The organism is Marinobacter sp. P4B1 (assembly GCF_001447135.1).
Taxonomy (GTDB): Bacteria; Pseudomonadota; Gammaproteobacteria; order Pseudomonadales; family Oleiphilaceae; genus Marinobacter; species Marinobacter vinifirmus.
This window is the reverse complement of record NZ_LLXM01000015.1, coordinates 674,875-1,135,098: the sequence shown is the minus strand read 5'-3', so window position 1 is coordinate 1,135,098 and position 460,224 is coordinate 674,875. Positions and strand designations below refer to the sequence as shown.

Below are 460,224 nucleotides of genomic sequence, written 5' to 3'. Positions count from 1 at the left end.
TGACCAGATCACCCGGTGGATCAGCACCTCCCAGGCCGGAATACCCTCAAACAGGGCAAAGTACAGGGGAAAACTGCCCCACATGGTGTAGGCCGCCAGGCCATAGGCCACACCCTTGCCGGTTTCCGGCACTGTATTGGTCATAGCAGGTTCATCCGTTCAGGCAGCAGGATTTGTACTTTCGCCCGCTGCCACAGGGGCAGGGCTCGTTACGGCCGGGCTTGAGGGTGCCTTCGCTGGTTTCACCGGCCACGTAGAGCCAGTGCCCGCCTTCTTTCACGAAGTCCGAGTGTTCTTCCAGGTACCCCCAACCAGATCCCGTCCGGTATATGGCCCGAAAATGAACCAGGCCTTTCGCTCCCTGCTCACCGGCACTGAAAATCTGCAAAGCTGTCCACTCGGGAGAGCCGTCCAGTGACAAGCTTTCCGGGCGGGTGTCCGGGTGCCAGGTAGCCAGCAGGTAGTTGCTGTCTCCGGTTACAAAGGCTGTGAAGCGGGAGCGCATCAGGGCCTCGGGCGACGGTGCAGGAGCACCGGCATGCCAACGACCACAACAGGCCGAATAAACCTGGCCACTACCACAGGGGCAAATCTGGCCGCCATTAGAATCAGACATAGTTAATTACCACACTCGGTATCAATTTCAGTACAGACAACCTGTGTAAAAAAAGGCCATACTGCAGTGATGACAGGAAACCGTACAAACGAAAACAACGCAATGAAATCAGGTATCCCCTCTCTCAACCTGCCTGCCGATGCAGGCCTTCCTGCCTCCGGGACCACCCCGGCGGCCGGGCTTCAGGCTGTACTCGATAACCTTGATGCCCTGGTTTACGTTTCCGACTTCCAGACCCACGAGTTGCTGTATATGAACGCCTACGGCCGGCGCATCTGGGGCAACATCGAGGGCCGAAAATGCTGGCAGGTGCTGCAAGACAGCGATGGCCCCTGCAGCTTCTGCACCAATCACCTGCTGCTGGCCGAAGACGGCACCCCCAACCCACCACACGTGTGGGAGTTCCAGAACCAGCTGGACGGCCACTGGTACCAGTGCCGTGACCAGGCCATCCACTGGACCGACGGCCGGCTGGTGCGGCTGGAAATTGCCACCGATATCACCCTGCGCAAGCAGATGGAACTGGAACTTCAGGAGGCCCACCAGCAAGCCCGGGCCGCGGCCCTGGAAGACGAGCTGACCGGCCTTCACAACCGCCGCGCCTTCTACGAGTTTGGCGGGCAATTGCTCCGCCACGCCAAACGCCATGCCAGCCCGCTGGCCATGGTGATGATGGACCTGGACTACTTCAAGCAGGTTAACGACACCTATGGCCACGATGCCGGCGACGAGGTGCTCCGGCAGATCGCCCGGCTGCTGCAGAACCGGGTTCGGGAATCGGACATTGTCGCCAGGCTGGGGGGCGAAGAGTTCGCGCTACTGCTGCCGGACACCACAATGGGCGAAGCCATCGAACTGACGGAGCGGATGCTTGAAATGCTCAACGAGCTGGTCATCCAGCACAAAGGCCGTTCCATTCACGCCAGTGCCAGCTTTGGCATTACCCGCCTCATTGTGGGCGACCAGACCCTGGAAGACCTGATGCACCGGGCCGACCGGGCACTCTACCAATCCAAGGATCAGGGCCGGGGCCGGGTCAGCACCTGCTCGGACTGACCCCGCTTCCGGGTTTATGGCCGCTTGGTGACCGCCATGGTCAGGCGCGAGATGCAGGTTACCTTGCCCTGTTCGTTCTCCAGCCGGATTTCCCAGACCTGGGTCGCACTGCCGATATGCAGGGCACGGGCGGTGCCATACACCCAGCCGCCGGTCACCGGGCGGATGTGGTTGGCATTGATATCGAGCCCTACAGCCACGGTGTTCTTGTCTTTCAGGCAACAATTGGCCGCCATACTGCCGAGCGTTTCCGCCAGCAATACCGACGCGCCCCCATGCAGAATGCCAAACGGCTGAACCGTGCGTTCATCGACCGGCATGCGGCCTTTCACATAGTCGTCACCGACCTCAAGGTATTCAATGCCCATGTGACTGACGGCAGTTTTCTGGCTGTGTGCCATCATCTGGTCAAGATCGGGGGTTACTGTCCATATTGCCATGGTGGAATTTCTCCGGATTGAACTTTAGGCTTTTATAACTGTCAGCAATGAGTCTATACAGGTAGCATGCTCATAACCAAACCTTTATAAGGCATTTTTGCAGCAAGACCAATCAGACCAAACGCAAACCATACGAGAGGGACCTGAAATGAAGAAAACAAGTTTTGTATCCGCCGCCGCTCTGGCACTGTCTTTTGCCATGCCGGCCAGCGCCCAGATGACGGTTGAAGACCAGATTGAAGCCCGCCAGGCAGCCTACCAGTTCATGTCCTGGAACATGGGCAAGATCAAGGCGCAGGCGGTCGATGGCGAGGTTGAGTTCAACGCCGACCAGATGAAAGCCGCAGCCAATGCCATTGCCGCAGTGGCCAACTCCGGCATGGGCGCACTCTACAGCCCGGATTCCACCCTGGACAAAGCCGAGAACACCCGCCTGAAGCCTGAGTTTTTCGAGCAGCCGGAAAAAGCCCGTGAAGTGGGCATGAACTTCGGCCGTGAAGCCAACAAGCTGCAGGAAGTTGCTGCTAGCGGTGATAAAGCCGCCCTGGCGCGCCAGTTTGCTGCCGTGGGCGAGACCTGCAAGGCCTGCCACGACAACTTCCGCGCGAAGTAAGACTGCCCCGGGCTTACCACCCCAGATTCTGGGGTGCTGGCTCCGGTGCCGGTGGCGGCGATACAAAGCTGCCACTGGCACCGACAACCACAATCCCCGCCAGCACCAGCGAAATCACAAACGCTAACGCACCACCGCCCCGGGCATCTTCCGCCAGACCCTTCTCAACCGGCTTTTTACCGGTGATCATCGGCTTCAGCAGATTGTCTTTCTTCACTTTCGAATACAGCACGACGGCTGCCACATGCAGGATGACCAACCCGTACAAGAACCATTCCGTCAAACGGTGCCAGCTGCTCAGGGTATCGCTCCAGGCCGATGACACCAGCGGAGTCAGCGGGCCGTTAAAGGCAATTTCATCGTTGGCGAACAGCCCGCTTGCCGCCTGGAAGCCGAACAGGCCGATCAGCGCCAGCACGGAAAGCGCCCCCAGCGGGTTGTGGCCTACCCCCTGCCAGCGTCCGCGCAAATAATTGATGATGGCTCCCGGCCCACGAACAAAGCTGGCAAACCGGGCATAGGTAGAGCCGGTAAAACCCCAGATAATACGGAACGACAACAGCCCGACTACTGCCAGGCCAAAGCGTTCATGCCAGTCAATCGCGCCCAATTTAATACTGATCACGGCACCCACAGCCGCCAGTACCAGCAACCAGTGAAACAGGCGTGTCGGTAAATCCCATAACCGAATGGTTGTCATACGAGTTCCTTATGCTCACAACAGGTTCTGCCTCAAGACAACCGTGAGCATACTAAGTTCCGTTAATGGTGGGCAGACCGGGATCAAATTCCGATAAGGGAGGGGCTCCCGATGGGCGCATCAGGGAAGCGGCTGTTCCAGGTACTTCAGCACCAGGTTCTCCCGAATGCCTTCTCGCTCGATCAGCTTAAGGGCAGCCCGGATATCATCGGCATAGCGCACGACGGGTGATTGCCCGGACACCACAATCCAGGATCGCTCCCCCGGCACAAAAAACGGTGAGACCCGGGCCTCAATACCCAGATTCTTTGCGGTATACAGCCCCACCAACTCCGGCGCAACGACCACATCCACCCGGCCCTTCTGCATCATCAGCATCAGGTTTTCATAATGGGCAGCCGAGGCCTTCAGCAAATCCGTATCCTTATCGAACCGGCTGAAATAACTGGCTCCTTCCAGTACCCCGATGGTTTTGCCGTACAGATCCTGGTACCGGTCTACTCGATTGGTTTCATCCAGGTAAAGGAACAATCGCCGCTCCGGTGGAAAGGCCGGCGCCACAAACTCCATCCACTGCTCCCGGGCACCGTTGCGCACCAGGCCCAGCATCATGTCGATCTCACCCCGGTGCAACATCAGCTGAAGCCGGCGAAACGGCGCTTCCCGGTATTCGACATCCCAGCCTAGGCGATTGGTCATTTCCTCGAACATATCCAGGTACAGCCCGGTCTTCCGGCCCGGCTCCAGGATCCGGTAAGGTGGTGCGTGGTCCACACCGACCACCACCGTCAACGGCTCCACGGTTTCCGTCCCCTGCTGCGACCATGCAGGCGCTGCAGCCAGCACGAACAGGCACAGCATGGCTGCCTTGATGAGCGTTACCTTCATTGCGGACACTTTCCCTGACCCATTGAGCAATATGTAACCGGAGTATAGACACTCCGGGCATCCATTCCCGCCTTATTGCCGTAATTCCTGTTGAAATTTGCATCCCGGGCCACCACTAATTGTGGAGTAACGCCCGAACAAACTCCCCGATTCCCGACAGGAGGATCGACCGATATGAAAATTCTGATGGTACTGACATCCCACGACCAGATGGGCGACACCGGCCATAAAACCGGATTCTGGCTGGAAGAATTCACCGCGCCCTTTTACGTATTCAAGGATGCTGGCGCGGATATCACCCTGGCCTCTCCTAAAGGCGGCCAGCCGCCGGTAGACCCTAACAGTGAAGCAGAAGACGCACTCACTGATTCCACCCGGCGCTTCATGGCAGATACCCACGCCAGGGAAATGCTGGCCAGCACCAGGAAACTGGCCGACGTGAACATGAACCAGTACGACGCCATTTTCTACCCCGGCGGCCACGGCCCACTGTGGGACCTGGCCGAGGACGACAAGTCTGTCGCCCTGATCAAGACCGCCTACGAGCAGGACAAGGTGATCGGTGCCGTGTGCCACGCCCCTGCCGTATTCAAGAATGTGTTCGTAAAGCCAGACCAGAACATCGTGGGTGGCCGTGAAGTTACCGGCTTCAGCAACACGGAAGAAGACGCCGTACAGCTCACCAACATCGTGCCCTTCCTGCTGGAAGACATGCTCAAGCAGAACAACGGCCGCTACAGCCGCGGCGATGACTGGGCACCGCACATTGTGGTGGACGGCAAGCTGATTACCGGCCAGAACCCAGCGTCCTCTGAAGGTGCGGCCAAGGCTGTACTGCAGGCGCTGCAGGAAGGCTGACGTCCCGGTTGGGCTGGCGCCCGCCAGCCCAACCTTATTTCCCTCCGTTGAGTACCCGGTAACAACCTTAACCGATCACCCGCCAGAAAGCCTGCGGCAGACACAGACTAGTCCCGAAACAGCTGGGGCATATTCAGCTCCTTGTTGTTGAGTTCTGTTTGAGCCATGTAACAGCAAAAAAGCCCCGGTCACTGTGGTGCCGGGGCAAAGAGGGGTCCGAATGACTGACTGTCTCCCTCAGGTCACATCAACGCTGATTTCTTAATTACTGGTTGCCAGGGCCAGGAAATTCATCTGGCGTGGCTGCCCGTCAGCCGCAGTCGCCTCCGGCCACGGGCAGGATGGTGCCGGTGATGTAATTGGCCGCATCGGAAGCCAGGAACAAAATCGGTTCCGCCTGCTCATCGAGGGTGCCGTAGCGGTGCATGAAGCTGGTGGCGTTGGTCTGGTCGATCAGGGTCTGGTACCAGGCCTGTTCCCGCTCGCCCTGTGCCTCGGTGTTGCGCGGCGTCAGCCGGGGAGGTGCCTCGGTGCCACCCGGCGCCGTGGCGTTCACCCGGATGCCATGCTCGGCGTATTCGAAAGCCAGGTTCACGGTCATGGCGTTGACCCCGCCCTTGGCGGCGCCATAGGGCACCCGCATCAGGCCACGGGTCGCCACAGACGAGACGTTCACAATGGCACCGCCCTTCTGCTCCACCATGTAAGGCAGAACCGCCCGGCAGCACCACAGGGTCGGGAACAACGAGCGCTGGATTTCCTTGTGGATCTGTTCCGGCTGGTAATGCTCGAACGGCTGGGCCCAGATGGTGCCGCCCACGTTGTTGACCAGGATGTCGATGCGGCCGAACTGCTCATGGGCCTTGGCCATCACCATTTCCGCACCTTCCCAGGTTTCCAGGTTGGCCTGCACGGCCAGGGCTTCAGAGCCCTGGTCGCGCAACTCGGCGGCAACGCCCTGCACGTAGTCCGCGATGTCCACCAGTACCAGGCGGGCACCTTCGGCGGCGGCCAGTTCGGCCACTCGCCGGCCAATGCCCTGGGCAGCACCGGTGACCACCATCACCTTGCCGGTGAAACGCGGGGTCATGCCACTTTCTCCTCAACGGCGGATACGCTCGGGGTGAACTTCTCGTAGTGGAAGGAGTTGGGCTCAATGCCCTGCTCCCGGAAGTAACCCAGTACCGCGTCGACCATCGGAGGCGGGCCACACAGATACACATCTACATCACCATCGTTGATAGGTGCGTCTTCCATGTGGTTGGTGACATAGCCCTTGCGGGGATGGGTGCTTTCGTCGCTGGCCAATACCGTCTTGAAGCTGAAGTTTTCAATCTCTTCGGCAAACTTTTCGAGGGCTTCCAGCCCCACCAGGTCGTCGTCGTTGGTCACGCCGTAGATCATGTGAGTGGGCTGGTCGCAGCCTTTTTCCTTCAGGCTTTCGAGCATGGCCAGGAACGGAGCCAGGCCGGTACCACCGGCCAGCATCAGCACGGGGCGCTGAACCGGGCGCAGGTAGAACACACCCATGGGGCCGGTCAGGGTCACCTTGTCGCCGGTCTTGGCCTTGCCCACCAGCCAGGAGCTCATCAGGCCACCGGGCACGTTGCGGATCAGGAAGCTCAACTCGCGGCTGCCCGGGCGGGAGCTGAACGAGTAAGCACGGGTTTCCTCGGTGCCGGGCACCTGGATGTTCACGTACTGGCCCGGCAGGAAGCCGATATCGGCGTCTGCAGTAACCTTGAGTTCGATGGCGGTGGGGGAAATCAGGTTGACCTCACCCACGGTGCCGGTCACGGCCTCGTTACCTGTCTTGCTGCACAGGGACGCGGCCGCCGGAATCTCGACCACACAGTCGCTGGAGGGCACCATCTGGCAGGTCAGCACCATGCCCTGTTCGGCTTCCTCGTCAGACAGTGCCTCGTCGATGTACTCGTCGCCCATGTCGAACTCGCCCTGGTGGCAGGAACCCTTACAGGTTCCGCAGACACCGTCGGAGCAGTCCATTGGCAGGTTGATCTGGGCCCGGTAGGCGGCGTCTAGAACGGTTTCACCTTCGTTGCAGGTGATCACCCGGGTAACGCCGTCTTCAAAATTAAGCGCGATGTTGTAACTCATGATGATGCTCTCCCCATCAATTACAGGTGATAGATATCAATCACCTGATTGATGTAATCGTTGCTCAGAACCACCTTCTTCTCGGTAATCAGCGGCTGCTCGCCACTGCAGTCCAGGGTGTAGAAAGACACGCCGAAGAAGGACTGGGTCTTGTGGTAACGGTGGCTGTTGGTCTGCCAGTTGAAACGCAGTTTTACGGTGTCACCGTCCCGCTCCAGGATTTCCAGGTTGCTGGTCAGGTGCACGGTGCGCGGCTCGGGAATAGAGCTGGCACCGGAGCGCTCGGTCTTCAACCGGTAGACGCGATCTTCCAGACCGTTACGGTTCGGGTAGTAGATCAGTGAAATCTCGGTCTGCGGATCTTCGGTCAGCTCGTTGTCATCGTCCCAGGCCGGCATCCAGTAGGTGACGTCCTCGTGGTAGCACTTCAGCCACTCATCCCACTGCCGATCATCCAGCAGACGGGCTTCCCGGTAGACAAAGGCCTGGATCTGCTCGTATGACATGCTCATGCGGAAGCCTCCTCGGTCAGGGAAATAAAGCGGGCGCGCTCGGTATCAATCGCCTTGGTCATCTCTTCCACCCAATGCTGGTGGTGCGTCACGTACAGGCCTTCATCTTCCGGCTTGGCGCCACTGAGGATTGGCTTCAGATTGATACCCTTGGCCCAGTCGTCCGCGCCTTCAATCCAGTGCTGGGCGCCACGGCTCATGTCGTTCCATTTGGTACCCTTGGCGTAGTAGCCCTGCTGGCAAGCGCGGAACTCTTCCAGGTCATCCGGCGTGCCCATGCCGGACACGTTGAAGAAGTCTTCGTACTGGCGGATGCGCTTGGCGCGGTTTTCGGCGGATTCACCCTTGGGTGCCCAGCAGTAGATGGTAATCTCGGTCTTGTTGACGTCGATCGGGCGCAGCACCCGGATCTGGGTGGAGAACTGGTCCATCACGTAGACGTTCGGGTACAGGCACAGGTTCTTGGTGGTGCGCACGATGAAGTCGGCCTTCGCCTCACCCACTTCCTTTTCCAGGCGCTCCAGCTGGTTGTATACCGGGCGTACTTCCGGGTTGGTCAGGCGGGTCCACAGCATCATGTGGCCGTTCTCGAAGGAGTAGAAGCCGCCTTCGTTGGACCAGCTCTTGGCGTCTACTGCCTCGGTGCCGCCTTTCTCGTAGTTGCGCTGGCCCATGGTAGACAGGTAGTTCCAGTGCACGGTGCTTACGTGGTAGCCGTCCGCGCCGTTTTCGGCAGTCAGCTTCCAGTTACCCTCGTAGGTATAGGTGGACGCGCCGCGCAGGATCTCCAGGCCTTCCGGCGCCTGGTCAACGATGGCATCGAGCACCTTGGTGGTTTCACCCAGGTACTCTTCCAGCGGCAATACGTCAGAGTTCAGGCTGCCGAACAGGAAGCCGCGGTAGTTTTCGAACTTCGGTAGCTGTTTCAGGTCGTGGGAACCGTCAACGTTGAAGCTTTCCGGGTAACCGCCCTTCTTCTGGTCCTTGGCCTTCAGCAGCTTGCCGTCGTTCTTGAAGGTCCAGCCGTGGAACGGGCAGGTGAAGGAGGTCTTGTTGCCGCGCTTTTTGCGGCACAGGGTGGCACCACGGTGGGTACAGGTGTTCAGAATCGCCTTGAGCTCGCCATCCTTGGTCCGGGTGATGATCACCGGCTGACGACCCACCATGGTGGTGTAGTAGTCGCCCGGATTCTCGATCTGGCTCTCATGGGCCAGGAAAATCCAGTTGCCTTCGAAGATGTGTTTCATCTCCAGCTCAAACAGCTCTTCGTCGGTGAAGATGCTGCGGTCACAGCGGTAGTGGCCAGTCTGTGCATCGGCTTCCACCGCGTTGCGGATCGTTTTCTCAAGTCGGTCGAGTTGGCGAGTCATGTTCGTCACTCCATTTTGTTGTTGTGAAAACCGTTTTTCGGGCGTGAGGGCCCCCTGGCCGGCCTGCATTCACAGGCCGGTCGGATCACAAGAACATTGGGATTAAAGGGTTGGAATCAGGCCGCTTCGCCTTCCAGGGCGCGCTTGCGCTCATGGCGGCTTTGCAGCTCAGGCTTGTCGGTAGCAACCAGCTGGATGTTGAACTCCACTTCGGTGAACGGCTTGTTCAGGCCGAACTGCTCAGCCTTGGCCGGGTCTTCGATGCGGTTGGCTTCAACCACCAGTTCTTCACGGGTGGCGAAGGCGAAGTCGTCGTAGGTGTACTCGTCACCGGCCAGGTTGATCTGGGTGGTCAGGTGCTTGTAACCCGGCTTGGCGATAAAGAAGTGGATATGCGCCGGACGGTTGCCGTGACGACCCAGCAGGTTCAGCAGGGCCTGGGTGGAACCCTCGGGCGGGCAGCCGTAGCCAGCCGGAATGATGGACCGGGCAGTGTAACGGCCATTTTCGTCGGTCTTGATGCGACGACGCAGGTTGTAGTCTGTCTGGGACTGGTCGAAGTAAGAGTAGTTGCCCATGGTGTTGGCGTGCCATACGTCAACCACGGCGTTGGCGACAGGCTGGCCATTCTCGTCTGTCACCTGACCGGTCAGGATCATGGTCTCGGCACTTTCGTCGGAACCATCATCCATGCGGGCAAAGCCTTCGCTCATGGGGGCACCGGCTACATACAGCGGGCCTTCAATGGTGCGCGGCGTGCCACCGGCCAGGCCGGCTTGCTCGTCTTCGGCATCCATACGGATGTCCAGGTACTTGTCCATGCCCAGGCCCGGCGCCAGCAGGGCGGCTTCGCCGTTCTTGCCCAGGTCACCAACGTAGTAAACGGCCTGCCAGAACTCTTCGGCTGTCACGTCAAAGTCTTCAACAATCTGGAAAATATCGTGCATCAGACGATGAACAATTTTCTTTACTCGCTCGTTTCCACCTTCCTGGTTGAAGCCGGCCACTTTCTCCAACAGGTCCTTCACGTCCGCAGTATGCATGGTTTTAACGGTCATGATTGTTCTCCTCGGTTACTGTTATTTTTGTTGCTCGTATCAGTTCATCAGTTAGCAACAATGGGTGTGATTAACGGTCATCCTCATGGATGGAAGACGGGTGCCGGCACAAGGGCGCGACGGTGATATCCATATAAGGGAACAGCGGCAGGTTGCTGATCAGGTCTTGCAACTCGGCGTTGTCTGCCACGTCAAAGATACTGACGTTGGCGTAGCTGCCCGCCACCCGCCACAGGTGGCGCCACTTACCCTGTTTTTGCAGGTCCTGGGCGTAGGCTTTTTCCCGGGCCTTGATGTCCGCAGCAACTTCGGCGGGCATGTCGTGGGGGATATTCACCTTCATCTCAACTTTGAACAGCATGTGCTTTCCTCCGTTTACTGAATCTTTTGGCGTATCAGGCTTTGCGGCGGTACCGGTCCAGCTTGTCTTCATCAATTTCCACACCCAGGCCCGGGCCCTTCGGCAGGTCGACGCCGTTGTTGTGGAAGTTCAGCGGCTTGACCACGATGTCGTCTTTCATCAGCAGCGGGCCGAACATCTCCGTGCCCCAGTGCAGGGTTTCGAGCGTGGACCACGCATGCAGGGATGCGACCGTGCCGATGGTGCCTTCCAGCAAGGTGCCGCCGTACAGGCCGATACCCGCTGCCTGGGCCACCTTCGCCTGGTCCAGTGCCTTCATCGGGCCACCCGCCTTGGCAATTTTCATCGCTACGGCGCCGCTGAAACCCGCGGCCGCCAGGCTGAACATATCCTTGGCGTCTGCCACGGCCTCGTCGGCCAGGATGGGCAGGTGGAACTTTTCAGACAGCCGTACCAGGGCGGCGTAATCCTTCATCGGGGTGGGCTGCTCTACCAGGTCAATACCGGCAGCCTGCAACTCGGCCATGCCTTTTGCCGCAGTCGCTTCATCCCAGGCCTGATTCACATCCACGCGGACACTGGCGCTGTCACCGACCGCTTCTTTAATCGCCGCCACATGGCGAACATCGTCCATCACCGGGCGGGAACCGATCTTGAGCTTGAAGTCACAGTGGCGGCGGGTTTCGAGCAGCCCCAGAGCCTCCTCGATGTCTTTAGCGGTATCGCCGCTGGCCAGGGTCCAGAGCACCGGGATGTGCTGGTGCAGTGCGCCGCCGAGCAGGTCCGACACCGGGCGATTCAGGCGCTTGCCCTGAAGGTCCAGCAGGGCGGTCTCGATGGCAGACTTGGCCAGGTTGTTGCCGCGGGTGGAGCGGTCTAACATTACCCTTAAGGTATTGACATTATCGGCCGACTGGCCAATCAGTTGCGGTTTGAAATAGGTATCAATGGTAAGCTTTACGCTTTCCGGACTTTCCGGGCCGTAGGCCAGGCCGCCGATGGTGGTTGCCTCGCCCAGGCCTTCCACGCCATCAGAATCCTTAACACGCACAATCACCATGGTCTGAACCCCCATGGTTGTCATGGAAAGCTTGTGCGGTCGAATGGTCGGGATATCGACCAGGATGGCTTCAAGGGACTGAATGGTGGCTGACATGACTACTCCGAATCGCAAGGTAAAAATCCTGTGATTCAAACAGTACGAAGTTTCACTGACGTGAACCAATATTGATTAAGTAATAACCGATACCCTGGAGGTATGGATGGAGCTGAGACACTTGCGGTACTTCGTCGCAGTGGCCGAAGCAGGCAACCTGACCCGCGCCGCCGAAAAGCTGTTTATTGCGCAACCACCCCTGACCCGGGCGATCAAACAGCTGGAACAGGAAGTAGGTGTGGAGTTATTTATTCGTAAACCACGGGGCCTGGAGCTGACCACCGGCGGCGAGTACTTTCTGGAGCAGGCCAAGCAGGTACTGGACAAGGTTAATGCCACCGTGGACGATACCCGCCGGATCGCCCAGCACCGGAAAACCCTGTTCTCGATCGGCTTTGTGCCATCGGTGTTCTACGGGCAATTACCCCTGATGGTCCGCCGGCTTCGGCAGAACAAAAACCTGGAAATTGTGCTGCACGAGCTGAAAACCCGGGAACAGGTCGAAGCTCTGAAGGTGGGAAGGATTGATATCGGCTTTGGCCGGCTGAACATCCAGGATCCGGACGTAGAACAGGAAATCCTCTTCGACGAGCCGATGATTGCAGCCGTTCCGGCAAGCCACCCCCTCACCCGGCACCCGCCCTCCATGAAGGAGCTCTCGGAGGTGCCCATGATCACCTTCCCCGCCGGCGCCGGCCCCAACTTTTCCGATATTACCCAGGGGTTGTTTCACCGTCGCGGCCTCAGAGTACATGTCATCCAGCAAGTGAACGACCTGCAAACCGCCTTGTCTCTGGTGGCCTCTGACATGGGCTTTACCCTGGTGCCAGAGCAGGTGCGCCGTCTGCACCGTGAAGGGGTGGACTATATGCCGCTGGAGGATGACAACATTACCACGCCGGTGATCGCCTCCCGCCGAAGAGGAGAAAGCCCCAACGCAGTCATGCGCCTGACAAATACGATTCTGGGGGAGTTGATCGAAAACCGGGTGATGGGCCGGTATCCCTGAGCATCAGCGAGCGGTTTGCCGGACCTTTTCGGCCACTGCCTGCAGGCGGGGCAGGTAGGTGTTCATCAGGGTATCCATATCCACCCGTGCGGCGTTGGTACTGATGTTCAGTGCCCCCAGCAACTCGCCACTGCCAGCAAACGCTGGTACTGCCACCGAGCGCAGTCCCTGGTCCAGTTCCTGGTCAACCATCGCATAGCCCTGCTCGCGAACCTTATCTATTTCTTTCCGAAGCGCCTGCTTGTCGGTAATGGAAAACTCGGTATAAGGCTCAAGACTGACCCTGTCGAGATACGCTTTCAACTCATGCTCCGGCAACTGGGCCAATAACACCCGCCCCATCGAGGTATAAGCCGCAGGCAAGCGGGTGCCGACCGACAAGGTAATGGCCATCAACCGGTGGCGGGCCGCCGAGCGCACCACGTAAACCACGTCATCACCATCCAGGACGGCCAGAGAAGACGACTCCCCGAGTTCAGCTGTCACGTCTTCAAGGTACTGTTGAATCACAGCCCGATACTGGTTTGACGCCTGGTAGGCATAACCCAGCTGAAGCACCCGGGGGGTCAGCTCAAACTGCCGGCCGGTTCGCTTCACAAAGCCCAGTGCGTGCAACGTCAGCAGGAAGCGCCGAGCCTTGGCCCGATCCATCTCGGTGCGGGCTGCCACTTCGCTCAGGGTCATTCGTGGGTGCTCCGCATCAAAAGCCTGTAAAACCTCCAGCCCCGAAGCCAACGCTCCCACGTAATCCCGATCACCGGGCTTGAGAATCTGCTCGTCCATTCTGACTCCTTAAGTACCGTTACTGGCCTTAGTTTCGCACGCCCACAGCGTGTTCGCACAACGAACAACTGTACATTTTGCCTTGTGAACAAAATTTGTACTTGACGACCCAAAACCAATCGCGCCATCATGTTCGCATATTAAACTTATGTTCGTACAGCGAACTCATCACAAAAGTGACACAGGAGGCATTGCGATGGCCGAGTTTCTTCCCCTCAAGGAAGCGGTGAGCAAGTACATCAACAGCGGTGATACCGTGGCGATGGAAGGCTTCACCCACCTGATCCCGTTTGCTGCGGGCCATGAAATCATCCGTCAGGAAAAGCGGGATCTGACCCTGATCCGCATGACCCCGGACCTGGTGTATGACCAGATGATCGGTGCCGGCTGTGCCAAAAAACTGATCTTCTCCTGGGGCGGCAACCCGGGTGTGGGCTCCCTGCACCGCCTGCGGGATGCTGTTGAAAAGGGCTGGCCGAACCAGCTGGAGATTCTCGAACACAGCCATGCGGCCATGGCCAACGCCTATGAAGCTGGCGCTGCCGGCCTGCCTCTGGCAGTTCTGCGCGGATATGTAGGCAGCGATCTGCCGAAAGTAAATGACCAGATCAAGTTCATCGAATGCCCGTTCACCGGTGAGCGCCTGGCGGCCGTGCCGTCGATTCGCCCGGACGTGGCGGTAATCCATGCCCAGCGGGCCGACCGCAAGGGCAATGTGCTGATTGAAGGCATCGTCGGTATCCAGAAAGAAGTGGTACTGGCCGCCAAGCGCAGCATTGTCACCGTCGAGGAAATCGTGGATGACCTGGGCGCATCGGTTAATGCCTGCGTGCTGCCGTCCTGGGCGATCACCGCGATTGCCGAGGCTCCGAAAGGCGCCAGGCCGTCCTATGCACTGGGCTACTACGACCGCGACAACGCCTTCTACAAAGACTGGGACGGCATTGCCCGCGACCGCGAGACCTTCCAGACCTGGCTGCAAGAAAACGTATTCGAGAAAGGAGCCGCGTGATGAGCCTTGAATTCACATCTTCCGAAATGATGAGCGTTACCGCTGCCCGTGCGCTGACCAACGACATGACTTGCTTCGTGGGCATCGGCCTGCCCAGTGAGGCCGCCAACCTGGCTCGCCTGACCCACGCTCCGGATGTCACCCTGATCTACGAATCCGGCACCCTGCAAACCAAGCCAGACGTGCTGCCACTGTCCATCGGCGACGGCGAGCTGTGCGAATCGGCCTTGACCACGGTTTCCGTGCCTGAGATGTTCCGCTACTGGCTGCAGGGCGGCCACATCAGCGTTGGCTTCCTGGGCACCGCCCAGATCGACCGTTACGCCAACCTGAACACCACCCTGATCGGCGATTACCGCGAGCCGAAAGTTCGCCTGCCCGGCGGTGGCGGCGCCCCGGAAATTGCCACCAACGCGAAGGAAGTGTTCATTACCGTGAAGCACTCCAGGCGCACCTTCGTGAAGGATGTGGACTTCGTGACCACCGTCGGCTTCGGCCGTGACGGCAAGGCCCGGGACAACGTACCGAACATTGGCCGGGGCCCCACGGTGGTCATTACCGACCTGTGCATCCTCAAGCCGGATCCGGAGACTAAGGAGCTCGTGGTCACCTCCCTGCACCCGAACGTGACCCGGGAAGACGTGATCGAGGCGACCGGCTGGGACATCCGCTTCGCCGAGCAGCTGGAAACCACCCCGGCGCCGACCGCCGAGGAACTCAAAGTGCTGCGGGACCTGAAAACCCGCACCAATGCCCATCATTCCGGCCAACAGTGAGGTCCACCATGACTGACGTATTCATTTGCCATCCCCGCCGCTCCGCCATCGGCCGTTTCGGCGGCACCCTGGCCAGTGTGCGCCCGGACGACCTTGCCGCCCATATTTTCAAGGCCGTGCTGGAGCAGGCGCCGGAACTGGACCCTGCCGCCATCGACGAAGTAATGATGGGCAGCGCCAACCAGGCCGGTGAAGACAACCGCAACGTAGCGCGTATGTCTGCGCTGCTGGCGGGCTTGCCCACTTCCGTGCCCGGCACCACCCTCAACCGGCTGTGCGGATCCGGCATGGACGCCGTGGGCACTGCCTTCCGCGCCATCCGCGCCGGTGAAATGGACCTGGTACTGGCCGGCGGCGTGGAATCCATGTCCCGCGCGCCCTACGTGATGGGCAAGGCTGACTCCGCGTTCTCCCGCGGCCAGAAGATCGAAGACACCACCATCGGCTGGCGCTTTGTGAATCCGCTGATGAAAAAGCAGTACGGCGTCGATTCAATGCCGGAAACGGCGGAGAACGTGGCCGAGCAGTACAAGGTGTCGCGGGAAGATCAGGACCTGTTCGCCTTCCGCTCCCAGCAGAAAACCGCTCGGGCACAGCAGGAAGGTGTATTTGCCGAAGAGATCGTGCCGGTGTCCATTCCGCGCCGCAAACAAGACCCGCTGGTGTTCGACACCGACGAACATCCCCGCGCCAGTACCCTGGAGAAACTCGCGGCCCTGCCAGCTCCATTCCGTGAAAACGGCAGTGTGACCGCCGGCAACGCTTCGGGCGTCAACGACGGCGCCGCCGCGATGCTGGTGGCCAGCGATGCAGCAGTCAAACAGCACGGGCTGAAGCCTATGGCGAAAATTCTGGGCATGGCGACCGCTGGCGTAGAACCGAGGATCATGGGTATTGGCCCTGTCCCGGCTGTCCAGAAGCTGCTGAAAAAACAGGGCATCAGCATCGATGAGATCGACGTGATTGAGCTCAACGAAGCCTTCGCCGCCCAGGGCCTGGCTGTGCTGCGGGAGCTGGGCGTTGCCGATGACGATCCCCGGGTGAACCCGAACGGTGGTGCCATTGCCCTAGGCCACCCACTGGGCATGTCCGGCGCGCGCCTGCTGCAGACTGCGGCACACCAACTGCAGCGCACTGGCGGCCGCTACGCCCTGTGCACCATGTGTGTGGGCGTGGGTCAGGGTATTGCTACACTGATTGAACGGGTCTGATCGGACCCATTCTGAGGAGACAACATGGCTTTTCTGAATCACAACGGCCGCACCATCTGCTATCGCCTGCTGGGCGACAGCCAAAAGCCGTTATTGATGCTGGCACACCCTCTGGGCATGACCCAGGGGGTTTGGGACGACATGCTGCCCACGCTGTTACCAAAGTTCCGGGTTCTGACCTGGGACCTGCCCGGGCACGGTGCAAGTGGCGCCTGGCCCGAAACGGCCGGAGAGATCACCCCGGAAGATCTGGCACAGGAAGCCCTGGCACTGGCGAAAGAAGCCGGGGTATCCAGCTTTCATTTTGCCGGCACCTCTATCGGCGGGGTAATCGGTCAGCAGCTGATTGCCGCCCATAGCGAGCAGCTTGAAACTGCCACACTGACCAACACCGGCGCCATCATTGGCACCGAGGAGGCCTGGAGCCTGCGTGCGGCCAACGTTCGGGAGAAAGGCCTGGTGGCGATGGCCGGCGAAATCGTACCCCGCTGGTTCGGCCCAAATGCCTGTCAGGAACAGCCTGCGCTTCTGGACGGCTGGAAAGTGATTATGGGACGGGGCGACGCCAACAGCTATGCACTGCTGTGCGAAATGCTGGGCAAAGCGGACTTCCGGGAAAAGCTGCACGGACACAAGGTACCGTTACTGCTGATCGGTGGCTCCAAAGACCTGGCAACACCACCAGAGTCCCTGAAAGCACTGGTACAGTTCAGTGGCGCTTCGGACCCGGTTATTCTGGATGGGATCGGGCACGTACCTTCCGTTGAATGCCCTCAGACCCTGGCCTCGCAACTCCTGCAAAGCCTGAGTTAACCGGGAGCGGGCAAACACCCGCGCCCCGGTAACTCGTTGATTCACTTCTGGCCAGCAATGATCAGAAGTGAATCACCGACCGGATGCTCTTACCCTCGTGCATCAGGTCAAACGCCTTGTTGATGTCTTCCAGCTGCATCTCGTGGGTGATGAACACATCCAGCGGGATTTCACCTTTCTCGGCTTTTTCCACGTAAGACGGCAGTTCGGTGCGACCTTTCACACCACCGAAGGCGGAACCGCGCCATACCCGGCCGGTGACCAGCTGGAACGGGCGGGTGCTGATCTCTTCACCGGCACCGGCCACGCCGATGATGGTGCTTTCTCCCCAGCCTTTGTGGCAGGCTTCCAGGGCGGCACGCATCAGCTTCACGTTGCCCACACACTCGAAGGTGTAGTCGGCACCGCCATCGGTCATTTCGATGATGACTTCCTGGATCGGCTTGTCGTAATCGTTCGGGTTAACCACATCGGTAGCACCCAGCTGTTTGGCGATGTCGAACTTGCCCGGGTTGATGTCGACGGCAATGATGCGACCAGCCTTGGCCATGGTCGCACCGATGATGGCTGCCAGGCCGATGCCACCCAGACCAAAGATAGCCACAGTCGCACCTTCCTCAACCTTGGCGGTGTTCAGTACCGCACCGATGCCGGTGGTTACGCCACAACCCAGCAGGCACACCTTGTCCAGGGGCGCTTCCTTGGGGATCTTGGCCAGGGAGATTTCCGGCAGCACGGTGTATTCAGAGAAGGTGGAGCAGCCCATGTAGTGGTACAGCGGCTGGCCCTTGTAGGAGAAGCGGGAGGTGCCGTCCGGCATCACACCCTTGCCCTGGGTTTCACGCACAGCGCCACACAGGTTGGTCTTGCCGGAGGTGCAGAATTTACACTTGCCGCACTCGGCGGTGTACAGCGGAATCACGTGGTCGCCCACTTCCAGGCCGGTTACGCCAGGGCCCACCGCTTCGACAATGCCGCCACCCTCGTGGCCCAGAATGGTCGGAAACAGGCCCTCGGGGTCAGCGCCGGACAGGGTGTAGGCATCGGTATGGCACACACCGGTTGCCACGATCTTCACCAGCACTTCGCCTTCCTTGGGTGGTGCCACATCCACTTCAACAATTTCCAGCGGTTTATTGGCTTCAAATGCCACAGCTGCGCGGGATTTGATCACGTTCAGTCTCCTCGTTTCCGTTTGGTCGGGTCAGGCTTGCGGGATACACTCTTAACTTTAACACGCCTGCCGGCTGCAGGCTTTCCCGCGCTGCAATCTCATACGCAGGCGCGGGCGTATAGATTCCCGAACTGTCAGAAAGGGCCCTTCAGGTGCGCACACTCTACTGGTTTACCCGCGATCTTCGCATGCACGACAACGCCGCCCTGCTGGCCGCCGGCCGCTCAGACATGCTGCTGTGCGTGTACGTGGTAGAGCCCCGCTGGTTCCAACCCGGGCCGCTCGGGCTCAGCGCCATGGGCGAACACCGCTGGCGTTTCCTGTGGCAAAGCCTGATGACCCTGGAACGCAATCTCCGGCCCCTTGGCCAGCGCCTCCACATCGCGTTTGGGGAGCCAGAAAACGTGCTTCCCGAACTGGTACAACAACACCAGGTCAACCAGGTAATCCGCACCCGGCAGCCAGGCACAGAAGAAGCTAGTCAATGGCAGGGCCTTCAGGAGAAGCTGCCGGATGTGCACTTCCAGCAATTTGAAACCCTGAGCCTGTTCACTGAAAAATCCCTGCCCATGGACCTGGCCGACTTACCCCACACCTTCTCCCAGTTCCGCAAGCTGGTGGAGAAACAGGGTGACCGCTGCACCGACCGGCTACGCATCCGCACCATGACGGCCCTGCCGCCGCCTCCGGGATTTGCGAAGGACAACCGGGGCGATTGCCCGCCGATTACCGAGCCGGAACACGATGCCGGCTTCCGGGGTGGTGAAGAAGCCGGGCTGCGGCAATTACGGGAATATCTGTTTGTCAGTCATGGCATAGCCCGCTACAAGGAAACCCGCAACGCACTGGATGATCCGCTGGCGTCATCCCGCCTGTCACCCTGGCTGGCCAATGGCTGCCTGTCGGTACGCGAGGTGACCGGCATGATTGACGAATACGAGCAGTCCGAAACCCGCAACGATTCCACCTACTGGCTGTGGTTCGAGCTGTTGTGGCGGGAATACTTTTACTGGTACGCCATGAAGCACGGCCGCCGGCTGTTCCTGCGGGATGGCGTACAACAGCAAAGCCGTGACACCGCCTTCCACCGGCCGGATTTCGAGAGCTGGTGCCAGGGCACCACACCCTACCCGCTGGTCAACGCCGCCATGAACCAGCTCCGGCTCACAGGTTATATCAGTAACCGGGCTCGGCAACTGGTGGCCAGTTGCCTGGTCAATGAACTGGCCCAGGACTGGCGTTACGGCGCCACCTGGTTTGAGCAGCAACTGGTGGACTACGATGTCGCCAGCAACTATGGCAACTGGCAGTACCTGGCCGGTGTGGGCGCAGACCCCCGTGGATTGCGCCAGTTTAATCTGGACAAGCAAGCCAGCCAGTACGATCCTGAAGGGCATTTCGTGGCACGCTGGCAAGGCGAAGCCTGAATAACATGCCGGGCTGGTAACAACCCTGCCACCCAGGGCCTCAAGGGAGCCAGCCTGGCGAAGCGGATTTTTGTCGGCTGACGGGTTATCTTGGGCGCACCAACGTTTAGTAAGGTAAGAGTGTATGGCGTGGATTACAGATAAAACGGCTAAGCATCAGCTGGACAAGGAAGCCAGCCAGGTTCAGAAAGAGGACCTGCAATCCCTGCTGGAGCGACAGAAAGCCATCGAAGACAAAGTGAAAAACAGCGGCAAGCTCAAGCGCTTTGGCACCGACATCCACCTGATGTTCTCGCTGATCCGGGACTACTGGCGCGGCGACTACCGGGCCATTCCCTGGAAATCCATCGCCGCCATCGCTGGTGCGCTGCTGTACGTGATGAACCCGCTGGACCTGATTCCGGACCTCATTTTCGGCTTTGGCCTGCTGGATGATGCCGGCGTCGTTGCCCTGTGCCTGAAACTGGTGGAATCCGACCTGCACAAGTACGCAGCCTGGAAAGACCTCAAGGAAACCTGAGTAACGGCACTCAGGCTTCCGACGCCTCCGGCTGCTGGCCCCGACGGCTCGCCCGCCATTCCCGGAACTGCTCCACCCAGGATAACAGTGCCGGAATCACCAGCAACACCAGGAAGGTCGCCAATCCCAGGCCAAAGGCGATGGATGTCGCCATCGGAATCAGGAACTGGGCCTGCAGGGAGGTTTCAAACAGCAGGGGCAACAGACCGCCAATGGTGGTCAGGGAGGTCAGCAACACTGCCCGCACCCGCTGCACCGCCGCCTCGTTCAGGGCATCGGTAATGCCCAGGCCTTTCTGGCGTTGCTGGTTGTAGAAAGCCACCAGGATAATCGCGTTGTTGACCACGATACCGGACAGGCCGAACAGGCCAAACAACGACAGAATCGTCAGCTGAAGCCCCATAATCCAGTGCCCCAGCAAGGCTCCCACAAGGGCAAACGGGATGATCGCCATCACAATCAGCGGCAAACTCCAGGACGCAAACACCCAGGCCAGCACCACGTACATCAGCGCAACACCAATCACCAGGCCGGTTTTCATGTCGTCCATGGTTTCGCGCTGGTCAGCGGAACGGCCTTCGAAGCTGTAACGCACACCATAACGGCTGGCAATATCCGGCAGCGCGCCGGCCTGCAGGCTCTCGATCACCTGGTCGGTCGTGGCCACCCGGGTATTGAGTGCCGACGTCACTTCCACCGCCAGCTTGCCATCGGCGTGGCGCAGAGCCTGGAAGCCCTGACGGTGATCCAGGTTCATCACCTGGGCCAGGGGCACAAACCGGCCGTCGGGCAGGCGTACGGTCATGCGCTCGAGGGTGGAATACTGTTCCCGCTGATCCCGGGGCAGCTGCACCCGCACTTCCACTTCGTCCCGGCCATCCTGGTAGATCTGGGCGATCCGGCCGTCAAAGGCGGCCCGCAACTGCCTGCCAAGATCCACCGTGGTCAGGCCCAGGGCCTCACCAAACGGGCTCACCTGGTAGATCAGTTGTTCCCGGCCCCAGGGCATGTCGTCTTCCACATCCAGCACCCCGGGCAGGGTGCTCAGGGCCTGGGCCACTTCATCGGCGGCCCGTTTCAGGTTTTCTGCGTTATCGCCGGTCAGGCGTACGTTCACATCCCGCCCCGGAGGCCCGGCCTGGCGTTCATTGATGTTCAGGGCATCCAGCCCGGCGGGCAGCGCCATGCGGCTGCGCCATTCCCGCATAAACTCCGGGTTGCGAACATCCCGCCGGTCGGACGGCACCAGCTCCACCAGCATGGAGCCCAGTTCGTCATCGTTACGGGAGCTGCCCTCGGCACCCTGGGTGGCCCCGAAGGTGGTTACCGCATGGCGGATCAGGTTACCGCCCAGGGCCTGTTCGGTTTCGTTCAGGGTCTGCTGCATCTGGCGCATGAAATCTTCCACGGTGCCTTTGTCCGTGCCGGCCACAAAGCTGGCATTGGCATAGAACACGGAAGGCTCCGGTGTGGGGAAGAAGTTAAAGCCCAGGCGGCCGCCGGCCAACAGGCCCACCGTCACAATCGCCAGGGCCAGGGCGCTGGCCACGGTGGCGCCGCGGTGTTTCAGGCTGTACCGGGAAAACCGGCGGAACGGGCCTTCCCGGAAACGGTCAAAACCCTGTTCGAACCGGTCCCGGAACCGGCTTACCGGATTACCGCGCGGTCGGGCGCCCTGCTCCGGTAGCTTGTCGCCCTTGTCCTTGACCACAAAGGCATGGCGCAGGTGAGCCGGCAATACCACAAAGCATTCCAGCAACGAAGCCACCAGAACACAGATCATCACCAGCGGAATATCGCCCAGAATATTGCCGATAATGCCGCCCACCACCAGCAGCGGCATAAAGGCAGCCACCGTGGTCAGGGACGAGGCCAGCACCGGCCACACCATGCGCTTGGCGGCGCCTTCGGCAGCGTAGATGGATTGCTCCCCCATGCGGGCATGGGCGTCGGCATCCTCCCCCACCACAATGGCATCATCCACGATAACCCCGAGCGCCATGATCAGCGCGAACAACGACATCATGTTGATGGAGCCGCCCAGCAGCCACAGCACCGCCAGCGCGGCCATAAAGGCGGTGGGAATACCGATGGCCACCCAGGCCGCCACCCGCCCGGGCAGGAACAGGTACAACAGGGCAATCACCAGCACCAGGCCACTGAGGCCGTTATTCACCAGCAGGGAAATCCGGTCTTCCAACAGCTGCCAGGTTTCGTCATACACCTTCATTTTGATGGTGGGGGGCAAAGCCGGGCGGGTGTCTTCCAGCCAGCTTTCCAGCACCCGGGCAGCCGCCAGCGAATTGCCGTTCTCCGCCCGCTGCAATTGCAGTTCCACCGCCGGCAGGCCTTCGTTTTCCATCACCGTCTGGTTGTCCCGGGCTTCCTGGCGAATGATGGCGATATCACCCAGCTGCAGGCGAATGCGGTCTCCGCTGAGTACCGGAATCGTTTCAAAGGCCTGGGGGCTGCGACGCTGCTCCACCGAACGCAATTCCCGGGTGGCATCCTGCTGGGCCATCATGCCGGCGGGCAAATCCCGGGACAGGGAAGCAACGCGGTCAGCAATCTGCTCCAGCGACAGCCCCAGGGTTTCCAGCCGTTCTACCGGCACATCCACGCTGACCTGCTGTTCTGGCAGACCACGGATATTGATGCGGTCAATACCCCGCTCCAGCAGCTCGTCTTCAAACCGGTAAACCAACTGGCGCAGTTCGCTGCGGTCCACCTCGCCGTATACCAGTAGCCGGGCCACCGGTTCATACCGCTCCACCCGGGCTACCTGGGGTTCCTCGGCGTCGCCGGGCAGGTTGTTGAATTCATCCACCTGCTGGCGTACATCGTCCACCGCCTGGATCGGGTCGGTGCCTTCATGGAATTCCAGGCTGATGGAGGACACCCCCTGGGCTGAGGTGGATGTCATCTTTTTCAGGCCATCGACACTGCGCAGGCGCTGCTCCAGCGGGTCGGTAATACCGCGCTCCACGTCTTCAGCGGACGCGCCACTCCAGACCACCCGCACACTGACCACATCCAGGGCGAAAGTGGGGAAAAACTGGATATTCATGCGGGTCAGGGCCAGTGCGCCACCCAGCAACATCACCAGCATCACCAGGTTGCCGGCAACCCGGTGATGAACAAAGAAGCCGATTACGCCCTGCTTGCGCTTCACTGGGCAGGCTCCCCGTCAGCATCTGCCAGTTCGACTTTCAGGCCGGTCACAGCATTGGGCAGGTGGGTGGTGATCAGGCGGGCACCGGGGGTGAGCTGCTCTCCGGCAATCAGCAACCGGCGTTCGCCGTTTTCACTGCGGGCCTCGCCGATGCGTTCTACTTCAACCCGCTGCATTCGGCCATCATCGGTCATCAGGTAAACACTGTCTGCGCCATACAGGGCGCTGAACGGCACGTCCACCGCCTGTTGCCGGGCGGGTCGTTCAAGGGTCAGGGGCAGCAACGCCCCGGGCCGCAGGCCACCGGGTTCGCCCTGCAGTTCCAGCACGGCTTCGGTACCGGCCGGGTCTGACAGGCCGGCAAAGCGGGCCAGGACGAATTCATGGCCATTATCTGAAATCGCGGTCAGGGTTTGCCCCTGCCCGAGCGCGGTGATCAGTTCGTTCTGGAATACCTGGGGCACCCGGGCCCGCACTTCCAGGCCCCGGGTGGGATACACCGTCAGAAGAGGCTCGTTGCGGGATACCTGATCGCCTACGGCCACCTCAATACCGGTCACCACACCGTCAAACGGTGCCACCACCCTGGCCCGGTCGACATCCCGTTCCGTCGCGGAAAGATTAGCCCGGGCCTGGGCCAGTTTGGCCTCGAGGCTTTGCAGGCGGGCGGGATGCTCCTGGATAGCCCGCTGCCGGGTGCTGACCGTCAGTTCGGCACGGGCCAGGGCATCGGTTGCTCCCTCAAGGTTTTCCCGGGAGGCCAGGTTGCGCCCCACCAGCGACTCAATACGCTCAAACTGGCGCCGGGCATTGGCAACAATGGCCTGCTCACTTTTCAGGGCTTCCTGGTCGTTGCGGTAGCGCACGTGCTCCGAGCTTATCTGGGCGTCCAGGTCATCCACCTGGGCCCGGGCCTGGGCCAATGCCGGGCCGATGTCCGCTTCGTCCAGCGCCAGCAACAAATCGCCCTGTTTCACGCTCATCCCTTCAGACACCGGGCGCTCCGCCACCCGGCCCGCCAGCGTGGCGGTGATGGTTTGCTGGTCCGGTGCAAGCACCTCGCCATACAGGGGCAATACCGGCACCTGGCTGCCCGGTGTAATGGCTTGCACCTCAACACGCCAGCTGCGTTCCGTGGCCGTAACCTCCGCCGGTTCCGGACGGGTGGCTTTCAGGGCAATAAAAACCAGTACACCGACAGCCAGGATGATCAGGGGTAACAGACGTTTAAACATAGCCAGGTTTCTTGTTCCGGTTGGCAGGGTCGCGTTAACGCGCTAAAACTACTATACAATTTTCAGGGCGGATCCGATTGACCGCACCCTGCGACAAATTCACACAGGCCCCTTCTTGACCAGGAAGCCCGCTCAATGCCGAGCACCTACGACACATTGCTGAACGTTGTCCTGCTCAACTGCGCCCTGGTGTGCATTGTGGTGTTTATCCATAATGAAACCTTGCTGCGCCTGAGCACCATGCTCGGCAAAATGAGAAAGAGCCACCATTTCCGCCTGATTGTGGCGGTATTGGGGTGCCTGATTTCCCACGCACTGCAGGTATGGGTGTTCGCCACCGCATTCTGGTTCATGCACCACGCCGACGGCTGGGGCCTGCTGACCGGTAACTTCTCGGGCAGCCTGCTCGATTGCGTCTACTTTTCCTTCAGCACCTTCACCACGCTGGGCTACGGCGACATTGTGCCCCTCGGCCAGCTGCGCTACCTGACAGGCATTGAGGGACTTACCGGGTTTCTGCTGCTGACCTGGAGCGCCTCATTCCTGTTCCTGGAAATGCAGCGCTACTGGCCCGCCCGCTAGCGGCTTCAAACCCACTTGCAGCGGGCCAGGGTGTAGTACAGCAATGGCACCACAATCACCGTGAACAGCGTGGACATGGCCAGCCCGAACACCAGCGAAATCGCCAGGCCGTTGAAGATCGGGTCGCTGAGGATGAAGTAAGCCCCTACTACGGCAGACACCGCAGTCAGCGCAATGGGCTTGATCCGCACGGCACCGGCCAGCACCACCGCCTTCTCCAGTTCCATGCCTTCGTCCAGCAGCTGCTTGATAAACACCACCAGCAGGATGGAATTACGTACGATAATCCCCGCCAGGGCGATCATGCCGATCATACTGGTGGCGGTGAATTCCTTACCCAGAAGGGCATGGCCGGGCATGATGCCGATCATGGTCAGCGGAATCGGCGCCATGATCACCAGCGGCAGGATGTAGGAGCGGAACTGGGCCACCAGCAGTACGAAGATCATGAACACACCCACACTGTAGGCAGCGCCCATATCCCGGAAGGTTTCGTAGGTGATCTGCCACTCGCCATCCCATTTCAGGGTGCCTTTTTCCGGCAGTGGCGGTTGCTGGATAAAGAACTGCTCCGGTGCCTGCTCCTGCTCGTTCAGCAAACTGACCATCCGGAACATGCCGTATAGCGGTGAATCAATCTCGCCAGCCATATCCGCCGTTACGTAGGTCACCGGCAGCAAGTCCTTGTGATAGATAGCGCCCATCCAGTCCGCTTCCCGCACCTCGGCCACACTGGCCAGCGGCACCAGCTCGCCACTGCGGCTACGCACCTTGATGGACAACAGGGCAGACGGCTGGGCCTTGTCGGCTTCAGACAAAATCACCCTGATTGGCACCGGGTACTTGGCCTGTTCATCGTGCAGGTAACTGACGTTAACCCCGCCCAGGGTGGTCTGCAGGGTAGCCACCACCTGGGCCTGGGAAACACCCAGCCGGGCCGCCCGGGCCCGGTCCACCACCACTTCCCACTGACGGGTAGGTGCTTCCAGGGTGGTGTCGATATCCACCAGCCCTTCAATGTTTGCCATATCTCCGGCAATCAGGTTGGCCAGCTCCGCCCGGCGGAAGCCATCGGCGGCGTAGACTTCCGCTACCAGCGGCGACATCACCGGCGGCCCCGGCGGCACTTCCACCATTTTCACCTTGGCGCCATACCGGTCAGCAATCTCGGTCAGCGGGCCACGAAGGGCCTGGGTGATGTCATGGGAGGGACGGCTGCGCGCCTCCGCACTGGCCAGGTTGACCTGGATATCACCCTGGTAGGGCTCGCTGCGCAGATAATACTGGCGCACCAGGCCGTTGAAATTGATCGGTGAAGCGGTACCGGCATAGGCCTGCCAGTTATCCACTTCGTCCACGGTTTCCAGGTAATGGCCCATTTCGGTCAGCACCCGCTGGGTTTGCTCCATGGGTGTGCGCTCGGGCATATCCACCACCACCTGCAATTCCGACTTGTTGTCGAAAGGCAGCATTTTCAGGATCACCGCTTGGAATACCGGCAAAGAGGCCGCGCCCAGAGTGAGCAGGACCACCCCAAGCGCCAGCAAACGCCGGCGCCAGGCGTGTTCACCCAAAAACGGCCCCAGCACCGTGTTGAAAATTTTCAGGGACACCGGGCTGACGCCATCGGCAGAGCTGCCGGAATCGCCACCCTCTTCCAGGGCCTCGCCTTTCTTGTGCTTGAGCAGCCGGAAGGCCAGCCAGGGCGCCACCACAAACGCCACAACCTGGGACACCACCATACCGGCCGATGCGTTGATCGGAATCGGGCTCATGTAGGGGCCCATCAGCCCGGAGACAAACGCCATGGGCAGCAGGGCCGCCATGATAGTCAGGCTGGCCATAATAGTGGGTGTACCCACTTCATCCACTGCCACCGGGATAATGTCTTTTTTGGCCCGACGGCTGTTCTGGATGCGGCGGTTAATGTTCTCGGTAATGACAATGCCGTCGTCCACCAGGATGCCGATGGAGAAAATCAGCGCGAACAGCGAGACACGGTTGAGGGTAAAGCCCCAGGCCCAGGAAAACACCAGGGTCAGCAGCAGGGTGATCAGCACCGAAATACCGACGATCAGCGCCTGGCGCCAGCCCATAAAGGCGAGCACCAGCAGCATCACCGCCAGGGTGGCGGAGACCAGGTCGGAAATCAGCTTCTGCGCCTTGTCAGACGCGGTCACTCCGTAGTCACGGGTAACCAGCACCTCCACGTCGGCCGGCAGTGCCCGGTTGCGCAGCTGGTCCAGGCGCTGTTCGATCGCGGTAGTGATATCGATGGCGTTTTCACCCGGTTTCTTGGCAATCGCGAGGGTGACCGCAGGGTAGACATCGCCGGCCTTCCCTGCCCGTTCATCCCCATGGGCCGGTCCGAAGCCCGCCAGCACGCTCTGGTCGGGTACGGTACTGCCGCGACGAACCTCCGCCACATCATCCAGGTACACAGCCGCGCCCTGGTGCATCCCCACCACCAGGCGCTTTACGTCTTCGAGGGACTGCAACAGGGTACCGGCCTGCACCGGTATCGAGAGATTATCCCGGGTTACCCGGGCTTCCTGGCTGGAGGCGTTGGCAGACTGCAGGGCACTTTCGATATCCGCCGTGGTCAGGCCGAAACCGGCCAGCAGAGCCGGATCAAATACGATATCCACCCGGTCGGGCACGCCGCCCACTGTGTAGATATCCCGGGTACCGGGTACCCGCTTCAGGGCCACTTCCAGCATATGGGCCAGGCGGGTAAGTTCTTCCCCGCTGTGGGTGCCGGTGGGGTCATACAGTGTCAAGGTCATCACCGGTACATCATCAATGCCCCGGGGTTTTATGACCGGCTGGGAGGCGCCGAGATTCTGCGGCAACCAGTCCTGGTTCGAATACACCTGGTTGTACAGCCGAACCAGGGCGTCCTGGCGGGCGATGCCCACCTCGAACTGCACGGTGATCACCGCCTGGCCCTGACGGGACACGGAATACACGTGCTTCACGCCCTTGATTTCGCTCATTACCTGCTCGGCAGGTGTGGCAATGGCGCTTTCAACCTCCCGGGTGCTGGCACCGGGCATGGCCACCATGATGTCCGCCATGGTGACATCAATCTGAGGTTCTTCTTCCTTGGGTGTCACCACGACAGACAGGACACCAAGAATAATCGCAAGGATCGCCAGCAGCGGCGTCAGGTGGTTGTTCTGGAATACCCGGGCAATGGCTCCGGACGGGCCGACCGGCGGCAGGTTATCACTCACAGCCATTACTCCCCTTCAGCCCGGGCGTTTTCAGACAGGCTCAAGCGTTCGCTGCCCACCAGCTCATCCGGATTGGTCACCACCCGTTCGCCTTCCGAAAGCCCGGCCAGCACCTCCAGCCGGTCGTTCTCGCGAACACCCAGGCGAACCTGGCGCAGACGGGGCTGATCCTGGCTGTCCAGCACAAACACGGCCCGCAGTTCGCTGCGCTGAATCAGCGCGCTGGCCGGCACCCACAGGGCCTCCCGGCTGGCTACCGGCACACTGACCTTCACCAGCATGCCCGGGAACAGGCTGCCATTGGGTTCATTCAGGCGCAGCCGCAGGCGGAAGGTGTGGGTTTCCGGATTGGCGTAGGGATAGAACGTCAGCTCGCCGGTTTCCAGCACCCGGCCGTCGGCCAGGGTAACGGTAGCCTGGCGTTCGCTGCGGGCCAGATCTGCGTACTTCTGGGGCAGGTCAACCACGACCCGAAGTTGCTCCAGCGACAGGCCGCTGAGCAGCGGCTGGCCCGGGTTCACCGACTCGCCCAATTCCACATGGCGCTCGGTCAGGATTCCGCCATAAGGGGCAATAATGCGGGTGTAGTCCAGTTGTTTCTGCGCTTCTGCCACAGAGGCTTCCGCCCGCTCCACCCGGGCCCTGGCCGCACTGAGGTTGTTCCTGGCCTGGTCAAACTCTTGCCGCGACACCAGGCCCCGCTCATGGATGGCTTCTATGCGGGTGTACTGCTGCCGGGCATCCTGCAAACCGGAGCGGGCTTCTCCAAGGCCGGCTTCCGCCTGCCGAAGGCGCGACTGCTGCTCGCTGTCTTCAAGGCGCACGATCAGGTCTCCGGCTGCGACCGAATCGTCCACATCAAACGGCAGCTCGACCACCGTACCGCTGGTCTGGGCCGACACCGTGCTCTGCTGAACTGCCTCAATCAGCCCGTCAAGGTGTACGGTTTCATTGAACGGCGCCCGGGTTACCGGCGTGGCCTGGAGATCCTGTGCCGGAGCTGCGATGGAAAAGAGTAACCAGGGTGCCAGCATCCATCCGATCAACGCGCGCTTAGCCATCAACTTATTCCTTTTTGGTATTTGCTAATAACCGAATTCTAGCACCATTTTCACCCGATGAAATCAGGCCCGGAGGTTATTTTCCGGCTGTTCCGGCGGAGCCTCTGAGCCGCCCTCTTCGGCTGGTTTCCAGCCTTTGTCACCCAGGTCGTCACTTTCCGCCAGCAACCGCAGCAGGCGCTCCCGGGTCATGGCCTCGTGCAGCTCGATCTGGCGCTGTTCGTTACGCAGGGATTTCAGCAGTGCCGTTGCCATGAAGATCATCAGCATCATGAACGGAAAGGCCGCCAGTATGGAGATGGTCTGCAGCGCTTCCAGCCCGCCACTGAGCAACAGTACACCGGCCACAGACACCTGCACTATGCCCCAGGTCAAGCGGGACCAGCGTTTCGGGTTGAGCACCCCCTTGCTGGTGAACATCCCCAATACAAAGGTAGCCGAGTTAGCGGACGTAATAACAAACAAAACGATCAGCACCAGCATCAGCCCGCCCAGAATGGCGGTACCCGGCAGGTATTCCAGGGTGGCAAACAAGGCCGAACTCATTTCCGCGGTCACCGCCTCGCCCAGCGCCGCGCCCTCGAACAGTTCGAAATACAGCGCCGAACCGCCAAAGGTGGAGAACCAGACAATACTCAGCAGCACCGGCATACCGATCACCCCGAACACGAACTCGCGGATGGTGCGGCCGCGGGAAATCCGGGCAATAAAGCTGCCCACAAACGGCGCCCACGACAGCCCCCAGGCCCAGTAGAAAATGGTCCAGCGCTCTACCCAGTCATCGCCGGTGTAGGGCGTCATCACCAGGCTCATGCCCACCATGTTGGAAAAGTAATCCCCGATGGCATTGGTCATGGCCGCCGTAATGAAATCGGTGGGCCCGAAGAAAAACACGAATACCAGCAAACCCGCTGCCAGCACCATGTTGGCATCACTCACGTAACGGATACCGCTTTCCAGCGGCGCCAGCGAACACAGCAGAAATACCGCGGCCACACCCGCCAGGATGAACAGCTGTTGGCTGACCCCGAATGCCGTGCCGGCAACCGCCCCCAGACCACTGTTGATCTGGATAACCCCCAGCCCGAGTGTGGTGGCAACCCCGAACACCGTGGAGACGACCGCCAGGATATTGATGGCATGGCCGGCACCGGAATCCACCCGGTCGCCCATGGTGGAGCGGAAAGCTTCACTGATCAGGCCGGGGCGCTGCAGCCGGAAACGCACATAGGCAATGGCCAGCCCTACCAGCGCGAAATTGGCCCATTGGTGAAAGCCCCAGTGAAACAGCGAATAGCGCATGGCCATACTGGCCGCCTGCGGGCTTTCCGGTTCAGCGGAACCAAACGGCGGCGAAACAAAGTGGCTCATGGGCTCGGCCACCGCCCAGAACACCAGCCCCACCCCCATACCGGCGGAAAAGATCATGCCCAGCCAGGTCAGGTAGGAGAACTCCGGCGCCTCGCCGTCGGCCCCCAGTCGTATCCGGCCGTAGTCACTGCCAGCAATCGCTATGCAGAACACCAGGAAACCCGAGGTGGCAAACAGGTACAACCAGCCAAAGTGCAGGGTGGTGAACTCCAGGGCCTTGTGGGCATAGAAGGACAACTGGTCCGGCATCAGCCCGCCGGCCACCACAAAGACCGCCAGCAGAACAAATGAACTGTAGAAAACCCAACCGGGACGATGACTCATAACAACCCTGTTATCCGATACTGCTGAATTTATTGCGTTCCCATTCTAGTCATATTGGCCAACCCCTGCAGAAAGGCACAAAAAAACCCCGGGCAGACTCAACATCTGCCCGGGGTATAAATGTCACCCGCCGGCTATGAGAAGCGGGTAACCGCCATAATCGTCTTTACCACCGGGCCGTGAGTGCTGCGCGCACGGTACGGCCGGGTTCGTTGACCTTGAAAAACTCCTCGCCCAGAGCATCCGCTTTGCTCACGTGGGATGCCCAGGTCTTGTCGAACACGTTATCCACCGCCCAGGTCAGGCTCAGGTTGGCCATAAGCGGATGGGTACCGGACAGGTTGAAGACGCCGTAACCCGGTGAGGTGCTGGGATCAAGGCCAGACTCCAGGTCTACCCGATCCTGCCGGCGCGCCAACTGCCATTCGGCTTCCAGGGTGTGACCCTGATGATGCCAGCCAAGGGTCTGGATAAACTGAATGGGCGGAATCCGCGGCAGCGCCTTGTCGGCATCCCGGTTTTCACCCCTTACAGACGCCAGCTTGCTGTTGGTGCTCCAGGTACCATTGCTCCAGCCCAGCTGGCCTTCGACACCCAGCAAGCGGGCATCAATGTTGTGGTAGCGGTCCTGGGAACGCAGAACATAGTCGTCCACCTGGTCTACCCAGACCGCCGGACGCCAGTTCCAGTTGCCTTCACGGCCCGACAGGCTGATTTCCAGCTTGTTGTGCTTTTCGGTATCCAGGCCCGGGTTACCCACCCAACCCAGCATTTTGTTGACGTAGCGTTCGGTCACTCCAGGGCTGCGCACACTGTGGCTGGCCACGACATCCAGGCTACGATTCGTCGCGTAACGCCACTCACCACTGACAAAGCCACTGACGTTGTCATCATTAGCATCAGTGTTGGTGGTGCCATATACCTGCTCGTAAGCCTTGGCCGCACTCATCGACACCATGGTTCCATCTGGCTTTTTAAGCATGTAGGTCTGGTCAGCCTTGGTGGCCTGCATCTCTTCGCGGTCGTAACGAATACCGGCACCCAACCGGGTGTTCATGCGGATCTGGTGGAAGGCTTCAACAAACACACCCACACGATCCCGCTCAACGCCAGGCCACATGTAAGAGGCCACAACGTCTTTATCCACGTTGTTCAGGGCGGCATCCCAGTCGTTGCTTTCCACATCGACACCGATGGCAATGTCTTTGGTGTAGTTGATGGTCTGATCCAGCACCAGCCGCACGCCTTGCGTACTGGTCTCCGAGGCGGTCAACATTTTCATGGGAGCCGTTTGCTCGCGCAGACTGAAGTTGTCCATCACATGGTCAACGTCCGCCTGCCAGGCCATCAGGTTCCAGCCGCCGTTGGCAACGGGCGCACCCAGCTCCAGTCGATACAGGTCGGTATCGGTTTTCGGCGCGTCCATACCACGGCCCGGGAAGCTGACATCCCGCTCTTCCTGGCGGCTGACCATGCCTTTGATGTAGAAGCCGTTATCAGCTGTCCACGCACCATCCACCCGGCCTTCGGTGTTTTCGTAGGAGCTGCGGACTTCGTTACCGTCGCCGTCTTCGTAGTCGTCGGCTTCGTCGTAGCCGCCGGCCAATCGAATGAAGGCATCCTTGCTACCGGCCGCTACGCTGCCGTTCACCAGTTTGCCTTCGCCATTGTCGGCGCCGCCCAGGGTCAGGTGGCCGGTTGTGCGGTTGTCATCCGCAAATTCCGGAGCTGCAGTGGTGGCCACCACCTGGCCGCCGGCAATCGGCCCCCAGCGCAGGGTGCGGTTGCTGGTGCGCACTTCCAGCACCGGCGCCAGCGCCGTACTCAGACGGCTGGTGGGCGGGTCCATCCGGCTCGGGCAGGCGCCTTCCACCCGCATGCCGTCCAGCAATACCTCAACCCGCTCCTCGTTCTGGCCACGGATCACCGGGTCCAGGCCACGGCCACCCATACGGGACAGCGACACAGACGCATCAGACGACAACCGTTGTACCGGCTCGGTCTGGATAGCCGCCGCAGAAAGCCTGGCCGCTTCGGCGGACTGGCCTTCGGTTACCCGGATGACCACCGGGTTTTCAGCTTCGGACTGGGCATTGGCAAGGGGAGCGACGGTATAGCCGGCCATCACAAGGCTGATACAGCGAGCCAGGCGGGTTTGTCTCAACATCGGTTGGCAGTCCTTGGATCGTTCTAGTTGGTTGCATGACTAATGATCCGGAATTGTAAGACCCTTCCTTAAGCCTGGCTTGAGACACAATGCCGCACCTCTTTGGGGGTATCTCCGATAGGTGCAGAAGCACATTGTTTCGCCCTGCACTTGCAAAACCACCGTCAGATGTGGTGAAATCTCGTCCCTTTTTTTGGGTGGTCGCAAATTCTTGCGACTTTCAATACGCGAATTCCGAGGGCTTATCCCATGACAGCAAAACTCGACGAAAAGCTGGAACCGATTTACCAGGACGTTCTGCACCGCAATCCCGGTGAGAAAGAGTTCCACCAGGCAGTTCATGAAGTGCTGGAAACTCTGGGGCCCGTACTGGTCAAGTATCCCGAGTTCGCCGACAAGAAGATCATCCAGCGCATCTGCGAACCAGAGCGCCAGATCATCTTCCGTGTACCCTGGCAGGACGACAGTGGCGAGATCCACATCAACCGTGCCTTCCGTGTTGAATTCAACAGCGCCCTGGGGCCCTATAAAGGCGGCATGCGTTTCCACCCTTCCGTTTACCTGGGCATCATCAAGTTCCTGGGCTTCGAGCAGATCTTCAAGAACGCCCTGACCGGCCTGCCCATTGGCGGCGGTAAAGGTGGCAGCGACTTCGATCCGAAGGGCAAGTCCGACGACGAAATCATGCGTTTCTGCCAGAGCCTGATGACCGAGCTGTACCGTCACCTGGGCGAGTACACCGACGTTCCTGCCGGTGACATCGGCGTGGGCGGCCGCGAGATTGGCTACCTGTTCGGCCAGTACAAGCGCATCACCAACCGTTACGAGTCCGGCGTGTTCACCGGCAAGGGCCTGGACTGGGGCGGCAGCCGTGCCCGAACCGAAGCTACCGGCTACGGCACTGTATTCTTCACCCACGAAATGCTGAAAGCCCGTGGTGACTCCCTGGAAGGCAAGACTGTCGTGGTTTCCGGCTCCGGTAACGTGGCCATCTACGCCATCGACAAGTGCCACGAGCTGGGCGCCAAGGTCATTGCCTGCTCCGACTCCCAGGGCATGATCGTGGACGAGAACGGCATCAACCTGCAGACCCTCAAGCGTATCAAGGAAGTTGAGCGTCGTCGCATCAGTGCCTACACCGAGTTCCACAAAGACGCCAAGTACGTGGAAGACGGCAACATCTGGAGCGTTCCGTGTGACGTGGCCCTGCCTTGCGCCACCCAGAACGAGCTCAACGGCAGCGATGCCAAGACCCTGGTCGAAAACGGCTGTATCGCCGTTGCTGAAGGCGCCAACATGCCGACCACCCCGGAAGGCATCATCATCTTCCAGGATGCCAAGATCGCCTACGGCCCGGGCAAGGCAGCCAACGCCGGTGGTGTTGCTACCTCTGCGCTGGAAATGCAGCAGAACGCCAGCCGTGACTCCTGGACCTTCGATTACACCCAGAAGCGCCTTGAGGAAATCATGATTGATATCCACAAGAACTGCTACGAGACTGCGGCCGAGTTCGGCGCCGAAGGCAACTACGTGCTGGGCGCCAACATCAATGGCTTCCTGCGGGTTGCCAAGGCCATGAACGCCATGGGCGTTATCTGATCCTGCCATGAACGGCGAAGAACCTCGCCAGTCCGAAGACCGGGTATCTACCGGTCTGGCCGGACTGGACGAGGTTCTGGATTACCTCAGAATCGGCGATAACGTTGTCTGGCGGGTCTCCCACCTTGATGACTATCGCCGATTCGTCCTTCCCTTCGTTGATGCCGCCGCCGATGCCGGCCGGCAGATTCTCTACCTCCGGTTTGGCGACCATCCGCCGATCATTGAAAACCACCCTGCCGTTCGCACGATCGAAATCGACGCCCTTGGCGGGTTTGAAAGCTTCACCAGCCGGGTCTGGCACCTGATCGAGCAACACGGTCGCGGCGCGTTCTACGTCTGTGACAGCCTGAGCGAGCTGCTCAATGCCTGGGCCACCGACGCCATGGTGGGTAATTTCTTCCGGGTGGTATGTCCGTACCTGTTCGAGCTGGATACCGTGGCCTGGTTTGCCCTGCACCCGGAGCGCCACTCCCGGATGACCCTGGACAGAATCCGCCAGACTACACAGGTAATGCTGGACGTTCGCCGCCATGGCGACAATGTGCAGGTACAGCCAATCAAGGCCTGGCGCCGGCAATCGCCCACCATGTTCCTGCCCCACCGGGAGCATAACGGCCAATTCTGCCCGATTACCGACAGCAGCGATGCCACCCGGTTACAGGCCAGCCTGGAACAGGAAAGCCTGCACCGGCAGCCCCTTCTGGATTACTGGGACCGATTGTTCCAGGACGCCAGCCGGGCCCTGTCCGAAAACGACGACGCCGCCATTGCCAACCTTCAGGAGCAGGTGCTGCAGGTTCTGGTCAGCCGGGACCCGCAGATACTGGAACTGGCCCGCCGTTATCTCTCGCTGGAAGACCTGCTGGCCATCCGCGGCCGGCTGGTGGGCAGCGGCTATATCGGCGGTAAGGCTACGGGCATGCTGATTGCCCGGAACATCCTGCTGAAAGACGATCCGCAACAATGGCAGGAGATGCTGGAACCCCACGACTCCAGCTATCTGGGCACCGATGCTTACTATGCCTTCCTGGTGCACAACGGCCTGTGGCCGGCGATCATGCGCCAGCGCTCCGCCACCGGTTACCTGGCAGAAGCCCCGGCCCTGCAAAACGGTATTCTGCAAGGCCGCTTTCCCGATGAAATCCGGGCAGACCTGGAGCGCCTGCTGGACCACTACGGCCAGTACCCGATCCTGGTGCGCTCATCCAGCCTGCAGGAAGACGGTTTCGGCAATGCCTTTGCGGGCAAGTACGACAGCGTGTTCCTGGTCAACCAGGGCTCGCCCGAACAGCGACTGGCCTCGCTGGAAGATGCCATCCGGCAGGTGTATGCATCGTCCATGAGCAAAGATGCGCTGGTATACCGCAAACAGCGGGGCCTGGACCAGCGGGAAGAACCCATGGCACTGCTGATCCAGCGGGTAAACGGCCGGTTCCACACCCGCTACTACCTGCCGGATGCCGCCGGCGTGGGGGTGTCCCGCAACACCTTTGCCTGGGACAGCAACATGGACCCGAAAGCCGGCATGGTGCGACTGGTGATGGGCCTGGGCACCCGGGCGGTGGACCGTATTGAAGGCGACCACGCCTGCGTGATGGCACTGGACCATCCCACCCGGCAACCGTTCCGCAACCAGGACGAAAGCTTCCGGTTCTCCCAGCACCTGGTGGACCTGCTGGACCTGGAAACCGGGGGCCTCGAAACCCGGCCCCTGAGCCAGATGCTTCCATCTGCGCCAAACCTGCCCATGAACCACCTTGCCGAAATCGACCGGGACGCCACCGCCAGGGCCGAGCAGATCGGCCTTGATGGCCCGGTCTGGCGCCTGACCTTCCGGCCACTGGTGCAGGGCAGCCGGTTTATCAACCGGCTATCGAGCCTGCTGGCCACCCTGGAAGCCGGTTACCGGCATCCGGTGGATGTGGAATTTACCCTGCATCTGAATGCCGAGGGAGAGCCGTCTTTCAACCTGGTGCAATGCCGCCCACTGGCCACCATTGGCGAAACCGGCCCGGTGCAGATTCCGGACCCGCTGCCCGAGCCCCGGCTGCTGTTCCGGACCCGGGGCCATTTCATGGGCGGCAACATCAACCTGGCCATCACAAGGGTGATCCGGGTAAACGCCGCCATCTATGCCGGCCTGAATACCAATGAGCGCTACGAGGTAGCACGGCTGGTCGGTGAAACCGTGCGGGCTTCGGCCGAAGCCACGATGCTGGTCGGCCCCGGTCGCTGGGGCACCAGCAGCCCGGAACTGGGTGTTCCGGTGCGGTTTTCCGACATTGCCGGCGTGGCCGCGCTGGTGGAAGTGTCAGAAAACGCCGGCGACATGGTGCCGGACCTGTCCTACGGTTCGCATTTCTTCCAGGACCTGGTGGAAACCGGCATAGCCTATGCGGCCCTGTTCCCGGATACCGCCCACTGCCAGTACCACCCTGATCGCCTGCCACCCTGCCAGCTTTCAGGAATGGCTGGGCAAGCTGCAGAAGCCGTGGAAGTCCATCACATCACCCGGGGCCAGCTGCAACTGACCGGCGATGTGGTAAGCCAGCAACTGGTGTGTTATTTCACCGATTGACCCCTGACAAAAGGTCGCACGTTGTTCAGGTGCGCCGCAGCCGCTTGCTGCTAGAATGCCCTCATGGAATGGCTCACTCACTCTCAGACCGGTTTTCGCCAGGCTGCCCGCTACCTGCTGGGCATGCGGCTGGCCATCATCACCACGCAACTGGTGGCTATTGCCGTTGCCGAATCCGTCATCACCCTGGCGCACCGGGCCGAGGCCCTGCTGGTTTGCCTGCTGTACGGCGTGTTGGCCACCCTTGGCTGGCTCTGGTTCAACCGCAAACCGCCCGAATCCTCGGTTCCGGTCAGCCTGACCCTGGCCACGGACCTGATCCTGATCGGTCTTTGGCTGTTCTACACCGGTGGCTATACCAATCCGCTGGTGTCGGTGTTGCTGCTGCCCATTGCCGTGGCCATTATCCTGGTACCAACCCGCCAGAGTATTGCGCTAACGCTCACCGGCATTGCCGTGTACACCGCCCTGGTCATCTGGCACACCCCGGTGGTGCACGATCACCACGGCGGCGACCTGGCCCAGCTACACCTTGTCGGCATGTGGGTAACCTTTGCCCTGACCGCCGGCATTCTGCTGCTAGTGGTGGGCACCCTGGCCCGTCGCCTGCGACACCAGCAAAGCCAGCTGTCCCGGTTCCGGGAAAACCGGTTGCGGGATGAGCAGGTAATCGCCCTTGGCCTCTCGGCGGCGGCGGTTGCACACCGGCTCGGCACGCCACTGAACACCATGACCTTGCTACTGGACGAAATCCGTTCCCACGGCGGCCAGGGCAACCCGGAGCTGGAAGAAGACCTGGACATGATGGGCCAGCAGGTGATGCTGTGCAGCAGCCACCTGCAGCAGCTCACCAAAACCGCCGTAGAAGCCAAGACCGCCCAACTGGAAACCCTGCCAGTAGGTGAGTGGCTGGCCAGGTTGCGGGAATCCGCCACCCTGCTGTGGCCGTCCGGCCCTATCCAGTGGGCAAAGGATCATCCCGATGCCCGCATTGCGGTCGACGCCACCCTCGACCAGGCCATCCTGAACCTGTTGGCCAATGCCCTGACCGCCAGCCCCCAGTGGGTAGCAGTCAGCAGTCGGCAAACCGATAACGGCCGCATAGAGATTGTGGTCGAAGACCACGGTGAAGGGTTGGAGGCCGCCCTGGCCGGAGCACCCGGCGAAGACATAGTCGATTCCAGGAACGGTCTGGGAGTTGGCCTGTTTTTGTCTAATGCCACCATCCAGCGGCTGGGCGGCAACCTGAAAGCCCGAACCGGCAATACCGGAACCACCATGGTGATCGATTTGCCAAAGGCCGTGACATCCACTGCAGGAGAGCCGGAATATGTCTGAACAGGAACAGTGGCTGATTGTTGATGACGACCAGGCCTTCCTGCAGGTGCTGAGCCGCTCCCTGGCCCGGCAGGGTATCGAGGCCATCACCGCCAGCAACCACGACAGCGCCATGGATGCGCTGGATGCCCACAACATCCGCCGCTGCGTGCTCGACCTGAACCTGGCCGGCGAGAGCGGACTGCAGTTGCTGCCGGAACTTCTCGACACCAACCCGGACCTGGACGTACTGGTGCTCACCGGCTACGGCAGCATTGCCACTGCCGTGGAGGCCATGCGCCGGGGGGCTGCCAACTACCTGTGCAAACCGGTGACCGTACAGCAGCTGATCAGTGGCTTTGAACCGCTGGAAGCCCCGCCTGAATTGCGCCCGGAGCCACCCTCGGTGGAAGAAATGGAATGGGAACACATCCAGCGGGTGCTGAATGAGCACGAGGGCAACATCTCGGCGACGGCCCGGGCCCTGAACATGCACCGCCGCACCCTGCAAAGGAAGCTGCAAAAACACTCCCGCTGGCGCCAATAACCCCAACGCAAGCTATTCAATCCACACGATTTTGACGGACATCAATTCCGTCAGACTAATGTGTAATGCCCGCAATTCGCGTATACGCTAGGATTGCGCGGCGCCTGACTTTTGCAATAAATGGATAATCCGCTGACTGTCACTGCGGCCATCTCGGCCTCTACGGACGGTTAAACTGATTGCGATTGCTATACTTTCCGGCGCACTCACAGGGAGGAGAGCCAACCGCCAATTACCGGATTTACCCGAGATGCCCAAAGGTCCCGAACACATCGCACCAACTGCTGATATTTCCCCGGCCCGGCTGGCACTGGTGGCCACCACCACCAGCAACATGGTGCTGATCCTGGATGGCGAGGCCCGCATCGAATGGGTAAACGGCGCGTTTGAGGCCCATACCGGTTACCCCCTGACCGATATCCGGGGCAAAAAGCCGTTTGACCTGTTACCCGGAACCGGCACCGACAAGGAAACCGTCGCCCGCATCCGGGCGCACTTCGCCAACGGCGAACCCTTCGAAGAAGACATCCTGCACTACACCGCCAGCGGCACCCCGTATTGGGTACACACCTGCAGCATGCCGATCGGCAAAGCAGAGGGCGTAGACCCGGGTTTTGTCATCATCCAGACCAATATTTCCGACCGCAAGCACGGTGAGCGGGGCCTGCGCATTGCCGCCAGCGTATTCGACCGCAGCCACGAGGCCATCCTGATCACCGACAAGCACAACCGCATCATGGATGTGAACCCGGCCTTCGCCCGCATCACCGGCTACAGCCGGGAAGAAGTGCTGGGCCTGAACCCGAACATTCTCAGCTCCGGCCGGCACTCCAAGGCCTACTACCAGTCCATGTGGCGCTCTATCGAGCAAAACGATTTCTGGCGTGGCGAGCTGTGGAACCGGCGCAAGAATGGTGAGGAATATGTGGAGTTGTTGTCGGTCAGCCGGGTTCACCTGGAGGAGCCGGGGCAATATTTCCACGTGGCGTCGTTTTCCGACATCACCGCACTGAAAAACCATGCCCGGGACCTGGACCGGGCTGCTAACTACGATGAACTCACCGGCCTACCCAACCGGCAGTTGCTGGTGGAACGTCTTCACACGGCCCGCCAGCACGCCGACCGCCAGAAACGTTCGCTCTCGGTGTGTTACCTGGACATTGACGGTTTCAAAGCCATCAACGACGAATTCGGCCACGACGCCGGCGACAAGGCCCTGAAAACCGTGGCCGACCGCCTGGCCCACAGTCTGCGCCGGGGCGACACCATCGCGCGGATCGGCGGCGACGAGTTTGTCATCCTGGTTCAGAGCGACAACCCGGAAATCGTCTATCAGCGACTGCTGGCGGAAGTGAGTCAGCCGATCCCGGTGGCGGATACCTTTATTACGGTCACCGCCAGCCTGGGCGCCGCCATTTATCCGGACGATAACACCGACGCCGAAGGCCTTATCCGCCACGCCGACCAGGCCATGTACGCGGCCAAGGAAAAAGGCCGTAACCAGTTCCACATTTTCGACCCGGGTGAAGACGCCTTCCGGCGCCAGCGCCGCAACCAGCTGGTGGAAATCGGCAATGCGCTGGAGCACAACGAATTCGAACTGTATTTCCAGCCCCAGGTGCGGCTGGCAGACTGCCAGGTCGTGGGCTTTGAAGCCCTGATTCGCTGGAACCACCCGACCAGGGGCCTGACCACGCCCGGGGAGTTCCTGCCTGCGGTAGAGAACAGCCATCTGGAAGTACCGCTGGGCAGCTGGGTGCTGAAAGAAGCCATCCACCAGATGAACCTGTGGAACGAGGCCGGTGAGCAGCTTGCGGTGAGCATTAACATCGGCGCACCGCACCTGATGGACCGGAGCTTTGTGCACTACCTGGAAAGCTACCTCCAGAGCCACCCGGAGGTAAATCCGGAACAGATCACACTGGAAGTGCTGGAATCCACCGCCCTGGAAGACATTCAGCGCGCCGAGAACGTACTGGCAAAGTGCCAGACCCTGGGCCTCCAGGTTGCCCTGGATGATTTCGGAACCGGGTTCTCATCCCTGACTTACCTGCGCACCCTGCCGATCAACATGATCAAGATCGACCAGAGTTTCATCCGCGACATGCTGCAGGACGACAGCGACCGGGCGATTGTGGAAAGTGTGATTTTCATGGCCCAGCGCTTCGAGAAACCGACCCTGGCCGAAGGCGTGGAAACCATGGCCCAGGCCGAAGCGCTCATGGCCATGGGCTGCAACCTGGTGCAAGGCTATGCCGTGGCCCGGCCCATGCCGGCTTCCGAGGTGCTGCGCTGGCTGGCCATGTGGCGGGAGAATGCCTCCTGCAAGGCCCAGTCGGAGCCCCCCGCTAGCGATACCGGCGCTGGTCCAGGGTGCTCAACCGGTCGGGATGGAACACCATCAGGCCGGTCACAAACGCTCCGTTGATAAAGCCTTCGGGAATCATGAACAGCGGCAGGTAGCGCAGGTATTCGTGCACCAGCATGTCGAAACTATAGGCTCCGCTGGTCCAGAGCAGCAAACACATCACCACCCCGGCCGCCGCCACTGACAGCCCGGCACCAAAGAACCCGCAAAAGAAGATATAAGCGAAGAAATTTCGGAAGTTACGCCGACGCTCCCACAGCATGATGCCGTGGCTCACCAGGGCCGGCACCATCACAGTGACCAGCCCGTTGGCGGCAAACATCATCAGCGGTTCGCGCCCGGTAATCACCGTAATCACCAGCGCCAGCAGGCCGGCGAGCACTGCCAGGGCCCAGCCCACCATCAGGGTAATCACAGTGATACCGAAAATATGAATGGCCAGCCCGGGCGATATCCCCGCCCTTAACTGCCAGACAAACCCCAACACCACCGCAGCGCCAAACAGCGTGTGCTGGGCCGCGTCATCGTTGCGGAAGGCCCGCCAGTCCACGGACCGGAGGGCGGCAATCAGAACCAGCACAAACAGCAGTGCCGTGAACAGCCACTGGCCAGTGGAGAGCAGGTTGTCAGTCATTCCCATCAGTGGTCACCGGTTACTAGCGCCAAGAAACACGGGGGCAGTGTTCAACATACCCCCGCGCCGGTCAATGGGATCACTGCGCTCAGATCATGCGATCGCCGGCCGGTTGGTGAGTGCCTGCCAGGCCTCATAGGTGCTCAGGTACACGCCACCGCCCAGGTGTTCCAGAAACTCCGTGCACTTGAGCCGGTCCATCACCGGGCCTTTCACCTCCGACAGGTGCAGCCTTGCGCCGGCATCGTGCAGGCGCTCGTTGATGGCTTCGAGGCTTTCCAGCGCCGAGGCATCAATCAGGTTCACCGCGGGGCACACCAGCACCAGGTCTGTCAGTTCCGGCTCCCGGGTGATCAGGTCCATCACCGTTTCCTCAAGGAACCGGGCATTGGCAAAATACAGGCTTTCGTCCACACGCAGGAACGTCACCTTCGGGCAAAGCTCCACATCATGGCGCAGCACGTTGCGGAAATGCTCGGTGCCCGGCACCCGCCCTACCACGGCACTGTGGGGCCGACTGGTTCGATACAGGAACAACCCGATGGACAGCGCCACCCCGGCAATAATGCCTGCCTCCACGCTGTGAACCAGGGTCAGCACAATGGTGGCCAGCATGGCGCCAAAGTCGGTACGGGAATACCGGAAGGTGCGAGCCAGCGCCGGCAGGTCGATCAGTGTTGCCACCGCCACGATAATGGTTGCTGCCAGCGTCGCCTGGGGCAACCAGGCGATAGCCGGAGTCAGGAACAGGGTAGCCAGGGCAATACCTACAGCCGTGTAAGCCCCCGCAGCCGGTGTTTCCGCGCCGGCATCAAAATTGACCACCGAGCGGGAGAAGCCACCGGTTACCGGCATGCCACCGGAGAATCCGGAGCCCAGATTGGCGGTTCCCAGCCCGATCAGTTCCTGGTCCGGGTCGATGCGCTGCCTGCGCTTGGCGGCCAGGGTTTGGCCTACCGATACCGACTCCACAAAGCCCACCACACTGATCAGCAGGGCGCTTACCGCCAACTGGGACCACAGGGACGGATCCAGGCTGGGCATGGTGAAAACAGGCAAGCCAGAGGGTATGTCACCCACCAGCCTTACCCCCTGCTCATCCAGTCTCAGGGCCCAGGCCACCAGGGTGGTCACCACCACCGCCAGGATCGGTGCAGTTTTGGTAATGATGTCTGCCGCGCGCGGTGCCAGCCCCAGCCTCTTCAGCACCGGTTTCAGGTAACGGCGGGACCAGATCAGGAACAACAATGCCCCGGTGCCCACCAGAAGGGTAGGCATATTGGTATCACCCAGAGCGCCGAACAACGATCCGACAATATCGATCAGGTTGTGCCCGGACGACTGGATACCAAACAGGTGCTTGAGCTGACTGGCCGCAATCACAATCCCCGATGCGGTAATGAATCCCGAGATTACCGGGTGGCTGAGGAAATTGGCCATAAAGCCAAGCTTCATCACCCCCATTACCGTCAGCATCAGGCCCGACATCACCGCCAGCAGAACGGCTCCGGCGAGGTATTCCGGCGTACCGGCCTCAGCCAGTGGCGCCAGAGCGGCCGCGGTCATCAACGAAGCCACGGCTACCGGCCCGACAGACAATGTCCGGCTGGTACCAAACACGGCATAGATCACCAGGGGCAGGATACTGGCATAGAGCCCGACATGGGCAGGCAGGCCTGCCAACAGGGCATAGGCCAACGACTGCGGGATCAGCATGACCGTGACGATCACAGCCGCGATCAGATCACTGGTGACCTGATCGCGATTGTAGCGCGGCGCCCATTGCAGAATGGGCAAGTAGCGTTTCAGGTTCATACCCGGCTCAGAACCGGTTAACCGGAACTTTCAGGTACACCTGACCGTTGTCTTCCGCCGGCGGCATGTGCCCGGCCCTCATGTTCACCTGAACAGAAGGCAGAATCAGCCGGGGCATATCAAGGGTGGCGTCCCGTTCAGTACGCATCTTCACAAACTCGTCTTCCGAAATGCCCTGGTGGACATGCACATTGGCTTCACGCTGTTCAGCCACCGTGGTCATGTGGTGGTACTCATCCCGACCCGGCGCCTTGTAATCGTGGCACAGGAAAATGCGGGTCTGTTCCGGCAGCGCCAGTACCTTCTGGATCGACTGGTACAGTGTGCGGGCATCGCCACCCGGGAAATCGCAGCGGGCAGTACCGTAGTCCGGCATGAACAGGGTGTCGCCCACGAAGGCGGCATCGCCGATAACGTAGGTCAGGCACGCCGGTGTGTGGCCCGGAGTGTGCAGCACATAGCCTTCGAGGTTGCCAATGGTGAAGGTATCGCCTTCCTCAAACAGCTGGTCGAACTGGCTGCCATCGCGTGCAAATTCGGTCCCGGCATTAAAGGCCTTGCCAAAGATTTCCTGAACGTCGACGATTTTTGCGCCAATTCCCGTCTTTCCGCCAAGATGTTCGTGCAGATAGGGTGCTGCCGACAGGTGGTCTGCGTGTACATGGGTCTCCAGAATCCACTCAACCGTCAGGTTGTTGTCTCGAACGTACAGGATGATCTCGTCTGCAGAGCGCACGTCGGTGCGGCCGGCGGCGTAGTCGAAATCCAGCACCGAATCCAGGATGGCACAGGCCTGACTGTCCGGATCACGCACCACGTAACTGAACGTATTGGTGGGTTCGTCGAAGAAATGCTGAACGATAGGCTGAGTCATGGTATTCACCTTGGATGTCGCCGATATCTATGATTTGATCTAAGGATATACTGAAACGATATATAAGGTGAAATTCTGTTTTCTTATATAGGCGATAAGCTCGATGCATCACACCGGGCACCGGAACACGTTCCGGCCCCCGGCAGGGTGTTTGCTCAGCGTTGCCCGAGAAGCTGTGTGGCCTCGCGGCGGCGACCGTCATCTGCCAGCTCACGACCCGGCCTGCCTGGCGCCGACAGTACTTTTTCCAGGTACACCCGCGCCCGCTCCGGCTCATCCTGATCCAGCAGAAAATCCCCGAAAAAATAATTGGCATCAATGCCATCAGGGTTGATCGCCAGGGCTTTTTGCAGATAACTCCGCGCCTTGCTGTCATCCCCGAACCCCAGCGGCCAACCCGGCACCTGGTAGTATAGACTACCCAGAGACGTATAGGCCGAGCCATCCAGTGCCTCTGGATCGATGTCCAGTGCCGCTTCCAGTGAAGCCCTGGCCTCTTTTACCAGCCCCAGGGCGCCCAGACCGCCTTTGGCGCCAGCGTAGGTGCTGAGCACAATACCCTGCCAGATCAGCGGTTCGGCCCGGCCCGGGTAATCGGCGACAAAGGTCTCAGCGTCCCTGGCCAGTGCTTCAAACGCCTTTTCCCTGTCGTCCTCGGGCAACTGATACTGGATCTCGGCCCAGCGTTGCTGAATGTGCACCAGCTCAGCCTGTATGTCCTGAGCCCACAGAGGCATGGCCAGGACACTGGCCAACATCATTGCTATCCACTTCATGACATTGCTCCTGAATCCAGAAAGCGCCGGATGACCGGCAGTTGTTTCAACATGGCTTTATCCACCATCTTCGGCAGGATGCCGTTGATCACCACAAACAGTTTTTCCGGCCAGCCCAGGAAGCGCCGGCGCTCATCCTTTTCCATGGCCTGAAGAATCTGGGCCGCCACGGTTTCCGGAGCGTCCATGGCATTGCCCAGCGCCCGGTTCAACTCGTTCACCGGCTCCGGGTTCATGGCCGTGGCGGTCGCCCTGGGGGCCACGTACACCACCTGCACCGGGGTATCCGCCAGCTCCCGGCGCAGGGCTTCGGTAAAGCCGCGCAGGCCGAATTTGCTGGCACAGTAAGCGGTGTAGCCCGGGAACCCGATACTGCCGAAGGTGGAACCCACAAACACCAGGCCGCCCATCCCCGCTTTACGGAACCGCGGGACAAAATGCCGGGCGACCAGCATGGCGGAACGCAGGTTGACCATGAGCTGGGCGTCCAGGTCGCTGACCGCCATGCCCTCCAGCGCCGCAAAGCGGTTCTGGCCGGCGCAGTGGATCACGCCATCAATATCCGGATACACCTCGGTCAGCTGTTGCAGTTGCCGGTCCAGTTCCAGGCTGGCCAGCTCCAGGTGCACCGGGGAAACGCCTGCGCGCTTTTCCAGCCGCTCGGGATGGCGGGTCGCCACAATCACCCGGGCACCACTTTCCACCAGGGGGCTGATCAGGGCCTGGCCAATGCCGCCAGTGCCGCCCAGCAGCAGAAAGGTTCGGTCATGCAGCCTCATGGCGCTGCTCCTTGTTACTGGCCGGCAGCGGAATGCTGTGCAGCATGTCGCCGTAAAGTCGATACACCATGCGGGCCGACTCGATGATGACCTGCTGGTCGTCCGGATCTGTAATGCTGTCCATCAGGTTGCGGAAAAACTCGAAGTGCTCCTGGTCCAGTGCGCCGTGAGAATACAGATAGCTGAAGGCCTGGTCAGGCAGGCCCAGCTGTTTCTGGATGGCTTCGCCCAGCGGCGTGGCCAGTTCGATGGAGGTGCCTTCCAGTACCTGAACCATGCCGAAAAAGGCGGCCGGGTTGCCGCGCTGGATGCGGTCGTACAGGTATGCCACCATCAGCTCGATGGAGGTATCCGGCTGGCCATGGCGGATGGCTTCCTTGTCTTCACCACAGGCTTCCAGGTCGTTCAGGATCCACTCGTGGTGGCCGTATTCTTCCTCGATGTATTCCACCAGCGCCTTGCGCACAAACTCCAGCCGCTCAGGGAGCCGCCCGCCGCAAGCCATCATCAGCGGTACCGTGTGTTTCACGTGGTGGTAGGCCTGGGTCAGAAACCAGGTGTAGCCTTCAAGGTCAAAGCGACCCTCCTGGATGGCTTGAATCACCGGGGCTCCGGTGACATGGGCCCGGGCCTGTTCGGTTTCGGATTGCAGTCGGTCAAAAAATGCCATGTTGGAGACTCCTGGCGTTGTCTGTTGGGGAGAAGTGCCCGCAGGCACAGAAAGATTCATAAAAAGGGGAAAGGCTTCAGCCATGAGCATGGGCAGGTCAGCCTGAATCTGATGCCGCACCGGGCGGCCGTTGGCGGTGATATGGCCTTCGGCCTGGGTCAGGGGTTGCCGGCGGATGTACACGGCCTGCAAGCGGGCGTAGTCGGGCAAGCCGGCATTGAGTGCCGTCAGGGCTGCCCGCAGCTTGTCAGGGCCACGACCATCCCGAACCACCAGCAAGGCGCTGGGTTGTGGTTCGCCATCACCAAACACCACGGCCTGGGCGGCGCCCACGGCCTGTACCAGCTCGCTCTCCAGCCATTCCGGGCTGATGTTGCGGCCAAAACTGGTAATGATCAGGTTCTTGGCGCGGCCGTTAACAGCCAAGAAGCCCTCCGGGCTGATCGCCCCAAGGTCTCCGGTGTCCAGCCAGCCATCATCTTCGGGCTCGTCGCCCAGATAACCCAGATGGGTGTTGCCCCGCACCAGAATCCGCCGATTGTCGTCCACCTGAACCTGTACATGCGAAAGCGGCCGGCCCACAGTGCCCTCCCGCTCCACGCCCGGTACATTCAGGGCCACCACCGAGCCACACTCAGACAAGCCATAACCTTCATACAGGGGCAAATTCATCGCCCGGCCACGGGCCAGCAAATCCGGTGAAACCCGGCCACCACCAACGGCCAGGAAACGAAACGAATCCGTGGCCAGCGAACCCTGCTCGGCGGCATTGACCAGCGCCATGGCCAGCTCCGGCACCAGAATCACCGAATGGGGCTGGTGCTGATTCAGGCCGGCCACCAGCTGACCCAGTTCCAGGCCGCTGCTGCCAGTCATGCCCAGGGTTTGCAACGGGGCAACCGTCACCGTGGCGCCCATCAGCAGGGGCAGGTAAACCCCGGCAATGTTCTCCAGCAGGGTTGCCAGCGGCAGAATGCACAGGTGTTGCTCCAGCTCCACACCTTCCAGCCGCTGCTGCAGCGCACCGGCGGTCGCCGCCAGCTGCTGCGCCGACAGGCACACGCCCTTGGGGGTACCAGTACTGCCGGAGGTGAAGGTAATCTTGGCGGTGTGTTCCGGCATCCAGGAGGCAGCAGGGGACACCGGCAAATGTCTCAACCAGACGCCATGACCGATCATCTCCGCCTGTTCTGCTTCGCCACTGAATACCAGGGCATCCAGCCCGGCCCGCTGAATCAGGTGCTCGGTCTGGCTTCTGGAAAAAAACACCGGCACCGGTACACACACCACGGCCGCCATCAGACAAGCCAGGTCCGCAACCACCCATGCCGGGGTGTTGTCGCCACACAGGCCGATGCGTTTCACGCCCAGGCTCCGCAACTGCCCGGCCACCAACTGCGCCGCCCGCCATAGCTGCTGATAACTGAAACTGGCGTCTGGCCCCTGCAGTGCAATGCGCTCCGGATGTTGCCGGACCCGCTGAGACAGGAGATCAAGCAAGGCGGCCATAGGCACCTCCGAGATCCGCCTGCGGTTTATCCTCGGCCGCAACAACCGGCTGCACCAGCTTCAACAAGCCGGCGGCGCGCAAGGCCGCCATACCATCAGCGACCTTGATGGTCATCACCACCGGATGATGGTCGTAATAGCGACCCCAACCAGCGCCGCCATCCGGCAATTTTGAAGGGTCGGCATCCGCCAGCACCTGCGTGGCGATGCCGAGCCGATGGAAACTGTTGCGCAGCTGGTCGGTACCGGTACACACCACCCAGTCATAGCCGGCAGCATCCAACCACACTGAGAGCGAGGCGAACAGATAGCGGCTGACCCCGGCTTCCACCCCGGCCAGGTGGGCAATTTCGGCAATACCGCTGCGCCTTGTTCCCGGTTCCGGCATCAGTGTTTGCACCGGCACCGACAGGTAATCCTCCAGAAAAAGCCGTTCCTGTTCCGCATTGCGCACGCCAACGGCGGCCAGCAGCGTTCCCTGAGCGGTTGTCAGGGCCAGAAGCCGTGGAATACGCAGGGAAGGCTTGGCCCCGTACGCGTGGAGGAAGCGGCGCCGAATGAAATCCGACACCGTGTGAGCCAATGGCGTGTTGGACTGGATTTCGCAAAACCACCGGCCAGCACAACGGACGGCCGGAACCAACTGCCCGGAATCCGGAGGACAACAGGTCGACATTGTTAACGGATCAGTCATGGCTGCTTTCTCTCTGCTTGCTTTTCCTGGCCCAGACGGACGCAGGGTCATGGCTGACAGATTAGAAAGGCTGGCTTAAACCAGTCTTAAGACGGCACCACAGCAACCTTAAGAGCGCCTTAAGGTTTCTGTGCCTGCACGGTTAAGGCTCACTTAAGAAAGGAGGGGTAGATTGCGGCCAACCTCGGGGCTATCCCGAAAACAATCGACACAGACGCAAACACCTATGCCCAAAGCTCGCCATTTTTTTCAACGCCGACTTGCCCGTTTCCTTGCAGCCGGCGGACTGGCCACGCTGTTGCATTGGCTGATGATGGGCCTGCTGGTTCAGGCCGGGCTTGACCCCAGGCTAGCAACAGCAACCGGAGCCACGGCCGGACTGGTTTTCAACTACGTGGCCCAGCATCAGTACGCGTTTGCCTCGAACCTGCCGCACCGAGTCGCGATGCCGCGATACCTGGCGGCAGCCAGTCTGGGCTGGACCCTGAACCTTTTCAGCTTCTCCGTTCTCAGCCTGGCTGGCCTCAAAGTCCTGTCAGCACAGTTCCTGGCCACGGCACTCGTCACGGTTGCCAATTACTTCTTTGCCAAGAGGTTTGTTTTCCATGAAAAAACAACGCTCAAGCTCCCCTGAACCTATGCTGAGCATAGTTATTCCGGTCCACAACGAGGCTGAAGTGCTCCCGGCCCTGCTGGCTCGACTCTGGACAACCGGGCAAAAGCTCGACGGCAGCTTTGAGCTGCTGTTTGTCGACGACGGCAGTCGGGATGATTCGGTCGCCATTCTGATGGCCGCCAGGCAACGGCAGCCAGAAATCCGTGTCTTGCAGTTGTCCCGAAACTTCGGCAAGGAGGCGGCAGTCTCGGCCGGCCTGGAGCACGCCCGCGGCGAGGCCGTGGTGCTTATGGATGCAGACCTTCAGGATCCCCCCGAACTGATTCCCGACATGCTTGCCGAATGGCGCAAAGGGGCCGATGTCGTGCTGATGAAACGCCGATCCCGGGCCGGCGAAAGCTGGCTTAAACGCATCACGGCCAGCCTTTTCTATCGTCTGATCAATCGGATCAGCGATTCTCCGATCCCGGTGGATACCGGCGACTTCCGGCTGATGAGCCGGCGCACAGTCGAGGCCTTGAAACAGCTCCCGGAACGCAACCGCTACCTCAAGGGCATGTTTGCCTGGGTGGGTATGCCCACGGTGACCCTGGAATTCGACCGCGACCCCAGAACCGCAGGCACCACCAAGTGGAACTACCTGAAACTCGTGCACCTGGCCATGGAAGGCATCACCTCCTTTTCGACCCGACCGCTGCGACTGGCCCTTGTGCTGGGCCTGCTGGCGGCGGGCGCCGGAGGAGCGGTGGGTCTGTGGGAGGTAATCCGGGCACTGGTCTTCGGCATTTCAACACCGGGGTATGCCTCCCTGATCGCCATGGTCACCTTCCTGTCCGGCGTCCAGCTTCTGTGTGTCGGCTTGCTGGGGGAATACATCGGGCGCATCTATATGGAAACCAAGCAACGCCCGGTCTTTATCGTGGCGGAAGACAGCCATGAAGCCATGGCTTACGCACAACCCCTGCTGAGAGTGGCCGGACATGACCAGAATCAGTAACACCTTGCTCTGGCTGCTGGTCTCGGTGCTTGCCGCCAGGCTCGGCCTGTCTGCCTTGTTGCCGTTCGCAGACACCACCGAACCCCGCTACGCAGAGATGGCGCGGATCATGGCGGAAACGGGTGACTGGATTACGCCGTGGTTTGATATTGGCGTGCCTTTCTGGGGCAAGCCGCCCCTGTCGTTCTGGTCCCAGGCGCTGTCGTTCAAGCTGTTTGGCGTCAACGAATTCGCCGGCCGACTGCCGTCGTGGCTGGCCAACGTCGGCATCGTCTGGCTGGTATACAGCCTGCGGCGCTACCTGCATCCCGAGCCGCTCGGCAACGGTGCCAAAACGCAAGGGCTCTGGGCTGCGTTGATCTACGCCACCACCGCACTGGGATTTCTGTCTGCCGGCACGGTAATGACGGATTCATTTCTGGCGCTTGGCACCAGCCTCACACTGGTGAGCCTGGTCATTCGCCTGCAAGGGGGCCCGCCGCTCTGGAGCTGGCTGTTCTTCATCGGCCTGGCTATTGGTCTGCTGGCCAAGGGCCCGCTGGTTCTGGTGCTGGCTGGCCTGCCGGTGTTCCTCTGGGCGCTCGCCTTCAACCGCTGGCAGCCCCTCTGGCACAGCCTGCCCTGGGTGCGCGGCCTGGCCCTGACCCTGCTGATTTCAGCCCCCTGGTATGTTCTGGCGGAGCTGAAGACACCTGGCTTCCTCGATTACTTCATTGTCGGCGAGCACATCAAGCGTTTTGTCGTCAGCGGCTGGCAGGGTGATCTGTACGGCAGCGCCCACGATTTCCCCCGGGGCACTATCTGGCTCTATCTGGTGCTTGCCAGCATGCCTTGGGGGCTGGCTGCGATGGCCGGGATGGTCCGCCACCACTGGCGCGGTGTTCACAAACTGCAGCATTGGCTTAGTGGCGAACACAACGTCAGCACCCTGGTGGTGCTGGCGGCGTTAGCTCCGGCCCTATTCTTTACCCTGGCTGGCAACATACTCTGGACCTATGTGCTGCCGGGGCTGCCCTTTGTGGCCGTGCTTGCCTCGGGATTACTGACACCAGACACCGGCCAGCGCCTGCCGCGCCCCACGGTAGCGGCCAGCCTGCTCATCCCCGTGCTCGGCACCCTGGCCAGCGGCTGGGTCTACCTGTATCCGGAGCAACTGAAAACGGAACGGGAGCTGGTGATGACCGCCAGCCAGCTGGCCGGGCGTTCATCGGCCAGACTTGTGTACACCGGCGAACCGCCATTTTCGGCCAGGTTTTACAGCGCAGGCAGAGCCGATAGCATTGACGTGGAAAGTCTTCGTCTTCAGCTCGCGAATGGAACTCTGCGGCGACCTTTGGCGGTGGCCGTGGGAAAAAACCAGCATGACTTACTTGGCCAGTTGCAGCAGATTACCGATCCGGTCGACGAAAACCGGCGTTACAAGCTGTTCCTGCTGGAACCGATGACCAACAATACGGCTGGGAACAGTAATTCGGACCGCAAATTGCCCGCATTCCATTACACTGAAAAACACCAGCAACCTTTGAGCTAAAAACCAACCGGATGGCGTAGCCAAATGCGCATACTTCTGACCGAAGACGATCACCCACTGGCCAACACCATGCTGAGCATGCTGCGGGACGACCAGAATACCGTAGATTGGGTCGATGATGGCCAACAGGCTCTGAACGCCTTACTGAACGAGAGCTTTGACCTGGCCATTCTTGACTTGACGTTACCCCGTGTCGATGGCCTGGACATTGTCCGCCAGGTGAGGGAGCAGGGCGTAGAGTTGCCCATCATCATCCTGACTGCGCGGAGCGAACTGACCGAAAAACTACAGGGACTGGATGCAGGGGCAGACGATTACCTGACCAAGCCCTTTGCCATGTCAGAACTGAAAGCCCGGATAAGGGCTGTTACTCGCCGCCGCTCAGGCACACGAGCCTCAGGACTCAAGGTGGGGCGACTCGTGCTTGATCCGGACTCTGCGCAATTGCAGGTAGGCACAGAGACGTTCGTGCTACCCCGTAGCGAACTGCAGATCCTTCACTATCTGATGCGGCACCCTGATCAGGTGGCAACCAGACGACGTTTGGAGGAACAACTTTACGGCTGGGATCAGGGTGCCGAGAGCAACGCCCTGGAAGTTCACGTTCACCATCTGCGCCGGCGGCTGGGTAAGCAGGCCATTCGCACTGTGCGCGGCGTTGGCTACATGCTGGACAGCAAAGCAGCCTCGGAAGGCCAAGAAATATGAGCCTGACACGGAAGCTGATTCTGCTAATTACCAGCACTGTTTTTATGATCACTCTAATCGCGGCAGGCTGGGGGTTCTATGTCAGCAATCACCAGTTGGACGAACTGTTCGATGCGGAGCTGGCACAAAGTACCCGGATTGTGCAGGGGCTGGTGGAACATCTCTCGAGCACTCAGTCTATCGAGCAGTTAGCCTTTACGCTGTCGAAAACTCTCGAATTGCCGGACGCATTATTTCAGGGCGATGAAGAAGAGGACGAAATTCTGCCCGACGGTGCCGGGCATAAATACGAACGCAAAATCGCTTTCGAAGTCTGGTCTCCTGATCAACAACCTGTGCTGGACACGCTCCGGGCTAACGATGCCCAGGGCCTTGAGCCAGGATTTGCCTGGCAGGAGGCCGCCGGCTATCAATGGCGAACGTTTACCATGCGAGATCCATCGACCGGGTTCTGGATACGTACCGCCCAGCGAGAGGACGTTCGGGATGAACTGAGCCAGGAAATTGCGCTGGGCAACGTTCTGCCTTTTCTGTTGGCGTTGCCTCTACTGGCCATAGCCGTCCTGGCATCAATTCAGGTGAGCTTCAAGCCTTTGAGAAAGCTCGAAAAACCGGTTCGGAACATGGCGCCGGAGAACATCCATCCCCTCGATGATCGTCAGGCTCCGAAAGAAGTAGCTGGATTGGTGCACGCAGTCAACGGCCTGTTGAGACGGCTGAATCAGGCTCTGGAACGTGAACGCCGCTTCTCCGCTGATGCTGCACATGAGCTGCGAACCCCATTGGCCGCGCTGCGCCTGAACCTGGAGAAAGTTTACGGTGACAACCCCGAACAATATGGAGACCTTATCCAGGCCGTAGACCGAATGGTTCATCTGGTCGAACAAATGCTGTTACTGAGTCGGGTGGACTCCGGCGCTCAGTTTCCGCCGGAGCATCACAATCTTTCCGCCATTCTGGAACAAAGCATCGCAGATGTTGCACCGCTGGCGCTAAAGAAAAACATAGAGCCGGTGCTCCAGGACGAAACAGGTCAGTCCCTGATTAGCTGCCATCGTGCCCTGATTAACACCCTCATGCGCTCCTTGCTGGCCAACGCCATCCAATACAGTCCGCCTCATACCATAATCACCACCAATCTCGTTCCCACAGGTGAAGGCTACGCCATTTCGGTTTGTGACCAGGGTCCTGGAATTCCCTCGGAGGAGCGTGAACGCGCACTCAGCCGGTTTGTGCGACTGGATCAACGTAAAGGTGGAGGCGCAGGGCTGGGGCTGGCGATTGCTCGGCGTATTGCCGAGCTCCATGGTGGCCATCTTATCCTGGCAGACAGGGCAGACGGTCAACCCGGGCTTTGTGTGCAAGTATGGCTGCCAGCACGATGCCCGGCGCTCACGAAACACTCTTAAGATTCGGTTAAGCTTCAAGGCTGATAATTCTCCGAGGCATAAACCGCACGGCAACATGGTTTGGTTAACATCTTGGAGAATATCTCAATGTCTCAGCACAGCACTCTGTCACTGGTCATTCCTGCAAAAAACGAGCAGGAAAACATCGCGAAGCTGCTGACCGAGGCCTTCAACGTTATGAGGGATTACCCGGGCTTTGAAGTCGTGCTCGTGGACGATGGCAGTTCCGACCAGACACTGGCAACAGCTCGTCGCACTGCCGAGGCTTTGGGGGGCAGGCTATTGGCGGTTCGACATGAACAGAGCATCGGACAGAGCGGGGCACTGGCGACCGGTATCCTTCGCGCCACAGGCCAACTGATTGTGACAATGGACGGAGATGGTCAAAACGACCCCGCCGATATTCCAGCACTGTTGCAACAAGCGAACAGACTTCACAATCCCGACTTTTGTATCGCCGGCTATCGTATAAATCGGAAGGATACAGCATGGAAACGTTTCCAATCACGCCTGGCTAATCGTATTCGCAACGCCTTTCTACATGATGGAGTTCCCGATACAGGCTGTGGACTGAAGCTGTTTCCCCGGTCGACCTTTCTCAAACTGCCGTGGTTCGATCACGCCCATCGGTTCATTCCCGCGCTGGTGAAAGGCGCGGGAGGCGAAATCGCCATTGTCGAGGTCAATCATCGCCCAAGAATGGCCGGGATTTCCAAATACAATGCCTGGAACCGTGCATGGGCCGGAATCGTCGATATGATCGGCGTTATGTGGTTACTTCACCGCACACGAGTTCCTCAAATTGCAAACCTAGAGGATCCGAACAACAGTCGACCGGCAACGGAACGGGCTTGATATGGCTTCGGGACTGCGCTGGCTATCTTTCGCCATCCTGGTATTAACAGGCTATCTGACCATGAGCGGAGACTGGTTCGGTTTTCTGACCGATCAGGATCGCGTGGCAGATTTCCTGAACAGTAATGGGCTGGCGGGACTTTCAGCCATTACGCTGCTCGGTGCACTTTTCACTGGATTCGGAGCCCCCAGACAGGTCCTCGCTTTCGTTCTGGGATTTGCCGCAGGCAGCATTCAGGGTGCGATCCTATCGACTATCGCTACAGCCATTGGCGCGACAGGCTGCTTTTTTGTCGCACGCTGGCTTTTGCGAACATCACTCCTGAACCGTTTTTCAGATCGCATGCAACGTTTTGACCTGCTGTTCACGGAAGGCACTCTGCTCAAAATACTCATGATCAGGCTGTTGCCGGTAGGCAGCAATCTTGTCACCAATCTCCTCGCCGGGTGTTCCGGGATACGATTCGTCCCATTTTTGTTGGGCAGCGTTCTTGGCTACCTGCCCCAGATGGTGATCTTTGCAATGGCCGGCGCAGGGATTGGCCAGGCCCGTCTTGACCAGCTTGTGGTAAGCGCGGTTCTGTTCGCGCTGGCAAGTGCCATTGGCGCTTACCTGTATCACAACCAGCGCAATCAGACCCTTGCTGATTCCGTATCTGACCCCTCCTGAGTTGCAATTATGACACTCGACTTCCGTCTTCGGCGTTTACCCGACACCTTATTCAATCTGCCTTACAATCAATTGTTACTGGTGGTACTGGCCTTCGCGGCACTCATGATTCTGACCGGCATCGGGTTACGCTCTCCGTGGCCCGCCGACGAACCGCGATTCGCCGAAGTCGCCCGGGAAATGGTGGCCTCCGGGCAATGGCTGCTGCCCATGCGGGGCGGCGAACTCTACCCGGACAAACCACCGGTGTTCATGTGGGCCATTGCCTTTTTCTACTGGCTGACCGGCAACCTGAAAATTGCGTTTCTGCTACCGAACGCCCTGTGCAGCCTGCTAACCCTGGGCCTGGTGTTCGATCTGGGCACACGCTTGTGGAACCAACGCACCGGCGCCATTGCCGCACTGCTGCTGATGGTGGCACCCCAGTTCCTGATTCAGGCCCAGCGAGCCCAGATTGATGCCATGGTGGCCTGCTGGATCATGGTGGCCTGTTACGGTCTGATCCGGCATTTTTTCGTGCAGCCGTCCTGGCGTTGGTATTTCGTGGCTTGGGCCTTTATGGGTCTTGGCATTATTACCAAAGGGGTTGGCTTTCTGCCCGCCTTGCTGTTCATTCCGATACTGGCCCTGAAACTACAGGACACTTCTCGGTTTCAGGGCACACTCCGCTGGCGCTGCGCCCTCGGGCCCCTGGTCATGCTGGCCGTTGTGGCCGCCTGGCTGGTGCCGATGGTTCTGGCCGTCAGTCACCTGGGCACCGACGAAGCCCTGGCCTATCGCGACAACATTCTGTTCAAACAGACCGGTGAGCGCTATGCCGATTCCTGGGGGCACATTCAGCCCTGGTATTACTACCTCGCCAGCGTGATTCCCTCGCTCTGGTTTCCGCTGCCGCTGTTATTCCTGGCGCTGTTGCGGCCGGTTCGTGAAGTTCTCAAATACAGGCCGGAAGTTTTGGTATTGCTGGCGTGGGTTGTGTTGGTGGTGGCGTTTTTCAGCCTTAGCCCTGGTAAGCGCGGGGTCTATGTGCTGCCGGTTTTACCTGCACTGGCCCTGAGCCTGGCCCCAGCATTGAGTGGACAAAACCCGGCACGCTGGTTCGGGGCAGTCATCAGTGCTCTGCATCTGCTGCTTGGTGCAGTCTTGATCACCCTGGGCGTGCTAGCCTGGAATGACCACCCTCGTCTGGTGGAAAAGGTCGCTGACTACACCCAGGATCCGGCTCGACTGCACGAAGCCGGCACCCTGTTGTTCACCCTTGGGCTTATCTGGGTGGCAAGTCTCATGGCGCTCTGGCGCTGCCGGGCACTCGGGCGCTGGTTCATTGCCCTGATGGTGAGTTGGCTGGTGTTCACAACCTGGGGTTACCGGATTCTCGAGCCATTGCGCACACCCAGAAATGTGCTCGCCGCAGCCGAGCAGTTCGTGCCTGCCGACGGGCAAATTGGCATGATTGATTTCCGTGAACAGTTTATTCTTTTCTCGAAGCGGGATTTCACTCATTTCAGCTTCTTCAATTCACTGGAACAGGAAGATCGTAATGCATGGGTCTGGATGAAGAAGACGCCAGACAGTTACCTCATTGTGGCCGATCGGCATGCTCTGTCGTGCTTCACCACTGACGGCGCAAAATCAATTGGCACCGCTCACCGGGATACCTACGTGCTGCTGAGCGACCAGGACATGACGGACAGCTGTGACCCCCCGGACAAGGTGACACACTTTACCACCGACAACCCCGGGGAGTGGATGGACTGATGCCACTCTGAGAACGCCGCAAACTTTGCTGGTCTCACGTACAATGGGCGCTTTTGAATTCTCAAGGAGGCGCCCTTGCTCCCTCGCTCGCAGATTGCACAAGAATGGCAGGCCTTCTGGCTGGCCCTGGGCTTCCTGACTCGTATCCCAATGCTCGTTCGGATTGATTACTCCCAGCGCCTGATGAACCAGAGCAGCGTTTATTTTCCCCTGGTGGGCCTTCTGCTCGGCCTTGGCTATTGCGCCGCCTACTTTCTGTTCTCATTGGTGGCCAGCCCGCTGGCGGCCATTATCCTGGTAGTTATTCTGCACCTGTTTATCACCGGGGCCTTCCACGAAGATGGCCTGGCCGACAGTGTGGATGCTCTCGGCGGCGGCTATACCGTTGAAAAACGACTGGAGATCATGAAAGACAGCCGGATCGGAACCTATGGCACAGTGGCACTGGTGATGGCCTTGCTGCTGAAAGTAGCTCTGCTGGCTGAGGCTGAATTGATCTGGCTTGCGTTGCTGGTGGCACCTGCGGTTTCCCGGCTGACACCACTGATATTGATGGCCTGCCTGCCGTACGTCACTGACCCCGATAAGAGTAAATCCAAGCCGGTGGCAGACGGTTTCTCCCGCAGCCGCTTGCTGGCGGCCGCGGGGTTTGTGTTGTTGCTGGCAGCCGGATTATCACTCTGGCAGCCGTTACTGATTCCCGCAGCCATAACGGCCGTCCTGCTGGTTGCTGTGTTCTGGGGCAGCTATCTTCGTAGCCAGCTTGGCGGCTACACCGGCGACACCCTGGGCGCAGCTGTCGTGTTCAGTGAACTGGCGCTGTTGCTGTTTCTCTAACGTGGGGGCATCGTCAGTTATCCACCGTGAAGGACACTATCCGGGACAGGTGGCTGATGGGCATTTCCGTCTCTTCGTGCCAACGGTTGAACGCCTCCTGGGCCTGGCTCATGCCTTTCTTGCTGGCCGGTGAGGCATCCAGTATTCCGGCCCGGGTCAGGGCGGTAACCACATCGTGGGACAGGATAAAACCATCCCAACCCACCCGGCGCAGGAAGTACTGGGCTGAGTTCCCCCCCAGACGCTCACCGTTACGCTTCAGGTAGAGCAGCAGCCCCACCTGATCGGTCGACGGCCACTGGGCCAGAAACTGACCAAAGCTGCCGTGGTCTTTCGCCACATCCATGATCATCCGGGCATTTTCCGGCACGGTCCGGATCTTCTGCATGTTGCGAACGATACGCTCGTCTGTAGCCAGCTGCTCGAGCACTTCTGGCGGCACCTGCTGCCAGTAGGCGGGCACAAACCCTTCGAAGGCCGCCTCAAAATCCGGCCACTTGTTCTCGATTACCCGCCAGACAAAACCAGCCTTGAAAATGCATCGGGTGATCTCGGACAGGTAACGGTCGTCGCCGATCTCCGCCAGACGATGCTTTTCGGTGACCGGAGGCAACAGGGATTTCAGGGCCTGCTCGCCACCCTTCCGGGCCAAGGCCTGCTGGTAAAACACAGAAAACTTCATAGACCCTCCACAGAGATCCCCAAATTGGGACTTAAAGAGCCCAACATGGGATTGAAAATACCCAAATCAGGTACTAAAGTACCCATATTGAGACTCATGAGATGCGACCTGACCATGCCCGGAACCAGTATCGGTGACGCACTGTTTACCAAAACCCAACAGCGCCTGCTATCGCTTATCTATGGCCATCCAGACCAGAGCCTGTACCTGAATGAACTGGTACGGCTGGCAAATATAGGGCGCGGCACCGTTGTCCGCGAGCTGGCCAAACTGACAGATTCCGGTCTGGTCGTCATGACCCGACAAGGCAACCAGAACCACTACCAGGCCAACCCGGACAACCCGATCTTCGATGAGCTGAAACACATCGTCCAGAAAACCTTTGGTATTTCCGATGTGCTCCGGAATGCCCTGGCGCCACTGGCGGATACTCTCGAACAGGCCTTTATCTACGGTTCCGTGGCAAAAGGGGATGCCCATGCGGGCAGCGATGTCGATGTCATGCTGATCGGCCACGATCTCAGTTACAGCGAGGTTATGGAACTGCTGGCCCCCGCCGAACAACAATTACAACGAACCATCAATCCCACGTTATACTCTCCCGCCGAGTTCGAGCAGCGTATCAAAGACAATCAGAGTTTTGTGACCCGGGTGCTGGACCAACCCCGCCTCGACCTCCGCTTCAGCCACTGAGACAGGACACATTGCATGGAAGCACTCGATAATCTGGTCAGGATCCGACGACTCAAGGCAGAACCACCTGATGCCCGGGAGTTCGAAGGCATGCTCAAGGCTGCCGACACCAAGCTCCGGGACGCCTGCATTGAGGGATTGTCTGAGGACAGCCAGTTCTCTCTGGCTTATGGCGCCGCCCACGCATTATCGCTCGCCGCCCTGAGATGGCACGGGTATCGTTCCGAAAGCCGTTATATTGTCTTCCAGTGCCTGCAACACACCATTGACTTACCCAATGCCAAATGGCGCGTGTTGGACAAGTGTCATTCGGCCCGCAATCTGGCCGAATACGAGGGCCACATGGACGTGAACCCCCAATTGCTGAAGGAGCTGATTGCGATCACTCGCGAGCTGCAATCACTGGTGAGGGATCTGCCGCCAATAGGAAACTGACGTCTACCGCGATGTCAGATCTGCTTTAACCGGGCCAGCAGGGACTCCTGATCAAGGGCGCCACCCCAGGTATTACCATGTACCAGATCCTCCAGCGGCAGCCGGGAACGCCAGCCTTTGGACTGTAATTCCGGTTGCTCCAGGAATTCACTGACATAGCCCAGGCAGAGATAGGCCAGCGGGTATACATGATCCGGCAACTGCAGGATATTCGACAGCACATCCTGATCCAGAATACTCACCCAGCCCACGCCAATGCCCTCGGCCCGTGCTGCCAGCCAGAGGTTCTGCACCGCCAGGCAGGTACTGAACAGGTCCATTTCCATAATGGAGTTACGCCCCAGGACATTGGGACCGCCGCGGGATCGATCACAGGTGATGCAGAGGTTGATGGGGCTTTCCAGAATGCCCTGCAGTTTCAGGCTCCGATAGGTTTGCTGGCGCTCGCCGGTGTAGTTTTCCGAGGCCTTTGCGTTTTCCTCGTTAAAACTTTCCAGCACCTGCTCGCGCACCGCCAGGCTGTCAATCACGATAAAATCCCAGGGCTGCATGAAGCCGACCGACGGGGCATGGTGGGCAGCTCTCAGGATGCGCGCCAGAACCTCCTCCGGAATGGCATCTGGCAGGAACTGGGAGCGCACATCCCGGCGCTCGAAGATGGCCCGGTACAGGCCTTCGCGCTGGGCCTCGGTGAAGGGATCATTCGGGTTACTCACAACTGCAACAGCCTCCTTAGCCGGTCTGTGTCCAGGCACTGCTCCACCTGATCGGCCAGGCGATCAAGTTGCTGCAGACGGTGACGCTGGTAGTCCACCGACTGCTCGCCCTGTGCTTTAAGGCCTGCCCAGGCCAGAATGGCATGGCAGGCGGCTGGCTCGTCGAAGACGCCGTGGATGTAGGTACCCGCCACCTGGCCATCCACACTGATGGCGCCATCCGGCCGGCCTTCCAGCTCTGCAAATGGGCGCACCAGCGCGGCGCCTTCGGTTACACCGTTGTGCATTTCATAGCCTTTCAGGGCGCCTGTCACCGCCGTGCTGGCAACATGGGAGGTCAGCCCGCCATTTACCATTCGGAGCTGCTTGCCCGGCACCATACGGGTAACCATTTCGAACAGGGCCAGGCCCTCGGTAGTGCCGGCTTCACCCTCCAGCCCTTCCGGGTCTTCCACTTTTAGCCCCAGCATCTGGAAGCCGCCACAGATACCCAGTAGCTTGCCGCCATACCGCCGGTGTTTCTGGATGGCTTCCGGCCAGCCTTGTTGCTTTAGCCACTGCAGGTCGTGCCGGGTGCTTTTGCTGCCGGGCAAGATAATCAGATCCGCTGGCGGAATGGGTTCATCCGTCCCCACGAACACCAGGTCAACGCCCGGGTGGAGTCGCAACGGATCAAAATCGTTGTGGTTGCTGATCCGAGGCAATATCGGCACCACCACTTTCAGGGCGCCGGCCTCACTGGTGCCGGCGGCACTGACGCTGTCTTCTGAGTCGATCACCAACCCGTGCAGGTATGGCAAAACCCCGAACACCGGCTTGCCCGTGTGTTCCGTCAGCCAGTCCAGCCCGGGCTCCAACAGCGCAATATCGCCCCGGAACCGGTTGATGATAAAACCCGCCGTCCTGTCCCGCTCACTGTCGGAAATCAACGCCAGCGTACCCACCAGCTGGGCGAAAACCCCGCCCTTGTCGATATCCCCTACCAGCAACACCGGACAATCAGCAGCTTCGGCAAAACCCATGTTGGCAATGTCGTTGGCCCGCAGATTGATTTCCGCGGGGCTGCCGGCGCCTTCGGCGATGACCACATCGTAGCGGGCACTCAGTGCCTGCCAGCTCGCCATCACCGAATTCATCGCCTCAGCTTTGTAGGCGTGGTAATCCAGGGCATCCATATTGCCATGGACCTTGCCCCGCAAGATCACCTGGGCCCCGCAATCGCTCTGGGGCTTCAGCAACACCGGGTTCATGTCACTGTGGGGCTCCAGACCACAGGCCAGGGCCTGTAACGCCGTGGAACGGCCAATCTCGCCGCCATCCACGGTGACTGCACTGTTCAGGGCCATGTTCTGGGGCTTGAATGGCGCGACTGAGACCCCCTGCCGGGCCAGCCAGCGACACAGCGCCGCCACCACCGTGGTTTTGCCAGCATCCGAGGTGGTGCCCTGCACCATCAGGGTGGGCATTTACAGCTCCACACCCTTCTGGGCCTTGATGCCCTGATCCTTGAAGGCATGTTTGACCACACCCATCTCGGTGACCGTATCAGCCAGATCAATCAGTTCCTGGGGAGCACCACGGCCGGTGACCACCACATGCTGCATTTCGGGACGGGCCTGCAGGTCGTCCAGCACCCGGTCCAGATCGATGTAGTCGTACTTCAGGGCGATATTCAGTTCATCCAGCAGTACCAGGTCATAGCTGTCATCGCTCAGCATGCTTGCTGCAACTTCCCAGGCATCGGTTGCGCTCTCCACATCCTGTTCCCGGTTCTGGGTGTCCCAGGTGTAGCCCTGGCCCATGACGTGATAGGTGACGTTCGGCAGTCCACGGAAGAACGCTTCCTCACCGGTGCTGAACGCACCCTTGATGAACTGGACGATGCCCACTTTCATACCGTGGCCCAGAGCCCGGGCCACCATGCCGAAGCCGGAACTGCTCTTGCCTTTGCCAGGGCCGGTCAGTACCAGTAACACGCCCTGTTCTTTCTGGGCACTGGCAATGCGCTCTTGCATGATTTTCTGTTTGGCGGCCATACGCTTGGCATGGCGTTCGGGGTCTTTGGCGCGTTCACGCATGATGACTCTCCTTGGGTTAAGGCGTTCGAGTTGCTCAGGAAAACCGGACTTCCTCACCGCGAAAGATCGCGCTAATCAAAGCAGGCGCTGACGGGAAGTATCCGTGAAAATAGCTGGCCACCAGTTTCTGGTCGCGATACACGGCCTCACCTTCAGAGCCAGCCTGCTTCTTAGCCCTGGCGGCAGGTTGCCACGGGGTCTCAAGACTGGAATGGTGATAGGTGTGGCCCCGCAGCCCGCCGAGCTGGGTTTCCAGACTTTGCAGACCCAATGCGGTCAGTCGGTTAGCCATGGTCGCCCGCCCGGGCACCAGGCCCAGCAGACGATGTACTTTGCCGTCTTTATCTGCCAGCTCTTCGGCACAGGCCATCAGACCACCGCACTCTGCCAGAATGGGCTTTCCGGCCTGGTGGAAGGCGCGAATCGACGACAACATGGCGAGGTTCTCCGCCAAGATGCTGGCATGCAGTTCCGGGTAGCCGCCCGGAAGCCACAACGCATCAGCCATCGGTACTTCCGAATCTGTCAGGGGCGAAAAATACACCAGCTCAGCGCCCATGGCTGTAAGCAGATCCAGATTGGCGCGATAGATAAAACTGAAGGCCGCATCCCTGGCAACCGCGATCCTGAGCCCCGCCAGCAGCTGTTCTGGCCGGGAAGGTGCCTCATAATGAAACGACACGGGCTCGGGCAGCACATTCAGACCCGCTGACATCAGGACTTCGGCAGCCTTATCCAGCCGATCACTGAGGTCGTCCATTTCAGCCGCCTGGACCAGACCAAGGTGCCGGTCCGGAATGTTCATGGCATCGTTTCGGGGTATTGCGCCCAGCAGGCTGATACCTTCCGGCAGGCTCTCCCGTAGCAGTTCGCCGTGGTAAGGACTGCCAATCTTGTTGGCAATTACCTGATGAACAGGGAGTTCGGAATCAAATCTCGCCAAGCCGAGGGCAACCGCGCCGAAGGTCTGAGCCATGCCTTTGGCATCAATCACCGGCAGGGCCGGAATACCCGCCAGCTTGGCCAGATCGCCGCTGCTGGGGCTGCCATCAAACAAGCCCATGGAGCCCTCCACCAGAATCAGGTCGGCGCTCTGGGCAGCCTCCGCCAGCCGCCACCGGCACTCGTCCTCGCCGGTCATCCAGGGGTGCAACTGGTAAACCGGGTTACCGGAGGCTACCTCCAGCACCATGGGATCAAGATAATCCGGCCCGTGTTTGAACACCCGGACGTTCCGGCCGGCGTTCCGGTGCAGTCGGGCCAGGGCGGCGGTGACCATGGACTTGCCCTGGCCGGAGCCCGGGGCTGTGATCATGGCGGCCGGGATTTTGTTGTCTGGCATGTGTTGCTATTCCCTGTCGTCTGAGTTTGGTGCAGACGGGCAGCGGGGCAGGGCTTTCCGGGACACGCTGTGAATACATCCCTGTACGCTTGACTGCAGCATCCCTGCTGCAGACAGTCCCGGAAAGCCCTGCCCCGCTACCCTCGCGATACTTCTGAGTTAGTCTCGTTTTGGCACGAAAAAAGGCGCGCCATCCACTTCTACCGTTGCCAGTTTCTGGTTGTACAAACGTTCCAGAGCGTTCGGCACCAGCATCCTTTCTGCCGGGCCCCAGCAGGCTTCGCCGTTGGGATACATCAGCAGAATATGATCGCACCAGCGGGCAGCCAGGTTCAGATCGTGCAGGCACATGAAAATGGCGTTCCCTGCTGCCGCACGGTCGGTGAGCAGTTTCATGACGGCCACCTGGTGATGCAGATCCAGGTGATTCGTCGGTTCGTCCAGCAACCAGGTATGAGGCGACTGGGTCATCAGGGTGGCAATCGCCACACGCTGGCGTTCCCCGCCAGAGAGGGTGCTGACCAGACGGTCTTTCAGGTGCAGAACATCCAGTGCTTCAAGTGCTCTTTCCGCCATAGCGAGATCGTCTGCCCCTTCCATCTGCCACGGAGACAGCCAGGGATGGCGACCGATCAGCGCGGTTTCCAGTACCGTTGCAGGGAAGCCGTCCTGGCGATCCTGGAACACCAGTCCCAGCTGTTGAGAGAACACACGGCGCTTTATTCCGGATACCGAAACATCATCAAGATACAAAGCACCAGCGCGAGGCGGCCGAAGGCCTGCGAGCGTATGCAGCAAAGTGGTCTTGCCGGCACCGTTGGGCCCGAGCACGCCCCAGATCTGACCGGAGCCGATCGTTAAATCCAGCGGGTAGCCATCGGCGCGGCCGGGAATATCAATCACCAGGTTCCGGGTACTCAGGGTCTGCATCTGACGGCTTTGCATGGCATCCATCAGCGACTCCGGTACAACAGATACAGGAAAGTGGGTACACCCAGTAACGCGGTGATCACACCCACCGGCAGCTGCTCCGGCGCGATCACCACCCGCGCCAGGGTATCCGCCAGCACCAGCAGTGTGCCGCCGGCCAAGGCACAGGCTGGCAGGATCAGTCGTTGATCGTTGCCCAATACCAGTCGCAGCATGTGGGGAACCACCAGGCCGACAAAGCCTATGCTGCCCGCCATAGTGACCGCTGTGGCGGTGAGCAGGCTGGCCAGTATGTATATCAACCATTCCAGCGGGCGCACCGAAATACCCAATGCCGCCGCCTGCATCGGCCCCCGAGCCAACACATTCAGGCTCCGACCCAGTGGCACCACCAGAACACAAACAACAGTCAACAATCCCAGTCCGGGCCATGGTATCCGGGCGTAAGAGACATCGCCCATCAGCCAGTACAGCATGCCCGGTAATTCCCGGGCCGGGCTGATCGCCAACATCAGGGTAATAACCGCACCCCAGCCAGCGGCCACCACCACCCCGGTCAGTAACAGGCGGGAGGGCGTCCAGCTGCCAGTGCCATGGGCCAGCCCAAACACCATCAAGGTCGCGAGCAGGGCACCGGCAAAGGCAGAACCGGAAATAACCGCGCCGCCAAGTCCCGCCAGCATCGCCAGTAACGCACCAACAGCCGCGCCGCCGGACAGGCCCAGAACGTAGGGGTCGGCAAGTGGGTTACGCAGCAATACCTGCATCAGGGCGCCGGCCACGGCCAGCAGGCCTCCGGTGGCAAAGGCCGACAAGGTTCTGGGTAGCCGGAGCTCAAGGATCAGCGTGCGCTGCAGGTCCGAGCCTTCACCCAGAAATACCGACAACACATCGGCAGGTGATATCGCCACGCTGCCAACACCGACCGAGATCACCATGGCCAGCACGCCGGCCAGAGCCAGCACCAACAGTGGCAAAGTGATCGGCCGGATCACGCAAGGACTCCATTAAGGTCGCCGGTCACGGGCCACCTCCAGTTTTTCACAAAACAGGCGCGTACCTTCGAGCATTCTCGGTGTTGGTCGCTGTACCAGAGACGGCGGAATAAAAAACAGGTTGTCCCGCTCCGTGGCGGTCAGGCTCGGGAATGACTGCCAGCGAGTCAGCCAGTGGCGGTTCTCCTCCCCCATCCCGCCCGCCAGGATAGCTTCGGGATTGGCTGCAATAACGGCTTCGGCACTGATTCTGGGCACCAACCGCTCCAGGTGGCCAAACACGTTGTCACCCCCACACAGCTCAATCATTTCACCAATCAGATGGTCACGGTTGACCGTCATCAAAGGCTCATCCCACACCTGATAGAACACCGGCACCGGGTCGGCATCTGAAAACCTGGCTCGCAGGTCTGTAATGCCATTGCGGAATCGTTCCGCCTCGGCAAAACCCTCGGCATCGGTACCGGCCAGGGTAGAGATGCGTTCAATGGTGTGGGACACCGCCTCAAAACTGCGGGGCTCGATGGAGAACACCGGCACACCCATTTCTCTGAGTGTCTCCAACTGCTCGGTCGGGTTACCGGTTACCCAGCCAATCACCAGGTCCGGCTGCAGTTCCAGCAGGCGCTCCATGTCCATGCGAGTGTGGCTGCCAACCGAAGTTACTTCTTTCGCGGCCGGGGGATAGTCACTGTAGGCGACAACTGCAACCACCTGATCGCCGGCGCCTGCAGCCCAGGCCAGCTCGGTGGCGCCGGGGGAAAGCGCGGCAATGCGCTCTGCCGGTTGCTCAAGGCAAATCTCTTTACCCAGATCATCCGTGGCACAGACCGGCGATGCCAGGGCGGGGAATGCCAGCAGCATCCCGCCCAGAATCATAGCCATTTCCTTCAGATCTGCCACAGAGGCCTCCCCCGGTTTAACGGTTTTTATCGGATATCGTAACGCACGGTCAGCATGGCAGTGCGGCCGGCTGCAACGTAGTCCAGGTCATTCTGCCGATCATAGCGAGCGGTGCTGTATTCCTTGTCCAGCACGTTAGCCAGCGTCAGCCGGGTTGACCAGTCAGGGGCAAAGCGCCAGCCCGCCCGCAAGTCCAGAGTAGCAAAACCGGGCAGCCTGTCGTCGTTGGCACGGTCATCATAACGATAGCCTTCGGCCACCACTGTGCCACCGAAGTCCCAGGTACCAACGCGCTTGCTCAGGTCAAGGCGCAGGGTTTTGCCACTTCTGCGCTGGAGTCGGTTTCCGGTTTCCCGGTCTTCCGGGTCCAGCAGCGTCAGCGCCGCATCACCGCGCCAACCATCCCGCTCAAAACCCGCGCTGAACTCGGCACCACGGATTCGGGCTTCATTGACATTCATTGGCGTCCACAAGCCACTGGGGGTCGGGCTCCAGGCAATCAGGTTATCCACATCCAGCTGGAACAGGGCTGCATCCCAGAACCAGGTCTGATAGTGACCACTGGCACCCAACTCCACCGTGCCGGACTCCTCTGCCTCCAGGTCCGGGTTCGCACCCGGGAAATACAGATCGTTGAAGGTGGGTGCCCGGAAAGACGTACCATAACTGATCCGCACTCGGTGGGATCGATCCAGAGCATGGCCAAGGGCGATACCACCGGTTTCATTCTTGCCGTAGGCTTCGTTGTCATCACCGCGCACACTCAGCAGCAGGTCGGTTGGGCCGAAGTTCAGGCGCAACTGGCTGTAAAGGGCGGTGTTGGTACGGCTGGTCTCGGCGTAATCGGTGGTACCGCTGACCTCGTCGGTCATTAACTCTGCCCCTACCACCAGCTCATGGACGTTCCAGGTAAAGGTATTGTCCCAGCGCGCTGCCCGCGAACGGGTATTGAAGGTGCTGCTGAATGTAGGCGTAACGTTGTCGGTCTCGTCCCGGGATTCAGAGAACTGAAGTGAATGCCGCCAGTAGTCACTCACCGGGGTTTCCAGCCCGAAGCCGATGGTGCGAATCATGAAATCAATTTCGCCGCCTTCGTATTCGGTATTGCCCTCGCTTTGCACCATCACCAGGCTGGCTTCTCCGCCGGAGTCCAGGTCATGGACTACACGTCCAATACCGGCGGTGTTGCGGAAACCTCGGTCGTCACCATCTGTGATCACTGCTGTACCGTCGGTTTCCTTATGCAAGCCACTCAGGCTGAAACGGGTATTTCCGGCGCGGGCAGCAACACCGGCACTGCCTTTCTGCGTGTTGAAATTGCCTGCACCAGCTTCTACCCAACCTGCCGGCGTCTCTTCCGGGTCCAGCGTAAAGGCCTGCACAACGCCGCCGACAGCATCGGAACCGTACAGTGAGCTCCGGGCGCCCCGGACGATTTCCACCCGCTCGATCAGTTCAACGGGAAAGTACTGCCAGGAAGGACCACCGGATGTGGCCGAACGCAGGCGCACACCATCAACCAGCAGCAGCGTGGAGTCGTTGGCCGTACCGCGGGTATAGACACTGGTGGTTTTACCGAAGGAGCCGTTGCCGGTCACGTTGATCCCGGGCTGTCCTCGCAGAAGCTGGGTGAATTCTGAGGGGCTTTGCTCGCGGATGGTTTCTTCGTCAATAACTGTGACCGATGACAGGCTTTCACCCGCGGTCAGAGGCCCAAGGGTGGCGGTAACGACAATCGGTTCCAGCTTGCGCTCGTCCGACGCTTCATCGGCGGCAACAGCAGGCAACGCCAGCGGTAACAACATCAGGACGGGAAGGGCTTTGGCAGTACTCATAGCTTCACTCACGGTTCACCGCACGCACCCGTACGGTCGATCAATTAACTGCGGAGGAAGACAGACTGCTCAGACGGGGGTGGAGGGCGTGTCAGTAATTGCGAGCCAGGTTCACCCACCGCCGTCGCCCTCCGCAACGTCTGGTGTCTGGAACTCACGGTTCCGCCTTTCAGGCCGGTCTCCGGGCTTACAGGCGGAGCCGATGCTCCGGGGCAACCACCTTCCCATGCCATTGGCACAGTGGCGTACTGGATTGCCTTTCACCTGATTACCGTTGCGGGGGCAGCGCCGGAATGTCACCGGCTTCCCGTTTCACTGCGAGCACTCCTCCGGACTATCGCCAGCCTGGACAAAATGCATACAGCACCTGAAATCGCGGGCAAGACTATCAACCAGGGTGGGGGTGGTCAATGAGATATGTTAATTCAGACAACGCACCCTCCAGCCGTTGCCAACCGGTTTCATCCGGCGGTAAACCGAAACGCAGGGCTGCGGGTGCGTCAAAACGCCTGACCAGAATGCCGCGGCGAGCCAGCTGGTCAGCAATGTCCGCTGCGCGGGGATGTTGAACCGTTCTGAAGAGCAGGGTGCCGGTGGGGGACGGCATCCCGTGTTTTCTGAGCAGGCCGTCCATTCGCAGTCTTGCCGTTTGCAGGCTGGCACGAGCCTCCACCTGCCAGGCCTGATCTTGCAGAGCCCTGGCCATCAGGTAGCGTGCAGGACCGCTGACCGCCCAGGGGCCAAGCTCGTTCGCCAGCAGGTGAGCCAGTCCAGGCTCGGTCAGGATCGCACCGGCACGGAGACCTGCCAGCCCGAAAAACTTGCCCAGCGAGCGCAACACGATCAGCCCCGGAGCGCCCGCCCACGGGTCCAGGCCGAAGCCCGGCTCGCCCTCAATAAACGCCTGATCCAGCACCAGCCAGCCATCACGCTCGCGCAGCCGCTCGTGCCATAACCGTAAACGGGCAGGATCCATCAGCTGCCCGGTCGGATTATTCGGCTGTATCCAGACCACGACATCCACAGAATCCAGCCATGCCAGCTCCGCTTGCTTTGTCGCCTGTTCAGGAATCGCCACCACGTCGAAACCCGCTCGCCGCCAGGCATGACCATGCTCACGATAACCGGGCATGGGCACGGCCACCCGACCGAAACCATGCATACGGGCACGAACCGCTGGCAGGGCCATGATCGCCGCCTGGGAACCCGCTACGGGCAGGCAGCAGGCATGCTCCGGTGCCCCGGCCCAGATACGGATAATCTCTTCCAGACCATCCTCAGGCTCCGGAAGCCGTTGCCATACCTCCGCCGGAATTGCCGGAACCGGCCAAGGCACAGGATTAATACCGGTGGAGAGATCGAGCCATTGCTCACTGGGAATGCCCCAGCGCTGAGCCGCTGCCCTCAGGCGGCCTCCATGCTCCGGCAAATCAGCACCATCGAACGCTGTCACCCGATACCTCCTGGCCAGAACGCATTCAGACTTGCGGCCAAGGCCAACAACACCAACAGCCATAGCATCACGCCGCGCTGCACCAGGGAAATCGCGCCCTCTACGGTTTGTGCCGAGGCGCCTTGCCCGCTGCCCAGCAGCGGTCGCTGCTTCACGCCACCGGAATACGGCGCCGGGCCGCCCAGAGTGACCCCCAGTGCGCCAGCGCCTGCAGCCATCACCGGGCCAGCATTAGGGCTGTCCCACGCTTTTGACTGCTCACGCCAGCATTGCAGTGCCAACCGGGTGTTGCCAAGCAACGCATAGGTCAAGGCAGTTAGCCGGGCAGGGGCCCAGTTCATAGCATCATCGAGCCTGGCGGCGCAGCGCCCGAAATACAGATATCGTGGCGTCCGGTAGCCCCACATGGCATCCAGCGTGTTCACCAGCCGGTGCAAAACCAGTCCGGGCAAGCCAGCGACCAGATACCAGAACAAGCTTGAAAACACCGCATCCGCGCCATTTTCCAGCATGGATTCCGAAGCGGCGGCGGCAACGCCTTCGTCGGTCAGCGCTGCAGCGTCGCGGCTGACAATTTGGCCAACCGCCAGCCGGGCCCGGGCGCCATCCCCGGACGCCAACGCAGTCGACACCGCCCGACCATGCTCCGCCAGCCCCCGTAATGAAATGGCAAGCCAGACACCGGCCACCTGAGTGAGCAGCCACAGCCAGCCCTCCAGCAGGAATTGCAGCAGAATTGCCAGCACGACGGCTGGCATGACCGCTACCAGGGTCGCCAGCAACCCCCGCAAAAGGCTTTGCGTCGGGAATGACGGCTGATCATTCAGGCGTTGTTCCAACAGGGATGCCCACCGGCCGAAACCCACCAGCGGATGCCATCGTCGGGGCTCACCCATCAGCCAGTCCAACAAAACCGCAGCACCGCACACCAGCGCTGCAACCACAAACGTATCCAAAGCCGGTCTCCGTAAATCAAGTGCCGGCAAGTCTAACCGACTGGTCACTGAACTTGACAGCCTTGCCTCCCGGTTAGACCATCCTCGGTTTTCCGCCCACAAGGACCCATCGCCATGGCACTGCCCGACAGCTGGCTCAAGTCTCCCCCACGGCCCTCGGTTCAGCACACAGCGCTTGCCGCCGAGCGCCAGCAGGTACTCACCAAGCCACCCGGTTCTCTCGGGCAACTGGAACAGCTCGCCATCAACCTGGCGGGCCTGAATGGCACCGACAGACCCAGCGTTGATCCGGTGCGCATAGTGGTGTTTGCCGGCGATCACGGCGTTTGCGCTGAAGGCGTTTCCGCATTTCCTCAGGCTGTCACCGCCCAGATGATCGCCAATTTTGCCAGCGGCGGCGCCGCCATCAGCGTGATGGCCGAGGAACTCGGTGCCAGTCTGGAAGTGGTCAACCTGGGTACGGTTGGCGAAGTACCGGAATTACCCGGCGTCATACACCAGATTATCGCCCCTTCTACGGCCAACATGGCAGAATCACCGGCCATGTCCTCGCGCCAGGTTGAATCCGCGCTATCCAGTGGCGACGAAGCCGCCAGGCGTGCCGCAAACGCTGGCTGCCGCCTGTTTATTGGTGGTGACATGGGCATCGGCAACACCACCAGTGCTGCAGCACTGGCCTGCGCCCTGCTGGGGCAGCAGCCCACCACCCTCGTTGGCCCGGGCACAGGGCTGAACTCCGAGGGCGTTGCCCGCAAGGCGAGGGTGGTTGAAAACGCGTTGCAACGGCATGGTCCCGACCGTGATCCGCTGATGGTACTGGCCTCTCTGGGAGGCTTCGAAATAGCCGCACTGACCGGCGCTATCCTGGGCTGCGCCGCGCGCCGGATCCCGGTTCTGGTGGACGGCTTTATCGTCTCAGTCGCTGCACTGGTGGCCGTGCATCAACAACCGGGGGTACGGGAGTGGCTTCTGTTTGCGCACCGGTCGGCCGAACCCGGCCACAATGCCGTGCTGGAGGCGCTCGATGCCTCGCCCCTGCTGGACCTTGGCATGCGTCTGGGCGAGGGCAGCGCCGCCGCCGTTGCCGTTCCCCTGCTACGCGCCGCCTGCGCCCTGCATAACCGGATGGCCAGTTTTACCGACGCTGGCGTCAGCGGCAAAGCGGAAGAATAGCCCTATGACCACCACAGTAATCGACCTGATACGCCACGGCGAACCGGAAGGTGGCCAGATGTTCCGGGGCAGCAAAGACGACCCTTTGAGCGACACCGGGTGGCAACAGATGATAGCTGCCATCGCCGAGGGTGATCGGTGGGACGCCATCGTCAGTTCACCCATGAAACGGTGCCGACGCTTCGCCCAGCAACTAGCCGAGGAACACAGGATTCCACTGCACATCGAAAAAGATCTTCGGGAGATCGGCTTCGGTGAGTGGGAAGGGTTGACCGCAGAGCAGATCCAGGAGAGCTATGGGGATCACCTCAACCACTTCTGGCAGGATCCCATCAACTTCATCCCCCCCGGCGGTGAACCCGTAACCGATTTCTACCAGCGCGCCATCGATGGTTTTGATCGATGGCAGCAAACGCTTGCCGGCAAACGGGTCTTGGTTGTCTGCCACGGAGGCGTGATCCGCATGGTGCTGGCCAATGTGTTGGGCATTCCGCTGGAGAGATCATTCACCGGCTTTGCCGTGCCTTACGCCTGCCGCAGCCGGATACAGGTGGACCAGTCCGAATTCGGTGTGTTCCGCAGCCTGATCAGCCACCAGCCTTGAGGGTAAGTGGCAAACCCGCCACAGCCATCACCACCTCATCACAACGCTGGGCCAGGGCCTGATTGAGCCAGCCCAGCTCATCGGCAAAGCGACGGGTAAGCGGGTCCATACCGATGGTTCCGAGCCCCACTTCGTTGGTCACAATGACCAGGGGGCCGGGGTAGCACTCAACCGCCTCCAGAAAGGCCGCCCGCTCGGGCTGGAACAAGGAGCCGTCGGCAAACAGCAGATTGCTCAGCCACAGGCTCATACAGTCCACCAACAGCAACGGCGGTTCTCCCGGGCCGCTGGCATACTCTGACAATACCCGGCCCAGGCGCAGCGGCTCTTCAGCAAGCTGCCAGTGGTTCGGCCGCAGTTGCTGGTGACGCTGAATACGCAGTGCCATTTCATCATCGCCTGCAGTAGCGGTCGCCACATAAACCACCTCGTTACCGGCCGCTTTGGCCCGCTGCTCCGCCAGCCCGGTCTTACCGGAGCGAATCCCGCCGGTTACCAGTAACTTGTTGACCATAAACCTTTCTCCAGCCCGCCACATTCCGCCGCCAAGGTACACCAACCGGACAGACAACTGCTATAGTTTGGCCAGACTCCGGAAAAGGCGGCAAAGCAATCGCCGGCTTCAGAACAAGACCGATCAACCCTGGAGAGCCCATGCAGGCCGAGCTGCTCGACATCCGCAACCACATCGCCCAACACGCCCCTTTTGACGAAATGCCCGAAGAGCTGCTCGACCGTATAGTTACTGGCATCGAGGTGGCCTATTACCGGGCCGGCACCCAGATTCTGGAGCTGGGGCAGCAGAACTACTGGCTGCACTATATCCGCAGCGGGGCAGTGGAAATTTTCCGGCGCTCCGGCGAGCTATACAACCGCATTGGTGAGGGCGAGATTTTTGGTCAGTTCGGCCTGTTGCGCAACCAGAAAGTGCGCTTTCCCGCCAAGGCCATTGAAGACTGCCTGATCTACAAAATCCCCTTCGAGACCTTCCAGTATCTGTGGGAAAACGACGAAAACTTCGCCGATTTTGTCGAGATTGAAGACCACAGTCGCCTGCGTTCGGCGGTCTCGCGCCGGCACAAATCCAACGAACTGATGTCCGCCAAGGTCACCCGGCTAATTGCCCGCGAGCCTGTCTCTGCCCCAACCACCGTGCGCCTGCAGGGAGCGGCCCGGATCATGACCGATAACGGCGTATCGGCGCTGCTGCTGATGGATGAAAGCGGCGATTCTCCCAGGCTCAAGGGCATCATCACCGACCGGGATCTGCGCACCCGCGCGGTCACCAACGCCCTGCCTTCAGAGACCCCGATCAGCGAGATCATGTCAGAGGGCCTGATCACCATCAGCGCCCGCAGCTACATCTTCGAGGCCATGCTCACCATGCTGCACAATAACGTGCACCATCTGCCGGTGATGGAAGACCACGAAGTGCGTGGCGTTATTGCACTGTCCGACATCGTCAAATACGAAAGCCAGAGCAGCCTGTACCTGGTGAGCAACATCTACCACCAGAACGACGTCAAAGGCCTGAAGAAAATCAGCCGCGAAGTGCGCGACAGCTTCGTGCGCATGGTGAATGAAGACGCCAACTCCCACATGATCGGCAGCGCCATGGCTGGCATCGGCCGAAGCTTCAGTCAGCGCCTGCTGGAACTGGGCGAAGAAAAACTCGGCCCGCCACCCATCCCGTATTGCTTCATGGCCCTGGGCTCCATGGCCCGGGATGAACAACTGGTTGTTACCGACCAGGACAACGCCATGGTGCTTGACGACAGCTTCATCCCGGAAGAACACGACGACTACTTCCTGGCCCTGGCCAAGTTCGTCTCCGACGGCCTGGCCGAGTGCGGCTACACCTACTGTACCGGCGACATCATGGCCACCAACCCGAAATGGCGGCAACCGCTGAGGGTCTGGAAAGACTATTTCACTGACTGGATCGATAACCCCAAGGCCGAAGCCCTGCTCAACAGCAACATCTTCTTCGACCTGGACGGAATCTACGGCGAAACCGACTTTGCCGAGCAGCTGAAAACCCTGATTGTGGAAAAGGCCGGAGGAAGTCAGCGCTTCCTCACGTTCCTGGCCAGAAATGCCCTGAACCGCACACCGCCCCTGGGTTTCTTCCGCACCTTTGTGCTGGAAGAAGACGGTAAGCACCAGAAAACCTTCAACCTGAAACGCCGGGGCACCGCGCCGCTGTCTGACCTTATCCGGGTACATGCCCTGGCCAGTGGCAGCCGCTCCCAGAACTCCTTCGAGCGCCTGAAGGACGTGGCCAACACCAAGCTGCTAATGGACGACGACGCCGGCAACCTGCGCGATGCCCTGGAATTCATCTCGATTGTCCGCATCCGCCACCAGGCGCTGGCCATTGAAGAGGGCCGGGAACCGGACAATAACGTGCGCCCCGAAGACCTGTCGCCGTTCGAACGCAGCCACCTGAAAGACGCCTTCCAGGTGGTCAGCAATGCCCAGAAATTCCTGCGCTTCCGCTACAACGCAGGAGCCACGCGGAATGTCTAACGCCATCGAAAGCAGCAACAGTAACCGGAACTGGCCAGACACCTACCGTCAGGGAGCGGAACAGGCAAAGGACGCGCGGATTCGCGACTTTTACAACGCCGGCTGCCCGGATGCCACCACCCCCGTGCGTGACGTTCCGCTGGTCGCCCTGGACTTCGAAACCACCGGCCTGGACGTCAACAAGCACTCCATTGTCAGCATCGGCCTGGTGCCCTTTACCCTGGGCGGCATACAACTCGGCGAGGCCTGGCACCAGATCGTCCGCCCGCAGCTGCCGCTGGAGCAGGACACCGTAACCATTCACGGCATCACCCACAGCGAAATTGAACACGCCCCGGACCTTGCCGAGGTGCTCGACCCCCTGTTCCAGCACCTCAAGGGCCGCATACCCGTGGTGCACTACCGCAACATAGAGCGGCCGTTCCTGAACATGGCCCTGCAATGGCGCCTGAAAGAACAGCTGCTCTTCCCGGTCATCGACACCATGGCCATCGAAGCCTACCTGCACCCCAAACGAAACCCCGGCCGGTGGCAGCAACTGATGGGAAAAAAGCCCATCTCCATCCGCCTGCCCGACAGCCGGATCCGCTACGGCCTGCCCCACTACGCCGGCCACAATGCGCTGATCGACGCCATCGCCACCGCCGAACTGTTCCAGGCCCAGGTCCTTCATCACTTCGGCCCGGATACGCCCATTGGCGACCTGTGGGTATAAGGACCCATAGCCCCTACAGGCGCCAATCGCTAGAATAAAGGGCAAATCAGCCAAAGAGACCACAGTGACCGACACCATCACCAAACCTACGCCTCTGGACGCCTTCAAACGCGCCCGAAGAATGTGGCTGAAAGGGGAAAAGATCAGCCTGGCGGCCCTGGCCGATGACCTGCACATAGGCCGCGCCACCCTGTTCCGCTGGGTGGGCAACCGGGACCTGCTGATTGGTGAGATTCTCTGGTCCCTGTACGAACCTCTCTACAAAGAAGCCCGTGCCATTACCCCCGGCCATGGCGTCGACTATGTCGTTGGCGTGTTTCGTCACATCAACATGACCATCCTGCACTTTTCGCCACTGCGGAAATTCCTGCACCAGGATCCGGAATACGCGCTCAAGATGCTCACGTCATCCCATTCCACCCTGCACGCCCGCACGGTGGAAGTGAACACCCGCTTACTCAAGGATGAAGTACGCGCCGGGCACCTGAGCCCGCCCATGAACATACAGAGCCTGTCCTACTTCATGGTGCGCATCGCCGAATCCTGCCTGTACAGCGACATTATCGGTGGCCGGGAACCCCGGGACGAAGAACTCGAAGATGCCTGTACAGCCGTACGTATCCTGTTGGGCGGAAAGGTGTAGGGCCCAATCAATCCCAGTCACAAAAAAACCGGAACTGTTTCCAGCGCCGGTTTTTTTATGGTGTGGCAGCGGCCAGAACGGCCGCGCCGGATCAACCAATCAGGTTGTAGACAAACACGATGGCCACGGCTACCGGAGTCACGTAGCGCAGCAGGTTGTGCCAAAGGGCAAAGGCACCACCGTCCATGGCCAGGTCGCTCTTCAGAGACTCCTTCGCCACGAACCAGCCCACAAACACGGCCGTCAGCATACCGGACAGCGGCAGCATGATATTGGCAGTAAAGTAGTCCAGCAGGTCGAAGATGGTCTTGCCTTCAAAGGCTGCGAACATGCCCAGCGGGGTCACACCGGACCACACGTTCAGTGACAGGATCGAGGCAATACCCAGCGCCCAGCAAGCACCGCCGGCGACAATGGCACTGCCGGTGCGGCCCAGGCTGGTTTTCTCTTCAACCCACTCAACCACCGGCTCCAGCAGGGAAATACCGGAGGTCCAGGCGGCAAACAACAGCAGGATAAAGAACAGCGCGCCAAACAGGCTGCCCATGGGCATGTTGCCGAACGCCAGCGGCAGGGTCTGGAAGATCAGGCCGGGGCCGGCACCGGCTTCCAGGCCGTTGGCGAATACCACCGGGAAAATGGCCAGGCCCGCCAGCAAGGCAACCACGGTATCCAGGATGGCAACACTGACAGCCGTGCGGCCAATCTTCACATCGTTACCGAGATAGGAGCCGTAGGCCATCATGATGGCCATACCCAGGCTCAGGGTGAAGAACGCATGGCCCAGGGCAACCAGGACGCCGTCAATGGTCAGGGCGCTGAAATCCGGGGTAAACAGGAAGCTGACCGCTTCGCCGAAATGACCGGTGGTGGTGGCATAGCCCACCACTACCAGCAGCAACACCAGCAGTGCCGGCATCAGGATGGTCGCAGCACGCTCCAGGCCACCCTTCAGGCCACGGGCTACCACCAGGATAACCAGCGCCATAAAGACGGTGTGCCAGAACAGCAACAGGCCGGGGTTACTCAGCAAATCACCGAACAAGGCGCCTACCGAGTCAGCCGTACCACCGGTGAAGTCACCCATGGCCGCGTGGCCGATGTAGGAAGCCGCCCAGCCGCCGATGACGGAGTAGAACGACAGAATGATAAAGGCCGCGAACATACCGATGATGGCAGAAATACGCCAACCCGGAGACGCCAGGTTGCGCTCTGCCACCAGCCGGAAACTGGTGATCGGGTTGTGGCGACCATTCCGGCCGATAAACACCTCGGCCATCATGATGGGAATACCGATGATGAAGATACAGAGCAGGTACACGAGAACGAACGCGCCGCCGCCGTTTTCACCGGTTACGTAGGGAAACTTCCACACGTTACCAAGGCCGACAGCAGAACCGGTTGCTGCCAGAATAAACGCGAGTCTGGAAGACCAGAGTCCGCGAGCCCCGGTACCGCTGTCAGCTGCGGAGTTGGACTGAGTCATGAGTTTTCTTCCTGTGCTTTTGGCTTTAGGAAATTACGGATTGTGAGTGCGCCGAGCCTGAGTGCTGGGGCAATTGGGGCCGGATTCTGCCAGCACTGGCCAAATGATGCCAGTGTTGAAATGTTGTTCAGTTGTTTACGGCCGGCCCCCGGCCAGGGGATCAGGCCAGGGCCTGCCGCCGAAACCGGTTGTTCACCCACAGCGAGAACGCAATCACCAGGCCGCCGAGCGCAAGCCGCCCGAGGTCCGCATCCCGGTTCCAGATCAACAGGTTAACCAGCAAGCCGGCCGGCACCAGGGCATTGTTCATGATCGCCAGGGTGCCGGCATCCACCTGGCAACCGCCCCGGTTCCACAAATACAGCCCCAGACCGGAAGCCGCCAGGCCAAGCCAGGCCAGAATGCCCCACTGCAAGCCGGTAGCCGGCAGCTTGTCCGGATTACCGAACACCAGGAACGACGGCAGGGCGATGACCAGCGCGCCAAAGAAGAAATAACCGAAAGTGCGGTAGCCCGGCAGCTCCAGCGGGTAACGCTGCATTACATGCTTGTAGCCCACCTGGCCGGCGGCAAAGGTGAAATTGGCCACCTGCAACAACAGGAAACCAGTGATGTAGTCTTCGCTCAGGCCGTCGTAGCGGATAATGCCGGCGCCCAGGGTGGCGATGGCCGCAGCCAGCAGGGCCACCGGGGAAAACCGGCGGTACAGGGCATCGTCCAGCAGGGTGACATACAGCGGAGTGAAGATGGTGAACAACAGCACTTCCGGCACCGTCAAGTAACTGAACGAGCGGTACAGGCACAGGTAGGTGATACCGAACTGCAGCATACCGGTGGCCATGATGCCCAGCTTCATGCCTCCGGGAACACCGCGCCAGCGGGTCAGGGGCAGGAATACCAGAGCTGCCAGCAACACCCGGCTAAGCACCGCAAAGTCGCTGTCTACCCGGCCAGCCAGGAATTCACCAATCAGGCTGAACGAGAACGCCCAGAGAATCGTAACCAGAACCAACAGTTTCATCGCGCGCCACCTGCAAAAATCCGGGCTGCTACTTTACTGATTTCTTCCGGCAATTGCAGTTTCTGAAGGCGTGCTTGTCCCTATAAGAACCAACACCGGCGATAGGGTATGATCTTCAGCCGGCCCAAGGCCCCCTATACGCCCTGCACAGAAACCCGGAACACCATGGACGAAAACCACCAACCGTTACCAGAAACCCGGCAACCGCTGGTCAGCCGCACCCTTACCGAATGGAAAACCCTGGCCATTCTGGGCGGCCCCATCCTGATTGCCCAGCTGGCCCAGATGGCCAATGGTGTCATCGATACCGTGATGGCCGGCCACGCCAGTGCCGAAGACCTGGCCGGTGTCGGCATCGGCAGCAGCCTGTGGATGCCGCTGTTCCTGTTTTTCATGGGCCTGCTCGGCGCGCTGCAACCGATCATTTCCGGCTACAACGGTGCCCGCACCACCGGCAAGATCATGCCGGCTACCTGGCAGGGACTGTACATTGCCCTGGCCGGCACCGTAGTGATGGTGCTGTTGCTGACCAACGTACAGCCGGTGCTGTCGATGCTGAAGATGGAGCCCACCACTGCCGGCATAACCCAGGGCTACCTGGATGCCTTCGCCTGGGGCATTCCCGCCATGCTGCTGATGAACGCCCTGCGAGGCCTGACGGACGGGCTCGGGCACACCCGGGTGATCATGGCATTTTCGGTGCTCAGTACCCTGATCAACCTGCCCCTGAACTACATTTTCATCTACGGAAAGCTCGGCCTGCCGGCCATGGGGGGCGTGGGTTGTGGCTGGGCCACCTCCTTGTCGAACGGAACGGCGGCCATCGCCCTGCTGGTATACCTGAATTACAGCAAGACCTTCCGGGCCTTCCATATACTGGCAGACTGGGTGAAACCGAACTGGCAGGGCATCCGTTACATTCTGCGCATTGGTGTGCCGATCGGCTTTACCATTTTCGTAGAAGCCAGCATGTTTTCGGTTATTGCGTTGTTCCTGGCTCCGCTGGGGCCGGTTGTGGTGGCAGGGCACCAGATTGCCCTGAACGTGGTGTCACTGTTGTTCATGCTGCCGCTGAGTATCGGAATGGCGCTGACCCTGCGAGTCAGTTTTCTGATCGGCGCCCGGGCCCCGGACACTGCCCGGCTGATTTCCCGAAGCTCGCTGATCCTGGCCTCGGCCATCGCCCTGATCTTCGCCAGCGCCCTGTATGTGTTTTCCGGGCCGATTGCAGCGCTGTATTCCAGTGATGCCGAGGTACAGGCGGTCACTGTCCGGTTGCTGACCTTTGCCGCCATGTTCCAGATTGCGGACGTCATCCAGGTCACCTGCATCAGCGCACTCAGGGGTTACAAGGACACCCGCATCCCCATGTTTATCATGCTGTTCTCGTTCTGGGGAATCGGCTTGCCGCTGGGTTACTTTCTGACCTTTACAGACGCATTGCTGCCGGCGCTGGGAGCGGCCGGATTCTGGGTGGGATTAACGGCGGGGCTGACTTCCGCCAGCTTACTGCTGGGCTGGCGGCTGTTCCGGTACCGGCCGGCACCGGAACCGGCCTGAGCCAGCGCGTCTGCATAGACAATCCGGTCACGGCCGGATTCCTTGGCTTCATACAAGGCGTTATCGGCACGCCGCAGCCAGCTGGCCACACTTTCGCCATGGCCCAGCAATGCCACACCGAAAGAAGCCGTGACCGCCCCGCCCGGGTGCTTCAGCCGCCGGCGCAACAACTGCTGCAGGTTGGTCATCACCGACTGCAGCCCCACGCCATCCACACCCGGCAGCAGCAGGACGAACTCCTCGCCGCCATAGCGGAACAACTGGTCTGACTTGCGGGTATTGTGTTCGATCAGCGCGACCAGCTCGGTCAGCACACTGTCGCCGACACCGTGGCCATAGTCGTCGTTGATGGTTTTGAAATGATCCAGGTCCAGCAGCACCAGCGCATAGGACTGCCCGGTCTGCTCGGCGTTGGCGGCCGCCAGGTCCAGCGCTTCGTCCATCGAACGCCGGTTCTTCACCCCAGTGAGGGGATCAATGGTGGCCAGGTGTTCCAGGCGCACCCGCTGGTTCTTGTTCCGGTAAGCGAACACATAGGCACAGGCACTGACGACCACTGCCGTGGAGGCAAAGGACCACATCTGCACCTGGGAGCTGAAGGCCTCCCCGAACGACATCAGTACCAGCACCGAGGCAATGTTCAGCACAATGGCAATCTTCGGTGCCACCAGGAAGAAGGTGGTCACCAGGCAGGGATACAACCAGAACAGGCCCGGCTCGCCCACCACATAGCCAACCGATACCGCACCGCCGCAGGCCACAAGGGCCAGCACCATGCCGCCCACCCGGGTGTTGCCGGTCAGCCAGCTATATATCACTCCGAAGGAAATACCCGCAAGGATCACCGTATCGAGCAGGCCGGCCATGGTGTTGCCCTGCAGGAACCGAAGCACGGCAAACGGCGTAATCCCCAGCACGGCACTGGCGCCGAGCAGGGTAATGATGGACAGGCGAAAATCGTTCTTCAAACGATGCAGCATGCGGAACCGGATCCGACAAAAGTCTTATTTGGGAATCAAGAATAGCGCAAGCTAATTGAGCGGTCGCCGCGCGACAACGATTCTTAACAAATTTCTACCTGAACAACCACGTATCTCACGAAGAATTAATAACTTGGCGTGAACTCCGGAAACCAAACGTTACGCAAAAACCGGGGCAGTGAATCTATACTGGATGCAATCCAGATATTGTTTATCCAACCAACCCGCAGGCAGGCACCCAAATGACCGACAAGGAACCCACCGACACCGGCCAGGACGCACTCAATGCCCGACTGGAGCAGGCCAACAAACAACTGCTGCAATCGGAAAAGCTGGCGGCCATCGGCCAGCTGGCCGCGGGGGTTGCCCACGAGATCAACAACCCGGTGGGCTACGTCTATTCCAACCTGCAAACCCTGGAAAACTACCTGAACGACCTGTTCCGGCTGACCGATGCCATAGACACCGCGGCATCGCTGGAGGATCTGCGCCAGATCCGCCACAACATCGATTACAACTACCTGCGGGAAGACCTGAAAGACCTGCTGAGCGAATCCCGCGAGGGTATCGAACGGGTAAAAACCATCATCTCGGCGATGAAGGACTTCTCCCACATCGAGGAAGAAGAGTTCAAGCAGGCCGACCTGCACCGGGGTATTGAAACCACCCTGAACGTGGTGAACAACGAGCTCAAATACAAAGCCGAGGTTGTCCGGGATTTCGGAGAGCTGCCCCACGTGGAGTGTATTGCCTCCCAGATCAACCAGGTGATCATGAACCTGCTGGTTAACGCGGCCCACGCCATCGAGGATTTTGGCAAGATCACCATCCGTACCCGGCACCAGGGTGATAGCGTTACCCTGGAAGTGGAAGACACCGGAAAGGGTATTGCCAGCGAGCACCTGAACCGCATTTTCGAGCCGTTCTTCACCACCAAGGGCATCGGCAAGGGCACCGGGCTGGGGCTGTCGCTGTCCTTCAACATCATCAAGAAGCACAATGGCGAGATCGAGGTACACAGCGAGCCCGGGCAGGGCACCCGATTCCGGATTACACTACCGGTAACACAACCGGAACCGCTCCAGCACACACAGCAGAACCAGGATACGGAGAACCCTGCATGATCAGAATCCAGCTGGTCGACGACGAGCCGAACGTCCTCAACAGCTTGCGCCGCCTGTTGCGCCGGCAGGACTGGCAGGTCGACGCCTTCAGCGATGTTGAAGAAGCCCTCGAAGCCCTTCTGCAACACGAGTACGCGGTCATCCTGTCAGACTACAAGATGCCCATGGCCGATGGTGTCACCTACCTGAAATTTGCCAAGCAGAAGCAACCGGGCGCCATCCGCCTGGTACTCAGTGGCCATGGCGACAGCGAATCCATGGTCAAGGCCATCAACCAGGCGGAAGTCTTCCGATACCTGACCAAGCCCTGGGACGACCATGAAGTGGTCGCTGCGATCAGTTCCGCGGTAGAACTCTATAGTCTGCAAAAAGAAAACCAGCGCCTGCGCAAGGAAAACGACGCCCAGCGGGCCATGATCAAGGCCCGGGAAGAAGAGCTGCTGCGCCTGGAGGCCGACAACCCCGGCATTACCCGGGTGCGCCGGGATGCCGATGGTTCGGTACTGCTGGACGACGATGCGGGGTCTTCCGACTGAATGACGGTTTCACCCGGCTTCAGCCCCTGGCTGATTCTGCTCATTGTCAGCGCGTCGATACTGGTAGTGGCCCTGGCCATTGCCAGCTACCGGTTCTGGAACCAGGCCCGGCAGCGTTCGGCGTCGCTGGAAGAGCTCAATAACACCCTCAACTACCACCTGGAGCAGGAACGGGCGCTGCGCTACATCAACGAGCGCTTCCTGGAGTTCTCCCGGGATATTCTCTGCTCCATCAGTGCCGATGGGACCTTTTTGCAGATCAGCCCGGCCTGTCTCACCATTCTTGGCTACAGCCCCGAAGAGCTTCAGGGCCAGCCCTACCGCCAGCTACTGGTGCCGGAAGACCGGGCCAGTACCGAAGATGAAATGGCCAGGTTGATCTCCGGCGAACACGACAAAGCCATCGAGTTCCGGGCCCGGCTGAACCACCGCAACGGCCAGGTCATCACGATTGCCTGGATTGCCGAGTGGTCTCCGGAAGACCAGATCCTGTTCTGCGTAGGCCGGGACATCAGCAACGAACTGGTGGCCGAAATCCTCACCCAGGAACGGGAACAGTTCTTCTCGCTGTCACCCGACATGTTCTGCATCATCGACCTGAACAGTTATTTCTTCGAGCTGAACGCCCACTTCGTCGACACCCTGGGTTACACCCGGGATGAACTGCTGGGTACATCCTACCTTGACCTGATCCACGAAGACGACCGGGAAGCGGTCCAGGAAGCCGTATGGGCCCTGGGCGAAGGCGTGGAAATCAAAGACCTGGAAGTTCGTATCCTCAACCGGCAGGGCGGCATCCACTGGGTCGACATCAACGCCATTCTCAGCGCCGACGACCTGATCTACGTGGTGGCCCGTGACACCACGGCCCTGCGCAAGGCCATGGAACAGCTGGAAGAAACCATGAAGGAACTGGAGCGCAGCAACCGGGAGCTGCAGGACTTCGCCTTCGTGGCCTCCCACGACCTGCAGGAACCCCTGCGCAAGATACAGGCATTCTCGGACCGCCTGATTGCCCGTTCCGAAGACCTGGGCGAGCGGGAAAAAGACTATCTGCGGCGCATGCAGTCGGCTGCCGGGCGCATGCAGGCACTGATTGAAGACCTGCTGTCCTATTCGCGGGTAACCACCCGGGCCAAGCCCATGGTGGCCTGCAACACCAACGAAATCCTCAGCGAAGTGCTGGTGGATATGGAAACCAGCATCGGCCGGGCCCAGGGCAAGGTAGACGCCGAAACACTGCCGGAAACCTGGGGCGATGCCATGCAGTTGCGGCAGGTGTTGCAAAACCTGCTCAGTAACGCCATCAAGTTCCACGCTCCCGACCGTCCACCGGTGGTTCAGGTGCGGGCCGAGGACATCACGAACGATGCCTGGACCCTGGTGGTCAGCGACAACGGCATCGGCTTCGACGAACGCTATGCGGAAAAACTGTTCCACCCGTTCCAGCGGTTGCACCAGAAAGAAGGCTACCCGGGTACCGGAATCGGCATGGCGATTGTGAAGAAAATCCTCGATCGCCACGGAGCATCGGTCAGCCTGAACAGCCAGCCCGGCACCGGCACCACCTTCCGTATCCGCTTGCGCAGCGGTCAGGGAGCGGCCTGATATGACCAGTGACAACCGCCCCCCGGTAATCCTGATCGCCGAAGACGATCCGGACGACCAGCTGATGCTGCAGGATGCCTTCGAGGAAACCTGCGAGCACTGCCAGTTGCGGTTTGTCTCCGACGGCGTGGAGCTGATGGCGCTGTTGCTTGGTGAAGAAAGCGCCGGGCCGCTGCCGGACCTGTTGCTGCTCGACCTGAACATGCCCCTGAAAGACGGCCGGCAATCGCTGGTGGAAATCCGCTCGGAACCCAGCCTGCAACAGCTGCCAACGGTCATCCTGACCACATCCAGAAATGATGAAGACCGGGCCTTCTGCCTGGCCCAGGGGGCCAACGACTATCTGGTGAAGCCGTCCAGTTACACCGAACTGATCGACATCGTAAAAGCCCTGGAAACCTGGTGGGAATCGCCATGACCGACCCGATGTTGCGCGTATTGCTGATCGAGGACGACGAAGACGACTACCTGATCACCGAAGACCTGCTGGCTGAAGCCAGCCCGGGCAAAACCCGGCTGACCTGGCACAACTGCCTGGACGATGGCCTGGCCGCCCTGCACCGGGAAAGCTTTGATGTGGCCCTGGTTGACCTTCGCCTGGGGCCGGATTCCGGCCTTGACCTGATCCAGCAGGCGAGGAACGAAGGCATCACCACCCCGTTTATCCTGCTGACCGGCCAGGGCGATGAAGAGCTGGATGCCCGGGCCGTGGAACTGGGGGCAGCCGATTACCTGGTCAAGGGCCGTATCGATGGCCACGCCCTGTTGCGCAGCATTCGCTATGCCATCGACCGTGCTGTCGCCACCGAAGACCTGGCCAGCAGCGAAGCCCAGTACCGGCTGCTGTTCGAGAATAACCCCACGCCCATGTGCCTGGCAGCGCCGGGCAGCGGCCGCATGAATGCCATGAACGAAGCTGCACGCACGCTCTATGGCGTGGTGCTGGAGGAAGTCGCAGGCCTGAACATTGCCGACCTGGCCGATAAATCCCTCACCGGCGAGCCGGATGGCGACGGCATAGTGCTGCAAGCGGGGGCCGGGCTGGAACGCCACCGTACCAAGGATGGCCGGAAGCTGATTGTGGAAGTAGCCAGCCAGAACATCACCATTGGCCACCACGAACTGGCCCTGTTCACCCTGACCGACAAAACCGCCCAGATCCAAAACACCCGGCAGCTGAAACTGCTGCAACGCTGTATCGAAACCAGCTCCAACGGCATGGTGGTGGCCGATGCCCGTGCCGACGACATGCCACTGGTTTACGTAAACCCCACTTTCGAGCGCATCACCGGCTACACCGCCGCCGAAGTACTGGGCCGCAACTGCCGGTTCCTGCAGGGCGATCCGCCCGATGACAGCAACATGCAGGCGCTGGAGACCATCCACCGAGGCCTGGCCGATGGCGAAGAAGTGTCGGTTATGCTGCGCAACTACCGCAAAGACGGCACTCCGTTCTGGAACGACCTGTACCTGTCGCCGATCCGCAATGAGCGCAATGAAATCACCCATTACGTGGGCGTACAGAACGACATTTCCGAGCGCAAATCCATCGAACACCAGCTGGCCTACAACTCCAGCCACGATGTGCTCACCCAGCTGCCCAACCGCACCCTGCTGGAAGACCGGCTGACCCAGGCCTGCCAGTTTGCCCGGCGCTACAACCGCCATGTGGGTGTACTGTTCATTGACCTGGACGGCTTCAAGCTGATCAATGATTCCCTCGGCCACCGCACCGGCGACCAGATCCTGATCGAAGTTGCCCGCCGCCTGAAAGAGCTGGTGCGCTCCGGCGACACCGTGGCGCGGGTCAGTGGCGACGAATTTGTGGTGGCGCTGTCGGGGCTGACCCACGGCAGCGATGCCCAGCTGGTGGTGGAACAGGTAATGAGCACCCTGGCCAACCCTTACCGGATTGGCGACGTTACCCTGCACCTGACCGCCAGCATCGGCATGACCGAAACCGACGGCAACATCAGCAGTTCAGCGGAACTGATCCAGCAGGCGGACCTGGCCATGTACCAGGCCAAGCAACTGGGTCGGAACACCTGGCAGTGGTTTGAAGAAGCCATGAACTCCCAGGCCAGCTACCGGGTCAAGCTGCGCAACCAGCTGCAGGACGCCATCGACAACCAGGCCCTGACGCTCTACTACCAACCGATGATCGACTCCCGCACCGGCCAGGCCCGCTCGGTGGAAGCTCTGGTGCGCTGGGAACACCCGGAGCTTGGCCTGGTATCGCCGGCAGACTTCGTACCGCTGGCGGAGGAAACCGGGCAGATTATTGCCCTGGGTGAGTGGGTGCTGGACCAGGCTTGCCGGGATATGGTCAAACTCCATGCCGCCGGCTTCCGGGACTGTTCGGTGGGTGTGAACATCTCGCCGGTACAGATCCGGAAAACCGACTTTCTGGCGACGGTCAAACGGGCTCTGGGCGAATCCGGCCTGCCAGCCCAGGCGCTGGACCTGGAGATGGTGGAGTCTGCGGTCATCAATGACACCAGCCAGGTGGTCGACACACTCCACAAGCTCCGGGAGCTGGGTGTACAGATCTCGATTGATGATTTCGGCACCGGTTTCTCGAGCCTGACCTACATCAAGCAGATGCCGGCCAACCGGATCAAGATCGACAACTCGTTCATCAAGGAAGTCATCAAGAACCGGAGTGATGCCGCCATCACCCGGGGAGTCATTTCCATGGCCCACCACCTGTCGCTGGAAGTGGTGGCCGAAGGGGTGGAAACCGAGGCCCAGGCCAACTTCCTGCGCCGCAACCAGTGTGACCTGCTGCAGGGCTATGCCTTCTCGCGGCCCATGCCGTTCGAGCAGCTGACCGAATATATGAACCTGCACGGACATCGCGGGGCCGGCGGCAGTGATAATGCAGAGAAAGAGCAGAAAACCGTCCTGCTGCTGGACGATGAGGTGAACATCATCAAGGCCCTGACCCGGACCCTGCGCCGGGATGGCTACCGGATTCTGTCATCCACCAGCATCAGCGAAGCTTTCACCCTGCTGGCGGAAAACGAAGTGCAGGTGATCATTTCAGACCAGCGCATGCCGGAAATGTCCGGCACCGAGTTTCTCAGCCAGGTGAAGGCCATTCACCCGCACACCGTGCGTATTGTGCTGTCCGGCTACACCGACCTGAAATCCGTCACCGAGGCCATCAACCAGGGCGCAATCTACAAGTTCCTGACCAAGCCCTGGGACGAAAAACAGCTGCGGGAGCATATCCGGCAGGCGTTCAAATACCACGCCAATATGCAACCGCAGACCTGATGCGTCAGGCCACCAGGCCAAATGCCCGGGCGTGGTGGTTCAGGTGGTCATCAATGAACGAGGCAATGAAGAAATAGCTGTGGTCGTAGCCCCGGTGCATGCGCAGATTGATGTGGTGATGGTGCTTCTCGCAGGCATCCGCCAGCGCTTCCGGGTTCAGCTGCTGCTCCAGGAATTCATCGGCGGTGCCCTGGTCAATCAACAGGGGCAAGCGCTCCTCGGCCCCCGGAATCAACCGGGTGGCATCCCACTCTTCCCAGCGTCCCTGGTCTGACCCCAGGTAACCGGTAAAGGCTTTCTGACCCCAGGGGCAGGCCATCGGATTGGCGATGGGCGCGAACGCCGACACGGATTTGTAGAAACCCGGATTCTTCAGGGCACAAATCAGCGCACCGTGGCCGCCCATGGAATGCCCGCTGACAGCCCGCTCACCACTCAATGGCAGTTCGCTTTCCACCAGCTGCGGCAATTCCTTCACCACGTAATCGTACATGCGGTAATGGGGAGCCCAGGGCTGCTCGGTCGCGTTCACATAGAAGCCGGCTCCGGAGCCGAAGTCGTAGCTGTCGTCTTCACCCGGCAGGTTCAGGCCCCGTGGGCTGGTGTCCGGGCAGACAATCGCCAGGCCCAGCTTCGCCGCCAACTTCTGGGCGCCGGCTTTCTGCATGAAGTTCTGGTCGGTGCAGGTCAGCCCCGAGAGCCAGTACAGCACCGGTACCGGCTTGCCATTGGTGCCCAGTGCCGCCGGGGGCAGGAAAACCGCAAATTCCATTGCGCACTGCAGCGTGGCCGAGGTATGGCGATAGCGCCGGTGTTCGCCGTCAAAACAGACGTTGGTCGATAACAGTTCCATAGCAGTCCTGATTCTGTTGAATGGGTGCCTCAGTCCTCGGCACTGGCAAAGCGGGATTTCTCCATCGTATAGCCTGCCTTTGCCAGCTGGGACAGGATGGCTGTACGGGTAACAATACCCACCAGTTTCCCATGATCAACCACCGGATACACTTTCGGTTTACCGGCACCCAGGTTCTGGGCCAGGTCTACCACCGACATATCCGGGGATACCGTCAGCGGGTTATGGAACATCACGTCGTCCACCATGGGCTCGCCTTCGCCATGGTAGTTACTCACCAGCAGTGCATGAATGCAGTCCTGCTCCGAGACAAAGCCCAGCACATGGCGCTGGTCGTCCACTACCGGTAGCCCGGAAACGTGGTTCTCAAGCAGCGCCTTCACCACCCGTGGCAGCGGTGTGCCACAGCGGATGGGTTCAATATGGTTCCACATGACTTCGGAAATCTTCAGTGAGCGCATCAACTGCTCCCCTCGGTGTCAGATTCAACTGGCCGGAAAGCGATTCCGGTTACCCTAAACATAGGCAATTCGCCCGCAAATAGGAAACCACGGCGGTAAAAACGGTTTACATGAAAAAATAGTCGACTAAACTCAATGAGTTATGCCTGAACAAGGCCCAAAAACATAATAGATCCGTGGCAAAAACCGGGAGTCTCCATGGAAGCCATTTCAAATTTTGTTAATGATATCAACGGGCTGGTTTGGGGCCCGCCCATGCTGGTCATGATACTGGGCGTCGGCCTGTTCCTGAGTATCGGCCTGAAACTGATGCCGATCATGAAACTCGGCGCCGGCTTCCGGCTGATGTGGAGCGGCCGGGCCCGGGGCGATGACGACGACGGTGACATTCCGCCGTTCCAGGCCCTGATGACGGCGCTGTCTGCCACCGTGGGCACCGGCAACATTGCCGGCGTGGCCACGGCGGTCTTCCTCGGCGGCCCTGGTGCGCTGTTCTGGATGTGGCTGACCGCCCTGGTGGGCATGGCCACCAAGTATTCCGAAGCCGTACTGGCGGTTCGCTTCCGGGAGGTCGACGAGCGCGGCAATCACGTGGGTGGCCCCATGTACTACATCCGTAACGGCCTGGGCAGCAAGTGGGCCTGGCTGGGTGTCTTGTTTGCCGTCTTTGCCTCGATCGCAGCCTTCGGCATCGGCAATACCGTACAGGCCAACTCGGTGGCTGATGTACTGGCAACCAACTTCAACCTGCCGCACTGGGTAACCGGCGTTATCCTGATGGTACTGGTGGGCATGGTGCTGATTGGCGGTATCAAACGCATCGGCCAGGTTGCCAGTGCGCTGGTGCCGTTCATGGCGGTGTCCTACGTGCTGATCGGCCTGATTGTCCTGGCCATCAACGCCAACGCGATTCCGGACGCCATCAGCATGGTCTTCAGCTATGCCTTCAGCCCTGCCGCAGCCGAGGGTGGCTTTGCCGGTGCCGCGGTGTGGGCGGCCATCCGCTTCGGTGTGGCCCGGGGCATTTTCTCCAACGAAGCCGGCCTGGGTTCCGCTCCCATTGCCCATGCTGCGGCCCAGACCAAAAACCCGGTCAAGCAGGGCATGGTGGCCATGCTGGGCACCTTCATCGATACCATCATCGTGTGCAGCATCACCGGCCTGGTGATTATCACCTCCGGCGCCTGGACCTCCGGTGAAACCGGTGCAGCGCTTACCTCACTGGCCTTTGAAACCGGCCTGCCGGGCTTCGGTAACTATGTGGTCGCCATCGCACTGGCCATCTTCGCCTTCACCACCATCATCGGCTGGTCGTTCTACGGCGAGCGCAGCATCGAGTTCCTGTTCGGGGTGAAAGCCATTGTGCCGTACCGGGTGCTGTGGATCATTGCGATTCCGGTGGGCGCCACGGTGAACCTGGGCTTTATCTGGCTGGTCGCAGATACCCTGAACGCCATGATGGCGCTGCCTAACCTGATCGCCCTGTTGCTGCTCAGCCCGGTGGTGTTCAGGCTGACACGGGAATATTTCGAGAAGCAAAAGGCTGCCGGTTACCGTTAACCGCCAGGGATTGTCATAAGGATGTGACCAAAGTGTTGGATGATCCGGGTCAACTACCCCTTGTTATCCGGATCATCCGGTACCAGAGTTACTGGTAGACACTGGCAAAGTGGCCGTACAAAAACCGTGCAAAGGAAAGGAGACTGACTATGACCTTGCGTCTTGGAGATACCGCACCGGATTTCGAACAGGAATCCAGCGAAGGCACCATCCGGTTCTACGACTGGCTCGGGGACAGCTGGGGCGTGCTGTTCTCTCACCCGGCGGACTTCACACCGGTTTGCACCACCGAACTTGGCCTGACCGCCAAGCTGAAGGACGAGTTCGGCAAGCGTAACGTCAAGGCAATCGCCCTGAGTGTCGACCCGGTGGACTCCCACAAGGAGTGGATCAAGGACATCAACGAAACCCAGGGTTGCAGCGTTAACTTCCCGATCATTGCTGACCACGACAGCAAAGTGGCCAAGCTGTACGACATGATCCACCCCAACGCTGACAGCACCCTGACCGTTCGCTCGCTGTTCGTAATTGACCCGAACAAGAAGGTGCGCCTGATCATCACCTATCCGGCTTCTACCGGTCGTAACTTCAACGAAGTGCTGCGGGTGATCGACTCGCTGCAGTTGACCGACGAACACAAGGTGGCCACCCCGGGCAACTGGGAAAAAGGTGGCGATGTGGTGATTGTGCCGTCCCTGCAGGACGAAGAGGAAATCAAGAAGCGATTCCCGAAAGGCTACAAGGCCGTTAAGTCCTACCTGCGGATGACACCAGACCCGTCCTCCAACTGGAGCGGCGACTGAGCCTCCGGTTCTGTAAAGCAGTCACGAAAAGGGCAGGTTGAACCTGCCCTTTTCTGTTTCCGGCTTACCAGCTGGCCGGCACCCGGCCTTCACGGATACGCTGGGGATGATCCCCTACATCGACCCGGGCAATCTCGCTGGCACTGTCGATATCAATCACCGACATCTGGTCGGTACCACTCCAGGAAATATAGCAGCGGTCACCCTTGGCATTGGTGGTTACCCAATAGGGCTTCTCACCCAGCCCGGTCAGCACCGTGTAGTCGAAGGTTTCCCGGTCCACAATCGCCACGTAATCGCTCATGGTGCCGGCGACACACAGGGTTTCGCCTTTGCCGTTCATGGCAATGCCGTGGTGCGCAGAATCGTTGATGTAGAGCTCCCGTGGCATATCCGGTACCAGGTTTGGCAGCGCCGCCCGGCGGGTGACCACGCCCTGCTCCATGTCGTACTCCACAAAGCCGTGCAGGAACGACAGCTGGAAGTAGAAGAAGCGTTCATCCGGTGTATGGGCCATGGGCCGGATGGCGGGGCTCAGGTCACTGTAGCCGGCCGCGTCGAGTTTTTCGGCAAAGTCGAACTGCTCGATGATTTCCAGGGATTCTGCATCCACCACCTGGAACCGTCGCTCGCCCTTGGTGAAGTCCATCAGGTTCTTGTCCAGCGGGGTGAAAACGTGGCCGATGCTGGCGTGGTAAATCTTGCTGCCATCCCTGGAATAGACATTTTCGTGGGGCGAATTGCCGGTCGGGAACTGGCCGATTTCCTTGCCAGTATTCACATCCAGCACATGCACCACGTTACCGGTCGAGGCCGACACCGCCACCTGGGTGCCATCCGGTGAAATGGCCATGTGGTCAGAACGGTAGCCTTCCACCTGGAAGCGCCAGGCAATCTTGCCGGTAGCCGTTTCAATGGCCACCACATCGGCAAAGCTGGGGCGGGAAACAATCAGCAGCCGGCCGTCCTGGGTGCTGTACATGTCGTCCACGTACTGGTCGTGGCCTTCACCGATCAGGTAGCGAACCGCCTTGAAAAATACCAGCCGCACCGGGTTGAACAGGATTTCGGTCATGCGCCGGCGCTTGTCGGGAATACCGTTGATACGCCCGATATTCTGGTAGGTGTCGGCGTCGATCACATCGATCATGCCTTCCCAGTTGTTACCAACAAAGATCACATCGCGGGTGTCTTTGGCCTGGGCGGTCGTCGCGGTGACGGCCAGCACGCAGGACAGCAAAAAGGCAGCGGCACCTCTGCGCTGGCGAAGGGGTTTCATTCGTTCCATGGTGAGTTCTCCGGATTTTATTGTTGTTACTACTTATTTCGGCGAACACTTGTACCTTTTTCAGGCAATCAGACACATGACGCAACTGACACCCGGCCCGTCATTTCGGCCAACTGCAGGTATAAAAAAAGGACAGGTCTCAGCCTGTCCTTTTGATTTCAGTCGGTTACCCGGTTGGTATCAGAACGCCGGGACTACCGCACCTTCATACTTCTCCATGATGAAGTCTTTTACCGCATCGGACTTCAGGGCGTTGGCCAGCTTCTGCATGGCTTCGCTGTCCTTGTTGTCCGGACGGGCAACCAGGATATTCACATAAGGAGACTCGGCACCTTCAATCACCAGGGCATCTTCAGACGGGTTCAGGCCCGCTTCCAGCGCGTAGTTGGTGTTGATCAGGGCAACGTCGACCTGGTTCAGGATACGCGGCAGCGTGGCAGCTTCCAGTTCCTTGAAGTCCAGGTCTTTGGGGTTGTCGGCAATGTCACGCGGGGTGGCGGTGATCTTGCTCTCGTCTTCCAGGGTGATCAGACCGGCTTTCTGCAGCAGCAGCAGGGCACGGCCGCCGTTGGTGGGATCGTTGGGGATAGCCACAACCGCGCCGTCTTTCAGCTCGTCCAGGGACTTGATCTTGCTGGAGTAGGCGCCAAACGGCTCAACGTGGACACCGGTGACAGTCACCAGGTCTGTGCCACGGCCGCTGTTGAACTCGTCCAGGTACGGCTGGTGCTGGAAGAAGTTGGCGTCCATACGCTTCTGGTCGACCTGGATGTTCGGCTGTACGTAGTCGGTGAAGACTTTCACGTCCAGCTCAACGCCTTGTTCAGCCAGTGCCGGCTTCACAAATTCCAGCAGTTCCGCATGGGGAACGGGGGTAGCAGCTACCGACAGCTTTTCAGCGAAGGCGGCTGAGGAGAAGGTTGCTGCGGCAGCGATGGCTACCAGGGTTTTCTTGAAGTTCATTTTTGCGTTCTCCTGTGGAGCATCGTGTTTAACTTTGGTTTACGGCACGCTGCTGGGAGGCTCCTTCCGAAAAACGCCCGTGAATACGTCCCTGTAGGGCTTCGTCGCGCCGTCCATGGCGCTCCAGATTTTCGGAAGGAGCCTCCCAGCAGCCTGCCTATACCGGGCTTGGCATGGCTTTCCCGGCTCAATCACAGTCTTACTTTCTGCTGAAATATAACACCAGGCGGTCACCCGCCATCTGCAACAGCTGTACGAAGATTACCAGCAAGGCGACGGTAATCACCATCACGTCGGTCTGGAAGCGCTGGTAACCGAATCGGATGGCCAAGTCACCCAGGCCGCCGCCACCGATAACACCAGACATGGCTGCATAAGACACCAAGGTAATGGCCGTTACCGTAATGCCCGCGATAATGCCGGGAAGCGCTTCCGGCAGCAAGGCGCCGAAGATGATCTGCCTTACGTTTGCACCCATGGCCTGGGTGGCTTCGATGATGCCGCGGTCGACTTCCCGCAGAGAGGTTTCCACCAAGCGTGCGAAGAAGGGTGCGCCACCGGCCACCAGCGGCGGGATGGCCCCGGCTACGCCCAGGGAGGTGCCGATCAGCATGACGGTGAACGGGATCATCACGATCAGCAGGATGATAAAGGGTACCGAGCGCAGTACGTTGACTACAAACGACAGCACCGCGTAGGCCACCGGTTGTTCCAGCAGCTGGCGTTTGCCGAACAGGAACAGCAGTACGCCGACGGGCAGGCCGATCAGGACGCTGAACAGCAACGACATACCGACCATCACCAGGGTGTCCCAGCTGGCCCAGCCGATTTCGGCCCAGTCTACGTTGCCCATCAGGGTTTCCATTAAAGCTTCCATCAGCGCACCACCTCCACGTGAACGTCGGCGGCTTCCAGCGCCTGCATGGCAATGTCGAGATCACCGCCCACCAGTGACAGGGTCAGCTGGCCGTATGGGGTGTCTTTAATGTGGTCGATCCGACCGGACAGGATGCTGAAATCCACACCGGATTCCCGGGCCACGCTGCCCAGCAGCGGCTTGTAGGTGGATTCGCCTTTGAAGGTCAGTCGCAGGATGCGGCCGTTGGCTTTTTGCAGGTCTTCCTGCAGTTCGTCGCGGTCTACGTTCTCGCTTTCGAACACGAAATCCCGGGTGGTGGGGTGCTGCGGGTGCAGGAACACGTCGCTCACCGGGCCCATTTCCACAACACGGCCAGCGTCCATCACGGCTACCCGGTCGCACACCCGGCGCACCACGTCCATTTCGTGGGTGATGAGTACGATGGTCAGGCCCAGTTCCTTGTTGATGTCGCCGAGCAGTTTCAGTACCGACTGGGTGGTTTGCGGGTCCAGGGCGCTGGTGGCTTCGTCACACAGCAGGATAGTCGGGCGGCAGGCCAGGGCCCGGGCGATGCCCACGCGCTGTTTCTGGCCGCCGGACAACTGGGACGGGTATTTGTTGGCATGTTCGCTCAGGCTGACCCGGGCCAGCAGTTCTTCCACCCGTTCCCGGATCTCGGTTTTCGAGTAGATACCCGCCAGCTTCATGGGGAAGGCGATGTTATCGGCCACGGTTTTGGACGACAACAGGTTGAAGTGCTGGAAGATCATGCCCACTTTGCGGCGGAAAGCCCTGAGCTCGGCGGCGCTGTAGCGGGTGATGTCTTCGTTATCGATCAGGATGCGGCCGCCGGTCGCTGGCTCGAGCATATTGATCAGGCGGACAAGGGTCGACTTGCCCGCACCGGAATGGCCGACGATGCCGAATACTTCGCCGGTTTCTATGGTCATACTGGTGGCATGCAGCGCGGGGATCGCCCGGCCGGCCACCTGATACGACTTCTGTACCTGGTCAAATACAATCACGGTCAGTGCCCTGGTTCAGTGCCTTGAGGGTGCAGGATAAAACCGGCGATTATAGCCTATTCGCTGATCAAACCCGAATCACTGCCGTGTGTACTTGCCCTTATCCGTCAATGCAGGGCGCGCATCTGCCGGGGGTAGAGCGCGGCACTCACTTCCGGCTCTTCCAGCAGGTTTGCCAGCTCCTGGTCGATATCGGTTTGCTCGCCTTCTTCCGGCAGCGGCTCGAACAGGGTACTGAGCCAGGCCGCCACGGAGGGCGCGTTATCCCGTTCGTAGTCGGTGGACAGCGCCTTGATCCGGCGGAAGCCGATGATGCGCTGGTGCCGCGGGTCGCGGATTTGTTCGAAGCCACGCCAGTAAATCCTGTCGCGGGTGTGCAGCTGCACAAACAGGGTGTCGATAGGGCCTTTGTCGTCGTCTGCATTCCCGTCATCGGCTTCTGAAGCCTGCACGTCGGACTTTTCAGACTCTTCGGGTTCTTCGCTTTCAGCCGGCTTGCGGCGGATGGTGGTCCAGGCCGGGTAAAGCACAGCCACCGCGTCGGCTTCTACATGCTCACGGGCGGCACGCAGAATCAGGCCCCAGCGGGCCTTGTCGGCATCGGTTTCCAGGGAGTTGATGGGCAGGTCGTAGCTCTCATCGCTGGAGAGAACAATTGCCATCATCGGGGCATCCAGCTCCCCCATGGCTTCGGCCTGTGCTACGGATACCAGATCGTCGATTGCCATCGATTGGTTCATAAGATGCTCGCCTCCTCGATGCCATCAGGGTGGTCAGGGAGCGGAGTCCCTACCCTACAGCATAGCCTGTTCCACATGGAAAGATAAACGTGGAGTTTGTTGGCCCGGATCACAACCCCTGACCAACAAATCCGCACAGTTTCTTCAGAATGCCGATTCCAGGCGCTCGTAGTTGGCAAACCAGGGGTTGGCTTCCTCCAGCTGGGCGGCCAGTTGCAGCAAGCCGCCTTCACCGCCGTGGGCCGCGCCGAACTGAACGCCCACCGGCAGCCCGTCGCGGGTCCAGTGCATGGGCACCGACATCGCCGGGGTTCCGGTCAGGTTGGCCAGCTGGGTGAAGGGGGTTCGGGCCAGGCTTTCCAGGGCCATCTGGTCTACCTGTCCTGAACGGTGTACCAGTTTGCCGGCTTTCAGACCCAGCATCAGCCGGGCGACCAGCTTCAGATGCGCCGGGGTATCCATCTGGCCAATCTGTGCCGGCAACTGACCGGTGGTGGGACAGAGGTACAGATCAAAGCGGTCGAAGAACGCCCCCAGGGCCCGGGCAAAGTCATTCCACTGCTGGCGCCTCCGAACGTAGTCCGGCAGCGGCATGGTGCGGCCGAGCATTCCCAGCAGGCGGGTTTCCAGTTCAAAGTCTTTATCCGTGGCACCGAAGCGTTCCCGGGCGCTGTCCATCAGGGCCGAGACTTCCCCGAAATACAGGGACAGGTAGCACCGGGCCAGGGCCATGCCGTCAAAGTCCGGACGGGCGTATTCCACCTCATGCCCGAGCCCCTCCAGCATTCTCGCGGTTTCTTCCACCGCCGCCACGCATTCCGGGGCCACGTCGGTGTCGTAGGGTGAGGAGGTGAACACACCGATTTTCAGCTTGCCGGGGGATTGCTGCATCTGTTCGAGAAACGACGATTCGGGCGCAGGAATGCGGAACGGGTCACCGCTGGCGGGGCCGGCCAGCACATCCAGCATGGCCGCGCTGTCTCGCACGGTGCGGGACACCACGTGATCGGTGGAGGCGCCGGTCCAGGCCTCACCCATATGCGGGCCCACTGAGATGCGGCCCCGGGACGGTTTCAGCCCGAACAAGCCATTGTAGGCGGCCGGAATACGAATGGAGCCGCCACCATCGTTGGCACCGGCCATGGGCACGATACCGGCTGCCACTGCGGCACCGGAACCACCGCTGGAGCCGCCGGGGGTGAGGTCGGGGTTCCAGGGGTTGCGGCTGGGGCCCCAAAGCTCGGATTCCGTCACCGCCTTCAGGCCGAATTCCGGCGTGGCCGTGCGCCCCAGAAACACCAGCCCGGCGTTGCGGGCACGGCGCACGAATTCCGAATCCCGGGTCGGTACATTGGTGCTCAGGGCCCGGCTGCCATAGCTGCAGGGATGGCCGGCCTGCTCCTGGGCCAGGTCTTTCAACAGTATCGGCACGCCGGCAAAGGGCCCGTCCTCAGGGAAACCCTGTCCCAGGGCTTCGGTGAACTGCGGATGACATATCGCGTTGAGTTTGCCATTCACCCGGTTGGCCCGGTCGATGGCCGCTTCAGCTACTTCCCGGGCACTGACGTCGCCCCGGCGAATCAGGTCAGCCAGTGCGGTGGCATCAAAGCTCAGATATTCAGACTGTTTCATCGGCAACCCTGCTTGTTGTTTTGTGGTGCAATCCGGCTGGACATTTCGGGTGTAATCCGGAAACTCCGGAGCTTACGACAATCGTTAGGTGAGTGCCATGGATCTGCTGTTCCCGGAAGCCCTGAGCACGGGCGTGGGATTATTCCTGCTGGCGGCCTCCGCCGTTACCTCCATGCTGACTGCCGTGCTGGGCGCCGGTGGTGGTGTATTGCTGCTGGTGCTGATGGCCACCTGGATTCCGCCAGCGGCGATTATTCCTGTCCACGGAATGATCCAGCTGGGCTCCAACACCGGCAGGGCAGTACTGACCTTTCGCCATATAGACTGGCGGGTGATTCTCGCCTTTGCGCCGGGTGTTGTGGCGGGGGCTGCGCTGGGTGCCTGGTTACTGGTCAACCTTCCCGCTCACCTCTGGCAGCTGACCATTGCCGGCTTCGTGCTGTATCTGTGCTGGGGCCCGAAACTGCCCAAGGCCTCTTTCGGGCCGGCCGGTATTTTCCTGGCCTCGGCCATCACCAGTTTTATCAGCCTGTTTGTGGGTGCCACCGGTCCTTTGGTAGCCGCATTCATCAAGCAGATTCACACCGACCGTTTCAAAACCGTATCCACCTTTGCCGCCGCCATGACCCTGCAGCATGCGCCCAAAGCCCTGGTGTTCGGCTTTGCCGGCTTTGTGTTCTCGGAATGGCTACTGTTCATTGTCGCCATGATTGCCTGCGGCTTTGCCGGCACCTGGCTGGGGCTGCGCCTGCTGAACACCATGACCAACCGCTGGTTCAGCCTGGCGTTCAACGTGGTGCTGACCCTGCTGGCACTGCGGCTGTTGTGGCAGGCGGCGCAATCAGCCGGCTGGTTCGGCTGACACACCTCCGCACTGTTTCGAAAAGCAGCCAGCCCGTTGCAACACATTCGCATTCCCACTTGTAATTCTAGTGATAATCGTTATTATTTAGTTCTGTTTTCATTCTTCCGAGTGTTGCTTCATGGACCCCATCAGTGCCGTAGCCGAGCCCCTTACCGAACTCAGCCCGCTAAACCAGCTGGTCGACATGGGCGGCCCGATCATGGTTGTGCTGATTGCCCTGGCGGTGATCGGTGCTGTTACCTTTGTTTACCTGATGCTGTACGGCAGCTTCTACGCCCCGCGATACACCCGCAAGCTGCGCACCCTGGTAGACCAGTGGCAATCTGCCCCGTCGGACACCCGCCCGGAACAGGTGCGCCAGCAAGCAGGCTTTTTCGGTCGTGGCAACCCGCTGATGCACCTGCTGGTGAATACCATGAGCGCCTGCCAGACCAACCCCAACACCCCGGCCGTGCGCGAGACCGCCGTGCGGGATGCCCAGGGTGCACTGGAGCCTTTTGAAGCACCGCTGAAAATCATCGAAGTGATTGCCGCCCTGGCTCCGCTGCTGGGCCTGCTGGGCACCGTCATGGGCATGATGGAAGCCTTCAGCGCCATGGCCGCCACCGAAGGCCGGGCCAACGCCAGCCAGCTCAGTGGCGGTATCTACGAAGCCCTGATGACCACCGCTGCAGGCCTGATTGTCGCCATTCCCTTTGCCGCCCTGGCCGCCTGGATTGAATTCCGCCTGCGCCGGATTCACAAGACCATCAACAGCGCACTGGTCAGCGTGTTCAATGTGGTGCCCTCTGGCGAGGTCGCCGGCGCGCCGCAGGCTGTCCCAGCGGATAAACCCTCAAAAGCTGCTGACACCCGTAATTATTCCGGTAACGACAGCCCGCGCTTCGCCCATGCAGCTGGTTGAACCCCGGCCCAACCGGCCACTACCGATCCGGATTACACCGCTGATTGATGTGGTGTTTATTTTGCTCGTGTTTTTCATGCTGACCACCCGGTTGCTGCCCGTGGACTACCTGGAGCTGGGCAATAACACTGAAAGCCGCAGCAGTGTGACCGGCGAGCCCCTGCCTGAACTGCAGGTAACCGCCAGCGGTCAGGTAATGTGGCAGGACAACCGCTACAGCCTCGGGGAATTGCTGGAAGCACTGAAGGCAGCCGGCATCCGGGAAGCCAACCTGGGCACCAGCGCCGATTCCCGCCTGGCAGATTTCACCCGCACCCTGAGCGCCCTGGACAACGCCGGCGTGGAAGCGCACTGGAATCGCCAAAGCACCAACGACCTATGACAGAACTGGTTCCTCCTCCATCAACCTCCGGCAAAGGCCTGCTGGACCGGGTTGAAGACGCCCTGCTGCCGCTGATCAACCTGGTGTTCCTGCTGCTGATCTTCTTTATCGTGGCCGGCCAGCTGACCAACGAGCCCCTGCCGGAGCTGCCCGGTGCAGCCCAACAGCAACAGGAACGTGCCCCCGAAGCCGACCTGATGGTCGCAGCCGATGGCCAGTGGAAAGTGCAGGGCAAGGTGCTGGGCGAAGAACAGCTGCTGGCCGCCCTGCCGCAACCCGATGACAGCAATCCCTTGAGAATTGCCGCAGACCAGTCGCTTACCATGTCCGACCTGGAAGCGCTGCTGTCCGTCCTGGAGCAGGGCGGCTACACCGAGGTTCTGCTGCTGACGGAGCCCGGGCAATGATGCCGCAACACAAGGGCCCCAAGTTGTTGTTTCTGGTGCTGGCTATAGCCGCTACCGGCTTCGGACTGACGCTGGCGGCACCGGACAAACCCATGCCACTTGCTACCCTGGGCGACAGCGCTGTGAACACCGCACCGGCTATCAAAATCAGCCTGGCTGGCCGGAAAACGCCTGCGCCGGTGGAAAAACCTGTTGCCCCCGCTGCCAAGCCAGAGCCTACACCGGAACCGAAACCCGAACCCAAGCCGGCCCCCAAGCCAAAGCCCAAACCCGATCCCAAGCCCGAACCGGCTCCGGAACCCGAACCTCAGCCAGAACCTGAACCCGAGCCAACACCGGAGCCTGCTGCGGAACCGGCACCCGCGCCGGCAGAGCCTGCCCCTGCGGCGGATGTTTCAGAAGCGACTGAGACATCCGGGGAAGAGGGCGATGCCTCGGAAAGCCAGGATGCGGTACCCCTGCAGACCGCCGGCAACTCCGCCGACGTGAACAGCTACCTGAGCAAACTCAGCCGCCACCTGGCCCGCTACTACGACTACCCGCGCCGGGCCCGCCGGCTGGGCCAACAGGGCACACCGGTGATCGTGTTCGAGTTCACCCGCGACGGCAAGCTTCTCGAGCACTCACTTCGGGACAGCTCAGGCCACCGCCTGCTGGACGATGCCGCCCTGCAAATGCTGGAACAAGCCGCGCCACTGCCTGCCGTGCCGCCGGAAATGCAGGGGCAAACCTTTGCCTACGCTCTGCCGGTTCGGTTCAGTTTGCGCTGAAAATGCACCAGCGCCTCGCAGGCTGCACTGCATCAGTGCTGCTGACCGCGCCAGGACTAGCCGGCTAACCATGCGCACACACTCGCCTTGCTATTGAAATCACTACTTTTTCTTTAGAACTTCCGAAGCTGGCACGAACCCTGCTGAGACTCCTTCAGCAGACCAGCACTCTGCCACACCGAAAATGAACGACTTCAGACGACGGCGTCTGCTCACCTTCGCTTCCAGAGCGAATCGTGAGCGGCGCCTTTTTTTTGGCGCCGGCAACCGCGTCAGAAAACCAGGAGGAATCTCTTATGTCTTACATTCTGCCTTCCGAGTTCGTCACCAAGATGGTCGACGCCGGAGAATCGAAAATCTATATGGCCACCCGGGATGTCCTGATCCGGGCCTTCATGGCCGGTGCCATCCTGGCCCTGGCCGCCGTCTTTGCCATCACCGTCACCGTCCAGACCGGCAGCCCCCTGGCCGGAGCCATGCTGTTCCCGGTCGGCTTCTGCATGCTCTACCTGATGGGCTTCGACCTGCTCACCGGCGTGTTCATGCTCACCCCACTGGCCCTTCTGGACCGGCGCCCGGGCGTGGATACCCGGGGTATTCTCCGTAACTGGGGCTGGGTGTTCCTGGGTAACTTCGGCGGTGCCCTCACCGTGGCCGCCATCATGGCCTTCGTCTTCACCTACGGCTTCAACACCGAGCCAGGCGTGGTAGGCGAAAAGATCGCCTCCATCGGCAAAGCCCGCACCCTGGGTTATGCCGAACATGGCGTAGCGGGCTGGTTCACCATCTTCCTGCGGGGCGTGCTGTGTAACTGGATGGTGTCGATGGGCGTGGTCGGTGCGATGATCTCCACCACGGTGCAGGGCAAGGTGCTGGCCATGTGGATGCCGATCATGCTGTTCTTCTACATGGGCTTCGAGCATTCCATTGTGAACATGTTCCTGTTCCCGTTTGCCCTGCTGATGGGCGGCGAGTTCGGCATCATGGATTACTTCGTCTGGAACGAAATTCCGACCGTACTGGGCAACCTGGTGGGCGGTTTGTCCTTCACCGGCCTGACCCTGTACGCCACCCATATACGCACTGCGCCCAAGCGCACGCTGGCAGCGGACTACCGCGCACCAGCCAGCACCCGCAGCGCCTGATCACGGCTGAAGCCCCCGGTGCCGCACACACCGGGGGCTTCACTGGTTCATATCCATGTCCAGCACCCAACAGCTCACGATAGAAGCCGGACAGTTCAGCAGCGCCGGCCGGAAACCGGTCAACCAGGATTTCCACGGCCTGTTGATACCAGACAATCATCAGCGCCACAGCAAAGGCATTGCGGCGGTGATCGCCGACGGCATCAGCTCCAGCAATGTCAGCCAGGAGGCCAGTGAAGCGGCGGTGGCAGGCTTCCTGAGCGACTACTACTCGACCCCCGAGAGCTGGTCGGTGAAACAGTCGGCCGAACGGGTAGTTCGGGCCACCAATGCCTGGCTGCACGCCCAGACCCGGCAAAGCCGTTATCGCTACGACCAGGACCGGGGCTACGTCTGCACCTTCAGTGCCCTGGTGCTGAAATCCGCAACGGCGCACCTGTTTCATGTAGGAGACGCCCGGATTTACCGGCTTCAGGGCAACACCCTGGAACAATTCACGACCGACCACCGGGTCTGGCTTTCGGCCGACGAAAGCTGCCTGAACCGGGCTCTGGGGCTGAGCCCGCAACTGGACATCGAATATCGCAGTGTCGCCCTGCACCGGAACGACGTATTTCTGATGATGACCGATGGTGTATACGAACAACTGTCTGCAGGGGATATCACCAGATGCCTTGCAGACTGCGGGGACAATCTGTATCACGCTGCCCGGGCATTGGCCAACCTGGCACTGGAGCGGGGAAGTGAGGATAACCTGACCGTTCAGGTACTGCGCGTACTCCAGTTACCCTCTCGGACACAGGACGTCAGCGCCCAGGAGGCCTATCGCGAACTGCCCTTCGCGCCCGAGCCCGCACCCGGACAGGTGCTGGACGGGTACCGGATCATCCGGGCCCTGCACATCAGTAGCCGAAGCCACGTTTACCTGGCCGTGGATGAAAGCTCCGGGAAGCAAGTCGCAATCAAGTTTCCCGCCATGGAGTTACGACAGTACCCGGACGAACTGGAGCGATTTGCCACCGAACGCTGGATTGCCCAGCGCGTGCAGAGCCCCCATGTGGTCGCCATCTTTGCCCCGGAGCGCCCGCAAAGTTGCCTGTACCTGGCCACTGACTATGTGGAAGGCTGTACCTTGCGGCAATGGATGCTTGACCACCCTCAGCCAGACCTGGAAACCGTGCGACAACTGGCCGAGCAGATTATCCGGGGACTCAGGGCCTTTCACCGGCTGGAAATGGTGCATCAGGACCTGAAACCGGAAAATGTCCTGATCACACCCGATGGCCAGGCCATGCTGGTCGATTTCGGAGCTACCCGGGTCGCCGGTCTTGAAGAAGCCGGCAAACCTGCCACCGACTATCCGGTTGGCGCAGCCCTCTACTCGGCCCCGGAACTGTTTCTCGGCGAGCCGGGCACCTGGCAGTCGGACCAGTACGCCCTTGGCGTGATTGTCTATCAGCTGTTGACCGGGCACCTGCCCTACCACACCGATGTACCCCGAATCCGCACTCGCAAACAACTGCGGGCCCTGACATACCGGCCAGCCAGGGCCTGGCGCGAAGACCTGCCACCGTGGCTGGACGCCACCCTGGCCCGGGCCACCCACCCGGAACCCCATCGTCGCTACCCGGCGTTATCGGAACTGCTCTATGAACTCCGACACCCCGGGCAGGACTGGCGCGCCCGACACCATCCTCCTCTCATGGAACGGCAGCCGGTACGTTTCTGGCAAGGCGTCTCAGCCCTGCTTCTGCTGGCGCTATTAACTTCCCTGGCCGGAGGCTCCTGGATCTGAGCTCCGGGCCATTTCTTGCCCGGCCAGCAAAAGCTCGCCCGTACGCCAGGCAACGCGTTGCCCGAAGGCACTCAGGAAACGCCAGAAAAACACATAACCATATGTTTTATATAATAATTAAAAAACTGGCACGGGGATTGTTATCAGTTATGCCGTCCAGGGAACAACCTTGGGACACTCACTCACACATTGTCATGGAGCAGACTATGCCAACTCCTTGTTATATCAGCATCGAAGGTAAAACTCAGGGCAACATCACCGCCGGCGCATTCACTTCCGATTCCGTAGGCAACATCTACGTTGAAGGCCACGAAGACGAAGTGCTGGTTCAGGAATTCAGCCACGTTGTCACCGTTCCGACTGATCCACAGTCCGGCCAGCCTTCCGGCCAGCGCGTTCACAAGCCGTTCAAGTTCACTTCCGCCCTGAACAAATCCACCCCGCTGATGTACAACGCCCTGGCTTCCGGCGAAATGCTGCCGAAAGTAGAGCTCAAGTGGTACCGAACTTCCGTAGAAGGCAAGCAGGAGCACTTCTTCTCCACCATCCTGGAAGATGCCACCATCATCGACATCGACTGCAACATGCCCCACTGCCAGGACGCCGCCAACGCTGACTTCACCCAGCTGGTAACCGTTTCCCTGTCCTACCGCAAGGTAACCTGGGAGCATGCCGTTGCCGGTACCTCCGGTGCAGACGACTGGCGCTCGCCAATCGAAGCCTGATTTTTCAGGTTCGATCCTCGGAAAACGGCTGGCCTTCGGGCCGGCCGTTTTTGTTTCCGGGCTTCATTGTCAGGAACAAACCATTGTGTAAACATACACAATAAGGATCTTATCTTGTGAAAAGTGCTGACCTGATTAAACGACTCAAAGCCGAAGGCTGGGTCAAAGTCGGTGGCAAGGGAGATCACGAAAAGTACAAACATCCGGACAAACCGGGTCATGTTGTGGTTCCGCACCCCCGAAAAGATATTCCCATCGGCACCCTGAGAAGCATTTATCGTCAGGCCGGCTGGGACTGGAGGTAAACGTGCTTTATCCCGTATACGTACACAAGGGCGACGACGAGCACGCCCACGGCGCAGAAATTCCGGACTTCCCCGGCTGTTTTTCCGCTGCCGACCAATGGCAGGAGTTGCCGGGAAAAATCCAGGAGGCCATTGAGCTTTGCTGCGAAGACGAAGACATGGAGCTTCCCTCGCCGTCCTCCCTGGACGACCTGATGAATAACCGTGACTATCAGGGTGGTCTCTGGATGATGGTGGATATAGACGTTAACCGCTTGAAAACCCGATCTGTCCGCCTTAACGTCAGCCTTCCGGAAGGCCTGTTGCGTCGCATTGACGAGGAGGCCCGGAGCAGACATATGAGCCGGTCAGCCTTTTTGGCAATGACGGCTCGCAAAGAACTGGAAGCCCGTTAACTCGTGACATCTTCACTCCCCGAATTTACAAAGACACTCGGCACTCTCATGTGCCAGGCCACCCGGGACATTCTATGGGCGCCGGCTGCAAGCTGGGTTCGAAAACAGAACCCGTGTGCAGGACTGGTGCTGCGCGTAGGCTCCGGGCAAGCCACTTACCACCGTTATGATCCCCGCAAGAAGCAACACTTGATCACCTACGGGGCCAGGATGATTGCCGCCAAGCATCAACCGGAAACCGCCCAGGGCTGGTTATCCACCCGGGAAATCCGGAGCCGGGTCTATTTCGACGGTGAAGTGAGTGTGCTGAACCTGCTGGCGCACACCTGCTGCCATGAGTTTGCCCATTTGCTGCAGCACAGCGCCGGGCAGCGGCATTACGGCTCGGTGCATAACCGGCATTTTTATGAAACGCTGGATGAGCTGCATAACAGCGGTGCCGCAAACGCCACCCGGCAGTATCTGAGTGAACAGGCCACATTGGCCGGTATCGAACTTTCGGGCGCAGCCTTTGAACTGCCGAGCCCGAAGCAGGCCCGGCAGCAGTGGCAGGTCGGGGATGCCGTGCGTTTTGGTGACGGGCGCAGCGAGAAGAAAGGTGAGGTCATCCGGGTTAACCGCAAAACCTGCACCGTTCTGGTCAGCCAGCAATCCCGCCTGTTTCGCTATCGCGTGCCTCTGCAGCTGTTGAGCCCGGCGGCTTGATTGCCAATCACTGCGGACATGGACATCAACGCCCGGGCTACCTCTGGCAAGCGTTTACCCTGATCCATCGCCAGTTTCCTCAGTAACCGGTGGGCTTCGTCGTTGCTGATGTTGCGGTGTTCCATCAACAGCAACACAGCTTTTTCCTGGATACGGCGGTCTTCCAGCGCATCCTTTGCACTTTGGAGCTCTTCGGACATCTGGCGCAGTCGGCGGGTTTGCGCCTGAACCAGGTCAAAGATCGACCGGCCTGCCTGTTGCCCAACGCCATCGCCGGCCCAGGCATCCACCGTGCGTGCGTCCACGCCATTATCACAGACCACCAACACCGGAGTTGCCGGGGAGCTTCGTTGTTCCAGTGAGGCCAGCAAGGTTTCCTGGTGAGCCAGTGTTCGACGGGCTTCGGTGTAGCGTTCCACGCAGCGATGATGAAAGGCGCTTTCGATCGAGTCTTCAATTTTCTTGAGATCGTCCATACGCTCAGTCATCAGATGGAACCAGTGGTCCGCCAATCCTTCATCCAGCGTTTTAAAGCGCCCGACAGACACTGCCTTCTGCCGCATCCGTTCAATCTCCAGCTCCCGAGGGTGGGCGCGAAGGGCTTGCCAGAGCCCCAGACTCTCTTCGTGGGCGAAGTTTACAAACACGTCAAAACACCGTTCCTGCGCCTCAACCAGGTGCATCATGCGCCGTGACAGTGCACTGTCGAACTGGCCGCTGGAGAACCCGGCCGAGCCCGCGGCCCGTTCCTGGCCACTGTATTCCTTGCCATTCATGACATGCACCAGAGCCACCAGCAGGCCGGCGATAGAGGGTTCAGCCACCGTTTCAGCGGCCTCGAATACCACTGTGATCAACTTATGGATGGTGGCGCAGTACCAGTCCGTGGCCTCTTCCACGCTGGCAGACTGCTCTGACACCCGGCGCCGCATTTCTGGAAGTTGATCGAGACAGTGCAGGGCACCGGCAATGTGTCCAAGCAACGGACTGCTGACCGGGTGGTCGGTCAGGTCATGCTGGATGTCCGCCAGCGCCTCCCGGAAGATTGAGGCCAGCTGTTCGTTCTGTTTCAGCACCAAGTCCCGCTCCCTGGCGAAGCGCTGACACCCGGAACCCAGAAACAGGTTGGTAGCACCCCGCTCCCGTTGCAGCCCGTGCACCAGGTTGCCCACGCTTTGCACCAGCCGGCCCATCTGCAGAAAGTACTCCAGGTTGCGGACCTCGCACTGTCGGGAGGCGATCAGGAAATCCGCGGCAGTCGCCGCGGCGGTCACGTGGGGATGGCGTTGGGTATTCATGGTGCAGCTCCTTGTATCAGCACACAGCTAATTTCTGTCTGACAGGGATGCAGCAATTAACAGGCCAGAACCACCAGCCTCATCATCGTGCAACTTGCCCCATCCCGGGGCACCTTTTCGCCTGTTACGGAGTCGGCCAAACGGCCAGAACCGCTAACCCTCTGAATTTAATGGCTTTGAAAAGTTGGCATGGAGATCGCTTTGACCTAACCAAGGACGACTGTCCCGGCCAAGGAATCAGGCCGGACCATCAGATCATTGTTGTTGGCATTGGCGCCGGACCATCTGTTCTCCTCGGAGGACATGATGCTCCGGCTTTTTTTGTTTGGAGAGGCAGCCCATGAGTAAACAAACCCTGATTGTGATCGGCAACGGCATGGTTGGTCATCACTTCCTGGAGCAATTCACCCAGTCGCCGGCTGCCGGGAGTTTTAACATTCTGGTGTTCGGGGAAGAGAAGCAACTGGCCTACGACCGGGTACATCTGTCGGAGTACTTCAGCGGCTCCAGCCATGCGGATCTCGCGATGGCCACGGCAGACTGGTATGCGGAGCAGGACATTGATCTGCACCTGCATGAGCCGGTTACCGCCATCGACCGGGACGCCCGGGTGATAACCACCGCCAAGGGCGTCTATCCCTATGACGAACTGGTACTGGCCACCGGCTCCTATCCGTTTGTACCGCCGATTGAAGGCAACGACCGGGACGGATGCTTTGTGTACCGCACCCTGGACGACCTGGACGCCATTCAGGCCAGCGCCCAATCGGCAAAAACCGGCGTGGTGGTGGGCGGCGGCCTGCTGGGGCTGGAAGCGGCGAATGCCCTGAAAAGCCTCGGCCTGCGGGCCCATGTGGTGGAATTCGCCCCGCGCCTGATGCCGGTGCAGCTGGACGATCAGGGCGGCGCCCTGTTGCGTCAGAAGATCGAGGACCTCGGCGTACAGGTGCACACCGAGAAAGCCACCACCGCCATCGTGCCGGGAAGCGGTGCGCGGCTACGGATGAATTTCTCGGATGAGAGCCATCTGGAGACCGACCTGATTGTGTTCTCCGCCGGCATCCGCCCCCAGGATACCCTGGCCCGGGCCTGCGGTCTGGAGGTGGGCGAGCGCGGTGGCATTGTGGTCAACAATCAATGCACCACTTCCGACCCGAATATTCATGCCATCGGCGAATGCGCACTCTGGAATAACCGCATTTTTGGCCTGGTGGCGCCGGGTTACACCATGGCCCGCACGCTATCAGCCGAGCTGAACAACGACGCCAGCGCCGCCTTTACCGGCGCCGACATGAGCACCAAGCTCAAGTTGCTGGGGGTGGATGTGGGCTCCATTGGCGATGCCCACGCCCAGACCCCGGGTGCACGCAATATCCGTTTTCACGATGAGCAGGCCGGCCACTACCGGCGCATGGTGGTGAGCCAGGACGGCAAGACTCTGCTGGGCGCCATTCTGGTGGGCGACAACGGCCCCTACGACACCCTGCTGCAATACGCCCTCAACGGCATCGAGCTACCGGCGAACCCGGAAGCGCTGATTCTGCCGGAAAGCGAAGGCGGCGCCCCGGCCCTGGGGGCCGATGCCCTGCCGGATACCGCGTCCATCTGTTCCTGCCACAACGTCACCAAGGGCGATATCTGTGGCGCCATTGACGCCGGCTGCACTGATCTGGGCGGAGTGAAGGCCGAAACCAGGGCCAGCACCGGCTGTGGTGGCTGTGCCGCTTTGCTCAAAAAGGTGGTGGACAGCGAGCTGGAAAAGCGTGGCGTAGAGGTGTGCACCGACCTTTGCGAACACTTCCCCTACACCCGCCAGGAGTTGTTCCACCTGGTGAAAGTGAACGGCATCCGCACCTTCCGGGGCCTGCTCAAACAATACGGCAAAGGCCAGGGCTGTGACATCTGCAAGCCGACCGTGGGTTCGATTCTGGCCACCTGCTGGAACGAACACATCCTGGCCACCGACCACGTGCCGCTGCAGGACACCAACGATACCTTCATGGCCAACATGCAGAAGAACGGCACTTACTCCATCGTGCCACGCATTCCGGGCGGCGAGATTACCCCTGAAAAGCTGATTGTGCTGGGCGAAGTGGCCAGGGAGTACGATTTGTACACCAAGATCACCGGCGGGCAGAGGGTGGATCTGTTCGGCGCCACCCTGAGCGAACTACCGGAGATCTGGGAAAAGCTGATTGCCGCCGGCTTCGAAACCGGCCACGCCTACGGTAAATCCCTGCGCACGGTGAAGTCCTGCGTCGGCAGCACCTGGTGCCGCTACGGCGTGCAGGACAGTGTTGGCATGGCGATCACCCTGGAGAATCGCTACAAGGGCCTGCGGGCGCCTCACAAGGTGAAGATGGCGGTGTCTGGCTGTACCCGGGAGTGTGCCGAGGCCCAGAGCAAGGACTTCGGGGTGATTGCCACGGAGAAGGGCTGGAATCTGTATGTGTGTGGTAATGGCGGCATGCGGCCACGGCATGCGGATCTGTTTGCCACGGATCTGTCGGATGAGGAACTGATTCGCACGATTGATCGGGTGGTGATGTTCTATGTGCGCACGGCGGACCGGCTGCAGCGGACGTCGGTGTGGATGGAAAACCTGGAGGGGGGTCTGGCGTATCTGAAGCAGGTGGTGCTGGAGGACAGTCTGGGTATTGGTGAGGAGCTGGAGCAGCATATGGCGGATCTGGTGGATACCTATCAGTGCGAGTGGAAAACCGCCGTTGAGGATCCTCAGAAGCGCAAGCGGTTCCGGGAGTTTGTGAATGCGCCGTTGCAGAAGGATCCGGTGCAGCGTTGGACTTCGGAGCGGGGGCAGCGTCGGCCTGTTTTGGAGGTGGCTTCTTCGTAGCCTTCTGGCTTGGGGGCTGAGCACGGGGGCCGGGGTAATTTTCTTCTGGAAAAAATAACTCGCTTTGCTCAGACATCTTTTTTCCTGCCAGAAAATTACCCCGACCCCCGCGCTCACAGACATAAGTGGGATAGGCAAGTTAAAGACATTGGGATTCAGGAGAACGTTTTATGAAAGCTCGGACTTGTTGGGAAGCGGTCTGCACGGTGGACGATCTGGTGGCTGACTCCGGCATTGCCGTCTGGACGGAGGACGGGCCGGTGGCGGTGTTTTATCTGCCGCATCGGTTGCCGGCGTTGTTTGCCATCAGCCATACCGATCCGTTCAGTGGTTCGAACGTTTTGGCCCGGGGGATTACCGGGGATTTGAACGGGGAGCCGGTGGTGGCTTCGCCGTTGTACAAGCAGCATTTCAGTTTGCGGACCGGGCGGTGCCTGGAGGATGCGGGTGTGCAGGTGAAGACGTATCCGGTGCTGTTGGATGGCAACCGGATACGGCTGGAGGTGCCGGTTGAGCAGGCGGCTGCGGTGGCCGCCTGAGTTCGGTAGGCGTCAGCGGATGAATTCGACGACTTCGTCCAGCGGCGCCCGGCGGCTGGTGATCTGGTTGAACGGGCTGTCGGGGTTGGCGTAGCCGATGGCCATGCCGGTGAAGACTTTGCGGCCTTCGGGCAGGCCCAGGAATTCGCTGATGGTTTTCGGGTACACCGACCAGGATTCCTGGGCGCAGCTGTCCAAGCCTTCTTCGCGGAGTAGCAACATGATGGTTTGCAGGATCATGCCAAGATCCGACCACTGGGGCGGGCCCATGTTGTCGTCGACGGTGCAGAACAGGCCCACGGGGGCACCGAAGAATTCGAAGTTGCGTTTGAACCATTCAAAGCGAACGCCGGGATTTTACGGCCAGTTCAACGTCCATCTTTTCATTCTCCCATGGCAGGTCGCTGAACGAGCGCAACCCAAGGTTAATCAAGTCAATCCAGTAGCCGCCAACTTACGGTAGTATCACCCCAGACATCAACAACAAGGGATGCACCGTGAAGCCCCTCAACCCCACCGACCAATTGTTCCTCTGGCTGGAAAAGCGCCAACAACCCATGCACGTGGGCGGGCTTCAGCTGTTTTCCTTTCCCGAAAACGCCCCGGACGATTACGTTGCCCGGCTGGCGGAGCAGTTGCGGCAGCAGCATCAGGTAACCGCGCCGTTCAACCGCCGGCTGAGCTACCGGCTGGGCCAGCCGGTGTGGGTGGAAGACGATCAGCTGGACCTGGAGCACCACTTCCGCTTTGAAGCCCTGCCAACGCCGGGACGTATCCGGGAGCTGCTGTCGTTTGTGTCGGCCGAGCACTCGCACCTGATGGACCGGGAGCGACCGATGTGGGAAGTGCACCTGATTGAAGGGCTGAAAGACCGGCAGTTTGCCCTGTACACCAAGGTGCATCACTCGCTGATTGACGGGGTTTCTGCGATGCGCCTGGCCACCCGGATGCTGAGCGAGAACCCGCACGAAACCGGCATGCCGCCGATCTGGGATATGACACCAAGGGCGCGTTCCGGTGCCGACGAGGGCAGCCTGTCACTCTGGCGCAGCGTTGCCCACCTGCTGGGCAGCTCCGGCAAGCAGCTGGGTACCATTCCCACGGTAGCGAAGGAGCTGTTGAAAACCATCAACCAGGCCCGCAAAGACCCGACCTACCACTCCATCTTCCACGCCCCGCGCAGCGTTCTGAACCAGAAAATTACCGGTTCCCGCCGCTTCGCCGCCCAGTCTTACTGCCTGAAACGCATCAAGGCGGTGTGTGAAGCCTACGGCACCACCGTGAACGACGTGGTCACCGCCATGTGTGCCTCAGCCCTGCGCACCTACTTGATGAACCAGGATGCCCTGCCGGCGAAACCGCTGATCGCTTTCGTGCCGGTTTCCCTGCGCCGGGACGACAGTTCCGAGGGCAACCAGGTCGGCGTAATCCTGGCCAACCTGCACACCGATGAAAACAATGCCGGCCAGCGCCTGATGAAAATCCATCAGAGCATGCAGGAAGCCAAGGACCGCTACCGGCACATGTCGTCTGAAGAAATCGTCAACTACACCGCCCTGACCCTGGCCCCGGCGGCCTTCCACCTGCTCACCGGCATGGCGCCTAACTGGCAGACCTTCAACGTGGTGATCTCCAACGTACCCGGCCCTTCAGAGCCCCGCTACTGGAACGGCGCCAGGCTCGAAGGCATGTACCCGGTCTCCATCGCCATGGACCGCCTGGCCCTGAACATGACCCTGACCAGCTACAACGGCCAGGTAGAATTCGGCCTCATCGGCTGCCGCCGGACATTGCCCAGCATGCAGCGAATGCTCGACCACCTGGAAGAAGGCCTGGCCGAGCTGGAAACCGCCGCCGGCCTGTAATCAGCCGAAACGGACTTCGTGGTTACGCTCGGAAACCTGGGTATTCAGGGTCCAGAAGTCGTACAGCACGCCGATAAAGAACAAGCCGCCGGTCAGCAGGTAGATCAGCCCGGTAATCCACTTGCCCATGTACATACGATGGATGCCGAACACCCCCAGGAAGGTGAGCAGAATCCAGCTGATGTTGTAGCTGACCTCGCCTTCCTGAAAACGCCGGTCGGCCTGCCGGTCCATACTCGGGATCAGAAACAGGTCGATGATCCAGCCGATAAAGAACAGCCCTAGCGTGAAGAACCAGATGGTGCCGGTGATCGGTTTACCATAATAAAACCGGTGCGAGCCCAGGAATCCGAAGATCCAGAGTAGGTAGCCTATGACTTTGCTGTGGGTGTCTGGTTGTCCGTTCATCCTGGTTCCTTTTTTTGAGTTTGGGTTCGGCTTGGGCCCTAGCCTGTTGGTTTTGGGGGCGGGACTGGGGAGGTTGGATTATTTTTCCCTTGGAAAAAACAACTCGCTTCGCTCAGACATATTTTTTCTGGCGGGAAAAATAATCCAACCTCCCCGTCCGTCACAATATCGGGGCATAGGCGGGGAAGACAACTGCAAAAGATGGAAAAGAAAACTGAATCAAAAACCTGAAAACGACCAGAAACAAACCGGTACGCCATCAAAAAGGTCAACAGGGCGTGGGGTGGTCAGAGAATTTTTTCTGCGAAAAAGATGTCTGAGCGAAGCGAGTTGTTTTTCGCAGAAAAAATTCTCTGGCCACCCTGCGACCAAGCTCCCAACCCAGAGGCGCAACAAATCAGGGCCCCACGTCCGGAGCCGGATCCACCCCACCTTCCCGAAATTCAGATGCAGACTTGCCGGTCCACTTGCGAAACGCCCGGCTGAAGTTCGACAGGTCGGCATAGCCCAGTTCATAGGCGATCTCGCTGACGGACTGGGTGGTGTAGCGTAACAGCTGGATGGCCCGGTCTTTCAGGACGGCTTCTACGATTTCCCGGTAACTGGTGTCCCGGTCCGCCAGGCGGCGCTTTAGGGTTCGGGATGAGACGTGGAATCGCTCAGCCATGGTTTCCAGGGACGGTAGCGGCCCCGGGGTCATTCTAAGCATGTTGCGGATGGCCAGTACGATGTCGCCTTGTTCTTTCAGGGCCTTTTGCAGCTCGAACTCGCATTGGTCCCGGGCCATTTGGGAGGCTTCGGCGTCGGCCAGGCGCATTCGTACATCCAGCATCTGGCGCGGGAAGATCAGCATTTCTTCCGGCTGGCCGTAGTCGAACCGCACCGGCAGCTGGCTGGCAAAAGCGGTGTAATAAGCGGGTTCCGGGGCGGTGAGGCGTACCGAGACGCCGGGTAGCTTGCCATCGGACAGGGCAAAGCCTCTGGCCTCGGCGTCGCTGCGGTCCAGTAGCTGCTCGGTCAGCAGAATCAGGGTGGCGCTGACGGTTTCGGCCAGGAAGTTGTACAGCCCGGGCACATCAAACTCGGTGCACAGCTGCACCAGTACCTGATCGCCAGCGAGGGACTGTTTCATGCTCAGGAACGGCGCCCGCAGTTGCAGGTAGCGGCGCACGGAGTCCAGGGCACCTTCAAAGGTGGGGCTGGTGAGGGCGGCGAAGCCGAGGGTGCCGTGGATGGTTACCCGCAGCTCCCGCGCCAGCTGGAAGCTCAGGCCATCCTTTCCGGCCAGTTCCAGTGCCCGCTGGGCCATGAGGATGGCGTCGGTGACAAACACGCGGCTGTCGTTGGCTTTGAGGTCTTCAGCGGTGAAGGCCAGCCCCTGATACAGGGAGCGGTCGTTATGGCCCAGCTTGCGTACGGTTTCTGCCAGTACCCGCAGGTAAACGCCCGGCACCAGAAACAGCCCTAGCATCTGCTTCTCGGTGTCCGCTCCCGTTGCTGCCATAGTCTGTTCCTGAATTGATAAATGTCTGGTTAGTGACTGTACCAGAACCCCATCAAAGCAACAGTGGGGCTGCGGGCCGCATGTTTGCCGTCATACCGGTCAATGCGGGGCTCCGGTGGCCCATTGTGAACGATGGCCGGCCCGTTTGCGCATTCAGCTTGTTGGTTGACTGGCCCACACTGGAGCCATGACATCAGCCAAAGCGTTCAAACGCACAGGAGTAACAACATGCTGACCACCGCACACGCCAACGGCCAGGCCAAGGCCTCACATACCCCGGACAATGTCGCCATCAAGCCCCAGCGTATGGGCTTCGAGTTCGATGAGAAGGTGCCCCGCTACTGGCTGGACAATAACTATCTGATCAGCCACACCATGAACGCACTGTCTGTGCTGTTTCCGGAAGGCGAGCAGTTTTTTGTGGATTCTGTGCGGGCGTTCCGCGATCAGATCAACGATCCGAAGCTGAAGGCGGAGGTTCGGGGCTTTATTGGCCAGGAGGCCATGCATTCCCTGGAGCATATTGCCATGAACCAGCATGTTCGCGATCAGGGCATGCCGGTGGAGGAGATGGAGAAGGATCTGAAGGTGATTCTGGACCTGGCCCGCAATCTGCCCAAGCGCCACCAGCTGGCGGTGACCTGTGCCCTGGAGCATATCACGGCGATGATGGCGGATATGCTGCTGGAGCGGGACGATGTGCGTGAGGATATGCACGAAACCATGCGCCCACTGTGGGTATGGCATGCCATTGAGGAAACCGAGCACAAGGCGGTGGCCTATGATGTGTTCCAGCAGGTGGGCGGCACCTATGCCGAGCGGGCTTTCTACCAGTTGTTCGCGACGGCTGCACTGGGCGTAGTGGCGACCTGGTTTACCGGGCGGATGGTGATGAAGGATCGCAAGCACTTTTCGGTGAAGGGTGCGGCGAAGGGGATGTGGCGCATGTGGGGTAAGGATGGCGCTTTCTCTAGCCTGATTCCGGCCTGGGCGGAGTATTTCAAGCCGGATTTCCATCCCTGGGATAAAGACAATAGCGAGCTGATCGGGCGGTTTAAGGCGCAGATTCAGCAGCATATTGCGCCGCAGTATAAGAGTGGGAATCGGCGGACCTTGCAGTAAGGTTTCTGGCTGGAGTTACGCTGGCGAGCGGGTTGGAGGGGCTTTCCTTTCGGAAAAAACAACTCGCTTCGCTCAGACATCTTTTTTCCTGCAGGAAAGCCCCTCCAACCCACTCTCCTGCTTGACCTGACTGACGACGAACTGTCTCCGACTGAACTTGAACTGTTGTGTGTTCTCCGGGCCAGTTATCCTACTTGGGCCTGCTTTGTCAGGCCCGACATCACCACTTCTCCCTTCTTCCACAGCCTCCATTCGCCGGGCTGGTAGACATCCCATTTTTCATCGGTGGTCAGGGGTTCTGTGACGATCACGCTGACGATGTCGTTGGGGGTGGTTTCAGATTCGAAGTCGACGGTGACGTCGGCGTCTTTTAGCCGGGCCGGGCCAAACGGGGCTCGGCGGGTGATGCTGGCCATTTTGGTGGTGCAGTAGGTGAACAGCCAGTCGCCGTTGCTGAGCAGCAGGTTGAAGACGCCTTCGCTGGCGTAGGCCTGGGACAGGCTCACGAGTCTGGTGACGACGTCTTCGAGCGGGGTGTCGCGGCTGCAGTCGCTGCGCAGGTGGTTGAGGATGTCGCAGAACAGGGCTTCGCTGTCGGTGTCGCCGACCGGCTCGTAGAAGCCGGGTTCGGGGCGGAAGCCGGTGAGTTGGCCGTTGTGGGCGAAGACCCAGTATCTGCCCCAGAGTTCGCGGATAAACGGGTGGGTGTTGGCCAGGCAGATTTCGCCGACGTTGGCCTGGCGGATGTGGCAGATGGCCACTTCGCTTTTGATGGGGTGGGTCTGAACCACTTCGGCGATGCGGGAGTTGGCGCTGGCGTCGGCGTCGTGGAAGCTGCGCACGCCCTTGCCTTCGTAGAAGGCCACGCCCCAGCCGTCTTTGTGGGGGCCGGTGTCGCCGCCGCGGCGGGTCAGGCCGGTGAAGCTGAAGCACAGGTCGGTGGGGGTGTTGGCGCTCATGGCCAGCAGTTCGCACATGGCAAAGCGATCCTTGGCTGATGGTGATTCAGCCAAGGATACCGCAATTTGACGGCAGCTCCAGTGCTGCCGGGGCTTGTCAGGTCAGATGTACAGGTTCTTGCGGGAGAAGCGTTCTACCAGTGGCTGGTAGGCGGAGCCGAGCAGGCGGTTGATGGCGTCGATGCCCCAGGCATCCGGGCCCACGAGGATGCGGGATTCGTTTTTCAGGATGCCTTTCACGATGATTTCCGCAGCCTTGTCCGGGGTGGTCATGGCAATCTTGTCGAAGCCTTTGCGCTGGGCTTCGCCGTTTTCGGATTTACCCATGCGGGCGGAGTTGGCGATGTTGGTGCGGATTCCGCCGGGGTGCACACAACTGACCTGCACCGGCTGGTTTTCCAGTTTCATTTCCTGGCGCAGGGATTCGGTGAAGCCCCGAACGGCAAACTTGGCCGCGTTGTAGGCGCTCTGCTTGGGCACGCCGATCAGGCCAAATACGCTGGAGACGTTCACCACATGGCCCTCACCGGATTCGATCAGGTGGGGCAGGAAGGCGCGGGTACCGTGGGCCACGCCCCAGAAGTCGATATCCATCACCCATTTGAAGTCTTCGTCGGTCATCTCGCGAACGGAGGCAGACAGCGCCACGCCGGCGTTGTTGATGACCAGGTTAACCTTGCCGAAGTCAGCCCGTACCTGTTCGGCGTGGGCGTAGATGGCTTCGCGGTCAGAGACATCGAGAAGGTAAGAACGCACGTCGGCACCACCGCAGGCGGCCACGGTTTCCGCCAGCCCGGCTTCGTTAACGTCAGACAGCGCCAGCCGGCAGCCTTTGGCGGCCAACACACTGGCAAGGGCCCGGCCGATTCCGGAGCCGGCTCCGGTTACCACAGCCACTTTGTTCTTGAGATCCTTCATGATTACGACCCTCTGTCTTGTTTTTGCTACTGATGCAGGTACTTTAATACTCCGGTACTGTAACAGCTGGGCCGCCATGCAAAATGGCATCACACGCCCCCTGAAACGGGCGCTCCGGCCACTTGATTCGACGACGGGATAAAACTGACTATGGAATGGAGTCTTACCCACTTCTGGCTGATTCTGGCCCTGGCCCTCAGCCTGGCCGAACTCACCTCCGGCGTACTGCTGTTGCTCGCCCTCGGCGTGGCGGCCGCACTGACCGCACTGGTGGCGTCTCTCGGCGCACCGTTTGAATGGCAACTGGTAGCGATGGGGGTTCTGTCCGGCATTCTGGTTCCGGTGGCCATTCTCTGGATACGCCCCAGGTTCTCCCCCAAAGGGGTCGCCTACGGCACCACCGGCACCGGCGTGGAACACGGCAAGCTCTACCACTCTCAATTACGTGACTTTGACGGCACCACCGGCATTGAGGTCAATGGCGACTTCTATCGCCTGAAACTCGTGGACGGCAGCAGCCCTGCACTGCCGGAAGGCACGCCAGTGATTTTTGAAACCTTTGATGGCACAACCGCCATCGTGCACCTCGCACATCCCAACAAGGAGCAGTAAACATGGAAGCATTGATTACCCCGGGGCTGGTCATCAGCCTTATCGTTGTCGCCGTTGGCGTTTTTGTTATTGCCAAGGGGCTGGTGATTATCCGGCAGTCCGAAGTCATGGTGATCGAACGCCTGGGCTCGTTTAACCGGGTGCTGGAGAGCGGCATTAACATCATCATTCCGTTCATCGAGAAACCCCGCCCGATCAGCATGATCCGCTACATGCGCATGGGCGATGAGTATCACCCGGTCACCACTGACGAAGTCCGCATTGACCGCCGCGAAACCGTGATGGACTTTCCCGGCCAGCCGGTGGTCACCACCGACAACGTTACGGTAAAAATCAACGGGGCGCTCTACTACCAGATCATCGACCCCCGCCGGGCCGTATACGAAGTCGCCAATATGAGCCAGGCGGTGGAGGTGCTGGCCAAGACCACGCTGCGTTCGGTGGTGGGCAAGATGGAGCTGGACAAGCTGTTCGAATCCCGCAGCGAGGTCAACAATGCCATCCAGGCGGAAATGGAAGATGCCGCTTCGAAATGGGGCGTCAAGCTGACCCGGGTGGAAGTGCAGGACATCAGCATGCCCGAAGAAGTGGAAGAAGCCATGCGCCTGCAAATGGCCGCTGAGCGTAAGCGCCGGGCCACCGTAACCGAGGCGGAAGGCGAGAAATCCGCCGCCATTGCCATGGCCCAGGGCCAGCGCGAGTCCGCGATCCTGAACGCGCAGGGCGACAAAGAATCCGCGATTCTGCGCGCCCAGGGTGAGCAGGAGTCGATCCGCCTGGTACTCAACGCCATTGGCGATTCGGAGGAAAACAAGCGCACCGTTGTCGGCTACCTGCTGGGCCAGAGCTACATCAAAGCCCTGCCCACCATGGCGAAAGACGGCGAGCGGGTCTTCGTACCTTACGAATCCTCCGCCCTGCTGGGCTCCATAGGCATGTTCCGGGAACTGGCCGGCAGCCCTGAAGACGCCGTTCGGGACGCTCTGAGCCGGGACGGCCTGCGTGGCGGCATGGTGGCCTCAGCCGGCAACAGCTAAGCTATAAACCCGGTTACGGTGCTCGCTAGCCCAGCAAATGGTCCAGCGGGCGCTCGTAACTGGGTGCAAACACCTCCAGAAAGTACAGCACTTCCGGCAGGGCCTGCTGTTGCAGGCCATGGAGTATCTGCTCCGCCGCCGGCTCGAATTCCTTGTTGCCGGTCTGGATCTCGGCCCGGCATTTCAGCAGGGCTGACAGCCGGTCTGCTGCCTTGATCAGCTCTTTCTCCGCCTGGCCCAGCTGCGACTCCCGCACGTAGGGAGCGAAATCCTCCCGCAAGTCATCGGGTAGCAGTGCCAGCAGTTCCGCTTCGGCCTTGTGTTCAATATCCCCGAAGGCTTCCCGCATCACTTTCGAGTGGTACTTCACCGGGGTCGGCATATCACCGGTAATTACCTCGGTAGCATCGTGGTACAGCGCGGCAGCGGCGATGCGGTCGGCATTCACCGCCCCGTCAAAGTGCCGGTTGCGGATCAGCGCCAGGGCGTGGGCGATGGTGGCCACTTCCCAGGAATGGGTGGCCACGTTTTCTTCGATGGCATTGCGCATCAGGCCCCAGCGCTTGATCCAGCGAAGGCGCGACACATAGGCAAAGAAATGACTGGCAGCACGTGCCTTTAGACTGGCCATAAGCCTTCCTGATCCGGTGGTTGTTCAGCGTACATCCAGGTTGAACGGTACGGTCACCTGGCCCTGATCATCCACGGCCGCCTGCCGGGACGGCTCCAGGGTGAACAGCTGGTCAGAGGGCACACCATGGGTGTCCTGCAGCAGGCGGCGTACCGCCACCCCCCGGTCTGTGGCCAGTTTGCCCAGTGTCTCCGGTGGCAGCGACAGCTCACCATTGCGATAAGCCTGCTGCGCCTGCTCCCAGGCTTCACCGGTTACCGGTTCACCCCGGGCTTCACGCTCGGCTTTGAGCAGGGCCAGGCCATCGGCTTCGCCGGCTACGGCGCCACGGATATTCAACAGCAGGTCCGGCCGGTCATTGAGGGCGCCTGCCAGGGCAGACAGCTTTTCCGCCTCGCCGCTGGCCAGCTGCACACTGCCCGGCACAAAGCTTACCTGCCCCAGTTCTTCGCTGCTGAAACCGGCCAGGTCCGCCAGGGAGCCGAGCATGCTGAACGGCGAGGCCGCCGCTTTCACCAAGAGGTTCACAAAGGCCCGCATGACAATCTGGCCCACGCTGAATTGCGGGTCCGACAGGTCACCCTCGATGGGCAGGTCCACTTCAATCACGCCCTGGCGATCGGTCAGCAGGGCGAGCCCGAGCTTTACCGGGGCGTTGACCGCCTCCTCACTGGCCACCGCCTGGCCCAGTTCCATTCGGTCCAGCACCACCTGGTTCGAAGCTTTCAGCCGGGTTCCGGTGAATTCGTAGTCCAGGTCCAGTTTCAGTTTGCCGCTGTCCACGCCGTAGCCCAGAAAGCGGCCAAAGTAGGGAGACAGCACCGGCAGGGCCAGGTCGTCCATATTCAGTTGCAGCTCACTGGGGTCTTCCGTACCCAGGGCGCCCAGGGTGCCCTTGAAAGTGACCGGCGCCACGCCCGCCAGCCGGCCCTGCAAGTTCACCGAGCCCTGCTGGGGTGGCACGTTGCTGATGCCGGTTACGCTGCCGCTCAGGGTATCAAAGGTGGTGTTAAACACCGGCTCCATGGTGCGGTCGGTATAGGCTACGGAGCCTTCTTCCACCAGCAGCTCGCCAATGCGGAAGATAAATCCTGGCTCGCCGGATTGTTCGGCTGCGCTGTCATCTTGCGCCGCATCGGCTTGTTCCGTGCCGGCATCGGTGCCGGTTTTGACAATGCGCTCCACGTTATGGGCACCGCCGGTATCCCGCACCAGGTTAAAGGCCGGTTGTGCCAGGGTTACTGTGCCGATTTCCAGCCGGGCCGGGTTAACGTTGAATTCCACCGGCGCCAGTCGCAGCAACTGCCAGGACACCAGTTGCCCGTCCTGGTCTGCCAGCCGCAGGTCCAGGTTGGCAATTTGTGCGGTACCACTGAAGGTACCGGTCATGGGGTCATCCTGGCTGTCCAGGTCCAGGTTGCCGTCAAAACCCAGACGGCCTTCGTTTACCGCCAGGTTGGCGCCCAACTGCAGATAGGGTTCTACCGCCGCCAGCGCGATGTCTGTGCCGGCCAGGGCACCTTCAAAATTGAACGGTGCGGGTGTCACCTGGCCGTCTGCACGCAGGCTGCCACCGCTGGCCAATCCCGCCGACAGGCTGTAGGGCACAGGCTCATCCATCCGCTGTGACAGCCCGCCCAGAGTGACGGTCAGGTCGGTCAGGGCCAGTTCCGCCGGGGTTTCCGGAACCCGGTCACGCCACCGGACGCCACCTTCGGACAGTTCCACACCCTCAACAGACCAGCGGAAAGCCGAGGCGGAGCTTGCGGGTTCTTCCCCGGCGGCCTCCGCCGCTTGCTCACCGGCCGGCAGCGAGGTTACCCAGTCGACCATACCTTCGGCATCACGGCTGGCGGCCACGAACGGTGCCTCGATGGTCACCATGCCCACAGAAGCTTCCCGGGCGGTGAGGTCAAAGCCAATGTCATTCACGGTCAGGGCCCGGGTTGTGAGCGCCGGCTCTTCGTCACCTTCGTTCAGGGCCAGGGCCAGGTCACGGATCGACAGCTTGCCACCGGAGGTAATCAGTTCAAACTGGTCACCACCGGCCAGCTGGTAGCGGGATTCCACGGTGACGGCGCCATCCCGCAGTTGCCAGGGCAAATAGGGGGCCAGGAAGTGGGCCAGGGTGTCGTGGCGAACATCGGCAATACGCAACCGGCCTTCGGAATACAGCGGCGTTACGCTCAGGTCGCCCTGCCAGTCGATGTGCTGGTCCCCGATGGCGGCGGTGACAGAGTACTGGCTGTCAGACTCTTCCCTCTGCCAGGTGGCCAGGTCGTTCAGGGCAAGATCCAGCGGTTCGATGAGGAATTCGGCCGCTTCCGGCTGGGAGAAATCCCGGAACAGCAGCTGGCCACCTTCAATGGCGATCTGCCGGAAAAACAGCCTGGGTGGTTCCGACGGCTCCGACGGCTCCTGAACCGGCTCAGGTTCACTGGCAGGCGGGTTGGCGTTTTGCCAGTCCCGGGCGTAGTTCACCGAGTAGTCTTCCAGCAGATCCAGGCGGATATCCGGTTCGGTCAGGCGGATTTCCTCGAAGCCGATAATGCCCCGCACCAGCTGGAGGAAACTCACATCCACCCGCAGTTTTTCAAAGGCCGTGACCGGTTCGCCTGCCTGGTCACGGGCGGCAAAGCCTTCGGCTTCCATGCTCAGGGCAAACGGATTAACCCGAATGCTTTCCACCTGCGCCTGCCAGCCCATACGCTGTTCCAGCTGTTCGGGCAGGGCTTTTTCCAGCCACCAGGGCAGCAACAGGAACCCCGCCAGTGCGTACAACCCCACCAATACCGCCAGCACGATGACACTATTTCGCGCCAGATGACGTTCTGCCTTTTGCTCGGCCACAGACCACTCCCTCTGAAACAGCACTGAAATTCCGGATACTCCTTCAAGCATACCGCCGGGCGCCAGTCTTTGTCAGCCAGACCTGACAGCCGGCACTGAACCCGATATCCTCGCAAGACGTAACACTCCCTGTGCAACCCAACGGAGAGAGCAGTATGGACATCGGCGATATGCGTCGGGATTTTGAAAGTGAAGGGCTGGATCGCGAACACCTGAACGACGACCCGGTTTTGCAGTTCCAGGCCTGGTTTGAAGATGCCCGCACCGCAGGTATTCTTGAGCCCAACGCCATGTCGCTGGCCACCGCCGGTACCGACCAGATGCCGGACCTGCGTACCGTGCTGCTGAAATACTTCGATAACCGGGGCTTTGTGTTCTACACCAATTACGGCAGCCGCAAGGCGCTGGAACTGGAGCAGAACCCCAAGGCAGCGCTGCTGTTTCCCTGGATCGGCCTGAACCGTCAGGTACGTGTTCAGGGGCCGGTGGAAAAGGTCAGCAAGTCGGAATCCCTGAAATACTTCGCCTCCCGGCCACGGGGCAGCCAGATTGGCGCCTGGGTATCGGAGCAGAGCAAGGCGATTACTTCCCGGGGCCTGCTGGAACAGAAAGTGGCGGAGATGAAACGCAAGTTCAGCTCCGGCGAAATTCCCCTGCCCAGTTTCTGGGGCGGTTACCGGGTGGTTCCCGAGCGGATTGAATTCTGGCAGGGGCGGCCAAGCCGGCTGCACGATCGCTTCGAATACGTGAGAGAGGGTGATGGCTGGACCATCCAACGCCTGCAGCCCTGACCGGCCCCGCATCTGGCTGTGTCACCAGATCCAGCGGGACCTGCCCGCACCGCCGGAGTGGATGACCCGTTTTGAGGCCGACACCATGGCCCGGCTAGAAGGTGTCCGCAGGCGAGAATTCCTGGCCAGCCGCTGGCTGATGCGGCAGGGTATCAGCCAGGCCAGCGGCACGGCTCCCGAGCACTGCCAGCCCGTGGACGGACGCCCGGTGGCGACCGTTTCTCCCCCGCACTGGTGCCTCAGCCTCAGCCACAGCCGGGAGCTGGCGGCCGTGGCCACGGCTGGCCGGCCACTGGGCATTGATATTGAACCGGGCCAGCGCAAGCCGGACTGGACCGGCGTGGCCAGGCGCTGGTTTTCGCCGGTGGAGCAGGAGTGGCTGTTCCGGGCCGATGATCCTTTTTCTTTCCTGCAGGTCTGGACTCTCAAGGAAGCCTGGCTGAAAGCCACAGGGCGGGGCATTGCCGGCAACCTGCAAACCCTGGAAGTACGCAAGAACTTCGAACTCTACGGCGACCAGCCTGATGGCCTCTGGCAGGCCAGCTGTTTCTATGCCGAAGGCTTTGTGATTACTCTGGTGCACCAGGCGTCCACCGATGGCAACCGCACGCTGTGGCCGGACATCACCCTGCTGGAGCCGCCGGCGGACGACTTTGCACTGACCCCGGCGCGGCCAACAGACACCAGTTGGGAACCCCTGTTCCAACGCATAATCCGCGCCAGGCGCTGACCCGGAGGCCCCCAATGAGCAAGACCCGCGAACGCTGCCCCTGGTGCGGAACCGACCCGCTCTATGTGCACTACCACGACACCGTCTGGGGTCGCCCGGAATATGATGACCAGGCGCTGTTCGAAAAGCTGTGCCTGGACGGCCAGCAGGCCGGCCTGAGCTGGATCACCATTTTGCGCAAGCAGGAAAGCTACCGCGCCGCCTTCGCCGGCTTTGATCCGGAACAGATCGTGCGCTTCACCGAGCGGGACCAGGCCCGGCTGCTGGAGAACCCCGGTATTATCCGCAACCGCCTGAAAGTGCAGTCCATTATCCGCAATGCCCGCAGCTATCTGGCGCTGAAGGAGCAAGGCATCGGCTTTGCCGATTTTCTCTGGCAGTTCGTGGAGCACCAACCCCGGCAAAACCACTGGCAAACCATCGAACAGGTACCGGCCACCACCGCAGAATCCGAGGCCATGTCCCGGGCCCTGAAAAAAGCCGGTTTCAATTTTGTCGGCCCAACCATCGTGTACGCCTTTATGCAGGCTACCGGTATGGTGAACGATCACCTGGTCACCTGCCAGGCCCATCGGGAATGTCTCGAACTGGCCCGATGATCCCGACGGGCATGGCAAGCGTAAATCTCCCTGTATCGCAATTCAGGGAGCTATACCGTGCGAATAATTCTCAATGAACTGAAACCGAGGCAGCGGTCGTGATCGCCGTTGCCCGCCTTGCCATTCTGGTCGGCATTGCCGGCCTGGTTCCGTTTATCGCAGGGGTTGTCGGCCTGTTTGCCTTGCCCGCCAACAGTGTCGCTATTCTCGGTTGGTTCTATCTTTACAGCGCCGGGATACTTGCCTTTATGGGAGGCATTTACTGGACCATGGCGTTGCAGCTGGAGAACCGCTCCTACCCGCAATCGCCACTGGTAACCATGTTGTTAAGCCAGGTCTTCTTCGTGGGCGCGGGGCTGGGACTGTTGTTGCCCACACCCCAGAAAATCCTGCTCTACACCGTGGCCTTCGCCTTACTGTATTTGGTGGATGCGCGCTGGATGCGCCAGTACTGGCCGGCCTGGTACCTGAAATTGCGACTGCTGCTGACGGTGGTGGTATTGCTCTGCCAACTGACGGTCGGCGCCTGGTTCTGGCTGTTGCACGGCGGCTGAAGGGAAAGAAAACGGGGGAAGGAAAGGTGATCGGCCACGCCCGGCCATAATAACTCGCCAGAGGCGAGACGGCCGACCGGGCGCCCGATCAGGAGGCAAGACGTCCTCCATCACCCGCAAGCGAAGCGACCGGTTCCGCTTGCGGGCAATTCTTCAGGCGGTGGTTGCCGCCACGATAGCGTATTCGTGGTTGTGGGGCTCGATGAGCGCCCCGTGCAGGGCCACAATCGCCTGGTTGTAATGGTCTTCGTCAATCACGAACTGGATGTCCACCTGGCGCATGCACTGGTGAATGGCCAGCACGCTGATCTCCTTGTCTGCCAGCGCCTTCACAGAGCGGGCCAGAATGCCGGGCACCTTCATGTCGCTGCCACAGGCTGACACCAGGGCCACCTTGCGGGTGCTGACTTCGGCATTCGGAAACTCTTCTTCCAGCGCCTTGACCACTCGCTTCACATGCTTGAGCGTCGTGCCCACATAGTGAGTGATGGTGTTGGCGTTGGTGTCCTTCGACATGAAGCGCACCTTGAAGCGGGTCAGCACGTCCAGGATCTTGCGATCCGAGCCGGGCTCGCCCTGCATGTCCTGGTCGAACACTTCGATGGCAAACACACCCTTGGCGCCGGCAATGATTTCCACCTGCGGTTTCTCGCTGATGTAATCACCGGTAATCAGGGTGCCGGTATGCTCCGGCTCGAAGGTGTTCATCACCCGCAGCGGAATCTCGTTCTGGCGCAAGCCCTTACCGGCCCGGGGGTGGATGGCTTCCATACCCAGGTTGGCCAGCTGGTCCGCCACGTCGTAGTTGGTACGACCCAGGGGAACTACCTTGTCTTCACCCACCACTTTCGGGTCGGCGGAGCTCAGGTGATATTCCTTGTGGATGATGGCTTCGCGGGCGTTGGTCATCACAGCCACCCGGCTGAACGTCATCTCGCTGTAGCCACGATCGAAGGTGCGCATCAGACCTTCCTTGCACTGGGCGTAGCCGGTCACAATCGGCAGCTCGCGGCTCAGGTCGATGCTGTCGAACGCCTGCTTCAGCTTTTCGTCCAGCGGCAGCAGCTCGGCATCACGCCAACCGGTCAGGTCGACAAAGCGGGCATTAATGCCCTCCTGCTGCAGCTTCAGGGTGGTGTTGAACGCACTGTGCGCTTCGCCGATACCCGCCAGCATTTCCCGGACAGTCAGCAGGTGCTCTTCAAGCTGGAACTGGCCGTAGGAACACAGGCGCTGCAGGTCGATCAGGCAGCCGCGAACACCTTCAATACGGTCAGTGATGAACTGGTCGGCCTGCTGCTTGAGCATCGGGTCTCTGAACAGCTCGCCATTGATGTCGGTCAGCAACTGGATCAGCTTGGTGAGGTCGTCACCCCAGGCCCAGTCCGATTCGGCATCAGCAAACAGGGCGTAAACGCCCGGCTCGCCGGTTTTCTTGTGTTCCAGCAGTTCGTTGGTTACGCCGCCATAGGCTGAAACCACGAAAATCCGCTGGTAGAGGTCGCTCTTCTTGCGCTTGCCAATAATGATATTGTCGCGCACGGCCTCGTAATTACTCATTGATGTACCGCCGATTTTCTCGACGGTGTGCTGTGCCGTAGTCATATCCTTGCCTTCGTAATCTGCGTTTTGGAAAGGTGGGGGAAACGGGCGTCTTACGACGCCTCGTTCACACCTTCCTGCATGATCTCGTCTACAGACTCGCCCAGCAGTTTCGCGCCCAGACGCAGGTCATCTTCGCTGGTGGTCAGCGGCATCAGGCACTTGATCACTTCATCGTTCGGACCACTGGTCTCGATGATCAGGCCCTTCTCGAAGCAGCGCTTGGTGATCGGACCGGTCACGTCTGCATGCTTGGCTTCGATACCACGCATCAGGCCACGGCCTTTCATCGAGAACTCACCCGGGTACTTGTCGCAGATCGCCTGCAGGGCATCGCCCAGCACCTTGGTCTTGGCCTTCACTTCGTTGGCGAAGGCATCGTCTTTCCAGTAGGTTTCAACGGCAGCGCGGGCCGTTACGAACGCCATGTTGTTACCACGGAAAGTACCGTTGTGCTCACCGGATTCCCACACGTCCAGCTCCGGCTTGAACAGCACCAGCGCCATCGGCAGGCCATAGCCACTCAGGGACTTGGATACCGTCACGATGTCCGGCTTGATGCCAGCGAATTCAAAGCTGAAGAACTCGCCGGTCCGGCCGTTACCCGCCTGGATGTCATCCACAATCAGCAGGATGTCGTGCTTCTTGCACAGCTCGGACAGGCCTTTCAGCCATTCAGCGCGGGCCGCATTCAGACCGCCTTCACCCTGAACGGCCTCAACGATAGCCGCCGCCGGCTTTTCAACACCGGAGGAGCTGTCAGACAGCACCTTGTCCATGATGTCCAGGGTGTCTACGTCTTCACCCAGGTAGCCGTCGTAGAACATGAAGTCCACGTGGCCCAGGGGTACGCCTACACCACCACGGTGATGCTCGTTACCGGTGGCGGCAACGGCACCGGCCGTTACGCCGTGGAAACCGTTAGTGAAAGAAATGATGTTGGTACGGCCTTTCACCTTCCGGGCCAGCTTCATGGCCGCTTCCACACAGTTGGTACCGGTGGGGCCGGTGAACTGCATCTTGTAGTTTAGGCCACGGGGATCAAGGATGTACTTCTTGTACGATTCCATGAAGTCGTGCTTGGCGGTGGTGAACAGGTCCAGGCCCTGGCTCACACCGTCTGCCTCGATGTACTCGAGCAGTGCTTTCTTCAGGACATCGTTGTTGTGGCCGTAGTTCAGGGAACCGGCACCGGCCAGGAAGTCCAGGTACTGTTTGCCGTCTTCGGTGTACAGGTGCGCGTTCTTGGCACGGTTGAAAATCACCGGAAAGGCACGGGAATAAACACGAACTTCGGATTCAGTAGACTTAAAAATTTCCATTGTCTTGCCTCTTAGCATGTCAGGTTCGAGGTAAATGCGCGGTGGCCTGCTGGTAAAACGTGTCGGTCGCAACAGGCCCGCCGTGCGTTGATGTCAGCCATCTGGCAGGCCCACCTCGGGTGGCCTGCCGGCTGTTCAGATTCGCAGTCAGCGATTCACATGTTATGAATCAGGGCTCTCAGACAGGCTTCGTGAAAGGCCCGATGCGCAGCAGGAACTCAGAATCGTGCTTGCCGCCAAAGTGGGTCTCTTTCTCGAAGTGCTCGTGATAGGTGAGCTCGGCTCCCAGATCACGGGCAAATGAGCGGAACAGCGCCCAGGAAGCCTCGTTGTCTTCGGTAATCGTGGTTTCCAGGTGCGTGACGTTCTTGCACGCGTCCCGACCTACGATTTCCTTAAGCATCCGCTTGGCGAGGCCCTGGCCACGACCTTTTTCGTGTACCGCCACCTGCCAGACAAACACGGTCTCGGGCTGTTGGGGAGGGATGTATCCGGAGATAAAGCCGACCAGATCGCCGTCCTTCTCCGCCGCCACGCCGGTCTCGGCAAAGTGGCTGCACTGCAACAGGTTGCAGTAAATCGAGTTGGGGTCCAGCGGCGGACATTCCGCAACCAGCTGGTGGAGCCTGAAGCCATCATCCTTGGTAGGTTTGCGCAAGGTGATGGCGGTGGTATTCGATCCTTCTGATGTCATAACGTGATCAATTCGCTTCGAAAGTTAGGGCTGAATTATATAGACCACAAAATATATTTCAAGTCGGCCCTCTCTGGCTACCGCCCTCCCTGGCGCTGCAAGGTACCAATAGCCTCTTGAAAAACTCTTTTAACTTAATGTTTTTTATGAATTACTTTGACAACTTACCGTAAAACCCCGAATGAGTGCCCACCCAAAGCTAAAGAGCCGAAACCAAATTGTTTAGGCCTCCAAACATCAGCGCTGCTAACCGGCAATTCGGTTAACCTGTTCGATGAACGACGGCGTCAGCACGTCCACCACCGGGCGATCCCCTTCCGGGCCCGCCACCGCCGGCGCATCCCGCTCGGTCATGACAATCACCGGCTGACCAGACCACTGCAGCAACTGCAGTTCGCCATCGGTTGTTTCCACCAGGGCCGAGCAGTGCTCAACCCAGTCACCATCATTGCAGTATAGACCGTCCTCGCCACGCAAGAAGCCGGCAGAGTGAATGTGGCCGCAAATAAAACCATCGAAATCGCCCTTCTCCGCGGCTGTCAGCGCTGCCAGTTCAAACCGGCGAATAAAGGTTCTGGCCTTACCTATGCGGCTTTTGATCCAGGCCGCCAGCGACCAGTAGGGTTTGCCCTGCAACCGACGCAGGGCATTGAACCAGCGGTTCAACCGCAGCAGCAGGCCGTGGGCATGGTCACCCACCAGCAACATCAGGGGGCTGCAGCGCACTACCTGGTCAAACTGGTCACCGTGGCATACCAGGAAACGCCGCCCATCCGCGGTGGTATGCACGGCCTTGTAGAGAAGCTCCACACCGGAGAGGGTCTGGCCACAGAAGCGGCGGAAGAATTCATCGTGGTTACCGGGCACATAGACAACGCGGGTGCCGGTGGCGGCCAGCTCCAACAGTTTGTGAACAACCTGCCGATGGCTTTCCGGAAAGTGGGCCCGGCGCTGCATGGCAATCAGGTCGACGATGTCGCCTACCAGGTACAGGGTGTCGCACCGGATGGTATTGAGGAAATCCAGCAGTTGCCCGGCCTGGCAATCCGCTGTGCCAAGATGGACATCCGAGATGAAGACGCTGCGATACTTGCCCATGGTGCCTCCTGCATTGTCAGGCCAGCCGTCAGAGTGCAGGAAAAACTCTGACAAGGCCGGGTGACACGCAGGTGACAACCACGAGACAGTTAGATGAAGGCCGGCGCGGAGCCGCTGCAGCCCCGCACCGTCAGAACCCGCTCAGCGCAGATCCGGATTGAGGGTGTAGGTACCGGTTACCCGGGCACTGGCCAGCACATGCCCGGCCATGGCCTGGCGCACGTCGTTGCCGTCAAATTCGCCATCCAGGCCCAGCGTTTCCACATCCAGCGCATGCACTTCGTAGTGGTAATGGTGGATGATCTCATCGTTCCAGGGCGGGCAGGGGCCGTCGTAGCCTGCGTAGGTTCCAGCCATGTCCGGATTGCCGGCCAGGAACTGGGTGTAGTTATTCACACCGCGCACCCCGATCGGTCCGGGGCCATGTTCCTTGCCCTTGGGACTGACGCCGTCGCTGTCCTCACCTTCCGGGATACGACCAACGCTGGCCGGAATGTCCACCAGCAGCCAGTGGAAGAAGTCTACCCGGGGCAGGTCGGCCGCTACGGTCTTGCCTTCCTGGTTCACATCGTCGGCCACGCTGGGCACATCCGGGTCAAACATCACTACCACAAAGCTTTTGGTGCCCTCCGGCGCGCCTTCCCACACCAGTTCCGGGTTCCGGTTGGGGCCAAAACTCATGTGGTCCTGTTCACTGAACACACCAAACGCGAACTTTTCGGGAATCGGCTGGCCGTCCGCAATGCCTTTGACTTCCAGTTTCACAGTGGTTCTCCTGTTAGCAGGGTTATGGTCCAAGCCTCTGTGGGCGTTTACCCTAAAGTGCCGCATGGCATCGGATTAATCAATCGCGACCAGGCCCAACGAGGCAGCAAAAAGCCACTTTCGTTGAATTGTCATGCCGGAACTACGACGTTAGTATTAGCCGCCTCCAGTCAGGGACTGGACAAAGTCAGTGAGGACAGCCAAGCGTTTTTCGCCGAAAGAGCGCTTGGCTCTCTTCACTTCAAGGCGATCGTTATGGAAAACCTGCACCACATCGTAGTTGTCGGCGGTGGCGCCGGCGGCCTGGAACTGGTCACCCGGCTGGGCAACAAACTGGGCAAGAAACACAAAGCCCGCATTTCCCTGGTCGATGCCGGCCTGACCCACGTCTGGAAACCCCTGCTGCACGAGGTCGCGTCCGGTTCCCTCGACGCCAGCGCCAACGAAATCAACTACCGCGCCCACGCCCGCAAGCACCATTACGAGTTCCAGCTTGGCCGGATGAGCGGGCTCGACCGCTCAGCGAAGGAAATTGTCATTGCCGCCTTCCACGATGACGAAGGCAATGAAGTGGTGCCGGAACGCCGCATCCCGTACGACACCCTGGTGATTGCGGTAGGCAGCACCGCGAACGATTTCGGCACTCCGGGTGCCCAGGAGCACTGTCTGTTCCTGGACAGCCTGCGCCAGGCACGGCGCTTCCATAACCTGATGCTCAATGCCTTCCTGCGCAAGAATCATGAAGCCTTGCAGGGCAAGCCCCACAGCCTGAACATCAGCATCATCGGGGCCGGCGCCACGGGTGTGGAACTGGCTGCGGAGCTGCGGCTGGCATCGAGGGAACTACCGGTATACGGCATGAACCACCTGAAGTCATCAGACGTTTCCATCAGTGTGATCGAAGCGGCTGACCGCATTCTGCCGGCACTGCCTGGCCGGCTGTCTGCCGCCGCAACCCGGGAACTGCAGCGCCAGAAAGTGCAGGTATTGACCGGCCAGCCGGTCAGCGAAGTACGGGAGAACAGCCTGGTGATGAAAGACGGCACCGAACTGCCGTCCGAGATGACCATCTGGGCCGCCGGCATTAAGGCACCGGCCTTTCTGGCCGACCTGGACGGGCTGGAGGCCAACCGCGGCAACCAGCTGATGGTAGAACAAACCCTGAAAACCACCCGGGACAACCACATCTTCGCCTTCGGTGATTGCGCCGCCTGCCCGCAACCGGATTCTGACCGGCCGGTGCCTCCAAGGGCCCAGGCCGCCCACCAGCAGGCAGATACCCTGTTCGAAACCCTGTGTAACCGGCTTGAAGGCAAGGAAGCGGTACCCTTTGTCTATAACGACCACGGCTCACTGATCAACTTCAGCAAATACACCACCGTTGGCAACCTGATGGGCAACCTGTCTGGCCGCAGCATGTACATTGAAGGCAAGGTGGCCAGGCTGTTTTACGTGTCCCTGTACCGGATGCACCAGGTCGCGCTGCACGGGTTTGTGCGTACGGGCATTATCTGGCTCATGGACAAGATCAGCCGGGCCATGCACCCGAGATTGAAGCTGCACTGAGGGAAACTGCCGGACTGGAGCGGGCGATGGGAATCGAACCCACGTCACCAGGTTGGGAACCTGAAGCTCTACCATTGAGCTACGCCCGCCGGCATAATGTCTGTTCAAGCAATATAAGCCCGCAGCTATGGCCGGGCAAGCCCCTTTAGTTGGAGTCTGATGGATCCCACCTTCACCCTGATCGGCGCCCTGATGCTGGTTTTCAGCATCGTGCTCAGCCCCCTTTCCAGCCGCGTTGGCATGCCTGTGCTGCTGGTTTTCCTGGTGGTGGGCATGCTGATGGGCGAGGACGGGCCCGGGGGTATCGAGTTCGATAATGTCGAACTCGCCTTCCTGATCGCCAACCTGGCCCTGGGCGTAATACTGCTGGACGGCGGTATGCGCACCCGGGTAGACACCTTCCGGGTTGGCCTGAAACCCGCCATGATGCTCGCCACCGTGGGTGTCGCCCTGACGGCGGGCGGAGCGGCAATCGTTGCCTGGTGGGTGTTTGACCTGCACTGGCTGATCGCCTTGCTGATCGGTGCCATTATCTCCTCCACCGATGCCGCTGCGGTTTTCTCCCTGCTTCAGGGCCGGGGACTGCACCTTAACGAACGGGTCAGCGCCACCCTGGAAATCGAATCGGGCAGCAACGACCCGATGGCTATTTTCCTGACCCTGATGCTGGTTACCCTGATCAGCCAGCATCAGGATGGTGCCTTTGCCTCTGGCCTGCTGATGCTGGTCCAGCAATTCGGTATCGGAGCGCCGGCGGGCATTCTGGGCGGCTTTGCCATCGTCGCCCTGACCAACCGGATGCGCCTGACCCCCGCTCTTTACCCCCTGTTAGTGGCCGCAGCCGGCATCGCCGTGTTTTCGGCCACCAACGCCATTGGCGGTAGCGGTTTTCTCGCCATCTATCTGAGTGGTGTGGTGATCGGTAATCGCCACGTGCGCATGATGCCCATGATCCTGCAGGTACACGATGGCCTGGCCTGGCTGGCCCAGCTGTGTCTGTTCCTGATGCTGGGGCTGCTGGTGAACCCGTCCGACCTGGTACCGCTGGCCGGTGGCGGCCTGATCCTGGCGCTGGCACTGATTTTCGTGATTCGCCCGCTGACTGTCCTGCTGACGCTCTGGCCCTTCGGCTTCAACCGCCGGGAACTGGGCTTTATCAGCTGGGTGGGTCTGCGGGGCGCGGTACCGATTGTCCTGGCCCTGTTCCCGATCATCGCCGGCCTGCCGGATGCCCAGCTGGTGTTCCATGCTGCTTTCTTCATCGTGCTTGTGTCGCTTGTGGTACAGGGAACCACCATGGCACCGCTGGCCCGCAAACTGAAACTGGAGGTTCCGGCCGGCGAAGACCCCTACCGGCGCCTGCCCCTCGATGCCCCCGCGGCGGGCGACCACGAGCTGATGCTGTTCCCGCTCCGGGGCCAGAACTGGGAATCACCGAAACGGCTCGGGCAGTTGCGGCTGCCGGACAACACCGCTGTTGCCGGGGTCTTCCGGGATCGCCAGTGCCTGCAGCCCACCAAGGACCTGGAAGTCTCGACCGGAGACGTGGTCGCCATGTTCGCCACACCTGCGGTACTTCCGGAACTTGGCAAGGCCCTGAGTGGCCGGCAGGCACCGAAACACCTGGCCGAGCGTGCCTTCTTCGGTGACTTCGTGCTCAATGGCGACGCCTTGCTGGGGGATGTAGAGCAGGTGTACGGCATCGAATTCGATGAATTGCCACCGGATCTTTCGCTCGCAGAATGCTTTGCCAAGCGCACCAAGGGCCACCCGGTGGTGGGCGACAAGGTCGTTCTGGGCCCGGTCACCCTGGTAGCCCGTGCCACCGAGGCAGACCGGGTAACCAAGGTGGGCCTGAAGATGGACGCAACATAAAATGTAACAAAACCCCTTATCAATCCGCCTGCCGGCTGTGTTATAAACTGCATGAACAAAGTTTAACCATTGGATATCCATCGCCGGCGCCATGATTTTTCGAGCTTTTCTGATCGTTTTTGTAGCACTCCTTACCCCCTTTGCCGGGGCTACCGAGCTGTTAGCCCGGGCCGACACCCGGATGACTCCGGCTATCCCGGAACCCGGGCTGGCTGACCACTTCGAAATTACCCAGGTGGTAGTGAATAAAGGCGAGCGCCGCCTGCACCTGCTCAGTGGCGACCGCAAGGTGCGCAGTTACCGGATTTCCCTGGGCGACAACCCGGTCGGCCACAAGCTTTATGAAGGCGACTCCCGCACCCCGGAAGGCGACTACACCCTTGACTGGCGCAACCCGGAGAGCGATTTCTACAAATCCATCCACATCTCCTATCCGAGCCCGAAAGACCGGGAGCTGGCACAGGCCTGGGGGCTCGACCCGGGTGGCAGCATCATGATTCACGGCCTGCCCAACGATGTCGGCGACATGGCCTTTGCCTATGTGGGGCTGGACTGGACAGAGGGCTGCATTGCCGTGACCAATGAAGAGATGGATGAGATCTGGGCCCTGGTCAATAACGGCACCCCCATCCGGATCATGCCCTGACCCCGGTACGTTCATGACACGCCGATTAAGTTGTTGTCATAAGCTAAGAATTTTTACCTATCCTCAGTTAACATTTTGCTTCATAGTGTTTTACACTGTTTAACGACTCCGGTAGTCACTGCCTATCGGGCATAGCTGACAGGAAGTCGTCTATACTGACTTCTGGATCACAGGAAATAAAACGACCAATAAGGGGATTTACCATGCGTAAACTGACGATCGCTGGGTTTGCACTGGCCACTGCTCTGACTGCAGGTTGTGCCACCACTGACCAGGCTGCTATCGACGAAGCCAACGCAACTGCAAGCTCCGCTGAGCAGACTGCTAACAACGCTCTGAACACTGCTAACAGCGCTGCAAGCGATGCTCGCACTGCTCAGCAGACTGCTGAAGAAGCCCTGGCTGCTGCCCGCGCTGCTCAGAAGTCCGCTGACGAAGCGAACGAGCGCGCCAAGCGTATGCTGGAGCGTGCCAGCCAGAAGTAAGGCTGACGCAAAGCAGAAAAAGGCCGGTTCAACCGGCCTTTTTTGTGGGCGTTTGAAAAGTCAGGGAGTTACTGATCCAGCTTGTCAGGTGCCTTGTTTCCGGACTGATTGTCCAGAAAGTTCTTGATCATATCCATCGGTAGCGGGAACACGATGGTGGACGAGTTGTTATTGCTCATATCCGCCAGCGTTTGCAGGTAGCGCAGCTGCATGGCCCCGGAGTTGGCCGACATCACTTCTGCCGCCTCAACCAGTTTCTTTGAAGCCTGCAGTTCACCTTCGGCGTGGATAACCTTGGCCCGCCGCTCCCGCTCAGCCTCGGCCTGCCGGGCGATGGCGCGTATCATCGATTCGTTCAGGTCTACGTGTTTGATTTCCACGTTGGCCACCTTGATACCCCACTCCTCGGTCTGGGCATCGATGATCTCCTGGATGTCCGCATTCAGCTTGTCACGTTCTGACAACATCTCGTCCAGGTCGTGTTTACCCAGCACCGAACGCAGGGTGGTCTGGGCCAGCTGGCTGGTCGCCGCGCCATAGTCTTCCACCCGGATAATCGCCTTTTCCGGATCCACTACCCGGAAATACAGCACGGCGTTCACCCGCACGGTCACGTTATCTTTGGAGATCACATCCTGGCTGGGCACGTCCAGCGTGATCACCCGCAGGTCTACCCGAACGATCTGCTGGATACCGGGAATCACGATAATCAGGCCAGGCCCTTTTACGCCCTGGAAGCGCCCCAGGAAGAACACCACGCCACGCTCGTATTCGGGCAGGATCTTGATCGCTGACCCGAGGATCAGCAACAGCACCACGGTGGGTGCGAGATAGGGAATGAAATCACCCAGATTCATACGGCCTCCTTGTATTGCCTGTGATTGTTCTACCTTGCGTCAGACCCGGGCTCTACCTGCAGGGTCAGCCCGTCGATGCCGGTTACCCTGACTTCCATGCCGTCCGTAATGGCCGAGCCGCTGCGGGCATTCCAGCGCTCGCCACTGACCCGCACATGGCCAAGGAACTGGTCATGCTCCGGCTTGAAATCGTCCAGCGCCAGGCCATGTTCATGGACAATCTGCTCGCTGCCGCTGACCGGGTGCCGGCGCCGCAGGCCGATAAAGCGGGTGACTGTCCACAGCATAAAGCCGCCAGCCACCACCGCTGTTCCTCCAATGGTGGGCAGGGAAATCTGCCGGTGGCTGCCATCCATCAGGATCACCGAACCGGTCACAAAGGCGACAATGCCGCCAATACCCAGTATCCCGAAGCTGGGCACAAAGGCTTCCCCCACAATAAATGCCAACCCCAGCATAATCAGCGCCAGGCCGGCGTAATTCACCGACAGTACCTGGAAGGCAAACAGTGCCAGCACCAGGCTGATGGCGCCGATCACGCCCGGCACCACGGCCCCCGGGTTCGCCAGCTCAAAAATAATGCCGTAGAAGCCGATGATCATCAGGAAGTAAGCCACGTTGGGATCGGTGATCACCGACAACAGGCGGGTGCGCCAGTCCGGCTTGGCCCGAACCAGTTGCAGCCCGGCGGTTTCAAGGGTGCGCGGGCCAGAGGCCATCTGCACGGTGCGACCGTCAACGGCGGACAACAGGCCTGCCAGGTCCGGAGCCACCACATCGATCACGTTGAGCTCAAGCGCCTCACTGGATCCCAGGTTCACCGCCTCGCGCACAGCCTCTTCCGCCCAGTCACCGTTGCGGCCGTGGCGCTCGGCCAGGCCACGGATATAGCTGACGGCATCCTCCAGCACCTTGCGTTCCATAGCGGTGTCACCACGGCGTTTTTCCGGTTCAGCGCTGGTGTCTTCAGGTGCGTCGTCTGCAGGGGAAGGAGATTCTGGTTCCGGAGAGCCGGGCAGGCCGCCCATCTGTACCGGCGTGGCAGAACCCAGGTTGGTGGCGGGCGCCATGGCCGCGATGTGGCTGCCGTAGAGGATATAGGTGCCGGCGCTGGCTGCGCGGGCGCCCTGGGGCGAAACGTAGGTGGCAACGGGCACGTCGGAGGCAAGGATGGCCTTGATGATCTCCCGCATGGAGTCCATCAGGCCACCCGGGGTGTCCAGCTCCAGGATGACCAGCCCGGCATTATCCTGCTCGGCCCGGCGAAGACCCCGGGTTACGTAATCCATGGTGGCGGGGCCAATGGCACCTTCCACGGTCAGCACCAGGGCGGTTCCGCGCCGTTCCTGCTGGGCCAGTACCTGCCATGACAAGCTGACCAGTAACAGCAGGGCTCCGGCCAGGAACGCCAGCCCCCAGAAGGTTGCCCTCCGGTGGCTAAATCGACTCTGGAATGGCGGTGCGTGCATCATGCCCTCCGGTCGGGATGGTCAGAACATGCGCGCCAGAACGGCCTCCGGCAAGCGCCTGATAATGAAACCCAGCGGTGCCCGGGGCCAGGCCGGCACAAAGTGCTCGGCCTTTCCGGCTTCTATGGCTTTCACCATAGCACGGCACCCGGTCTGTGCATCCACAATAAACGGTGTGTTCTTCACCTTTTCGTTGATCTCGGTGCGAATGTATCCCGGGTACAGGGTGAGAAGGGGCCTTGTTCGATCCCGCCAAGCTATCAGAAGTACAGCGTCTGTCCGGGTTCGGTTTTTTGTTCTTGTGGCGGTTCGGCGCTCTTCTCAGCGGCCATCTGCGTAAGCTTCTCGCCAATCATGGTGGGAATACCATCGGCCTGGTCTACGGCAATCTCGATAGACTGTCGCCGCACCTGCACGTCCGGATGTTCCTCAACAAAGGTTTCGACTTTTTCGAACACCTGCTGCCAGAGCTTGTCGCGATCCTCGGCGGTGTAATCTTCCCGGGGCCGGTGCACTTCCAGCCAGACCTCGCCACCCGACAGGCCGACCTTCACCGATTCACGGATCACCCGTACCGGAGTGCCTTTCTCCACCTGGTAGACAAAGCGGGAGATATCCTCGTTGTACATGCGAAAGCAGCCATGGCTGACCGCCATGCCGACACCGAACTGCTTGTTGGTGCCATGAATCAGGTAGCCTTTCTCGCTCAACAACAGGGCATGGGAACCCAACGGGTTACCCGGGCCCGGGGGAATCATTCTGGGCAGGTAGTCGCCGGAGGCTTCGTACTCGGCCCGGATACTGGCCGGCGGATACCAGGCCGGAGACTCCAGCGGCATGGTCACTTCGGCGTTGGTCAGCGGTGAGGGATTTTCCTCGGTACCCACGCCGACCGGATACACTTGCACGCCATCTTCCGCAAAGTAGTAAAGACGGTATTCGGCCAGGTTGATCACGATGCCCTTGCGCGGCACATCCGGCAGCACATACATACGGGGCAGGGTAATTACCGAGCCGTCCCCCGGTAGCCAGGGATCCACGCCGGGGTTGGCTTTAACCAGTTCCAGGTAGCCCAGCGCCAGTTCGTTACCAATGCCGGCAAAGGTGTCTTCATAGGCGGTGGTGAATACCTGCAACTCCCCTGCCAGGTCACCGTTCAGGGGAAAGGTTGGCACCCGCGGAGACCGGTCGATTTTTTCCTTTACATCTTCCTGCTCCCCGGGCCCGGCTTCCGGCGCAGGCTGGGCACTGGCCTGCATACCAAGGCCGGCAAGCAACAGCACCATCAGCCACGAGAAACGGTACTTCAACTGCATCATCTTTGTTTCCTGTTCAAAATCCTGCCACACCAGAAGACCGGCGAAGGCGTCAGGAGTTCATCAAGGTTGTCCAAATGGTAACCCCCGCCAGCGCCACAAACAGAATACTGGCGCTGATCCGCGCGGTGGCCAGGGGCAGGCGCTCCATCAGCCAGCGACCTGCCAGAATAACCGGTACATTGGCAATCAGCATACCAACGGTGGTTCCGATAATAACCCAGAATGTCTCGGTATACCTTGCCGCCAGTACCACCGTGGCGATCTGGGTTTTGTCGCCGATTTCGGCCAGGAAGAACATGATGGTGGTGGCCATGAAGGCCCCCATGCCCAGAAACTTCGAGTCGTCGCTGTCGTCTTTATCCGGCACCAGCAACCACAGGGCAATGGCGATAAAGCTCACGGCAAGAATCCAGGGTAGCCAGGCTGCGGGAATCTGAGCCGCCACCCAGGCGCCAATCCAGGCGGACAGCGCATGGTTAAGCACCGTAGCAACCAGGATGCCCAGGATGATCGGGGTACGGGTGGCGTAGCGGGCAACCAGGAACAGCGACAACAGCTGGGTTTTGTCACCAATCTCGGCAATGGCTACGGCAAGGGTCGATGCGAGAAAAGCATCCATTCAGAAAGGCCTCCGGCGGGTAAATTTATATGAAAACTCAGCTGCGCATCTTCCAGACCGGGATGGCGGCTACCGCTACGAATACTGCTACCAGCCACCAGGCCGACTGGAACGCGGAAAAGGTAGGAAGCCCACCCTGATGCGCCCCGAATTCGATGGTCAGCGCCACGATATTAACACCCAGTGCGCCGCCCAGTTGCCGGGCAAAGTTGATGGTACTGGAACCCGCCCCCATCAACTCCGGCGGCAGGGGGTTCATGGCCCCGGTAGACAGCGCCGGTAGCATGAAGCCGATGCCGATGCGGCCCAGAATGGCCCAGAATGCCAGCCAGCCAAAGCCCACCAGGTGCCCGGTGACCGCAAACAGCACCGCCGACAGGGCAAACACCACAATACCAAACAACACCAGGCTACGGGCACTGCGCCGGTCAGCCAGCCGTCCGGCCAGCGGGAAGGTCATTCCCAGAACGATACCGGCCGGCAACATCAGCAGGCCAGCCTCGGTTGCGGAGAAGCCGAGCGTGGTCTGTACAAACAGCGGAATCAGGTATGTAGAGCCAAACAGCGCCAGGCCCAGTGCCATGGCACCCAGGGTGGCAAACAGGAATACCGGACGGCGCAGCAAGTCCAGTTTTATCAGAGGATAACGGGCCGTGCGGGCACGGAACAGGAATGCCGCCAGCAGGGCAACCGCGACCATGCCCTGAACCAGCACCCGGACTTCCTGGCCTGTCAGTTCCTGCAGGCGGGTCAGGGTGTCCAGGGTCAGCGCGATCAGGCTGCCCAGCAATGCCAGGCCGAGAAAATCGAAGGGATAATTGGCCGGCCGGGAGCGGGGTAATGGCAGAAAACGCCAGGCCATCCACACCCCGAGCAGGGTTACCGGGGCCGGGGCGTACATTACATAGCGCCAGTTGAACTGGTCCACCAGAAAACCGCCCAGTACCGGGCCCAGGGCGGGAGCCAGGATCACACCCATGCCATAGATACCCATGGCCTGGCCACGCTGTTCAGGCGGGAAGATACGGAACACCAGGAACATGCCCATTGGCTGCATCAGGCCCGCCATCGCGCCCTGGCCCACCCGCGCGGCGATCAGCTGGCCGGGAGTTTCGGCAAAGCCACCGATCACCGAAATGACGGTGAACATGGCCATGGCACAGGCCAGGGTGAGCCGCACACCGAACCGATCCAGCAACCAGGTGGAAGCCAGCATGGTGGTGGTCATGGCGGCGATAAAGCCGGTTGCCAGCCAGTGCACCTGCCCCTGACGGATTCCGAACTCCATCATGATGTCGTGCAGGGCAACGTTGACCACTGTGGCGCTGAGCACCGTGGCCATGGTGCCCGTCACAACTGTGATGACCGCCAGCCAGCGCCAGCGGTCGCCGTATCGAGCCTTCAGGCCCTCGACCGAATTATCCGCCAAGGGTTACTTCTGCTTTTCAGCGTTTTCCATGATCTTGTGGAACACCTTCAGGGTGCACTCGAGATCCTTGTCGGAAATCCCTTCAAGCATCTCCTCCCGAAGGTCGGAGGCTCTCTGGGTCAGCTCTTCCATAAAGTCCACACCGGCCTTGGTCAGGTGCAGGCGACGAGCCCGGCGGTCGTTCGGGCAAGGGCGGCGCTCAATCAGGCTCTGCTGTTCCAGGCTGTCGAGCAGGCGCACCAGGGTCGGGTTCTCGATGGCCATGAGGCTCGCCAGTTCGCGCTGGGTCAGGCCTTCGCCACCTTCCTGCAGGTAGAACATGGTGCTCCAGCGGGCCTGGGTAACACCGAGGTCTTTCAGGCGTTCATCAAGCATTTTACGCCAGCGGCGGGTAACCCGGGCAACGGCAAAGGGGAACTGTTCTCTCATGACAATCTACTCCTGAGGCTGATCTGCTCCGGGGCAAACCACGCCCGGGCAAGAACTGACGAAAACTTACTATTGCTGAATATTCACCAATAGTATGCTAATCGTTGATTTAAATACAGATACCGAAGTGAAAATATAATCGGTGATAACCGAAAGTTTCAGCAAGTTGCGTCAGCCAGCCTGGCGCAACTCTTCCTGCATCTCTTCCACTTCCGGAGATTCGTGGAAATCCTCGTTCCGCGGATCCAGCTCGGCCAGTACCGGCGAAGCCTCCGGCATGGCGGGCACAAAGTGCTCCTGATCCTCGACCGGCACATCCTCGGTGTGAGTAATGCGGTAGCTGGTGATTACAGCCAGGACCAGCAGGAAACCGGCATTGCCGTAGAACAGGCCCGACGGCCCCAGCTGGTTGATCAGCTCGGCCATAGCGATGGGCCCGATGACACTGCCAATGCCGTAGCTCAGCAGCAGGGTGGCACTGGCAGCCACGATACGGTTGCTGTCCATACGGTCGTTGGCGATGGCCACAGCGATGGGGTACAGGGTGGCAGACAGCCCGGTAAACAGCCCCACCAACAGGGTCAGCAAGGCCAGGTTGCCGGCGCCCAGCACCGCCACACCGCCCGCCGAACTGGCAGCCGCCAGGGCCACCCAGAACATCACGCGACGACGGTCAAAGCGGTCGCACACCCGGCCCAGCGGCCAGGCCAGCAGCATGGCGGCAACAATGGCACTGGCCATAAAGGTGGACGTTTTCGCCACATCCAGCCCCACCAGCGTGGCGTAGACCGGCCCGAGGGCATAGAAGCCACCAATCAGCACCCCGCTGACCAGCGCCCCGGCAACCCCGGAGAAAGATTCCCGGGCCAGCTTGAACACCGACATCCGGGCAGTTTGCTCGATCACCGGCGCTTCCATACGGGTCAGGGACAGCGGAATCAGGGCCAGGGCCAGTAAAATAGCGGCCAGTGAAAACGGCAGGAAGTTGGCCGGGTCACCCACATTCACGATCAGCTGGCCGCCGGCGGCGGACAGGTAGAACACAATCTGGTACACGGCAAACATGGCGCCGCGATTACTGTTGGTGGCGCGGCTGGAGAACCAGCTTTCGATCACCACCAGAACGCCGGCCACGCTGAAACCGGACAATACCCGCAACACCGCCCAGAACAGGGTGGATACCGCCATCGGATACAACAGTGCGGCCACCGCAGCCATCGCCGCAAACACCGCAAATGCACGGATATGGCCGACCCGGCCAATAATCTTGTGCACATACAATGTGCCCAGCACAAAGCCGATGGAATAGCACACCAGTACCCAGCCGATCACGTCCGGAGACACCTGCTCGATACTCAGCCGGATACCCAGCAGAGTCATAAGGAAGGCGTTGCCGCTGACCAGGAGCACAATGCTCATGATCAAGGCAGACAAAGAAACGACCATTCGGGTCATCGGCAACTCCGGCTGGGAAATCTGGATTGGAATCAATAAAAGATAGCAGCCTTAAAAGTTGCTGCAGACAGGTATTTAACCAGCCACACCAGGCCGGCACCACTAGGCACTTGCCGAAACCGAAGGCGCTGCTGGCGCCGCGTTTGACAATGTTTTACATTAATGGGCCGTAACACACCCCGGTGACGGGAGCGGGTAACATGAATGCCACGCAAATTACTGGATCGTGAGCGCCTGGTTATGAAGAAAACGGACTGGCCCATTCGCTGGGATCTGCTGCTTCGCTATCGACTCATCGAAACCATCGCACTGTGGGAAGGTCGGCTGACCACCAACCACATCTGCCACAGTTTCGGAATCGGCCGGCAGCAGGCTTCCAAAGACATCAATACCTACCTTCGGGAGCTGGCACCGGGCAACCTGGTCTACGACCGGCACCTTAAAGGCTATGTCCCCGCCCGGGATTTCAAACCGGTGGTCACCCATGGCCAGGTCAGCGAATACCATGACCTGCTGGCCCGCCAGCAAAGGCTCGGGGCCACCTTCTCGGAGCTGGATCTGGGCCTGCCCGGCAACACCGTGGTCGTGGAGCCCTGCCGCCACATTGCGCCGGAAACCATGCGCGCGGTGGTAACCGCAACCCGTTACCGCCGCCAGCTGCGCGCCAGCTATATTTCCCTGAGCCGTCCTGAAGCCGCCGAAAGCCTGCTGGAACCCCATACCCTGGTGTGTACCGGCAATAACTGGCACGTCCGGGCCTGGTGCCATGCCAACCGCGAGTTCCGCGACTTTGCCCTGAGCCGCTTTCAGGGGCACCCGGAAGCCCTGCGCCAGAAAGCCCGGCAAACCGCCGGCCAGGATGACGACTGGCAGCGCACGGTAAGCCTGGAAATTACCCCCGACCAGCGGCTGACCGAACCCCAGCAGCAGATCATTGCCAACGACTACGGCATGGAACAGGGCAGGCTGTACCTTGAAACCCGCGCCGCCCTGGCACCCTATGTGCTGGCACGCATGGGCATTACGCTGGATAACCTGCACCCGGACCCGCTGGTGCAACAGGTGGAACTGGCCAATCCCGACCAACTCGGCTTTGGCAGCAAACGGGAACGGGCACTCAAAGCGGTTGCCGGTCTCTGCTAGACTGGCCCGGTGACCAAGCCAGAACGAATACCCCTTATCAGCCTGATCCTCGCCGCCCTGCTTCCTGCAGCGGCGGCGGCCTCCTGTGGCGATCCGGCAACCCCCATCCATCGCATCCAGTCTGATGGCACCCGCTCTCCCCTGGCCGGACAAACCGTTACTGTAGAAGGCATAGTTACCCGGGACGCCCGGGAACCCGGAGGCTTCAACGGCTTTTACCTGCAACAGGCCGACCACGAAACCGATAACAACCCAGCCACCTCCGAAGCCCTGTTTATCTACACCCGCAAAAAAGCCGGCAAGCCCGGGCAACGGCTGCGGGTGACCGGCACCGTCAAGGAGTTCCACGGGCTGACCGAACTGGTGGCTGTGCGGAACCTGAAAGTCTGCGGTACCGCGCCACTCCCGGAACCCATTGAGGTCAGCCTGCCCTGGCCCGAGGCACCGGAACACCTCGAAAACATGCGCGTGAGGTTCAGCCAGCCCCTGACCATCATCGACCACTACAACCTGGCCCGCTATGGCGAACTCACCCTGGCCAGCTCCGATCAGGTTACGCCCACCGAATACCTGCCCCCGGGCGCCAAAGCCGCTGCCCGAAGCCAACGTAACCAACTCCACCGGGTACTTCTGGACGACGGCAAAAGCCAGCGCCAGCCCAACCCCGTGCCCTGGCTGAACAACCTTGCCGGCGATGCACCCCTGCGCGCCGGCGACCGGGTAACCCGGCTTGAAGGCGTTCTGGATTTCCGGTTCAGCCAGTGGCGCCTGCAACCGTCCGTAATGCCCCGGTTCCAGCGCAACAATCCCCGCCCAGACGCACCACCGGCTCCGGCCCGGAACCATGTCCGGGTCATGGCCCTGAACCTGCAGAACTTCTTTAACGGCAATGGCCGGGGCAACGGCTTCCCGACACCCAGAGGTGCCGAATCCCTTCAGCAACTGGAGGTGCAGGCCTCGCGGCTGCGCAGTGCCATCCTGCAGGCCAAGCCGGACATCCTTGCGGTCAGTGAGCTGGAAAACGACGGTTACGGCCCGGACAGCGCTATCACGCAACTGGCAGAGACGCTCGGAGAACCATGGGCATTCATCAGGACCCCGGGGCAGGACGGCTCCGATGCCATTCGTACCGCACTGCTGTACCGCACAGACCGGGTTGTACCGGCCGGTCAGCCGCACCGGCTGCGCTCCGGTACATTCCGGCACCAGGGCCGTCCGCCACTGGCACAGGCGTTTCGCCCCGCAGCCGGCGGTGATGCTTTACAGGTAGTGGTGCCGCACCTGAAATCCAAATCCTGCCGGCAAGCCTCCGGCCAGGAGACCGACCGGCAAGACGGTCAGGGCTGCTACAGCCATCGCCGCAGCGAAGAAGCCGGGGCGCTGATCCGCTGGCTGGATTCCTTGCCCGCTCCCGCCCAATTCGCCGGCACCCTGATTACCGGCGACCTCAACAGCTATGCCATGGAAACACCGGTTCAGAGATTCCGACAGGCCGGATACCATAGCCAGGTACATCGCTTTTACCCCTGCGGGCCGGAGGCTTGCGCCTACCACAGCTATCGTTACCGGGGTGAGAAGGGCTCGCTCGATTACAGCCTGGCCGACAGGCACTTGCAGCCTCGGGTCCGCCACGCGCAAACCTGGAACATCAATGCCGATGAAGCCCGGGCGCTTGCCTACAACCAGCGCTCCGCCCTGTCAGGCCCTCAGCCGTGGCGGGCCTCGGACCACAATCCGATGATCACCGACATCCATCTGGGCAATAACTGACCCGACCGACCGCCAGCCCAGGCAACCCGGCAATAGCTCCCCGGCCACAGCCCGTTACACTGGGTGCCGGCTTGTTGTTACGAGGTTGTCCCCATGAGAATTCCTGCCCCCAATCTGTGGCCTGCCGCCCGCACCGGCCAGCGCTGGTTACTGCGTGCCCGCCGCAAGGAGGCCCTGGTCGACGGACACCGGCTGGTGTTTCTGGAGCGGGGCCGGCCGACACCGGGCAAACCGACCCTGGTGCTGATTCACGGCTTTGCCGCCATGAAAGAAAACTGGGCCCTGTGGATGCAGATGCTACCCGCAGACTGGCACCTGCTGGTGCCGGATGTGCCCGGCCTGGGAGAAAGTCAGTACCGGCCAGACGCCTGTTATCGCTATGAAAGCCAGGCCCGGCGGCTCGGACAATGGCTGTCAAGCTATGCCACCGACAACCTGCACATTGCCGGCAGCTCCATGGGCGGCGCCATTGCCTCGGTGATGGCGCACACGCTGGACCGGCCGCCGCGTACCGTCACCCTGCTGAACAGTGCCGGCATACCGGAACAGCCGGATGCCGACCTCAACGCACCGTTCAAAACCGACCGGGATGCCATCCTCATTCCCCGGGACTGGAGCGGGGTCTACCGAATGTTCAACAGCGTCGGCAACGGCAAACCGACTCTGCAGGGCCTGGCCATGACCGGCCTGCTGGGGCCAGACCTGCTGCAGCGCCGGGGTTCCCTGCGCCATATTTTCAACGACATGCTGGCAGACCCGCTGGCACCGGCCCGCTATCTGGGAACCGGAACCCCGCCGCTGCAGGTGCAATGGGGCGACAAAGACGTTATCACGCCCACCCGCTGCGTGGACTGGTTCGGAGCCGCCACGCCCCATGCCGAGGTACACGTCTTCCGGGGCGTGGGCCACCTGCCCATGCTGGAGAAACCCGGCCGCTCGGCGCGGGTACTGGAAGACTTTATTCGCCGGCACAGTCAGTGACAGGGCCGGCATACCGGCAATTGGCCTCTCCGGCCCGTTGACCCGTCACTGGAGTCATGGGGTCGGGCACGGCAAAAGGCCATAATCTGTGACTGACTCCCTTGCATAACAACAACAGACACTGACGAGGAAACCCATGCGCGCCTCCGTTTCTACCGCACAGGACCTGGGTATGCCGGCCATCTACCTGCATACCCTGGCCGAGCTGCTCCGCACCATTGGCGTCGACGAGCGGGACCTGATCCTCCGGGTCGGCCTGGACCCGGCCCGCCTGAACTCCACCGATCTCCGGGTCAGCCAGGCCCAGGCCAGTGAATTTGTTACCCGGGCGATCATCGAAAGCGGCGAACCTGGCCTGGGCATCATGCTGGCGAGGGAACTCCGGTTGCCCCTGCACGGAGCCCTGGGTACCGCGGTGATGAGCAGCCGTACCCTGGAAGAAGCGCTGGAGCTGATGACCCGTTACCTGACACTGCGGGCACCGCACCTGAAAGTGGAAAAGCACCTGAGTGGCCAGAACGCCCGTTACACCGTGTCCTGTGATGTCGAACTGGGGCCGCTGCAGGGCTTTGTGCTGGATGCCGTGCTGTACGGCTGTGTATCCATGGGAGCCCAGCTGACCGGGGCTGCGGTGCCCGGCACCCGGATTCTCCGGCGCGGCCCGGAGCCGAATCATTTCCACCGATTCCGTCGCGTGGTGGGCGTGCCGGTAGAGTATGGCGCCCATGAGGATGCCCTGGTGATTCCCGTCAGCCAGCTGGCACAGCAGGTCCGGTTCAGCAATGAACAGCTGGCAGAGAGCTCGCGGGAACAGTGTGAAGAAGCGCTGAAACAACTCACGGAAGACGCCGGCTTTGCCTGCCGGGTGCGCAGGGTGATCGAAACCAGCCATCCGTTTCCGCCGAAACTGGCCCGGGTCGCCAGTACCCTGTTTGTCTCGGAACGGACGCTCAAGCGCCGGCTGCAGGAAGAAGATGCCAGTTTCCAGAACCTGGTCGACCAGGTGCGGCTGGAGCGGGCACAGGACTTGCTCGGCACCACCGGCATGAACCTGAGCCAGATTGCCGATGCCCTGGGCTACGCCGATGCCGCCAACTTTACCCGTGCCTTCAAACGCTGGACCGGCCTGAGCCCGAGCCACTTCCGTGCCCGGGAAACCGGTTTCCGGAAAACCGCCTGAGTCAGTCGATGCCCAGAATCTTGTGCATCTGCAGGGTCAGGCGCCATTGCGGATGGGCCAGGCAGTAATCGGTCGCCTTGCGGGTATTGCTCTGTTTGACCGGATCATTGCCCTGGTCCGGCACCGAGGGCGAAGCCATCGGAGACAAAAAGTAATGCCGGGCCCGGATGCCCAGAAAGCGCTCCGGTGGGGCCAGCGGCTGAGGAAAGACCAACTTCAGTTCATCACACTCGGTTATCACCACCCCGGCATCCGCCTTGGGGCTCACACACAGCCAGTCGATACCGTCCGGCGCCGGCAGGGTGCCATTGGTTTCCACGCCCACTTCGAAGCCCTCGGCATGGAAGGCTGCAATCAGCGGCTCATCCAGCTGCAACAACGGCTCACCCCCGGTGCACACCACATAGGGTTTGCCAGGCGCGTCCGGCCACAGGCTGCGGATATGGGCCGCCAGCGCCTCGGCAGTTTCAAAGCGGCCGCCGTTCTGGCCATCGGTACCAACAAAGTCGGTATCGCAAAAATTGCACACCGCGGTCGCCCGGTCCTGCTCCCGGCCATTCCACAGATTGCATTTGCTGAACCGGCAGAACACCGCCGCCCGGCCCGCCTGGGCGCCTTCGCCCTGCAAGGTGTAAAAGGCTTCTTTCACCCGGTACATCAGGCATTGCCCTCGTAGGCCAGCGGATCTTCCAGGCCGTGGGCGGCGAACGCTTCCAGCCGCTCGACACAGGAACCGCAACGGCCGCAGGCTTTATCCCGGCCGTTGTAGCAGGTCCAGGTCTGGCTGTAATCCAGGCCAAGCTTCAGGCCTTCAGCCAGGATTTCGCCCTTGTCCAGGGCCATGAACGGCGCTTCGATACCCACCGGCTCGTAATTGGCGATGCGGCATACCGCGTCCATTTTCTCCACAAATTCGGGCCGGCAGTCCGGATAGATGGCGTGATCGCCGCCGTGGGCGCCATACCAGACAGCCCCAGCCCCCACAGTTACCGCGTAACCGGTGGCCAGGGACAGCAGAATCATGTTGCGGTTGGGCACCACGGTGGACTTCATGGAGTCTTCTTCATAGTGCCCTTCCGGCACCTCGGCGTCCGAAGTCAGGGAAGAACCGGCCATCACCTCGCTCATGGCGCGGATATCAATCACCTTGTGGGGAATACCCTCGGCCTGGCACACGGCGCGCGCCGCCTCCAGCTCCCGTACATGGCGCTGGCCGTAATTGAACGACAGCGCATGGACCTTCAGACCCCGGGAACGGGCCAGGTGGAGCAGGGTAAACGAGTCCATGCCTCCGGAATAAATAACGACAACAGTGTCAGTCATGGGAATCTCACCACAATAGCAGGGGGTGTGTCACAGGGCGTTCAAAGCTGAGCGGTATTGTAACAGCGCAAACACCGGTTGGGTTCGCGTCAACGCAGGATCGGCGGTAAACTCGGGAGAAAACGACAATGAACCAGAACCGACACCTGATGCAACCGGATTCCTGCCCAGCGTTTATCGACTTCGAGGCCTCCAGCCTTGACCTGATCGCCAGTTACCCGATCGAGGTTGGCCTGTGCCTGCCTGACGGCACCCTGCACAGCTGGCTGATCCGCCCCAACAGGCAATGGCAGGACTGGTCCGACAGTGCCGAGGCTATTCACGGTATCTCCCGCAGCCGGCTGGAGCAGGACGGCCGGCCGGTAGCCGAGGTTGTCGAACAGCTGAACGGGTTGCTGTCAGGGCAGGTGTTCTGTGATGCCTGGACCTTCGACAGCTTCTGGCTGCACCGCCTGTACCGGGCCGCCGGGGAAACACCGGCCTTCCAGCTGGAGTCCATCTCCATGCTGCTCGACCAAGCCCAGATCCGGCACTGGTCCGGCGTGCGCCAGCAGGTGATTGCCGAACTGGGCCTGCCGGTTCACCGGGCCGCCAACGACGCCCTGATCCTGCACCACACCTGGCAAAAACTTACTTGCCGGGGCGAAGCCTCAGTGCAATAACTTCCAGACCATCCCGGGCTGTATGCAGGGTCCAGTAGGTGGCCAGGGCCATCAGGCTGGCGCCCACAACGGTGAAGCTCAGGTTGTCTCCCACAGACTGCCCCTGGGCGATCACCAGGTAAACGGCAACGGCGGCGAGCAGTGCGATTTCAACGATAAAATCAGAACGGAACTTGTTACGGACGGGGGCAGGGTCTTCGGGCATTTTCTTCGGTTTCAACCTCTGTATTCGGTTTAAGTGTACCACTTGATTGGTGTGCAAATTATCGCCAATCCGGCCGGAATTGGCTGTAGGGACTAGTGGCTACGAAGTTTCCGAAGGCGAAAAAAAACGCAGCCCATGGGGGCTGCGTAGAAAGGAGAGATCCATCCGATACCTGATACGGAGGCATCGAGGATTGCACAACGTAAAAACACGTGACGGAACAAATTATGGCCCCGAGAGCCCACGGCGTCTGTACGGGTTTGCCGAATGGCGGAGGCTATTGCAAACCGGCCAATTGCCGATACACTGATACCGAACCGAAATCACAGAGCCGATAGGTCCAGAATGATTACCAAGTACACCGTTATTACCACCGCCGGTTGCCAAGCAGGGCAAGCCGTGCGCGCCATGGTGAAAGACATCTAACGGCTTTCGGTCAGTCCCGGGAGCCATTGCAGCGACCGGGGCAGCTTCTCTGCCAGACCCCGGTTGCCTCAGGCCCCGGGGTTTTCTGTTTTTGCAGCCGCAAAACGACAAGGAGAAGATCATGAGAAGACATCCGACTACACGGGCAGCCAACCAGCCAATGACCAACCGGCAGGCACCGATCAAACGTCCGGAAAAGCTGCCGCTGCTGGATGCGATTTGCAAGAAACTGAATCAGCGCGTCAACCTGGATGACGAGCAGCGGGTGCTGGGTCTGTACGAGCGTGGCTGGATTTTCAAGGGCGTGCTGAGCAACCTGGACGGCGCCGAGGCCCGCTATGTGCGTGCACTGGCCACCCGTTACAACTCCTGGATTGCCCGCCAGGTGGCCTGAACCAACGCAGGCTGGACCGGTCAGTGGTGCCGGTTCAGCCCCTGCATCTGCGCCATGTCGCCACCGTGGACCATGGCGTAGTTACTCACCACATCGTGAATTTTTTCCTGGGAATAGGGCTTGACCACGTAGCCGTTGGCGCCGGCACTGATTGCCCGCTGGATACTCTCAATCGAATCATCCGCCGTCACCAGCACGATGTGCTGCTCCTTGCGAACCTCCTTGAAGCGGGTCATCAACTCGTGGCCGTTGCCGTCCGGCAGCCCCAGGTCCAGCAGAATGATCTGGTATTCACTGGCGTCGAACGCTGCCCTGGCCGAAGCCGCATCACTGCATTCCGTCACCAGCGTTGCGCCCGCCTTGTACAGCATCTGTACCAGCCGCTCGCGCATGACCGGCTCGTCTTCAACCACCAGTACTCTCAGATCCGTCATCCATTCTCTCCTGTTGTGTCCCGTTACTCAGAATGAGTCATTGCCGGTTTTGCGCGGCAGCTCCAGCGGCGCCGGGCCCGGCCGGCCCTGTTCCCGCTCGCCGGCTGGCCGGCTGTCGGCACCCTCGCCGGCTCCGGCCCCTTCCCGCACCAGTATATTGCTGATGCTGACCGCCGTTGTGTACAACGAAATGGCCACAATCAGCAGCACCGGCTGCACAAAGGCCACAAACCCCGGGACTTCGGTATTGCCCACGATACTCAACATCAGAATGATGGACGGCCCCAGCACCACAAACAAGGTCAGGGCAATGAAAAAGACAATGCGCTCCTTGTACCGGCCCAGATCGCGGTTGGTCACCAGCCCCAGCACAAACTTGCCGATGGCCAGGCCTGCCATGATGGTCGCGGCAATGCTCAGGTCCGCCCGCATCAGGGTTTCATAGACATTGCCGTCCCACAGCCGCTGCATGGCAATGACAAGAAACGGAAACAACACAAACAGCACGTCTGCGTAGGTGCCGTACATCATGCTCAGTGAATTGTGTTCCTGGGGGCGATTCTGGTCACTCATGGGTCTGTTCCTGTCGGGTACCGGTGGTTGAAACCAGTGCCTTCAGAGCCTGGTCAATCATATGGTTCAGTTGTTCCAGCCGTTGTGCGATTTCCGGCCAGTCGTATTCATTCTGTCGCAGGCACTGCTCCAGCCTGCCCGCCTGTTCCGTCATCATCGGGTAGCCCATGGCTCCGGCCGTACCCTTGATCTGGTGGCTCTCGGTGCGCAGCACGTCAACATTCCGGTCGTCCAGGGCCAGCTTCATGCGGCGCTGGCGCTCCGCAAGGCCGGACAGGAAGCGGGAGACCAGGTGCGCCAGGTCATCATCAAGGCCCGAGCTGTCCACGGTCTGCGCTCCCAGATAGCGATCCAGCAGGGCCTGCAGGTGGCTCTGGTCGATGGGCTTGTTGAGCACGCCATCACAGCCGGCTGCCAGCAGGGCTTCGTTCTCGGCCTGGTCACCTGCGGTGAAGGCGATCAGGGGCCGGCGGAATCCGGCCTGGCGAAGCAGGCGTGTAGCTTCCACGCCGTCCATTCCCGGCATGTGGCGATCCATCAACACCAGGTGCACGGTATCCGACAGTGCACGGCGCACGGCTTCATCCCCCGAGGCCACCAGAACCGGGTCCAGGCCCAGGCGCCGGAGCATGCGCTCCACCAGCCGGCGGTTGTCCTCGTTGTCTTCGGCCACCAGAACCCGGCCGGAATAGCTCCTGTCCGCAGCAGTAACCGGCTCCGGGCAATGGGTCAGATAGCGGGCCAGCATCTCGTAGAACCGCTGCTTGTCGATCGGCTTGGCCAGGTGCTCGTTACAGCCGGCCATCCGATATTCCGCAATATCCTCGGCCATGACATTAGCCGTAAGGGCAATAATGGGCGTATTGATACCTGCTTCACGAATCGCCTGGGTGGCATCCCGGCCGTTCATGACCGGCATCTGGATATCCATCAGGATCAGGTCGAAGTCTTCGCGCCTTACCCGTTCCAGGGCTTCGGCACCGTTAGCCACATGCACCAGCTCGGCGCCGGTACGGGCCACCAGCAGGGACACCAGCCGCCGGTTCACTTCGTTGTCTTCGGCACACAGGATCCGGCCCGACAACCTCGGTGCCAGCACCATGGCAATGGCCCGTCTGCGCTGGCTGAATTCCGAGGCATCCCGCAGGAAGTGCACCTGCTGCAGGCCGCCGGTGCTGATGGAAACCTCGAATTCGCTGCCCTCGCCGTAGGTACTGGTTACCCGGATATCCCCTCCCAGCAGCTCCGCCAGCCGGCGGGAAATACTCAGCCCCAGCCCGGTGCCACCGTACTGGCGGGAAATGGCGGTACTGCCCTGGGCGAACGGATCAAACAACCGCTCCAGCTGCTCCGGCTTCATGCCAATACCGGTATCCACCACCCGGGCAATCAGGGTTTCAGCCTCGCGGTCACAGCGGATAACCAGGGAGATCGAGCCGCTTTCCGTGAATTTCAGCGCATTTGCACACAGATTGATGATGATTTGCCGGTATCGGGTGGGGTCCGTGCAGATCTGCTCTGGCAGCGGATACTCGCAAACAATGCGGAAATCCAGGCCTTTCTCCCGGGCCCGTGGCTCGAAGAACGCGCGGACTTCATCCAGCAACTCCGGCAGGTTCACCGGCACCACATCCACGTCCAGCTTGTTGGCGTCGATCTTGGAGTGGTCCAGGATATCGTTCACCAGCTCCAGCAGGTGCCGGCCACTGCGTACCACGGTTTCAGCGCTGCTGCGCTTTTCCCGGTCGTCCAGGTCCGGGTCCAGCAGGGTTTCGCCGTAACCGATGATCGCCGCCAGCGGCGTCCGGATTTCATGGCTCATGTTAGCCAGGAACTGGCTCTTGGCCTTGGCGGAGTTGCGGGCCAGCTCTTTCTCCAGCCGTTCCTGTTCCCGTTCACGCTCGATCTGCAGGCGCTGGTGGCTTTCGGTGGCATCGATGCAGGTACCTTCCAGGTGCACCGGCACGCCCTCGGCATCGTAGGCGGTGTGCAGGGAGATGGTCGCCCAGCGCTCCTCGCCCTCACGGGTAAAATACCGGGCTTCGATGCCTTTAACCGTGCCCCGGGCTTCCAGCTGTTCCACCACCAGCCGCCGCAGGCGCTCATCGGCTATGCAGGTTTCCAGCACGTCCGGATTTTCATCCAGCAGTTCACGGCTGCTGTTGTAACCCAGAAGCTCTGCCATGGCCGGGTTGGCGGTCACAAATTTCCGTTCCGGCGACATCTGGAACACGCCTTCGATAGCGTTGTTGAACAGCGACTGGTAACGCCCAAGGTTGGCCAGGGCCCGGCGGTTCCAGGCCATGGCTTCACCCTGCACCTGCTTGATGCGGTCGGCCAGGGCAAAGGAGAACAGGATGATCTGGGCAGTCAGCCCGAACTGCGGGGCGTAGGTGGTAAAGGTATTCAGCGGCAGGTAGCCCATCACCGTCAGGGCATAGATACCAAAGCCGATCAGCGCCATGGTCCAGGCGTAGAAGTAGGCCCGGGCGGCCGGGTTGTAGTAACGCCAGGACAGGTAACTGACCACAATCAGGATGATACTGAGCAGGATCGAATCCAGCACGATCCATTCCATCGCCACCGAATAGGGCATGAAGATGGACAGGCCAAAGGTGAGCACCACCGAATACAGGCACAGCCGCAGCACCTGGTCCAGGTCTGGCGAGCGCTCACGGGTTTCCAGCAGGGAGCGGGCCATCAGCAGGCCAAAGAACCAGGTCAGGATGATCTGGTAGTGCAGGTAATCCTTGTTCAGCAAGGCCGGCCGTTCATCCAGCAACTGCACGCCGTGGACCTGCTCGGTAGAAATAAACACCGCCGCACCCACCAGGTAGAGCACATAGTAGATGTTGCTGCGTTCGCGCACCGACACCGCCACAAACAGGTTGTAGGCCAGGATCGCCAGGATGGCACCGAGCAGCACCCCGCGCACCGCTTCATCAATAGAAACTTTCTCGATGTATTCGTTTGGGTGCCAGAGGGTGATGGGCAGGCGGAAGGTGTTGGTATTGGTGATGCGCAGGAATACCCGCGTGCGGCTGTCAGGAGGCAGCTTCAGCCGGAAAGTGGGGTTGGGCACGGCCAGGTCGCGGTCTTCCCAGTTGTCCTGGTAGCCGGCCTGGCGCTGATCTACCAGCATGCCATCCCGCTCAAGAAACAACTCGACGCTGTCCACCAGCGGTAGCGCCAGCTCCAGTATCCAGTCGGTCTCGCCCTGCAGGGCATGGGTACTCAGGTCAAAGCGGGTCCAGTAAGCAGACCCGGTGTAGCCGAAGTTGAGCACGCCGGCTTCATGCTGGGTGAAGGCTTCGGCCTCAAGATATCTGAGCTGATCAATCGACAGGCTCTGGTCCGGATCTTCCAGGTACCGCAAGCATCCGCCCAGGTCACGGATGGCACCGGTGTTCCGGTCAAGCCGGACTTCGCCACTGCGGCAGGCATCCTGGGCCATGGCCGGGGCCGGCAGAATCAGGGCTGCCAGTACAAGAAACAGGATCAGCACCGGAATCCCGGCCTGGGCGAACCGTTGCTGCAAAATGTGATCTCCGCGCGGGTAGCTGCGTGCTTTATCGTTTATTGTCAGCACAGCTCACTTTAGCCTTTCACAACGAATTTCGCACCCCGGGGCCTTCTGAAATGAGACATTCCTGCCTTTTTGTTGCCATATCACTGGCGTTGCTGACCCTGAGTGGATGCCGTCTGGAGAGTGGTGGCAGCGATGACTCCTCCGCCTTCAACCCGGCCGATGATGTCGACCTGACCTTCCGCACCTTTGACCTCACCGACACCGAACAGGCCCCGGACACTCTGAGCTTCACCCGTTTCAGTGATTTTTATCCGGGCATTGAGCCGGCCGGAAACGACGATACGGCCGGGAACCAGGAGCTTGTCGAAAGCATCCGGCGTCACATCGACCACTTTATCGGCACCCAACCGACAGACGATGGCAAGGCCTATACCCAGGTTCGAAACCCGCTCGACCTGATGAACCAGGTAATCAGCGTGGGCCGTGTGGATAACTTTGATGAAGGCAGGCGCTATATCCGCGAGCGAATCGCCTCGGGCGAAGCCGGTAATTACAACACCCGCAGCGCCGGCGCCATCATCCGGTTTACCGACCAGGATGCCGTGGCCAATCAGGAAGCGCTCAACAATCGCCAGTGGTTTTACCAGACCCTGGACTGGCGTTATCAGCCGCCTGCGGAAAACCTCGATGGCAAGGTTTACCGGGTGATTCAATATGTCGCCCGCAACGTTGAGGAAACGGAGCGCGAGCAGCAACCGCAGCTGCTCAGCCTGCTGTCCGGCAGCCGTTTCAACGCCAATGAATTCAGTAACCTTGGTTACAACCAGCCGGAGTTTGCCACCGTCGATTATGTCAGCCGGAGCTACGGCGGCATTGAGTTAAGGCAGGAGTTTGCAGCAGAGGCGCAGAAAGACACCCTGTACATCAAAAACCCGGACCAGCAGATACTCGACCTGAGCAGCTATCAGAGTGCCGATACCGACCCCAGTCCGGACTGCATCCGGGTTGAGCTGAACTACGCCATGAGCGAGGTACGCCTGTACACCTCCAATAACGAGCCGGCAAGGGTTCCGGATCCACAAGCGGATCCGGCCGACTACCCGACCGAAGAAGATATTCCCAGGGTCCCGAACGAGAACAACTGTACCTACCAGCCGGCAGACCAGGCCCTGACGTTCTGGAGTGCTGAATCGACCGCCAACCGGCAGTAGCGGCTACAAATCCCAGTTCTGCAAAAAGCCCTTCTTGCGGCTGATCATGCGCTCATAGGTGGAAATCATCAGGGCAGCGTGGGGGGCCTTGGTCATGCGCAGGGTTTCGATGCGGCGTTCAAGCCGCTCTACTTCGTTGCACAGCTGTTGCTGGACCTGGGAGCGCATGCTCTCGTGATAGTCCAGTTGCACGCGGCGGGGTTCGGGCGGGGACAGCCTTGATTTTGGCATAGGGGTCTCATCCATTGAGTCGTTGGTAACTTCCACATCCTGAAAGTCTTGCGTGAAAAAGTGTGCCGGACTGTCCGACAAAGTTCAATTAAAATGAACAAGCTTTCACTTTTTTTAACACTCCGTTAACCCCAGTGCCCCAACTCACGCTGCCACCAGCCTGCGGCGATGCTCCGGCAATAACGGAAACTGCTTGCACACAGTATAGACAAACTTCCCCAGCGCGGGTAAATGATGGCCGACTATCGGGAAGCCGGTATTGAGCAGGCTGACCGAAATATCCCGGGCCGGGTCCGCCCAGCAGAACTTGTTGATCAAGCCCACGTGGCCAAAGGCATAGCGGCTTTGCGGCCCCCAGAGCCCCACCGGATTGCCGCCCAGCATCATGCCGGCACTGAAGCGCATGGGCAGCATCATGGTACGGTCCACCTGGAGGGATCCGAACTGCTGGATCGCACGCCGAATGGTGAGTTCGCTGCAGATCCGCTGGCCATTCCAGGTACCGCCATTCAGCATCATCTGAAAGAACCGGCTCATCTCCTCAGCGGTGCCACACAGGTTACCGGCGGGAATCACCGCTTCCTGGAAACGGGGATCATTGGTCACTCGCTCAACGGTACCGATGTCGCCGCCCAGCGCCCGGTTAACAATCCAGGACACCGGAAACCTCGGGGTAGGCCCGGTGGCGTAGTTACTGGCCAGGTCCGGAAGGTGTTCCGCACCAATACCGTAGGTGAACCACTTCATGCCCATGGGCCCGCGCAGGTACTTGTCCAGGTAGGCATCGATGCTGTCGCCGGTCACCTTCTCCAGCACCCGCTGCAACACAAAGCCGCCGGTGATGGCGTGGTAAGCCACCTTGGCGCCGTCTACTTCCACCGGCCGGGCGTTACACAGCAATCGCCAGATTTCGTCTTTATCCCACAACACATCAATGGGGGTTTCCCGGGGAATGGCCGGAATGCCGCCCCGGTGCGACAGGATCTGGTGCACGGTTATGGTGCGCTTACCGCTGCTGGCAAATTCCGGGCAGTAGTAGGACACCGGGTCCATCAGGTTCACCAGCCCCTGCTCGGCCAGCATATGCATCAGCAAGGCAGTCACTGCCTTGGAGGCAGAGAAAAAGCAGACGGGGGTTTCGGTAGTCATCGGCATCCGGGGCATCGAGCGGGGATCGTGGGGCCCGTTACCCCGGCTATGACCGATGGCACGATGCAGCACCTGCTCGCCCCGATAACGCAAAGACAGCTGGATACCGGGATGAACCCCGGTCCGGTAAAGGGCTTCCACGCTGCGCCACACGGCTTCCGGAACCTCTGGGGCCAGGTCGACCCGTTCCGGGTGCTCCGAGGCAGTGTCCCGGAAGGTGACCGAGTGCAGGTCCCGGGGAATGGCGCTGAGGTTCAGGGCGCGGCGAGCCAGTGAATGCATATTGTTGCCTTTGTTTTATATCTGAATGGTTTCACTATAGATCAAAGCACATCATCCGGCAGCAACCGAGATGCAGTTACCGGCGCCCCGTGGTTTAATTCCGGCAAACCGTGATTGCAACAGGAGCCTGCATGACCCCCGGAATTCTCGCCGCCCAACGCGCCAGGGTGGCTTTTACCGTGCATGAGTACGAGCATGACCCGGCCGCCGAAAGCTACGGCAACGAGGCCGTGGAAAAAACCGGCGCCAATCCGGACCAGGTGTTCAAAACCCTGGTTGTCTCGCTGGATGGCAAAAACCTCGCCGTCGCCGTGGTGCCGGTATCCGCCATGCTCAGCCTGAAGCTGATTGCCCGGGCCGCCGGGGCCAAGAAGGCCGCCATGGCCGACAAACAGCTGGTTCAGCGCACTACCGGCTATGTTCTGGGGGGCGTCAGCCCGCTGGGGCAGAAGAAGCGCCTGAAGACGTTTATCGACGACTCGGCCCGCAACTTCGCAACCCTGTTTGTCAGCGCCGGAAAACGGGGCCTGGAGATCGAACTGGCTCCGGATGACCTGGCCAGGCTCACCGGGGCCACCTTCGCGCCCCTGCAACAGGACTGACCCGGTGAATCACGCCAACGACCTTATCCTGATTGGCGCCACCCTGTTATTGGCCCTGGCGGCCCATGCGGTCGGCCAGAAAGTACATGTGCCCCGGGTCACCCTGTTGCTGTTGCTGGGCGCCCTGGCAGGGCCGGACCTTCTGGACCTGCTGCCGGCAGATGCCAGCCAGAGCTTTCACCTGATTACCCAGCTGACCCTGGCTATGGTGGGCTTTCTGCTGGGCGAGCGGATGTCTGCCCGGGACCTCAAGCAGGGCAAGGAGGCTCTGATTGTCAGCCTGGTGGTCACCTTTGTGACCGCTGCAGCCGTTACCTTCGCTACCTGGTGGGCCACCGGCAACCTGGCGGCAGCGCTTTTGCTGGGCGGCATTTCCACCGCCACGGCACCGGCCGCCACGCTGGATGTACTGCGGGAATCCGGCGCCAACGGCCCGCTGACCCGGCTGGTGTTCCAGGTGGTAGCCATCGACGACGCCTGGGGCGCCATCCTGTTCAGTATCCTGCTGGTCAGCGCCGGACTGCTGATTGGCAACGGCGATACCCATGGCCCTACGGCCATGTTACACGGGGTGATGGAGGTCGGAGGCTCGGTACTGCTGGGTATTGTGCTGGGCCTACCCATGGCGTGGCTGACCGGCCGGCTGCGGCCCGGTGAGCCCATGCTGCTGGAATCCGCCGGCTTTGTGTTTGTAGCCGCGGGGCTGGCCGGCTGGCTCGGCTTGTCTTACCTGCTCACCTGCATGACCCTGGGCGTGGTCGTGGCCAACCGGGCCCGGCACCATGTTCGGCCATTCCGTTCAATCGACGGTATTTCCGAACCCTTCCTGGCACTGTTCTTCTTTATGGCGGGCTACCAGCTGGACTGGCTGGCACTGCCAACACTGGGCGCACTGGGAGTGGCCTATGTGCTGGCCCGGGTGGCAGGGCGCTTTGCCGGTGGCTATCTGGGCAGCGTGCTGGCCGGCTCGGCGCCCGATACCCGTAGCCGCATCGGGGCCTGCCTGATGCCCCAGGCAGGCGTAGCCCTGGGCCTGGCGCTGGTAGCCACCGAACGGCTACCGGAACTGGGTTACATCCTGCCACTGGTCATCGGCGCGACAGTGGTATTCGAGATCATTGGCCCGCCACTGACGCTGATCCAGCTGCGCAAGGCGGGTGAGACCGGCAAGGGCTACCAGGAAGACCCTGACGAGGACGACTAGACAACAAAAAAACCGGAGAGCCAATGGCTGTCCGGTTTTTTGATCAGGGCCGGGAACCATCCCGGCCTGACACTGAGCCTCAGCTCACAGATGCCTGGGCGTCGACCAGGATCTTGTTCAGCGTAGCGCTGGGCTGCATAACGGCAGACACTTTCTCCGCCGGCGCGTGGTAGTAACCACCGATATCCGCCGGATTGCCCTGTACCACCGTCATTTCTTCCAGGATCTTGTCCTTGTTCTCTTCCAGCTGTGCTGACAGCTTGGCAAAGAACTCTTTCAGTTCCTTGTCCTCATCCTGCTTGGACAGCTCTTCCGCCCAGTAACGGGCCAGGTGGAAGTGGGAACCCCGGTTGTCCAACTCGCCGGTCACACGGGACGGAGACTGGTTGTTCTCCAGCAGCTTTTCGGTAGCCTTGTCCAGGGTCTGGCCCAGCAGGCGGGCGCGCTGGTTGTTCTGCTTCTCGCCCAGCTCGTCCAGGGACACTGCGGTGGCCAGGAATTCACCCAGGGAATCCCAACGCAGGTGGTTTTCCTGGATCAGCTGCTGTACGTGCTTGGGTGCGGAACCGCCAGCACCGGTCTCGTACAGACCACCGCCGTTCAGCAGCGGCACGATGGACAGCATCTTGGCGCTGGTGCCCAGCTCCAGGATCGGGAACAGGTCGGTCAGGTAGTCACGCAGCACGTTGCCGGTTACGGAAATGGTATCCAGGCCACGGATCAGGCGCTCCATGGTCCAGCGGATAGCACGAACCGGAGACATGATGTGGATTTCCAGGCCTTCGGTGTCCAGCTCGGCCAGGTACTTCTCGACCTTCTTGATCAGCTGGGCATCGTGGGCACGCTCGTCGTCCAGCCAGAATACCGCCGGCATACCGCTGGAACGTGAACGGTTGACCGCCAGCTTGACCCAGTCGCGGATCGGCAGATCCTTGGTCTGGCAAGCGCGCCAGATATCGCCTTGCTCAACGTTGTGCTCAGTCAGCACAGTGCCGTCTTCAGCGACAACGCGAACGATACCGTCTTCCTTGATTTCGAAGGTCTTGTCGTGGGAGCCGTACTCTTCCGCCTTCTGGGCCATCAGGCCGACGTTCGGCACGGTACCCATGGTGGTGGGATCGAACGCGCCGTGGGTCTTACAGAAGTTGATCACTTCCTGGTAGATGGTGGCGTAGGTGGACTCAGGCATAACCGCCTTGGTGTCCTTCAGCTTGCCATCACGGGCCCACATCTTGCCGGAGTTACGGATCATTGCCGGCATGGAGGCGTCTACGATCACGTCGCTCGGTACGTGCAGGTTGGTGATACCTTTAACGGAATCAACCATGGCGATTTCCGGGCGGTGCTCGTAGCAGGCGTGCAGGTCTTCCTGGATTTCTTCCTGCTTGGATTCCGGCAGTTGCTTGATCTTCTCAACTACGGAAGACAGGCCGTTGTTCGGGTTTACGCCGATTTCATTGAACAGGTCACCGTACTTGTCGAACAGCTCCTTGAAGAACACCTTCACCGCGTGACCGAAAACGATCGGGTGAGAGATTTTCATCATGGTGGCTTTCACGTGCAGGGAGAACATCACACCGGTCTTTTCGCAGTCTTCGATGGCGCCTTCGAAAAACTTCACCAGTTCCTTCTTGCTCATGAACATGCCGTCGAGCACTTCGCCTTCCAGCAGCGGCAGGTCGGATTTCAGAACGGTTTGCTCACCCTTCTTGTTCTCGAACACGATGCGGGCGTTGGTGGCCTTGTCCAGGGTTACAGACTGCTCGCTGGAGTAAAAGTCGCCACCGCGCATGTGCGCCACGTGGGTACGGGAAGCCGGGCTCCACTCACCCATGGTGTGCGGGAACTTGCGGGCAAAGGCTTTTACCGCAGCCGGTGCACGGCGGTCGGAGTTACCTTCACGCAGTACCGGGTTAACGGCACTGCCCAGCACTTTGGAGTAACGTGCGTGGATTTCTTTCTCTTCGTCGGTTGCCGGGTTTTCTTTGTACTCGGGAACCTTGTAGCCCTGCTCATTCAGCTCTTTGATAGCGGCACGCAGCTGGGGAATGGACGCAGAGATGTTCGGCAGCTTGATGATGTTGGCGTCCGGATCCTTGGTGTACTCACCCAATTCAGCCAGGGCATCCGGCACCCGCTGGTCTTCCTCGAGGTAGTCCGGGAAGCCTGCCAGAATACGCGCCGCGAGAGAGATGTCGCTGGTTTCGAAGTCGATACCAGCCGGCTTGGCGAAGGTTTCCAGGATGGGAAGCAGTGACCGGGTCGCGAGGGCGGGTGCCTCGTCGGTCAACGTGTAGACAATCTTGGATTTGGAGTTGCTCATTTTCGTCCTCAGGCTATGGGGTGGGTTCAGGACGGTCATGGCGCATTCGGGCGTCTTGTGAACGTCCGGTTTTGCCAGTGACTGATTCGGAACTTTTGATAGACCTACTAAGATAGCATTTTTTGCGGAATTTTGATTACGATCTTAGTATAAGAACGTACGGATAATGCCTGATCTTCGGTTACAGGCTGATGAAATGGCGGGAATTTACGAAACTTTCTAACATTTGTTCGTTTTTCTGGCTTTGGAGTGATCGCGGTGGGGGAAAGCCCTCCCAAAACACGCTCCTTCGGCCCATCCATGGGGCGCTTGGGCTCCGCCATCCATGGCTCCGCACAGTTTTGGGAGGGCTTTCCCCCACCGCTCATCGGACTGCCGGGCTGGTTTCCGCAACCCTTTGCTAAGCGATGACGGCCGTCACTTTGTCAACAAAACACCCCTGATCATTCCGGTAACAAGCCGGCTGCAGCCAAACGCTCCCGAATCTGATCCAGCGCTTCCGGGTTACCCAGGGCATCCCGGTTATCGGCTTTGTTCGAGCCGTTGATCAGTCGGGCGACTGCCAGCTCGACCTTTTTGCCGCTGCGGGTGTAGGGGATGTCGGGCACTTCGACGATGTGCCTGGGTACGTGCCTTGGGCTTGCGCCTTCGCGGATTCGGGTTTTCAGGGTTTTGGCCAGGTCGTCGGTGACGGTCTGGCCTTCGGCTGGTACGACGAACAGCACCACTTCGACATCGCCGTCGATCTGGCGGCCAACCACGAGGCTGTCTTTCACCTCATCGATGGTTTCAACCTGGCGGTAGATTTCGGCGGTGCCGATTCTTACGCCGCCGGGGTTGAGGGTGGCGTCGGAGCGGCCGTAGATGATGGCGCCTCCGTGTTCGGTGAATTCGATGAAGTCGCCGTGGGCCCAGACGCCGGGGAAGGTGTTGAAGTAGGCGTCTTTATAGCGTTCACCGTCCGGGTCCTGCCAGAAGCTGACGGGCATGGACGGCAGCGGCTGGCGGCAGACGAGTTCGCCGCGGCCTTCGCTGACCGGTTGGCCGTCGTCGCCGTAGGCCACAGCATCTACCCCCAGCAAACGGCACTGGATTTCGCCTCTTCGTACCGGCAACAGTGGGGTAGACCCCACAAAGCAGCCGCAGATGTCGGTGCCGCCGGCGATGGAGCCGAGCAGGGCATTAGGGGCGCCGTCGCTGTAGATCCAGTCGTAGTCTTCCGGCAGCAGTGGCGAGCCGGTGGAGAACACCACGCGCAGAGGGTTCTGGTCCAGGGTTTTGGCCGGTTGCAGTTCGGCTTTGCGGCAGCCGGCGATGAAGCGGGCGCTGGTGCCGTAGTGGGTGACCCGTTCCCTGGCTACGGTTTCCCACAGGAAATTAAGGCTCGGGTAACCCGGGGAGCCATCCACGGTGATCACGGCGGCGCCGGTCATCAGGGCGGAGGCCTGCCAGTTCCACATCATCCAGCCGCAGGTGGTGAAGTACAGGAAGCGGTCTTCCGGGCCCACGTCGCCGTGGAGCATGAGTTCCTTGGCGTGGTTGACCAGCAAACCGGCGGTGCCGTGCACGATGCACTTGGGTTTGCCGGTGGTGCCGGAGGAATAGAGGATGTAGACGGGGTGGTCCGGGTCCACCGGGGTGAACGAGGGCGCCTGGCCTTCGCCGGCTTTGAGGGCGTCGTCCCAGGTGGTCACCAGTTCGCCGGGGATCAGGGCTTCATCGGGCAGTTGGGCAATGCTGACCACCACCTTCAGGGAGGGCAGGCCGGCGATCAGTTCGGCGAAGTCGTCCTGGCGGGCGAACACCTTGCCGCCATAGCCGTAGCCGTTCACCACAATCAGGGCCGAAGGCTCAATCTGGCCGAAGCGGTCGTTGATGGCGCCGATGCCAAAGTCCGGGGAGGCGGAGCTCCAGATCGCACCGAGGCTGGTGGCTGCCAGCATGCCGACCAGGGCTTCATAACCATTGGTAACCACCCCGGCCACGCGGTCGCCCTTGGCAATGCCCTTGCTGCGCAGGAAGGCTTCCAGGGCGCCAGCGTCGGCTTTCAGTTCAGCGTAGGTCTTGCGCAATACCGGGCGGGTTTCGCAGTAGGCCACCACGGCTTCTGTATCAGCATGATCGCCGTCCGCCAGCCGTAGCAGGTTGGCGGCGAAGTTCAGCTTCATACCCGGGAACCATTCCACACCGGGCATTTCCCGGTTGCCAAGTACCCGTTTGGCCGGTGTCTCGCAGACCAGGTCGCAGTAGTCCCAAACCTTCTGCCAGAAGGTGTCCAGTTCGGTAATCGACCACTGGTGCAGGGCGTGGTAATCGGCAAAGGGCCCAAAGCCCTGCTGCTCCAGCCAGGCCTTGAACTGGCCCATGCGGGACCGAGTGAGAGTGTCCTGGTCCGGCGTCCAGACCACCGGTGATTGTTGTGTGTTGCTCATCCGTTTCTCCGGATTGTTGTTAGTGTTCAGCTATAGCGGGCACTTCTAGCCAAGACGCACAAAGGGTAGCAAGGAAAATCCCAGAATCACGACAATCGCCACCAGCGCCGCCAGAAAGGTCGCCGGTCGTTTGCGGAACTGGTACCACAGCCCTGTTTCTCCCCGCTCGCAGCGACTCTGGTATTGCTCACGCTGGCTTTCCAGCCGCTGTGCCTGGTACTCATCCAGTAACCCCCGGGCCCGGGCGGCTTCGTCGTCATCATGGGCCCAGAAGCCGCCCATGCTGATGCCCCAGCGGCTGGGCGGGGTTTCGTAATAGCGCACCTCGTGTTCTTCAAACAGGGCGCGGATTTCCTCGGCCTCGTCATCGGGTACGTTACGCAGGTTCATCAGGTGGTGGGGCATGGGTTTCCCGGCTGGCTTCGTTAGTGTTATTGGCTATATCCTAGCAGGAAAGCCAATCCGACCGAATTCATCAGGACACTGCATGAGCCACAACCCCCTTCGTCTGCTGCTGGATTTTGATGATCGCATCCAGCGGGACAGGGACCAGGCCCCCGCCTTTCTGCACCGCCGGGACCGGCGCTTTGCCCTGGACTGCCAGCAACAGGGCCAAAGCCCGGATGCCGCCCTGTGGCTGGAACAGATGGAGCGCCTGAGCGGCCCCGGTAACGCACGCCAGGCAGGCAGGGCGGTGCAGCAGCGCTGGCGGCGGATTAACGGCGGCTTTGCAGCGGCGGGGGCGGTGTTCGGCGTGCTTACCATGGCCGGCCTGCTGTTTTACGATGGCGGCCAGCGCATCAATGTCACGGTGATCATCGCGTTCGTGTTACTGCAGCTTTTGCTGGCACTGGCCACCACCGTGCAATCGCTGGCCGGATGGCAACCCTGGAGCTGGCTGCAACGGCGCCTGCAAGCACAGCCTCCCGGAACAATCCTGGCACAATTGCAACCGGCGCTGATGGCCCGGGCCGCCCACACCGGCGGCAGCCTGTTTGCCCTGGCTGGCCTGCTGACCTTGCTGGTTATGCTGGTGGTTCAGGACCTGGCCTTCGGCTGGAGCACCACGCTCAATACCGCCGCCCACAGCTACCATAGCCTGATCCAGGTCATCGCCAGCCCCTGGGGCGGGTTGTGGCCGGCGGCAGAACCGTCCCGGGAACTGGTGGAAGCCACCCGTTTCTTCCGCGCCTCGCCGGGCAGTACCGGCACCGATCCGGTTCAATGGGGGCAATGGTGGCCCTTTGTGGTGATGCTGTGGCTGACCTGGGTACTGCTGCCCCGCCTGCTGCTACTGGCACTCAGCCAGTGGTTGCTGGCCCGGAAGGCGGAGCGCTTGCTGCAACGCCATCCCGGCATGCAGGCCCTGATGTACCGCATGGAAACTCCGACCCTGGACACCGGCAACCAGCACAACGATGCCGAGGATTTGCCCGATACCCGCACCCGGGCCAGGCCCGGGCAGCTGCAGGACAGCCAGTACATTATCTGCTGGGCCGGAGCCGGGGAGCCGGAACTGCCGCAAGCATTGCTGGCGCAGGACAGCCGGGTACTCAAAGCCGGTGGCCGGGCGTCCCTGGCGGAAGATGACGGGGTACTGGAGAGCCTGGCTGAACAACTGGCCGGGGAGCGGGCTCCTTCTGTCGTGCTGGTTACCCGCAGCTGGGAGCCACCGACCGGGGAACTCCATGACTTCCTGGACCAGGCCCGGGCACGCTGGCCGGATGGCACCACCCTGACCATTCTGCCACTGGCACCCGATGCCAACCGGGAACCGGCGGAACACCTGGTCCAGCCCTGGCTGCGCTTCACCGAACGCCTGCCCGCCGGGTTTGCCAATGTTGCCCTGCTACCGGCGCTGCCGGATAACCCGTATCACACCGGGAGTACCGCATGATGAACCAGAAACCGGTGTTTGCGGTGGTGGGCCACCCCAACAAGGGCAAATCCAGCGTGGTGGCCACCCTGTCCCAGAACGACGCCATCGCCATTGCCCTGGAACCGGGCACCACCCGGGCCGGGCAAGCCTACCCGCTGACCGTCGACGGCCAGGAACTGTACACCCTGGTGGACACTCCCGGCTTCCAGCGCCCCCGAAGGGTACTGCAATGGCTGGAAGCCCACAGCCTGTCGGCCTCGGACCACCCGGAAACCGTGCGCGCCTTCGTGTTGCAGCATAGGGGCGACGACCGCTTTGTGGATGAATGCGAACTGCTGGCGCCGATCACCGAAGGGGCCGGCATTATCTACGTGGTGGACGGCTCCGTCCCCTACAGCGCCGAACACGAAGCGGAGATGACCATTTTGCGCTGGACCGGGCGCCCCAGCCTGGCCCTGATCAACAGCATCGGCGACGACGATTACAGCGACACCTGGCAATCTGCGCTTGGCCAGTTCTTCCAGGTTGTCCGCAAGTTCGACGCCGTACGCGCCCCGTTCGAACAACATCTGAGCCTGTTGCGGGCCTTTGGCCAACTGGAGCCGGACTGGGAACAGCCCCTGGAACAGGCCACTCACCTGCTGTCAGAACAACGTCGCCAGCGCCGGCAACAGGCGGCCCAGCTGATCGCCCGGGCACTGGAAGACCTGATGTCCTGGCAGGAAAAGCGCACCCTGACCCTGGACCAGATTGCCGGCACCAGCGATGCCACCCTGGCCGAAACCCTCCGGGAACGCTGGTATCAACGTCAGCGCAAACGGGAGCAAACCCTGCGGGTGAGCATCGAACACCTGTACCAGCACCAACGCATACAGCGGCAGGAAGCGGAACTGGAGTGGGCCAGCCAGCATGACCTGTTCTCGGAAGACACCCGCCAGCACTGGGCCGTCAGCAAGAAGTACCTGGCCGGCGCCGGCTTTGGTGCCGGGGCCGTGGGCGGTGCCGGCCTGGACGCCCTGACCCTGGGCTCGTCCCTGGGTGCCGGCGCTCTGATAGGTGGTGTACTGGGGGCAGCGGGCAGTTATTTTTACGGAGACAGACTGGTACTGCCGGCCCTGAACATCGGCCCCATAAAAGACGGCCTGAAAACCGCCAGTTTTGGCCCTGTACAGGACAGCCAGTTCGGCTATGTTGTTTTAGGTCGGGCCGTGGACCACTGGTGGCACATCAGCCATCGCAACCACGCCGGCCGGGATTTACTGGAACTGGAACCGGCGGATCACCACTGGCTGGAACAGCTCGGCAAAGCCAGCCGAAGGGAGATCCAGAAAGCCTTCGACCGGTGCCGCAAACAGCGCTCCCTGAGCCATTCCCAGCGGCAGGACCTGGCCTCCGCCATCGAGCAGGCCATGGCGGTTTATGATGACTGGCGGTTGAACCGGGCCTGACAGACATGTTTATACTGTATGGCTATTCCATCACCAAATGAGGAATGCGAATGAAAATCGTACGAGTGCAAGACATCATCGGTACCGAGCGCGAAGTCAGCGCCCAGCAATGGACCAGCCGCCGCCTGCTGCTGAAAAAGGACGGTATGGGTTTCTCTTTCCACGAAACCATCATCCCGGCCGGTACCGAGCACACCTTCTGGTACAAGCACCACCTGGAAGCGGTTTACTGCGTAGCCGGTAACGGCCGCATCAAGGACCTTGCCACCGGTGAAGTGCACGAAATTACCGACGGCACCCTGTACGCCCTCGACAAGCACGACCGTCACACCCTGTACGGTGGTACCGAAGACATGCGCCTGATCTGCGCCTTCAACCCGCCGGTTACCGGCCAGGAAGTGCACGACGAAGACGGCGCCTATCTGCCGGACACCAGCGAAGACTGATTCGCACCATCGTGGCAAGCAACTCCGCCGCGACCACACCGCCACCGCCAGCCAGGTTGCTGCCGGTGGCGGTGCTGCTTTGGCTGGCCGGTGTTTACCTCCGGGTACCTATACTGGTCGCCCCGCCCCTCGCGCCATTTATTGCTGACGAGCTGGCCCTGAGCCAGGCCCTCACCGGCGCCCTGACCACCCTGCCCATCCTGATGCTCGCCATCGGCGCCATGCCCGGCTCCCTGTCGATCTCCCGCATCGGCCCCCGAAACACCCTGGCCATGGCCATGGTTATTATGGTGATCGGTTCCGCCGGCCGGGGCCTGGTGCCCGACACCTTCACCCTGATGCTCGCCAGCGCCGTGATGGGGCTGGGCGTTGCCATGATGCAACCGGCACTGCCGGCACTGTTACCACGCTGGCTGGAACCCCACCACATTGCCATGGGCTCTGCCATCTACATGAACGGCATGCTGATGGGTGAATTCATCGGCGCCGGCATCACCCTGCCGGTACTCATGCCGCTATTGGACAACAGCTGGCGTGCCACCCTGCTGGTATGGTCGCTACCGGCACTGCTGGTGGCCGCCGCCCTGTTCCTGCCCAAACGGGACATGGCCCGCCCGGTACGCCGCGCCGCCTGGCTGCCAGACTGGAAAAACCCGCTTACCCTGCGCATTGGCCTGCTACTGGGCCTGTCCGGCTCCATGTTCTTCGGCCTCAATGCCTACATGGGCAATCTGCTGGAGCAGCAGGGCAAAATCAGCATGCTCTCCGAAGCCCTGTTCTGGTACAACATTGCCCAGGTATTCGCCTCCCTGGTCGTGCTCAAAATGGCCCGCCGCTGGGTAGGCAGCCGCACCACCATCGTCATAACCGCGGCCCTCAGCATCCTCGGCACCACCGGCACCGTGTTCCTGGAAGGCTGGTGGTTCATCGCCAGCGCCACCGTCATGAGCTTCGTCGCCGGCATCCTCCTGATCCTGCTCGTCGCCCTGCCACCGCTCCTGGTCAGCTCCGCCGAAACCGGCCGCCTCTCCGCAGGCACCTTCCTGGTGGGCTACACCATGGGCTTCTGCGTGCCCATGCTCGGCGGCCTCATCGCCGACACCACCGGCGACCCCAGACACGCCATCATCACCATGATCGCCTACAGCGTGCTGGTCCTGCCCCTGGCCTTCACCCTGGACCTGGAACGAAAAAAGGACCAGCCCGAAAGCTGATCCTTTGTTTCCTTCCAATATCCAACAGCCGTGCCGGCTCCCCGCAAAGAGCTAGCAAGCCGTGGGGCGGGGGTGAGCTTTCCGCCGGAAAAAAGATGTCTGAGCGAAGCGAGTTGTTTTTTCCAGAGGAAATCTCACCCCCGCCCTGCGGCTGGACTCCGAAATAAAGCGGAGCCAGACTCCGAACTTAGATGTAGTAGTCCTTCAACGGAGGAAACCCGTTAAACTCGATGGCACTGTAAGTGGTGGTATAAGCCCCCGTAGACAGCCAGTACATCCGGTCCCCAATCGCCAGGTTCAAAGGCAACGGATACTTATGGTGCTCATACATAATGTCGGCACTGTCACACGTCGGCCCGGCAATCACACAGTCCTCGCCCTCGCCGGTCTTCTCGGTCCAGATCGGAAACTTGATCGACTCATCCAGTGTCTCGATCAGGCCTGAAAACTTGCCCACATCGGTAAACACCCATCGGTGCAGCGCCGTGCGGGACTTGCGTGAAATCAGCACCACCTCACTCACCAGCACCCCGGCGTTCGAAATCAGCGAGCGCCCCGGCTCGATAATGATCTCCGGCAGCTCCTCACCGAAATCCTCCTGCAGAAAACGCAGGATCTCCCGGGCATAGACACTCAGCTCGTTGGTACGGGTCAGGTAATTGGCCGGAAAACCGCCGCCCATGTTGATCATCTTCAACTCGATGCCATCTTCTTCCTTCAGGCGCTCGAAGATCACCTTCACCTTGTTCAGCGCCGCATCCCAGGCGCCGATTTCCCGCTGCTGGGAACCGACATGGAACGACACGCCATAAGGCACCAGGCCCAGATCCCGGGCCAGGATCAGCAGGTCCATGGCCATATCGGTCTGGCAGCCGAACTTGCGGGACAGTGGCCAGTCGGCCGTCAGGGTACCTTCCGTCAGGATACGCACATACACCTTCGAACCCGGGGCCGCCTTGGCAATGTTGCGCAGGTCTGCTTCGGAGTCGGTGGCATACAGACGCACACCCTTCTCGTAGAAGGTGCGAATGTCCCTCGCCTTTTTGATGGTGTTGCCGTAGCTGATGCGGTCGCCGGTGACACCCAGCCCCATGACCTTGTCCAGCTCATACACCGACGCGATATCGAAATTGGCACCCTTGTCCCGCAGCATGGTCAGAATCTGCGGGGCCGGGTTGGCCTTCACCGCATAGTAGACGCTTGCGCAGGGGAAACCGTCGATCAGCTCATCGTACTGGCGTTCGATGGTCTGGGTGTCGATCACCACAAATGGGGTTTCCTTGCCATCGGCAAAGTCCTTGATCCGCTTGAACGTCTCGGCGCTGTAGTAATCGGCGATATCGGCGTTGGGGGTCTGGTTCATGGGTGGTGTGTCCCTCCACAGGGTGAACGGGCATAAAAAAAGGGTAGCACAGACTCGCCGTGCTACCCGTGAATGTCGCGATCATCAGGCTTTTTTCTGATCACCACAAATGCGCATATGTACCCATAAATCCGGCAACGGGAACCGGACGTCCGGCACAGAATTTTTGCCTACACCGCCACCGGCCAAAGCGGGGTCGGTTCGGTCGGGCCATCCGGGTCCTGGGGGCAACTCTGGCGCTGCAGGTAATCCAGGATTGCGTCTTTCAGGTCACTGCCCTGGCCCAGGCCCTGGTTGCCGAACAGGCGGTTGAATTCCAGTACATAGGGGTAGCCCTCGACCAGCGCGATATCAAAGCCTGCGTGGTCTACTTCCAACTCCCGGGCCAGGCGCAGGGCCAGCTCGATAGCCGCCGCAGGCACGTCACCGGTGACAATCTGCCCACCCCTGGCCACATTGTTATAGAAGCCCTGTTCGGCCTGGGTGCGCCAGTAGGCGGTGACGACCTGGTCGCCCACGATCACCACCCGCACATCCCGGTCGATCGGCAGGTACTCTTGCACATAGAGCACATCGGCACGTTCACAATACTTCAGCCAGTCTGCCCGGGACTCGATCAGCCAAACGCCTTCACCCATGCTCGCCTTGGGCAGCTTGGCCACAAAGGGCAGGGCCATGGCATCCCACAGCATCTCCCGCTCCTGGGGGCCATTGGCCTCAATAAGGGTCCAGGGCGTGTGCTCGGGGGCCACGGTCTGGAAGGCCCGGGTCATTTCTACTTTGTCGTGGCCGATACGGTAGCTGGCCACGCTGGGGAAAACCCGGCATTTCAGGCCGTGCACCAGGGCACTGAGCTGCCAGTATTCGGGGAACAACACCCAGTCTGCTTCCTGCAGCAAAGGCTTGTGGCGCAAAAAATGTTCAGGTTTGAGAACTGTGGTGTCCGGAAAGCCGAGAGTACGGAACACGTTGAAAGAAACAAAGTGCATGGTTATCGCCGCACAGGGTGGAGAATGGCGGCATTTTATACAGCTTCCGGCCACTGGCAAGCGGTATTTTTCCGTTTGTGCACGAATTCCTGTTGCACGCCCAGATATTATTGGTAATAATTCGCATTAACGTTTAACAGTGAAGAGGATGCTCCATGAAAACCACCCTGCAAATTGCCGCAGCCGCTGCTGCCCTTCTGTTCGCCGCTCTCGCATTCGCAGATGACGACTACGAGCATTACAAGGGCGAACCTTCAAAAACCCTCGAACAGGCGGTTGCCAACCTATCCGAGTACAACAACCGGCTGGAAAAAGTACTTGCCGGCGAGCTGACCCCGGAAGCCATGAACGAAGTGCACCAGCTCACCTACACCCTGGAAAATGCCCTGGGCAAAATGGATGACGAGCTGGAAGACATTGCCGAGCGTCTGGAGCTGGTCCACAAGGCTTCCGAGCGCGCCGACCCGGATACCGTGAAGCAGGAAGGCGCGGTGTACCTGGAAAAGAGCCGCACCATCGTGAAATAACCGTTACGGCCAGGCTCATCTGGCCGGGCGCTTTTTCGTGCCCTGCTGGGCCTGGGCGGTAAGCGGGTCTTCCGGCCAGGGATGTTTGGGGTAGCGGCCCCGCAGTTCCTTGCGTACTTCCGGGTAGGCGTTCTGCCAGAAACTGGCCAGGTCCGCCGTTACCGCCAGCGGCCGCTGAGCCGGTGACAGCAGGTGAATCACCACCGGCACCCGGCCGCGGGCCACTTTCGGAGTTTCCGTCCAGCCAAACAGGGCCTGCAGCTTGGCCGCCAGCACCGGGCCGTTGTCGGCACTGTAATCCAGGGTCACGTTCTGGCCGGTGGGAATGGTCAGGGCTTTCGGGGCCAATTCATCCAGTTGTTGTTGCTGCGGGTAATCCAGCAGAGAATTCAGGGCCTGGACGAGGTTGATGCTGGCCAGGTCTGACCAGCGCTTCGCCCCTGCCATGAAAGGGCCCAGCCAGATTTCCAGGGTCTCCAGCAAGGCGCTGTCGCTCACCTCCGGCCAGTCGCCGGGAAACTGAGCCGCCAGCAATCGCACCCGGGCAACCCACTGGCGGGCGCCCGGGTTCCAGGGCAGGCTGTCCAGCCCCTTGCGGCGCACCGCATCCAGCAAACCCTGCTGGATCAGTTCCGGGGCTACCTGTTGCAGGGGCTTCTCCGCCAGTATCAGGGCACCGAGTTTGCGGACCTTCCTGGCCACCACGGTGCCGCGCTTGTCATCCCAGAGCGCTTCTTCCTGCTCTTCAATGTGGGCGGCAAGGTCCTGCTCCAGATCCACCAGGTCCACCGTTGCGGCCAGATAGATGGTTGCTTCCCGGGCCTTGCCATCCAGATCCGCCGCCACCAGCCACTCCTGCCGGGCGAGAGGGTCTTCATCCCGCAATACTGCGCCCTTACCGTTACTGAGCTGGTAACGAGGCGTTGTGCCCGGCCGGCGGCGGGCAATACGGTCCGGATAGGCCTGGGCAAGCACCCGGCCGACATCGGTTTCTGCCGGTAGCTCCTGCACAAACTGGCCCCGACACAGCCGCTTCGCCGCCTGCTGAACCGCTTTCAACCGAGCCGGATCCAGCCCCCGGTGACCGCGCTCGCCCCGCAGCACCCGAATCCGCTCATGCAGATCGGCCCCCGAGCCCGGCCCCAGCAAATCCCGCTCTTCCAGCAACGCCGCCAGTTCTGCCGCCAACTGATCCAGACCCAGTGCACGGCCCTTGATCACCATATGGGCAAGCCGCGGATGCAGGCCCAACTCTCGGGCGGCCTTACCATGGTCGGTAATGGCACCCTCGGCATCCAGCAAATCCAGCCACTGCAATAACTCCACCGCCTGCTGCCAGTGCGCGTTCGGCGGCGCATCAATCCAGGCCACCTGCTCCGGCGACCGGGCACCCCACTGGGCCAGCTCCAGCACCAGCGGTGCCAGGTCCGCCTGCTGGATTTCCGGCGGCGTGTAATCCGCCAGCCCGAACTGCTCTGATTCACTCCACAACCGGTAACATACCCCCGGCTCAACCCGCCCGGCCCGGCCTTTACGCTGCTCGGCAGAAGCCTTCGACACCCGGCCGGTGACCAGCCGCGTCATCCCGCTGTTCGGATCAAACACCGCCCGGCGCTGCTGGCCGGCATCAATCACCACCCGCACGCCTTCAATGGTCAGACTTGTCTCGGCAATGGCCGTGGCCAGCACAATCTTGCGGGTTCCCTCTGGCGCCGGTGAAATCGCCCGATCCTGTTCCTCGGATTTCAAATTGCCATACAGCGGCGCTAGCACCAGGTTATCCGGCAACTGCCCCGCCAACTGCTGCGCCACCCGCCGAATCTCGCCAGCCCCGGGCAGAAACACCAGCAGGGAACCGATCTGATCCCGAAGCGCCTCCTGAACCACCGCCACCACCTGGTCCACAACCCGGCCATTGCGGGGCAAGGGCCGATACGCCACCTCCACCGGAAACGCCCGCCCCTCCGAAGTAATCACCGGTACATCCCCCAGCACCCGGGCAATGGGCGCGGTGTCCAGCGTGGCCGACATCACCAGCAACCGAAGATCCTCCCGCAACGCCTGCTGGCTCTCCCGCACCAGAGCCAGGCCCAGATCAGCCTGTAACGACCGCTCATGAAACTCATCAAACAACACCGCGGCATAGCCTTCCAGCATCGGGTCGTTCTGAATCAGGCGCGTGAGAATGCCTTCGGTAACCACCTCAATCTGCGTGGCCCCGGATACCTTGGTATCCAGCCGGGTCCGATACCCCACCGTCTGCCCCGGCGCTTCCCCCAACTGCTTCGCCATATACCGGGCCGCCGAACGGGCCGCCAGCCGCCGGGGCTCCAGCATCAGGATCTTCCGGTTGTCCCGCCACGGGGCATCCAACAAAGCCAGCGGCACCCTCGTCGTTTTACCGGCGCCCGGTGGGGCCTGCAGCAGGGCTGTGGTTCCCTCGTTCAGGGTTTGTTTTAGCTCTGGGAGTATGTGTTCTATCGGGGGCATGTTTTGGGTTGGGTTTAGCCTGTTTGTTTCGGGGGGTGGCGCGGGGGGTGTTTTAATTTTTTGGCCGAAAAAGAACTCGCTGCGCTCAGACACCTTTATTCGACCAAAAAATTAAAACACCCCCCACACCTTGCGTAACTTTTAGGGTATCTCAAGAGGTTACCATGGTCTGTCTGAGGTTAAGCTGTTTGACCTTTTAACCAGTCAGGTCAGGTTCGCCTGCTATTAGTCAAACACCCTTGGAAACAAACCAGTATCAATCTCAAAGTGCTACCGAAAACCATCAGCTCTGAGCTTTTCAACCAAACAGTTTTTCAAACCAGCGGAACCGCCGTGGTCAGCTAGAGCGGGGTGGTGGGGTATTTTTTTCCGCCGGAAATGAATGTCTGAGCGCAGCGAGTTTCATTTCCAAGGCAAAAAATACCCCACCACCCCGATCAATCCCCCGCAACCAACAGTCTGGGAGCCCAAACCCGCCCCAAACTCAATGGCGGGAATGCCACACCTCAGGCCGGGGCACGAAGAACGCGAACACGAGGCCAAACACCAGGGCCGCGACACCGATACCAAAAGCCGAAACCAGGGTACCACCGGAGTCGAGCCACTGCTTGGTGAGCCACGGCCCCACCATCTGGGTGAAGCCGTAGAGGGCTACCATGGCTGCGGACAAGCGCGGGCCCTGGTGGGGATGGAGGGCGCGGCCGATGCGCTGGGTAAGGAGCACTGTGCCCAGGAAGGTGCCTCCGACCAGGACCGCGCACAGCACCAGACCAATGGCCCCGGGCCAGAGCACGGCAGCCAGGACACCGGCCAACTGTATGATGAAATTCAACCGCAGCGCCGGCAGGTCGCCCATGATGGCGCCGAGTTTGTTCCAGAGCCAGGGCGCGGGGATGGTGAACAGGGCGACCAGCATCCAGGTGCCATCCTGCAGGAAGTGGCCATCCGGCAATTCGATTTTTGCCAGCAGCGGCAGGAAGGTCATGGGCAGGATGTAGCCCAGGCCGGCGCCGGCGTATGAGAGAAACAGCGGGATGCTGGCGCGGTCGATCAGGGGGGTGTTGGTGATGGCCTGGCCTGAATCATCGTGTTCCCGCACCGGCACATCCAGCTTGCGCAGCTGCATGACACCCCACCAGGCCAGCGGGATGGACACCACTGCCGCCGGCCACCATCGCTGGGCACCCTCGAGGAAACCCGCCGTGCCGGACACCAGGCCGCTGGATACCAGCAGGCCGGCACCGACGCCGATGTACACCAGTCCACTCATGGTGGCGCGGTTGCGCAGGACCAGCCATTCCAGGATCAGCGCCGGGGCCTGCACAAACACCACGCCGTTAGCCACGCCGTTGAGCCAGCGGGTGGTGGAGATGACCGTGAGGTTGTCGGTCTGGGTCATGATCAGGGTGGTGAGTACATGCACGGCCAGGAACAGTGGCAGCATGAAGCGAATCTGGTCGATGCGATGCCAGCGGATGGCCAGCATGGCGCCCATCAGGTAGCCCAGATAGTTCCAGGTGGCGACCGCGGCGCCGTCCGGCGCGCTGAACTGGTTATCCGCCACCAGGTAGGGCAGCAGCGGCGTGTAGATAAACCGGCCAAGGGTGTGCACCACCAGCAGCACCAGGCTGCCGGCCAGCAGTACCGTGAACAGCTGTTTCGGAGTGGCAGTCGGGGAAGATGTCATGAGTGTGGCCCGGTTACTGGTGGCTGGGTATCACAGCCGGGCAGTGTAAGGGAGGCGCCGGGTTTTGTCAGTGGGACCTTGGCCCAAGCCCCTCAGGCTCCCGAAGCCCGGGGGTCGTTTGCCTTCGCCCACTGGTAGATCCGCTCGTAGGCCTGTACCAGTTCTTCCGGCTTGTGGGGAGGCTGGATCAGCGCCTGCAGCTTTCCCTCCGGGTTCAGCAGGGCGAAGTGGCCGCTGTGATCCACCAGCAACTGGCCATCAACCTCCCGGTGCACAAACACGGCGCTGACACTTTTGGCCACGGCTCGCAGGGTCTCCAGGTCGCCGGTCAGGCCATGGAAGTTTTCACCGAAGAAGCCGGTATAGGCTTTGAGCTTTTCCGGGGTGTCGTGTTCCGGGTCTGCCGTCACCAGCAGGTAATCCGGCTGGGGCAGTTCCGCCGGCAGCAGGCTGTTGGTTCGGCGCAGGTTTGCCATGGCCGCGGGGCAGATGTCCGGGCAGTTGGTGTAGCCCACAAACACAAAGGTCCATCGGCCTTTCAGGCTGTCCCGGGTCACGGTTTCACCCTGCTCATTGGTCAGGGTGAACTCGGCAAGTTCACGGGGCTGGTCGTACACGTAGGTGTTGTACTGGCTCAGATCCGGTGCGGGCGCGGGTTCGCTGCTGCCGAGGAACACCTGCCGGCCGACGGTCAGGCCAAAGATCAGTACAACAAGCAGTAACAGTACAAACAGCGTAATGCGTAACGACCGCCCCATGGGGCCTCCAACTCAGGTTAGTGCAACCGCCTCTGTTCAGAAAAAGACGAAGTGATCCACCAGTAACACCACAAACAGCGCCATCAGGTAGGTGATGGAGTATTTGAAGGTGTTCAGGGCTACCCGGCGATCATCCCCTTTCAGCAGGCGGATGGCATATTGCAGGAACCTCAAGCCTAGCGCCAGGGCACCGATCAGGTAAATACCGCCAGACATGCCTGTGACAAAAGGTAGCAGGCTCACCGCCAGCAGCATCAGGGTGTACAGCAGGATGTGCAGTTCGGTGTACTTGTTGCCGTGGGTTACCGGCAGCATGGGAATACCGGCCTTGGCGTATTCTTCCTTGCGGTGGATGGCCAGGGCCCAGAAGTGGGGCGGGGTCCAGGCGAAGATGATCAGCACCAGCAGCAGCGCATGGCCTTCGACCTGCCCGGTGACTGCGGTCCAGCCCAGCAGCGGTGGCATGGCACCAGCCAGGCCGCCGATGGTGATGTTTTGGGGCGTGGCCCGTTTCAGGAACAGGGTGTATACGCCGGCATAGCCCACCAGTGATGACAGGGTCAGCCAGGCGGTCAGTTCGTTCACCTGCCAGATCAGGACAATCATGCCGGCGGCCGCCAGCATCACCGCAAACAGGATGGCATCGAAGGGAGCAATCCGCCCGGTGGCTACAGGACGCTTGCGGGTGCGGGCCATGACGGTGTCGATCTTCTGGTCCACTACGTGGTTCACCACGGCCGCAGCCCCGGCCAGCAAGGCAATGCCCAGGTTACCGAACAGCAGGATGTCCCAGCCCGGCACCCCCGGCGCCGCCAGCAACATACCGATCACCGAGGTCAGGATCATCAGGGCCACCACCCGGGGCTTGGTCAGCTCCAGGTAGTCGCGCCAGGAAATCCGGCCCGATACTGACTTTGCACTATGCTGGGCCGGCAGCGCCTTTGCTTGCTCGCTCATGCCGTAACCTCCCGGTTTATGGTTGTTGTGTGGGATTCTGTTGATGCAGCCCTGGATGTTTGCGGCTGCGGAAGCTGGTGATGCCGCCAGATCAGGTGGATGACGGACAACAGCAGGCCCGCCCCCATCGCGTTGTGGCCGACCGCAATGGCCAGCGGAATGTGCAGCCAGACGTTGGCCAGACCAAGGCTGATCTGTAGCACCAGTGCCCCGGCCACCAGCAAGACGCTGTTTTCCAGCCGGCTTTCACCCCGCTGCTGCCATAGCCTGAGCAGCAGGAGACCCAGATACACCAGCACTATCAGCGCACCTAACCGGTGAGTGACGTGAATGGCCACCCGGCCGTCGGCTGTCAGCTGGCCGCCCAGATAATTCGGGCCTACATGCTGGGCAATGTCGAAGCCATGGTGGAAATCCATCCCTTCCGGCCACCACTGGCCCTGACAGGTGGGCAGGTCGGTGCAGGCGACAGCGGCATAGTTGGCCGCCGTCCAGGCTCCCAGGGCAATCTGCAACACCACCAGTAGCAGGCCGCCATAGAGCCACGGACGAAGCCGGGCAAGGGACAATGAAGCAGTAGCAACTGCCGGCGGCTCACCCCGGGCCCGTTTGCGCAGGCGCAGGGTCAGTAACAACAGCATGCTGAGGGTCGTGAAGCCTCCGAGCAGGTGCAGGGCCACCACCTGGGGCCAGAGCTTCAGGGTGACCGTCCACATACCAAAAGCGCCCTGCAGTACAATAAAACCGGCAATAAACAGGGGCAGCCGCAACGGCAACTGCTCCCTCCGGTGCCGGATGGCGGCAATTGCCAGCCCAAACACCACCAGCCCCAGGGTACCGGCGGCATAGCGATGGATCATCTCCGGCCAGCCCTTGGACACATCCACCGGAGTTTCCGGAAAGCGGGCATTGGCAATAGCAATGCTGGTTTCACTCTGGGGTACGGTCAGAAAGCCATAGCAGCCAGGCCAGTCCGGGCAACCAAGCCCGGCGTCCACCAGCCGGGTCCAGGCGCCCAGCATGATTACCACCACCGCCAGGCCGCAGGCAAAAGCGGACCAGCGGGCCATGGGTTTGGCAACGGATGGCTTTTTCGCCTCAGGCAAAGACAGCTCGGGGTTCAATTCCGGTTTCACGGCCCTGACCTCCCGATCAGCCAATCTGGGACAGCTTCAACAGGTGTTTAAGGTCTTTGAGCATCTGTTTGCCGGTGTGCTCGGTTCCGTAATGCATCATTACGTTACCAAACGGATCGACCAGCAGAATCCGGGGCTCGTTGGCGGGGTTCACGCCTGCAGGCCAGGCCGGTGTTGCTCCGGGAGCAACCCGAAGCCGCTCCATCAGGCTGTATTCCTCGCTCCAGCGGGCTTCCAGTGCTGCCGGGGTGCTAGCAAGGTACGCCGCACGGCCAACCCTCGGGGCATTCTTGCCCAAGGCAATGTTCACCTGCCGGGCCAGGTACAGTAACTGTTCGCAATCCTTCTGGCAGCTGCCGGCGGTAACCAGCATCAGCCACTTGGCCTCCGGCTGGTCTACCCCAAACCGGTCGGCCAGGGCTACGCCACTTCCGGTTTCCAGATTCAGTGCCTGTACCGGCACCACGGGCTGCAGCAACTGCCCTTGGTTGGAATGGCCGGCGGGGTTCAGCCAGCCGGTATAAAACATGATAGTGGCCAGCACCATGGGACCAAAGCCCACTGCAAACAGCAACAGTGCGGTACGCCGGCCACGGCGGGTCTGTTCGGGGGTGGGCTCAACACCGGGAGTCACGTTATCAGCCGTTGTCGTTGTCATTATCGGCTCCTGTCTTTCGGTTCTTTCGAGGTCTCGCTGTTCTTTTTATAACTCGCTACTTTTTAACTCGCTACTTTATAACTCGCCACTACAGTCAATATAGTCAGTGCTACGGCAAGCGCAAACCACTGGGCCGCATATCCGTAGTGGGTCTGCGGGCCCATCACATCCGGCACCCGGTCGGCCCGGTAGGCGCCGGGTTGCTGGCTGTCGGCCAGGGCAACAATCATGGCTGCAGGATCAACGCCCTCCCCGGCCACCAGCTCTGCCGGCAATGCCTGAACCCTTCTTGGCCAGGAACCGGATTCCGGCTCCGTAGCTGCCAGCACGGGTGGCTCCGGGTAATCCGCCAGCCGGCCATTCAGGGTGTACAGATCCTCCGGCGTGGTTACCAGCGGTAACTGCTCCCGCGTGCGCGGCGCCTGTATCCAGCCCCGGTTCACCACCACCGGCGGGCCTTCAAGGGGGTGGAACAGTGTCAACACTTCGTAGCCGGGGATGCCGTCCCGGGTACGGTTATCCAGCAGCCAGGTCTGTTCACCATAAAAACCGGTGAGCGACACCGGTTGCCCGGGTTTCAGCGCACCGGCGGACTGTTCTGCCCAGGCCTGGCTGGCCGACTCTGCCTGCCAGGTTTCCAGCAGCGCGGTTTTCTCCGCGGCGCGATTCAGTTGCCACACGCCAAGACTGATCAGCAGGGGCAGAAACAACCCGGAAAACACCAGTAATCGCCAGTCAAACTGCCAGTGGCGAGCCATCAAACAGGTCTACCCATGCTCTGCTATAGTGAGTGAAAGCTAAAAATAACGGGAATTCCCATGCTCAAGATTGCCATCGTTGTGTTGCTCGTTGCGGTTATGGCCAGCCTGTTCAGCGGTCTGTTTTTCCTGATCCATGACGGCGGCAAAACCCGGCGCGTGGTGAATTCCCTCGCAGTCCGGGTTGCCCTGAGCGTGCTCTTGCTGGCGCTGATCCTGGTCGCTCTCTGGTCCGGGAACATGACCCTGAACCCCACGCCGTAACCGCTCCGTCAGATTACATACACAAAGACAAACAGCCCCAGCCACACCACATCCACAAAGTGCCAGTACCAGGCGGCCGCCTCGAACCCGAAGTGGTTGTCTTCCGTAAAGTGCCCCTTGATGATCCGCACCAGCATGATGAACAGCATCAGGGTACCCAGCATTACGTGGGCGCCGTGGAAACCGGTGAGCATAAAGAAGGTGCTGCCATAGATACCGGATTGCAGGGTCAGGTCCAGGTCGCCATAGGCGTGGGCGTATTCATAGCCCTGCACAAACATGAACACCACCGCCAGGGCAATGGTGGCGGCCAGCCACAGCTTTACCTTGGCCCGGTTACCGGCTTTCAGGGCGTGGTGGGCGATGGTGACGGTGAACGATGAGGTCACCAGCAAAATGGTGTTGATCAGCGGCAGGCCCCAGGGGCCGATCACTTCTTTCGGGCCCTGATACACCTGGGGGTCCGGGTTGTTGATCAGAGGCCAGCTGGCCTGAAACCCTTCCCAGAGCATGTTGGTGCTGCCCTTGTCGCCTTCACCGCCAATCCAGGGCACCACAAACACCCTTACGTAGAACAGCGCCCCGAAGAAGGCGGCAAAGAACATGACTTCCGAGAAAATGAACCAGCTCATGCCCCAGCGGAACGAGCGGTCCATCTGGTCGCTGTACAGGCCGGCCCGGCTTTCGCGGATCACGCTGCCAAACCAGCCAAACAGCATGTAGGCCATGATCAGCGCGCCAATCCAGAACATGAACCAGGAGCCGCCGGTGCTCTCGCCCTGATTGCCGTTCACCATGATTGACGCTGCGCCATACAGGGTTACGCCCAGGCCCACGGTGGCAACGATGGGCCATTTGCTCTGTTCGGGAACGTAGTAGGTCTGGTGATCCGCCATAGCTGTCTCCGATGGCTTAGCCGTTATTGTTGGTTGTTGTTGCGCCTGCCCTGGCCGAACCAGACACCCTTGCTTCTGGGTCCTGGTCGTAGAGGGTGTAAGACAGGGTCAGCTTGGTAATATGTTCTGGCAGCTCCGGGTCGACAATGAACACCAGCGGCATTTCCACGCTTTCCCCGGCGTCCAGGGGCTGCTGGTTGAAGCAGAAACACTCGGTCTTGTGAAAATACAGGGTGCCTTCGGAGGGCGACAGGCTGGGTACCGCCTGCCCCACCATGGCATGGTCGGTGGGGTTGGCGGCGTAGAAGTTCACCGTAACCGCCTCACCCGGGTGCACCTTCACACTCCGCTGTACCGGCCGGAACTCCCAGCTCATGCCCGGGCCGTTGCTGGCCAGGAACTGCACGGTGACCGTGCGGTTCTCGTCCACCTGGTTCGACACCCCGGTTTCATAGCGCCCGCCGGTCTTGCCGTTAATGCCGGTGATTTCACAGAAGACGTCGTACAAAGGCACCAGGGCAAAGCCAAAGGCAAACATGCCCACCACGCCAGCCATGCACCCGGCGATCACCCGGCTGTTACTGCGCTTGCCCTGTTGTGGTTGCTGTTCGGCCATGGTGACCTCCCGGTTATTTCACTTCCGGCGGTGTAGAGAAAGTGTGATAGGGCGCCGGCGAAGGCACCGTCCATTCCAGCCCTTCAGCACCATCCCACGGCTTGGCCGCGGCCTTTTCGCCACCGCGCACGCACTTGACGACAATGAACAGGAACAGCAGCTGGGTAACACCGAACATGAAGGCCCCGATACTGGACACCATGTTGAAGTCCGAGAACTGCAGGGCGTAGTCCGGAATCCGCCGGGGCATGCCCGCCAGCCCCAGGAAGTGCATAGGGAAGAAAGCCAGGTTCATGCCGATAAACGACAGCCAGAAGTGGGTCTTGGCCAGGGTTTCGTCGTACATGTGGCCAGTCCACTTGGGCAGCCAGAAGTAAGCCGAGGCGAAGATACCGAAGATGGCACCGGGTACCAGTACATAGTGGAAGTGCGCCACCACAAAGTAGGTGTCGTGGTACTGGAAGTCCGCCGGGGCAATGGCCAGCATCAGCCCGGAGAAGCCACCGATGGTAAAGAGGATGATAAAGGCCACGGCAAACAGCATGGGTGCTTCAAAGCTCAGGGAACCCCGGAACATGGTGGTTACCCAGTTGAACACCTTCACCCCGGTGGGCACGGCAATCAGCAGGGTGGCATACATAAAGAACAGCTGCCCCGCCAGCGGGATGCCCACGGTAAACATGTGGTGCGCCCATACCAGGAAGGAGAGCAGGGCAATGGCGCCCACGGCATACACCATGGAGGCATAGCCGAACAGCGGCTTGCGGGAGAAGGCCGGTACGATATGGGAAATAGCCCCGAACGCCGGCAGGATCATGATGTACACCTCCGGGTGCCCGAAGAACCAGAACACATGCTGGAACAGCACCGGGTCACCACCGCCGGAAGCATCGAAGAAACTGGTGCCGAAGTTGATGTCCATCAGCATCATGGTGACCGCACCGGCCAGCACCGGCATCACGGCAATCAGCAGGAAGGCGGTAATCAGCCAGGTCCAGACAAACAGGGGCATTTTCATCATCTTCATGCCTGGTGCCCGCATGTTCAGGATAGTGGCAATCACGTTGATGGCGCCCATGATGGAAGACACGCCCATAATGTGGATGGCAAAGATGAAGAAAGTGGTACTCGGGGGCCCGTAAGTGGTTGATAGCGGGGCGTAGAAGGTCCAGCCAAAGTTGGGCGCGCCACCCTCCATGAACAGGGTCGACACCAGGATCAGGAAGGCACAGGGCAGCAGCCAGAAACTCCAGTTATTCATCCGTGGCAGCGCCATATCCGGCGCGCCGATCATCAGCGGCAGCATCCAGTTGGCCAGCCCCACAAAGGCCGGCATCACCGCGCCGAACACCATGATCAGGCCATGCATGGTGGTCATCTGGTTGAAGAACTCCGGCTGCACAATCTGCAGGCCGGGCTGGAACAGTTCGGCCCGGATCACCATCGCCATACTGCCGCCCAGCAGGAACATGGCGAAGCTGAAGATCAGGTACATAGACCCGATGTCTTTATGGTTGGTGGTCAGCAGCCAGCGGCTGATGCCTTTGGCCGGGCCGTGGTGATGTTCCTGGCTGTGGGTATCTGCAACCGCACTCATGAAAACCCCCGTTACCGCCGTTTGTTATGGCTGGTGATTGTTGTTATCTGGCGTCGATTACTCTTGGTTCTTGTAATCAAAAATCTCTTTCGGCGTGACCATCTCGCCGGTGTTGTTACCCCAGGCATTCCGCTCGTAGGTAATCACCGCGGCCAGGTCCACTTCACTCAGCTGACCACCGAAGGCCTGCATCGCTGTGCCGGACTTACCATTCACGACGATATCGATATGCGCGGCCATGTCCTCTGTTGCGATCTGGCTGCCCTTCAGTGCCGGGAAGGCCGGCGGCATGCCAGTACCATCCGGCTGGTGACAGGAAGCACAGGCACTGGCGTAGGCCTTCTCGCCCCGCTCCATCAGCTCTTCCAGGGTCCAGTCTTTCTCGGTCAGCTGGCGCTCGGCTTCTGCGGCGGCCCGCTGTTCGGCTACCCAGGCGTTGTATTCCTCTTCGGGCACCGCCTCCACCACTACCGGCATAAAGCCGTGGTCCTTGCCGCACAGCTCGGTGCACTGGCCGCGATAGATGCCCGGCTCGTCCACGCGGGTCCAGGTTTCGTTGATAAAGCCGGGGATGGCGTCTTTCTTCACACCGAATTCCGGCACCCACCAGGAGTGAATCACATCATTGGCGGTCAGCAGGAAGCGCACTTTCTTGCCCACCGGAATCACCAGCGGGTTGTCCACTTCCAGCAGGTAGTTCTCACCCTTGGCCTGGCGATTCTCGATCTGCTCCCTCGGGGTGGACAGGCTGGAGAAATAACCGAAATCGTCGTTGATGTACTCATAGCGCCAGCGCCACTGGTAACCGGTAACCTTGATGTCCACCTCGGACTCGCTGGTGTCGTACATCTCCACCAGGGTTGCCGTGGCAGGCACGGCCATGGCAACCAGAATGGCCAGGGGAATAATGGTCCAGAGGATTTCCACCACGGTGTTTTCGTGGAAATTGGCGGGCTTGGCACCCTGGGATTTGCGATGGGCAAAGATCGACCAGAACATGACCCCGAACACCACCACACCGATGGCCACGCAGATCCAGAGAATGGTCATGTGAAGGCTGAAAATCTGGTTGCTGGTACCGGTTACCCCCGGAGCCATATTCATGGTCCAGTCCGCCATGACTACAGCCGGTGACAACAGACCAGCGGCTAGGGCAACTGCCCGCTTGGCATGCACGCGCATACTGTGTCTCCACAGAGTGTTATTCTTGTCGGATTTTGCGTCATCCCTCTGCGGTCTGTTCCGAAGCTCGCAACAGCGGAACCACCGAGAGTGAAAGCCTGCTTACGGATACATCAAATGTCAGTGTAGACACAGATCAAAAAAAGACTAAAAAATCATTAAACCTAAAATGGATAAGTAACCCGTTTTGATAAACAGAATTTATAAGGCCGTTGTTCGCCCTACCGATCGCCGCCTGTGGACACTGGCCTGGCCGCTGATGCTGACCAACCTCACCGTGCCCCTGCTGGGGTTGGTGGATACGGCCGTGCTCGGCCACCTGGACAGCCCGGAATACCTGGGCGCGGTGGCGGTGGGCGCCAACCTGTTCACCATCCTGTACTGGACCTTCGGCTTCATGCGCATGGGCACCACCGGCCTGGCCGCACAGGCCTGGGGCCAGCGGGATGCCTTTGCCCAGGTGGCACTGTTGTTGCGTTCGCTGTTGCTGGCCGTAGGCATTGGCCTTTTACTGATCCTGTTTCATAAGCCGCTGATTGCGGTGGGCCTGAAGTTGATGAACCCCAGCCCGGATGTTGCGGCACTGGCTGCGGAATACGCTGCCATCAGAATCTGGAGTGCGCCGGCGGTGCTGTGCCAGTACACCCTGGTGGGCTGGTTGATTGGTACCCAGTTCCCCCGGGGGCCCATGGTGATGCTGATCATCGCCAACGGCATCAACATCGTGCTGGACGTGTTCTTCGTGACCGTTCTGGGCTGGAACAGCCGGGGCGTGGCCATGGCCACCGTAATGGCCGAATACGGGGCCACCGCCATCGGTGTAATGATCGTGCTCAAACGCATGCCGGAGGGCCAGCAGCTGACCCGGGAGCTGTTCGGTAAGGTGTCGGATTACCTGCGCATCCTGCAGGTGAACCGCTACATCATGGTGCGTACCATCGCCCTGCTGCTGTGCCTGGCCTTCTTCACCGCCCAGGGTGCCCGGCAAGGGGATGTCATCCTGGCCGCCAATGCTGTGCTGATCACCTTCCTGCTGGTGATCTCCAATGCCCTCGATGGCTTTGCCAATGCCGCCGAAGCACTGATCGGAGAAGCCGTTGGCAAGGGCAGCAAACGGCAGTTCAAGGTGGTATTCAACAGCGCCCTGCGCTGGTCACTCTGGGGCGCACTACTGCTGACCATCGGGTTTGTACTCGGGGGCCGCTGGCTGATCAGCCTGTTAACCGGCATTGAAGAAGTGCAAACCACCGCCTGGCAATACCTGCCCTGGCTCTGGATGTTACCGTTCGCAGCGGTGTGGAGTTACCTGCTGGATGGCGTATTTATCGGGGCTACCCGCACCCGGGAAATGCAGGACACCATGCTGTTCTCAGCGCTTGGTGTGTTTTTGCCGGTGTGGTGGCTGACTACCGGCTGGGGCAACCATGGCCTGTGGCTGGCACTGATCAGCCTGATGCTGGCCCGCGCTGGCAGTATGGGTTGGTTGTGCTGGCGCTACACCCGCCAGGATGTGTGGTTTCAGCCACGCTAGGCACCCGGGATTTCGGTTTTCCGCAGGGGATTTTGCCGCCTGCCGGCAGCGCCATAAAAAATATTGGCTACACTGTTTTTAAACGGCAGGCAGTTCAGCTGGCCAGCCCGGCCGACTGCCACTTGGTTGCTCCTGGAGAAGGGGAGGCGCCTTGCGACCTCATTTTGTACCTACATCGGCATCTCCTGACATGACACCACAGGCAGTCCTCGAGATTATTGACCAGGCACGTCGCCAGGAAGCCCGCTCGGGGAGCTTTCTCCGGCAGCTGAAAGACAAGGCGACCAGGCTGCCGTCATCGATCGTAATCGACGGCCAGCCTGCCACCTGCCTGTTCCAGTTTGCCGTGGAATACATCGAAATGGCGCCACGGCTGATCGAGTGCGTAGACACCTGCGCCATCGACGCCGGCACCAAGCCCCTGTTCCAGCCATTCATTGATGCCGCTATCCGCTATTTCACCCAGCCCTCGGTGCTGCTGGTCCGCTATGACGGCCTGGACGGCCTGCTGATCCGGGCCTACCTGTGCCACCGGCTGATGGAAGAGATGCACGACAACAACCGTTCTATCCGGGCCGGCGAGCTGATAGACCTGGAAGCCACCCGGGCCAACCTGCTGGCCCACGAACTGATCGGCGAGCCGTTCGCCAACGAGCTGGACGATGCCATCACCGTCACCGTGTTGCAGATTGCCGGCACCCCGGATTACTACGACCTGGACCTTGACCCCTTCGTGGAGCAGTTCAACAACCGGGCCTGGGACTGGATGCGCAATTACTGGGAAAACCTGCTGGAGCGGAACCACATCCGGTTTTCCCTGGGCCCGGCCCTGTAAAACAACATCCTGACCAACAAGTCACTGAATTTCTGTGCAATAACCCTGTATCCTTCGGCCATCCATTCACTGTTCCGGAGGCTTGCCCTGTGCTTGAGAATACCGACCTTGGAAAACTGATTGTCCGGCTCACCCTCGGTGGCCTGCTGCTGTTCCACGGCATCGCCAAACTGCTTAACGGTATCGGTTTTATCGAGGCCCAGCTGGCCAGCCATAACCTGCCGGCAATACTGGCGTACGGTGTGTATATCGGGGAAGTGGTGGCACCACTGATGGTGATTCTGGGGTATCAGACCCGCATTGGCGCGCTGATCATTGTCTTCAACATGCTTGTGGCTATTGTGCTGGTGCACAGCCACCAGCTGCTGTCGCTGGCCGGGAACGGCGGCTGGGCACTGGAACTGCAGGGCTTTTTCCTGTTTACCGCGCTGGCCGTGGTGTTTATGGGGCCGGGCAAATACAAGCTGAAGAACTGAGTGTCAGCCCCGGCCTGCCGGGGCTAAGGCGTCATCACGCCAGACCTCGACCCGGTTGCGGCCGTTGGTCTTGGCGGCATACAGGGCTTCGTCGGCACGGCGCACCAGCTCCTGGCTACCCGCGCTGATGGCCGGGCGCATGGTGGCCACACCCACGCTGATGGTCAGCTCCACCGGTGTACCGCCCTGCCCGGAAGGAACGGGTTTACCCGCCACGGACTGGCGCATGCGCTCAGCCACCTGGCGGGCACCTTCGCCGTCTGTCGCCGGTAACAACACCGCAAACTCTTCCCCGCCATAGCGGGCTACCAGGTCGCTGGCGCGCAGAATCTCGCCCTGCAGGGTTGCTGCCAGCGAGACCAGGCAATCATCACCCACCAGGTGGCCAAAGCTGTCATTCACCTTTTTGAAGTGATCGATATCCAGCATCAGCAGGCTCAGCTCCTGGTCGTGGCGCATGGCCCGGTTCCACTCGATGTCCAGCTTGTCGTCAAAGCGCCGCCGGTTGGCGACCCGGGTCAGGCCATCGGTCAGGCTCATGGAGCGTAGCTGGTCGTTTGCCTGCTCCAGCTCCTCGGTGCGCTCCCGAACCCGGGTTTCGAGCATCAGGTTGGCTTCCCGCTGGATCTCCAGGGCATGCTCCTGGGCTTCCTGCCGGCGCCGGCGCTCCAGGTTGATGCGATAGGCCAGCGCCAGTGACAACACCACCACCTCGATAGCCACACCCACCTGGGGTGCTACCTCGATGGCCCGGTTGCTGGGAATCAACCCAAGCTTGGCCAACGCCAGTAACAGGTGGGCAATCAGCAGCGGTGTCCAGGCCACCACATAGAAACCGGCCAATACCTGCCCGCGCCGCCACACCAGCACACCCACCGCCCACGCCGCTGCCGTCACGAAGGCCGCCAGGGTGCTGATCAGGGCAATGGCGTACTGATAGGAACCCAGCAATCCGTAACCGATGGCGAACAGGCAGGCCATCAGCAATACCTGGAGTAACCGGTAAGCGCCCCGGCTGTATTGCCGCACCGACAGGAATTTCATGGTGAACACCAGGGCCAGCGACAGCCCCAGGGGAACCATAACAGCGGTCAGATACTGGTTGACCACCGGCAGGTCCGGCCAGAACCACTGGAACAGCAAGCCGTTGAAATTCAGCTGAACCAGGCCGGCACTCAGCACCGTGAGGACGTACCACAGATAAGTCGGGTAGCGAACAATGGCGAACAGAAACAGGTTGTACAGGGCCAGCGCCACCACAACACCAACGAACATGGCTTGCCAGCCATAGGCAATCTGCTCGTAGGCGAGGAATTCGGCCGACGGTGTGACTTTCACCGGTATCTGGATCGAACCCTGGGTTTTCACCCGCACCCAGGCGGTCACCGGTTCGGTATTGGAAGGCACCAGGAACACGAAGGTACGATGCTCTATCGGGCGGGAACGGAACGGCAGGGTATCGCCGGTATGCCAGGTTTCAACGATATTCCCGGCCTGCTCCCAATAAACAGATACTTCATCAAGCAGGGGATAGCCTACCTGCAGCAGCCGGTTACGGGGCTCGGGCGGAACCTCGATGCGCAACCAGAAGGTACCGTCGCTGAACCCGAGGTTCAGTACCGTATCGGCCTCGTGGGCCTGCCAGCGCTCCTTTGGCAGGCTGCGCACTCCGTCGATACCCAGTGAACCATCCGGCACGTCCAGCCATTGGAAGCCCACCGAGGCTGCCTGCGCTGCAACAGCACCCAGTGCCAGGAAAAGGCACAAAATGATTTGCAGAACAGCAGCGGAAAAGCCTTTCATTCAGGTTCGGAGTCCCGGTTGGTACGGTCAGGTATACTCTTCAGTCTAACCCGAAACCGGCACCGGATCCCTTATCATTAGGGGATAGCTCAGCACTACCACCCGCGAGGACAGCATGTCAGAACGAAAACGCCCTATAGAACCGGGCCGCTACCGGCATTACAAAGGCCAGGATTACGAAGTGATCGGCGTCGCCCGGCACAGCGAAACCGAGGAACCCCTGGTGGTGTACCGCTGCCTGTACGGCGACTACAGCCTGTGGGTAAGGCCCCTGGCCATGTTCCGTGAAACCGTGGAAGTGGCCGGCGAACAGGTACCGCGCTTTGCCCGGGTGGATGCTGACTGACCGTTACACAACCCCTTTGACTGATGCGGTCATTTCCTGCACATTAGCGCACTTTTCGTGCCGCCGGTGCCCAAAAAGTGCCGGTAAACCCAATATTCCTACCCGGAGTCTGCCATGAATGCCGTTGTTGCCGCGGTACTGATCATGCTCGTATTGAGCCTGTGCCGCATCCACGTTGTCGTTGCCCTGATCATCGGTGCCATTTCCGGTGGCCTGGTGGCCGGAATGTCCCTTGAAGACACCATCAATGCCTTCAACTCCGGCCTCGGTGGCGGCGCAACCGTGGCGTTGTCCTACGCCACCCTGGGCGCCTTCGCCGTGGCCATCGGCAAATCCGGCCTGGCCCACGCCCTGGCCGACAAAGCCCTGGCCATGGTAGGCCGCCAGGATGAAGGCGGCGCGGCCACCGGCATCCGCTTCATGATCATCGGCCTGCTGCTGGCCGTCGCCATTTCGTCCCAGAACATCCTGCCCATCCACATCGCCTTTATTCCCCTGGTGGTGCCACCGTTGCTGTTTGTCATGGCCAAGCTGCACATGGACCGCCGGCTGGTGGCCTGTGTACTCACCTTCGGCCTGATTACCCCGTACATGTTCCTGCCGGTAGGCTTCGGTGGTATCTACCTGAATGAAATCCTGCTCGCCAACGTGGCCGACAACGGCGTAGACGCCAGCGAACTGAACGTCATGTCCGCCATGGCCCTGCCAGCCCTGGGTATGTTCATCGGCCTGCTGATCGCGGTGTTCTTCAGCTACCGGGGTGGCCGGGGTTACGACATGAAACTCATCGAACGCACCGAGCGGGTGGATGTGAAATACAGCCCGAAAACCCTGATCATGGCGCTGGTGGCCATTGTGGTGGCATTCGTGGTTCAGCTCTGGCTCGGTTCGATGATCCTGGGCGCACTGGCCGGTTTTGTGCTGTTCAACATTTCCGGTGTGGTGAAGTGGAAAGAAGCCGATGACCTGTTCACCGAGGGCATGAAGATGCTGGCGATGATCGGCTTCATCATGATCGCCGCCAACGGCTTTGCCGAAGTCATGCGGGAAACCGGCGAGATCAAGAGCCTCGTAGAGGGCTCGGTTGCCGCTATCGGCGACAACAAGGCACTGGCTGCGCTGCTGATGCTGGTGGTGGGCCTGCTGATTACCATGGGTATCGGTTCGTCGTTCTCCACCATTCCCATCATCGCCGCCCTGTACGTGCCGCTGGCCTTGCAACTGGGTTTCAGCCCCCTGGCGATCGTCGCCCTGGTCGGTACCGCCGGTGCCCTGGGTGATGCGGGTTCACCAGCGTCTGATTCCACCCTCGGGCCAACTGCCGGCCTGAACGTGGACGGCCAGCACAACCACATCTGGGATACTGTGGTGCCTACGTTCCTGCACTACAACCTGCCGTTGCTCGCCTTCGGGTGGTTGGCCGCGATGGTGCTCTGACGCCGTTTTTGGAGCTTGCCGTCCTGATCGTAGCCTGCCTGTTTGGGGGGCATATTCTTGATCGTAGCCTGCTGGTTTTGGGGGCTGCGATGGGGTGGGTCAGGTTTTTTCCCTTGGAAATGCAACTCGCTGCGCTCAGACATCCATTTCCGGCGGAAAAAAACCTGACCCACCCCCTCACGTCGTACCAATGAGGGGTACGGAAGGAAAAGAAGAAAGAAGAAAAGAGAAAAAAGAAAGAAACCAAACCCTAATCAAACGATTTCCGTGCAGTCCGGCATAGAGGGTACGGGGGTGCTTTTCTGCAGGGAAAAAGATGTCTGAGCGAAGCGAGTTGTTTTTCCCGGAAGAAAAGCACCCCCGTGGCCTCTAACCCACCAAAACTGGCAGGCTAGGGCCCAAGCCAGACCTATTCTCCAGAGTCAGAGCCGGACTTAAAGAACACCACTTGCTTGACGGTATGGTCATCGGTGTTGCCCTTTTTGTTTACCCGCGTTTCGATTTCCGGGGCCTCGGGCTGGGGCTGGTCGGACAACGCATCGGTGTAGCCGCAGGCCACGCACTCGCGAACCTGGTCGCCGGCGTCGGTGGTGAACATGGTGATTTTGTCCATCTCGGCGCAGCGGGGGCACACGGCGCCGGCGATGAAGCGTTTCGGACTTGCCATAACGTTACTCCAGAAGAACACCCGGTTGCCGGTACGACAACCGGGGTGGTTTGTATCAGGCAGCTTCGTCCGTGATGCCGGTTTGTTTCAGCAGGGCATCCACCTGCGGTTCGCGGCCCCGGAAGGCTTTGAACAGTTCCATGGGCTCCTGCGAGCCGCCTTTTTCCAGGATGTTGTGCAGGAAGGCCTGGCCGGTTTCCGGGTCGAAGATGCCTTTCTCTTCGAACAGGGAGAAGGCATCCGCCGCCAGCACTTCCGCCCACTTGTAGCTGTAGTAGCCCGCGGCGTAACCGCCGGCGAAGATGTGGGAGAAGCCGTTGGGGAAGCGGTTGAATTCCGGCGACTGTACCACGGCAATGCCTTCGCGCACCTTGCGGTGCATGTCCAGCGGGTTGGTGGGGGCTTCGTCGGTGAATTCCGCATGCAGGCGGAAGTCGAACAGCGAGAATTCGAGCTGGCGCACCATGCCCATGCCGGACTGGAAGTTCTTGGCCGCCAGCAATTTCTGCAGCAGGTCTTCCGGCAGGGGTTCGCCGGTTTCGTGGTGGCTGGCGATCAGGGCCAGGGATTCCGGGTTCCAGCACCAGTTTTCCAGGAACTGGCTGGGCAGTTCCACCGCATCCCAGGCCACGCCGTTGATGCCGGATACGTCCATCACCTCCACCTGCGTGAGCATGTGGTGCAGGCCGTGGCCGAATTCGTGGAACAGGGTGGTGACTTCGTCGTGGGTCAGCAGCGACGGCTTGCCATCCACCGGCGGGGTGAAGTTACAGGTCAGGAACGCCACCGGCAGCTGCAGCTTGCCGCGCATATCGCGCCAGCGCACCCGGCAGTCGGCCATCCAGGCTCCGCCACGTTTACCCTGACGTGCGAACAGGTCGAGGTAGAACCAGGCGATGGGCTGGCCGTTGCGGCTGATGCAGTAGGCCTTGGCGTCTTCATGCCAGGTTTCTACGTCTGTGTGCTCTTCAATCTGCACATCAAACAGCTTCTCCGCCACCCGGAACAGGCCCGGCACCACCTTATCCACAGGGAACCAAGGCCGCAGGGTTTCCGGGGAAATGTCGTACTGCTTCTGGCGCAGCTTCTCGCTGTAGTAGCCGATGTCCCAGGCCTGCAAGTCGTCCACGCCGTGCTCGTCTTTCACAAACGCCTTCAGCTCGGCAATTTCCTTCTCCGCCTGCGGCTTGGACTTGGCCGCCAGCTGGTTCAGGAACTCCAGAACCTCGTCGGTACTGCGGGCCATCTTGGTGGCCAGGGAACGCTCGGCGTAGTTATCAAAACCCAGCAACTGAGCCAGCGCGTGCCGACGCTTGAGAATCTCCGCCATCACCGGCGTATTGTCCCACGTGGCCGCATCCGGGCCCTGATCGGAGGCGCGGGTGACAAAGGCCTCGTACACCTCCCGGCGCAGTTCCCGGTTATTGCAGTAAGTCATCACCGGGTAGAAGCTCGGGAAATCCAGGGTAATCACATAACCATCCAGCTCCTTCTGCCGGGCGGCCTGCTTCGCGCCTTCAATAGCCGTCTCCGGCAGGCCGGATAACTGGTCTACATCGGTAATATGCTTGAACCAGTGCTGGGTAGCATCCAGCACGTTGTCGCTGAACTTGTTGGACAACTCCGCCAGCTCCCGGGACAGATCCGCATAACGCTTCTTCTTGTCCTCCGGAAGATCCACACCACCCAGACGGAAATCCCGCAGAATGTTTTCAATGGACTTGCGCTGGGGCTCACTCAACTCCTTGAAATCCTCCCGTGCAGCCAGCTTCTTGTAGGCCTCGCACAGGGCACCGTTCTGGCTCACTTCCGTGCTGTACTCGGTCAGCTTCTCCAGGCAGTTCTTGTACACCTTGCGCAGGTCGTCGTTGTTCATCACACCATTAAGATGGGAAATCACCGACCAGGCGTTACTGAGCTTGTTCTCCAGCGCCTGCATGGGCTGGGCGAGGGTGTCCCAGGTGGGATCATCCTGCTGCGCCAGCTCCTGAATTTTCACGCGGTTTTCGCTGAGAATCTGGTCAATCGCCGTTTCCATGTGCTCGGTGCGGATGTGACCAAATTTCGGTAACAAATCATCTGTCAAAAGCGGGTTATTCATAGGTCCCCTTCTCAGCTGTCCGGGTTTAGGTTACTTTCAGGCAACTCCAATGCTTGGGGGAGTCTTTGGGAGGAGGGCTTTCCAAAAATTTGCGGAGCCATGGATGGCGGAGCAGAAGCGCCACAGGGATGTGCCGCAGGAGCGGTTTTTGGAAAGCCCTCCTCCCAAAGACTCCTTCCCCTCAATTCGAGGCCAGTCAAAAGGTATATGTAATGGCGAATGTACGAACTCACAAGGGTATCACACCACAATTTGGCGAACGCACCTGGGTAGACGAGAGTGCGGTAGTGATCGGAGACGTCCAAATGGGCGAAGACTGCTCCGTCTGGCCCATGACCGTCATCCGCGGCGACATGCACAAAATCCGCATCGGCGACCGCTGCAGCATCCAGGACGGCTCCGTACTGCACATCACCCACGCCAGCGACTTCAACCCCGGCGGCTGGCCGCTGATCCTCGGCGACGACGTCACCGTCGGCCACAAAGCCCTGCTGCACGGCTGCACCATCGGCAGCAGCGTACTGGTGGGTATGGGCTGTACCGTCATGGACGGCGCGGTAGTCGAAGACGAAGTGATTATCGGAGCGGGAACCCTGGTGCCCCCGGGCAAGCGACTGGAATCCGGCTACCTGTACGTGGGCTCTCCCTGCAAACAGGCCCGGGCCCTGAGCGACAAGGAAAAAACCTTCTTCAAATACACCGCGGCTAACTACGTGAAACTGAAAGATGAATACCTGAACGCCTCCGAATAACGCCTCATCAGTCGTTACGCAGCTCGTCGATCACGGGTGCGGTCTCAGGCCGCACCCCACGCCATACATAAAACGATTCTGCTGCCTGCTCCACCAGCATGCCCAGCCCGTCAAACACCCGGGTAGCACCGTTGTCCTGCGCCCACTGGTTGAAGGTGGTGGTCTGCAGGGAATACATCATGTCATACACCACCGTGTTGCCCGCCAGAATCGACGCCGGCACCGGCGGCAGGTCGCCCTGAAGGCTGGCGCTGGTGCCGTTGATCACCAGGTCAAACGCTCCGGTTGCCTGTTCGAAGCCGCAGGCAGAGAGTTCGGTATCACCAGCCTCACCGGCAAACAGCCGTACCAGCGCCTCGGCCTTGGCCACGGTGCGATTAGCGATGGTCAGACTGGCGGGCGCTTCCGCCAGAACCGGCCCAAGCACGCCCCGCACCGCACCGCCGGCACCCAGTACCAGAATGCGCATGCCTTTGAGGGCCACGCCGTGGTTGCGGGTTAGGTCCCGCACCAGGCCAACACCGTCGGTGTTGTCAGCCACCAGGGCATCGTCGGCATCCAGGTAGAGGGTGTTGGCGGCGCCGGCTTTTTCCGCCCGTGGTGTGCGATGCTCAGCCTGGGTCCAGGCCTGTTCCTTGAACGGAACCGTCACATTCAGGCCTTTGCCGCCGTGCTCGAAAAAGTGCCGTACCGTACCGGAAAAGTCCTCCAGCGGTGCCTGTATCGCGGTGTACTCCACCGGCTCGCCGGTCTGGCTGGCAAACAGGCTGTGAATACGGGGGGATTTGCTGTGGCTGATGGGGTTACCCACCACCGCATAGAGTTCATTTGTCATCGCTTTGCTCCAGCCAGTTCCGTCCGGTCAGGAAATAATCCGTCAAACGTGCCTCTTCGCTGCCCGGCTCCGGCTTCCGGTCGTAGTCCCAGCGCACCAGCGGCGGCAGTGACATCAGGATCGACTCGGTGCGCCCGCCAGACTGCAACCCGAACAGGGTGCCCCGGTCGTACACCAGGTTGAACTCCACATAGCGGCCACGGCGGTAAAGCTGGAATTCCCGCTCCCGCTCGCCCCAGGGGGTGTCCATCCGGCGCCGGACAATCGGCTCATAGGCTTCAATATAACTGTCGCCCACCGCCTGCATAAAGGCAAAGTCCTGCTCGAAATTTCCGGTGTTGTAATCATCGAAGAACAGGCCGCCCACGCCCCGCGGCTCCTGGCGATGCTTCAGGTAAAAGTAGTCGTCGCACCATTGCCTGAACTTCGGGTACACCTCGTCACCAAAGGGCTGGCAGGCATTGCGGGCCGTTTGATGCCAATGAACACAGTCCTCGTCAAAGCCGTAGTAAGGGGTCAGGTCGTAGCCGCCGCCAAACCAGTACACCGGCTCGCCGTCTTTTGGGGTAGCAATGAAAAAGCGCACGTTAGCGTGGGAGGTCGGCACATAGGGGTTCTCCGGGTGTATCACCAGTGATACACCCATGGCCTGCCAGGGGGCGCCAGCCAGGTGCGGGCGGTGGGCGGTGGCCGAGGCCGGCATGGTGTCGCCCATCACATGGGAGAAGTTCACCCCGCCTTTTTCAATCACACCGCCATCGGCCATCACCCGGCTGATACCACCGCCACCCTCCGGCCGGTCCCAGCTGTCACGAATGAAGGACGCACGGCCATCCACCGCTTCCAGCCTCTGGCAAATGCGTTCCTGGAGGCCCAGAAGGTATTCTTTTACGGCCCGGGTATCCGGCTGCTGTGACATGCTTGCTCCTAACGAAACTGTTTTCCGGTAACGATATCAATAATCCGGCTGGGTTTGCGGTTGCCGCCCAGGGCGCCGGGCACGATGCGGTCGAGCTGGTTGCCGAAATAGCGGCGCACCTGCCAGATGTTGCGGGCCGGCTGGCGGCCAGCCGGGTTGCAGGAAGTCGACACCAGCGGCATGCCTGTGGCCTCGCACAGGTCCCGAACCACCGGGTGGTCACTCACGCGCACAGCAATGGTGCTGTGCCGGCCACGCACCCAGTCCGGTATCTGTTCCAGCACATCCGGCACCAGGCAGGTGATCGGCCCGGGCCAGTGTTGCTCGGCTTCCCATTGCAACACCCGGGGCAGGGGGTCCAGCAGGAAGCGTACCTGCTCCACCGAGGCAGCCACCAGGATCATGCCCTTTTCCATGGGCCGCTGCTTGAGCTCCAGGATCCGCTCAACCGCATCCCGGTTCCAGGGATCGCAGCCCAGGCCCCAGACTGCTTCGGTAGGGTAGGCAATCACGCCACCGGCCAGCACAGTGCGCCGGGCACAGTGCAATTGCCAGGGGTTCAGGGAAGACTTCGCCGCCATAGTGAAACCGGTCAATCCACACAGATTATGGGTGATGATGCACCGGTCAGCCGGCTCTCAGGTAACCTCCCGGAGCCGAATGGGCCAGCCCTTCCAGTTCCAGTAACAACAGGGACTGCATCAGCTGGTCCGCTGGCAGGCCGGTGAGCTGGCTCAGTGCATCGGTAGATTGCGGATCATACCCCAAAGCCTCGAATACCGCGATTTCCCGGCTATCCAAACCGGCCAGCGCCGGCCCGTTATCCACAGTCGCCCCGGCCTCCGGTTGCGCCTGCATTGACCACCAGGTGCCCAGTTCTTCCAGGATGTCACCAGCGGTTTCCACCAGCCGGGCCCCCTGTTTGATCAACTGGTGGCAGCCCCGGGCTACCGGGCTGTGCACCGAACCGGGAATGGCGAACACTTCCCGACCCTGTTCCAGCGCGGTACGGGCCGTAATCAGCGAACCGCTCTTCAGGCTGGCCTCCACCACCAACACACCCCGGCTAAGGCCACTGATAATCCGGTTACGCTGAGGGAAGTAGGCGGCCCGGGCCTGGGTGCCGGGCGGGTATTCCGAGACAATCAGGCCGTTTTCGATAATCCGGTGTGCCAGCTGCCGGTGCTGGGCCGGATACAGCCGGTCGAGCCCGCAACCCACCACGGCCACGGTCGGGTGGCCGGCATCCAGGGCACCTGCATGGGCGGCACCATCAATCCCCAAAGCCAGGCCGCTGGTCACCAGCAAACCCCGCCGGCCCAGCTCGGCAGCGAACTTCCGGGCATGGTCCAGGCCCGTACGGGTGGCATTCCGACTGCCCACCACGCCGATCTGGTCCTGCAGCAACAAGCCGGTATCGCCCAGTGCATATAGAAGCATGGGCGCATCGTGTATCTGGCGCAGGGCTTCCGGGAAGTGGTCATGGTGCTGGCCGATCAACCGGATACCGTGCTGCCGGCATTGCGACCGGATTTGCATCAGTTCCGCCAGCACCGGGTGGGACAGGTCTTCGGCTTGCCAGCCATGGATCGCCGACATGGTTTCAGCCGACAGCCCCAGCGCTTTCAGGGTGGCCGGGTTCATCGACAAGACATCGGTCAGGCAGTCGGCATTGGCCAGCACCCGCTCGCGGGCACGGGTGGCAAAGCGGGGTAACAGGGAAAGCAGCAGCCACTGGTTGTCCAGCGACCGGTCAAGACTCGATACAGACATTTTTTCATCCTTGAAAACAACAATGGCCGGACACTCCGGTCCGGCCATTTTACCTCAGCACACAGGCCTGATCAGGCCCCGGCTTAAGGGTTAACTACCTTGTCGCCCACCGCCAGCGGACGGGTCGCCTTGAGAATCAGGCCGTAGCTCATCTTCTCGTAGGTCTGGAACACCATCAGCAGGCCAGCACGCTCGGACGGAAGCTCGATGGTTTCATTAGTAACCGGGTCACGCACCAGGTTGCCACTCTTGAGAATGGCCATCACGTTGCCAGGCTTCAGGCCTTCACGCTCGCCACGGTTGATCGCCACCACGTTGTACTGGCCAATCTGGTTTACACCGCCGTCTACCGAGATCATCACGCCTTCGATGTCCTGATCCGGAGAACTGGGCACAAAGTTGGTGGTCAGGCGACGGTCTTCGTTCACCAGCAGGCGGTCGCCAATGCGCACTTCCTCGCTGGACTTGTTCAGGTTAACGGTCAGGACGTCGCCGTCCTCAGCCGCAACGGTACCACGGGCAATGCTGCGGGCTTCCAGGCCCAGGAATTCGCCGGTTTCCGGGTCACGGAACTCCTTGCTGCGGCGGAACACACCCACGCGGTCTGCGGGCTTCTCGCCACGGGCGTAGATCTTGTCGCCGGCACCGGTAATGATGCGGCTGTCTTCACCTTCCAGCACGTAGGGCGCACCGTTCAGTTCTTCCGGCGACACAATGCGGGTATCGGTCAGGAAGCTGGCAATGGCATCCAGCGGGATGGCAGGAATGGGGGTATCGATGGCTTCAGAACGCACCTGGGGCGACAGCTTCACCACATCGCTGGTGGCTACCTTGGTGATGCGTGGCTTGCCGTCGATATACACCAGTGCCAGGCGATCGCCCGGGTAGATCAGATGAGGGTTGGCAACCTGCGGGTTCACGTGCCAGATTTCCGGCCAGTACCAGGGGTTATTCAGAAATCGCCCTGAAATGTCCCAAAGGGTATCCCCTTTAACGACAGTGTAACGCTCAGGATGATCAGCCCTGAACTCGGGTTCTGCATGGGCCCAGGAGGTAAACAGCAGCGCCGTGGCTGCCAGAGCGTACAACAGTTTCCTCATTGTCTGTATCCTTGATCGCGTGCCTAGAATCTATGCGTTAGGTAATGCCGCTGCGGTATGACGGCAGCTTATTACGTTGTTATTCCCGATACTATAGAAGAAGTCTGGCGATTTGTGATGTTATCTTTTGTTCTTCCAGTGAATTCTTTGGTTTCCCTGAAAGATTTTAGCTATCGACTGATCAGTTTGTACTCAATCGGTAATTTATCGGATAATACAGGCCAAGACGTTACTTCATGATAGGTTCATGAAGAAATTTTGCGCAGACCGCTGTCGCATTTCAGAGAAGCCAAGGCACTATGATTCTAGAAATTCTTGAGTATCCGGATCCCCGTCTTCGCACCATCGCCAAGCCGGTGAATGAGGTGACCGACGAAATCCGCACCCTGATCGACGATATGTTCGAGACCATGTACGATGCCCGCGGCATTGGCCTGGCGGCTACCCAAGTAGACGTGCACAAGCAGATCATCGTGATGGACCTGTCCGAAGACAAGAGCGAGCCCCGGGTATTCATCAACCCGAAGGTGGAAGTGCTGGACGGAGACCTGGAAGCCATGCAAGAAGGCTGCCTGTCGGTACCCGGCTTCTACGAAGACGTGAAGCGTATCGAACACTGCCGGATTACCGCCAAAGACCGTAACGGCGAAGAGTTCGTCCTTGAAGCCGAAGGCCTGCTGGCCGTGTGTATCCAGCATGAAATGGATCACCTGAACGGCAAGCTGTTTGTGGATTACCTCAGCTCGCTCAAGCGCAACCGCATTCGCAAGAAGCTGGAAAAGCTGCACAAGCAGAGCGCCTGAGACAATGGCTGAAGCATCGCCAGCGCAGAACTGAATTCAGACCGGGTTACGACCCGGTTTTTTCGTATCAACGACACAGAGAAGCAACCACCGTGCGCATTGTTTTTGCCGGAACACCGGATTTTGCCGCCATTGCCCTGAAGGCCCTGCTGGAAGCCGGCCATAATGTGGTGGGCGTATACAGCCAGCCCGACCGCCCTGCTGGCCGTGGCCGCAAACTCATGCCCAGCCCGGTCAAACAAGTGGCGCTGGATGCCGGCATTCCCGTGTTCCAGCCGGTCAGCCTGAAGCCCGAAGAGGCCCAACAGGAGCTGGCGGCACTGCAACCGGATGTGATGATCGTCGCCGCCTATGGCCTGATCCTGCCCAAAGCCGTGCTGGAGACCCCGACCCACGGTTGCCTGAACATCCACGCCTCCCTGTTGCCGCGCTGGCGCGGTGCCGCTCCGATCCAGCGGGCCATTGCCGCCGGCGATGCCGAAACCGGTATTACCATCATGCAGATGGATGAAGGCCTGGACACCGGTGCCATGCTGCTGAAAGTGAGCACTCCGATAAACGCCGACGACACCGGCGGCAGCCTGCACGACCGACTTGCCGACATGGGCGGCGAAGCCATCGTGGACGCACTGACCCGGCTGGCGCAAGGGGAGCTGACCGGAGAGCCCCAGGACGATGCCGACGCCAACTACGCCCACAAGCTGTCCAAGGAAGAAGGCCACATCGACTGGAGCCGCAGTGCCGCTGACATCGAGCGACTGATCCGCGCCTTCAACCCCTGGCCCGGCACGTTTACCGACCTGGGCGAACAACGGATCCGCATTCACCAGGCGACTGCGCTGGAGCAGGGCAGCGGCAAAGCTCCCGGCACGGTACTGAGCCGGGAGCGGGACGGCGTTGAGGTGGCCTGCGGCACCGGCAGCCTGAAAATCACCTCGGTCCAGTTGCCGGGCAGCAAAGCCCAGAGCATCAACGACCTGATCAACGGCGGCAAGCAGGTACTGTTGCCCGGCCAGGAGCTGAACTGACCATGGCCTACCAGCCCCTGCCATTTCGTGCCGTCGCCGCCAACGTGTTGCTGGCGGTGGAGAACGGCCAGTCACTGACACAATGCCTGCCGCCGGCCCTGAACCAGTTGCCGCCGGAGCAACGGCCCCAGCTGCAAGCCATATGCTACGGCACCTGCCGCTGGTTTCACCGGCTTGACGGCGAGCTGAACCAGCGCCTGAAAAAGCCCCTGCGCAAGCCGGACCGGGTGATTCACCACCTGATGCTGGTGGCCCTGTTCCAGCTGCGATTCAGCGAACAGGCCACCTATGCGGTGCTGAACGAAACCGTGGAAGCCTGCCGGGCGCTGGACAAGCCGCACCTGACCGGACTGGTCAACGGCGTATTGCGGGCGGCGGAAAGGGAAGGGGCGCCGGAGCCGAACGACGACAGCAGCCGCTACAGCCACCCGGTGTGGATGGTGGAAAAGCTGCGCCACAACTGGCCGGAAGACTGGCAGGCCATTCTGGACGCCAACAACACCCAGGCCCCCATGACCCTGCGGGTAAACGCCCTGCGTTTCCGCCGTGACGAATACCTGGATTTGCTGGCCGAGGCCGGTATCGAAGCCAGGCCAACCCGTTTTGCCCCCCACGGCATTCAGCTGGAACGCCCGGTACCGGTCGAGCGCCTGCCCTGGTTCGAAGACGGCGGTGCCAGCGTCCAGGACGAAGCCGCCCAGCTGTGTACCACCATGCTGGACCTGCAACCGGGCCAGCGGGTACTGGATGCCTGCGCTGCTCCCGGCGGCAAGACCTGCGCCATCCTGGAAGTCTGTGGCGAACTGGATGAAGTGGTCGCCATCGACGAATCCGCCGAGCGCCTGCCCCGGGTCCAGGAAAACCTCAACCGGCTGGACCTGCACGCCACCCTGAAACAGGCGGATGCCGCCGATATCGACAGCTGGTGGGACGGCGAGCCATTCGACCGCATCCTGCTGGACGTACCCTGCAGTGCCACCGGCGTAATCCGCCGGCACCCGGACATCAAACTGCTGCGCCGGGAGTCCGACATTGTGCCCCTGGCCAGCATCCAGCTTGGCCTGCTCGAGGCCATGTGGTCTATCCTGAAACCGGGTGGCCGGCTGGTGTATGCCACCTGTTCGGTGTTTCCCCAGGAGAACCACCGTATAATCCAGCGATTCCTCAAGCAGCAGGAACAGGCAACGCTGGTTCAGAACAATGCTGACTGGGGCCGCGACATGGACACCGGGCGCCAGCTGCTACCCGACCCGGACAGCCACGACGGCTTTTTCTATGCCGTGCTGGAGAAACCTGACGCATGAAAATCCTGATTCTCGGCGCCGGCCAGGTGGGCGGCACCCTCGCTGAAAACCTGGCCAACGAAGCCAACGACATCACCGTGGTGGACAACGACAGCGTGCGCCTGCGGGAACTGCAGGACCGGCTGGATATCCGCACCATGCACGGCCGGGCCTCGTACCCCACCATCCTGAAAGATGCCGGCGCCGAAGACGCCGACATGGTGATTGCGGTCACCAACAGCGATGAAACCAATATGGTGGCCTGCCAGGTCACCAAGCTGCTGTACAAGACCCCCACCACCATCTGCCGCGTGCGGGCCGGGGCGTATCTGGGCAAGCAGGAACTGTTCTATAACCGGGATACCGAAAAAGAACTGGACCGTTTGCGGGGCTTCCCGATTGATGTACTGATCAGCCCGGAACACCTGGTGACCCAGCACATAACCCGGCTGATCGAATATCCCGGCACCCTGCAGGTGCTGGAGTTCTCCAAGGGCCTGGCACGGCTGGTGGCCATTCGGGCGACCCAGGGTGGCCCGCTGGTCGGGCGGGAGCTGTCTTACCTGCGTACCCACATGCCCAAGATCGACACCCGGGTAGCGGCCATCTTCCGCAAAGACCGCGCCATCATGCCCCAGGGCGACACGGTGATCGAAGACGGCGACGAGGTGTTCTTCATTGCCGCCGCCGACCACATCCGCTCGGTGATGAGCGAACTGCAGCCGCTGTCCAAACCCTACAAGCGCATCTTTATCTGTGGTGGCGGCAACATCGGCTACCGCCTGGCCAACACTCTGGAAAGCCGCTACCAGGTCAAGATCCTGGAGCGGGACCACGAACGCTGTGTGATGCTGTCCGAGCGCCTGCAGAAAACCGTGGTGCTGGAAGGCAATGCCGCCAACAAGGACATCCTGCTGGAAGAAAACATCGAAAGCACCGATGTATTCTGTGCCGTCACCAACGACGACGAAGCCAACATCATGGCGTCGTTGCTGGCCAAGCGCCTGGGTGCCCGCAAGGTACTGACCCTGATCAACAACCCGGACTACGTAGACCTGATCCAGGGCGGCGACATCGACGTGGCGATTTCTCCCCAGCAGACCACCATCGGCAGCCTGCTCACCCACGTGCGCCGTGGCGACGTAGTAAATGTTCACTCACTCCGCCGGGGCGCGGCCGAGGCCATCGAAGCGATTGCCCATGGCGATCACCGCTCCTCCAAGGTGGTGGGCAAGCGGCTGGATGAAATCCACCTGCCGCCGGGCACCACCATCGGGGCCATCGTGCGCCATAACGAAGTGCTGATCGCCCACGACCACCTGCGGGTGCAGCCGGACGACCACGTGATCCTGTTCCTGGTGGACAAATCCCGCATCCGGGATGTCGAAAAACTGTTCCAGGTGGGCCTCACCTTCTTCTGATTGACCTCAGACAAAACAACACCCTGGCTGGCACTTAGAAATGCAGCGCCAGCCAGCGTATAATGCGCGTTTTCAAAATTCGGAGTGCTCCGTAACGCGGGGCGCCACACACAGACTGACCAGCAGGCAAACGTCGTGACAGACAAGGCAACCAACAACTCCGCGCCGGATATCAAGACCTTCCAGGGTCTGATCCTGGCATTGCAGAATTTCTGGGCGCAGCACGGCTGCGTGGTTCTCCAGCCCCTCGACATGGAAGTGGGCGCCGGTACTTTCCACCCGGCCACGTTCCTGCGATCCATCGGCCCGGAAACCTGGAACTCCGCCTACGTTCAGCCCAGCCGCCGCCCCACCGACGGCCGCTACGGCGAAAACCCCAACCGCCTGCAGCATTACTACCAGTTCCAGGTAGTGCTTAAGCCGTCACCGGACAACATCCAGGAGCTGTACCTGGATTCCCTGCGTGCCCTGGGCCTGGACCCGCTGGTGCACGACATCCGCTTTGTCGAAGACAACTGGGAATCCCCGACACTGGGCGCCTGGGGCCTGGGCTGGGAAATCTGGCTGAACGGCATGGAAGTCACCCAGTTTACCTACTTCCAGCAAGTGGGCGGCCTGGAATGCTATCCCGTCACCGGCGAGCTGACCTACGGCCTTGAGCGCATCGCCATGTACATCCAGGGCGTGGACAGCGTGTACGACCTGGTCTGGACCAACGGCCCGGATGGCGTGGTCACCTACGGCGACGTGTTCCACCAGCAAGAGGTGGAGATGTCCACCTACAACTTCGAACACGCCGACACCGAGTTCCTGTTCCACAGCTTCGATGTGTACGAGCGGGAAAGCGCCCGCCTGATCGAAGCCGGCCTGCCGCTGCCCGCCTACGAGCAGGTACTCAAGGCCTCCCACACTTTCAACCTGCTGGACGCCCGCCACGCCATTTCCGTGACCGAGCGCCAGCGTTTCATCCTGCGCGTACGCACCCTGGCACGTTCAGTCGCCCAGGCCTACTTCGAAAGCCGCCGCAAGCTGGGCTTCCCGCTGGCTCCGGAGCATCTCCGCAAGGAAGTACTGGCCGCCGCTGAAGCCGCCGACGCCAAGGCCAGCAAGAAGGGCAAGAAAGCCAACAAGGCACCGCAGGAACAGGGGAACGCATAATCATGGCAACACAGGATTTTCTGGTCGAACTGGGTACCGAGGAACTGCCTCCGAAAGCCCTCAAGCCACTGTCTGACGCCTTCACCCAGGGCATTGTCAAAGGCCTGGAAGAAGCTGGCGTAGAATTCGGTGCCGTGGAAAGCTTTGCGGCCCCACGCCGCCTGGCCGTGCGCATCCGTAACCTGGCCGATGCCCAGCCTGACAAGGCGGTCGAAAAACGCGGCCCGGCCGTCAAAGCCGCCTTCGACGACTCCGGCAACCCAACCCGTGCCCTGACCGGCTTTGCCACCTCCCTGGGCATTACCCCGGATCAGCTCGACACCCTGGAAACCGACAAGGGCGCCTGGCTGTTGTATCGCACCGTCGAAAAGGGCAAGCCCACCGTCGAACTGATGCCCGAGCTGGTGGAGAAATCCCTGGCCGCACTGCCCATTCCCAAGCGCATGCGCTGGGGTGCCGGCAAAACCGAGTTCGTACGCCCGGTACACTGGTTGGTACAGCTTTACGGCAACACCGTGATTGAAACCCCGGTGATGAACCTGAAGCCCGGCAACAAAACCCGCGGCCACCGGTTCCACTGCCCGAAAGAGCTGATTGTACCGACCCCGGCCGACTACGAAGTGGTGCTGAAGCAAGAAGGCTACGTACTGGCCGACTTTGCCGAGCGCCGCGAGCAGATCCGTGCCGGTGTCAACGCCCTGGCCGAGAAAGAAGCCAACGGCAAGGCCGTGATCGATGAAGACCTGCTGGACGAAGTCACCGCGCTGAACGAGTGGCCGGTACCGCTGATGGGCCGCTTTGAAGACCGCTTCCTGGAAGTCCCGGCCGAAGCGCTGATCTCTTCCATGAAGGAGCACCAGAAGTACTTCCACGTGGTGGATGCCAGCGGCAACATGCTGCCGCTATTCATCACCGTGGCCAACCTGGAAAGTAAAGATCCTTCACAGGTGATCTCCGGTAACGAGAAAGTGATCCGCCCGCGCCTCTCGGATGCCGCCTTCTTTTACGAGACCGACCGCAAGACCAGGCTGGAAGACCGCATCGAGGCCCTCAAGCCCATCGTGTTCCAGGACAAGCTCGGCAGTATTTACGACAAATCCGTGCGGGTAGCGGCCCTGGCGAAGAAAATTGCCGAGGCGATCAACAGCGATCCGGCCCTGGCCGAACGTGCCGCCATGCTGGCCAAGACCGACCTGGTGACCGAAATGGTGCTGGAGTTCACCGACCTTCAGGGCATCATGGGCCAGTACTACGCCGCCAACGATGGTGAGCACGAAGACGTCGCCAAGGCCCTGAACGAGCAGTACATGCCGCGCTTTGCCGGCGACGACCTGCCCACCACCCTGACCGGTTGTGCCGTGGCCATCGCTGACCGTATCGACTCGCTGGTAGGCCTGTTCGGCATCAACCAGCCACCGTCCGGCACCCGCGACCCGTTCGCCCTGCGCCGGGCTTCTCTGGGTGTGCTGCGCATCATCATCGAGCGCCAGCTGCCGCTGGACCTGCAGACCGTATGCGAGTGGGCCGAGCAGAACTTCACCGTGCTGACCGAGAACAACACCGCCAGCACCGTAGTGGACTACATGCTTGACCGCTTCCGCGCCCATTACGACGAGCAGGGCATTGGCGCTGAAGTGTACCTGGCCGTACACGCCCGCCGCCCGACCCGCCCGCTGGACTTCGACCGCCGGGTAAAAGCGGTGGAAGCCTTCCGCCAGCTGCCGGAAGCCCAGGCCCTGGCCGGCGCCAACAAGCGGGTGTCCAACATCCTCACCAAGCAGGGTGGCGACAGCATCGGCGAGGCTGTGGATAACTCACTGCTGCAGGATGCCGCCGAAAAGAACCTGGCCGCCAGGGTAGAAGAGCAGGCGCAGAAAGTACTGCCGCTGTTCGAACAGGGCGACTACGCCAGCGCGCTGACCTCCCTGGCCAGCCTGCGCGAGCCGGTAGACACCTTCTTTGACGAAGTCATGGTGATGGCAGACGACGAGGCCGTGCGCAACAACCGCCTGGCCCTGCTTAACCGCCTGCGCAACCTGTTCCTGCGGGTAGCCGACATTTCCCTGCTGCCAACCGCAGGCTGAAGGGCGGCTCCGCAGTTGTACGGATAATTTTCCCCAAGGATGGGGGTAGTAAAACGGCCGGCAATCCGTATAATACCGGCCGTTGATCGGCGTGTAGCGCAGCTTGGTAGCGCACTTCGTTCGGGACGAAGGGGTCGGAGGTTCGAATCCTCTCACGCCGACCATTTTCCCTCCTTTTTGTGTTTCCAAAGATTGATTCCTTACGGGCTCCACCGCCCGAAGCCCCTGAATTTCTGTATCCTTGATAAGTCTGCTAATGTTCTGCCGTAAGACTGTCGCGGAGGGATACATTGAACAAGGCAACGGAATTCAAGTCCGGCAACTTTTCGTTTTTGTCAGAGCACGATTCCTTATTCGTGGAACTGGCCGAATCCGCCGAGCGTGCCTTCGCCAGCGACCCCAACACCACCCTGATCAAACTCCGCCAGCTGGGTGAAGCCCTGGCCCAACACCTGGCTGCGCTGTCCGGTATCGAGTTCGACGACCAAACCAGCCAGTCCGAACTGCTCTATCGCCTGAACCGGGAACTGCGGCTGGAACCGCAGATCAAAGAGCTGTTCCACATCCTGCGCATTGAGGGTAACAAGGCCACCCACCAGTTCCGCACCCAACACAAAGAGGCGATGGATGGCCTGAAAGTAGCGCGGGCCCTGGCCATCTGGTTTCACCGCTCCTTCGGTAAAGCCGGTGCCAGCTTCAAGCCCGGCCCCTTTATACCGCCAGCAGACCCCAGCGCACAGTTACGCCAGCTCCAGAGCGACATTGAAAAGCTCCGCCACGATCTGCAACACGCCAACATGGCGCTGGACAGCAGCCAGCAGCTCAGCCAGCTGATCGAAAAAGAGAAGGCCGAATACGAAGCCTTGGCGCTCGCCATGGATGAAGAATCCCGCGCTTTGGCGGAACAGGCCCGCCAGCACGAACAAGCCCTGAGCCAACAGCAGCAGGCCTACGAGCAGAAGATCAAAGCGTTGCAACAACAGCTCACGGAGCAGGGCGAGCAAACCGTTAATCAGCAGCGCCAGCAGGTAGCCAAACAGACCAAGGCCGCCACCGACACCCTGGTACTGAACGAAGAACTCACGCGCATTCTCATCGACCAGAAACTGCAGGAAGCGGGCTGGGAAGCCGACAGCCAGGACATCACCTTCCAGAAAGGCGCCCGCCCGGAGAAAGGCACCTATCGCGCGATTGCCGAATGGCCCACCAATCACAATGGCGAGAAGGGCCGGGCCGATTACGTGCTGTTTGCAGGCCTTACGCCCATCGCCGTGGTAGAGGCCAAGAAAGAGAACACCAACGTCGCCGGCAAAATCCGCCAGGCCGAACGTTACAGCAAAGGCTTCAAGGTAGACGCACCATTAGTCGGAGCCTGGGAGTTGATGGGCCGCACCATCGCCTGGCCCGCCGATGAAAGCGGCCATTACCACGTACCCTTCGTGTATTCCTGCAACGGTCGACCCTATATTCCGCAACTGGCGGAACAGTCCGGCACCTGGTTCCGGGATGTGCGCGAACCCAGCAACCTGCGCCGGGCACTGCCGCAGTTCCACACCCCAGGCGGGCTGCTGGATTTGCTGGAGAGGGACAAGGAAAACGCTGAGAAACTGTTAAAGGAAGAGCCCTTCGGCTACCTGAAACTGCGGGATTACCAACAAAACGCCATCGTCGCCACCGAACACGCCCTGGTCCGTGGCGTGCGCACCGCCCTGCTGGCCATGGCCACCGGCACTGGCAAAACCCGCACCATCATCGGGCTGATGTACCGGTTCCTGAAAGCCGAACGCTTCCACCGCATCCTGTTCCTGGTGGACCGCACCGCACTGGGCCAGCAGGCCATCGACGCCTTCAACGAAGCACCGCTGGAACAGAACCACACCCTCAGCAAGATCTACAACGTTGCCGAGCTGGGCGACATGGCCGCTGAAGCGGAAACACGCATTCAGGTGGCCACCGTGCAGGCCATGGTGAAACGTATCTTTATGAGCGACAACCCGCCGCCCATCGACCAGTTCGACTGCATCATCATCGACGAGGCCCACCGCGGCTACACCCTGGACCAGGAAATGACCGAAGGCGAACTGGCCCTGCGGGACACCAGCCAGTACCTGTCCAGCTACCGCCGCGTGCTGGACTATTTCGATGCGGTGAAAATCGGCCTGACCGCCACCCCGGCCAAGCACACCAGCGAAATCTTCGGCAAGCCCGTGTACACCTACTCCTACCGGGAAGCGGTGGCGGATGACTGGCTGATCGATCATGAACCACCCATCCGCTACGAAACCCTCCTTACCCAGAACGGCATTACCTTTGAGAAGGGAAAACCGGTCGAAGTCATCAATACCCGGACCGGCGAAGTGGACACCACCGAACTGGAAGACGAACTCAGCTTCGAGGTGGATGCCTTCAACCGCCGGGTGATCAACGAGAACTTCAACCGGGTGATCTGCGAACAGCTGGTGCAGGAGTTGGACCCGTTCGGCGATGAGAAGACCATGATTTTCTGCGCCACCGACCTGCACGCGGACATGGTCAAACGCCTGCTGGATGATGCTTTCAAGGAACTCTACAACGGCCGCTACAACGAAGCCGCGGTGGCCAAGATCACCGGCCAGAGCGACAAGGTGGACCAGCTCATCCGCCGCTACAAAAACGAGCGTTATCCCAACATCGCCATCACAGTGGACCTGCTGACCACCGGCATCGACGTGCCGCGCATCTGCAACCTGGTGTTCATGCGCCGGATACGCTCACGCATCCTGTACGAACAGATGATCGGCCGCGCCACCCGCCGCTGCGACGAGATCGGCAAGACTGTGTTCCGCATCTACGACCCGGTGGACATCTACGCCGCCCTGCAAGATGTGAACACCATGAAGCCCCTGGTGAAAGACCCCAACATCACCCTGGAACAACTGGTGGATGAGCTCACCGATGACGAGCACCTGGAAAAGGCCCTCGCAAGCCCCGGCGAACAGCCTGATGAAAGCCACGCCGATGTGGTACTCAGCCAGCTCAGCCAGAAACTTATGCGGGTATTGCGCAAGGCCGACAACAAAGCCGAAAGCCGCCCGGAACTGAAACAGAAACTGGACGAACTGCACCAGAGCTGGGGTGTGGAGCCCAAATCCCTGCACCAGCACCTGCACCACCTCGGCCCGCGCCAAGCGTCCGCGTTTATCAAACAGCACAGCGGCCTGCTGAACCAGCTGGCCGAGGTGAAGTCCCTGGTGGGCAGCGAGTACATGCCGCTGATTTCCGACCACGAAGACGAAATCCGCGAACGTATCCAGAGCTACGGTGTACACGACAAGCCGGAAGACTACCTGGACAGCTTCAACGAGTTCATCAAACAACAGCTCAACCAATCCGCCGCGCTGGCCGTCGTCGTCAACAAACCCCGTGACCTCACCCGGGAACAGCTACGGGAAGTAAAACTGCTGCTGGACAACCACGGTTACTCCGAAGCCCGCCTGCAAAGCGCCGTGCGCAACCAGACCAACAAAGACATCGCCGCCAGCATCATCGGCTACATCCGCCGTGCCGCCCTGGGCGAGCCGCTGATTCCTTTCGAACAGCGCGTAGCGGAAGCCATGGATCGCATCTACACCCAGCACAACTGGACCCCGAACCAACGCAAATGGCTGGAGCGACTGGCCAAGCAGCTGGTGCACGAAGTGATCATCGACCGGGAGTTTGTGAACCACCGGTTTGCCGACGATGGCGGGGCCAGGCAGATGAATAAGGTGCTGGGGCAACAGCTGGATACCGTGCTGGAGGAATTGAATGAGGCGATGTGGCCGGAGCGGAGTGCTTGAGAATGCCATGTTTATGGAATCGACATAGGTTTAACCTGTGTCGATTTTTCAGTATTTTTTCGACACAGATCATTGCTATGTTTACCGCATAAACATAGACTGCGCAAAACACACACCTTTGTCGAAATTTTCAAGGAATTTAAACATGGCCTGGCGACCGGATCAGCCTTACAACCAGTTACCGCCGCTTCCGCCTGCCAAAGAAGTGACCGAGACTCTGGGCATCCTCAAAGCCTGCATTCCCGCCCGGGCCGCTCTGGCTGAGCTTAAACAGGCAGGTGAACTGATTCCGAATCAATCACTGCTGATAAACCTTCTGCCACTGCTGGAAGCCAAAGACAGTTCCGAGATCGAGAACATCGTCACAACCACCGACAAACTGTTTCAGTTTTCGCAGGAAGATCAGGGGGCCGATCCGGCCACCAAAGAAGCGCTCCGATATCGCACAGCCCTTTATGAGGGCTTCGTCCATCTTCAGCGCAAACCACTGTGCGCGAGCACCGCTATAGAGGTGTGCAGCACGCTGAAAGGCGTGGATATGGATGTACGTAAGGTGCCCGGGACCATCATTGGCAATCAGGCAACCGGTGAAACCATCTACACCCCACCGGTTGGTGAAGCGGTTATTCGCAACCTGCTCACCAACTGGGAAAACTATCTGCATGCATACGACGACACGGACCCACTGATCAAAATGGCCATCAGCCATTACCAGTTCGAAGCCATTCATCCGTTCCACGACGGCAATGGACGAACCGGCCGTATCGTCAATGTGCTTTACCTGATCGAACAGCGGCTACTCACCCTGCCCATACTCTACCTGAGCCGCTACATAGTTCAGCACAAAAACGATTACTACCGCCTACTGACCCAGGTTACCCGCACCGGTGAGTGGCAGGAGTGGATTATCTTTATGCTTAACGGCGTGGAGCAGGTATCGTCCTGGACCTGCGCCAAGATCGCCGCCATGAGAAAGCTCATTACTGAAACTGAAGACCATGTCAGACAAGCGCTGCCCAAGATCTACAGCCACGAACTGGTCCAGACCATTTTTGAGCAGCCCTATTGCCGCATCAGCAACCTGGTAGAAAAAGACATAGCCAAACGGCAGACAGCATCCAGTTACCTGAAACAGCTGGTCGAGATTGGCGTACTGCAGGAGAAAACAGCAGGCAACGAAAAGCTGTTCCTCAATCCGCGCCTGCTACGCCTGATGACCAGCGATAGCAACGAGCTTCAGCCTTACCACTGAATTCAGCAACCTTGAGAACACACATGACCAACAACGACATCGTCCAGAAACTCTGGAACCTCTGCGACGTTCTGCGGGACGACGGCATCAACTACTCCGACTACGTCACCGAACTGGTGCTGTTGCTGTTCATCAAGATGGTGCACGAGAACACCGAAGCCGGCACCCTGAAAAAACACCCGCTGCCGGAAGGCTGCCGCTGGACCGACCTGAACGGCAAATCCGGCATCAACCTGCTGAACGACTACAAACGCATCCTGCTCAGCCTGTCCACCGGCAACGACGGCGACGGCAATCTGGTACACGACGACCCGCTGATCAGCGCCATCTACGCCGACGCCCAGACCCGCCTGCGGGAGCCGCGCCATCTGGAACAGATGATCAAGACCCTGGACCAGATCGACTGGTTCAGTGCCCAGAAAGACGGCCTGGGCGACCTGTACGAAGGCCTGCTGGAAAAGAACGCCAATGAAACCAAATCCGGTGCCGGCCAGTACTTCACACCCCGCGCCCTGATCAACACCATGGTGCGCTGCCTGAAACCTCAGCCCGGTGAGCGCATCCAGGACCCGGCGGCGGGCACCGCAGGCTTTCTGATTGCCGCCCACGAATACATCAAAGGCCAGACCGACGACCTGTACGACCTGACCACCGAACAGAAAGCCTTCCAGACCACCAAGGCCTACGTGGGCATCGAACTGGTGCCCGGCACCCGCCGCCTGGCCCTGATGAACTGCCTGCTGCACGGTATGGAAGGGGATGCCGAAGGCGTGGTGCACCTGGGCAACGCCCTGGGCCAGACCGGTGCCGGACTGGAAAAGGCCGACGTGATTCTCGCCAACCCGCCCTTTGGCACCAGCAAGGGCGGCGACGCCAGCATCACCCGGGACGACCTGACCTACAAAACCAGCAACAAACAGCTGGCCTTTTTGCAGCACATCTACCGCAACCTCAAACCCGGTGGCCGCGCCGCCGTGGTACTGCCGGACAACGTGCTGTTCGAAGCCGGCGTGGGCACCGACGTGCGCCGGGATTTAATGCACAAGTGCAACCTGCACACCATCCTGCGCCTGCCCACCGGCATCTTCTACGCCCAGGGCGTGAAAACCAACGTGCTGTTCTTCACCAAGGGCAGCGCGGCAGACAAGTACCAGGAAGAAAACTGCACCGAAAACGTCTGGGTCTACGACCTGCGTACCAACATGCCCAGCTTCGGCAAACGCACCCCCTTTGGCGACCCGCACCTGAAGGCGTTTGAAGCCGTGTATGGCGAAAGCCCCAACGGTGACAGCGAGCGCAAGGAAGGCGAATACAGCTTCCATTCCGAAGACATCGAACTGCCGGAACACAGCGACGAAAACGAAGGCATCGACCCACGCCTGGCCCACAGCCGCTGGCGCAGCTTCAGCCGCCAGTGGATTGCCGAGCACAAGGGCGACTCGCTGGATATTTCCTGGCTGAAAGACAGCGACAGCGTGGATGCCGCCAACCTGCCGGAGCCGAGTGTGTTGGCGGGTGAGGCGATGGGGGAGCTGGTGCAGGCATTGGGCGAAATAGAAGCCTTAATGGCGAAGTTGAGTGAGGGGGCATGATGACCGGAAGTTTGCGCCTTCCAAATCAGTGGCGGACCTGTGTGCTCGGGGATCTACTTCAGGGAATTCAAACAGGGAAAAGCGTCCGTTGTGTTGAGCGCCCCCCAACCGCCAAAGAAAAAGGGCTTGTGAAAATCAGTGCCGTCACTCGTGGCGAGTTTGATGAAAACGAGAGCAAAACACTACTCACCGTTGATCACCTTTTGCCAAGCCAAAAGATCGAAGTTGGCGATCTTCTTTTTTCTCGGGCAAACACCCTCGAGCTGGTAGGTGCTTGCGCAATGGTTAGCGACATAAGCAAGGAGCTCTATCTGAGCGACAAAGTGTTGCGGCTTGCTATGGACTCCTCATTCAAGCCGCTGGTACTGCGGTATTTGAAAACCCGCGAGGCCCGAACTCAGATTGAGAGCTTGGCTACAGGTAACCAGTTCTCAATGCGTAATATCTCACAGGAAGCTATTCGGGCAATTAAGCTACCCTTACCACCTCTCGCCGAACAAAAAGTCATCGCCGACAAACTCGACACCCTGCTGGCCCAGGTGGAAAACACCAAAGCCCGCCTCGAACGCATCCCGCAAATCCTGAAACGCTTCCGTCAGTCCGTGCTGGCTGCGGCGGTGAGTGGGCGGTTGACGGAGGAGTGGAGGAATGGCGATAACCGTGAACGAAGCTTCAAAAAACTAGGAGAGGCGGGAGTAGACGTCAAAACCGGACCATTTGGCAGCGCTCTTCACAAGTCGGATTATGTAATCGGCGGAATTCCAGTCATCAACCCGATGCACATATCAGAGGGAACCATTACGCCTTCCAATTCAATGACCATTTCACAACAAAAGTACATGAGCCTGGAAGCTTGGCATCTTCGGAAAGGTGACGTTGTGGTTGGCCGTAGAGGGGAAATGGGACGCGCATCGGTTGTCACAAGTGACGAACCTCAGCTATGCGGGACGGGCTCTATGATCTTGCGAGTCGGAAACGATGCGCTCCCCAAATACCTGGAGATTATTCTGAGATCCCCAACTGCTGTCAGCTATTTCAATTCTGCATCCGTTGGCTCAACAATGGTCAACCTAAATCAGAAGGTTATTAAGAACCTCGAGGTTTACTTCCCTTCGCTGGACGAACAAACCGAAATCGTCCGCCGAGTAGACCACCTCTTCGCCCACGCCGACCGCATCGAACAACAGATCAACAACGCCCTGGCCCGCGTCAACAACCTCACCCAGTCCATCCTGGCCAAAGCCTTCCGGGGCGAGCTCACCGAGCAATGGCGCAAGGACAACCCGGAGCTGATCAGCGGGGAGAACAGTGCGGAAGCGTTGCTAGAGAGGATCAAGGCGGAGCGGGCGGCGGTGGCAAAACCCAAGCGCCGAAAAACCAAGGCATGAACAGTCTGACCATTTTCGTGGCACCAAGAAAATGGTCAGATGAAAGCGGCGGAGATCGCGCCTATCAGCAATACCATGAAGACGAAGATGGCTGTTTTATTGTCCTCAAGGAATGATCCAACAAGCCGCCAACCGCTCGGGTGATAGCGAGCCTGCACAAAATAGCGCACCGAGGCTTCATCAAGCTTGGTGCTTATCATGTGTGCCGTCAGCTTCGTATAGACAAGTGTGGCTACCAAAAGAATTAATGTGACGAACAGAGCCAGCTCTCCAAATGAAGGAATGGCCATTAGCTGGCTTTCTGCTACCGGCGCATAAAACGGCCGCGCAACGATTCCAAAGAACAATGAAACCAATGCCAGAGTCCAGCCAATGTATACCCGGTAGGTAGACCGGGTTGAATCTTCGATGGAGCGGAAGTTTCGGGTTCGCGATTCCTGGACCTGGAAAGAGCTACGAAGCGAATCGATGTATCGCCCCTCTCGCTGGTACAGATCACCGTCGATCAATTTTCGCGTGTGCAAGGTCGTTAACAACGAGCCCATATAGCTGAGGATTCCCAAGGCATCATCTGAATACAGCCCTTGCTCTTGGGTCAGTGTTCGCTTGATGTGGGTAAGTTCCCGTTTCAACTGGCACAGCATCTTTAATGCCGCATCGCGCTTGCCATCCGTGGACGGGTCGTAGGGAACAATCGTGGTGAGGGAATCTTGCTCTGCCTGGTGGTGCTTGTGGGAGTGCAGGGAATACTTGATGTAGTAGTAAGCTTGACGGGTGATCAGGTATTTTTCGTTATCGGACAGGGGACGATGCTGCTCTGTGGGAGTGGAAAGATAGACCAAGCCGCCTGATGTCGCCTTGAAGTCCACTCGCCAGAAACCCATTGCCTCCAATTCTTCCTTCAGGCGTTCATAACACCGGTTAAGCTGGCTTCGTGACTCACCCCAACCATCAACGTTACCGTTGGAACGGTCATAGATTTCCTGCGCTTCGTGGATTGTCTGAAACCACGGTTTTTCGCGATTTTGGGCTTTACTGCCTTCCTGCTCACTGGTTGGGTAAATGTAGACGCTGCCATGAAGTTCCCGGTTATCCATACAGGCACTTTCTGATGCCTCGGCGATGACAAATACCCGGAAGGAACCGTCGTATTCCTTGTCACTGAGACGATCTTGCCAGTCAACCTTGGACTGCAGCATCACCCGGCGGGCGTGATGATCTTTCTGCGCCAGGTAGCCAAAATTGATGTGGTTGGTTTTGTTGTCCTTGATATCTTTATTCGTAAAGCCGCCAGATATTCCGGGCTTCATCAAGCCGAAATCAAGATGGCCGCTGATACAAGGTATCCAGCCAAGATACTGATATTCCATCGAATAGTGGTCAGTCCATTAACCGTTTATACCAGACAAGCGATTCCATCTGATCGGGGATAATTTTGGAGGTCGTTTTGTGCAAACACATTCCGTGGGACAGGGAAGAGCCAGCAGGTTTTACACCCTGACGCTCAAGACGACGGGCTTTCTCCATCATCTTGTTACGGAGTTGCCACTCACCCGCGAACTTCAGTACCAGGTAAGCAAAAACTCCCAGTGCGACAATCCCTAGCGCAACTGATAACGTCAGCATAATCATACCCTGTTAGCTTATTGAGGCCGCAGTATTCTACTGAGTCGAACCAGAATGATCAAATTTTCACCAAAATCAAATGCTATCAGCATGAATATTTGATCTTGTGAACTATAGCTACCCGTCGAACGGACTGGCAAGTTTTCATTGGGTAGATGCTTGCTCCACCACAATCAACCCCCCAAGCTCAAACCCCTCAGCCTCAGCCCGCTCTCTGAACGCTTCCAGCACATCATCGCTCACTTCCGGCGTGCGGGACATCAGCCACAGGTAATCCCGGTTGTAGCCAGTCAGGTAGGCGGTGGAGTAGTCCTCGTCCAGCCCGAACACCACGTAAGAGCCGTAGAAAGGCCCGAAAAAGGAAACTTTCAGGTGGCCCACGTTGCTGTCGCCCACAAACTTTGCCCGGCCTTCGGCTTCTTGCCATTCGCCTTCTTCAGCGTTGTAGCCCCGGTTGATCACTTTGATGCTGCCGTCGTCCTTCAGGGTGTATTCGGCAGTCACCTTGCTCAGGCCTTCCTCGAAGGAGTGGTCCAGGCGGGCGATTTCATACCAGGTGCCCAGGTAGCGGTCTTTGTCGAAGCCGGTAACCGGTTCGATGCCTTCAGGCAGGCCGGTGCAGCCGGAGAGCAGGACCAGGGCGGAAAACAGGAGTGTTATCGGTTTCATGCGGCAGGGCTCCGGGCTGGAAGGATCTGGTGCCAACCATAGCAAAGCGGCAAGCAAAGATCCCCATGCGGGTGTTAAGCTCCAAAACGCTGTGGCGCTCGTATACCCAGCGTTAACCAACCAAGGAGTCGAATATGATCGGATACGTAACCATCGGTGTCAGCGATATGAACCGGGCCAAGCAGTTCTACAGCGACCTGCTGGGCGAGCTCGGCGGCAAGGTGCTGCTGGATATGGAACGCATTGCATTCATTGGTGAAAGCATGGCCAAGCCGATGCTGGCAGTCTGCACCCCCTTCAACGGCGAGCCCAACCATCCGGGTAACGGCAACATGCTGGCCATTCAACCGGGGTCCAAGGAAGCTGTGGATAAGTTCTACAAGAAGGCCGTCGAGCTGGGGGCTACCTGCGACGGTGAGCCGGGCCAGCGTATTCCGAACCAGTTCTACGGTGCCTACGTGCGCGATCCGGACGGCAACAAGCTGGCGTTCTATCACTTCGGCTGATCAGCCGCAGGCAACGGGGCCGGGCACATGCTGTCGGCCCCAGTCCCTACCTCATTCCCCGCGTTTTTATAACCTCACACCGACAGATGGCGCCGGAACAGTACCAGTGCGCTCGAGAAAAACACGCCACCAATGGCCACCAGTGCCAGCATTTGCGGCCATACCACCTCCAGCCCGGCACCCCGGTACAGAATGGCCTGGGCCATGCTCACAAAGTGGGTAGTGGGGGCGGCCAGCATGATGTTCTGCACCAGGTCCGGCATGCTTTCCCTTGGGGTGATGCCGCCAGACAGCAGCTGCAAGGGCAGGATGGTGAGGATCAGCAGCAGACCGAACTGGGGCATGGTGCGGGCCACGGTGCCGATCAGGATGCCGATGGCGGTGGTGGAGAACAGGTGAATGAGCGCCCCCAGCAGGAACAGCCACACAGAGCCGGCAATGGGTACGTTCAGCCATCCCTGAATCACCAGAGTGATCGACACAGACGCCGCCAGCAGCACCACCAGGCCGTTGGCCCAGACCTTGGACGCCATAATCTCGAACGGCCGCAGCGGCATTACCATCAGGTGTTCCACGGTGCCGTGTTCGCGCTCGCGAATCAGCGCTGCGCCGGTCAGGATGATGCTGATCAGGGTCACCTGGGTGATCAGCTCCATCACACCACCAAACCAGGTGCCATCCAGGTTGGGGTTGAAACTGGCGCGGGTCACCAACGTCACCGGCAGGCCGTCGGTGGAACTGCCCGGCTGCAGGAATTCCGCCACTTCGGTCATGGCGAAGCGTTCTATGTAGGTGGTGCCGATAAAAGCCTGGCTCATGCGGGTGGCGTCTATGTTCAGCTGCAGGCTTACCGGCTGGCCCTGGCGCACCTTGCGCTCGAAGCCTTCCGGGATTACCAGGGCGAAGGTGTGGCTGCCCTTGTCCAGCAAGTCGTCTATCTGGTCATAGCGCACCATGTCTGGCGGCAGAAACCAGGGCTGCTGCAGGGCATTGATGACCCGGCCGGAGAGCACGGTCTGGTCTTCATCCACCACCGCTACCGGGGCGTTGTGCAGCTCCATAGAGCCGGCAGAACCTGCGGTGTAGATCATCAGGGTGAAGGCCGCCAGCACGAACACCATCAACACCTTGTCCTGCCACAGGCTGCGCAGTTCCTTGATACCCAGGTGCCAGATGTTACCGAGAGATTCCATCATCAGCGCCCCTGTTTCCGCAGCAGTACCATGGCCAGGCCGGTCAGCACCGGAATAAACGCCGCCAGCGCCAGAAACGCGCCCTGCATGTCGGCCAGGGTCAAACCCTTGGTGAACACGCCCCGGCTGATCTGCAAAAACCAGGTGGCCGGCCAGAAGGGGCCGATCCAAGCGCCAGCACCGCTCAGGGACGATACCGGCTCGGTCAGGCCGGAAAACTGCACGGTGGGCAGAATGGTGAGTATGGCCGTGGCCGCCAGGGCGGCAATCTGGGTGGAGGCAAAGGTGGACATCACCTGGCCCAGGGCGGTGGTGGCGGTGACAAACAGCAAAGCGCCAAAAGTGAGGGTAAGCAGGCCGCCCTTGAGGGGCACATCAAACACATAGACCGCCAGCAACACCAGGCTGGCGTAGCTGACCATGCTGAAGGCGATGTAGGGCAACTGCTTGCCCAGCAGGAATTCCAGCCGGGTGACCGGGGTGACGTACAGGTTGGTGATGGAGCCCAGTTCTTTCTCCCGGACAATGCCCAGGGCCATCAGTATGGCCGGGATGAAGATCAGCAGGATCGGAATCACCGCCGGCACCATGGCATCCAGACTGCGGAAATCCTGATTGTAGCGGTAGCGGTCTTCCAGGCTGACCAGGCTCAACGTGGGTACTTCGCCCCACGCCTGCCGGGCCTGTTCGCTCAGGTAGCTGATGTGCATGCCCTGTACGTAGCCGAGGATGGTTTCGCCCCGGAACGGCATGGCGCCATCCACCCACACCGCCAGCTCGGTGTCGCGGCCCCGTTTCATATCCCGGCCAAAGCCGGAAGGAATCTCGATAGCCAGGCTCAGCTCCCCGGAGCGCATGCGCCGCTCCAGCTCCTCCGCCGTCGACAGCGCCGGTTGCTCGACAAAATAGCGGGAGCCGGAGATCGCCGCGATGTAATCCCGGCTCTGGGGCGTCTGGTCCCGGTCCAGCACCGCAAAGGGCAGGTCTTCTACATCCATGGTGATGCCGTAGCCCAAAATCAGCATCAGCAGGGCCGAGCCGATAAAGGCAAAGGCCATGCGGATCGGGTCCCGCAGCAGTTCCCGGGCTTCGCGCCGGCCGTAGGCCAGCAGCCGTTGCGGGCTGAAGGTCTTGGGACGTTCCGGCAAACTGCTGTCCCGGCTCAGCAGTTTGCCGCCGTTCTGGCTTTCCGGTTCCTTGTCCACCGCTTCCAGGGTGGTCATAAAGGCGCCTTCCAGGCTGTCACTGCCGGTTTGTTCGATCAGTGCTTCGGGGGTATCACAGGCCAGTACTTCGCCCGCGTGCATCAGCGAGATCCGGTCGCAGCGCTCGCCTTCGTTCATAAAGTGGGTGGAGATAAAGATGGTCACCCCGTCTTCCCGGGACAGCCGCATCAGCAGCTGCCAGAACCGGTTACGGGCGCCGGGGTCTACGCCGGAGGTGGGTTCATCCAGAATCAGCAGTTCCGGCTCGTGCACCACCGCCACCGCTAAAGACAATCGCTGGCGTACCCCCAGCGGCAGTGCGCCGGCCTGGTGGTCCAGCACCTCTTCCAGGCCGAATTCCCCGGCCAGGCTGCTGATGCGCCCGGCAATTTTTGCCTCCGGCAGGTGGAACAGCCGGGCGTGCAGGTCCAGGTTCTGGCGCACGGTCAGCTCGCCGTACAGGGAGAACGACTGGGACATGTAGCCCACCTTGCGGCGGGTGGCCAGGTCTTTGGCATTCAGCGGCTCACCGAACAACGCCACCTTACCCTCGGTGGGGGTCAGCAGACCGGTGAGCATTTTCATGGTGGTGGTTTTGCCACAGCCGTTGGAGCCGAGAAAGCCGAAAATTTCGCCTTTCGGGATGGCAAAGCTGACGTCTTTGACCGCGGTGAAGCTGCCGAATTTCAGGGTCAGGTTCTCCGCCACGATGGCCGGAGTGCTGTTCTCGGGAGTGGGTGAAGCTGTCGCTTGTGCCGATACCGGCACGCCCAGCTCCTGCTCCCGGCGGCTGTCCGGCAGCAGGGCGATAAAGGCATCGTCCAGGTTATCGGTGCCGGTTTGCTGGCGCAGCTCGGCGGGGGAGCCGGTGGCCAGCACCTTGCCGGCGTCCATGGCCACCAGCCAGTCGTAGCGTTCGGCTTCTTCCATGTAGGCGGTGGCGACCAGCACGCTCATCCCTCTACTTTGCCCACGGATGGTGTCGATCAGGTCCCAGAAGCGTTTGCGGGAAAGCGGGTCTACGCCGGTGGTGGGCTCGTCCAGAATCAGCAGGTTCGGGTTGTGGATAAGTGCGCAGCACAGGCCCAGTTTCTGTTTCATACCGCCAGACAGCTTGCCGGCGGGGCGGTCCCGGAAGGCCAGCAAGCCGGTGGCATCCAGCAGGCGGTCGATCTGCTGCCGGCGGGAGGCACCGGTGAGGCCGAACAGGTCGGCAAAGAAGGCAATGTTCTCGTCCACCGTCAGGGTGTGGTACAGGTTGCCACCCAGGCCCTGGGGCATATAGGCAATGCGCGGGGCGGCCTGGTTGCGAAACCGGTGGCTGGCCATGTCGCCGCCCAGAACCTGCAGGCTGCCTTGCTGTAACTGGCGGGCGCCGGCAATCAGCCCCAGCAGGGTGGATTTACCCACCCCGTCCGGGCCGATCAGGCCCACCATGCAGCCAGCGGGGAAATCCAGCGTAATGTCGCACAGCGCAGCGGTTTCCCCGTAGCGGTGGCTGATTCCTTCCAGCCGGGCTACGGTGTCAGTCATTGGGCAGGCTCGCCTTCAGGCTATCGGGCCAGGGCAGGCTTTCATCCAGCCGCACATAGGCTTCGCCCGGCACACCGGTTTTTACCCGGTCCCGGTAAGCTTTGAGCAGGTCCGGATTGATGCGGATGCGTACCCGGAACATCAGCTTCTCCCGCTCGCTGCGGGTTTCCACCGATTTGGGGGTGAACTGGGCTTCTGCCGCCACAAAGCTGACCTCCGCCGGCACCACGTAATCCGGCAGGGCATCCAGGATGATGCGTGCTTCCGAGCCTACCCGCACTTTGCCGGCCTGAGCCGTGGGCAGGAAGATGGTCATGTAGACGTCGGTCACATCCAGCACTGTGGCCACCTTGCCGCCGCCAGCCAGTACCTCACCGGGTTCCGCCAGCCGGTATAGCACACGGCCACCCACCGGAGTGGAAAGCTGGCTGTCGTCGATGTTGGTCTGGATTTGCCGGATGGCAGCCCGGGCCGATTCAATGCCGGCATCGGCCGAAGCCACCTGTACCCGGGCCGCCTGCAGGGCAGCCCCGGCGGTTTCTGCCGCCGTGCGGGTGCGGTCCAGCTGCTCCCGGGAGGCATGGCCCCGGTCGACCAGGGTTTCAATACGGGCGAGTTCGGCACGGGCATAGCGCTGCTCGCTTTCCCGCTGCACGACGATGGCTTCAGCCAGCAGCCGGGCCTGTTCGGCCTGGTGCAGGTTGGCTTCGGCAGCCGCCGCACGTGCCTTGAGCTCGTCGGTGTCCATCACCGCCAGCAGCTGGCCGGCTTCTACCATATCACCTTCACGTACCTCGAAGGATTCAAGGCGCCCGGGTATGCGGGTGGCGATATCCACTTCGGTGGCTTCAATACGGCCGTTGCCGGAAGCAATGTGCTCGGGGAGTTCGTCGCCGTTCGGCATCAGGTACCAGACAGCAGCCGCTATCACAGCCACAATCAGCAGTGCCAGCAGGAGTTTGGAGGCAGTTTTGGCACTTTTACCGGCCATATGTCGTCCTTGATCAGATGAGTAATACGGAAGGGAAGTATAGAGAAAAAGTGTGACGATAGGGCTGACAGGAATCAAGATAGCTTACGATCTATCCCGTCTGTCAGCCTTACAGTAAATCAGTAAACGCCGCGGATCAGCTCGATACCCGGCTTCAGTACTTCACGCCAGGCTTGCTGTAACTCGGGGGTCCACTCTGGGTCGTGGGCCCGCACGGTTTTCAGCAGGGATTGCTCCCACAGGTCGTACCATTCCGGTTTGATGTTGTAGTTGCTGCGGTTATGGCTTTCGCCCAGGTCCCGCAGTTTGCGGTCCGACATACCCCGGGCAACCAGGATAATCTGCATTACGCCGTTGCGGAGCAGGTGGCGCTGGGCGGCCATGTCGGTGTCGACAAAGCGGTTGCGAATGGCGTCAGAACTGGACATGAAGAAGTCGTAGAAATCCACGAAGAATTCATCTTTGCGGCAACATCGGCCATAACTCTGAAAAACCAGGTCCGTATTGTTCATTTGCAATGGGTGTCCTTGAAACAGGCGGAATGATGTGATGATGGCGCGCATTCTAAGCTTGCGACCGAAAATAGCCATAGCGGCATCCCGCTACTACCAATGGCTGCGACAAAATGCCGCCACATCAGAGGGCCCAGGGCAGGCAATCAGTGGCTGTCGGAAAACCACCAGCGGGGCAGCAAACGATTAACGCCGGGTTGCAGGAAGCGGTCGTCAATCAACCAGATTACACCCCGGTCGTCCGGGGTGCGGATCACCCGGCCGGCGGCCTGGGCCACCTTCTGCAGGCCGGGAATCAGGTAGGTGTAGTTGTAGCCTTCCCCGAATCGCTGTTGCAGGCGGTCTTTAAGGATTTCATGCCAGGCATCGAAGGGCGGCAGGCCGAGTGTGGCCACGAAGGCGCCGATCAGCTGGTCGCCGGGCAGGTCGATGCCTTCACTGAACACGCCGCCGAGTACCGCGAAGGCTACTGAGCCTTCGGGCTTCTGGAACTCCGCCAGGAACTGCCGGCGTTGCTCCGGGCTCATGCCCGGCTGCTGGGCGCGTTGGGGAATATCCGGTGCTTGCTGCGCCAGCGTGTCACTCACTTCCTTCGCGTATTTAAAGCTGCTGAAGAACGCCAGGTAATGGCCCGGCCGTTCCCGGTATTGCCGGGCGATCAGTTTGGCGATGGGTTGCAGCGAGCTCTCCCGGTGCACCTGCCGGGTGCTGATGCCGGGGGTGAACTGCACCTGCAATTGTTCAGCACTGAACGGGCTGGGCAGGGAGGTGAAGCGGGAGTCTTCCGGCAGGCCCAGCAGGTCCCGGTAATAGACGCCGGGGCTGAGGGTGGCGGAGAACAGCAGTACCGAGTGGGCGGCCTTGAAGCGCTCGGTCAGAAAATCCGCCGGGACCAGGTTCTGGATGGTCAGGCTGGCGCGGCCCCGGCCGGTGCGCTGGAATTCGCACAGGGAGTGGTCACCGAAGCTGTCCGCCAGCTTCATAAAGGCCACGCTTTCGAACATCACTTCCTGCAAGGCCAGATCCGGCGGGTTGTCGGCCAGATAATCGGTGATCACAGAAACCATGGCCTGCAGTGCACCCAGTAATTGCGGTGGCAGAGTCGCCAGGAACACCGGCTGGGCCTGTTCACCGTGATCCCGGATCAGCGCCTGCCAGGCCCGGGCGGTGCGGTCGAGCGCTGCTTTTACCGGTTTCGGGGCAATCTTCTTCAGCTTTAACAACCGCTGCTGTTCCAGCTGCACCGAATACATGCCCCGGGCCCGGTCCACCAGGTTGTGGGCTTCGTCCACCAGCACGCTGGCCTGCCAGTTGTTCTGGCGGATCAGGCCGTGCAGCAGGGCGGACTGGTCGAACATTCGATTCACATCACCGATCACCAGATCGCTCCAGCGGGCCATTTCCTGGGCGAGAAAATACGGACAAATGTCATGACCTGCGGCGATTTTCGCTAAATTCTGCTGGTTTAACGGCTCTTTGCTCTGCACCGCCTCGGCCCGGGCGTCCGGCAGGCGGTCAAAAAAGCCTTTTGCCAGGGGACAGGATTCGCCGTGGCAGGCTTTGTCCGGGTGTTCGCAGGCGTCGTCTTTCGAGACCAGTTCCAGGGTGCGCAGGGGCCAGGGCTGCAGCTCATGCTGGGCGGCTCGCAACTTATCCACAGCATCCAGCGCCAGCTGCCGGGCGGTATTTCGGCAGGTGAGGTAGAACAGCCGGTCCTGCTTTGCAGCAGGCATGGCCATCAGGGCCGGGAACAGCGTGCCCAGGGTTTTACCCAGGCCGGTGGGAGCTTCCAGCAGCAGGGTGCCGGCTTTGACGGAGTTCTTGTACACCGTTTCCGCCAGTTGCCGCTGCCGGGGGCGAAAGTCCGGGAACGGAAAGGTCAGGGTGGCCAGCAGGGCGTCGCGCTGCTCTCGATGGTGTTCTTCCTGCTCGGCCCAGGCTTGGTAGCGGCCACACAGAGTTTCGAGTTCCTGCCAGAGCTCGTCGGCTTTGGCGGTTTCGGTAAGTACCGTTTCCTTGTCCCGACCGGTGTCGTAATACACCAGGGCCAGCTCTACGCTTTTGCGATTTTCCTGCCGGCACAGCAGGGCGCCATAGGCCCGTAACTGGGCCCGGTGCAGGGCCCGCTGGTGGGGGCGAATGCGGGACACATCGCCCCGGTGGGTTTTGATTTCTTCCAGCCGGTTCTTGTGCGGGTTATAGCCGTCAGCCCGGCCGGAAAGCTCCAGCTCCATGCAGTTTCCGGTAAGTGAATACTCGCTTTTATAGCCGTAGCCCCGCTTTGACTGGATTGCCTGATGGCCGGCAATGCCCTCCTCGGCACTTGGCGCCGGGGTGTAGCGGAAGTCCAGGTCGCCGTGGCGGGCAGCGAATTCACAGAGAGTACGAACGGCGACTTTCACTCGTTCGCCTCATCGTCCTGCCAGCGCACATAGCAAACGCTGGCCGGGATGCCTTGCCGGGCGAAAAAGTGTAACCAGCGAACCTGGTGGTCCTGCAATCGGTCGCCGGGGCCTTTTACTTCGATCATTTCATAACGCTGTTCAGGTTGCTCGGCATCCGGCACCAGCCGGATCAGGTCCGGGAAGCCGCTGCGATGTTCCTTGATGTTGTGAAGCAGCCGGCGGAACAGGGCATCCAGGTGGTGGGCGGGAATGCAGTGCAGCGCCAGTTCCAGCAGGGCTTCATCCAGTACCGGCCAGAATACGAAGGGATTGGCGATGCCCTGTTTGGCCTGAAAGGTGTCGCGAACGTGCTGTTTATAGGCATGGGTTTTCAGCAGGCCAAAGCGCTCCTCAAAGGCCTGCGCGCGTCGGGCCACAAAGTCTTCCCGGGTCAGGTCCGCCGGGCCGATATGGAACGGATGGAAGAAGGCGCCGGGGATGGGTTTGAAGATCACCGGCCAGCACAGCAGGCCGAACAGGGCGTTGATCAGGGTGTTTTCCACATAGACCACCGGTGCCGCCTCTGTGCTCAAGTGCTGAACCGCCGCCAACTCCACGGTGCCGGTGTCTGGCCTTGGCAAGGTGAGGGTGAATTCCCGCAGCGGAGGGTTATCCACAGGCTCGGGTTTGTCGGCCCCCACCTTGGGCGCCAGCCGCTTCAGCAGGCGACCCAGGCCCTGGGCTTCGGCGTCGCTCAGTTCCTTGCTCTGCCACTGGCAGGCAATGGCCCAGGCATCGTCAAAGCGCTTCATCCGCTCCAGCAACCGCAGCTGTTTCAGCCGCGCTTCCCGGTGGCCGCTGGCCGCCCATACCTGCAACGCCAGTTCCTGTTCACCCTGGCGTTCCGCCTGCCGGCCCAGCTCCAGCAACAGCCGGTCCCGGCGGCTGGTGAGCCAGGGGTTATCCACAGGCCCGGGGACATCGGGCCAGACGTCCGCCGCCGGTTCGCCGATATCGAGCCGTTCCCGGCACTGGTGCATCTGCAGGTAACAATCCACTTCTGCCCGGCGCTGAAAGGCGCGGGATTCCGGGGTGAAGGGCACCGGCTCGAACTGCTGCACGCCCAGTTCCACCAGCACAAAGTCGGTCCAGCTCTGGCGCAGGTTGCCGAAAAACATCAGGCGGATGCGGTCGAACAGGGCCATGTCCTGGAGCTGGACGACTTGCGCAGCTTCACCGTCATCACCCAGCCAGTCCCGCAAGGGCCGTGGCGCGCTGAACGGTTCCGACAGCAACTCACGCATCTGCGCCTTGCCCAGGGTTTTCGGGTAACCCTGCTGTTGCAGCCAACCGCCAAATACCGGCCTTAGTTCCGCCAGGGTAAACAACCGGAACAGGTCATCCAGGCTCAGCTCCGGAGCGCTATTCAACCAGCCCTCCTGCACCAATAACTTGAGAGCTTCGGCCTCCGGCACCGGCAGTTCCGGGTAGCGCAGCTTGTCGGCCCGGAACAGCTCACCGGTGCGCATCACCATGCGCGTGAGTAGAGCCCTTGGTCCAGTCGCCAGATTGGCAAATGCCGCCAGCCGGGCTCGCTCTGCTTCTGTTAACAGGTCAGCGTGGTGGTCCGCTACCCAGGCCACCAGAATATCCATGTTCTCCAGATAGTAGAGTGGATCATCCAGGCTGGCGGGAACCGGTCGGTGCTTGGTCATAGGAATGCAGACGTCGGATTGGCAATGAGGCCACAAACTTTACGCCGGAAGGCGGGCCGGCTCAAACCGATTCCATGCACAAAAATTAATCATCGCGACCCTTGCGAATCTATTTAATGAGAACTATTATCATTTGCATCACGACAAGGAGGACGCCATGAAATTTCTCTGCCCACGCCATCGCCAGATCTTCTCCCGCCTTTCTCTCAATGAACAGAACGAGTTATGGCTGTTCTGGATGGAATACGCCTTCACCTTCTGCGAGAACCAGGATGCCGAAAAGATGATTGCCGCCACCGGCAGCGCCTTTGACCTGGCCTGCCTGGCGCGGGCGGACCACCCGGACTGCATGCATGTGGAACTGACGCTGGCCGCCATTCTGGTGTGCCGTGCCCTACGGGACCGGGGCGAGCACAATGCGGCGGATTATGTGCTGTTCACGGCAGTCGAAAACCTGCAGCTGGCCGAGCCCTGTGTTAACAGCGCCAGCGGCTGCTGCAGCACCGATGATTGCATTGCCGTGCTTCTGGACACCACTCGCCAGGCTGATTTCTTCAGCGAATACCTGAACTGGCCGGTATTCCCGGTGGCTCAATACCCGGCCACCCTCGCCGAAAACGCAATCAACTGAGGACGGGAGGCTCTATGGGAATGGCTCTCTTACACCCCGATCTATCCCGGCAGCATCACTACAATCCGGTGAACTGGCCCGGTGCGACGGATTCCGCTCAGGTCGCCATCTCGATTTCCGCCGACTCCCTGTGCCGGCTTCTGAAAAGCCACCAGCTGCACGTGGAAGACCTGACCTGCCTCGATGCGGAATCGAGGGCCCGGGTGCGGCAAATGCTCCTCGACCTGGTGCGCTGACCGAACGCGACCTTCTTTGTCGCAAGTCACAGGTATCCTTTGTTCTGCAACCTGGCGCACCCTCTGCGAATCCGGGAGCGCTTAAGGTAAGCTGTTTGCCATCCATTCCAGCGAATTCCGCAGCTAAGGACACCCATGGCCGCCATTGAACCCGGCTTTCACGCCATCCACGCCAACCACCTGGAAGACCTGCGCCGTGCCGTGGTCTATATCTGCCGGCAGAACCCCATGCCGCCGCTGCAGAGCGAGACCTTTCTGGTGCAGAGTAACGGCATTGCCCAGTGGCTGAAGCTGGCACTGGCGGAAAAGCGCACCGATGATGGTGTGGAAGGCGGCCTGGGCATTGCCGCCGGCATGGATTTCCTGTTTCCTGCGCGCTTTATCTGGCAGGCCTACCGGGCGGTGTTGCCGGACGGCGAAGTGCCGGAGCAATCCCCCTTCGACAAGCGCCGGCTGGTGTGGCGGCTGTACCGGTTGTTGCCGGAGCTGGTGGGGCAGGATGAAGCGTTTACACCCCTGGCGCGATTCCTGGACGGCAGCGATACCGACCTGCGCAATTTCCAGCTGGCCGAAAAGGTAGCGGATCTGTTCGACCAGTACCAGGTGTTCCGCGCCGACTGGCTGGCGGCCTGGGAGCAGGGCAAGGATGTGGTGATCACCGCCCGGGGCGAAGAGAAAGCCCTGGATGTGGAAACCCTCTGGCAGCCGTTGCTCTGGCGCAAGCTGGTAGAAGACGTGGGCGGCGAGGCCCACACCAGCCGCTCGCAGATTCACACCCGCTTTATGGAGCAGGGCCAGCGCATCGGCCAGCCCGCCAATCCGGGGCGTTTGCCCAGGCGCATCGTGGTGTTCGGGGTGTCATCACTGCCCCGGCAGGCGCTGGAAGCCCTCTATGTACTGAGCCGCTTTAGCCAGGTAGTGTTGTGCGTGCACAACCCCTGCCAGTTCTACTGGGCCGATATCATCAGCGACCGGGAACTGCTGAAGGCCGAACGCAAACGGGGCGCAGCGCACCCGGTATTGTCACAGATTGATGACCCGGACCAGCTGCACCAGCACGCCAATCCGCTGCTGGCGGCCTGGGGCAAGCAGGGCCGGGACTACATCCGCCTGCTGGACGAGTTCGACAACCCGGACGACTACCGCGCCAGCTTCCAGACGCCGGGCCAGAAGATCGACATCTTTACTGACCATGGCGATGTGGATAACCCCTGCCTGCTGCACCAGTTGCAGAACGATATCCACAACCTGACGCCGCTGCAGGAAATCCGCCAGCAGCACCGCACGGTGGATCTGGCCCGGGACCATTCCGTGGTGTTCCACGACGCCCACGGCCCCCAGCGGGAAGTGGAAATCCTGCACGACCAGCTGCTGGCCGCCTTCAATGCCGACCCCACACTGCGGCCCCGGGATGTGATCGTGATGGTGCCGGACATCAACGTGTACGCGCCTCACATTCAGGCCGTATTTGGCCGCTATTCCCCCGGTCGCAAGCGCCACATCCCGTTCACTATTTCCGACCAGGGTCAGCGCCACCACGAACCGGTGCTGATTGCGCTGGAAACCCTCATGTCATTGCCCCGCAGCCGTTTCGGTGTGAGCGAAATTATCAGCCTGCTGGAAGTGCCCGGCATTCGCGACCGCTTTGATATCAGTGAGGACGACATTCCCCTGGCCCGGCGCTGGGTGGAAGGCGCCAACATCCGCTGGGGCCTGCACGGCCAGCACCGGGAAAGCCTGGACCTGCCGGCGGAGCTGGATCGCAACACCTGGCAGTCTGGCCTCCGATCCATGCTGCTGGGCTACGGCATGGGCGATGACGAACCCTGGGGCGGGGTGGAACCCTATGGCGAAATCGGCGGCCTGCAAGCCAGCCTGGCGGGGCGTCTGGGCGAGTTCGTGCACCAGCTGGAAACCCTGTGGCAGGCCCTGCAAGCCACCCGCACGCCCGGTGAATGGGAAGCCCTGTTCTCCGCCATGCTGGAGCAGTTTTTCCACAAGGTGGAGGGCCAGGACCTGCTGTTGCTGAACCGCTTCCGCCGCCAGCTCGAGCAATGGCTGGAAGATGCCCTCGCCGCAGGCCTTGATCACCAGCCGCTGCCTCTGAACATCGTCAAGGATGTGCTGCTGCAGGGCCTGGACGAAGGCGGCCTGAACCAGCGCTTCCTGGCTGGCAAGGTGAACTTCGCCACCCTGATGCCGATGCGAGCCATTCCGTTCCGCAAAGTGTGCCTGCTGGGTATGAACGACGGCGATTACCCCCGCTCCCGGCCGCCGGTGGATTTCGACCTGATGGCGCAGGATTACCGGCCGGGGGACCGCTCCCGCCGGGAAGACGACCGCTACCTGTTCCTGGAAGCCCTGCTGTCCGCCCGGGAGCAGCTGTACATCAGCTGGGTAGGGCGCAGCATCAAGGACGATTCCGAGCGGCCACCCTCGGTGCTGATAGGCCAGTTGCAGGATCACCTGGACAGCCTGTGGTCTGTGGCAGGGCAGCCGAAACAGCCTGTGACCCAAGCCCTGACCACCCAGCACCCGCTGCAACCGTTCAGCCGGGACTACTTCCCGAAAGCCAATGGCCTGGGCGAAGGCGAAGAGGCCCAGCCCAAACCGCTGGCCGAGGTGCTGCAGGCCCGTGGCCTGTTCACCTACGAACGGGAATGGCGCAGCGCCCACGCTGTGGATAACTCTGAGCAGAGCCGGGAAGCCCTGCCGTATCAGGCGCCGGAAGAACCCATCAGCCTGAACGAGCTGGCGAACTTCCTGAAAAAGCCCATCGACACCTTCTACCAGCGCCGGCTGCAGGTGCGCTTTGAAGACGTGGAAGACGAGGATACCGACAACGAAAACTTCGACCTGAACGGCCTGGACCGCTGGCGCCTGGATAACGAGCTGATCCAGAACAGCGTGCTGAAAGCCGCCAGCGAGGAAGAACTGTACGAGCGGCTCGAAACGACACTCGACCGCATGGCCCGGCGCGGCGACCTGGGTATGGGCGTCACCGAACATCGCCTGCGCACGGAACTGGCCGGCCGGTTGCCGGATCTGTTTGACCGCTATCGAGGCGCCCTGGCGGAATGGCCGGAAGTGGTGGCGGAGCCTTTGCCCTTCGAGTTTCGCTATTCAGGGGATCCTGGCTCGGTTGAGGTGGCGGATTTAATCGACAACCTGCGCTGTAATCCACAAGGGCAATTGTGCCGGCTGGTCATCGCCAGCTCCGGCCTTCTGAGCAGTTCAGGCAGTGGCAAGAAAGTCCGCTACGCCAACCTGCTGCGGGACTGGCTGATTCACCTGGCCGGGCAACTCAGCGGCCAGCCCTTTGAAACCCTGATTCTGGGTAAGGAAGAAGGCCGCAAGTTCCACTTCCCGGTGCTGGCACCCGAACAGGCACGAAAACACTTCGAAGCCATTCTCGACCGCTGGATGGACGCCACCACCCGGGCCCTGCCCATTCAATGCGATGCCGGCTTTGCCTGGATCACCAGTTTCTATGGCGGCAAGAAATATGTGGGCGACCATGAGCGCGCCATCAGTGAGGCAGAGCAGGCCTACACCACGGCACTGGAGCGAGACGCCGGCTACCTGCGCGGCGCCTTTGAAAGCCCCGAGGCGCTGATGGCCAGCGGCGAGTTCGAAGCCTTGCTGCACCAGCTTTACGTGCCCTTGTGGGAAGCGGAGCAGGGCAAATCGGCGGCCGAGCAGGTGGGTTACCAGGAGGAGCAGGCATGAATCAGACAACCCCTAACCGCAACCCGAACCTGGACCCGCTGGCGTTGCCCCTGAACGGCAGTGCGCTGATCGAAGCCAGCGCCGGCACCGGTAAAACCTTCACCATCGCCATCCTGTATGTGCGCCTGGTGCTGGGCCATGGCCAGGCAGAAGACAGCCCCCTGCAGAACTTGCTGCCGCCGAACCTGCTGGTGGTGACCTTTACCGACGCCGCCACCAAGGAGCTTCGGGACCGCATCCGCACCCGGCTGACCCAGGCTGCCGAGGTGTTTTCCGAGGCCGCCGACAGCCTGGAACCGACCCCGGAAACCGCACTTATCCACAAGCTGCGGGATGACAGCTATCCGGACCCGGCCAGCTGGCCCGACTGCCGCAAGAAACTGTTACTGGCCGCCGAATGGATGGACGAAGCCGCGGTGTCCACCATCCACGGCTGGTGTAACCGCATGCTCAGCGAACATGCCTTCGACAGCGGCAGCCTGTTCAAACTCACCCTGGCCACCGACCAGAGCGAACTGCTGGAAGACGTGGCCCGGGATTACTGGCGTACCTTTGTTTACCCGCTGCCGCCAGCCCTGATGGACGAAGCCCTCAGCCACTGGAAAACCCCCACCGACCTGCGCAAGGCCGTGCGCAACCTGATCGACGATCCAGACGCCCTGGGCAAACCGCCAGAGAACGTACACCAGGCCATCAACCAGGTGGTCAGCGAACGGCAGGCACGGGCCAATGAACTGAAAGCGCACCCCTGGGCCCAGTGGCAGCAGGAAGTCACCGATCTGTTGACCGACCTGCACCAAGCCAAGCGCCTGCACGGCGGCAGCAAGAACGCCATGCTCAAGGTCTGGGACAACCTGCTGGCCTGGGCCGAATCCGACGAACTGCTGCCGGAGAAACTGGACAGCGCCGCCGGTTACAAGAACCAGACCCCCGAAGGTCTGGATAACATCCTGAAAGGGGACGAGCCCGGCCCCCATCACCCGGCCTTCGACGCCATTGAAGCCCTGATGGAATTCGGCCAGAACCAGCCCAGCGCCAAGTCCGACATCCTGCGCCACGCCAGCCACTGGATTGCCAAACGGCTGGAAGCGGAGAAACAGCAGCGCTCGGAGATGGGCTTTGACGACCTGCTGACCCGCCTGGACGACGCCCTGCACGGCCCCCGGGGCGACCAGCTGGCCGCCACCATCCGCCGGCAGTTCCCGGTGGCGCTGATTGACGAATTCCAGGACACCGACCCGGTGCAGTACCGCATTTTCAACCGGGTCTATAACGTGGAAGCGAACAGCCCGGACACCTGCCTGCTGATGATCGGTGATCCGAAACAGGCCATTTACGGCTTCCGGGGCGCCGATATCTACACCTACCTGCAGGCACGGCTGGGTGTGCAGGCCCGCACCTACACCCTGGGCAAGAACTTCCGCTCCGCCGAATCCATGGTAAGCGCCGTCAACCGGGTGTTTGAAAACAGCGACCAGCACAGCGCCAAAGGCGCCTTCCTGTTCGGCAAGGGCGACAGCACGCCGCTGCCATTCCAGGGTGTGGATGCCAACGGCACCAAACGCCTGTGGGCCGTGAACGGAGAAATCCAGCCCAGCCTGATGTTCTGGACCCACGAATCCGGAGAAACCGACAAGGAAGGCAACCCGAAGGGGCTCGCCAAGGGCACCGCCACCACCGAGGTGGCCGAAACCTGCGCCAGTGAAATTGCCCGGCTGCTGACCCTGGGCCAGGCGAAGCAGGCCGGCTTTGCCCTGCCGGATAACCCCGCCGACCTGGAGCCGGTGGCACCGAAAGACATCGCCGTGCTGGTGAACAATCGCAACGAGGCGGCCGCGGTGCGGGATGCCCTCGGGCGCCGGCGCATCAAGAGCGTGTACCTGTCAGACCGGGATTCGGTGCTGACCTCCCAGGAAGCCAAGGAAGTGTTGTGCTGGCTGCGCGCCTTCGCCGAGCCCCGGCAACTGGCGTTTATCCGTGCCGCCCTGGCCACACCGACCCTGGGCCAGAGCTGGCAGACGCTGGACTTGCTGCTGACCGACGAGCTGGTGCTGGAACGGGAAATCGAGCGCTTTCAGGGCTACCAGCAACAATGGCAAAGCCAGGGCGTACTGCCCATGCTGCGCAGCTTTCTGATGGACTTTGAAGTGCCGGGCCTTTTGCTGCAACGCCCCGACGGTGAGCGAAGGCTGACTGACATCCTGCACATTGCCGAACTGCTGCAGCAGGACAGCCTGCAACTGGACGGCGAGCATGCGCTGGTGCACCACTTCACCCAAATTCTGCGGGCGGCAGACGAAGAAGACGAACACCGCACCCTGCGCCTGGAAAGCGACGCCGGGCTGGTGAAGGTAATTACCGTGCACAAATCCAAGGGCCTGGAATACCCGCTGGTGTTCCTGCCTTTCGGCACCGCCTTCCGGGCGGAGAACCAGAAGCAGGCGTATGTTCGCTACCACGAGGACTCCGGCAAGCTGGTGACGGTGTTCGACCCCACACCGGAAGACATCGAACAAGCCGACCAGGAACGCCTGGGCGAGGACATCCGCAAACTCTACGTGGCCCTGACCCGGGCCCGGTTTGCCACCTGGGTGGGCGCGGCGGCTGTGGATAACTGGCATCAGAGCGGCCTGGGTTACGTGCTGGCCGGATCACCGGAGCAGGGCATCAGCCAGGCGCTGGCAACCCTGGCCCAGGGTCGCCCGGAAATCCGGATGACCCCGCTGCCGGAAGCCGAAAGCACGGTATTCACCGAAACCGCCCCGGAAGCCCTGGGGCCGGCGCTGGTCTCCAGCCGGGAAGCGAAGGAAGACTGGTGGATTGCCAGTTACTCCAGCATCGAATACACCGGCATGGCCGGCACCGGTATTACCTTCACCGGCGAGGTGGAAGACGCCCAGACCCAGAACCTGCTGGAAGAAAGCGCCCAGGAACCAGCCGAAGAAGCCCCGGCCATGCCCAGCGTACGGAACCATCACCACTTCCCCAAAGGCGCCGGCCCCGGCACCTTCCTGCACGAATTACTGGAATGGTGCACAGCCCAGGGCTTCCAGCGGGTTGTGGATAACTCCGAGCTGCTGCACGAACAGCTCACCCGCCGTTGTGGCACCCGGGGCTGGGGCGACTGGGTGGAACCCCTGCAGCAGTGGCTGCTGGCGTTGATCCGGAAACCGCTGAAACTGGACCGGGACGGGCAGCAAAGCGCCAGCCTGGCAGAACTGGGCAACCTGCGCCCGGAGCTGGAGTTCTGGTTTGAAAGCCGCAACGTCAGCATCCGGCAACTGGATGCGCTGGTCACCCGTTATACCCTGAACGGCGCCGATCGGCCCCGGGCTGAGGCCAACCGCTTCAACGGCATGCTCAAGGGCTTTATCGACCTGGTGTTTGAACACAAGGGGCAGTATTACGTGCTGGACTACAAATCCAATGCTCTGGGCGAGGACGACGACGCCTACACCGACCAGGCCATGGGCCAGGCGATTCTGGATAAACGCTACGACCTGCAATACATCCTCTACCTGCTGGCCCTGCACCGGCTGCTGAAGGCCCGGCTGCCTGATTACGACTACGACCAGCACATCGGCGGCGCGGTGTACCTGTTCCTGCGCGGGGTGAATTCCGCCAGCGGCGGCGCGTTTACCGACAAGCCCCCGAGAGTGCTGATTGAACAACTGGATGCCCTGTTCGATGGCGAGCCAGTCTCCGGGGAGGTAGCCGCATGAGCCGTACACGCCACACCGAAAACCAGTTTGCCCTGGACCTGGGGGACGACACGCCGGTGAACACAACGGCAACGGAACCGCGTGAGCCTGTGGATAACTCACAGCTATTGACCAGCCTGAACGAAACCGAAACTTTGTTAGGGCAATGGCAACAGGCCAGCTGGATTCGCCCGCTCGATACCGGCTTTGCCCGGCTGATCCGGGAGCTCAGCGAAGAGCAGGGCGACAGCCCGCAGCCGCTGGTGCTGCTGTTGGCGGCGCTGACCTCCCACCAGGTGGGGCGGGGCCACGTGTGTATCGACCTGGCCACGCTACTGGCCGATGCCGGCCATACCCTGGCGCTGCCGCCGGAAGAACCGGCCAACACCGGACTGTCCGAAGCCGAGGTGGCCAACCTGCAAGGGATTGAGCCACAGGAGCTGCTGGCCCGGGTGCAACTCGCCGATTGCCTGGCAGCCCTGCAAGGCTCGCTGGCAGTCAGTGATGGCTCCGTGCCGACACCGCTGGTACTGAACGGCACCCGGTTGTACCTGCGCCGGTTCTGGCGCTATGAACAGCGTATTGCCGAGGGTATCCAGCAACGGCTGGCCTTGCCATCGCCGCTGGCTGACCCGCAATCAGTGGCCGCGCAAACCTTATCCACAGCCCTGGGCGCGCTGTTCCGTTCCAACGAACCAGTGGATTACCAGACACTGGCCTGTGCCCTGGCCGCCCGCAACCGCTTTGCGGTGATCACCGGCGGCCCGGGTACCGGCAAGACCACCACTGTCGTTAACCTGCTGGCTGCCTTGCAGGCGGTAGCGGGAGAAACTCCGGAGCGGGCAGGGCGCAAGTACCGTATCCGCCTGGCCGCCCCCACCGGCAAGGCCGCCGCCCGCCTGAACGAATCCATTGGCGGCGCCGTCAGCAAACTGCCACTGGCAGACCTTCCCGGCTCCGTGCAACTGGACGACATTCCCACCAAGGTCACCACATTGCACCGGTTACTGGGCAGCCGGCCGGATACCCGCCAGTTCCGCCACAACCAGGACAACCCGCTGCTGGTGGATATCCTGGTGATCGATGAAGCCTCCATGGTGGATGTGGACCTGATGGCCTCGGTGTTCGATGCCCTGCCCGCCAATGCTCAACTGATCCTGCTGGGCGACAAGGACCAGCTGGCCTCGGTGGATGCCGGCGCCGTACTGGGCGAGCTGTGCCAGCGGGCCTTCGACGCCCACTACACCCCGGACACCGCCAGCTGGCTGACCGCCATCACCGGCGCCCAGGTACCGGCCAGCCTTGTGGATAACTCAGGCCCGCCACTCGACCAGGCCGTGGCCATGCTGCGCAAGAGCTATCGTTTCGGGCAGGACAGCGGTATCCGACAGTTAGCAGAAGCCGTTAATACCAGCGCTCTGACGAGCACCGTGCTCAAGCAAATTCGTGACGCCGAGTTTGAGGATGTCATCTGGCTGAACGGCCACACCCCGAAACCCGCCCCGGAACAGACGCTTGAGCTGATCTGCCGCCACGCCATCACCGGCACCCCGGAGAGCTTCCGCAACGCCGGGCAGGGACGGGTGGTGAATGGCAAAGCGCTGCCACCACCGGTGGGCTATCGCCATTATCTGGAAGTTATCCACAGCTCCGGTTTAACCGCGGACAGTCCGCGGGAAGCCTGGGATGCCCACGCGGCAGAAGTGCTGGAAGCCTTTAACGACTTCCAGGTTCTATGTGCGTTACGCAAAGGCCCCTGGGGCGTGGAAGGCTTAAACCAGCAAATCGCCCAAAAGCTGCTGGCGGAGAAACTGATCGAAAAAACCGAAGGCTGGTACGCTGGCCGTCCGGTGTTGGTCACCGGTAACGATTACAACCTGGGACTGATGAACGGGGATATCGGTATCACCTTCAGCGTGCCCTGGGATAAGACCGAAACCGGCGAGCCCAAACAGACCCTTCGGGTAGCCTTCCCCAACGGTGACAGCACCGGCGGCATCCGCTGGATTTCCCCAAGCCGATTGCAGCAACTCGAGACCGTATACGCGATGACTGTACATAAGTCCCAGGGCTCGGAGTTCAACCACACCTGTCTGGTGCTACCGGATCGCCTCAGCCCGGTGCTTACTAAAGAGCTGGTTTATACCGGCATCACCCGGGCCAAGAACTGGTTCAGCCTGATTACCGGCGATGCGCAGGTGTTCAAGGATAGCGTAGGGCAGCAGGTGGTGCGGGCTTCGGGTCTGGCGCTTCGGCTCGGGGAGTAATAGCCCCGGGCGTCAGGGTGGTAGGCCTTTCCAGAACACGCTCCTGCGGCACGTCCATGTGACGCTCGAGCTCCGCCATCCATGGCTCCGCACGGTTCTGGAAAGGCCTACCACCCTGATGCCCTAATTTCTCAGTTATCCTCACTCCGGTGCTGTTGTTCCCACAGATGAGCGTAATGACCACCGCGGGCTAGCAAGTCATTGTGGCTGCCGCTTTCCACTATTCGGCCACCATCCATCACAAGGATGGTGTTGGCATCGCGGATGGTGGATAACCGGTGGGCGATCACCAAGGTGGTTCTCTGCTGACTGACTTCTTTCAACGCGCCGAGAATTGCCTGCTCAGATAGCGAATCCAGAGACGAGGTAGCTTCATCCAAGATCAGCAGCGGCGGGTTCTTCAAAATCACCCGGGCAATGGCCACCCGCTGCTTTTCGCCACCGGATAACTTCAGGCCACGCTCTCCCACTTTAGTTTCGTAACCTTCTGGCAGGCTGTGGATAAAGTCTTCCAGGTGGGCCATACGCGCGGCCCGGTAGACTTCTTCCTCGGTCGCTTCGGGGCGGCCGTAGGCGAGGTTGCGATACAGGGTGTCGTTGAATAGCACGGTGTCTTGCGGAACCACACCAATGGCTGAACGCAGGCTGTCCTGGGTCACGTCGCGGATATCCTGGCCATCAATACGGATCGCACCGTTGTTCACATCGTAAAAACGGAACAGCAGCCGGGCGAGGGTAGATTTGCCGGCGCCGCTGGCGCCTACTACGGCCACGGTATGGCCGGCAGGTATGGTGAAGTTCACATCCTGCAGGATGGGGCGGTCCGGCCGGTAGGCGAAGTGAATGTGTTCGAAGCGTACCTCGCCGTTATCCACAGCCAGGGGTTTGGCATTCGGCGCATCCTGGATGGCGGGTTTATCCCCAAGCAGTTTGAACAGGCGCTCCACGTTTACCAGGGCCTGGCGGATTTCCCGGTAGACGAAACCCAGGGCGTTCAGGGGGATGAACAGCTGGATCAGGTAGGCGTTTATCATGGTGAAGTCGCCCAGGGTGATCTCGCCACTGGCCACTTCGCCCACCGCCATGGCCATGATGACAATCAAGGCCACGCCGATGATCAGCGCCTGGCCGGCGTTCAGGGTGGCCAGGGACAGGCGGTTTTTCAGCCGGGCCTTTTCCCAGTCGTCCAGGTCCTGGTCGTACAGTTCGGCTTCGTAGCGTTCGTTGTTGAAGTATTTGACGGTTTCGTAGTTGAGGAGGCTGTCGATGGCCCGGGAGTTGGACTGGTTGTCCCGGGCGTTGGCTTCCCGCACGAACTTCGTTCGCCACTCGGTGATCTTGATGGAGAACACCACATACACCACCACCGCCACCAGAATGGCCAGCACGTAACCCACGTTGAACACCACCAATAGAATACCGGCCACCAGCAGGATTTCCAGGATGGTGGGCACGATGTTGAACAGGGTAAAGCGCAGCAGGAAGCTGATGCCGTTGGTACCCCGTTCGATATCCCGGGCCAGGCCACCGGTTTTGCGGTCCAGGTGAAACCCCAGCTCGCGTCGGTGCAGGTGTTCAAAGATCCGCAACGACACCCGCCGCATCGCCCGCTCGGCTACCCGGGCGAACACGGCATCCCGAAGCTCGTTGAACAGAGTGGCGCCAAAGCGCAGGGAGCCGTAGGCCACCACCAGCACCACCGGAATCCACAGCAGCATGTCGGCGCCGCGGTTCTGGTCCAGGTAATCCACAATGTATTTCAGGGCTACCGGGGTGGCTACGGTGGCCAGCTTGGCCAGTACCAGCAAAGACAACGCCAGTGCTACCCGGCCCCGGAACTCGGTCAGGTAGGGCCAGAGCCCGGCAATCACTTTCCAGTCGGGTTTGTGGTCGGCGGGGTAGTCGTTATCAGCGTAGGCGCGCACGGGATTTCCTGTTCGGTTGGTAAGGAGCAGATTGTGCCAGATTCATCGTATACTGTGGGCATTCACAGGGTGCCTGAACAGCACCAAATTTCCAGACTCAGGTATTTACATGACTTCGGATAATTCCCAGGCCAAGACCACGCCGGATCACCAGCCGCGCCCCTGGATCGATTTGCTGGTCAGTATCGTGATTCCCTCCGTTATTCTGATGAAGTTCAGTGGCGATGAGCATCTGGGCAGTGTTAATGCGTTGATCATCGGCCTGGCCTTCCCGTTGGGTTGGGGCCTGTTCGAACTCATCCGGTACCAGAAGAAGAACTTTATTGCCCTGCTGGGCCTGATCAGTGTGGGCCTGACCGGTGGTATCGGCCTGCTGGAACTGGACGCTGGCTGGCTGGCCATCAAGGAAGCGGCGGTGCCAGCGGTGATCGGGCTGGCCGTGCTTATCTCCACCCGCACCAGGTACCCGCTGGTACGAACCCTGCTGTATAACCCCAACGTTCTGGATGTGGATAAAATCCATGCTTCTTTGGAGGAGCGGGGCAGTGTGGATGAATTTGAAGAGCGGCTGATGAAAGCCAGTTACTTCTTTGCCGGAACCTTCCTGTTCTCATCCATCATGAACTATGTGCTGGCGAAGTGGATTGTGGTCAGCCCGTCTGGCACCCAGGCGTTCAATGAAGAACTCGGTCGGATGACCCTGGTCAGCTACCCGATGATCGCCATTCCCTCCATGGTGATGATGATGCTGATTTTCTGGTACCTGTGGCGCACCATTCGCAGGCTTACCGGCCACACCCTGGAAGAGGTGATGGCGCCGCACCTGGTGGAGAAGGAAAAAGAGAAGGAACGGAAGCGGGCACAGTCTTCCAAATAGTACGGACTGGAATATCCACTCGGTACTGATAACAAAAAACGGTGGCTCCTTGCGGATACCACCGTTTTTTTTGGCCTGGATAACGCCCGGGAATCAGACGTCCAGGTTGGTTACTTCCAGTGCATTGGTCTGGATAAACTCCCGGCGCGGCTCCACATCGTCGCCCATCAGGGTAGTGAAGATCTGATCCGCCGCAAAGGCATCTTCGATAGTGACCTTCATCATCCGGCGGGTTTCCGGGTCCATGGTGGTTTCCCACAGCTGTTCCGGGTTCATTTCACCCAGACCCTTATAGCGCTGGATGTTCAGGCCGCGCGAGGCTTCCTTCATCAGCCACGCCAGGGCGCCCTCAAACGACAATACAGCCTGCTTGCGCTCACCACGCTGGATGTAGGCACCCTCTTCGATCAGGCCTTCCAGGGTTTCGCCAAGGCGGGCAATGGCCCTGTAGGAGGCAGATTCGAAGAAATCGTGGCTGAACACGTGCTCGTAGGGAATACCGTGCACGTAGATCGTCACCTTCGGCAGGTACAGGCCACGCTCTTCGTCCCGGGTAACGGAGAAGGTGTACTTGGTGCCAGTCTTGGTATCCAGCTCCAGGCCTTCACCCAGGCGTGCCACCCAGCGTGCGACCGGTTCTTCGTCCTTCAGCTGCTCCGGTGTCAGGGTGCTGTTGTAGATCATCTGCTGCAGCACCATGGCCGGGTAGGCACGGGACAGGCGATCAATCATTGCCATAACGGCCTGGTAGTCCTTCACCATGGTCTCCAGGGCGGAATCCTTGATGGCAGGTGCCTCAGGGTTCACGTACAACTGGGCGCCTTCCAGGGCGGTCTGGGTCAGGTAGGCTTCCTTCGCCTTTTCATCCTTCAGGTACTGTTCCTGCTTGCCGCGCTTGACCTTGTACAGGGGCGGCATGGCAATGAACACATGGCCACGCTCGATGATTTCACGCATCTGCCGGAACAGGAAGGTCAGCAGCAGGGTACGAATGTGGGAGCCGTCTACGTCGGCGTCCGTCATGATAATGATGGAGTGGTAACGCAGTTTGTCCGGGTTGAATTCTTCCCGCCCGATACCGCAACCGAGGGCGGTAATCAGCGTGCCCACTTCGGCAGACGACAGCATCTTGTCGAAACGGGCTTTCTCTACGTTCAGGATCTTACCCTTCAGGGGCAGGATGGCCTGGGTTTTCCGGTCACGACCCTGCTTGGCACTACCACCCGCAGAATCACCCTCCACTATGAACAGTTCAGACAGGGCGGGGTCTTTTTCCTGGCAGTCAGCCAGCTTGCCGGGCAGGCCGGCGATATCCAGCGCACCCTTGCGACGGGTCATATCCCGGGCTTTACGGGCGGCTTCACGGGCACGGGCCGCTTCGATCATCTTGTTGACGATCACCTTGGCTTCGTTCGGTTTTTCCTGCAGGTAATCGGCAAACTTCTGGTACAGCTCCTGCTCAACCGCGGTTTTCACCTCGGATGAAACCAGCTTGTCCTTGGTCTGGGAGGAAAACTTCGGGTCCGGCACTTTCACGCTGACAATGGCTGTCAGGCCTTCCCGGGCATCATCACCGGAGGTGGCTACCTTGGCTTTCTTGCCCAGGCCTTCGTGCTCGATGTAGTTGTTCAGGGAACGGGTCAGAGCCGCGCGGAAGCCGGCCAGGTGCGTACCACCATCCCGCTGGGGGATGTTGTTGGTAAAACAGTAGATGTTCTCCTGGAAGGCATCGTTCCACTGCATGGCCACTTCCACGGCAATTCCGTCTTCACGTTCGTGGGTGAAGTGGAAAACCTGGTTCAGCGGGGTCTTGTTGGTGTTCAGGTGCTCAACAAAGGCCCGCAAACCGCCTTCATACTCGAAAATCTCTTCCTTGCCGCTGCGCTCGTCTGTCAGGCGGATACGCACACCACTGTTCAGGAACGCCAGTTCCCGCAGGCGCTTGGCCAGGATGTCGTAATGGAATTTGATGTGAGTGAAGGTTTCCGGTGAAGGAATAAAGTGAACCTTGGTACCGGAATCCTGGGTGTCGCCCACTTCGGCCAGCGGTGCGTTGGGAACACCGTGGGTATAGGTCTGCTCGTAGACCTTGGCATCACGACGGATGGTCAGGGTCAGGGTAGAGGACAGGGCGTTAACCACTGACACACCCACACCGTGCAAACCACCGGAAACCTTGTAGGAGTTGTCGTCGAACTTACCGCCGGCGTGCAGTACCGTCATGATAACTTCGGCAGCGGATACACCTTCTTCTTCATGGATATCCACAGGGATACCACGGCCGTTATCCTTGACCGTGATGGACTCATCGGGGTGGATGATCACGCCGATTTCAGAGCAGTAACCCGCCAGAGCCTCGTCGATGGAGTTATCCACCAATTCAAAGACCATGTGGTGCAGGCCGGTGCCATCGTCGGTATCGCCGATGTACATACCCGGGCGCTTGCGCACCGCATCCAGTCCCTTGAGGACTTTGATGCTGGAGGAATTGTAGTTCGATTCACTCATTAACGAGACTCCTGAGGTGATTCCCGGTCTATTCTTCCGTCAATTTTCCATGTTCCACGTGGAACATTCTGTATTCAGGGGCATCGACACCGGCCCATAACACGTCGGGTTCCGGGTGTTCGATGGAGGTAATAAACACCTGACAACGCAATTCCTGGAGCTTGCGGGCCAACATAATCCGGTGGCGCACATCCAGCTCCGCATTGATGTCATCCAGCAGGAAGGTAACCTGTTTACCGAGATCGCTCAGAACCTTGCCCTGGGCAATCTTCATCAGGATCACGAGGGTTTTCTGCTGTCCCCGCGAGAAGGTTTCTGCCACCGGACGCCCGCCTAGCTTCAAGCGAATGTCCGCACGGTTGGGACCGTACAAGGTATGCCCCATCCGGCGTTCCTGTTCCCGGTGACCGGCCAGTACCTCAACCAGTGACTGGCTGCGATCCCAGCCCGGATAGAACTCCAGCTTGAGGCCTTCTGTCCATCCGGCATCCAGTTCTTTGAGCACTTCATTGAAGGCTGTTTTGAACTTCCTGAAAACCTGTTCCCTGATGTCGCTGAGGGTTTCTGCAAGGGCACCAAACTGGTTGTCCCATACCCGCATCAATGATTCGTCCAGTCTACCATTTCTGAGCGTTTGATTCCGCTGTGATGTCACTCTCTGGCATTGTTGCCAGGTTAAAGAAAAGGAAGGTTCCACGTGGAACACTAACCAATCCAGAAACTGGCGACGCTTACCCGGGCCCCCGGCCACAATGTCAAAAACACCGGGATCAATAACCGACACCGGAAGATGCATGGCCAGTGCCGACAAACTACGAACAGCCTCACCGTCCACGCGAAGAGACGTTTCCTTGGCTGAAACATCCCGGGCGATACCCAGACGATGAACAACAGGTTCCTGGCTATCATCTGAAGTTCCGGCCATGCCTTTATCCAGGCCACCAAAAACCGTGAGTTTGCTCTGACCATGGGCAACGACCGCCTGGTGCCGGGTGACCCGGAACGAGCGACCGAGCCCCAGATAACCGATGGCTTCCAGTACACTGGATTTACCACTGCCATTGGCACCGTAGATCAGGTTAAAGGAGGGAGAGAAGCTGATGGGATCCGGCGCCAGGTTACGAAAATTCTGGGTCTGAAGTTTCACTAGCGCCATAGGGAGAAAATCTCGATAAACCTGGGCCCCTTTAATGCAGCATGGTCAGGCGTTCATCCATGAACACATCCATTTCCGGCGCCAGGATATGCACATAACGGTCGAAGTACAGGAATTGCTTCAGTAACAGGGCGAACTCCCGAGGGAAGTGCAGGCCGTGGCTTTCGCCAACCTTGACCATATCCATCAGGATGTTGTTCACATCATCCTCGGCCTGGTCGACCTGATAGGGCACATCGTCCGGCACCATGCGATCCATCTGCCGGTACAGTTTCTGCAAATCCGCAGACAAATCTTCCACCCGCACAGAGCGACGGGTCACGCCGATACGAATCATGGCATCGGCCATGCCATCGAAGTTACCCACCATGATGGCGGAAATAAAATCGCTTACCGCCTGCCAAGTGTCCGGCTTGATACGGCCCACAATGCCGAAATCGATAAACCCGACCCGTCCGTCCTTCAGCACCATCAGGTTACCAGCGTGCACATCCGCGTGGAAAAATTCGCACTTGGTCAGGCTGGCAAACCAGGTATTCATGGCCGTAATCAGGGTGCGTTCCGGATCGCTGGAAAATCCGCGAATACTTTCCAGGTCGGTCAGCGGTACGCCATGGAAGCGTTCCATGGTGAGGATCCTACGGCTGCTGCAATGCTCGTACACCAGGGGAACCGTGGCGTCTTCGTTGTGGGTATCGTTCAGGAACTGTCGGAAAACCTTGAGGTTATTGGCTTCCTTGATGAAATCACATTCTTCCATCATGGTTTGCTGGATTTCATCCACAATGCCGGACAGGGAAGTCCAGGACAGTTTCGGAGCCAGGGTTTCCAGGATACGGGCAGACAGATACAGAAAATTCAGGTCAGTCAGCAGGATGTTTTCCACACCCGGCTTCTGAACCTTGATCACCACATCTTCACCAGTCACCAGCTTTGCCGCATGTACCTGGGCAATGGATGCGGAGGCGAGGGCAACCGGATCGATCTCGGCAAACACCTGGTCAATCGGCCGGCCCAGTTCATCCCGGATAATCTTGCGGATGACGCTGAAGGGCAGGCTCGGGGTTTTATCCAGGCAATACTGGAACTCCTCTACATACTCCTTCGGGAAAAAGGTCGGCGAGCTGGCAATAAACTGGCCCAGCTTGATGTAGGTGGCACCCAGGTTTTCGAAGGTCTGGCGCAACAGCTGCGGGGTAGGGGGGCGATCGCCCCGCACCCAGTTCAGCCCGGTACGGCCCAGCACCGACAAGGTCTGGCCAATTCGGAAAGCACCTTTGATTCCATTCGTTACGGCACCCATAAACTCCTCCGGAAATAATTACAGCCGCATGGGCATGACAACATACAGACAGCTGTTGTCATTTTCGGCTTCAATCAGCGCACTGCTGTTTGGATTAGACAGAGTGATCTTCACCTGGGCATCGTCCAGGACGTTCATCACATCCACCAGGTAGCCTACATTGAAACCAATCTGCAGGGATTCGCCCTGGTAGTCTACCGGCAGTGCATCTTCGGCCTGTTCCTGGTCCGGGTTGTTGGCAAATACCTGCAACTGTCCCGGGGACAGGTTCAGGCGTACGCCGCGAATGTTTTCGTGGGACAAAATACCGGCCCGCTGCAGGGTATTCTTCAGGGTCGCGCGATCGGCCAGGACAATCTTGTCGCCGCCACGGGGAATAACCCGGTTGTAGTCCGGAAACTTGCCTTCAATCAGCTTGGAGGTAAAGGTGTACGCACCCACCGTGGCCCGGAGGTGGTTATCGCCGATCACCAGGGTGACGGGCGACTCGTCGTCATCCAGCAGGCGGGCCAGCTCAAGCACCCCTTTTCTCGGCACAATCACCTGGCGCAGGTCCGGACAACCGGTCTGCAGATCACAGTGAGCCATGGCGAGGCGGTGGCCGTCGGTAGCCACGGCACGGACATGGCCGCTGTCCACTTCCAGTAACAGACCGTTCAGGTAATAACGCACATCCTGCTGGGCCATGGCGAAGGCGGTGGCGTCGAACATACGGCCAAGTTCCTTCTGGGGCAACTCCAGGCGGAAACTTTCCGGCTCGTCTTCCACGTTCGGGAAATGCTCCGCCGGCAATGTAGACAGGGTGAAGTGGGAATTACCCGCGCGCACATGCAGGCGGTCACCTTCCAGTGCCAGGTCAATCGGGGCCTCGTCGCCAAGGGCGCGACAGATATCCGACAGCTTGCGGGCCGGAACCGTGATCCTGCCAGGCTGGTCCACGTGCACCGGGGTTACCCGGCCTACCAGCTCCACTTCCATATTGGTACCGGTCAGCGTCAGGGTATTGTCTTCCGCTTCCAACAACACGTTGGACAGCACCGGCATGGTCTGTTTCTTTTCCACAACGCCCGCAATGCTTTGCAGCGGGGTGAGCAGGGATTCACGGCTGATTGTCAGTTTCATGGCACTCGGCTTCAGTTATCGGAAGTGAATGTTATTGGTTTTGCCACCCCGGTCAGGTGGTCAGCAGTCTCATAAAGTTCTGGTAGTCTTCCCGGATGCCCGGATCGGTTTCCTGCAACTCGACTATCTTCTTGCAGGCGTGCAGCACCGTGGTGTGGTCACGGCCGCCAAAGGCATCGCCAATTTCCGGCAAACTGTGGTTGGTCAGTTCCTTGGCCAGGGACATCGCCACCTGGCGGGGCCGGGTGACGGTACGGGTCCGGCGCTTGGACAACAGGTCCGATACCTTGATCTTGTAATACTCCGCCACGGTGCGCTGGATATTATCAATACTGACTTGCTTTTCATGCAGCGCCAGCAGGTCTTTCAGGCTTTCCCGGATAAACGGCGGGGTAATCTCAGAGCCAGTGAAGTGAGCATTCGCTATCACCAAACGCAGCGCACCTTCAAGCTCCCGGACGTTGGAGCGTATTTTCTGGGCAATGAAAAACGCCGCTTCGCTGCTCAGCTTCACATTGGCCTGCTCGGCCTTCTTCATCAGAATCGCTACCCGGGTTTCCAGCTCCGGCGGCTCGACCATCACAGTCAGGCCCCAGCCGAACCGGGATTTCAGCCGCTCTTCCATATCCACGATTTCTTTCGGGAAACGGTCACAGGTCACAATCACCTGCTGACCACCCTCAAGCAGCGCATTGAAGGTGTGGAAAAACTCTTCCTGGGAGCGCTCCTTGCGGGCGAAGAACTGGATATCGTCAATTAGCAAGGCATCGACCGAGCGGTAGTAGCGTTTGAATTCATTGATGGCGTTCAGCTGCAGCGCCTTGACCATATCGGCCACAAACCGTTCCGAACGCAGGTACGCCACCTTGGCCTTCGGGTTGCGACGGACAATCTCGTTACCGATGGCGTGCATCAGGTGGGTTTTGCCCAAGCCTACGCCACCATAAAGGAATAACGGGTTATAGGCGCCACCGGGGTTCTCTGCCACCTGCATGGAGGCCGCGCGGGCCAGCTGGTTGGATTTACCTTCTACAAAGGTATCGAAGGTAAAGGTTTCGTTCAGGAAACTCTGGTGCTTGATATCACCCTCAACCTGCACCGGGCGCCGTTCGTTACCACCGGTCCTGCCGGCAGACGTGCTGCCTGGCGCCTGGCGCGGACTGGCCACCGTAGCCGCCACGCTTTTCTCTTCTTCAGTAACGGTCTCGCCGGTTTCATCAGACAGGCGTTCCGGAACCGGCTCGGCCACCGAACGCACCACCGGCTCGCTCGCCTTGGGGGCAGACCCCACTTTCATCTGAACCCGGGGGGCCTGACCGCCTCCCAGCTCCTTTAATACTTCTTCTATACGGCGCAGGTATTTTTCATTCACCCAATCCATCACGAAACGGTTGGGAGCGAACAGCATCAACTGCCCTTCGCGCTGATCCGACTGGAGGGGCCTCAACCAGGTATTAAACTGCTGTGCGGGAAATTCATCCCGGAGTACTTCAAGACATTGATGCCACATACTGTTCGGCACGACCGCCTGCTCCCGACTACCTGACTGTTCTTACACCGGAAAGGGCTTTCCCGTTGCTCAAGGTGACCCCGGATTCTACCCCGAGCCGGGGTTCAGTAAAAGGCCGGCAGTGCAGGTCATGAACAGCCTGTGGAAACTTTTTATTTTCAGTTTCAAATTCTTACAAACCTATCTACAGCCTTGTGTACAGAAAACCCCTGAAAAAAAGTTATACACAGGGCTCTGTGTAAACCACCGCTTCAACCCTGTGTGCAACACCTTGACCGAACCATGGATAACTCGCTCCCTGATTCCGAACCGGACTTGTTCACAATTCGACAGGGTGTTCTCCACAGGGCTCAGAGCGACCTGTCACAAGCCTTATCATTATTCTATTTTTTTGTTTCTGTTGAGATTTTTAGGCTTTTCCACAGAAATCATGGTGCGTAATAACAGTAATAAATAATCTTTGAAAGAATTTAAAAAAGACTTATAGATTCTGTTAGTGAGCCTTGCGGGTTTTACCCATACGGAAAACTTGCTTTACCTGTCGCTCAAACATTGAACTTGTCTCAGGATTTGACTAGAATGCCGCTCCTGTTTTGGCTGTCTATTTTCCAGCCAGTTACCAATGTCCATTGACGATTTGTGAGATCATCACCATGAAAAGAACATTCCAGCCAAGCGTCCTGAAGCGCAAGCGTGTTCACGGTTTCCGTGCCCGTATGGCGACTGCGAACGGCCGTAAGGTAATTTCCCGTCGTCGTGCCAAAGGCCGCGCACGTCTGTCTGCGTAACTTTACGCTCGCCTCATGAAGGCTTTGACGTTTCCGAAGTCTCATCGACTGTTGAAACCTTCGGACTACAGCAAGGTCTTCGATGGCGTACAGCTGAAAGTTCCGCACAGGAATTTTCTGATCCTGGCTGCTCCCAATAATCTGGGTCACGCCAGGGTCGGACTGATTTTCTCGAAGAAAAACCTGAAACTGGCGGTCCAGAGAAACCGGATCAAACGCCAGGTACGGGAAACCTTCAGAAATCAGCAGGATTTACCCGCCCTGGACATCATTGTTCTTGGCAGAAAAGGCCTTGCCCAGCTGGAAAATCCAGCGGTGCATTCCGCTTTGGACGATATCTGGCGCAGAGTGAAAAAGCAGTTCAACAAGCAACTCGAAAAAACGTACCGAAAATCAACGTCTGAGGGCCCAGACGCGACGTCCCGAGGTACAGATTGATGCGCCAATTACTGCTTTTACCCATCCGGTTCTACCAATATGCCATTTCTCCAATGATGGCGAGCCATTGCCGGCACTACCCTACCTGTTCACAATACGCTGTCGAAGCCATTCAGCATCATGGCGCTCTCAAAGGCAGTTACCTGGCAGGTGCGCGTCTACTCAGATGTCATCCCTGGGCCGAAGGCGGTTATGATCCTGTACCGGGAACCGGGCACGTTGCTCCAGAGCCAACCGGCAACCTGACTGAATCCACTCACACCACTACTCAGACCAGACCCTAAGTTTATGGATATTCAACGCATCGTTTTGTTTGCCGGTCTTGCGATTGTCAGTTACCTGATGGTGCTAGCCTGGAACGAAGATTATAACCAGCCGCAAACTACACAGGTGGTAGAGGCTGAGTCCTCCGTTAACGGCAACGCAATGGCAGACGATATGGTGTTGCCGGAGTCCGGATCGACAGCATCAGGCAACGATGAATTCGCCACACCGGAAACCGGTAGCCTGTCGTCAACGTCTGCAGCTGCGGAAGGTTCAGTCAGCAACCGCTACATCACCGTAACCACCGACGTTTTCCAGCTGAAGATTGACCGTATTGGCGGCAACGTGGTGGAAAGTTCACTGCTCCAGTACGACGAATCCCTCAACAGCGAACAACCCCTGAAACTGCTGTCCAGCACCCAGACCCGTACCTACCTGCTGGAAAGCGGACTGATCGGCCGTGATGGCCCGGATGGCCGTAACGCCTCCCAGGCACCGGTATTCGACGCTGAAAGCAGCGAGTTCGAATTATCTGAAGGCCAGGACGAACTCAACATCGACCTGACCTTCACCACCGATCAGGGCGTGGCTATCACCAAGCGTTACCAACTGGCCCGGGACAGCTACGAAATCGGTGTTCGTTACCTGATCAGCAACAACTCAGAATCCGACTGGCAGGGCAACTTCACCGGCAAAATCGTTCGTGACCAGGCTCCGGACCCCACTTCCCAGGCCAGCATGGGTATCAAGGCCTATCTGGGTATGGTGGTCAGTACGCCGGAAGATCCCTACGAAAAATACGACTTTGATGACCTATCCGAAAACCGCATCAACCAGTCCGTTACCAACGGCTGGCTGGCGTTTCTGCAGCACTACTTCCTGACCGCGTGGGTTCCTGACCGTGATCAGACAGCCCAGTTCCAGAGTACCCGTCGGGATCAGTTGCACGTGATGGGCTTTGTTTACCCCGCCACCACGGTGGCTGCCGGTGATACCGCGGAAATTGGGGCAACCGCCTACGTGGGCCCGAAGATCATTGATCGCCTGGAAGCCCTGGCACCCAACCTGGACCGCACCGTTGATTTCGGCTGGTTGTTCTTCATCTCGCTGCCGCTGTTCATCATCCTGGAATGGTTCTATGGCCTGGTGGGTAACTGGGGTGTGGCCATTATCCTGCTGACGGTTCTGGTAAAGGCGGTGTTCTTCCACCTGTCTGCCACCAGTTACAAGTCCATGGCCAAGATGCGTGCGGTTGCTCCGCAGCTGACCCGCCTGAAGGAACTCTATGGCGACGACCGCCAGCGCATGTCCCAGGAAATGATGGCCCTGTACAAGCGCGAAAAAATCAATCCGCTGGGTGGCTGTCTGCCGATCCTGGTTCAGATGCCGGTGTTCATTTCCCTGTACTGGGTACTGTTTGAAAGTGTGCAGCTGCGCCATGCCCCGTTCATGCTGTGGATCCAGGATCTGTCCCAGATGGACCCGTACTTCATCCTGCCGATCCTGATGGGTGCCAGTATGTTCATCCAGATGAGCCTGAACCCGACACCGCCGGATCCCATGCAGGCCAAGATCATGAAGCTCATGCCGCTGATCTTTACTGTGTTCTTCCTGTGGTTCCCGGCAGGCCTGGTACTGTACTGGTTGGTGAACAATATTCTTTCGATCTCCCAGCAGTGGTACATTACCCGCAAGATCGAAGCGGAAACTGCAGGCAAGAAGTACTGATTTAACAGTCCTTCTGACCTGACAAAGGCTCCCTTGGGGAGCCTTTGTTTTTTCTATCCCGGGAAAATGAAGATGCAGCCAGCTACAGACACCATTGCCGCCATTGCCACTGCTCCGGGCCAGGCCGGTGTAGGTATTGTTCGGGTGTCCGGCCCGAAAGCCATGGCCATAGCCCGCGCCATGCTGGGCTTCGAGCCCAGACCCCGGTACGCCCATTACGGACCCTTTCGGGACCAGCAGGGTGAACTGATCGATGAAGGCATCGGCCTGTACTTCCCCAATCCGAACTCCTTTACCGGCGAGGATGTATTCGAACTACAGGGCCACGGCGGTACCGTGATCCTGGATATCCTGTTGCGGGAAGTCTGCAGCCTGGGTGCACGGCTGGCCCGCCCCGGTGAATTCTCTGAAAGAGCCTTCCTGAATGACAAGCTGGACCTTGCCCAGGCCGAAGCCATTGCCGATCTGATCGAAAGCAGCTCGGAACAGGCCGCCCGTTGCGCCGTCCGTTCCATGCAAGGGGTATTCTCCAAGCGTGTGGATAACCTGGTGGAGGCCATCACCCATCTGCGCATTTACGTGGAAGCGGCCATCGATTTTCCGGAAGAGGAGATCGACTTCCTGGCGGATGGCAAGGTGGCAACCGACCTGCAGAACCTGCTGGAACAGGTAGAGCAGATCCTGGGCGAAGCCCAGCAAGGCACTATTTTGCGGGACGGCATGAAAGTAGTGATCGCGGGCCGGCCCAATGCCGGAAAATCCAGCCTGCTCAATGCCCTGGCGGGCCGGGAAGCGGCGATTGTGACCGCTATCGAAGGCACTACCCGGGATGTCTTGCGGGAACATATCCACATCGATGGCATGCCGCTGCATATCATCGACACGGCCGGCCTGCGGGACAGCCCGGATGAAGTGGAACGCATCGGCATTGCCCGGGCCTGGGAAGAAATCCGCCAGGCCGACCGCATCCTGCTGATGGTGGATGCCACCACCACCGACAAAACCGAACCCCATGAAATCTGGCCGGACTTTATCGACCAGCTGCCCGCCAGCGCACCGGTCACCGTCATTCGCAACAAGGTGGATTTGTCCGGTGAAACGGTGGGTATCACCGCAGAGCCGCATCAAACCGCCCCGGTTATCCGGCTTGCCGCCAAGGCCGCGGAAGGCCTGGAAGTACTTCGGGACCACCTGAAACAGTGCATCGGCTTTGCCAGCACCACCGAAGGCGGCTTCCTGGCCCGGCGCCGGCACCTGGATGCACTGGAGCGGGCGCGGGATTCCTTGCTCCAGGGCCAGACTCAGCTTGAAGGCTACGGTGCGGGGGAACTACTGGCGGAAGACCTGCGGGCGGCCCAGGATGCCCTGGGAGAAATCACCGGGCATCTGACGCCGGATGAGCTTTTGGGTAAGATTTTCAGCAGCTTCTGCATCGGAAAATAGGAACAACCATGAAAAACAACTCCCGGAACACCATTGGCTTATTCACTCTGTTCGCGGCGCTGGTGCTGACTGGCTGCAGCACCGTGTACTACAACACCATGGAAAAGCTCGGGTTCGAGAAGCGCGATATCCTGGTCGACCGGGTCGAGAATGCCCGGGATGCCCAGACAGATGCCCAGGAAACCTTCCGCTCGTCACTGGAACGGTTCCAGAGTGTGGTGGCCATTCCCGATACCGAACTGAAGGCCAAGTACGAAGAAATCCGCGATGCCTATCAAGACAGCGAAGATGCTGCCGAGAAAGTCCGGGACCGGATCGACAGCGTCGAGGATGTGGCGGGTGCGCTGTTTGCGGAGTGGGAAGACGAGCTGGACCTGTACGAAAGCGCATCCCTGCGCCGCAGCAGCGAGCAGCAACTTCAGGAAACCCGCAATCAGTACGGGCAGCTGATTAACCGGATGCACCAGGCGGAATCCCGCATGGATCCGGTGCTTCAGGCGTTTGAAGACCAGGTGTTGTACCTCAAGCACAACCTGAATGCCCAGGCCATCGGTGCGCTGGAAACGGAGCTGGGTAAAATCCGCAGCGATGTCGACAGCCTGATCCGCAACATGGAAGCCTCCATTGCCGAATCCGAAGCCTTTATCCGCCGCTTCCGGGATCAGTAACCCCGGCGGAAAAGTGGCGGGGGCTTAACCGTTCCAGTTTTCGGCACAAATTGTTCCAGTTAACTTGCTGTAATTCTCAATTGATAACCAATATCATTCGCTCCTGAAATTCATTGCTACAAATTTTGGGAGCGACACATGATGTTCAGGTCTTCATTGCTGGCGACCTCGGTTGCGGTAATCTCTGCCGGTTATTCACTGCAGGCCACTGCGCAGCCGGTGCAAATGGACGAGCTGGTGGTCTCCGCCGCCGGTTTTGAGCAGAAGGTTACCGATGCACCGGCGAGCATCAGTGTGATCAATCAGCAAAGCCTGCAGCAGAGTCAGTTTTCCAACCTGGGGGAGGCACTCGAAACGGTAGAGGGCGTGGATGTTCGCCAGAGCACCGGTAAAACCGGCGGCCTGAACGTCAGTATCCGGGGCCTGCCCAGTGAATACACCCTGATCCTTATTGATGGCCGTCGCCAGAACCCACCGGGCGACGTTACCCCGAACGGATTCGGCGACACCTCCACTAGTTTCACTCCGCCCCTTTCCGCCATTGAGCGTATCGAAGTCATTCGTGGCCCCATGTCTACTCTTTATGGTTCCGATGCCATCGGCGGTGTGGTCAACATCATCACCAAGAAAGTCTCGGATGAGTGGACAGGCTCGGTCACCCTGGAGCATACCTTCCAGGAAAACCGGGACTATGGTGATACCGGCAAGACCAGTTTCTACACCAGCGGTCCGTTGATCGAGAACGTATTGGGGCTGGCCGTGCGAGGAAGCGTGCTCGACCGGGAAGCGGCCGACCTGGACTTTGAAGACGGTAGCGAGGCACCCAAGCGCGGTGTTGCACCGGTGGATGGCCGCAATCACACCCTGGGTGCCCGCCTGACTTATGTTCCGGTAGCCGGCCACGAGTTCTATCTAGATGCGGAGCAGGGCCGTCAGGTTTACAACAACGAGTCCTGTCAGCTTGGTACGCTGGATGGCCGGGACCGCAGTTGTGGAGACGACCCTGGCGTGGCGAATGGCTATTCCGATGAACTGCGTTTCAACCGGGACCAGGTGGCGCTGGGGCACTCAAGCCAGCTTGGCTTTGGCACCTGGAGCAATGACCTGACCTACAACGTGACCGAAACTGAAGGCCGGACCCTGCCGGGGACTATCGGTGCTGCTTACGACGCCCCTTACCAGAACCTGGTGGGTGGTGCCGAGCGGGAACTGGAATCCAAAGACACCGTCTTTGATACCAAGCTGGTCGCTCCGCTAACCGATAACCATATCGCCACCTTCGGGGCTCAGTACCGGGACACCGAACTGACCGACGGCATTGCCGACACGACCTTTGAGCAGAATTCCTGGGCGGTTTTTGCCGAAGACGAGTGGTATCTGAGAGACGACCTGGCGCTGACGCTGGGCGGTCGCTATGAAGACCACGATGCCTTCTCCGGCCACTTTACGCCACGAGCCTACCTGGTGTGGAACAGCACACCGTCCTGGACCTTCAAGGGCGGGGTCAGTCAGGGGTATCGTACGCCGGACATCAACGATCTCCACGATGGCATCAACGGTGTCACAGGACAGGGTGAAGATATCACCATCGGTACTCCGGACCTGGAGCCGGAGAAGAGCACTAACTACGAAGCCGGCGCCTACTTTGACAACCTTGAGGGCTTCAAGGCTAATGCCACCGTGTTCTTCACACGCTTTGAGGACAAGATTGATGATGGCTCAGAGGTGACCATCAGCGGTGATCCCCGGATTCCCGATGGCACCTACGATCAGCTGGATAACATCGGCAAGGCGGAAACCCGAGGTATCGAGCTGGCCTCCAGCTGGCAGTTTGCCCCGGACTGGAGCCTGCGCGGCAACTACACGTATACCGATTCCGAGCAGAAAAGCGGTGACAACAGGGGTGAAAAGCTGACCAACACACCGGAACATGTCCTGCACGCCCGGCTTAACTGGCAGGCAACAGCCAAACTGGGGCTGTGGGTGTCTGGTGAATACCGGGGCGAGCGTACCCGCTACCTGAAGACCCGGGAAAACCTGAGTACGGAAGAGCAGGCCATTGACCAACAGGTCGGAGAGCTGAGCGATTATGCGCTGTTCCATCTGGGCGGCTCTTACCAGGCCAGCGACAAGGTTCGACTGACGGCGACCATCTACAACCTGTTTGACAAGGACTTCCTCGAGGGCAGCAATTACAGCTATATCAACGCGGACGGTGACCAGGTAACCGACTGGGCATCTGATTACATCTACGTGTTCCGCGGCATGGCCAGCGGCGGTACGGTGGAAGAGGGCCGCCGCCTGTGGCTTTCCGCCACTGTGGATTTCTAAGTTATCCACAGCTTCTGTTAATAAAATCCGACAACGTAAAAAGGGGAAGCCAGGTGCTTTCCCTTTTTGTGGAACCGGGATTCCAAGGCCCCGGATCCGGAAGAAAAAAGTCCCGGGAAAACCCGGGACCGGAAGTTACCGGGTTACCCGGTAAAGGCCATGTTCTCGGCTTCAATCTGCATCAGGCTGCGGGTCGGGCTGAGCATGCTGGTGGCATGGGTCTGGGCCCGGGGCAGCAACCGCTCGTAGTAGAACTCGGCGGTGTTGAGCTTGGTCTGGTAGAAGGATTCAGACTCTTCACCGCCATTATCCAGTTTATCCACAGCCACGGCGGACTGGCGCAGCCACATGTAGGCCATGCTCACGTAGCCGCTGTACATCAGGAAGTCGTAGGCTGCTGCACTGACCACATCCCGGTCTTTGCGGGCCGCCAGCATCACCCGTACCGTCAGCACGTTCCACTGGGCCGTGAGTTTCAGCAGCTCCACCGCCATCGGGCGCAGGCGCTTGTCGGTCAGGTGCTTGCGGGCAAAGTTGGCCACCTTGAAGGTGAACTCGCGCACCGCGCCGCCCTGGGTCATCAGCAACACCTTACGGCCCAGCAGGTCCAGGGCCTGGATACCGGTGGTGCCTTCGTACAGGGTGGCAATGCGGGTATCGCGGGCGATCTGTTCCATACCGTGTTCGCGGATGTAACCGTGGCCGCCGAACACCTGCATCCCCAGGTTGGCGGCTTCACAACCCAGTTCGGTCAGGAAGCCTTTCAGGATCGGGGTCAGGAAGCCCAGTTTGTCGTCGTACTTCTCGGCTTTTTCAGTATCACCTGCGGTATGGGCTTCCACCATGTGGTCGGCTACCCGGGCCGCGTAATAGAGCATGGCCCGGCCACCTTCGGCGATGGCTTTCTGGGTCAGCAGCATGCGCCGAACATCGGCGTGGTGAATCAGGCTGTCGGCCACCTGGTCCGGCTCTTTCTTGCCAGACAGCGCGCGCATGGAGCGGCGTTCTTTGGCATAGTCCAGCGCCCACTGGTAAGACAGCTCGGCCGGCCCCACACCCTGAATGGCGGTACCAATCCGGGCGGTGTTCATAAAGGTGAACATGCACTCCAGGCCCTGGTTTTCCGGGCCGATCAGGTAACCGGTGGCGTCGTCAAAGTTCATTACGCAAGTAGCGGACGCCTTGATGCCCATTTTCTTTTCCAGGCTGCCGCAGCTTACGCCGTTGCGCTCGCCCACACCGCCATCGGCGGCCGGCATGAACTTGGGCACAATGAACAGGCTGATGCCCTTGGTGCCTTTCGGGGCATCCGGCAGGCGGGCCAGGACAATGTGCACAATGTTCTCGGTCAGGTCGTGTTCACCGGAGGAGATAAAGATCTTGGTGCCGGTCAGTTTGTAGCTGCCATCGGCCTGGGGTTCGGCCCTGGTTTTCACCTGGCCCAGGTCGGTACCGCACTGGGGTTCGGTCAGGCACATGGTGCCGCCCCAGCGGCCTTCGGTGAGGGGCACCAGATAGGTTTGTTTCTGCTCGTCTGTACCGTGCAGGAAAATGGTGTTCATGGCACCCAGGGACAACCCCGGGTACATGGAGAACGACCAGTTGGCCGTGCCCATCATTTCCTGTTTGAACAGGCCCATGGAAGCCGGCAGGCCCTGGCCGCCAAACTCTTCGGGGGCAGACAAGCCCTGCCAGCCACCCATCACATACTGCTGGTAGGCTTCTTTGTAGCCCCTGGGGGTGATCACTTCGCCGTTTTCCAGCTTGCAGCCTTCTTCGTCGCCGCTCTGGTACAGGGGGCTCAGCACTTCTTCACAGAAGCGGCCACACTCGGTAAGGATTGCATCTACAATGTCCGGAGTGGCGTTTTCGCCGGAGGCCAGGCCCTGGTAATGGGTCGGGTAGTCGAATACATCATTCAGCAGGAATTTCATGTCCCGCAGGGGCGCTTTGTACACAGGCATAGCCAGTCCTCGTTTAATCTCAGTCCGATTCGTGCGGGCCCGCAAGCCCGGATGAGTGCAGTTTTACGGCATTCCCGTGGGGCTGCCATTGACGGAAAGCGCCTGAATGGCTGTCAGAATGGACAATTGGCTGAAATGACGCAGTGGCGATTTTCTGATCGGAAACGGCAAGCAGGCCGTAGATCTCTGCACTGTCAGGCTGTTCTGGCGTTAACCCGGAGTGTAAAAGTCATGCAAAATTCCCGGATGCGACCCAAGGCCAGTGGTCTGGGGCCGTTGAGTCTTATATTGTTGATGTCTCTGGTGCTGGCAGGCTGTGCCGGGCCCGCACTGGATGATTACCAGAGCACCGGGCCAGACCTGGTGCCAAGTCAGTTCTTTACCGGCGAACTTTCTGCCCGGGGTGTGGTCAAGGATTTCTCCGGCGAGGTCATCCGCAGCTTCGATGCGGATATCGTGGCCAGCTGGGACGACAACGGGGTGGGCACCCTGGATGAAGTGTTCCGTTTCGATGATGGCGAAGAGCAGACCCGGGTCTGGACCCTGACGCCATCGGAGCAGGGCTACCACGCCGAGGCTGGCGATGTCGTTGAACCGGGCACCATGCGCTGGCAGGGCAATGCCATCCACATGAACTATGTTCTGCGGGTGTCATACGGCGATGGCACGATTGATGTCAGAATGGACGACTGGATGTATCTGGTTACCCCCGATACCCTGATCAACCAGACCACCATGAGCAAGTGGGGTGTGGACGTCGGGGAAGTGGTACTGGTGATCCAGAAAAAAGGCGCGGGGCCAGCCCCGCAATCCTGATAACAGAATACGGACAGGTAACAGATACCCATGTGGAAGCAATGGCTGGTGGCGCTTGTGTTGGTTGGAGTTGTGGTGGCAGGTGCCGGCGTGTATCTGAGCCTGGAAGACCCGGCTGATGCGGAAGCCGAAGACGAACCCACGGCATCCACGGTAAATATCTCGGCACCGGAAATGCGCAGGGTGCGGGATGAGGTATCGGCCGTTGCCAATCTGAATGCCATGGATGCGGTGGCCCTGACCACCGAAGTCAGCGGTCGGGTAGTGGAACTCAACCTGCAAACCGGGCGCAAGGTGCAGCAAGGTGATGTACTGGTGCGGCTGGATGATCGCCAGGCGACAGCCGACCTGGCCGTAATTGAAGCCCAGCTGGCAGACGCCCGCCGGCAATATGACCGGGCCCGCAGCCTGCGGGCCAACAACAGCGTATCCCAGTCCCAGGTGGATGAGCTGAGAACTGCGGTGGATGTTGCCATTGCCCAGCGCGAAGCAGCCCGGGTCCGGCTTCAGAACCACCGGATTGAAGCGCCGTTCTCCGGCGTGGTCGGGCTGTCGGACATCAGTGTGGGCGCCTACCTGCAAGCCGGCACTGTGATTACCACCCTGGATTCCACGGATCAGCTGGAACTGAACTTTGCAGTGCCCGAGCGGTTTGTCGGCCAGGTTCAGCTGGGCCAGCCGGTGCGCGCCACCTCTCCGGCATTCCCCGATGAAATCTTTGAAGGCGAGCTGGTGGAGCTGGCTACCCGCATCAGCGAGTTGAGCCGCACCCTGGCGGTGCGGGCCCTGATTGATAACCTCGATGGCCGCTTGCGACCGGGCCAGTTTATGTCCGCCTCTTTGACCCTGCAGGAACGGGAAGGTCTGGTGGTGCCGGAGCAGGCAGTGATGCTGCGGGGCGACCAGAAATACGTATTCGTGGCCGAAGATGGCCAGGCCCGCCGGGTTTCGGTAAAAACCGGCAGCCGCCTGCCCGGATGGGTGGAAGTCACCGATGGCCTGACCATGGAGGATGCGGTGATTATTACCGGCCAGGACCGGCTGAGTTCCGGCAACCGGGTTCGGGTGATCGAGTCAGATCGTGCCATTCCGGAGAACCGGTTCGACTCTGTGCAGGGGTCCTGAGCCATGGTGCTGTCAGACGTCTCCATCAAGCGCCCGGTCTTCGCCACGGTTCTGAGCCTGCTGATTGTTGTGTTCGGGCTGGCCGCCCTGATGGGCCTGCCGGTTCGGGAATATCCGGACATTGATCCGCCGGTGGTCTCCGTAGCTACCGACTATACCGGTGCCGCTGCCGAAGTGGTGGATACCCAGATTACCCAGGTGATCGAAGGTGCCATCAGTGGCATTGAAGGCATTCGTTCTATTGAGTCCTCCACCGAGCAGGGTGAATCCCGCACCACCATCGAGTTCAACACGTCCCGCGATATCGATATCGCCGCCAACGACGTGCGTGATGCGGTCTCCCGGGTGCTGAACCAGATGCCAGACGAAGCCGATCCGCCGGTGGTTCGCAAGGCCGATTCCGATGCCCGGCCGATGATGTGGATAACTCTGACCAGCGAAGTTTGGGATGCCGCCGAACTGAGTGATTTTGCCGACCGGGTGCTGAGCGACCGGTTGTCGGTGCTCGATGGTGTGGCCGATGTGCGCATCGGTGGCGAACGCCGCTATGCCATCCGGGTCTGGCTTGACCGGGAACGGCTGGCGGCCCGCAACATCACGGTGGCGGAAGTCGAACAGGCCCTGCGGGCCAACAACGTGGAATTACCGGCCGGTTCGGTGGATTCCTCCACCCGCAACTTTACCGTGCGGGCCGAGGGCCGGTTATCCACAGTGGAAGAATTCCGTAACCTGGTCGTACGCCGGGATGGCAACGACCTGCTGCGACTGGGTGAAGTAGCCAACGTGCAGATGGGTGTGGAATCGGATATCGGCCGCCTGCGGGCTGCCGGCCGCACGGCCATTGGCATGGGGGTTATCCGCCAGTCCAAGGCCAATACCGTTGCGGTGTCTGACGGCGTGCGGGCCGAGCTGGACAAGATCCGTGAAACCCTGCCACCGGAAGTGTCGATCAGCGAAAGCTACGACGAATCCATCTTTATCCGGGCGTCCATCAAGGAGGTTCTGGTGACCCTGGCGATCTCGGTATCGCTGGTCATCCTGGTGATTTTCCTGTTCCTGCGGTCCTGGCGCGCCACGTTGATTCCGGCGGTCACCATTCCGGTGGCGGTGATCGGTGCCTTTATCGGCCTGGGCTTTCTGGGATTTTCCATCAACGTGCTGACCCTGCTGGCGGTAATCCTGGCCATCGGCCTGGTGGTGGATGACGCCATCGTGATGCTGGAGAACATCCAGCGCCGGATTGATGAAGGCGAGCCACCGTTGCTGGCAGCCTATCGTGGTGCCAAGCAGGTTGCCTTTGCGGTCATTGCCACCACCCTGACGCTGGTGGCGGTGTTTGTGCCCATCTCGTTTATGGGCGGTAACGTGGGCCGGTTGTTTGCCGAGTTCGGGTTTACCCTGGCGGCGGCGGTGATCTTCTCCAGCCTGGTGGCGCTCACCCTGGCCCCGATGCTGTGTTCCAAGTGGCTGCGCCACAGTCCGGAATCGGCGGAAGGCCACCGGCTCTGGGCCTTCAGCGAGAAGGTGCTCAATGGCCTGACCAATGGCTACAAGCGCCTGCTGGAGTTTTCCCTGAACCAGCCAGGCCTGTTGCTGGGCCTGGGGATTGCCGGGCTGATCGTCGCCGCGGTGATTTATCCCCGCTTGCCGCAGGAACTCGCGCCCATTGAAGACCGTGGCGTAATCATCATGCCCACCAGTGCACCCCGGGGCTCCACCGTCGAATATACCGACCACTTCGTGCAGCAGGCCGAGCAGCGGTTGCTGACCTACCTGGAGGAGGGCACCGCCGAGCGGTTACTTTCCATTGTCGGTTTCCGGGATGAAGAAGACAGCGCCTTCATGATCATGGGGCTGGTGCCCTGGGAGCAGCGGAACATCAAGCAACAGCAGGTGACTACAGATATCCGTGACAAGCTGTCGGATATATCCGGTGCCCGCATCAACGTCATCAACCCGCCAGGCCTTGGCCAGCGGGGCTTCAGCCAGCCGGTGGAATTTGTGATTGCCGGCCCGGACTACGAATCGGTCCAGGCCTGGAGTGAAGAGATCATGGAGCGGGCCAGGGAAAACCCGAACCTGCTGAATGTGGATACCGATTTCGAGCTTACCCGCCCGGAACTCCGGGTGAACATCGACCGCGACAGGGCGGCCGACCTGGATATCACCGTGCAGGATGTCGGGCTCACCCTGCAGACCATGCTGGCGTCCCGACAGGTGACCACCTACCTGGACCGGGGCCAGGAGTACGATGTGATTATCCAGGCCGAGGATGCCAACCGCGCCACCCCGGATGACCTGGAGCAGATTTTCCTGCGGCCGAGGGCAGGGGGGGAGCTGATCCCCCTGAAAGCCCTGGTGTCGGTGGAGGAAATCGGCGCTAACCCGGATCTGCGCCGGATCGACCGTCTGCCGGCGGTGGTGATCAGCGCTTCCCTGGCCGATGGCTACGATCTGGGTACGGCCCTGAATTACCTGAATAACCTGGCTGTGGATAACTTGCCGCCGGAAGCCCGGCTGAGTTACAAGGGCTTGTCCCGGGAATTCGAGGATTCCTCGGCGGCCATCTTTATTACCTTTGCCCTGGCCTTTGTGATTGTGTTCCTGGTGCTGGCGGCCCAGTTTGAAAGCTGGATTCACCCGATGATCATCATGTTGTCGGTGCCCCTGGCGGTTACCGGTGCGCTGATTGCCCTGGCCTGGTCCGGCATCAGCCTGAACATCTACAGCCAGATCGGGATCATTATGTTGCTGGGGTTGATGGCCAAGAACGGTATCTTGATCGTGGAATTTGCCAACCAGCTGCGGGACAAAGGTTACAGTGTGCGGGATGCCATTCTGGAAGGCGCGACGCTGCGCTTCCGCCCGGTACTGATGACCACCATCTCCACCGTGTTCGGTGCGGTACCCCTGGTGATTGCCACCGGGGCCGGTGCGGAAAGCCGTGCGGCGATCGGTATGGTAATTCTGGGCGGGCTGATCTTCGCCACCACCCTGACCCTGTTTATTATCCCGGTGCTGTATAACCTGCTGGCCCGGTTCGCCAAGTCTGCCAACGCGGTGGAAAAAGAGCTGGACCGGCTGGCGGCGGGCCCGTCCGGGGGCTCCGGCCTGGCAAGCAGCCCGGCAAAGAAGGCCGATGAGTTCTGATGCCTGTGCACAGCCAGTTCCGGTTGCTGGGTCAGCGGCGGTTTCTGCCGTTCTACCTGACCCAGTTTTCCGGCGCCTTTAACGACAACCTGTACAAGAATGCCCTGCTGTTGCTGATCACCTACCAGGCGGGTGGCCTGATGGGCTTGTCGGTCAATGTGGTGGTCAATATTGCCGCCTTCCTGTTTATCCTGCCGTTTTTCCTGTTCTCCGGCATTGCCGGCCAGATGGCCGACCGCTATGAAAAGGCCTGGATTATCCGCCGGGTCAAGGCGGCGGAAATCGGCATCATGTCCCTGGCGGCGCTGGCTTTGTGGTTTGGCTGGTACGAGTTGCTGCTGGTGTTGCTGTTCCTGATGGGCGCGCAGTCCACGTTCTTCGGGCCGGTGAAATACTCCATCCTGCCCCGGGTGCTGGCAAACGACGAACTGGTGGGTGGCAACGGCCTGGTCAGCATGGGGACCTTCGTGGCCATTCTTCTGGGCACTATTGCCGCCGGTGTTATCGCCGGTGCGGAGCAGGCGGCCCGTATTACTGCTGTGGCCGTGCTGGTGATGGCGGTGCTGGGCTACCTGGCGGCGCGCAAGGTACCGGATACCCGGGATGAAGCACCGGAAGTGATGGTGCGTTTCCGGCCCTTGCTGGAAACCTGGCGGCTGATGGCCGTGGCCCGGGAACGCCCCAAAGTGTTGGGGGCGATCCTGGCTATTTCCTGGTTCTGGTTCCTGGGCGCGGCGTACCTGACCCAGTTTCCCAACTTTGCCAAAACCTGGCTGGCGGGTGACGAAACCGTGGTCACCTTGCTGCTGGCCATGTTCATTGTGGGTATCTCCGCAGGCTCCATGCTGTGCGAACGGCTGACCAAGCATCGAATAACCCTGGCGCCGGTACCCTGGGGCGCCCTGGGCCTGACCTTGCTGGGCATTGACCTGTTCTTTGCGGTACCGGCCAACCCGGAACCGTCCACCTGGCTCAGTCTGATGACGGAGCCTGTGTATATCCGGGTGTTGCTGGACCTGGTGGGAATCGGCATCTGCGGTGGCCTGTTCATTGTGCCGCTGTATGCGTTTATCCAGTATGAAACCCCGGATCACAAGCGGGCCCGCATTATTGCTGCCCTGAATGTGATCAATTCCCTGTTCATGGTGGCCAGTGCCATTGCCGGTATCCTGGTGCTCGGGGTCTTTGGCCTGGGAATCCCGACCTTTTTCCTGATCTTATCCCTGGTGAATGCGCTGGTGTGGGTAAGTGTGCTGGGGCTCCGGCGCCGTGCCGCCCAATCTGTGGATAATTAATGGGAAAAGCTACGGATAACCGTTGAATCGTTTTTTATAAATACAATAATAACAGTAGGTTATGGTCGTAAAACCGGGTCTGAGAAGCCTTTGTAAATGTGGATAACTTTCTTGAAAACTTTTCTGAACTGCTGGCTACAAGCTTCTGAAAAGCGGAAAGTTTCGGTTTTTACCCAGTCTGAAACCCCTGGCCGGCCCCCGTTTATACACAGCTCCCGGATTAATCGCCTTTCGGATACCCGAAGTTCTGGTTAAAATTTGCACATTCTGACTGTAATTTCCCGGGCGAGGCGTTATACTCGCCGCCCTGTTTTTTTCCCCGATTTCCGAGGTGTAGTGTGGAGTTTCCGACCCGTTTCGATGTCATTGTCATTGGTGGTGGCCATGCCGGCACTGAAGCTGCTTTGGCGGCTGCGCGCATGGGCTCGCAAACCCTGCTGCTGACCCACAACATTGAGACCCTGGGGCAGATGTCCTGCAACCCGGCCATCGGTGGCATCGGCAAGAGCCACCTGGTGAAGGAAATCGACGCCCTCGGCGGTGCCATGGCCCGGGCTACAGACCAGGCCGGTATCCAGTTCCGGGTACTCAACAGCCGCAAGGGCCCGGCCGTACGCGCCACCCGCGCCCAGGCTGACCGGATTCTGTACAAGGCAGCCATTCGCCACATGCTGGAAAACCAGCCCAACCTGACCTTGTTCCAGCAGGCCGCGGACGACCTGGTTGTGGAAAACGACCAGGTAGTAGGCGTGGTCACCCAGACCGGCATCCGCTTCAACGCCAAGACCGTTGTGCTGACCACCGGAACCTTCCTCGGCGGAGTTATCCACATCGGCATGCAGAACCACGCCGGTGGCCGTGCCGGTGATGCGCCGGCCAATGCCCTGGCCAGGCGCCTTCGGGAACTGCCGTTCAACGTGGGCCGCCTGAAAACCGGTACACCGCCGCGTATTGACGCCCGCACCGTGGATTTCTCCGCGATGCAGCAGCAGTGGGGTGACGATCCGACCCCGGTGATGTCGTTTATCGGCAGCCGTGACGAGCATCCGGAGCAGATCTGCTGCTACGTGACCCGCACCACCGAAGAAACCCACGACATCATCCGCAGCGGTTTTGACCGCTCGCCCATGTTTGCCGGTAACATCGAAGGCGTGGGCCCGCGCTATTGCCCGTCCATCGAGGACAAGGTCAACCGCTTTGCGGATAAAGACTCGCACCAGATTTTTGTGGAGCCGGAAGGCCTGACCACCAACGAGCTGTACCCGAACGGCATTTCCACCAGCCTGCCGTTTGATATCCAGCTCAAGGCCGTGCGTTCCATTCCCGGTTTCGAGAATGCCCACATCCTGCGCCCTGGCTACGCCATCGAGTATGACTACCTGAACCCGCAGGACCTGCGCCATACCCTGGAAACCAAGTTTATCCAGGGCCTGTATTTTGCCGGCCAGATCAACGGCACCACCGGTTATGAAGAAGCCGGCGCCCAGGGCTTGCTGGCGGGTATCAACGCTTCGCTGCGGGCTCAGGACAAAGACGAGTGGTACCCGCGCCGGGACGAAGCCTATCTGGGCGTGCTGGTGGACGACCTGATCACTATGGGCACCCAGGAGCCGTACCGCATGTTCACCAGCCGCGCCGAATACCGGCTGATCCTGCGGGAAGACAACGCCGACCTGCGCCTGACCGAAACCGGCCGCAAGCTGGGCCTGGTGGATGACGAGCGCTGGCAGAAGTTCAGTGACAAGTGCGAAGGCATTACCAGGGAGCGCAGCCGCCTGGAAAGCACCCGCATCCACCCGAACACCGAAGCGGGCGAGCGTGCCAACGGCTACCTGAAACAGCCGATGACCCGGGACCAGTCCCTGGCTGAGCTGCTGCGCCGGCCGGAAATTGTCTACGACCACATCGCCGAGATCAGTGCCGAGCGGGCTGAAGACCCCAATGTAGCCGATCAGGTGGAAATCGAGATCAAGTACGAAGGCTACATCTCCCGTCAGGCGGACGAGATCGAGCGCCTGCGCAAGAACGAGAACACCGCGTTGCCGCTGGATCTGGACTACGACGTCATCGGTGGCCTGTCCAACGAGATCAAGCAGAAGCTCAAGGACGTCCGCCCGGAAACCGTGGCCCAGGCGTCCCGTATCCAGGGGGTAACCCCGGCGGCGGTCAGCCAGATTCTGGTACACCTGAAAAAGCGTGACCTGTTGAAAAAGCAGAGCGCCTGAGATGAGTTATCCACAGCTATGGCAAAGCCAGCTGCAGGACGGGCTGGCACAGATGGGTATTGCCCTCAGTGACAGCCAGCAGGCCAAGTTGCTGGCATTTCTGGCCCTGCTGAACAAATGGAACAAGGCCTATAACCTGACCGCGGTCCGGGATGAACAGGTCATGGTGTCGCGCCAGCTGCTCGACAGCCTCAGCATCATGCCCTGGGTAACCACCGACCACCTGCTGGACGTAGGCGCCGGCGGCGGCCTGCCCGGCATTCCCCTGGCCATCGTATTTCCGGACAAGTGCTTTACCCTGCTCGACAGCAATGGCAAGAAAACCCGGTTCCTCAACCAGTGTGTGCTGGAACTGGGCCTGGCCAACGTTGACGTCATCCACGGCCGGGCCGAAGACTGCCAGCCGGAACAACCTTTCAGTCAGATCAGCAGCCGCGCCTTTACCGCGCTGGAGAACCTGGTTAGCTGGTGTGGCAGCTTGCTGGCGAATGACGGCCAGTTCCTTGCCATGAAAGGTCTGTATCCGGATGATGAAGTGGCTGCCCTTCCGGAAGGCTGGCAGGTAGAATCCAGCCATTCTCTGAAGGTACCCGGAGCAGACGGCGAACGGCATTTGCTGATCGTCACCCGGGCCGACCAATCCCGGTAACCCGAAACAGCAGGAGGCAAGGCATGGCGCGCGTGATTGCAGTGACCAATCAGAAAGGCGGTGTGGGCAAAACCACCACCTGCGTGAACCTTGCTGCCTCACTGGCTGCTACCAGGCGCCGGGTGCTTTTGGTAGACATGGACCCCCAGGGCAACGCCACCATGGGTAGCGGTGTGGATAAAAACGCCCTGGAACTGTCGGGTTATGATGTGCTGACCAAGCGTGCCAGCCCGGCAGAAGTCATCGTCAAAACCGACGCCTCGGGCTTTGACCTGCTGCCTGCCAATGGCGACCTGACGGCCGCCGAAGTGGAACTGATGAACGAAATCGGCCGGGAGCACCGGCTGCGGCTGGCGCTGAACAGCGTCCGGGAAAATTACGACTACATCCTGATCGACTGCCCGCCGTCGCTGAACCTGCTGACCGTAAACTCCCTGTCGGCGGCGGACTCCGTACTGATTCCGATGCAGTGTGAATACTACGCGCTGGAAGGCCTGGCGGCACTCATGAACACGGTCGAACAGATCAAGGAAACGGTCAATCCGAACCTGGAGATCGAAGGCATCCTGCGTACCATGTACGACCCCCGCAACAGCCTGACCCTGGATGTTTCCGGCCAGCTCAGTGAATACTTCGGCGAGAAGGTGTACCGGGCGGTGATTCCCCGCAACGTGCGCCTGGCCGAAGCCCCCAGCTACGGTATGCCGGCACTGGCCTACGACAAAACCTCGAAGGGTGCGGTGGCCTACCTGGCCCTGGCGGGCGAGATGGTGCGCCGGCACGGTTCAAAAAAGACATCCGCCGCCGTTGCGGTGTAACATAGTTTGCCGTCGGGCAACCATGCACCAACTTTTTCAACAGGAAGAATGACAAACACCATGGCGGCGAAAAAACGAGGCTTGGGCGAACGGGGTTTGGGAGCGCTGTTACAGGGCTCGAAGGTTAACCTGAACCAGCAAGTGGCCGAACACGATGGCGAACTGCGGGAGATCCCCGTAGACCTCATCCAGCGTGGCCGTTACCAGCCGCGCCGGGATATGGACCCCGCCGCCCTGCAGGAACTGGCAGACTCCATTCGCCAGCAGGGTGTGATGCAACCGGTGGTGGTGCGCCCGGTTTCCGAAGGCCGCTATGAACTAATTGCCGGTGAACGCCGCTGGCGCGCTACCCAGATGGCCGAGCTCGACAGCATTCCCGCCATCATCCGTGATGTGCCGGATGAAGCCGCCATCGCCATGGCGCTGATCGAGAACATCCAGCGCGAAAACCTGAACCCGATCGAAGAAGCCTTTGCCCTCCAGCGCCTGCAGGAAGAGTTCGGCCTGACCCAGGCCCAGGTGGCAGAGGCTGTGGGTAAATCCCGCACCACCATTACCAACCTGTTGCGGCTGATCGGCCTGACCGAAGACGTGCGCACCATGCTCGAGCATGGTGACCTGGAAATGGGCCATGGCCGCGCCATGCTGACCTTACCCCCGGAACAGCAGATGCAGGTGGCCCGCCAGGTGGTGGCCAAGTCGCTTTCCGTGCGCCAGACCGAAGCCCTGGTGCGCCGCATCCAGCAGGAAAAGCCTGCAACGGAAGATTCCGGCAGCAAGGCGCTGGACCCGAACATCCGTGCCCTGCAGGACGACCTTTCCGACCGGCTCGGTGCCCGGGTGTCCATTGCCCATGGCAAGCGGGGCAAGGGTAAAGTGGTGATCGAATACAGTTCGCTGGATGAGCTGGACGGTATTCTGGGCCATATCCGCTGAGCACCCGGAAATTCCTGAAAATCATCCTAAAGTATCCATTCAGGCCAGAAACACCACATCTGGGTGCAGCCGAAGCCGGATAACACAACCTGTGTAAAAACAGGCCCTTTCATCTTGAAATCTGGTTAAATTTTCGCCATTTTTTCCGTCGGGTTATGTTGAACCGCTACCGGTTAACACATATAATTCCGCGCGCTTGGAATGACAGCTGGTGATATGAGCCGTTCAATGAAAGCCATCACGTACGTGCCGCTGAAACAGTGGCTGACCATAGAGATGGCCGCTCTCACCGTTCTGAGCCTTTTGTGGTTGCTGGAAGGTCGTTTGGCCGGTTATTCCGCGTTTATCGGCGGTCTTATTTTTGTCATACCAAACGCTTACTTTGCTCACCGGACGTACCGGTACCAGGGCGCAAGGCAGATGCACCTGGCAGTCAGCAACATTTTCAGGGCAGAGAGCATCAAACTCGCCCTTACCGCAGTGTTTTTTGCGGCCGTTTTCACTTTAATGGAGCCAGTACACGTACCGGCTCTGTTATTCACTTTTGCTGTGATGGTTGTGTTGGGTACGGCATTGCGCTGGCTCATCCGGCCGCGACCACAGCGATGACTGGACGAGAGCAGTATGGCAGCTGATACCCCAGTAGAGTATATAAAACACCACCTCACCAACCTTACCTATGGCAAGCTCCCGGAAGGCTATGAGCGCGCAGACGGCAGTGTTGTGCAGGAGGCCACCTGGACCTTCGCACGCACCGGCCAGGAAGCCGCAGACATGGGCTTCATGGCGCTCCACGTCGATACCCTCGGCTGGTCTATCGCCATGGGTATCCTGTTCCTGGGCCTGTTCCGCTTTGTGGCCAGCCGGGTCACCGACGGCGCACCGAGCGGACTGCAGAACCTGGTCGAAATGACCTTTGAATTCGTTCAGGGCATCGTGCGCGATGTTTTCCACGGCAAGAACCCGTTGATTGCCCCGCTGGCACTGACGATTTTTGTCTGGATCCTGCTGATGAACATCCTGAAGCTGATCCCGATCGACTATATTCCGTCTATCGCCCATGCGATGGGTCTTGAGTACTTCAAGATTGTTCCGACCACCGATCCCAATGGTACTTTCGGTATCTCTATCGGTGTGTTCCTGCTGATCCTGTTCTACAGTTTCAAGGTGAAAGGCGTAGGTGGCTTTACCAAAGAACTGGCCTTTAACCCGTTCAATCACTGGATCATGGTTCCGTTCAACCTGTTGCTGGAAATCCTGGCGCTGATCATCAAGCCGATCAGTCTGGCACTGCGTCTGTTCGGTAACATGTACGCTGGCGAAGTTGTCTTTATCCTGATTGCGTTGTTGCCGCTGTGGGTCCAGTGGACACTGAACGTTCCCTGGGCGATCTTCCACATCCTGGTGATCCCGCTTCAGGCCTTTATTTTTACTGTGCTTACTGTGGTTTACCTCAGCGCAGCACACGAAGATCACTGATAAACCCTTAAATACACAAACCCTTAACTATCTGAAAAACTGAGGAGTCTTCAATGGAAATGGTATTTATCGCAGCTGCGTTGATCATCGGTCTGGGTGCCCTGGGCGCTGGTATCGGTTTTGGTCTGCTGGGCGGCAAACTGCTCGAGTCCACTGCGCGTCAGCCGGAAATGGCTAACCAGCTGCAAACCAAGGCATTCATCATGGCTGGTCTGCTTGACGCGGTTCCCATGATCGGTGTTGGTATCGCGATGTACCTGATCTTCGTTGTTGCTGGTTAATCAGCCGAGAATTGAGGGTGGCAGTGCCCGGCACTGCCACCGCATTCCGGACACCAGGACGCAACGAATAGCAAGAGGTATATTGCCGTGAATATAAACCTTACGTTGATAGGGCAATCGATTGCCTTCGCTATTTTCGTCTGGTTCTGCGTCAAGTATGTATGGCCGCCGATTACGGCTGCCATGGAAGCGCGCCAGAAGAAAATTGCAGACGGCCTCTCTGCCGCAGATCGGGCTTCCCTCGATCTGGAACTTGCGCAGGAAAAAGCCGCTAAAGAACTGCAGAAGGCGAAAGAAGAAGCTGCAGCCCTTATTGACCAGGCCAACAAGCGTGCCGCCCAGATCGTCGAAGCCTCCAAGGACGACGCTCGCAAAGAAGGCGACAAGCTTATTGAGCAGGCAAGGGCGGAAATTCAACAGGAGCGTGTTCAGGCTCGCGACGCACTGCGTGCAGAAGTGGCCACTCTGGCCATTGCCGGTGCCGAGAAGATTCTGGAAACCTCTGTAGACGCCAAAGCTCACAGCGAGATGCTGGACAAGCTGGCCGCAGAACTCTAAAAGAGGGTCATCATGGCAGAACTTACAACGTTAGCCCGACCCTACGCGAAAGCCGTTTTTAAAGCCGCGCAGGACCAGAATGCCGTTGATCAGTGGGATCAGGCTCTGGCTTTCGCAGCTATGGTTGCGGCTGACCAAGAGGTAAAGAACATCCTGGCCAACCCCGGCCTGTCTGAGCAACGCAAGGCGGAACTCTTCGCTGACTGTTTTGAAGAGCCGCTGCCTGAAGCACTCAGAAACTTCCTGTTGATTCTTGCTGAAAACAAGCGTCTGGCCCTGTTGCCGGAGATTTCTGCTTTGTTCCGTTTGTACCGTGCAGACCTCGAGAAGTCTGTGCACCTGACAATCGATACCGCATTCGAATTGTCTGCAGACGAACAGCAGAAACTGATCGACGCATTGTCCAAAAAGCTGGAGCGCAAGGTTGAGCTTGAAACCGCAGTTGATCAGAATCTGATCGGCGGCGTGGTAGTACGTACAGGCGACCTGGTTATCGACGCTTCAGTTCGTGGCAAGCTGGCCAGAATGGCCAAGGCTCTGGGCTCCTGATTTCAGCACAAGGTTTGAGGACAAAGGCATGCAGCAACTGAATCCATCCGAGATCAGTGACATCATCAAGAAGAGAATCGAGAACCTCGATATCTCTTCCGAAGCTAAGAACGAAGGTACGATCCTGTCTGTTTCTGACGGTATCGTACTGATCCACGGTCTGGCCGACGTTATGTACGGCGAGATGATTGAATTTGCCAACGGCACTTACGGCATGGCGCTGAACCTGGAGCGTGATTCTGTTGGTGCGGTTGTTCTGGGTGACTACGAAGGTCTGGCTGAAGGCCAGAAGGTACGTTGTACCGGTCGTATCCTGGAAGTACCGGTTGGTAACGAACTGCTGGGCCGTGTTGTAGACGGTCTGGGTAACCCGATCGACGGCAAGGGCGAGCTGGGCAACAGCCTGACTTCCCCGGTCGAGAAGGTTGCACCGGGCGTTATCGCTCGTCAGTCCGTTGATGAGCCGGTTCAGACTGGTCTGAAAGCCATCGACACCATGGTTCCCATCGGTCGTGGCCAGCGTGAGCTGATCATCGGTGACCGCCAGATCGGTAAGACTGCGGTTGCGATCGACGCGATCATCAACCAGAAGCACACCGGCATCAAGTGTATCTACGTTGCCGTTGGCCAGAAGCAGTCTTCCATTGCCGCCGTAGTGCGCAAGCTGGAAGAGCACGGCGCCATGGACCACACCATCGTGGTTGCTGCCGGTGCCGCGGATCCTGCAGCCATGCAGTTCCTGGCTCCGTACTCCGGTACCTCCATGGGTGAGTTCTTCCGCGACCGCGGTGAAGACGCACTGATCGTATACGATGACCTGTCCAAGCAGGCCGTTGCCTACCGTCAGATCTCCCTGCTGCTGCGTCGTCCGCCAGGACGTGAAGCATACCCGGGTGACGTTTTCTATCTGCACTCCCGTCTGCTGGAGCGCGCTTCCCGCGTAAACGCTGACTACGTTGAGCAGTTCACCAACGGTGAAGTGAAAGGCAAGACCGGTTCCCTGACCGCACTGCCGATCATCGAAACCCAGGCTGGTGACGTTTCTGCATTCGTACCGACCAACGTAATCTCCATTACCGATGGTCAGATCTTCCTGGAAACCAACCTGTTCAACTCCGGTATCCGTCCGGCCATGAACGCCGGTATCTCCGTATCCCGGGTAGGTGGTGCAGCCCAGACCAAGATCATGAAGAAGCTCGGCGGTAACATCCGTCTGGCCCTGGCCCAGTACCGGGAACTGGCGGCATTCGCCCAGTTCGCTTCCGACCTTGACGAAGCAACCCGTAAGCAGCTGGAGCATGGTCAGCGCGTAACCGAGCTGATGAAGCAGAACCAGTACAGCCCGATGACCGTTGCGGAAATGGGCACTTCACTGTTCGCAGCCAACGAAGGCTTCCTGGACGATGTTGAAGTAAACAAGGTTGTGAAGTTCGAAGCACAGCTGCTGGACTGGATGCGTTCCGAGCAGAAAGAGCTTCTGGACAAGATCGGCCCTGAAGGTAACTTCAATGACGACATCGCTGCCGGCCTGAAAGCTGCTCTGGAGAAATTCAAGACCACTCAGAGCTGGTAAATCCACCGGGCCCGCCAATGTGCGGGCTTGCTGGTCCCTTTGAGTGTCTAACTTGAAAAGGCAGTGACTTATGGCCGTCGGAAAAGAAATACGTAACCAGATCGGAAGCATCAAGAGCACGCAGAAGATCACTTCCGCCATGGAAATGGTGGCGGCGAGTAAGATGCGCAAGGCTCAGGATCGGATGCAGGCAACTCGCCCGTATGCCGAAAAGATGCGTCAGGTAATCGGACACATTGCTAAGTCCAACAAGGATTACCGTCATCCGTTCATGCAGGAGCGTGAGGTCAAGCGGGTAGGCTACATTGTAGTTTCCTCTGACCGCGGCCTGTGTGGTGGCCTGAACACCAATGCGTTCAAGCTGCTCGTGCGCGAAATGCGTGAATGGAAAGAGAAAGGTATTGAGACTGATATCTGTGCCATTGGCCAGAAAGGCGCATCCTTTTTCCGCAGCTATGGCGGAAACGTGGTTGCAGCCCTGACCCACATGGGCGACAGCCCGAGTGCGGAAAAGCTGATTGGCAGTGTCAAGGTGATGCTGGATTCGTTCGAGGCAGGCAAGATCGACCGCCTGTTCCTGATCAGTAACGAGTTCGTCAACACCATGACCCAGAGCCCGAAGTCAGAGCAGTTGTTGCCTCTGCCGGAAGGTTCCGATGAAGACATCGGTCGCCAGTGGGATTATATCTACGAGCCGGACTCACGTCCGATTCTTGACGGGTTGATGCCACGTTATATCGAATCCCAGGTGTATCAGGGTGTGGTAGAGAATCTGGCCTGTGAACAGGCCGCCCGGATGATCGCTATGAAGAGCGCCACCGACAACGCTGGCAGCATCATTGACGAGCTTCAGCTGGCCTATAACAAGGCCCGTCAGGCAGCGATCACACAAGAGATTTCGGAGATTGTGAGCGGCGCCGCATCTGTTTGATAGCGCTCACAAACCTACTGGTTTTATTGACTACTAGATAACGAGGAACCGAGCATGAGTAGCGGACACATCGTTCAGATCATTGGCGCGGTTATCGACGTGGAATTTCCACGTGACTCCGTGCCAAGCGTTTACGACGCACTGCTGCTTGAAGGTGGCGAAACAACTCTGGAAGTCCAGCAGCAGCTGGGTGACGGCATTGTTCGTACCATCGCCATGGGCAGCACCGAGGGCCTGAAGCGTGGCCTGAAAGCAGAAAACACCGGCAAGCCGATCTCTGTACCGGTTGGTACCAAGACTCTGGGCCGGATCATGGACGTTCTGGGTCGTCCCATCGACGAGCAGGGCGAAATCGGTGAAGAAGAGCGTTGGGGTATTCACCGCAAAGCTCCGGGCTACGCCGACCAGTCAGCGTCTGCCGACCTGCTGGAAACCGGTATCAAGGTTATCGACCTGATCTGCCCGTTCGCCAAGGGTGGTAAGGTTGGCCTGTTCGGTGGTGCCGGTGTAGGCAAAACCGTAAATATGATGGAACTGATCAACAACATCGCGAAAGAGCACTCCGGTCTCTCTGTATTCGCCGGTGTTGGTGAGCGTACCCGTGAGGGTAACGACTTCTACTACGAAATGAAGGAGTCTAACGTTCTCGATAAGGTTGCCATGGTTTACGGCCAGATGAACGAGCCCCCTGGAAACCGTCTGCGTGTGGCCCTGACCGGTCTCACCATGGCCGAGAAGTTCCGTGACGAAGGCCGTGACGTACTGTTGTTCGTTGACAACATCTACCGTTACACCCTGGCCGGTACCGAAGTATCCGCACTGCTGGGCCGTATGCCTTCAGCGGTAGGTTACCAGCCGACCCTGGCCCAGGAAATGGGTGAGCTGCAGGAGCGTATTACCTCCACCAAGACTGGCTCTATCACCTCTATCCAGGCGGTATACGTACCGGCGGATGACTTGACTGACCCGTCTCCGGCCACCACCTTCTCGCACCTTGACGCGACCGTGGTACTGAGCCGTGACATCGCTTCCAAGGGTATTTACCCGGCGATCGATCCGCTCGACTCCACCTCCCGTCAGCTGGATCCGCTGGTGATTGGTGAGCAGCACTACAACGTTGCCCGTGGCGTTCAGAACGTTCTGCAGCGTTACAAGGAACTGAAAGACATCATCGCGATCCTGGGTATGGACGAGCTGTCAGAAGACGACAAGCTGATCGTTTCCCGTGCGCGTAAGATCGAACGCTTCCTGTCTCAGCCGTTCCACGTAGCAGAAGTATTTACCGGTTCCCCTGGTAAGTACGTGTCTCTGAAGGAAACTATCGCCAGCTTCGAAGGTATCCTGAACGGTGACTACGACGACATGCCGGAGCAGGCCTTCTACATGTGCGGTGGTATCGAAGAGGCAATCGAGAAGGCTAAGGCAATGAAAGAGAAAGAAGGCAAGTAAACCTCCTTCTTCCCTTTCTGACCCAAGAGGCGTAAGAAATGGCTATGACCGTACATTGTGACGTCGTAAGTGCCGAGGAAAAAATTTACTCCGGTCTGGTGGAGATGCTGATCGCCACCGGTACCGAGGGTGAGCTTGGTATCCAGTTTGGCCATGCTCCGCTGCTGTCTGCGCTCAAGCCGGGCGCAGTGCGGATCATCAAGCAGGGTGGCACCGAGGAGATTCTGTACGTTTCAGGTGGCTACCTGGAAGTGCAGCCTAACCTGGTTACCCTGATGGCTGATTCTGCGGTTCGTGCAAAAGATGTAGACGAAGCCGCAGCACTGGAAGCCCAGAAGGAAGCCGAGAAGGCACTGGCGAATAAGACAGGCGAGTTTGAGTACTCCCGGGCCGCCGCCGAGCTGGCAGAAGCCGCCGCTCAGCTGCGTACCATCCAGAAACTGCGCAAGAACCTGCGTTAAGCAGGCTTGCGTCAGTGCCCGGACTGGCCTGACAGTGAACCGCATCCTCAGGTGGAGGGCTCTGTGTTTCCTACCGGAAACAGAGGGGTTTCCGCCGGGACGCGGTTTTTTATTTTCTACCGGATAAAGAGTTTGGAGCTGTACGCCCCATGAACCCGCTACACGTTGTGATCCTGGCCGCCGGTCAGGGTTCAAGGATGAAATCCGCCCTGCCGAAGGTATTGCACCCGGTAGCCGGCAAGCCCATGTTGCACCATGTGGTCGACACCGCAAAGCAACTGGGCGCGGAGAAAATTCACACGGTGATCGGCCATGGCGCGGACCAGGTACGGGCGTCGCTGCATGACGACTCGGTGAACTGGGTGCTCCAGACCGAACAACTGGGTACCGGCCATGCCGTGGCCCAGGCCCTGCCGGACCTGCCGGATAACGCCCGGGTACTGATACTCTATGGCGATGTTCCGCTGACCCGTAAAGACACCCTGGAGGCCATGGTCAGTGACCTGGACGACAGCAACCTGGCCCTGCTGACCGTGGATATGGACAACCCTCACGGTTATGGCCGGATTGTCCGTAACGACCAGGGGCAGGTTCAGGCGATTGTTGAGCAGAAAGACGCTACCGCCGAGCAGCAGGATATCAACGAAGTAAACACCGGCATCCTGGCGGTATCGGCCAGCCACCTGAAAAGCTGGTTGCCGACGTTATCCAACAGTAATGCCCAGGGTGAATACTACCTGACCGACATCATTGCCATGGCTGTGGATAACGGCCTGTCGGTCACGGTTTCGCAGCCCCTGAACCCGTTTGAAGTGCAGGGTGTGAATAACCGCCTGCAGCTGGCCGAGCTGGAACGCTGGTATCAGAGCCAGCAGGCCGAGCGCCTGATGACCGAAGGTGCCACCCTGGCCGACCCGGCCCGCATTGATGTTCGCGGCGAGCTGACCATTGGTAACGACCTGTGGATTGACGTCAACGCCGTGTTCGAAGGCAAGGTAAGCCTTGGCAGCAACGTGGTGATCGGGCCCAACTGCGTGATCAAGGATGCCACCATTGCCGATGGCGCTGAGATAAAAGCCAACAGCGTCATCGAAGGTGCCGTGGTGGGTGCCAACGCCCAGATTGGCCCGTTTGCCCGCCTGCGCCCGGGCACCGAGCTGGCTGCCAATACCAAGGTTGGCAACTTTGTGGAAACCAAGAAAGCCGTGGTGGGTGAGGGCAGCAAGATCAACCACCTGAGCTACGTGGGCGATGCCTCACTGGGCCGGAATGTGAATGTTGGTGCAGGCACCATCACCTGTAACTATGATGGCGTGAACAAGCACAAGACGGTGTTGGGCGATGGCGTATTTGTGGGTTCCAACACCTCGCTGGTGGCCCCGGTGTCTGTTGCGGACCAGGCGACCATCGGTGCCGGTTCCACCATCACCCGGGACATCAGTGAAGGCGAACTGGCCGTGGCCCGCGGCAAGCAGCGAAACATCTCCGGCTGGGAACGGCCGAAAAAAGCGTAAAGACCGATTAACGAACAGGTGACAACAGCATGTGTGGGATTGTAGGAGCGGTATCTGAACGGGACGTCCAGGGTATTTTGCTGGAGGGCCTGCGCCGCCTTGAATACCGGGGTTACGACTCCGCCGGTATGGCCGTGATCAGCAGCGCCGACCAGGTACAGCGGGCCCGGGAAGTGGGCAAGGTAGCTGCCCTGGCAGACGCCATCGCCGCGAACCCGGTTGCCGGCCATGTGGGCATTGCCCACACCCGCTGGGCGACCCATGGCGAGCCGTCCAAGCTCAACGCCCATCCGCATATGTCTGGCGACCGCCTGGCCATCGTTCATAACGGCATCATCGAAAACTACCAGGAACTGCGGGACGAACTGAAAGCCGAGGGCTTCGAGTTCACGTCCCAGACCGACACCGAGGTAGTGGCGCACCTGATCGCTAAAAACTACCGGGCCGGTGGCGGCCTGTACCAGGCGGTGAAAACCGCCCTGGATCGCCTGCGCGGTGCCTATGCCCTGGCCGTTGTCCACGCTGATGAGCCGGATCACATGGTAGTCTGCCGTCAGGGCAGCCCGCTGGTAATTGGTGTGGGAATCGGTGAAAACTTCATCGCTTCCGATCAGCTGGCCCTGCTGCCGGTGACCGACCGTTTCATGTTCCTAGAAGAAGGCGATATTGCCGACATCCGCAAAGGCAGCATCGAGATCCATGACCGCGAAGGCATAGCCGTAGAGCGCGCCATTACCCGTTTCGAGCACGGTGCCGATTCCGCCGACAAGGGCGAATACCGCCACTACATGCTCAAGGAAATCTACGAGCAGCCGAAAGTGATCAAGGCCACCATGGAAGGCCGCATCACCGACAGCCGTGTGCTGGAACAGGCCCTGGGCACCGACGCCGCCAACCTGCTGGAAAACGTGCGCCATGTGCAGATCATCGCCTGTGGTACTTCCTACCACGCCGGCATGGTGGCCCGTTACTGGATTGAAGACCTGGCCGGCATCCCTTGCTCCGTGGAAGTCGCCTCCGAGTTCCGCTACCGTAAGCACGTGATCCAGCCGGATACCCTGTTCCTGTGCATCTCCCAGTCCGGCGAAACCGCCGATACCCTGGCCGCACTTCGCCAGGCCAAGAAAGCCGGTTTCCGGGCGGCCCTGGCCATCTGCAACGTACCGGGCAGCTCCCTGGTGCGGGAATCCGACCTGGTGATCATGACCCAGGCCGGCCCCGAGATTGGCGTAGCCTCCACCAAGGCGTTCACCACCCAGCTTACCGCACTGCTGATCTTCACCCTGGCCCTGGCCCGTCACAACGGCCTGAGCGAAGAGAAGGAAGCGGAGATCGTGGCTGCTATCCACCAGCTGCCGAAGCAGGTCAGCGATGTGCTGGCACTGGATGCAGACATCGAAGAAATGTCCAAGGCCTTTATGGACAAGCACCACAGCCTGTTCCTGGGCCGTGGCTCCCAGTTCCCGGTGGCCATGGAAGGGGCGCTCAAGCTTAAAGAGATCTCCTACATCCATGCCGAAGCCTATCCGGCCGGTGAGCTCAAGCACGGCCCGCTGGCGCTGGTGGACAGCGAGATGCCGGTGGTCACCGTGGCACCGAACAACGACCTGGTTGAGAAGCTGAAGTCCAACCTGGAAGAAGTCCGGGCCCGGGGTGGCGAGCTGTTTGTATTTGCCGACAAGGCCGCACAGGTGAAAGCGGAAGAGGGCATCCATGTGATGCAGATTCCGTCGGTACACGAGATTACCGCGCCGATTGTCTACACCGTGCCATTGCAGTTGCTGTCTTACCACGTTGCTGTTATCAAGGGCACCGACGTAGACCAGCCCCGTAACCTGGCCAAGAGTGTGACGGTGGAATAAGCACGGTCACCCGTGCCAAAAGCCTCCGTTATGCTCACCAGCATCCGGGGGCTTTTTTGTTTTCAGATGACCTGAAGCAAGTTTTTGGCCCCGCCGTACGTTTAAGTACGGAGCGTTGATCAACCCCCGGCTGGGTAACCTATGCATATATATCAAGGAAGGTAACAGTTGCCTGTTGCATACTTCCCCGGCCACTACTTCAAGAAGAATTTCAGCAATGCCCGATAGCGTCTTTTCCGGTTTCACCCAGAATTTCCTAGGTAAGGCTCCAGTCTGGTACAAACAGGTCATTATCCTGTTCCTGGTTGCCAACCCGATTGTGATGGCGGTATTCGGGCCCACGGTGGCGGGCTGGTTACTGATCGGCGAATTCATCTTCACCCTGGCCATGGCCCTGAAGTGTTATCCCCTGCTGCCGGGTGGTTTGCTGGCCGTGGAGGCGTTGCTGATCGGGCTCACCAACACCGATGCGGTGTATCACGAAGTACTGATCAACTTCCCCGTTATCCTGCTGCTGATGTTCATGGTGGCAGGTATCTACTTCATGCAGGAACTGCTGCTGGTCACCTTCACCCAGATACTGGTGGGGGTGCGCTCCAAGTCGGCGCTCTCGCTGCTGTTCTGTGGTGCCGCAGCGGTTTTGTCAGCATTCCTGGATGCCCTTACGGTAACCGCGGTCATCATCAGTGTGGCGGTGGGTTTTTACTCGGTGTACCACAAGGTGGCCTCCGGCAAGGGTTACCAGCAGAAAGACCACAATGCCAACAGCGATGCCGAAGTGGTGGAACTGCACCGGGAAGACCTGGAAAACTTCCGGGCATTCTTGCGCAGCCTGTTGATGCACGGTGCCATTGGTACCGCCCTCGGTGGCGTGGCCACTATGGTTGGCGAACCCCAGAACCTGCTGATCGCCAAGGTGGTTGGCTGGGATTTCGTGGGCTTCTTCCTGCATATGGCACCGGTGAGTATTCCGGTACTGATTGCCGGCCTGTTTACCTGCTGGGCGCTGGAGAAGCTGCGCTGGTTCGGCTACGGCGGTCGCCTGCCCAAGCCGGTACGCCAGGTGTTGCAGGAATACGCCGATAATGAAAGAGCCAGCCGCACCAAGTCCGACAAGGCCGCCCTGTGGGTACAGGCAGCCGCCGCGGTGATCCTGGTGCTGGGCCTGGCTTTCCATGTGGCTGAAGTGGGGCTGATCGGCCTGCTGGTGATCATCCTGGTCACTTCCTTTACCGGTGTGATCGACGAGCACCAGATCGGCAAAGCCTTCCAGGAATCCCTGCCGTTCACCTCACTGCTGGTGGTGTTCTTTGCCATCGTGGCGGTGATCCACGAACAGCACCTGTTCAAGCCCATCATCGAATACGTACTGAGCCTGCCGGAAGGCCAGCAACCGGGCATGTTCTTCATTGCCAACGGCCTGCTGTCCATGATCAGCGACAACGTGTTCGTGGCCACCGTATACATCAGCGAAGTAAAACAGGCCCTGGATGCCGGCGCCATCAGCTTTGACCACTTCCAGACCCTGGCTGTAGCCATAAACACCGGCACCAACCTGCCCAGCGTGGCCACCCCCAACGGCCAGGCCGCGTTCCTGTTCCTGCTCACCTCCGCCATCGCCCCGCTGGTTCGCCTGTCCTACGGCAAGATGGTGATTATGGCGCTGCCGTACACAGTGGTGATGGGTGGCGTAGGCCTGTACATGGTGACCCACGCGTTCTGATTCTCGACCCCGATAACAGCCTCATCTGACGCCCGTGCCGCTTTCACAAAGCTCCACGGGCGTTCTTGTTTCTGCTGCATAGTCTGTATATAGTGACCAAGTCCTTGGTTGACTACCATATATTGTGATCAAAGCGTGATCACTCAGGTAGTCGGGAATCCGGTGAGAATCCGGAACTGACGCGCAGCGGTATTGGGGAACAAGCGTGGCATAAAGACACTGGTAAGCGCCGGGAAGTCGCCACGCAAGGCCGAACCAACAGGTTCACGCCCCTGAGTCCGAAGACCTGCCGGGGATAGACACTGCACCTTCGCGTTTATAAAGGTGAGCAGGCGGGTTTTGGTTTTTTTGCCACGAAATCCACGGAAGAATACGGAAAGAAAAGACTTACTGATTTTTTTGCCACGAAATCCACGAAAAAACACGAACAAAGATTTACTACGAAAAGAAAAAAGCTTTTTATCTTTTCCTTTCGTGTTTTTTCGTGGATTTCGTGGCAAAACAGTCCCTTTCTTTTCATTTTTCCGTGTCCTTCCGTGGCAAAAACCTCCCCCTTCTCCCAAACGCAAAGGCTGCACCACCACGCGTACACAAGGAGAAGTCCCATGTCTGCCATCCTGTCCCCCGAGCCCCCGGCGGTTGCCGCTACCGAATCCCTTCAGGTCATCAAACGCAACGGCACCCTCGTTGGCTTTAACCCTTCCAAGATCACCGTCGCCGTTACCAAGGCCTTCCTTGCGGTAGAAGGCGACCAGGCCGCCGGCTCCGCCCGCATCAACGACGCTGTGCACCGGGTCACCGAGCAAGTGGTGCAGGCCATCAGCCGGCGCCTGAAGGCCGGTGGCAAGGTGCATATTGAAGACATCCAGGACCAGGTAGAACTGGCCCTGATGCGAGCGGAAGAACAGAAAGTCGCCCGGGCCTACGTGCTGTACCGGGAAGAGCACGCCCGCAAGCGCGCCATTGAAGAACCCATGGAAGCGCACCCGCACCTGACCGTGAAAAAAGCCGACGGCAGCGTGGCGCCGCTGGATTTGGGTTTGATGAAACTGCAGGTAGAGCAGGCCGCGACCGGGCTGGACGGCATTGAGGGCGAGTCCCTGGTGGAGGAAGCCCTGCGTAACCTGTACGACGGCATTGCCGAAACCGAAGTATTGTCTGCCCTGATCATGACTGCCCGGGGCCGCATAGAACGGGAGCCGGACTACAGTGCCGTCACTGCCCGCCTGTTGCTGGAACAGTTACGGCTGGAGGCGGCCGAGGAGCTGGATTTGCCCCGCAACCAACCCCTTGCAGAAAGTTATCCACAGGCCCTGAGCGCCTTTGTTCACGCCGGTATCCGCTATGAGCTGCTGGACGAGGCCCTGGCCGCGTTTGACCTGGAACGCCTCGGCGCAGCCCTGAAACCCGAGCGCGACCACCAGTTCGGATTCCTCGGCCTGCAAACCCTGTACGACCGTTACTTCCTGCACTGGAACGGCGCCCGACTGGAACTGCCCCAGGTATTCTTCATGCGCGTGGCCATGGGCCTGGCCCTGCGGGAAGACGACCCCAACGCCCGCGCCATCGAGTTCTACAACCTGCTGTCCAGCTTCGACTACATGGCCAGTACGCCGACATTGTTCAACAGCGGCACCCGCCATTCCCAGCTGTCCTCCTGCTACCTGACCACCGTGCAGGACGACCTGGACGGCATTTACGGGGCCATCAAAGACAACGCGCTGCTCTCCAAATGGGCCGGCGGCCTGGGCAACGACTGGACCCCGGTGCGGGCGCTCGGCTCCCACATCAAAGGCACCAACGGCCAGAGCCAGGGCGTGGTGCCGTTCCTGAAAGTCGTCAACGACACCGCCGTGGCGGTCAACCAGGGCGGCAAGCGCAAAGGCGCGGTCTGTGCCTACCTGGAAAGCTGGCACCTGGACATCGAAGAGTTCCTGGAACTGCGCAAGAACACCGGCGACGAACGCCGCCGCACCCACGACATGAACACCGCCAACTGGGTGCCGGATTTGCTGATCGAACGCATGCGTGAAGACCGGGACTGGACCCTGTTCTCCCCCAGCGATACGCCGGATCTGCACGACCTGTACGGCAATGCCTTCCGCGAGCGTTACCAGCACTACGAAGCCCTGGCCGAGCAAGGCAAGATCAAGCTGTTCAAGAAAATTCCGGCCAAGCAGCTGTGGCGCAAAATGCTCACTGTGCTGTTCGAAACCGGCCACCCCTGGATCACCTTCAAAGACCCCTGCAACCTGCGCTCGCCGCAGCAGCATCAGGGCGTGGTGCACAGCTCCAACCTGTGTACCGAAATCACCCTGAACACCAGCGCCGACGAAATCGCCGTGTGCAACCTGGGCTCTGTAAACCTGGCGGCCCACATCAAGGACGGCGAGCTGGATGTACAACGCCTGGAACGCACCGTAAACACCGCCGTACGCATGCTCGACAACGTTATCGACATCAACTTCTACGCGGTGCTCCAGGCCAGGAATTCCAACCTCAAACACCGCCCGGTGGGCCTGGGCCTGATGGGTTTCCAGGATGCCCTGTACCAACTCGGCCTGCCTTACACCAGCCCGGAAGCGGTGGAGTTTGCCGACGTGGCCATGGAGCAGCTCAGCTACTTCGCCATCCGCGCCTCCGCCACCCTGGCCGGCGAACGCGGTGCCTACGAAAGCTACGAAGGCTCCCTGTGGCAGCAGGGCATCCTGCCCTTCGACTCCATCGCTCTTTTAAAAGAGGCGAGGAAAGACGGCGACTTGTCCCTGAACACCGACAGCCGCCTGGACTGGACCCCGGTGCGGGAGCTGATCGCCAAACACGGCATGCGCAACAGCAACGTCATGGCCATCGCGCCCACGGCCACCATCTCCAACATCGTCGGCGTGTCCCAGTCCATTGAACCGGCGTACCAGAACCTGTTTGTGAAATCGAACCTGTCCGGCGAGTTCACCGTGGTGAACCCTTCACTGGTGCGGGATCTGAAAGCCGAAGGCCTGTGGGACAACGTGATGGTGAACGACCTGAAATACTTCGACGGCAGCGTGCAGCAGATCGACCGCATACCGGCGGAACTCAAAGCCCGCTACGCCACCGCCTTCGAAATCGACGCCCGCTGGCTGGTAGAAGCCGCCGCCCGCCGCCAGAAATGGCTGGACCAGGCCCAGAGCCTGAACCTGTACATGGCCGAACCCAGCGGTAAAAAGCTTGATGCCCTGTACCAGTTGGCCTGGGAACGCGGCCTGAAAACCACCTACTACCTGCGCTCCCTGGGCGCCACCGGCGCCGAAAAAACCGCCCCGGTGACTGCCCCGCAGCCGCAGGTTTGCAGCATCGATGACCCGGACTGCGAGGCCTGTCAGTAACTGGCAAATCAATCTAAAAGGAGCGAACCATGCTGAACTGGGACGACGAATCAAAACCCGCACCGCAAGCCGCAAACCCCGAAGGCCCGGCACCGGTTAACGTAGACGACAAACGCGTCATCAACGGCGAAACCGACATCAACCAACTGGCACCCTTCAAGTACCCCTGGGCCTGGGAATACTTCATGAACGCCAACAAAAACCACTGGACTCCGCTGGACGTCAACATGGCCCAGGACGTCCACGACTACCACCACCGCCTGACCCCGGCAGAAAAGCACGTGTACGAAAACGTACTGGCCTACCTCACAACCTCCGACATCCTGGCCATGCGCAACATCGGCCTGGCGGTGATGGAAAAAATGAGCGCCCCGGAGCTGCAAATCTACCAGGCCCGCCAGGTGTACGAAGAAGCCCTGCACACCTGGACCTACCAGCACTGCATCGAAACCCTCAACCTGGACCAGAGCGAAATCTACAACCGCTACCGGGTGGTGCCCCAGATCAACGGCAAGATCCAGCTGGCCAATCGCCGGCTGGATGCCGCCATGCGCTCCGACATGAACCTGCGCAACCCGGACGACCTGCAGGAATTCATCATGTCTTACCTGTTCTTCGCCGCCGTGTTTGAAGGCTGCTGGTTCTACAACGGCTTCAGCCCCATCTTCGCCCTGCAGCGCCGGGGCCTGATGCGCGGCACCGGTGAACAGCTGCAGTACATCCTGCGGGACGAAGCCATGCACTTCTCCTTCGGCCTGAAAGTGGTCAACCAGATTTTGGAGGAAGAAAACATCAGCTTTGACCCCAAAGCCGTGCGCGACATGTGGGACGAATCTGAAGCGGCTGAGATGGCTTACGCCAACTACATTCTGCGCGACCCGATTATGGGTTACTCGGCGGAATACCACACCGAGCAGTTCCGGTTTGTGGCCAACCGGAGGGCGCGCACGGTAGGGCTGGAAGAGCCGTTCCCGGGGGCGAAAAACGTCTCGCCCTGGCTGGACGAGCAAGCCACCCTGCGCAAGGAGAAGAACTTCTTTGAGACCCGGGTAATTGAATACCAGACCGGCGCTCAGCTGGAGTGGTAAGCAGGTAGGGGGAGCAGAGCTGTCCGATATGTCGGGCAGCTCCGGTAGGGTTATTTCCGCGCCATGGCTTCCAGCATCCGGTTCACTGCGTCCAGATGCTCTGGCTCGTTGTGGCTCATGCCCTGGAAACAGGCGCAGATATCCAGGAAATCCTTCAGCTCGGTGCGCTGGGCCATCTTCATCAGCCGCTTGGTCAGCCGCGTTGCTTTGGGCGGCTGGCTGGCCATTTTGCTTGCCATCTTCAGGGCTACCGGCATCAGCTCATCGGCTGGTACCACATCCATCACAATGCCCAGTTCCTTCGCTTCCGCGGCGCCTACGATGCGGCCGGTCAGCGTCAGCTCGAAAGCACGCTGGTAACCAATCAGCCGTTGCATAAACCAGGCGCCACCGTCGCCGGGAATGATGCCCAGATTCAGGAACGTCTCGCCGAACTTGGCGGAGTCCGCAGCAATTCGGATATCCGCCATGTTGGCCAGATCAAACCCGGCGCCAATGGCTGGCCCGTTCACCGCGGCAATCACCGGCACCTCCACCGCCTGCATCGCCAGGGGAATACGCTGGATACCCTTGCGATAGCGCTCTGCACACTCAGCGGGATTGCCAGCGAAATCGCCGCTGCGGTTAGCCATATCGCGGATGTTGCCACCGGCACTGAACGCCGACCCCGCCCCGGTGATCACCAGCACGGATACGTCCTGGCAGTGGTTGACCCACTCTGCTGTGGTGACGATGTCATCAATCAGGTGGGAGCCTGTGAGGGCATTGCGCAGGTCGTGCCGGTTCAGGGTCAGCACGGCCACCCCGTTTTCCAGGCTGAGCAGGGCATCCGTAAGTTGGGGCAAGCTGGCCATCGTGGAGTCCTTGTTCTGTAAATTCAGGGCGATTGTCTCCCTATGATTGGCCCATGCCAAGAACCTTCGATCGCCTTGGCCAGGGGCCCGTGCTGCATGAACCAACAAACAGTGGAGTTATACGAACCCGTTCGCAAAACTCCGGGGAAATGCATGGGAAAAGTTAGTAACCTTCTGATATGTTTAGGAAGTGGTGTTTTCAGGGGCGGAGTTATACGCCCCTAAGTAGGAGCAGGGGTGGCTCGAATCAGGGCGTATAACTCCGGCGGTAGCCGTGGTTCGTTTTCTTAGGTTGTTGTTTTTGTTTAGAAAAATTAAAAATTTCGGGCGCGTTTTGGTTGGAATTATACGAATGCGGGATATACGAACTCGTTCGTAGAATTCACTGTTAAGCCCCTACTAGGAGATAACATGGCTGCTAAGAAGAAATCAGTAGAGGTGGTTCCTCTTGTCGATGAAGAAGGGAACTCTCCTCGCCCTCGTCTTCATAAACTTCAGATCAATAACTTCAGATCAATTGGGACTGAGAAAGTTGAGATCGAGCTTGACGACATCGTTGTTCTTGTCGGGCCTAATAATGTCGGTAAAAGCAGTATTTTGAGGGCTTATGAAACTGTAATGTCCCACGGCTCCAAGGATGGAAGACTGACAATAAACGATTTCCCCAATGGGCAAGTCGACCCAGAAAATCTGCCTACAATTGAATTGCATACAATCGTGTTTGATGATGCACCGGGTGAAAGATGGCTTGAGCCCACTGCAGATAGCGAGTGGTTAATCCGTGAAAAATGGGTTTGGGACAGCCCAAATAAAGACCCCAAGAGACAAGGGTTCGATACTCAAAAAAATGACTGGGATGATCAAGTTCCTTGGGGAGCACCGAACGTTGCTAACTCTCGGCGCCCCCTTCCACATAGGATAGATGCTTTCGCAACACCAGAAAAGCAAGCAGCTGAAATAAGCAAGCTAATTACCAGCATGCTAAAGGAAAAAATATCAGAAATTAAGTCAGACCCTGAGCAAGAACAGTCCGATTATGAATTGATACTAGATAGAATTCGGCAGCTTCAGACAAAAGTCGTCCAAGCGACCGAGGACGAAATCAAAGTGATCGAAAGTGAAGTATCCGAGTATTTGAGCAAGTTATTTCCTAAACACCAAATAAAATTCGATGCAAAGCCAGAAGCTGATCTTGAAGGAGCATATCAGCCCTTCAAAGGTAATGCGGATCTTCTTATGGGGCCAGAAGACGGTTACTTTAGTACTATTGAGCACCAAGGGAGTGGTGCAAGGAGAACTCTGTTATGGGCAACATTAAAATACTTATCTGAATCTCAGGATAAAAAGGGTTCTCGACCACATGTGCTATTGCTGGATGAGCCTGAAATATGCCTGCACCCTTCCGCTATTCGGGAGGCTAGGTCGGTCCTTTATGATTTACCGGAGAGCGGTAATTGGCAGGTTATGATCACATCGCACTCTCCTATATTTATAGATTTGTCGAAAGACAATACGACCATAATCAGAGTGTTTCGAGACGAAGACAGTGAGGTTAAGAGTACAACATTATATCGTCCTGAAAGAGCCAAGCTGGACGAAGATGATAAAAGAAATTTGAAGTTGATGAATGTCTGTGATCCTTATGTACATGAGTTTTTCTTTGGTGGAAGACAAGTCATTGTTGAGGGTGACACTGAATATACAGCTTTCTCGATGTTAAAAGAGTTCTACCCAGATGAATATGGTGATGTTCAGATTATTAGGGCAAGGGGGAAAGGAATTATTCCGTCAGTAGCCAAAGTGCTTAAACAATTCTCTAAGTCGTTTTGCATTCTTCACGATACCGATGAGGAGCTTACGGCTAATGGGAAGAAAAATCCTGCCTGGGGTATGAATAGTACTATCGCAGACTTACAGGAAGAGGACGGAAGTGTAAATCTCGTTGCTTGCAAGACCTGTTTCGAAACGGCTCTTTTCGGGGAAGAAGTAAAAAACGAGAAGCCATATAATGCGCTAGTGCGGATTAGAGAGGATGAAAATGTTCGCGCAAAAGTAAAAGCTTTGCTCGATTACCTGATTGGTGTGGAGGGATCGGTTCTACCAGAGAACTGCATACACTGGGGGGCCGTTGAGGAGCTGGCTTAACAATCGGCTGCACGGCGACCGATTTTCCGCCGCTCTTCGGCTCCAAACCGGCGCGTGAGCCGGGCGTTACAGGGAATTGCAAAGCAGGTCATGAGAAGGGAAGCGGTAGTCGAGCATATTGAGCTCAACCCTCTCGGAGAGTTCCGGATGGGTTGTGATGCCTACGGCATGACGATCAAAACGAATTTCGGTGAAATTGAGACGTTTAGGGATGTCCCGGTCATGATTGGACAAACCGATCACTCAAAGTTTGTTGAGCAGTCGTCATGCAAAGGTTATCTCCTTATCAAAGGTGCGTTTGCCACCTACATCGTGGATATCAAAGATCAAACCATTAGTGTTTACAGAGCTACCGTGCGTGGCGTTAACAATGAGTGGTGTGACGAAAACCCGATCTACGGCAAAGAAACTTGTCACGTACAGGGCTTTAGCCGTCACTACCATCTCCAGTTTCCCTTCGTAAGAAAGGATCGTTTCCATCAGGTTTTCGGAGACTACGAAGCCCTGCGTAGGCGCCAAATTCAGGAGCTGACCAATGCCCTGTAACAAGTCAATCAAGTTCGTTCCGGCCTTCGGCCTCCACCGGACGCCCCTGTCGGGCCGCCGCTTATTTCAGCGTTATATGCTAATCCAAGGGTCGTATAAATGGGTAAAATATTAAAATCTTCTGCTCTAATCTTTTTGTTCACCTCAACTGTTGGGTGTGCATTAAGCAGCGACATTCACAAAAAGACTTGTACCAGTGATTGGTATTCGCAAGTGGAAAAGCAAGTGACAACTGGAGACGGCAGAGGGCATGGGCCGGATTTGGGCTCTGGCGAATGGCGATCAGTAGTAGAGTTTAAGCTCGGAATTCGCGGCAATCCGGACGTACCGCCAAAGAATACGGATCAATGGTGTGATTATATTAATAGGAACTATATCAAATAGCGCACATAACAATGCGCTCAAATACGCTCCGCACCTGCGGGGCTGCGCCGGACACAAAAAACCGTGGTTCGTTTCACTCTACCACAGCCTTTTGTGCCGTTTAGCTTAGCGTTATACGTAAAAGAAGAATCGAGCATGTCTACCAGACAACCACAATTTGAAGAGATAGTTGATCAGCTAAGTAAAGCTGTGCCTATCTTGAAATCTGAGGGTTTAGATGGCTCGGTTAAAGATACTGAGAAACTGATTAGTCGCATTCAAGGTATGGGCAGCATCATCCCATCACACAAGAATGGTCTTTACTCCATTCTTCGCATGATGCTCGAGTCAAATACTTACTATGACTCAAAAGCTGGCGAGTGCTTGGACCAAGCATTTGTCCTGATGAAAGAGGCCTTGGGTGAAAACGTATAACCAGGCGGTCAACCGGACGCCAAAAGCGGGGCGCTTTTGGTTCCCTCCGCTGCGCTCCGGCGCCGGTTACCGCAGGCGTTATACGCCCATTGAGTATTGAGTGATTTTTAGATCTGGGATGTTATGTCAATAAAGAATATACAAAAATTAAAACGGTTCGGTATCTTTCATAATCACACGAACACCAATGCCAAGGATTTTGGAAAATACAACCTGTTTTATGGTTGGAACGGTAGCGGGAAATCTACGCTTTCAGGTATATTTAGGTGCATCGAAAATAAATCTAATTCAGAAAAATTCCCTTCTTCTGAGTTTATAGTAGGTATTGACGGCAGCACCGCAATTACACAATCGAATATCGCTCAATCTAGCCTAAACGTATACACCTTCAATCAAGACTTCATTGACGAAAATATTTCATGGAATAGCGTTGTCAAAAGTATTTTACTTGTAGACAAAGCCAAAATTGAAGAGCGCAAAAAGCTGGAAGAGTTGAAGAAAGCGCAAAGAACCGATTCCGAAGCATTCAGCAAAGAAGCGTCAGAAATAAAGAACCTGGAAAGCGCCATTTCAAAATTTGGAACTGACAGCGCTCGTCGCTTGAAAATGAGCCTCCAATCTATTGATACGTCCGATAGCCATTATCTTAATTATAATAGAAAAAAGTTTGAATCCTTTATCACCTCAAACCTCCAAGCAACGAAAACAGACGCCCCGCTTCTTGATGAAGAGAAAATCGTCGAAATAACCAATGCGGCTAAACCAAATCAAAAGAACCCTATCAGTTTCACTAAACAGAGCATAAGTCAGGAAACTTTTGCCAAGGCGAAAGATCGCCTTGATGATCTTCTAAACACCAGTGTGGTGAGCAAAACTATTCAACGGCTTGTTGAGCATGGAGATATAAAATCTTGGGTGGAGACCGGCCTTACTCTTCACAAGCGTCACGATACAAACCAATGTGAATTTTGCGGTAACACCATCACTGAAGAGCGGATCAAACGGCTTGAGGCCCATTTCAATGATGATTACAAAGCCTTCCAAGAGCGGCTTGTAAAGGCTGATAGCTGGCTTTCAGGTCAATACATACAAGCTCCAATGCTTCCAGCGGCAAGTGACTTTTACGAAGAACTTAAAAAGAAATACAGTGAAGCCTGTGCAGATTTGGAAAAAGCTATTATAGACCTGAACGAAGAAATATCAGCTTGGCACACTGCCCTGAAGGAAAAGACTGAAAATCCGCTTGAAACAGGTCGTTCAGTAGAGGCTATCAAAGAATCGTCCGTACAATCTTTCAATGATGCCATGGCCGCTATTAGTGCAACTGTTGAAAAACACAATCACAAATCAGCCAACTTTAAAGAAGAAACAGACAAAGCCAAGAAACAGCTTGAGCTTCATTATGTCACCACTGAAGTTAAGGATTTTGGTTACCACGACAAGAAAATTGAGGTTGCTAAACGCGCAGCCGAAAACGATGATTTAAGAAGAGCAATAAATAATAGAAATACCGAAATTCGAAATCTTGAAGAGTCGCTGTCAAATGAAGGTCTGGGGGCTGATCAGTTTAACGAATCGCTTCACAAGTTTCTTGGTCGCAGTGAAATAACTCTTAATTTTAATCCGGCAAAAAAAGGTTATGAAATACTTCGAAATGATACTGATCTGGTGGAAGGAAATCTGAGTGAAGGTGAGAAAACTGCCATTGCGTTCGTTTACTTTATAACCAAGCTAAAAGAAAACGACAACAAAATGGAGAACACTATTGTTGTAGTCGATGATCCAGTATCAAGCTTTGATTCAAACCACCTGTTCCATGCATATTCGTTCCTTAGAAGTAATTGTGATAAAGCAAAACAGTTGTTTGTATTTACACACAACTTCACCTACTTCAAATTAATTAGAGATTGGTTCGAAGGGATAAACCGTAATAGGAGAAGAAAGCACCCACCTAAAGAACCGAATGCGTGCTTTTATACCATTGAGGCGTCAACAGCAATTCCCCGTCATTCGACATTCAAAGACGCTGATCCCAGCTTGGTGAACTACAATTCAGAATACCATTACATTTTTTCAAAGCTCTATGCATACAGAAACAGCCCAGAATTATCACGGGATGAGGCATTCTTGACGGCTAATCTTGCGAGGAAATTGCTTGAATCTTTCTTTAGCTTCAAGTTTCCAAAGTATCGAAGTGATATTGCCCAGTTAATGGATCGTGGTCTGAAGGGTTGTGAAGTTACGGATGAAGCGACAAAGGAAAAGATTTACCGATTCATCAATAAATATTCTCATAGTATTGTTATTGAGATTAATGAGGATTCTTCGGAAAACCTTGTTGGTGAAAGTCAAAATGTGATTGGTGATATTTTTGCTTGGCTTCAAGAAGTCGATGAGGTTCATTACAATGAAATGCTTGAAGTTGTGCAATGATTAGTGACTAAGCGTATAACAAGGTCAGGCACGGCGACGTCTTTTTCGTTGCGGCTTCGCCTCCACTACAAAGCCGCGCATGCTGCAGGCGTTATAAATAAGGGAGGAGCCAACTATGGAGTGGCGCAAGGACGATTACCTAATCACTGACGATAATTCCAAGGTGCAACTGGATATCGTCCACCGCTTGCTTTCGGCAACCTATTGGGGTGACCGCCGCCCCCGAGAAACCGTCGAGCGCATGATTGCTGGCTCCATCTGCTTCAGTCTTTACCGTGGTGCCATGCAAATTGGTTTTGGGCGTGCAGTAACCGATGGCGCTACGTTTACTTGGGTCGCGGATATTGTGGTTGAGCCAGATTTTCGGGGCGCTGGACTGGGGCAGTGGCTCATGGAGTGTTTGGTTTCGCACCCAGCCATAAAGGGAACTCAAATGGTGTTGCAAACCCGAGATGCTCAAGGGTTGTACGAGAAGTTTGGCTTCTCTGGAAATAGTGCTCTCATGAGCACCAAAGTCACTGATTTATAATAAAATGTTATGCACAGGGAGAGATAGGTGCCATTGTTTGAAACAGAGAGGTTGATTGCAAGGAAGCTGTCCCATCAAGACGTTCCGATGCTCACCGCAATGCTCAGTGATCCAGAAGTCATGAAGTTCTCAGTCCGTGGAGTTTGTGACGAAGAAGCTACCCGAAAATTCGTTGATTGGTGCCTTGAGTGCTACGCCTCTCATGGGATAGGGCCATGGGCATTGTGTGAGAAAGAATCAGGGAATTTTATCGGCTTCTGTGGCGTTGGGCCGGAGATGGTTGGCGATGTTGAGGAGATCAACCTAGGTTATCGTCTGGCGCGCAGGTTCTGGCATCAGGGGTATGCGAAAGAAGCAGTAAAAGGTGTTCTCCGGTATGCTTTCGACCAAAAACACTGTGAGTCGGTAATTGTTATTATCGAGCCGGAGCATACAGCTTCCGTCAGGGTCACGGAGAAGGTCGGGTTCGAAGACTATACGATTCGAGAGTTCCATGCCCGACCTGTGCGGGTGTATCGAATGTCGTGCGGCGACTGGGCATTGCATAACAAATTGTTGTAGTGCGTTTCGGGCCTGGCGGCCCTACACCGGACGCCTACTACGCTGCGCTCCGTAGTCGCCGCTAAACCAAAGCGTTATGTTTCTCTCAGGGCCGGCTCAAGTCCAAGATGATCAACAAAGGGGATAAAGTCACGATCCAGGAACAACAGAGGTAGCTCCTTCTCTATGCAAAACGTCGCGATGATCACATCGGCAGTCTTTCTGATCGTGATGCCCTTTTTACGAAGCGCTCGATAATTGTCGGCACACTTGGCTGCCATATCTTTGCCAAACATTTCATATTGATCCAGCGCCATCAGGCTTTGTTTGGTCTGACGATATTGTTTGTCGTTGCGGATGCCTTGCAGTATTTCCAGAAATATGAGGTCCCCGATAGCGACAGATCCTTGGACTATCGAGGCATCCAACAGGTCAGTATGTGGGTTAGTGACTCCGTTGAAATAGTCAATCCAGACGCTGGTATCCACCAGGATCATCCGGCGCTCCGCATTTCATTCAGGTCGCCTTCCCACTTGACCTTGCCGCGCAGCTTTCGAATTTCCTGCTGCTTGCTCAACTGGACCAGAAGTTTCAGGCCTTGCTCAACAGCTTCTTTTTTGGTTTCGTAGCCAGAGGCTTTGAGGGCTTCGGCCATCAACTGGTCGTCAATGACAATGTTCGTTCTCATGGTGCACCTATGTGTATAGTTTGCAGTTTCTATACACAATCTAGCACTTCGGGGAAAACATAACAATCGGCTGCACAGCGGTCGATTTTACGCCGCTTCGCGGCTCCAAGCCGGCGCGTGAGCCGGGCGTTAAATGCCGGTTACAGCCAGGTCCAGAGCTCCAACAATCTGGTCTCTGAAATGTGAGAGGGAGCCAATAGGGCTCTTGAGATGTTTTTCAGGCACGGAGGAAATTTGGGGAGTTAACAGCAACAGCTCCTGATCGGCGAAGCTGATTTCGGGAGTGAGCCTTGCTGATTTTGCTCGGGTTGGGGTACACATCGAATTGTGCCATCAGAACTCCCTGAATTCGTCGCCGAAGCATCCATGTTGTTCGACGAAATCGTTGTAGCTTTTTATCGCAGCGCGATTCTCTTCAACCCATTGAGCGGCTTCGCGTTTCGAAAGCTCTTCTTTCAGAGCTCGTTCCAGGGTGGCAGACAAATTAATGTTCAGTTCCCGGGTTCTACGCAGCAGATCGCTGTTGATTGAGAGGTTCGCTGCTTTTTTGGGGGCGGCTGAATTATAGAGTTCTGCCATGAGGGCCTCCGAGAAGATCTAGAATACACAGCTTGATCTTATGCGCATGACTATGCGCATACAAGCATTTAACCAACGGCTGTTGTCGGACGCGCCTGCGCTGGCGCTCCGGCACGCCGCGAAGCTCCGCGTTACGTCTCTTCCCCACAGTCCATGGAAGGAGTTCTGATGACTGATCATTCCGGTTCTTGCCTGTGCGGCACCGTAACCTTTGAGGTAAAAGGCGAGTTCGACAGCTTTTACCTGTGCCACTGTCAGCATTGTCAAAAAGATACAGGTTCGGCCCATGCGGCAAATCTATTTTCGCGCTCAGCCAGGTTGGTCTGGCTGTCGGGTGCAGATGCCGTAACGTCCTTTACGCTTCCTGGCACTCGTCATAACCGAAGCTTTTGTCAGGTGTGTGGCTCAGCATTGCCAAACACCCAGGTTGCAGGTTTGCTTGTCGTGCCAGCAGGGTGTTTGGACACAGACATTGCCATGTTGCCTACGGCGCATATCTTCTCGTCGAGCAAAGCTGTCTGGGAAGATAGGTTAGGGGAGGTGCCCGCGTTCGCGGGGCTGCCAGAGTAGCTAATCAGTCGTATCCTAGTAGAATGCTCGCCAATCAAGCCCAAGACCAAAAGGACTTCCGCTTCATGTTTCAATCCGTCTTCCAGCGTCACTGGAACCCCTATGTTGTGCTCATCGTCGCTGGCTTGCTCAGCGCACTGTACTTCGGCCTGACCTCGACGGTCTGGGCGGTCACCGGTGAATTTACCCGGCTTGGGGGCGAGATCCTGCAGGTGTTCGGGGTGGATGTGTCCGGGTGGGAGTACTACCAGATGGTCAAGCTGGGCGGTTCCACCTGGACCCGCCCGGATGGCTGGATTGTCTGGGGTATGTTTGTCGGGGCGCTGATGATGGTGCTGCTGAGTAACAGCTTCAAGGTTCGATTGCCGCAACAGAGGCGCCGTTATGTGCAGGGCTTTGTCGGCGGCATTATTGCCGGTTTTGGTGCCCGCCTGGCGCTGGGGTGCAACCTGGCGGCCTTCTTTACCGGGGTGCCGCAGTTCTCGTTCCACTCCTGGATTTTCATTGTCGCCACCGGCATCGGTACGTTTTTCGGGGCTAAGTTAACGAAGATGCGCTGGTGGAAGGGCAAGCCGTCGCTGGCACGGGGTGCGGGTAAACCTTCTGTTGCCAAAACCCGGGTTATCCAGACTTATGTGGGTGGTGCTATTGCCCTCGTTTATCTGGGCTTTGTGGTGTACCTGTTCTCTACCGGGCAGAAGCTGCTCGGCCTGGGTGCGCTGTTTGGCCTGGCTTTCGGTGTGCTGATCGAGCGCGGCCAGATCTGCTTTACCTCCGCCTTCCGGGATCTGTTCCTGGTCGGGCGCAGCCTGATGACCAAGGCCATCATTATCGGGATGGCGGCCAGTTCGGTGATCACCTTCGTCGTCATTTCTGTCTATGACATGACGCCCATCACGCAGATTGCGGCGCTCAGCACCCTGGTGGGTGGTGTCTTATTCGGCCTGGGTATTGTAATGGCCTCGGGTTGTGAAACCGGCATGATGTACCGGCTGATGGAAGGTCAGGTTCTGTTCCTGCCGGTATTTGCCGGCAACGTGATCGGTGCTACGGTACTGGCCTATGGCTGGGATAACCTCGGCATCTATGATGTGCTGGTGCAAGGTGGTGACAAGGTCAACCTGATCGCCACACTGGGCCCGGCCGGAGCCATCCTCAGTACTCTCGCCATGCTGGGCATCCTGTATGCCTTGACCGTGTACCGGGAAAAGAGCTACCACCGCAATTTCGAGTTGAAAAGGGGCGTTGCATAATATGGAAGCCATGAAAGAGGCAGACTTCACGCTGGATCTGCGGGGCGAATCCTGCCCCTATCCGGTGATTTACACCCTGGAAGCGCTGGAAGGCATGAACAAGGGCGAGCTGTTGCAGGTGATCACCGATTGCCCGGGCTCGTTCCGGAATGTGCCGGAAGAAGCCATCGCCCACGGTTATACCTTTGCCCAGGATCCGGTGAAGAACGGGCAGGAATACCTTTTTTATATTTATGCCTAGTGAATCCGGGGGTTACTGCCGCCATCAAACCGTCACCGGAACAACACATACTGGTTTTCCACAGGATTGAAACGGCGGGGCGAGGCCCCATATCTGGTTAGGCATCGGGATAACGCCGTACCGCTGCGGGCCGAGAGGCAGGGTTTTTATCAGGATAGGCTGAGCCTATCCTGAGGTTGGAAATAATCAATTTTTACCGAATTGGCAAAAGCAGTATTCTTTGCACCGATTCTTAGCCATCAACCCAAACTATCAACAGGAGCTATTCTGAGATGGGTATTATTAACAGCGAAATCAAACCGTTCAACGCAACCGCATTCAAGCAGGGCGAGTTTGTAGAAATCTCCGAAGCAGACGTTAAAGGCAAGTGGGCCATCTTCTTCTTCTACCCGGCTGACTTCACCTTCGTTTGCCCGACCGAGCTGGGCGACGTAGCTGACAAGTACGAAGAGCTGCAGAAGCTGGGCGTTGAAGTGTTCTCCGTGTCTACCGACACTCACTTCACCCACAAAGCATGGCACGATACTTCCGACACCATCGGCAAGATCCAGTACTACATGGTAGGCGACCAGACTGGCACCATCACCAACAACTTCGGTGTTATGCGTGAAGGCCAGGGCCTGGCAGACCGTGCTACTTTCCTGATCGATCCGGATGGCATTATCCAGGCCATGGAAATCACTGCTGAAGGCATCGGCCGTGACGCAGACGACCTGCTGCGCAAGGTTAAAGCTGCCCAGTACGTTCGTAACCATCCTGGCGAAGTTTGCCCGGCCAAGTGGAAAGAAGGCGAAGAAACACTGGCTCCGTCTCTGGACCTGGTTGGCAAGATCTAAGTTTTTCTACCACAGAAAAACTGACTGGAAAGAGGTCTGTCCGCAGGCCTCGATCCTCCGAAAACCCCGGCTCAGCCGGGGTTTTTGCGTTGTGGTGTCCGCAAAACCCGCAATCTTGCCACCGGTCATGCCCTGGGCTTCCGATATCGTCTACTGTTGAAGTGAAGCTTGGGGTATTCGAGCGGCTGTGGTGGCCGGGGTTCAGAGTGGGGATGGGTTAACGCGCATACTATAGCTCTGCCCTATTAATCGTTTTGCATCAATTAATTTGAGCTTTGTATTGCGGAGCCGTATCGTACACATAACTTCTTTTAACGATTCACTTTGAATTCAGCCACTTGGCTACGACAGACATCAAGGAGACCCCCTAAATGTTGGATGCAAAAATCAAGCAACAACTCCAGGCGTACATGGAAAAGCTGCAGCAGCCGATCGAGCTGGTGGCAGCCTATGACGACAGCAAGAAGTCCCAGGAGCTGAAAGAGCTGCTGGAAGAACTGGAGCCGATGTCCTCCAAGATCAGCCTGCGCACGGAAGAATCAACCGACGTGCGTCGCCCGTCTTTCGCGATCAACCGGATTGGTTCCGATATTGGCGTACGTTTCGCCGGTATCCCCATGGGTCACGAGTTCACCTCACTGGTACTGGCGCTGCTGCAGGTAGGCGGTCACCCGTCCAAGGCGTCACAGGAGCTGATCGAGCAGATCCAGGAGCTGGACGGCGAGTTCGAGTTCGAAACCTACTTCTCCCTGTCCTGCCAGAACTGCCCGGACGTGGTACAGGCCCTGAACCTGATGAGCGTGCTGAACCCGAAGGTTAAGCACACCTCCATCGATGGCGCCCTGTTCCAGGACGAAGTCGAGCAGCGTGAAGTGATGGCGGTACCGAGTGTGTACCTGAACGGCCAGCCCTGGGGCCAGGGCCGCATGACGCTGGAAGAAATCGTAGCCAAACTGGACACCAACTCTGCCGAGAAAGAGGCCGAGAAGCTGAACCAGAAAGGCGACTTCGAAGTTCTGGTCATCGGTGGTGGCCCGGCTGGCGCTGCGGCGGCTATCTACGCGGCCCGTAAGGGAATCTCCACCGGTATTGCGGCCGAGCGTTTCGGTGGCCAGGTGAGTGACACCATGGGTATCGAAAACCTGATTTCCGTGCCTTACACCGAAGGCCCGAAGCTGGTCTCTGCCATGGAGCAGCACGTTAACGAATATGAAGTCGACATCATGAACATGCAGCGCGCCGAGAAGCTGATTCCGGCAGCGCAGCCGGGCGGCCTGCACGAAGTGAAGCTGGCCAACGGTGCTTCTTTGAAGTCCCGTACCCTTGTTCTGGCCACCGGTGCCCGCTGGCGCCAGATGGGTGTGCCGGGTGAAGAAGAGTACCGTAACAAGGGCGTGGCCTACTGCCCGCACTGCGACGGCCCGCTGTTCAAAGGCAAGCGCGTGGCGGTAATCGGTGGCGGTAACTCCGGTGTGGAAGCAGCCATCGACCTGGCCGGTATTGTTGGCCACGTTACCCTGATCGAGTTCGGCGAGCAGATGCGTGCAGACGAAGTGCTGCAGAAGAAGCTGCGCAGCCTGGACAACGTGAAGATCATCACCTCTGGCCAGACCACCGAGGTAGTGGGCGAGAACGGCCGGGTAAGCGGCCTGAACTATACCGACCGCACCACCGGCGAGGCGCACCACATCGAGCTGGAAGGTATCTTCGTGCAGATCGGCCTGGTGCCGAACACCGAGTGGCTGAAAGGTGATATCGAGCTGAGCCAGCACGGCGAGATCATCGTCAACGACCGTAACGAAACATCCATTCCGGGTGTGTTCGCGGCCGGCGATGCCACCACCGTGCCCTACAAGCAGATCGTGATCTCTATGGGTGAAGGTGCCAAGGCTTCCCTGAGCGCCTTCGACTTCCTGATCCGCAACTCTGCGCAGTAAGTTTACCCAAGCCTGACAGCCTCAGGCTGACCCCTGAAACCGGTATCTGCGGGATGTGGATACCGGTTTTTTTATGGGCTTACGAGCCGCCCGCCATGTCCTGCTCCAGGCTACCGCTTACCGGGTCAGCCTCGCCCTGCGGGGTGAACAGATGGCCGTAGGCCGCCTGCAGGCCTGCCAGAATAAAGTCAAAGGGCACGTCGTCGAACACGCCGTGGTCGTTGATGTATTCCATATGGGCGTGGCCATCCTCGGTGAACTCCTGGAACACCGAGTCGTTCACGCCGTCGAACTCCAGCGGGTCTACTTTCATCATCTGGCACAGCTGCTGGTTGAATGCTGGCGTGGCCTTCACCCAGCGGCCGTTCAGGTACAGCTCGATAAACCCGTGCATGCGAAACACATCCGACTGCAGCCATTCAATCAGTTTGGGGCTGGACAGGTGGTTGCGTACATCGGCCAGGCCCAGGCGGCTGGGGATGCCCAGGGCCCGCGCGGCCGCGCCCAGAAGAACGGCTTTGGGGATGCAGTAGGTTTCGCCGGATTCCAGGGCATAGCTGGCGGACAGGGTGTGGGGTTCCGCCCGGAACACATAGGGGTTGTACTGGATGCCGTCGCGCACCGCCAGGTACAGCGCCTTGATTTGCTCTACCGGGTCATCCGGAACACCGGCCAGCTGCTCCTGGAGCCAGGCGCTAACTGCGGGATGGTTGTAGTTGAAGAAGGGCGTGGCTTTCAGGTAGTTGTCCATGTCCGGATTCCAGGGGGTTCGCATGATCAAACGATGATGGCCTGATTAGCAAACTAAGGGCAATGGCATTTTGTACCAAAGGTATTGCTCGCAGGCGCCACCAACTGCGTGGTTCAGCGCCGGCAAATATGGCAGTCTGGTGGTTTTGACGACGAGGGCGCGATGGCAGATCTGATCGCAGGCATGACATTGGCACAACTGCTTGGCCAGCTGGCGGGCCTGGTGGCCCTGGCTTTCTGTATTGCCGGCTTTGCCAACAAGAACGACGACCGGCTGATGGTGCTGCTGATCTCCGCCAATGTCGCCTTCGCCCTGATGTTTGCCTTCTTCCAGAGCTGGACCGCTGCCGCCCTGACGGTGCTGGTCATTCTGCGCATCGCCCTGGCGCGCCGTTACCAGGGCAACTGGAAAATCATGGCCGGCATACTCGCCGTCAATCTGCTGGTGGCCTGGGCCACCTGGAAAACCGCCACCGATGTGTTCCCGCTGACCGCCGCGACCCTGGGCACCGTGGGTATGTTCATGCTCAGGGGGATACCGCTTCGCATTGTGCTGGGCCTGGCCGCCCTGGCGTGGATGCTCAACAACATCGTGATCGGTTCGGTGGGCGGCATCCTGGCCGAGGGCATGGTGCTGGTTACCAACATCATTACCATCGTCCGGCTGTACCGGTTGCAGAAGAAGTATCCGGAATTGCTAACTGATGCCATAGTTAAGAAATAACGGGGCAATTGGTAAACCCGCGGAACTTTCAGTACACCCATCAATTGTTAATAAATATCCAACACAACCAGGAGAAGGGAATGGCAAACGAAAGCTATCACGAGCCGGTCGGCGAGCTGTCTGATGAAATCCGCGATATGCACCGGGCAATCAGTTCACTGATGGAAGAATTCGAAGCCGTGGACTGGTACAACCAGCGCGCGAGCGCCTGCAAGGACCCGGAGTTGAAATCCATTCTGGAGCACAACAGGGACGAAGAGAAAGAGCACGCGGCGATGGTGCTGGAGTGGATTCGCAGAAAGGATCCGACCATGGACAAGTATCTGAGGGAGTTTTTGTTCAAGGACGGTCCCATTGGCCACCATGATTGATTGATGAAAAAAGCCCCGGCCGGAGCCGGGGCAAAGTACCTCATCAATAAAAGTGCTCTAAGCAGAACCGCCGGGGTTATCGGTCTTCGTAACGCTCGTGCTTGAAGAACACGCCGGAATCACCGAACTGCGAGGCGATCAGGTCAGAGGTGAGAGTCAGCTCACCGACTTTGCGGGCGCTGTTGCGGCGCTCTTCGGCGAGCCTGCGGTTGCGCGATGGGAAGATCGACGTGCGGATGGCTGAATCGGTGGCGTACACGTCATACAGCTTGGTGCCTTCGGTCAGCGTCATCAGGCTTTCCCGGAAGTCGTGAGGCTCGCTCGGGAAGTTGGCCTTCAGGTCCGGGTTGGGTACAAAGTACACCTGGGTAGGCGCCTTGGGGCTGGCCACAGAATCGCCGCGCTGGGTGACTTCAGAGAAGTCGTTCACCATCAGCCGTGTAGGCTTGGTGGTAACCAGTGAGAACAGGATGGTACTGCCAATGGAGTCGTTCAGCTCCGGCGATACGTAGTTCGACAGTTCGTTGGCGAAGAAGTTGTGGTTGTCGCCCTGGCCAGACAGAGTGTACAGGGCCGATACGTTACGTGATGGCTGGCCATCTACAAACAGTTTCAGGGCCATGCCCGGGGCAAAGCCGCGCTCCTGCGGATCACCGGTGACCGACAGCCTCAGCAGGCCGTGGTCAGCGCCTTCAAACAGGCCGGTGAACCCATGGCCGGAGGTGGCGTTGAACTGCACCCGGCCCATGACCGCCTGCGGGTGGATCGGCTTTTCATTGCCGGCCGGTGCCACGTCGGATTCCACTTTCACCTTGTCCCACAGCACTTTGCTGATCAGGCCGCCGATATCCACATCCTGTTGGGCCGGCAGTTCACCTTCGTTGTACTCGGTGCGCACGGCGCCGTTAACCCACAGGTGCATCTGCTTCTGCTCCGCACTCCAGCTCTCATACTCGGCCGGCATGTTCAGGCCCCAGGGCTTGAACGCGTTGTCCATGCCTGCCAGGGCGCTGCTCAGGGCCGGGTGGTGGCGCTTGAGTACGTCAACCATGGTGTTGTTTTCTACCCAGTCCATACCTTCCGGGGTGTACACCTCCGGAGTGTAGTCGGTGGTAAAGAAGCGGTCAGTCATCAGACGGCGGGAGGCGTTCAGGATGAAGATCTGGAACGAGGTTTCACCAAAGCCGAAACCGTCCGGGCGGGTTTCTTCCGCCAGTGAACCGACCAGGGTATCGATCAGTTCGATGTCGTTGTTGTACAGGCGCTTGAGGTTGGCCAGCAGTTCCGGGTCGGAGGTCAGGTCTTCAAACTTCTTGATTTCCTTGAGGCCAATGGCCCGGCGGAATTCATTGTAGCGGGGTACGCCACGCTCGCGGTCACGCAGGACGTCGATGGCGGCCATATCGATGTCGCCAATCAGCGGCATGGACAGGTTCCGGAGGAACTCCGGGTAGTTTTCCAGTACCAGCGCACCCGGGTGGGTGATGCCGAAGGAATACCACAGGCGGTCTGCGCCCACATCGTCCAGGACATCCTCGGCGTCGCCGTCACGGGTATCCGGAATGGCAATACGCTCGCTCACTACGTTGGTGCCTACATCGTACACTTCGATGTCATCGCGCATCAGCGGGTGCATGCGGTACACCGACACGAATTCTTCTGTCAGGGTGTAGGGCACGTCATAGTTGTTGGGCGCGCGGGAGCCCACGAGGCCGCCCAGTGCGTGGTCAATCACGCCCGGTTGGGTGATGTCGCTGTCGATGCCCAGCATCCGGAACAGGTTGGCAACGCCGGAGACGTTATTGGTCAGTTCATCCAGTGCGTTCTGGAAGAATTCCCGGTTCTCGATGTCACCGCCTACGCCCCACCAGTTGGCGTACATGGCGCGCTTGAGTACCGGGTTATCGAGGATGGCCGGAGTCCATTCCACGGTGTGGATCTTGGCCATCAGGGCCGAGTTTACCAGCCGGGCCTTGTCGTACAGCCACTGGTCAGTGGCGTTCGGGTACTGCTGCTTCAGGCGCTCGGCAATGGCGTTGTGTTCCTGGGTGAACAGCCGGTGCAGCATGCTCAGGCCAACCCACCAGTTTTCGTTGAAGCCGGTAACCGGCTTGCCGCTCATGAATTCCGTGGGCAGCGAGTTGTCGGCATCCACTTTCAGTTTGCCGTCGACAAAGGCCCGTACCTTGTCGCTGGTTTCCTTGTCGCTGCCGTACAGCTGGGAGCCGTCCCACCAGTGGGTGTTGGTGTTCTGGTAAGTGGCCGGACGGCCGGCTTCTGCGGCGGTACGGCTCGGATCAGGCTGGGTACGCTGCACGCTCATGGTGCCGGAACCCAGCGGGTCGCCGTCTGGTAGCGGGAATACGATATCGTCGCCATCCATGCGCGGGCCGTGGTCGAACCAGTCGTGCACCATGAACTGGATCCACGCTGCAGCGGCAAAGTTAACGATGGTGGCCGGCTTCATTTCCTCGCCCCGGGCCATCAGCACATTACTGACTTCCCTGGGGTTCGGGGTCAGCAGGATGTCGTTCTCGGTTTCGGCGTAGGTGAGCTCGGGGTCCAGGTTACGACCGAAACGGGCGAAGGCGGAACCTTCAGCCGGGTTTTCCAGGATGTTACAGGTGCCGTCTTCGGTCCGGGCGGTCTTGCTGCGCTCGTCACAGGTGATTTCGGTGTTCAGGCGGTCCCAGTTTTCCAGGTCGAACATGTTGTTGTTGAGCAGTTCGGTGCGTTCTGCGCTGAGTGTCAGCAGTCCGCCAACTATGCCGATGGTGCCGAACTTGGTGAGTGCGGGCCAGGTGACCCACGGAGTGATACTCATGATCCCTCTCCTTGCTTCAGTTTATTGTGTTTGTTGGAGCAGGGATCAGGGTCGCGGGCCGGGCAAAAAATTGCCCCCTACCGGGGGAGGGGGTGGAGGGGGTTTTTCTGGCGCGTTTCCGGAAATGTGAACTGTTGGGCGCTTTCGTTGTCGCTTCAGGCGTCATGCCTTGGCCGGTCTTTCGCGGTGGCCAGCAGTACGGCTTCGGTGCGGTTGGATACGCCGAGCTTGGCGTAGATGTTTTTCAGGTGCCATTTGATGGTGGAGAGGGTGTTGCCGGTCTGTTCGCTGATCTGCCGGTTATTCAGGCCTTCCAGTAACAAGCCGTAAATGACCTGTTCCCGGGTGGTGAGCTGTGCGGTGGGCGCCGGGTTGGCTGCTGCGTTTACGGCAAGCAGGTTGCCGTAAAGGGCCTGGTAGTTATCCGGTAAATCCAGCCCCTGGCCGGCGGCGGCCGACAGCAGGGTGTCAAAGCCCGGAGCTTCATCGAACAGGTTGCGGGTCAGGTTGTGCAGGCCGTAGTCCTGGACCAGGTTATTGACGGTTTGCCGGCTGTCCTGGTTACCCGGCGGTTCGCAGAGCTGGCGGTTGGTGTCGATAGCCAGGGCCCGGGCGACCAGCCCGGTCTCCCTCAGTTCCCTGGCCAGCACCCGAAGAATTCGGGCGGCAATCGCCGGGCGGCCGGTGGCTCGCAGCCAGTAAACTGTCGCCAGGCCCTGGCGTTCCCGCTGTTCGGTGTAGGCCTGCGGCTTGTCCCACTCGCCAGCCTGCAGTTTTTCGGCCAGCCGGGCCCGCTGTGCTAGTTGTTCAACCCGCTCCCGGCTGCCGCCCAGCCAGGCCTGACGCAGGCGCTCGGCCAGCAGGTGGCTGAGAAAGCGCTGGTTGCGGGCCGGCTCCAGGATGTGTTCCAGCTTGGCCAGCAAGTGGGTGGCTTTATCCGTCTGGCCGTTAGCGAACAGGCAGCGGGCGTAGGTCAGGTAAACCGTGGCGATCACTTCAATAGCAGAGGTTTTGTTCAGCTTGGGCAGCAGGTCGTTACACAGGCTGGCGGCTTCGGTCAGCCGGTTCTGGTCGTACAGGGCAACCACCATGGCGGTACTGCGCAGAATGCGGGTGGCACCGTGGGGAGCCATGGTGCTGTAGGCCTGTTCCACATCCCGGGTAGCCTGCCCGGGCCGGCCCAGGCTGCGGTGGCACAGGGCAATGATCAGCCCGGCGTAGTCTGCCATAAAGTGATGGCCGGTCTGCTTCAGGGCTTCCTGGCCTTGCCGGGCGTAGTTCAGCGCCTGTTCCGGCCGGGCATGCTGCAGGTGATGGTAGGCCGCCATGCACAGGCACAGCGGATAGATGTCATAGTGCCGGCTGTGCCGCACCAGGTCGTCGTAGTCTTCCCGGCTGATAAACCGGGTATCGTTCTGGAACATCTCCAGATACAGCTGCAGAAAGCGAACCAACACCTGGTGGTGATCGGCCACCACATCCTGCGGACTGCTGCGGCGAAAGCTCTCCAGCATGGTGCCGGCCTGGTCGAAGCGGCGAGACAGGATCAGCGCACAGATCAGCGGCACTGCAATGGCGGTGCGCAGCAGCAGGGGGTTGCCTTGCAGGTGGTCTTCCCAGAACAGGATGCCGGAGAAGTGGCCTTCCCGGGCCCAGACGGTGAAGGCCGCTTCCAGTGCATCACCCAGCAGCATGGGCTGTTCGCTGGCGTGTGCGTGTTTCAGGGCCTGGTGATAGTCCCCGGCCTCCAGGTACCAGGCGGCGGCGCGGCGGTGCAACACCGGCACCAGTTCCGGTGCTTCCCGCTGCAGGCGGGTTTGCAGGAAGCCTCGCAACAAAGGGTGAAAGCGGTACCAGCCGGCATCGAGCCCCAGGGGCATCACAAACAGTTGCTGGCGGGCCAGTTCTTCCAGCATCAGGGCGCTGCCGGAGTGCCGGAGAACCTGGTCGCACAGGGGGCCGGTCATCCGGTCAAACAGGGAGCTTTGCAGGCACAGGCTGCGCAGGGAATCCGGCAGGCCCCGCAGTACCATGTCGCCGAAGTAAGCCATTACATCCGGCTGGTGGCCGGCAAAGGTGTCCAGTGCTTCCTCTCCACTGCGCCGCGCGGCCAGCAAGGCCAGCCGGAGCCCGGTTACCCAGCCTTCGGTCAGCCGCAGCAGGTGGTCGAGGGTGTTTTCGGACACCCTGGCCTGGTCCAGCGCCTGGCACAGTTGCCGGGTTTCTGCCGTGCTGAAGCGCAGGTCTTCGTGGGTCAGTTCGGTGAGCTGGTTGTGCAGGTGTAACTGGCTGAGCCGCAGTTCCGGTTCGGCGCGGCTGGCGATCAGCAGGCGCAGGCACTCGGGCGGGCTTTCCAGCAGATAATTGAAGGTGTCCAGAATCAGAGGGCGTCCGGCCAGGTGCTGGAAATCGTCAATCACCACAACCACCGGATGGCAGACGCCGGCCAGGCCCTGGCGCAGCGCTTCGGCGATGTCAGCCGGGTTTTCATTATTGCCGGCATCGAAGGGCGTGAAGGCGGTGGGGTCGAAGGCGGGAACCTCGGTTCGCAGCGTTTCCCCCAGCCGCCCGAAAAACTGGGCCTGGTTGCTGTCACGTTCGCTCAGGGCCAGCAAGGCAATGGCAGCATCCGGATTGGTATTCAGCCACTGTCGGATCAAGGTGGTTTTGCCATAGCCGGCCGGGGCGGTGATCAGGGTCAGCCGCCCGGTTATGCCACTCTGCAGTTTGTGCACGAGCGGTGATCGTTTCAGTAGCGACGGCATACTGTTGGCCGTCAGGGGTTCCATCAGCATGGGTTTGTTTTTGTTGTTGTGCCGGCCTTTGGCCGGTCAGGGATGAAATCCAAGAATAGTACGAAGCGCGGAGGCTAACCTTTGATCAATTCACATTGTCGAATATCAATTTTGGCCCTGTGTACGGCTTAACGGGGCTTGTCAGGCCAATTGAAGTGGCGGTCCAGCGGCGTAACGTGAGGGTTATTCAACAAGAAAGACAAACCGGGGAGACCTCCGCATGAACCAACAACACTACGATGTCCTGATCATCGGTGCCGGGGTATCCGGCATCGGCATGGCCTGCCATCTGAAACGGGAATGCCCCGGCAAGCGCTTTGCCATCCTGGAGCGCCGCCAGTCGCTGGGCGGCACCTGGGACCTGTTCCGTTACCCGGGCATCCGCTCGGATTCTGACATGTTCACCTTCGGCTATAACTTCCGGCCCTGGACCGGCGGCAAGGTGCTGGCCGATGGCGCATCCATCAAGCGTTATGTGGCGGAAACCGCGAAGGAAAACGATGTCGAAAAGCACATCCGGTACAGTGTGGCGGTAAAAACCGCCGAGTGGTCCAGCGCAGATAAGTGCTGGACAGTGACCGCCGAGAATGAGCAGACCGGCGACCAGGAAACCTACACCGCTAACTTCCTGGTGGGTTGTACCGGTTACTACAACTATGACCAGGGCTACAAACCGGATTTCCCCGGCGAGAGCGACTTCAAGGGCCAGGTTGTGCACCCCCAGCACTGGCCGGAAAACCTGGACTACACCGGCAAGAAAGTGGTGGTGATCGGCAGTGGCGCCACGGCCATTACCCTGGTGCCGACCATGGCGGAGAAAGCGGCCCATGTAACCATGCTGCAGCGCTCGCCTACCTATCTGATGCCGCTGCCGTCAACCGACAAAATCACCCTGGCCATGCAGAAAGTACTGCCGGCCAGGACCGCCTACCGGCTGACCCGGGCCCGTAATATTTCCATTTCCCGGTTCCTGTTCGAGCGCTCCCGCAAGAGCCCGAAAGCCATGCGCCGCCTGTTCCTGTCGATCATCAAACGCCAGCTTAACGGCAAGGCTGACATGCGCCACTTCAGTCCTGACTACAACCCCTGGGACCAGCGCCTGTGCGTGGTGAAAGACGGCGACCTGTTTGACGCCATCAAGGCTGGCACCGCGTCGATTAAAACCGATCACATCGAGGGCTTTACCGAAACCGGTATTCGCCTGAAATCCGGCGAGGAACTGGAAGCAGACATCATCGTTCCGGCCACCGGCCTGGATATCCAGATGCTGGGTGGCATCAAGCCCCGGGTAGACGGCCGGGAGGTGGTGCTCAAAGACAAGGTGATCTACAAGAACGTGATGATGGAAGGGGTGCCCAACGCCGGCATGATCTTCGGCTACACCAACATCTCCTGGACCCTGAAAGCGGATATCGCCAGCGAGTACCTGTGCCGGCTGATCAACCATATGGGTCGCAAGGGTTATGAGGTGGCGGTGCCACGGGATACCGAGAACAGTGGCGGTGATGAAACCATTCTGGGCTCTCTGGACGCCGGCTACATCAAACGAGCCGAAGACCGGCTGCCCCGCCAGGGCACTCATGGCCCCTGGAAGGCCTCGCAGGATTACCTCACCGATGTGAAGATTCTGCGCTTCGAGCCCATCGAAGATGGCTACCTGGAATTCGACGGCCAACGCAGCCTGGCCGGACAGCCCCAGAGTACCGGTTTCCTGCGGCCCCTGCGCTCGGCCCTGTTCGGCTCCTGAGTTACTGGAACGCCGGCCGGATAATGTCCCGGTAGTTGCGGATGCGCTGCACGTAGTGCACCGGTTCGTAACCCCGGGCGTAGCCATAGCGGGTGCTGGGGTAGTAGCGTTTGTCGGCTTTCAGGGGCAGTACTTTCTCCATGTCTTCCCAGGAATCCGGGTTCTTGCCCAGGTCCCGTGCCAGTTGCCGGGCATCCAGCAGGTGGCCGCGGCCGATGTTATAGCTGGCCAGGGCCAGGAAGGTGCGGTCCGGTTCCGGGATGGTTTCCGGCAGGCGGCGATGGCGGTCGGCCAGGTAGCGGGCACCGCCGTCAATGGAAGCAACCGGGTCCAGCCGGTTGTTTACCCCCAGGGATTTTGCGGTATTCAGGGTCAGCATCATGATACCCCGCACGCCGGTGGGCGACCTGGCTTTCGGGTTCCAGTGGGATTCCTGGTAGGCAAGGGCTGCCAGCAGGTCGGCCGGGATTCCGGTTTTCTGCTCGGCCGCCCGGAACAGATCGATGTAGTTCGGCAGCCGGTCTTCAATCCGCCGGTTCAGGGCCCGCAAGTCGACAAAGTCGAAGTCGCCGATGTAGGCGTAGTAGAGGTTTTCCATCCGGCCCAGGGCTTCGTCACCTTCCTTGCTGTTCATCCACTCCCGGGCGTCTGCTGCCAACTCGTCTGAGCCGGCAGGCAGGTACCAGCCCAGGTTACGTCCTTCGGTCAGGTTCATGGCCACTTCCAGGTGTGGGAAGTGCCGGCGCATCACCTGCACAATGTTGGAGTCTGCCACGGTGCAGCCCACATTCCTGTCTGCCACTTCGGCCAGGATCACTTCGGTAGTGCGCTCGCTGTCTTCCCGGAATTCAATCTCCGGATGCTGTCCGGCCAGTTCGTTCAGTGTGTCCACATAGCTGGAGCCGGCGGTGACCTCAATATCGATTCCTTGAATGTCTTCAGGTTTGCGGGGCAGGGGGCGATCGTCACGGTGGCAGACCAGTTGCTCGGTGATCTCGGTGTGGGCCGGCCCCGGCGTGAACAGCTCGTTGCGGCTGTGCAGGTGGGTCAGGCCGGAGGCTGCCAGGTGGGTAGTGCCGGCTTCCAGGGCGGCGAGCACATCGGCGGTGGAGTCCAGCATGGTCCATTCCACCTCCCAGCCACGGGCCTGGGCGTAGTCGGAGACCAGGGCGTACTCGGGGCCGACAGGGTTCTCGTGCCGGTCAAGGTAATAGGTGGTCGAGCCGTTTCGGGTGGCGACCTTCAGAATACCGGTTTCCGAGGGCGGCTTGAGCCCGGTGCTTTGGGCGGGCGTTTTTTGCTGCTCGCTGCACCCGCCCAGCATCATTAAAACGGCGGACAGGCCGAGGGTGAATTTCCATCCGGACTGCATGATGGATCATCCTTTTTTCTTATGTCGTGAATTTATATAGATCTTACTCTCTGTTAAAACTACGCACCGATCAACCCTGTGGATTTCCTCCCCGGCATAGCTCAGGGCTGTGTTATCACAAATGCTGATAGGCAAGGGCCCTTAGCATCCTTACGATAATGGCTTTCCGTTGTTCGAATAAGGACACCACCTTGCCTACCGGATTGCGTTCGGCCTTTGCCTACCTTGCCCTGACTGCGGCCGTGCTTTCGCTGCTGCCCGGTATGCCGTTGCTGGGTGCTGCGGCGGCTGGTATGGCGATACTTCTGGGCTGGCAGGACATGCGTAACGTGCCCCGTGCGGTGTTTGTGGTGGCCCTGGCCATGCTGATCTTCGCGCTGGGCTACGACCCGGCGCTGATCGTAACCGCCGCCGGTAACATGACCCGCCTGGCGGGCCTGATGCTGGCGGTGATGCTGTTGTCGAACGTGCTGGCCCGCACACAGGACCTGCAACAGATTTCTTCCAGCCTGTTTGGCGGCAAACCGCTGACCCGTTATCTGAGCCTGGCCTTCGGTACCTCGCTGGTATCCATTCCCCTGAACTTTGGTTCGGTCGCTGTGGTGGGCAGCCTGGTAGGGGAGCGTATTCGTCGCAATGGCGATTCCGAATCTACCCGCAATGCCACACGGGCTGTTTTGCGGGGGTTCGGCGTGGCACCCTCGTTCTCGCCCCTGTCTATCTCGGTGGTGCTCACCCTGACGCTGCTGCCACAGGTGAGCCTGTTGTCGCTGCTGTCGCTGGCCGTGCCGTTTTCTGTGTTGATGCTGCTGGCGGGATTACGATGGCGTGAACCAGAACCGCTGGAAAACACCGAGCAGGGCGGTACTGGTGCCGGCGCGGGCAGTTGGCTGCGGTTTGGTGGCCTGATTCTGGCAGTGTGTGTGGGCGTACTCTGGCTCAGCCATCAGTTCGGGCTGAGCTATGCCCATGCGGTGGCTCTGAGCTGCCTGGGGGCGGTGCTGTTGTACCGGGTTCTGGGATGGCTGCGAGGGCAAAATCCGCCCATGACCAGCATGGCCAATGTCAGTAACGAGCTGGCCATTGTGGGTGGCTCGGCCTTTATCGGGGCGGTGCTCAGTGGCGTGGTACTGGGCCAGATCAGTGGTCAGCCGGAATTGCCGGTGTGGCTCTGGGCCCTGCTGGCAGCCGGTGTGCCCTGGGTGTTCTTTGCCGCCGGGCTGGCGGGTATGAACCCCATTATTATTGCCACCCTGGTGGGCGGCATTCTGGGTTCCCTGTGGCCAACCGCGGCCCAGCTGGGCCTGGCGATTGCCATGGTTACCGGCTGGGGCATTACTGCCTTCGGCACACCCTTTGCGGCCAACGCCCTGATCATGGAACGGCTGACCGGATACCGGGCCCGGGATGCCTCCTTCCGCTGGAGTCTGCCGTTGTCTCTGTGCGGTTTGGGCGCGGCCAGCCTTCTGGGCTTCAGTCTGACGATCTGGCTGGCCTGACGCGCGCTTCCGTTAAGGTTTGGGGCCCATCATCCGTTCCAGCGCCTGCGGGTTAGGCAGGCCCTGAACCATTTTCACATTGCCTTCACCATCCTTGTACAGGGTGCTGGGGGTGGCTTGCAGGCCCAGTTGCTGCATCAGGCGGTTGTTGGCCTTCACGTCCATATGGGCGGCGCTGACGTTCTTGCGGTCGACCTCTATGCCACCCTGCTCGTAGTTGCCCTGATGCTCATGCAATGCAGCTTCCGGGTTGTCGCTGCCAAGAATGGTGGCGGCCTTGGTCAGGCTGTCTTCCCGAAGAATACCCACCATAATGTGCCGTAGCTGCACCTTGCCGGCATCAATCCATGCCGCTGCCTGCTGGCGGAACCTGTGGCAGTAGGGGCAATTGGGGTCGGTGAAGGTGTAAATCACGGTCTCGGCGTCTTCGGCGCCGTCACGCACCCAGTTGCTGCTTTCCAGTCGGGGCCAGGCTTCGGCGAATTTCGGGCCGGTCACCAGCTCTTCGATGCTGGCAGCACTGAGGTTGGTGCCTTTATCGTCCAGCAGCGTACCCACAATCACATGGTCGCCATCCGGGGTCAGGTAAAACGCCAGGGAGCGCCCCTGCATCTCACCGACGTAGCCGGTCATGCCGCCCGGCGCTTCGAAGCTTTCCAGGACGGTAACGCCCTGTTGCTCCAGCGACTGGATTGCGGGCGGGTAGTCCTGGGCTTGTGCCGCCATGGCAAACAGGGCAGACGATAAAACGGTGCCCTTGATCAGGCGTTGGGCAAGGGGAGTGCTCATCGGGATATTAACTCCTTGGATGGGGATGAGTTCAGGAAGCTGGCATCGAAGCGTTCGAGGCTCCGGGCCAGGCTGGCGCGGGACAATTCGCCCATATGGGTATCTACAAGGTGGCCCTGGGCGTTGTAGAATAGCGTGGTTGGCAAGCCGTGGCTGCCGACTACCCGGCCAAAACGGTTCTGCCTGTCGCTCAGTACGTGGCTCAGGTTCAGGTTCTGTTCCATCAGGAACTTGCGGATGGTTTCCGGGTGCTCGCCCTGGTTGGCGAAGACAAAGTTCACGTTCGGATAACGCTGCTGGGCTTCTTCCAGCACCGGCATCTCGCGGATGCAGGGCGGGCACCAGGTGGCCCACAGATTCACCACCGTGGGCTTGTCACCGGCCAGGCTGGCCAGGTCTACCGGGCGCTCGTTCAGATCGGTCAGGGCGACTTCCGGCAGGCCCTGGGTTTGCTGGTTCATCAGGGCGATCAGGCCGCTGATGCCGCCCCAGGTAATCAGCCCGGCGGCGACGGCCGAGCCCAGTGCCCGGCGCATGGCGGCCCGTTTCCACATCAGGTACCCGGTGAACGCCAGGGCAACAACCAGGCCGGTCACCATATCGAAACCGCCGTCGCGGATGTCGATCATGCCCAGCCAGTCGCCCTGATACTCGCCAAAATACCGCACCACAAAGCCGATTCGGGCACTGACCATGGCGACCAGGAAGATATCGGCCAGCGTGCCGGCTACCGGGGTTTTCTCTTTACGGCCGGTCAGGGCGCCTACAATCAGGGCGACCACAAAGGCCAGCACCAGAAGCAGGTGCCCGATGGACAGGCTGAGGGGGCCAACGCCTACGCTGAGCATGGAATCTCCGGAATCCTGTGGGTTTTTATTGGCATACGGCGGCTAGTGACCGGAGACATTCATGGGAGTTCCATGTTTTTGCATAAATGAAAGCCTGCTAATAAAAACCACCTATAGCTATTTGCCGGGTGCTCTGTTACCGTGCCTGCATCCTGCCTCTAGGGATTCCGCAGTTTCCGGCCAACGGCCGCTTTGCGAACCATCCATACGACCTGTCAGAGGACGTCACCCCGAACCCGGCGCGTGACCGTAGTCGTCTTTTATTCCATGAATGTTCATGGCATCTGCCCGCATTCGCCGTATCCGGTGTTCGTGGAGGCAGAATCAATCAAGAGTACACCGTATATGAGTTTTTCTTCCCTCGGTTTGTCCGAGCAGCTGGTCCGTGCCACCGCCGATCAGGGTTATGAAACCCCGTCTCCCATTCAGCTGCAGGCAATTCCTGCCGTTTTGTCTGGCAAAGACGTAATGGCCGCGGCCCAGACCGGCACCGGTAAAACCGCTGGTTTTACCCTGCCTTTGTTGCAGCGCCTGGCGGAAAACCCCCGCACCGGCAAAGGCCCCCGCGCCCTGATTCTCACACCCACCCGTGAGCTGGCCGCGCAGGTACACGACAGCGTGAACCTGTACAGCAAATACGTTCCCACCAAGGCCGCCGTGGTTTTCGGTGGTGTAAAGATCAACCCGCAGATGATGAAGCTGCGCAAGGGCCTGGACGTACTGGTGGCAACACCTGGCCGTTTGATGGACCTGTATCAGCAGAACGCTGTGCGCTTCAACGAAGTGGAAATCCTGGTACTGGACGAAGCTGACCGCATGCTGGATATGGGCTTTATCCGCGACATCCGCAAGATCCTTGCGTTGCTGCCGGCCAAGCGCCAGAACCTGCTGTTCTCTGCCACCTTCTCCAACGAAATCCGCACCCTGGCCCAGGGCCTGCTGGATAATCCGGTACAGGTGGAAGTGGCTGCCCGCAACACCACCGCCGAGAAAGTGAAGCAGTCGGTATACCCGGTTGACCAGAGCCAGAAGACCGCGCTGCTGAGCAAGCTGGTGCGTGACAACGCCTGGGACCAGGTGCTGGTATTCACCCGCACCAAGCATGGCGCCAACCGGCTGACCCAGAAGCTGGAAAAAGACGGCATCACCGCCGCCGCCATTCACGGCAACAAGTCACAGGGTGCCCGTACCCGTGCGCTGGCGGATTTTAAGGCCGGTGAAGTACGCGTGCTGGTTGCCACCGACATTGCTGCCCGTGGTCTGGACATCAAACAGCTGCCACAGGTTGTGAACTTTGAACTGCCGAACGTGCCGGAAGACTACGTGCACCGCATTGGTCGTACCGGCCGTGCCGGCGAGAGCGGGCATGCGCTGTCACTGGTGAGCGCTGATGAAGGCAAACTGCTGGCGGGTATCGAAAAGCTGATCAAGAAGCAGCTGCCGCGCAAGGAAGTGGAAGGCTTCGAGCCGAAAAACAACCTGCCGCTGAAGCCCAAGGCCAAGGCAGACCCGAGCAAGGCCCGCAGCCGTCGCCCGCAGGGTGGCGCTGGCAAGAGCTTTGGCCCGAAACCGGCGGCTCGCAGCGGCGGTCGTGGTCGCGGTGGTCAGGGCGAAGGACAAGGCCGTGGCCAGGGGCAGGGCAGAACTGGCCGCCCGGCCCAGCGCCAGAGCGCGTGATCTGATCCGGTTTTCCGGACAATAAAAAAGCGGGGCTGAAGAGTCCCGCTTTTTTGTGTTCTGAGAGTGGTTCCTGCGGCAGCTCCGTGAGTTGCGAGCTGCCGGGGAGACTCCGGATCAGAACTTGTAGGTGAAACCTACCATGTAGACCATGGGGTCGATTTCTACTTCGAATTTGTCGGTTTTGGTTACGCCGTCTGCCAGAGTCACTTGTGCATCGGTATTAATGTCGGCCCACCAGACTGCGGCGTTCAAGCCGAACTGCTCGCTCAGCATGTAGTCCACCCCGAACTCTACTGCGACACCCACGCTGTCATCCAGATCCAGTTCACCCAGAACAGTCTTCTCTTCGAAGAAAGTCGTGTAGTTAACACCTACGCCCGCATAGGGCTGTACAGCAGATGAGCTCTTCATCGGGTAGTACTGCAGGGTAATAGTTGGTGGCAGGTGCTTGGTCTCACCAATGTCACCCAAGGCTGCAATGTCGCCAGCGCCACTGATGTTGTGCTTGAATGGCGTTGCCGCAAGCACACCCAAGCCAAGGTTACTTGTGAACATGTAGGTGCCACGAAGACCCAACTGTGTGTTGGAGTCTACTGCAACACGGGCGTCCGCACCGAGGGCCGCCACAGAGCCTACAGTAATGACTTCGCTGGAATCATCCGGCGCCACGTGCACCGCACCTGCGCGAACAATGAAATCGCCGGCTTCAAAAGCCTGAGCAGCCGGCGCAACAGCCATCACGGCCGCAGCCAGAACACCGAGTTTGAAAGTACGAGACATAGCCATTTCCTCACTTATTAAAAGTCGATGAAGTGAGGGTAATCGCTGGGGAAAGGGAAAACTTGATTTAAGACAATTAAGGGCGTCACCCCGGCAGGCTTTGGCGGCACGGTTGACCCAACTCAAAAAAACGGGGGTACTTCGGGCTCTGCGTATAGTCAGCCCTGGTTGCTGGCCTTCTCCAGATCTTCCGCCACCAACACATCCCGGATACTCAGGGGCTCACCCTTGGCGTTCTGAACCGTCACGGCCTGGATAGGCTGGCCACTCTCACGGTCACGAAGGTCCAGCGGCTGGCCGTCTGGCGCCGGGTTCCACTTGTCACCCCACTGGCGCAGGGCCACCACCACCGGGAACAGGTCCCGGCCTTTTTCGGTCAGGCGGTATTCAAAGCGGGAACCGTGTTCGCCCACATCCACCTTGCGCAGTACTTCGTTATCCACCAGCTTGGCCAGGCGGTCGCACAGGATGTTCTTGGCGATGCCCAGCTGCTGCTGGAAGTCCACAAACCGTCGCGTGCCGTACATTGCATGCAGCACAATCAGCAGGGACCACCAGTCGCCCACTTCATTGAGGGCGCGGGCGACGGAGCAACTGGAATCATCAAAACGTTTTCTGGCCATGTCAGGGAGTGTACCGAATAGGGTTGCATTTTGAAACCGGATTGAATAGGGTTGCTTTACGAAACCAAATTGATGAGGTTGCACATCACATGAGTATGAATCTTGGTCCTTTGTTCGAGCCGTTTGAACTTCATAACCTCAAGCTGCGCAACCGCGTAGCCATGGCTCCGATGACCCGCAATTTCTCGCCCAAGGGTGTACCCGGTCAGGATGTGGTGGACTACTATCGCCGCCGTGCCGAAGCCGGCGTCGGCCTGATCATCACCGAAGGCACGGTAGTGAATCACGCCGCTGCCAACGGTTACCCGAACGTGCCGGCCTTCTATGGCGACGAAGCCCTGGCTGGCTGGAAGCAGGTGGTTGATGCCGTGCACGAAGCCGGCGGTGCCATCTTCCCGCAGCTGTGGCACGTAGGCGCGGTGCGCAAAGAAGGTATCGAGCCGGATCCGTCTGTTCCCGGTTACAGCCCTTCAGGCCTGTTTGCCCCGGGCAAGCCCAACGGCAAGGCTATGACCAGGGAAGATATCCAGGACGTGATCAAAGCCTTCGGTGATGCCGCCCAGGATGCCAAGGCCCTTGGCTTTGACGGCGTGGAAATCCACGGTGCCCACGGCTACCTGCTGGACCAGTTCCTGTGGGAGGGCACCAACCAGCGTGACGACGAATACGGCGGCAGCATGGAAAACCGCCTGCGCTTTGTGGTGGAAATCGTCGAAGAAGTCCGCCATCGCGTTGGCCCGGATTACCCGATCATGCTGCGTTTCTCCCAGTGGAAGCAGCAAGCCTATGAAGCGAAACTGGTTGATAGCCCGGAACAACTGGAACAGTTCCTGAAGCCGCTGGTGGATGCCGGTGTGGATATCTTCCACGCCTCCACCCGTCGCTTCTGGGAACCGGAATTTGAAGGGTCCAACCTGAACCTGGCCGGCTGGACCCAGAAACTGACCGGCAAGCCGACCATGTCTGTTGGCAGCGTTGGCCTGACCGAAGACTTCATCAGCGGCACTTTTGCCAGCAAGAAAGAAGCCGTGGAACAGTCCGGCATCGACGAGCTGGTTGAGCGCATGACCAACCATGAATTCGAACTGATCGCGGTCGGCCGCGCCCTGCTGCAAGACCCGGAATGGCTGGTGAAAGTGAAAGAAGGCCGATTGAACGAAGTGGAAGCCTTCGCCAAGAAATCCCTGGCCAAACTTTACTGATCGAACTACTCCTTCGATCCTGCTTGCCGCGGCGCCCGCTCAGGCCCCGCGGCTTTTTTGTTCCTGCAGCGCCAGGAGATTTTCTACTTCAACCCCCTCCAGCAGCGCACCCCGGAACTGCCGGTTGATAAACCGCTCTGTCTCCACCTGAATCCGCTCCCGCTGCTCCGGCTTCTCGATGTAATCCATGGCCCGGAACAGGATGTAGCGAATGGTCATGTGGGAAATCTCATGCACCACCGCGGCGTCCACCCCCGGCACCAGACCCCGCTCCAGAATATCCTCCGCCATCTCCCGTGCACTGGCATCCAACTGCGCTTCCAGAGCCCGGCGCAACACCGGCGACGGCCCGTGCAGCTCGCGAACAGCCACGGTGGTGGCAGCCGGATTGGCGAGGAAGTAGCGGTACACAAAGGTGACGGTATCGTGAGACGCCTGCTCGGATGAGTCCGCCATCTGCCGCAGCTGCCGCACCCCGGTTTTCATATCCTCGGCGATATACCCCAGCACCTGTAGCCCGAATTCATCAAGGCTTTTGAAGTGCCGGTAAAACGTATTCGGATTCAACCCCGCCTCACGAGCCAGCTCCCGCAGCCCCAACGACGTCAGGCTCCGCGTTTCGGTAATCAACCGCAGAGCGGCCTGAACCAGTTTCAGTTTTCCGCCGGCCAGTGTGTCCATTTAAGCCTCATATTCTGGAGTTGGGCCGGGCGGTGGGCCTTGTTCACAGACACACTACGAGCACATCCATGTGCGCTTGTTTCAGGCCGTCCCTGGCCTTCAACAGTCTGTGAACAAGGCCCACCGCCCGGCCGTTCTAACAGTGAGTATGCATGCCTTCTCAGATTCAGCATTTGGGAGACGGCCGCCACAGAAGCTTAACGGTTGGTTTGGGGGGAGGCTGTCCAAAAATGTGCGGAGCCATGGATGGCGGAGCAGAAGCGCCACATGGGCTCAGCCGAGCGCTGATGAAGCGAAGCTTCATGCGACAGCTGAGCGACCGCAATCTGTGATTGCGGGCCGGACCCCGAAGGGGTGCCGCAAGGAGCGGTTTTTGGACAGCCTCCCCCCAAACCAACCAAACCTCGGAGCCAGAGGCCAGTAGATCCGGAGCACCCAACCCCGAGGCTACACAGGCCAACAATCTGTCACCCAAGGCCAAACACCCGAACCGGAGTATACAAGTGTCTACTCATGGCGGTATACATGTGTCTACCGGTCATGATGACCACCGAAACAACAACAGGCAAGGCCCAAACAGGCCACACAGGAGTGCAGCAATGACACAAACCGCCCAGATCGCCATCATCGGCACCGGCTTCTCCGGCCTCGGCATGGCCATCAAACTCAAGGAAGCAGGATTTCACGACTTTGTGATCCTTGAACAAAGCGACGACATCGGCGGCACTTGGCACGAAAACCACTACCCCGGCTGTGCCTGCGACGTGCAATCTGCGCTGTACTCCTTCTCCTTCGAACAGAACCCCAACTGGAGCCGGATGTTCGCCACCCAGCCGGAGATCAAAGCCTACCTGCGCCACTGCGCGGAAAAGTACGGCCTGATGGAGCACATCCAGCTCAACACCCACGTAGCCGGTGCCCGCTGGGATGAAAGAACCGGTGCCTGGACCATCGAAACCTGCGACAGCCCCGAACTCTGGGCCTATATGGAAAAGCACGGCCTCAAGCCCGGTGATTCACTGGATCGCAGTGACAAAACCCTGCCCAGATTCCGCAAACTGCACGCCGGGGTGCTGGTGTCCGGCATGGGTGGCCTGAGCACGCCGGCGTACCCGGATATCAAGGGCATGGAGTCTTTCACCGGCACTCGCTTCCACTCCCAGAACTGGGACCACGACTATGATTTCCGGGGCAAGCGGGTGGCCGTTATCGGCACCGGCGCCTCGGCCATCCAGTTTGTGCCGGAGATTGCCAGGAGTGCGGCCCACCTGGACCTTTACCAGCGCACGCCGCCCTGGATCATGCCCAAGCCTGACCGGGAAATCCGCCCGCTCGAGCGGATGATGTTCCGCAAGTTCCCGCAAACCCTGAATGCCTTCCGTCAGAGCATTTACTGGATGCTGGAAGCCCGGGTGCTGGGCTTTGTGGGTAACCCGCGCATCCTGAAAATCGGTGAACTGCAGGCCCGCCGCCACATCCGCAACCAGATCAAGGACAAGGCGCTGCGCAAGAAAGTGACGCCGGATTTCCACTTCGGCTGCAAGCGGGTGCTGATCTCCAACAACTACTACCCGGCGCTGGACCAGGATCACGTGGATGTGCTCACCGATGGCATCCGTGAAGTGAAGGGCAACACCATTGTGGATAACAACGGCACTGAGCGTGAGGTGGACTGCATCGTCTACGGCACCGGCTTCAAGGCCCAGGAGCCGATTCCCCGGGGCGTGATCTTCGGCCGTGGCGGCCAGGACCTGCTCGATGCCTGGCGTGAAGGGGCGGAAGCCTACAAGGGCACCACCGTGGCCGGCTTCCCCAACTTCTTTATGCTGATGGGCCCGAACACCGGCCTCGGCCACAGTTCCATGGTGTACATGATCGAATCCCAGGTTCAGTACGTGCTGGATGCCCTGAAGAAAATGCAGCACCGGGGCTGGAAGAGCGTGGAAGTGAAAGAGGATGCCTTCAGCCGGTACAACGCCTCGATTCACGCCAAGCTGGGGGATTCTGTCTGGCAGACCGGCTGCAAGAGCTGGTACGTGAACGAGAACGGCAAGAACACCACCCTGTGGCCGGGCTTCACCTGGCAGTTCCGGCAGCAGACCCGGCTCTTTGATGCCGAGCAGTATGTGTGTGAAGCAGCAGAGGTGATGGAGCAGGGTGGCGAGCCGGCACTGGCCGGCTGACCATTGCAACAGGGCCAGCGCAGTGGCTGGCCCTGTAAACCGGGTTACATCTGCCCGGTTTCTTCGAAGCGGTGGTGCCAGCTCAGGGCTTCTTCCAGCAGGTGCGGGGTGTGCATGCCGCGGCCGCTGTTGCAGGCGCGCTCGAAGTAGTCCCGCAGGCGCGGGCGGAAGTCCGGGTGCGCACACTTTTCGATGATGTTCAGCGCCCGCTGGCGGGGCGGAAGGCCTCGCAGGTCGGCCAGGCCCTGTTCGGTCACGACAATCTGCACATCGTGTTCGGTGTGGTCCACGTGGGACACCATCGGCACAATCGTGGAAATAGAGCCACCCTTGGCGGTCGACGGGGTCATGAACACCGACAGGAAGCCGTTACGGGCAAAGTCGCCGGAACCGCCGATGCCGTTCATGATGCGGGTGCCCATCACGTGGGTAGAGTTCACGTTGCCGTAGATGTCGGCTTCGATCATGCCGTTCATGGCAATGATGCCCAGGCGGCGGATCACTTCCGGATGGTTACTGATTTCCTGGGTCCGCAGCACAATGCGATCCCGGTAGAAATCGATGTTGTCGGCCAGCTCCTGGTTGGCTTCCGGGCTCAGGGAGAAGGCGGTGGCTGAGGCCTTGGCCAGTTTGCCGGATTTCAGCATCTCCAGCATGCCGTCCTGCAGTACTTCGGTGTAGGCAGTCAGGTTGTTGAACGGGCCTTCGTTCAGGCCAGCCATCACGGCGTTGGCAATGTTGCCGACGCCGGATTGCAGGGGCAACAGGTTGGCCGGCAGGCGCTTCTTTTCGACTTCGCTGGAGAAGAAGTCCAGCAGGTGGCCGGCAATGCGACGGGAGTTTTCGTCCGGGTCGCTGAAACGGGAGTTGCGGTCCGGCGAGTTGGTTTCCACTACCGCAATCACTTTCTCCGGCGGGCACATCAGGTACTTCTCACCAAAGCGCTCGTCCGGTTTGGTGATCGGGATCGGCTTGCGGCGCGGCGGCAGGGCGGTGCCGTAATAGACGTCGTGCATGCCTTCCAGGCCGGCACTCTGGCCGTGGTTCACTTCGAGGATGACCTTGTCGGCCTGGTCAATCCAGGTTTTGTTGTTGCCGATGGACGACGACGGAATCAGCCGACCATCTTCCGTAATGCCTACCACCTCGATGACGGCAATATCCAGCTTGCCGAAGAAACCGGACCAGGCGTGCTGGGCCACGTGCGACAGGTGGATATCCATGTATTCCATCTTGCCTTCGTTGATCTTCTGGCGGCAGGTGGGATCGCTCTGGTAGGGCAGGCGCATTTCAATGCCGTCTACTTCGGCCAGCGCGCCGTCCAGTTCCGGGGCGGTGGAGGCACCGGTCCATACGCTGATGCGGAAGTTCTCGCCACGGGCGCGGTGGTCACGGATGTGCTCGGCCAGGGCCTGGGGCACGGCTTTCGGGTAGCCCGCGCCGGTAAAGCCGCTCATGCCTACGTTCACGCCGGAGGGGATCAGGCTGGCAGCGTCTCGGGCACTCATAATACGTTTGCTAAGTTTTGGGCAACGAATCCTGGATTCGGTCGACATGATCCACCTCTTGTTATGCGGTTAACGGCCCCGGTTTTTGGCCTTGTCGGCAATGGGGCGAACAGAAAAGCGCCATATTCTAACAGCGAAACAAGAAAGCATGCTTAATGGTGTTAGTGAAACTACCTAATTCTTTAGTCTAATGCTGGTGTAAGTTCCAGATAATACTGGGGTGGTTCAGAGGGCGCCCCGCGGTTTGCCGGTTGCCGTAGCGGCCACCCGGTGGGATGATGCCCGCATTCGACCGTGAGTTATCCCATTTCCAGGCATCCGGCAGGGCTCCATGAACACCAGAACCTCCACCCGACTGAACAAATACATCAGCGAGAGCGGCATGTGCTCGCGCCGGGATGCTGACCGCTACATCGAACAGGGTAATGTTCACATCAATGGCCGCCGGGCCCAGGTGGGAGACCAGGTGTTGCCGGGCGATGTGGTGAAGGTGAACGGCCAGGTGGTGGAACCCCGGGATGAGGAAGACCTGGTCTTTATCGCCCTGAACAAGCCGGTGGGCATTGTCAGCACCACCGACAGTGCTGAGAAAGACAATATCCAGCGCTTTGTCGGCCACAGCGAACGGATTTTCCCCATCGGCCGGCTGGATAAAGACTCCCAGGGGCTGATTTTCCTCACCAGTAACGGCGACCTGGTGAACAAGATCCTGCGCGCCGGTAATAACCATGAGAAAGAATACCTGGTGACGGTGGATAAGCCGGTCACCCGGGAATTCGTCGAGGGCATGAGTAACGGCGTGCCAATCCTGGGCACCATGACCAAGCGCTGCAAGGTCGAGAAGGTTTCCCGGTTTGTGTTCCGCATCATCCTGGTACAGGGCCTGAACCGCCAGATCCGCCGCATGGCCGAGCATTTCGGTTATGAGGTTACCCGGCTGGAGCGGGTGCGGATCATGAACGTCAGCCTGCAGGGGCTGCCGGTGGGGGCCTGGCGGGATCTCACAGAAAAAGAACTGGCGGTGCTGTTCGATGCCATCCGGGATTCGTCGTCGGAGGCCTCGCCGCCGGCCGGTAACAAGCCCCGCAAAAAGCCTGCTTCAGCGAAGGGCGGTCGCCCGGGTCCTGGTGGTAAGCCGGCCAGGGCCGGAGCAAAGCCCGGTGGCAAAGCCCCTGCAGGCAACGGCCGAAAAGGCCCCGGCAGCGGCCCCGGAAAGCGCCCGGGCGGCAAGCCCGGTAACGGCCCGAAAGCGGGTGGACGCGGCCCCGGCCCGAAGGGCAAACCGTCGAAACCCGGAAAGCCCCGCAAACCATCCATCAAGAAGCGCTGAGCACCCATCATAGGTTCTCTTCCTTACGGCAGAACCGGCAAACCGGCGCTATGCTTACCGGCTTTAAACCTGTGCCGGATTTGCCTCAATGCTTGAAACGTTTTTCTCGACCTACCTCAGCAGCACCATTCGCTTCCTGTTCCTGCTGGCGCCGTTTTTCGTGGTCACCATGTTCCTGGCGCTTACCCGGGGGTTACCGGCAGCCGAGAAGGCGTCGATCATCCGCCGGGCCTGTGTGTCGGCGTTTATTCTGGGGGTGATCCTGTTCTTTGCCGGCCCGCTGCTGTTCAACGCCATCGGTATTACCCTGAACTCGTTCCGCATCGGGGCCGGCAGCTTGCTGTTCCTCACCGCTATCAGCCTGGTGAACAGCGGTACCCGCAACCATGCCACCGGCCTGCCGGATGAAGATCGCGATGACATCGCCGTGGTGCCCCTGGCCATTCCGGTGATGATTGGCCCGGCAACCATTGGTGCCATCCTGGTTTACGGTGCGGAGCTCAAGGCCGTGCCGGAAGTGGCGGGCGGTTTGCTGGGGCTGGTATCTGGCTTGCTGATCCTGGCGGTGTTGCTGCGGTTGTCCAGCTACCTGGAAAAGGCCCTGGGCAAGACCGGCCTGAACATCATGTCGAAGATCAGCGGCCTGATTCTCTCGGCCATGGCGGCGGAAATCGTTCTGACCGGTATTGCCGGGTTTATGGCATCAGTCGCCTGAAGGTAAGGCCGGAAACCGGTATTTTTCCTGCAGTTGCTGTGGAATTTCGGGGTTCTGCTCAAGAAAATCGGCCAGTGCGTTGATGATGTCCGGGTGCCGGGCAGATGACAGATGGTAGCTGCTGAGGCTGACCGGCAGCAGGTGGGCCGCGGTTTCAAAGCGCCCTGTCGCGTCCAGGTTGCGGAAATGGTACTCCGCCACCGGCGCCGCCAGGTTGATCACTTCTACCCGACCGGCCAGCGCCATCAGCACCAGGTTTTCCGGCGATGACGCGGTAATCAGTTCAACATCGCCCTGGTCGATCCGGTCCTGGAATTTCCACGGGGTAAAGCCGTGTATGGTGCCGTAGTCGGCCATCTGCTCCCGGGTGATGCCGGCGTTTTCCCGCAACACGTACAGGCCATCGGCAAAGTGCAGCAGCGGCGGCGAATAGCTCAGCTCCATGCCCAGTTTTTCGGATTTGTTCCAGTTGGGGTGATCGGGCAGGGCGAAGTCATACAGGCCCCGGGTGTACTCCCAGATCATCCGGCGCACCGGCCGCACCTTGTACTCGAAGCGGATAGCCTCGGCCGCAGCAAAGGCATCCATCAGGTCCCGCAGGTAACCGGAATACTCGTTACTGGCTAAATCAGCCTTGTAGATGGGATAGTAATCAATATCCTGAACCACCACGCTGTAGGTGGGTATTGGCTGGCTGTCCGGCTCGGCTGCGCTAACCGGACACTGGATGAGCCAGCCGGCAAAGCTGGCCAGAAATGCCAGCCGGATTGAATGAAAAACCTGCAATTGAAACGTCTCCCGGAAATATCAGGACAGGAATGACTGCTAATACTATCGACCACAATCGGGCCCGGTACAACTTTGAGGGTATCGAATCGGTATGGCTGTTTGGCTATGGCTCGCTGATTTACAAGGTGGATTTCCCGTTTCTGGAACAACGCCCTGCCACTATTCGCGGTTGGGCCCGGCGGTTCTGGCAGGGTTCCCACGACCACCGGGGCACACCGGAAGCACCGGGGCGGGTGGTTACCCTGATTGAGCAGCCCGGAGCCCGATGCAAAGGCATGGCCTACCGGGTATCGCCCAATGTCTTCGAGTACCTGGATGTGCGGGAGAAAAACGGCTACCTGCGCTTCAGCACCACCATGACCTTCGACGACGGCAGCCACGCCGAGGGGCTGGTGTACATCGCCACGGAGGATAACGAGGCGTTTCTGGGCGCGGCTCCGGAAGCGGATATCGCCGCCCAGATTGCCGCTGCCGCCGGGCCCAGCGGCCCGAATTCCGAGTATCTGCTGCGGCTGGCGGAGTCTTTGCGGGCATTGGGCGACGACTGTGTGCATACCTTTGCGATAGAAACGCACCTGCTTGGCAACGAACCTGTCGTGGTTAAGGACCGTTAAACGTCAACCGGTGTAAAGCTTGTGCAAATTCGCCCTTCGGGCCCTGACAACACCCTTCTGTTCAGTAATCTGACGGCAAGGCTTCACGGAAAGTTTCCGTATAGCATGGTTTCAGTCGGTCAACAGATGGGAGAGTCATCATGAAACGACTACTGATCAGCAGTACCCTGATTGTCGCCCTGGGCTTTGCCGGCCTGGCACAGGCAGACGGCTACCGTGGCCATGGCCACCCGCCGGGCATCCAGAAACAGCTGGAACGGGGCAAGGCGCTGCCGCCGGGGCATCAGAAGAAGTACCTGCGCTCGGAATGGCGGGACCGCCACGATCACTACCGGAATCGTGACGATTACCGGAACGGATACCGCACCAGCTACGGCTACGACGACCGTCTGCCGCCGGAGCATCGGGTAGCGCGGATTATCCGCGATACCCAGGCGATCATTGAGCAGACCCGCTGAACCCGGGTTCCAGCTCTTTCTGCGGTGTTTCCCGGCTGGCGGGGTTAAAGCCCCGGGCCGGTGAACGCCGTCTCCGGTGCCGCAGGCCGATCAAGACCAGCGGCACCACGATCATCATGCTGCCGGCCAGGAACCACAGGTCCGGCACCTCCCCAAACCAGATCCAGCCAATGGCCACCGCCCAGATCAGCCCGGTGTATTCGGCGCTGGTGACCTGGTTGGCATCCACCTGCCGGTAGGCCAGCAACACGGTGATGTTGTAACCCAGGATGAACAGGGCCGAGCCGGCGGCGCTGACCAGGATCTGCAGGTTCCACGTTGCCCCTTCCCAGAATGCCAGTGCGGCTGCGGCCGGTATGATCAGCAGGTAGTTCAGGAACAGCTTGTGCACGGTGGTTTGTTCTTTCGGCAGCTGGCGCACCATGACGGCGTTGATGGCCAGGGCAAAGGCCGAGCCCAGGGCAGCGATGACGGCCCAGTTGAACTCCACCGGGCGCAGTATCACGATGATGCCGGCAAAGCCGCTGAACACGGCGGTGACGCTCAGGGGCGTGAGTTTTTCCCGGAAGAATACGGCCGACAGCACCATCACCAGTATCGGCGCGGCGTAGAACAGGGCGTTGGCGGTAGCCAGCGGCAGGTTGGTGAGGGCGATCACCATGCATACGATGCCGACCAGGTGGATGTGGGCGCGGATGGCGTGGACTTTCAGGCCGCCGAAGAGGTTGCCTGTGTCGAGTTTGCGGGCCAGCGGCAGCAGGAACACCAGGGTGAGTACGCAGCGCAGGAATGCGAACTGGAAGACGGGGGCGCCGGGGTCCATCAGTTTGATGAAGACGTCCGAGAGTATGGCCATGGCGTTGCCGATGACCAGCAGCAGAATGGCGCTGTTGACGGTTTTGCCTGACACTTTGGTGTTTCCTTCCTTTATCCAGCCTTCATAGTTTGGTGGCAGGATCAGTCCGGGTTGTCCCTCCGAAAACCGCTGCGAGTACATCCATGTACGCTTGTCTCCGCCCCTCTGCGCTTATTGCTCCTGCGTCGCGCAGAGGGTCCTGGGCAGGCCATCCCTGGCCAGCCCGTGAAGTGCTTTCGCCCTTCACCCATGGCTACGAACATTTTCGGAGGGACAACCCGGACTGATCCGCGAAATTCTGTGGTGAGTCTAATGAAGTGCTACTATCCGATAAAATGATCATTATTGAACAGTCATTAGAAAAATAGATAGCTGGCGTCAATGAGACTACCCCCACTGAAAGCCCTCCCCGTATTCGAAGCCGTTGCCCGGCTGAACAGCTTTTCGGCCGCTGCCGAGGAACTGGCCATCACCCAGAGTGCAGTCAGTCACCAGATCAAGCAGCTGGAGACCTATCTGGGCGAACGGCTGTTCTGGCGCTCCGGTCGGACGGTGACGCTGACCGACGAAGGGCGGCAGTATTTTGATGCCATTGGCACCGCCTTGTTGCAGATTGAACGGGCGAGTGAACAGTTGCTGGGGCATGAGGAGTCCCGGTTGCGGTTGTCGGTGTTCAGTTCGTTTGCGGTGCGCTGGCTGGTGCCGCGGTTGCCGGAGTTGCAGCGGTTGCACCCGCAGATTGACCTGGCGCTGGAGATGAGCAGCGAGAACCCGGTGTTGTCGGATCGGGTGGCGGATTGTTTTATCACCATCCACACCACGGCGCCGGCCTACAGCTATGAGCATTTGTACACGGAGCGGTTGTTTCCGGTGTGCAGCCAGGATTACTGGCAGCGTATCCGGCGAGAGTTAGGGCGTGACGCGGAGCCGGAGGGGCGGGATGAGAGTCCGGTGTCGCCGGAGGATATCGCGCGCTTTCCGTTGTTATCGACCCACAGCATTTTCGACAAACCCGCCGGTGACTGGCAGGCGTGGTTCCGGGATGTGGAGCAGCCGTTGCCGTCTGCTGCCCGTGTTCAGCATTTCAGCCACATGCTGCTGGCGCTGGAAGCTGCGCGGTTCCATCAGGGAATCGCCCTGACCAACGACTATATGCTGAGTACCCGGAAGGATTCCCAAGACTTCGTTCGTTTACCGACCCATTCGGTGGTGACCGGCGATAAGTTCTACTTTGCCTGGAAAACCAGCCGCCGGCGGGAACGTGGGATTCAGACGTTACGGCGGTGGTTGGTTGACGAGGCAATTCGGGGTGGGCTTCGGGGGGAGTGATCCTCCTAGCCTGCTGTCTGGGTGCTTAGAACAGGGCGGGCGAGCCTTTCCAGAAAGCGCTCTAGCCTTCCATGGGCGCTTGTGTTCCGCCATCCATGGCTCCACAAATTTCTGGAAAGGCTCGCCCGCCCTGTTCAGTTATGCCTTGTGCAGTTCGCTTTGTTAAAGTCGGATTTTCGGGGCGGCCTGCACATGGTCTGGGGAAAGCCTTGGCGGGAGGGGGCTCCAAAAATGTGCGGAGCCATGGATGGCGGAGCAGAAGCGCCACATGGATGTGCCGTAAGGAGCGGTTTTTGGAGCCCCCTCCCGCCAAGGATTGACCTCCACCCATACAAGTAACCCTACTCCGAAGACCGCTCGACAACTTTACGCTTACCGGTAGCCGCTTTGGCCAGGGCTTTCAGGCCATCAGCATCAAACGCATCTACGCGGATCACGTCGTACAGGGCCGTCAGGGCTTCTTCCAGCTTCGGGCACTCGTCGGCTGTTACGATACCCTGGGCACAGGCCCAGTCCACCAGCTCCTTGCGCTGATGCCCCATCAACAGGGCAATGCCGTCCAGCTCGTCTTCGTCGCGGCTGCGGATGGCTTCGTGCAGGCGCTGGCGCATGTCGGCGGTTTCGTTGGCGAGTTTGTAGGCGTTGAGAACACGGCCCAGAGGATCGTCCGGATCCATGTTGATGAAGGTACCGCGGCTGATGCGCTGGCGTACCGGTGTGTCTTTCACAATGGTCGCCGCTACCTTCGCGCCCAGCTTGTCATCCGGGCCGTTCAGGCCGGTGGCGCCGAGCGGGAACACCAGCAACCGTAGCGGCCAGCGCAGGGCCGTTACCGGGAAGTTGATGATGGCGTCGCGCATGGAGTCCTGCAGGTCGTGCAGGCAGGTTTGCAGGCACCATTCCACCAGGTCTCGCTGGTCGTCCGGGTAGCCTTCCTCATGCCATTGCTTGATCACCGCCGTGGCGTAGTACAGCTGCACCAGGCAGTCGGCCATGCGGCCAGACAAGCGCTGGCGGGCTTTCAGGCCACCGCCGACGGTAAGCAGGGTGACGTCGGTCATCAGGGCGAAGGCCGCAGAGAAACGGCCCAGTTGGCGGTAGTACTTCTCGATGTCGCCGTGGCGTGGCGCGGTTTCCAGCCAGCCCTTGCTCAGGCCCAGTACCAATGCACGCAGGGCGTTGCGGGTGGTGTGGGCCAGGTGGCGGTAGAAGATGCCGTCGAATTTCTTGGCGGCCTTGTCTTCGTCTTCCATGCCCGCCGCTTCGATTTCCTCGACGATAAACGGATGGCAGCGGATGGCGCCCTGGCCGAAGATCATCAGGCTGCGGGTCAGAATATTCGCGCCTTCCACGGTAATGCCGATGGGCACGGCCTGGTAGGCCCGGGCCAGGAAGTTGCGGGGGCCGGTGATGACGCCGCGGCCGGCTACTACGTCCATGGCGTGGTTGATCACTTCCCGCATCAGGTCGGTGTTGCGGTATTTCAGCACGGCCGAGGGCACGGACGGCCGTACGCCCCGGTCCAGCATACCGGCGGTCAGCAGGCGGGCAGCGTCCATCATGTAGGTGTAGCCGGCAATGGGTTCCAGGGCTTCCTGCACGCCTTCAAACTGGCTGATGGAGCGGCCGAACTGTTCCCGTGTGTAGGCGTACGACCCCGTAGCCAGGCTGGCCAGTTTGCCGGCACCGGTGCCGAGGGCTGGCAGGGAGATGGAGCGGCCGATGGACAGGCATTCCAGCAGCATTTTCCAGCCCTTGCCGAGCATGTCCTGGCCGCCGATGACCTGTTCCATGGGAATAAAGACTTCATTGCCCCAGGTGGGACCGTTCATGAACACCGTGTTCATGGGCAGGTGGCGGGCGCCGGCGTGCACGCCGTCGGTATCCCGGGGTACCAGCACACAGGTCACGCCAATGTCGTCGTCGCCGCCCAGCAGTTTTTCCGGGTCATAGACCTTGATGGCCAGGCCGATCAGGGTCGCCACCGGGGCCAGGGTGATGTAGCGCTTGTTCCAGGTGACCTTCAGGCCCAGTGCTTCCTTGCCGTTCCATTCGCCCTTGCAGACGATGCCTTTATCCGGAATGGCGCCGGCATCGGAGCCGGCCACCGGGGATGTGAGGGCAAAGCAGGGAATCTCTTCGCCACCGGCCAGGCGCGGCAGGTAATGCTGCTTCTGGTCGTCGGTGCCGTAGTGCATCAGCAGCTCGCCCGGGCCCAGGGAGTTGGGCACCATCACGGTGACTGCCGCCGATACGCTGCGGGTGGAGATTTTCATCACGATTTCGGAATGGGCGGTGTTGGAGAAGCCGAGGCCGCCGTCTTCCTTGGGTATGACCAGGCCGAAGAAGCCGTTTTCACGGATGAATTTCCAGGCTTTTTCGGGCAGGTCGTAGTGTTCGTGGGTGATCTGCCAGTCGTCCAGCATCTGGCAAAGTTCTTCCACCGGGCCGTCGAGAAATGCCTGCTCTTCACTGGTCAGGTGCGCGGGGGCGGCGTCCAGCAGCTTGTTCCATTCCGGGTTGCCGGAGAACAGTTCGCCATCCCAGTCTACAGAGCCGGAGGCCAGGGCTTCCTGTTCGGTCGGCGACAGCTTGGGCAAGCGGCTGCGGACCCAGCCCAGCAATGGCCGGCTGAGCTTGTCGAGGCGGAGGTCTCCGGGCAGGGTGATCAGCAGGGCCAGTGCCAGCAGGATACCGCCAATCAGGAAACTGAGGATGTGCCAGTCGTCGTTGGCCACCCCGATCAGGGTGGCGACGGACATCACGATCGCGGCGGTTTTGCCACCAATGCTGAAATAGATCAGCACCAGGGCACTGAGAACCAGAAGCAGGACGCTCATCAACAGATCTCCATATCAAAATGTTTGCCCCTAACCATCGGCTATAGATCAGTCAGTTGCAAGTGAAACCACCGGCTTTCAGAGGCTGATGCCCAGCACCAGCAAGGCCAGGGTGGACAGCAGTACGGCGACGTTGGCACCGAGTACCTGATTCAGCGCGGCGGGGTTATCCAGGCACGCTGGCAGTTGCCGGCTCAGCCACAGTGCAACGGGCAGTGGCAGCAGCGCCAGCAGGCTCCAGGCTGGTATCAGGTTGAGCCAGGTGGCAGCGGCAATAAGCCCGAAGCTTCCCAACAACAGCGTTGCGACCAGTTTGCTGGCGGCGCGGGGGCCCAGGGTAATTACCAGGTGCCGGCGGCCGGCTTTGCGGTCGGCCTCGGCATCGGGGATCTGGTTGATCAGCAGCAGCTCGCTCACCAGCAGCAGGGCGACGCCGGCGCACACCAGTGCGGTGGCATCCAGCCGGGCGCCCAGGGCAATCAGCGCACCCAGCACCATCACCGGGCCAAAGCCGATACCGGGGGCCAGCAGGCACAGCCAGGGGGAGCGGGTAATCCAGCGGGTGTAGGTGAGCACCAGCATTACGCCGGCGGCGCCGAGCACAAACATGGGCAGGCCGCGCAGCCATAGAAAGTACAGGCCAATGGCAATCACCAGAGCCAGGGTGCCAAGGGCGGCAAAGAGCACCCTTCTGGCCGCCGAGGGAGTTTCCGGCAGGGCTCCGCTGCCGCCGGAAAACGGCGTTCGCCGGGTGGTCAGGTCCAGCCCTGAGACAAAGTCTTCGTACTCGTTCAGCAGGTTAACGGCGGCATGGGCCAGAACCGCGCCGATGAACACCAGCAGGGTATCCAGCAGGGCGGGTGGTTCACCCTGCTGCCAGGCCACGGCCAGCCCGAGCCCGACACACAGCGGTGCCAGTACCAGGAAATTGGGACGGGAGGCGCGAACAACCGCTACTGCTTCAGACATGGAATACCGTACCTGGTAAATCGAAATCGTGCGTTGAAACCCGGTTATACGTAGCCGGCGGAAAATACCAGCCCGAGCACCACCGGCATTACCACCAGGCTGCCGAGGTTGCTCAATAATACCAGCGATGCCACCTTGTGGGGTTCCTGCCGGTACTGCTCTGCCACCATGTAGTTCAGCACCGCCGGCGGCAGTGCCGCAAACACCCACAGGCTGGCGACCTGAAGCCCCGGCAGGTCGAGCATTGCGATCATTGGCCAGGCCAGCAGCAGGCCGCTGGCGGGGCAGGCGATGGCGCCGATCAGCCCCAGTTTCCAATCGCTGAAGTCCACATCCAGCATGCGCACCCCCAGCGCAAACAGCATCAGCGGAATGCACACGCCGCCCAGCATGTTCAGGGTTTCCAGCAGCCAGCCGGGCAGGGCTACGCCACTGAAATTCACCGCCAGGCCGGCAATACTGGCAAATACGATGGGCAGGCGCAGACGTTTCACGATCGAGGTATGGGGGTCGAGCATGTACAGGCCCACCGAGAAGTGCAGCAGCATTTCCACGATAAACAGCACAATGGCGGCCGGCAGCGCCGCTTCGCCAAAGGCCAGCACCAGCAGGGGGATGCCCATGTTGCCGGAGTTGTTGAACATCATCGGTGGCAGGAAGGTTTTCAGATTCAGGTCCAGCGCCCTGGCCAGCGGGTAGAGCACAACCCCGGAGCCAAGCACAATCACCGTGGCGGCCAGGGCCAGCCCGCCGTATTCCTGCAAGGGAGCCTGCTGGTCGGCGAGCACCGCAAACACCAGCATGGGCACAAACAGCTCCATATTCAGCACGTTCAGGCCCTGGATGTCGGGCGTGCGGTAGCGGCCATACAGGGCGCCGCAGCCGGCGATAAGGAACACCGGTAGCATGGTGGACAGGATTTGCGCGATCATAGCGGGTTCCGATAGCGAGTGCCGAAGCGGCCTGTTAGCAAAGCCGACAGGTTCGCAAGTCCCCGGCCATTGGGCAAGTGGCCGTTGGTATCGGGCAGCGAAAAACCATCAGTGGAGAACGCCTGTGACTGCGGATTTTGACCAGCCGATCCCGAGGGAAAACACCCATTCCGTGAAATTCGATGTATGCCGGGCCGTGTTCGGCCGGGCGGATGTGATCCCGGTGTGGGTAGCTGACATGGATTTCGCCGCCCCGGAGGCGGTTACCCAGGCCCTGAAAGCCCGGGCCGAGCATCCCGTGTACGGTTACACCCTGTTTCCGGACAGCCTCTACCAGGCCATGATCGACTGGTTTTCCGCCCGCCACGGCTGGCACATCGAGCGGGACTGGATTCTGATGGCGCCGGGGGTGGTGCCGTCACTGCATGCCGCCTGCATGGCCTACGCCGGGCCCGGTGAGGGTGTGATTATCCAGTCACCGGTTTACCCGCCGTTCTTCAGCTCGGTGCAGGACAGCGGCCGGGAAGTGATCGAGAACCCGCTGTGGCTGGATGAAACCAGCGGCCAGTACCGGATGGACCTGGAACATCTGGAGCTGTGTGCCGCCCGGGCCGATGCGCGGATTCTGATGCTCTGTTCCCCCCACAACCCGGTGGGCCGGGTCTGGTCGGAGGAAGAGCTGGAAGCGGTGCTGGATATTGCCCGCCGGCACCAGCTGGTGATTCTCTCGGATGAAATCCACTGTGACCTGACTTTTCCCGACAAGCCGGCTCATACGGTGCTGGCCAAACTGGCCAGGCCGGAGGACGCGGTGATCACCGCCGTAGCCCCCAGTAAAACCTTCAATATGCCGGGCCTCGGGCTGTCTGCCCTGGTGATTACCGACCCCGGGCAGCGCCAGGCCATGAAGGCGGTGTTTGATTCCATGCACCTGCCCCAGTGCAACCCGTTCAGCGTGACCGGTTTTGAAGCCGGATACCGCCACGGCGCGCAGTGGCTGGACCAGTTGATGGCCTATCTGCAGGCCAACCGGGATTATGTTTGCGGGCAGGTGGCGGAGCGGTTGCCGGGAATCAAGGTATCCCGGCCGGAAGGCACCTACCTGATGTGGCTGGATTGCCGGGGGCTGGGGCTGGACGATGCCGGGCTGAAAAGGTTCTTCGTGCAGCAAGCCGGGGTGGGCATGAACCCGGGTATTTCCTTTGGTGATCCGGGCAGTGGCTTCATGCGCCTGAATATCGGTTGCCCCAGAGCCGTTCTGGCGCAGGTGCTGGAGCGTATTGAAACCGCCCTGAACCAGCGCTGAGGCCTACTTCTGGTATACCGGCGGCCGCCGCCCCACCCGGGTGGCCAGCAGCAGGCCGGCCAGGATCAGCAGGGCGCCGAACAGGTGGTAAAGCCCCAGTGACTCGCCCAGGAACAGGATGGCGAGAATGGAAGCAAACACCGGCGTCAGGTACATGAAAATGGCTGCGTTGGCGGGGCCGATTTCGTGCACGGCGTGGTTCCAGAACGCGTAGGCCAGAATGCCCGGGAAGATGGCAAAGAACGCCAGCGGCAGGGCGGTACTTCCGGACAGTTCGAAACCGCCGCTGAACCACAGCAGGTCACCCAGATAGAACGGCAGGATGACCAGGGTGCCCAGCAGAATCTGGGCGGTCAGAAAGGTCAGCGCCGGCAGGGGCACGACGTGTTTGCGCAGCAGCACCGAGAACACGCCCCAGCTGAACACCGCCGCCACCATGATCAGGTCCCCGGGCTGGGCTTGCAGCTGGGCAATAATCCGAAGATCCCCCCGCCCGATCACGATCAGTATGCCGACAATGGCCAGCCCGATACCCAGGGCCTGGACCGGCCGCGTGCGTTCCCCCAGCAACAGCCAGGCCAGCAGGGCGACAAAGATCGGGATGGTGGAATTGATCAGGGCGATGTTGGTGGCGGTGGTGGTCATCGCCGCGTAATACAGCAGGGAGTTGAAGGCCGCTACGCTGAAGGTGGCCAGCACCAGAAGTGTCACCAGGTGCTGGCGGATCACCTGCCGGTGCCGCCAAAGCCCGGGGAGCCCGAATGGCAGGATCAGTGCCAGGGCGATCACCCAGCGCCAGAACGACATGGACAACGGCGGAATGTGTTCCACGGTGGCCCGGGCGACCACGGCATTGCCGGCCCAGAACAGCGGCGTCAGCACCAGGCCGATATAGGCCATGCCTGGAATTTTCGACAGCATGCCGGCGTTATCTGCAGCCACGGGGAGTCCTCGGGATCAGTGCATCAAACGCCTAGCATACTACTCTCCCGGGACTTCTGCCTCCGTACCAATGTGGTAGGCGGCAAAGCCGGCCATCACCACCTGGTCTACCGCCATACCGATTACCCGGCCGTTGGAATTCGAGCGGATGGGGTATTGTTCGTTGGTGATCGGGTCGGCCACGTAGCCGAGGATTTCACCCTCGGAAATCCGGTCACCCAGGACCACGTCGCTGAACAGAATGCCGCCATGCTGGGCGCGAATCCAGGTGGAGTCGTAGTAAACCGGCTGCGGATCGCCCCAGACAAACATCCGGGAAATCATGCCGTGCTTTTCCATCAGGCTGTTGAGGCTGTTTACGCCGGCTTCAATCTGGTGTTCCTGGATGCGGAGCGATTCCCCCGCTTCCAGGGTTACCGCGCGAATGCCCGCGTTGACCGCAGCCGTGCGCAGCATGCCCGGTGAACCGCTGCTGTGCACCACCGCCATGCGATCAAAGCCCCGGGTGAACTCGGCCACTTCCGGGTTGTTCATATCGGCCCGCAGCTGGGGCAGGTTGGTACGCTTGAGGGAACCGGTGTGGATATCCACCAGCATGTCGCAGTGGCCGATTACATCGGTGAACAGGGAATGGGCAATCCGGTCTGCCAGGGTGCCGTCGGGGCGGCCGGGGAAGTACCGGTTGAGGTCTCGCCGGTCTGGCAGGTAACGGCTGCCCTGCTGGAAACCGCTCAGGTTGACGATGGGAACTCCCACCACGCGGCCGCTCAGCTTGGCCGGGTCCAGGTCGTACATGGCCCGGCGCACGATTTCGATACCGTTCAGTTCGTCACCGTGAATCGCGCCGGTCAGGCACAGGGTGGGGCCGGTGTGAGCACCGTTTACCACCAGAACCGGCGTGGTCTGGGACAGCCCGGCAATCTGGATATTAGGGGACCATGCCAGGCGGGTAGAGGTTCCGGGCAAGACTTCCTTGCCCAGCAGGGTGAAGGTTTCCGAGGGTACCGGTTCGGGCCCTGCCAGTTCCGATTCCGATTCTGGCTCCGGTTCCGGCATGGGCGCCACTTTCTTCAAGTCGACGTTGGGGGCAATCTTGCGCGGCTCGGACTGAACCACATCTTCGACATTTTCATCTTCCGCGAGCTGCGCGATTAGTGGAGCCGGCATCGCCGCACCGGTCGGAGAGCTGCCGGCATTAGCACCAGCGCCCATTGGCACCAGCGCCAGCAAAAAACAGGTGAGCAGGGTGCGGTTTGCGGAGTAGTCGCGTTTGGGAAACAGCATAAGTCCTCAAGTACCTTGACCAATCGGCCCAAGCATAGGGCCCGCGGGGTGTCATGAATACCGCTGTGACGAAGCTTTAATGCCACTTTCATGATTCAGGGCCGGATATTGGCCGGCCTGTTGTGTATAACAGTGCTATCTTGCAATGATATGAACCGTTATACGCTCACCAAGGAGATAAGTGTATGGACCTTTTGCGAATTCTGATTGCGATTCTGTTACCGCCGTTAGGTGTTTTTTTACAGGTAGGTATCGGCAAGCACTTCTGGATTAACATTGTGCTCACCCTGCTCGGTTATATCCCGGGTATTGTTCACGCCGTCTGGGTGATCGCCAAGAAGTAACCCGGCTGGTCAGGCCGGGTGCACGGTGTGCCAGAGCTCATCCTTCTGGAACGCCCTGTGCTCGGCCTCCAGTTTCAGCAGGTGCGCCAGGGCCGAACGGGCCGCCAGGCCATGAATGGCCGCGGGTACATCGTCATAGGCCTTGGCGGTGAGATCTTTAAGGGAAACCGGTGCCAGGGCTTCCAGCGCCCGGAAAATCTTGTGTTCCCGTGACAACCGGTGGGTGATCAGATAATCAATCACCGCCTCCGGCTGGCCCATCAGAAAGCCGTGGGCGGGGGCAATAAACCGTACCGGTTCTTCCAGCAGTTCGTACAAAGACTCCACATACGCCTTCATATCGCCGTCCGGCGGATTGATCACCACCGTTGAGCCTTGCATGATGTGGTCGCCGGCGAACAGCAACTCTTGCTCCAGCAACAGAAAACACAGATGGTTCGAAGCGTGGCCGGGCGTGTGCAGAACCTTCAGAACCCCGGCTTCGGTAACAATCAGGTCTTCGTGCGCCGGTTCATCGTCCGGGCTGAAGGCCTTGTCGTGGCTGGGCGCATCCGGCGCCGGCCAGCCGAACACCCGGCAGCCGGTGCGTTCCTTCAAAACCCGGGCCGCCGGCGAATGGTCCATATGGGTATGGGTGGTCAGCACCTGATCCACCACCCCGCCAGTCAGCTCCAGAATCCGCTCGATGTGGGCCTCGTTCACCGGCCCCGGATCGATCACCGTAAACCGCTCATGGCCCAGAATGTAGGTGTTGGTACCCGGCCCGGTCATCATGCCCGGATTCGGCGCCGTCAGCCGTATCACCCCGGCTGCCACCTCCACCGGCTCACCCGGAACAATCTCCGCCCGGGTGGACCCTTCGCCTTCCGGGTCCAGCTTCACCGCCTCGTCATAGGCCGGCGCATTGGGCTCCAGCAGCACCGGCTGGCCCTTGCGAAGTGCCGGCCACGGGTCGGTCGGAAACGCCTCCGGCGGATTGGCGTGGGCATAGCGCATCAGCTCGGCGGTGGTGCTGAAATCACACAACACCCGCAACGTGCGAATCGTCGGCAACCCCAACAACCGTTGCCCGCCCCGATGCTCCTCCAGCGCCTGCGCCGGCGAAATCCACACATGGTCAATGGTCTCGGTGCCATCATGACGGGCAACCTGACCCTCCGGCGCCACCGCCACAAAAAACCGCGTATCAAACCGCCGCGGCGGCCCCGGCGGGGTCACCCAGTGGCTCAGATACGCCAGCCGGTCCAGCGGCAACGTCAGCTGATGCTTCTCACACAACTGCGCCAGCGAAACCTCCTCCCGGAACAACGCAAACCGCTCACCATGCACCGCATGACCGGAATCCACCAGCTTCCCGGAACCCTCCTGAGCCAGCAGAATCCCCGCCTCCTCAAAACACTCCCGAACCGCCGCCAACATATAATCCGCGCCGCCCTCATCCAGGCTCATGGTCTGACTGATGTCAGCATCTTCAATCCCGATCGAATGCGCCCGCGCCTCCGGCTCCTGTTGGTTAACCGCCCCGCCGGGGAACACAAAATACCCCGGCAGAAACACCGCCTCCCAGGTGCGCTGCAGAAGCAGGACTTCAATGCCGTTGTCAGTATCTCGGGTCAGAGCCAGGGTGGCCGCAGGGCGAATGTCCATAGGTGTCTCAATGTCTTATTAGATTATTGGTGCGCGCACAAGGTTAGAGTGGGGATTGGGGAAGGGCTTTCCAAAAATTTGCGGAGCCATGGATGGCGGAGCAGAAGCGCCACAGGGATGTGCCGTAAGGAGCGGTTTTTGGAAAGCCCTTCCCCAAGCGCCACAAATACCCGGAGTTAGTGCGCATGGTGTTTAGCAAGATACCCGAATAACCCACAGGATGAGAAGGGACAAAGGTAGGAGTATGATGCAGCCCCAACACCAAAGCGCAAACCAAGGAACCCCGCCGTGGCCAGAATCAAACTCGAATTCCCGGACAACGCCTTCTGCTTCGAAACAAGGATGCCGGTCAGAATCACCGACATCAACGGCGCCAACCACCTGGGCAACGACGCCCTGATCTCCATGCTCTCCGAAGCCCGTGCACAGTTCCTGGTGGAATACGGCGTTGAAGAAGGCGGCGAGGACGGCTCAGGCATCATCGTCACCGACCTAGCCACCATGTACCAGGGCGAATCCTTCTACCCGGACATGCTGCGCTTCGAAGTGGGCCTGATGGACTTCAACAAATACGGCGGCGACTTCGTATTCCGGGTAACCAAGGCCGACAGCGGCCAGCCCGTTGCCCTGGCCAAATACGGCTTTGTGTTCTTCAACTACAAAACCCGCGAAGTTACCCTCATGCCGGAGAGCTTCCGCGCCCGCTTCGCCTGAGCCGCATCATGCCGGCCGGCGCAGCCGGTTCATACCTTGCCGGTACAGGCTATAGGCCATGGCACCGGCCAGCAGGTTGCCAATCAGGGCGCCGGTCATCAGGCCGGTCAGCCCGGATACCTGCCCGCCAATCCAAAGCAGCGGCAGGTAGCAGGCAAACAGCCTCAAGGTGGAAATCAGCAGCGCCCGCATGGGCATGCCCAGGGCGTTGTTCACCGATACCATCAGAATGCACACCCCCAGCCCGCTGTAACTCAGCGGCACCCGCAGCAGGTAGCTCAGCAGAGTGTCCTGTACATCGGCATCCGGGCTGAACAGGGTTGATACCACGCCCGAGGCGCCCAGCCACACCAGCCCGATAAACAACTGCCAGCCCAGGATAAAGCGCACGGCAATACGCACCAGTTTGCGGATATTCTCCAGATCACCGGCCCCGAGCATACGCCCGATCATCGGCGGCATGGACATGGTCAGCGCCAGCACCACCACAATGGAAAAAAACTCCAGCCGGGTACCCAAACCCCAGGCCGCCACGGCGGCGGAGCCGAAACCTGCCACCAGGGCGGTGGCGAGCATGGCGGAGATCGGTGGCATCAGCTGGCTGACCATCGCCGGGGCCATGATGCCACCCAGCTGGCGGACAGCTTGGGCCAGTTGCAGCTGGAGCAGGTCAAAGCGCAGCCAGGCCCGTTTGAGCAAGGTGGGAAACACAATCAGGGCGCCGATACTGAAGGCGGTGATGGTAGCCCAGGCGGCACCGGGCAGACCCCAGCCAAAGACAAAGATGTACAGCGGGTCCAGCGCAATGTTGAGCAGGCTGGTGATGATCATCATATAGCCGGGCAGGCGGGTGTCGCCGTTGGCCCGGCATACGGCGTAGCTGAAGTACACCATGGCGCCGGTCCAGGCCGACAGCAGCCAGGGTGCCCAGTATTCGCGAATCACCGGGCGCAGGGCCTGTTCGGCTCCGAGCAGGTCCAGGATTACGCTTTGCAGTAGCCAGACCGACAGGCAAAGCGTCAGCGCAAGGCCGGCGCCAATGGCGATTACCAGGCCGCCGAGGCGCTGGGCGCGCAGGTCTTCGCCCTGGCCGAGGGTTCGGGAGATGATGGCGGTGGTGGCGATGCCCAGGCCCACGTACATGCCGCTGACCAGTTGTTGCATGGGCACGGTGAAGCCCAGGGCTGCCAGTGGGTCCCGGCCAAGTTGGCCGACGAAGAAGCTGTCGGTGAGCTGGAAGGTCATCAGGGAGAGCACGCCGAACAGCATGGGCCAGGTCATGTGGTAGAGCTGGCGGCCCAGGGAGGCGTTTTGCAGGTTTTTGTGCACGTCGAGTTGGGTGCCTTGGTTCTGAGTGTGGCGGGATTCTAACAGTTCGCGGTAGAGAATTGGTGAAAGCAGCCGGGTGGCGATGCCCTTCCAAAAACCGCTCCTTGCGGCACGTCCGTGTGGCGCTTCTGCTCCGCCATCCATGGCTCCGCACATTTTTGGAAGGGCATCGCCACCCGGCTGCCCCTACTTCGGAGGATTACCAGTGCCACACGGTCATGTATGGTGCCGGTTCCAGAAAGTGTTGGTTCAGAGCACCTTCAAGGCCGCATCATAATCCGGCTCGTTCTTGATCTCGCTGACCAGTTCGCTGTGGATAACTTTGTTATTCTCGTCCAGAACCACTACCGCACGGGCGCACAGGCCGGCGAGGGGGCCGTTCTGGATGGCTACGCCGTAGTCTTGCTGGAAGGCGTAGTTGCGGAAGGTGGAGAGGGTTTCCACGTTGTCCAGGCCTTCGGCGCCGCAGAAGCGGGAGGCAGCGAAGGGCAGGTCGGCGGAGACGACGAGGACGACGGTGTTGTCAAGGCCGCCGGCTTTTTCGTTGAATTTGCGGGTGCTGGCGGCGCAGACGCCGGTGTCGATGCTGGGGATGATGTTCAGGATTTTGCGTTTGCCGGCCCAGTTATCGAGTTTCACTTCTTCCAGGCCGCTGCTGGTGAGTGTGAAGGGGGCTGCGTTGTCACCGGGCTTGGGGAATTTGCCGTCGATTTCGATGGGGTTGCCGTCCAGGGTTACGTTGTTCGCCATGGTTTGCTCCTTGCTGATTGGTTTCGGGAATTTGTACTTACTCTATGTAGCCTAGTTTGGATGAGTTTTCATCCATGCAGTTTGTAAGGGTTTAGCACAAGGGGAGGGCTTGGTTGGGGGACGCTTTCAATAACTACTCTGCAGCAGCTTGGGCTTCAAAGCTCTGTGCGGGGTAACGCTGCACCATCAGCAGGTAGCCGAGTAAGCCGAGGGCGGCGAAGCCGGCGATGAGGGTGGCCATGACCAGGGGCGTGCCGTCGTGCAGTACGCCTACCAGGGCACCGGCTCCGGCGGCGCTGGTCATCTGGGTGAAGCCGAGCAGGGCCGAGGCGGAGCCGGCCATTGTAGGGTGGTTAGCCAGGGCGCCGGCCATGGTTTGAGGTAGCACCATGCCAGTTCCGGCCATGAACACGGCTTGGGGCAGGATGACTGCCCAGGGGCTATACACCTGCTGGTAAGCCAGCAGGGCCATGGTGGCGCCGGAGGTGACGGTTATGATCAGGCCGTAGAACAGGATCTGGTCCGGCTGGAAACGGCTGGCCAGGCGGATGGAGACCATGTTGCCAAGCAGGTAGCCACCGGCAGTGATGGCGGTGTACAGGCCGAAGTGTTCCGGGGCCACGCCAAGTACGTCGATCAGCACGAAGGCGGAGCCGGACAGGAAGGCGAACAGGCCGCCATAGATAGCGGCACTGGTGAGGGTATAGCCGATAAAGGTCATGTCGGTGCCGATGCGGCGGTAGTTACGCAGCAGGCTGCACAGGCGGAACGGTTGGCGGTGTTCGGGGCGCAGGGGTTCCGGGATGCCAAAGGCGATGACGGCGACCATGATCAGAGCGTAGGCGGCCATGACTATGAAAATCCAGTGCCAGTCCATAAAGGCAACGATAAAGCCCCCGAGCGTCGGCGCGATGGCCGGCGCCAGGGCCATCATGCCGGCGAGCAGGGCGAGGATTTTTGTGGCGTCTCTGGGAGTGTAAACGTCCCGCACGATGGCGCGTGCCAGTACCGGGCCGGCGGAGCCGCCGAGGGCTTGGAGGAAACGGAACAGTTGCAGGGTTTCGATGTTGCTGGCCAGGGCGCAGCCGATACTGGCGAGGGCGAACAGCAGCATGCCGCCGATCATCACAGGCTTGCGGCCGAAGCGGTCGGCCAGTGGACCGCAGACGAGCTGGGCGAGGGCAAAGCCAATCAGGTAAATGCTCAGGGTTAGCTGGACCTGATCGGTGCCGGCACTGAAATCGGCTCCGATCTGGGGCAGTGCCGGCAGATACATATCAATCGCCATGGGCGCGAGAGCCACGGCAGCCGCCAGCAGAATGGTTGTCCAGATACTTGTTAGTGCTAGCACATTTGTTCCTGACTTCGGTGGAGTGTCAGGTTGGGGGACGGCTTTCCAAAACACGCTGTGAATACATCCTTGTACGCTCTGCTCCGCCATCCCTGGCTCCGCAAGGTTTTGGAAAGCCGTCCCCCAACCTGACAAGCGACATGTGAAGCGGAAGTCTAGGGCGATCAGTCGGGAAAAATAATGGCCTGAGCTTTCATGCAATATATGAATGAAATCGATTAATTAAGCGTGCAAGCCATTCATGGTGGCGGCCACCGAATTCACCTGGTTGCGAACCCAGCGGTGGGCGGGGTCGGTCTGGTGGCGGCGGTGCCAGAGCATGAGCAGGGTAAACGGGTTGTACTGGAACGGCAGCGGCACGTACTCGAAGTCCCGCATCAGGCCATTGCTCATGCGTTCGGGGGCGGAGGCGAGGAGGGTGGTGCCTTTGAGGAACGCCGGCAGGCCAGAGAAGTTGGACACCGTCACCGCGCTGTGCCGGTTCATGCCGCGGGCTTCCATAGTGCTGTCGAGCCCTGGCTTTTCGCCGGTTGCGAACAGCACGGTGATGTGGTCCGCGGCCATGTACTCCTTCAGATCCGCCGGCGCTTGCCGTTCGTTCTGGTCGTAAAACACCACCATCCTGTCCGCCATCAGCCCGCGCTGCATGATGTCTGTGGCCTCCGGCGCGAACGGACTGATCACCAGGTCACAGGCCTCCTTGCGCAGCAGATCGGCATTGGGAATACCGGAGGGAATCACCTGCAAATGAATCCCCGGCGCCTGCTCCCGCAGAATCCCGGCCAACCCCGGCAGCAACAAATCCCGCTGATAGTCGTTGGCGGCAACGGTAAACGTAAACTCCGCCGTCGCCGGATCAAACGGCGGCCCGGAAGGCAGCGTGCGTACATCGTCCAGCAGCTGCCGGATATGAGGCCCGGTGCGCAAGGCATAGTCCGTAGGCACAATCCCCCGCCCGGACTTCACAAACAACGGATCCCCGAACGCCTGCCGAAGCCGGTCCAGGGTATGACTCACCGCCGACTGACTAACCCCAAGCCGAACCGCCGCCCGGGAAACACTCCCCTCGTCCAGCACAGCCAGAAAGGTCACCAGAGACCGTAAGTCCAGGTTCAATATATCAATGGATTTCATGGATGGAAGTGTAGGGCAGGAAAGCCCCCAAGTCATCGTTGTAAGACGAGAAACGCAGGCATAAGAAGAGCAAGAAGGCCCTAAAAAAGTTAGAGGAGGCAGGTGGCAGGGGGTAGGCCTTCCAAAAATGTGCGGAGCCATGGATGGCGGAGCAGAAGCGCCACATGGAAGTGCCGAAGGAGCGGTTTTTGGAAGGCCTACCCCCTGCCACATGCCGGCCATCACCCAAGCTAAAAGCCTCAGTCAGACCGAACAGCAAGCCACTCCGCAAGCTCCAACCATGAAGCCCGAGGCGCCTTGCTCCCCGCCAGGATCCCCATATGCCCACCCGGCGCCACCCGGAAGGTCTTGTCCGCAGAGCTGACATGATCCATCACCCGCTTCGCCGCCCCCGGCGTCGCCAGGGTATCCTCCTGGCCGGCAATCGCCAGTAAGTTGGCATTCACATTCTCCAGCCGCGCAAAATCCTCACCAATCTGAATTTGCCCCTTCGCCAGCTGGTTATCAATCCACACCCGCACCACCGTGTCCTGAATCACCCCGCCCGGGTAGGCCACCATCCGGTCCAGGAAAGCCGACGTCGTGGCATGGTTAGTCACAAACTCCCGATCACCCAGGCGCACCAGCAGCTCCCAGTAACCCATCACACTGCCCACCGGATTGGTCAGCTTGAAGCCGATGGTATTGGCCCAACCAGGCGTGTAGAACCAGTGGGGTTTCAGGTCATGCAGCTTGAACCCGGTACGCTTGCGCACCACCCCCGCCACATCGGCAATGCGCTGGTACATCCAGCCGATGGCGCCGGAGGCATGGCTGTCGATGGGCAGGCCCAGCACGATGGCGTTGCGGATATGCTGGTCTTTGCTTAAAGCGGAATAGAACAGGGTAAACATGCCCCCCATACTCCAGCCATGCAGCGACAACTCCTGCTCGCCACTGTGCTCCCGCACCCGGTTCAGGTAGGCCGGCAGCAACTCCGCCACATAGGTGTGCATGTTGTAGTGGGTGTGTTCCCGTTTCGGGATGCCCCAGTCAATCAGGTACACCTCAAAGCCCTTGGCCCGCAGGAACCGCACCAGGCTGCGCTGGGGGAAAAGATCGTAGATCAGCATGTTCACCGCCAGGGGCGGGATGATCACAATCGGGGTGCGGTGGGTTTTCCGTTCTACCGGAATCACCATGCCGTCCAGCTCGATGAAGTCTTCCTGCAGCGGCGGGTAATAACGCAGGCTCACCAGGCCGTCACTGTGCAGGGTTTCGAAAGGGGTTTGCCCGGCCTGTACCAGGCTGGCGGCGCGGAATACCCGGTCAAAGGCATTGCCGGCGTAGAGTGCACCCTGCCGGGTGAGACCGGAGGCGGTATTGCGGACCGTTTTCAGAACACTGGGCATGGGCCTTCCATCATCGACTGCTGTTCAGGGAATGGGGTAAGGATAGGGCGGCAGTAGTGCCGGCACCATGGCAAATCCGTCACAGATGACCGGCACAATGGTCACTTCGGGCCACTGCCCAAGTGCCCCGGCGATTGCTATGATGCAGGCCTTCGGAACCAATAACCTACAACAGGATTACCATGCTGAGCTTTCTGCCTGCGCCCCTGATCGGCATTCTCAACTCCATTCTGCTGGGTCTCAACACCCTGTTCTGGTGCCTGCTGCTGTACATTCCGGCCATCCTGAAGCTGATCGTTCCCCACAAGGGCTTCCGGGTGCTGTGCACCAAGGCCATTATCTGGGTGTCGGAATCCTGGGTGGCCTGCAATACTGGCTGGATGAAACTGACCCAGGGTACCCGCTGGCAGGTGACCGGTGCGGAAAACCTCAAGCGCGAAAGCTGGTACCTGGTGTTAAGTAACCACCAGAGCTGGGTGGATATCCTGGCCATGCAGCGGGTGTTCAACCGCAAGGCACCGTTTCTGAAGTTCTTTCTCAAACAGCAGCTGATCTGGGTGCCGGTGATCGGCCTGGCCTGGTGGGGCCTGGATTTCCCGTTCATGAAGCGCTACAGCCGGGAATACCTGATCAAGCATCCGGAAAAACGCGGTGACGACCTGATTGCCACCCGCAAGGCCTGCGAGAAATTCCGCTATACCCCGGTCAGCGTGATGAACTTTGTTGAAGGCACGCGCTTTACCCAGGCCAAGCACGATAAACAGAAATCACCCTACCAGCACCTGCTGGTGCCGAAGGCGGGCGGAGCGGCGTTTGTGCTGGATGCCATGGGCGATTCCATCGACACGCTGGTGGATGTCACCATCGCCTATCCGGCCGGAGCGCCCACCTTCTGGGACTTCCTGTGTGGCCGGGTGCCGGAGATCCAGCTGAATATCAGTACCCGGAGCATTCCCGAGCACCTGAAAGGGCGGGACTACTCCAGCGATGCCGAGCATCGCCGGAACGTGAAAGACTGGCTGGGCGAACTTTGGCGCGCCAAGGATGAGCGCCTGTCCAGAATGCTGGAGAAGTAAGTACGAGGGCGGCGTCAGCCGCCCTCTTTGTCTGTACCGGTGGGGATTTCTTCGGCGCTCAGCAGCTTGAAGTTGATCTGCCGGCGCTCGTCGTCCACCCCGGTAAAGCTCACGGTTACCCGCTGTTCCAGCTGGAAGATGCGGCCGTTCTTGTTGTGCACCAGGCGCAGGGTGACCGGGTCAAAGCTGAACTTTCCGTCCAGGTCCTTGCAGCTGACAAAGCCTTCCAGGCCGTTGCAATCCAGTCGTACAAAGAAGCCGGAGGGCATGGTGCGACTGATGGTGCCGTCCATGGGGTCTTCCGGCAGTGTCTTGGCGTAGTCTGCTTTCAGCCAGGTTTCCAGGGTGTTGGCAGCCTGGCGGGCCCGGAACTGGGTGCTCTGCAGGGCTTCCAGCTGCTGGCTGTTCAGGGCCTTGATGGGGCAATCCCAAAGCGCGGCCTTGATCAACCGGTGTACATAGAAATCCGAGAACTTGCGCAGCGGTGAGGTAAAGGTGGTGTAGGCGGCCAGCCCCATACCCTGGTGGGGCGCGGCTTCAAAACCCAGCTCTGCCCGGGCCAGCTGGCGGGACAGAATGGATTTAACCGGTACTTCCGCTTCCAGTTGCTCGGTGTGTTTCATCAGGGCCTTGAAGCCTTCGGCGGTGCTGGCATCGTGCTCGACCAGGTGCGGTGCGTAGCCTTCCAGCAGCTTGCGGATGTTGTCAGCACGGTCGTCCCGCAGGCCCGGGTGCTGGATAAACAGCCCCTGGCCCTGCTGGTTCAGGAAGTCAGCGGCGCAGCGGTTGGCCGCCACCATGCACTCTTCCACCAGCCGGTGGGCTTCGTTCTGCACTGCCGGCTCAATCAGCCGGATGCGCTTGTTCTCGTCCAGCCGCAGGCGGAATTCCGGCCGGTCGTTGCTCAGCAGTGCGTGTTCGGCGCGCCATTTACGCAGGGCGGTGGCGGCCTGGTGCAGCTGGTCCAGGCTGTTGGCCACCGCGTCCGGCAGGGCCTTGATGTCGTCGTCTTCCCGGCCTTCAATCAGGTGCGAGACCAGCTCGTAGCTGAGCTTACCCTTGGAGCGGATAGTGGCCTGGTGAAAGCTGTAGTCACCCAGGCTGCCATCGTTGTTCACCTGCAGGTCGCACACCAGCGCCAGCCGGGGTACATCCGGCATCAGTGAGCACAGGCGGGTGCTGATGGTGTCTGGCAGCATGGGCAGCGGCTCGCCCGGGAAGTAGATTGCCGTGGCCCGGTTGAAGGCTTCTTCCTCGGCCGGGCTGCCCGGTTCAATCATCGCCGTCGGGTCGGCAATGGCAATGGACAGAGTCCAGCCGGTGGCGTTGGGTGTGGCCATCAGGGCATCGTCCATGTCCTGGGTGCCCGGGCTGTCGATGGTTACATAGGGCTGTGCGGTGCGGTCTTCGCGGCCACCGGTATGGGCGGAAACAGACTCTTCGCCCAGGGCATCGGCCTGCTTCTGCACTTCGTCCGGCCAGGCGTCGGCCAGGTCGAAGTTGGCCAGGGTGAAGGCCCGTTCGATGCCCGGCTCACCGGCCTTGCCGATAACCCGAAGTACCTTGGCCTGGCCCTTGCCGTCCTTGAACGGGTGGCGATGAATCTGGCAGTAGATGAAGTCGTCCGGCTGGGCGTTCATGCGCTCTTTCGGCGGAATGAAGATCCAGCGGTTGATGCCCGGGGTTTCCGGCGCCACAAAGTGGCCCTTGCCCTTGATCAGGTAACGGCCCACGAAGGTGGTCAGGTGCGATTCCAGAAGCTCGTCCACCACGCCCTGGGTTTTGCCCTTTTCCACTTCCTGTTCGGTAACGTTTACCCGGTCGCCGGGCAGCACCTTCTGCATTTCCTCGGGCGGCAGGAACACGTCCCGTCCTTCGTCCAGGGCCACAAAGCCGAAGCGCCCGTTGGTGGGCTTGACGGTACCCGGGAAGACCACCTTGTTCTGCTTGATATCGGTTTTCAGCTGGCGCAACTGATTGAGAGCGTCGGCATTGAGCATGGAGAAATAACCTGGCTAAAAATGTGTGATGCAGCGGAGTATAACGGTTCTGCCAGAGGGAGTCAGATCTGTCAGGCCGGATGAAAGGCTTCGCCCGTCGGCGAGAGGATGCAGACCCGGTTCCGGCCTTTTTTCTTGGCTTCGTACAGGGCCCGGTCGGCAGTGCGCAGCAGGGTATCGAAATCTTCACCAGGCTGGCAGTAATAGCCGCCCACGCTGATGGTAACCGGTGTTCCGCTACGCTTGCTTTCCCGCTCGACACCGGCGCGAATACGGCAGGCAATCTGCTCCAGTGTGGTGGCATCGCACGGTGACAACAGTACCACGAACTCGTCACCGCCCCAGCGCCCGGGGTGGTCATAAGGCCGAACAGCTGCTTTCAGCCAGAGTGCAACCCGACACAAGATCTGGTCACCGGCCTGGTGGCCCTGGCTGTCGTTGATGGCCTTGAAGTGATCAATGTCCAGCCATAGCAAGCCGAAGCCTTTTTGCTCCCTCTCAGCGCGTTGAATCTCCTCATTCATGGCTTCGTCGAGCCCCCGGCGGTTTTTCAGGCCGGTCAGGGCATCAACCCGGGCCAGGCGCTGCAGTTCCTCGGTGCGTTGCGCCACCTTCTGCTCAAGATCGCGGGTGGTATCCCGCAGGGAATGGGACATCTTCTCGAAATGGTCTACCAGGCGGCCAATCTCGTTGTCTGGCTTGGGCAGGTAGGGCAGGTCAAAGCAGCCGTCCCCTAACCGGTGCACGGCTTCCTCAAGGCTGACCACCGGCCGCAGGATACGGGACTGGATGATCAGGTGGAACAGCACCAGTGTCACCAGAAGGCTGACCAGGAACACCGATATCAGCGGCCAGAGATAGCTTCGGGGAATCAGCGCATCCAGGTCGAGCAGGGTAATCTCGAACCAGCCGATGGCGGGCAAAAAGGCTACGCCGGCGAGGTGTTTGCGACCGTCCACCGTAACGAATCCGCTTTCTACCGCGCCGTATTCGCCATTGCGCTGTTTTAGAAGCTGCAGCATGCCGAGAATTTGCTGTTTGTCCTGGGGGTCTTCGAACAGCAGGTCTACGGTGTTCTTCTGGCCTTCCGGTTTGATGATGGTGGCAAAGTCGATGTAGTTGCGATCCCGGTAGAGCTGGATGGCACCGTTGTAGTCCACGAACAGGGTGGTGATGCCTTCCTGGCCGATATCGACTATGTCTTGCAGAAAGTCGTCCAGGTTCAGGCCGGTGCCGACCATGCCGACGATGTTGTTGTCTTCGTCACGCATGAGTGCGTCGATCCAGAGCTTGGTAACGCCCAGCTCGGTGTCGGGATTGACGTTCAGGTGAAAATCCCGGCCTTCCTCGATCAGCTGGAAAAACCAGGTGTCGTCGGGCTTGTCCGGATTCAGGGTATAACGATACTGGTTGCCGGCGTAGTCGTTGTCAGCGTTGTTGTAGTAGTAATGGCCGTTACCACGCAGCGCCACAAAGTAGCTGTTATCGCGGAAGTTGCTGCGGAAGCTCTCCATCTGACGGATGGCCTGGGCTTTCAGTTTCGGGTCTTCCGGTGACCGGGCCCACTGAATCAGGGCCGAGGAACTGGCCATCTGCCGGGCCAGCCCGATTTCCCGTTCCAGGGACTGCAGCAGCCGGGCGCTGTCGTAGCGCACCTGGATCTCGGCCACCTGCTGGCCCCAGCGCTCAATAATGTCTTCCGATAACGCCCGGTAGGCCAGCCAGGAAGCGGTACCTGCCGCGACGATCAACAGCGCAGCCAGCCCGAGAATGCGGGTTTTGAGGCTCAAAATGTTTCCTTGCCAGTATTGTTCTGAATCCATGTTCCATCATAGAACAGTGCGGGGCTGTCGTGTAGAAAAAATAGGCAGATTTCGGGCGCAGGTGTGCAACCTGCGCCCGACACAGCCCCGAAGGGCGAACCATCAGTTGTGTTGATTAAAGATCCGGGTCTGGCCCTGTTCATTGAACAGAATCACCTTGTAGTGATCTTTCCGGTCGCCCATTTCCATACCCGGAGAGCCTGCCGGCATGCCGGGCACGCTCAGGCCGGTAGCTTTGGGTGCCTCGGCAAGCAGGCGCTTGATATCGTCTGCCGGTACATGGCCTTCAATCACATAGCCGTCCACAAAGGCGGTGTGGCAACTGCCCAGGCCCGGAATCAGCCCGGCTTCGGCCTTGATCTTGCCCATGTCGTTACTGTTGGTGGCGGTTACCTCGAAGCCGTTCTCTTCCAGATGGTCGATCCAGTCGCCGCAGCAGCCACAGGTGGGCGATTTGTATACATGGATGCTCTGGGCGGCACCGCCAGCCAGGGCGGTTGTGGAAAAACCCATTGCAGCAATCAGGCCAAGGGCCAGGGTGTGTTTTTTCATGGCGGTTACCTCAGTGTTGGTGTTCTTCGTTATTGCCAGATTTTCTGCCAGAGCCGGGCAGCCAGAACCACCAGACAATGGCGGCCATCAGGGCGACTCCTGTGGCATTGACCAGAAACGCTGCCATCAGTTCTGCTCCCTTTTTTCAGACGAGTGTGCCGGTTTGTGGCTGGTCTTGAACAACCGCAGCCGGTTGGCGTTGGTCACCACGGTGACCGACGACAGTGACATGGCGGCGCCGGCCAGGATCGGACTCATCAGGATGCCCCAGACAGGGTAGAGCAGGCCCGCAGCCACCGGAATACCCAAGGAGTTATAGACGAAGGCGCCGAACAGGTTCTGGTGAATATTCTTCACGGTCGCCCGGGAGATCTCGATGGCGTCTGGCACCCCGTGCAGGGAACCGCGCATCAGGGTGATGGACGCGCTTTCAATGGCCACGTCGGTGCCGGTTCCGATGGCAAAGCCGACGTCCGCAGCTGCCAGCGCCGGGGCATCGTTGATGCCATCCCCCACCATGGCCACCGTGTAGCCTTTACCCCGCATTTCGCTGACCACTTCGGCTTTGTCCTCCGGCAACACCTCGGCCCGGTAGTCATCGATGCCGGCCTTGGCCGCAATGGCCTTGGCCGTGGCATCGACATCGCCGGTGACCATCATCACCTTGATGCCAGCGTCGTGCAGGCGCCGGATGGCAGCCTCGGAATCCGGTTTGATGGCATCGGCCACGCCGATGACCCCCAACACTTGCTGGCCCACCGCCAGGAACAGCGGCGTGCCGGCTTCCCGGGTAATGGTTTTGGCGGCATCATCCAGAGCCTCGACAGACAGCCCTTCGGCTTCCAGCCAGCGCCGATTGCCCAGGCGTACCGGTTTGCTATCAAGCTTGCCTTGCACACCTTTGCCATTGAGCGCTTCAAAGCCGGAGACCGATTCTGGCTCAATATCGTTCTCTCGAGCCCGGTCCAGAATGGCTTCTGCCAGCGGATGCTCGGAATGCTGCTCCAGCCCGGCGGCTAATGCCAGCAGGCGTGTCTCATCGCCGGTTGTCGCGTGCACACGGGTTACCGCGGGATGGCCCTCGGTAATGGTGCCGGTTTTATCCAGAATCACCAGATCGATTTTTCCGGCAGTCTGCAAGGCATCGCCCTGGCGAATCAGGGCACCGTACTCTGCTGCCTTGCCGACACCCACCATCACCGACATGGGCGTGGCCAGCCCCAACGCGCAGGGGCAGGCAATGATCAGTACCGTGGTGGCGGCCACCATCATGTGCACCACCGCCGGCTCCGGCCCGACGTTGTACCAGACCAGCGCCGACACCACGGCAATCAGCATCACCGTGGGCACGAACACCGAAGAGATCTTGTCTGCCAGCCGGCCAATGGCGGGTTTCGAGCCCTGGGCCTTCTTCACCAGCTTGATGATCTGGGCCAGCGCGGTCTCGCTGCCCACCCGGGTAGCTTCATAAATAATCGAGCCGTGGGTGTTCAGAGTACCGGCCGAGACCTCATCGCCTTCGCCCTTGCCCACCGGCATGGGCTCACCGGTCAGCATGCTTTCATCGATGCGGGTGGTGCCTTCGGCAATCACCCCGTCCACCGGCAGCTTCTCGCCCGGGCGCACCCGGATGCGGTCGCCTTTCTGAACCTCCTCAACGGGAATATCCTGCTCCTGGCCATCGCGGATCACCCGGGCCGTTTTCGCCCGCAAATCCAGCAGCCTACGCACCGCTTCCGAGGTCTTGCCCTTGGCCCGCAACTCCAGGGCATGGCCCAGATTGATCAGGCCAATGATCATCGCCGAAGCCTCGAAATACACATGACGCGCCATCTCCGGCAGCGCCTCCGGCGCACTGGCCACCACGATCGAATACAGCCAGGCGGTGCCTGTCCCCAGAGCAATCAGTGTGTCCATATTGGCGTTATGATGTTTGAACGCCTTCCAGGCCCCGGTGTAGAAATGCCCGCCGGTGGCAATCATCACCCCCAGAGTGAGAATGCCCAGATTGATCCAGGTAAGATGATTGGCCTCGGTCACCATCATCGACCCGAAGCCCATGCCCCAGATCATCAACCCAAGGCCCAGGCCCAGACTGATCGCCATCTTCACCAGCAGTACCTTGTACTGCTTCTTGTCCTCTTCCTGCTTGCGGTCGTCGGCGGCATCCGCGTCTTCAATCACTCGGGCACCATAACCCGCACTCTCCACCGCCTGCACCAGCGCCTGCGGGTCGGCATCTCCGCTGGCGGTGGCGGTGTTATCCGCCAGGTTCATATGGGCATGGGTTACCCCGGGCACCGACATCAGGGCTTTCTCGATAGAATTCACACAAGACGCACAGGTCGCCCCGGTCACCGCCAACACCACCGCATCGCCATCGGCCGGCACCTCAGTTGCGCTCGCAGCCTCTGCTGCCGGCTCATCCGGCTTGTGGGTTTCTTCCTGCGCCTTGCTGCTACAGCAGGACGTGGTTTTCTTCGACGCACAACAGCTGCCGGACTCCGCCCCCGGCTCGGCAATGGCCTCTGCCGGATACCCCGTCTCCGTCACAATCCGCGCCGCCTCGGCCACATCCACGCCCTCAGGCAGGGCCACCGTCTGTGCCTCGAGATTCACTTCAACCAGCTCGGTACTACCGGCCAACGGCTCCAGGGCATTGCGAATCTTCTTCGCACACCCCTGACAAGACGCCCCGGAAATCGACAGTGCTGTTCTCAGAACCGGTGCTTCACCCATCATTCACTACTCCCACAGCAAGACCCGGCAGAAGGATCATCCCAATGCTCGATCAACCGACAAATCGTATGCCCGTCCGGCGTCCCATCCGGCATCTCCTGCCAGGCCGACAACGCCGACACCATCCGCTTGCGCAACAACTGCAACTCTGCAATCTCCCGCTCCACCTCCGCCAGCCGCTGCGTAAACACATCCCGCACCATCGGGCAGGGAGAATGATGGTCATCCGCCTGCTCCAGAATCTGCCGGATCTCCGGCAACGAAAAACCCAGCTGCCGCGCCTTCCGGGCAAACCGCAACCGCCGCAGATCCTCGGCATCATAAAGCTGATAGTTGTTATCCGGATTCCGCACCGGACGCAGCAGACCTTCCCGGGTGTAGAACCGGACGGTATCCGGGTTAACCCCGGCGGCGGTGGCGATTTCTTTGACTTTCATGGTGCCATGATCCCCCAATAAACATTCGGGTGGATGGGAGGCCTATTCAGATGCTTCGGAGTGTTGGTGTGGGTGGCGCTTCCGAAAATGTTCGTAGCCATGGATGGCGGAGACAAGCGTACAGGGAAGTATTCACAGCGGTTTTCGGAAGCGCCACCCACACCGACACGGCAATCTCCCAAATCCACAACAGAAGAGTAAAACCTGTGACCAACTCACAGGTCAAAGGTTTCAGGAAAATAGGCGGGAAGAAGCTAGCAGGGGGGGATCATTCTGATTGTGCGCTCAACTGCCATTGCAATCCGTCTGCGGGCACTGATGCCTTGTTCCTTGAAACGTATCTGAGGAACTTCAATGTCCACGATGACATTGCCCGGAATCAAAGACAGAACCTGCTGGATAGGAAACTCTCCGTCTCCGGGCAGCATCCGGTTCTTTACGGCTTCTGCGTAGAGATCCTCGGGGTTTCGATACATCCCGTCGCACACCTGAACATAACCGAGCTCGTGTGGCTCAAGGCTTTTGATAGTACTGAGGGTTCCTCCGTTGCGAAAAAAGTGGAGCAGATCCAGTGCCACGCGCCCGTTCGTTCTGTTGGCGGCACGAAGAAGGGCCAGAGCCTTTTCAAGGGTGCGGACCTCTGAAAAGCTTGTGAATTCCAGAGCAACATTCAGCCCATAGTCCGCTGCGATCCGGCAGAGTTCTGAAAAGGCGACGACGGAGCGAGCTGGATTGGTATCGTGCATGTGAACGGTAATTTGCCGTGCCCCCAGCCGGTTACCCATGGCCAGCCCCTCTTTGAACTGGTGGATCTCGGTGTTAGGGCGAATCTGAAACAATTCCATGTTGTTAACGGAGATATCATGCGCGATCAGAGCTTCTTGGAATTGCTGTTCACTCTCGCCGGGTGAAAGGGTGGGGTAGCCTGCCGCTTTTACTCCGGGCAGATCGCAGAATACGCCAACATAGTCGCACCCTGCCTGAGCGGCGTAAGCTGGTAAGTCGATAGGGGCAACATCCAATGCGGTCAGATGATGCAGGGAGAGTGTTCGTTGATGTTTCATTCAGGGCTCCCCTCGGGTCTCGGCGTTGACGGGAAGGAACTGCCGATCGCAGCCCCAGTCAGGAGGAACAACGCTTGATACCGGTTTGGACAAGTCAGACCGGTTTCTGTGCATCTTGTGCCTTCAGCAGATCCAGTGCAACGTCAACAATCATGTCTTCCTGGCCACCCACCATCCGGCGTTTGCCCAGTTCAACCAGAATGTCTACGGTCTTCAGGCCATACTTCTGCGCAGCCACTTCGGAGTGACGCAGGAAGCTTGAGTACACGCCGGCATAGCCCAGGGCCAGGGTTTCACGGTCTACACGAACCGGACGATCCTGCAGCGGGCGCACGATGTCGTCAGCGGCGTCCATCAGGGCGTACAGGTCGGTGCCATGTTCCCAACCCTGCTTGTCGAAGGCGGCAATGCACACTTCCAGCGGCGCGTTGCCGGCACCGGCACCCTGCCCTGCCAGCGAGGCATCGATACGGTCACAGCCTTCTTCCACGGCAACCATGGAGTTAGCGACACCGAGGGCCAGGTTGTGGTGAGCGTGGATACCGGTCTGGGTATTCGGGTCCAGCACGTCTTTAACGGCGCGGAACCGGTCGCGGATATCGTTCATGTTCATCGCGCCGCCGGAGTCCACCACGTAGATACAGGTAGCACCGTAGCTTTCCATCAGCTTGGCCTGCTCGGCCAGACCCTGAGGAGTCTGCATGTGGCTCATCATCAGGAAGCCCACGGTGTCCATGCCCAGCTTGCGAGCGTGCTCGATGTGCTGTTTGGACACATCCGCCTCGGTGCAGTGGGTGGCTACCCGGACAATGCGTGCACCAGCCTTGTAGGCGTTATCCAGGTCATGAACAGTACCAATGCCGGGCAACAGCAGGGTTGCGATCTGGGCGTGCTCGATCACTTCTGCCACGGCTTCGATCCACTCCAGGTCGGTGTGGGCGCCAAAGCCATAGTTAAAGCTGGAGCCTTGCAGGCCGTCGCCGTGGGCCACTTCGATGGAATCCACCTTGGCCTTGTCGAGTGCACGGGCAATGTCCTGCACGTTCTTGATGCTGTATTGGTGGCGTACGGCGTGGCTGCCGTCCCGCAGAGTCACGTCGGAGATGTAGAGTTTCTTGCCAGGGTTAAAAGTCATGCTTCAATCTCCTCAGTTGATCAGTGACTCGGCGATCCGCTCGGCTGTGCCCAGGGCCGCAGAGGTCATGATGTCGAGGTTGCCGGCATAGGCCGGGAGGTAATGGGCGGCGCCTTCCACTTCCAGGAACACCGACGTCTTCAGGCCGCTGAAGTGACCCAGGCCCGGCACATTAAGGGGCTGGTCTTCCGGGATTACATCAAACTGCACCTTCTGCTTCAGGCGGTAGCCCGGCACGTAGCTTTGTACGGCCGCAGCCATCTCTTCCACAGACTTCTCTACTTCGGCCTGGTCTACTGCATCAGACAGCACGTACACGGTGTCGCGCATCAGCAAGGGCGGCTCGGCCGGGTTCAGGATGATGATGGCTTTGCCCTTCTGGGCACCACCGACCACTTCGATGGCCCTGGAGGTGGTTTCGGTGAACTCGTCGATGTTGGCGCGGGTGCCGGGGCCAGCAGACTTACTGGAAATCGACGCAACGATTTCGGCGTAGTGCACTTTGGCCACGCGAGACACAGCTGCAACCATCGGAATCGTGGCCTGGCCACCGCAGGTAACCATGTTCACATTACCTTCATTCAGGTTCTGTTCCAGGTTCACTACGGGCACGCAGTAGGGCCCGATGGCCGCCGGCGTCAGGTCCACAATCTTGATGTTTTCTTTGTGGCCGCGCAGGAACACTTCGTTGTGCATGTGCGCGCCAGCAGAGGTGGCATCAAACACGATGTCGATGTCGGCAAACTCCGGCATCTTCACCAGGCCGTCCACGCCTTCGTGGGCGGTGGCGACGCCCATGCGGTTGGCACGGGCCAGGCCGTCGGATTCCGGGTCGATACCGACCATGGCGCCCATTTCGATGTTCTTGCCGTTACGCAGGATCTTGATCATCAGGTCGGTGCCGATGTTGCCCGAGCCGATGATGGCGGCTTTGATTTTCTTGCTCATACTCGTTTTCCTCAAAAAGTCCGGTAGGCCTTATTCGGCACTGAATGACACGCCAACCTGGCCAATGCCTTCGATGACGGCCTCAAACCGGTCGCCGGCAGCCACTGGGGACATAGGCCCCAGTGCACCGGTCAGAATGATGTCGCCTTTACGCAGGGGCTCACCCAGGCTCGCCATTTTGCGAGCCAGCCATACCGCAGCATTCAGGGGGTTGCCCAGGCACTCTGAACCGTCGCCGGCGGAGACTTCCTCGCCGTTACGGGTCATGGTCATGGCGGCCTTGCGCAGGTCTACACCGTCAATACGACGGGCCGGACCACCCAGCACAAAGCAGCCACTGGAGGCGTTGTCGGCCACGGTGTCCACAAAGCGGATGTTCCAGTTTTCGACACGGCTACCGACAATTTCCAGCGCCGGCATTACCCAGTCCACTGCAGCCGCCAACTCAGCCAGTCCGGTATCTGCCCGGGGCAGATCTTCGGCCAGCACCAGGGCGATTTCCGCTTCCACTTTTGGCTGCAGTACACGGCCAAAGGGCACTTCTTCGTTATCGCCGTAAGCCATATCGGCATACAGGGTGCCGAAGTCCGGCTGATCCACGCCCAGCTGGGCCTGTACTTTCGGGTTGGTCAGGCCGATCTTGCGGCCGACAATGCGAGCACCGTTGGCACAGGCATGGGCCACATTCAAACGCTGGATCTGATACGCCGCTTCCGCGCTGTCTTCGCCGATCTGGTCACGCAGCGGCGGCACCGGTTCACCGGAAACTTCGGCCTGGCGCAGTTGTTCCGCCAGTTTGTCCAGAACCTGTTGATCTACACTCATTTCAACGTCCTTCAAGGCTATCTGTGGCTGGCGATCAGTTGATGCCGTGCTTCAGGAAGTCCAGAACCATGCGGTTGAACTTGTCAGCATATTCCCACTGCACCCAGTGGCCACAGCGATTGAAGATGTGCAGCTCAGAACGCTGGATGCCGTTCACCAGGCGAATACCGGTATCCATGGGTACAAAGCGATCATCGCGACCCCAGACAATCAGGGTTTCGTTCTCGATCTCGCCCAGGCGATGGCCTACATCCGGGAACTGCTTGGGGTTGGCCTTGGTGCTGGCAACAAAGTTTTCCAGGTGATCCTTACGGGCCAGGATGTTGTCCAGGCGGGTCTGGAACAGCTCTTCGGTAAGGTTGCTGGTGTCGTAAACGAAGATGTCCATCATCTCTTTGAGATTGTCCATGTTCGGTTCACGGTACAGCTTGCCGATGCGCTTGATGCCTTCGGCCGGCATCGGGGTGAACAGGCTGCCGCCACCGGTGCCGCCACCCATAAGGATCAGCTTGTCCACGTGTTCCGGGTATTCCAGGGTAAAGGCTACAGCGCTGTGGCCACCCATGGAGTTACCGATGATGTGAATCTTGTTCAGGCCGAGCGCATCCACCAGACCTTTCAGAACACGGGCGTTCAGGTGGGAACGGGAACCGTCGTTCACGATGGTGTCGCTTTTGCTCCAGCCCGGGCAGTCCATCAGGATCACCCGGTAGCCGGCGTCGGTCAGGGGCTGGATGTTGCGGTTGAAGTTGGCCCAGCCGCTGGCGCCGGGGCCAGAACCGTGCAGCATCACAACCACTTCATCACCGGCTTCGGTGTCGTTGTAGTGAATGTTCAGGTCCGCATCGCCTTCGCGGATGGTCACAAACTTGCTGGTACCTGCTTCGGTCCATGGTTTTGTCATGTTCTTGTCCTTTCGAAACCTCGGGCTGTTGTTGGTTCAGGGGCAGGCCGGTATGGCTGTCAGTGCCCCGTAACCGGCGATCCATTCAGGAATGGGTCGATAGTAACGGTTCTCTTCCCGATATGGGCCAAAGGCGGCCATGGCTGCGGCTGCAGCCACCCAGTTCTTCACTTCGTGTGTGGATTTTCCGGCTTTCTCCGAGACGTCCTGATTGCTGACGCTGTCCAGAGATATCAGATCGCCAGTGGCAATGCGTTCGATAAACCACTGATCCCACTCGGGATTCAGGGGGTGCAGCGTGTTCTGGTTTTCCACGAATCGACGTGCTGCATCAATCACGCGCTGGGTCCGGGCTTGCCTTTCTTCAGTTGGCAGGTTGCGGCCACTGCCTAGAAGTCGATCCTGAATACGGGAATCTGCAGTTTCCAGCTCCGGAACCGGTGGCTGGTGGGAAAGCCCACCGGACCCAATGATCAGAACACGTTTGTTCAGCTTGGCCAGATATCTACCCAGAGCGTCGCCCAGTAGCCGTGCGCGCTGGAAGGAAGGTAACGGGACGGCCACAGAATTGATGAACACGGGAATTACAGGGACCTGATCAAGGCTTCCGGCCAGGAACTCCAATGGCTGCGCAAATCCGTGGTCGACCTGCATTTTGTGAGAAAGGGCGACATCGACACCGGCATCCATAACGTATTGCACCGCGCCTTCTGACAGCTTCGCCGGAACCGTCAGATGACCGGCAGTAGTTCCGAAATCGCCAATGGCGTAGGCGTTGGTACCGATGCAGAAAGACGGCATGATGTCGTAGAAGAAGCCGTTGTAGTGGTCGGGCGAGAATAAAAGGATAAGCTCCGGGTCAAACGCTTTGACACGCTCTCTGGAATAACGGATGACGCGGTTTACCTCATCGAGAACAGATGGCTCTGGGTCTACATGCCCTACCAAAGGGGTGTGAGATAAACATTGAAGTAATGCTTTCATGTCAGGTAACCATTAAGGATATATTTCTTGCTCTTTTTTATAAGGAGCACGGTTAGAATACGTGTGGTCGGGCTCATTAAATGGGGTTGGTTTTTTGGACTTTTAGATCTTTGTTTCAGGGTTGATTTTTTTCAGTTTTAATAGCTATCAGAAGTATAGAGATGCAATGAAAATTAGATCAACAGAAAGTCACTCTGACGTGCACATAGTGCACATCAGAGTGTTGATTTCTGTTTTTGAGTAGCACTTTTGAAGGGGGAAGCAAGAGTCTGGGTAATCAATTACGACGGATTTACTGTTCGGCGATAGTTTAATGCGTTGTTAAATAGATAATTATCTGATTCTGGGTGGGAAAAGGCGGTCTACCTTGAGTCCTCATGGAGTGTGCACTTAGTGCACACTAACACATCGGCTATTGGACATGTGCGCACCGCAGTTCTAAATTCAGCCTCGAAAACAACACACAAAAAGGGAAAACCCATGAACTTAAAACTCCTGGCTTTTGGCCTAGCTTTAACAGTTTTTTCCTCTTCAGTATTTGCTGGCTCACAATCCACCACGCTTCGCTTCTCCAATATTGCAGGGCCAACTTCTTTTATGACGACGGATCTTTTTGGAGACTATTTTGAAGAAATAGAAGAGCGTACCGACGGTAAACTGAAAATAAAAATGTTCTCAGGTGGAACTCTGGTAAGCGCCAAGGATACCTTTGACGCAGTTGAGCAGGGCCTCGTCGACATGGCTTGGGGGGTCACCAGTTATACGCCTGGACGATTTCGGGAGCTGGAAGTTGCTGAGGTTCCCCTTTATGCCTCGGACATCTATGAAGCGTCTGTCGGGTTATGGACGTTATACGAAAAAGGTCTGGTAAAGGGATTCGAGAATGTCCACGTTTTCGCCATTCTGTCCTCAGGGATTCAAAGGCTTCATTCCACCAAACCGCTGGGGTCGTTTACAGCGCTGGAAGGCGAGCGCTATCGGGCCGCAGGCCCGCTGGCGGCAAAATCCCTTGAGGCATTTGGTGCCGATCCTGTAGCGCTAGCGGTGCCCTCGATTGCGGAAAACCTCTCCAAGAACGTGCTCACCGGAAGTATCAATGACTGGAATGCTGTGTTCACCTGGGGCATTGCCGATTATGTGAAATGGCATTTGGATGTACCGTTTGGTTCGAGCCCTGTTTTTATCACCATCAACAAACGAAAATACAACGCGTTACCTGAGGATGTGCGTCAGGTTCTGAATGAGATGGGGGGACGGAATTTCATCCGGTACTGGTCTGACAGTCTGGGTGGAGAAAATGAGCGCTTGCGTGAGCAGGTTGCGTCTTCGGATCAGGACGAAATCACTGTTCCTCCAGGGAAAGAAATGGAGGTCTGGAAAGCCCGTCTGATGCCAGTAATCGAAGAGTGGTCGGAAAATGTGGCCAATGGGCAGCAGGTCTGGGAGACCTACCTGGATGCAGTAAACAACGCCCATCAGCAATAACGGACTCCGGACATGCCTTGCCAGGGCCGGGCATGTTTTAACCACACTCTGTAAATGATCGATTATGGAACAGTCAAACGCTTTACTCGTGGAATCCTGTATAGATTCAAAACGTTTCAGCCTGGATAGCAACTTCAAGGTGCTTACCCGGCTGAGTCTGATTTTACTGATAGTTCTGGCGTCGTTGGCGTGTGTGGATGTGGTTGCCAGAACGGTGTTCTCCTATTCGTTTGCCGGAACCTACGAACTGAACGAGTTGCTGGTTTCCGTGGTGGTGGCAGGGCTGATTGCCTCGTCCTTTTTTGAGTCGCGAAATATCAAGGTTGAGCTACTGTCACGGTTTGGTCCCGTCGGCAGCGGGTTGATGGCCATGTTTGAGCGTGCGTTGTGTCTGCTCGCCCTGGCGGTCATCAGCTGGTCGTTTATCTCCAAGGCTCTGCAAACGCATCAGTATGGTGAAACCACGTCGGTGTTGGGGCTTCAGACGTACCCGGTCTGGAGTCTCGCCGGCCTGGTTGCGTTGGTTCTTGCCCTGCTTGTGATTGCGGGTATGGCTCGCCCGGTTCGGGACTGCCTGCGAGTGTTGTCGGGGGAGAAGCTGCTGGCGCCAGTTCTGATCATGGGCGCGGTCCTTGCGGTTGGCGCGGCCTACTTTACTCTGGCGGGAGGCAGTGATGCGTCGGCGGTGTTTCTGGTGGCGGGAGGGTTCCTGCTTGCCTATGCCCTGATTCTGTTGCAGATCCCGGTTGGTGTGGCGTTGCTAGTGGTAGGTGGACTCGGAATTGGTGGTTACCTGGGGTGGCCGCAGGCACTGGCGATCACGGGTAATGTGGTGGTGGGCACGGCTACCAGTCTGGACCTGATTGCCATCCCTCTATTCCTACTGATGGGTAACTTTGCTACGGCTTCCGGAATGTCTGGTCAGATCTATCGGGCTGCATCCTCTGCGCTTGGAAGTCGAAAGGGGGGGCTGGCAATTGCTTCCATCGTCGGTTGTGGAGGGTTTGGGGCAATCTGCGGTTCCTCCATTGCAACCACGGCAACTTTCGGCAAAGTCGCTTTTTCGGAGATGGTGGATCGTCGGTATGCCTCGGCCCTGGCCGCCGGTACGATTGCGGCTGGGGGCACTCTGGGGGCTCTGATTCCGCCATCAGTTGTTCTGATCATCTACGCCATCATTGCCGAAGTGTCTATTCAGGAGTCTTTCCAGGCAGCCCTGATTCCGGGGCTGCTCGCGCTTGTTCTGTATTGCCTTGCCATTATCGTCACCATCCGGCTGAAACCTGAGCTGGCTCCGGAAACCCAGGCCTTTGACCGTAACACCGCCGTGCGAGACCTGATCAAGGCCTGGCGTCCTGTGGTTCTGTTCGGCCTGGTAGTCGGTGGCCTTTATGGCGGGATTTTTACCACTCAGGAGGCGGGCTCGGTTGGAGCTGTGCTGGCTCTGCTGTTCTTTTTCTTTTCCGGGAACTTCAGTTTCAGCGGTTTCTGGGACGGCCTGCAGGACACTGCACTCAATTCCGCAGCCATTTACGTCATTTACATCGGGGCTAGTGTGTTTGCGGCGCTGATGAGCTTTGCGGGTGCCGCCGACCTGATTCTGGAGTACGTCAAACCGGAAGAAACGTCCCACTTTGTCATCCTGGCGGTGCTCGTACTGATCTATCTGGCCATTGGTACCATTTTCGATACGGTTGCCGCGGTACTTGTGACGGCGCCGGTGGTGCTGCCGCTGATTGCGGGAATGGGATACGACCTTGTCTGGTGGGGTGTGGTCACGCTCTCGCTGGTCGAAGTGGGCATGATTACACCGCCCTTGGGGCTCAATGTGTTTGTCATGAAATCAGTCGTGGGCAATCGTGCCCAGATGATGGAAATTTTCAGAGGCGTAACGCCTTTTCTCGTGGCCGATGCGGTCAGGATCGTGCTCCTGGTGAGTTTTCCTGCCATCGCTCTCTGGTTGCCTGGCGTGATTTGAGGAAAATCGGATGAAACATGATGTTGTGATTGTGTCCGGCGCGGCCGGAGGGATTGGCAGGGCGGTGGCTGAGCGCCTGGCGCGTAAACAGATCTGCCAGCTTGTGCTGTGTGATGTCGACAGCCAGGGGTTGGAATACGTCGTGGAAAGCCTGCCTGGAGCGGGGCACCAGAGCTTCGTTGTGGACGTTGGCTGTGAGGCCTCGGTCAGAGGCCTGTTTGATCGCCTGGAGAGCCAGGGGCTGCAGGCATCGGCGCTGGCAAACTGTTTCGGTATTTCGCCGGTTGGTGAAAACGGTGACCGAATTGGCCTGGATCAGACCTCAGTCGATCTGTGGAACCGGGTATTCCAGGTGAACAGCACGGGGGTTTTTCTGATGTGCCAGGCGTTCCTGAGCCAGAGAGCGATCCGGGACAACAACCTGCCGGCGCGTATCGTGAATGTGTCATCGGCGGCGGCTCAGCTGGGGGGGTACCGATCATGCCCGGCTTACATTGCGAGCAAGGCCGCAGTGATTGCGTTAACCAAGTCGATTGCCCGGGACTATGCCGACTACGGGGTTCTTGCAAACAGTGTTTGCCCCGGGCTGATTGATACCCAGATGTTCCGTCAAGGCTGCCCATCCGACAATGTGGCGTCCCGTGTGCCGGTTGGTCGCCTGGGAGAAGTTGAGGATGTGGCGGGGGCCATCGAGTTTCTGTTGTCACCGGCCGCTTCCTATATCACCGGCGCTTCGATCGACGTGAACGGGGGCTATCGAATGGCCTGAGGAAGTCATTTCGATTCTGAAAAAGCCGACACATCCACCCGCAATAGTTCTTCAATCGTCAGTCTGGCGAGCGTTGTTTCCAACAATGCTCTGCCTTTCTGCTGCCGAATGAAAAGCTATTCCGGATTTAAATATCCCTCTCTCATTGAGTCAGGGTGGATTAATTTGTCGAATTCATTTTTTGATGTTCGTTTTTCTTGGGGGCTATTAATAAAAGGAGGGAAGTTAAAAGAATTGAATCTCTGAATATAAAAATACCTGAATCTACTGTGTTAAGGATAATCATGAAAAATAAAATTAAAAGAGTCGCTGCTCTTATTTCCGTTTCAATGCTTTTATCTGTGCCCGTTGCGAAAGCCGCCAGTTTTGATGTGGAGGGTACGCAGGTCAGTCTGAAAGGCTATGGCAAACTGGATTTTATTTACGACCTAGACGCGAAGCTTGGTAATGCTGCTTCCAACGCCGCTGTTCGGTTGGATGGTGACAAAGGCGCTGACGGTCACTTTGATGCCCATGCCTTCCAGACTCGGCTTGGCATTGGTACAGAGACGCCGACCAATTCCGGGGCTCTGACGACTTACATTGAAGGCGACTTCTGGGGCGGTGGTGGTGGCACACTTCGGCTGAGGCACGCCTACGGTGCTTGGAACGGTATCCTGGCGGGCCAAACCACCACCAACTTTACAAGTTTTCTCGGGTATACGCCTACCATTGATTTTACCGGCCAGGTAGGCCAGGCCAACATTGGTCGTCATGCTCAGTTACGATACACCGTTCAGGGACTCTCCATAGCGCTCGAAGACCCCTCGGGGCTGGGTGGAACAACCTACACGGGGGCGGCCAATCCGGAAGCCAAGAACAGCCTGCCGGATCTGACCCTCCGTTACGAACATTCTGGAGAGCGACTGTCCTATGCTTCTTCGTTGTTGCTGCGCCGACTGGAGGTTTACAACGAAGCAACGGATAATGAAGAGTCTGTCGTTGGTTACGGTGCATCGTTGGCTGCAAAAGTGCAGTTGGCGCCTATGGTGAGTGTTCAGGGGTCGGTCATGTATGGTGAAGGCACGGGAGGTTACCTCTATCTCGGACCGGCTGCGCCTGCCTATGTGGAGCCTGGGAGTGGAGGCGTTGAGGCCATCCCTGCGCTGGGGGTTGCGCTGGGTCTTACCGTAAAGGTGGGGCGCGGCAGTTATAATCTGGCCTACGGGCTTGGAAAAGCCGACTGGGATGATGCTCACCGCGATGGTGTGGTTGAAGCCGATCGGGACAACGAGTACCAGAGCCTTTACCTGAACTACATCTGGTCGCCGGTCAGCCGACTGGATTATGGGGTTGAAGTTTCTCACCACACGCGGGAAGTGGTTGATGGCCGTGATGGTTCTGCAACGCGACTCCAGATGATGGCAAAGTATAGTTTCTGATACCTGATATCAGGCCCCCCGGAAGGGGGGCATTGATCTGGCGGAGTGGTTGTGTATAAAACAGTACAAGGGGTGGAACGGGGGCTAAAAATCCTGGAAACCATCAATGAAATTGGCAGTCGGGCGACATGCCATCAAATTTCGGTGATAACGGGCATTCACCGGACAACTGTCCGCCGTTATCTGGAAACGTTGGTCGCGCTCAACTATATCCAGCGTTCGGCAGACGATACGTTTTTTTACCTGTCACCGAACGTTCGTAAGCTGAGTGATGGTTATCGGCACGAAAGTGTGCACTCTCCAAAGACGCTGGAGCTGATGAACGAGTTGACGGCACATGTCATGTGGCCAGCGGATTTGTCTACCTTCAAACTGGATTCCATGCTGGTTATTGAGTCGACCCACCGTTCGAGCCGGCTGTCGCTGACAACGTCGATGATTGGCAAACGTTTGCCGATGTTGATGACGGCGAGTGGTAAAGCCTATCTGGCGAATTGTTCTGATAAGCAACGAAAGTACATTCTGGATATTCTGAAAAACGGCACGGCACTGGATGCCCGACTGGCCGGGGACGAAACCTACCTGAACAGGGTACTGGCTGAGACACGATGTAAAGGTTATGGGCAGAATTCGGGGGAGTGGGGCGACTACTCCAAGATTGCTTCCATTGCCGTACCCGTCTACGTTCAGGGAGAGCTCTTTGGCAGCCTCAACATCATTTTCCACCGATCATACATGAGCCCTGACGAAGCCGCCGAAAAGTTCTACGGTTATATGTTGGATAAAGCCCGGCTCATTGGTGAAAGCCTGAGAACCTAGGCGCGCTCGCGGACGCTTCAGTTTATTTCGGAGACTTGGTGGTTGCCCGAAGAAACACACCACAAGACTTGCACTGATCAGGCGCCATCAGCTTCGCCTGCCAACCGATCTTCTCGCCACAGGCCGGACACCGAAGCCGAAGTTGAAGCACAACAATCGGCGCCACCAGCAACGCCAGCAACACCCCCAGAGAACCCCAGTCATCGCCGGAAGAAATCCCCAGCTGACTGCTGAACACCAGCACCACAATCAACGCCACAAACGCGAAGACAAAATAATTGCGATTCCACCGCTCCCAGCGGCGAAGTTTCGCATCATGCTCCGGAGTTAGATACCTGGCAGACATAACAAACACCCGAAAAGAATTTACCGGAAGTTTGCAGCCAGCGGCCGGCAATTACAATCGGGAAATGGCCGGCTCGCGGGCGAATGGTGCTTCCACCATGATGGAACTCTCCAGCTCCTCCGGCGGCACCGGATGATTGATCAGGAAACCCTGGGCCAGGTTGCAGTGGTGCCGGCGCAGGAAATTCAGCTGGTCCCGGGTCTCCACACCCTCGGCCACCACCCGGATGCCCAGGTTGTGGGCCAGGTTGATCACCGCCCGGGTAATCACCGCATCATCGTGGCGGCTGGTCACCTCGGTGATAAACGACCGGTCAATCTTCAGCATATCCACCGGGAAATCCCGCAGGTAGCCCAGCGACGAATAGCCCACCCCGAAATCATCAATGGCCAGGTGCACCCCCAGCTGGTGCAACTGGCGTAGCTGATTGAGGTTGTGCTCGATATTCTGGATGAAAATCTCCTCGGTCAGCTCTACCTCCAGCATGGCCGGATCCACCTGCTCGGCCAGCAGCGTGTCCCGGATATGGGCCACCAGGGACTCATCGTCCAGCTCCCGGCCGGACAGGTTGACGGCAATCCGGAGGTTCTCGCAGGGCGTGCCTTTCCAGCGCGCCAGCTGGCGGCAGGCGGCCAGTACCACCCAGCGACCGATCTCGGTAATGCGGCCGCTTTCCTCCGCCAGGGGAATGAACTCACAGGGTGCCAGCAAGCCCCGGCGCGGGTGCTGCCAGCGAATCAGCGCCTCGACGCTGGTCACTTCGTTGGAGTTCAGGTCGAGCTGGGGCTGGTAGTACAGAACGAATTCGTCATTGGCCAGGGCCTGGCTCAGATCCTTGTCCAGTTCCAGCCGCATCACCTCCCGGTCCTGCATGCCTTCCATATAGAACTGATAGGTGTTGCGGCCCTGCTCCTTGGCCCGGTACAGGGCAATGTCGGCGTTGCGCAGCAGGGTGTCGGCATCCAGGCCGCTCTGGGGATACAAGGCCACGCCCATGGTGGCGGTAATGCTGTGGCGCTCGCCCTGAACCTCGAACGGCTCCTGGAAGCACTGGCTGATTTGCCCCAGCAGATGAATGACATCATCGATATCGTCGACCTGTTGCTGGCACACCATGAACTCGTCACCGCCGGAATAGGCCACCAGCACCAGCTCGTCGCTGAGGCGGTTCAGCCGTTCCGACACGCCAATCAGCAGCTCGTCGCCAAACTGGTGGCCGAGGGTATCGTTGAGCATCTGGAAGCGGTCAAGGTCGAGCAGGATCAGCGCTGCCTGGCGCATCTGCCGGTCGGCAATGCCCAGGGTATGGGCCAGGTCTTCCATAAAGAAGCGGCGGTTGGCCAGGCCGGTGAGGGTGTCGGTGGATTCCAGCCGTTCCAGGTCTTTCTGCACGGCTTTGCGCTGGTCGATCTCCCGCTCCAGCTCTTTACGGGTTTTCAGCAGGGCCTGGTTGCGCCGGAGGATGGCCTGGACCAGCACCGTGGTCAGGCTGGTGAGCAGCCCGAGCAGGAACAGGCTGCCGAAGATAATCCGGACGTGACGGCTGTCTTCCTCGATCAGCCCGCTGCGCAGCCAGAAGCCGACGGCCAGGAAGACCATCAGAATTAGCACAGGGAACGCCGGGCTCATCAGAGCACGCACGATCGGTTTCAAGGCTGTGTCATTGCCCGGCATACTTCTCAACCACATGGCTCGGCCAATCTTATGATTATTATGGGACCACGGATCACCCCCCGAAGGGGGTGCGGATACAATCGCTGCAGGCTAGGTTATGACAGGCTGGGCAAACGGGTAACAGTTGTTCGCCCAAACTGTGACAGGCCTCTTGATTCGAGCGGGAATCAGCGGCCGGATGCGGGTGTGGCAATGCCCAGTTTCGGAATTTCCTGCTTCGGGCAGCGGTCCATGACCACTTTAAGCCCTGCGGCTTCCGCCCGGGCAGCACCGTCTTTGTTGATCACGCCAATCTGCAGCCAGAGCACCGGGATTTTCTGTTCGATGGCCTGGTCGATCACCGCATCGGTGCGCTCCGGAGCCAGGAACAGGTCTGCCATGTCGACCGGCTCGGGCAAGGAGGCCAGGTCGGCATACACGGTCTCGCCGAGAATTTCCTGGCCGGCCAGTCTCGGGTTCACCGGAATCACCCGGTAACCGTGGCCTTGCAGGTTTTCCATCACCTCATGGGAGGGGCGGTTGGTTTTCTCGCTGGCGCCCACCAGGGCAATGGTGCGGACGGTCTCGAGAATTTCGCGAATCTGTTCAGCGCTGTTACGGGACATTCAGAGTTCCTTGTGGGTTTCACGACGGGCTTCAAGACAAACAGAAACCGACTCCGCATAGCGTAGCGCATGGGGCTTGTCGATCTCGACACTGGCCCAGTTTACCGCCTTGTGTTCCATCACAATAGCCAGCACTTCGTGGGTCAGCCGCTCCAGCAGGGCAAACCGGTTGCCATCCACGTGGCCGATGATCTGCTTGGTGATGGTGCGGTAATTGAGTGCCGCGGAGATCTCGTTCTGTTCGATGGCCTCGGAGGCATCGTAGGTCAGGCAAACGTTGATCACCACATCCTGCTGGTTGTTGATCTCTTCATCCTTGATGCCGATGTAGGCGCGCAGCAGCAGGTTTTTGATGCGGACACGGGCCAGGTGGTCGCCGGTTACGTTTGCCATGGGTTCTCCTGTCGTACGTGCTGTCAGTGGTTACTGCTGATCAGGTTCAGAAACTCGGTACGGGTTGCCTGGGATTTGCGGAACTGCCCCAGCATCATTGAGGTTTTCATACGGGAGTTCTGCTTCTCGACACCGCGCATCATCATGCACATGTGCTGGGCTTCGATCACCACCGCCACGCCCTTGGCGCCGGTGACGCTTTCCACGGCTTCGGCAATCTGGCGGGTCAGGTTTTCCTGGATCTGTAGCCGGCGGGCGTACATATCCACAATGCGGGCGAACTTGGACAGGCCCAGCACCTTGCCCTGGGGCAGGTAGGCGATGTGGCACTTGCCGATGAAGGGCAGCATGTGGTGCTCACACATGCTGTACAGTTCGATGTCCTGCACCACCACCATTTCGTCCATGGCAGATTCGAACACGGCGTTGTTCACCAGGTCCTGCAGGTCTTGCTGGTAGCCCCGGGTCAGGAACTGCATGGCCTTGGCGGCACGCATGGGGGTGTCTTTCAGTCCTTCGCGTTCGGGGTTCTCGCCCAGGCCGTCAAGGATGGAGTAATAATGACCGGCCAGGTCATCGAGGGGTAGAGTCATAATGGTTTCCGGTAGTCTGTGCCTAACAAGGGCCAAAGCTTAAGGGAATTCGGGCCGTATCTCCATGCTTTACGATACCTCAGCCGGAACAGACCAGTGCGGTGCCGGCCGGGCTATGGCCGTTGCTGGCGCTTTCATCTAAAGTGACAGGCTTGGAATGTGTCAGGGATCTGCCATGGAACAGCTTACGACCGGGGCTGGCGTTTCCGCCGCCGGTAAACAGGACATATCGACCCTGGATGGCTGGCAGCAGGCCGGCAAATGGTTCAGCTACGGCGGCCACGCCATATTCAGCCGCATGGCCGGCCAGGGCGAGCCGCTGGTGTTGCTGCACGGTTTTCCGACCGCCAGCTGGGACTGGAGCCGGGTGTGGCCGATGCTGGCCCGGCACTACAACCTGCTGACCGTGGATATGCTGGGTTTCGGGTTTTCCGACAAGCCCCGCAACTACCGCTACAGCATTGAAGACCAGGCAGACCTGGTTCAGGGCTGGATAGAAGGCCTCGGTTTGCCCGGCATTCACCTGCTGGCCCATGATTACGGTTCCACCGTGGCCCAGGAACTGTTGGCCCGGGACCAGGAAGGCGGCCTTGGCTTTACCGTTGACAGCCTGTGCCTGCTGAACGGCGGCATCTTCCCGGAAGTGCACAACCCCCTGTTAATCCAGCGCGTATTGGGCAGCCCTTTAGGCGGACTGATCAGCCGGGGCCTGACCCGCAGCATGTTCGAGCGCAACTTCTGCCGGCTGTTCGGCTCCCGCAACCCTCCTGGCCAGCAGGAAATGGACGAATTCTGGCACCTGCTGACCTACAACAACGGCCGCGGCATCCTGCATGAGCTGATTCATTTTATGGAGGAGCGTCGGTGCCACCGTAACCGCTGGGTGGGCGCACTGCAGAATGCCCGCCAGCCGATGCGGCTGATCTCGGGCACGGCGGATCCGGTGTCCGGTGCCGGTATGGTTCGGCGTTACCGGGAACTGATTACCGATGCAGATGTGGTCACCCTGAGAAATGTGGGCCATTACCCCCACTTCGAGCAGCCCTGGGATGTGTTTACGGCGTATCGGGCGTTCCGGAAGCAGCCGGGCCTGAGCTGACCGGTTGCAACGGTGCCGGTGACCGCTGCCATGGCTCCGGCTGCACCGGGGGCTGTCGGTTGGCTGGCGCCAGCACCACCTGGTTGCGGCCCCGGGCCTTGGCTTCATACAGCGCCTGGTCGGCGCGGTTGAGCCACACAGACCAGGTTTCACCCCGTTCGACTTCGGCAATGCTGGCGCTGGCGGTTACCCGGATGTCGTCCAGAAATGGCCGGGCGCTGATACTGGTCAGTAATTGCTGGGCCAGGGTATGGGCGTCTTTCTGTCGGGTTTCCGGCAGCACCACCATGAATTCTTCGCCGCCGATGCGGAACAGCTGGTCGTTCTGCCGCAACCGTTTGCGCACCCGGCCGGCCATCTCCTTCAGTACCCGGTCGCCGGCCAGGTGGCCCCACTGGTCGTTGATGTTCTTGAAATAGTCCAGGTCGATCAGCACCAGGCTGGATACCCGTTCATAGCGCTCCCGCATCTGGATCTGGCTGTTCAGCACATCGGCCAGTTGCGAGCGGTTCAGGCAGCCGGTGAGTGGATCGGTGGTGGCCAGCCGGGTCAGTTCCTGCTGCAGACGCCCCACCAGCCAGGCAAAGATCATGGCAAACAGGCAGCTAAGCCCGAGTGAAAAGGTAATGCGCCAGAAGTCCGCCTCGGGGAACTGCAGGAACGACACCACCGCCATAACTGCGACAAAAATGACGTTGCAGACGATAGCTTCCTTGAGGGGGAGCAGGAAGAACAGGGCGATAGCCGCCGGATAGGCCCAGTACAGGCCGGCGTGGCCGTTGATGGCCGTGGAGTAGGCGGCGCAGACGACAGCCAGCAGGGGGAACAGCCGGCCTTTCAGAAAGTAGGTGTTGCGAAACCGCAAAAACAGCAGAACCAGTGCGGCATTGGCGCAGAAGAAGACCAGCAGGGCAGACAGCAACAAATTGCCGTGCTGCCACTGCACCATCACCAGCGGGGCAACGGCAATAAAGGCCCAGAAATGCAGGTGGTACACCAGCTGCCGTCGAAAACCCAGTACCGCCAGGGTAGGGTTGGTGGTTGCCGTCCCCGGCGGGGCAGATTGATTCACCGCTTGCTCCTGCTGCAGTCCTGCTTCCTTGGAAGGTTTTCGATCGAGTCTAGCACGCAGATCCGGCGTGCCAAGGAAAAAGCCGGTTTTCTTGGCTGCTGCAGCCCGGGTTCGTTAAACTCCCCGCACTTCCAGAGGAACAACAGAATGACGGCAATACATATCAAACAGCCGGCGTTGACCATTCGCGTTGGACGGCGGGCACTGAACCGGTTGCAGCAAAAGCCGCTGGGGCCGGAAGACGTACACGTTATTCCCGGTGCTGCCGGTGGCCCGAAAGCCCTGGGCCTCAGCGGCCTGGATAAAGCGATCTTTGGCGACTGGCTGCCCCGGGTGGAACAGGAACGGGCGCTGATCGGCTCGTCGATCGGTAGCTGGCGCTTTGCGGCGGTGGCCTCCTCCGATGACCCCCGGGCCCAGCTGGCAAAGCTGGCGGAGCTTTACACCAGCCAGCGCTTTGCCAAGGGCGTCAGTGCGGCGGAAGTGACCCGCAAGAGCATCCTGTTCCTGGAGGAGTTGCTGGGTGGTCGTGAGGACTACCTGCTCAACCATCCCTGGTACCGCCTGAATGTGGTGGTGGTGCGCAGCCGGGGCTTTCTGGAGCACGACACCCGGGGCCGGCTAGGCCTGGGGCTGATGAGTGCCATCAGTGCCAATATGGTAAGCCGCCGGCATCTGGGCCGTTATATGGAACGGGGCATTCTGCACGATGGCCGGGTACGGGCACCGGTGTCGAAACTGGTGGATTTTCCCAGCCATGAAGTACCCCTGACCCGGGAAAACCTGCTGCCGGCGTTGCTGGCCTCCGCGTCTATTCCGCTGGTGATGTCCGGTGTCCGCAACATTCCGGGTGCGCCGGAGGGGGTGTATCGGGATGGTGGATTGCTGGATTACCACCTGGACCTGCCCTACGAGCAGCCCGGGGTGATTCTCTACCCGCACTTTACCGACAAGGTGGTGCCCGGCTGGTTCGACAAGACCCTGCCCTGGCGCCGGGGAGACGCGACCCGGCTGCAGGATGTGTTGCTGGTGTCACCGTCCCGGGAGTATCTGGACAGCCTGCCGAACCGCAAACTGCCGGACCGCAAGGATTTCGAGAAATACCTGGGCGATGACGAAGGTCGTGAACGGGACTGGCGCAAGGCCATCGCCGAGAGCGACCGGCTGGGTGACGAGTTCCTTGAACTGCTGGAAACCGGTCGCCTGATGGACCGGCTCCAGCCGCTTTGACCGGCGGGTGGCTCAGTGGCTGTTCTTGCGGGCCGCTCCGTAAACCAGCAGGAAGCTCAGGAAGGCGGTAACCACCACCGACGGGCCGGCGGGGGAGTCCAGGTACCAGGACATACTTAACCCGCCGGCAACTGCAATGAAGCCGAACACCACGGCCAGCGCCATCATATGCTCGGGGTTTTTCGCCAGCCGCCGGGCGGTTGCCGCCGGGATCACCAGCAGGGCGGTAATCAGCAGCACCCCGACAATCTTCATGGCGACCGCAATCACCAGCGAGAACATCAGCATCAGTGCCAGCCGCAGGCGCTCCACCGGAACACCTTCCACCCGCGCCAGTTCTTCGTGGATGGTACTCATCAGCAAACCGCGCCAGAGCACGGCCAGCAGGGTCAGTACCACCGCCGCGCCGCCGTAGATCCACAGCAGGTCCTGGCGGCTCATGGCCAGCAGGTCACCAAACAGCAGGCCGGTGAGGTCTACCCGTACTTCCGGCATAAAGCTGAGGGTAACCAGGCCGATGGCCAGGGCCGAGTGCGCCAGGATGCCCAGCAGGGTGTCGGTCGACAGGGCCCGGGTACGGGACAACAGCACCAGCGCCAGGGCGATCACTACACAGGTGATGATCACCGCCAGGTTGAGCGGTACGCTGATCAGAAAGCTCAGGGCAATGCCCAGCAGGGCGGAGTGGGCCAGGGTGTCGCCGAAATAGGCCAGCCGGCGCCAGACCACAAAACAGCCCAACGGCCCGGCCACCAGTGCCACCCCCAGGCCGCCGATCAGGGCTCGCCAGAAGAAATCGCCCAGCACCGCATCAATGATGCTCATGGTTACAGGCTCCCTGATGGCCGGTGCCGGCAACAACGTCGCCGTGCAGGTTATGTTGGTGGTTATGGTGGTGGTGATACACCGCCAGCGATTCCGCCACCTGGTGGCCGAAGGTTTCGATAAAGGCCGGATCGTGGGAAATATCCGCCGGATAGCCGCTGCAGCAGACGTGCTGGTTCAGGCAGATCACCTTGTCGGTGGCAGCCATCACCAGGTGCAAGTCGTGGGAGATCATGATGACGCCGCAGTGCAGTTCGTCCCGCAGCTCTCGGATCAGTTCGTACAGTGCGGCCTGGCCGTTGATGTCCACGCCCTGGGCGGGTTCGTCCAGCACCAGCAGGTCCGGTTTGCGCACCAGCGCCCGGGCCAGCAGTAAGCGCTGTTTTTCGCCGCCAGACAGGTGATGCACCGAGGCCTCCAGCAAATGGCTTACCCCGGTCCGGGCCAGCGCCGCCTCGCACTCTGCCAGCGGCTTGCCGCTGAGCAGCATGAAACGGCGCACGCTCAGGGGCAGGGTGGCTTCCAGGGTCAGGTGCTGGGGCACATAGCCGGTTACCAGCCCCGGGGCCCGTGATACCTTGCCGCTGGTGGCACGCTGCAGGCCGAGTACGGTTTTGATCAGGGTGGTTTTGCCGGCTCCGTTGGGGCCGATGATGGTGATGATGTCGCCCCGGTGTACGGTCAGGCTGACGCGGTTGACCACCAGCCGGTCATCAAACTGAACGGTAACGCCCTCCAGGTTTGCCAGCGCCTCAGTCATGGACTTCTGCTCCCTGGCAACGGGGGCACAGGCCGGAAATTTCCAGGGTGATGTCGTCGGGCCGGAAACCTTCGGCCCGAGCTGCGGCTTCAATCGATTCGCTGACCGTCGGCGCATCCAGTTCCAGCACATTGCCGCACTGGCGGCAGATCAGGAAGGTGCCACGATGGTGTTCGCCGGCATGGGGGCAGCCGATAAAGGCGTTCAGGGAGGCAATCCTGTGTACCAGTCCGTACTGCTGCAGGAAATCCAGGGCCCGGTACACGGTCGGTGGCGCGGCGTTGTGGCCCTCTTCGCCCAGCCTGGCCAGGATATCGTAGGCGCCCAGCGGTTTGTGGGACTGCCAGATAAGTTCCAGCACCCGCTCACGGATGGCCGTCAGGCGGGCATTCTGTTGCCGGCAAATGGTGCGGGCGTCGGCCAGGGCATGGCTGACGCAGGCATCATGGTTGTGGGGGCGGTAGGGGAGCGCGCGTTCGGGCATGGTCCGTGTCCTGCAAAGTTTGCAACATTATAACATTTGCAGGATCGGCTGCCATGGCCCGGGATGGAATCAGTTCCGGGCCTGCACCGCCAGGGATTCCAGGTATTCCAGGTTGGGAATCCAGGCAGCTTCGCCGTCCACGTCTACCAGCATCAGGTCGGCGGGGCCGGGCTCTCCGTCCAGCTTGCGCACTTGGCTTTCATCCAGGCGGGCCTGGCTCGGAATGCCCTGGGTCACCAGGGCCATGAACGGCGCCTTGTTGTGGTCCGGGCCAATGGTGTTGAGCACAATGATACGGCCCCGGTTATCGCCCGGAACCGTGAGCGATCCGCCATTGGCGGCATCGTAGGATATGACCGGCAAGGTCAGTCCGCGCCAGTCCAGAAAACCCACCAGCCAGTCCGGGGTGTTGGCGCCGGCGTCTGTGCTGTTGAAATCCACCACCTCGGCGATGGATACGTTGGGCAGCAGCAAGTGACGGTCGTAGACAGGGATCATGACGCAGGGAAGCGTTTGGCTGTTCTCGTTCATTGTGTGTCCTCAGGCAGAATCCCGTTTTTGCCGGCCCTTGAGCAGGCAATGGTTTTCAATGGTTTTGATCAGTTCGCCGGCGAGCTGGTCCGGTGTGCCGCAGAAGCTGGCGCAGCCGGTGGCAGCGACAGACTCGGGCATCGAACTGTTGCCACAGCTGGCACTGTCCTGGACCCAGATCCGGCTGCCCCGTTTCTTCAGCAGCGGTGCGGCGATGGCGCCGTCGTTGCCCATCCCGGAGAACAGAATCGCGTGGCAGTGCTCGCGGAAGTGGTCGGCCACGTTCAGCAGCACCTGGTCGATAGACGGGCCATAGGGGCCGGGCCAGGGCTTGCCGGTGGCGGTCAGGCTGCCGTCGTCTGCGAACGACCACTCCTGTTCTACCGGCATCAGTACCACATCGCCGTTGCGAACCTTGTAGCCTTCCTCTGCCCGCTTCAGCTGGTAGTGGGCGTGGCGGCCCAGTACCCGGGTCAGCACGCCGGTAAAGTTGTCATCTATATGCTGGGCGTAGACAAAGCCGACCGGCAGGCCGGCCGGCAGGTGGTCCAGAAAGGTTTTCACCGCAGCAGGACCGCCCAGCGAGGCGCCCAGAACCCAGATTTCCTCGGCTACCGAGCCCGGAGCCGCCGGGGTTATCCACTGGGGCAGTTGTGGTGCCTCGGGTGATGGCCGGGCGTGGACTTCCAACTCTTCGATGTCGTTGGCGGAGTCCAGTTTCTCCAGGTGCCCCAGCTGCTTTTCCAGCTTGTTGAGCAGCCGCCTTTCCCAGCGCACATAGTCCTTGGTGCCGGGCTTTGGAGCCTGGTCCATCCCGAACAGAACCGGGGCATCGGTGTGCTCCAGCAGGTGTTCGAACAGCGCCGGGTGGTCGGCTTCGTCTTCCAGGGTTACCAGCCACAGGGCGGCATCGGGAAACCCCGGATAATCCATCAGGCGGTCGGGGCCGCCGGAAAAGCTGACCTCAAGGCCGAACTTGCCGGCAGCCACCTGCAACCGGTGCCGCTGCAACACCACATCGGACACAATGCCGATGCCGGGCCGGCCGTCATGGCCGGTCATTACCCGTTCCCGGTCAGTCGTTTGATGGTGTCAAGCAGCTCGGCTTCCTGGAACGGCTTGCCCAGATATTCGTTGACGCCGATGGCCAGTGCCCGTTCCCGGTGTTTCTCGCCGGTCCGGGAGGTAATCATACAGATGGGCGTCTCTTTCAGGTTTTCGTCGTGGCGCACAAAGCTGGCCACTTCGAAACCGTCCATCCGGGGCATTTCGATATCCAGCAGGATAATGTCCGGACGATGGTCCTGCAGCTGGGCCACCGCATCCAGGCCGTCCTTCGCGAGGATAACCTCCATGCCGTTGCGTTCCAGCAGTCGGGAAGTAACCTTCCGTACGGTAACCGAGTCGTCCACCACCATAACCGTGGTGGTCTGGTCTTCGTAGCGGCCGGCTTCGCGGGCCTTGTCCAGGTTAGCCAGGCGCTGGCGATCAGACAGGATGTCAGAACGGAGCATGGCCGGCAGGTCAAGAATCACCACCACGTTACCGTCACCCAGAATGGTGGCACCGGAAACGCCACGAACCGAGCTGAACTGCGGGCCGAGAGACTTAACCACGATTTCCCGGCTGCCCATCAGGTGGTCAACCTGCAGGGCCAGTGGCTGCTCGGCACCCCGCACCAGGATCACCGGCAGCGGCAGGGCCTGGCCTTGCAGCTTGGGCTGGTGGTCACTGTTCAGCAGGCTGCCCAGGTACTGCAGGCGATATTCCTGGCCGGCGTATTCGTACAGCGGTGCATCCGGCTTGTAGTACTCTTCCAGCTCGTAGGTGCTGACCCGCACGATACCTTCAATGGTGTTGAGCGGGATGGCGTAGAAGTCTTCGCCGGTGGCGACCATCAGGGCCCGGTTAACCGATACCGTGAATGGCAGGCGCACCGTGAAGGTAGTGCCACGCCCCAGGGCCGAATCGATGTCCAGGCTGCCGCCGAGCTGTTTGATTTCGCTGGATACCACGTCCATACCCACGCCTCGGCCGGAAATCTGGGTCACCTGCTGGGCGGTAGAGAAGCCGGGCTGCAGGATGAACTGCAGGACTTCCCGTTCGGTAAGGTCTTCGTCGGCCCGCAACAGGCCCTGGCGAATGGCCTTGTCACGGATCACTTCGGCGGGAATGCCTTTGCCGTCGTCGATCATACGCAGTACCACGTCGCCGCCTTCACGGGTCAGCGAGAGCACCACTTCACCGGTTTCCGGCTTGCCGGCACGGGCCCGGTCTTCGGGGCTTTCAATGCCATGGTCGAGGGCGTTCCGCAGCATGTGTTCCAGCGGCGCAATCATGCGCTCAAGGATGTTGCGGTCCATTTCACCCTCGGCGTTGCGCACGTCGAAGTTGACCTTCTTGCCCAGTTCGTTGCTGATCTGGCGCACAATCCGGCGCAGTCTCGGCACCATGGAGGCAAACGGAATCATCCGGGTCTTCATCAGACCTTCCTGGAGTTCCGTGTTGATCCGGGACTGCTGCACCAGCAGGGTTTCGGTATCCCGTACCCGGTCAGACAGGGTTTCACGCAGGTCTGCAAGGTCAGAAGACGATTCGCTCAGTGCCCGTGACAACTGCTGGATCGAGGAGTAGCGGTCCATTTCCAGCGGGTCGAAGTCGTCGCCGTAATCCGGGCCGTGTTCCTGTTCGGCACGGAACAGGATCTGGGCTTCGGTTTCGATATCCATCCGGCGCAGCTGTTCGCGCAGTCGCTCGATGGTAGCGGCCATTTCCTCAAGGGTGTGGCCGAAGTCGCTGGTCTGCTGTTCCAGGCGGCCACGGGTAATACTGGTTTCACCGGCCAGGTTAACCAGCTCGTCCAGCAACGGTGCCGATACCCGGATGGTTTCCTGGGCGGCACGCTGGGCTTCCGCTGCTTTGTTGCGGGCCTTGGCCGGCTTGGCGGGCGCTGGCGGTTTCGGGGCTTCGGGCACCGAGGTTTCCGGCTCGGCGGCCTGCGGTTCCGGCTGCTCGTGTTCGGGTGCGTCTTCCGCGGGCTGCTCCGGCTGGACCACCGGGCTACCGTCGGCAAAGCGCCGGCGAACGTCGGAGACCAGCTCGATGACGGCGTCGTGGTCCTGGGTGATCTCCTGCCACTGGCTGTCGCCCGGTGCATTGCCGCCCAGGTCAATCAACCGGGTCTCGAAGGCATGGGCCTTGTCGCCCAGCACGCTCAGCTGGGACAGGCGGGCGCCACCTTTGAGGGTATGCAGGGCCCGCTGGGCTTCCTGGTTGTACTGGTGGTTGTTCGGGTCTTTGCGCCAGTCATCGAGCACCTGCTCAAGCTGGTCCATGATCTCGCCGGCTTCTTCCAGGAAGATTTCCAGCACTTCCGGGTCAACCGCATCGGCTTCGTCAGCGGCCGGTTCTGCCGTGGCTGTCGCTTGTTCGCCCTGTTCAGCCGGTTCGGCCTGAACACTGCGGAAGGCTTCAATCAGATCGCTGGCGGCGGCCGGTTTATGGCCGTCTTCCAGGCTGTCGAGCATGCCCTTGAGGCTGGCGGCACCCTGATCGCTGAGCGCCAGCAACGCCTGTTGGTTGTTGCCGCCGGAGAGCAGGGGCTCGAGGCTGTCAGACCAGGCTTCGGCAAGGTCGGCCACCGGGTCGATATCGGACAACCGGGCACCACCCTTGAGGGTGTGCAGCTCCTGCTGCAGGCGGGTCAGAATGGTCAGTTCGTCCGGATCTTCGCGCCACTGGTCCAGGCACTCGGTAATGGCTTCGTGGATTTCCAGGCCTTCATCCAGGAAGATGCCGGCCAGGTCGTCACCGCCCATGGCTTCGAAGGCTTCGGTGAGGTCTTCGTCAGCCTCAAGCCCGGTGTCTGGCATCCAGCCGGTGTCATCCGCTGTGTCTTCGGTAAGGTCTTGTGCCGGTTCCTGCCCTTCGCTGGCCGGTGCCGGTGTTTCACCGCGGAGAATCGCTTCTACCTGCTGAACCAGGTCGTTGGCCGGCGGGCAGGGCTTCTGGGTGGCAACCTGTTCCACCATTTGTGCCAGGCGGTCATGGCAGGCAAACAGCAGGTCGGTCATGTCGTTGCTGGCGGCCAGCTGGCCTTCGGCCACCTTCTCGAACAGGTCTTCCAGAACGTGGGTCAGGTCGCCAATGGCGTCGACACCGGCCATCCGTGCGCCACCCTTCAGGGTGTGTACATCGCGCTGCAGTTCTGCGGCCACGGCCTGGTTCGACGGATCTTCGCTCCAGGTGTGCAGGGCACTGCCGGTGGAGTTGATCAGGTCGTAGGCTTCTTCCAGGAAGATGCCGGTCAGTTCCGGGTCAAGGTCCGACAGGCTAGCCAGGGCATCCTCATCGGCGCTGTCTGTGGCTTCCTCTTCGCTGTCCGCATCGAACGCGGCTTCGGCCTGGGCCAGAATGTCGTCATCAAAGTCGGTTGCCGGTTCGGTGCTGGCTCCGCCATCCCGGGCGCCGTCGATCCAGGCGTGGATATCGGCAATCAGGTCCGGGGCTGCTTCGGGCTGGTTGCCGGCTTCCAGGGTGTCGACCATGTTGGCCAACCGGTCATGGCACCGGAACAGCAGGTCAGACAACGAATCGCTGACGGCAAAACGCTGCTCGGTCAGGCCTTCGAACAGGGTTTCCAGTTCGTGGGACAGGTCGCCGACGGGCGCAATGCCGGCCAGGCGGGCGCCGCCCTTGAGGGTGTGAAGGTCGCGCTGCAACAGGTGCAGGGTATCCAGGTTGCCGGTGTCTTCGCTCCAGGTCTGCAGCGAGGTTGCGGTGCTGTCGACCAGGTCCCGCGCTTCTTCCAGGAAGATGGCAGCGAGTTCGTCGTCCAGTTCGCTGTCTTCGTCGGTGGCAGCTGCCGTTTCGAACGCAGGTTCTTCGCTCAGCCAGCCTTCGCCAGGCGACTCGGGTTCCGGCTGCTCGTCGGGCTGGCCGAGTTCGTCGAGTTCCAGGCTCAGGTCGATTTCGTCGAGATCGCCGGAGAACTGCTGCTCGAATTCCTGCTCCAGCTCGCTCTCGTCTGCCCGGTTCGCGAGGGCGTAGAGTTCGTCGATCAGGTTGTCATTGCTCTCGGTGGCCAGGCCGGCGGCGACCTGGTCCATCAGGTTGATCAGTTGCTCATGGCCGGTGCGCAGGGTGCCGAAGAAGGTATCGCCCGGCTCCAGCTGCGTTTCGGATACCGTGCTGTAGGCCTGGTTCAGCGCAGCGGCCAGTTCGGTAACATCCACCAGGCCGGCTTCCGCCGCGCCGGCAGCCAGTTGTTCCAGCTCTTTCTGCAGGGTCTCCACAGACTGGCGCTGGTCCGGGTGGCGGGACCATTCATCCAGGATGCTCTCGGCATCCAGCACAATGTCCAGGCCCTCGTTCAGGAACAGCTGTACCAGCTGGGACGGTGCCCGGGTATCCGGTTGCAGTTCATCGGCCGGATCGGAGGACTGCAGGGTACGCTGGTACACCTGCTCCAGGCGGGCCAGGTAGTCTTCGGTACCTTCGAGGTCTGCCTGCGGGTTATCCCGGAGCTGGGCCAGGCCGCGGGTCAGGAACTCCTTGGCATCGGCAATCAGTTCCAGTACATCACGGTCTGCCCGCTTGTTCTGGGCACGGGATTCCTTAACAAAGCGTTCCAGCGGGGTGATGACGGCGGCGATGGGGGCAATGCCAGCCGTGTTCGCGCTGCCTTTGAGGGTGTGCAGGGCCCGGGACAGATCGTCGGTGTAGCTGACGGTGGCCTTGTCGCCGGCGGTTGCCAGGTAGTCGTTGATGGTCTGCAGGTGGGTTTCGGTTTCGTTCTCGAAAATTTCCAGCAGGATCGGATCAACGGCGTCTTCATCGTCGTCGTAGTCAGCGGCTTCAGCAGCGCTGTCGGTTTCCTGGACGCCAACGGTTTCAGGTTCAGCCAGTGGTTCGGGTTCCGAGTCGGCCGCCGGCATGGTGCTGGCGTCCGGGATCTCTCCGTTGGCCAGGGCATTGGCGCGGGCTTCAAGGGCCGAGGTATCCAACGCTGCCGGGCGGCGGTTCTCGAAGTCGGAAACCAGGCCGGGCACGGCATCGGTGACATCCTGCAGCAGGCTGGCCACGTCTTCGGTCATGAAGATGCTGCCATCAATGACCCGGTTCAGCATGTTTTCCACAGACCAGGCCAGTTCGCCGATCACACTGGCGCCAACCATGCGGCCGCTGCCTTTGAGGGTGTGGAAGGCCCGGCGTACTTCGGTCAGGGCACTGCGATCGTCGTGCTGGCGCAGCAGCATCGGCAGGTATTCGCGAATGGTATCCAGAACTTCGCCGGCTTCTTCAACGAAGATCTCGAGGATTTCATCGTCGATCAGGTCGTCGGCATCCGCCTCTGTTTCGCCGGTGCTCTCCGGCTGGGCCAGTTCCGGTTCCGCTTCGGGTTCCAGAACCGCGACCGGGGCCGGGGCCTCAGTGACGGTCTCGGTTGCTTCGGTCGCTTCCGTTTCTGCGGTGCCGGTTTCGGTACGGCGGGTGGTGGCCAGGGCTTCGGCCCGGCTGATCAGGCCATCAACATCGCCGGTGTAATCACCCCGGCGGAATTCCTGGATCAGGGACGGAATGCGTGCGTTGACCTCGTCGATCAGGGCGAAGGTGTCGTCATTGAGCTTGAGGGTCTGGTCGATCACCCGGTTCAGCAGGTTTTCCACAGACCAGGCCAGCTCGCCAATGGAGGTGGCTCCCACCATGCGGCCACTGCCCTTGAGGGTGTGGAACGCCCGGCGCACTTCGGTCAGGGCATCCCGGTCGTCGTAATTCTGGCGCAGACGGGGGTAATGCTCGTGGATGGTCTGCAGCACTTCCTCGGCTTCTTCGACGAAGATGCCGAGGATTTCGTCGTCGACCAGGTCCTGGTCGGAGGTCTTGGCTTCCTGGGCCGGCTCTTCGACGGCCGCCCCGGTATCCAGTACCGGCAGTTCGTCCGGCTGGAGTTCCTCTCCGGCTTGCTGCCAGGTGGGTTCCTGGCCGACCGGGAAGCCCAGGCTGGCCAGGCTGTCTTCGGCAACGCGCAGGATAGCGTCGTTCTCGGTGATGCCGTCGGCCAGGCGCTCCAGGTAGTATTCAATGCTGGTTACCGCATCGGCCAGGGTGTCGAGCTGTTTCCAGTCCGGCACCTGTTTGCCGTTGAGCAGAACGTCGGTTACGTAGCGTTCGGCGGAGGCCAGCATGTCGGCGACACGCTCCAGCGGCACCAGCGACAGGCCGCCGCGGATGCTGTGCAGCAACTCAGGAACGTGTTCCACTTCCCGGGTATCCCACTGGGAAGCGATAAAGTTCACAATCGAGGATTTGACCTGTTCCAGGGTGTTGCGGGATTCCCGGATCAGCGCTTCGTTAGCCTCGCCCAGTTCCTGGGAGCCAAGGTGGAATTCGTTGTCGCCGGTGGCTGCCGGTTCGTGGCGATCGCTGTCCAGTCCGGCCAGGCTGGCCTCGACGTAGAGCAGCGCACCGGCGATATCCATCAGGGTGCCGTCGTCGACGGTGTCGCTCTGGGTGCTGAGCTTTTCCACCAGTTCGATCTGGTCAGTAACCACTTTGCGCGGAATGCCCAGGCCGATCACTGCCAGGGTGTTGGCTACCTGGCGCATACCCGGCAGCAGTTCTTCCAGCTCGTCGTTCTGGCGCAGCTCGGCCCGGACAAACAGGTCCAGCTGGTCTTTCAGGCGAGCCAGTTCTTCGTTCAGCGCACTCACCACCGAATGGATGGCGTCCCGACCCGGGCCGGAAACCCGGGTGCGGGCGGCGTCGACATCGCTGTCCGACGGCAGGGCATCATCCAGCTGGTAGGCCTGGCGCAGGGCGCTGACCTGGGGCATGTCCAGGTCCCTGGCGCGGGCGACGTAGTACAGCAGGTGCTTGAACAGGGCTTCGGGTACCGGCTGTTGAAGGATGCTGCTGTGTTCGTCGGTGAGCCTGCGGATTTCCGCGTCCAGCTCCCGCAACAGGGATTTGACCGCAGTGTTGACCGGGTTTGCGCCGCCCTGGAGTGTTTCGATAAAGCCGCTGGCGGCTTTGTAGAGTTCACCCCTCGGGGTTTTCTGGCACAGGCGGATCAGGCGCTGGAGCACCTTCTGCATGTAGTTGAAGTGGGCTGAGAGGCTTTCCTCGCGCACTACGCCGGCCAGGGCAAACTGGTACATCTGCCGCAGTTTGCGCAGGTGGCCGAGAACCTTGGGGTCTTGCAGGCGTTCTGAAACAGCGGCGCTGACCTGCAGCTGTGAGGGGGTCAGGTCAGGCTTGAATAGTGAGGTATCAGACAGCAGTGAATCGCCACGGGCAGCCCGGAGGTCGTTCAGCAGGGGCAGCAGCACCATCGGGAAATCGTCCTGGCTGCTGCCCAGGTGTTCCAGGTATTGCGGCAGCTGCAGGATGGCCTGCATCAGTACTTCAACGGCATCGTCAACGCTGGTGACGGATTCGTTCAGAATGGCCTGGGTCAGTTTCTCCATCTCTTCGGTGAGCAGGGCTGCACCGTAGAGTTCCACCATTTGCAGGGTACCGTGTACCTGGTGGAGGTAGTTCAGGCAGAAGCGCAGGCGTGCGGTGTCGTCGCGATTCTCGACGTACGCTTCCAGTGCATGCTGGCCTTGAGTCAGCGTGTCCTGTATTTCGCCCCGAACCCAGTCGAGGGCGATACTGTCATGGTGATTGCCCATAACCACTCCGGTTATTCTTCGTCGGGCTGGCGCTTGATCCACGCCAGTACATGTTCCGAGGGAACCCTCTGCAGGCCCGGTGGCTGCCAATCGGTCAGTTCACCCTGGCCAAGCACCAGTAAGCCCCCCGGTGCCAGACGCTCTGCTAGCCTTTTCACAATGTCCCGCCGACGCCAGCGGCGGAAATAAATCAGCAGGTTCTGGCAGAAGATAATGTTCATGCCGTGCATGGGTGCCTTGCCCAGATCCATTACGTTGAGCCTGGTAAAACACACCCGTTCACGGATGCTGTTCACGATTTCTACGGTGTTCCTTTCGGCAGGGCGGAAGTACCTGGCTTTCAGGTCTTCATCCATACCCAGCAACTTGCGGGCGCTGTACTGGCCCAGCCTGGCCTTCTCGATGGCCGGCTGGCTGATGTCCGAACCGGTTACCCCGAACAGGGGCTGCAGAGCCAGCTGGTTCATGCATTCGTTCAGAATCATCGCCAGGGTGTAGGGCTCTTCGCCGGTGGAGCAGCCAACACTCCAGACTTCCAGTGCGCGCTTTCTCAGTTGCTCCCGGGGCCGGGTCAGTACGTAATCGGCCACCAGCCTGAAGGCATCGGCATCCCGGAAAAACCGGGTTTCCTGCACGGTCAGGCGGTCCACCAGTGTGGCCCATTCCCTGATGGCATCCGGGCCGGATACGATTTTCTCGTAGTAGGCCTGGTAGCTGCTGCAGCCGATTTCCCGCATCCGGATTCCCAGGTTGGTTTCCAGGAAGGAGCGGCGGTCGGCCGTCAGGGTCATGCCGGTACGGTGTTCCAGCAGGGTCTGCCACTGGTTGAACTGCGCCTCGTCCATATCCGGAAGCCGGCGCAGTGCCCAGATCCCTTCGGCGGCTGACAGCTGGTTATGCATCTGAGCCATAAACCGTTATCTGCCCCGGGCCGGTGATCAGCTGACCACCGGGATATCGTTGTCCTGCTCTTGTTCCTGGTCGGCCTGGTCTTCATCCGGCAGGGTGAAGCCGGCAACGGAGGACCGCAGCTCGGACGCCATTTCAGCCAGGTTACCGATAGACTTCGCCGTGGCGTTGGTACCGGAGGAGGTCTGCGAGGTGATTTCCTGGATAACGTTCATCGTGTTGGAAATGTGCGCCGCAGAGGACGATTGCTGGCGTGCCGCGTTGGAGATGTTCTGGATCAGCTCCGCCAGGGACATGGATACGTTCTCGATTTCCTCGAGGGCGATACCCGCGTCCTGGGCCAGACGGGCACCACGGACCACCTCGGCGGTGGTGTGTTCCATGGAGATAACCGCTTCGTTGGTGTCAGACTGGATCGTCTTAACCAGCGCTTCAATCTGCTTGGTTGCCGCAGAGGAACGTTCCGCAAGGCGCTGAACTTCGTCCGCAACCACCGCGAAGCCCCGGCCCGCATCACCGGCCATGGAGGCCTGGATTGCCGCGTTCAGGGACAGGATGTTGGTCTGGTCGGCGATGTCGTTGATCAGGGATACGATGTCACCGATTTCCTGGGAGGATTCACCCAGACGCTTGATCCGCTTGGAGGTCTCCTGGATCTGCTCCCGGATGTTGTCCATGCCGCGGATGGTGTTCTGTACCACTTCCGCGCCTTTCTTGGCGATCGCAACCGACCGCTCCGCAACCGCTGAGGATTCCGCAGCGTTGGAAGATACCTGGTCGATGGACACCGCCATCTCGTTAACCGCGGCAGAGGCGCCGGCAATTTCCTGGGCCTGGTGCTCGGACGCATCCGCCAGGTGCATGGCTGTGGCCTGGGTTTCCTGGGCCGCACCGGCTACCCGTACGGCAGTACCCCGGATGGCCTGCACCAGTCCGCGCATCTGGTCGATCGCGTAGTTGATGGAGTCGGCGATGGCACCGGTGAAGTCCTCGGTTACCGTGGCCTCGGTGGTCAGGTCACCATCGGCCAGGTCGGCCAGTTCGTCCAGCAGTCGCAGGATCGCGTTCTGGTTCTGCTCGTTCTGTTCCTGGGTGGTGGCCAGTCGGGACTGGGCATCGCGGTACAGGGCCAGGCCGATGAACACTACAATCGCTACCATGGCCGCCAGGATGAAGAAGGCCAGGGTCGGGCTGACCAGGCGGGAGCCGGACTGGGAGCCAAAGCCGTCAGCCAGTACCGACAGCTCGGCCAGCAGGATTTCGGAGTTCTGGAAGATGTCGCTGGCAGCGGTACGAACCTTGAAGAGGTCGGGAGAGGCTTCAAGAATCGCGTCAACGTTCTGGGAAACGAATTCGAACAGCTCGTCAACCGCTTCCAGGCCGTAGATGGCGTCTTCATCGGCTACCCGGCTGATACCCATGGCCGGGTTACCGTTGAGCTGGCCTTCGAGTACCCGGCCGAACAGGCTGGCGTCGCGGCCGAAACGGTCGGCGGCGATAACGGCGTCTTCGTCACCGGACAGTACGTTGTTAACGGAGCGGACAATACGCTCGGCCAGCAGGGACTGGCGCTGGGCCAGGGAGATCTGCTCGGCGGGTGCGCCGTTATCCAGCAGGATCTGAACGATATCGTCGTATTCCACCTGCAGCTGCGGGATGGTTTCGTTCAGGGTGCGGGCTACTTCGTGCAGGCCCAGTACCGCTTCCCGGGTAGACAGGATGCTGTCAGCGTTTTCGCGAACACTGTTCCAGTGCTGCTGTACACCGCTCTGTTGTGCCAGTTCACTGGCCGGAAGGCCGGTTTCCGGATTGCCTTCGGTAACACTGGTCCAGAGTTGCTGGAACTCGTCCCGGGAGCGACGCAACTGGTCGAACGCTTCGGCGGTACCACCGGCAGCCTCGGTCGCGTTCTTCGCAATCTCCTGGGACAGCACCCGCATTTCTGCAGTGTTGGCAATGTATTGCTGATCGTTCTGGCCGTCCTTGTTGATGATGAACAGCACCACAACGAGCAGGACGGTAAGTGCAATCAGCGCTGCGATCAGGCCGGCAACGAGTTTGTTGCCGCCCTGTCCGGTACTGAGTCTTCCGGCTCTGTTTTTCATTTTCTGGCTCCCGGCCTCTTTCTTCTGGAAATGGCAATTTTGGTGTAGCGGGCTTCAGATGGACAGGGTGATGTGCCTGCCAGTGCCATCACCCTTACCACTGTGCAACATCAAGAAAGCGTTCGTCTTCCACCAGGGTGGCGGCAGAGAATACTTTCCAGATTTCGTCGTTACGTTCGTAGCCGCCGTTCACAAACGGCTGAACGTTTTCGGGCACACCGCTGGTGCTGGCCCTGAAACTGTCTTTTGCGAAATACTGCATACCCAGCACGGTGTCGACCACCAGGCCACTGAACACATCGCCCTGTTCAACCACCAGCACCCGCCGTTCACGGGCATTCCGTGAAGAGCGGGGGATGTCGAAGAAGTTGGCAAGGTCAACCAGCGGCAGTAACCGGCCCCGGACGTTGGCGGCACCCAGCAGGAACGGGCGGACCCCCGGAATGTGGGTAAACCGGGGCACGTGCAGGATTTCTGTGACTTCCCCCATCGGGGCAACGTAGTGCTCGCCGGCCAGGATGAAGCCGATACCGTTCCACAGTTCAACGGCTTCTTCCTGCTCCGGCAGGCCGGCCGCCATGGAACGGCTGCGCCGGGCGATATCCGTCAGAACAGCAAAAGGGGCGGCCTGGGCGGACATGCGAACTCCAAAGTCAGGGATCAGGCAATCAGGCTGTTGATTGTCTTGATCAGGTCGTCTTCGTTAACTGGCTTGACCAGGTAACCCTTGGCACCCTGGCGGGTTCCCCACACCCGGTCAGTTTCCTGATCCTTGGTGGTTACGATCACAACCGGAATAGATGCGGTTTCCGGTGCGCGGGTCAGCTGGCGTGTGGCCTGGAAGCCGTTCAGGCCGGGCATGACCACGTCCATCAGCACCAGGTCCGGAGTTTCCGCGCGGGCCTTGGCTACGCCGTCGGCGCCGTTGTCGGCGGTCAGCACTTCGTGCTTGTGCTTTTCCAGGATGGTGGAGATTTTCTTAACTTCGGTTGGCGAATCGTCAACAATCAGAATGCGGGCCATGGTTTCCTCGATGGTTCTGGGGGTTCAGCAGGTTTTACTGTTCCGCCTGCGGCATGTACTGGCGGATGGTGTTGAGCAGCTCATCCTTGCTGAAGGGTTTGGTCAGATACTGGTCGGAGCCTACGATGCGGCCTTTAGCCTTGTCGAACAGGCCGTCCTTGCTCGAAAGCATGATTACCGGCGTCTTCTTGAAAGAGGAATTGTTCTTGATCAGTGCGCAGGTCTGGTAGCCGTCCAGGCGGGGCATCATGATGTCAACAAAGATGATGTCCGGCTGGGAATCGGCAATCTTGGCCAGAGCGTCAAAGCCGTCAGTGGCAGTGATGACCTCACAGCCGACCTTTTTCAGAAGGGTTTCTGCGGTGCGACGAATGGTTTTGCTGTCGTCGATCACCATGATCTTCAAGTTCTCGAAGTTGTCATCCATTGTCCAACTGCCTTGCGCTCTAGCGACTGTCGTTATTTTCGAACGGGGTTTTAACACAAACATTAAGGTTGATCTATAAACCCCGCACATTTATAGAATATCGATGGCCGGATAAAAAGCATTAGTTTGTGACCAAATGTACTTCTGCCCGCTGCGTCACGGATTGATGTGGCGATTTATCCGGATGCATTTATGGCTCGGGTACAATACCATCTAGGGTTTCAGCATAGCACCTTGCACCGGTTTGCTCTGTATACCGGTTCGTGTTTTTGACGGAGCAACTTCCCGCTCCCCAACCGACTTTCCAGGAGACTCTATGACAATCCGGCTCGGGATCGTGATGGATCCGATCGAGGATATCCATTTCAAGAAAGACAGCTCACTGGCCATGTTGCTGGCGGCTCAGAAACGGGGCTGGGAAATCGAGTACATGGAATTGCCGGATATGTACCTGGCCGGTGGCCAGGCCCGTGCCCATACCCGCAAGCTGACGGTGCATAACGATCCGGAAAACTGGTTCAGCTACGGTGCCGCTGAAGACACGGCACTGGGCGACCTGGATGTGATCCTGATGCGCAAGGATCCCCCGGTCGATCGGGAGTTCCTGATGGCCACCTATATACTGGAAGCGGCGGAACAGCAGGGTGCCCTGGTGGTCAACCCGGCGGCCACCCTGCGGGATTGCAACGAGAAGCTGTTTGCCACCCAGTTCGAGGATCTCACGCCACCCCTGATTGTGACCCGTTCCTCCCAGCGTTTCCGGGATTTCTATGCCGAGCACGGCGACATCATCATGAAGCCGGTAGACGGCATGGGTGGTCGCTCGATCTTCCGCGTTAAAGAAAACGACGCCAACCTGGGTGTGATCATCGAAACCCTGACCAGCTATGGCGCGCACCAGGCCATGGCCCAGAAATTCATTCCGGAAATCACCGACGGTGACAAGCGCATCCTGCTGATTGACGGCGAGCCGGTGCCCTACGCCCTTGCGCGCATTCCTTCGCAAGGCGAGAATCGCGGCAACCTGGCCGCCGGCGGCCGGGGTGAGGGCCGTGAACTGACCGCCAGGGATCGTGAAATCTGTGCCCGGGTGGCACCGGTCATCAAGGCCAAGGGCCTGATGTTTGTGGGCCTGGATGTGATTGGCGACTACCTCACCGAAATCAACGTAACCAGCCCCACCTGCATCCGGGAACTGGACGCTGCCTTCGGCATCGATATTGCCGGTATGTTGCTGGACGCCGTGGAGCGCCGGTTGTCACAGGGCTGAACAGCACCGGTAATGCGGGCACAGAATCAGGATAGGTAATGGCAGTTCAGGTAAGCGATTTCGACCGGTTTTCCTTCACCCTGTTCATGGCGCTGGCGGTTCACGCCATCGTCGTGCTGGGCATTACCTTCGCCCCGGAACCGCCCCGCAGCTCTGCCCAGACCATGGAAATCACCCTGTCGCAGTTTGACGACGAGGAAGCGCCGGAGAAGGCCGACTTCCTGGCCCAGACCAGCCAGAAGGGCAGTGGTACTGAAGAGCAGGCCATGGAAATGACCTCGCCGCAGCCGGCGGAGGTCAGCCAGCCGGAGGTGGCCGAAATCCAGCCGGAGCCGGCAACCACGGCAGAGCCCAATCCGCAGGAAGAGCGGGCCGTGGTGCAGACCGAAAGCGAGGCCCGCCAGCAGGTCCGGCAGCCGGAAACCCGGGAAGATCCGGAGCCGCTGCCCCGGGCCGAGCGCAAAAGCCTGATGGAGCGCAGCCTGGAAATCGCCAGCCTGGAAGCCCGCTTCGACGCCCAGCAGCAGGCCTATGCCCGGCGCCCCAGGGTCATGCGGGTAACCGCGGCGTCCACGCTCAAGTCGGATAATGCCTGGTACGTGCAGAACTGGGTCAGCAAGGTGACCCGGGTCGGCAACATGAACTATCCCAACGAAGCGCGCCGTTCCGGCCTTTATGGTGACCTGCGGATGCTGGTTTCTCTGCGCAAAGATGGCACAATCAAGCAAGTGGCGATTCTCCAGTCGTCCGGCAGCACGGTACTCGATGATGCCGCCATCCGGATTGTGCGCATGGCAGCGCCGTTTGCGCCCTTCCCGGAAGACATGCGCGAGCAGGTCGACGAACTGGAAATCATACGAACCTGGTCGTTCCAGAGGCGGGGGCTGACATCCGGATGACAACCGGCACGGAAACCAAGGCAAGTTTGCGGCACCATTTCCTGGTGGCGTCGCCGTGGCTGGCCGATCCCAATTTTCACGGGGGCGTGATCTACCTGTGCGAGCATTCCTCCGAGGGTGCGCTCGGGCTGATGATCAACCAGCCTCTGGGCATTCACCTGGGTGAAATCCTTGAACAGCTCGATATGCACGGTGGCGAGCTGGACCTGCCGGTATTTACCGGTGGCCCGGTGCAGCCGGAGCGAGGCTTTGTACTGCACTCTCCCGGGCAGCACTGGCAGAACACCGCCACGGTGACGGACGATGTACTGCTGACCACCTCCCGGGACATCCTGGAAGGCATCGGCCGCAACGAAGGGCCGAAAGAGTTTCTGGTAGCGCTGGGTTATTCCGGCTGGGGTGAAGGCCAGCTGGAGGAAGAGCTGGGCAGCAATGCCTGGCTGACCTGCCCGGCCAGCACCGACATCCTGTTCCGCACCCCGGTGGAAAAACGTTACGAGGCGGTGTTGAAACTGATCGGCATAGACCTGAACCAGCTCAGCGATTCGGTGGGCCATGCCTGATACCGGTAACCGCAGAATCCTGGCGTTTGACTTCGGCACCCGCCGCATTGGTGTGGCAAGCGGCCAGGAGCTGCTTGGCACCGGCCAGCCGCTGGCCATGATCCCGGCCCGTGACGGCATTCCGGACTGGCAGCAGGTCGAGAAACTGCTGGCGGAATGGCAGCCGGATATCGTGGTGGTGGGCCTGCCTTTGAATATGGACGACACCGAGAACGACATGTGTGCCCGGGCCCGCAAGTTCGGCAAGCGCCTGCACGGCCGCTACCATGTGCCGGTAGAGATGGTCGATGAGCGGCTGACCAGTTTCGAAGCCAAGGGTGATGTGATGGCCGCCGGCGGTAGCCGGGATTTCGGCCGCCACGGGGTGGACGACCGGGCTGCCGTACTGATTCTGGAAACCTGGTGCCGGGAGCAGACCGGCAAACCTGACTGACGAGGCATTAATGACCGCATTGCTTGATATCAACCAGCTGCTGGATGAACTGGAAGCCGGCCTGCGCCGGATTCTGGCAGAGCGTGGCGTCGACAACCCGGCGCTGATCGGCATCCGTACCGGCGGCGTGTGGCTGGCGGATGTGATGAGCAAGCGCCTGGGCCTGGCCGAACCCTACGGCGAGCTGGATATTTCCTTCTACCGGGACGATTTCAGCCGCATTGGCCTGAACCCCAGGGTAGCGCCTTCCAGCCTGCCGTTCGATACCGAAGGCCGCGACATCATCCTGATTGATGACGTGATCATGAGTGGTCGAACCATACGGGCAGCCATGAACGAGATCTTCGATTACGGCCGTCCGGCAAGTATCATACTGGCCACACTGATAGACCTGGGCGCCCGGGAATTGCCGGTGCAGCCGGATGTCACCGGCAAGGCACTTGCGCTGGACGCCCACCAGCGAGTAAAACTGCGCGGCCCTGATCCGCTGCGCATTGAATTCCAGGAAACCGGGCAGTAATACTCCCCACCAGACAACAGGCGAGCCATGACCGCGAACGACCCCTCCCCGAACCACTTGCAGCTGACCCGGGACGGTCAGTTGCGGCATTTCCTCACCCTGGATGGCCTGGGCCGCGAACTGCTTACGGACATCCTCGACACTGCCGACTCGTTCATTGAAGTAGGCGAGCGACGGATCAAGAAAGTGCCCCTGCTGCGGGGCCGCACGGTGGTTAATCTGTTCTTCGAATCCAGTACCCGCACCCGCAGCACCTTCGAGCTGGCGGCCAAGCGGTTGTCCGCTGATGTGCTGAACCTGGATATCAATACCTCCGCCACCTCCAAGGGCGAGTCCCTGTCTGACACCCTGCTCAACCTGGAAGCCATGGCCAGCGACATGTTTGTGGTGCGCCATTCCCAGAGCGGCGCGCCGCACTTTATTGCCGAAAGCGTGACCCCGGGCGTGGCCATCATCAACGCCGGCGACGGCCGCCATGCCCATCCGACCCAGGCCATGCTCGACATGCTGACCATTCGCCAGCACAAGGGTAGCTTCGAAGGCCTGAAAGTGGCCATCGTTGGCGATGTGCTGCACTCCCGGGTGGCCCGTTCCCAGATCCGTGCCCTGAACGTACTGGGCGCCGGGGAAGTGCGGGTGATTGCACCGGGTACCCTGCTGCCCAGAGACGTGGAAGACCTGGGCTGCACCGTGGAATACGACATGGCCCGGGGCATGCAAGACCTGGACGTGGTGATCATGCTGCGGCTGCAGAAAGAACGTATGGAAGGGGCGCTGCTGCCCAGCGAGCGGGAGTTCTACCGGCTGTACGGACTGAACCAGGACAAGCTTGCACTGGCAAAGCCGGACTGCATTGTGATGCACCCGGGGCCCATCAACCGGGGCGTCGAGATTGAATCAGCGGTGGCCGACGGCCCGCAATCGGTCATCCTCAACCAGGTGACCAACGGTATCGCCATCCGCATGGCGGTGATGTCCATGGCCATGGGCGGCCAGGTGGCCGAACGACAGCAGAAACACAGTGATCACGAGGGAGCCCGGGCATGAGCCACCAGCAGAATGACAGTCTGAAAATTACCGGTGGCACCCTGTTCGACGGTTCCGGCACCGAAACTGACAACCCCGGCCTGCTGGTTCGCAATGGCAGGATCGAGGCCCTCGGCAGCGCTGCGGTAAGTGCCAGCGCGGACCGGGAGTTTGATGCCAGTGGCTGCGTAATCGCGCCGGGCTTTATTGATCTGTGCTGCAACCTGCGGGAGCCGGGCAATGGCCAGAAGGGCAACATCGCCTCGGAAACCCGGGCCGCGGCCCATGGTGGCTTCACCACCGTGTGTGCCTCGCCGGAAACCTCGCCGGTTAACGACTCCAGTGCGGTAACCCACCTGATCCGCGAAGGCGCAGACTCGCGCGGCTCGGTCCGGGTACTGCCGGTGGGCGCCATCACCCGGGGCCTCGACGGTGAAATGCTGAGTGACATGGCGGGCCTGAAGAATGCCGGTTGTGTGGCGGTGGGCAATGGTTCCCGGGGTGTGCGCAATGCCCGGATCCTGCGCCGTTGCATGGCCTATGCCCAGACCTTCGGCCTGACCGTGATGTTCAGCCCGGAAAACCAGGCCCTGGCGGCTGACGGTTATTCCCACGATGGCCAGGTGGCTACCCGCTTGGGTCTGCTGGGTATTCCGGAAGTGGCGGAAACCGCGGCGGTGATGGAAATGCTGCTGCTGGCGGAAGAAACCGGTGTGAAACTGCACCTGAGCCAGCTGTCCTCGGGCCGGAGTGTGCAAATGCTGGCGGATGCCCGCAAGCGCGGGATTCAGGTCACGGCCGACGTGGCCATGCACCAGTTGTGTTTCACTGAAGAGGCCCTGGCCGGTTTTGACAGCCGTTTCCACGTGCGCCCGCCGCTGCGCTCCGAAGCCGACCGGCAGGCGCTGGTGGCCGGTGTTCGGGATGGCGTGATCGATGCCATTGTCAGCCAGCACCAGCCCCACGACAGCGCTGCCAAGCAGGCACCGCTGCCGGCTACCGAGCCGGGACTGTCCAGCATCGAAAGCGTGCTGTCGCTGGGCCTTGAGCTGGTCGCCCGGGGCGAGCTGGAGCGCGCCCGGCTGCTGAGCGCGCTGACCGCCGGCCCGGCCTCGGTGCTGGGTCGAAACGCGCGGCTGGCGGAAGGTGAGGCGGCAGACCTGTGCGTGTTCGCGCCGGAGCAGTCGTGGCAGCCGTCAGTGCAGACCCTGGTCTCCGCCGGCCGGCATGCGCCGGTACTGGACCGCGAATTGCCTGGCCGGGTCCGGCTCACGCTGGTGGCCGGTAGAACAGCCTGGGCTGCCCCTGCCTGACCCGCCTGTCCTGAAAGTGCGGCAGAGGTTGTCCGGCCTCTGTCGACACTGTCACAGAATCCCTCCTGTTGCTGAAAAACCCTTGATAACAGGCACCCGAGCCAACGTATCCTATGGGGTGACCCCTTATGGTTGTCCCAGGACACGAGCTGCGGCTGCCTGACTGCAGCGCGCGCCAGAGAATAATAATCAGGAGTGAACCCGTGAAGTTATCCAGTCTTTCCCGCCGGGTGGTGGTGGCTGCTGCCCTGAGCGCCAGCCTTGTTGTTCCCGCCCTTGCCCATGCCCAGTCCGAGATTATCGAACGCAGCTTCTGTGTGTTTGACCCGGTGGGTGCCAATGGCCCCCTGTTTGCCATTACCAAGGAGTTTCAGCCGGTTGCCCTGCAACAGGGCATCAAGCTTGACCTGCGCGCCTACACCGATGAAAAGGTAGCGGCCGAGGATTTCAAGGCCGGCCAGTGCGATGCCGTGCTGCTCACCGGCACCCGCGCCCGGGAGTTCAACAAGTTCACCGGCAGCCTTGAAGCTATGGGTGCCGTGCCGGGCGAAGAGGAAATGCGCCTGCTGTACAACACCCTGAGCCAGCCCAAGGCGCGCCCCTTCCTGGTGGATGGTCCCTACGAAGTGGCCGGCGTGTTCCCCGGTGGTGCCATATATCTGCACACCCGTGACCGCAACGTCGATTCAGTAGAGAAGCTGCAGGGCAAGCGAATCGCCACCCTGGACTATGACTCCGCGTCTGTGCGCATGGTGCGCCACGTAGGTGCTTCCGTGGTGGGCTCGAACTCCGCCAACTTTGCCGGCAAATTCAATAACGGCAGCGTCGACCTGGCCTATGCCCCGGCCGTAGCTTACCAGCCCCTGGAACTGTACAAGGGCGTGGGTGAAAAGGGCGGCGTGTTCAAGTATGCGCTGGCGTATATGAACTTCCAGGTGATCATCCACCGGGACCGGTTCCCGGATGAAGCGGGCCAGATGGTGCGGGACCAGGCCATCAAGCGGCTGGATGAAGCCTACGCGATCATCGCCGAAGCCGAGTCCGGTATTCCGGATAACGTATGGATGCACCCGCCGGCAAAAGACGTAGCCGAGTACGACAAGATGCTGCGCCAGGTTCGCTTATCGCTGCTGGAAGACGGAGTGTATGACGAGCGTGCGATCAAGCTGATGAAGGCGATCCGGTGCCGGGTAGACGGTGCCCGTTCGGAATGTGCGTCCTGATCAGCCAGGGCAGGGAAGGTAACAGGCCCGCATAGCTGCGGGCCTTGCCGGTCAGCGGATGGCGTCTTTCAGGGCTTTGCCGGCCTTGAAGCCAACGGTCTTGCTGGCCGGAATTTCAATGCTGGCCCCGGTCTGCGGGTTGCGGCCGGTGCGGGCTTCCCGCTTGCGGACATTGAAAGTGCCGAAGCCGATCAGGGTAACGTCATCACCCTTGGCTGTGGCGGCGGAAATCTGGCTGGTAAAGGCACTGATAACGTCGCTGGCTTTTTCGCGGGTAAGGCCGGTCTGGTCGGCAATCGCGGCAGCTAGTTCAGGTTTACGCATCGAAAACTCCTGTTCTTGGTTCTGTTTGTTGTTTTTTGCTCCAGACCGCCGACCGTGCCGGCGGTTGAAGCAATCTATAGTGGCTTCGGGGCCAATGTGCAAACCCCGGCGTGTAACGATATGTTCGAAAAAATAAAAAAGGACACGAATGTTATGAAAGACTTCCGGACCTCCCTGGCCTGTGGCAAACGCCTGCGCGGCTTTGCTGCAGCGGTTGCGGCCAGCGTCGCCCTGAGTGGCTGTGGCGTGGTGAACCACATGATCTACAAGACCACCGGCGATGTAATGCAGGGGTTTTCCCGGAACCATACCGTGCCCTACCTGATGGAATCTGAAGACCTGGCCATGGGCTGTGCCATGAGCGAGGCCACGGCGCCGCTGCTGATGTCGTTCGGCCGGGTGACCAGCGAGCCGGACCAGCTGGCGGTGATGCTGTATCTGTCGTCCGGCAGCTGCGCCGAAGAGCAGGCCATGGAGCATGAGCTGGCAGGCCTTGCAGCCATGCACGGCATGGATGGAACGGCCGCTGAAGATGCCTTTATCCGCCAGAAGCGCGCCCATACCCTCGCGGCCAAGCGCTATCACCGAGCCTGGCAGCACCACAACGCCTACTATGGAAACCCGGAAGAAACCGAGTGCCCGGATTTTGACGATGACATGGACGAATTCATCTACATGGCCGGCTTGCTGTCCGGACTGCAGGCCCTGAATGCCCAGATCCAGGCTACTTCTTCAATCGGCGTGCCCTTTAACACCGGCTCTGTGGTGGGGCGGGCTACCCAGTGCCTGGATAACAAGAAGTGGTGGGGTGCCCCCATGGGCCTGAGGGCAACTGTCTGGGCCATGATTCCCGGGACCAGGCCCGAGGGTGAAGTTCCGCTGGAGCGACTGGCCATTGCCAGCGAACAGGGCAAGCAGGCCGGCGTGCGCCTTGGCCACGTGTTCCAGGCCATTGCCGCGGGCAACAAGGGTGACGAAGCCCTGGTGAAGGCGGTTATCCGTGACCACGCCGAGTCCCTGAAAAACGACGACGCCAACGAGGAGTGGCGCTTTGTCGATGCCATGGCCACCAACATGCTGGTGGCTATGTCTGACCGGCTCTGGGTAGAAAATACCGGCCACCGCACCCCGATGGGGCAGTTCGGCAGCTTCTGGGATGACCAGCAGGCGCCGACCGAAACCATGGATCTGGATGATCTGTTGTAACCCCCAATTCCCGGAGTAGGTAGTTATGGCCCCGAGTGGTTTTCGTCGTACCGGGCTGGAATGGTTTTCCTCCTTGCCGGCTTGCCTGTTGCTGCTGGCAGTGGTGCTGTTCTCCACCAGCAGTGATATTCACAACCAGATGCTCCGGGGCGGGGAGCAGCTCTGGAGCGGCTACTACAAGCTCCGGATGGATCCGGCCAAGCCGGAGTGTGATGCCAACCGGGATATCGAGGCCGCGGTGGCCGAGGAAATGGCCAGGGAAGCCCCGGCGGATGATCCCATGGCCGCCTTGCTGGGCACCGTGGAAAAAGACCCGGCCGATGTGCGCCTGGCGATTGAGCGTTCGGTAGCGGATTGCCGCTCGGCCCACGCCAGCTATGAGTCGTTACAGGGCCAGCTGACTGCCGGGGTAAAGGCCTACCGCGCCGTTGAGCTGTTTGTGGCTGACCTGATTGCCTTCGGGCTCAGTGCCCAGCGCTACATACTGGTGATCCTGGTGATGCTCTGTGCCGTCACCGCAACCCTGACCCGCCACCATATTGCCATGCGGGCCATGGAAACCCGCCTCGACTACACCGTCTCCCTGACCCTGCAAACCATCGCCAATGCCATGTTGCTGGGTTCCAGCCTGATTTTCCGGCAATCCACCCTGGCCAGCAGTACCGCAGTGTCGGGCGAGGAGTTGTTGCTGCACAACTTCTGGATCATCGGCTTTGGCTGCCTCACCCTGGCCAGCCTGTACCGTCTGTTCCGGGTGCCGGATGGCCTGTCCGCCGGCGGCAGCCTGGGCCAGGCCTTCCTGTCGGTACCGCTCTACACGGTGATGTGCCTGATTTCCGGCACTTATTTCGCGATGATTGGCCACTCCTCGGGCATCGGTATTTACCTGGGCAAGATGATGGAGCTGGCCGACATGTTCCTGAACGTGGGGTTGTACGTTTGGGTGGGCATGATGCTCAAGCAGACCCGGCTGGCGACACTGGTGTTCAACGTGTTCCGGCCCTGGCGCATGCCGCCGGAGCTGCTGGCCGTCGTTGCCGTGCTGGTGGCAGCAGTGCCCACGGCCTATACCGGCGCCTCGGGTATTTTCGTGATCGCCGCCGGTGCGGTGATCTACAGCGAGCTGCGGGCGGCCGGTGCCCGGCGCCACTTAGCACTGGCGGCCACGGCGATGTCCGGCTCCCTGGGTGTGGTGCTGCGCCCCTGCCTGCTGGTGGTGGTGATTGCCTACCTGAACCGGGAAGTGACCACCGACGAACTCTTCGGCTGGGGCATCTGGGTGTTTGTGCTGACGGCGACCATGTTCAGCCTGGTGGCGGTTACGGTGAACCGCCAGAGCCAGTTCAACCTGGCCCCGGTGACCGATGCCATGCCGGCCTCGGTGCTGGCCTTGCGGCCGCTGGTGCCCTATGTGCTGGTGATCATTGCCGTGGTGCTGTTCTATCGCCTGGCGCTGGATGTGAAGATGGATGAATTCTCCGCACCGCGCCTGCTGCCGGTAATCATGCTGGCCATCCTGGTGTACGAACACTTCAGTCGCAAACGCCGGCAGGACGATACGGCCGGCGACACGGATTATCAGGGCCTGGAAACCAGCATTCGGGGTGCTACCAACGACACCACCGCCGAAATCGGTGCCTTGCTGTTGTTACTGGGGCTGTCCGTGAGTATTGGCGGGGTGATCGAACGCTCCCATATCATGGAAGCCTTCCCGCAGGCGTTCGACAGTGCCTGGTCTGCCATGTTGCTGATGGTGGTGATCCTGGTGATTCTGGGAATGATCATGGATGCCTTCGGTGCCGTGATCCTGGTGACCGCCACGGTGGCAACCATTGCCTACTCCAGTGGTATTCATCCGGTGCACTTCTGGATGGTGACCCTGGTGGCGTTCGAGCTGGGCTACCTGAGCCCGCCGGTGGCCCTGAACCACCTGCTCACCCGGCAGGTGGTGGGCGAAGCGGAAGTGCTGGCGGCGCAGCAGGAAGGCGGTACTTTCTACCAGCGCCATGAACGCATCATCATGCCGCTGATTGCCATGGGGATCTCGCTGGTACTGGTGGCGTTTGTGCCGCTGCTGTTCTACGCGAACTGAGCATAGTGGCCGCTTCCGGCGGCCTGGCTCAAAAGCCACCGATACAAAAAAAGCGCCGTGCTTTCGCAGGGCGCTTTTTTTTCAGGCCGGTGAAACTCAGGCGAGTTTCGGGCCGGCTTCGACGATGGTGTCTGCCACGTCGAACTTCTTGAAGTTCTCTACGAACTGGCCAATCAGCTCCTGGGCCTTGCCGTCGTAGTACTCCGGGCTGGTCCAGGTGTTGCGCGGGTTCAGCAGTTCGGTCTCGACACCCGGGATGTGCTTGGGCACGTCCAGGTTCAGGGCGTCCAGGTGCTCGGTTTCCACGTCGTCCAGGTCGCCGTTCTGGATGGCAGCGATGATGGCACGGGTGGTCGGGATGCTGAAGCGCTTGCCTTCACCGTAAGGACCGCCGGTCCAGCCGGTGTTGACCAGGAATACCTTGCTGCCGAACTCGTCAATACGCTTCATCAGCAGCTCGGCGTAAACGCCGGCCGGGCGCGGGAAGAAGGGTGCGCCAAAGCAGGTAGAGAAGGTGGACTTGAGCTTGGAGGAAGAGCCCATTTCGGTAGAACCCACCAGCGCGGTGTAACCACTCAGGAAGTGGTACGCAGCGGCTTCGCGGCTCAGTACCGATACCGGAGGCAGAACGCCGGTCATGTCGCAGGTCAGGAAGATGATGTGCGACGGCTCACCGGCACGGTTCTCGATCACGCGCTTCTCGACGTGCTCCAGCGGGTAGGCGCAGCGGGAGTTTTCGGTCAGGGAAACGTCGGTGTAATCCGGCTCGCGGGTTTCCGGGTCGATCGTCACGTTCTCGACGATGGCGCCGAAACGGATGGCGTCCCAGATGATCGGTTCGTTCTTCTGGCTCAGATCGATACACTTGGCGTAGCAACCGCCTTCGATGTTGAAGACAGTGCCGGGGCCCCAGCCGTGCTCGTCGTCACCGATCAGGTAGCGGTGCGGATCGGCAGACAGGGTGGTCTTGCCGGTGCCGGACAGGCCGAAGAACAGGCAGGTTTCGCCGGTTTCGCTCACGTTGGCAGAGCAGTGCATCGGCAGTACGTCTTTCTCCGGCAGCAGAAAGTTCTGCACAGAGAACATGGCTTTCTTCATCTCACCGGCGTAGTGCATACCGGCCAGCAGCACCTTGCGCTTGGCAAAGTTGAGGATAACGCAGCCGTTGGAGTTGGTGCCGTCACGTTCGGGCACGCACTCGAAGTTGGCGGCGTTGAGGATCTGCCATTCCTGCTTGTCGGCCGGGTTGTAGGCGTCCGGGCGGATAAACAGGTTGCGGCCGAACAGGTTCTGCCAGGCAGTTTCGGTGGTCATTTTCACCGGCAGGTAGTGCTCGGGGTCAGAGCCAACGTGTACGTGAGAGACAAACTGGTCTTTTTCAGCGATGTAGGCTTCAACACGGTCCCACAGGGCGTCGAACTTGTCGGCGTCGAACGGGCGGTTGATCGGGCCCCAGTGGATGTCGTCGGAGGTGCTGGGTTCCTCAACGATAAAACGGTCCATGGGAGACCGGCCGGTGCGCTCGCCGGTGGTAACCACCAGGGAACCGTTTGCCGCAAGCTGGCCTTCCTGCCGCGCCAGTGCTACTTCAACCAGTCTTGCTGTACTCAGATCACTATAAGTGTTGCTCACTTCGACCTCGCCCTCGGGATGTCTTCGTGATTGCCCAGTCCTTGCCCCCGAACACTGGCGGAATTCTGAACAATCGGGTCAATTCAGGCGCGCTATTATGCCAGAGACGCCGATAAAAAACGACTGCCCTGAAAGCCGCGCCACTGGCGGCTTCCGGGCAATGTTAAAGAGTTGTCAGTGTAGCGTATGACCGGTGAAAAGGTGATCAATGTCATTTCTATTGAAGCGATAGTTTGCGTGGCAGAACTGGCAGTCCATGTCGATGCTGCCCTGTTCGTCGAGAATGCTGTAGCACTCTTCCTTGCCGATCGATTCGAGCGCCGCCAGGGTGCGTTCGCGGGAACAGCTGCAGCGGAACTCCACCGGCTCCGGCTCGTACAGGCGCACGGTTTCTTCGTGGAACAGGCGGTGCAGCAGGGTTTCACTGTCCAGTTTCAGCAGCTCTTCCGCTTCTACGGTGCGCGCCAGGTGGTTTACCCGGTTCCACAGGTCATCGTCTTCCTCGGTGTGGCCGGGAAGGCGCTGCAGCAGCAGGCCGGCAGCGGTATCGCCATCGGCAAACAGGAACAGGCTGGTGGCAATCTGCTCGGAGCGCTCGAAGTATTCTTCCAGGCAGCCGGCCAGGTTGTCTGCTTCCCGGGGGACCACGCCCTGGTAGCGCTGGCCCTTTTCCGGGGTAATGGTAATTGCCATCCGGCTCTGGCCCAGCAGCTCGTGCAGGGTCTCGCCGCTCATGGCCTGTTCGTCAAAGCGGGCCAGGCCGCGGATCTTGCGGTCGTGGCTGCATTCGGCCATCAGTGTGCGCAGGGCGCCTTCACCGGCTGCCTGCAGTGACAGGGTGCCCTCGAACTTCAGGGTGCTGCTCATTAATACGCTGGCTACCAGGGATTCGCCCAGCAGCTGGCGTACGGAATCCGGGTACGGGGCCTGGTTGATGATTTCACGGAAGCTGTCGCCCAGTTGTACCCAGGCTCCCCGCACCTGGCTGTGCTCGAAGATAAAACGCTGGAACTGATCCTGGGAAGCCATGATGTCTCCTGAAACTGTCTGTTGATTCACTGGTGATGCCTGTAAGGATGTAAGTTGCGGTGCAATGCCTGAAACCAGGCTGGGTGAGCCGGTTCTAAAGGCCGTTCTGGTCCCGGAAACGCTGGATATCCCGGCGGTCTTTCTTGCTCGGGCGCCGGGCCGGTGGCAGCTGGGCGGCCTGCATGGTCTTACGCTGCCAGGCCAGGTCTTCGCGTTTTTTTACGCTGTCGTCGGTTTCGTGGTACAGCTTCTGCGCTTCCGGTGCGCCCCGGCGCCGGTCACTGATGTCGTCCACCACCACAATTTTTTCCTGCCAGCCCAGACGCAGGGAGACCCTGGCGCCGGTTTCCACGATCTTGCCGGGCTTGGTGCGCTGGCTGTTGTAGTGCACCTTGCCGCCCTCAATGGCTTCTTTTGCCAGCGCGCGGGTTTTGTAGAAGCGCGCGGCCCAGAGCCACTTGTCGAGCCTTACTTTCGGGTCGTCGGTGTTTGTTGCTGCCATATCTCCCCACCTGGCAGGCCAGGTTGTCCTGACCTATGGATAACTGTGCGGATTATAACCGGCCTGTCATTGCGATGGCAGTGGCGGGCGGGCTTGCAGCGTTGGCAGGACCTCGTCGAAGTGACGAATGCCCGGTATTTCCGGGTGCCCGGTCGCCGGGGCCTGGGTGCTGTCCGGTGCCAGGATCGCGAGGCACTGGCCGATACCGGCATCCCGGGCACTTTCCAGTACCGGGAAGCTGTCGTCCACCATCAGGGTGCGCTCCTGGCGGTAGGGAATCCGCCTGGCCAGGTCGCTCCAGAACGCCCGGTCTTCCTTGGGTTTGCCCAGTTCATGGCTGGATACGATGGCATCCACGTGGCGGTCCAGTCCGGTGCGGCTGAGTTTCAGTGCCAGGGGGTCCGGGTGGCAGTTGGTAACGATCACCGAGTGCAGGCCGGCCTTGCGCAGGGAGGCGAGAAAATCCGGCACGTGGGGACGGTAGCCGATGCGGTCACTGACCTCCGATTTCAGCTGGTTGATATCAACCGACAGCCGTTCGCTCCAGTAGTCGGTGCAATACCAGTTGAGGGAACCGCGCTCGGCCATGATCATGGCCAGCAGCTGGTCTTTGGCCTGTTGCGGGTGCAGGTCGTATTGTTCGGCATAGCGCCGGGGCAGGTGTTCGAGCCAGAAGTGCGAGTCGAAGTGCAGATCCAGCAGTGTTCCGTCCATATCCAGGAACACGGTATCGAGGGTTGACCAATCCACCATAAACAAAAACAGCCTGAAGAATTTGCTTCAGGCTGCCTCAGTTTCCGGCCTCTGGCAAGCCGGGATTCTACGGACGAATGCCCGGGATCAGTCTTCGGACTGCTCCACGGTTTCCGCCTTGCGGCCACTGCGGGAGCAGCCCAGGCAGCGTACAAAGGTGGCCTTGGCCGGGCCGACAACCAGGACTTCGCCAGCTTCACCGGCATTACCGCCCAGGGCAGAGAACGGCAGAGAGACCAGATACACCGCGCTGCCCACGATGGTGGTGGCCAGCAGAACCGGGCGCAGAAGCACGGCGTCGGTGGTCATGGCCAGCGCCGACGGGCTTTCGTCAATCGCCCTGGCATGGCCCAGAGAAGAAAAGGCGAGCAGACAGGCTGCAACCGTGGCCATCAGGGTGCGGGAAATCTTGCGGGTCATCGTTATTCTCTCCTGTTAATACTCTGTTAACTATGAATCATATTGCCCCAATTTCAAACGATTTTTCGATATCCGGTTGGCAACTCTGGCGGTTGGCTAGCGCTGGCAGCGGGGGCAATAGACAGTGCTGCGGTTGTTCATGCGGATCTCTTTCAGGGTGGTGGCACATTCGGGGCAGGGGGTGCCGCCGCGACCGTACACCAGCAGGGACTGGGCAAAGTAACCGGGTTTGCCGTCGCTGTTCACAAAGTCGCGCAGGGTGGTGCCGCCCATCAGAATGGCAGCGCTCAGGGTTTCGCGAATGGCTTCAGCCAGTTTGTGGTAACGGTCCAGGGAAATGCGGCCGGCTTTCCGTTTCGGGTGGATGCCGGCTTTGAACAGGGCTTCATTGGCGTAGATGTTGCCCACGCCGACCACAATGTGGTTGTCCATAATGAAAGACTTGATGGGCGCTTGCTTGCCCCGGGACAGCCGGAACAACCAGGGCCCGTTGAATGTATCTGACAGGGGCTCCGGCCCCAGGTCCCGGATCAGCGGGTGTTCGGAGCAGTCATCGGCCCAGAGCCAGCAGCCGAAGCGGCGGGGGTCGTTGAAGCGCAGGGTGCGGCCGTTGCCCAGGGCAATCTCCACATGGTCGTGGGTGGCGGCGGGGCTGTCGTCGGTAATCACCCGCAGGCTGCCGGACATACCCAGGTGGACAATCACGGTGCCGGCATCCAGGTGCAGGAACAGGTACTTGGCCCGGCGGTCCACTGCCCGGATAACCTGGTTCAGCAGTTTCTCGGGCAGGTCATCCGGTACGGGCCAGCGCAGGTTGGGGTTGCGGATTAATACCCCGGTCACAGTCTGGCCTTCACAATGGGGTGCAATGCCCTGACGGGTGGTTTCAACTTCCGGTAACTCAGGCACGGGGCCTCCGCGGATAACAGGTTTCTCGGCCGCCAAGTGTAATCAGTAACAAAAATGGCGCCAAACCCGGTTGTTGTTGCGTACAAGTGTACGCTAAAGTGACGAGGTAACTTCCCCTTCGAGTACCAGCGAAAACCTCCGCAGTATCGCCTTGTCGAAGTTGATTGATTTTTGAGGATATTTTATGTGGTTTAACGGTCTCCTGGACCTCTCCGCGTGGCAGCTGATCGCTGTTACCCTGGTGATGACGCACATCACCATCGTCAGTGTAACCCTGTATCTGCACCGCCACTCGGCCCACAATGCGCTGGACCTGCATCCGGTGCTTAAGCATTTTTTCCGTTTCTGGCTGTGGCTGACCACGGCCCAGAATACCAAGGAATGGACTGCTATCCATCGCAAGCACCACGCCAAGTGCGAGACTGAGGAAGACCCTCACAGCCCGGTGGTTCTGGGTATTCGCAAGGTTCTGTTTGAAGGTGCGGAGCTCTACGCCCAGTCGGCAACCCCGGAAAACCTGGAGCGTTACGGCCAGCGTACCCCGGAAGACTGGATCGAACGCAAGGTCTACACCCCCTATAAAATGGGTGGTATTGCCCTGCTGGCCGTCATCAACCTGCTGCTGTTCGGGGTTAACGGTATCTGGATCTGGGCCGTGCAGATGATGTGGATTCCGCTCTGGGCCGCCGGTGTGGTTAACGGTATCGGCCACTACATGGGTTACCGCAACTTCGAGTGTGCCGACAACGCCCGCAATATCTCCCCCTGGGGTATCCTGATTGGCGGTGAAGAACTGCATAACAACCACCACACCTATCCGAATTCCGCCAAGCTGTCCCGTCGCTGGTATGAGATCGACATTGGCTGGGGTTACATCCGCCTGTTCCAGCTGTTCGGCCTGGCAAAGCCCAAGGGCTACCGGCCCATTGCCCACTATGTGCCGGGCAAGAAGGAAATGGATGTGGAAACCGTGCAGGCCATTACCAACAGCCGGTTCGATATCATGCGCCAGTATCGCAAGCGGGTGATGGAGCCGGTACTGCGCCAGCAGAAGTCCCTGATGGACGACGAAATCCGCCCTCGCTACCGCAAGCTCAAGCGCTTGCTGTCCCGGGAGGTGTCGCTGATCCATCCCCGCGAGAAAGAAACCCTGGATTCAGTGCTCGAACGCCATGAAATGCTCAAACTGATCTACGACAAGAGCCACGAGCTCCAGGCCCTGTGGCGCCAGCGGGGCCTCAAGCCCCAGGACAAGCTGCAGGCGCTGATGGACTGGTGCAAGGAAGCGGAAACCAGCGGTATCCGTTACCTGGAAGAGTTTGCGGCGCACCTGCGGGCCTATTCACTGCGCCCGATGGCCTGATTGGCCGCAGATGCAAAAAGCCGGACGGGATTCCCCCCGTCCGGCTTATTTGTAGCTGACCAGTTAGTCCTGGTCGGCTTCCGGCGCCACCCGGTATAGGTTGTAGGTTACCTGGCCGGCGGTTTTCTGGCGGTGCAACTGCCAGCCTTCGGGTACCGATAGCCCGGTCAGTTCACTTTCGTGTTCTACATACACCCAGCTACCCGGTTTCACCCAGGGGCCGGCGGCGATCAGCGGCAGCAGTCGCGCCAGCCAGCCCTGCCGGAAGGGGGGGTCCATGAAGATAATGTCGAACGGCGGTCGGTTCGGGCTGCGCAGGTAACCTTCCACGTCCTGGCAGACCACTTCGCCGTTTTCGGATTTCAACAGCCGCAGGTTATCCCGCAGGGCTGTAGCCAGTGGAGGGGTATGGTCCACCAGGGTTGCCTTTTCGGCACCCCGGGACAAGGCTTCCAGTCCCAGCGCGCCAGAGCCGGCGAACAGGTCCAGGCAATCGCTGCCGGCCAGGTGGAAATTCAGCCAGTTGAACAGGGTTTCGCGGGTTCGGGCCGGGCTGGGGCGCACGCCGCCGGCATCCGGAAAGCGGAGCTTACGGCTGCGCCAGTCGCCACCGATAATGCGCAACTCGCCCTGTCCGCCGGCCTTGGCGGCGCCCGGGGCGGGTTTGCGTTGAGGTGGTCTGCGCTTGGCCATGGAGCTGCTCCGGTGGGTGAAACGGTGATCAGGTTCGGGCCGATATGTTACCGGAAAGCCCGCAGCAGGGGATAATCGGAGCCCCCATCACTTAGTGCCGGCAGTCTGCTAGAATACTGGCTTTCTTTTCGCCCGCCCATTTTCAGACAGATGGTAAGACTATGACGGCAGAGTGGATTTCAATCGGCCTCCTGGCCCTTCTTGTCCTGTTCTTTGTGCTGGATATCGCCGGCAACCGCAAGCGCGCCCCGCGCCCGGAGAAGGTGGCCCAGCGCAAGCCGGAGGTGGCCAAGGGCCCGGCACCGGTTGCCCCGGAGCAAGCACCTGAACCGAAAGTACAGCCTGAGCAAGCGCCGGAAGTTCCCGTGGCTGAGGCCATACCGGAGGCACTGCCGGAAGTGCCTGCCGAGCCGGCACCGGTAGAAGAAGCTGCCCCGGCCGTCGAGCCTGCTCCAGAGCCAGAGCCAGAGCCAGAGCCAGAGCCAGAGCCAGAGCCAGAGCCAGAGCCTCAGCTCAGTGTCTTCGAGCGCATCAAGAAGGGCTTGGGCAAGACCCGCGCCAGCCTGACCGGCGGCCTGGCGGATCTGTTCACCGTTGGCAAGAAGATCGATGAAGACCTGCTGGAGGAAATCGAAACCACCCTGCTGATGGCGGATGTGGGGGTAACGGCCACGTCGGAAATCATCGAATCCCTGACCGACAAGCTGGAACGCAACCAGCTGAAAGACGGCGAAGCCCTGCGCAAGGCCCTGAGGGAAGAGCTTCATGGCCTGCTCAAGGATGTGACCAGGCCGCTGGAAATCGATACCGGCAAACAGCCCTACGTGATCCTGATGGTGGGCGTGAACGGTGTTGGCAAGACCACCACCATCGGCAAACTCACCAAGAAATTCCAGGCGGAAGGTAAGTCGGTGATGCTGGCGGCTGGCGACACCTTCCGGGCCGCGGCGGTGGAGCAGCTGCAGGTATGGGGCGAGCGCAACAATGTGCCGGTTATTGCCCAGCACACGGGTGCCGACAGTGCCTCGGTGATTTTCGATGCCATCCAGTCTGCCCAGTCCCGGGGTACCGATATCGTGATCGCCGATACTGCCGGCCGGTTGCAGAACAAGGACAACCTGATGCACGAGCTGGAGAAGGTGGTCCGGGTAATGAAAAAACTGGACGATTCCGCGCCCCACGAAGTGATGCTGGTGCTGGATGCCGGCACCGGCCAGAATGCCCTGAGCCAGGCCCAGGTGTTCCAGCAGGCGGTGGGCGTGTCTGGCATTACTCTGACCAAGCTCGACGGCACGGCGAAGGGTGGTATCGTTTTCGCCATTGCCCGCCAGTTGCAGCTGCCTATCCGGTTTATCGGTGTCGGCGAGCAGGCGGAAGACCTGCGTAGCTTTGATGCAGAAACCTTTGTAGACGCCCTGTTCGACGACTGAAGTACCGGCCACGGAGCCCAAGCCCCCGATGATCGAGTTTCGTCAGGTAACCAAGCGCTATGACAGCGACCACACTGCCCTGCGCCAGGTGAATTTCCATCTGGACCGGGGCGAGCTGGCCTTTCTGACCGGCCACTCCGGTGCCGGCAAGAGTACCTTGCTGAAGCTGATCATGGTGATGGAGCGTCCCACCGCCGGTGAGGTGATCGTGGGCGGCCAGAAGCTCAACAGCCTGCCCCGGCGGCAGATTCCCTACATTCGCCGGCACATTGGCGTGGTGTTCCAGAACCACCAGCTGCTGTTTGATCGCACGGTGTTCGACAACGTAGCCATGCCGCTGGAAGTGATGGGTGCGTCGCCGGATGACATCGGCCGGCGGGTGCGGGCGGCCCTGGACAAGGTAGGCCTGCTGAACAAGGAAAAGATGAACCCTATGCAGCTGTCGGGCGGTGAGCAGCAACGGGTGGGCATTGCCCGCGCCGTGGTGAACAAGCCGCCGGTGCTGCTGGCGGATGAGCCTACCGGTAACCTGGACCCGGAGCTGTCGGCAGACATCATGCACCTGTTCACCGAGTTCAGCCAGGTGGGTGTTACTGTGCTGATTGCCACCCACGATATTGCCCTGATCGACCAGATGAACAAGCGCCGGCTGACCCTGGACCATGGCCGGATGATTGTCGGCGCAGATGCACCCCTGAGCGGAGGTGTAAGTGGTTACTGACTCACGCCAGAAGCCTGAGAAGCGCCGGGGCGCCAACCGTGGCCGCTCACCGGCCTCGAACCAGGCCCGGAGTTATCTGGACCATCACCGCAAGGTGGCGAAAGATTCCGCCCAGCGGCTGTGGCGCAGTCCGGTGGCCAGCATGATGACCTGGATGGTGATGGGTGTGGCTCTGGCTTTGCCGGTGGCGCTGTTGCTGTTGCTGGGTAGTTTGCAGGGCGTGAGTGCCGGCTGGGAAAACAGTGCCCGGATTACTGCTTACCTGTCACTGGATGTGCCGGTGGAGCAGGCCCGGGAGCTGGCTTCCGAGATTGACGGTGATGGACGGGTGTTTTCGGTGGAGCTGGTAGACCGGGACCAGGCCCTGGCTGAATTCCGGGTGTCGTCCGGGCTGGATGATGCCCTGGATTTCCTGGACGACAACCCGTTGCCCCACACCCTGCTGGTAACGCCGGAAGACAATGCCCGCTCTGCCGACGGCGTGCAGGCCCTGGTGACCTTTATGGAAGGCGTGGATGCCGTCGAGCGGGTCCAGGTAGATCTGGGCTGGCTGCAACGGCTCAATGCCATTACCGATATCCTGGCGAGGGCGGTCTGGGCGTTGGCGCTGTTGCTGGGTGCGGCGGTGATCCTGGTGATCGGTAACACGGTGCGGCTTTCCATCGAGAACCGCCGGGATGAAATCCTCGTGGCCAAGCTGGTGGGAGGCACCGATGCCTTCGTACGCCGGCCCTTTCTTTATACTGGCGCCTGGTTCGGTTTGGGCGGCGGCGTGGTCGCCTGGGTGTTGATCCAGGTTTCGCTATGGTGGCTGAACGGCCCCATCGAGCGGCTGGCGAGCCTTTACCAGAGCGAGTTTGTGATTCACGGCCCGGGCTTTGATGGCGCCCTGGCATTGATTATCACAGCCATGGTGTTAGGCTGGCTTGGCGCCTGGGTGGCAGTGAAGCGTCATCTGGATGACATAGAACCGGGCGATATTGCCGGAGGGTGATCCGGATAACGGGAAAACCGTATTGAAAATACAGCTTGTTCCAGCGTAGCTTGGTTACCGGTTATCGACGCTGGAATGGCATTCAGGAATTCCCCAGATGTATGATTTTTAACGTGTTACTGGGAAGTTCGGGAACTAATCAGGTGCTTGGCGGTCAAAGTTTCAGTTGTTATATTTAACGGCTGTCAGGTTCGGAGGTTATTGCATGGGTACGAGTTTACAGCTGGTTGACAGACTGGTTCCGGGCGCGAATCTCGAGTCTTACATTCAGGCTGCGAGTCGCATTCCGGTTCTCTCAGTTGACGAGGAGCGGGAGCTGGCAGAACGGCTTCACTATCATGGCGACGTGGAAGCCGCCCGTCATCTGGTGCTCTCCCACCTGCGCTTTGTGATTCACATCGCCCGCAGTTATTCAGGCTATGGCCTGGCTCAGGCTGACCTGATCCAGGAAGGTAACGTGGGCCTGATGAAGGCGGTCAAGCGCTTCAACCCGGAGTATGGCGTGCGGCTGGTGTCGTTCGCGGTGCACTGGATCAAGGCAGAGATCCATGAGTTCATTCTGCGCAACTGGCGCATTGTGAAGGTGGCCACCACCAAGGCCCAGCGCAAGCTGTTCTTCAATCTGCGCAGCCAGAAGAAGAAGCTGGCGTGGCTGAACCACGATGAGCTTCAGGCGGTCGCGAAGGACCTGGGGGTAGAGCCCAGGGTGGTGCGCGAGATGGAAGGTCGTCTGGCATCCCAGGATACCGCGTTCGACGGTCCGATGGATGACGATGAAGACAGTGCCTACCAGGCGCCGGCGTATTATCTGGAAGATCGCCGCAGTGATCCGGCGGTGCAGCTGGAGAATGCCGACTGGTCAGAGGACTCCAACGGCCGGTTGATGCAGGCGATGGAAAACCTGGATGAGCGCAGTCAGGATATTCTTCGCGAGCGCTGGCTGACTGAGAGCAAGTCGACGTTGCATGAGCTGGCGGACAAGTATGGTGTGTCTGCGGAGCGGATTCGGCAGCTTGAGAAGAATGCGATGAAGAAGATCAAGTTGCAGATGGCCGAGGTTGCCTGAAGCTGATCATTCGCCCTTGGGGTTTGAAAACGCCACCACCGTTCGCGGTTGGTGGCGTTTTTGTTTGTATAATCCGTACTGGCTTTGACAATTCATACCTCCGGGAGGAAGGGATTGGGGTGGGCTTTCCAAAAACCGCTCCTGCGGCACCCCTACGGGGTCCGGCCCGCAATCACAGATTGCGGTCGCTCAGCTGTCGCATGAAGCTTCGCTTCATAAGCGCTCGGCTGAGCCCATGTGGCGCTTGGGCTCCGCCATCCATGGCTCCGCACATTTTTGGAAAGGCTACCCCAATCCCTTCACCGGACTTCTGAGTGGGATTCCAGAAAGATGAGTACAGCACTTCCTCGCATTGCCTTTCTCGGTATCGGCCTGATGGGCGCGCCGATGACCCGTAACCTGCTGGATGCAGGCTTTCCGATGACCCTGTGGAACCGGACAGCCAGCAAGTGTGAGCCATTCCGGGAGGAGGCTACGATTGCGGCGACGCCGGCCGAGGCGGTGGCGGACGCGGATTTGGTGATCACTATGCTGGAGAACGGGCAGGTGGTTGAGGATGTGCTGGTGCGTCAGGGCGCGATCGGGGCGTTGAAGGCGGGGGCGCTGGTGGTTGATATGAGTTCGGTGCAGCCGTCACTGGCCCGTGAGTTGGCTGGGTTGGTTGGCGAGCGTGGGGCCGGGTTTGTGGATGCGCCGGTTTCCGGGGGTACGGTGGGGGCTGCGGAGGCTCGGTTGAGTATTATGGCCGGGGGGTCGGAGGCGGATGTTGAGCGGGCGTTGCCGGTGTTCGGGGCGCTGGGCAAGTGTACCCGGATCGGGCCGGTGGGGGCCGGGCAGTTGGCGAAGCTGGCGAATCAGGCGATTGTGGGGATTACCATTGGTGCGGTGTCTGAAGCCTTGTTGCTGGCGGCTAAGGGTGGCGCGGATCCTGCGGCGGTGCGGGAGGCGTTGCTGGGCGGCTTTGCCGGTAGCCGGATTCTGGAGTTGCACGGGCAACGGATGATTGACCGGGACTTTGCCCCCGGGGCGCCGGCGCGGATTCAGTTGAAGGATATGCGGATGATTCTGGATGAGGCGCGGGCCGAGGGGTTGACGTTGCCGTTGGCGCAGCAGACTCATAACGAATATTTGTCGCTGGTGGCCAATGGCCATAGCGATGTGGACCACAGCGGTTTGTTGCTGGAGCTGGAGCATATGAACGGGGCCTTGCTGGGTTCGCTGGGCCGTGGGCCAAAGGGCTGAGGAGACGCTGATGCCACGTTTTGCTGCGAATTTGTCCATGTTGTTTGCCGAGGTGCCGTTTCTGGAACGTTTCGAGCGTGCCGGAGCCGCGGGTTTCAGGGCGGTGGAGTACCTGTTTCCCTACGAGTGGCCGGCAGAGGAGCTGGCGCAGAGGTTGCAGGCTAACGGGCTGACCCAGGTGCTGTTCAACCTGCCGCCGGGGGACTGGCAGGCGGGGGAGCGGGGAATTGCCTGTTTGCCGGATCGCGTTGAGGAATTCCGGGCTGGTGTCGAGCAGGGCATTGCCTATGCCAGGGTGCTGGGTAATACCCGGCTCAATTGCCTGGCCGGGCTCAAGCCGGCGGAGCTTTCAGAGGAGGAGGCCTGGAGCACGCTGGTCGAGAATGTTCAGTATGCGGCGGACCGCTTTGCCGAGGCGGGGCTGACACTGTGCCTGGAGGCGATCAATTCCCGGGTGGATATGCCCGGCTTCCTGCTGGATACCACCGGCAAGGTGATGGAGCTGATTGAAGCGGTGGATGCCGATAACGTGCGCCTGCAATACGACATCTACCACATGCAGGTCATGGAGGGAGATCTGGTTCGCTCCATGGAGTGCCTGCTGCCCTGGATTGCCCATATTCAGTTTGCCGATAATCCGGGACGGAACGAGCCCGGTACCGGCGAGATTAACTTTTCGAATGTTTTCGCTGCCCTCGACAGGATGGGCTACGCTGGCTGGGTCAGTGCCGAGTATCGGCCTTCTGCTGTAACCGAGGCGTCTCTGGGCTGGTTCCGGCCCGGTTGTTGACCGTCGTCATAGGCGACACCCTCTTACAAGATCGTAACTGGCCGGGTTCCGGTGTTATTCGTAACCTTGTAAGCAACCAAATCCGCTATCAGGAGGAGTCACCGGTGAAAGCGCTGGTAATCGAAGACGATCAGGATGTAGCAAGTTACCTGGTGAAGGGGCTGAAAGAGTCTGACTTCGTGGTGGATCATGCGGCCGACGGCAAGGAAGGCATGATGATGGCGGCCAGTGAAGAATACGACATCATGATTGTCGACCGCATGCTGCCGGGCATGGATGGGCTATCCATCATCAAAACCGTGCGGGCCACCGGCAACCAGACCCCTGTGCTGATTCTCAGTGCCCTGGGTGATGTGGATGACCGGGTGGAAGGCCTGCGTGGCGGGGGCGATGATTACCTTACCAAGCCGTTCTCGTTCACCGAGTTGCTGGCCCGGATCGAGTCGCTGATCCGCCGTAACCGGCAGGCGGCTGAAACCGAAACTGTACTGAAGGTAGCAGACCTGGAAATGGACCTGCTGGCCCGAACCGTGAAGCGCGCCGGCCATAATATCGATGTCCAGCCCCGGGAATTCCGCTTGCTGGAATATCTGATGCGCAACGCGGGCCAGGTGGTTACCCGGACCATGTTGCTGGAAAAAGTCTGGGACTATCACTTTGACCCCCAGACCAACGTAATCGACGTGCACATCAGCCGTCTGCGCGCCAAGATCGACAAGGAATTTGATACACCCTTGCTGCAGACAGTTCGGGGTGCAGGATACATGCTGCGTGAAACTGCTTAGTCAGCTCAGAACGTCATCGTTCCAACTGGCACTGCTTTATATGGTGGTGTTTGCCACCTCTGTATTCCTGCTCCTGGCATTCATCTACTGGCGCACCGCCGGCTTTATGACTGCCCAGACCGACGAGACCATCGAGGCGGAAATCGCCGGTCTGGCGGAACAGTATCGCGGGCGTGGCGTGAACGGGCTGATTACCATCATCCGTGAGCGTGTCGCCCGGGATCCGAACGCCAAGTCCATCTACCTGCTGACCACCGATGACTTCCTGAAACTGGCCGGAAATATTGAAACCTGGCCGGAAGGCAGTCGTTCTTCCGACAGTGGCTGGATCAATTTTACCCTGAACCCGACCGTGGGCTGGCAGGGGCCGGAACGCCTGGCCCGGGCCCGTATCTTTGATGTCCAGGGGGGCCTGCGCCTGCTGGTCGGCCGGGATGTGGATGAGCTGACCAGCCTGAAGCGGGTGATCGAGACCGCCATCAACTGGGGCATGGGCATCACCCTGGCCCTGGCCCTGCTGGGTGGTTTTCTGATGAGCCGAAGTACCACGCGGCGCATCGAAGTAATCAACAACACCTCGCGACGGATCATGAACGGGCACCTGTCGTTGCGGATACCCACCCGGGGTACCGAAGACGACTTTGACCAGCTGGCCGAAAACCTGAACCAGATGCTCGACCGGATTGTGTACCTGATGGAAGGTATCCGGCATGTATCGGACAGCATCGCCCACGACCTTCGCACCCCGCTGACCCGCCTGCGTAACCAGCTGGAAAACACCCTGATTGCCGTCGATAACGACGAGGCCCGCGAACAGGTAGGCCGGGCGGTTGCGGAAGCCGATCAACTGCTGGCGACTTTCAACGCCCTGCTTCGGATTGCCCGGCTGGAAACCCGGGGTAATTCCGCCGATATGAAGGTGGTGTCGCTGGATGAGCTGGTCAGTGATGCCTGCGAGCTTTACGAAGCCCTGGCGGAAGACAAGGAGCAGACCTTTACCCAGGAGATGGCGTCCGGGGTGATGATTGAAGGTGATCGCGACCTGTTGTTCCAGATGGTCAGCAACCTGATTGATAACGCCATCAAGTACACCCCCGAGCATGGCGGCATCGTGGTGGCGGTCCGCCGGGAAGGTGCTGCAGCGGTGTTTGAAGTGCGGGATTCCGGTATCGGCATTCCGGACGACGAGAAAGACCAAGTGTTCCAGCGTTTCTACCGGGTCGGCAAGAGCCGGTCATTGCCGGGTAATGGTTTGGGGCTGAGCCTGGTCAGTGCGGTGGCCGAGATTCACCAGGGCCAGATTCTGCTCAGCGATACCCATCCGGGCGAGGAGCCGCCGGGGCTTACGGTCAGTGTGCGTATGCCGGCCTTCACCGGCGTCCGAAAGCGGATCAAGGCCACCACGGTGGAGCCTGCAGCGGATTCCGCTGATGAACGAACGTCAGCGGCGGAACCCGGCAAGGCCTGACTGCTTACTGGCTGGCGCGGAACCGGTTTACCCGGCTGAGCACCGGCCCGATAAAGATGTCAGCCCGGCTTTCGACGGCCTGTGCCAGCTGGTCAAACTGGGCGCGACGACGGTCAACCCTGGCCTGCAGGCTGTCCCATTCCCCTTCCAGGTGCTTCTGCTCTGCCATCACAAAGGCGGCAATATTGTGCCGGTTGAGTTTGCTGGTAATGCCCATGTCGTCCAGGCGGAAGCCCAGGGTATCAATGCCTTCCAGTGCCAGGTTCAGCAGTTTCTTGGTGTTCATCGGTGTGTCTCCGTTAACAGGGAAATCGGGTCAATTACCTGCAAACTAATGGCGGGCGCTAGAGTGTTCAACCTAATTTCCGGCCGGAGCCAAGGGCGGGATGTCTTGCCAAAAGGTAATTCGATGGCCACAGGCAGGTAATGAGAGGTGAGGATAATGGGTACTGTAGATGCGGAGGCGGGTGACCCGTTGCCTGCCTCCCCCTCCAGCACAGCGCTAGCCTTAACCCCGTTACCCGCGGGGTTTTTTTATGGCTGCTGGTAACAGATTCGACCGATTTCCCAAAGCTTGGTCGACTCCGGAGTTCTCACCACAATCTCGTCGCCTTCGCTTTTGCCGAGGCAGGCTTTGACCACCGGCGCATGCACCGAGACGTAGTTGTTTTTGCCGTAGATCTCGTCCGGCCCGACAATCCGGAAGGTGAGTTCGTTGTCGTCCTCGTCCACCAGGGTTACCCAGGCGCCAAAGAAGGCCTTGCCCTCCTGCACCGGGCTGTACTCCACCACCCGCAATTTCGACAGCCGGTTTCTCAGGAATCGCACCCGCCGGTCGATTTCGCGCAATCGCTTCTTGTTGTACTGGTAATCCGCGTTCTCTGAACGATCGCCGAGGCTGGCCGCCCACTGTACCTTCCTGGTCACTTCCGGGCGTTCCTTGCGCCACAGCTCGTCCAGTTCCTGCTGCAATTCGGCATAGCCTTCCGGGGTAATAACGTTGGTATCCATAAGGCCTTCAAAGGTCAGGTGAAAGAGTTTGCCCATTCATATCGCCGGGGCGGATCCGGGTCAACTGCTGAATGGCCTGCAGGGACACGTGAAGGTGGTCACACTTTGACCAGTCTTGCCGGAAAACTCCCGGAGTTGGCGATAAACTGAACAGACTAAGTGTGCGCAGGGCGTCATCAGTGATGTGCCGCACCGGATAGCCAGGATTCAGGAAGATACCATGAGCAGCAACAGACAGAGCACTGAGCAACCGTGGCTAAGACCGCCCCTTACGGCGGGTATGGTGCTGGCTATTACGATGCAGGTGCCGGCTGTGGTGCAGGCGCAGAGTGCGGAGTCTGCTTTCGAGCCCGAGCAGCGTTCAACCATTGACACCATCCCGTTCCGGGCCATCGAAGAGGAAGCCCTGGCGAACACGGTGATCGAGGGTGGCCTGGAGGCGCCGGCAGCCGGTGTGCCGGTGCAGGCCGGAAAAGACGATGATTTCTACCTGGACCCGCTGGCGTTTCAGCCCAGGGACGACCGGACTGACCTGGGCCGCTCGGAAATTCCCGTGGATATCCGTTTCAGCAATCCGAAGGTGATTCCCGGCCAGACCCACAGCAACAACTATGTGATCCGGCCACCGGAGAACCGCACCTACGACACCTTCAACCTCAACATGACCGAGCGCCGGTAGCCGTCAGGCCGCCGATTCCAGTGCCACCGGTTTGCCCAGCACATCCCGGTAGAAAAATGTCAGTGCCTGGGTAGCCTGGTTCAGGCGGGCGCGGGACAGCTGCATCTGGTCACTCAGATACGCCAGAAACTGCCTTTGCTCTTCTTCGGCAAGGTTGTCGGGGTCGGTCAGATCGTGAAACAGCACAAAGCGGCTGATCCAGTGCAGGTAGGTTTGTTCGGCACGTTGATTGAGCTGGTGTTTGCGAATGGCCGCCTGAACTTCGTCGACCATGCCGGGCCGTGACTGCTCCAGCGCCTGGGTAATATTCATGTTACGCACTCTTCCGGAAAGCTTGTTGTTGTTATGGTGCGCGCATCATATGACAAACGTTTGAATGGTGCAAAAAAGACCTGCAGCCACCGGGCGAGGGGCTGTCTGCCCGGAGCAGGGGGCTCCGGGCCCAGGGCTCGCCTCGGTTACTTCAGGGCTTCCAGCTTGTCGATATACTTCTGCATGGCTTCGTCGCTGGAGGTGCCTTTGACCTTTTCCCAGGCGTCGTACTTGGCGCGGCCGACAAAGTCCATCATGCCCGGGCGCTTGCCGGAAACATCGCCTTCGGTGGCTTGCTTGTACAGGGCGTAGAACTCCAGCTTCAGTTCGTTGGAGGGTTTGAAGTCGCCTTCGGCGGACTGGATGTAGTTTACCGCGTCATCGAATTTCGCTTTCAGGTCACTCATGGTCTGGCTCCTTGGTTTTAATGGTTTTTTCCTCTGAGGATGGGCCGAGTATAGCCCTGGTGTGAATCGCCGTCATTGACTGAAAGCGCGTTATGGCGGGCGGCAGGGCAATCTGGCAAAAGTTTGCCCGACTGCACATTTCAGGTCATTTCTCGCCAGCGCCTGCTTGAGAACAGCGGATCATCTGTGTACAGTTTGCGCCGTTGCCTGCCAGGATGGCCGGCTTCAGGGATTGAACGACACTGCAAATGAATTGCACAGGGAGCACGCCATGTCTGCCAAAGACGGTTCCGTCGCGCCGAAAGAGCGCATCAATATCAAGTATGTCCCCGCCACCGGCGACCAGCAGGCTGAAACCGAGCTGCCGCTGAAGATGTTTGTGGTTGGCGATTTCAAGGGCCATGCTGAAGAAGCCCCCATCGAAGACCGCAAAGCCATTTCCGTTGACAAGAACAACTTCCGTTCTGTCATGAAGGAAGCCGGTCTGACTTTGTCTACGTCGGTCTCCAACAAGCTCGAAGAGAATGCCGATGACCTGCCGGTCAATCTGGAATTCCAGGGTTTGGACGACTTTTCTCCGGACAGCATTGCCCGCCAGGTACCCGAGCTGAAAAAACTGATCGAGCTGCGTGAAGCCCTGGTTGCCCTCAAGGGCCCGCTGGGCAACGTGCCTTCGTTCCGTTCCAAGCTGCAGGAGCTGCTGGACAACGACAGCGCCCGGGAAAAACTGCTGGCCGAGCTCGAACTGGCCACCGAAGGCGGCGAGTAAGCGCACCACCGGAATCCGGTAACCAACACCGATTATCAATCACGTACTGAAGGGATGTGGTATGTCTGATACTGCTGTGCAGCAATCTGCTGCCTCCGAATCCGTAGCAGAAGGGTCCTTGCTGGACCAGGTCATGGCCAATAGCCGTATGGCGCCGGCCGACGAAGGCTACGATGTGGCTCGCAAAGGGGTGGCAACGTTCATTGCCAATTTGCTGAAAAGCGACGAAAAAGGCCAGCCGGTCAACAAAGCCCTGGTCGACCAGATGGTGGTCGAGCTGGATCGCAAGATCAGCGCCCAGATGGATGAAATCCTGCATGCACCCAAGCTGCAGGAACTGGAGTCGTCCTGGCGCGGTCTGAAGTTGATGGTCGACCGCACCGAATTCCGCGAGAACATCAAAGTCGACATCCTGCATGCCACCAAGCAGGAGTTGCTGGAAGACTTCGAGTTTGCACCGGACGTTACCCAGACCGGCTTCTACAAGCACATCTATGCGGCCGAATACGGCCAGTTCGGTGGCGAGCCGGTGGGTGCCATTGTCGGCAACTACGCCTTCAGTCCATCTACGCCAGACATGAAGCTGCTGCAGTACGTGTCCTCTGTAGGCGCCATGTCCCACGCGCCGTTCCTGTCCTCGGTGGCGCCGTCGTTCTTTGGCGTCGACAGCTACCAGGAACTGCCGGCCATCAAGGAGCTCAGTGCCGTCTTCGAAGGCCCGAAATACGCCAAGTGGCGCTCCCTGCGGGAATCCGAAGACGCCCGTTACCTGGGCCTGACCGCGCCGCGCTTCCTGCTGCGTGTGCCCTATGACCCAACCGAGAACCCGGTGCGCAGCTTCAACTACAAAGAAGAAGTCTCCGGCGACCACGAGCACTACCTATGGGGCAACACCGCCTATCTTTTGGCTACCCGCCTGACCGAGAGCTTCGCCAAGTACCGCTGGTGCCCGAACATCATCGGCCCGCAAAGCGGTGGTGCCGTGGAAGACCTGCCGGTGCACACCTTTGAGTCCTTCGGCCAGCTGGAAGCCAAGATTCCCACCGAAGTGCTGATCACCGACCGCCGGGAATACGAACTGGCGGAAGAAGGCTTCATCGCCCTGACCATGCGCAAGGGCAGCGACAACGCCGCGTTCTTCTCCGCCAACTCGGTGCAGAAGCCCAAGCAGTTCCCGAACACCAAAGAAGGCAAGGAAGCGGAAACCAACTACAAGTTGGGTACCCAGCTGCCTTACATGATGATCGTGAACCGCCTGGCCCACTACATCAAGGTGCTGCAGCGCGAACAGATCGGCTCCTGGAAAGAACGCCAGGATCTGGAGCGGGAACTGAACACCTGGATTCGCCAGTACGTGGCCGACCAGGAGAACCCGCCCGCCGACGTTCGCAGCCGCCGCCCGTTGCGTGCCGCCCACGTGGAAGTCTCCGATGTGGAAGGCGATCCGGGCTGGTACCAGGTCTCCCTGGCCGTGCGCCCGCACTTCAAGTACATGGGAGCCAACTTCGAACTGTCGCTGGTTGGCCGCCTGGACAAGGATTAATCCGTGTTCGGCGACACCGGCACGGACGGCGTTCGCAATACCGGCAGCCTGTTTGAACGGCTCGAACAGGCTGCTGCCCCCCCGGGGCAGGGAATGGGTGAAGTGACCCATGTGGTGGAATCCATCAAGCGCCACCTGGTGCGCCTGCTGAACGCCCATCCGGGCAACAGCGCCAGCGTACCGGATCTCGGGTTGCTGGATTTCAACGATGCCACCCTGGGTACGCTGGATCTGAGTATCCAGATTCGGGGGGCGATTCGTCAGTGTATCGAGAAGTTTGAGCCGCGGGTCAAGCGGGTGGATGTGGTGGCCTTGCCGCCGGGGCCGGACCCGTTGCAGTTGAAGTTTCAGGTGACTGTTTACCTGCAGGTTGCCGGGAGTGACGACCGGACCACCATTGACCTGGTTTTGGATGACAAGCGGTATTACCGGGTGGTTTAGGTTTGGTTGCCTGGGCCCGGGGGGGGGGCTGGAGGGGGCGGCGATACTTTTCTGCCGGGAAAAAAGATGTCTGAGCAAAGCGAGTTGTTTTTTCCCGGCAGAAAAGTATCGCCGCCCCCTCCGGCAAACCTGGGTGTAAGGCGTCTGGTTGTTTTTTGCAGGCACGGATGAGAGCGAGGGTGTGGTTGGTCTTTCCAAAAGTGTGCGGAGCCATGGATGGCGGAGCTCAAGCGCCCCACGGACGGGCTCGAAGCGTCTTTTGGAAAGACCAACCACACCCTTGCTCGGAGCCAGATAAGGTGCAGTAAGAATGAAGTTGAACAGGTTCTACAGGGATGAGTTGAGCTTTTTGCGGTTGCAGGGCAGGGAATTTGCCGAAGCACATCCGCAGCTCACCCGCTTTTTGTCCGAACAAAGCACCGACCCGGATGTGGAGCGGTTGCTGGAAGGCTTTGCCTTTCTGACCGGCAAATTGCGGGAGAAGGTTGAGGACGAGTTTCCTGAGCTGACCCATTCGCTGCTGAACATGCTCTGGCCGAATTATCTACGGCCGGTGCCCAGCTGCACCATTATGCGCTTTGACCCGCAATTGCACGCGATCAGCGAACGGCAGACGGTGGAGCGTTATACCGAAATCAAGAGCCGGCCTCTGGGCGAGGCCAGCCGCCAGACTCAGTGCCGGTTCCGTACCTGCCGGGCTGTGGATATCTTTCCGGTCAGTGTGGCGGAGGCCTATGCCGAGCATTCCCGGGAAGTGTCTTCGGTCACCGTCGACCTGGCCCTGCATACGGACCAGCCGTTGAATGCCTTGGGGCTGGACAGTCTGCGGTTCTATCTGGGTGGGGATAACCACACCGCTGAAACCCTGTACCTGTGGCTGAACCATTACCTCAGCCGTATGGAGCTGGTGGTGGGCGACAACGTCTACAACCTGCCGTTGTCGTTGTTGCAGCCGGTGGGTTTTGCGGCGGATGAGGCGATTCTGCCGTATCCAAAGAATGCCTATGCCGGGTACCGCATCATCCAGGAGTACCTGAGCTTTCCGGAGGCTTTCCGGTTTGTGGATATCGGCGGGCTGAAGTCCCGTTTGCCGGCGGTGCAGGCGGATGAGATCAGTCTGCGTTTTCATTTCAGCCGGATTCTGCCACCGGATGCCCGGGTTACCCGGGATTCCCTGCAGCTGTACTGCACGCCGGCCGTGAATCTGTTCAGCCATGAAGGGGAGCCGGTGGATCTGAACGGCCGGCAGACCGAGTACCGTATTTCGCCCTCCAGCCGCTGCCCGGAGCATTTTGAAGTGTTCAGTATCGAGCAGGTGGAAGGCTGGCTGGAAGGGCGTTCCGGGCGCGGTGAGCCCAGGCTGTATACCGCGTTCGAGAGTTTCCAGCACGAGGTGGAGCGGGACCGTGGCCGTACCGCGCTGTATTACCGGGTGCGTACCCGGGAGAGCGTTCGGGGCGATGGCTTTGATCACTACATTGCGTTTGTCCGGGGTGACGAGTCGGAATGTATGAACCGGCAGGAAGCGGTGTCTTTGACATTGATCTGTACCAACCGGCAGCTGCCCCAGCAACTGGCGGTGGGGGAGATCTGCATGGCCACCGAGACCACGCCGGCGTTTGCCTCGTTCAGCAACATTACCCGGCCCACGGCCACGCTGCGGCCAACGCTGGATGGCAGCCTGTTGTGGACGCTGATTTCCAATCTGTCCCTGAACTACCTGTCGATGCTGGATGTGGATGCCCTGCGCACGGTACTGCGGGTGTACGACTTCCGGGCCCTGGTCGACCGGCAGGCCGAGCGGGTGTCCCAGAAGCGGTTGGCGGGTATCAGCGAAATCACTACCCAGCCGGTGGACCGCATGGTGCGTGGCTTGCCGGTGCGGGGGATCCGTTCGGTGCTGAAGCTGGATCAGCAGAATTTCGGCAGCGAGGGCGATCTGTACCTGTTCGGCACGGTACTGAGTCAGTTCTTTGCGCTTTACGCGAGCATTAATGCCTTTCACCAGCTGGAAGTGGTGAATACAGACAACCAGGAACGGTACACATGGACGTTACAGCAAGGTCAGCAGCCGCTGATGTAGCCGGGCTGGAACCTGTCCTCGGCAACGCGCGGCGGTACAGTTTTTTCCAGCTGGTGGACCTGATTCACCGGCACCACGGCGACGACCTGGAGAACTCCGGCAACGGCGAGCCCCGGCAGGAGCGTATCCGGTTTTCGGCCTCGGCCGGTCTGGGCTTTCCGGGCAGTGATGTGGTTTCGGCCCTGTCGCCGGAACATGAACACGCGCCTTACCAGATGGAAGTGAGCTTCCTCGGCCTGCACGGCTCCCAGTCGCCACTGCCCGGGTACTACCTGGAGGACCTGGCCTGGGAAGCGGGCCAGGATCTGGGGGTGCGCCGGCACTTCCTGGACTTTTTTAATCACCGGCTGGTCACGCTGTTTCACCGGGCCTGGCGCAAGTACCGGTATTACGTGCGGTTTCAGCCGGGCGCCAGCGATGGCTTTTCCGAACTGGTGTTTGCCCTGGTGGGGCTGGGTGACAGCCGTCTGCGGGAAGCCACGCCGGTCAACTGGTCCAAGATGCTGGCCTACGCCGGCCAGATGGCGGGCCGCAGCCGGTCGCCGGAAGTGGTCAGCGGCATTGTCGCGCATTGTTTTGACCTGGAAGACGTCAGTATCGAACAGTGGGTTTTGCGTAAGGTGGCCATCGGGCCAGACCAGCAAACTCGGCTGGGCCAGGCCAATGCCAGCCTGGGCCAGGACACGCTGGTTGGCTCCAGCATCCGGGACCGCAGCGGCAAGTTCATCCTGCGCTTGCGAAACCTGAGCCGGTCCCGCTTTGCGGATTTTCTGCCCAACGGCCGGGACCATGAGCGGCTGGTGAAGCTGGTGGAATTCACCACCCGGGAGCAGCCGGCCTACGACCTGGAACTGCAGATGCGGCCCAGGGATATCCGGCCCATGCAGCTGGGTGAGGATGTGCGCCTCGGCTGGAATTCATTTGTAACACCGGAGCGGGCCCGTGAACGCCCGGCGGTGCGCATCCAGATACGACGATAAGGCAAGGAGCCAGACAGGTGTCAAACCGGACAGCAGCATTAACCCTGGTGATCATCAACCCGACCGAAACCGGCGGTGGTGCCAGCATTGAACACAAATTCAGTACCGGTGGCGGCTCTATCGGCACGGCCGCCAACGATACCTGGCGGTTGTCGCCCCATCGCACCGGCGCTGTAGCCGGCCATGCCGAGGTTCGTTACCTGGATGGCGGCTTCTGCCTGATCGACCGCAGCGGCCGAACCTACATCAACAGCAGTAGCCAGCCTGTTGGCCGGGGCCGCAGGGCGCGGCTGAATCATGGTGACACACTCACCATTGGCCGGTACCGGATGCGGGCAGAGCTCAATGGCGAGGCGGCCTTTAACAACGGGATGGAAGAAGACGCCGGCCAGCACAGGCAACTGGTGGATGTGGCCGAAGGCTCGTTGTTGCGGTCGGAATCCGGCCAGGCACTGCCGGATGGCCGCGAGCCTCTTGAGGGACTGCACACCCCGGCTGGGGAACCGATCAGCGAAGACCCGCTGGCTCCCTGGCCAAACACACAGGAGCGACAGGGCATGTCAGAGTCCACGGAACAGAGTCGGGAAGCCAAAGACACCAGCCGGAAACACATCAGCGGTGCCCCCCTGATGCGCGGTATGGAAGCCGAGATTGATTTTGCCGACAGCGATGAAATGCGCCTGTTTCTGGAAGAGGCCGGCCAGACCCTGAAAGCCACGGTCGAAGGCCTGCTGGCTTTGCATCAGGGCGAGGATTCCCGCCACCGGGCCCTGCGCACCCGCCTGCAGCCGATTGAGGACAATCCGCTGCGCCTGGGTGATGACTATGCGGGCACCATGCAGACCCTGTTTGCGGCCGAGCGCAGCCCGGTGCACCTGTCTGCCCCGGCCGCTGTTCGCGAAAGCCTGGAGAGCCTGAACCATCACCAGCAGGCTACCCGGGAAGCCATTCGGGAAGCGCTGGAAGCGATCCTTTACGCCTTCTCACCGGAGGCCCTGTTGCGCCGGTTCCACGGTTACCGCCGTGGCCTGCAAGACAACGAAGACGAAGGCCGCTGGGCCTGGAACATGTACCAACACTATTACCGCGAACTCAGATCCAGTCGTCAGCAGGGTTTCGAGCGCCTCTTCCAGGAGGTGTTCGACCAGGCTTATGACCAGCATCTGCGCCAACTACAGAGGGAGAATGTTTGATGAAGTACTGCAAATGGAGCTTGCTGGCGGTTGTTATGTTAATGGTGGGGTGCAGCACCCCGTACAACGCGGTGACCAAGACCGCCAAGGTGCTGTGGGATCCCGACATTCCCGTGGGCTATCCGGAAGACCTGCCCAGCCGCGTGGACCTGACCATGCTGGCGGAACCGAATGTAAACCCGAACGAATCCCTGGCGCCCACGCCCATCGCGTTCCAGATCATCGAGTTGCGGGACAGCTCGCTGCTGATGGCCGGTGATTTCGACCAGCTGCTGACCGACCTGGAAGATTCCCTGGGCCGCAACTATGTGGACCACAGCGATTACACCCTGGTGCCGGGCCAGTTCAAGTTTGTGGAGCCGTTCGAAATCAGCAAGGACACCCGGTTTATCGCTGTGATCGCATTTTATGCTTACCCCAACCTGTCCCAGTGGAAAAAGGTGGTCAGGGTGGACCCCATTGGCGGCCGCTACCACCTGCTGGTCAACCTGCGCGAGCGGGAAGTGAAACTGACACGTTCGGATGAAAGCTGATGGCAGTCACCAACCGAGTGGTCTGGAGTGACGGGCTGTTCATCAAACCCCAGCATTTCCAGCAGCAACAAAGATACCTGGAACACCAGATTAACGAGCGGGCGCTGGCGGTGTCTGACTACCTGTATGGCTTCAGTGACCTGGAACTGAACGCCGAGTACCTGAGCTTTGGCCGGGTCGGGCTGGTGCGGGCCTGCGGGCTGTTTCCGGACGGCACCCGGTTCAACCTGCCCCAGGACGACGTAATGCCGGAGCCCCTGGAAATCACCGATGCCTCGGTGGCCAACCAGGTGGTGTTCCTGGCACTGCCCCTGGGCAGCGATACCCTGGCAGAAGTGGAATGGCCGGATGCCCCGGTCGCCGGCCGGTTCCGGGCCCAGGCTGTAGAAATCCGCGACCTGCATTCGGTGGATGGCGATGCCCACAGCATCGATGTGGGCCGGGTGGCGCCGCGGTTGATGCTGGAGCGGGAAGACCGCAGTGCCTACGCCAGCCTTGCCGTTGGCCGGATCCTGGAAAAGCGCCCGGATGGCAGCCTGGTGATGGATCCGAACTTCCTGCCCACCATGCTCAGTGTGCGTTCCGCGCCCCGGCTTCAGCGGTTTGTCGGAGAGATGGCCGGGCTGATGCAGGAGCGGGCCCGCAACATCGCCGAACGCGTGGGTGCGCCGGGGCAGGGTGGTGTGGCGGATGTGTCGGACTTCATGCTGTTGCAGATGCTGAACCGTGCCCACCCCCGGTTTATGCACCTGGCACGGCTGCGCCAGTTGCATCCGGAGCGGCTGTATGAGGTGTTGCTGGAGCTCTGCGGCGAGCTGGTGACCTTCACCGACGAAAGCCGGTTGCCAAGGGAGTTCACCCCTTACGACCACGACCTGCCAGTGGGGTGTTTCAGCCCGCTGATGCAGATTCTGCGGCAGGCCCTGAGTACCGTTCTGGAGCCGCGTGCCTTGTCGATCGCCCTGCAGCAGCGCCAGTACGGCCTGACAGTGGCCCCGGTCCAGGATGGCCAGCTGATCAGGGATGCCGAGTTCATCCTGGCGGTGAAGGCCGACATGCCGCTGGACGACCTGCGCAAACAGTTTGTGCAGCAGTGCAAGGTGGCCTCGGTGGAGAAAATCCGCGATCTCATCAGCTTGCAGCTGCCCGGCATTCCGCTGTCCGCCTTGCCGGTGGCACCGCGCCAGCTGCCGTATCACGCCGGTTTCGTGTACTTCCGGCTGGACGACCAGAGCCAGGCCTGGCAGATGCTCGACAACGCCAGCGGCTTTGCCTTCCACGTGGCCGGCAGTTACCCGGGGCTGGAAATGCAATTCTGGGCAATCAGGAGCTAGATCATGACAGATGCACCGGTAATGGACAGACCGCGCAGCACCAGGGATTCGGGTGATCGTGCATTCAGTGACCTTCTGTTTGCCGACAACGACAGCCCGGGTTCCCGCAATGACTTTGCCAACAGCGGATTCCAGCTGCGAGGGCAGGAAGAAAACCGCCTGATCGACGCGGCGACACCTCTGCTGGGGCTGGTTATCCGGGTTCGCCGGCTGGCGGATTTCCGGGATGTGGAAAGCCTGTACCAGCAGGTAACCGACGAAGTGGCGGCCATCGACCGTGAACTGGTGGAGCAGGGCTACGAACGCCCCACGGTGGTGGCATACCGCTATGTGCTGTGCGCATTTATTGATGAAGCGGTGCTGGGCACCGACTGGGGCGCCCACAGTGTGTGGTCACAACACTCCCTGTTGTCCCGTTTCCACAACGAAACCTGGGGTGGTGAGAAGGTGTTCGCCATCCTGGCCCGGATGGAAAAAGAGCCGGAACGCTACCGGGACATGCTGGGTTTCATCTACCTGTGCCTGTGCCTGGGTTTTGAGGGCCGTTACAAGGTGATGGAAAACGGCCGGGATGAATACGAGAAGATTGTCCGGGGCCTGTACGAACAGCTGCGGGAACTGCGCGGTGATAGGGAACCCCGTCCGCTGGCCGATGCCTCGGCAAACCTGGCCCCTGCCCGTAACCGGTTGCGCACCGGGTTGCCCGCCTGGCTGATCGGGGGGGTGTTTGTGGTGGCCATGGCCGGGATTTATCACCTGTACAACATTGCGCTGAACGAACGCATCAGGGATGTGCTCAGCGTACTGGACCAACTACCGAAATAAGGACATCACTGTGATTCGGGTAGAACTGCCGGCGCTGATCGGGCGCCTCAACGACATTTCACGCCAGGCCCTGGAAGCCTCCGCCGCCCTGTGTATCAGCCGTCAGGGCGCCGAGATTACCCCGGCGCACCTGCTGTTCAAGCTGCTGGAAACACCGTTTTCTGACGTGCGCCAGATCCTGGAACACACCGGCATCAACCACCAGCAGCTGCAACCGCTGGTGGGCGACAGCCTGAACGGCGAACCGCAGACCGCCGAGCCGTATCCCTCGTTCTCGCCGCTGCTGGTGGAGCTGCTGCAGGATGCCTGGTTGTTGGCCTCCACCGAACTGGGCCACACCGAACTGCGCTCCGGTGCCGTGTTCCTGGCCCTGCTGATGAACGCCGACCGCTACCTGATGCCCCGGGTGGCCCAGGCCCTGGTGGACATAAACCGGGAACAGCTGCGTAAGCAGTTTGACCGGGTAACCGAAGGCTCCGTTGAGCGCCCGCAACTGACCGAAAACGGCGCGGCCAGGCCTGTGGCGGATGCCGACATGGACCCGCTCAAGCGTTATGCCACCGACTTCACCAAGCTGGCCCGGGAACAAAAGCTGGACCCGGTGGTGTGCCGGGATGCCGAAATCGACCAGATGATCGACATCCTCTGCCGCCGCCGCAAGAACAACCCCATCGTGGTGGGCGACGCCGGCGTGGGCAAAAGCGCCCTGGTGGAAGGCCTGGCCCTGCGGATTGTGAACGGCGACGTACCGGACCGCCTGAAAACCGTTGAACTCTGGACCCTGGACATGGGCGCCCTGCAGGCCGGAGCTTCCGTTAAAGGTGAGTTTGAGAAGCGCTTGAAGGGCGTGATCGAAGCCGTGAAAGGTTCTGTTACGCCAATCATCCTGTTCATCGACGAAGCCCACACCCTGATTGGCGCCGGCAACAGCGAAGGCGGCTCCGACGCTGCCAACCTGCTCAAGCCAGCCCTGGCCCGGGGCGAGCTTCGCACCATCGCCGCCACCACCTGGCGCGAATACAAGAAATACTTCGAGAAAGACCCGGCCCTCAGCCGCCGCTTCCAGCCGGTTGCCCTGGACGAGCCGACCCCGGGCGAAGCCGTGCACATCCTTCGCGGCCTGCGTACCGTCTACGAAAAAGCCCACCAGGTACTGGTCGCCGACAGCGCCCTGAAAGCCGCCTCGGAAATGTCTGCCCGCTACCTGGCGGGCCGGCAGCTGCCGGACAAAGCCATCGACGTACTGGATACCGCCTGCGCCCGGGTCAGCCTGAACCTGAGCACCCCGCCACGGCGCCTGAGCCACGTGCGCAGTGAGTTGCACCAGCTGGCCATGGAGCAGGACCTGCTGAGCCGGGAACACACCCTGGGCCAGAACGTCGACAGCGAGAGGGAACAGGAACTTGAGCAATGCATTGCCGACCTGACCGCCGAATCCGAAGCCCTGGAGCATAGCTGGAACGACCAGCGCGAACTGGTAGCCCGACTGGTCGAAATCCGCGAACAGCTGCTGACCGGTGAACAGCCTGGGGCAGAAGCAGATGAAAACGCTGCTGATCTGGAAACCGAAGAGCGCCCGGACCTGAAAAGCGAAGCCGCCGCCATCGAACAGGAACTGGCCGAGCTGCAAGCTGATGAACCCTTGGTCCATGCCCGCGTGGACGCTCGCCAGGTGGCCGAAGTCATCGCCGACTGGACCGGTATCCCGGTCAACCGCATGACCACCGACGAACTGGAAAAAATCACCCACTTGCCGGCCTACCTGCAGGCACATATCAAAGGCCAGGACACGGCCATCGACTGCCTGCACCAACACCTGCTCACCGCCCGCGCCGACCTGCGCCGGCCGGGCCGCCCCATGGGCGCCTTCCTGCTGGTCGGCCCCAGCGGCGTTGGTAAAACCGAAACCGTGGTGCAATTGGCTGAACTGCTCTACGGCGGCCGCCAGTTCCTCACCACCATCAACATGTCCGAATACCAGGAGAAACACACCGTCTCCCGCCTGATAGGCTCACCCCCTGGCTACGTCGGATTCGGCGAAGGCGGCATCCTCACCGAAGCCATCCGCCAGAAGCCTTATTCCGTGGTGCTGCTCGACGAAGTCGAAAAAGCCCACCCGGAAGTTCTCAACCTGTTCTACCAGGCCTTCGACAAAGGCGAACTGGCGGACGGCGAAGGCCGGTTGATCGACTGCAAAAACGTCGTCTTCTTCCTCACCTCCAACCTCGGCTACCAGACCATCGTCAACCACGCCGAAGCACCGGAAAAGATCGAAGAAGCCCTGTACCCGGAACTGGCCAACTTCTTCAAACCCGCGCTGCTGGCACGAATGGAAGTGGTGCCCTACCTGCCGCTGGGCGAAGACACCCTCAACCGCATAGTCGGCGACAAACTCCAGCGCCTGGCCGAGCAGATCAAAGCCCGTTACCACACCGAGGTGGAGCTGGAAGGCGGCCTGGTAGAAGCCATCCGCAGCCGCGCCACCCGAAGCGAAAACGGTGCAAGGATGCTGGAGTCGATCATCGAAGGCGAATTGCTGCCACCGGTATCCCTGGCACTGCTGGAGAAGCTGGCGGCCAGGGAGCCGGTGACCAAGGTCACTCTGGGTGTGACCGACAACAAGTTCACAGGCGTCGTTGCCTGACGTCTAACTCGAACGGAGCGTAGCCTGCGGGGTGGCTTTCCAAAACCCTGCGGAGCCATGGATGGCGGAGCGGAGCGTACAAGGATGTATTCACAGCGTGTTTTGGAAAGCCACCCCGCAGGATGCGCGGGCGACGATCTCCTAAGTAATTATTCCGGGATGGAAAGCATGGGAAGGATGCAGAAGGAACTGCACACCGGCATAGACCTGGCGGTGGCACTCATCAAACAGGATACCCTGCCGGCGCTGTTGAACACCGCCACCCGCCAACTCGAAAACGCCTTCGGGCTCAGCAAATGCTGGGCACTGGAACTCGACCTCAGCGGCCGAACCCTCCACTGCGGCAAACTGGATGAAGCGGGCGAATTCGATTGCAACGACTTCAGCCACCCCTTCGCCCACGTGCTGCAAACCGGTCAGCCCCGGGAGCTCACCCGCGCCGCCAGCTACCGCCTGGACCATGCCGGCTTCCAGAACCTCCTGGAACTCAGTGGGCGCCCGAGAAGTTTCTGGTTGGAACCGTTAAAAGGCACAGATGGCCGCACGCTTGGCATGCTCGTACTGTGTGGCGACCACCCGGACTGGCAAGGCATCATCAGCCAGCCCCTGTACGCCGGCATCAAACAACTGTTGGTGCACCAGTGGATCAGCCAGCTGCAAACCCGCGACCAGGTGTGGCAGCGGCGCATGCTCAAACGTTCCCTGGACCACCTGCACGACGCCGAAACCCTGCGCCAGCGCTGCAACCAACTGGCCCACACACTTGTGGGTAACTCCGAAGCCATGGTTAACCTGCGGGCGCAGGTGGTACGTGCCGCCGGCAGCCAGCTGTCGGTGCTGATCCAGGGCGAAACCGGCTGCGGCAAAGACGTAGTGGCCCGGGGCATCCATGACATGTCTGACCGGGCCAACGGCCCCATGGTGGTGGTCAACTGTGCCGCCATCCCGGACAGCTTGCTGGAAAGCGAACTGTTCGGTCACAACAAGGGTGCCTTCTCCGGTGCGGACCAGCCCAAGGAAGGCCTGCTGGCCCGGGCCAACGGCGGCACCCTGTTCCTGGATGAAATCGGCGACATGCCCATGGCCTTGCAATCGAAACTGCTGCGGGTACTGGAAAGCCGCCAGTTCCGCCCCCTGGGTGCCCGGGATGAACAGCACTCCGATTTCCGGTTGGTAGCAGCAACCCATCAGCCCCTTCAGGAAGGCATCGAAGATGGCCGCTTTCGCCGGGACCTGTTCTACCGCCTCAGCCAGTTCCCGCTGCGGGTCAACCCCCTGCGGGAGCGCACTGAAGACCTGGAAGCCCTGAGCCGGCATTTCATCCGCCTGTATACCGAGCGTGAAGGCAGCGGCCCTTTGGGTATCAGCAGCCACGCCCTGCACACGCTGGCCGGTTACAACTTCCCCGGTAACGTGCGGGAACTGCGCAACATCGTGGAACTGGCCTGCCTGCAAACCCCCGCCGGTGACGATATCCAGCCCGATGTACTGCGCCTGGATGATCTGTTTGCCGAACCCGGCCAGCCCCTGACGGCAAGCGTGGAGCCCAAAACCGTGCCGGGGGTGCCGGGAGTCGACGACATCCGCGACCTGAAAGCGGCCTCCCAGGCCTTTGAAGCCGCCATCATCCGTGACCGCCTGCGCCAGTACGGCGGCAACCGTGCCCAGGCGGCCGAAAGCCTGGGTTTGCCGAAGCGCACCCTGGCCCATAAATGTCTGAAGTATCAGGTAACTGACCTATGACCCTGAAAGACCCTGTTCGAACTGGCCTGCTGGCCCTGGCCATGCTGTGTGCCAGCAGCCATGGCGTCGCCGATCCGCGCCTGACCGCGGCCGAGGCCTGCACTGAAGAAGCCAACCGGCTGGAGCGGCTGGCCTGTTTTGACGAGGTTTTTGCCACACCGCTGGCCCTTTATCAGCCGGGTGCCGGAGAGCCTCGGGTGAACCGCTCCGAACGCTGGCGTCAGGCCTTTGCCCTGGCTGGTAAGGGCGATGCCTCCGGGGTGATTTACCGGAACACCGGGGCAACCGCCGGGCACCTGGTCACCGTGACCGCCCTGGGAGCAAAGCCCCCGCGCCCGGTACTGACCCTGCAATGCCACAACAACATCACCGAACTTGCGGTCATGCTGCCGGAGCCGATTAACCGGGAGCGGGTCAATGTGGCCCTGAGTGCTGAACGCGCCTGGTGGCGGGTGCGGGATGAAGGGCTGGTGGTCAGTGCTGGCCGTGGCCTGCCCGCTATTCGCACCGTTTTGGCCATGGTTCGGGAGCCGGATACCCGGGTTCAGGCCGATGTGGCAGAGCTGGATGGTCTGTTGTTTGACCTCACCGGCTACGCGGAGGCCATCAAGCCTTTGCGTCAGGCCTGTGGCTGGTAAGGGAGCAATGTGATGCAGGTGATCGAACAACATCCGTACGTAGACCAGGTGCTTGGCGCTATCCCGGGTGAGTCTGCCGTGGGTGAAAGCCTGGCCGAGGACAGCGCACTGGAGTTTCTGGAAGACGAAGTAATGAAGGTGGGTTCGCTGGCCCACAACGATATCGACTGGAACAAAGTGGAAAGCGTGGCGCTGCAGCTGCTGGCGGACCGCAGCAAGGATATCAAGGTGCTCGGGTTTCTGATGGTGAGCCTGCAGCGGGGTGGGGACGGCGAACGCTTTGTGCTGTCTCTGTATCTGCTGCACCGGGTGCTGGACGACTGGTGGGAAACAGCGTGGCCTTACCCCGGAGCAAAGGGCCAGAGGGCCCGGAAAATGCTGTTCACCCAGATACTGCAGCGCGCCCTGAAACCGGTGGAAAGCCTGGTGTTTGATGCCAGTGCCGGCGATGGCCGGCAGTTCTGCCTGGACCTGATCACCCGGCTGGATGACCAGGCCCGGGCGCGGGATTTGCCGGATGAAGTTCTGTTTGACTTCAAACGTACTGTAGAGAAACTGCCCCGGCAGGATCAGCCCACCGGTAGCCAGAGCGCAACAGAACCCGCTTCGACGCCGGCGGGCACGAACCAGGGCCCGGCAAGTCCTAAACCTGCAGGTTCAGCGACGACACCGGCAGCTCTGGGCAACCTCACCCTGGACCCCGGTAATGAACGGGCCACCCGCCAGAGCCTGCTGAAAGTGGCCGAACTGCTGACCGGCACCGAGCCGGACAATCCCCTGGGTTACCGGATGCGCCGCCATGCCATCTGGCAAAGCATTACCAGCCTGCCACCGACCCGGGATGGCAAGCGCACCGACCTGGCCGCCGTGAGTGCCGACCGGGTGTCGGAATACCGGGAAGCACTGGAGAAAACGCCTGACAACGAACTCTGGCAGCGCATTGAACAAAGCCTGTCGGTAAGCCCGTTCTGGCTCGACGGCCACTGGTTGAGCGCCCGGGTAGCCGCCGCCCTTGGCCACGGCGACTGCGCCGAGGCCATCCGGGAAGCCTTGAAAGCGTTTGTCGAACGTTTGCCGCAACTGGCGGAACTCACGTTTAACGACGGCACCCCGTTCCTCAGTGACCAGGCCGCCGACTGGCTGCACACCACGCCGGTTTCCGCCAAGGGTGGTGGCGGTGGGGCCAATGCCTGGGAGCAGGCCCTGGACAGCGCGCTGGAGCTGGCGGGGCAGAATAAGCTGGCTTCGGCCATGGAGCTTCTGGAGCAGGGACTGGCGGAGGCAAGGGAACCGAGGGAGCGCTTCTACTGGCGCCTGGCCAGTGCCCGCTTGCTGAAAGAAACCGGCCTGAAAACCATGGCTGGCGAACACCTGCAGGACCTGAAAAACCAGGTTCAGGGGCTGGTCCTGGAAGACTGGGAACCGGGCCTGATCAAACAACTGGAACGACTGGCGTAACGCCCGCACGCATCTAACGCAGGAATGGAAACCATGTGGAGAAAAGCATTACTCATTGGTCGTTGGCTTCTGCCATACATTCGTAACGCCGCCCCGGTCACCCTGGTACTGGGCGTGGTTGCCTTGCTGGTGGCCACCTGGTGGCTGGGGCCAAGGCTGGAAATCCACGGTGAATACCCGCTGATGGCCTGGCAGATGCGGGCGCTGGTTACCCTTGGGGTCATTCTTCTGGTTGTGGTGTTCTGGGGCATGGCCCTGGCGCGCCGGCTGGGCAAGGTCAACAAGGCCAAGGCCGAAGAACAGCAGGAACAGGAAGATCCTGTCCTGCCCATGGAGCGCCGGCAGCAGCGTTTGCTTGACCGCCAGTTACAGGCCCTGAAGAGCAACCTGCCGGGCCGCAAGGGACTTTACCGCTTGCCCTGGTACCTGGTGATGGGGCTGGAAGGTGCCGGCAAAACCAGCCTGATTCAGCGGGCAGGGCAGACTTACACCCTGACCAACGTCACCCGTAACAATCGTGGTGACCGCAATCCGTTCAGCTTTGACTGGTGGATTGGTGACAACGGTGTACTGATCGACCCGGACGGTGAACTGCTGAGCCAGAACCAGGGTGAGGGCGCCACCGGTGAGATCCAGAACCGGCTGTGGAACCACTTTATCGGCTGGCTGGAGCGCAGCCGGCCTCAGCGCCCGCTGAACGGCGTGATCCTGGCCGTGGACCTGGCGCGCCTGAGCACCGCCAGCGACCAGCAACGGGAAGCCCATGCCATCCTGCTGCGCACACGGCTGCGGGAACTGATGGAGCAGCTGGGGTCACGGCTGCCGGTGTATGTCACTTTCACCAAAATGGACCTGATGTACGGCTTTGCGCCCTTTGTTCGAACCCTGTCGAAAGCCGAGAAGGAAAAAGCCCTGGGCTTTACCTTCCGGCTGGAGAGCCAGCAGGACCATGATCACTGGCTGGAGCAGTTTGCGGACAGCTACAGTGAGATGGTGGAGGAGTTGTCCCAACGCCTGCCGGACGTGCTGGCGAACACCCGGGATAACGAGGAACGGGCAGCGGCCTATTCCTTTACCCGCCAGCTGGCTGGCCTGAAACCGACCATGGAACAGTTCCTGGCCGACCTGTTGTCAGCCGATGCCTTCTCCACTCCGGCACTGGTGCGCGGTACTTTCTTTACCTCGGTTCTGCAGGAAGGCGTGCCCGAAGATGCCTTTGTCTCTGCCGCTGCCCGTAACTACCAGGTAACCGGCCCGATTCAGCCGGCCCAGCGGGGCGGGCAGTCAGCCAGCCTGTTCACCCGCAACCTGTTTCCCGACATCGTTTACCGGGAGGCCGGGCTGGCCGGCGATAACCGTAAGGTTGTCAGCAAGCGCCGGCGCAAGGTGGCGTTTGCCGCCATGGTTGCCCTGTGCGCCGGTGCCGGTGTAACCGCCGGCTGGCAGCATTACTTCATCAAGAACGCCGAGGCGGCTGCCCAGGTGAAAACCCGGGTGAACTCGTTCATCAACGACTGGCAACCGGTGGGTTATGAGCCGGACAGCACCGGTCGCAACCTGCTGCAGCCCCTGGATCAGCTGCGGGAAGCCACCCTGGCGTTCGGTGATTACCGCAAGGAATGGCCGCTGGTTACCGATATGGGCCTGTATCAGGGCCACAAAGTCGGCCCGGAAGTGGATGCCGCCTACCTGGATATGCTGGCCTACCAGTACCTTCCGGCCCTGATGTTCGGCGTGATGGAAGAAATGGGCCGTGCGCCGGATGACAGCACTGAGCGGCTGGAACACCTTCGGGTGCTTCGTATGCTCTACGATGCCAGCGGTCGCCGCAGTGACCTTGTCTCCGGCTATATGCGCGAATACTGGCAGTCCCGGTTCCCGGGCCAGCGGGATGTACAGAACCGGCTGTATGGCCACCTGCAGTACGCCATGGCCCACACCGACCTGGCCGGCATGGCTGCCGACGGCGACCAGACCGCCGCCATGGCCCTGGCGCCCTTCCGCAGCAGTGTGCAGTGGGCGCAGCACGAGCTGGGCCGCATCAGTACGCCCGATCGCGTTTACCGTGACCTGGAAGTGGAAGCCGGCCGGGAATTCCAGGCCCCGCTGGAGCTGGCCCGCAGCTCAGGCCCCGCCTTCACCACCGTGTTCACCCGGCTGGATGCCTACGGCGAACCGCTGGGCGATGAGTTGCCGGGCACGGAAGATCCACTTTCCATTCCGGCCCTACTGACCCGTGACGGCCTGGAGAAGTGGTTCCTGGGCAAGTCCGGTTCTGTAACCGAGCTGGCGCTGGTGGATGCCTGGGTACTGGGCCGCCGCAACGATGTGGACTTCAGCAAGGCGGATGAAGCAGAACTGCTGGCCAGCCTGCAAACCCTTTACGCAGAGAATTACGCAGACGCCTGGCGTACGGCTATCAGCCGGGTGGACATCCACCGGTTTGAAGACCTGAACCACGGTGTGCGCATGCTGGAAAGCCTGACCAGCGGCCACCAGCCCCTGACTCGCTTGTTGGCCCAGGTACAGAACAACACCCGCCTGATTCCTGTGGGCGAAGGGGAAGCCGAGGCCACCCGCAAGTTGCTGGAACAGTCGCCCCACTACCGCATGCTGCAGGATATTGAGCGGCAGTTCTCGGACCTGAACCGCCTGTCGGACAAGCAGGGCGAACAGCCTTCGGGGCTGGAAGAAATCATGCTGGTGGTCGGCGAGTTGCACGAGTACCTGCGCAACATCCAGGAGTCTCCGGATGCCGGCAAGGCCTCCCTGGCGGCGGCCCGGGCCCGCATGGGTCTGCAGGGGGCGGATCCGATCTTCACCCTGCAGCGCATGGCCAACCACCAGCCGGAACCGCTCAACCGGATATTGAACCGGCTGGCCTCGGAAAGCTGGCGGGTGGTGCTGGACCGGGCGGTGGCCCAGTTGGAGCGTGAGTGGTACCGGGAGGTTTACCAGCCGTTCCAGCAAAACCTGGCCCGGCATTATCCGTTCACAGCCGGTGCCGGCCGTGATGCCGCCCTGCAGGATTTTGAACGCTTCTTTGCTCCGGATGGCATTCTGGAAACCTTCTACAACCAGAACCTGAAGCTGTTCCTGGAAGATCATCCGGAGCACGTGGGCGACGCCCGCCGGGCCAGTCTGGTGCGGCGTGACGTGGTGTCGGCCCTGGATCGTGCCCGCCAGATCCGCCAGGCCTTTTTTACCCGCAGCGGTACACTGGATGTGGAATTTGCCCTGGAACCGTTGAACCTGACCAACAACAAACGCAGGGCGGTAGTGAACATCGACGGCCAGCTGGTGGAGTTCTCCCATGGCCCGCGCCAGAGCATACCGCTGGTATGGCCCAACACCCTGCGGGATTCGGTGGAAAGCCGTATTACCCTGGTGCCGGTTCAGGTTAACCGTTCGCCACGTAGCATCTCTGAAAGCGGCCCCTGGGCGCTGTTCCGGCTGCTGGATAAAGCAGAGATTGCCGGCGTGAGCAGTAACGCTGTCGACGTAAAATTCAACGTAGACGATGGCGCCATGCGTTATCGCCTGCATGCCGCCAGTAATACCAACCCGTTCACACAGCAGTTGCTTGCAGGGTACCGAATACCCCGCAGCTTGTATTAGACTATGGCCCGCGCCCGGGCCTGAACGCCCGGGCTGATCGCAGCCCGTACCCGGATGGTGTGGGTTTGAACAGACATGTTTTTCTTCAGGGACCGAAGTCATGCCCCAGGCAAGCGGATTGCAGTTCACCGCCCGTGTAGGCGAATTCCCCTCTGATCACTTTTCGGTAGTTGGCTTCGCGCTGACCGAGCAGCTGTCTTCCTTGTTTCATGGCCGCTTGCAGCTGGCCAGCACCGACCCGGATGTAGCCGCCGCCGATGTATTGGAACAACCGGTAGACCTGGTGGTTTGGCAGGATGGCCAGCCCCTGCGCCGCTTCACCGGTGTGGTGAACGAGTTTGTCCGTGGCAACACCGGCCACCGCCGCACCCGCTATGAAGTGGTCATCCAGCCGCCGCTGTGGCGCCTGGGCCTGATGCACAACAGCCGCATCTTCCAGGCCCAGGCCACGGATGCCATCGTGCGCATTCTGCTGGAAGAGCGGGGCATTGTGGATTCGGTGTTTGATCTGAAGCGCCCGCCGGCCGAACGGGAATACTGCGTTCAACACCGGGAAAGCGACCTGCAATTTCTGGAACGCCTGGCCGCTGAAGAAGGCTGGCACTACCGCTACCAGCACGGCAGCGTGGATGGCGACGAGCAACCAGCGTTAATCATTGCCGACCACCACGGCGATGCCCCGAAACTGGACCCGGTGCCCTGCAACACCCAGGCCGGCGGCAGCAGCAAACAAGCCTGCGTGTTCAGCTTCACCTACGAAGAGCGCATCAAAGCCGCCTCGGTCGCCATGAAGGACTACACCTTCAAAAACCCCGCTTACGCCCTGATGCACGAACAAAGCGCCGGCAGCCCGAACCACCGAGAAGACTATCAACACTACGACTACCCCGGTCGCTACAAGGCCGATGCCAGTGGCCAACCGTTCACCCAGGCCAGACTGGACGCCCTGAGAAACGACGCTTCCCTCGCCAAGGGCAAAAGCAACCGACCGGACTTCACCCCCGGTGCTAAAGTGGAACTGCAGGACCGCGACAGCCAGAGCCTGAACCGGGAATGGCTGATCACCGCCATCACCCACACCGGCAAACAGCCCCAGGCCCTGGAAGAAGAGGGTGGCAGCGAACCCACCAGCTACCACAACACCTTCAGTGCTATCCCGGCCGACAAAACCTGGCGCCCCCTGTGTAATCACAAACCCGTGATGGACGGCCCCCAGATGGCCATCGTCACCGGCCCCGAGGGTGAAGAGATCCACTGCGATCAGTACGGCCGGGTGAAAGTAAGATTCCCGTGGGACCGTTATTCGAAGAACGACGAACACGCAAGCGCCTGGCTGCGCGTGGCCCAGGGCTGGGCCGGTGGTCAATACGGTTTCATGGCCCTGCCCAGAATCGGCCACGAAGTGATAGTCAGCTTCCTGGACGGCGACCCGGACCAGCCGATTATCACCGGCCGTACCTACCACGCCACCAACACACCGCCCTACGCGCTGCCGGAACACAAAACCCGCACCACGTTAAAAACCAAAACCCATAAGGGTGAAGGCAGCAACGAACTGCGTTTTGAAGACGAAGCCGGTGAAGAACAGGTCTACGTTCATGCCCAGAAAGACCTGGACTTGCTCACGGAAAATAACCGTACCGAAGTCATCAAGAACGACAGCCACCTGACGGTCGAAAACAACCGCTTCAGCCACACCAAAGGTAACAGCCACCACACCGTAGATGGCGAGAAGCGCGAGCTGACAGGTAAAGACCACAGCTTCAACGTAAGCGGCACCCTTCACCTGAAAGCCGGCACCGCCTGGCTCAGTGATTCCGGCACCGAACTGCACATCAAGGCTGGCCAAAAAGCGGTGATCGAAGCCGGCGCCGAAATCACCCTGAAGGCCGGCGGCAGCTTCGTAAAGATCGACCCCAGCGGCGTGGCATTGGGTGGTGCGAGTATCAAGGTGAACGCCGGTGGTTCTGGTGGCAAAGGCAGTGGGCAGAAGGTGCAGGTGCCGGAGCGGCCAGGGTTGGTGGATGCCGGTGGCGCGTATACCGAGCCTGCTGTGCTGGCCACAGTCGGACAGAGGACCAATGCGCAACCGGATGCCCAGATGCGTGCGCTGCAGGAAGGCAAAGCCCTGACCACCATTTGCCAGTCAGAAGAGAACACATCGGGAGATGGGTCCGATGTTTGATGTTTTCGACGCACCTTCACAAACCATCGCTCAGCTTCAGGACATGCATTTCAATTATGTCCTGATTGATGGCAGCAAACGCGCAGAGGCGGAACGCTGGCTGTACGAGCTTGTTGACACTCCGGACTATCGCAATCTGTTTGATGGCACTGAATGGGCATCGATTCGCGATGTTGCACCGTTGCTGGTGCGCACCGACCGGGGCCACGCGTTGTTGGAACAACTGTCTCTGGAAGGCAAAGCACAAGAGTGGGGTTACGCGATTGCCAGCGATGAATCGTTGGATGCGTTAGCTGATCATCTACGCCGGTTTGTCACGGTACGCCACCCCTTGGGCTACAACGTCATGTTGCGGTTCGCCGACCCCACCGTCGCAAGGATCCTGCTGGCTTCTTCCGGTGATGGTGGGGTGCCCGAATACTGGTCTCCGTATACTGCGGTAAAACTCCCGGACGCGTTATGGGATGGCTGGCACCTTCAAATACGCCCGGATTGGTTACCGGAGGTTGGCGTTGGACGGAACGTGGAGAGTAGTGCGTCATTTCGACTGGGAGAACTCACCCTCAGCGGTTTAACGGACACTGATCGACGCGCAACGTTGGTCAAATTGGTGCAGCACCTTGAGACCTATTTCCCGAGTAGAGTGGCGTCAAACGTAAGGCAGGCTTTGATAAAGGATATTCGGACCATCATGGAGCAGGCGTTGGCCAATGGCTATGAATCGCTACAGGCCTTGCTCCACTGGTGTACCGTATACGGTTATCTGGGAGAGCTGTCGCTATGGGAAGCAGCAGCCCCTGGCATTTATGACCTTTTTCATCGGTGGCCAGGAACGGCCGCAGAAGCCCAGGCCAGAGAAGCGGCGATGATCGCCATGTCCTCTGCTGGAGCCCAAGTGCAAGGAGAGCCGATTCATGGGTAAGCAACTTACTAACCCCATAGCAGCCGCCGACCGCGCAAGCCTGGCAAGCACCACGGCTCAGGGTGCCTGCCCTTTGACCCGTGCGGATATTCAGTTGATCCCGGTACGATACGCTTATGCCGATGAGGCGGCGGAACACCCCTCATTGGAGCCGCGGTTCAACCTCGAATTTCAGCCGATTGGCATTCGCCAGATACGGGATGGCTACCTGTACCTGTTCCATTCGGATGCGCCTGACATTCTGCATGAATACGAAGTCAAAGACGGCGGCGCGGTCACCAAACGTTTATGGCAAGGTAATGAAGCCTCTCAGGATCAGCGTACCGGAACCCCCGATACACCAGCTATCGTGGTGCCGCGCCGTGGGCATGTCGATGTGTTTTTCTCGTCCACGCAGCTGACCGCGAAAAAGTGCAGCATGCTTATTAGCTGGGAAGATTACCGTAAACAGGTGATGCAGCGGGTGAGATTGTCGGGTTATTGCCCCATCAACGGCAAGCCCCAGCTATTGAGCCAGGCAAGTCTGGAATCGCTACTGACCCACCCGGACACGCAAACTGTGCCCATGGATGGGAAAACCCATTTACCCTCCTGGTACTGGGCCCAAAATACACTGGATACCGGCTCTGAACCGTTCGCCCATCGATTGGCGGCTTATGATCTGGACCATGCGTACATCGTGGTTGATGATTTTATGGGCCACATTGACGACCTGTTGGATGCCTGGGCCATTGTGGATACCAACCATAACGCATGGTTGGAGGCAGAGGACGCGAAATACTATCCTGCGCGCTTCATCAGCGATCTGATTCGATTGGATGACGACCGAGTCGCTGAGTTGGCCCGCGCGTTTTCGGAGCAGGTCGAAGATGAAGATGCCAAGGCATTGTTTGAAAAGGTTGCTGTGGGGAGCCGCGACCAACATGTTCAGTTGAAGGAACTGATCGAAGACTTCCCGGAATATCAGCAAAGCGCCCGAAAAGTCGCCGGCCCCAGCACCTATAGCTATATGCCGTCCGACCATGAGCGGGTCACCAGAGTGCGTAACGCAGCTGACGCGCTGGCAACAGACATGGGACTGTCGCAGCGCGAATTGTTCAGTATCGTCGAGTCCATGTCGGACTATCAGTCCAACCTTGTTGACGGCTCCGATTTCGCTGGTGAGCAAGGCATTGCTGACCTGGTGAAGCTTGACGACATGAATGCCTATCTGGAACAGGCGCAGCAACACCTGTCGAAATTCTCCGAAGAGAAACGACGCATCGTCACGGATATCCAATCTTTGTTGTCCACCTTCTACCTTCATGGTCATCTGTATGACCGGAAAAGCGAAGACAGCTACATGGCGCTGCTGAAAATGGACAACGGTCTGATTGCAGTGCTCACGGAGTGGGCACAAGCATCGGGTGATTTTTCATTCCTGAAGCAATTCTACTTTGAGGAGATCGGGCATCAGCATCTGATCTCGCTGGATCTGAAACCCGAGATCATCCCCGGCACGTTAAAAGATGTAATTGACGGCCTGAAATCCATTATGGACGCCAAGCAAGCTCCGGCGGCATACAAGGAATGGGTTCAGCTGGTTGAGCGGAGCCCTCATTTGCAATTTCCATCTCTTTCAGAGGGCGCTGCCGCACAACTCAGCCACCATTTGGCCCAGCTCAACATTGCCGGGCGATTGGCGGTATTCGAGTTGGTTCAAGCGGCGGATGCCGCCGATTTGCATGGCCGTCTAAGGCAAGTGTTTGAGCGCATGGATCCTGGCCTGCGGGCCCACGTCTTCGAGAACCAGAGGCTGTACCAGATTGATCTGGAGATTGCCGATGCTGACAGCCTTACCAGGCATGAATCTCTCGTGAAGGAAATCGAACGGCTGGCCAAATTGCGTGAGGAGGTTTTGGAGCAGGAAAACCGCCTTCAGCAGCGGCATAGCGAGGCCAGTACCCGAGACCGTCGCCGATATAAACGAGAGTACGACGAACAGATCCGAGCCATCCGAGCTCAAAAGCAAGATCTGACCAATCAGCTCCGTGAGCGAGGTTTTCAACTAATGGATACGTCCCCGGTTGAGGGGGATAACCACAGCGGAGCTCTCCTGATTGCTGGGTTGACCAGGACCGCCTACGGCCGTGCCGTGCAATCTGAAGTTGATGAACTGAAGCGCTTGAGAGAGCGGGGTGGGCTTACCCGCATGATGGATTATGGTCGGGGTATCTTGACCTCTGGGCAAGACAGGCTGGATATGCCGAAACGCATTGGCGGCATGGGATTGGTGTCGTTTATGGGATTGGTTGGGGCTGTTGGGGCTTGGGATGCTTTCAATAAATGGGATAAAGAAGGAGATTGGGGCGAATTCTGGTCGTTTGCCAGTGGCGCCGCGGGAACGGTGGGTGCAGCGGCCAGTATTCTGACTATCGTCGGCAGTGCCCGCCTGAATTATTACTACCAGGCCATCTCCCAGGCGGATGAAGTGCTCACGCGACTGGCCAGAGTAAATGTATGGGGGGGCACCATTGCGGCTTGGGCGGGGTTCTTTTCGGCGCTGGCTGACGGCGCCAAACAATTCCTTGAACTAATCAGTCCGAAGAGCGATAACGGCGTTCGTTTTGGAACTGGAATTACCCTCGCTGGTGATGCACTGATCGCTGGCGGAAGTTGGCGAATGGCCCGAACTGGGTCAGCCGGTATTATCCACGTTATCCGCAAAACCTCCGTCGATATCACCTGGAAATCGGTAAACCATGGAATGTTGTCGTTAGCGGGTGGTTTGGTTAGGGGGGTGAATGCTTACCTTTGGGTTGGCACGGGCTTGGTATTCTTAGGCAATTGGGTACAAAGCTATTATAAACGCACAGACGTGCAGCGCTGGTGTGAGCAGAGTGCCTGGGGCAATGACGCCAAGGGTTGGGATACGGATCAGCAGCGCCACGAACTGGCCAAGGTCATTTACCAACCCACTCTGTCAGTGAGGGCAGAACAAGCCGCCTTGGATGGGCGCACGAGCTACTGCGCATTCCGGATCGAATTACCGGGACTGAGTTCGCTGGAAGCGGATAACATGGAATGGGCGATCCTGCGGCAGGAAGGGACGGCCTGGGACCCAGACCACGACTACTGGAATCAGGCTATTACTACCGAGAGCATGGGCGCGGCGGGCGTTGCCCTGGAGCTGTCCCTGACCGGAGCCGACCTGGATACGGCCGATGGGTTCTATTTAGCCTTCCGCTACAAGGCAGCCAATTCCCCTACCTGGTTGCCAGAGACAGACAAGGCGTACCACTACAGGCTGACCTTGCACGAGCACGGTAATTTGCCGATGGTCGGAGCCAACGAAACTAAGCAATGGCAAGCCGTAACACCTCTGGAAACACCGGACACTTCATTGACCGCGTTGATTATCAAATATCATACCCTGATAAGTGACCCCACTAAGTCGTGACTATGACCAAAGACAACGAGAATCCGTCATCAACACAGACACCGCGTGAATCCGATTGGGAAGTCGGAGTGCGCCGTACCACCAGCGATGGTCGGTTACTGGCCCTGAGTCCGGAACCTTTAACGACAGGAGCGCGGGCGGTGGACGTGAATTCCTGGATTCGACGAAAAACCGAAGGGTGGCTGGATTTGCAGAATGGCAACCTGTTGTTTAGTGCAGAGTTTGCGTTGATGTTTTTTAGCCTCACTATTTTGGTGATGATAGGGGGGCTGGCTATGACGGTGGACTATTATCTGGGGCACAACGAATTGACGTGGATACCTTTGCTGGGTTTGGGTGGGATGAATTTGTTAATCACCATCCCCTGGGGACTTTACATGCATTTCCTGGGCAACAAAACAGTGAAAGAAACACCACCTGTAAGGTTTAATCGACAGCGCCGGGAAGTGGCCATGCCGCGCTGGACGGAAGGAAAGGAATACAAACTGCCATTTTGGAATGAAAGCGCAGAAGGATGGGCTTATGTGACGGTTGTATTCACCATTGTCGCTGTTTTTGCGCCATTTATGTTGGAGGATGCGACAGAAGAGTATCGCAATACGATAATAATGTGGGCCTTGGTTGTGCTTGCTATAGAGCTTTTAGTTATCGGCACCTACCTCTTCTTCGCCCTCCGCCTAAAGAAAAAACACGACCCCAAACTCGTCTACGAAATCTACCCCTGGGAAAAACTGGTCGCCTACATCGAAACCCGCCAGGACATCGGTCCCGGCTTGATGGCCACACACACGGTGCTCACCCTGGCGATTCCGAAGCCGGACGACCCGGAATCGGCCCTGGCCGCTGCCAGCATCAACGTCGGCCATGAAGCAGCCGGCCTGGCCCAGTGGGAGTGTATTCGCCAGTTTATGGAAAACGGCCCCGAGGCCTGCCCGGATCCGAAAGAGGACGAAACCCTGGCCCACTACAAAGCCAAGTGCAGACAAGCCCGCAAAGAGATGTCCCTGTTGCCCTGGCTGAGCAAGAAGGTGGGCGACTGGTTCTTCCAGCGTTACCTGGCTCACATCATCACCGAACGCCGCATCAAGACCCTGGCTCTGAAGAGCCTGCCAGAGGAACTGAAAGCCTGGTCCGCGCCTTTGCCCAAGGAACAGTGGACCAAACCATCCGAGGCACTATTGAGCCTGAATCAACAGCTCGCTCGTGCTTACGAACGTGGCCTGAAGTTTACCCAGATGGGGCCAGTGTCCGAATGGCAGGCAGTGCGTGAGGAGAAGCAGCAACAAAAGCGGGGGAGAGGGCGTTTTCGGGCCTGAGTTTCGCCCTAAACGAATCCATAAATCTTTATGTCCATTGCCACCAAGAATCCGTCACTCGCTCAGTCATCATCTGAACCAAACTGGGAAGCCGGGTGGCGATCCGGATTTTGAATCAGATAAGCTGCTCTTCTGGGCGAGTCAGAAGACTCACGGTACAAGCTAGACTGGAAGGATTCTATGAGTAACGCTGCCTCGCTTCAGTACGAAGACACCGCGTATCGTGGCAACAGAAAAAGCCCTGAACCTATTGCGCCATCTGGACAAAGTAAACTGTTCATAAATGGCTGGACCCAGGGTGGCCGGCCGCTTGCGAAAAGCAGCCGCTCTGGTGTTTTTCCACCCAAGGCTTTGGAAACCTGGTCGCCCGAAGTCATGGTGGAAGAGGATAATCTCAGGCGCCAGTTCGAGCAAGAAGCTGCCGAAGGCGGAGAGCCCTATAATCCAGCAGGCTGGATCAATGGGGGCAGCATAAGATATGCCACGCTTCCCAGGATCAGTTGGGCCCTGCTTTGGATGCGCCATGGTGGGCGATTCGCATCTACCTGGTTATTGGTGCCATTCATCCTAGCTATGTTGATGATGTGGTTTGAATTGGGAGCAAAAACTGAGTGGAGCACTTTCTGGTGGGAAGCTGTTTTTCCGTTCGTTGGTTATTTTTATCTACCGATGGCCATGTGTTGGGGGATCGGCTACCTCGTTGAAAAATACTTCCCCCACATCATCTACCGCCGCCCCAAAGGCCCCAAATGGGAGCTGAATCGTCGCACCGGCATGGTGACCCTCTACTACGATCCGGACACGGATGAGCGGGCAGGTGAGATCAGTGCCCAGGCGCCCTTCGATGAATGGGATGGTTACCTGGTTACCTTGCCGGATCGTCAGGGCAACCTCTGGTATCGACTGAACCTGGTACACAAAACTGAAGAGTGGGCCTTACCCCTGAACCAGTTGATGCCAGCCACCACTAACCGGGAAGACGTTCTGGCGTTCTGGCTGCTGATTTGCCGGTACATGGATGTCACCCAGCCACTGCCGGATATTCCGCTGTTTGAATCCTTCCGTCACCAGGATCCCCGCACGGTTCGCCATGACGAGAAAGCCGGTCGTAATCCCCGTTACTGGCGGGATATGAGCAAGCAGGAATACGAGCGGTTCAAGCAGGACAATCGACACAAACTGCACAACAACAAGTGGTGACAACTAACCTATGAATCATGAGCGAAACGCCAAATTCAGAACACTCACCATGCGCTGGTCCCTGCTGTTTTTTGTCGCCTTGTCTGCACTCCCGGCAGCCCACGCTGCCGTCTACCAATGGACAGACGCCAATGGCCAAACCCATTTCGGCGATCGCCCACCGGCGCAGGCGAGTTCCAGTGAAGTACGCGTGAATGCTGCCCCTGCACAGGCCGATACTGCCGCCCGTGAGCGGCATCAGAAAATGACGGAGTTCGTGAACCAGCAACAGCAGGAGCGGGAGGCGAGACAAGCGGCAGAAGCGAAGGCCCGGATGCAGGCCGAGCGACAATCAGAGGCCTGCCGTAAGCTTCACGCCCGCCTGAAGCATATGGAAAGTATCTCCACCTTCTACAACCTCAATGATAAAGGGGAGCGGGTGTTTGTCTCCGAAAAACAGAACCTGCAGATACGAGACCGGTTCCGGGCCAGTGTGCGCGAAAAATGCGGTGGCTAATCGCATCTTACGGCCGATGGCCCTCGGGTTGACGTTGATCAAGAGCGCTCTCAAGCCATAGGCATACAGTGAACTTAGGCACCAACAAAACCCAGGAGAACACTAGGAATGACCATCGAAAAGCATGATCTGTTGCACGAGCTTCCCGAGTCCAAGGAAGCCATTCACCAACTGAAAACCAGCAACAGCCACTTTGCCAAGCTGTTTGACGAGTACCATGATCTCGACCACGAGGTTCACCGCATCGAAACCGGTGTTGAGAACACATCAGACGAGTATCTGGAAGAGCAGAAGAAAAAACGCCTGCACCTGAAGGATCAGCTTTACACCATGATTCGTGAGCATGAGGCTTCCGTCGCGGGCTGATACCTACATTAAAGCCGGCCTGTAGGTTAGACTGACCGGCTTTAATTCAGCTTAAGGAGCCCAAAATGATCTGGACCGTATACCTTTCCGGCGAAATCCATACCGACTGGCGTGAGCAGATTGCTGCGGGTGCCGAGGCGGCCGGCCTGCCGGTTGAGTTCACCTCTGCCAATACCGACCACGAATCCAGCGACGCTGCGGGCGATTTCCTGGGCAAGCCGGAGAGCAACTTCTGGCGTGATCACCAGTCTTCCAAGGTGAACGCCATCCGCACCAAAACCCTGATTGAACAGTGCGACCTGGCGGTTATCCGTTTTGGCGACAAGTACAAGCAGTGGAACGCGGCCTTCGACGCCGGCTACTGTGCCGCCATGGGCACGCCATACATCACGCTGCATGATGAAGATATCGTGCACCCGCTCAAGGAAGTAGATGCAGCTGCCATGGCTTGGGCACAAACGCCGGAGCAGGTGGTTGAGCTGCTGAAGTACGTAACGGCCTGAGCAAAGAGTTTTTCGGAATACCTTCAACAGGATGTAAAAAGGGCAAAGGAACATGCCACTCTTCACGACCGGCAGTGTCAGGGCAGCAGCCCTGGCACTCAGCCTGCTTTTTCTTTCGTTACTTGCCACTTATCCGCCTCAGGCTAATGCGGGGCCTCCGGCCATTCCCCTGGCGAATGTCTATCACCCGGGTGTAAACCTCGAGGATTACTGGGTCAGTGAAAAGCTGGACGGTGTCCGGGCTTATTGGGATGGCGAGAAGCTCTGGTCCCGGGGCGGGCATGTGTATGCGGCGCCACATTGGTTTACGGCACAGTTTCCACGGCACCCCCTGGATGGTGAGCTCTGGAGTGGTCGCGGGCGCTTTGCCGAGCTTTCCGGTGTGGTGCGCAAGGCTCAGCCGGTGGACGAGGAATGGCGTCAGGTGAGGTTTCATGTGTTTGACCTGCCGCTGCCGGACACCGTGTTCGAGCGGCGTTACCGGCAGTTGAAGCAGCTTGTTGAAGGTTCTGGTTCACCGTACCTGGCCATGGTGGTGCAGCGCCCGGTCGCCAGCCATCCTGAACTGATGGCAGAGCTTGAACAGGTCGTGGCTGCCGGTGCGGAAGGCCTGATGCTCAAGCGCAGAAACAGCCGGTACCAGGCCGGCCGTTCAGATGATCTGCTCAAGGTAAAAACCCACGCAGATGCAGAGGCTGTAGTCACTGGCCACCTGCCGGGCAAGGGGAAGTACGAGGGGCTGATGGGATCGCTGGAAGTGGAGCTGGCCAATGGCCGCCGCTTTCGCCTTGGCACCGGCTTCAGTGATGTTGAGCGACACAATCCGCCGACTGTTGGCACGGTGATCACCTTCCGCTACCGGGGCGTCACGGCCACCGGCTTGCCCAGGTTTGCCAGCTTTCTACGAGTGCGAAATGATGAGCCGGAGGTGAGCCCCGATTAGGGCTCTACCGCCTTGCTGCTCTCGGCGAGCTCTTCCAGTGTGCTGTATTCACATTCCTGTTCGGCAACAAAGCTTCTGGCGGAATCGGTCAGGATGTTGTCATCCCGCATAAACCGGCGGCCCAGCAGTACCGGGTAGGCGAACTTGCCCCGGTCGGTGAGGGAAAACTGGGTTTCGTGCATCTTGCCGGCGATACAGAATTCCATTTTCACCACATGCCGGCGCTGGGAGGGTGCACCTTTGCGCTTGATCAGCACCGTGCGGTAAACCGGCCGCTCGAATTCCAGGATGACTTCGTCGTGTTCCAGCTCACCTTCGCTGGGCTGGTCTTCATGATCGCCCAGCGGGAGCTGGAAGCGCACCCATTCCTCGTTGTCTTTCTCGAAAGATTCCACGTTCACCGCATGCAGCGACGAGGTCTTGGCGCCGGTGTCCAGGCGCGCTTTCAGCCGGATGCCGGTTTCGCCCATCACCACCCATTCAATGAAACCGAGCACTTCCGGTTCGGCAGAGCTTTCTGGTTGGGGCTCGGCAAGGGCCGGGCTGGCTGAGAACAATAGGCTCGTCAGGGCGATGATGGCAAATCGCATAGGCTACTTCCTCTGGCTGCTCAGTGGACAACAGGCGCGCACGGCCGGTTTGGGTGGTACGGGCACAAAGACTAGCAGGATCAGGTGTCTGTCGCCCTTTCGAGCAGATTAACAAACGTTGAGCCACGGCACTCCGGTTTGCCCCGGGGCCGCATTCTGGCCCGAAAATGGCCAGTGCAAAGCACCGCCAAGGGCGTACACTGGAAGGATACACGGGAGATAACCATGGTGTCTGTTCCTTCCGCTGGGCGAGTCCAGCAACACATTTCAGCCATCGCCAGCGGCTTTCTGGGTGACTGGCTGGAGCACCGGGGCAACGCACTGGCGGTGCCGATGACGGTGTTTGCCGACGGCGAGCCGCTGGATCTTCTGAACCCCCGGCCCGCTGCGCCGGGCAGTGTGCTGTGCCTGTCCATCCATGGCTTAATGGAGCTGGAATCAGTATGGGATTTTCCGGGCCAGCCAGGCGAGCACTATGGCTCCCGGCTGGCTGAACGGTTAGGGAATGCCTCGGCACTCAAGCTCCGTTTCAATTCCGGTCGGCCCATCTATCGCAATGGCCAGGACCTGGCCGCGCTGCTGGAGCGGCTGGTCAGCAACTGGCCGGTACCGGTAACACGCCTTGTCCTGCTTGGCCACAGTATGGGCGGCCTGCTGATTCGCAGTGCCTGTCATTACGGGGCGGAAAATGATGATAGCTGGGTCCGGCTGAACCCGGACTGCGTGTACATCGGCTCGCCCCACGACGGTTCCTGGCTGGCAGTCGGTGCCCACAAGGCCGCCGGCTGGCTCAACCGGGTGCCCCGGGATTACCTGAAGGTGGTGGGCGAGGTGATCGACCTGCGCAGTGAAGGCATTCGCAACCTGTCACGGGGCGAGGTGTTTGAACCGGGCACGGCGCACCAGCCGCTGTTAGCCGGCGCCCGGCATTATGTGATCAGCGGCCTGCTGGCCAGGGGTGAAGAGCACCTGGTGAATGCCTTGTTTGGCGATGCGCTGGTGCATGAGGCCAGCGCCCGGGGTGCCAGGCAGCCGGGCTGGCAGCTGACCGGCACAGCGAATTTTCCGGGGGTGGATCACATCCGCCTGGCCCATCATTCAGCCGTAGCACGGCAACTTGAGGAGTGGCTGGTATGAAACCAACCCATAGCAATGCCCATTGGTGGCTCGGCGTGGCAGACCTGCTGGCCCATGGCGTGCAACACGGAGCGGTCAAGCTGCAACGGATTCACCTTTCGGTGGCGGATGAGAGCTTTCGGGTGCTGGAAGCCATTCCCGCAACCCGGCACAGCAGTCGCATCGTGCGTGTCTGCCACCACGAAATATCCCGCCTGAGCTATACCGGCTTGTCGCTGGCCGGGCGGGCAGCCGCCGGACTGGCCGCCAGGGCCGCTGCGGGTCATGTCCGGAAACATGACCTGAATGTGAATAATTCTTAGTACGGTTTTAACCCAAAACGCGAAATTTCCCCGGTAGGGTAGGTTCACGCAATCGGGAACGAGTCGTCCCGGTTGTTCGTTTCGACGAATGGAAACCTGACCACAGAGGAAAACGCGTTATGAGCTACAAAGCCAGTTTTGCGTGTGCCACCGTTCTGAGTGCTGCTGTATTCACCGCCCCGGCCGTCTGGGCGCAGGACAGCGTCAGCCGTGATCAATCCGGCCCCTACATCAGCGGTAGCTACGGGGGCTACAAGTCCCACGGTGGCGAGTTCGAGGATGAGAACGACTTGCTGGGTGCTGCCCTGGGTTACCAGTTCAACGAATTCTTCGCCCTGGAGGCCGAGTACATCGATTTCGGCAACTTCGGTGATGACGAGGTAGAGGGCAAGCTTAAAGGTGCCGGCCTGAGTGCCATTGGCCGCCTGCCGCTGACCAACAGTTTCGGTGTGTATGCCAAGGCAGGTGCCTTTGCCTCGGCGTTTGATGTAGACGCTTTCGATGAAAGTGAAACCTACGATGAAGTAAACCCGTATGTCGGTGCCGGTGTGGATTTCCGGGTGACCGAGCAGCTGACAGCGTTCGCCGAATACAACCGCTACAACGTGGATATTGATGAAGACGACTTCAACGGCCAGGTGACCAATGACGGCCCGGACTTCGATACTGGCCGGGTGGGCCTGAAGTTCCAGTTTTGAGCCGCCTGAAACCAAAAAGCGCAGCCCGGCGAGGCTGCGCTTTTTGCGTTTAAGGAACCTGGATTACTGCTGGTTTTCCAGCTCACCAAAGGTGTCGGCAAACAGCGCCGTAGACAGGTAGCGCTCGGCGGAATCCGGCAGGATCACCACAATGTTCTTGCCCTGGTGCTCCGGCTGTTTGCTTACCCGGACGGCTGCCGCTACTGCAGCTCCGCAGGAGATGCCGCACAGAATCCCTTCTTCTTTCATCATCCGGTGTGCCATGGCCATGGCGTCTTCGTTGCTGATGGCTTCAACCTGGTCCACCAGGTCCATATCCAGGTTGCCCGGAATAAAGCCTGCGCCAATGCCCTGGATTTTATGGGGGGCCGGCTTCGGGTCCTGGCCGCTGCGTACCTGGGTGATGATCGGCGAATCGGTGGGCTCCACGGCTACGGTGGTCACAGCCTTGCCCTTGGTCTGTTTGAGGTAGCGGGAAACACCGGTCAGGGTGCCACCGGTGCCCACGCCGGAAACAAAGATGTCCACTTCGCCGTCGGTGTCGTTCCAGATTTCCGGGCCGGTGGTGTCTTCATGGATGCGCGGGTTGGCCGGGTTCTCGAACTGCTGGGGCAGGAAGTGGTTGTCCGGGTCTGCCGCTACCAGTTCTTCCGCCCTGGCAATGGCGCCGGCCATGCCCTTGGCGGGTTCGGTCAGTACCAGGTCGGCGCCCAGGGCTTTCAGCACCTTGCGGCGTTCAAGGCTCATGGAGGCAGGCATGGTCAGTACCAGCTTGTAACCCCGGGCGGCTGCCACGTAGGCCAGGGCAATACCGGTGTTGCCGCTGGTGGGCTCAACGATAGTCATGCCGGGCTTCAGAACGCCGCGTTTTTCCGCATCCCAGATCATGGCGGCGCCAATGCGGCACTTGACGGAATAGGCCGGGTTGCGGCCTTCAATCTTGGCCCAGATGGTGGCGCCGTCGTTCACCCTGTTCAGCCTTACCAAGGGGGTGTTGCCGATGGAAAGGGAATTGTCGTTATAGATGCGTGCCATGGTTTGCTCCTGGTGTCTGATAAGATCTGCAGATCCTACCCCTACAGGTCTGGCCAAGGCCAGACTGTGAGCGGGCATATTCAGAACCAAACGGAGTAAGGTTATGAACGAAACCCCCTTCGACTGGGCACAGAGTCCGGCTGCGGTCTGGCGTCGCCACCGTTCGGGCCTGCGGGCCATTCGCCGGCTGGATCCGATCAGCTGGGACGATCTCACCGGCATCGCGCGACAAAAACAGGCCCTGGCCCGCAATACCGAGCGTTTTCTGGCCGGTGAGCCGTCCAACAACGCACTGCTCTGGGGCTCCCGGGGTACCGGCAAGTCGTCGCTGGTTAAAGCCCTGCTGAACCGATACCGGGACCGGGGGCTGCGGATGATCGAGGTGGACAAGGACGACCTGGTGAACCTGCCGGAAATTGTCGATGACATCTGCGACCTGCCGTATCGGTTTGTGATCTTCTGCGATGACCTGTCGTTCGATGTGGGGGAGTCCGGTTACAAGGCGCTGAAGAGCGTGCTGGAAGGCTCGCTGGAGTTACCGCCGGAGAATGTGCGGGTGTATGCCACCTCCAACCGCCGGCACCTGATGCCGGAGTTCATGAGCGACAATGTGAAAAGCGAAGTGCGGGATGGCGAGTTGCATCCGGCGGAGGCTATCGAGGAGCAGGTGTCGCTGGCCGACCGCTTTGGCCTGCAGCTGTCGTTCTATCCCTTCTCCCAGGATATCTACCTGCAGGCGGTGGATGCCCTGTTCCCGCAAGTGGCAGACCGGGAGCAACTGCATATCGAAGCGGTGCGCTTTGCCACCGGCAAGGGCGTACGCAACGGCCGCACCGCCCAGCAGTTTTTCCGCCAGTTTGCCGGCGACCCCCGGTTCACCTGAGGCCGGCTACTGCCGGCGGGCCATCTTGATAAACCGGTGGTGAATCATGCGGATGCCGATGAACACCAGCACCATCACCACCGGAATGGCAACGCCCAGCACCAGCGAGTGATTAAAGGCTACGCCGGCCTCGCGCAGGGTATCCAGTGCCAGCTTCAGCAGGCCGATCAGGTAGTAGGAAATGGCCACCACCGAGAAGCCTTCCACGGTGTGCTGCATCATCAGCTGGATGCGCGAGCGCCGGTCCATGGAGCTGAGCAGTTGCTGGTTCTGGCTCTGGATGGCCAGTTCCACCCGTGTGCGCATCATATCCGAGGCCCGGTCTACCCGGCGCGACAGGTCTTCCAGCCGTTCACCCACGGCCTCACAGGTTTTCACCGCCGGGGTCAGGCGCCGGGTCATGAACTCGGTGAGGGTGAGGTGTCCGGACACTTCGTCTTCCCGCAGTTCTTCCAGCCGGGTCAGTACCAGCCGGTGGTAGGCCCGGGTGGCGGAAAAGCGGAAGGTGGAATGGGCCCGGAACGCTTCAATGCGCGAGGCAATGTTGGTCAGCTCCGCCAGGATCTTTTGTTCGTCCAGGGTTTCGTTGTCGGCCAGTGACTGGGTGATGTTTACCAGTTGCTGATCCATGTCGTTCAGGGCCGGGGTGATTTCCCGGGCCAGGGGCAGGGCCAGCAGCGACATCAGCCGGTAGGTTTCGATTTCCATCAGGCGCTGCACCAACCGGCCCAGCTGGCTGTCTGACATGCTGTGGTTAAGCACCATAAACCGCCCGAAATGGTCGCTGTGCAACTGGAAGGTGCCCAGAATCCGCGCCGCCCCTTCCTGCGGACTGCTGCCCACCAGGCGCATGCCTTCAAAGTGTTTACGCATGAACGCCAGCTCGTTGCGTGCGCTTTCAGACGATGGCCGTACTTCCACATGGAAGGCCCCTACCACCGTGCCTTCGAGTTCGTTCAGCCAGCCGTCCGGCAGCAGGCTGATGCCGGTTTCGGCAAACGGATCGGCATCGGAGTCCCGCAGGTTGGTGAAGGTGTAGGTGGTGAACTCCATGTGCACTTCCCGGCGGATGCGCAGCGGGCCGAAATCCTGTTCATAGCAACTGACTTCCTGTTCCGGCCAGTGTTCGCCCAGCAACCGGTGCAGGTTCTGCAGGTGGCGGAACTGGCTTTGCCGCTGGGCCGGGGTGGTCTGCAGGGCAATCTGGGTAACCCGGGCGCGTGAAGGCAGCACCTGGAACGGCCGGGAATGGAGCTCCTGGTACAGATCGGCCCGGAGCGGGTGGAAATCCAGGGAGCGTGGCTGGGAGGTCACGGAGTTGTCCTTGGTTATGCTGGTTGTACAGGGATGATAACGCGGAAGCACACGCCGTCAATTCCGTTATGGTGCTGGTTGAAGGCTTCCACCTTACCACCATGGTAGTCGGCAATCAGTCGGACAATCAGCAGACCCTGGCCCAGGTGGCCTTCGGCCTTGCCTTCCCGTCGGGTGACAAAGGCACCGAAGATATCCACACCGGCGGTTTCCGGCAGCTGTGAGCATTCGTTGAAGACATCCAGCTGGTAGTGGTCCGTTCGATGTTGCAGGCGTACCTCGATGTTGCCCTGTTCCGGGGTGAAATCCCGGGCGTTATCCACCAGCTTGTCGAGCATTTGCACCAGCATTTCCGGGTTGCCCAGCAGGGGGCAGCCATTGGGCGGTCCCTGATAGTGAATCCGGTGCCGGTCATCCAGCTGTTGGTAGGCAGCACAGGCCTGGCTGGCGACCTCGGCCAGGTCAAAGGGTTCTTTGTCGGCCTGGTCAAAGCTCTGTTCCAGCCGGGCTGCTTCGCTCATGCTCGTGAGAATGCGGCGCAGGCGTTCGGTGGCGGCGGAAGCCCGCTCCAGGTATTCCCGGCGCTCGGTTTCCGACTGGCTGTGGGCCAGGTTCTCCAGCGAGGAGCGCACCACCGCCACCGGGGTTTTCAGCTCGTGGGACAGCCGGCGGGAAAAACTTTCCAGGTATCGGTTATAGCTTTGCAGGCGGTCGACCATCTGGCCGAAGTGCTGCTGCAGCTGGCCCAGCTCATCGCCGGATCTTGGCACAGGCACCGGGCCGAGGATGCGGCCGTCGTCATCCACACTGGCACTCACCAGCCGCTGGAGGCGGGTTATGCGCCACGACAACCAGCTGGCATAGCCCAGCAACACCAGCATCAGTGCCAGGATGATCAACAGGGAGCGGGCCAGGACACTGCCGAGGGCCGAGCCGGAAACACTCAGCAGCTGGTCCAGGGATTGCTCCAGCAGCAGTGACCGGCCATCGAACAGGGGGTGTGCCGTGGCCAGCCACAGGGAGTCGTCCGGGTGTTTCACCAACCCGTTGTCGGGTACTTGGCGGCTGTTCAGCTGGAAGTCGGCACCGGTCAGCATCAGCGGTTCTGGCTGATACCAGCGCACGAGCGCGCGCAGGCCGTTCAGGATGACGGTATCCAGGATTTGCCCGGGCGAGAGGTTCTCGAAATCGGCGTTATCCCGGCCCTCCCGGCTGGCACTGGCGGTTATCCAGCCGGCAGGCTCAGTGATGGTGACCTGCTGTCCCGGCCCCAGTTGCCGGCCAAGGGCTCGTTCCAGAACCCGGTGTGGATAAACCAGTGCCGGCAGCGGCTCGGTCCCGGTGCCGGCCAGGCTTGCCCCGGTGTCGCTGCGGGCCACCCGAAAGCCCAGACGGCTGCCCTGGGCGGGCAGGGGCATTCGCACTTCCAGCTGCCAGCTGTTGGTGCGGATACGCCAGGTGGCATGCACCCGGTAATCCCGGCGCTCCGGCTCACTGGCGGTGGTGGCCCGCGCTTCATCCGGTTTTATGTGCCAGGTGCGTGGGTCGGCGGGTTGTTCCAGGTCGCTGGCGGGGGCCTGCAGCCAGAGCTCGAAGCGGTCATAGGGCTGCTCTGGCCGGGCCGGGTTGAAGGGTGTCAGTGAGTGTTGCTGAACATCCGTTAACAGGTATAGGTAACGATCGTCGGCCGCTGCCTGCCAGCGCAGTTGTGGCTCGTTGTCGCTGGTTGCGGCGCTTTGCCAGGGTTGCCGGTGGTCCTGGTCTTCATAGCTGGGCCAGACAAAGGTGTCGCCTGCCGTCTGCACGGGGCGGGCATACGCCACCGGGTCGCCGGCAATGGCCGGCTGCCCCAGCAGCAGGTCGTCGGCCAGCTCGGTCAGCCGGGTGCTCTGGGTTTGCAGCTGCTGCAGGGTTTGCTGGCGCAGTGCCGTGTCCAGTTCCAGTAC

The 460,224-nt window shown here is 59.9% G+C and carries 401 protein-coding genes, 2 tRNA genes, 3 pseudogenes and 2 riboswitches (2 of these 408 cut by a window edge); of the genes and pseudogenes, 214 read left to right on the top strand and 192 right to left on the bottom strand.

The genetic code is table 11. The features are described 5' to 3' along the window. Together rarD and AQ621_RS16730 are read right to left on the bottom strand one after the other, a co-directional pair. On the bottom strand, positions 1-144 hold the beginning of the coding sequence (gene rarD, locus AQ621_RS16735) for an EamA family transporter RarD (protein WP_058342342.1). 747 nt of this gene lie to the left of the window's left edge; the window shows 144 of its 891 coding nt (coding positions 1-144); its start codon is at positions 142-144; its stop codon lies beyond the left edge, outside the window. A gap of 7 nt (positions 145-151) precedes the next feature. Continuing rightward, positions 152-616 (bottom strand): YchJ family protein, encoded by a 465-nt coding sequence (locus AQ621_RS16730; protein ID WP_082641133.1) that lies wholly within the window; start codon positions 614-616, stop codon positions 152-154. A 102-nt stretch (positions 617-718) separates the two neighbouring features. On the opposite strand from AQ621_RS16730, the gene AQ621_RS16725 reads away from it, so the two are divergent. Continuing rightward, positions 719-1,672, top strand: a complete 954-nt coding sequence (locus tag AQ621_RS16725; protein WP_058342341.1) for a sensor domain-containing diguanylate cyclase — start codon at positions 719-721, stop codon at positions 1,670-1,672. A gap of 14 nt (positions 1,673-1,686) precedes the next feature. Here AQ621_RS16725 and AQ621_RS16720 read toward each other — a convergent pair whose 3' ends face one another. Then, positions 1,687-2,112, bottom strand: a complete 426-nt coding sequence (locus AQ621_RS16720; protein WP_022990615.1) for a hotdog fold thioesterase — start codon at positions 2,110-2,112, stop codon at positions 1,687-1,689. A gap of 148 nt (positions 2,113-2,260) precedes the next feature. Here AQ621_RS16720 and AQ621_RS16715 point away from each other — a divergent pair, with 148 nt between their 5' ends. Next, positions 2,261-2,725 (top strand): c-type cytochrome, encoded by a 465-nt coding sequence (locus AQ621_RS16715; protein WP_058342340.1) that lies wholly within the window; start codon positions 2,261-2,263, stop codon positions 2,723-2,725. Positions 2,726-2,738: 13 nt separating this feature from the next. Here AQ621_RS16715 and AQ621_RS16710 read toward each other — a convergent pair whose 3' ends face one another. Both AQ621_RS16710 and AQ621_RS16705 read right to left on the bottom strand, forming a co-directional pair. After that, positions 2,739-3,425 (bottom strand): cytochrome b/b6 domain-containing protein, encoded by a 687-nt coding sequence (locus AQ621_RS16710; protein WP_058342339.1) that lies wholly within the window; start codon positions 3,423-3,425, stop codon positions 2,739-2,741. A 120-nt stretch (positions 3,426-3,545) separates the two neighbouring features. After that, on the bottom strand, positions 3,546-4,313 hold the full coding sequence (locus AQ621_RS16705; protein WP_058342338.1) for a substrate-binding periplasmic protein: 768 nt from the start codon (positions 4,311-4,313) through the stop codon (positions 3,546-3,548). 174 nt (positions 4,314-4,487) lie between these two features. On the opposite strand from AQ621_RS16705, the gene AQ621_RS16700 reads away from it, so the two are divergent. Then, entirely contained in the window at positions 4,488-5,171 is a 684-nt protein-coding gene (locus AQ621_RS16700) for a type 1 glutamine amidotransferase domain-containing protein (protein WP_058342337.1), read from the top strand. Between the two features lie 310 nt (positions 5,172-5,481). Here the strand turns inward: AQ621_RS16700 and benD are convergent, their stop codons facing one another. The 7 genes from benD to AQ621_RS16665 form a co-directional block, all read right to left on the bottom strand. Next, positions 5,482-6,261, bottom strand: a complete 780-nt coding sequence (gene benD, locus AQ621_RS16695; protein WP_058342336.1) for a benzoate diol dehydrogenase BenD — start codon at positions 6,259-6,261, stop codon at positions 5,482-5,484. Beyond that, complete coding sequence (benC, locus tag AQ621_RS16690; RefSeq protein ID WP_058342335.1) at positions 6,258-7,289, bottom strand: benzoate 1,2-dioxygenase electron transfer component BenC; 1,032 nt, start codon at positions 7,287-7,289, stop codon at positions 6,258-6,260. Before benC ends, benD begins: the two co-directional genes overlap by 4 nt. A 20-nt stretch (positions 7,290-7,309) precedes the next feature. Further along, positions 7,310-7,801, bottom strand: coding sequence for a benzoate 1,2-dioxygenase small subunit (gene benB, locus AQ621_RS16685; protein ID WP_022990607.1), 492 nt, complete (start codon positions 7,799-7,801; stop codon positions 7,310-7,312). Beyond that, positions 7,798-9,171: a Rieske 2Fe-2S domain-containing protein gene (locus tag AQ621_RS16680; protein WP_058342334.1), complete on the bottom strand. Its 1,374-nt coding sequence runs from the start codon at positions 9,169-9,171 to the stop codon at positions 7,798-7,800. The genes benB and AQ621_RS16680 overlap by 4 nt, the downstream gene beginning before the upstream one ends. Positions 9,172-9,287: 116 nt before the next feature. After that, positions 9,288-10,229 carry a catechol 1,2-dioxygenase gene (gene catA, locus AQ621_RS16675; protein ID WP_058342333.1) on the bottom strand — a complete coding sequence of 314 codons (942 nt, stop codon included), beginning with the start codon at positions 10,227-10,229 and terminating at the stop codon, positions 9,288-9,290. Between the two features lie 70 nt (positions 10,230-10,299). Then, on the bottom strand, positions 10,300-10,590 hold the full coding sequence (catC, locus tag AQ621_RS16670; RefSeq protein ID WP_058342332.1) for a muconolactone Delta-isomerase: 291 nt from the start codon (positions 10,588-10,590) through the stop codon (positions 10,300-10,302). 34 nt (positions 10,591-10,624) lie between these two features. Then, the gene (locus tag AQ621_RS16665; protein ID WP_058342331.1) at positions 10,625-11,746 is read right to left on the bottom strand and encodes a muconate/chloromuconate family cycloisomerase; all 1,122 of its coding nucleotides are present in this window, start codon (positions 11,744-11,746) and stop codon (positions 10,625-10,627) included. A gap of 106 nt (positions 11,747-11,852) precedes the next feature. Here AQ621_RS16665 and AQ621_RS16660 point away from each other — a divergent pair, with 106 nt between their 5' ends. Further along, on the top strand, positions 11,853-12,755 hold the full coding sequence (locus AQ621_RS16660; protein WP_058342330.1) for a LysR family transcriptional regulator: 903 nt from the start codon (positions 11,853-11,855) through the stop codon (positions 12,753-12,755). 3 nt (positions 12,756-12,758) lie between these two features. On the opposite strand, the gene AQ621_RS16655 is transcribed toward AQ621_RS16660, so the two are convergent. After that, complete coding sequence (locus AQ621_RS16655) at positions 12,759-13,538, bottom strand: IclR family transcriptional regulator domain-containing protein (protein ID WP_058342329.1); 780 nt, start codon at positions 13,536-13,538, stop codon at positions 12,759-12,761. Positions 13,539-13,734: 196 nt separating this feature from the next. On the opposite strand from AQ621_RS16655, the gene AQ621_RS16650 reads away from it, so the two are divergent. From AQ621_RS16650 to AQ621_RS16635, 4 genes are read left to right on the top strand one after another with little or no spacing between them, the layout of a single operon-like run. Then, positions 13,735-14,550: a CoA transferase subunit A gene (locus AQ621_RS16650; protein WP_022990600.1), complete on the top strand. Its 816-nt coding sequence runs from the start codon at positions 13,735-13,737 to the stop codon at positions 14,548-14,550. Next, positions 14,550-15,326, top strand: coding sequence for a CoA-transferase subunit beta (locus AQ621_RS16645; protein WP_022990599.1), 777 nt, complete (start codon positions 14,550-14,552; stop codon positions 15,324-15,326). The genes AQ621_RS16650 and AQ621_RS16645 overlap by 1 nt, the downstream gene beginning before the upstream one ends. Before the next feature lie 8 nt (positions 15,327-15,334). Next, positions 15,335-16,537: a 3-oxoadipyl-CoA thiolase gene (gene pcaF / locus AQ621_RS16640; protein ID WP_058342328.1), complete on the top strand. Its 1,203-nt coding sequence runs from the start codon at positions 15,335-15,337 to the stop codon at positions 16,535-16,537. Positions 16,538-16,561: 24 nt separating this feature from the next. Continuing rightward, on the top strand, positions 16,562-17,350 hold the full coding sequence (locus tag AQ621_RS16635; RefSeq protein WP_058342327.1) for an alpha/beta fold hydrolase: 789 nt from the start codon (positions 16,562-16,564) through the stop codon (positions 17,348-17,350). A gap of 61 nt (positions 17,351-17,411) precedes the next feature. On the opposite strand, the gene AQ621_RS16630 is transcribed toward AQ621_RS16635, so the two are convergent. After that, on the bottom strand, positions 17,412-18,524 hold the full coding sequence (locus AQ621_RS16630) for an S-(hydroxymethyl)glutathione dehydrogenase/class III alcohol dehydrogenase (protein ID WP_058342326.1): 1,113 nt from the start codon (positions 18,522-18,524) through the stop codon (positions 17,412-17,414). A gap of 152 nt (positions 18,525-18,676) precedes the next feature. Here AQ621_RS16630 and AQ621_RS16625 point away from each other — a divergent pair, with 152 nt between their 5' ends. Then, on the top strand, positions 18,677-19,951 hold the full coding sequence (locus AQ621_RS16625) for a DASH family cryptochrome (RefSeq protein WP_058342325.1): 1,275 nt from the start codon (positions 18,677-18,679) through the stop codon (positions 19,949-19,951). Positions 19,952-20,075: 124 nt separating this feature from the next. Continuing rightward, positions 20,076-20,471 carry a YkvA family protein gene (locus AQ621_RS16620; protein ID WP_022990594.1) on the top strand — a complete coding sequence of 132 codons (396 nt, stop codon included), beginning with the start codon at positions 20,076-20,078 and terminating at the stop codon, positions 20,469-20,471. Positions 20,472-20,481: 10 nt separating this feature from the next. Here the strand turns inward: AQ621_RS16620 and AQ621_RS16615 are convergent, their stop codons facing one another. After that, positions 20,482-23,643, bottom strand: a complete 3,162-nt coding sequence (locus AQ621_RS16615; RefSeq protein WP_058342324.1) for an efflux RND transporter permease subunit — start codon at positions 23,641-23,643, stop codon at positions 20,482-20,484. Beyond that, positions 23,640-24,878 (bottom strand): efflux RND transporter periplasmic adaptor subunit, encoded by a 1,239-nt coding sequence (locus AQ621_RS16610; protein WP_058342323.1) that lies wholly within the window; start codon positions 24,876-24,878, stop codon positions 23,640-23,642. The genes AQ621_RS16615 and AQ621_RS16610 overlap by 4 nt, the downstream gene beginning before the upstream one ends. Positions 24,879-25,013: 135 nt before the next feature. On the opposite strand from AQ621_RS16610, the gene AQ621_RS16605 reads away from it, so the two are divergent. After that, the gene (locus tag AQ621_RS16605; RefSeq protein ID WP_022990591.1) at positions 25,014-25,460 is read left to right on the top strand and encodes a potassium channel family protein; all 447 of its coding nucleotides are present in this window, start codon (positions 25,014-25,016) and stop codon (positions 25,458-25,460) included. 5 nt (positions 25,461-25,465) lie between these two features. Here AQ621_RS16605 and AQ621_RS16600 read toward each other — a convergent pair whose 3' ends face one another. The 4 genes from AQ621_RS16600 to AQ621_RS16585 all read right to left on the bottom strand — a co-directional run bounded on the left by AQ621_RS16600 (position 25,466) and on the right by AQ621_RS16585 (position 33,619). After that, positions 25,466-28,696 carry an efflux RND transporter permease subunit gene (locus AQ621_RS16600; protein ID WP_058342483.1) on the bottom strand — a complete coding sequence of 1,077 codons (3,231 nt, stop codon included), beginning with the start codon at positions 28,694-28,696 and terminating at the stop codon, positions 25,466-25,468. A gap of 5 nt (positions 28,697-28,701) precedes the next feature. Continuing rightward, the gene (locus AQ621_RS16595; protein WP_058342322.1) at positions 28,702-29,757 is read right to left on the bottom strand and encodes an efflux RND transporter periplasmic adaptor subunit; all 1,056 of its coding nucleotides are present in this window, start codon (positions 29,755-29,757) and stop codon (positions 28,702-28,704) included. Between the two features lie 63 nt (positions 29,758-29,820). Further along, positions 29,821-31,452: a BCCT family transporter gene (locus AQ621_RS16590; RefSeq protein ID WP_058342321.1), complete on the bottom strand. Its 1,632-nt coding sequence runs from the start codon at positions 31,450-31,452 to the stop codon at positions 29,821-29,823. 166 nt (positions 31,453-31,618) lie between these two features. Then, the gene (locus tag AQ621_RS16585) at positions 31,619-33,619 is read right to left on the bottom strand and encodes a TonB-dependent receptor domain-containing protein (RefSeq protein WP_082641132.1); all 2,001 of its coding nucleotides are present in this window, start codon (positions 33,617-33,619) and stop codon (positions 31,619-31,621) included. 249 nt (positions 33,620-33,868) lie between these two features. On the opposite strand from AQ621_RS16585, the gene gdhA reads away from it, so the two are divergent. From gdhA to AQ621_RS16560, 5 genes are all read left to right on the top strand, one after another. Further along, positions 33,869-35,218 (top strand): NADP-specific glutamate dehydrogenase, encoded by a 1,350-nt coding sequence (gene gdhA / locus AQ621_RS16580; RefSeq protein WP_022990586.1) that lies wholly within the window; start codon positions 33,869-33,871, stop codon positions 35,216-35,218. A 7-nt stretch (positions 35,219-35,225) separates the two neighbouring features. Next, positions 35,226-37,799 carry a PEP/pyruvate-binding domain-containing protein gene (locus AQ621_RS16575; protein WP_058342320.1) on the top strand — a complete coding sequence of 858 codons (2,574 nt, stop codon included), beginning with the start codon at positions 35,226-35,228 and terminating at the stop codon, positions 37,797-37,799. Between the two features lie 63 nt (positions 37,800-37,862). After that, positions 37,863-39,137 carry a sensor histidine kinase gene (locus tag AQ621_RS16570; RefSeq protein ID WP_058342319.1) on the top strand — a complete coding sequence of 425 codons (1,275 nt, stop codon included), beginning with the start codon at positions 37,863-37,865 and terminating at the stop codon, positions 39,135-39,137. Beyond that, positions 39,130-39,663, top strand: a complete 534-nt coding sequence (locus AQ621_RS16565) for a response regulator transcription factor (RefSeq protein WP_058342318.1) — start codon at positions 39,130-39,132, stop codon at positions 39,661-39,663. The genes AQ621_RS16570 and AQ621_RS16565 overlap by 8 nt, the downstream gene beginning before the upstream one ends. 250 nt (positions 39,664-39,913) lie before the next feature. Beyond that, the gene (locus AQ621_RS16560; protein ID WP_082641131.1) at positions 39,914-42,091 is read left to right on the top strand and encodes a GGDEF and EAL domain-containing protein; all 2,178 of its coding nucleotides are present in this window, start codon (positions 39,914-39,916) and stop codon (positions 42,089-42,091) included. On the opposite strand, the gene AQ621_RS16555 is transcribed toward AQ621_RS16560, so the two are convergent. The 7 genes from AQ621_RS16555 to AQ621_RS16525 form a co-directional block, all read right to left on the bottom strand. Next, on the bottom strand, positions 42,012-42,671 hold the full coding sequence (locus tag AQ621_RS16555) for an energy-coupling factor ABC transporter permease (protein ID WP_022990581.1): 660 nt from the start codon (positions 42,669-42,671) through the stop codon (positions 42,012-42,014). The genes AQ621_RS16560 and AQ621_RS16555 overlap by 80 nt on opposite strands. Before the next feature lie 87 nt (positions 42,672-42,758). Continuing rightward, positions 42,759-44,480, bottom strand: coding sequence for a SulP family inorganic anion transporter (locus tag AQ621_RS16550; RefSeq protein ID WP_058342317.1), 1,722 nt, complete (start codon positions 44,478-44,480; stop codon positions 42,759-42,761). 7 nt (positions 44,481-44,487) lie between these two features. After that, a complete protein-coding gene (locus tag AQ621_RS16545) occupies positions 44,488-45,354 on the bottom strand; it encodes an MBL fold metallo-hydrolase (RefSeq protein ID WP_058342316.1) in 867 nt (288 codons plus the stop codon). Between the two features lie 155 nt (positions 45,355-45,509). After that, positions 45,510-46,130, bottom strand: a complete 621-nt coding sequence (locus tag AQ621_RS16540; protein WP_058342315.1) for a tetratricopeptide repeat protein — start codon at positions 46,128-46,130, stop codon at positions 45,510-45,512. Next, positions 46,127-46,909, bottom strand: a complete 783-nt coding sequence (locus AQ621_RS16535) for an SDR family oxidoreductase (RefSeq protein ID WP_022990577.1) — start codon at positions 46,907-46,909, stop codon at positions 46,127-46,129. Before AQ621_RS16535 ends, AQ621_RS16540 begins: the two co-directional genes overlap by 4 nt. Continuing rightward, positions 46,896-49,088 (bottom strand): AMP-binding protein, encoded by a 2,193-nt coding sequence (locus AQ621_RS16530; protein ID WP_058342314.1) that lies wholly within the window; start codon positions 49,086-49,088, stop codon positions 46,896-46,898. Before AQ621_RS16530 ends, AQ621_RS16535 begins: the two co-directional genes overlap by 14 nt. Then, positions 49,072-49,659, bottom strand: a complete 588-nt coding sequence (locus tag AQ621_RS16525) for a thermostable hemolysin (protein ID WP_413772296.1) — start codon at positions 49,657-49,659, stop codon at positions 49,072-49,074. The genes AQ621_RS16530 and AQ621_RS16525 overlap by 17 nt, the downstream gene beginning before the upstream one ends. A gap of 349 nt (positions 49,660-50,008) precedes the next feature. Here AQ621_RS16525 and AQ621_RS16520 point away from each other — a divergent pair, with 349 nt between their 5' ends. From AQ621_RS16520 to cobS, 9 genes are all read left to right on the top strand, one after another. Beyond that, positions 50,009-50,416 (top strand): GtrA family protein, encoded by a 408-nt coding sequence (locus AQ621_RS16520; RefSeq protein ID WP_011783843.1) that lies wholly within the window; start codon positions 50,009-50,011, stop codon positions 50,414-50,416. Next, positions 50,388-51,395, top strand: a complete 1,008-nt coding sequence (locus AQ621_RS16515) for a glycosyltransferase family 2 protein (RefSeq protein WP_058342313.1) — start codon at positions 50,388-50,390, stop codon at positions 51,393-51,395. The genes AQ621_RS16520 and AQ621_RS16515 overlap by 29 nt, the downstream gene beginning before the upstream one ends. Next, positions 51,379-52,926, top strand: coding sequence for an ArnT family glycosyltransferase (locus AQ621_RS16510; protein WP_058342312.1), 1,548 nt, complete (start codon positions 51,379-51,381; stop codon positions 52,924-52,926). Before AQ621_RS16515 ends, AQ621_RS16510 begins: the two co-directional genes overlap by 17 nt. A 24-nt stretch (positions 52,927-52,950) precedes the next feature. Next, entirely contained in the window at positions 52,951-53,634 is a 684-nt protein-coding gene (locus tag AQ621_RS16505; protein WP_058342311.1) for a response regulator transcription factor, read from the top strand. Then, positions 53,631-55,043 (top strand): ATP-binding protein, encoded by a 1,413-nt coding sequence (locus tag AQ621_RS16500; RefSeq protein WP_058342310.1) that lies wholly within the window; start codon positions 53,631-53,633, stop codon positions 55,041-55,043. The genes AQ621_RS16505 and AQ621_RS16500 overlap by 4 nt, the downstream gene beginning before the upstream one ends. 87 nt (positions 55,044-55,130) lie before the next feature. Further along, complete coding sequence (locus AQ621_RS16495) at positions 55,131-55,898, top strand: glycosyltransferase family 2 protein (protein WP_058342480.1); 768 nt, start codon at positions 55,131-55,133, stop codon at positions 55,896-55,898. A 1-nt stretch (position 55,899) separates the two neighbouring features. After that, positions 55,900-56,568 (top strand): TVP38/TMEM64 family protein, encoded by a 669-nt coding sequence (locus tag AQ621_RS16490; RefSeq protein WP_058342309.1) that lies wholly within the window; start codon positions 55,900-55,902, stop codon positions 56,566-56,568. A 9-nt stretch (positions 56,569-56,577) separates the two neighbouring features. Beyond that, complete coding sequence (locus tag AQ621_RS16485) at positions 56,578-58,326, top strand: ArnT family glycosyltransferase (RefSeq protein WP_058342308.1); 1,749 nt, start codon at positions 56,578-56,580, stop codon at positions 58,324-58,326. A 75-nt stretch (positions 58,327-58,401) separates the two neighbouring features. After that, positions 58,402-59,163 (top strand): adenosylcobinamide-GDP ribazoletransferase, encoded by a 762-nt coding sequence (gene cobS, locus AQ621_RS16480; RefSeq protein WP_011783835.1) that lies wholly within the window; start codon positions 58,402-58,404, stop codon positions 59,161-59,163. 13 nt (positions 59,164-59,176) lie between these two features. On the opposite strand, the gene AQ621_RS16475 is transcribed toward cobS, so the two are convergent. Then, positions 59,177-59,845 (bottom strand): DNA-3-methyladenine glycosylase I, encoded by a 669-nt coding sequence (locus tag AQ621_RS16475; RefSeq protein ID WP_041654455.1) that lies wholly within the window; start codon positions 59,843-59,845, stop codon positions 59,177-59,179. 96 nt (positions 59,846-59,941) lie between these two features. Between AQ621_RS16475 and AQ621_RS16470 the strand changes: the two genes are divergently transcribed. Next, positions 59,942-60,538, top strand: coding sequence for a nucleotidyltransferase domain-containing protein (locus AQ621_RS16470; protein ID WP_227508395.1), 597 nt, complete (start codon positions 59,942-59,944; stop codon positions 60,536-60,538). 15 nt (positions 60,539-60,553) lie between these two features. Continuing rightward, positions 60,554-60,973: a hypothetical protein gene (locus AQ621_RS16465; RefSeq protein WP_058342307.1), complete on the top strand. Its 420-nt coding sequence runs from the start codon at positions 60,554-60,556 to the stop codon at positions 60,971-60,973. A gap of 14 nt (positions 60,974-60,987) precedes the next feature. Here the strand turns inward: AQ621_RS16465 and bluB are convergent, their stop codons facing one another. The 10 genes from bluB to cbiB all read right to left on the bottom strand — a co-directional run bounded on the left by bluB (position 60,988) and on the right by cbiB (position 72,181). After that, positions 60,988-61,689, bottom strand: a complete 702-nt coding sequence (gene bluB / locus AQ621_RS16460) for a 5,6-dimethylbenzimidazole synthase (protein WP_058342306.1) — start codon at positions 61,687-61,689, stop codon at positions 60,988-60,990. Continuing rightward, a complete protein-coding gene (locus tag AQ621_RS16455) occupies positions 61,686-63,155 on the bottom strand; it encodes a cobyric acid synthase (RefSeq protein ID WP_058342305.1) in 1,470 nt (489 codons plus the stop codon). Before AQ621_RS16455 ends, bluB begins: the two co-directional genes overlap by 4 nt. After that, positions 63,156-63,767 carry a cob(I)yrinic acid a,c-diamide adenosyltransferase gene (gene cobO / locus AQ621_RS16450; RefSeq protein WP_058342304.1) on the bottom strand — a complete coding sequence of 204 codons (612 nt, stop codon included), beginning with the start codon at positions 63,765-63,767 and terminating at the stop codon, positions 63,156-63,158. 34 nt (positions 63,768-63,801) lie between these two features. Further along, on the bottom strand, positions 63,802-65,109 hold the full coding sequence (locus AQ621_RS16445; protein WP_058342303.1) for a cobyrinic acid a,c-diamide synthase CobB: 1,308 nt from the start codon (positions 65,107-65,109) through the stop codon (positions 63,802-63,804). Positions 65,110-65,268: 159 nt separating this feature from the next. Next, positions 65,269-66,063, bottom strand: coding sequence for an ABC transporter ATP-binding protein (locus tag AQ621_RS16440; RefSeq protein WP_201785341.1), 795 nt, complete (start codon positions 66,061-66,063; stop codon positions 65,269-65,271). Then, on the bottom strand, positions 66,063-66,977 hold the full coding sequence (locus tag AQ621_RS16435) for a FecCD family ABC transporter permease (protein WP_058342478.1): 915 nt from the start codon (positions 66,975-66,977) through the stop codon (positions 66,063-66,065). Before AQ621_RS16435 ends, AQ621_RS16440 begins: the two co-directional genes overlap by 1 nt. Before the next feature lie 69 nt (positions 66,978-67,046). Next, on the bottom strand, positions 67,047-67,937 hold the full coding sequence (locus AQ621_RS16430; RefSeq protein ID WP_058342302.1) for a cobalamin-binding protein: 891 nt from the start codon (positions 67,935-67,937) through the stop codon (positions 67,047-67,049). Between the two features lie 26 nt (positions 67,938-67,963). Continuing rightward, complete coding sequence (locus AQ621_RS16425) at positions 67,964-69,772, bottom strand: TonB-dependent receptor domain-containing protein (protein ID WP_058342301.1); 1,809 nt, start codon at positions 69,770-69,772, stop codon at positions 67,964-67,966. Positions 69,773-69,926: 154 nt separating this feature from the next. Then, a riboswitch (cobalamin riboswitch) is annotated at positions 69,927-70,136 on the bottom strand. Positions 70,137-70,160: 24 nt separating this feature from the next. After that, entirely contained in the window at positions 70,161-71,201 is a 1,041-nt protein-coding gene (gene cobD, locus AQ621_RS16420) for a threonine-phosphate decarboxylase CobD (RefSeq protein WP_058342477.1), read from the bottom strand. Positions 71,202-71,221: 20 nt separating this feature from the next. Further along, a complete protein-coding gene (cbiB, locus tag AQ621_RS16415; RefSeq protein ID WP_058342300.1) occupies positions 71,222-72,181 on the bottom strand; it encodes an adenosylcobinamide-phosphate synthase CbiB in 960 nt (319 codons plus the stop codon). Positions 72,182-72,295: 114 nt separating this feature from the next. On the opposite strand from cbiB, the gene cobT reads away from it, so the two are divergent. Together cobT and AQ621_RS16405 are read left to right on the top strand one after the other, a co-directional pair. Continuing rightward, complete coding sequence (cobT, locus tag AQ621_RS16410) at positions 72,296-73,354, top strand: nicotinate-nucleotide--dimethylbenzimidazole phosphoribosyltransferase (RefSeq protein WP_058342299.1); 1,059 nt, start codon at positions 72,296-72,298, stop codon at positions 73,352-73,354. Positions 73,355-73,358: 4 nt separating this feature from the next. After that, positions 73,359-73,958, top strand: coding sequence for a histidine phosphatase family protein (locus tag AQ621_RS16405; protein WP_058342298.1), 600 nt, complete (start codon positions 73,359-73,361; stop codon positions 73,956-73,958). On the opposite strand, the gene cobU is transcribed toward AQ621_RS16405, so the two are convergent. Then, a complete protein-coding gene (gene cobU / locus AQ621_RS16400; protein WP_058342297.1) occupies positions 73,942-74,472 on the bottom strand; it encodes a bifunctional adenosylcobinamide kinase/adenosylcobinamide-phosphate guanylyltransferase in 531 nt (176 codons plus the stop codon). The two genes, AQ621_RS16405 and cobU, sit on opposite strands and share 17 nt — an antisense overlap. A gap of 140 nt (positions 74,473-74,612) precedes the next feature. Here cobU and AQ621_RS16395 point away from each other — a divergent pair, with 140 nt between their 5' ends. From AQ621_RS16395 to AQ621_RS16385, 3 genes are all read left to right on the top strand, one after another. Next, positions 74,613-76,487, top strand: coding sequence for a putative nucleotidyltransferase substrate binding domain-containing protein (locus tag AQ621_RS16395; RefSeq protein WP_058342296.1), 1,875 nt, complete (start codon positions 74,613-74,615; stop codon positions 76,485-76,487). Beyond that, positions 76,480-77,202, top strand: coding sequence for a 3'-5' exonuclease (locus AQ621_RS16390; protein ID WP_058342295.1), 723 nt, complete (start codon positions 76,480-76,482; stop codon positions 77,200-77,202). Before AQ621_RS16395 ends, AQ621_RS16390 begins: the two co-directional genes overlap by 8 nt. Before the next feature lie 64 nt (positions 77,203-77,266). Next, positions 77,267-77,845, top strand: coding sequence for a QsdR family transcriptional regulator (locus tag AQ621_RS16385; RefSeq protein WP_227508376.1), 579 nt, complete (start codon positions 77,267-77,269; stop codon positions 77,843-77,845). A gap of 91 nt (positions 77,846-77,936) precedes the next feature. Here AQ621_RS16385 and AQ621_RS16380 read toward each other — a convergent pair whose 3' ends face one another. Together AQ621_RS16380 and AQ621_RS16375 are read right to left on the bottom strand one after the other, a co-directional pair. Beyond that, positions 77,937-79,331, bottom strand: a complete 1,395-nt coding sequence (locus AQ621_RS16380; RefSeq protein ID WP_058342293.1) for a sodium-dependent transporter — start codon at positions 79,329-79,331, stop codon at positions 77,937-77,939. A gap of 160 nt (positions 79,332-79,491) precedes the next feature. Beyond that, entirely contained in the window at positions 79,492-80,352 is an 861-nt protein-coding gene (locus AQ621_RS16375) for a carboxylate/amino acid/amine transporter (protein WP_058342292.1), read from the bottom strand. A 165-nt stretch (positions 80,353-80,517) separates the two neighbouring features. On the opposite strand from AQ621_RS16375, the gene AQ621_RS16370 reads away from it, so the two are divergent. Continuing rightward, positions 80,518-81,912 carry an MATE family efflux transporter gene (locus tag AQ621_RS16370; protein ID WP_058342476.1) on the top strand — a complete coding sequence of 465 codons (1,395 nt, stop codon included), beginning with the start codon at positions 80,518-80,520 and terminating at the stop codon, positions 81,910-81,912. A 71-nt stretch (positions 81,913-81,983) separates the two neighbouring features. Here AQ621_RS16370 and AQ621_RS17865 read toward each other — a convergent pair. Beyond that, positions 81,984-82,355 (bottom strand): annotated as a pseudogene (locus AQ621_RS17865) (GGDEF domain-containing protein); the annotation flags it as partial. 779 nt (positions 82,356-83,134) lie between these two features. Between AQ621_RS17865 and AQ621_RS16365 the strand changes: the two are divergent. From AQ621_RS16365 to AQ621_RS16345, 5 genes are read left to right on the top strand one after another with little or no spacing between them, the layout of a single operon-like run. Then, entirely contained in the window at positions 83,135-84,016 is an 882-nt protein-coding gene (locus AQ621_RS16365; protein ID WP_058342291.1) for an ATP-binding protein, read from the top strand. Then, positions 84,013-84,552, top strand: a complete 540-nt coding sequence (locus AQ621_RS16360; protein ID WP_058342290.1) for a response regulator — start codon at positions 84,013-84,015, stop codon at positions 84,550-84,552. The genes AQ621_RS16365 and AQ621_RS16360 overlap by 4 nt, the downstream gene beginning before the upstream one ends. Further along, positions 84,553-86,160 carry a sensor histidine kinase gene (locus AQ621_RS16355; protein ID WP_058342289.1) on the top strand — a complete coding sequence of 536 codons (1,608 nt, stop codon included), beginning with the start codon at positions 84,553-84,555 and terminating at the stop codon, positions 86,158-86,160. Position 86,161: 1 nt separating this feature from the next. Further along, positions 86,162-86,578, top strand: a complete 417-nt coding sequence (locus tag AQ621_RS16350) for a response regulator (RefSeq protein ID WP_058342288.1) — start codon at positions 86,162-86,164, stop codon at positions 86,576-86,578. Further along, positions 86,575-89,439, top strand: a complete 2,865-nt coding sequence (locus tag AQ621_RS16345; protein WP_058342287.1) for an EAL domain-containing protein — start codon at positions 86,575-86,577, stop codon at positions 89,437-89,439. Before AQ621_RS16350 ends, AQ621_RS16345 begins: the two co-directional genes overlap by 4 nt. 4 nt (positions 89,440-89,443) lie before the next feature. On the opposite strand, the gene fghA is transcribed toward AQ621_RS16345, so the two are convergent. Both fghA and AQ621_RS16335 read right to left on the bottom strand, forming a co-directional pair. Next, positions 89,444-90,292 (bottom strand): S-formylglutathione hydrolase, encoded by an 849-nt coding sequence (gene fghA / locus AQ621_RS16340; RefSeq protein ID WP_058342286.1) that lies wholly within the window; start codon positions 90,290-90,292, stop codon positions 89,444-89,446. 29 nt (positions 90,293-90,321) lie between these two features. Further along, positions 90,322-90,753, bottom strand: coding sequence for a CBS domain-containing protein (locus AQ621_RS16335; RefSeq protein ID WP_022990545.1), 432 nt, complete (start codon positions 90,751-90,753; stop codon positions 90,322-90,324). 198 nt (positions 90,754-90,951) lie between these two features. Between AQ621_RS16335 and AQ621_RS16330 the strand changes: the two genes are divergently transcribed. Continuing rightward, positions 90,952-92,313, top strand: coding sequence for an alanine/glycine:cation symporter family protein (locus AQ621_RS16330; RefSeq protein WP_058342285.1), 1,362 nt, complete (start codon positions 90,952-90,954; stop codon positions 92,311-92,313). A 149-nt stretch (positions 92,314-92,462) separates the two neighbouring features. Next, positions 92,463-93,116: a peroxiredoxin gene (locus tag AQ621_RS16325; RefSeq protein ID WP_058342284.1), complete on the top strand. Its 654-nt coding sequence runs from the start codon at positions 92,463-92,465 to the stop codon at positions 93,114-93,116. A gap of 64 nt (positions 93,117-93,180) precedes the next feature. Here AQ621_RS16325 and AQ621_RS16320 read toward each other — a convergent pair whose 3' ends face one another. The 6 genes from AQ621_RS16320 to AQ621_RS16295 all read right to left on the bottom strand — a co-directional run bounded on the left by AQ621_RS16320 (position 93,181) and on the right by AQ621_RS16295 (position 99,623). Further along, positions 93,181-94,404, bottom strand: a complete 1,224-nt coding sequence (locus AQ621_RS16320) for a YncE family protein (RefSeq protein WP_201785340.1) — start codon at positions 94,402-94,404, stop codon at positions 93,181-93,183. 180 nt (positions 94,405-94,584) lie between these two features. Beyond that, entirely contained in the window at positions 94,585-95,367 is a 783-nt protein-coding gene (locus tag AQ621_RS16315) for a MetQ/NlpA family ABC transporter substrate-binding protein (protein ID WP_058342283.1), read from the bottom strand. A gap of 199 nt (positions 95,368-95,566) precedes the next feature. Then, positions 95,567-96,244, bottom strand: coding sequence for a methionine ABC transporter permease (locus tag AQ621_RS16310; protein ID WP_036220240.1), 678 nt, complete (start codon positions 96,242-96,244; stop codon positions 95,567-95,569). After that, the gene (locus AQ621_RS16305; protein WP_022990539.1) at positions 96,244-97,251 is read right to left on the bottom strand and encodes a methionine ABC transporter ATP-binding protein; all 1,008 of its coding nucleotides are present in this window, start codon (positions 97,249-97,251) and stop codon (positions 96,244-96,246) included. The genes AQ621_RS16310 and AQ621_RS16305 overlap by 1 nt, the downstream gene beginning before the upstream one ends. 107 nt (positions 97,252-97,358) lie before the next feature. Continuing rightward, positions 97,359-97,991, bottom strand: coding sequence for a hypothetical protein (locus AQ621_RS16300; protein WP_022990538.1), 633 nt, complete (start codon positions 97,989-97,991; stop codon positions 97,359-97,361). Positions 97,992-98,135: 144 nt separating this feature from the next. Continuing rightward, the gene (locus AQ621_RS16295) at positions 98,136-99,623 is read right to left on the bottom strand and encodes an amidase (RefSeq protein ID WP_058342282.1); all 1,488 of its coding nucleotides are present in this window, start codon (positions 99,621-99,623) and stop codon (positions 98,136-98,138) included. Between the two features lie 97 nt (positions 99,624-99,720). On the opposite strand from AQ621_RS16295, the gene AQ621_RS16290 reads away from it, so the two are divergent. From AQ621_RS16290 to AQ621_RS16240, 11 genes are all read left to right on the top strand, one after another. Beyond that, a complete protein-coding gene (locus AQ621_RS16290; RefSeq protein ID WP_022990536.1) occupies positions 99,721-100,485 on the top strand; it encodes a sulfite exporter TauE/SafE family protein in 765 nt (254 codons plus the stop codon). A gap of 121 nt (positions 100,486-100,606) precedes the next feature. Beyond that, a complete protein-coding gene (locus AQ621_RS17925; protein WP_058342281.1) occupies positions 100,607-101,392 on the top strand; it encodes a MotA/TolQ/ExbB proton channel family protein in 786 nt (261 codons plus the stop codon). Beyond that, complete coding sequence (locus AQ621_RS16280) at positions 101,379-101,774, top strand: ExbD/TolR family protein (RefSeq protein WP_058342280.1); 396 nt, start codon at positions 101,379-101,381, stop codon at positions 101,772-101,774. Before AQ621_RS17925 ends, AQ621_RS16280 begins: the two co-directional genes overlap by 14 nt. Next, positions 101,771-102,181: an ExbD/TolR family protein gene (locus tag AQ621_RS16275; RefSeq protein ID WP_058342279.1), complete on the top strand. Its 411-nt coding sequence runs from the start codon at positions 101,771-101,773 to the stop codon at positions 102,179-102,181. The genes AQ621_RS16280 and AQ621_RS16275 overlap by 4 nt, the downstream gene beginning before the upstream one ends. Next, entirely contained in the window at positions 102,178-102,951 is a 774-nt protein-coding gene (locus AQ621_RS16270) for an energy transducer TonB (protein ID WP_058342278.1), read from the top strand. Before AQ621_RS16275 ends, AQ621_RS16270 begins: the two co-directional genes overlap by 4 nt. A gap of 296 nt (positions 102,952-103,247) precedes the next feature. Further along, entirely contained in the window at positions 103,248-104,096 is an 849-nt protein-coding gene (locus AQ621_RS16265; protein WP_058342277.1) for a formate/nitrite transporter family protein, read from the top strand. A 55-nt stretch (positions 104,097-104,151) separates the two neighbouring features. Further along, complete coding sequence (locus AQ621_RS16260) at positions 104,152-105,891, top strand: bifunctional protein-serine/threonine kinase/phosphatase (protein WP_058342276.1); 1,740 nt, start codon at positions 104,152-104,154, stop codon at positions 105,889-105,891. Between the two features lie 206 nt (positions 105,892-106,097). Then, positions 106,098-106,616: an Hcp family type VI secretion system effector gene (locus tag AQ621_RS16255; protein WP_058342275.1), complete on the top strand. Its 519-nt coding sequence runs from the start codon at positions 106,098-106,100 to the stop codon at positions 106,614-106,616. Between the two features lie 116 nt (positions 106,617-106,732). Beyond that, on the top strand, positions 106,733-106,921 hold the full coding sequence (locus AQ621_RS16250) for a type II toxin-antitoxin system HicA family toxin (RefSeq protein WP_058342274.1): 189 nt from the start codon (positions 106,733-106,735) through the stop codon (positions 106,919-106,921). 2 nt (positions 106,922-106,923) lie between these two features. After that, positions 106,924-107,316 (top strand): type II toxin-antitoxin system HicB family antitoxin, encoded by a 393-nt coding sequence (locus tag AQ621_RS16245; RefSeq protein WP_058342273.1) that lies wholly within the window; start codon positions 106,924-106,926, stop codon positions 107,314-107,316. 48 nt (positions 107,317-107,364) lie between these two features. Beyond that, a complete protein-coding gene (locus AQ621_RS16240; RefSeq protein WP_058342272.1) occupies positions 107,365-108,021 on the top strand; it encodes a hypothetical protein in 657 nt (218 codons plus the stop codon). Here AQ621_RS16240 and AQ621_RS16235 read toward each other — a convergent pair. After that, positions 107,982-109,319 carry a nitrate regulatory protein gene (locus tag AQ621_RS16235; RefSeq protein WP_058342271.1) on the bottom strand — a complete coding sequence of 446 codons (1,338 nt, stop codon included), beginning with the start codon at positions 109,317-109,319 and terminating at the stop codon, positions 107,982-107,984. The genes AQ621_RS16240 and AQ621_RS16235 overlap by 40 nt on opposite strands. A 340-nt stretch (positions 109,320-109,659) precedes the next feature. On the opposite strand from AQ621_RS16235, the gene nirB reads away from it, so the two are divergent. Next, positions 109,660-112,173: a nitrite reductase large subunit NirB gene (gene nirB / locus AQ621_RS16230; RefSeq protein WP_058342270.1), complete on the top strand. Its 2,514-nt coding sequence runs from the start codon at positions 109,660-109,662 to the stop codon at positions 112,171-112,173. A 170-nt stretch (positions 112,174-112,343) separates the two neighbouring features. Then, positions 112,344-112,712, top strand: a complete 369-nt coding sequence (gene nirD, locus AQ621_RS16225; RefSeq protein WP_058342269.1) for a nitrite reductase small subunit NirD — start codon at positions 112,344-112,346, stop codon at positions 112,710-112,712. 12 nt (positions 112,713-112,724) lie between these two features. Here the strand turns inward: nirD and AQ621_RS16220 are convergent. After that, a pseudogene (locus tag AQ621_RS16220) lies at positions 112,725-113,036 on the bottom strand (nitroreductase); the annotation flags it as partial. A 173-nt stretch (positions 113,037-113,209) separates the two neighbouring features. Here AQ621_RS16220 and AQ621_RS16215 point away from each other — a divergent pair. After that, positions 113,210-114,577, top strand: coding sequence for a WS/DGAT/MGAT family O-acyltransferase (locus AQ621_RS16215; protein ID WP_058342268.1), 1,368 nt, complete (start codon positions 113,210-113,212; stop codon positions 114,575-114,577). Here the strand turns inward: AQ621_RS16215 and AQ621_RS16210 are convergent, their stop codons facing one another. After that, positions 114,578-114,985, bottom strand: coding sequence for an NINE protein (locus AQ621_RS16210; RefSeq protein WP_058342267.1), 408 nt, complete (start codon positions 114,983-114,985; stop codon positions 114,578-114,580). Positions 114,986-115,382: 397 nt separating this feature from the next. Then, positions 115,383-116,489 (bottom strand): AraC family transcriptional regulator, encoded by a 1,107-nt coding sequence (locus tag AQ621_RS16205; protein ID WP_058342266.1) that lies wholly within the window; start codon positions 116,487-116,489, stop codon positions 115,383-115,385. A gap of 228 nt (positions 116,490-116,717) precedes the next feature. On the opposite strand from AQ621_RS16205, the gene AQ621_RS16200 reads away from it, so the two are divergent. Then, positions 116,718-117,611: a metal-dependent hydrolase gene (locus tag AQ621_RS16200; RefSeq protein WP_058342265.1), complete on the top strand. Its 894-nt coding sequence runs from the start codon at positions 116,718-116,720 to the stop codon at positions 117,609-117,611. Positions 117,612-117,796: 185 nt separating this feature from the next. Here AQ621_RS16200 and AQ621_RS16195 read toward each other — a convergent pair whose 3' ends face one another. Continuing rightward, positions 117,797-118,588: a class II glutamine amidotransferase gene (locus AQ621_RS16195; RefSeq protein WP_058342264.1), complete on the bottom strand. Its 792-nt coding sequence runs from the start codon at positions 118,586-118,588 to the stop codon at positions 117,797-117,799. Positions 118,589-118,672: 84 nt separating this feature from the next. After that, on the bottom strand, positions 118,673-119,488 hold the full coding sequence (locus AQ621_RS16190; RefSeq protein WP_058342263.1) for an SDR family NAD(P)-dependent oxidoreductase: 816 nt from the start codon (positions 119,486-119,488) through the stop codon (positions 118,673-118,675). Positions 119,489-119,638: 150 nt separating this feature from the next. On the opposite strand from AQ621_RS16190, the gene AQ621_RS16185 reads away from it, so the two are divergent. Further along, complete coding sequence (locus AQ621_RS16185) at positions 119,639-120,100, top strand: NfeD family protein (protein ID WP_022990513.1); 462 nt, start codon at positions 119,639-119,641, stop codon at positions 120,098-120,100. Positions 120,101-120,102: 2 nt separating this feature from the next. Next, entirely contained in the window at positions 120,103-121,137 is a 1,035-nt protein-coding gene (locus tag AQ621_RS16180) for an SPFH domain-containing protein (RefSeq protein WP_058342262.1), read from the top strand. Between the two features lie 25 nt (positions 121,138-121,162). Here AQ621_RS16180 and yfbR read toward each other — a convergent pair whose 3' ends face one another. Together yfbR and AQ621_RS16170 are read right to left on the bottom strand one after the other, a co-directional pair. Continuing rightward, positions 121,163-121,768: a 5'-deoxynucleotidase gene (gene yfbR, locus AQ621_RS16175; RefSeq protein ID WP_022990511.1), complete on the bottom strand. Its 606-nt coding sequence runs from the start codon at positions 121,766-121,768 to the stop codon at positions 121,163-121,165. A 24-nt stretch (positions 121,769-121,792) separates the two neighbouring features. Then, positions 121,793-124,618 carry a DUF748 domain-containing protein gene (locus AQ621_RS16170; RefSeq protein ID WP_058342474.1) on the bottom strand — a complete coding sequence of 942 codons (2,826 nt, stop codon included), beginning with the start codon at positions 124,616-124,618 and terminating at the stop codon, positions 121,793-121,795. Between the two features lie 155 nt (positions 124,619-124,773). Between AQ621_RS16170 and pdxH the strand changes: the two genes are divergently transcribed. The 4 genes from pdxH to AQ621_RS16150 all read left to right on the top strand — a co-directional run bounded on the left by pdxH (position 124,774) and on the right by AQ621_RS16150 (position 127,292). Next, positions 124,774-125,409: a pyridoxamine 5'-phosphate oxidase gene (gene pdxH / locus AQ621_RS16165; RefSeq protein WP_022990509.1), complete on the top strand. Its 636-nt coding sequence runs from the start codon at positions 124,774-124,776 to the stop codon at positions 125,407-125,409. Next, the gene (locus AQ621_RS16160; RefSeq protein WP_058342261.1) at positions 125,378-126,139 is read left to right on the top strand and encodes a 4'-phosphopantetheinyl transferase family protein; all 762 of its coding nucleotides are present in this window, start codon (positions 125,378-125,380) and stop codon (positions 126,137-126,139) included. Before pdxH ends, AQ621_RS16160 begins: the two co-directional genes overlap by 32 nt. 14 nt (positions 126,140-126,153) lie before the next feature. After that, positions 126,154-126,738 (top strand): DNA-3-methyladenine glycosylase I, encoded by a 585-nt coding sequence (locus AQ621_RS16155; RefSeq protein WP_058342260.1) that lies wholly within the window; start codon positions 126,154-126,156, stop codon positions 126,736-126,738. Between the two features lie 98 nt (positions 126,739-126,836). After that, positions 126,837-127,292 carry a DUF3429 domain-containing protein gene (locus AQ621_RS16150; RefSeq protein WP_058342259.1) on the top strand — a complete coding sequence of 152 codons (456 nt, stop codon included), beginning with the start codon at positions 126,837-126,839 and terminating at the stop codon, positions 127,290-127,292. Between the two features lie 153 nt (positions 127,293-127,445). Here AQ621_RS16150 and AQ621_RS16145 read toward each other — a convergent pair whose 3' ends face one another. The 5 genes from AQ621_RS16145 to AQ621_RS16125 all read right to left on the bottom strand — a co-directional run bounded on the left by AQ621_RS16145 (position 127,446) and on the right by AQ621_RS16125 (position 132,773). Next, on the bottom strand, positions 127,446-128,897 hold the full coding sequence (locus AQ621_RS16145; RefSeq protein WP_022990505.1) for an aspartate kinase: 1,452 nt from the start codon (positions 128,895-128,897) through the stop codon (positions 127,446-127,448). 50 nt (positions 128,898-128,947) lie between these two features. After that, on the bottom strand, positions 128,948-130,216 hold the full coding sequence (gene ectB, locus AQ621_RS16140) for a diaminobutyrate--2-oxoglutarate transaminase (RefSeq protein WP_022990504.1): 1,269 nt from the start codon (positions 130,214-130,216) through the stop codon (positions 128,948-128,950). Positions 130,217-130,394: 178 nt separating this feature from the next. After that, positions 130,395-130,910 (bottom strand): diaminobutyrate acetyltransferase, encoded by a 516-nt coding sequence (gene ectA / locus AQ621_RS16135; RefSeq protein ID WP_022990503.1) that lies wholly within the window; start codon positions 130,908-130,910, stop codon positions 130,395-130,397. A 246-nt stretch (positions 130,911-131,156) separates the two neighbouring features. Continuing rightward, positions 131,157-132,008 carry a UDP-2,3-diacylglucosamine diphosphatase gene (locus AQ621_RS16130; protein WP_058342258.1) on the bottom strand — a complete coding sequence of 284 codons (852 nt, stop codon included), beginning with the start codon at positions 132,006-132,008 and terminating at the stop codon, positions 131,157-131,159. A gap of 141 nt (positions 132,009-132,149) precedes the next feature. Next, a complete protein-coding gene (locus AQ621_RS16125; RefSeq protein ID WP_058342257.1) occupies positions 132,150-132,773 on the bottom strand; it encodes a YbhB/YbcL family Raf kinase inhibitor-like protein in 624 nt (207 codons plus the stop codon). 255 nt (positions 132,774-133,028) lie between these two features. On the opposite strand from AQ621_RS16125, the gene AQ621_RS16120 reads away from it, so the two are divergent. Continuing rightward, a complete protein-coding gene (locus AQ621_RS16120; protein WP_058342256.1) occupies positions 133,029-134,339 on the top strand; it encodes an NAD(P)/FAD-dependent oxidoreductase in 1,311 nt (436 codons plus the stop codon). 15 nt (positions 134,340-134,354) lie between these two features. On the opposite strand, the gene AQ621_RS16115 is transcribed toward AQ621_RS16120, so the two are convergent. Continuing rightward, positions 134,355-134,428 (bottom strand) — tRNA-Gly (locus AQ621_RS16115). A gap of 70 nt (positions 134,429-134,498) precedes the next feature. Between AQ621_RS16115 and AQ621_RS16110 the strand changes: the two genes are divergently transcribed. The 3 genes from AQ621_RS16110 (at position 134,499) to AQ621_RS16100 (ending at position 137,345) form a co-directional block, all read left to right on the top strand. Continuing rightward, on the top strand, positions 134,499-136,214 hold the full coding sequence (locus AQ621_RS16110; protein WP_058342255.1) for a potassium/proton antiporter: 1,716 nt from the start codon (positions 134,499-134,501) through the stop codon (positions 136,212-136,214). 91 nt (positions 136,215-136,305) lie between these two features. After that, positions 136,306-136,860 carry a L,D-transpeptidase family protein gene (locus tag AQ621_RS16105; protein WP_058342254.1) on the top strand — a complete coding sequence of 185 codons (555 nt, stop codon included), beginning with the start codon at positions 136,306-136,308 and terminating at the stop codon, positions 136,858-136,860. 203 nt (positions 136,861-137,063) lie between these two features. Beyond that, positions 137,064-137,345: an Lpp/OprI family alanine-zipper lipoprotein gene (locus AQ621_RS16100; RefSeq protein WP_058342253.1), complete on the top strand. Its 282-nt coding sequence runs from the start codon at positions 137,064-137,066 to the stop codon at positions 137,343-137,345. 68 nt (positions 137,346-137,413) lie between these two features. On the opposite strand, the gene AQ621_RS16095 is transcribed toward AQ621_RS16100, so the two are convergent. The 7 genes from AQ621_RS16095 to AQ621_RS16065 form a co-directional block, all read right to left on the bottom strand. Next, on the bottom strand, positions 137,414-138,202 hold the full coding sequence (locus AQ621_RS16095) for a slipin family protein (protein WP_058342252.1): 789 nt from the start codon (positions 138,200-138,202) through the stop codon (positions 137,414-137,416). A gap of 29 nt (positions 138,203-138,231) precedes the next feature. Beyond that, positions 138,232-139,674, bottom strand: a complete 1,443-nt coding sequence (locus AQ621_RS16090) for an NfeD family protein (protein ID WP_173637057.1) — start codon at positions 139,672-139,674, stop codon at positions 138,232-138,234. 257 nt (positions 139,675-139,931) lie between these two features. Continuing rightward, a complete protein-coding gene (locus AQ621_RS16085; RefSeq protein WP_413772298.1) occupies positions 139,932-140,987 on the bottom strand; it encodes a L,D-transpeptidase family protein in 1,056 nt (351 codons plus the stop codon). Positions 140,988-141,039: 52 nt separating this feature from the next. Continuing rightward, the gene (locus AQ621_RS16080) at positions 141,040-141,609 is read right to left on the bottom strand and encodes a TMEM165/GDT1 family protein (protein WP_058342250.1); all 570 of its coding nucleotides are present in this window, start codon (positions 141,607-141,609) and stop codon (positions 141,040-141,042) included. Positions 141,610-141,646: 37 nt separating this feature from the next. Next, on the bottom strand, positions 141,647-143,038 hold the full coding sequence (locus tag AQ621_RS16075; protein ID WP_058342249.1) for a DHA2 family efflux MFS transporter permease subunit: 1,392 nt from the start codon (positions 143,036-143,038) through the stop codon (positions 141,647-141,649). A 3-nt stretch (positions 143,039-143,041) separates the two neighbouring features. Beyond that, positions 143,042-143,467: a MarR family transcriptional regulator gene (locus AQ621_RS16070; RefSeq protein ID WP_058342248.1), complete on the bottom strand. Its 426-nt coding sequence runs from the start codon at positions 143,465-143,467 to the stop codon at positions 143,042-143,044. A 171-nt stretch (positions 143,468-143,638) separates the two neighbouring features. Beyond that, positions 143,639-144,922, bottom strand: coding sequence for an MFS transporter (locus AQ621_RS16065; RefSeq protein WP_058342247.1), 1,284 nt, complete (start codon positions 144,920-144,922; stop codon positions 143,639-143,641). Positions 144,923-145,162: 240 nt separating this feature from the next. Here AQ621_RS16065 and AQ621_RS16060 point away from each other — a divergent pair, with 240 nt between their 5' ends. The 4 genes from AQ621_RS16060 (at position 145,163) to AQ621_RS16045 (ending at position 149,996) form a co-directional block, all read left to right on the top strand. Further along, positions 145,163-146,065, top strand: coding sequence for a helix-turn-helix transcriptional regulator (locus tag AQ621_RS16060; protein WP_145840301.1), 903 nt, complete (start codon positions 145,163-145,165; stop codon positions 146,063-146,065). Positions 146,066-146,074: 9 nt separating this feature from the next. Then, positions 146,075-147,835, top strand: coding sequence for an ExeM/NucH family extracellular endonuclease (locus AQ621_RS16055; protein WP_058342245.1), 1,761 nt, complete (start codon positions 146,075-146,077; stop codon positions 147,833-147,835). Between the two features lie 93 nt (positions 147,836-147,928). Next, a complete protein-coding gene (locus AQ621_RS16050; protein WP_058342244.1) occupies positions 147,929-148,816 on the top strand; it encodes an alpha/beta fold hydrolase in 888 nt (295 codons plus the stop codon). A 136-nt stretch (positions 148,817-148,952) separates the two neighbouring features. Next, positions 148,953-149,996 (top strand): AraC family transcriptional regulator, encoded by a 1,044-nt coding sequence (locus AQ621_RS16045; protein ID WP_058342243.1) that lies wholly within the window; start codon positions 148,953-148,955, stop codon positions 149,994-149,996. Position 149,997: 1 nt separating this feature from the next. Here the strand turns inward: AQ621_RS16045 and queE are convergent, their stop codons facing one another. Beyond that, positions 149,998-150,654, bottom strand: a complete 657-nt coding sequence (gene queE, locus AQ621_RS16040) for a 7-carboxy-7-deazaguanine synthase (RefSeq protein WP_058342242.1) — start codon at positions 150,652-150,654, stop codon at positions 149,998-150,000. Continuing rightward, positions 150,654-151,319 carry a 7-cyano-7-deazaguanine synthase QueC gene (queC, locus tag AQ621_RS16035; protein ID WP_058342241.1) on the bottom strand — a complete coding sequence of 222 codons (666 nt, stop codon included), beginning with the start codon at positions 151,317-151,319 and terminating at the stop codon, positions 150,654-150,656. The genes queE and queC overlap by 1 nt, the downstream gene beginning before the upstream one ends. Before the next feature lie 149 nt (positions 151,320-151,468). On the opposite strand from queC, the gene AQ621_RS16030 reads away from it, so the two are divergent. After that, positions 151,469-151,981: a 3'-5' exonuclease gene (locus AQ621_RS16030; RefSeq protein ID WP_058342472.1), complete on the top strand. Its 513-nt coding sequence runs from the start codon at positions 151,469-151,471 to the stop codon at positions 151,979-151,981. Here the strand turns inward: AQ621_RS16030 and AQ621_RS16025 are convergent. Beyond that, positions 151,950-152,201, bottom strand: a complete 252-nt coding sequence (locus AQ621_RS16025) for a hypothetical protein (protein ID WP_227508371.1) — start codon at positions 152,199-152,201, stop codon at positions 151,950-151,952. The genes AQ621_RS16030 and AQ621_RS16025 overlap by 32 nt on opposite strands. 532 nt (positions 152,202-152,733) lie before the next feature. Between AQ621_RS16025 and AQ621_RS16020 the strand changes: the two genes are divergently transcribed. Further along, complete coding sequence (locus AQ621_RS16020; protein ID WP_036220218.1) at positions 152,734-153,006, top strand: hypothetical protein; 273 nt, start codon at positions 152,734-152,736, stop codon at positions 153,004-153,006. Between the two features lie 20 nt (positions 153,007-153,026). Here the strand turns inward: AQ621_RS16020 and AQ621_RS16015 are convergent, their stop codons facing one another. From AQ621_RS16015 to AQ621_RS16005, 3 genes are read right to left on the bottom strand one after another with little or no spacing between them, the layout of a single operon-like run. Next, complete coding sequence (locus tag AQ621_RS16015; RefSeq protein ID WP_058342239.1) at positions 153,027-153,440, bottom strand: response regulator; 414 nt, start codon at positions 153,438-153,440, stop codon at positions 153,027-153,029. A 27-nt stretch (positions 153,441-153,467) separates the two neighbouring features. Beyond that, positions 153,468-154,013 carry a hypothetical protein gene (locus AQ621_RS16010; protein WP_058342238.1) on the bottom strand — a complete coding sequence of 182 codons (546 nt, stop codon included), beginning with the start codon at positions 154,011-154,013 and terminating at the stop codon, positions 153,468-153,470. Continuing rightward, positions 154,006-157,551: a response regulator gene (locus AQ621_RS16005; protein ID WP_058342237.1), complete on the bottom strand. Its 3,546-nt coding sequence runs from the start codon at positions 157,549-157,551 to the stop codon at positions 154,006-154,008. Before AQ621_RS16005 ends, AQ621_RS16010 begins: the two co-directional genes overlap by 8 nt. A 101-nt stretch (positions 157,552-157,652) precedes the next feature. Here AQ621_RS16005 and AQ621_RS16000 point away from each other — a divergent pair, with 101 nt between their 5' ends. Then, positions 157,653-158,753: a hypothetical protein gene (locus AQ621_RS16000; protein ID WP_058342236.1), complete on the top strand. Its 1,101-nt coding sequence runs from the start codon at positions 157,653-157,655 to the stop codon at positions 158,751-158,753. A gap of 3 nt (positions 158,754-158,756) precedes the next feature. On the opposite strand, the gene AQ621_RS15995 is transcribed toward AQ621_RS16000, so the two are convergent. Then, positions 158,757-158,984 carry a hypothetical protein gene (locus AQ621_RS15995; protein WP_227508370.1) on the bottom strand — a complete coding sequence of 76 codons (228 nt, stop codon included), beginning with the start codon at positions 158,982-158,984 and terminating at the stop codon, positions 158,757-158,759. A gap of 144 nt (positions 158,985-159,128) precedes the next feature. Beyond that, positions 159,129-160,415: a serine hydrolase domain-containing protein gene (locus AQ621_RS15990; protein WP_058342234.1), complete on the bottom strand. Its 1,287-nt coding sequence runs from the start codon at positions 160,413-160,415 to the stop codon at positions 159,129-159,131. A gap of 131 nt (positions 160,416-160,546) precedes the next feature. Here AQ621_RS15990 and ybaK point away from each other — a divergent pair, with 131 nt between their 5' ends. Further along, positions 160,547-161,017: a Cys-tRNA(Pro) deacylase gene (gene ybaK, locus AQ621_RS15985; protein ID WP_058342233.1), complete on the top strand. Its 471-nt coding sequence runs from the start codon at positions 160,547-160,549 to the stop codon at positions 161,015-161,017. Between the two features lie 4 nt (positions 161,018-161,021). Further along, positions 161,022-162,221: a cation:proton antiporter gene (locus AQ621_RS15980; protein WP_058342232.1), complete on the top strand. Its 1,200-nt coding sequence runs from the start codon at positions 161,022-161,024 to the stop codon at positions 162,219-162,221. A 79-nt stretch (positions 162,222-162,300) separates the two neighbouring features. On the opposite strand, the gene AQ621_RS15975 is transcribed toward AQ621_RS15980, so the two are convergent. The 4 genes from AQ621_RS15975 to AQ621_RS15965 form a co-directional block, all read right to left on the bottom strand. Further along, on the bottom strand, positions 162,301-164,544 hold the full coding sequence (locus tag AQ621_RS15975; protein ID WP_058342231.1) for an NADP-dependent isocitrate dehydrogenase: 2,244 nt from the start codon (positions 164,542-164,544) through the stop codon (positions 162,301-162,303). Positions 164,545-164,651: 107 nt separating this feature from the next. Beyond that, positions 164,652-164,867, bottom strand: coding sequence for a hypothetical protein (locus AQ621_RS17565; RefSeq protein WP_145840293.1), 216 nt, complete (start codon positions 164,865-164,867; stop codon positions 164,652-164,654). A gap of 120 nt (positions 164,868-164,987) precedes the next feature. Next, entirely contained in the window at positions 164,988-166,976 is a 1,989-nt protein-coding gene (locus AQ621_RS15970) for an acetoacetate--CoA ligase (RefSeq protein WP_058342230.1), read from the bottom strand. 45 nt (positions 166,977-167,021) lie between these two features. After that, positions 167,022-167,381 carry a DUF6164 family protein gene (locus AQ621_RS15965; RefSeq protein WP_058342229.1) on the bottom strand — a complete coding sequence of 120 codons (360 nt, stop codon included), beginning with the start codon at positions 167,379-167,381 and terminating at the stop codon, positions 167,022-167,024. An 82-nt stretch (positions 167,382-167,463) separates the two neighbouring features. On the opposite strand from AQ621_RS15965, the gene AQ621_RS15960 reads away from it, so the two are divergent. The 4 genes from AQ621_RS15960 to AQ621_RS15945 are packed head-to-tail and all read left to right on the top strand — an operon-like array spanning position 167,464 to position 171,963. Next, a complete protein-coding gene (locus tag AQ621_RS15960) occupies positions 167,464-168,873 on the top strand; it encodes a DUF2868 domain-containing protein (RefSeq protein WP_058342228.1) in 1,410 nt (469 codons plus the stop codon). Continuing rightward, positions 168,873-170,303 carry a GTPase/DUF3482 domain-containing protein gene (locus AQ621_RS15955; RefSeq protein ID WP_058342471.1) on the top strand — a complete coding sequence of 477 codons (1,431 nt, stop codon included), beginning with the start codon at positions 168,873-168,875 and terminating at the stop codon, positions 170,301-170,303. The genes AQ621_RS15960 and AQ621_RS15955 overlap by 1 nt, the downstream gene beginning before the upstream one ends. Positions 170,304-170,353: 50 nt before the next feature. Beyond that, entirely contained in the window at positions 170,354-170,749 is a 396-nt protein-coding gene (locus AQ621_RS15950) for an ectoine synthase (protein WP_022990468.1), read from the top strand. Positions 170,750-170,760: 11 nt separating this feature from the next. Next, complete coding sequence (locus tag AQ621_RS15945) at positions 170,761-171,963, top strand: MFS transporter (protein ID WP_058342227.1); 1,203 nt, start codon at positions 170,761-170,763, stop codon at positions 171,961-171,963. 187 nt (positions 171,964-172,150) lie between these two features. On the opposite strand, the gene AQ621_RS15940 is transcribed toward AQ621_RS15945, so the two are convergent. Both AQ621_RS15940 and AQ621_RS15935 read right to left on the bottom strand, forming a co-directional pair. Beyond that, positions 172,151-173,326 (bottom strand): type III PLP-dependent enzyme, encoded by a 1,176-nt coding sequence (locus tag AQ621_RS15940; RefSeq protein ID WP_058342226.1) that lies wholly within the window; start codon positions 173,324-173,326, stop codon positions 172,151-172,153. A 170-nt stretch (positions 173,327-173,496) separates the two neighbouring features. Then, a complete protein-coding gene (locus AQ621_RS15935) occupies positions 173,497-174,315 on the bottom strand; it encodes an ATP-grasp domain-containing protein (protein ID WP_058342225.1) in 819 nt (272 codons plus the stop codon). Between the two features lie 155 nt (positions 174,316-174,470). Here AQ621_RS15935 and AQ621_RS15930 point away from each other — a divergent pair, with 155 nt between their 5' ends. Further along, positions 174,471-174,842 (top strand): DUF6746 family protein, encoded by a 372-nt coding sequence (locus AQ621_RS15930; protein ID WP_022990464.1) that lies wholly within the window; start codon positions 174,471-174,473, stop codon positions 174,840-174,842. A gap of 15 nt (positions 174,843-174,857) precedes the next feature. Here the strand turns inward: AQ621_RS15930 and hrpB are convergent, their stop codons facing one another. The 7 genes from hrpB to AQ621_RS15895 all read right to left on the bottom strand — a co-directional run bounded on the left by hrpB (position 174,858) and on the right by AQ621_RS15895 (position 183,286). Continuing rightward, positions 174,858-177,332 carry an ATP-dependent helicase HrpB gene (hrpB, locus tag AQ621_RS15925; protein ID WP_058342224.1) on the bottom strand — a complete coding sequence of 825 codons (2,475 nt, stop codon included), beginning with the start codon at positions 177,330-177,332 and terminating at the stop codon, positions 174,858-174,860. A gap of 484 nt (positions 177,333-177,816) precedes the next feature. Beyond that, positions 177,817-179,019, bottom strand: a complete 1,203-nt coding sequence (locus AQ621_RS15920; RefSeq protein WP_058342223.1) for a YbfB/YjiJ family MFS transporter — start codon at positions 179,017-179,019, stop codon at positions 177,817-177,819. Between the two features lie 92 nt (positions 179,020-179,111). Then, the gene (locus tag AQ621_RS15915) at positions 179,112-179,777 is read right to left on the bottom strand and encodes an SCO family protein (RefSeq protein WP_058342222.1); all 666 of its coding nucleotides are present in this window, start codon (positions 179,775-179,777) and stop codon (positions 179,112-179,114) included. A gap of 36 nt (positions 179,778-179,813) precedes the next feature. Then, on the bottom strand, positions 179,814-180,734 hold the full coding sequence (gene cyoE / locus AQ621_RS15910; protein WP_058342221.1) for a heme o synthase: 921 nt from the start codon (positions 180,732-180,734) through the stop codon (positions 179,814-179,816). Continuing rightward, complete coding sequence (locus AQ621_RS15905; protein ID WP_058342470.1) at positions 180,731-181,804, bottom strand: COX15/CtaA family protein; 1,074 nt, start codon at positions 181,802-181,804, stop codon at positions 180,731-180,733. The genes cyoE and AQ621_RS15905 overlap by 4 nt, the downstream gene beginning before the upstream one ends. An 82-nt stretch (positions 181,805-181,886) precedes the next feature. After that, positions 181,887-182,528, bottom strand: coding sequence for a hypothetical protein (locus AQ621_RS15900; RefSeq protein ID WP_022990458.1), 642 nt, complete (start codon positions 182,526-182,528; stop codon positions 181,887-181,889). A gap of 62 nt (positions 182,529-182,590) precedes the next feature. Then, the gene (locus AQ621_RS15895) at positions 182,591-183,286 is read right to left on the bottom strand and encodes an SURF1 family protein (RefSeq protein ID WP_058342220.1); all 696 of its coding nucleotides are present in this window, start codon (positions 183,284-183,286) and stop codon (positions 182,591-182,593) included. A gap of 60 nt (positions 183,287-183,346) precedes the next feature. Here AQ621_RS15895 and AQ621_RS15890 point away from each other — a divergent pair, with 60 nt between their 5' ends. Then, positions 183,347-183,550: a twin transmembrane helix small protein gene (locus tag AQ621_RS15890; protein ID WP_058342219.1), complete on the top strand. Its 204-nt coding sequence runs from the start codon at positions 183,347-183,349 to the stop codon at positions 183,548-183,550. 8 nt (positions 183,551-183,558) lie between these two features. Here AQ621_RS15890 and AQ621_RS15885 read toward each other — a convergent pair whose 3' ends face one another. The 4 genes from AQ621_RS15885 to coxB are packed head-to-tail and all read right to left on the bottom strand — an operon-like array spanning position 183,559 to position 187,841. After that, positions 183,559-184,446, bottom strand: coding sequence for a cytochrome c oxidase subunit 3 (locus AQ621_RS15885; RefSeq protein ID WP_022990455.1), 888 nt, complete (start codon positions 184,444-184,446; stop codon positions 183,559-183,561). Positions 184,447-184,462: 16 nt separating this feature from the next. After that, positions 184,463-185,062, bottom strand: coding sequence for a cytochrome c oxidase assembly protein (locus AQ621_RS15880; RefSeq protein WP_058342218.1), 600 nt, complete (start codon positions 185,060-185,062; stop codon positions 184,463-184,465). Between the two features lie 13 nt (positions 185,063-185,075). Next, positions 185,076-186,659 (bottom strand): cytochrome c oxidase subunit I, encoded by a 1,584-nt coding sequence (gene ctaD / locus AQ621_RS15875; RefSeq protein ID WP_022990453.1) that lies wholly within the window; start codon positions 186,657-186,659, stop codon positions 185,076-185,078. Between the two features lie 57 nt (positions 186,660-186,716). Further along, a complete protein-coding gene (gene coxB / locus AQ621_RS15870; RefSeq protein ID WP_036220212.1) occupies positions 186,717-187,841 on the bottom strand; it encodes a cytochrome c oxidase subunit II in 1,125 nt (374 codons plus the stop codon). Between the two features lie 259 nt (positions 187,842-188,100). Here coxB and AQ621_RS15865 point away from each other — a divergent pair, with 259 nt between their 5' ends. The 3 genes from AQ621_RS15865 to AQ621_RS15855 all read left to right on the top strand — a co-directional run bounded on the left by AQ621_RS15865 (position 188,101) and on the right by AQ621_RS15855 (position 190,683). Next, complete coding sequence (locus AQ621_RS15865; protein WP_082641162.1) at positions 188,101-189,372, top strand: MATE family efflux transporter; 1,272 nt, start codon at positions 188,101-188,103, stop codon at positions 189,370-189,372. Positions 189,373-189,562: 190 nt separating this feature from the next. Further along, positions 189,563-190,207 carry a hypothetical protein gene (locus tag AQ621_RS15860; protein ID WP_022990449.1) on the top strand — a complete coding sequence of 215 codons (645 nt, stop codon included), beginning with the start codon at positions 189,563-189,565 and terminating at the stop codon, positions 190,205-190,207. An 89-nt stretch (positions 190,208-190,296) separates the two neighbouring features. Further along, positions 190,297-190,683, top strand: a complete 387-nt coding sequence (locus AQ621_RS15855; RefSeq protein WP_058342216.1) for a DoxX family protein — start codon at positions 190,297-190,299, stop codon at positions 190,681-190,683. Positions 190,684-190,686: 3 nt separating this feature from the next. Here AQ621_RS15855 and AQ621_RS15850 read toward each other — a convergent pair whose 3' ends face one another. Beyond that, entirely contained in the window at positions 190,687-192,486 is a 1,800-nt protein-coding gene (locus tag AQ621_RS15850) for a sensor domain-containing diguanylate cyclase (protein ID WP_227508368.1), read from the bottom strand. Between the two features lie 115 nt (positions 192,487-192,601). Here AQ621_RS15850 and AQ621_RS15845 point away from each other — a divergent pair, with 115 nt between their 5' ends. Next, positions 192,602-192,832, top strand: a complete 231-nt coding sequence (locus AQ621_RS15845; RefSeq protein WP_058342215.1) for a DUF1653 domain-containing protein — start codon at positions 192,602-192,604, stop codon at positions 192,830-192,832. 114 nt (positions 192,833-192,946) lie between these two features. Continuing rightward, positions 192,947-194,269, top strand: coding sequence for a Na+/H+ antiporter family protein (locus AQ621_RS15840; protein ID WP_058342214.1), 1,323 nt, complete (start codon positions 192,947-192,949; stop codon positions 194,267-194,269). Positions 194,270-194,678: 409 nt separating this feature from the next. On the opposite strand, the gene AQ621_RS15830 is transcribed toward AQ621_RS15840, so the two are convergent. Next, positions 194,679-194,936 carry a YheV family putative zinc ribbon protein gene (locus AQ621_RS15830; RefSeq protein WP_058342213.1) on the bottom strand — a complete coding sequence of 86 codons (258 nt, stop codon included), beginning with the start codon at positions 194,934-194,936 and terminating at the stop codon, positions 194,679-194,681. Positions 194,937-194,991: 55 nt separating this feature from the next. Beyond that, complete coding sequence (gene prlC / locus AQ621_RS15825) at positions 194,992-197,037, bottom strand: oligopeptidase A (RefSeq protein WP_058342212.1); 2,046 nt, start codon at positions 197,035-197,037, stop codon at positions 194,992-194,994. Positions 197,038-197,249: 212 nt separating this feature from the next. Here prlC and AQ621_RS15820 point away from each other — a divergent pair, with 212 nt between their 5' ends. Further along, the gene (locus tag AQ621_RS15820) at positions 197,250-197,789 is read left to right on the top strand and encodes a gamma carbonic anhydrase family protein (RefSeq protein ID WP_058342211.1); all 540 of its coding nucleotides are present in this window, start codon (positions 197,250-197,252) and stop codon (positions 197,787-197,789) included. Positions 197,790-197,796: 7 nt separating this feature from the next. Here AQ621_RS15820 and aroE read toward each other — a convergent pair whose 3' ends face one another. The 5 genes from aroE to AQ621_RS15795 all read right to left on the bottom strand — a co-directional run bounded on the left by aroE (position 197,797) and on the right by AQ621_RS15795 (position 202,416). Then, complete coding sequence (gene aroE, locus AQ621_RS15815) at positions 197,797-198,624, bottom strand: shikimate dehydrogenase (RefSeq protein WP_058342210.1); 828 nt, start codon at positions 198,622-198,624, stop codon at positions 197,797-197,799. Beyond that, positions 198,614-199,543, bottom strand: coding sequence for an oxygen-dependent coproporphyrinogen oxidase (gene hemF / locus AQ621_RS15810; protein WP_058342209.1), 930 nt, complete (start codon positions 199,541-199,543; stop codon positions 198,614-198,616). The genes aroE and hemF overlap by 11 nt, the downstream gene beginning before the upstream one ends. Before the next feature lie 8 nt (positions 199,544-199,551). Next, positions 199,552-200,124, bottom strand: coding sequence for an L-threonylcarbamoyladenylate synthase type 1 TsaC (locus AQ621_RS15805; RefSeq protein ID WP_058342208.1), 573 nt, complete (start codon positions 200,122-200,124; stop codon positions 199,552-199,554). Positions 200,125-200,170: 46 nt separating this feature from the next. Then, entirely contained in the window at positions 200,171-201,316 is a 1,146-nt protein-coding gene (gene dprA / locus AQ621_RS15800; protein ID WP_227508367.1) for a DNA-processing protein DprA, read from the bottom strand. An 83-nt stretch (positions 201,317-201,399) separates the two neighbouring features. Continuing rightward, a complete protein-coding gene (locus tag AQ621_RS15795; RefSeq protein WP_022990435.1) occupies positions 201,400-202,416 on the bottom strand; it encodes a LysM peptidoglycan-binding domain-containing protein in 1,017 nt (338 codons plus the stop codon). 299 nt (positions 202,417-202,715) lie between these two features. Between AQ621_RS15795 and def the strand changes: the two genes are divergently transcribed. The 11 genes from def (at position 202,716) to AQ621_RS15740 (ending at position 218,243) form a co-directional block, all read left to right on the top strand. After that, on the top strand, positions 202,716-203,219 hold the full coding sequence (gene def, locus AQ621_RS15790) for a peptide deformylase (protein ID WP_058342206.1): 504 nt from the start codon (positions 202,716-202,718) through the stop codon (positions 203,217-203,219). A gap of 92 nt (positions 203,220-203,311) precedes the next feature. Further along, complete coding sequence (fmt, locus tag AQ621_RS15785; RefSeq protein WP_058342205.1) at positions 203,312-204,247, top strand: methionyl-tRNA formyltransferase; 936 nt, start codon at positions 203,312-203,314, stop codon at positions 204,245-204,247. Between the two features lie 2 nt (positions 204,248-204,249). After that, positions 204,250-205,551: a 16S rRNA (cytosine(967)-C(5))-methyltransferase RsmB gene (gene rsmB, locus AQ621_RS15780; protein ID WP_058342204.1), complete on the top strand. Its 1,302-nt coding sequence runs from the start codon at positions 204,250-204,252 to the stop codon at positions 205,549-205,551. Then, positions 205,548-206,951: a Trk system potassium transporter TrkA gene (gene trkA / locus AQ621_RS15775; RefSeq protein WP_058342203.1), complete on the top strand. Its 1,404-nt coding sequence runs from the start codon at positions 205,548-205,550 to the stop codon at positions 206,949-206,951. The genes rsmB and trkA overlap by 4 nt, the downstream gene beginning before the upstream one ends. A 135-nt stretch (positions 206,952-207,086) precedes the next feature. Next, a complete protein-coding gene (gene glyQ, locus AQ621_RS15770) occupies positions 207,087-208,109 on the top strand; it encodes a glycine--tRNA ligase subunit alpha (RefSeq protein ID WP_022990430.1) in 1,023 nt (340 codons plus the stop codon). Positions 208,110-208,111: 2 nt separating this feature from the next. Beyond that, on the top strand, positions 208,112-210,193 hold the full coding sequence (gene glyS, locus AQ621_RS15765) for a glycine--tRNA ligase subunit beta (protein WP_058342202.1): 2,082 nt from the start codon (positions 208,112-208,114) through the stop codon (positions 210,191-210,193). An 87-nt stretch (positions 210,194-210,280) separates the two neighbouring features. Then, positions 210,281-210,357 (top strand) — tRNA-Pro (locus tag AQ621_RS15760). 126 nt (positions 210,358-210,483) lie between these two features. Then, positions 210,484-214,011: a type I restriction-modification system endonuclease gene (hsdR, locus tag AQ621_RS15755; protein WP_058342201.1), complete on the top strand. Its 3,528-nt coding sequence runs from the start codon at positions 210,484-210,486 to the stop codon at positions 214,009-214,011. Between the two features lie 145 nt (positions 214,012-214,156). Beyond that, positions 214,157-215,263 carry a protein adenylyltransferase Fic gene (gene fic, locus AQ621_RS15750; RefSeq protein ID WP_058342200.1) on the top strand — a complete coding sequence of 369 codons (1,107 nt, stop codon included), beginning with the start codon at positions 214,157-214,159 and terminating at the stop codon, positions 215,261-215,263. A 23-nt stretch (positions 215,264-215,286) separates the two neighbouring features. Next, a complete protein-coding gene (locus AQ621_RS15745) occupies positions 215,287-216,855 on the top strand; it encodes a class I SAM-dependent DNA methyltransferase (protein WP_058342199.1) in 1,569 nt (522 codons plus the stop codon). After that, positions 216,852-218,243 carry a restriction endonuclease subunit S gene (locus tag AQ621_RS15740; RefSeq protein WP_082641127.1) on the top strand — a complete coding sequence of 464 codons (1,392 nt, stop codon included), beginning with the start codon at positions 216,852-216,854 and terminating at the stop codon, positions 218,241-218,243. The genes AQ621_RS15745 and AQ621_RS15740 overlap by 4 nt, the downstream gene beginning before the upstream one ends. A gap of 35 nt (positions 218,244-218,278) precedes the next feature. Here AQ621_RS15740 and AQ621_RS15735 read toward each other — a convergent pair whose 3' ends face one another. The 3 genes from AQ621_RS15735 to AQ621_RS15725 all read right to left on the bottom strand — a co-directional run bounded on the left by AQ621_RS15735 (position 218,279) and on the right by AQ621_RS15725 (position 220,538). Then, positions 218,279-219,613, bottom strand: coding sequence for a hypothetical protein (locus AQ621_RS15735; RefSeq protein WP_145840292.1), 1,335 nt, complete (start codon positions 219,611-219,613; stop codon positions 218,279-218,281). A gap of 10 nt (positions 219,614-219,623) precedes the next feature. After that, positions 219,624-219,875: a hypothetical protein gene (locus tag AQ621_RS15730; RefSeq protein WP_145840291.1), complete on the bottom strand. Its 252-nt coding sequence runs from the start codon at positions 219,873-219,875 to the stop codon at positions 219,624-219,626. 138 nt (positions 219,876-220,013) lie between these two features. Continuing rightward, positions 220,014-220,538 (bottom strand): lipocalin family protein, encoded by a 525-nt coding sequence (locus AQ621_RS15725; RefSeq protein WP_058342195.1) that lies wholly within the window; start codon positions 220,536-220,538, stop codon positions 220,014-220,016. A 134-nt stretch (positions 220,539-220,672) separates the two neighbouring features. Between AQ621_RS15725 and AQ621_RS15720 the strand changes: the two genes are divergently transcribed. Continuing rightward, on the top strand, positions 220,673-221,044 hold the full coding sequence (locus AQ621_RS15720; RefSeq protein WP_058342194.1) for a VOC family protein: 372 nt from the start codon (positions 220,673-220,675) through the stop codon (positions 221,042-221,044). A 74-nt stretch (positions 221,045-221,118) separates the two neighbouring features. On the opposite strand, the gene AQ621_RS15715 is transcribed toward AQ621_RS15720, so the two are convergent. The 6 genes from AQ621_RS15715 to AQ621_RS15690 all read right to left on the bottom strand — a co-directional run bounded on the left by AQ621_RS15715 (position 221,119) and on the right by AQ621_RS15690 (position 230,577). Then, the gene (locus AQ621_RS15715) at positions 221,119-222,237 is read right to left on the bottom strand and encodes an ABC transporter permease (protein ID WP_058342468.1); all 1,119 of its coding nucleotides are present in this window, start codon (positions 222,235-222,237) and stop codon (positions 221,119-221,121) included. Positions 222,238-222,239: 2 nt separating this feature from the next. Further along, complete coding sequence (rbbA, locus tag AQ621_RS15710) at positions 222,240-224,975, bottom strand: ribosome-associated ATPase/putative transporter RbbA (protein ID WP_058342193.1); 2,736 nt, start codon at positions 224,973-224,975, stop codon at positions 222,240-222,242. Next, complete coding sequence (locus AQ621_RS15705; protein WP_058342192.1) at positions 224,968-225,966, bottom strand: HlyD family secretion protein; 999 nt, start codon at positions 225,964-225,966, stop codon at positions 224,968-224,970. Before AQ621_RS15705 ends, rbbA begins: the two co-directional genes overlap by 8 nt. 119 nt (positions 225,967-226,085) lie before the next feature. Beyond that, positions 226,086-226,478: a globin domain-containing protein gene (locus tag AQ621_RS15700; protein WP_058342191.1), complete on the bottom strand. Its 393-nt coding sequence runs from the start codon at positions 226,476-226,478 to the stop codon at positions 226,086-226,088. A 146-nt stretch (positions 226,479-226,624) separates the two neighbouring features. Continuing rightward, the gene (locus AQ621_RS15695) at positions 226,625-228,880 is read right to left on the bottom strand and encodes an ATP-dependent DNA helicase (protein WP_058342190.1); all 2,256 of its coding nucleotides are present in this window, start codon (positions 228,878-228,880) and stop codon (positions 226,625-226,627) included. After that, positions 228,877-230,577: a VRR-NUC domain-containing protein gene (locus AQ621_RS15690; protein ID WP_058342189.1), complete on the bottom strand. Its 1,701-nt coding sequence runs from the start codon at positions 230,575-230,577 to the stop codon at positions 228,877-228,879. The genes AQ621_RS15695 and AQ621_RS15690 overlap by 4 nt, the downstream gene beginning before the upstream one ends. Before the next feature lie 157 nt (positions 230,578-230,734). Between AQ621_RS15690 and AQ621_RS15685 the strand changes: the two genes are divergently transcribed. The 5 genes from AQ621_RS15685 to recD all read left to right on the top strand — a co-directional run bounded on the left by AQ621_RS15685 (position 230,735) and on the right by recD (position 241,141). Continuing rightward, the gene (locus AQ621_RS15685; protein WP_058342188.1) at positions 230,735-231,208 is read left to right on the top strand and encodes a hypothetical protein; all 474 of its coding nucleotides are present in this window, start codon (positions 230,735-230,737) and stop codon (positions 231,206-231,208) included. A gap of 20 nt (positions 231,209-231,228) precedes the next feature. Beyond that, positions 231,229-231,444, top strand: a complete 216-nt coding sequence (locus tag AQ621_RS15680; RefSeq protein ID WP_145840290.1) for a hypothetical protein — start codon at positions 231,229-231,231, stop codon at positions 231,442-231,444. A 135-nt stretch (positions 231,445-231,579) separates the two neighbouring features. Next, positions 231,580-235,173: an exodeoxyribonuclease V subunit gamma gene (gene recC, locus AQ621_RS15675; RefSeq protein WP_058342186.1), complete on the top strand. Its 3,594-nt coding sequence runs from the start codon at positions 231,580-231,582 to the stop codon at positions 235,171-235,173. After that, positions 235,170-238,895, top strand: a complete 3,726-nt coding sequence (recB, locus tag AQ621_RS15670; protein WP_058342185.1) for an exodeoxyribonuclease V subunit beta — start codon at positions 235,170-235,172, stop codon at positions 238,893-238,895. The genes recC and recB overlap by 4 nt, the downstream gene beginning before the upstream one ends. Continuing rightward, a complete protein-coding gene (recD, locus tag AQ621_RS15665; RefSeq protein ID WP_058342184.1) occupies positions 238,892-241,141 on the top strand; it encodes an exodeoxyribonuclease V subunit alpha in 2,250 nt (749 codons plus the stop codon). The genes recB and recD overlap by 4 nt, the downstream gene beginning before the upstream one ends. 131 nt (positions 241,142-241,272) lie before the next feature. On the opposite strand, the gene AQ621_RS15660 is transcribed toward recD, so the two are convergent. Then, positions 241,273-243,066 (bottom strand): ABCB family ABC transporter ATP-binding protein/permease, encoded by a 1,794-nt coding sequence (locus tag AQ621_RS15660; RefSeq protein ID WP_058342183.1) that lies wholly within the window; start codon positions 243,064-243,066, stop codon positions 241,273-241,275. Positions 243,067-243,175: 109 nt separating this feature from the next. On the opposite strand from AQ621_RS15660, the gene AQ621_RS15655 reads away from it, so the two are divergent. After that, the gene (locus AQ621_RS15655) at positions 243,176-243,943 is read left to right on the top strand and encodes a VC0807 family protein (RefSeq protein WP_058342182.1); all 768 of its coding nucleotides are present in this window, start codon (positions 243,176-243,178) and stop codon (positions 243,941-243,943) included. 93 nt (positions 243,944-244,036) lie between these two features. On the opposite strand, the gene gyrB is transcribed toward AQ621_RS15655, so the two are convergent. From gyrB to dnaA, 5 genes are read right to left on the bottom strand one after another with little or no spacing between them, the layout of a single operon-like run. Beyond that, a complete protein-coding gene (gyrB, locus tag AQ621_RS15650; protein ID WP_058342181.1) occupies positions 244,037-246,451 on the bottom strand; it encodes a DNA topoisomerase (ATP-hydrolyzing) subunit B in 2,415 nt (804 codons plus the stop codon). A 28-nt stretch (positions 246,452-246,479) separates the two neighbouring features. Continuing rightward, on the bottom strand, positions 246,480-247,607 hold the full coding sequence (gene recF, locus AQ621_RS15645; RefSeq protein WP_058342180.1) for a DNA replication/repair protein RecF: 1,128 nt from the start codon (positions 247,605-247,607) through the stop codon (positions 246,480-246,482). Positions 247,608-247,638: 31 nt separating this feature from the next. Beyond that, positions 247,639-248,910: an ABC1 kinase family protein gene (locus tag AQ621_RS15640; RefSeq protein ID WP_058342179.1), complete on the bottom strand. Its 1,272-nt coding sequence runs from the start codon at positions 248,908-248,910 to the stop codon at positions 247,639-247,641. Between the two features lie 18 nt (positions 248,911-248,928). Beyond that, the gene (gene dnaN, locus AQ621_RS15635; RefSeq protein WP_058342178.1) at positions 248,929-250,032 is read right to left on the bottom strand and encodes a DNA polymerase III subunit beta; all 1,104 of its coding nucleotides are present in this window, start codon (positions 250,030-250,032) and stop codon (positions 248,929-248,931) included. Positions 250,033-250,084: 52 nt separating this feature from the next. Beyond that, complete coding sequence (dnaA, locus tag AQ621_RS15630; RefSeq protein WP_058342177.1) at positions 250,085-251,554, bottom strand: chromosomal replication initiator protein DnaA; 1,470 nt, start codon at positions 251,552-251,554, stop codon at positions 250,085-250,087. Positions 251,555-252,195: 641 nt separating this feature from the next. Here dnaA and rpmH point away from each other — a divergent pair. The 7 genes from rpmH to AQ621_RS15605 all read left to right on the top strand — a co-directional run bounded on the left by rpmH (position 252,196) and on the right by AQ621_RS15605 (position 259,202). Beyond that, complete coding sequence (rpmH, locus tag AQ621_RS17460; protein ID WP_008172542.1) at positions 252,196-252,330, top strand: 50S ribosomal protein L34; 135 nt, start codon at positions 252,196-252,198, stop codon at positions 252,328-252,330. Positions 252,331-252,345: 15 nt separating this feature from the next. Beyond that, entirely contained in the window at positions 252,346-252,768 is a 423-nt protein-coding gene (gene rnpA, locus AQ621_RS15625; protein ID WP_058342176.1) for a ribonuclease P protein component, read from the top strand. Next, positions 252,768-253,052 carry a membrane protein insertion efficiency factor YidD gene (yidD, locus tag AQ621_RS17455; protein WP_082641126.1) on the top strand — a complete coding sequence of 95 codons (285 nt, stop codon included), beginning with the start codon at positions 252,768-252,770 and terminating at the stop codon, positions 253,050-253,052. The genes rnpA and yidD overlap by 1 nt, the downstream gene beginning before the upstream one ends. A 4-nt stretch (positions 253,053-253,056) precedes the next feature. Then, positions 253,057-254,760: a membrane protein insertase YidC gene (gene yidC / locus AQ621_RS15620; RefSeq protein WP_058342175.1), complete on the top strand. Its 1,704-nt coding sequence runs from the start codon at positions 253,057-253,059 to the stop codon at positions 254,758-254,760. A gap of 72 nt (positions 254,761-254,832) precedes the next feature. Further along, the gene (mnmE, locus tag AQ621_RS15615; RefSeq protein ID WP_058342174.1) at positions 254,833-256,203 is read left to right on the top strand and encodes a tRNA uridine-5-carboxymethylaminomethyl(34) synthesis GTPase MnmE; all 1,371 of its coding nucleotides are present in this window, start codon (positions 254,833-254,835) and stop codon (positions 256,201-256,203) included. Positions 256,204-256,211: 8 nt separating this feature from the next. Then, complete coding sequence (locus tag AQ621_RS15610; RefSeq protein ID WP_022990134.1) at positions 256,212-256,871, top strand: DUF2959 domain-containing protein; 660 nt, start codon at positions 256,212-256,214, stop codon at positions 256,869-256,871. Between the two features lie 138 nt (positions 256,872-257,009). Further along, on the top strand, positions 257,010-259,202 hold the full coding sequence (locus tag AQ621_RS15605; RefSeq protein WP_058342173.1) for a TonB-dependent receptor domain-containing protein: 2,193 nt from the start codon (positions 257,010-257,012) through the stop codon (positions 259,200-259,202). Positions 259,203-259,345: 143 nt separating this feature from the next. Here AQ621_RS15605 and AQ621_RS15600 read toward each other — a convergent pair whose 3' ends face one another. Further along, entirely contained in the window at positions 259,346-261,166 is a 1,821-nt protein-coding gene (locus AQ621_RS15600) for an acyl-CoA dehydrogenase C-terminal domain-containing protein (protein ID WP_058342172.1), read from the bottom strand. Between the two features lie 246 nt (positions 261,167-261,412). Between AQ621_RS15600 and AQ621_RS15595 the strand changes: the two genes are divergently transcribed. From AQ621_RS15595 to AQ621_RS15485, 22 genes are all read left to right on the top strand, one after another. After that, positions 261,413-261,982, top strand: coding sequence for a DUF3833 domain-containing protein (locus AQ621_RS15595; RefSeq protein WP_145840300.1), 570 nt, complete (start codon positions 261,413-261,415; stop codon positions 261,980-261,982). A gap of 30 nt (positions 261,983-262,012) precedes the next feature. Further along, positions 262,013-263,107, top strand: coding sequence for an efflux RND transporter periplasmic adaptor subunit (locus AQ621_RS15590; protein ID WP_058342170.1), 1,095 nt, complete (start codon positions 262,013-262,015; stop codon positions 263,105-263,107). Positions 263,108-263,110: 3 nt separating this feature from the next. Next, positions 263,111-266,257, top strand: a complete 3,147-nt coding sequence (locus tag AQ621_RS15585) for an efflux RND transporter permease subunit (RefSeq protein WP_058342169.1) — start codon at positions 263,111-263,113, stop codon at positions 266,255-266,257. After that, positions 266,257-267,552: an MFS transporter gene (locus AQ621_RS15580; RefSeq protein ID WP_058342168.1), complete on the top strand. Its 1,296-nt coding sequence runs from the start codon at positions 266,257-266,259 to the stop codon at positions 267,550-267,552. The genes AQ621_RS15585 and AQ621_RS15580 overlap by 1 nt, the downstream gene beginning before the upstream one ends. Positions 267,553-267,890: 338 nt before the next feature. Further along, positions 267,891-269,777, top strand: a complete 1,887-nt coding sequence (gene mnmG / locus AQ621_RS15575; RefSeq protein ID WP_058342167.1) for a tRNA uridine-5-carboxymethylaminomethyl(34) synthesis enzyme MnmG — start codon at positions 267,891-267,893, stop codon at positions 269,775-269,777. Position 269,778: 1 nt separating this feature from the next. Further along, positions 269,779-270,426: a 16S rRNA (guanine(527)-N(7))-methyltransferase RsmG gene (gene rsmG, locus AQ621_RS15570; RefSeq protein WP_058342166.1), complete on the top strand. Its 648-nt coding sequence runs from the start codon at positions 269,779-269,781 to the stop codon at positions 270,424-270,426. A gap of 23 nt (positions 270,427-270,449) precedes the next feature. After that, entirely contained in the window at positions 270,450-271,244 is a 795-nt protein-coding gene (locus AQ621_RS15565) for a ParA family protein (RefSeq protein WP_058342165.1), read from the top strand. A 60-nt stretch (positions 271,245-271,304) separates the two neighbouring features. After that, a complete protein-coding gene (locus AQ621_RS15560; protein WP_058342467.1) occupies positions 271,305-272,180 on the top strand; it encodes a ParB/RepB/Spo0J family partition protein in 876 nt (291 codons plus the stop codon). A gap of 228 nt (positions 272,181-272,408) precedes the next feature. Then, the gene (locus AQ621_RS15555) at positions 272,409-272,789 is read left to right on the top strand and encodes an ATP synthase subunit I (protein WP_227508366.1); all 381 of its coding nucleotides are present in this window, start codon (positions 272,409-272,411) and stop codon (positions 272,787-272,789) included. 15 nt (positions 272,790-272,804) lie between these two features. Continuing rightward, entirely contained in the window at positions 272,805-273,659 is an 855-nt protein-coding gene (gene atpB / locus AQ621_RS15550; protein ID WP_058342164.1) for a F0F1 ATP synthase subunit A, read from the top strand. A 53-nt stretch (positions 273,660-273,712) separates the two neighbouring features. Next, entirely contained in the window at positions 273,713-273,940 is a 228-nt protein-coding gene (gene atpE, locus AQ621_RS15545) for a F0F1 ATP synthase subunit C (RefSeq protein WP_014423137.1), read from the top strand. An 87-nt stretch (positions 273,941-274,027) separates the two neighbouring features. Next, entirely contained in the window at positions 274,028-274,498 is a 471-nt protein-coding gene (locus tag AQ621_RS15540) for a F0F1 ATP synthase subunit B (RefSeq protein WP_058342163.1), read from the top strand. Between the two features lie 12 nt (positions 274,499-274,510). Continuing rightward, positions 274,511-275,047: a F0F1 ATP synthase subunit delta gene (locus AQ621_RS15535; protein ID WP_058342162.1), complete on the top strand. Its 537-nt coding sequence runs from the start codon at positions 274,511-274,513 to the stop codon at positions 275,045-275,047. 28 nt (positions 275,048-275,075) lie between these two features. Beyond that, positions 275,076-276,620 carry a F0F1 ATP synthase subunit alpha gene (atpA, locus tag AQ621_RS15530; RefSeq protein ID WP_058342161.1) on the top strand — a complete coding sequence of 515 codons (1,545 nt, stop codon included), beginning with the start codon at positions 275,076-275,078 and terminating at the stop codon, positions 276,618-276,620. Positions 276,621-276,690: 70 nt separating this feature from the next. Continuing rightward, positions 276,691-277,551: a F0F1 ATP synthase subunit gamma gene (gene atpG / locus AQ621_RS15525; RefSeq protein WP_058342160.1), complete on the top strand. Its 861-nt coding sequence runs from the start codon at positions 276,691-276,693 to the stop codon at positions 277,549-277,551. Between the two features lie 54 nt (positions 277,552-277,605). Beyond that, positions 277,606-279,000 (top strand): F0F1 ATP synthase subunit beta, encoded by a 1,395-nt coding sequence (gene atpD, locus AQ621_RS15520; RefSeq protein ID WP_058342159.1) that lies wholly within the window; start codon positions 277,606-277,608, stop codon positions 278,998-279,000. A 38-nt stretch (positions 279,001-279,038) separates the two neighbouring features. Further along, positions 279,039-279,461: a F0F1 ATP synthase subunit epsilon gene (locus AQ621_RS15515; protein ID WP_058342158.1), complete on the top strand. Its 423-nt coding sequence runs from the start codon at positions 279,039-279,041 to the stop codon at positions 279,459-279,461. A gap of 149 nt (positions 279,462-279,610) precedes the next feature. Beyond that, entirely contained in the window at positions 279,611-280,975 is a 1,365-nt protein-coding gene (glmU, locus tag AQ621_RS15510) for a bifunctional UDP-N-acetylglucosamine diphosphorylase/glucosamine-1-phosphate N-acetyltransferase GlmU (RefSeq protein WP_058342157.1), read from the top strand. Between the two features lie 29 nt (positions 280,976-281,004). After that, complete coding sequence (gene glmS / locus AQ621_RS15505) at positions 281,005-282,837, top strand: glutamine--fructose-6-phosphate transaminase (isomerizing) (RefSeq protein WP_058342156.1); 1,833 nt, start codon at positions 281,005-281,007, stop codon at positions 282,835-282,837. Positions 282,838-283,054: 217 nt separating this feature from the next. Next, complete coding sequence (gene nhaB, locus AQ621_RS15500; protein WP_058342155.1) at positions 283,055-284,560, top strand: sodium/proton antiporter NhaB; 1,506 nt, start codon at positions 283,055-283,057, stop codon at positions 284,558-284,560. Positions 284,561-284,648: 88 nt separating this feature from the next. Next, positions 284,649-284,869, top strand: a riboswitch (cobalamin riboswitch). A 296-nt stretch (positions 284,870-285,165) separates the two neighbouring features. After that, on the top strand, positions 285,166-287,925 hold the full coding sequence (locus tag AQ621_RS15490; RefSeq protein ID WP_058342153.1) for a ribonucleoside-diphosphate reductase subunit alpha: 2,760 nt from the start codon (positions 285,166-285,168) through the stop codon (positions 287,923-287,925). Positions 287,926-287,954: 29 nt separating this feature from the next. Continuing rightward, entirely contained in the window at positions 287,955-289,013 is a 1,059-nt protein-coding gene (locus AQ621_RS15485) for a ribonucleotide-diphosphate reductase subunit beta (RefSeq protein WP_058342152.1), read from the top strand. Between the two features lie 50 nt (positions 289,014-289,063). Here the strand turns inward: AQ621_RS15485 and AQ621_RS15480 are convergent, their stop codons facing one another. After that, positions 289,064-289,867, bottom strand: a complete 804-nt coding sequence (locus tag AQ621_RS15480) for an enoyl-CoA hydratase-related protein (protein ID WP_058342151.1) — start codon at positions 289,865-289,867, stop codon at positions 289,064-289,066. Positions 289,868-290,278: 411 nt separating this feature from the next. Here AQ621_RS15480 and AQ621_RS15475 point away from each other — a divergent pair, with 411 nt between their 5' ends. From AQ621_RS15475 to AQ621_RS15450, 6 genes are all read left to right on the top strand, one after another. After that, entirely contained in the window at positions 290,279-292,012 is a 1,734-nt protein-coding gene (locus AQ621_RS15475; RefSeq protein ID WP_058342150.1) for an ATP-dependent nuclease, read from the top strand. Between the two features lie 90 nt (positions 292,013-292,102). Next, positions 292,103-292,558 (top strand): hypothetical protein, encoded by a 456-nt coding sequence (locus AQ621_RS15470; RefSeq protein WP_058342149.1) that lies wholly within the window; start codon positions 292,103-292,105, stop codon positions 292,556-292,558. 519 nt (positions 292,559-293,077) lie between these two features. Continuing rightward, the gene (locus AQ621_RS15465) at positions 293,078-293,356 is read left to right on the top strand and encodes a hypothetical protein (RefSeq protein ID WP_058342148.1); all 279 of its coding nucleotides are present in this window, start codon (positions 293,078-293,080) and stop codon (positions 293,354-293,356) included. A gap of 123 nt (positions 293,357-293,479) precedes the next feature. Further along, positions 293,480-295,789, top strand: a complete 2,310-nt coding sequence (locus AQ621_RS15460; protein WP_058342147.1) for an AAA family ATPase — start codon at positions 293,480-293,482, stop codon at positions 295,787-295,789. Positions 295,790-295,904: 115 nt separating this feature from the next. Then, on the top strand, positions 295,905-296,318 hold the full coding sequence (locus AQ621_RS15455; protein ID WP_058342146.1) for a GNAT family N-acetyltransferase: 414 nt from the start codon (positions 295,905-295,907) through the stop codon (positions 296,316-296,318). A 27-nt stretch (positions 296,319-296,345) separates the two neighbouring features. Continuing rightward, entirely contained in the window at positions 296,346-296,879 is a 534-nt protein-coding gene (locus tag AQ621_RS15450; protein WP_058342145.1) for a GNAT family N-acetyltransferase, read from the top strand. Positions 296,880-296,953: 74 nt separating this feature from the next. Here the strand turns inward: AQ621_RS15450 and AQ621_RS15445 are convergent, their stop codons facing one another. The 4 genes from AQ621_RS15445 to AQ621_RS17440 form a co-directional block, all read right to left on the bottom strand. Continuing rightward, entirely contained in the window at positions 296,954-297,355 is a 402-nt protein-coding gene (locus AQ621_RS15445; protein ID WP_054641852.1) for a type II toxin-antitoxin system VapC family toxin, read from the bottom strand. After that, positions 297,352-297,546: a type II toxin-antitoxin system VapB family antitoxin gene (locus tag AQ621_RS15440; RefSeq protein ID WP_022990190.1), complete on the bottom strand. Its 195-nt coding sequence runs from the start codon at positions 297,544-297,546 to the stop codon at positions 297,352-297,354. Before AQ621_RS15440 ends, AQ621_RS15445 begins: the two co-directional genes overlap by 4 nt. Positions 297,547-297,675: 129 nt before the next feature. Further along, the gene (locus tag AQ621_RS17445; protein WP_227508365.1) at positions 297,676-297,867 is read right to left on the bottom strand and encodes a CcdB family protein; all 192 of its coding nucleotides are present in this window, start codon (positions 297,865-297,867) and stop codon (positions 297,676-297,678) included. 12 nt (positions 297,868-297,879) lie between these two features. Further along, the gene (locus AQ621_RS17440; RefSeq protein WP_082641119.1) at positions 297,880-298,125 is read right to left on the bottom strand and encodes a type II toxin-antitoxin system CcdA family antitoxin; all 246 of its coding nucleotides are present in this window, start codon (positions 298,123-298,125) and stop codon (positions 297,880-297,882) included. Between the two features lie 168 nt (positions 298,126-298,293). Between AQ621_RS17440 and AQ621_RS17435 the strand changes: the two genes are divergently transcribed. The 5 genes from AQ621_RS17435 (at position 298,294) to ahpF (ending at position 302,962) form a co-directional block, all read left to right on the top strand. Continuing rightward, the gene (locus tag AQ621_RS17435) at positions 298,294-298,695 is read left to right on the top strand and encodes a GFA family protein (RefSeq protein ID WP_082641117.1); all 402 of its coding nucleotides are present in this window, start codon (positions 298,294-298,296) and stop codon (positions 298,693-298,695) included. Between the two features lie 23 nt (positions 298,696-298,718). Then, positions 298,719-299,948, top strand: a complete 1,230-nt coding sequence (yedE, locus tag AQ621_RS15435) for a selenium metabolism membrane protein YedE/FdhT (protein WP_082641116.1) — start codon at positions 298,719-298,721, stop codon at positions 299,946-299,948. Between the two features lies 1 nt (position 299,949). Then, positions 299,950-300,189 carry a sulfurtransferase-like selenium metabolism protein YedF gene (yedF, locus tag AQ621_RS15430; protein ID WP_173637056.1) on the top strand — a complete coding sequence of 80 codons (240 nt, stop codon included), beginning with the start codon at positions 299,950-299,952 and terminating at the stop codon, positions 300,187-300,189. A 272-nt stretch (positions 300,190-300,461) separates the two neighbouring features. Next, entirely contained in the window at positions 300,462-301,025 is a 564-nt protein-coding gene (gene ahpC / locus AQ621_RS15425; protein WP_082641115.1) for an alkyl hydroperoxide reductase subunit C, read from the top strand. Between the two features lie 371 nt (positions 301,026-301,396). After that, positions 301,397-302,962 carry an alkyl hydroperoxide reductase subunit F gene (gene ahpF, locus AQ621_RS15420; protein ID WP_058342144.1) on the top strand — a complete coding sequence of 522 codons (1,566 nt, stop codon included), beginning with the start codon at positions 301,397-301,399 and terminating at the stop codon, positions 302,960-302,962. A 79-nt stretch (positions 302,963-303,041) separates the two neighbouring features. Here ahpF and AQ621_RS15415 read toward each other — a convergent pair whose 3' ends face one another. Further along, entirely contained in the window at positions 303,042-303,713 is a 672-nt protein-coding gene (locus AQ621_RS15415) for a transglutaminase-like domain-containing protein (RefSeq protein ID WP_058342143.1), read from the bottom strand. A gap of 162 nt (positions 303,714-303,875) precedes the next feature. Here AQ621_RS15415 and AQ621_RS15410 point away from each other — a divergent pair, with 162 nt between their 5' ends. Both AQ621_RS15410 and AQ621_RS15405 read left to right on the top strand, forming a co-directional pair. After that, the gene (locus tag AQ621_RS15410) at positions 303,876-304,436 is read left to right on the top strand and encodes a YgjV family protein (RefSeq protein ID WP_058342462.1); all 561 of its coding nucleotides are present in this window, start codon (positions 303,876-303,878) and stop codon (positions 304,434-304,436) included. Between the two features lie 80 nt (positions 304,437-304,516). Beyond that, positions 304,517-304,807 (top strand): encapsulin-associated ferritin-like protein, encoded by a 291-nt coding sequence (locus AQ621_RS15405; protein ID WP_058342142.1) that lies wholly within the window; start codon positions 304,517-304,519, stop codon positions 304,805-304,807. A 76-nt stretch (positions 304,808-304,883) separates the two neighbouring features. Here AQ621_RS15405 and AQ621_RS15400 read toward each other — a convergent pair whose 3' ends face one another. Both AQ621_RS15400 and AQ621_RS15395 read right to left on the bottom strand, forming a co-directional pair. Then, complete coding sequence (locus tag AQ621_RS15400) at positions 304,884-307,631, bottom strand: peroxidase family protein (RefSeq protein WP_058342141.1); 2,748 nt, start codon at positions 307,629-307,631, stop codon at positions 304,884-304,886. Between the two features lie 155 nt (positions 307,632-307,786). Then, positions 307,787-310,366, bottom strand: coding sequence for a winged helix-turn-helix domain-containing protein (locus AQ621_RS15395; protein WP_158499537.1), 2,580 nt, complete (start codon positions 310,364-310,366; stop codon positions 307,787-307,789). 280 nt (positions 310,367-310,646) lie between these two features. Here AQ621_RS15395 and AQ621_RS15390 point away from each other — a divergent pair, with 280 nt between their 5' ends. Beyond that, positions 310,647-312,173 (top strand): flavin-containing monooxygenase, encoded by a 1,527-nt coding sequence (locus AQ621_RS15390; protein WP_058342139.1) that lies wholly within the window; start codon positions 310,647-310,649, stop codon positions 312,171-312,173. Between the two features lies 1 nt (position 312,174). Here the strand turns inward: AQ621_RS15390 and mltF are convergent, their stop codons facing one another. After that, positions 312,175-313,545 carry a membrane-bound lytic murein transglycosylase MltF gene (mltF, locus tag AQ621_RS15385; protein ID WP_058342138.1) on the bottom strand — a complete coding sequence of 457 codons (1,371 nt, stop codon included), beginning with the start codon at positions 313,543-313,545 and terminating at the stop codon, positions 312,175-312,177. Positions 313,546-313,736: 191 nt separating this feature from the next. Here mltF and AQ621_RS15380 point away from each other — a divergent pair, with 191 nt between their 5' ends. After that, the gene (locus tag AQ621_RS15380) at positions 313,737-315,044 is read left to right on the top strand and encodes a hypothetical protein (RefSeq protein WP_227508364.1); all 1,308 of its coding nucleotides are present in this window, start codon (positions 313,737-313,739) and stop codon (positions 315,042-315,044) included. A gap of 12 nt (positions 315,045-315,056) precedes the next feature. Here the strand turns inward: AQ621_RS15380 and dsbG are convergent, their stop codons facing one another. Beyond that, positions 315,057-315,833 carry a thiol:disulfide interchange protein DsbG gene (gene dsbG / locus AQ621_RS15375; RefSeq protein ID WP_058342136.1) on the bottom strand — a complete coding sequence of 259 codons (777 nt, stop codon included), beginning with the start codon at positions 315,831-315,833 and terminating at the stop codon, positions 315,057-315,059. Continuing rightward, positions 315,830-316,681, bottom strand: coding sequence for a TlpA disulfide reductase family protein (locus AQ621_RS15370; RefSeq protein ID WP_058342135.1), 852 nt, complete (start codon positions 316,679-316,681; stop codon positions 315,830-315,832). The genes dsbG and AQ621_RS15370 overlap by 4 nt, the downstream gene beginning before the upstream one ends. A 345-nt stretch (positions 316,682-317,026) precedes the next feature. On the opposite strand from AQ621_RS15370, the gene AQ621_RS15365 reads away from it, so the two are divergent. Then, positions 317,027-318,358 (top strand): DEAD/DEAH box helicase, encoded by a 1,332-nt coding sequence (locus AQ621_RS15365; protein WP_058342461.1) that lies wholly within the window; start codon positions 317,027-317,029, stop codon positions 318,356-318,358. Between the two features lie 117 nt (positions 318,359-318,475). On the opposite strand, the gene AQ621_RS15360 is transcribed toward AQ621_RS15365, so the two are convergent. Both AQ621_RS15360 and AQ621_RS15355 read right to left on the bottom strand, forming a co-directional pair. Beyond that, complete coding sequence (locus AQ621_RS15360; protein ID WP_036220367.1) at positions 318,476-319,141, bottom strand: OmpW/AlkL family protein; 666 nt, start codon at positions 319,139-319,141, stop codon at positions 318,476-318,478. A 158-nt stretch (positions 319,142-319,299) separates the two neighbouring features. Next, complete coding sequence (locus AQ621_RS15355; RefSeq protein ID WP_036220364.1) at positions 319,300-319,764, bottom strand: winged helix-turn-helix transcriptional regulator; 465 nt, start codon at positions 319,762-319,764, stop codon at positions 319,300-319,302. An 89-nt stretch (positions 319,765-319,853) separates the two neighbouring features. On the opposite strand from AQ621_RS15355, the gene AQ621_RS15350 reads away from it, so the two are divergent. Beyond that, entirely contained in the window at positions 319,854-320,966 is a 1,113-nt protein-coding gene (locus AQ621_RS15350; RefSeq protein ID WP_058342134.1) for an NADH:flavin oxidoreductase, read from the top strand. A 39-nt stretch (positions 320,967-321,005) separates the two neighbouring features. On the opposite strand, the gene AQ621_RS15345 is transcribed toward AQ621_RS15350, so the two are convergent. Beyond that, positions 321,006-321,647: a TetR family transcriptional regulator gene (locus AQ621_RS15345; RefSeq protein WP_058342133.1), complete on the bottom strand. Its 642-nt coding sequence runs from the start codon at positions 321,645-321,647 to the stop codon at positions 321,006-321,008. 599 nt (positions 321,648-322,246) lie between these two features. On the opposite strand from AQ621_RS15345, the gene AQ621_RS15340 reads away from it, so the two are divergent. Next, a complete protein-coding gene (locus tag AQ621_RS15340; RefSeq protein ID WP_058342132.1) occupies positions 322,247-323,830 on the top strand; it encodes a flavin-containing monooxygenase in 1,584 nt (527 codons plus the stop codon). Between the two features lie 44 nt (positions 323,831-323,874). Here the strand turns inward: AQ621_RS15340 and AQ621_RS15335 are convergent, their stop codons facing one another. Beyond that, positions 323,875-325,386 carry an acetyl-CoA hydrolase/transferase family protein gene (locus AQ621_RS15335; protein WP_058342131.1) on the bottom strand — a complete coding sequence of 504 codons (1,512 nt, stop codon included), beginning with the start codon at positions 325,384-325,386 and terminating at the stop codon, positions 323,875-323,877. A 283-nt stretch (positions 325,387-325,669) separates the two neighbouring features. On the opposite strand from AQ621_RS15335, the gene rluF reads away from it, so the two are divergent. Both rluF and AQ621_RS15325 read left to right on the top strand, forming a co-directional pair. Further along, complete coding sequence (gene rluF, locus AQ621_RS15330; RefSeq protein WP_058342130.1) at positions 325,670-326,668, top strand: 23S rRNA pseudouridine(2604) synthase RluF; 999 nt, start codon at positions 325,670-325,672, stop codon at positions 326,666-326,668. An 88-nt stretch (positions 326,669-326,756) separates the two neighbouring features. Further along, positions 326,757-327,383, top strand: coding sequence for a MarC family protein (locus AQ621_RS15325; RefSeq protein WP_022990652.1), 627 nt, complete (start codon positions 326,757-326,759; stop codon positions 327,381-327,383). Here the strand turns inward: AQ621_RS15325 and AQ621_RS15320 are convergent. Continuing rightward, the gene (locus tag AQ621_RS15320; RefSeq protein WP_058342129.1) at positions 327,372-328,169 is read right to left on the bottom strand and encodes a type 2 periplasmic-binding domain-containing protein; all 798 of its coding nucleotides are present in this window, start codon (positions 328,167-328,169) and stop codon (positions 327,372-327,374) included. The two genes, AQ621_RS15325 and AQ621_RS15320, sit on opposite strands and share 12 nt — an antisense overlap. 32 nt (positions 328,170-328,201) lie before the next feature. Here AQ621_RS15320 and AQ621_RS15315 point away from each other — a divergent pair, with 32 nt between their 5' ends. Together AQ621_RS15315 and AQ621_RS15310 are read left to right on the top strand one after the other, a co-directional pair. Beyond that, the gene (locus AQ621_RS15315) at positions 328,202-328,786 is read left to right on the top strand and encodes a gamma-glutamylcyclotransferase (RefSeq protein ID WP_058342128.1); all 585 of its coding nucleotides are present in this window, start codon (positions 328,202-328,204) and stop codon (positions 328,784-328,786) included. 140 nt (positions 328,787-328,926) lie between these two features. Further along, positions 328,927-329,244: a hypothetical protein gene (locus AQ621_RS15310; protein WP_058342127.1), complete on the top strand. Its 318-nt coding sequence runs from the start codon at positions 328,927-328,929 to the stop codon at positions 329,242-329,244. On the opposite strand, the gene AQ621_RS15305 is transcribed toward AQ621_RS15310, so the two are convergent. Then, positions 329,225-330,154 (bottom strand): DMT family transporter, encoded by a 930-nt coding sequence (locus AQ621_RS15305; protein ID WP_058342126.1) that lies wholly within the window; start codon positions 330,152-330,154, stop codon positions 329,225-329,227. The two genes, AQ621_RS15310 and AQ621_RS15305, sit on opposite strands and share 20 nt — an antisense overlap. Positions 330,155-330,481: 327 nt before the next feature. Here AQ621_RS15305 and AQ621_RS15300 point away from each other — a divergent pair, with 327 nt between their 5' ends. Beyond that, on the top strand, positions 330,482-331,429 hold the full coding sequence (locus AQ621_RS15300) for a LysR substrate-binding domain-containing protein (protein ID WP_058342125.1): 948 nt from the start codon (positions 330,482-330,484) through the stop codon (positions 331,427-331,429). Between the two features lie 341 nt (positions 331,430-331,770). On the opposite strand, the gene AQ621_RS15295 is transcribed toward AQ621_RS15300, so the two are convergent. The 3 genes from AQ621_RS15295 to AQ621_RS15285 all read right to left on the bottom strand — a co-directional run bounded on the left by AQ621_RS15295 (position 331,771) and on the right by AQ621_RS15285 (position 336,170). Further along, complete coding sequence (locus AQ621_RS15295; protein ID WP_058342124.1) at positions 331,771-334,269, bottom strand: acyl-CoA dehydrogenase; 2,499 nt, start codon at positions 334,267-334,269, stop codon at positions 331,771-331,773. A 78-nt stretch (positions 334,270-334,347) separates the two neighbouring features. Then, positions 334,348-335,238, bottom strand: a complete 891-nt coding sequence (locus tag AQ621_RS15290) for a prenyltransferase (RefSeq protein ID WP_058342123.1) — start codon at positions 335,236-335,238, stop codon at positions 334,348-334,350. Between the two features lie 44 nt (positions 335,239-335,282). Continuing rightward, positions 335,283-336,170 (bottom strand): AEC family transporter, encoded by an 888-nt coding sequence (locus AQ621_RS15285; RefSeq protein WP_058342122.1) that lies wholly within the window; start codon positions 336,168-336,170, stop codon positions 335,283-335,285. Between the two features lie 124 nt (positions 336,171-336,294). On the opposite strand from AQ621_RS15285, the gene AQ621_RS15280 reads away from it, so the two are divergent. Next, a complete protein-coding gene (locus tag AQ621_RS15280) occupies positions 336,295-337,476 on the top strand; it encodes a MalY/PatB family protein (protein WP_058342121.1) in 1,182 nt (393 codons plus the stop codon). 3 nt (positions 337,477-337,479) lie between these two features. On the opposite strand, the gene AQ621_RS15275 is transcribed toward AQ621_RS15280, so the two are convergent. Beyond that, a complete protein-coding gene (locus tag AQ621_RS15275; protein WP_227508363.1) occupies positions 337,480-338,418 on the bottom strand; it encodes a DMT family transporter in 939 nt (312 codons plus the stop codon). 39 nt (positions 338,419-338,457) lie between these two features. Beyond that, complete coding sequence (locus tag AQ621_RS15270; RefSeq protein WP_227508362.1) at positions 338,458-339,702, bottom strand: succinylglutamate desuccinylase/aspartoacylase family protein; 1,245 nt, start codon at positions 339,700-339,702, stop codon at positions 338,458-338,460. Between the two features lie 185 nt (positions 339,703-339,887). Between AQ621_RS15270 and AQ621_RS17430 the strand changes: the two genes are divergently transcribed. Next, a complete protein-coding gene (locus AQ621_RS17430) occupies positions 339,888-340,046 on the top strand; it encodes a YqaE/Pmp3 family membrane protein (RefSeq protein WP_022989318.1) in 159 nt (52 codons plus the stop codon). Between the two features lie 9 nt (positions 340,047-340,055). Here AQ621_RS17430 and AQ621_RS15265 read toward each other — a convergent pair whose 3' ends face one another. After that, positions 340,056-341,693 carry an MBL fold metallo-hydrolase gene (locus AQ621_RS15265; RefSeq protein WP_058342120.1) on the bottom strand — a complete coding sequence of 546 codons (1,638 nt, stop codon included), beginning with the start codon at positions 341,691-341,693 and terminating at the stop codon, positions 340,056-340,058. Between the two features lie 288 nt (positions 341,694-341,981). Between AQ621_RS15265 and AQ621_RS15260 the strand changes: the two genes are divergently transcribed. Further along, positions 341,982-342,407 carry a thioesterase family protein gene (locus AQ621_RS15260; protein WP_058342119.1) on the top strand — a complete coding sequence of 142 codons (426 nt, stop codon included), beginning with the start codon at positions 341,982-341,984 and terminating at the stop codon, positions 342,405-342,407. A gap of 6 nt (positions 342,408-342,413) precedes the next feature. Here AQ621_RS15260 and AQ621_RS15255 read toward each other — a convergent pair whose 3' ends face one another. The 5 genes from AQ621_RS15255 to AQ621_RS15235 form a co-directional block, all read right to left on the bottom strand. Further along, positions 342,414-343,736 carry an MATE family efflux transporter gene (locus AQ621_RS15255; RefSeq protein WP_227508361.1) on the bottom strand — a complete coding sequence of 441 codons (1,323 nt, stop codon included), beginning with the start codon at positions 343,734-343,736 and terminating at the stop codon, positions 342,414-342,416. 249 nt (positions 343,737-343,985) lie between these two features. Next, complete coding sequence (tpx, locus tag AQ621_RS15250; protein WP_058342118.1) at positions 343,986-344,486, bottom strand: thiol peroxidase; 501 nt, start codon at positions 344,484-344,486, stop codon at positions 343,986-343,988. Between the two features lie 133 nt (positions 344,487-344,619). Further along, on the bottom strand, positions 344,620-345,837 hold the full coding sequence (locus AQ621_RS15245; protein WP_058342117.1) for a multidrug effflux MFS transporter: 1,218 nt from the start codon (positions 345,835-345,837) through the stop codon (positions 344,620-344,622). 222 nt (positions 345,838-346,059) lie between these two features. After that, on the bottom strand, positions 346,060-346,971 hold the full coding sequence (locus AQ621_RS15240) for a LysR family transcriptional regulator (protein WP_058342116.1): 912 nt from the start codon (positions 346,969-346,971) through the stop codon (positions 346,060-346,062). 239 nt (positions 346,972-347,210) lie between these two features. Continuing rightward, positions 347,211-348,362 (bottom strand): alpha/beta fold hydrolase, encoded by a 1,152-nt coding sequence (locus tag AQ621_RS15235; RefSeq protein ID WP_058342115.1) that lies wholly within the window; start codon positions 348,360-348,362, stop codon positions 347,211-347,213. A gap of 182 nt (positions 348,363-348,544) precedes the next feature. Between AQ621_RS15235 and AQ621_RS15230 the strand changes: the two genes are divergently transcribed. Beyond that, on the top strand, positions 348,545-349,438 hold the full coding sequence (locus AQ621_RS15230) for an acyltransferase (RefSeq protein ID WP_058342114.1): 894 nt from the start codon (positions 348,545-348,547) through the stop codon (positions 349,436-349,438). Between the two features lie 14 nt (positions 349,439-349,452). On the opposite strand, the gene AQ621_RS15225 is transcribed toward AQ621_RS15230, so the two are convergent. From AQ621_RS15225 to AQ621_RS15175, 11 genes are all read right to left on the bottom strand, one after another. Next, a complete protein-coding gene (locus AQ621_RS15225; RefSeq protein ID WP_058342113.1) occupies positions 349,453-351,438 on the bottom strand; it encodes a ribonuclease R family protein in 1,986 nt (661 codons plus the stop codon). A 71-nt stretch (positions 351,439-351,509) separates the two neighbouring features. Then, complete coding sequence (locus tag AQ621_RS15220; RefSeq protein WP_058342112.1) at positions 351,510-353,228, bottom strand: sensor domain-containing diguanylate cyclase; 1,719 nt, start codon at positions 353,226-353,228, stop codon at positions 351,510-351,512. A 135-nt stretch (positions 353,229-353,363) separates the two neighbouring features. Next, on the bottom strand, positions 353,364-353,813 hold the full coding sequence (locus AQ621_RS15215; protein ID WP_036220175.1) for a DUF411 domain-containing protein: 450 nt from the start codon (positions 353,811-353,813) through the stop codon (positions 353,364-353,366). A gap of 126 nt (positions 353,814-353,939) precedes the next feature. Continuing rightward, the gene (locus AQ621_RS15210) at positions 353,940-356,552 is read right to left on the bottom strand and encodes a heavy metal translocating P-type ATPase (RefSeq protein WP_058342457.1); all 2,613 of its coding nucleotides are present in this window, start codon (positions 356,550-356,552) and stop codon (positions 353,940-353,942) included. Next, entirely contained in the window at positions 356,552-356,989 is a 438-nt protein-coding gene (locus AQ621_RS15205) for a MerR family transcriptional regulator (RefSeq protein WP_022990344.1), read from the bottom strand. Before AQ621_RS15205 ends, AQ621_RS15210 begins: the two co-directional genes overlap by 1 nt. 254 nt (positions 356,990-357,243) lie before the next feature. Further along, on the bottom strand, positions 357,244-358,053 hold the full coding sequence (locus AQ621_RS15200) for a sugar phosphate isomerase/epimerase family protein (RefSeq protein ID WP_058342111.1): 810 nt from the start codon (positions 358,051-358,053) through the stop codon (positions 357,244-357,246). 94 nt (positions 358,054-358,147) lie between these two features. Next, on the bottom strand, positions 358,148-359,188 hold the full coding sequence (gene dmpG / locus AQ621_RS15195; RefSeq protein ID WP_058342110.1) for a 4-hydroxy-2-oxovalerate aldolase: 1,041 nt from the start codon (positions 359,186-359,188) through the stop codon (positions 358,148-358,150). Positions 359,189-359,200: 12 nt separating this feature from the next. Then, a complete protein-coding gene (locus AQ621_RS15190) occupies positions 359,201-360,136 on the bottom strand; it encodes an acetaldehyde dehydrogenase (acetylating) (protein ID WP_058342109.1) in 936 nt (311 codons plus the stop codon). Between the two features lie 30 nt (positions 360,137-360,166). Then, complete coding sequence (mhpD, locus tag AQ621_RS15185) at positions 360,167-360,961, bottom strand: 2-keto-4-pentenoate hydratase (RefSeq protein WP_058342108.1); 795 nt, start codon at positions 360,959-360,961, stop codon at positions 360,167-360,169. Between the two features lie 34 nt (positions 360,962-360,995). Continuing rightward, the gene (locus AQ621_RS15180) at positions 360,996-361,865 is read right to left on the bottom strand and encodes an alpha/beta fold hydrolase (RefSeq protein ID WP_058342107.1); all 870 of its coding nucleotides are present in this window, start codon (positions 361,863-361,865) and stop codon (positions 360,996-360,998) included. 36 nt (positions 361,866-361,901) lie between these two features. Beyond that, entirely contained in the window at positions 361,902-362,849 is a 948-nt protein-coding gene (locus AQ621_RS15175; RefSeq protein ID WP_058342106.1) for a 3-carboxyethylcatechol 2,3-dioxygenase, read from the bottom strand. 480 nt (positions 362,850-363,329) lie between these two features. On the opposite strand from AQ621_RS15175, the gene AQ621_RS15170 reads away from it, so the two are divergent. The 5 genes from AQ621_RS15170 (at position 363,330) to AQ621_RS15150 (ending at position 369,321) form a co-directional block, all read left to right on the top strand. Then, entirely contained in the window at positions 363,330-364,334 is a 1,005-nt protein-coding gene (locus tag AQ621_RS15170; RefSeq protein ID WP_082641113.1) for a TRAP transporter substrate-binding protein, read from the top strand. 64 nt (positions 364,335-364,398) lie between these two features. Continuing rightward, entirely contained in the window at positions 364,399-366,312 is a 1,914-nt protein-coding gene (locus AQ621_RS15165; protein ID WP_082641112.1) for a TRAP transporter large permease, read from the top strand. Positions 366,313-366,322: 10 nt separating this feature from the next. Further along, positions 366,323-367,081 carry an SDR family NAD(P)-dependent oxidoreductase gene (locus AQ621_RS15160; protein WP_058342104.1) on the top strand — a complete coding sequence of 253 codons (759 nt, stop codon included), beginning with the start codon at positions 366,323-366,325 and terminating at the stop codon, positions 367,079-367,081. Between the two features lie 284 nt (positions 367,082-367,365). Then, positions 367,366-368,502 (top strand): DcaP family trimeric outer membrane transporter, encoded by a 1,137-nt coding sequence (locus AQ621_RS15155; protein ID WP_058342103.1) that lies wholly within the window; start codon positions 367,366-367,368, stop codon positions 368,500-368,502. A gap of 51 nt (positions 368,503-368,553) precedes the next feature. After that, a complete protein-coding gene (locus AQ621_RS15150; RefSeq protein ID WP_158499536.1) occupies positions 368,554-369,321 on the top strand; it encodes an IclR family transcriptional regulator domain-containing protein in 768 nt (255 codons plus the stop codon). Between the two features lie 22 nt (positions 369,322-369,343). On the opposite strand, the gene AQ621_RS15145 is transcribed toward AQ621_RS15150, so the two are convergent. The 5 genes and pseudogenes from AQ621_RS15145 to folE form a co-directional block, all read right to left on the bottom strand. Then, a complete protein-coding gene (locus tag AQ621_RS15145) occupies positions 369,344-369,667 on the bottom strand; it encodes a hypothetical protein (protein ID WP_058342455.1) in 324 nt (107 codons plus the stop codon). A gap of 51 nt (positions 369,668-369,718) precedes the next feature. Then, a pseudogene (locus AQ621_RS15140) lies at positions 369,719-371,185 on the bottom strand (putative bifunctional diguanylate cyclase/phosphodiesterase); the annotation flags it as partial. 323 nt (positions 371,186-371,508) lie between these two features. Then, on the bottom strand, positions 371,509-371,946 hold the full coding sequence (locus AQ621_RS15135; RefSeq protein WP_058342101.1) for a CoA-binding protein: 438 nt from the start codon (positions 371,944-371,946) through the stop codon (positions 371,509-371,511). Further along, positions 371,947-372,339 (bottom strand): dihydroneopterin triphosphate 2'-epimerase, encoded by a 393-nt coding sequence (folX, locus tag AQ621_RS15130; RefSeq protein ID WP_022990348.1) that lies wholly within the window; start codon positions 372,337-372,339, stop codon positions 371,947-371,949. Between the two features lie 23 nt (positions 372,340-372,362). Further along, positions 372,363-372,932, bottom strand: coding sequence for a GTP cyclohydrolase I FolE (gene folE / locus AQ621_RS15125; protein ID WP_022990349.1), 570 nt, complete (start codon positions 372,930-372,932; stop codon positions 372,363-372,365). Positions 372,933-373,107: 175 nt separating this feature from the next. Here folE and AQ621_RS15120 point away from each other — a divergent pair, with 175 nt between their 5' ends. Further along, positions 373,108-374,031, top strand: a complete 924-nt coding sequence (locus AQ621_RS15120; protein ID WP_058342100.1) for an alpha/beta fold hydrolase — start codon at positions 373,108-373,110, stop codon at positions 374,029-374,031. Here AQ621_RS15120 and AQ621_RS15115 read toward each other — a convergent pair. After that, on the bottom strand, positions 373,988-375,103 hold the full coding sequence (locus AQ621_RS15115) for a GGDEF domain-containing protein (protein WP_082641111.1): 1,116 nt from the start codon (positions 375,101-375,103) through the stop codon (positions 373,988-373,990). The genes AQ621_RS15120 and AQ621_RS15115 overlap by 44 nt on opposite strands. 147 nt (positions 375,104-375,250) lie before the next feature. Between AQ621_RS15115 and AQ621_RS15110 the strand changes: the two genes are divergently transcribed. Then, entirely contained in the window at positions 375,251-376,333 is a 1,083-nt protein-coding gene (locus AQ621_RS15110) for a patatin-like phospholipase family protein (RefSeq protein WP_058342099.1), read from the top strand. A gap of 12 nt (positions 376,334-376,345) precedes the next feature. On the opposite strand, the gene AQ621_RS15105 is transcribed toward AQ621_RS15110, so the two are convergent. From AQ621_RS15105 to pilG, 11 genes are all read right to left on the bottom strand, one after another. Then, complete coding sequence (locus tag AQ621_RS15105; protein ID WP_058342098.1) at positions 376,346-377,158, bottom strand: iron chelate uptake ABC transporter family permease subunit; 813 nt, start codon at positions 377,156-377,158, stop codon at positions 376,346-376,348. After that, positions 377,145-377,918 carry a zinc ABC transporter ATP-binding protein ZnuC gene (gene znuC, locus AQ621_RS15100; RefSeq protein WP_022990354.1) on the bottom strand — a complete coding sequence of 258 codons (774 nt, stop codon included), beginning with the start codon at positions 377,916-377,918 and terminating at the stop codon, positions 377,145-377,147. Before znuC ends, AQ621_RS15105 begins: the two co-directional genes overlap by 14 nt. Then, positions 377,911-378,402, bottom strand: a complete 492-nt coding sequence (locus AQ621_RS15095; protein WP_022990355.1) for a Fur family transcriptional regulator — start codon at positions 378,400-378,402, stop codon at positions 377,911-377,913. The genes znuC and AQ621_RS15095 overlap by 8 nt, the downstream gene beginning before the upstream one ends. Before the next feature lie 69 nt (positions 378,403-378,471). Beyond that, positions 378,472-378,933, bottom strand: coding sequence for a chemotaxis protein CheW (locus tag AQ621_RS15090; protein ID WP_058342097.1), 462 nt, complete (start codon positions 378,931-378,933; stop codon positions 378,472-378,474). A 9-nt stretch (positions 378,934-378,942) separates the two neighbouring features. Continuing rightward, on the bottom strand, positions 378,943-379,995 hold the full coding sequence (locus tag AQ621_RS15085) for a chemotaxis protein CheB (protein WP_022990357.1): 1,053 nt from the start codon (positions 379,993-379,995) through the stop codon (positions 378,943-378,945). Then, complete coding sequence (locus tag AQ621_RS15080) at positions 379,995-387,608, bottom strand: Hpt domain-containing protein (RefSeq protein WP_058342096.1); 7,614 nt, start codon at positions 387,606-387,608, stop codon at positions 379,995-379,997. The genes AQ621_RS15085 and AQ621_RS15080 overlap by 1 nt, the downstream gene beginning before the upstream one ends. An 11-nt stretch (positions 387,609-387,619) precedes the next feature. Further along, complete coding sequence (locus AQ621_RS15075; RefSeq protein ID WP_058342095.1) at positions 387,620-388,519, bottom strand: CheR family methyltransferase; 900 nt, start codon at positions 388,517-388,519, stop codon at positions 387,620-387,622. A gap of 27 nt (positions 388,520-388,546) precedes the next feature. Continuing rightward, a complete protein-coding gene (locus AQ621_RS15070) occupies positions 388,547-390,622 on the bottom strand; it encodes a methyl-accepting chemotaxis protein (RefSeq protein ID WP_058342094.1) in 2,076 nt (691 codons plus the stop codon). A 94-nt stretch (positions 390,623-390,716) separates the two neighbouring features. Beyond that, positions 390,717-391,262 (bottom strand): chemotaxis protein CheW, encoded by a 546-nt coding sequence (locus AQ621_RS15065; RefSeq protein WP_058342093.1) that lies wholly within the window; start codon positions 391,260-391,262, stop codon positions 390,717-390,719. Positions 391,263-391,282: 20 nt separating this feature from the next. Next, positions 391,283-391,645 (bottom strand): twitching motility response regulator PilH, encoded by a 363-nt coding sequence (pilH, locus tag AQ621_RS15060; protein ID WP_011787171.1) that lies wholly within the window; start codon positions 391,643-391,645, stop codon positions 391,283-391,285. 34 nt (positions 391,646-391,679) lie between these two features. After that, positions 391,680-392,072 (bottom strand): twitching motility response regulator PilG, encoded by a 393-nt coding sequence (gene pilG / locus AQ621_RS15055; RefSeq protein WP_011787170.1) that lies wholly within the window; start codon positions 392,070-392,072, stop codon positions 391,680-391,682. 316 nt (positions 392,073-392,388) lie between these two features. On the opposite strand from pilG, the gene gshB reads away from it, so the two are divergent. From gshB to AQ621_RS15015, 8 genes are all read left to right on the top strand, one after another. Further along, entirely contained in the window at positions 392,389-393,342 is a 954-nt protein-coding gene (gshB, locus tag AQ621_RS15050) for a glutathione synthase (RefSeq protein ID WP_082641110.1), read from the top strand. Positions 393,343-393,380: 38 nt separating this feature from the next. Continuing rightward, positions 393,381-394,241 carry an energy transducer TonB gene (locus tag AQ621_RS15045; protein WP_058342092.1) on the top strand — a complete coding sequence of 287 codons (861 nt, stop codon included), beginning with the start codon at positions 393,381-393,383 and terminating at the stop codon, positions 394,239-394,241. Next, the gene (locus AQ621_RS15040; RefSeq protein WP_058342091.1) at positions 394,238-394,804 is read left to right on the top strand and encodes a YqgE/AlgH family protein; all 567 of its coding nucleotides are present in this window, start codon (positions 394,238-394,240) and stop codon (positions 394,802-394,804) included. The genes AQ621_RS15045 and AQ621_RS15040 overlap by 4 nt, the downstream gene beginning before the upstream one ends. Beyond that, entirely contained in the window at positions 394,797-395,237 is a 441-nt protein-coding gene (gene ruvX / locus AQ621_RS15035) for a Holliday junction resolvase RuvX (protein ID WP_058342090.1), read from the top strand. Before AQ621_RS15040 ends, ruvX begins: the two co-directional genes overlap by 8 nt. 10 nt (positions 395,238-395,247) lie before the next feature. Continuing rightward, a complete protein-coding gene (pyrR, locus tag AQ621_RS15030) occupies positions 395,248-395,757 on the top strand; it encodes a bifunctional pyr operon transcriptional regulator/uracil phosphoribosyltransferase PyrR (RefSeq protein WP_058342089.1) in 510 nt (169 codons plus the stop codon). Between the two features lie 27 nt (positions 395,758-395,784). Beyond that, the gene (locus AQ621_RS15025) at positions 395,785-396,804 is read left to right on the top strand and encodes an aspartate carbamoyltransferase catalytic subunit (protein ID WP_022990368.1); all 1,020 of its coding nucleotides are present in this window, start codon (positions 395,785-395,787) and stop codon (positions 396,802-396,804) included. Next, positions 396,801-398,096: a dihydroorotase gene (locus AQ621_RS15020; RefSeq protein WP_058342088.1), complete on the top strand. Its 1,296-nt coding sequence runs from the start codon at positions 396,801-396,803 to the stop codon at positions 398,094-398,096. The genes AQ621_RS15025 and AQ621_RS15020 overlap by 4 nt, the downstream gene beginning before the upstream one ends. 203 nt (positions 398,097-398,299) lie before the next feature. After that, positions 398,300-399,319: a putative solute-binding protein gene (locus tag AQ621_RS15015; protein WP_058342087.1), complete on the top strand. Its 1,020-nt coding sequence runs from the start codon at positions 398,300-398,302 to the stop codon at positions 399,317-399,319. A gap of 51 nt (positions 399,320-399,370) precedes the next feature. Here AQ621_RS15015 and AQ621_RS15010 read toward each other — a convergent pair whose 3' ends face one another. After that, a complete protein-coding gene (locus tag AQ621_RS15010; RefSeq protein WP_058342086.1) occupies positions 399,371-399,643 on the bottom strand; it encodes an HU family DNA-binding protein in 273 nt (90 codons plus the stop codon). Positions 399,644-399,796: 153 nt separating this feature from the next. On the opposite strand from AQ621_RS15010, the gene AQ621_RS15005 reads away from it, so the two are divergent. Beyond that, positions 399,797-400,849 carry a hypothetical protein gene (locus tag AQ621_RS15005; protein ID WP_058342453.1) on the top strand — a complete coding sequence of 351 codons (1,053 nt, stop codon included), beginning with the start codon at positions 399,797-399,799 and terminating at the stop codon, positions 400,847-400,849. Between the two features lie 25 nt (positions 400,850-400,874). Next, positions 400,875-402,941, top strand: a complete 2,067-nt coding sequence (locus AQ621_RS15000) for a TRAP transporter large permease subunit (RefSeq protein ID WP_022990387.1) — start codon at positions 400,875-400,877, stop codon at positions 402,939-402,941. 96 nt (positions 402,942-403,037) lie between these two features. On the opposite strand, the gene AQ621_RS14995 is transcribed toward AQ621_RS15000, so the two are convergent. The 6 genes from AQ621_RS14995 to mutM all read right to left on the bottom strand — a co-directional run bounded on the left by AQ621_RS14995 (position 403,038) and on the right by mutM (position 408,186). Beyond that, positions 403,038-404,573 carry a phosphoenolpyruvate carboxykinase gene (locus AQ621_RS14995; RefSeq protein ID WP_058342085.1) on the bottom strand — a complete coding sequence of 512 codons (1,536 nt, stop codon included), beginning with the start codon at positions 404,571-404,573 and terminating at the stop codon, positions 403,038-403,040. Positions 404,574-404,747: 174 nt separating this feature from the next. Then, positions 404,748-405,602, bottom strand: a complete 855-nt coding sequence (gene hslO / locus AQ621_RS14990) for an Hsp33 family molecular chaperone HslO (RefSeq protein ID WP_022990389.1) — start codon at positions 405,600-405,602, stop codon at positions 404,748-404,750. Positions 405,603-405,696: 94 nt separating this feature from the next. Next, complete coding sequence (hslR, locus tag AQ621_RS14985; protein WP_058342084.1) at positions 405,697-406,104, bottom strand: ribosome-associated heat shock protein Hsp15; 408 nt, start codon at positions 406,102-406,104, stop codon at positions 405,697-405,699. 66 nt (positions 406,105-406,170) lie between these two features. Continuing rightward, positions 406,171-406,857, bottom strand: coding sequence for a GMP/IMP nucleotidase (yrfG, locus tag AQ621_RS14980; protein ID WP_058342083.1), 687 nt, complete (start codon positions 406,855-406,857; stop codon positions 406,171-406,173). 87 nt (positions 406,858-406,944) lie between these two features. After that, complete coding sequence (locus AQ621_RS14975) at positions 406,945-407,277, bottom strand: hypothetical protein (RefSeq protein WP_022990392.1); 333 nt, start codon at positions 407,275-407,277, stop codon at positions 406,945-406,947. 96 nt (positions 407,278-407,373) lie between these two features. After that, on the bottom strand, positions 407,374-408,186 hold the full coding sequence (mutM, locus tag AQ621_RS14970; protein ID WP_058342082.1) for a bifunctional DNA-formamidopyrimidine glycosylase/DNA-(apurinic or apyrimidinic site) lyase: 813 nt from the start codon (positions 408,184-408,186) through the stop codon (positions 407,374-407,376). Between the two features lie 184 nt (positions 408,187-408,370). Between mutM and AQ621_RS14965 the strand changes: the two genes are divergently transcribed. Further along, entirely contained in the window at positions 408,371-409,549 is a 1,179-nt protein-coding gene (locus tag AQ621_RS14965) for a DesA family fatty acid desaturase (RefSeq protein ID WP_058342081.1), read from the top strand. Between the two features lie 63 nt (positions 409,550-409,612). On the opposite strand, the gene rsmD is transcribed toward AQ621_RS14965, so the two are convergent. Beyond that, positions 409,613-410,242: a 16S rRNA (guanine(966)-N(2))-methyltransferase RsmD gene (gene rsmD, locus AQ621_RS14960; protein WP_058342080.1), complete on the bottom strand. Its 630-nt coding sequence runs from the start codon at positions 410,240-410,242 to the stop codon at positions 409,613-409,615. Between the two features lie 161 nt (positions 410,243-410,403). Between rsmD and ftsY the strand changes: the two genes are divergently transcribed. The 8 genes from ftsY (at position 410,404) to AQ621_RS14920 (ending at position 418,738) form a co-directional block, all read left to right on the top strand. Next, positions 410,404-411,672, top strand: coding sequence for a signal recognition particle-docking protein FtsY (gene ftsY, locus AQ621_RS14955; RefSeq protein WP_058342079.1), 1,269 nt, complete (start codon positions 410,404-410,406; stop codon positions 411,670-411,672). A 28-nt stretch (positions 411,673-411,700) separates the two neighbouring features. Continuing rightward, positions 411,701-412,393: a cell division ATP-binding protein FtsE gene (ftsE, locus tag AQ621_RS14950; protein ID WP_022990397.1), complete on the top strand. Its 693-nt coding sequence runs from the start codon at positions 411,701-411,703 to the stop codon at positions 412,391-412,393. Continuing rightward, entirely contained in the window at positions 412,383-413,387 is a 1,005-nt protein-coding gene (gene ftsX / locus AQ621_RS14945) for a permease-like cell division protein FtsX (protein WP_058342078.1), read from the top strand. The genes ftsE and ftsX overlap by 11 nt, the downstream gene beginning before the upstream one ends. 205 nt (positions 413,388-413,592) lie before the next feature. Beyond that, complete coding sequence (gene rpoH, locus AQ621_RS14940; RefSeq protein WP_058342077.1) at positions 413,593-414,453, top strand: RNA polymerase sigma factor RpoH; 861 nt, start codon at positions 413,593-413,595, stop codon at positions 414,451-414,453. Between the two features lie 330 nt (positions 414,454-414,783). Further along, positions 414,784-415,695 (top strand): NAD(P)-dependent oxidoreductase, encoded by a 912-nt coding sequence (locus tag AQ621_RS14935; protein WP_058342076.1) that lies wholly within the window; start codon positions 414,784-414,786, stop codon positions 415,693-415,695. Between the two features lie 10 nt (positions 415,696-415,705). Continuing rightward, positions 415,706-416,485 (top strand): hydroxypyruvate isomerase, encoded by a 780-nt coding sequence (hyi, locus tag AQ621_RS14930; protein WP_058342075.1) that lies wholly within the window; start codon positions 415,706-415,708, stop codon positions 416,483-416,485. 104 nt (positions 416,486-416,589) lie between these two features. After that, on the top strand, positions 416,590-417,270 hold the full coding sequence (locus AQ621_RS14925) for a winged helix-turn-helix domain-containing protein (protein ID WP_022988601.1): 681 nt from the start codon (positions 416,590-416,592) through the stop codon (positions 417,268-417,270). Continuing rightward, positions 417,257-418,738, top strand: coding sequence for a HAMP domain-containing sensor histidine kinase (locus tag AQ621_RS14920; protein WP_058342074.1), 1,482 nt, complete (start codon positions 417,257-417,259; stop codon positions 418,736-418,738). The genes AQ621_RS14925 and AQ621_RS14920 overlap by 14 nt, the downstream gene beginning before the upstream one ends. Before the next feature lie 4 nt (positions 418,739-418,742). On the opposite strand, the gene AQ621_RS14915 is transcribed toward AQ621_RS14920, so the two are convergent. After that, positions 418,743-419,024: a hypothetical protein gene (locus AQ621_RS14915; protein ID WP_058342073.1), complete on the bottom strand. Its 282-nt coding sequence runs from the start codon at positions 419,022-419,024 to the stop codon at positions 418,743-418,745. A 248-nt stretch (positions 419,025-419,272) separates the two neighbouring features. Then, complete coding sequence (gene greB, locus AQ621_RS14910; RefSeq protein ID WP_058342452.1) at positions 419,273-419,749, bottom strand: transcription elongation factor GreB; 477 nt, start codon at positions 419,747-419,749, stop codon at positions 419,273-419,275. 220 nt (positions 419,750-419,969) lie between these two features. Between greB and AQ621_RS14905 the strand changes: the two genes are divergently transcribed. After that, entirely contained in the window at positions 419,970-420,428 is a 459-nt protein-coding gene (locus AQ621_RS14905) for a hypothetical protein (protein WP_227508358.1), read from the top strand. A 3-nt stretch (positions 420,429-420,431) separates the two neighbouring features. Here the strand turns inward: AQ621_RS14905 and AQ621_RS14900 are convergent, their stop codons facing one another. Continuing rightward, the gene (locus AQ621_RS14900; RefSeq protein WP_058342071.1) at positions 420,432-420,740 is read right to left on the bottom strand and encodes a site-specific integrase; all 309 of its coding nucleotides are present in this window, start codon (positions 420,738-420,740) and stop codon (positions 420,432-420,434) included. Between the two features lie 146 nt (positions 420,741-420,886). Further along, positions 420,887-421,147: an acyl-CoA-binding protein gene (locus tag AQ621_RS14895; RefSeq protein ID WP_022988595.1), complete on the bottom strand. Its 261-nt coding sequence runs from the start codon at positions 421,145-421,147 to the stop codon at positions 420,887-420,889. 271 nt (positions 421,148-421,418) lie between these two features. Between AQ621_RS14895 and tssB the strand changes: the two genes are divergently transcribed. The 23 genes from tssB (at position 421,419) to AQ621_RS14780 (ending at position 452,319) form a co-directional block, all read left to right on the top strand. Further along, the gene (gene tssB / locus AQ621_RS14890) at positions 421,419-421,916 is read left to right on the top strand and encodes a type VI secretion system contractile sheath small subunit (RefSeq protein ID WP_058342070.1); all 498 of its coding nucleotides are present in this window, start codon (positions 421,419-421,421) and stop codon (positions 421,914-421,916) included. Positions 421,917-421,977: 61 nt separating this feature from the next. After that, positions 421,978-423,459 carry a type VI secretion system contractile sheath large subunit gene (gene tssC / locus AQ621_RS14885; protein WP_058342069.1) on the top strand — a complete coding sequence of 494 codons (1,482 nt, stop codon included), beginning with the start codon at positions 421,978-421,980 and terminating at the stop codon, positions 423,457-423,459. Positions 423,460-423,462: 3 nt separating this feature from the next. After that, positions 423,463-423,900: a type VI secretion system baseplate subunit TssE gene (gene tssE / locus AQ621_RS14880; RefSeq protein WP_022988592.1), complete on the top strand. Its 438-nt coding sequence runs from the start codon at positions 423,463-423,465 to the stop codon at positions 423,898-423,900. Between the two features lie 310 nt (positions 423,901-424,210). Continuing rightward, on the top strand, positions 424,211-425,983 hold the full coding sequence (tssF, locus tag AQ621_RS14875) for a type VI secretion system baseplate subunit TssF (protein WP_058342068.1): 1,773 nt from the start codon (positions 424,211-424,213) through the stop codon (positions 425,981-425,983). Beyond that, positions 425,947-426,963: a type VI secretion system baseplate subunit TssG gene (tssG, locus tag AQ621_RS14870; protein ID WP_058342067.1), complete on the top strand. Its 1,017-nt coding sequence runs from the start codon at positions 425,947-425,949 to the stop codon at positions 426,961-426,963. The genes tssF and tssG overlap by 37 nt, the downstream gene beginning before the upstream one ends. A 17-nt stretch (positions 426,964-426,980) precedes the next feature. Continuing rightward, on the top strand, positions 426,981-428,156 hold the full coding sequence (gene tagH / locus AQ621_RS14865) for a type VI secretion system-associated FHA domain protein TagH (RefSeq protein WP_058342066.1): 1,176 nt from the start codon (positions 426,981-426,983) through the stop codon (positions 428,154-428,156). Next, positions 428,156-428,689, top strand: a complete 534-nt coding sequence (gene tssJ / locus AQ621_RS14860; protein ID WP_022988588.1) for a type VI secretion system lipoprotein TssJ — start codon at positions 428,156-428,158, stop codon at positions 428,687-428,689. Before tagH ends, tssJ begins: the two co-directional genes overlap by 1 nt. Beyond that, entirely contained in the window at positions 428,689-430,023 is a 1,335-nt protein-coding gene (tssK, locus tag AQ621_RS14855; RefSeq protein ID WP_058342065.1) for a type VI secretion system baseplate subunit TssK, read from the top strand. Before tssJ ends, tssK begins: the two co-directional genes overlap by 1 nt. A 3-nt stretch (positions 430,024-430,026) precedes the next feature. After that, on the top strand, positions 430,027-430,848 hold the full coding sequence (icmH, locus tag AQ621_RS14850) for a type IVB secretion system protein IcmH/DotU (protein WP_058342064.1): 822 nt from the start codon (positions 430,027-430,029) through the stop codon (positions 430,846-430,848). After that, positions 430,814-433,492, top strand: a complete 2,679-nt coding sequence (tssH, locus tag AQ621_RS14845; protein WP_082641109.1) for a type VI secretion system ATPase TssH — start codon at positions 430,814-430,816, stop codon at positions 433,490-433,492. Before icmH ends, tssH begins: the two co-directional genes overlap by 35 nt. 177 nt (positions 433,493-433,669) lie before the next feature. After that, positions 433,670-435,235, top strand: a complete 1,566-nt coding sequence (locus AQ621_RS14840) for a sigma-54 interaction domain-containing protein (protein ID WP_058342062.1) — start codon at positions 433,670-433,672, stop codon at positions 435,233-435,235. Continuing rightward, positions 435,232-435,873, top strand: coding sequence for a type VI secretion system-associated protein VasI (vasI, locus tag AQ621_RS14835; RefSeq protein WP_058342061.1), 642 nt, complete (start codon positions 435,232-435,234; stop codon positions 435,871-435,873). Before AQ621_RS14840 ends, vasI begins: the two co-directional genes overlap by 4 nt. Before the next feature lie 12 nt (positions 435,874-435,885). Then, entirely contained in the window at positions 435,886-437,331 is a 1,446-nt protein-coding gene (gene tssA / locus AQ621_RS14830; protein WP_058342060.1) for a type VI secretion system protein TssA, read from the top strand. Positions 437,332-437,355: 24 nt separating this feature from the next. Beyond that, complete coding sequence (tssM, locus tag AQ621_RS14825; RefSeq protein ID WP_058342059.1) at positions 437,356-440,949, top strand: type VI secretion system membrane subunit TssM; 3,594 nt, start codon at positions 437,356-437,358, stop codon at positions 440,947-440,949. A gap of 100 nt (positions 440,950-441,049) precedes the next feature. Then, positions 441,050-443,134, top strand: coding sequence for a type VI secretion system Vgr family protein (locus AQ621_RS14820; RefSeq protein ID WP_058342058.1), 2,085 nt, complete (start codon positions 441,050-441,052; stop codon positions 443,132-443,134). Then, positions 443,127-444,056, top strand: a complete 930-nt coding sequence (locus AQ621_RS14815) for a DUF4123 domain-containing protein (protein WP_058342057.1) — start codon at positions 443,127-443,129, stop codon at positions 444,054-444,056. The genes AQ621_RS14820 and AQ621_RS14815 overlap by 8 nt, the downstream gene beginning before the upstream one ends. Beyond that, positions 444,049-447,495 carry a toxin VasX gene (locus tag AQ621_RS14810; RefSeq protein ID WP_058342056.1) on the top strand — a complete coding sequence of 1,149 codons (3,447 nt, stop codon included), beginning with the start codon at positions 444,049-444,051 and terminating at the stop codon, positions 447,493-447,495. Before AQ621_RS14815 ends, AQ621_RS14810 begins: the two co-directional genes overlap by 8 nt. A 2-nt stretch (positions 447,496-447,497) precedes the next feature. Then, a complete protein-coding gene (locus AQ621_RS14805; protein WP_145840288.1) occupies positions 447,498-448,811 on the top strand; it encodes a hypothetical protein in 1,314 nt (437 codons plus the stop codon). A gap of 669 nt (positions 448,812-449,480) precedes the next feature. Beyond that, positions 449,481-450,011 (top strand): hypothetical protein, encoded by a 531-nt coding sequence (locus AQ621_RS17855; RefSeq protein ID WP_227508355.1) that lies wholly within the window; start codon positions 449,481-449,483, stop codon positions 450,009-450,011. A 10-nt stretch (positions 450,012-450,021) separates the two neighbouring features. After that, positions 450,022-450,507 carry a DUF4124 domain-containing protein gene (locus tag AQ621_RS14795; protein WP_227508354.1) on the top strand — a complete coding sequence of 162 codons (486 nt, stop codon included), beginning with the start codon at positions 450,022-450,024 and terminating at the stop codon, positions 450,505-450,507. 108 nt (positions 450,508-450,615) lie between these two features. Further along, entirely contained in the window at positions 450,616-450,873 is a 258-nt protein-coding gene (locus tag AQ621_RS14790; protein WP_022988575.1) for an HP1242/YdcH family protein, read from the top strand. A gap of 65 nt (positions 450,874-450,938) precedes the next feature. Further along, positions 450,939-451,376: a YtoQ family protein gene (locus AQ621_RS14785; RefSeq protein WP_022988574.1), complete on the top strand. Its 438-nt coding sequence runs from the start codon at positions 450,939-450,941 to the stop codon at positions 451,374-451,376. A gap of 52 nt (positions 451,377-451,428) precedes the next feature. Then, a complete protein-coding gene (locus tag AQ621_RS14780; RefSeq protein ID WP_058342052.1) occupies positions 451,429-452,319 on the top strand; it encodes a DNA ligase in 891 nt (296 codons plus the stop codon). Here AQ621_RS14780 and AQ621_RS14775 read toward each other — a convergent pair. Further along, entirely contained in the window at positions 452,316-452,909 is a 594-nt protein-coding gene (locus AQ621_RS14775; RefSeq protein ID WP_058342051.1) for an ATP-dependent zinc protease family protein, read from the bottom strand. The genes AQ621_RS14780 and AQ621_RS14775 overlap by 4 nt on opposite strands. A gap of 225 nt (positions 452,910-453,134) precedes the next feature. Here AQ621_RS14775 and AQ621_RS14770 point away from each other — a divergent pair, with 225 nt between their 5' ends. The 3 genes from AQ621_RS14770 (at position 453,135) to AQ621_RS14760 (ending at position 455,046) form a co-directional block, all read left to right on the top strand. Then, entirely contained in the window at positions 453,135-454,046 is a 912-nt protein-coding gene (locus AQ621_RS14770) for an esterase/lipase family protein (RefSeq protein WP_058342451.1), read from the top strand. Then, a complete protein-coding gene (locus AQ621_RS14765; protein WP_022988570.1) occupies positions 454,043-454,348 on the top strand; it encodes a hypothetical protein in 306 nt (101 codons plus the stop codon). Before AQ621_RS14770 ends, AQ621_RS14765 begins: the two co-directional genes overlap by 4 nt. Before the next feature lie 119 nt (positions 454,349-454,467). After that, positions 454,468-455,046, top strand: a complete 579-nt coding sequence (locus AQ621_RS14760; RefSeq protein WP_058342050.1) for a porin family protein — start codon at positions 454,468-454,470, stop codon at positions 455,044-455,046. 63 nt (positions 455,047-455,109) lie between these two features. On the opposite strand, the gene cysK is transcribed toward AQ621_RS14760, so the two are convergent. Next, complete coding sequence (gene cysK / locus AQ621_RS14755; protein WP_058342049.1) at positions 455,110-456,081, bottom strand: cysteine synthase A; 972 nt, start codon at positions 456,079-456,081, stop codon at positions 455,110-455,112. A gap of 103 nt (positions 456,082-456,184) precedes the next feature. Here cysK and AQ621_RS14750 point away from each other — a divergent pair, with 103 nt between their 5' ends. Continuing rightward, positions 456,185-456,964: an ATP-binding protein gene (locus AQ621_RS14750; RefSeq protein WP_058342048.1), complete on the top strand. Its 780-nt coding sequence runs from the start codon at positions 456,185-456,187 to the stop codon at positions 456,962-456,964. Between the two features lie 6 nt (positions 456,965-456,970). Here the strand turns inward: AQ621_RS14750 and AQ621_RS14745 are convergent, their stop codons facing one another. After that, positions 456,971-458,278, bottom strand: coding sequence for a DUF3422 family protein (locus AQ621_RS14745; protein WP_058342047.1), 1,308 nt, complete (start codon positions 458,276-458,278; stop codon positions 456,971-456,973). A 14-nt stretch (positions 458,279-458,292) separates the two neighbouring features. Then, a protein-coding gene (locus tag AQ621_RS14740) for an ATP-binding protein (protein WP_058342046.1) crosses the window boundary here: on the bottom strand, positions 458,293-460,224 show its 3' portion. Its footprint extends 72 nt past the window's final position; 1,932 of the gene's 2,004 nt are visible here — the last part of the coding sequence; its start codon lies beyond the right edge, outside the window; the stop codon is at positions 458,293-458,295.

What these genes read in the sequence shown, in the direction of transcription:
- AQ621_RS16730 (WP_082641133.1), bottom strand. Translation starts at nt 616, where the DNA reads ATGTCTGATTCTAATGGCGGCCAGATTTGCCCCTGTGGTAGTGGCCAG.
- AQ621_RS16725 (WP_058342341.1), top strand. Translation starts at nt 719, where the DNA reads ATGAAATCAGGTATCCCCTCTCTCAACCTGCCTGCCGATGCAGGCCTT.
- AQ621_RS16720 (WP_022990615.1), bottom strand. Translation starts at nt 2,112, where the DNA reads ATGGCAATATGGACAGTAACCCCCGATCTTGACCAGATGATGGCACAC.
- AQ621_RS16715 (WP_058342340.1), top strand. Translation starts at nt 2,261, where the DNA reads ATGAAGAAAACAAGTTTTGTATCCGCCGCCGCTCTGGCACTGTCTTTT.
- AQ621_RS16710 (WP_058342339.1), bottom strand. Translation starts at nt 3,425, where the DNA reads ATGACAACCATTCGGTTATGGGATTTACCGACACGCCTGTTTCACTGG.
- AQ621_RS16705 (WP_058342338.1), bottom strand. Translation starts at nt 4,313, where the DNA reads ATGAAGGTAACGCTCATCAAGGCAGCCATGCTGTGCCTGTTCGTGCTG.
- AQ621_RS16700 (WP_058342337.1), top strand. Translation starts at nt 4,488, where the DNA reads ATGAAAATTCTGATGGTACTGACATCCCACGACCAGATGGGCGACACC.
- benD (WP_058342336.1), bottom strand. Translation starts at nt 6,261, where the DNA reads ATGACCCCGCGTTTCACCGGCAAGGTGATGGTGGTCACCGGTGCTGCC.
- benC (WP_058342335.1), bottom strand. Translation starts at nt 7,289, where the DNA reads ATGAGTTACAACATCGCGCTTAATTTTGAAGACGGCGTTACCCGGGTG.
- benB (WP_022990607.1), bottom strand. Translation starts at nt 7,801, where the DNA reads ATGAGCATGTCATACGAGCAGATCCAGGCCTTTGTCTACCGGGAAGCC.
- AQ621_RS16680 (WP_058342334.1), bottom strand. Translation starts at nt 9,171, where the DNA reads ATGACTCGCCAACTCGACCGACTTGAGAAAACGATCCGCAACGCGGTG.
- catA (WP_058342333.1), bottom strand. Translation starts at nt 10,229, where the DNA reads ATGACCGTTAAAACCATGCATACTGCGGACGTGAAGGACCTGTTGGAG.
- catC (WP_058342332.1), bottom strand. Translation starts at nt 10,590, where the DNA reads ATGCTGTTCAAAGTTGAGATGAAGGTGAATATCCCCCACGACATGCCC.
- AQ621_RS16665 (WP_058342331.1), bottom strand. Translation starts at nt 11,746, where the DNA reads ATGTCAGCCACCATTCAGTCCCTTGAAGCCATCCTGGTCGATATCCCG.
- AQ621_RS16660 (WP_058342330.1), top strand. Translation starts at nt 11,853, where the DNA reads ATGGAGCTGAGACACTTGCGGTACTTCGTCGCAGTGGCCGAAGCAGGC.
- AQ621_RS16655 (WP_058342329.1), bottom strand. Translation starts at nt 13,538, where the DNA reads ATGGACGAGCAGATTCTCAAGCCCGGTGATCGGGATTACGTGGGAGCG.
- AQ621_RS16650 (WP_022990600.1), top strand. Translation starts at nt 13,735, where the DNA reads ATGGCCGAGTTTCTTCCCCTCAAGGAAGCGGTGAGCAAGTACATCAAC.
- AQ621_RS16645 (WP_022990599.1), top strand. Translation starts at nt 14,550, where the DNA reads ATGAGCCTTGAATTCACATCTTCCGAAATGATGAGCGTTACCGCTGCC.
- pcaF (WP_058342328.1), top strand. Translation starts at nt 15,335, where the DNA reads ATGACTGACGTATTCATTTGCCATCCCCGCCGCTCCGCCATCGGCCGT.
- AQ621_RS16635 (WP_058342327.1), top strand. Translation starts at nt 16,562, where the DNA reads ATGGCTTTTCTGAATCACAACGGCCGCACCATCTGCTATCGCCTGCTG.
- AQ621_RS16620 (WP_022990594.1), top strand. Translation starts at nt 20,076, where the DNA reads ATGGCGTGGATTACAGATAAAACGGCTAAGCATCAGCTGGACAAGGAA.
- AQ621_RS16610 (WP_058342323.1), bottom strand. Translation starts at nt 24,878, where the DNA reads ATGTTTAAACGTCTGTTACCCCTGATCATCCTGGCTGTCGGTGTACTG.
- AQ621_RS16605 (WP_022990591.1), top strand. Translation starts at nt 25,014, where the DNA reads ATGCCGAGCACCTACGACACATTGCTGAACGTTGTCCTGCTCAACTGC.
- AQ621_RS16595 (WP_058342322.1), bottom strand. Translation starts at nt 29,757, where the DNA reads ATGGCTAAGCGCGCGTTGATCGGATGGATGCTGGCACCCTGGTTACTC.
- AQ621_RS16590 (WP_058342321.1), bottom strand. Translation starts at nt 31,452, where the DNA reads ATGAGTCATCGTCCCGGTTGGGTTTTCTACAGTTCATTTGTTCTGCTG.
- AQ621_RS16585 (WP_082641132.1), bottom strand. Translation starts at nt 33,619, where the DNA reads ATGTTGAGACAAACCCGCCTGGCTCGCTGTATCAGCCTTGTGATGGCC.
- gdhA (WP_022990586.1), top strand. Translation starts at nt 33,869, where the DNA reads ATGACAGCAAAACTCGACGAAAAGCTGGAACCGATTTACCAGGACGTT.
- AQ621_RS16575 (WP_058342320.1), top strand. Translation starts at nt 35,226, where the DNA reads ATGAACGGCGAAGAACCTCGCCAGTCCGAAGACCGGGTATCTACCGGT.
- AQ621_RS16570 (WP_058342319.1), top strand. Translation starts at nt 37,863, where the DNA reads ATGGAATGGCTCACTCACTCTCAGACCGGTTTTCGCCAGGCTGCCCGC.
- AQ621_RS16565 (WP_058342318.1), top strand. Translation starts at nt 39,130, where the DNA reads ATGTCTGAACAGGAACAGTGGCTGATTGTTGATGACGACCAGGCCTTC.
- AQ621_RS16560 (WP_082641131.1), top strand. Translation starts at nt 39,914, where the DNA reads ATGCCCAAAGGTCCCGAACACATCGCACCAACTGCTGATATTTCCCCG.
- AQ621_RS16555 (WP_022990581.1), bottom strand. Translation starts at nt 42,671, where the DNA reads ATGGGAATGACTGACAACCTGCTCTCCACTGGCCAGTGGCTGTTCACG.
- AQ621_RS16550 (WP_058342317.1), bottom strand. Translation starts at nt 44,480, where the DNA reads ATGAACCTGAAACGCTACTTGCCCATTCTGCAATGGGCGCCGCGCTAC.
- AQ621_RS16545 (WP_058342316.1), bottom strand. Translation starts at nt 45,354, where the DNA reads ATGACTCAGCCTATCGTTCAGCATTTCTTCGACGAACCCACCAATACG.
- AQ621_RS16540 (WP_058342315.1), bottom strand. Translation starts at nt 46,130, where the DNA reads ATGAAGTGGATAGCAATGATGTTGGCCAGTGTCCTGGCCATGCCTCTG.
- AQ621_RS16535 (WP_022990577.1), bottom strand. Translation starts at nt 46,909, where the DNA reads ATGAGGCTGCATGACCGAACCTTTCTGCTGCTGGGCGGCACTGGCGGC.
- AQ621_RS16530 (WP_058342314.1), bottom strand. Translation starts at nt 49,088, where the DNA reads ATGGCCGCCTTGCTTGATCTCCTGTCTCAGCGGGTCCGGCAACATCCG.
- AQ621_RS16520 (WP_011783843.1), top strand. Translation starts at nt 50,009, where the DNA reads ATGCCCAAAGCTCGCCATTTTTTTCAACGCCGACTTGCCCGTTTCCTT.
- AQ621_RS16515 (WP_058342313.1), top strand. Translation starts at nt 50,388, where the DNA reads ATGAAAAAACAACGCTCAAGCTCCCCTGAACCTATGCTGAGCATAGTT.
- AQ621_RS16510 (WP_058342312.1), top strand. Translation starts at nt 51,379, where the DNA reads ATGACCAGAATCAGTAACACCTTGCTCTGGCTGCTGGTCTCGGTGCTT.
- AQ621_RS16505 (WP_058342311.1), top strand. Translation starts at nt 52,951, where the DNA reads ATGCGCATACTTCTGACCGAAGACGATCACCCACTGGCCAACACCATG.
- AQ621_RS16500 (WP_058342310.1), top strand. Translation starts at nt 53,631, where the DNA reads ATGAGCCTGACACGGAAGCTGATTCTGCTAATTACCAGCACTGTTTTT.
- AQ621_RS16495 (WP_058342480.1), top strand. Translation starts at nt 55,131, where the DNA reads ATGTCTCAGCACAGCACTCTGTCACTGGTCATTCCTGCAAAAAACGAG.
- AQ621_RS16490 (WP_058342309.1), top strand. Translation starts at nt 55,900, where the DNA reads ATGGCTTCGGGACTGCGCTGGCTATCTTTCGCCATCCTGGTATTAACA.
- AQ621_RS16485 (WP_058342308.1), top strand. Translation starts at nt 56,578, where the DNA reads ATGACACTCGACTTCCGTCTTCGGCGTTTACCCGACACCTTATTCAAT.
- AQ621_RS16475 (WP_041654455.1), bottom strand. Translation starts at nt 59,845, where the DNA reads ATGAAGTTTTCTGTGTTTTACCAGCAGGCCTTGGCCCGGAAGGGTGGC.
- AQ621_RS16470 (WP_227508395.1), top strand. Translation starts at nt 59,942, where the DNA reads ATGAGATGCGACCTGACCATGCCCGGAACCAGTATCGGTGACGCACTG.
- AQ621_RS16465 (WP_058342307.1), top strand. Translation starts at nt 60,554, where the DNA reads ATGGAAGCACTCGATAATCTGGTCAGGATCCGACGACTCAAGGCAGAA.
- AQ621_RS16455 (WP_058342305.1), bottom strand. Translation starts at nt 63,155, where the DNA reads ATGCCCACCCTGATGGTGCAGGGCACCACCTCGGATGCTGGCAAAACC.
- cobO (WP_058342304.1), bottom strand. Translation starts at nt 63,767, where the DNA reads ATGCGTGAACGCGCCAAAGACCCCGAACGCCATGCCAAGCGTATGGCC.
- AQ621_RS16445 (WP_058342303.1), bottom strand. Translation starts at nt 65,109, where the DNA reads ATGCCAGACAACAAAATCCCGGCCGCCATGATCACAGCCCCGGGCTCC.
- AQ621_RS16440 (WP_201785341.1), bottom strand. Translation starts at nt 66,063, where the DNA reads ATGGATGCCATGCAAAGCCGTCAGATGCAGACCCTGAGTACCCGGAAC.
- AQ621_RS16435 (WP_058342478.1), bottom strand. Translation starts at nt 66,977, where the DNA reads ATGGTGATCTCGGTCGGTGTTGGCAGCGTGGCGATATCACCTGCCGAT.
- AQ621_RS16425 (WP_058342301.1), bottom strand. Translation starts at nt 69,772, where the DNA reads ATGAGTACTGCCAAAGCCCTTCCCGTCCTGATGTTGTTACCGCTGGCG.
- cobT (WP_058342299.1), top strand. Translation starts at nt 72,296, where the DNA reads ATGGCACTGCCCGACAGCTGGCTCAAGTCTCCCCCACGGCCCTCGGTT.
- AQ621_RS16405 (WP_058342298.1), top strand. Translation starts at nt 73,359, where the DNA reads ATGACCACCACAGTAATCGACCTGATACGCCACGGCGAACCGGAAGGT.
- cobU (WP_058342297.1), bottom strand. Translation starts at nt 74,472, where the DNA reads ATGGTCAACAAGTTACTGGTAACCGGCGGGATTCGCTCCGGTAAGACC.
- AQ621_RS16395 (WP_058342296.1), top strand. Translation starts at nt 74,613, where the DNA reads ATGCAGGCCGAGCTGCTCGACATCCGCAACCACATCGCCCAACACGCC.
- AQ621_RS16390 (WP_058342295.1), top strand. Translation starts at nt 76,480, where the DNA reads ATGTCTAACGCCATCGAAAGCAGCAACAGTAACCGGAACTGGCCAGAC.
- AQ621_RS16380 (WP_058342293.1), bottom strand. Translation starts at nt 79,331, where the DNA reads ATGACTCAGTCCAACTCCGCAGCTGACAGCGGTACCGGGGCTCGCGGA.
- AQ621_RS16375 (WP_058342292.1), bottom strand. Translation starts at nt 80,352, where the DNA reads ATGAAACTGTTGGTTCTGGTTACGATTCTCTGGGCGTTCTCGTTCAGC.
- AQ621_RS16370 (WP_058342476.1), top strand. Translation starts at nt 80,518, where the DNA reads ATGGACGAAAACCACCAACCGTTACCAGAAACCCGGCAACCGCTGGTC.
- AQ621_RS16365 (WP_058342291.1), top strand. Translation starts at nt 83,135, where the DNA reads ATGACCGACAAGGAACCCACCGACACCGGCCAGGACGCACTCAATGCC.
- AQ621_RS16360 (WP_058342290.1), top strand. Translation starts at nt 84,013, where the DNA reads ATGATCAGAATCCAGCTGGTCGACGACGAGCCGAACGTCCTCAACAGC.
- AQ621_RS16355 (WP_058342289.1), top strand. Translation starts at nt 84,553, where the DNA reads ATGACGGTTTCACCCGGCTTCAGCCCCTGGCTGATTCTGCTCATTGTC.
- AQ621_RS16350 (WP_058342288.1), top strand. Translation starts at nt 86,162, where the DNA reads ATGACCAGTGACAACCGCCCCCCGGTAATCCTGATCGCCGAAGACGAT.
- AQ621_RS16345 (WP_058342287.1), top strand. Translation starts at nt 86,575, where the DNA reads ATGACCGACCCGATGTTGCGCGTATTGCTGATCGAGGACGACGAAGAC.
- fghA (WP_058342286.1), bottom strand. Translation starts at nt 90,292, where the DNA reads ATGGAACTGTTATCGACCAACGTCTGTTTTGACGGCGAACACCGGCGC.
- AQ621_RS16335 (WP_022990545.1), bottom strand. Translation starts at nt 90,753, where the DNA reads ATGCGCTCACTGAAGATTTCCGAAGTCATGTGGAACCATATTGAACCC.
- AQ621_RS16330 (WP_058342285.1), top strand. Translation starts at nt 90,952, where the DNA reads ATGGAAGCCATTTCAAATTTTGTTAATGATATCAACGGGCTGGTTTGG.
- AQ621_RS16325 (WP_058342284.1), top strand. Translation starts at nt 92,463, where the DNA reads ATGACCTTGCGTCTTGGAGATACCGCACCGGATTTCGAACAGGAATCC.
- AQ621_RS16320 (WP_201785340.1), bottom strand. Translation starts at nt 94,404, where the DNA reads ATGGAACGAATGAAACCCCTTCGCCAGCGCAGAGGTGCCGCTGCCTTT.
- AQ621_RS16315 (WP_058342283.1), bottom strand. Translation starts at nt 95,367, where the DNA reads ATGAACTTCAAGAAAACCCTGGTAGCCATCGCTGCCGCAGCAACCTTC.
- AQ621_RS16310 (WP_036220240.1), bottom strand. Translation starts at nt 96,244, where the DNA reads ATGGAAGCTTTAATGGAAACCCTGATGGGCAACGTAGACTGGGCCGAA.
- AQ621_RS16300 (WP_022990538.1), bottom strand. Translation starts at nt 97,991, where the DNA reads ATGAACCAATCGATGGCAATCGACGATCTGGTATCCGTAGCACAGGCC.
- AQ621_RS16295 (WP_058342282.1), bottom strand. Translation starts at nt 99,623, where the DNA reads ATGAAACAGTCTGAATATCTGAGCTTTGATGCCACCGCACTGGCTGAC.
- AQ621_RS16290 (WP_022990536.1), top strand. Translation starts at nt 99,721, where the DNA reads ATGGATCTGCTGTTCCCGGAAGCCCTGAGCACGGGCGTGGGATTATTC.
- AQ621_RS17925 (WP_058342281.1), top strand. Translation starts at nt 100,607, where the DNA reads ATGGACCCCATCAGTGCCGTAGCCGAGCCCCTTACCGAACTCAGCCCG.
- AQ621_RS16280 (WP_058342280.1), top strand. Translation starts at nt 101,379, where the DNA reads ATGCAGCTGGTTGAACCCCGGCCCAACCGGCCACTACCGATCCGGATT.
- AQ621_RS16275 (WP_058342279.1), top strand. Translation starts at nt 101,771, where the DNA reads ATGACAGAACTGGTTCCTCCTCCATCAACCTCCGGCAAAGGCCTGCTG.
- AQ621_RS16270 (WP_058342278.1), top strand. Translation starts at nt 102,178, where the DNA reads ATGATGCCGCAACACAAGGGCCCCAAGTTGTTGTTTCTGGTGCTGGCT.
- AQ621_RS16265 (WP_058342277.1), top strand. Translation starts at nt 103,248, where the DNA reads ATGTCTTACATTCTGCCTTCCGAGTTCGTCACCAAGATGGTCGACGCC.
- AQ621_RS16260 (WP_058342276.1), top strand. Translation starts at nt 104,152, where the DNA reads ATGTCCAGCACCCAACAGCTCACGATAGAAGCCGGACAGTTCAGCAGC.
- AQ621_RS16255 (WP_058342275.1), top strand. Translation starts at nt 106,098, where the DNA reads ATGCCAACTCCTTGTTATATCAGCATCGAAGGTAAAACTCAGGGCAAC.
- AQ621_RS16240 (WP_058342272.1), top strand. Translation starts at nt 107,365, where the DNA reads ATGTGCCAGGCCACCCGGGACATTCTATGGGCGCCGGCTGCAAGCTGG.
- AQ621_RS16235 (WP_058342271.1), bottom strand. Translation starts at nt 109,319, where the DNA reads ATGAATACCCAACGCCATCCCCACGTGACCGCCGCGGCGACTGCCGCG.
- nirB (WP_058342270.1), top strand. Translation starts at nt 109,660, where the DNA reads ATGAGTAAACAAACCCTGATTGTGATCGGCAACGGCATGGTTGGTCAT.
- nirD (WP_058342269.1), top strand. Translation starts at nt 112,344, where the DNA reads ATGAAAGCTCGGACTTGTTGGGAAGCGGTCTGCACGGTGGACGATCTG.
- AQ621_RS16210 (WP_058342267.1), bottom strand. Translation starts at nt 114,985, where the DNA reads ATGAACGGACAACCAGACACCCACAGCAAAGTCATAGGCTACCTACTC.
- AQ621_RS16205 (WP_058342266.1), bottom strand. Translation starts at nt 116,489, where the DNA reads ATGGCAGCAACGGGAGCGGACACCGAGAAGCAGATGCTAGGGCTGTTT.
- AQ621_RS16200 (WP_058342265.1), top strand. Translation starts at nt 116,718, where the DNA reads ATGCTGACCACCGCACACGCCAACGGCCAGGCCAAGGCCTCACATACC.
- AQ621_RS16195 (WP_058342264.1), bottom strand. Translation starts at nt 118,588, where the DNA reads ATGTGCGAACTGCTGGCCATGAGCGCCAACACCCCCACCGACCTGTGC.
- AQ621_RS16190 (WP_058342263.1), bottom strand. Translation starts at nt 119,488, where the DNA reads ATGAAGGATCTCAAGAACAAAGTGGCTGTGGTAACCGGAGCCGGCTCC.
- AQ621_RS16185 (WP_022990513.1), top strand. Translation starts at nt 119,639, where the DNA reads ATGGAATGGAGTCTTACCCACTTCTGGCTGATTCTGGCCCTGGCCCTC.
- AQ621_RS16180 (WP_058342262.1), top strand. Translation starts at nt 120,103, where the DNA reads ATGGAAGCATTGATTACCCCGGGGCTGGTCATCAGCCTTATCGTTGTC.
- yfbR (WP_022990511.1), bottom strand. Translation starts at nt 121,768, where the DNA reads ATGGCCAGTCTAAAGGCACGTGCTGCCAGTCATTTCTTTGCCTATGTG.
- pdxH (WP_022990509.1), top strand. Translation starts at nt 124,774, where the DNA reads ATGGACATCGGCGATATGCGTCGGGATTTTGAAAGTGAAGGGCTGGAT.
- AQ621_RS16160 (WP_058342261.1), top strand. Translation starts at nt 125,378, where the DNA reads ATGGCTGGACCATCCAACGCCTGCAGCCCTGACCGGCCCCGCATCTGG.
- AQ621_RS16155 (WP_058342260.1), top strand. Translation starts at nt 126,154, where the DNA reads ATGAGCAAGACCCGCGAACGCTGCCCCTGGTGCGGAACCGACCCGCTC.
- AQ621_RS16145 (WP_022990505.1), bottom strand. Translation starts at nt 128,897, where the DNA reads ATGACTACGGCACAGCACACCGTCGAGAAAATCGGCGGTACATCAATG.
- ectB (WP_022990504.1), bottom strand. Translation starts at nt 130,216, where the DNA reads ATGGAAATTTTTAAGTCTACTGAATCCGAAGTTCGTGTTTATTCCCGT.
- ectA (WP_022990503.1), bottom strand. Translation starts at nt 130,910, where the DNA reads ATGACATCAGAAGGATCGAATACCACCGCCATCACCTTGCGCAAACCT.
- AQ621_RS16130 (WP_058342258.1), bottom strand. Translation starts at nt 132,008, where the DNA reads ATGGGCAAGTATCGCAGCGTCTTCATCTCGGATGTCCATCTTGGCACA.
- AQ621_RS16120 (WP_058342256.1), top strand. Translation starts at nt 133,029, where the DNA reads ATGGAAAACCTGCACCACATCGTAGTTGTCGGCGGTGGCGCCGGCGGC.
- AQ621_RS16110 (WP_058342255.1), top strand. Translation starts at nt 134,499, where the DNA reads ATGGATCCCACCTTCACCCTGATCGGCGCCCTGATGCTGGTTTTCAGC.
- AQ621_RS16105 (WP_058342254.1), top strand. Translation starts at nt 136,306, where the DNA reads ATGATTTTTCGAGCTTTTCTGATCGTTTTTGTAGCACTCCTTACCCCC.
- AQ621_RS16100 (WP_058342253.1), top strand. Translation starts at nt 137,064, where the DNA reads ATGCGTAAACTGACGATCGCTGGGTTTGCACTGGCCACTGCTCTGACT.
- AQ621_RS16095 (WP_058342252.1), bottom strand. Translation starts at nt 138,202, where the DNA reads ATGAATCTGGGTGATTTCATTCCCTATCTCGCACCCACCGTGGTGCTG.
- AQ621_RS16090 (WP_173637057.1), bottom strand. Translation starts at nt 139,674, where the DNA reads ATGATGCACGCACCGCCATTCCAGAGTCGATTTAGCCACCGGAGGGCA.
- AQ621_RS16085 (WP_413772298.1), bottom strand. Translation starts at nt 140,987, where the DNA reads ATGCAGTTGAAGTACCGTTTCTCGTGGCTGATGGTGCTGTTGCTTGCC.
- AQ621_RS16080 (WP_058342250.1), bottom strand. Translation starts at nt 141,609, where the DNA reads ATGGATGCTTTTCTCGCATCGACCCTTGCCGTAGCCATTGCCGAGATT.
- AQ621_RS16070 (WP_058342248.1), bottom strand. Translation starts at nt 143,467, where the DNA reads ATGAGAGAACAGTTCCCCTTTGCCGTTGCCCGGGTTACCCGCCGCTGG.
- AQ621_RS16065 (WP_058342247.1), bottom strand. Translation starts at nt 144,922, where the DNA reads ATGACCCGAATGGTCGTTTCTTTGTCTGCCTTGATCATGAGCATTGTG.
- AQ621_RS16060 (WP_145840301.1), top strand. Translation starts at nt 145,163, where the DNA reads ATGAAGAAAACGGACTGGCCCATTCGCTGGGATCTGCTGCTTCGCTAT.
- AQ621_RS16050 (WP_058342244.1), top strand. Translation starts at nt 147,929, where the DNA reads ATGAGAATTCCTGCCCCCAATCTGTGGCCTGCCGCCCGCACCGGCCAG.
- AQ621_RS16045 (WP_058342243.1), top strand. Translation starts at nt 148,953, where the DNA reads ATGCGCGCCTCCGTTTCTACCGCACAGGACCTGGGTATGCCGGCCATC.
- queE (WP_058342242.1), bottom strand. Translation starts at nt 150,654, where the DNA reads ATGTACCGGGTGAAAGAAGCCTTTTACACCTTGCAGGGCGAAGGCGCC.
- queC (WP_058342241.1), bottom strand. Translation starts at nt 151,319, where the DNA reads ATGACTGACACTGTTGTCGTTATTTATTCCGGAGGCATGGACTCGTTT.
- AQ621_RS16030 (WP_058342472.1), top strand. Translation starts at nt 151,469, where the DNA reads ATGCAACCGGATTCCTGCCCAGCGTTTATCGACTTCGAGGCCTCCAGC.
- AQ621_RS16020 (WP_036220218.1), top strand. Translation starts at nt 152,734, where the DNA reads ATGAGAAGACATCCGACTACACGGGCAGCCAACCAGCCAATGACCAAC.
- AQ621_RS16015 (WP_058342239.1), bottom strand. Translation starts at nt 153,440, where the DNA reads ATGACGGATCTGAGAGTACTGGTGGTTGAAGACGAGCCGGTCATGCGC.
- AQ621_RS16010 (WP_058342238.1), bottom strand. Translation starts at nt 154,013, where the DNA reads ATGAGTGACCAGAATCGCCCCCAGGAACACAATTCACTGAGCATGATG.
- AQ621_RS16000 (WP_058342236.1), top strand. Translation starts at nt 157,653, where the DNA reads ATGAGACATTCCTGCCTTTTTGTTGCCATATCACTGGCGTTGCTGACC.
- AQ621_RS15995 (WP_227508370.1), bottom strand. Translation starts at nt 158,984, where the DNA reads ATGCCAAAATCAAGGCTGTCCCCGCCCGAACCCCGCCGCGTGCAACTG.
- AQ621_RS15990 (WP_058342234.1), bottom strand. Translation starts at nt 160,415, where the DNA reads ATGCATTCACTGGCTCGCCGCGCCCTGAACCTCAGCGCCATTCCCCGG.
- ybaK (WP_058342233.1), top strand. Translation starts at nt 160,547, where the DNA reads ATGACCCCCGGAATTCTCGCCGCCCAACGCGCCAGGGTGGCTTTTACC.
- AQ621_RS15975 (WP_058342231.1), bottom strand. Translation starts at nt 164,544, where the DNA reads ATGAGCAACTCCAAATCCAAGATTGTCTACACGTTGACCGACGAGGCA.
- AQ621_RS17565 (WP_145840293.1), bottom strand. Translation starts at nt 164,867, where the DNA reads ATGGCGGAGCCCAAGCGCCCCATGGATGGGCCGAAGGAGCGTGTTTTG.
- AQ621_RS15970 (WP_058342230.1), bottom strand. Translation starts at nt 166,976, where the DNA reads ATGAGCAACACACAACAATCACCGGTGGTCTGGACGCCGGACCAGGAC.
- AQ621_RS15965 (WP_058342229.1), bottom strand. Translation starts at nt 167,381, where the DNA reads ATGCCCCACCACCTGATGAACCTGCGTAACGTACCCGATGACGAGGCC.
- AQ621_RS15960 (WP_058342228.1), top strand. Translation starts at nt 167,464, where the DNA reads ATGAGCCACAACCCCCTTCGTCTGCTGCTGGATTTTGATGATCGCATC.
- AQ621_RS15955 (WP_058342471.1), top strand. Translation starts at nt 168,873, where the DNA reads ATGAACCAGAAACCGGTGTTTGCGGTGGTGGGCCACCCCAACAAGGGC.
- AQ621_RS15950 (WP_022990468.1), top strand. Translation starts at nt 170,354, where the DNA reads ATGAAAATCGTACGAGTGCAAGACATCATCGGTACCGAGCGCGAAGTC.
- AQ621_RS15940 (WP_058342226.1), bottom strand. Translation starts at nt 173,326, where the DNA reads ATGAACCAGACCCCCAACGCCGATATCGCCGATTACTACAGCGCCGAG.
- AQ621_RS15935 (WP_058342225.1), bottom strand. Translation starts at nt 174,315, where the DNA reads ATGCACTTTGTTTCTTTCAACGTGTTCCGTACTCTCGGCTTTCCGGAC.
- AQ621_RS15930 (WP_022990464.1), top strand. Translation starts at nt 174,471, where the DNA reads ATGAAAACCACCCTGCAAATTGCCGCAGCCGCTGCTGCCCTTCTGTTC.
- hrpB (WP_058342224.1), bottom strand. Translation starts at nt 177,332, where the DNA reads ATGCCCCCGATAGAACACATACTCCCAGAGCTAAAACAAACCCTGAAC.
- AQ621_RS15920 (WP_058342223.1), bottom strand. Translation starts at nt 179,019, where the DNA reads ATGACATCTTCCCCGACTGCCACTCCGAAACAGCTGTTCACGGTACTG.
- AQ621_RS15915 (WP_058342222.1), bottom strand. Translation starts at nt 179,777, where the DNA reads ATGGGGCGGTCGTTACGCATTACGCTGTTTGTACTGTTACTGCTTGTT.
- cyoE (WP_058342221.1), bottom strand. Translation starts at nt 180,734, where the DNA reads ATGAGCGAGCAAGCAAAGGCGCTGCCGGCCCAGCATAGTGCAAAGTCA.
- AQ621_RS15905 (WP_058342470.1), bottom strand. Translation starts at nt 181,804, where the DNA reads ATGGCCCGCTGGTCCGCTTTTGCCTGCGGCCTGGCGGTGGTGGTAATC.
- AQ621_RS15900 (WP_022990458.1), bottom strand. Translation starts at nt 182,528, where the DNA reads ATGACAACGACAACGGCTGATAACGTGACTCCCGGTGTTGAGCCCACC.
- AQ621_RS15895 (WP_058342220.1), bottom strand. Translation starts at nt 183,286, where the DNA reads ATGGCTCGCCACTGGCAGTTTGACTGGCGATTACTGGTGTTTTCCGGG.
- AQ621_RS15890 (WP_058342219.1), top strand. Translation starts at nt 183,347, where the DNA reads ATGCTCAAGATTGCCATCGTTGTGTTGCTCGTTGCGGTTATGGCCAGC.
- AQ621_RS15885 (WP_022990455.1), bottom strand. Translation starts at nt 184,446, where the DNA reads ATGGCGGATCACCAGACCTACTACGTTCCCGAACAGAGCAAATGGCCC.
- AQ621_RS15880 (WP_058342218.1), bottom strand. Translation starts at nt 185,062, where the DNA reads ATGGCCGAACAGCAACCACAACAGGGCAAGCGCAGTAACAGCCGGGTG.
- ctaD (WP_022990453.1), bottom strand. Translation starts at nt 186,659, where the DNA reads ATGAGTGCGGTTGCAGATACCCACAGCCAGGAACATCACCACGGCCCG.
- coxB (WP_036220212.1), bottom strand. Translation starts at nt 187,841, where the DNA reads ATGCGCGTGCATGCCAAGCGGGCAGTTGCCCTAGCCGCTGGTCTGTTG.
- AQ621_RS15865 (WP_082641162.1), top strand. Translation starts at nt 188,101, where the DNA reads ATGCTGACCAACCTCACCGTGCCCCTGCTGGGGTTGGTGGATACGGCC.
- AQ621_RS15860 (WP_022990449.1), top strand. Translation starts at nt 189,563, where the DNA reads ATGACACCACAGGCAGTCCTCGAGATTATTGACCAGGCACGTCGCCAG.
- AQ621_RS15850 (WP_227508368.1), bottom strand. Translation starts at nt 192,486, where the DNA reads ATGAAAGGCTTTTCCGCTGCTGTTCTGCAAATCATTTTGTGCCTTTTC.
- AQ621_RS15845 (WP_058342215.1), top strand. Translation starts at nt 192,602, where the DNA reads ATGTCAGAACGAAAACGCCCTATAGAACCGGGCCGCTACCGGCATTAC.
- AQ621_RS15840 (WP_058342214.1), top strand. Translation starts at nt 192,947, where the DNA reads ATGAATGCCGTTGTTGCCGCGGTACTGATCATGCTCGTATTGAGCCTG.
- AQ621_RS15830 (WP_058342213.1), bottom strand. Translation starts at nt 194,936, where the DNA reads ATGGCAAGTCCGAAACGCTTCATCGCCGGCGCCGTGTGCCCCCGCTGC.
- prlC (WP_058342212.1), bottom strand. Translation starts at nt 197,037, where the DNA reads ATGAATAACCCGCTTTTGACAGATGATTTGTTACCGAAATTTGGTCAC.
- AQ621_RS15820 (WP_058342211.1), top strand. Translation starts at nt 197,250, where the DNA reads ATGGCGAATGTACGAACTCACAAGGGTATCACACCACAATTTGGCGAA.
- aroE (WP_058342210.1), bottom strand. Translation starts at nt 198,624, where the DNA reads ATGACAAATGAACTCTATGCGGTGGTGGGTAACCCCATCAGCCACAGC.
- hemF (WP_058342209.1), bottom strand. Translation starts at nt 199,543, where the DNA reads ATGTCACAGCAGCCGGATACCCGGGCCGTAAAAGAATACCTTCTGGGC.
- AQ621_RS15805 (WP_058342208.1), bottom strand. Translation starts at nt 200,124, where the DNA reads ATGGCGGCGAAGTCTTCCCTGAACCCCTGGCAATTGCACTGTGCCCGG.
- dprA (WP_227508367.1), bottom strand. Translation starts at nt 201,316, where the DNA reads ATGTCTGTATCGAGTCTTGACCGGTCGCTGGACAACCAGTGGCTGCTG.
- AQ621_RS15795 (WP_022990435.1), bottom strand. Translation starts at nt 202,416, where the DNA reads ATGAGGAAACTGTTGTACGCTCTGGCAGCCACGGCGCTGCTGTTTACC.
- def (WP_058342206.1), top strand. Translation starts at nt 202,716, where the DNA reads ATGATTCTAGAAATTCTTGAGTATCCGGATCCCCGTCTTCGCACCATC.
- rsmB (WP_058342204.1), top strand. Translation starts at nt 204,250, where the DNA reads ATGGCCTACCAGCCCCTGCCATTTCGTGCCGTCGCCGCCAACGTGTTG.
- trkA (WP_058342203.1), top strand. Translation starts at nt 205,548, where the DNA reads ATGAAAATCCTGATTCTCGGCGCCGGCCAGGTGGGCGGCACCCTCGCT.
- glyS (WP_058342202.1), top strand. Translation starts at nt 208,112, where the DNA reads ATGGCAACACAGGATTTTCTGGTCGAACTGGGTACCGAGGAACTGCCT.
- fic (WP_058342200.1), top strand. Translation starts at nt 214,157, where the DNA reads ATGGCCTGGCGACCGGATCAGCCTTACAACCAGTTACCGCCGCTTCCG.
- AQ621_RS15745 (WP_058342199.1), top strand. Translation starts at nt 215,287, where the DNA reads ATGACCAACAACGACATCGTCCAGAAACTCTGGAACCTCTGCGACGTT.
- AQ621_RS15740 (WP_082641127.1), top strand. Translation starts at nt 216,852, where the DNA reads ATGATGACCGGAAGTTTGCGCCTTCCAAATCAGTGGCGGACCTGTGTG.
- AQ621_RS15735 (WP_145840292.1), bottom strand. Translation starts at nt 219,613, where the DNA reads ATGGAATATCAGTATCTTGGCTGGATACCTTGTATCAGCGGCCATCTT.
- AQ621_RS15730 (WP_145840291.1), bottom strand. Translation starts at nt 219,875, where the DNA reads ATGATTATGCTGACGTTATCAGTTGCGCTAGGGATTGTCGCACTGGGA.
- AQ621_RS15725 (WP_058342195.1), bottom strand. Translation starts at nt 220,538, where the DNA reads ATGAAACCGATAACACTCCTGTTTTCCGCCCTGGTCCTGCTCTCCGGC.
- AQ621_RS15720 (WP_058342194.1), top strand. Translation starts at nt 220,673, where the DNA reads ATGATCGGATACGTAACCATCGGTGTCAGCGATATGAACCGGGCCAAG.
- AQ621_RS15715 (WP_058342468.1), bottom strand. Translation starts at nt 222,237, where the DNA reads ATGGAATCTCTCGGTAACATCTGGCACCTGGGTATCAAGGAACTGCGC.
- rbbA (WP_058342193.1), bottom strand. Translation starts at nt 224,975, where the DNA reads ATGACTGACACCGTAGCCCGGCTGGAAGGAATCAGCCACCGCTACGGG.
- AQ621_RS15705 (WP_058342192.1), bottom strand. Translation starts at nt 225,966, where the DNA reads ATGGCCGGTAAAAGTGCCAAAACTGCCTCCAAACTCCTGCTGGCACTG.
- AQ621_RS15700 (WP_058342191.1), bottom strand. Translation starts at nt 226,478, where the DNA reads ATGAACAATACGGACCTGGTTTTTCAGAGTTATGGCCGATGTTGCCGC.
- AQ621_RS15690 (WP_058342189.1), bottom strand. Translation starts at nt 230,577, where the DNA reads ATGACCAAGCACCGACCGGTTCCCGCCAGCCTGGATGATCCACTCTAC.
- AQ621_RS15685 (WP_058342188.1), top strand. Translation starts at nt 230,735, where the DNA reads ATGAAATTTCTCTGCCCACGCCATCGCCAGATCTTCTCCCGCCTTTCT.
- AQ621_RS15680 (WP_145840290.1), top strand. Translation starts at nt 231,229, where the DNA reads ATGGCTCTCTTACACCCCGATCTATCCCGGCAGCATCACTACAATCCG.
- recC (WP_058342186.1), top strand. Translation starts at nt 231,580, where the DNA reads ATGGCCGCCATTGAACCCGGCTTTCACGCCATCCACGCCAACCACCTG.
- recB (WP_058342185.1), top strand. Translation starts at nt 235,170, where the DNA reads ATGAATCAGACAACCCCTAACCGCAACCCGAACCTGGACCCGCTGGCG.
- recD (WP_058342184.1), top strand. Translation starts at nt 238,892, where the DNA reads ATGAGCCGTACACGCCACACCGAAAACCAGTTTGCCCTGGACCTGGGG.
- AQ621_RS15655 (WP_058342182.1), top strand. Translation starts at nt 243,176, where the DNA reads ATGACTTCGGATAATTCCCAGGCCAAGACCACGCCGGATCACCAGCCG.
- gyrB (WP_058342181.1), bottom strand. Translation starts at nt 246,451, where the DNA reads ATGAGTGAATCGAACTACAATTCCTCCAGCATCAAAGTCCTCAAGGGA.
- recF (WP_058342180.1), bottom strand. Translation starts at nt 247,607, where the DNA reads ATGGCGCTAGTGAAACTTCAGACCCAGAATTTTCGTAACCTGGCGCCG.
- AQ621_RS15640 (WP_058342179.1), bottom strand. Translation starts at nt 248,910, where the DNA reads ATGGGTGCCGTAACGAATGGAATCAAAGGTGCTTTCCGAATTGGCCAG.
- dnaN (WP_058342178.1), bottom strand. Translation starts at nt 250,032, where the DNA reads ATGAAACTGACAATCAGCCGTGAATCCCTGCTCACCCCGCTGCAAAGC.
- rpmH (WP_008172542.1), top strand. Translation starts at nt 252,196, where the DNA reads ATGAAAAGAACATTCCAGCCAAGCGTCCTGAAGCGCAAGCGTGTTCAC.
- rnpA (WP_058342176.1), top strand. Translation starts at nt 252,346, where the DNA reads ATGAAGGCTTTGACGTTTCCGAAGTCTCATCGACTGTTGAAACCTTCG.
- yidD (WP_082641126.1), top strand. Translation starts at nt 252,768, where the DNA reads ATGCGCCAATTACTGCTTTTACCCATCCGGTTCTACCAATATGCCATT.
- yidC (WP_058342175.1), top strand. Translation starts at nt 253,057, where the DNA reads ATGGATATTCAACGCATCGTTTTGTTTGCCGGTCTTGCGATTGTCAGT.
- mnmE (WP_058342174.1), top strand. Translation starts at nt 254,833, where the DNA reads ATGCAGCCAGCTACAGACACCATTGCCGCCATTGCCACTGCTCCGGGC.
- AQ621_RS15610 (WP_022990134.1), top strand. Translation starts at nt 256,212, where the DNA reads ATGAAAAACAACTCCCGGAACACCATTGGCTTATTCACTCTGTTCGCG.
- AQ621_RS15605 (WP_058342173.1), top strand. Translation starts at nt 257,010, where the DNA reads ATGATGTTCAGGTCTTCATTGCTGGCGACCTCGGTTGCGGTAATCTCT.
- AQ621_RS15600 (WP_058342172.1), bottom strand. Translation starts at nt 261,166, where the DNA reads ATGCCTGTGTACAAAGCGCCCCTGCGGGACATGAAATTCCTGCTGAAT.
- AQ621_RS15595 (WP_145840300.1), top strand. Translation starts at nt 261,413, where the DNA reads ATGCGACCCAAGGCCAGTGGTCTGGGGCCGTTGAGTCTTATATTGTTG.
- AQ621_RS15590 (WP_058342170.1), top strand. Translation starts at nt 262,013, where the DNA reads ATGTGGAAGCAATGGCTGGTGGCGCTTGTGTTGGTTGGAGTTGTGGTG.
- AQ621_RS15585 (WP_058342169.1), top strand. Translation starts at nt 263,111, where the DNA reads ATGGTGCTGTCAGACGTCTCCATCAAGCGCCCGGTCTTCGCCACGGTT.
- AQ621_RS15580 (WP_058342168.1), top strand. Translation starts at nt 266,257, where the DNA reads ATGCCTGTGCACAGCCAGTTCCGGTTGCTGGGTCAGCGGCGGTTTCTG.
- rsmG (WP_058342166.1), top strand. Translation starts at nt 269,779, where the DNA reads ATGAGTTATCCACAGCTATGGCAAAGCCAGCTGCAGGACGGGCTGGCA.
- AQ621_RS15565 (WP_058342165.1), top strand. Translation starts at nt 270,450, where the DNA reads ATGGCGCGCGTGATTGCAGTGACCAATCAGAAAGGCGGTGTGGGCAAA.
- AQ621_RS15560 (WP_058342467.1), top strand. Translation starts at nt 271,305, where the DNA reads ATGGCGGCGAAAAAACGAGGCTTGGGCGAACGGGGTTTGGGAGCGCTG.
- AQ621_RS15555 (WP_227508366.1), top strand. Translation starts at nt 272,409, where the DNA reads ATGAAAGCCATCACGTACGTGCCGCTGAAACAGTGGCTGACCATAGAG.
- atpB (WP_058342164.1), top strand. Translation starts at nt 272,805, where the DNA reads ATGGCAGCTGATACCCCAGTAGAGTATATAAAACACCACCTCACCAAC.
- atpE (WP_014423137.1), top strand. Translation starts at nt 273,713, where the DNA reads ATGGAAATGGTATTTATCGCAGCTGCGTTGATCATCGGTCTGGGTGCC.
- AQ621_RS15535 (WP_058342162.1), top strand. Translation starts at nt 274,511, where the DNA reads ATGGCAGAACTTACAACGTTAGCCCGACCCTACGCGAAAGCCGTTTTT.
- atpA (WP_058342161.1), top strand. Translation starts at nt 275,076, where the DNA reads ATGCAGCAACTGAATCCATCCGAGATCAGTGACATCATCAAGAAGAGA.
- atpG (WP_058342160.1), top strand. Translation starts at nt 276,691, where the DNA reads ATGGCCGTCGGAAAAGAAATACGTAACCAGATCGGAAGCATCAAGAGC.
- atpD (WP_058342159.1), top strand. Translation starts at nt 277,606, where the DNA reads ATGAGTAGCGGACACATCGTTCAGATCATTGGCGCGGTTATCGACGTG.
- AQ621_RS15515 (WP_058342158.1), top strand. Translation starts at nt 279,039, where the DNA reads ATGGCTATGACCGTACATTGTGACGTCGTAAGTGCCGAGGAAAAAATT.
- glmU (WP_058342157.1), top strand. Translation starts at nt 279,611, where the DNA reads ATGAACCCGCTACACGTTGTGATCCTGGCCGCCGGTCAGGGTTCAAGG.
- glmS (WP_058342156.1), top strand. Translation starts at nt 281,005, where the DNA reads ATGTGTGGGATTGTAGGAGCGGTATCTGAACGGGACGTCCAGGGTATT.
- nhaB (WP_058342155.1), top strand. Translation starts at nt 283,055, where the DNA reads ATGCCCGATAGCGTCTTTTCCGGTTTCACCCAGAATTTCCTAGGTAAG.
- AQ621_RS15490 (WP_058342153.1), top strand. Translation starts at nt 285,166, where the DNA reads ATGTCTGCCATCCTGTCCCCCGAGCCCCCGGCGGTTGCCGCTACCGAA.
- AQ621_RS15485 (WP_058342152.1), top strand. Translation starts at nt 287,955, where the DNA reads ATGCTGAACTGGGACGACGAATCAAAACCCGCACCGCAAGCCGCAAAC.
- AQ621_RS15480 (WP_058342151.1), bottom strand. Translation starts at nt 289,867, where the DNA reads ATGGCCAGCTTGCCCCAACTTACGGATGCCCTGCTCAGCCTGGAAAAC.
- AQ621_RS15475 (WP_058342150.1), top strand. Translation starts at nt 290,279, where the DNA reads ATGGCTGCTAAGAAGAAATCAGTAGAGGTGGTTCCTCTTGTCGATGAA.
- AQ621_RS15470 (WP_058342149.1), top strand. Translation starts at nt 292,103, where the DNA reads ATGAGAAGGGAAGCGGTAGTCGAGCATATTGAGCTCAACCCTCTCGGA.
- AQ621_RS15465 (WP_058342148.1), top strand. Translation starts at nt 293,078, where the DNA reads ATGTCTACCAGACAACCACAATTTGAAGAGATAGTTGATCAGCTAAGT.
- AQ621_RS15460 (WP_058342147.1), top strand. Translation starts at nt 293,480, where the DNA reads ATGTCAATAAAGAATATACAAAAATTAAAACGGTTCGGTATCTTTCAT.
- AQ621_RS15455 (WP_058342146.1), top strand. Translation starts at nt 295,905, where the DNA reads ATGGAGTGGCGCAAGGACGATTACCTAATCACTGACGATAATTCCAAG.
- AQ621_RS15445 (WP_054641852.1), bottom strand. Translation starts at nt 297,355, where the DNA reads ATGATCCTGGTGGATACCAGCGTCTGGATTGACTATTTCAACGGAGTC.
- AQ621_RS15440 (WP_022990190.1), bottom strand. Translation starts at nt 297,546, where the DNA reads ATGAGAACGAACATTGTCATTGACGACCAGTTGATGGCCGAAGCCCTC.
- AQ621_RS17445 (WP_227508365.1), bottom strand. Translation starts at nt 297,867, where the DNA reads ATGTGTACCCCAACCCGAGCAAAATCAGCAAGGCTCACTCCCGAAATC.
- AQ621_RS17440 (WP_082641119.1), bottom strand. Translation starts at nt 298,125, where the DNA reads ATGGCAGAACTCTATAATTCAGCCGCCCCCAAAAAAGCAGCGAACCTC.
- AQ621_RS17435 (WP_082641117.1), top strand. Translation starts at nt 298,294, where the DNA reads ATGACTGATCATTCCGGTTCTTGCCTGTGCGGCACCGTAACCTTTGAG.
- yedE (WP_082641116.1), top strand. Translation starts at nt 298,719, where the DNA reads ATGCTCGCCAATCAAGCCCAAGACCAAAAGGACTTCCGCTTCATGTTT.
- yedF (WP_173637056.1), top strand. Translation starts at nt 299,950, where the DNA reads ATGGAAGCCATGAAAGAGGCAGACTTCACGCTGGATCTGCGGGGCGAA.
- ahpC (WP_082641115.1), top strand. Translation starts at nt 300,462, where the DNA reads ATGGGTATTATTAACAGCGAAATCAAACCGTTCAACGCAACCGCATTC.
- ahpF (WP_058342144.1), top strand. Translation starts at nt 301,397, where the DNA reads ATGTTGGATGCAAAAATCAAGCAACAACTCCAGGCGTACATGGAAAAG.
- AQ621_RS15415 (WP_058342143.1), bottom strand. Translation starts at nt 303,713, where the DNA reads ATGGACAACTACCTGAAAGCCACGCCCTTCTTCAACTACAACCATCCC.
- AQ621_RS15410 (WP_058342462.1), top strand. Translation starts at nt 303,876, where the DNA reads ATGGCAGATCTGATCGCAGGCATGACATTGGCACAACTGCTTGGCCAG.
- AQ621_RS15405 (WP_058342142.1), top strand. Translation starts at nt 304,517, where the DNA reads ATGGCAAACGAAAGCTATCACGAGCCGGTCGGCGAGCTGTCTGATGAA.
- AQ621_RS15400 (WP_058342141.1), bottom strand. Translation starts at nt 307,631, where the DNA reads ATGAGTATCACTCCGTGGGTCACCTGGCCCGCACTCACCAAGTTCGGC.
- AQ621_RS15390 (WP_058342139.1), top strand. Translation starts at nt 310,647, where the DNA reads ATGAACCAACAACACTACGATGTCCTGATCATCGGTGCCGGGGTATCC.
- mltF (WP_058342138.1), bottom strand. Translation starts at nt 313,545, where the DNA reads ATGCAGTCCGGATGGAAATTCACCCTCGGCCTGTCCGCCGTTTTAATG.
- dsbG (WP_058342136.1), bottom strand. Translation starts at nt 315,833, where the DNA reads ATGAGCACTCCCCTTGCCCAACGCCTGATCAAGGGCACCGTTTTATCG.
- AQ621_RS15370 (WP_058342135.1), bottom strand. Translation starts at nt 316,681, where the DNA reads ATGCTCAGCGTAGGCGTTGGCCCCCTCAGCCTGTCCATCGGGCACCTG.
- AQ621_RS15365 (WP_058342461.1), top strand. Translation starts at nt 317,027, where the DNA reads ATGAGTTTTTCTTCCCTCGGTTTGTCCGAGCAGCTGGTCCGTGCCACC.
- AQ621_RS15360 (WP_036220367.1), bottom strand. Translation starts at nt 319,141, where the DNA reads ATGTCTCGTACTTTCAAACTCGGTGTTCTGGCTGCGGCCGTGATGGCT.
- AQ621_RS15355 (WP_036220364.1), bottom strand. Translation starts at nt 319,764, where the DNA reads ATGGCCAGAAAACGTTTTGATGATTCCAGTTGCTCCGTCGCCCGCGCC.
- AQ621_RS15350 (WP_058342134.1), top strand. Translation starts at nt 319,854, where the DNA reads ATGAGTATGAATCTTGGTCCTTTGTTCGAGCCGTTTGAACTTCATAAC.
- AQ621_RS15345 (WP_058342133.1), bottom strand. Translation starts at nt 321,647, where the DNA reads ATGGACACACTGGCCGGCGGAAAACTGAAACTGGTTCAGGCCGCTCTG.
- AQ621_RS15340 (WP_058342132.1), top strand. Translation starts at nt 322,247, where the DNA reads ATGACACAAACCGCCCAGATCGCCATCATCGGCACCGGCTTCTCCGGC.
- AQ621_RS15335 (WP_058342131.1), bottom strand. Translation starts at nt 325,386, where the DNA reads ATGTCGACCGAATCCAGGATTCGTTGCCCAAAACTTAGCAAACGTATT.
- rluF (WP_058342130.1), top strand. Translation starts at nt 325,670, where the DNA reads ATGAACACCAGAACCTCCACCCGACTGAACAAATACATCAGCGAGAGC.
- AQ621_RS15325 (WP_022990652.1), top strand. Translation starts at nt 326,757, where the DNA reads ATGCTTGAAACGTTTTTCTCGACCTACCTCAGCAGCACCATTCGCTTC.
- AQ621_RS15315 (WP_058342128.1), top strand. Translation starts at nt 328,202, where the DNA reads ATGACTGCTAATACTATCGACCACAATCGGGCCCGGTACAACTTTGAG.
- AQ621_RS15310 (WP_058342127.1), top strand. Translation starts at nt 328,927, where the DNA reads ATGAAACGACTACTGATCAGCAGTACCCTGATTGTCGCCCTGGGCTTT.
- AQ621_RS15300 (WP_058342125.1), top strand. Translation starts at nt 330,482, where the DNA reads ATGAGACTACCCCCACTGAAAGCCCTCCCCGTATTCGAAGCCGTTGCC.
- AQ621_RS15295 (WP_058342124.1), bottom strand. Translation starts at nt 334,269, where the DNA reads ATGAGCGTCCTGCTTCTGGTTCTCAGTGCCCTGGTGCTGATCTATTTC.
- AQ621_RS15290 (WP_058342123.1), bottom strand. Translation starts at nt 335,238, where the DNA reads ATGTCTGAAGCAGTAGCGGTTGTTCGCGCCTCCCGTCCCAATTTCCTG.
- AQ621_RS15285 (WP_058342122.1), bottom strand. Translation starts at nt 336,170, where the DNA reads ATGATCGCGCAAATCCTGTCCACCATGCTACCGGTGTTCCTTATCGCC.
- AQ621_RS15270 (WP_227508362.1), bottom strand. Translation starts at nt 339,702, where the DNA reads ATGCTGTTTCCCAAACGCGACTACTCCGCAAACCGCACCCTGCTCACC.
- AQ621_RS17430 (WP_022989318.1), top strand. Translation starts at nt 339,888, where the DNA reads ATGGACCTTTTGCGAATTCTGATTGCGATTCTGTTACCGCCGTTAGGT.
- AQ621_RS15265 (WP_058342120.1), bottom strand. Translation starts at nt 341,693, where the DNA reads ATGGACATTCGCCCTGCGGCCACCCTGGCTCTGACCCGAGATACTGAC.
- tpx (WP_058342118.1), bottom strand. Translation starts at nt 344,486, where the DNA reads ATGGCGAACAACGTAACCCTGGACGGCAACCCCATCGAAATCGACGGC.
- AQ621_RS15240 (WP_058342116.1), bottom strand. Translation starts at nt 346,971, where the DNA reads ATGAAATCCATTGATATATTGAACCTGGACTTACGGTCTCTGGTGACC.
- AQ621_RS15235 (WP_058342115.1), bottom strand. Translation starts at nt 348,362, where the DNA reads ATGCCCAGTGTTCTGAAAACGGTCCGCAATACCGCCTCCGGTCTCACC.
- AQ621_RS15230 (WP_058342114.1), top strand. Translation starts at nt 348,545, where the DNA reads ATGCTGAGCTTTCTGCCTGCGCCCCTGATCGGCATTCTCAACTCCATT.
- AQ621_RS15225 (WP_058342113.1), bottom strand. Translation starts at nt 351,438, where the DNA reads ATGCTCAATGCCGACGCTCTCAATCAGTTGCGCCAGCTGAAAACCGAT.
- AQ621_RS15215 (WP_036220175.1), bottom strand. Translation starts at nt 353,813, where the DNA reads ATGAAAAAACACACCCTGGCCCTTGGCCTGATTGCTGCAATGGGTTTT.
- AQ621_RS15210 (WP_058342457.1), bottom strand. Translation starts at nt 356,552, where the DNA reads ATGGGTGAAGCACCGGTTCTGAGAACAGCACTGTCGATTTCCGGGGCG.
- AQ621_RS15205 (WP_022990344.1), bottom strand. Translation starts at nt 356,989, where the DNA reads ATGAAAGTCAAAGAAATCGCCACCGCCGCCGGGGTTAACCCGGATACC.
- AQ621_RS15200 (WP_058342111.1), bottom strand. Translation starts at nt 358,053, where the DNA reads ATGAAACATCAACGAACACTCTCCCTGCATCATCTGACCGCATTGGAT.
- dmpG (WP_058342110.1), bottom strand. Translation starts at nt 359,188, where the DNA reads ATGACTTTTAACCCTGGCAAGAAACTCTACATCTCCGACGTGACTCTG.
- AQ621_RS15190 (WP_058342109.1), bottom strand. Translation starts at nt 360,136, where the DNA reads ATGAGCAAGAAAATCAAAGCCGCCATCATCGGCTCGGGCAACATCGGC.
- mhpD (WP_058342108.1), bottom strand. Translation starts at nt 360,961, where the DNA reads ATGAGTGTAGATCAACAGGTTCTGGACAAACTGGCGGAACAACTGCGC.
- AQ621_RS15180 (WP_058342107.1), bottom strand. Translation starts at nt 361,865, where the DNA reads ATGACAAAACCATGGACCGAAGCAGGTACCAGCAAGTTTGTGACCATC.
- AQ621_RS15175 (WP_058342106.1), bottom strand. Translation starts at nt 362,849, where the DNA reads ATGAAAGCATTACTTCAATGTTTATCTCACACCCCTTTGGTAGGGCAT.
- AQ621_RS15170 (WP_082641113.1), top strand. Translation starts at nt 363,330, where the DNA reads ATGAACTTAAAACTCCTGGCTTTTGGCCTAGCTTTAACAGTTTTTTCC.
- AQ621_RS15165 (WP_082641112.1), top strand. Translation starts at nt 364,399, where the DNA reads ATGGAACAGTCAAACGCTTTACTCGTGGAATCCTGTATAGATTCAAAA.
- AQ621_RS15160 (WP_058342104.1), top strand. Translation starts at nt 366,323, where the DNA reads ATGAAACATGATGTTGTGATTGTGTCCGGCGCGGCCGGAGGGATTGGC.
- AQ621_RS15155 (WP_058342103.1), top strand. Translation starts at nt 367,366, where the DNA reads ATGAAAAATAAAATTAAAAGAGTCGCTGCTCTTATTTCCGTTTCAATG.
- AQ621_RS15145 (WP_058342455.1), bottom strand. Translation starts at nt 369,667, where the DNA reads ATGTCTGCCAGGTATCTAACTCCGGAGCATGATGCGAAACTTCGCCGC.
- AQ621_RS15135 (WP_058342101.1), bottom strand. Translation starts at nt 371,946, where the DNA reads ATGTCCCGTAACAGCGCTGAACAGATTCGCGAAATTCTCGAGACCGTC.
- folX (WP_022990348.1), bottom strand. Translation starts at nt 372,339, where the DNA reads ATGGCAAACGTAACCGGCGACCACCTGGCCCGTGTCCGCATCAAAAAC.
- folE (WP_022990349.1), bottom strand. Translation starts at nt 372,932, where the DNA reads ATGACTCTACCCCTCGATGACCTGGCCGGTCATTATTACTCCATCCTT.
- AQ621_RS15120 (WP_058342100.1), top strand. Translation starts at nt 373,108, where the DNA reads ATGGAACAGCTTACGACCGGGGCTGGCGTTTCCGCCGCCGGTAAACAG.
- AQ621_RS15110 (WP_058342099.1), top strand. Translation starts at nt 375,251, where the DNA reads ATGACGGCAATACATATCAAACAGCCGGCGTTGACCATTCGCGTTGGA.
- AQ621_RS15105 (WP_058342098.1), bottom strand. Translation starts at nt 377,158, where the DNA reads ATGAGCATCATTGATGCGGTGCTGGGCGATTTCTTCTGGCGAGCCCTG.
- znuC (WP_022990354.1), bottom strand. Translation starts at nt 377,918, where the DNA reads ATGACTGAGGCGCTGGCAAACCTGGAGGGCGTTACCGTTCAGTTTGAT.
- AQ621_RS15095 (WP_022990355.1), bottom strand. Translation starts at nt 378,402, where the DNA reads ATGCCCGAACGCGCGCTCCCCTACCGCCCCCACAACCATGATGCCTGC.
- AQ621_RS15090 (WP_058342097.1), bottom strand. Translation starts at nt 378,933, where the DNA reads ATGAACGAGAACAGCCAAACGCTTCCCTGCGTCATGATCCCTGTCTAC.
- AQ621_RS15085 (WP_022990357.1), bottom strand. Translation starts at nt 379,995, where the DNA reads ATGACCGGCCATGACGGCCGGCCCGGCATCGGCATTGTGTCCGATGTG.
- AQ621_RS15080 (WP_058342096.1), bottom strand. Translation starts at nt 387,608, where the DNA reads ATGGGCAATCACCATGACAGTATCGCCCTCGACTGGGTTCGGGGCGAA.
- AQ621_RS15075 (WP_058342095.1), bottom strand. Translation starts at nt 388,519, where the DNA reads ATGGCTCAGATGCATAACCAGCTGTCAGCCGCCGAAGGGATCTGGGCA.
- AQ621_RS15070 (WP_058342094.1), bottom strand. Translation starts at nt 390,622, where the DNA reads ATGAAAAACAGAGCCGGAAGACTCAGTACCGGACAGGGCGGCAACAAA.
- AQ621_RS15065 (WP_058342093.1), bottom strand. Translation starts at nt 391,262, where the DNA reads ATGTCCGCCCAGGCCGCCCCTTTTGCTGTTCTGACGGATATCGCCCGG.
- pilH (WP_011787171.1), bottom strand. Translation starts at nt 391,645, where the DNA reads ATGGCCCGCATTCTGATTGTTGACGATTCGCCAACCGAAGTTAAGAAA.
- pilG (WP_011787170.1), bottom strand. Translation starts at nt 392,072, where the DNA reads ATGGATGACAACTTCGAGAACTTGAAGATCATGGTGATCGACGACAGC.
- gshB (WP_082641110.1), top strand. Translation starts at nt 392,389, where the DNA reads ATGACAATCCGGCTCGGGATCGTGATGGATCCGATCGAGGATATCCAT.
- AQ621_RS15045 (WP_058342092.1), top strand. Translation starts at nt 393,381, where the DNA reads ATGGCAGTTCAGGTAAGCGATTTCGACCGGTTTTCCTTCACCCTGTTC.
- AQ621_RS15040 (WP_058342091.1), top strand. Translation starts at nt 394,238, where the DNA reads ATGACAACCGGCACGGAAACCAAGGCAAGTTTGCGGCACCATTTCCTG.
- ruvX (WP_058342090.1), top strand. Translation starts at nt 394,797, where the DNA reads ATGCCTGATACCGGTAACCGCAGAATCCTGGCGTTTGACTTCGGCACC.
- pyrR (WP_058342089.1), top strand. Translation starts at nt 395,248, where the DNA reads ATGACCGCATTGCTTGATATCAACCAGCTGCTGGATGAACTGGAAGCC.
- AQ621_RS15025 (WP_022990368.1), top strand. Translation starts at nt 395,785, where the DNA reads ATGACCGCGAACGACCCCTCCCCGAACCACTTGCAGCTGACCCGGGAC.
- AQ621_RS15020 (WP_058342088.1), top strand. Translation starts at nt 396,801, where the DNA reads ATGAGCCACCAGCAGAATGACAGTCTGAAAATTACCGGTGGCACCCTG.
- AQ621_RS15010 (WP_058342086.1), bottom strand. Translation starts at nt 399,643, where the DNA reads ATGCGTAAACCTGAACTAGCTGCCGCGATTGCCGACCAGACCGGCCTT.
- AQ621_RS15005 (WP_058342453.1), top strand. Translation starts at nt 399,797, where the DNA reads ATGAAAGACTTCCGGACCTCCCTGGCCTGTGGCAAACGCCTGCGCGGC.
- AQ621_RS15000 (WP_022990387.1), top strand. Translation starts at nt 400,875, where the DNA reads ATGGCCCCGAGTGGTTTTCGTCGTACCGGGCTGGAATGGTTTTCCTCC.
- hslO (WP_022990389.1), bottom strand. Translation starts at nt 405,602, where the DNA reads ATGGCTTCCCAGGATCAGTTCCAGCGTTTTATCTTCGAGCACAGCCAG.
- hslR (WP_058342084.1), bottom strand. Translation starts at nt 406,104, where the DNA reads ATGGCAGCAACAAACACCGACGACCCGAAAGTAAGGCTCGACAAGTGG.
- yrfG (WP_058342083.1), bottom strand. Translation starts at nt 406,857, where the DNA reads ATGGTGGATTGGTCAACCCTCGATACCGTGTTCCTGGATATGGACGGA.
- AQ621_RS14975 (WP_022990392.1), bottom strand. Translation starts at nt 407,277, where the DNA reads ATGACCCGCAAGATTTCCCGCACCCTGATGGCCACGGTTGCAGCCTGT.
- AQ621_RS14965 (WP_058342081.1), top strand. Translation starts at nt 408,371, where the DNA reads ATGTGGTTTAACGGTCTCCTGGACCTCTCCGCGTGGCAGCTGATCGCT.
- rsmD (WP_058342080.1), bottom strand. Translation starts at nt 410,242, where the DNA reads ATGGCCAAGCGCAGACCACCTCAACGCAAACCCGCCCCGGGCGCCGCC.
- ftsY (WP_058342079.1), top strand. Translation starts at nt 410,404, where the DNA reads ATGACGGCAGAGTGGATTTCAATCGGCCTCCTGGCCCTTCTTGTCCTG.
- ftsE (WP_022990397.1), top strand. Translation starts at nt 411,701, where the DNA reads ATGATCGAGTTTCGTCAGGTAACCAAGCGCTATGACAGCGACCACACT.
- rpoH (WP_058342077.1), top strand. Translation starts at nt 413,593, where the DNA reads ATGGGTACGAGTTTACAGCTGGTTGACAGACTGGTTCCGGGCGCGAAT.
- AQ621_RS14935 (WP_058342076.1), top strand. Translation starts at nt 414,784, where the DNA reads ATGAGTACAGCACTTCCTCGCATTGCCTTTCTCGGTATCGGCCTGATG.
- hyi (WP_058342075.1), top strand. Translation starts at nt 415,706, where the DNA reads ATGCCACGTTTTGCTGCGAATTTGTCCATGTTGTTTGCCGAGGTGCCG.
- AQ621_RS14915 (WP_058342073.1), bottom strand. Translation starts at nt 419,024, where the DNA reads ATGAACACCAAGAAACTGCTGAACCTGGCACTGGAAGGCATTGATACC.
- greB (WP_058342452.1), bottom strand. Translation starts at nt 419,749, where the DNA reads ATGGATACCAACGTTATTACCCCGGAAGGCTATGCCGAATTGCAGCAG.
- AQ621_RS14905 (WP_227508358.1), top strand. Translation starts at nt 419,970, where the DNA reads ATGAGCAGCAACAGACAGAGCACTGAGCAACCGTGGCTAAGACCGCCC.
- AQ621_RS14900 (WP_058342071.1), bottom strand. Translation starts at nt 420,740, where the DNA reads ATGAATATTACCCAGGCGCTGGAGCAGTCACGGCCCGGCATGGTCGAC.
- AQ621_RS14895 (WP_022988595.1), bottom strand. Translation starts at nt 421,147, where the DNA reads ATGAGTGACCTGAAAGCGAAATTCGATGACGCGGTAAACTACATCCAG.
- tssB (WP_058342070.1), top strand. Translation starts at nt 421,419, where the DNA reads ATGTCTGCCAAAGACGGTTCCGTCGCGCCGAAAGAGCGCATCAATATC.
- tssC (WP_058342069.1), top strand. Translation starts at nt 421,978, where the DNA reads ATGTCTGATACTGCTGTGCAGCAATCTGCTGCCTCCGAATCCGTAGCA.
- tssF (WP_058342068.1), top strand. Translation starts at nt 424,211, where the DNA reads ATGAAGTTGAACAGGTTCTACAGGGATGAGTTGAGCTTTTTGCGGTTG.
- tssG (WP_058342067.1), top strand. Translation starts at nt 425,947, where the DNA reads ATGGACGTTACAGCAAGGTCAGCAGCCGCTGATGTAGCCGGGCTGGAA.
- tssJ (WP_022988588.1), top strand. Translation starts at nt 428,156, where the DNA reads ATGAAGTACTGCAAATGGAGCTTGCTGGCGGTTGTTATGTTAATGGTG.
- tssK (WP_058342065.1), top strand. Translation starts at nt 428,689, where the DNA reads ATGGCAGTCACCAACCGAGTGGTCTGGAGTGACGGGCTGTTCATCAAA.
- icmH (WP_058342064.1), top strand. Translation starts at nt 430,027, where the DNA reads ATGACAGATGCACCGGTAATGGACAGACCGCGCAGCACCAGGGATTCG.
- tssH (WP_082641109.1), top strand. Translation starts at nt 430,814, where the DNA reads ATGTGCTCAGCGTACTGGACCAACTACCGAAATAAGGACATCACTGTG.
- AQ621_RS14840 (WP_058342062.1), top strand. Translation starts at nt 433,670, where the DNA reads ATGCAGAAGGAACTGCACACCGGCATAGACCTGGCGGTGGCACTCATC.
- vasI (WP_058342061.1), top strand. Translation starts at nt 435,232, where the DNA reads ATGACCCTGAAAGACCCTGTTCGAACTGGCCTGCTGGCCCTGGCCATG.
- tssA (WP_058342060.1), top strand. Translation starts at nt 435,886, where the DNA reads ATGCAGGTGATCGAACAACATCCGTACGTAGACCAGGTGCTTGGCGCT.
- tssM (WP_058342059.1), top strand. Translation starts at nt 437,356, where the DNA reads ATGGAAACCATGTGGAGAAAAGCATTACTCATTGGTCGTTGGCTTCTG.
- AQ621_RS14820 (WP_058342058.1), top strand. Translation starts at nt 441,050, where the DNA reads ATGCCCCAGGCAAGCGGATTGCAGTTCACCGCCCGTGTAGGCGAATTC.
- AQ621_RS14815 (WP_058342057.1), top strand. Translation starts at nt 443,127, where the DNA reads ATGTTTGATGTTTTCGACGCACCTTCACAAACCATCGCTCAGCTTCAG.
- AQ621_RS14810 (WP_058342056.1), top strand. Translation starts at nt 444,049, where the DNA reads ATGGGTAAGCAACTTACTAACCCCATAGCAGCCGCCGACCGCGCAAGC.
- AQ621_RS14805 (WP_145840288.1), top strand. Translation starts at nt 447,498, where the DNA reads ATGACCAAAGACAACGAGAATCCGTCATCAACACAGACACCGCGTGAA.
- AQ621_RS17855 (WP_227508355.1), top strand. Translation starts at nt 449,481, where the DNA reads ATGGCCATGTGTTGGGGGATCGGCTACCTCGTTGAAAAATACTTCCCC.
- AQ621_RS14795 (WP_227508354.1), top strand. Translation starts at nt 450,022, where the DNA reads ATGAATCATGAGCGAAACGCCAAATTCAGAACACTCACCATGCGCTGG.
- AQ621_RS14790 (WP_022988575.1), top strand. Translation starts at nt 450,616, where the DNA reads ATGACCATCGAAAAGCATGATCTGTTGCACGAGCTTCCCGAGTCCAAG.
- AQ621_RS14785 (WP_022988574.1), top strand. Translation starts at nt 450,939, where the DNA reads ATGATCTGGACCGTATACCTTTCCGGCGAAATCCATACCGACTGGCGT.
- AQ621_RS14780 (WP_058342052.1), top strand. Translation starts at nt 451,429, where the DNA reads ATGCCACTCTTCACGACCGGCAGTGTCAGGGCAGCAGCCCTGGCACTC.
- AQ621_RS14775 (WP_058342051.1), bottom strand. Translation starts at nt 452,909, where the DNA reads ATGCGATTTGCCATCATCGCCCTGACGAGCCTATTGTTCTCAGCCAGC.
- AQ621_RS14770 (WP_058342451.1), top strand. Translation starts at nt 453,135, where the DNA reads ATGGTGTCTGTTCCTTCCGCTGGGCGAGTCCAGCAACACATTTCAGCC.
- AQ621_RS14765 (WP_022988570.1), top strand. Translation starts at nt 454,043, where the DNA reads ATGAAACCAACCCATAGCAATGCCCATTGGTGGCTCGGCGTGGCAGAC.
- AQ621_RS14760 (WP_058342050.1), top strand. Translation starts at nt 454,468, where the DNA reads ATGAGCTACAAAGCCAGTTTTGCGTGTGCCACCGTTCTGAGTGCTGCT.
- cysK (WP_058342049.1), bottom strand. Translation starts at nt 456,081, where the DNA reads ATGGCACGCATCTATAACGACAATTCCCTTTCCATCGGCAACACCCCC.
- AQ621_RS14750 (WP_058342048.1), top strand. Translation starts at nt 456,185, where the DNA reads ATGAACGAAACCCCCTTCGACTGGGCACAGAGTCCGGCTGCGGTCTGG.